Source organism: Streptosporangium sp. G11, assembly GCF_051192615.1.
In the GTDB taxonomy this organism is placed as follows: Bacteria; Actinomycetota; Actinomycetes; order Streptosporangiales; family Streptosporangiaceae; genus Streptosporangium.
In genome coordinates, this window is the sequence record NZ_JBPJUQ010000004.1 from 1 (window position 1) to 340,766 (window position 340,766).

Consider the following 340,766-nt stretch of genomic DNA (forward strand, 5'->3'; position numbering starts at 1 on the left):
GTCACCAGACACGTGCCCTGATCAGCCATTATCGGAGGCGCGGTGATCCACTCCCAGTGAATCTACGAATGTAGTACAGGGCGCGCGCCCCGACGGCGGCGGTGACCGTCCACTGGTACGGCGCGGTCGAGTCCTTGCCCAGATACACGTTGTTCAGCAGGAACTTGACCCCGTCGTCGACGGTTCCCTCGCCGGTCAGCGTCACCGTGAACGGCGACCCCACCGAGGTCCCGGCCAGATCCGCACCGTTCACCGCCAGATAGGGGCCCACGGCCCACGCCGCGGAAAGCTGGGCGGGCACCCCTGTCGTGACCGTGAGAACGATCGCCAACAGGATTGCGACAGCACGGCGCACAGACACGGCGGAGCCCCTCGCCAGCTCCGCTGGTGCGAAGCGTTCAGCCGCCCGTCAAGACGATCAAGCGACAGGAGCAGTGTCAGCGCCGATGGTTAAAGTTCAAGATCCGCAAAATTGTCCATAAGATTTTCGGTCGCCAATTCTGGTGGCGCGCAAATACCCCAACAGCGACAACATGATCTCGCCAATATGAAACGTGATTATTAACACAACAAAAGGAAGCCGCAGATCCAAAAGTTCCATGTGACAAAGGTCGGGGCGGGAGGCCCCGCTCAGCGCCCGCAGGTGTTCGGCGGGGGCGGTCATCTCCGGAATGACCGATTGCGGATCGCCGCCGGCCTCGCGGGCTCGGGCACACCGAGCGCGGGCGCGGCACCCCTCTGCTCCAGGAGGGAGCCTGCGGCAGGCGGGATTCCACGATGACGCCGGCGTGCGCGGTCAGCACCTCCTTGAGGCTCAGCGCGACACCGCCGGCGAGGACGCGCCCCGCGCCAGGAGAGCCGGGGTGCCGGAGCCATCGGCGGGGACCGACCAGACGTCCGGCCCCTTGGCGTACATGACCGTGTGCCCGTCGAGCCAGGCGACCTGGTCGTCGACACTGGCGGGCTCGGCCAGGGGCGTCTCCCGCATGGTCGCCAGGTCCAGCAGGTGGAGCCGCCACATCCGGTCAGGATCGGCGGAGACGCGCTTCTTGAACACCAGGCGGGTCCCGTCGGGGGACAGCGACGGGCACTCGGCGTTCTCCCTGAGCGTGCGGGCCTGCCACCTGCCGTAGTCGCCCTCGACGAGATACGTCTTCCCCTTGGTGGACACGGTCGCGTAGAACCGGTTGTCGTCGGCGGCGAAGGTGACCCCCCAGTAGTTCACGTCGGCGGCGTGGTAGCGGCGGCCGTTCAGGGTCAGCGGGATGTCCTCGATGTTGGTCACCGCGTAGCCGGTGCGGGTGTCCAGGATCCCGGTCCAGGTGGAGAAGCCGCCCTCGCTGTAGGACTCACCGGTGACGAACACCGTCCACGACGCCATCCGGCCGCTCCGCGACATCCCGGCCCGATTCGGGATGCCGGCCAGCTTGACCCGGCGGGTCTCCCGCATCGAGCGGTCGAGGATCACGGCGTGCGTGGTGGCCACCGGTCCCGGCCGGGCCACCAGGCAGATCGAGGTCCCGCCGCCCGTGGAGAAGCGGTCACAGGCCAGGCCGCCGCCGGCGGGCGCGGCGGAGGTGTCCCGCAGCGGAACCCCGGCGACCCGGCCGGTCGCCGTGCGGAACATCAGCTGCCCGGGACGGAGCACGCCGTCCTGTCCCGCCTGCGCCGGGGCGGGGTCGCGGCGCGCGGCCCAGGCGGCGTAGCCGGCCGCCGCGCCGCCGAGGACGGCGAGGGCGGCCAGCAGCACCAGCAGGCGACGTACCGGGGTCATGGACGCCTCCCCCTCACCGGGCGGACGCCGGGCGCCCACGTCAACGGCGGTGTCACACGTGCCTCCTCACGACGGACCAGGCGCCGAGCACGCACACCGCGAGCCCGGCGGCCATGACGGCGAGCCCCTGCGTGCTCCCCCACACCGTCCAGACGGCGCCGAACAGGACCGAGGAGAACAGCCGGGCGGTCGCCTGGCCGGTCTGGAGCAGGGCCAGGCCGCTGGTACGCAGGTGGGCGGGGAGCATCGGCCCGGCCACGGCCATCAGCACGCCGTCGGTGGCGGCGTAGAAGACCCCGTGCAGAGCCAGCACCGCGACGAGCCATCCCGGTCCGATCAGCAGGAGGTAGGCGGCGATCAGCGCCACGTGCCCGGCCAGGAAGACCGGGACCCGGCCCAGCCTGTCGGCGAGGCGGCCGACGGGCACGGCCAGCAGGAGGTAGACGGCGGCCGTGCCGATCGGCAGCAGCGGGAAGTACTCGGCGCCGAACCCGCCGCGCTTCTGCAGCAGCAGGTAGACGAACGCGTCGCTGAGCGTGACCAGGCCCAGGGCCGCGGCCACCACGCACACCCGCCGGAACGCCGCATCGCGCAGCAGCCCGAACGCCGCGCGCGGCGAGGTCGCCGACCGCGGGCCCGGCAGCGGCATACGCTGGTCGCGGACATACATGACCATCAGCAACACGCCGAGCACGGCCACGCAGAAGCTGACCACGAACACCGCGTCGTAGGCCCCGCCGGTGGCCGTCAGGACGGCGAACGCCACCAGCGGGCCGAGCAGCGCGCCGAAGGTGTCCATGGCGCGGTGCACGCCGAACGCCTGCCCGAGCCCGTCCGGCGGGACGCTCAGCGAGATCAGCGCGTCACGCGGAGCCGTCCGCAGCCCCTTGCCGGTCCGGTCCACGGCGATCACCGCGCCCAGCGCCGCGACGGAGCCGCCGGCGGCGAGCAGGGCCGGTTTGCAGAGCGCCGACAGCCCGTATCCGATGCCGGCGACCAGCTTGCGCCGCTGCCACCGGTCGGCGAGGTTGCCGCCGGCCAGCCGGACCAGCGCCGTCACCCCGAAGGAGAGCCCGTCCAGCAGGCCGAACTGCAGCAGGTTGAGCCCGAGGGAGAGCGTCAGGTAGAGCGGCAGCACGGCCGTGACCATCTCCGAGGAGATGTCGGTGACCAGGCTGACCGCCCCGAGCGCGAGCACGTTCCCGGGGACCGCCCAGGAGAGCCGGGACCGCGGACGTGCTCCGTCCGCGGTCCGGCTTGCCGAGATGTACATCTAGTGGCAGGCGTAGGTGGGGCCGGTGTCCTTCACCGCGCCGTCGGTCCCGATGAGCTGCCAGGAGAACGCGGCGGGGGCGAAGGTCAGCTTGAGCACGCCGTAGACGTCCTGCAGCCGCCTCTGGCTGTTGGGCTGGACGTTCTCGATGTCGTACGGCGAGGCGCCGCCCATGCCGCCGAGGATCTCCACGATGCCGTCGGGGTCGGCCTGGGCGTCGGGGTCCTGCGGGGCGAACCGCTCGTAGTGGTGGTCGTGGCCGTTGAGCACCAGGTCGGCCCGGGCGTCGTGGAGTATCTTCCAGACCGGCCTGCTCACCGGGTCGTTGCCGTGCTCACCGGAGCTGAACAGCGGGTGGTGCCAGTAGGCGGCGATGCAGCCCCTGGTGTTCGCGGCCAGGTCGGCCTTGAGCCAGTTGATCTGGGCCGCCTGGTCGAAGTAGTTGGAGTCGAGGGCGATGAAGTGCCAGTTGCCCCGGTCGTAGCTGTAGTAGGTCTTGCCCTGCGGGGTGGCGACGGAGCCGAAGTAGCCCTTGTATCCGGCGTAGGTGCCGGCCGGGTCGTAGGTCTCGTGGTTGCCGACGGCCGGGCGCGTCTTGCTCTTGAACCTGCCCCAGGTCTTGTCGTAGTAGTTCTTGAAGTCCGACAGCCGGGCGTCGTCGTACTGGTTGTCGCCCATGGTGATGACGAACTCGGGGTTCATCGCCTGGACCTGCGCCGCCGTCTTGGGGTGGGCGCAGGAACTGGAGCTCGCGGTGCACTGGGCGGCGATGTCACCGGCCGCCGCGACGACGAAGGTGTCGCCCGGGGTCACCGTCGGGGTCGGGCTGGGCGTGGCGGTGCCGCCGCCGAAGACCTGGAACTCGTACAGGGAGTAGCCGTACTCGGTGCCCCGGGCCGTGCCGTACATGCGGACGTAGCGCCCGGAGCCCGACAGGCCCGTCAGGTCGTCCTCGCCGCCGTCGCCGCCGCTGGTGGAGTGGATGGTCGTCCAGGTGGCGGCGTCGGCGGAGACCTGGATCTGGTAGGCCTCGCCGTAGGCGGCCTCCCAGAACAGCTTGACCCGGGAGATCGGGGAGACCGCGCCCAGGTCGACGCGGATCCACTGCGGGTCGCTGCCCTCCAGGGAGGCCCAGCGGGTCGAGGTGAGGTCGCCGTCGACCGCCTTGCCCGAGCTGTAGGAGGAGCCCTCCTTGGACGAGGAGGCGGCGGGCCTGCCCTGCGACAGCAGGGTCTCGGCCGCTTCGGCGCGGCCGGTGGCGACGAGGACGCCGGCGAGGAGGGTGGCGAACGCCACAAGGACCAGCAGGAGGCGGTGGGGGACGGATCGGGACGTCGTTGAAGACACGTGCTGTCTCCTGAGGGGACGAGAGGGAGGCCACGGCACCGACCGCGGTGCCGTGCGAAACGCGGCCGGGGCAGCACATCTCTCGTAATGAGCGCGTCACGTCCCCGTGGGGACGCCGCGCCAAGCCGCTCACCGGAATACTCGCAAGCGGCCGGGGTGGTGTCAACGGAAGTTAGGAAGGTTTCCTAACTTGCCCCCGATTCTCAGGCTCCGAGGCAGGCGGGACCGAGAAGCTGCTTCAGGTCGCCCATCAGGGCCGGGGACGGTGACACGCGCAGGCGGTCGTCGAGACGCACGATGGTGGTCTTCGGACCGTTGTGGACCTGCAGGTGCACCTCGGTGGTGCCGGGGTGCGCGGTCAGCACCTCCTTGAGGCGGCCGACCACCGGCGGGGTGCACCGGGCCAGGGCCAGGCTGACGGCCAGGGGGCCGCCCGCCTCGCGGGTCAGGTCGGGGGCCGTCACCTCCATGGCGATGATCTTCCCGACGTCCTCGCGCTTGTCCAGGCGGCCCTTGACGAACACGATGGCGTCCTCGGCGAGCACCGTCGCGCAGAGCTGGTACGCCGAAGGGAAGATCATCACTTCGATGGCGCCCTCCAGGTCCTCCAGCTGGGTCAGGACCCAGGTGTCGCCCTTCTTGGTGACCTTGCGCTGCAGGCCGCTCAGGATGCCGCCGACGGTGACGACCTGGCCGTCGGGACGGTGCTCGTCCTGCAGCGCGGCGATCGAGCAGTCGGCGCCGGAGGCGAGGATGTGCTCCACGCCGAAGAGCGGGTGGTCGGAGACGTACAGGCCGAGCATCTCCCGCTCGAACTGCAGCAGGGTGTTCTTGTCCCACTCGCCCAGCGGGATCTGCACGTCGAAGGTCTCGTCCTCGGCGCCCTCGACGGCGCCGAACAGGGAGTCCTGGCCCTGGGCCTCGTTCTTCTTGATCCCGATGATGCTGTCGACGGCCTGCTCGTGGATCATCACCAGGCCCTTGCGCACGTGCCCGAAGGAGTCGAAGGCACCGGCCTTGACCAGCGACTCGATGACCCGCTTGTTGCAGACCACCATGGGGACCTTGCGCAGGAAGTCCTTGAAGTCGGCGAAGCGGCTCTTCTCCCTGCGCGCGGCGATGATCCCGTCGACCACGTTGCCGCCGACGTTGCGGATGGCCGACAGGCCGAACCGGACGTCGGTGCCGCGCGGGGTGAAGTCGAAGTCGGAGTCGTTGACGTCCGGCGGCAGCACCTTGATGCCCATGCGACGGCACTCGTTCAGGTAGAGAGCCGACTTGTCCTTGTCGTCCTTGACCGAGGTCAGCAGCCCGGCCATGTACTCGGCCGGGTAGTTGGCCTTGAGGTAGGCGGTCCAGTAGGAGACCAGACCGTAGGCGGCGCTGTGCGCCTTGTTGAAGGCGTAGTCGGAGAAGGGCAGCAGGATGTCCCAGAGCGTCTTGACCGCGCTCGCGGAGTAGCCGTTGTCCTTCATGCCCTGCTCGAAGGACTCGAACTGCTTGTCCAGCTCCGACTTCTTCTTCTTGCCCATCGCGCGGCGCAGCAGGTCGGCCTTGCCGAGCGAGAACCCGGCGACCTTCTGCGCGATGGCCATGACCTGCTCCTGATAGACGATCAGGCCGTACGTCGTGCCGAGGATCTCCCGGAGAGACTCCTCGAACTCCGGGTGGATCGGGACGATCTCCTGCTGGCCGTTCTTGCGCAGCGCGTAGTTGGTGTGGGAGTTGGCGCCCATCGGACCCGGGCGGTACAGGGCGCCGACGGCGGAGATGTCCTCGAAGTTGTCGGGCTTCATCAGCCGCAGCAGCGACCGCATGCCGCCGCCGTCCAGCTGGAACACGCCCAGGGTGTCGCCCCTGCCGAGCAACTCGTACGTCTTGCGGTCGTCCAGCGGCAGCTTGAGCAAGTCGATGGCCTCGCCGGTGTTGGCCTCGATCATCTTCAGGCAGTCGTCGATGATCGTGAGGTTGCGCAGGCCCAGGAAGTCCATCTTCAGCAGGCCGAGCGTCTCGCAGGTCGGATAGTCGAACTGCGTGATGATCACACCGTCGGAGTCGCGGCGCATGATCGGGATGTAGTCGGTCAGCACCTCCGCCGACATGATGACCCCGGCGGCGTGCACGCCGGTCTGCCGGATCAGGCCCTCCAGGCCCCTGCCGAGGTCCATCGCCGACTTGACGTCGACGTCCTCCTCGTACAGCCTGCGCAGCTCGCCCGCCTCGTTGTAGCGCGGGTGCTCGGAGTCGAAGATGCCCGACAGCGGGATGTCCTTGCCCATCACCGCGGGCGGGAACGCCTTGGAGACCTTGTCGCCCAGCGCGTACGGGTGCCCGAGGACGCGGGCCGCGTCCTTGATGGCGGCCTTCGCCTTGATGGTGCCGAAGGTGGCGATCATGGCGACCTTGTCGGCGCCGTACTTCTCCGTCACGTAGCGGATCACGTCGCCGCGCCTGCGCTCGTCGAAGTCGATGTCGACGTCGGGCATGGAGACGCGGTCGGGGTTGAGGAACCGCTCGAAGATCAGCCCGTGCGGCAGCGGGTCGAGGTCGGTGATGCCCAGCGCGTACGCCGCCAGCGAGCCCGCGGCCGAGCCTCGCCCGGGGCCGACCCGGATGCCGTTGTTCTTGGCCCACATGATGAAGTCGGCGACCACGAGGAAGTAGGAGGGGAACCCCATCTGCAGGATGACGTTCATCTCGAACTCGATCTGCGCGCGGTGCTCCTCGTCGACGCCCTCGGGGAAGCGCCGCTCCATGCCCGACCAGATCTCCTTGCGGAACCAGCTCTCCTCGGTCTCCCCCTCGGGCAGGGGGAAGGTGGGCATCAGGTTCTTGAAGCCGAACATGCCGCTCGGGTCGACCTTCTCGGCGACCAGCAGGGTGTTGCGGCAGCCCTCGGCCCACAGGTCGGAGGAGTCGACGGCGCGCATCTCGTCGGCGTTCTTGATGTAGTAACCGCTGCCGTCGAAGCGGAAGCGGTCGGGGTCGGACAGCTGCTTGCCGGTCTGGATGCACAGGAGCGCGTCGTGCGAGGTCGCGTCCGACTCGTAGGTGTAGTGGGAGTCGTTGGTGACCAGCGGCGGGATGTCCAGCTCACGCGAGATGCGGGTCAGGCCCTCGCGGACCCGGCGCTCGATGTCGAGCCCGTGGTCCATGATCTCCAGGTAGTAGTTGTCCTTGCCGAACAGGTCCTGGAACCTGGCCGCCGCCGCGACCGCCTCGTCGTACTGGCCCAGGCGCAGGCGGGTCTGCACCTCGCCCGACGGGCAGCCGGTGGTGGCCATCAGGCCCTCGGAGTGCTCGGCGAGGATCTCGGCGTCCATCCGGGCCCACTTGCGGACGAAGCCCTCGGTGTAGGCGCGCGAGGAGAGCTTCATCAGGTTGCCCAGGCCCGTGGCGTTCTTCGCCCAGATGGTCATGTGGGTGTAGTAGCCGCCCGCCGAGACGTCATCGCGCTTCTGGTGCGGCTCGCCCCACAGCACCGGCTTCTTCTGGCGCCGGGAGGCCGGGGCGACGTAGGCCTCGATGCCGATGATCGGCTTGATCCCGGCCCCGGTCGCCTGCCGGTAGAAGTCGTAGGCGCCGTGCATGTTGCCGTGGTCGGTGATCGCGATGGCAGGCATGCCCAGGTCACCGACCTGCTTGAACATCTGCTTCAAACGGGCGGCTCCATCCAGCATGGAGTATTCCGTGTGAACGTGCAGATGCACAAACGAGTCTGACATGCGGCCCCGTCCTCCCCTAGTCGCACCGTCGGCGGGGAAAGCGTATCCAAATCTGAGTTTCGAAAGTGACTCATGCGCTCCGGGTCGCCTCTTCCCGCGGCGCCCCGGACCTCCCCGCGCGAGGTCCGCCCCTGACCGATGGTACGGGTGGCCGCACCGCCCGGCCCCCGGCCGGCCCCTGGTCAGTCCCGTGTCAGTCCTGTGTCGGCCCCGGGTCAGTCCCTGGGCGCCGACCGGCGTTCCTCGGCGAGGTGGAGGCCCGCCTCGATGACGGCGTTCATGATGGGGGCGAGCCTGGCCTCGCCCAGGACGGGGGCGCGGCGGGCCATCTCGGCGACCAGGCGGCGCTCGCGGTCGGCGTCGCGACCGGCGAAACCCCCGACGGGCTTGAGGCGCTGGATGGTCCCGGCCAGTTCGGCGCGGCGTTCCAGGAGGACGGCGAGGGCGGCGTCGACGCGGTCGATGGCCTCGCGGGCGGCGATCACCGAGTCGGGGGTCTCCCTGCGGGTGAGGGCACCGACGATCTTCACGGCCTCGCGCGCGGCCAGCACGTCCCTCTCGGTGGAGGAGGGGTCCAGAAGCAGGCCGTCGGCACCGGCGGCGATCGCGGCGGCGGCCAGCGCGGGGTCGGCGCCGAGACCGGCCAGGACGGGGCGGCCCGACCTCTCGCGCGCGGCGCGCATCAGCGCCAGATCGGGAGTGGCGCCGCCCGGGAGGGTACGGCCGCCGCTCTCGCAGAGCACGACCCCGTCGTTGCCCTCCGCCACGCAGTGACCGGCGACCTCCAGCCACTCCTCCAGCGTCGCGGAGGGATCGCGCTGGACGAGCACCGGCAGGCCGAGCCTCGCGGCGGCGCGCACCAGCCCGGAGTCCCGCATCCAGGCCGCGCCGACCACCGTGCCGTCGGCCCTCTCGGCGATCAGCGGCAGATCCTCCGCCGAGAACGGCTCCACCAGGACCGGCCCCGCGCCCTGAGCTCGGGCCGCCGCCACGGACTCGGCCGGGGAGACTCCTTCGCGGCGGTCTCGCAGGCTGATCCAGTGGGCGTCCGCGCCGGACCCGCCGATCACCACGGCCGGTCCGGTACCCACCGTGAGCGCGCCCAGCCGTATCGCTGCGCGTTTCGTGTGTACCCTGCACCGTGCGGTGGACGACATGAGGCTCCCCAGGTTCGGCCGACGCGCGTGCCGCGAGCCGGCGGCCGTTCGGAAAGGGACTTCGGAAAGAGAAAAAGGCAGAGACTTCGCGTCTCCGCCTCGTTCCGACTCCGGCTGGTCGCTAGTTCACACTCTCACGACCGGCTCTCCGGAGCCGGCTTAATAAACACGAAGTGGCAGGTCATGGGGTCAACCTTAGGTCACCTTCCCGACATCCGCCACGTACTGGACACCACATCTCAAGATGTGGACCCTCTCCTCGGCGTGTGAGTCGATCACTTTACCGGGCTATGAGAGTATTCGGGGGTTCAGAAGGAGGTAAGCCGGTTGATGGCCGAAGCACAGCCCGAGGGGCGCCGTATCGCCTCCCGCTACCACCTGCTCGAAGCCATCGGCCGGGGTGGCATGGGCATCGTGTGGCGGGCCCACGACGAGCTCCTCGACCGTGAGGTCGCGATCAAGGAGGTCCGCTACGCCGACATGCTCGGCGAGGACAACCAAGAGGACTTCAACCGGCGCACCAAGCGCGAGGCACGTGCCGCCGGGCGCCTGACGCACCCCAACGTGGTGGTCGTCCACGACGTCGTCGAGGAGGACGGGCGTCCCTGGATCGTCATGCAGCTGGTGGAGTCGCGCTCCCTCGGCAAGGTGCTGCGCCAGGACGGGCCGCTGCCTCCGCAGCGGGTCGCGGAGATCGGCCTCAAGCTGCTGGAGGCGCTGGGCGCCGCCCACGCCCAGGGAGTGCTGCACCGCGACGTCAAGCCGGAGAACGTGCTGCTGGCCGACGACGGCCGGGTGGTGCTGACCGACTTCGGCATCGCCACGCTCGAGGCCGAGACCGCGCTGACCATGACCGGCATCGCGGGCACGCCCGCCTTCATCCCGCCGGAGCGCATCAAGGGCGGCAGCGCGCAGCGCGAGTCCGACCTGTGGTCGCTCGGCGCGACCCTGTACGCCGCCGTCGAGGGCAAGCCCCCGCACGACCGGGGCGGGGCGCTGCCGACCATGCACGCCATCCTGAACGACGAGCCCGAGACCCCGGTCCACGCCGGAGCGCTGGCCCCGGTCCTCGAAGGGCTGCTCCGCAAGGATCCGGCGCTGCGCATGCCCTACAAGGAGGCCCACCGGCTGCTGCGCAGGGTGTCCGAGGGCGAGGGCGAGGGCGACCGGGACCGGCCCGCCAGGACCGCCGTCATGCCGGCCGTGGACCCGTCGGACGACACCGACCCCGGGATCCGCTTCCGGCCCGGCGCCGTCCCCGAGACGGGCGCGAAGCTGGACTCCGTACCCCCGCCGGATTCCGAGGACGAGGCCTCTCCCCCGCCCGCGCGCCGCGAGGAGCCCCGGAAGGCCGCCGCGAAGGCGCCCTCCTCCGAAGCCGCACGGCGGAAGCCCGCTCCCGCGGTCCCCTCCCCCGCGGTGCCCGATCCCGCCGGGAAGGCGAAGACTGAGAAGGCCGCGCCCGCCGCGAAGGGCGGCGAGGCCGCCTCGTCCGGAGCGGACGCACCCGCCCAGGACGCCGAAGCGGGTTCACCGGCTCCCGAGGCCGGAGCGGGCTCGAAGGCGAGCCGTCCCACCGGCAAGGCCACGCCCGTTCCCACGGCGACCCCCGCCGAGGCCGCGCCCCCGGTCCTGTCCAGGTTCGCCCCCAAGCCGAGACCCGCCGCCGACCCGAAGCCCACGCCCGCCCCGAGACCCGAGCCCGCCGCCGGAGCCGCCGCGCCGCCGCTCCTGCCCAGGTTCGCCCCCAAGCCGAGACCCGCCGCCGACCCGGAGCCCGGCTCCAAGTCCGCCGCCGGCACCGCACCGGCCCGCGAGACGACGCGGGGCACGGCACCCTCCGCGTCTCCCGGCCCCGCCGGCAGGAAGCCCGCCGCCCCCGAGGCGGGCCGCGCGGGCGCTCCGCCGGCCCCGGAGCCGGAAACCGCGCGCCAGAAGCCCGTCTCGCGCCCCAACCCCTTCCCGCCCGTGGGACGCGAGCCCGCGCCGAGGCCGGAGCCCGCCCGGGAGCCCGTCTCCGCCTCCCGGGCCGAGCCCGCCCCGCGAGAAGAGCCCTCGGCCCCTTCCTATTCGGGCCACGACCACGGGGCCGACACGCTCGCCGCTCAGGGATCGGGTGCCTCCCCGATGAAGCGGGGGCTGCTGGTGCTCCTGCCCGCGCTGCTGATCGTCGGCGGGATCGCCGGCTGGCTCGGCATGCGCAGCGGCGATGAGGGCGAGACCCCGCAGGCCAAGCCGGGCGATCCGGGCGCGTCCAGCGTGTCGAACGCCCCGAGCGACAGCACCGAGACGACCTCGGACAGCTCGCCGGGCCCGGAGGGCTCGCCGTCCTCCTCCGCGTCCCCTTCCGAGTCCTCCTCGGCGTCGCCCTCCTCCAGCCCGAGCCCCACCAAGAAGGAGGAGGAGAAGTCGCCCCTCCCCTCCGGCTGGCGGATGCACAAGGACGGCAACGGCTTCTCGATCGGCCTGCCCAAGGGGTGGGCCGTGGAGAAACGGCCCGGCCAGCAGGTGTGGTTCCGCGGCCCCGACCGGACGAGCTTCGTCTTCGTCGAGTACGTCGACAAGGCGGGCCCCGATCCGAAGAAGGACTGGGAGAACCAGGAGAGAGTCGTCCGGGGCAACTTCTCCGGCTACGACCGGATCCGGATCGCGAACGTCAAGTACATGGTGAAGGCCGCCGACTGGGAGTTCACCTGGAACACCAGCTCGGGCAAGGCTCGCGTGATCAACCGGGGGTTCGTCACCAAGGGCGGCCGGGGGTACGCGATTTACTGGCATACCCTGGCCAAGGACTGGAAGAAGAACATGCACCTCTTCGAAGGGTTCACCGCTACCTTCTCCTCGAAAAAGTGAGCGGGAGCCCTACCGCCTGCGGTCAGTGAGTTTGGGAGGGCGGGGGATGGCGGAAAGGAAGGTGGCGGGCCGCTACCGGCTGCTCGAACACATCGGCGAGGGCGGCATGGGCATCGTCTGGCGAGCCCACGACGAGCTCCTCGACCGGGTGGTGGCCGTCAAGGAGGTCCGCTACCGGGGGGTCGACGAGAGCGCGCGCACCGACCTGAACCGGCGCACCGTCCGCGAGGCCAGGACCGCCGGGCGCCTCGACCACCCCTCCGTGATCATCGTGCACGACGTGGTCGAGGAGGACGGGCGGCCCTGGATCGTCATGCAGCTGGTCCGGTCCCGGTCGCTGGGTGAGATCGTCCGCTCGGACGGGCCGCTTTCGCCCGAGCGGGTCGCCTCGGTGGGGCTGCACGTGCTGGGCGCGCTGCGGGCCGCGCACGCCGCGGGAGTGCTGCACCGCGACGTCAAGCCGGAGAACGTGCTGCTGGCCGACGACGGCCGGGTGGTGCTGACCGACTTCGGCATCGCCTCCATGACGCAGGAGACCGGCATCACCCGTACGGGCGCGATGGTCGGCACCCCCGCGTTCCTGCCTCCCGAGCGGCTGCACGGCCTGCCCGCCACCCCCGAGTCGGACCTGTGGTCGCTCGGGGCGACGCTGTACGCGGCCCTGGAGGGCCGTCCCCCGTTCGAGCGGGCCACGGCCGCCGCCACCATGATGGCGGTCCTGCACGGCGAGCCGAGCCCCATGACCCATTCGGGTCCCCTGTCGATGGCGATCCTCGGCCTGATGGCCAGGGACCCCGCCGCCCGGATGGTCCCCGACCAGGTCGAGGCCCTGCTCGGCCGCGCCTCCTCGGCCGGCCCGGTCCCCGGGCGGGCACCGCGTCCCGGGCAGCAGGCCTACGACTCCCCCGCGTTCCAGACCGGCCCGCCGCGTCAGGACACGGCGCGGGACGCGTGGCAGCCGGGGTACGGGGATCCCCTGGGCGGTCCCGGGCAGCCCCGGCACCCGGCCGCGCACACGCACCCCGGGCAGTCCCCGTACGCGGCCGGGCACACGCATCCCGAGCAGCCCCGCCACCCGGCCGCGCGCACGCGGCCCGAGCAGCCTCCGCACACGCCCCCTCAGCCGTACACGCATCCCGGGCAGCAGGCGCACGCGCACCCCGGGCAGCCTCCGTACACGCCCCCCGAGCCGTACGTGCACCCCGGACAGCCCCTCGCGCACCCCGGGCAGTCTCCGTACGCGCATCCCGAGCCGTACGCGCACCCCGGACAGCCCCTCGCGCACCCCGGGCAGTCTCCGTACGCGCATCCCGGGCAGCAGGTGTACGGCTCCGAACCCCCGCTTCCGGGTTCCTGGCCGGGTCGGGAGCACCCCACGGACACGGGGGTCGAGCCCGCGCGGCGGGCGAGGGCGAGACGGCTGGCGCTCCTGGCCGGGGTGCCCGCGCTCGCGGTGGTGATCGGGGTCGGCGGGTGGCTGGTCCTGCAGGGCAGGGACACCCCCGCGGACACCGGTGACGACCGGGCCGACGTCACGACCCCGGCCACCGACCCGGCCTCCACCACACCGCCGGAGACGACCCCCACCCCGGAGGCGACCCCGACGCCGACGCCGCGCCCGTCCAGGACCATCCCCGCGGGCTGGCGGCTGCACCGCGACCCGATGGGCTTCTCCGTCGCGGTGCCCAGGAACTGGCAGGTCAAGCGGTTCTCCGGCCGCGACAGGGTGGAGTTCCGCGCCCCCGGCGCGAGCGGCGTCCTGTGGATCGAGTCGACCGACGACCCGGAGAAGAACCCGGTCAGGCACTGGCAGAAGGTGGAGAAGGCCGGGACCGCCGACAACGTCTGGCCCGGCTACCGGCGGATCGGCATCACCCCGCTGGTGTACCGGGGGGTGCCTGCCGCCGACTGGGAGTTCACCTACCTCAAGAACGGGGTCCGCACGCGCGTCCTGGACCGGGGCTTCCGCACCCTCGCCGACAAGCCGTACGCGATCTACTGGGAGAGCCCGGCGTCCGAGTGGGACCGCTCGTTCTTCGACACCTTCACCAGGACCTTCCGATCATGAGCGGCCCGGAGAGGGCGCGTTTCTGGCGTACCCCGGCTCTGCCTGGGGTGGACCTCCTCAAGGCCAGATACGTGACCCACCGCTTCCCGCCGCACGCGCACGACAGCTACGCGATCGCGATGGTCCTGTCGGGGGTGGAGGAGTTCGCCTACCGGGGCACCCTGCACCGCGCGGGGCCCGGCAGCCTGAGCACGCTCAACCCCGAGGAGGTGCACGACGGCTACGCGGGCATCCCCGACGGGTGGTCCTACCGGGTGCTGTACCCCTCGGTCGAGTTCGTCTCCGGGATCGCCGCCGAGCTGATGGCCGGGCACGGCACCCCCTGCTTCCCCGAGACCATCACCTACCACCGGCCCACCGTCGCGCTGCTGCGGGCCGCGCACGACGCCGCGGAGGGGGGCGACCACCTAGCCTCCTCGACGCTGGCCCGCACGGCCTTCGCCGCCCTGCTCAGCCGCCACGCCTCCCGCCACCCCGCGGGCGCGCCGCGCTGGGACAGCGACCCGGCGGTGCGGCGCGCCCGGGAGATCCTGCACGAGCGGCTCGTCGACCCGCCCACGATCGAGGACCTGGCGCGGGCGGTGGACCTGGGGCCGTTCGCCCTGATCCGGGCCTTCAAGGCGGCCACCGGACTGCCTCCGCACGCCTACCTGAACACGCTGCGGATCATCCGGGCCCGGCGGCTGCTCCAGGGCGGCACGCCTCCCGCGCAGGTCGCCGGGGACGTGGGGTTCACCGACCAGGCTCACCTGAGCAGGCACTTCAAGCGGACGGTGGGCGTGCCACCGGCCGCCTACCAGCGCGCAGGAACGTACAAGACCGGCGCTTAAAGGCGGACATAAGCTCCCCTCCCATGGAAGCAACCACTCGTTCCTCCGCGGTCAGGGACGGACTGGGCGTGGGGATCGCCGTCGGGCTGTCGGGGGTGGCCTTCGGCGCCGCGGCGGTCACCGCGGGGCTCAGCGTCGCGCAGGCGTGCGTGCTGAGCCTGTTCGCCTTCACCGGCGCCTCGCAGTTCGCCCTGGTCGGCGTCATCGCCGGCGGCGGCAGCCTGGTCGCGGGCACGGCCGGCGCGATGCTGCTGGGCGCCCGCAACAGCCTGTACGGCCTCCGCATGGCCGGAATGCTCGACATCCGGGGATGGCGCAGGCCGCTGACGGCCCACGGGGTGATCGACGAGACGACGGCGGTCGCCCTGGCCCAGCCGGACGAGGAATCGGCCAGGACCGCGTTCCTGGTCACCTTCGCCAGCCTCTATCTGACCTGGAACGCCACCACCCTGGTCGGCGCGCTGGGCGCCTCCCGGGTGACCGACCCCGCGGTGTTCGGCCTGGACGCGGTCGGCCCCGCGGCGTTCCTGGCCATCCTGTGGCCTCGGCTCACCGGGAGCGGTTCCGAGGCCCGCGCGCTGCGCCTGATCGCGGGCTGCGGCGCGGCGGTCGCGCTGGCCGCGACCCCGTTCACCCCACCGGGCGTGCCCGTGCTGCTCGCGTCCGTGGCCGTGCTCGCGGTGATCCTGAGGAGTCCCAAGTGACCATCTGGTGGGCCATTGTCGCCACCTGCGCCGCCTGTTACGCGCTGAAGCTCGCCGGGCTGTCGGCACCGCGCCGCGTCCTCGACCATCCGGGGGTGCAGCGCTTCGCGACGCTCGTCCCGGTGGCCCTGCTGGCGGCGCTGATCGCGGTGCAGACCTTCGGCGAGGGGCAGGCGCTGCACCTCGACTGGCCGCGCACCGCGGGAATGGGCGCCGCCGTCGTGGCACTGCTGCTGCGCGCCCCGTTCCTGGTGGTCCTCGCGGCGGCGGCCGTCGTCACCGCCGCGCTGCGCCACGTCCTGAGCTGAGTCCGCCACGCCCCTGACGCGAGGTCACCGCGTCCTGAGCCGAGGCCGCCACACCCTGGTGCAAGGTCACCGGCCCCGAGCCGAGGCCGCCGCGTCCCTGGTGGGGCCGCCGCGTCCCGGGCCGAGGGCGTCACCGCCGCGCGCCGAGCCGGGGGTGTCAGTGCCCCGCGCTCCGGGCCTGGCCGGGGTCGTCGCCTCGCGCCGCGTCCGGGGCCGGGCCGTGGCCACCGGTGGCGCGCGGGAACCGTACGCGGAAGGTGGCGCCGGCCCCGGGGCGGGAGCTCACCGTGGCGTCGCCGCCGTGCGCGGTGGCGACGGCGGCGACGATGGACAGCCCGAGGCCCGCGCCCCCATGGCGGGCGCCGTCGCGAGGGTGACCGGCCCGGTGGAAGCGCTCGAAGACCAGGGCGCCCTGTTCCTCGGTGAGGCCGGGCCCCTCGTCGGCCACCTCGACCACGGCGTGCTCGTCGTCCACCCGGATCCTGACGACCGCCGCGGTCCCCTCGGGGGTGTGGCTGAGCACGTTGGCCAGCAGGTTTCCGACGATCTGGCGGATCCTGGCGGCGTCGCCCGGCACCTCGACGGGACCCTCGCACTCCAGCGACAGCGGCCTGAGCGGCTCGATGGCGAGGGTGTCGGCCACCGCGTCGGCGGCGAGCGCGGTCAGCTCCACCGGGGCGCGCTCCAGCGGACGGCCCTGGTCGAGGCGGGCCAGCAGCAGCATCTCGTCGACCAGGGAGCCCATCCGGGTGGCCTCGGCCTCGATCCTGCGCATGGCCTTGGCCAGGTCCTCCGGCCGGGTGTCCGCGCCGCGCCGGAACAGCTCGGCGTAGCCGCGGATGGAGGCGATCGGGGTGCGCAGCTCGTGGGAGGCGTCGGCGACGAAGCGGCGCAGCCGGTCTTCCGACGCCTCCCGCTCGCGGAACGCCTCCTCGATCTGGGCGAGCATCTGGTTGAGGGCGTGGCCGAGCCGTCCCACCTCCCCGGTGGCGGGCGCGGCCTCGATGCGGCGCTCCAGGTTGCCCTCGCCGATGGCCGCCGCGGTCTCGACGATGCGGTCCAGCGGGCGCAGCCCCCGGCGGATCAGGTGGGTGGCGAGCAGGGTCAGGCAGACGAGCGCGAACGCCGAGGAGCCGATCATGACCAGGGCGACGCGTTCGGTCAGCTCGTCGGAGGCGGCCACGAGGGCCTCGGGGGTGGTCAGGGCGAGCAGCCGGGCGCTGCCGTGGCCGCGCCAGTCCTGCAGCGCGCCGAACGTCGCCCCCGCCGCCGTCCCGAGCGCCAGGGCGACCAGGCCCACGACGGTCAGCACGAGGCGGGTGCGCAACGACATCAGTCTTCCCTCGGCAGGCGCAGGACGTATCCCACCCTGGGCACGGTGTGGATGAGCGGCGGGTGTGACGCGTCGACCTTGCGGCGCAGGTAACTGATGTAGGTCTGCACGACGCCGTCGTTGCCGCCGAAGTCGTACTCCCACACGTAGTCGAGGATCTGCCGTTTGGAGACGACCTTGCCCGCGTTGGCCGCCAGGAAGCGCAGCAGCTTGAACTCCGTCGGGGTGAGGTCGACGCGCCGGCCGTTGCGCCACACCTCGTGGGCGTCCTCCTCGATGACCAGGTCGGCGAAGGTCACCCTGCCGTCCTCGGCGCCGGTCCGCCGGGTGCGGCGCAGCACGGCGCGGATCCTGGCGATGAGCTCCTCCAGGCTGAACGGCTTGGTGACGTAGTCGTCACCTCCCACGGTCAGCCCGCCGATCTTGTCTTCGGTGGCGTCGAGGGCGGTGAGGAAGACCACGGGCACCTCCGAACCCGTCGACCTGATCCGGTGGCAGACCTCCGTGCCGAGCACGTCGGGCAGCATCACGTCCAGGACGATCAGGTCGGGGCCGAAGGTCTCGGCCAGCGACACCGCCGCGGCCCCCGTCCCGGCGATCGCCGTCTCGAACCCCTCGTAGCGAAGCGCGGTCGCGACAAGGTCGGCGAGATAGGGCTCGTCATCTACGACCAGTATTCGGCTCACCCGACAAGTCTCACCCGGAAGATCTTAAAAAGACCATAGAAAACTCTGTGAAGAGCGATTCACATGCCGCTCTAAGGACGGGCACACAACGATCGAAGATCGTTTTGTTGCACTGTAGCCATGGAGAGAATCTCGGTTTTCGTACTGCGGCGCAAGGGCCTGGTCGCCCTGCTGGCCGTGCTGGGGTTCCTGGTGGGCATGGGCGCGACGCCGATCGCGATCCAACGGCTCTCCGAGGAATACTCACATCCTGGAATGCCCGCTTTCGATGCCAATCAGGAAATCGTCAAAATCTACGGAAATGGTGGCTATCAGCGGCCATTCGTCCCAGTTGTCGTGCTTCCCGAGGGAATGCGCGCCCAGGAGAGCAAGGAGATCCTCGGTCGCGCCTTCGCCGCCGTCTCCGCCAAACTTCCCAAGGCCCGCGTGGTCTCCTACGCGAGCACCGGCGACCCCCGGCTGATCGGCACCGACGGCCGGACCACGTTCGGCCTCGTCTTCCCCGGCACCTACTCCGACGGCAGCCCGCCGGGCGGCGGCCTCGGGGAGACACCCGACGAGAGCCCGATCATCACCGAGGCGATGACCCCGGCGCTGCCCCCGGGCACGACCGTCCACGTGACGGGCCTGGACACCCTCGCGCCGAGCGTGGACGCGGGCGGCGTGGACGTGCCCGCCAAGATCGGTATCGGCGTGATCGCCGCGGTGGCCGTCCTGCTGCTGGTGTTCCGCTCGGCGCTGGCGTTCGTGCCGCTCCTCATCTCGGTCCTGTCCATCTTCCTGTCGTTCGTCGTGATCCTGCTGCTGACGCTGGTGATGACCGTGCACGACGTGGCCCTCACCACGATGCCCCTGCTGGGCCTGGGCATCGCGGTCGACTACTCGCTGCTGCTGGTGGCCCGCTGGCGAGAGGAGCAGGCGGGCGGGCACCGCGGCGACGAGGCCGTGCACCGGGCCATGGCGGGCGCCGGGCGGGCGGTGCTGTTCAGCGGCGTGGCGGTCGCGGTCGGCCTGGTGACCATGGTGGTGCTGCCGGTGCCGTTCCTGCGCAGCCTCGGCATCGCCGGGATGATCATCGCGGCGGTGAGCGTGGCCACGACGCTGACCGTGCTGCCGGTGCTGCTCGCCCTGACCGGACGGCGGCTCGACCGCAGGCGCGCCCGCGAGGGCCGCGACGAGGCTCCCTTCCGGCGCGAGGCGCGGGCCGGGCGGGCCTGGTCGGCGTGGGCCCGCGGCGTGGTGAGGATGCGCCTGCTCGCCACCCTGCTCACCGGCGGGCTGCTGGTGGCGCTGACGGTGACCGCCCTGAACGTCAACCTCGGCCTGCCGGAGAGCGGAAACCTGCTGACCACCGGCCCCGGCCACGAGGGGCTGTCCGCGCTGCGCCAGGCGGGCGTCCCCGAGGGCTCGATCACCCCGTTCGACGTCCTGGTGACCGGCGACCCCGGCCAGGCCGCCGAGCGGCTGAAGGGCGTGAAGGGAGTATTCACGGTGCTCGCCCCCGACGACCCGTCCTGGCGCCGCGAGGGCACCGCCGTCATCACGGTGCTTCCGATCTCGGAGAACGGCACCGAGGCCGGCGAGGCGACCATCACCCGGGTGCGCGAGGCGGCGCCGGCCACCGCGCGCGTCGGCGGCAACGCGGCGCAGAGCATGGACTTCCAGGAGCGCGCCTACGGGGCGTTCCCCTGGATGCTCGGCCTGATCGCGCTGGTCACGTTCGTCATGCTGGCGCGGGCGTTCCGCTCGCTGCTGCTGCCGCTGAAGGCGATCGTCCTCAACCTGCTCTCGCTGGGCGCGGTGATCGGCGCGATGGTGCTGCTGTGGCAGTTCGGCTGGGGGACCAGGGAGCTGCTGGGCATCCAGCCGACCGGCTCGATCGGCGAGTTCGTGCCGCTCACCATCTTCGCCTTCCTGTACGGCCTGAGCATGGACTACGAGGTGTTCATCCTGGCCAGGATGCGAGAGGAGTACGACAGGTCGGGCAGCACGGAGCACGCGGTGGTCGAGGGCGTGGGGCGCACCGGGCGTCTGGTCACCTCGGCGGCGCTGATCCTGTTCATCTCCTTCGCGGCGCTGGCCATGACCCCCGAGCTGGACGTGAAGGTGTTCGCCAGCGGCCTGGCCCTGGGCATCTTCCTGGACGCCACTCTCGTCCGCGGCGTCCTGGTCCCGGCCGTGGTCGCGATGATGGGCCGTTGGAACTGGTGGCTGCCCGCCTGGGCCGCGCGGCTCCTGCGGGTGGAGCCCTCACCCCTGCGGAGGGAGAACCCCGAGCCCGTCCGCGTCCCGGAGCCGGTCTAGGCCCCGCCAGGCCACCGGCCTGGAGTCCACCGGACAACGTAACGGCCATCGCCCGCGAACGGCGATGGCCGTTCACCCCCATCCCCTCCCCGGCCACCGGCGGGACGACACCGGCGCGAAGAACGACCACCCGACAGCGGAACGGCCACCGCCCGCGAACGGCGATGGCCATTCACCCCTCTCCCCTCCCCGGCCACCGGCGCGAAGAACGAGGAACGGCCACCGCCCCGGGGAGGCGGTGGCCGTTCACGTGTTTCCTTCTTCCGGGCCGTCGGACGGCTTCCCCCGGACCGTCAGACGGCGGTCAGGACCGCCGCGGAGTTGAAGCCGCCGGAGCCTCGGGCCACGACCAGCGCGGACGAGAGCCCCTTCACCCTCCTGGGCTCGGTGACCAGGTCCATGCCCTCGGGGGCGACGGTGCCGACGGTCGGCGGGATCATCCCTTCGGTCAGGGTCAGGGCCGCCCAGGCGAGGTCGAGGGCCGCGCCGCCGGAGCACAGGCGGCCGGTCATCGTCTTGGGCACCGTCACCGGCACGCGGCGGTCCCCGAACACCTCCCGCAGCGCCGCCACCTCGAGGGAGTCCCTGACCACGTCTCCCGCCCCGTCGGCGAAGACCACACCGACGTCGTCCGGCCCGAGCCCGGCGCGGGCGATCGCCTCGCGCATGGCCCTGGCGTACTGGCGGTGGTCGGGGGCCGGGTCGCTCACGTGGTGGGCGTCGTGGGTGGAGGCGGTCCCGGCGATCTCGGCGTACACCGTCGGGGTGCCCCTGCCGAGGGCGCTGTGCCGGTCCTCCACGATGAGGATCACGCCCCCCTCGCCGGGAACGTGGCCGCCCGCGTCGGGGGCGAAGGGCCGGTAGGCGCGGGCGGGGTCGGTCGCGCGGCTCACCGCCGGCTCACCGGCCTGGCAGGCCAGCGCGTACGGCGACAGCGGCGCCTCGGTGCCCCCGGTCACGACGACCTCGGTCCCTGCGCGGATCAGCCGTGCCGCCTCGGCCAGCGCATCAATCGCCCCGGCCGCGTCCGCCACCAGCACCCCGCAGGCGCCCTTGAGCTGGTGCCTGATGGACAGCTGGCCGCTGCTCGCGGCGTAGAACCAGCCGATGGACTGGTAGGCGCTCACCGACCGGGGCCCCTCCCTCCACAGCGCCTGGATCTCCCGCTGGCCGAAGGCGTTCCCGCCCGAGGCGGCGGCGGTCACCACCGACAGGTCGAACGGGTCCTCCCTGGCGGGATCGAGGGCGGCGTCGGCCAGGGCGAGCTCGGTGGCGGCGACGGCGAACCAGGTCCACCGGTCGGTCTGCACCAGCAGCCTGCTGTCGACGAACTCGCGCTCGTCGAAGCCGGTGACCTCCCCCGCCAGACCGATCGGCGACCCGGTGGCGTCGAACGACGTCACCGGGCCGATCCGGCTTCGTCCGGACAGGGATCCCTCCCAGTGCCCGGCCACGCCGACACCCGTCGGGGCGATCACGCCGAGCCCGGTGATCACCGCTCTGCGGTCGCTCATCGGACCGCCCCCGGTTCGGAGAAGATCATCGCGGACTGGAACCCGCCGAAGCCACTGCCCGCGGAGAGGGCGTGGCCGGCGGTCACCTCGCGCGCGACCAGGGGCGTGTAGTCCAGGTCGCACTCGGGGTCGGGAGTGGTCAGGTTGGCCGTGGGCGGGACCACGCCCCGCTGCAGGACCAGGGCGCAGGCGGCCATCTCGATCGCGCCGATCGCGCCGAGCGAGTGGCCGATCACCGACTTGATCGAGCTGATCGGCACCCTGCGGGCGTGGTCGCCGAGGCTCCGCTTGTAGGCGGCCGTCTCGTGCCGGTCGTTCTGCTTGGTCCCCGACCCGTGGGCGCTGATATAGCCGATGTCCTCGGGATTGAGCGCGGCCTGGTCGAGCGCGTGGCCGATGGCCCTGCCGAGTTCCAGCCCGTCGGGCCGCAGCCCGGTCATGTGGAAGCCGTTGGCCCGCGCGGCGTAGCCGGTGACCTCGCAGTAGACGCGGGCGCCGCGTCGCCGGGCGTGCCCCAGTTCCTCCACCACCAGCACCGCCGCGCCCTCGCCCAGGACGAAGCCTTTGCGCCCGGCGTCGAAGGGCCGCGAGGCCGTCTCGGGCTCGGCGTTGCTCGGGCTGGTGGCACGGATGGCGTCGAAGCACGCCACGGTGATCGGGGAGATCGGCGCGTCCGACGCCCCGGCGAGCATCATGTCCGCCTCGCCGTCCTGGATGAGCCGGTACGCCCGGCCGATGGCGTCGATGCCGGAGGTGCAGCCGGTCGAGACGACGGCGGCCGGGCCGTTCAGGCCGAACCGGACCGCCAGCTCGGCCGCCGCGCTGGAGGGCACCAGCGACTGGTAGAGGAACGGCTTGAGGTGGCGGTGGTCCACCTCCCAGTCCGTACCCCGGTCGCTGGCGACCACGTACTCCTCCTCCAGGGTGATGGTGGCCCCGACCGCCGAGCCGAGGCTGACACCGGCCCGCTCGGGGTCGGCCGCGCCGAGGTCGAGGCCGGAGTCGGCCACGGCCTCGTCGGCGCAGGCGACGGCCAGCTGGACGAAGCGGTCCATGCGCCGGACCTCGCGCGGGGTGAGCCCGTGGCCGGCCGGGTCGAAGTCGACCTCGGCCGCGACCTGGGAGCGGAACGGGGACGGGTCGAAGGCGGTGACCCGGCGGACGGCCGGCTTGCCGTCCACGATCCGGTTCCAGAACTCCTCCCGGCCCACCCCGCCCGGGGCGATCACCCCGATGCCGGTGACGACGACCCGCCTCACGTTCCCACCTTCTCGGGATAGGGCTCGGTGTCCACGTGCCCGAGTTCGGGCCTCGGGGCGAGCGGGCTGAGCTGGAAGACCACGAGCACGTCGTCCTCGCCGACGTTGGTGAGGCGGTGCCTGACGTGGCGGGGGATCAGCAGCGCCTGCTCGGCGCCGACGGTGAGCGGCTCGCCGTCGAGGTCCACCCTGAGCGTCCCGGTCACGACGAACACGTACTCCTCCGAGTAGGGGTGGTAGTGCTCGGAGACGCCCTCCCCCGGCGCCAGGCGCACGGCCCCGCAGAATCCCGACGAGGAACCGCAGGTCACCGGGGAGACCAGGGTGCGCAGGTCGCCGCCGCGCCTGGTGTTGGACGGCACGTCGTGGAAGCCCACGACGCGGCGGCGGCGCCTCTCCACCTTCTCCTTGATCAGCGACATCTGGACCGCGGAGTTGGCGTTGATCCGGTCGGTCATCCCCTGGGTGTCGACCGGCGCCTCGGGCCTCATGTGGAAGTCCTGCACCCAGCGCATGCGGGTACGGTCGGGGCCGAGCTCCTCGTAAACCCAGGTGATGTTCATGAACTCGAACGGCCCGGTCTCGACCCGGCGGGCGCGGACCGTCCAGGTGTCGCGGTCCCAGGAGCGCTCCGACACCCAGGACCAGACGCGGTCCTGCTCGTCGGGGTGCATGGTGAGCCGGAAGGTCACCGAGTCGTCCGACTCGGTGAGGATCTCCACCTTGGCGTACTCGGAGAAGAGTTCCGGCCAGGCCCGGACGTCGTTCGTCTGAGCCCAGACGAATCCGATGGGCGCGTCGATCTCGATCGCGTTGTCGGTGTGTCCGATCATGATGTGCGTTCGCCTCCTCAGACGCCGGTCGCGGCCAGCCGCTCGGTCACGAGTTTCCTCATCAGGGACGGCGTGGCCTCCGCCGTCAGCTGTTCCTCCACGTCCACGCCGAACCGGTCCTGGATGCGGGTGGCGATCTCGACCCTGGCCAGCGAGTCGAGGTCCAGCTCGTCGAAACTGAGCTCCAGGGCGTCGTCCCCGGTCGCGGGGTCCAGGCCCACGGAGAGCAGCAGCTCGCGCACGTTCTCTTCGGTGAATGGCATCGTCATCGGTTCCTGTCGTCAGTGGGTGTCTCTCGGGAAGCGCGGATCGGGTGTCTCGGAAGGCGCCGGTCGGCGTCTCTCGGAAAGCGCGGGTCGGGTGTCTCAGGAAGCGCCGATCGGGTGTCTTGGGAAGCGCCGGTCCGTGTCTCGGGAAGCGCCGGTCGGGTGTCTCGGGAGGCGCGGGCCTGGTGTGCCGGGGCGTCAGCCATCGCCTCGCAGGGCGTCGACCAGCCAGATCCGGGCGGAGCCCATCGCCCTGGGGTCCGCCATCGCGGGGACGGGACGGCCCAGTTCCCGGGCCAGGTCCGCCTGGTGGGTCACGGTGGCACGCCAGCCGTACCCGGCCAGCCAGGCCACCGGGTCCTCCACCGCCGACCGCCAGGCGGCCCGGGTGGAGGCGAGCCTGCCCATGGCGGGCCGCATCTGCGGCAGCTCGGCGTACGCCTTGTTGACGTGCTCGACGGCGAGCCTGCTCCCGGGGAGCGACAGCTCGGAGACGCGGCCGAGGACGCGCCCCGCGTCGTCCGGCGTGAGATACATCAGCACGCCCTCGATCAGCCAGGCGATCGGCGCGTCCGGGTCGAGGCCCGCGGACAGCAGCGCCGACGGCCAGTCCTCGCGCAGGTCGGCGGGGACGACCGCGCGATCGCAGGCGGGCCGCACGCCCTGGTCGGCCAGCGCCTTCTCCTTGAAGGAGATCAGGTCCGGCAGGTCGACCTCGAACAGGCGGGTGCCCTCGGGCCAGCGCAGCCTGAAGGCGCGGGTGTCCAGGCCCGCGGCGAGCAGGACCACCTGCCGCAGGCCCGCCCCGGCGGCCTCGCGCAGCCGGTCGTCGAAAAAGCGGGTACGCAGGACGAAGTGCTCGGCGGCGCGACGGCCCGCCTCGCTGATTCCGGTGATCCGCCCGGCGGCGTCGGCGAGCGGGCCCGCGAGCGGGTCGTCGAAGAGCCGGTCGGGCCGCGCGCTCTCGGCCTCCCTGGCCTGGGTGATCACCACCGCGGTGCGGCTCACGCCCGTGGGCAGGCCGGGCTCCCCCGTGGGTCTGGTCACGCCTCTGGGTCTGATCACGCCTCGCTCCTGTCTCCCGCGAAGGCTCCGGCGCCGTCGGAACCTCTGGTTCCGGTGAAATCGACGGCCATGGTGAGCCGGTACGTCTGGCGATACACCAGCCGGTCGAACGTCAGGCGCATGAACGCGTCACGCGCCGCGCAGGCGATCGGGTGCCGCCAGCGGGTGAGCTCGCCGTTGGCCCGCGACCGCCGGACCATCCGGGTGGTGCGTCCCACCCTCCGGGCCTCGTAGGCGGCCAGGGCCGCCGGAACGTCGCCGCGGGCGAGCTCCTCGCCCAGCACGAGCGCGTCCTCGATCGCCTGCCCGGCCCCCTGGCCGAGGTTGAACGTCATCGGATGGGCCGCGTCCCCCAGCAGCGTCACCGGGCCGTGGCTCCAGCGCCGCAGCGGAGGGCGGTCGAAGATGTGCACCGGCGTGACGTCGTCCGCCCCGGTGGCCGCGATCAGGCCGGGAATCGGGTCGGGCCAGCCGTCGAACTCCGCGGCCAGCAGGCCGAGGGGGCTCTCGCCGAGCCGCGGGACGATCCGGTCGCCGAGCACCCCGTCCCAGTAGACGCGGTCGCCGGTGAGCCGGTAGCAGACGAACCACCGGCCCCGCCCCCACGTGCTGAGGAAGGTGTGCTCGGGCACCCCGGAGCCCGGCAGCCGGATGACCCCCTGGAAGGCGGTGAACCCGGCATAGCGGGGCGGCGGGTCGCCGGGGAGCAGCGCGGCGCGCACGGCCGAGCGGAGCCCGTCCGCGCCGACGAGCAGGTCCGCCCGCTCCTCGCGGCCATCGCCGAACCGGGCGACGACGCCGTCCCCGGTCGCGGTGAAGCCGGTGAACCGGGAGCCGGTCACGAGGTCGTCCCCCACCTGGTCGGCGAGGAGGGCGTGCAGCTCGGGCCGGCCGACGCTGTAGACGGGGGCGTCGAGGTGCCCGGCCATACGCGCCATCGACCACTCCGCGATCCTGCGGCCGCGCGCGTCCTGGAACAGGTGCCGGTGAAGCTCGTGACCGATCTTCTCGGCCCCGGGCTCCAGACCGAGCGCGCGCAGCGCCAGTACGGCGTTGTGCCAGAGCACCAGGCCGTGTCCCGCCCGCGCGGCACTCGGTTCGGGGGCGCGCTCGTACACGGTGACCTCGGCTCCCGCGGCCCGCAGCGCCAGCGCCGCGGTCAGCCCGCCGATGCCGCCCCCGACGACGGCCACCTTCACGAGGGCCCCCGCGCGACGACGGCGGCCACGACGGCTCCCGTCTCCTCCGAGGGTGGTACGGCCGTCTCCGTCTCCTCGCGGATCAGGAAGCGCAGGGAGCGGGCCTCGGTCATGCACTCGCGCATGGGAGCGACGAGGTCGCGGTGCTCCTCGGCCGCCTCCCAGGCGAGGAAGTCGGCCAGTTCCCGCCACTCGCTGGTGATCAGCCACTGCTCGGGGTCGGTGGCCGACTGGCAGACCTGGTCCCTCAGGTGCCCGGGGACGCCTCCGGCCACCAGGTGGCGGATCTTCTCGTAGGCCGCCAGGAAGTCCTCCCGCCGCTCGGCAGGCACCCTGATCAGGAAGACGATCCTGGCCCTCATCGGGGGCCTCCCACACCGGGCGGGGGTCCGCCGAGCTCGGAGGTGAACTCGAACCGGCCCAGCACCGGGACGCAGCTGCCGTACAGGCCGTCCGAGGCCTCGCAGGTGAGGAACCCCACGACCCTGGCGACCAGCTCGGGGGTGACGGTGTGGTCGAAGTTCGTCCCGGGACGTTCCCTGCGCTTGTCCGGTGTGTCCGCCATGGTCATGACGATCGTGTTGGCGTGGATGCCGCTCCGCTTCACCTCGTGCGCGATGGAACGGACCCAGGCGACCAGGGCCGCCTTCGCGGCGGTGTAGGCCGACAGCGCGGGCAGCGGCTCGCCGGCGAGCGGGGTGCTGAAGTAGACCAGCCGCGCGCCCTCGGACAGGTGCGGCAGGACCGCCTGGGTGGCGGTCACCGCCGACAGGAAGTTGTCGCGCAGCATCTGCTCGTAGGCCCCGATGTCCATCAGGAACAGCGGTCCCGCCCGGAAGCCGCCGACCAGGTGGACCAGCCCGTCGAGGCGGCCGAAACGCCTGACGGCCTCCTCGGCGGCGAGGCGGGCGCCCTCGGGATCGGAGACGTCCGTGGCCAGCGTCTCGATCCGCCCGGCGACGCCGTGCCGCCGGCGCAGCCCGTCGAGGCGGTCCTTGTCGCGGCCGGTGAGCAGCAGCCGGTCGCCCCGGCCGCCCATAAGCCCGATCACGGACCCGGCGAGCTGCCCGGTGGCTCCGGTGATCAGGAAGACGGGGGCGCTCATCGGACCCGCTCCGCCCGGACCGACTCCGCGACGCGGGTGGTCACGTGGTCCATCAGCGCCGACATGAAGAAGGCCCGCACGCCCCCGGGGTCGCTCATGTCGCGCGGGACCGCGAGGTAGGCGTCCAGCTCGCGTTCCAGTTTCTGGATGCTCGGCTGCCTGGACAGGTGCGCCATCACACTCGGCAGGTTGCCGTCGATCTCGATGAAACGGACGACCGTGGTGCCGTGCATGAAGATCGACGTACTGAGCAGACGCGTCCCGTCGGGGGTCTCCCCGTCGGGGGGAGCGTAGCCGGACAGCAGTTCCCGCACCGCCGCCTCCGTGCCGGGTTTGATCTGGAAGGTGATCGCGTAGCGTCGCATCGGGCTCCCTTGGCCGGGGGCGGCCGTCCGCCGCCTTCTGGGAACCAGACTGTTCGCGGGGGGTCCGGCTGTCTTCCACCACGCGACCGAACCCGCCGCTCCCCCCGCCGTGGGGTCGTCTCCGCCACGGGTGGGAGCCCCCGCCCCCTCACCGGGGAGTCCCCCGGGCCTCCGGCGGGGAACACGGGCGCGGAGTGTCGTTACGCCAAGCCCCCACCCCGCTCCGCCTTTTAATTTAAAACACCATTAAAACAATGTCACACGTCACGATTCGCACCGTTATACCCAGGTATTCAGCCACCACATAGAACGCGATTCGGTCGGCACACCTTAAGGATCTCCAAGGATTCTCTGTGAGAACCCATAGATCACTTGAATAAGACTCACACCGATGGTATCCGCCGACAGGAGGCTCATCGAATTACCCGGGACGCCACCCGAAGACCGTTTCCAAATACATGATCGACACTTCACATACCTGAAGAATAGAATCTTAATGAATTCTGTGACGAGCCATATGATTTGCTTGATATAGCCACCTTTTCTGACTACGCTCACCTTTCATGGGGGAACGACGGGGCAAAACAACCCAGAAATGTAAGCACCTCTCATGTTCACCGATTAGCCGATCTCAGCGGACCCCAACGGGGTGGGTCCGATGAGTGCCTTCTTCGGCTATCTCGTCTCCGAGCTGAGCTGGACCGACCTGTTGTGCTCCACGGTGGCCGCGATCCTGGCCATCGTGTCGTCCACGATCGATGTCCACCACCACGCCCGGACCACACCGGCCAGAAGCGAGACCAGCGCGATGCTTCGCGAGCGCCGCTGGATCGCCCGCAACCTGCACGACGGCGTGGGCCACGGCCTGACCGTCATCGCGCTCCAGGCCAGACGGCTGTCCGGCTCATCGGTGACGGGGCACCACGTGGCCCAGATCATCGAGGAGACCGCCCAGGCGACCCTGGAGGACCTTCGAGAAACCCTGACCGCTCTGCGGCACGAGCCGTCTCCTCCACGGGGACGGCTAGACCTCCCGCCGTGGGAGAAACCGCCACGCGGCCTCGCGTGGGAGGAACCGCCACGCGGTCCATCACGAAAGGAGCCACCACGCCGCCTCTCCTGGGAGGAACCTCCGCGCGGCGACGACGGGATCCCGCTGTCGACCAGGCTGACCGAGCTCGCCGCGCGCTTTCCCTTTCCCGACCTGGCATTACGGCTGCGCAACCTCGCCGACGAGCGTCATGTGCCACCCGAGGTCGCCAAGACCGCGTTCCGCGTCGCCCAGGAGGCCCTGACGAACGCGCTCAAGCACAACACCGGCCCGGTCCACCTCGACGTCTGCTTCGGTGACGAGCTGAGCGTCTCGGTGGTCAACGAGACACGCCCCGGTGTGATGGCCGTGGCCGTTCCCGCGCCCTTTCCCGGCAGGTGGCTGCCGGGCGGGCGGGGCGGCACGGGGCTGCCCGGCCTGTACGAGCGGGTCGCGGAGCAGGGGGGCCACCTGGAGTCGGGACCGCTGGCCGGGGGCGGGTTCGCCACCCGGGCCGTCATTCCCGTGACCTCCGCCATCTCCAGAGAGGACGAGCCATGCGCAAGATCCGTGTCCTGATCGCCGACGACCAGCCGCTGATCCGCAGCGGTCTGCATGCCATCTTCGACGGGGTGCCCGACATCGTGGTGGTCGGGGAGGCACGGCACGGGATACAGGCGGTGCAGTCGGTCAAGACACTCCGCCCGGACGTCGTGCTGATGGACATCAACATGCCGCGCATGGACGGCATCACCGCCACCAGGGAGATCTGCAAGCTGGGTGCCGCCTATCCCGCGAAGGTCGTCATCCTGACCATCTACGATCAGGACGAGCACGTCTTCGAGGCGCTGCGCAGCGGGGCCAGCGGCTTCATCCTCAAGCACACGCCCACCGAGCGGCTGGTGGACGCCGTGCGCGAGGTCGCCGAGGGCGACGCCCTGCTGTCGCCCTCGGTGACGCGGAAGCTCATCGACGAGTTCGCCAGGCGCCCCGTGCTCTCGGCCGCGCCGACCGCCGTGCTCGACCAGCTCACCGAGCGGGAGCGCGAGGTGTTCCGCCTGCTCGTGCGGGGCTACGGAAACGACGAGATCGCACGCGCGCTCGTGCTCGGCGACAGCACGATCAAGTCACACGTCCAGCACCTCTACCAGAAGCTCGGTGTTCGCGACCGGGTCCAGATAGTAATCTTCGCGTACGAGAACGGCCTGGTCGCGGCCACCCCCCGGGGCTGACACGGCTCCGGCGCGCGAAGGCGGCCGTCTCCCTCTCGGGAGGCGGCCGTCTCGCGTCCGGCTCCCCTCCGCGAGAAACGGCCGCCCGGCACGTCACGTCCCACCGCCTCGCGCCCGCCCATCCCGCGAAGCCCTCGGAAGGGCTCGGGGAAACGGGGTTCCTCCAAGAGCCCGGAAACGAGGCACGGCTCCCCTCGGGGAAGGAGACGGTCCCCTCCCCGGAGGAGTCCCGGATTCACGCCGGCGGCGGGCGACACCGGCCGGGCCCCGTTCCTACGGTGGGACGGACCCGATCGACCGGCCACCGAGGAGTGCCCGTGCCCGACCAGATCCTGATCGTCGCCCGCCTCACCCCCGGCGGTTCCGGCGAGGTCGCCCGCCTGTTCGGCGAGTCCGACGCCGGCGAGCTCCCCCGCGCGCTCGGGGTGACGCGCCGCGACCTGTTCCTCTACCGGGACCTCTACTTCCATCACGTCGAGTTCGAGGGCTCCGCCGCCGAGGCGATGGCCGCGGCCCGCGAACGCGAGGACTTCCTGCGACTGAGCCGGGAGCTCGAACCACACGTCAGGCCGTACGACCCGGACACCTGGCGAGGCCCCGCCGACGCGATGGCGCGGCGGTTCTACCACTGGACCCCCGAGGAGCGCGCCCTGTGACGATCTCTTCCGCCGCACCGGCCACCGCGACCGTCCCGTGGTCGCGCTGCCCCGGCTGCGCGTCCATCGTGTACGTCCCCCGGCTGGCCCGCACGCGGGGCGTCTGCCCCGAGTGCGGCCACCACCGCCGGCTGAACGCCCGTGAGCGGCTGCGCACGCTGGTGGACGACGGTTCCTTCCTCGCCGCCTCCCAGGTGCGCGGTGGCGACCCGCTGGGCTTCACCGACTCCCTGCCCTACGCCGAGCGCCTGACGCGGGCCCGCGAGCGCACCGGCCTGGACGACGCCGTCCTGCACGGCACCGCCACGGTCGGCGGCCACCGCGTGGTCGTCGCCGTCATGGACTTCTCCTTCCTCGGCGGCAGCATGGGCTCGGCGGTCGGCGAGGCCGTCACCCGCGCCTGCGAGCGGGCGCTGGGCGAGCGCGTGCCGCTGATCCTGGCCGTCGCCTCGGGCGGCGCCCGCATGCAGGAGGGCTGCCTGTCTCTGATGCAGATGGGCAAGACCGCCCAGGCGATGGGGCGCCTGCGGCGGGCGGGGATCCTCAGCGTCTGCGTGCTGACCGACCCCACCTTCGGCGGGGTGACCGCCTCCTTCGCCACCCTCGGGGACGTGCTGATCGCCGAACGCGGCGCGCTCGTCGGCTTCGCGGGGCCGCGCGTCATCGCCTCGGCCACCCGCGAGAAGCTCCCGGCGGGGTTCCAGAGCGCCGAGTACCTCGCCGGGCGCGGCATGCTCGACCGGGTCGAACCCCGCGACGGCCTGCGCCCCCTGCTCGCCCGGCTCCTGTCGACGACCGGCCGGGCCGGGCACGAAGCGGCCGGACACGCAGCGGCCGGGCACGAAGCAGCCGGAATCGGACGGACCGGGAGCGGGGGCGCTCAGGAGCCGCCGCTCCCCGCGGATCCCGCGGCGGTGATCCGCGATCCCGGCGAGTTGTCCGGCACGCCGTCCGCCCGGGAGACCCTGCGGCTGGCCCGCGACACCCGGCGTCCGACCGCCCTCGACTACATCTGGCACCTGTGCTCGGACTTCGTGGAGCTCCACGGGGACCGCACGCACGGCGACGACCCGGCGATCGTCGGCGGCACCGGCCTGCTCGACGGGACGCCCGTGATGATCATCGGTCACCAGAAGGGGCACGACACCGGGGAACTCGTCGCCAGGAACTTCGGTCTCGCCCATCCGGAGGGCTACCGCAAGGCATTGCGGCTGATGCGGCTGGCCGACCGGCTCGGCCTGCCGGTGGTGACCCTCGTCGACACCCAGGGCGCGGCTCCGGGCGTCGGGGCCGAGGACCGCGGGCAGTCCTGGGCGATCTCCGAGTGCCTCGCGGGCATGTCGGAGCTGTCCGTGCCGGTGGTCGCCACCGTCGTCGGCGAGGGCGGCAGCGGCGGAGCGCTGGCCCTGGCGGTGGCCAACCGGGTCCTGATGCTGCGCCACGCCGTCTACTCGGTGATCAGCCCGGAGAGCTGCTCGACCATCCTGTACGGCGATCCCTCGCACGCTCCCGAACTGGCCGCCTCCCTGCGGATCACCGCTCCCGAGCTGCTGCGGCTGGGCGTCGTCGACGGGATCGTGCCGGAGCCGCCGGGCGGCGCGCAGGAGGACCCGCGAGCGGCGATGGACGCGCTCAGGTCGGCCGTACTGGAATCGCTGCGCGAGCTGTCCGGGCTCGACGGCGACGAGTTGCGCAAGCACCGCTACGAGAGGTTCCGCGTGCTGGGAGTGATCGAGGATGAGTGAGCGCGCCGCCGGGAGGCAGGGCCCGGAGGAGGACGCGCACGCGGCGATGCGGCTGCTGCGCGAGGAGGTCGGCAACCTCGTCAAGACCGTTCCCGGGCCGGTGGCGGGCATCTCCCTTCGCCTGGGCGAGTGCGCCCTGGAAGTGACCTGGGCCTTCCCCCAGCCCTTCCCCCATTCCACCGGCCCGGTCCCGCAGCCCGCCTCCCAGGCCGCCGCACCGGTCCCGCCGTCCCTCGCCACGGCCGCGGAGCAGGCCGCGGCACCGCCAGGCCCGCCGGGGAGCGAGGGGGAGCCGCCCGCGTCGTACGCGGTGACCGCTCCCCTGGTGGGCACCTTCTACGTCGCCGCCGAACCGGGAGCCCCGCCCTTCGTACAGCCCGGCGACCGGGTGGACGCGGGGCAGACGATCGGCATCGTCGAGGCCATGAAGCTCATGAACCCGGTGACCGCCGGACACGCGGGCGAGGTCGTCGAGGTGGTCGCGGGGAACGGCGAGCCGGTGGAGTACGGGCAGGTCCTGGTGCGGCTACGGACGGACGACACATGAGCTTCAAAAGGATACTCATCGCCAACCGGGGCGAGATCGCGCTGCGCGTGGCCAGGACCTGCCGCGAGATGGGCATCGAGACCGTCGCCGTTCACTCCACGGCCGACCGGGACGCCCGGTTCGTGGCCTACGCCGACAGGGCCGTCCACATCGGCCCGGCCCCGGCGCGGCGCAGCTACCTCTCCGTGCCCGCCATCATCGAGGCGGCACTGCAGACCGGGGCGGAGGCGATCCACCCCGGCTACGGCTTCCTGTCGGAGGACGCCGACTTCGCGAGGATCTGCGCGGACAGCGGGATCACCTTCATCGGCCCCCGCCCGGAGGTCATGGAGTGCGTCGGCGACAAGGCGCGGGCACGCTCCCTGATGGCCGAGGCCGGGCTGCCCGTCCTGCCCGGCAGCGACGGTGCCGTGCCCTCGGCGGCCGAGGCCGAGCGGATCGGCTCCGAGATCGGCTATCCGGTCATCGTGAAGGCCGCCGCGGGCGGCGGCGGGCGGGGCATCGAGGTGGCGCGCGACCGGGCGGAGCTGCGCGACGTCTACCGGCGCACCACCGCGCTCGCCCGGCGGATGTTCGGCGACGGCGACGTCTACATCGAGCGGTTCGTGCCCGTGGCCCGCCACGTGGAGGTGCAGCTGCTGGGAGACTCCGCCGGGACCGTCGTGCACCTGGGAGAGCGCGACTGCTCCCTGCAGCGGCGCAACCAGAAACTCGTCGAGGAGGCGCCCTCCCCGGCCCTGCCCGAGGAGGTGCGCGGGCGGCTCGGCGAGTACGCCGTGGCCGGGGCGCGGCACGTCGGCTACACCGGCGCGGGGACGATGGAGTTCCTGGTCGGCCCGGCCGGGGAGGTGACGTTCATGGAGATCAACGCCCGCATCCAGGTCGAGCACCCGGTGACCGAGATGCTCACCGGTGTCGACCTGGTCAGGGAGCAGATCCGGGTGGCCGCGGGCGAGCGCCTGCCGTTCACCCAGGAACAGATCCGCCTCACCGGCGCGGCCATCGAGTGCCGGGTGAACGCCGAGGACCCCGGCGCGGGCTTCCGCCCCGCACCCGGCCGCCTGACGGTCTTCCGCCCGCCCGGCGGGCCCGGCGTGCGGGTCGACTCCGGATTCGCCCAGGGCGACACGATTCCGCCGGACTACGACTCGATGATCGCGAAACTGGTCGTCTGGGCGCCCACCCGGGAGGAGGCCGTCGCCAGGGCCGACCGCGCGCTCGCCGAGTTCGCCGTGGAGGGTCCGGGGGTGGCCACCACCATTCCGCTGCTGCGCGCCCTGCTCGCACAACCGCGGTTCGTCGCGGGTGAGCACAGTACCGGATTCGTGGACGCGTTCATGAGCGAACAGGGACACATACTCTGGTCTGCGTAAACTTTCCTGAATGCCAGGGTCGATCCTGGGTACTCGCCACCCCATGACCGATTCTCAGGGAGTCATCGGAGCCCGCTACCGCCTGCTCGAACGCATCGGCCGAGGAGGCATGGGGACGGTCTGGCGAGCGCGAGACGAGGTGCTGGGCCGCGAGGTGGCGATCAAGGAGGTCATCCCCTCCCCCGACCTCACCGGTCCCGAACGTGAGGTCTTCACGGTGCGGACCCTCAGGGAGGCCCGTGCCGCCGGGCGGATCGGCCACCCCGGGGTGGCGACGGTCTACGACGTGATCGAGGAGTACGGGCGTCCCTGGATCGTCATGCAGCTCGTCGACTCCCGCACACTCGGAGCGGTGACCAGGGAGGACGGGCCACTGCCGCCGATGCGGGTGGCGCAGATCGGGCTGGAGGTGCTGGGCGCGCTGCTCGCCGCCCACCACGCGGGCGTCCTGCACCGCGACGTGAAGCCGGACAACGTGCTGGTCGCCAGGGACGGGCGGGCCGTGCTCACCGACTTCGGCATCGCCGTCCTGGAGGGCGACTCGTCGATCACCAGGACCGGCTCGCTCATCGGCACCCCGGCGTTCATCGCGCCGGAGCGGGCGAGCGGCGGGCCGGCCGAGTTCGCCTCCGACCTGTGGTCGCTCGGTGTGACGCTGTACGTGGCGGTCGAGGGACGCTCCCCCTTCGAGCGGGCCCACCCGCTGGCGACGCTCAGCGCCGTCATGCACCAGGAGCCGTCGCCGATGCGGTTCGCCGGGCCGCTCGCCCCGGTGATCTCCGGTCTGCTCCGCAAGGATCCCGCGCGGCGCATGTCCGCCCGCGAGGTGCAGATCCAGCTGACCTCGCTGGTGAACGGGACCGCGCCGCAGCCGACCATGCCCATCGAGATGCCCATCGAGATGCCCGTCGAGACGCAGGCCGTGCCGTCGGCCGGGTCGACGACCGGGCCTTCCCCGGTGATCCCCGTGGTGGCCGCGGCGCCGGACGGCGCCCTCACCGCTCCGGCCGGGGCCATGCCACCCGTACCGCCCGGCCCCGAACCGGTCCCGGCCCTCGCCTCGCCGAGGCGGCGGCGCCCGGCGATGGCCGCCATGCTCGCGGCGGCCATCGCCATCGCCGCGACGGCGGGAGGGATGGCGTGGATCGCCGCCAACTCCTCGTCCCAGACCCCCAAGGAGCCACCGACCTCGGCGAGCGTGGCACCCGACGAGAAGAAGCCCTCGGACGAGCCCGAGCAGGCGAAGGTACCCGCGCGAGACGACCCCACCCGGAGCGGCGGGAACGGGACCTCCGGCCGCCCGGCCCCGGAGAGGTCGGGGAACGGCGACCCCGCCCCGCAGGACAGGCCGTCGGACAGGCCCTCGGGCAAACCGTCGGGGAAGCCCTCGGGCAAGCCGTCACCGCCCCCCGCGGACGAGCCCGAGGAGGACCCCGCCGACGAGGGACAGGACGGGGAGCAGGGCGGCGGGACCGACGACGGCTCGGGCCAGGACACGCCGGAGGAGGGGCAGCAGGGCGACTCACCCGACCAGGTCGACCCCAACGCCGGGACGGCCGCGCTCGACACGGACGCCGGCGACGAGGCGGGAAGGGCCGCGGCGACCGGCGGAGCGCGCTAGGACTCGTCTGCGACGATCACCAGGGCCTGGGCCAGGTCGTCGGGGTAGGCGGTACTGAAGGAGACCCACTCGCCGGTGGAGGGGTGCTCGAAGGCCAGGGAGACCGCGTGCAGCCACTGCCGGCTCACTCCCAGGCGCGCGGCCAGGGTGGGGTCGGCCCCGTACAGCATGTCGCCGACGCACGGGTGGCGCAGCGCCGACATGTGGACCCGGATCTGGTGGGTCCGGCCCGTCTCCAGCTTGATGTCCAGCAGCGACGCCGCGCGGAACGCCTCGATCGTGTCGTAGTGGGTGATCGAGTCCTTGCCCCCGGACACGACCGCCCAGCGGCCGTCCCCGACGGGGTGGCGGTCGATCGGCGCGTCCACGGTGCCCCGGTGCGGGTCGGGGTGGCCCTGGACCAGCGCGTGGTAGCGCTTGTCGACCGTACGCTCCTTGAAAGCCCGCTTCAGGTGGGAGTAGGCGTGCTCGCTCTTGGCGACGACCATCGCGCCGGTGGTGTTGGCGTCCAGGCGGTGCACGATGCCCTGGCGCTCGGCCGCGCCGCTGGTGGCCACCCGGTGGCCGGTGCCCAGCAGGCCGCCGATCACGGTGGGGCCGGTCCAGCCGGTGGTCGGGTGGGCGGCCACGCCGATGGGCTTGTTGACGACGACGATGTCGTCGTCCTCGTACACGATGTGCATGCCGGGCACGGGCTCGGCCACCGGCATCGGCGTGGTGGGCGGCGGCGGGAGGGTGACCTCCAGCCACGCGCCGCCGTGGACCCGGTCGGACTTGATCGCGGTCGAGCCGTCCACCAGCACGTCGCCGGCGACGATCAGATCGGCCGCGCGCGCACGGGAGAGGCCGAACAGGCGTGACAGGGCGGCGTCGAGGCGCTCGCCCTCCAACCCGTCGGGGACGGGGAGGCTTCGCCGGTCAGCCATCGCTGTTCTCCTTCGTGTCCTTCGTGTCCTTCGTGTCCTTCGTGTCCTTCGTGGTCTTCGCGGCTCCCGTGTCGCGCGTGCCGTCGATCTGGTAGCCCCGCCAGGCGAGGAGGACCGCCAGGACGCCCCCGCAGACGATCGCCGAGTCGGCGACGTTCCAGACCGGGAAGTGACCGGGGAAGGTCTCGATGAAGTCGACCACGTGCCCCTGGAACGGCGAGGGCCTGTCGGGGCCGAAGCCCGAGGGCCAGCGGAAGATCCGGTCGGTGAGGTTGCCGAGCGCCCCGCCGAGCAGCAGGCTCAGCGTGACCGCCCAGGGCAGGCTGCGCAGGTTGCGCGCGGTGCGCAGGATCGCCACCACGACGGCGGCCGCAACACAGGTGAAGATGATCGTCATCCCGGTGCCGAGACTGAACGCGGCCCCCGAGTTGAAGATTACCCGGAACTGGAGGAGGTCGGGGATGACCACGAGCGGTTCCCTGCCCTCCAGGGTCCTCAGCACGAGGGTCTTCGTGACGAGGTCGAGGGCGTAGACGATCGGGACGATCGTCGCGAGTACGGCGATCCGCCGCCCCGGGAGCGGGGCGGCCGGAACCGCCCCGTCCTCGGTGTCGCCGGTCAGCGGCGCTCCTCCCGCTGCTTGCAGGCCACGCACAGCGTCGCCCTCGGAAACGCCTGAAGGCGCTCCTTTCCGATCGGCTGATGGCACGATTCGCACACTCCGTAGGTCCCCGCGTCGATCCGGGCGATCGCTCGCTCGTTCTGCGCGACCAGGTCGCGCGAGTTCAGGGTAAGGGCGATTTCGCGCTCGCGTTCATACGTCCGGGCACCGGCGTCGGCCTGATCGTCTCCCGCCCCGTCGGTGACGTCGCTCGACGCGATCTCCGTCTCGGCCTTGGCGATCTCCTGGGTGAGCGTGTGGATCTCCGCGGCGAGTTGCCCCCGGACCTCCTTGAGCTCCTCGGCCGACCAGGTGACGACGGCGCCGTCCTGGGACGGCGCCACCGCGCTGTTGTCTGCGCGCACGGTCGCGGCCATGGCGGCCTCCTTGCTCGATGGACCGTCTCCAATGTGGTAAACGGTGCGGGCAGCTTAGGTCTCCCATAACAGAACGGCAAACGACCCGCCGCAATGTTTACCACTCCCGTAACATCCGGTCGCTTCCCCCTGATTCCACCCAGCGGACCTCAATACGGGGAAGCTTCCTGGAGGCGGGTGCGTTATCGTGTGAGCCTGCAAGGCGTTGATGGGGACAGCAACCTCCGCACCCCCTCGCACGAGCGACCCGGGGACGGTGCGAGCCCGGGGCGAGGCGCGAAGGCACGATCACCCCGGAGCCGCCGGAAGAACGGCCGCGACGACCCGCCAGAGGCCCGCGGCGGCCCAGTAGACCCGGCAGCAGACCAAAGGAAGAGGGCCTCGCGCGCGAGGCCAAGGAGGGTGGTACCGCGGGGCCCGACGGCCTCGTCCCTCCACGCCACAGCCGGTTCCAGCGTGGAGGTCCAGCCCATTATGTCCGCCTATTTCCGTTCTCTTCCCGCGCAGGTCGATCTTCCCGCGCTCGAGCACGAGGTGCTCGACCGCTGGCGGGACGGCAAGATCTTCGAGCGCTCGGTCGAGCAGAACGCCGGCGGCCCCAACTGGGTCTTCTACGAGGGTCCGCCCACCGCCAACGGCATGCCCGGCGTCCACCACGTCGAGGCCCGCGTCTTCAAGGACCTCTTCCCCCGCTACAAGTCCATGCGGGGCTTCAACGTCCCCCGCAAGGCGGGCTGGGACTGCCACGGGCTGCCCGTCGAGGTCGCCGTCGAGAAGTCCCTCGGGCTCTCCGGCAAGAAGGAGATCGAGGCGTACGGCATCGCCGAGTTCAACGACAGGTGCCGCGAGTCCGTGCTGAAGCACGTGGACGCCTTCGAGGAGATGACCGAGCGGATGGGCTACTGGATCGACCTGTCCCAGGCCTACCGCACGATGGACCCGGCCTACGTGGAGTCCGTCTGGTGGTCGCTCAAGGTCATCTTCGACAAGGACCTCCTGACCCGCGACTTCCGCATCACCCCGTACTGCCCCCGCTGCGGCACCGGCCTGTCCGACCACGAGCTGGGCCAGCCGGGCGGCTACGAGACCGTCACCAGCCCGTCGGTCTACGTGCGCATGCCCGCGACCTCGGGACCGCTGGCCGACCTCGGCGCCTCGCTGCTGATCTGGACCACCACGCCGTGGACCCTGGTCTCCAACACCGCCGTGGCCGTCCACCCCGACGTGACCTACGTCGCGGCGCGCCCCGCCGGGTCCGACGAGGTCCTGGTGGTGGCCGAGCCGCTGCTGGTCTCCGCGCTGGGCGAGGGCACCGAGGTGCTGGCCTCCTTCCAGGGCGCCGACCTGGAGCACACCACCTACACGCGGCCCTTCGAGCTGGTCGACATCCCCGGCGCGCACTACGTGGTGCTCGGCTACTACGTCACCACCGAGGACGGCACCGGCCTGGTCCACCAGGCGCCCGCCTTCGGCGCCGACGACATGACGACCTGCAAGCGGTACGGGCTGCCCGTGGTCAACCCGATCGGCCCCGACGGCCGGTTCCTCGACGGCGTGCCCCAGGTCGGCGGCCAGTTCTTCAAGGACGCCGACGAGGGGCTCACGGCCGACCTGCGCGAGCGCGGCCTGCTCTACCGCGGCAGCCACTTCGAGCACAGCTACCCGCACTGCTGGCGCTGCCACACCGCGCTGCTCTACTACGCCCTCCCCGCCTGGTACATCCGCACCACCGCGATCAAGGACCAGCTCCTCGCCGAGAACGAGAAGACCAGCTGGTACCCCGAGACGATCAAGTGGGGCCGGTTCGGCGAGTGGCTGCGCAACAACGTCGACTGGTCGCTGTCGCGCTCGCGCTACTGGGGCACCCCTCTGCCCCTGTGGGTCTGCACGGCCGACGAGTCACACGTCACCTGCGTCGGCTCGCTGGACGAGCTGGGCCGCCTGTCCGGCCAGGACGTCTCCGCGCTCGACCCGCACCGCCCCTACGTGGACGACGTCACGCTGCCCTGCCCCACCTGCGGCAACGAGGCGCGCCGGGTGCCCGACGTGATCGACGCCTGGTACGACTCCGGCTCGATGCCGTTCGCCCAGTGGGGTGCCCCGTACCTGAACGAGGAGATGCTCGAGAAGGCCTACCCCGCCCAGTTCATCTGCGAGGCCACCGACCAGACCCGCGGCTGGTTCTACTCGCTGATGGCGGTCGGCACGCTCGTCTTCGGCAGGTCCTCGTACGAGAACGTGCTCTGCCTCGGCCTGATCCTGGCCGAGGACGGCCGCAAGATGAGCAAGCACCTGGGCAACGTGCTCAAGCCGATGCCGCTGATGGACCAGCACGGCGCCGACGCGCTGCGCTGGTACATGGCCTGCTCCGGCTCGCCGTGGGCGGCCCGCAGGGTGGGACACGGCGCCCTGGAGGAGATCGTCCGCAAGGTCCTGCTCACCTACTGGAACACCACGTCGTTCTTCACCCTGTACGCCAACACCGAGTCCTGGTCCCCGTCCCGGCTCGCCGAGGCGCCCGCCTACGACGAGCGCCCGCTGATCGACCGCTGGGCCCTCGCCGAGCTGCACCGGACCGTGACCGAGGTCACCGCGTCGCTGGACGTCTTCGACACCGCCCGCGTCGGGCGGCGCCTCGCCGAGTTCCTCGACGACCTGTCCAACTGGTACGTGCGCCGCTCCCGGCGCCGTTTCTGGACCGGTGACCCCGCGGCGTTCGCCACGCTGTACGAGTGCCTGGAGACCGTCACCCGGCTGATGGCGCCGGTGGTGCCGTTCACCACCGACTACGTCTGGGACGTGCTCCGCGACACCTCCGCCCCCTCCTCGGTCCACCTGGCCGCCTGGCCCGAGGTCAACGGCGAGCTGCTGGACCCGGAGCTGTCCGAGCGGATGGCGCTGGTCCGCCGCCTGGTGGAGCTGGGCCGCTCGGCCCGCGCCTCCAGCGGGGTCAAGACCCGCCAGCCGCTCGGCCGCGCCCTGGTCGGCGCCCCCGGCTGGGCCGCGCTCCCTCCGGAGCTGCGCGAGCTGATCGCCGAGGAGCTCAACGTGAAGGACCTGGAGGACCTGTCCGGGATCGGGGCGGACCTGGTGTCCTTCACCGTCAAGCCCAACTTCCGGGCGCTGGGCAAGCGGTTCGGCTCGCAGACCAAGCTGGTCGCCTCGGCCGTCACCGCCGCCGACCCCGCCGGGCTCGCCCGTGCGCTCCGTGCCGGCGAGCCGGTGTCGGTGGACGCGGGAGAGCTGGGCACCGTGGAGCTCGGCGCCGACGACGTGATCGTCACCGAGCAGCCGAGGTCCGGCTGGGCGGTGGAGGCCGGGGCCGGTGAGACGGTCGCCCTCGACCTGACCATCACCGACGAGCTGCGCCGCTCGGGCCTGATCCGCGACGTCATCCGCCTGCTCCAGGACACCCGCAAGTCCACCGGCCTGTCGATCACCGACCGGATCGACGTGTGGTGGTCCACCGGCGACGCCGACCTGGCCGAGGCCCTGCGGAGCCAGGGGCAGGCCGTGGCCGACGAGGTCCTCGCCGTCTCCCTCACCGAGGGCGGCGCCGACGACCTCCCCGCCCACAGCGACGCCGAGCTGGGCCTGACCTTCCAGCTCCGCCGCACGACGGCGACGGTCTGAACGATCCGGCCGGTCTGAACGGACTCGCGACATCGAACGCGGCCGGGGTTTCCGGGGATGACATCCCCGGAAACCCCGGCCGTCCTGGTTCACGCGGTTCGCGGCGGGCAGCGCGCCAGCCGGGCCCGATGCCGGGCGGTGAGACCGGCCCGGTGCCGGATCAGCTCACGTACGGCGGTCGTTCCGGCAGATCGGGCAGTCGGTCAGACCGGCCTTCTCCGCCTCGGCCCGGGACACGGTCTCGATGCCGCTACCGCCCGCGCTGGCGCCCTTGACGAGGGGGCAGTCGGCGTCGTGGAAACGGCGGGTGCCGGCGATGGTCGTGACCGTCTCGCCGTCCGCCTCCTGTCCCTGAGCCGCGGGACGCGTCCCGTCCTTGATCGCGGGGATGCCACCGGGAGAGGTGTCGTCACCGCGGTCGTCGGGGGCGTCGGTGCCGTCACGGCCGTCTCGGTCGTCTCGGGAGGGAGCGTCGGCGGGCGTCCCGGTCACGACGGCTTCGGGCTTCACGGCCGGAGCCTTGAGCGTCGCGGTGGCCGGGGCGGGTTTCGCGGAGGTGGAGTCGGCCGCTACCTGCGGCCCGGCGCGCCCGGGTGCGGTCTCGGCCGGCTCCACCGGCTTGGGGGTGTCGCCCTCGGCGGGGGCCTCTCGCCCGGACCCCGAGGGCTCCGGGGAGGTGTCCCGCCCGGCGGTCGCGGTCTCCGCTTCCGCGGAGGCCTTCCCGCCGGACGCGGCCTCGATGTGGGCCTTTCCACCGGCGGACCCGGCCTTCGCGGGGCCGGCCGTGGCGGACCCCGCCTCGGCCGGGCCGCTCTTGGCGGGCTCGGCCTTCGCGGGCCTGGGGTTGGCGGGTCTGGTGGGCTCGGCCTCGGCGGGCTCGGGCGCCTCGGCCCGGCTCGAGGAGCTCGCGGAGGCGGCCGTGACGGACGCTCCGGAGGAGCCCGAGGTGGCGGAGCCCGAAGCGGTGGACGCGGCCTTCGCGGACTCGGCCCTCACCGGCTCGGGCTTGGCGGGGGCGTCCGCGGATCCGGCGGGGGCCGCCGAGGTCTTCTGCCCGGCCGCCTGTGACGCCTGCCCGGCCGCGTCGCGGCTGAACCAGCTGGTGGCCTCGGACGCGGCGTGCGGGATCTCGGGGATCTTCGGCAGCTGGATCCCGGCCGGGCGGGCCGGCTGCTCCGCCGGGCGGGCCGGAGGGCTCGCGGACTCCTGGGGCCGCGCCTGCGGCTCGGGAGACTGGATGTAGGGCCGGGCGACCGAGACGACGGGCTCCTGCGGGGAGCGCTGGGCCTCCTGGCGGGACGCGGCGCTCTCGCGCCTGGCCTCGGAGGCTTCCGGCCTGCCGGGGGCGCTGTCACGTCCGGTGACCGGGGCCGCCGGGGGTTCGGCCTTGGCCCGTGAGGCCTCGAACCGGGCCTGCGGGGACTCGGCCCCGGGCCGCTGGTGTTCGGGCCGCTGGGTTTCTGGCCGCTGAGGTTCGGACCTCTGGGATCCGGGTCGCGAGGACTCGGGCCGCGGGGACTCGGACCTCTGAGGTTCGGACCGCGTTCCTGGGGCCTGCCGGCCGCCGGACGGGGCCGTGGGCTGCACGGGCTGGTACGGGGCGGTGAAGCGGGCGGTGGCCTCGTGGGCGCCCGGCTCGCGAGCACCGGCGGTGGGACCGGACTCGCGGGAGACGGTCAGGGACTCGTCGGGCCTGCGTACCCCGGGCGGGGTCTCCCGCGTCTGGGGCCCGGAGGCGGGGTCCGCGGGCAGGCACGTGGTGCAGGGCGTGAAGCCCTCCTCCCGCGCCTCCTCGTAGGTGAGCTCCTCATGATCCCTGCCGGCCAGCTGGCGGCATCCCGCGACGTGGTAGCGCTTGCGGCCGGGGATGACCAGCACGATCGCCTCGGGGTCCAGGGCACCCCGCCTCGCCGCGGCGGCGGTGGCCGGCCCGGCCACCGGGCCGCGTCGCGGCTGGGTCGGGGCGGCGGGCGCCTGCTGCATCCCGTGCCGCACCACCATCTGCTGTGGCGCGGAGGGCCGGCCCGGCGTCTGGTTCGGCACGCCGTGCGGCGCGGCGAGTGGCCCGGCCGGCATCGGTCCCTTCGGGGGGAGGGGCTGAGAGGCCCCGGCGTCCCCGCCGGGGAACAACTCGTGGCGGCGCAGCAGCGCCCCGATCACCAGGAAGACTGCGGACAGCACGCTGACCGCGATCGACCACATGACCAGAAATGGCTTGGCCAGCACGAACCCCGCGATGAGCAGGACGATCGCCGTGAGTACCAAACCGGCGCTGATAAGGATCACAGAGAGACTCCCGGATACGGGTCAAGGGGATGACCCGACACCTTAGCGGCGGTCGTTGTGAGGACCGTCAACGCCCTGGAAGGCGCCGGAATGCTGCGAGGGATCGCCGCCGAACGGGTTGGGCGCGCTCTGGAGGGTCGGCTGACCGCCCTGAGCCACCGCGTGGGACATGGCCGGAGGCCCGCTCACGATCGGGAACCCGCCGCTGCCGTCGGCAGCCACGTTCAGCTCGGCGAGCTGGTTCTCCAGGTACAGCTTCAGGCGGCTGCGATACTCGCGCTCGAAGCTGCGCAGCTCCTCGACCTTGCGCTCAAGCTCGTCGCGGGTCTGCACCAGGGAGCCCATGGCCTGACGGTGCCGCTCCTGCGCGTCGCGCTCCAGCGTCTCCGCCCGGGCACGCGCGTCACCGATGACCTGCTCGGCCTGGCGACGTGCCTTGCCGAGGATGTCGTCGGCCTCGCGGCGCGCCCGGGTCACCGTCTCGTCCGCCTCCCGGCGGGCGTCGGCGATGGCCTGGTCGGCGGTCTGCTGCGCGAGGGCGAGCACGCGGGCCGCGGTGTCCATGTTGTCCTCGGCCGGAGGCATTCCCATTCCGACGGGAACGGGCTGCTGATGCTGCACCGGCTCGGGAGCTCGCATCGGCTCCGGCTGCTGCATCATCATCTCGGGCTTGGGCTCGGCGATGGGGGCCGGCGCCATGGCCATGCCCATACCGCCGGGCACCTTGCCCCGCAGGCACTCCGCCAGCTTGGCGCGGAGCTCCTCGTTCTCCTGAATGAGACGGTCCAACTCGGACTCGACCTCATCGAGGAAGGCGTCTACCTCTTCCTCGTCGTAACCCGGCCTGAGTCGGGTCGTACTAAATTGCTTGTTCCGCACATCGGCGGGCGTCAGCGGCATTTCGGTCTCCTTGGCGCGCTTGGAGTCTGTCCGGGGGGACGGTACCCGATCAACGAAGCGCGGACACGAGTTGGATCAAGACCAAGACCACAATGAACAGCACTGTGAAGCTTAGGTCAAAGGCCACCGTACCCAACCGGAGTGGTGGAATGAAACGGCGGAGGAACTTGAGAGGTGGGTCGGTCACCGTGTATACGGCTTCCGCCAGCACCAGGACGATGCCGGTGGGGCGCCATTGACGTGCGAACGCCTGCACCGTCTCGAAGATCATTCTGCCGATCAGCAGGACGAGATAGATGGACAGGATGAAGACCAAGATCCCGCTAACGATCCCCACGGTCCGTACCCGCCTCCACTCCGCTCTGCCGTCCTCTGTCCCGTCGGGACCTGTCGGGCCGGTCACTGTTCATGGTGGAACTCTAGCTCTGGTTGAAGAATCCGCGTTCCGCGATTCGGGCCTTGTCCTCGGCGGTCACCTCGACATTGGCTGGGGACAACAGGAACACCTTGTTGGTAACACGTTCGATGCTGCCGTGTAGGCCAAAGACCAGACCTGCCGCGAAATCGACGAGACGCTTGGCGTCGCTGTCAACCATCTCGGTCAGATTCATGATGACCGGGGTGCCGTCGCGGAAGTGCTCACCGATGGTCCGCGCCTCGTTGTACGTACGAGGGTGGAGGGTGGTGATGCGCGCCAGATCGGTCGTACGGCGCTCCAGGAGGGCCGTCGCGGGCCTCGGAGCGGGCACGCCCGGGTCGGTGTCGTCCTGGAGGTCGTGGACCGTGCCAGGGCGTTCGTCGCCCTCGCGGCGCGCCTCGTCGAACTCTTCGTACTCGTCGTCTGGGTAGCTGTCGTATCTCTCGTAACGGTCGTCCTCAACAAGACCGAGGTAGACCGCCATCTTGCGCATCGCGCCGGCCATCGCTACTTCTTCCTCCGTCTTACTTCAGATGTGCCCGAGGGGCCAGCCCGACCGCCTTGAGCTCACCACCGTTCGACCGCTGTCCGGATACGCGGACGCCAAGGTCCACTTGAAGGGACATTACCTGACGAAGGGCTTCCTGCGACCGAGCAACGCCGTACCAACACGCAGGTGTGTCGCGCCGTTGGCGATAGCCTGGGATATGTCCCCACTCATTCCCGCCGAGATGACACCGGCGCCCGGATGAGCCTTCTGGACCGACCGCGCGATCTCCCTCAGCCTCGCGAACGCCCTGCCGGGTTCCTCCCCCAGCGGCGCGACCGCCATCACCCCGCCCAGCTCAAGCCCTCCGGCGGCGGCCACGGCGTCCGCCAGGGCCTCCACCTCCTCGGGACGCGCGCCCCCTCGCGCGAGATCGCCGTCGAGCGCGACCTGCACCAGGCAGGTGAGGAGGCGTCCCGCACCGAGCGCCTCCCGGCTGAGCGCGGCGACCAGGCGCGGGCGGTCGACCGAGTGGACGACGTCGGCGTATCCGGCCACCGAGCGGACCTTGTTGGTCTGCAGCTGGCCGATGAAGTGCCAGCGAAGGCCGAGACCGGCGCACTCGCGTGCCTTGACCGAGGCTTCCTGGTCGCGGTTCTCCCCGACGTCGGTGATCCCGAGTTCGGCCAGGAACCGGACGTCGGAGGCGGGGTAGGTCTTGCTCACCGCGATGAGCGTCAGCTCCTCGCGGTGACGGCTGGCGGCCCGGCAGGCTTGGGCGATCTCCGCCTCGACCCGGGCCAGCCCGGCCGCTATCTCATCACGTCGTGTTGTTTCCGTCACATCTCCGCCGCTCGGACACTGGCAAACCGGCGGAACCCATTCTTCCCGGCACGGCCGGGCGGTCCGTCGCCGCCCCCACCGTGAGAGATGTCACTTCAGGAAGTCGGGGACGTCCAGCTCCTCTTCCTGCTCCTCGAAGATCACCGGCCGGCGCCTGGCCGGGTCGGTGGCCCTGGCGGAGATCGGCGTCGGCTGCGAGGGCTCGGGAGCCGGGCGCGGGATCGACAGCGGAGGGGAGTGCGGCTCCTCCACGCGGTGCGGCTCGGCGTGCTCCCCCGAAGGCTGCGCCTGCTGGACCGGGTAGATCTGCTGCGGCTGGGAGGTCGGCTCCGCCTGCGCGGACTGCGGGGCGGCGACCGGCCGTACCGGCGGGGGCGGCGCGTGCTCCACCCTGGGCTCGGGGCGGGGCTCGGCCTTGACCGTGGGCGCCAGCGGACGGACCGGGGAGGCCGCCGAGGGCGGGGCCGGACGCGAGACGGACTGGGGACGCGCGGCCGGCTGCGGGAGCGGCTTGGGCTCGGGAGCGGGCTCGTCGAACCCGGCCGCGATCACCGTGACGCGCACCTCGTCGCCGAGGGCGTCGTCGATGACCGTACCGAAGATGATGTTGGCGTCCGGCGCGGCGGCGGTGGAGACGAGCTGGGCCGCCTCGTTGATCTCGAACAGGCCGAGGTCGGAGCCGCCGGCGATCGACAGCAGCACGCCGTGCGCGCCGTCGATGCTGGCCTCCAGCAGCGGGCTGGAGACGGCCATCTCGGCCGCCGCGACCGAGCGGTCGTCGCCGCGGGCGTGGCCGATGCCCATCAGGGCGGAGCCCGCCCCGGACATGACCGACTTCACGTCGGCGAAGTCGAGGTTGATCAGGCCGGGCGTGGTGATCAGGTCGGTGATGCCCTGGACACCGGAGAGCAGCACCTGGTCGGCCGCCTTGAAGGCGTCCAGCACGCTCACCTGCCGGTCGGAGATCGACAGCAGCCGGTCGTTCGGGATCACTATGAGGGTGTCGACCTCCTCGCGGAGGGTCTCGATGCCGGCGTCGGCCTGCATCGCCCTGCGCCGTCCCTCGAAGCTGAAGGGCCGGGTCACGACACCGATGGTCAGCGCGCCCAGCGTACGGGCGATGTTGGCCACCACCGGGGCGCCGCCCGTGCCCGTGCCGCCGCCCTCTCCCGCCGTGACGAAAACCATGTCGGCCCCCTTGAGGACCTCCTCGATCTCCTCGCGGTGGTCCTCGGCCGCCTTGCGCCCGACTTCGGGGTTGGCTCCCGCGCCGAGGCCGCGGGTGAGTTCGCGCCCGACGTCGAGCTTGACGTCGGCGTCACTCATCAGCAGCGCCTGGGCGTCGGTATTGATGGCGATGAACTCGACGCCCTTGAGTCCCTCCTCGATCATCCGGTTGACGGCGTTGACTCCGCCTCCGCCGATTCCTACAACCTTGATGACCGCGAGGTAGTTCTGCGGTGCTGCCACGACGAGGGGCCTTTCCGCTCGTTGACTTGCAATTTCATGCGGCACGGGGCCCGTGCCGTCGTTTCCAAAACCCTCACCCTCAAGTTGAGATTTAGCTTTATGTCAACCTGAGGAGTGATACGGACAGTAGGAGTTGCGCTCCTGGCGGGTCAACTAACCGCGCCGCAAGCGCGTCCAGCGTGTCGCGGGCCGTCCTTTTCCGGGAACGCCCGCCATCCGATGAGATCACTTAACCGTCACGACGTCAGGCGAACTGACGTCATAGGTGTCGGCCGGACGCTTGAGCAGCGTAACAAGGATCCGCGCCTTGTCGGCGGGGCGATCACCGCCGCCCCACACGATCGCGCGGCCGTCCTTGAGGCGCAGCGAGACCGTCTCCGCCGACGGCGCGAGCACCTCCGCGACCTTGCGGGCGAGATTCTCCGGCAGCGCGGTGATGACGGTGAGCGCCGCCACGGTCGCCGGATCCGCCGGGCCTGGCCGGGCCACCCGCAGCACGGGCAGCGCCGGGGGCGCGACGTCCTTGACCTCGGTGACCATCCCGTGGCGGTCCATCAGCGCGGACCTCTCGCCGACCGGCACCACCGCCACCGGCTCGCGCTCCACGACCTCGACGCGCAGGGTGCCCGGCCAGGCGCGGCTGACCGTCACCGACTCGACCTGCGGGATCCTGCCGATCCTGCCCTCGACCTCGGCCACGTCGACGGTGGCGAGGGGCTTGCCCGCGGCCACCTCCGCCACCCGCCGGATCTGCTCGGTCGACAGGCCCGCGTTGCCCGCCACCTGGATCTCCCGCACCCCGAGCACCGGGGAGAAGAACACCAGCCACGCGGCGATGCCCACCACCCCCACGGTGAGCAGGGCCAGGAAGGCCGACCGCCACACCCCGTTCATCGCCACTCCCCCTCCGGCGACCCGCGCCCGCTGGCGTGGGTCACCGCGCGGCCAGCTCCGCCACGATCCTGGGGCCCAGCTCCGTCACGTCGCCCGCTCCCATGGTCAGGACGATGTCGCCGGGCCTGGCCCGGCCCGCCACCAGGGCGGGCACGCTGTCGCGGTGGGGGGCGTAGGCCACCTGCTCCGCGGGCAGCGGGACCTTTCCCGCCACCAGCGCCCCCGACACCCCGGGCTCGGGGTCCTCGCGGGCTCCGTAGACGTCCAGGACGATGGCCTCGTCGGCCAGCCCGAGCGCGGTGCCGAACTCGTCGGCGAAGAACCTCGTCCGCGAGTACAGGTGCGGCTGGAAGACCGCGATGACCCTGCCGTCGCCCGAGAAGGACGCCACCACGTCACGCGCCGCGCGCAGGTCGGCGGCCAGCTCGGTCGGGTGGTGGGCGTAGCTGTCGAAGACCGCCACCCCGCCCGCCTCGCCCTTGGCCTCGAAACGGCGCTTGGCACCGGTGAAGGCCGCCAGGCCGTCGCGGATCTCGTCGAAGGAGACGCCCAGCTCCCCCGCCACGGCGATGGCGGAGGCGGCGTTGAGCGCGTTGTGGCGGCCGGGCACCGAGAGCCTGACCTCCCCGTGCCCCACGATCGTGAAGGTGATGCCCAGCCCCTCGGGGACGATCCCGCTCACCCGCAGATCGGCGTCCTCCGCCTCACCGTACGTGATCACCTTCAGGCCGCGGGCGCGGGCGATGGGGATCAGCGCGGCGGAGCCGGGGTCGTCGGCGCAGACGACCATGGTGTCGGTGACACGCTCGACGAACCGGGCGAAGCTGTCGTGGACCGCGCGCGGGTCGCCGTAGTTGTCGAGGTGGTCGGGCTCGACGTTGGTCACCACGGCGATGTCGGGGGCCAGCATCAGGAAGGAGCCGTCGCTCTCGTCGGCCTCGGCGACGAACACCTCGCCCGAGCCCTCGTCGGCGCCCAGGCCCGTCGTCACCAGCTGCCCGCCCACGCAGTACGAGGGGTCGGCGCCGCACTTCTGCAGCGCCACGGTGAGCATCGAGGTCGTGGTGGTCTTGCCGTGGGTGCCGGCCAGCGCGACACCGGTCTTGCCCGCCATGACGGAGGCGAGCGCCGCGGCCCTGGGGATGACCCGCAGGCCCTGGCGGAGCGCCTCGCCCAGCTCGGGGTTGGAGTCGCGGATCGCGGTGGAGACCACCACGGTGTCGACGTGCTTGACGTGCGAGGCGGCGTGGCCGATGTGGACCCTGGCCCCCAGCTCCCGCAGCTCGGTCACCATCTCCGAGCCTCGCGCGTCGCTGCCGGAGACCGGCACGCCCCGCTTGAGCAGGATACGCGCGATCCCGGACATCCCGGAACCGCCGATCCCGATGAAGTGGACCCGTCCCAGGTCGCCGGCCGCGACCGGATCCACCAGCTTGACCAGGCTCATCGGCCGCTCACCCCTCCTCGTTCGCCGCGCGGGCGCGTCCGCTCCGCGTCAGGTCCTCGTCCGTCTCCGGCGGCCTCACGCTCACCGCCCCGGATCCCCTTCGTGCTCATTCAGCCCCTCCCCCGCGCCGCGATCCGCAGCACTCTGTGCGCCAGCGTCACGTCGGCGTCCTTCCTGCCCATCCTGGAGGCCGCCTCGGACATGGTGACCACGCGCTCGGGGTCGGACAGGATGGGCAGCACGTTCTGGATGATCCACTCCGGTGACAGCTCCGCGTCGTCGATCATCAGACCGCCGCCGCCCCGCACGATCGGGGTGGCGTTGAGCCGCTGCTCGCCGTTGCCGTGCGGCAGCGGGATGTACGCGGCCGGCAGGCCCACGGCCGTCAGCTCGGCGCAGGTCATCGCGCCGCCGCGGCACAGGGCGAAGTCGGCCGCCGCGTAGGCAAGGTCCATCCGGTCGACGTACTGCAGCACGACGTACTGGGGGTCGCCCGGCGGCGGCTCCTCCTCCAGGGTGTTCTTCGGGCCGATGACGTGCAGCACCTGCACCCCGGCCCTGCGCAGCGCGGGGGCGGCGGCCAGGGCCGCCTGGTTGAGCGAGCGGGCCCCCTGGGAGCCGCCGGTGACCAGCAGCGTGGGCAGGTCGGCCTCCAGGCCGAACCAGGACCGGGCCTTGTCGCCCATGGACAGCCGGTCCAGGTTGACGATCTCGCGGCGGAGGGGGATCCCGATGTACTCGGCGTGGTTCAGGGGGGTGTCCGGCTGACCGGTGAACACGTGCTCGGTGAGGCGCGCGCCCAGCCGGTTGGCCAGGCCGGGACGCGGGTTGGCCTCGTGGACCACGATCGGCACGCCGCGCCGCCGCGCCGCCAGGTAGGCGGGGGTCGCCACGTAGCCGCCGAAGCCGACCAGGACGTCGGCCCGGACGCGGTCCATGATGCCGGCGGCCGCGTTGATGGCGCCCGCCAGCCGGCCGGGCACGCTCAGGAGCTGGGGCGTCAGGGCCCGGGGCAGCGGCACCGCGGGCACCAGCTCCAGCTCGTATCCCCGGGCGGGCACCAGCCTGGTCTCCAGGCCGCGTTCCGTGCCGAGGCAGGTGATCCCGATGTTCGGGTCGAGTTGGCGCAACGCGTCGGCCAGAGCGAGCGCCGGTTCGATATGACCGGCCGTCCCGCCGCCGGCGAGGACCACCCTCATGTCGGTCCTTTCGCTTATCGTCTTCCGCGGCCCGGCCGTCGTTTCCTGGCCGGACCACCCAGGCCAAGCCAGCTTAGGCCCCGCGCCACCGGTCCGGGGCCATGGGCCGCGAGAGCCTCGCGGGCGCCGGGCTCGTGCTTGGCGAACGACAGGAGCATGCCGAGGGCGGCGAGGGTGGGCAACAGGGCCGAACCGCCGTAGGAGACCAGCGGCAACGGGATGCCGGTGATGGGCAGCACGCCGATGACCGCGCCGATGTTGACGATCGCCTGGCCCACGATCCAGGCGACCGCGGCGGCGGAGGCGAGCCTGACGAACGGGTCCTTGACCCGGGTGGCCACCCGCAGCCCCGCGTAGCCCAGCAGCCCGAACAGGGCCACCACGACGAGCGTGCCCATCAGGCCGAGCTCCTCGCCGAGGATGGAGAAGATGAAGTCGCTCTCGGCGTGCGGGATCCAGCTCCACTTCTGCCTGCTGGAGCCCAGGCCCAGCCCGAACCAGCCGCCGCTGCCGATGGCGATCTGCCCCTGCACGGCCTGGAAGCCCGAGCCCTGGGCGTTGCCCCACGGGTCGAGCCACCCGGCGATCCGCGCCGAGCGGTATCCCTCGGTGCTGATCATGACGACGGTCGCGAGCGCCGACACCGCGAGGATCCCGCCGAACAGTTTCAGCGGCGCCCCCACCACCCACAGCAGCGACAGGAAGATCAGCATCAGCACCAGCGTGGTGCCGAGGTCGCTGCCCAGCATGACCATGACGGCCAGGATGGCGGTGCCCGGCATCAGCGGGATGAACAGGCTGCGCCACTCGATCATGCCGTTGCGCGCCTTGCGGGCCAGCAGGTCGGCGCCCCAGAGCATCAGCCCGAGCTTGGCGGGCTCGGACGGCTGCAGGTAGATGGGGCCGAGGTCGATCCAGCGCTGGGCGCCGAGCTGTGAGGTGCCGACGAACAGCACCAGCACCAGCCCGAGGATCGACAGCGCCATCAGCGGGTATCCGGCGAGCCTGAAGAACCTCGGCGGCAGCTGCGCGCAGATCCACATCAGCGGGAGGCCGAGCGCCGCCGAGATCGACTGCTTGAAGAACCAGTAGAAGGGGTCGCCCATCTCCTGCAGCGCCTCGATGCTGGAGGCCGACAGCACCATCATCAGGCCGAGGGTGAGCAGCAGCGCGCTGCACCCCAGGATCAGGTAGTACGAGGTCAGCGGCCGGTCGAGCAGCTCGCGGAAGGCGAGCAGGTGCTCGCGGAACCCGTCGGGGCGCGCGGGAGCGCCCTCCCGGGCGGGCGCGCCCTCGTGGGTGGTCGCGCTCACGCCGCTCCCCCGTCGTGCCCCTCGGCGAGACGGTGCACGGCCCGGGCGAACGCCTCCCCTCGGGCGGGGTAACCGGCGAACATGTCCAGAGAGGCGCCGGCCGGGGCCAGCAGCACGGTGTCTCCGGGGGCGGCGAGCCTGGCGGCTTCGGTGACGACACGGTCCATGACCCCAGTGTCTTGCCCCGCCACCTCCACCACCGGAACATTCCCGGCGTGTCGCGCCAGAGCCTCGCGAATTCGCTCGCGGTCGGCTCCCAGGAGCACCGCGCCGCGAAGGCGGGGCGCGGCGCGGCGTACCAGCTCGCCGACGTCGGCGCCCTTGAGCTGTCCTCCGGCGACCCAGACGATCGACGGGTAGGCGGCCAGCGAGGCGGCGGCGGCGTGCGGGTTGGTGGCCTTGGAGTCGTCCACGTAGTCGACCTCGGCGACCCTGGCCACGTGCGCGATCCTGTGGGGGTCGGGCACGAAGTCCAGCAGCCCCGCGCGCACGGCGGCGGCGGGCACCCCGTAGGCCCTGGCCAGGGCCGCGGCGGCGAGCGCGTTGGCGACGTTGTGCGGCGCGAACGGGCGGACGTCGGCGAGCGAGGCGAGCTCCTCGGCGTTGCTCGCGGGGTCGGCCACGAACGCCCGGTCCACCAGCAGGTCCTCGACCACGCCGAGCTGGCCGGGCCGGGGCACCCCGAGGGTGAAGCCCACGCTCCGCACCGCGCCGCCGCGCCCGGCCGCGTCCTCGTACGGCGCGGCCAGGCGGACCGCCCACTCGTCGTCGGCGTTGTGCACGACCGTCCCGGCCCTGGCGAAGATCTCCCCCTTGACGCGGGCGTACTCCTCCATGGAGCCGTGCCAGTCGAGGTGGTCGGGCGCCACGTTGAGCACCGCGGCCGCGTACGGGGCGATGCCGGGCGAGCGGTGCAGCTGGAAGCTGGACAGCTCCACCGCCAGCACGTCGCCGGGCCCGGTGACGGCCTCCACCACCGGGGTGCCGACGTTGCCGACGGCGAGCGCCCGGTGGCCGGCGGCCAGGAGCATCGAGGTGAGCATGCGCACCGCGGTGGTCTTGCCGTTGGTGCCGGTCAATGCCAGCCAGGGGGCGGCGCCCTCGGGGCGGATCCGCCAGGCCAGCTCGACCTCGCCGATCACCTCGATCCCGGCCGCCGCCGCGGCGGCGAGCAGCGGGTGGTGCGGCGGCCAGCCCGTGGTGACGATCAGGGAGGTGCCCGCGGGGGGCTCGGCGGGCTCGCCGAAGCGGACCTCGACGCCGAGCGCGGCCAGCTCCCCGGCGATCGCCCTGGCCCGCTCGCCGTCCCTGCCCTCCAGGACGACCACCTTCTCGCCGCGCACGGCCATCGTGCGGGCGACGGCCGTGCCCGAGACCCCCAGCCCCGCGACGCAGATCACGCGCCCTCCCGGGCCGCGCTCGTCCGTACCGTCACAGCCTGGGCATCCATTCCACGTAGAAGATCCCCAGCCCGGCCGCGGCGCACAGGGCGGCGATCAGCCAGAAGCGGACCACGATGGTCGTCTCCGCCCAGCCCTTCAGCTCGAAGTGGTGCTGGAGCGGGGCCATCCTGAAGACCCGTTTCCCGGTCATCTTGAAGGAGCCGACCTGGACGATCACCGACATGGTGATGAGCACGCACATCCCGGCGAGGATGATCAGCAGGAGCTGGGTCCTGGTGGTGATGGCCAGCCCGGCGAGCACGCCGCCCAGGGCCAGCGAGCCGGTGTCGCCCATGAAGATCTTCGCGGGCGGGGCGTTCCACCACAGGAACCCGACCAGCGCGCCCAGCACCGCGGCGGCGACCACGGCCAGGTCCAGCGGGTCGCGGACCCAGTAGCAGTTGGGCCCGAGCTGGGTGGTGCAGCTGTTGCGCAGCTGCCAGTTGCCGATCAGCACGTACGAGGCCAGCACCACGCCGGTGGCGCCGCTGGCCAGGCCGTCGAGGCCGTCGGTGAGGTTCACCGCGTTGGAGAAGCCCACGATCATGATCAGCACCCAGATGGTGAACCCGACGATGCCGATGGAGGGGCCGAAGTCCCTCAGGAACGACAGGCGCGTCTCGGCCGGGGTGATCAGGTAGGCGTCGGGGAAACGGGTCACCAGGACCGCGAAGACCGCGCCGACGACGAGCTGGCCCAGCGCCTTGGCGCCGCTCCGCAGGCCGAGGCTGCGCTGCTTGTAGATCTTGATGAAGTCGTCGAGGAAGCCGACCGCGCCCAGTCCCGTCATCAGGAACAGCACGAGGACGGCGGAGACCGTGGGAGGCGTGAAGCTGTACAGGTGGGCGCAGGCGAAGCCGACCAGCGCGGCGATCACGATCACGGTGCCGCCCATGGTGGGGGTGCCGCGCTTGTCGTGGTGGCCGGAGGGGCCCTCCTCCCGGATGCTCTGCCCGTAGCCACGCCGGGAGAACAGGCGGATCGCCAGCGGTGTGCCCAGCATGGACAGCAGCAGGCTGACCACCGCCGCGACGAGGATCTCCCTCATCGGCGGTCACCCCCCAGCAGCGCCGCGGCCACGCGTTCGAGGCCCGCGGCGCGCGGTCCCTTGATCAGCACGACGTCGCCGGGTGCCAGCAGCGCCGACAGCTCCGCGCCCGCCTGGGCCGCGTCGGCGGCGTGCGAGACCCGGGTGACGGCCGGGACGCCGCCCGCCCCGGGGACGTCACCGAAGCCGGTGATGGGCGAGAGGCCGCCGGCCGGGCCGGTGCCGTACGGCCCGCCCGGCGGTCCCCCCGCTCCGTACGGTGCCGCTCCGTGCGGCGAGGGCGCCTCGGCGTGCGCGACGGGCGCGGCGAGGGCGCCGACCGGTACGCGGTCCGCGGCCTCCCTCGCGGCCTCTACGGCGGCCCTGGCCCCCGCCAGGACCGGTTCGGCGTCGGGGCCGACGACGAACAGGGCCGTGAGGCCCGCGGACCCGGCCAGGTGTCCCACTCCCTCGTTGAGGGCGGCGCTCTCGTCGCCCAGCTCGCGCAGGGCGGCGACGACCGCGAAGCGGCGGCGGTCGCCCGCGAGCGTGTCCAGGGTGCCGAAGGCGGCCCGCATGGAGTCGGGGTTGGCGTTGTAGGCGTCGTTGATCACGGTGACGCCGTCCGCGCGGTCGGTGACCTCCATCCGCCAGCGGCTGCGGGGCTCGGCCTCCGACAGCTCCTCGGCGATGGTGGCGACCGGCAGGCCGAGCTCGTAGGCGGCCGCGGCGGCGGCCAGCGCGTTCTCCACCGCGTGCTCGCCGTACAGGCGCAGGCCGACCGGGGCGGCGCCCGAGGGGGTGCGCAGCGTGAAGGAGGCGCGTCCCCGCTCGTCGACGGTCACGTTCTCCGCCCGCACGGTCGCGCCCTCGCTCCGGCCGTACCAGGTGACGCGGGCATCGGTGCGCCCGGCCATGGCGGCCACCAGCGGGTCGTCGGCGTTGAGCACGGCCACGCCCTCGGCGGGCAGCGCCTCGACCAGCTCTCCCTTGGCCCTGGCGATCTCCTCCTTGCCGCCGAAGACGCCCAGGTGGGCGGTGCCGACGTTGAGGACCACGCCGATCCTGGGCGGGGCGACGCGGGTCAGGTGGGTGATGTGCCCCGCGTGCCTCGCGCCGAGCTCCAGCACCAGGTAGCGGGTGTCCTCGCCGGACTTCAGCACGGTCATCGGGTGGCCGATCTCGTTGTTGAACGAGCCGGCCGTGGCGACCGTCGGGCCGATCCTGGCGGTCAGCCTGGCCAGCAGGTCCTTGGTCGTGGTCTTGCCCGCGGAGCCGGTGATGCCGATGACCGTGGTCGCCGGCAGGGCCGCGCAGACGGCGGCGGCCAGGCCCGTCATGGCGGCCACGGTGTCACCGACGATCACGGCGGGGGCGTCGACGGGCCGGGAGGCCAGCACGGCGACCGCCCCGGCCGCGACGGCCTGGGCGGCGAAGTCGTGCCCGTCGACCCGCTCACCGTTGATCGCGACGAACAGCGACCCCGGTTCGACGGCGCGGGAGTCGGTGACGACCGGGCCGCGCACCACCGCGCGTGGGTCGGCCATGCCCGCGAGGGCCCCCGAGGTGATCTCGGCGATCCTGGCCAGCGGCAACGGGATCATGATGCGTCTTCCCTACTCTCCATACGTGCCTCGGCGTCCGGTGCGGTTCCTGCGCCTGGCGATCGCGTCGGCCACGACCTGCCTGTCGTCGAAAGGAAGCACCTGGTCGCCGATGTACTGACCCTGCTCGTGGCCCTTGCCGGCCACGACGACGACGTCACCGAAACCCGCCCGGCCGATGGCCAGGTCGATGGCCGCGGCGCGGTCCGGCTCAATGATCACATGTGCGCGCCCGTCCTGGGACACGCGGAGAACTCCGTCCATCATCTCCGCGAGGATCCGCAAGGGGTCCTCAGAGCGGGGGTTGTCGCTGGTGAGAATAGCCACATCTGCCAGCCTTGCGGCGGCTTCTCCCATCATTGGGCGTTTACCACGGTCACGGTCCCCTCCGCAGCCGAGCACGACGATGAGCCCGCCCTCGGTGACCTCGCGCAGCGAGCGCAGGACCGACTCGACCGCGCCGGGCTTGTGCGAGTAGTCGACGATGGCCTGGAAGCCCTCGCCGCCGGGAACCCGCTCCATCCGGCCGGGAACTCCAGCCAGCGTACCGACGCCCGCCACGGCGGCCCGCAGCGGCACACCCGCCTCCACCAGCGCGACGATCGCGCCCAGGGCGTTGGCCACGTTGAAGGGCCCCGGCAGGGCGACCGACGCGGCCTCCTCGACGCCTCCGGGCCCCACGACCTTGAAGGTGCTGCCCTCGGGGCCCAGCCGCACGTCCACAGCCCGCCAGTCGGCCTCGGGGGCACCCTCGGCGGAGAAGGTGGTCATCGGGATCTTCGCGATGCCGAGAAGCTCCCGCCCGTGGGCGTCGTCCATGTTGACGACCCCCACGCGGCTCATCTCGGGGGTGAACAGCCGGGCCTTCGTCGCGAAGTAGTCGTCGAGGTCACGGTGGAAGTCGAGGTGGTCCTGGGACAGGTTGGTGAACAGCGCCACGTCGTAGAACACGCTGTCGACCCGGCCGAGCGCCAGCGCGTGGCTGGAGACCTCCATGGCCGCGGCGGTGACGCCCCGCTCGCGCATCAGGGCGAACAGGCCCTGCAGGTCGCTGGCCTCGGGCGTGGTGAGCTTCGGCGCGAAGCGCAGCTCACCGGCGTGGATCTCCACGCCCCCGATGAGCCCGGGGTTGTGTCCCGCGGCCCGCAGCCCGGCCTCCAGCAGGAAGGTGGTGGTGGACTTGCCGCTGGTGCCGGTGACCCCGACGACCATCACGTCCGCCACGGGATTGCCGTACACCCAGGCGGAGACCTGCCCGAGCAGGGCGCGCGGATCGGGCACGACGAGGACCGGCAGACCGGTCGCGACCGCGGCCCGCCTGCCCGCCTCGTCGGTCAGGATCGCGCTGGCACCCGCGGCGAGGGCCTGGGCGCAGAAGTCGGCCCCGTGGGCCGTGGCCCCGGGCAGCGCGACGTAGAGATCTCCCCGGCACACCTGGCGCGAGTCGATGGTTATCCCGGAGACCGCGGCCAGCGGGGCTCGCGACGTGCCCGAGGGCGCGCCGATGAGGCTCGCCAGCCCCGAGAGCGGACGGGGTGAACTGGTTGAGGGTCGCATTGACGACGGGGGACGCACGGCGAGAGCGTACCTTCACTCGTCACTCTCCGGCGCGTATCCGCACCGGGGACGGCCTGGTTCCGGTCGGCGGGATCTTCCCGCTCTTCAATGCGAACGTCATCACCTTCTTGAAGACCGGGGCGGCGATCTCCCCACCGTAATGGCCCTCCTGGGGGTCCTGGAGGACCGCCAGGACGACCAGGCGGGGCTTGTCCGCCGGGGCGAAACCAACAAATGTCGCGGTATATCCGCAGTAGCCCTGACATCTGGTGTCGTAGCGCATCGCGGTACCCGTCTTGCCCGCCACCCGGTAGCCGTCGATCGCCGCGAGGTTACCGGTGCCCTCCTCGCTCACGGCGGCCTCCAGCATGGCGGCGACCTCCCGCGCCGTGCGCTCGCCGACCACCCGGGTCTGCCGGCCCGGCGGGGACGGCGTGAACGCGCCGTTCTCACCGGTGGTGCCGGCCACGATCTGCGGGGTGACGCGCACCCCGCCGTTGGCGATGGTCTGGTACACGCTGGCCGTCTGGAGCGCCGTCACCGAGACCCCCTGGCCGTACGCGATCGTGCAGCGCTGGCTGCCCGACCAGTCCTTCCAGCCGGGCAGGAGCCCGGCCTCCTCCCCCGGCAGCTCGCTGCCGGGCCTCGCGCCGAACCCGAAGCGCTGGAGCATCGAGTGGAGCTTCTCGTCGCCGATCTTCTGGGCGGCGAGGATCGTGCCCACGTTGCTGGAGGTCGCCACGACGCCCGAGAAGGTCAGGCGCTCGGTGGGGTGCGGGTGGGAGTCCTTCAGCACCCGGTCGGCGCACCTGATCTGGTCGGGGACCGTGAACAGGCTATCCGGCCGCACGGCTCCCGACTCCAGGGCCGCCGCGGCGGTGATGACCTTGCTGGTGCTGCCCGGCTCGAACACGTCGGTGACCGAGCGGTTGACCCGGTCGTCGACGGGAGAGTTCATCCAGTTCTTCAGGTCGAGTTCGGGCGCGTTGGCCATGGCGACCACCCGGCCGGTCCGCGTGTCCATCACGATGACGCTGCCGGTGCGCGCCCCGGTCGCCCGGACCTGCTCGCCGATCGCCTTCTGCGCGGCCCACTGGACGTCGCGGTCGATGGTCAGCCGCACGTCCCTGCCCTCGACGGGCGCCCGGACGGTGCTGCGGGTCATCGGGATGCGCTGCCCCCTGGCACCCGTCTCGATGACCTGCTCGCCGTCGCGGCCCGCGAGCAGCTTGTCGTAGGTGCTCTCCAGCCCGGCCAGCCCGGTGCCGTCGGTGCCGACGAAACCCAGCAGGGTGCCCGCCAGGTCGCCGCCCGGATAGTCGCGCCGGTAGCGGTGCTTGCTGCCGACGCCCTTGAGGTCGTACGTCATGATCCGCTGGGCGAGCGCCGGGTCGACGGCCGCGGCGAGCTGCTGGTAGTGGCTGGTGCTCTGGGCCAGCTTCGCGGCGATCGGCTCCTTGGGCGTGCCCAGCTCCTTGGCCAGGATCGTGGCCACCCGGTCGCGCTGCTCGGCGGAGACCTCGGACGGGTCCACGAAGATCTCGCGGGCCTCCAGGGTCAGCGCGAGCTCGTGGCCGTTGACGTCGGTGATCGACCCCCGCCTGGCGGGCAGCTTCTCGCCCTGTACGCGCTGCTTGGCCGCCTCCGCCGTGTAGACCTTCGAGTCGAGGCCCTGGAGCTGGATGAGCCGCCCCGCGAAGATGGACAGCACGAAGGTCATCGCCATCAGGCCGACGCCGATGCGCCTGCGGGGGTTGCCCAGGCGCAGCACCGCGGACGGGCGCGCCGGAGGCCGCGGCGGCCTGCCACCGCCGCCGCCGCGCGCCGTCGTGCGAGTGTGCTCGTGATCTCCGGGCCGCTCGCCTCCGCGCCTCTGCACGGACCGCACCCAGCCCAGCGGGTCCGGCGGGCCCTCCGCCCGCGAGGACCGCACCGGCCCGCGCGGGGTCTCGGGGCCCGGGGACCTGCGCGGCGCCTCGGGGCCCGGCGGCCTGCCCGGCCTGCCCGCGTGAGGGGGTGAGGTCCTGCCCTGCGCATCGGGGCGGGCGGGCCTGCCGGGGGCGCCAGGGGCCCCGGAGGCGCCGGGAACGCCGCCCCTGCCGTCCGGCCGCCCCGCCCTGCCGGGCCCGTCGGGGGCGGGCGGTCGCGCGCCGGAACCGGGCCTGCCGGTGGGCCCCGGCCTGCCCGGGGAACCGGACCTGCCGGACGGGCCTGCGGCCGACGGCCTCACCGGCCTGCCAGGCCTAGCCGATTTATCGTATTTGTCAGATTTGCTGGAGCCTTCCGAGGCCGGCGGCCTGCCGGACGAGCCCGTCCTGCCGGAACCGGCCGACGGCCTGCCCGGGGCGGGTGGTCTCGCGGCCGAACCGGGCCGCCCGGTCCCCTGCCCCTTGCCGGGACCGTCGGCGGGGGACGGCCGTCCCTTGGCGGAACCGGGCCTGCCCGGCCCGTCCGCGCCCTGCCCCCTGACGGGGGAACCTCCCCTGCCGGAACCGGCCGGCGGCCTGCCCGGGGAGCCCTGCCCGTCCGGGGAACCCGCGCGGCCGGAACCGGACGACCTGCCCGGCGAACCGGACCTGGCCGGCCCGTCGGCGTCCCGCGCCCCGCCGGAGGAACCCGCGCGGCCGGAACCGGGTTTGCCCGAGGCCGGCGGCCTGCGCGGGGAGGCCGGCCCCTGGGTGCCGTCGGAGGCGCCGGCGGGAGCTCCGGAGGGCCCGGCGTCGCCGGACCCCGGCCTGCGCGGCCTGCCGGGAACGTCCGGGGAACCGCCCGGCCTGGCCGTCCGGCCGGGGCCGCCGGGAGCGCGGCGGCCCGAGCCTCCGGCAGATCCTCCCGCGGGACCGCCGCGACCCTGTCCCGGACCGCCGGTCTCCCTCACCGGCCCGTGCCCGGCACTCGCTCCTGCCCCGCGGGCGTCCGGACGTCACCGACGACGGCCCTGCCTGCGGGCGTGTCGGGGGTGATGACGCGCGCGGTGTCCCAGTCGGGCCCCAGTCCCTGGAGCTCGTTGTTCTTCGCGACCGCGTTGGGCATCTCCTGCCGCATGATGGCGCTCTTCTTGCCCTCCTTCTCGATGCGCAGGCCGCTGATCTCGTTGCGCAGCCCGTTGGCCTTGAAGGAGTCCTTGGCGAGCACGGCGTTCAGCAGCAGCAGGCTGACCAGGCCGCCGCAGAGCAGGCCGACCACGAGCAGCAGGAAGGGAGCCCTCGGCGGCCGGGAGCGGCGGGCCGCGGGAGGCGCCTTGACCTGCGCGGCCGGAGCGGCGGCGGACGCCGGCCTGGCCGGCCTGGTCCCGTATCCCTGCGGCACCGCGCGGGGGACGCGCACAGGTCGCGCGCCGCGGCTGGGCGCGGCGCGTCGGACGTCTGTCTCACTCCTCGTCAACTGCCTCACGGATCCTCTCTGCCGCCCGACACCGGGCGGAGGCCGCCCGCGGGTTGCGGGCCACCTCCTCTTCGCTCGGAAGCTCGGCTCCCCTTGTCAGGAGCGCGAACCGCGGCTGGTGAGCCGGCAGCGGGACGGGGAGGCCGGGAGGGCCGGTGTCCCTGGTCCGCGCGGTGATGACCTGCTTCGTCAGCCGGTCCTCAAGGGAGTGGTACGCGAGCACGACGACGCGCCCGCCCAGCGTCAATGCGTCGAGCGCGGCTGGGAGCGCGCGTTCCAGCGCCGTCAACTCCGCGTTCACCTCGATCCGCAACGCCTGGAAAGTCCTTTTGGCGGGGTTGCCCCCGGTCCTGCGAGTAGCGGCCGGGATCGCCGTCCTGACGATCTCCGCAAGCCGCTTGGTAGACGTTATGGCCTCTCTGGCCCTTTCCTTGATGATTAAGTGCGCGACACGCGGGGCGAATCGTTCTTCTCCGTAATCCCGCAGGATCCGGATCAGGTCGGCGGCCGGGTAGGTGTTGACCACGACCTCGGCCGTCAGCTCCTCGTCGCGGTCCATCCGCATGTCCAGCGGCGCGTCGTAGGAGTAGGCGAAACCGCGCTCCGCCTCGTCCAGCTGCGGGGAGGAGACGCCCAGGTCGAACAGCGCGGCGTCGACGCGGGGACGGCCCACCTCGGCCAGCACCTCGGGAAGCTCGTCGGAGACCGCGCGGACCAGCGTGATCCGGTCGGCGTACGGGGCGAGCCTGGCGGTGGAGCGCTCGATGGCGGTGGGATCGCGGTCGATCCCGATCAGGTGGAGCGAGGGATGCGCGGCCAGCAGCGCCTCGGCGTGACCACCGAGTCCGAGGTTGGCGTCGACGAGCACGGGGGCGGGGCGGGCCAGCGCCGGAGCGAGCAACTCCAGCACCCGGTCGAGCATGACGGGGACGTGACCCCCGGGTGCCTGGAGATCATGGTTGTGGTTCTCGGCGCGCATGAAGCGCAACCCCCCTCTTTCCCGCCTCGTCCCGTGGACGCGCGGCGGACGCTCACCGGTATGTCGAAAACTGGCCCCCACCCCCGGGGCCGTCCGGCCAGGTCCCCATCCGCACCCGCGTGTCCACCCGTCACCTGACACCGGGGAAGGTGCATCAGCTGACGGGCAGGTGGTTGCGGGTGGAGACCTCGCCGAACGACGTTTTACCGATGAGTCGACCGTGGAGTCACAGAATCCCTGGCAGCACCTCCTCCGACAGATCGGCAAAAGCCTGCTCTTGGTCGGCCAGATAGGCGCTCCAGGCGTCAGCGGCCCAGATCTCCAGCCGGGTGTTGGCCCCGATGACCACGCAGTCACGGCGCAGGCTGGCGTATTCGCGCAGAGCCTGCGGCACGGTGATCCGGCCCTGCTTGTCGGCGACCTCGTCGGATGCGCTGGCGAAGAGGACACGGCTGTAGTCACGGACCGCCTTGGCGGTCACCGGCGCGGTGCGCAGAGCCTCGGTTATGCGCTGGAACTCCTCTACGGGAAAGACGTAGAGGCAGCGCTCCTGGCCTTTGGTGATCACCAGACCCTCCGCCAGCTCCTCGCGGTACTTCGCCGGCAGGAACAGCCGTCCCTTGTCATCGAGACGCGGGTGGTGGGTGCCGAGGAACATCGGCGTCACCTCCCGTGCCCAGCGGAGCGCCAGGCGTCGCAGCCCTGCCCTCCACTGCGCACCACCATACTCCACTTCTCTCCACCGTCAACTGATTCCGCGCCTCTTCACGACGGGTTTCGCCGACATTTCCCCAGTTCAATTGGGGTGGTGCGGAGTGGAGGGGGTAAGCGGCCCGTCATACGTCATGGGCGTGTCGAGTAAGGCCGCCGAATAACCCAAAGATCATGAAATAAACCGCAGAGCAGTGAAGAATGCTGTAAGGCGAGGTCCCCGCACCGTCACAGGATCGGCACGCCACCTGTACAGGATCGCGACGGCCGTGGCACACACTATGGCTGTTTACCCGGAATCAGCCCTGATGACCGCATAAAGTCGCCGCGGGAACGCACGGCGTCGTAGTGTCGGCAAGCAGAATGAGTTACGGGATCGCAAAGATTCCGCAACGGCAACCCCCCGGCGCGCAACCGCCGCACCCTCATGGAGGCCTGGTGGCAGTAACCCATGACGTCTCACCACAGCTCGATGATCTTGTTGTCACCGCGCACCGGATCCGCCAGTCGATCGAATCGGTGATCGAGGGCAAGAGCGACGTCGTCCGCCTGACCTTGACCGTACTGCTCGCCGAGGGACACCTTCTCATCGAGGACGTGCCCGGAGTCGGCAAGACCATGCTCGCCAAGGCGCTGGCGCGGTCCATCGACTGCCCGGTGCGCCGCGTGCAGTTCACCCCCGACCTGCTGCCGAGCGACATCACCGGAGTGAGCGCCTACAACCAGCAGACCCGGGAGTTCGAGTTCAAGCCCGGCCCGATCTTCGCCAACATCGTGGTGGGTGACGAGATCAACCGGGCGTCGCCGAAGACCCAGTCGGCGCTGCTGGAGTGCATGGAGGAACACCAGGTCACCGTCGACGGCGCGACCTACCGGCTGGACTCCCCCTTCATGGTGATCGCGACGCAGAACCCGATCGAGATGGAGGGCACCTATCCCCTCCCCGAGGCGCAGCGCGACCGGTTCACCGCCCGGATCGCGATGGGTTACCCCGCCCCCTCCGCGGAGCTGGAGATGCTCGACGTGCACGGCGCCGCCTCCCCGCTGGACAAGCTGGAGCCGGTGGCCACCACCGAGGAGGTGAAGGCGCTGATCGAGGCGGTGCGCGGCGTCTACGTCTCCCAGCCGATCAAGAAGTACGCGATCGACCTGGTGACCGCCACCCGCCAGTCCCCCGACCTGCGGCTGGGCGCCTCCCCCCGCTCGACCCTGCAGCTGGTCAGGGCCGCGCGGGCGCACGCCGCGCTCGCGGGCCGCGACTATGTCATCCCCGACGACATGCAGGAACTGTGCATCCCCGTCCTGGCGCACCGGCTGCTGCCCAGCATCGAGGCCCAGGGGCAGCGCCGCCCGCCCGAGCAGGTGCTCACCGACCTGGTCCGCCGGGTGCCCGTGCCCGAGGCCCAGCCCCGGTGACCTCAGGCCTCAAGGCGCTCACCGCCCGCGGCCGGTCCTTCCTCGCGTCCGGCGTCGCGGCGCTGCTGTGCGCCTTCATCCTCGGCGAGCACGACCTGCTCAGGATCGGCGTGCTGATCGTCTCGCTGCCGCTGCTGGCGGCCATGGTGGTCGCCCGCACCCGTTACCGGCTGAGCTGCGCCCGGCGCCTGGACCCGCCCAGGACCGAGGTGGGCAACGAGGCCACCGTGACGCTGCGGCTGGAGAACGTCACCCGGCTGCCGACCGGTCTGCTGATGATCGAGGACACCGTTCCCTACGCCCTCGGCGCCCGTCCCAGGTTCGTCCTGGACCGGGTGGAGGCGCAGGGCATCCGGGAGATCGACTACCGGGTCCGCTCCGACCTGCGCGGGCGCTTCGGCATCGGGCCGCTCTCCATCCGGATCAGCGACCCCTTCGGCCTGGTCGAGCTGACCAGGTCGTTCACCATCAGCGACACGCTGATGGTGACGCCCCAGGTGGTGGCGCTGCCCCACGTCCGCCTGGCCGGTGAGTGGACGGGCGGGGGTGACAGCCGTACGAGAAGCGTGGCGGCGGCCGGAGACGACGACGTCGCGCCGCGCGAGTACCGGCAGGGCGACGACCTGCGGCGGGTGCACTGGCGCTCGACCGCCAGGCACGGCGAGCTGATGGTGCGGCGCGAGGAGCAGCAGTGGCAGAGCAGGGGCGCGCTGCTGCTGGACACCCGGCGCTACGCCCACCGGGGTGAGGGCCCGCGCTCGTCGTTCGAGGCGGCGGTCTCGGCCGCGGCCTCCATCGGCGTGCACCTCGCCCACGAGGGTCTCGGCCTGCGCCTGGTCACCGACCAGGGAGCCGAGCACCTCACCGACAACGGGCAGAGCCTGTCGCTGCTGGACACCCTGGCCGTCGTACGGACCAGCACCGCGCGGTCGCTGGAGTACGGTGTCGGCGCGCTCCGGCAGGGCGGCGGCGACGGCCTGATCGTGGCCGTGCTCGGCAAGATGGACCTCGACCAGGCCCAGGAGCTGGCCAGGGCCAGGCACGGCAACGTGATCGGCGTGGCCGTGATGCTGGACGTGGCGGGCTGGGAGAGTCCCGAACTGGGCGAGGACGAGGAGTTCCAGGCGGCGCGCTCGGTGTTCGCGGGAACGGGCTGGCGCGTCGTGCGGCTGCCCGCCGGCGGCTCCGTCGCGAGCGTGTGGCAGGACGCCGCGCAAGGCGGACGATTCGCGGCGAGCAGGGGTGGCTCATGAGACTTCCCATCGCGTCGGGCGTGGCCACGGGAGCGGTCGCGATCGCGCTCTACCCGCTCTTCCAGGGCGGCGCCTGGTTCTGGTCGAGCCTGGGCGCCATCCTGATCGTGACCGGGATCGGCGCGCTGGCCGGCCACTACACGCTGCCCGGCTGGCTGGCGCCGCCCGCGCAGGTGCTCGCGGTGTTCGTCTATCTGACGGCGGCGTTCGCCGGGGACGAGGCGTGGGCGAGGGTGGTCCCCACCTGGGACTCGCTCGCCAAACTGGACAGGCTGCTGACGACGGGCTTCACCGACATCCAGCGGTTCGCCGCGCCCGTGCCCGACAGCACCGGCATCGTCCTGCTCACCTGCGGCGGCGTCGGCCTGATCGCCGTCCTGGTGGACCTGCTGGCCGCGCGGCTGCGCAGGGCGGCCCTCACCGGGCTGCCGCTGCTGGCGCTGTTCACGGTCCCGGCGGCGGTGATCGCCGAGCCGATCAGCTGGCCGGCGTTCATCATCGGGGCCCTGGGCTACCTGGGGATCCTCGTCGCCGACGGGCGGGAGCGGGTCAGTCACTGGGGCCGCGCGGTGCTGGTGCGCCGCACGTCGTCCTTCACCGTCGCCCGGCCCAGCCCCGCCGACACCGGGGCGCTGCGGCTCTCCGGCAAGCGCATCGGCTTCACCGCGATCGTGCTGGCCGTCCTGCTGCCCGCGCTGCTGCCTACCATGGAGCCCAACCCGCTGTTCGGCTTCGGCGTGGGCAACGGCAGGGGCGGCGGCAACTCGATCAGCATCCCGAACCCCATGGTCAACCTGCGCGGCCAGCTGTCGCTGCCGGAGAACTCCACCGTCCTGACCTACGAGGCCAGCGACAGCACGCCGCGCTACCTGAGGATGTACTCCCTCGACATCTTCGACGGCGAGCAGTGGACGATGTCGGAGCCCAGGGGCCGCCCCGAGGACCGGACGTCCGACGGGCCGATGCCATTGCCCCCCGGCCAGGCCGCGAGCGCGCCCGTCACGCCGGCGACCGTCACGGTCACGGTGAGCGACCAGGTCAGGAGGCTGAGCTTCCTTCCCCTGCCCTACCCCGTGTCCAAGGTCACGGTGGCGGGCGACTGGCGGCCCGACCGCGACACGCTCATGGTCTTCTCCACGCGGAACACCGCCGGGGGCCTGACGTACCAGGCCGTCACCGCCGAGCCCGAGCCCACGGCGGACGGGCTCAAGTCGGCGGCCCCGCCCGTCACGGCGATCAGGGAACGCTACCTGGCGCTGCCGGAGGAGCTGCCGGAGGAGATCAGGCAGCTGGCCCTCCGGGAGACCGAGCGAGGTTCCAGCCCGTACGAGCAGGCGATCCAGCTGCAGGAGTTCTTCACCGAGAGCGGCGGGTTCACCTACAGCCTGGCCACCCAGGGACACGACGGCCCGGCGCTGACGGACTTCCTGATCCGCAACAGGACCGGCTACTGCGAGCAGTTCGCCGCCTCCATGGCGGTGCTGGCGCGCGTCCTGGGCATCCCGTCGCGGGTCGCCATCGGCTACACCGGGGGCAGCGTCACCTCCAGCGGATGGCAGGTGCGCACCCACGACTCGCACGCCTGGCCCGAGCTGTACTTCGAGGGGACCGGGTGGCTCCGTTTCGAGCCCACCCCGGCGGGCGGAGCGGGCCAGGGCAGCGCGACGGTGCCGTCCTACACCCGCCCCGAGGTGGCACCGGCCACCCCCGACGAGCCGAGCGCGGCACCGTCGTCGGGCCCCACCGGCTCCGACTCCCCCACCGGGGCGGCGAACGACCGCCGCAACGAGATCCTCGACCGGGAGTTCGGCGGCGCGCTGACCCCCGTGGACGAGGGAATGCCGCTGGCCGCGAAGATCGGCATCGGGGTCGCGATCGCGCTGCTGATCGCGTTGATCCCCGGACTGATCCGCTGGCAGCTGCGGGTCCGCCGCGGCAGGCTCTACTCACGGCGGGTCAGGGACCCGGCGGGCGACGGGCCGGCCGGGCCGGATCCCACCGGCGCCGTCTCTCCCAGCGCGTCCAGGGAGATCCGCTGGGAGCCCGTGGTGATGGCCTCGTGGGCCGAGCTCGACGACGTCCTGTGCGACTACGGGATGTCGCGGCAGGCGAGCGAGAGCCCGCGCGCGCTGGCCAGGCGGCTGGCGGAGCAGTACGTGTTCGAGCCGGAGGCCGCCGCCGCGCTGGCGAGGATCGCCTCGGCGGTGGAGCGGATGCTCTACGCCAGGACCCCGGGCGAGATCGGCACCCTGCGCGAGGACATGCGGAGCGTGCGGCGGGCGCTGGCGGCCACCGTGACCCGCGGCAGGCGGATCAGGGCGGTGCTGCTGCCGCCCTCCACGCTCCTGCGGATGCGGGCGATGGGCGGGCGGGTGCTGGACGGTTTCGACCGGCTGGAGAACATCCGGTTCCGCGGACCGGCCAGGAAGGGCGCCTGAGGCCCCCGGTGATCGGGACGCGCGACCGCGTCCCGATCATCGGGGGAACGGGATGGTTCCGGACGACCGGAAACGCGGGCCGGGATCCCCGGTCGCCGGAGGAACGGGACCGCTCAGGACGGCCGGAGGCGTGGACCGAAAACCTCGGTCGCCGGAGGGTACGAAACAGTGGCCCCGGGATCGTCCGGGGGCGCGGGGGTGGCGGACCTCGATCACCGGGGGTACGGAGGCCGTCAGGGCGCGCGGGGGACGAACTCGGTGGGTGACGCGGGCCGCTCCCGCACCGGGAGTGACCCTCGTCGTCACAGGGGGATCGTCAGGGGAGAGAGCCGCCGCGGGCGGCGGCGGTGGGCCCTGCCGGGCTAGCGCTCGTCGTGGCGACGGCGCCAGCGCTCCTCCATGCGTTCCATGAAGCTCTGGCGGGAGCCGGAACGGCGCCCCCCTTTGCCTCGCGGCTGATCGGACGGCGTGGCCGCGTTGGCCTCACCGAATCCGTTCATCCGCTTCCAGCTGGACAGACCCCACAGACACGCGGCGAGCATGACCACGAAACCGCCGACGCCGAGCGGGATGTTGATGATCACGACGCCGACCATCAGCAGGACGACACCCAGGATGAAGCCGATGGAGGCCTTCACCAGGCGGCGCCTGTAGTGGCTGCGGGGATCACTGATCCTGACGGTATTGGCCCACTTCGGGTCCTCGGCGTAGAGGGCCTGCTCGATCTGGTCGAGCAAGCGCTGCTCGTGCTCAGAGAGCGGCACGGCGCCTCCCAAGGACAGCCCCAGGACGGGGAAGACGGTGACGGACGACACGGGGTGTCCGAACCTCGCGGTCGGTTATCCCCAGAATACGAGGCTGTAGACGTAGACGAAAGAAAACGTCCAACGTAGTCCAAACCGGAGGCGGCGTCATGGATCTATTCCATCAAACGGCGGGCGAACAAGGGAGGCCGGGAGGACGGCATCGTGACCGAATCTACGGGCCGCCCTGTCCATCGCCTGCTCGGCCTCCCGCCAGCCCGTCTCGCGCTCTCCGAGCCCGAGTTGCCGGGTCGCCCCGGCGACCGGGCTGAGGTTCTCCACCCGCACGCCGACCAGCCTGAGGTGGACGTTTTCCAGGCCGGAGGCGGCGTAAAGGGCACAGGCGACGTCGTACAGGATCTTGGCGACGTCGGTGGGCTCGCGCAGGCTCCGGGACCGGGAGAGGGTGGTGAAGTCGGCGCGGCGGAGCTTGACGCTGACCGTGCGGCCGACGCTGCCGCCCCGCCTGAGCCTGGCGGCGACCCGCTCGGAGAGCCGGAGCAACTCCCTGCGGATCTCCGCGGGGTCGGCGATGTCTGTGGCGAAAGTCTCTTCCGCGCCGATGCTCTTGTCGGGGACGTCCGGGGTCACCGGGCGCTCGTCGCGCCCCCAGGCGAGTGACGCCAGGTGCGTGCCCGCCGCCTGGCCCAGCTCCCGCTGGAGCGTGTCCACCGGGACCCTGGCGAGGTCGCCGACGGTCTTGATCCCGAGGCGGGCCAGCGACTGCTCGGTGCGCTCCCCGACGCCCCACAGCGCCGCCACGGGGAGCGGGTGCAGGAAGTCGACCACCCTGTCGGCGGGCACGACGAACAGGCCGTCGGGCTTGCAGTGCTGGGAGGCGAGCTTCGCCACGAACTTACTGTTGGCGACCCCGACGGAGCAGGTGATGCCCTGCTCGCGCACGACCTGCTCGCGGATCATCCGGGCGATCGCCGTCGGCGGCCCGAGACGCTTGCGGGCCCCGCCGACGTCGAGGAACGCCTCGTCGGAGGCGATCGGCTCGACCTCGGGGGTGAAGGTCTGGAAGATCTCCATGACGCGCCGGGAGACCTCCGCGTATTTGCCCCGGCTCGGCGGAATGATCACCGCCTGGGGGCAGAGCCGTCGGGCCCGGGTCATGGGCATGGCCGAGTGCACCCCGAACCTCCGGGCCTCGTAGGTGGCGCTGAGCACCACCCCGCGCGCCCCGGGCGCGCCGATGATGACGGGGGTGCCCCGGAGATCGGGACGGTCGCGCAGCTCGACGCCCGCGTAGAAGGCGTCCATGTCGACGTGGAGGATCGGGCAGCCGGTGTCGTCCGTCCCCAGATCGGAACCCGGACGCGGTATCTGCTGCTTTCTCGACACGCCGCCATCCTACGGGAACACGCGTTCGATGCGGCGTTCACCGGTGGCCAAGCACGTGCAGTTGGGTCGCGATGTCGCGGAGCACCGGGTGCGCCGCCGCCGCCTGCTCCAGGGCGACCAGGGCGCGGGCGGCTCCGGGCTCGCCGTCGAGCAGCCTGCTGGGCACCAGATCGGCGAAGACCCGCACACCGTGGACCTCGCCGGGCGCGAAGCCCGTCACGGCGAGAAGCCGCTCCAGAGCCTCGCGGGTGAAACGCCTGGGCGTGGGGTCACGGTCGCCCCACCGGCCCTCGGGATCGTCCAGGACCTGGAGGGCCTCGTCGAACCTGCCGGCGATGGAACGGTGGAGCGCGGCGGCGAGCGGGTTGGCGGCGAGCACACTGATCACGCCGCCCTCGCGCAGCAGGCCGGCCATGGCCTTCACCGCGCCGGCCGGGTCCTCCACGTACTCCAGCACGCTGTGGCAGAGCACCAGGTCGGCCCCGCCGGTCGGGAGCAGCTCCCCCAGGTCGGCGGCGTCGCCCTGCAGGGCGCGCACCTCCACCCCGGCCTCCGCCGCGCGGCGCTCCAGCGCGGCGAGCGAGTCGGGGCTGGGGTCGACGACCGTCACGGCGTGCCCCAGGCCGGCCAGGGGAACGGCGAAACCACCCGTGCCGCCCCCGGCGTCGACGATGTCGAGCCGCTCACGGCCTGTCGCGGCCACCCGCTCGGCCAGCACGGCACTCAGAACGTCCCACACGACCGCTGTGCGGACCGCGGGGGTGCCCGCCTGCCGTGAGATGCCTACGGCGTGCAACTTCAGATCGCCTCCTCGGACGGTGACGAGCCCAGCCTACGCCGCGCGCCCCCCGGCGCGGCCCAAGGACTATCCATACTCCCGCTTGATCGAGTCTTTTTCCGGACGAGGACAGGTCCAGCGGGCAAGCCCGGAGGAAAGGGGACGCCCCGGACGGAAGCGCGCCGGGGCGGGGAGACCGGAGATCCGGGCTCCCCGTGGCGGCGGCTAGAGCGCCAGGGACGGCTTGAGCTGCTTGAAACGGGCCATCAGCCCGTTGACGAACTGCGGCGACTCGTCGGTCGACAGCTCGGAGGCCAGGCTGACCCACTCGCTGATGACGACGCCCTCGGGGACGTCGGGCATCCACAGCAGCTCGTAGGTGCCGCCGCGCAGGAGGTTGCGGTCGACCGCCGGCATGCGGTCGAGCGTCCAGCCCTCGGAGTAGGTGGTGATCAGCTCGTCGATGCGCGACCGGTGCCTGCACACGCCCTCGACGATCGTCGTGGTGTATTCGTTCACGGGCGGCTCGGCCCGCTCGAGGCGCTCGGCGAGGACGCTCATCGGGTCCTCGCTGCGCGCCTCGGCCTCGAAGAGGATGTCCAGCGCGCGCCTGCGCGCCTTGCCCCGTGCCGACATCAGGCGCGGCCGAGATAATCGCCGGTGCGGGTGTCGACCTTGACCTTCTCGCCGGTGGTGATGAAGAGCGGCACCTTGATCTCGGCGCCGGTCTCCAGCGTGGCGGGCTTGGTGCCGCCGGTGGAGCGGTCGCCCTGGAGGCCGGGCTCGGTCTCGGCGACGAGCAGCTCGACGGCCGCGGGCAGGTCGACGTAGAGGACGTTGCCCTCGTTGATCGCCACGGTGGCCAGCATGTTCTCCAGGAGGTAGTTGGCCGAGTCGCCGACCGCCACCCTGGTCACGTGGAGCATGTCGTAGTTCTCGGTGTCCATGAAGACGTAGTCGTCACCGTCCATGTAGGAGAACTGCATCTCGCGCTTGTCGACGTTGGCCACCTCGACCTTGACGCCCGCGTTGAAGGTCTTGTCGACGACCTTGCCCGATAGCACGTTCTTAAGCTTGGTGCGGACGAACGCGCCGCCCTTGCCGGGCTTGACGTGCTGGAACTCCACGACGGCCCAGAGCTCACCGCCGTCGAGCTTGAGCACCAGGCCGTTCTTGAGGTCGTTCGTCGTCGCCACTAGTTTCTCCTGCGTACGGCCGCTCTTAAAGGACGAGCAGCTCTTTGGTCGTCCGTGTGAGAAGTTCCGGCCCGCCATCGCGCGCCACGAGCGTGTCCTCGATGCGGACGCCGCCCCTGCCGGGAAGGTAAACCCCGGGTTCGACGGTTACCGGAACTCGATCCTCTAGTCTAGCGTGCTCATGGTCTCGCTCCGGCTTTCGTGAAGATCGTTCCAGCTTCGGGGAGCCTTCCCCCCTCTCCGGGGAGCCCTCCGGCCTTCTCGGGGACAGGAACGGCGCCTCGTGGATCTGCAGCCCGACGCCGTGGCCGAGGCCGTGCTTGAAGAACTCCCCGTACCCCGCCTTCGCGATCAGGTCGCGGGCGGCGGCGTCCACCTCGTGGAGCGCCGCGCCGACCCGCGCGGCCAGGCCGCCGGCCCGCTGGGAGGCGCGGACCAGGTCGTACAGCTCGCGCTGCCACCCCGCGGGCTCGCCGATCGCCACGGTCCTGGTCATGTCGGCGTGGTAGCCCCGGTACAGCGCCCCGAAGTCCATGGTGACCAGGTCGCCGCGCTCCAGCGGCCGGTCCGAGGGCGAGTGGTGCGGGATCGCGCCGTTGGGGCCGCTCGCGACGATCGAGTCGAAGGCGAGCCCGTCCGCGCCCAGTTCGATCATCCGGCGCTCCAGCGCCCTGGCGACCTCCTTCTCGGTCAGCCCGGGACGCAGGCCGGGCAGGACCTCGGCGAAGGCCCGGTCGGTGAGCTCGCACGCGGTGCGGATGAGGTCGATCTCGGCGTCGTCCTTGACCATGCGCACCGACTCCACCACCCCGGACAGGCGAAGGGGCCTCCCGTCCAGCCGGAAGTAGTCGGCGACCGGCATGTGGTCGGCCTCGATGCCCGTCCGGCCGGTCTCGGGCAGCAGGGCCCCGGCGACGTCGAGCTTCTCGATCACCTCGATGTCGTCGCAGACGCGCCGGGCGGCCCCGATGTAGCGGGAGTCGGTGGCCAGCGTGGCGGTGGCGTCGGCCCTGACCAGGACGGCCGCGTTGGAGCTGGCCAGGCCGGTCAGGTAGCGCACGTTCACGCCGCCGGTGACCAGGATCGCGTCCGCCTCGTGAGCGGGCAGCAGGGCCGCGAGGTCCGCGCGGCGCCGGGCGTGGGTGGCGGTCATGGCATGCATGTTATTAACCGCTTTGACCGATGTCGTCACCTTGGCCGTGGCACCCGGCCCCGGCTTCCCACTCGGTCATGACACCCGGCCCCGGTTTCCCGCTTGATCGCGGCACCCGGCTCCGCCCGGCTCTCCGCCCGGCCGTGGCACCCGGCTCCGCCCGGCCTCCCGCCTGGTCGCGCGCCGGCCCTCCGGCGGGAGGGGCGGGTCAGGAGGCGAGTTCCCCGACCTTCTCGATGAGCCGGACGCGCTCCTCGTGGGTATTCGCCAGCGGGGCGACGTTGACGGTCGTGACACCCGACTCACGCATGGCCTGCAAGCGGTCGCGCACGTGCCCCTCGGAGCCGATCAGGGACATCTTCTCCAGCAGCTCGTGCGGTACGAGCGCGGCGGCCTCGTCCTTCTTGCCGTCCAGGTAGAGGTTCTGGATCTGCTCGGCCTCCTTCTCGTAGCCGTACCTGCGGGCGAGGTCGTTGTAGAAGTTCTTGCCCTTGGCGCCCATCCCGCCGATGTAGAGGGCTGCCATCGGGCGGCCCAGCTCCAGCCAGCCGGAGACGTCGTCGCCGATGGCCAGCGCCGCCTGGGCGATCACGTCCAGCTCGCCCAGCGCCGGGTCCCGCTTCGCCTTGCCCGCCGCCAGGGAGGCGCCCCACACGTCGGCGGCCTTCTCCGGCACGTAGAAGATCGGCTCCCAGCCCTCGGCCAGCTCGGCGGACAGCTCGACGTTCTTGGGCCCGATGGCGGCGATCACGACGGGGATGCGGTCGCGGACCGGGTGGTTGATGAGCTTCAGCGGCTTGCCCAGCCCGGTCCCCTGGCCGGCGGGGAGCGGGACGGTGTAGTGGCTGCCCTCGTAGGTGAGGCGCTCGCGCCTCCAGACCTGGCGGCAGATCTCGATGACCTCGCGGGTGCGCCCGAGCGGCGCGGTGTACGGGACACCGTGGAAGCCCTCGATGACCTGCGGGCCCGAGGCGCCCAGGCCGAGGGTGAAGCGGCCGTCGGAGACGTAGTCCAGGCCCGCGGCGGTCATGGCCAGCAGGGCGGGGGTGCGGGAGTAGATCGGCAGGATGCCGGAGGCGATCTGCAGCCTCTCGGTCCTGGCGGCGATGTAGCCCAGCTGGCTGACCGCGTCGAAGCTGTAGGCCTCGGCGACGAAGACGATGTCGAGACCGGCCTTCTCGTAGTCGGCCAGTTCGGCCACCGTCTCCTTGAAGCCCCCCGAGTAGTTCAGGGCCATACCGATGCGCATCGTGAGATCGTCCTTCCGCGGTGCCGACGAAACCGAATGTTGTTCCGTTGTCTCGGCAACAAAGGCTATCGACTCACCGCCGAAGCACCAAGCCCCGCGCCGCCGCCGCCGGGCCGGTAGCCTACGCATTCCGGGGTAGGGGACCCCGGAAGGGCGGACTCCGGGGGCAGGTGACCGCCGGAGGCGGTGGACGAGGAGCGGTGTGCTGAGGCAGTCGATCATCGTGACGGCGGGAGCGCTCGCCCTGACGCTCGGGGGGCACCGGCTCCTGCCCGAGCTGGGCGGTTTCACGCCCGTGCTGGAGAGCCTGCTCCCCTGGCTCGGGGTCGCCGTACCGGTCCTGCTGGTCTGCGCGCTGGCCACCCGCTCGTGGCAGGTGATCGTCGCGGCGCTGGTCCCGGCGACCGTGTGGGGCCTCATGTTCGGTCCGGCGCTGCTGCGCAGCCCGCCGGGCGGGCCCAGTGACCTGTCGGTCGCCACGCTCAACGTCGGCGCGACCAACGCCGACTCGGCCGACGCCATGCGGTCCGTCTCCAAGGGCCGCGACCTGGTCGCGGTGCAGGAGCTGACCGCGGGCGGCCCGGCGGCGAAGGTCCTCAACGACCATTTCCCCTACCGCTACCGGATCGCCACGGTCGGCCTGTGGAGCCGGTTCCCGATCGCCGACGCCCGCAAGGCCGACATCGGCCTCGACTGGGCCCGGGCACTGCGCGCGGTGGTCGTGACCCCCAAGGGCAGGCTGACCGTGTACGTCATGCACCTCGCCTCCGCCCGCCCCGGCCAGACCGCCCAGCGCGACGAGACCCTCGCCTACGCCCGCAAGATGGTCGACAGGGACGACAGCGCGCACCTGCTGCTGCTCGGCGACCTCAACACCGCCACCACCGACCGCCAGCGCTCCGGCCTGGTGCCGCCGCTGTCGGACGCCCAGCAGGAGGCCGGTACGGGATTCGGCTTCACCTGGCCCGCGTCCTTCCCCGTCACCCGCCCCGACCACATCCTCTACCGCGGCATGGTCGCCACCAGGGCGGGCGTCGAGCGGGCCGCGGGCAGCGACCACCGCGCCGCCGTGGCCTCGCTGCGCCTGGCCGCCTAGCGACCCGCCCGGCCGGGACGTCCGGGACTGCCCGGGGCCGCTTCGGGCTCGGAGAGCTCGACGGCTCACACGACTCGGACGGCTCGGACGGCTCATGCGGCCCGGACGGCCCGGAGGCCGAGGCGGCTCAGATGGCGAGGTCCGAGCGGGCCCGGAGCGCGGACAGGTCGGCCGGGGTGTCGATGTCGGCGGGGTCGGCGACGTCGTCGCAGGGGACCGCGACGACCAGTTCGGGATGAGCCCGCAGGAACGGGCGGGCGCCGGCGTCGCCGGTCGCGAGCCGGGCGACCTCCTCGAAGTGCTCTCTGGCGATCAGCACCGGGTTCCGCCGCGCGCCGCCGTAGGTGGCGACGGCGACCGAGGCGCCCTTCGCCGCGGCCGCGATGAGCCGCTCCACCGCCCGCGGGCCGACGAACGGCTGGTCCACCAGGGCGATCACCACGTGCTCGGCGGTGGCGGGGACCGCGCCCAGGCCGGCCCTGAGCGAGGAGCCCATCCCCGAGCTCCACTCCGGGTTGTGGACGGTCACCGCCCCCCGCACCCGCACGTCGGCCGCGCCGAGCACCACGACCACGGGACGGCAGCCGGCGTCGTGGAGCGCCCTGACCCCCCGGTCCACCAGCCGCTCCCCGTGGAACTCCACCAGCGCCTTGGGAGTGCCGAGCCGCGAGCCCGACCCGGCGGCCAGCAGCAGCCCGGCGCTCGCCGGGCCCGCGGGGATCTCCCCGGTGGCCCCCGCCGGGACCTCCGCCTCCTCGCTCACGTGCCGGGCCCGTCGCCGTGGATCCTGCCGGAGCCGTCGGTCAGCGGCCGGCCGGAGCCGCCCCAGCGCAGCTGGATCAGTTCGGCGGCGATGGAGATCGCCGTCTCCTCGGGCGTACGCGCGCCCAGGTCCAGCCCGATCGGTGAGCGGAGCCTCTTCAGCTCGGCCTCTCCCAGCCCCGCCTGCGCCAGCCGGGCCAGCCGGTCCTCGTGCGTGCGGCGCGAGCCCATCGCGCCGACGTAGCCCGCCGGGGTGCGCAGGGCGACCTCGAGCAGGGGGACGTCGAACTTGGGATCGTGGGTGAGCACGCAGATCGCGGTCCGCTCGTCCACGACGGTCGAGGTGAGATAGTCGTGCGGCCACTTGACGATCACCTCGTCGGCCTCGGGGAAGCGCTTGGCCGTGGTGAAGACCGGCCGGGCGTCGCACACGACCACGTGGTAGCCGAGGAACTTGCCGACCCTGGCGACCGCCGCGGCGAAGTCGATCGCGCCGAAGACCAGCATCCGGGGCGGCGGCGCGAAGGACTGGACGAAGACCGACAGCTCGTCGAGCCGCCGCTGTCCCCTGGCCCCGTACCTGCGGACGCCCGTCAGTCCCTGCGCGAGCATGCCCCGGACGTCGTCGTCCACCGCGTCGTCCAGCCGGGTCACGCCCAGGGAGCCCGAGGAGCGGTCCGGCCAGACGACCCGGCGGGTGCCGATCGCGCCCGGCCCCGACAGGACGGTCGCCACCGCCACCGGCTCGCGCCGCAGCACCGAGCCGGCGATCTCCCCCAGCTCGGGGAAGCTTTCCTTCGAGACGGGCTCGACGAAGATGTCCAGGATGCCGCCGCAGGTCAGGCCGACGGAGAAGGCGTCGTCGTCGCTCACGCCGTACCGCTGCAGCACGGGCGCGCCCGAGGAGACCACCTCGCGGGCCAGCTCGTAGACGGCGCCCTCGACGCAGCCGCCGGAGACGCTGCCCTCGGCCTCCTCGCCGAGCACCGCCATGGACGCCCCCGGCGGGCGGGGCGCGCTGCGGAAGGTGTTGACCACGGTGGCCAGGCCGAACGTCTCTCCCGCCTCCCACCACCGCAGGATCTGTGACAAGACGTCACGCATGCGTGCCTCCCAGCAGCGTCGCGAGTTCCGCAAAGGCGGCCAGACTGTGCCCGGCCACGAAGTCGTCGATGTGGGGAAGCGCGGCCCGCATCCCGGCGGTGAGCGGCCGGTAGCCCTCCCGGCCCTTGTGCGGGTTCACCCAGATCACCCGGTGGGCCGTCCTGGACAGCCGGGCCATCTCCGCCCCCAGCAGCGAGACGTCGCCGCGCTCCCACCCGTCGGAGGCGATCACCACCACCGCCCCCGCCGCGTCGTTCAGCGTCAGGAGCCGCCGGAGCTCCTCACCCAGGCGGGTGCCGCCGCTCCAGTCGGGAATGGCCCGGGAGACGGCGTTCATCGCGGTCGCCGGGTCGCGGTGGCGCAGCTCGGCGGTGAGCCGGGTCAGCCGGGTGCCCGCGCTGAACACCTCGGTGGCCCCGGGCTCCGACCTGACCAGCGCGTGGGCGAGCCTGAGCAGCGTGTCCGCGTACGGGGTCATGGAACCGCTGACGTCGATCAGCAGCACGACCCTGCGGGGCCTGGTCCGGTGCGCGCGGTAGCGGAGCCCGGCGGTCTCCCCGCCCCTGCGCAGGGTCTCGCGGATGGTCGCCCTGCCGTCCAGCCGCCCCCGGCGCGAGGGCCGGAAACGCCGCGACTCGCGCCGCTCCCTGCCCGCCCGCAGCAGGGCGAGCAGCCGGTGCGCCTCGGCGAGCTCCGCCGCCGTCATCCCGGCCACGTCCCGGGTGCGCAGCACCTCCGTCGCGCTCGCGGTCGCCGCGAGGGCGGGGGGCTCGCCGCCCTCCCCCGGGCGGGGGCCTCCCCCGGGCGGCGCCGCGGTGTGCCGGGTGACGGTGACCGCCGCCGCTCTCGCGCGGCCCGCGCGCAGTCCCCCGAAGTAGGCGCGGAAGACCCGGTCGTAGCGGGGCAGGTCGTCGGCCGAGGCGCACAGCGTGATCCGGCCCGCCCAGTAGACGTCGTCGGGCTTGGAGGCGTCCAGGTGGGACAGGGCGCGCAGCAGGCCCTGGGTCCGCTCGTGGTCGGCGGGCACCCCCGCGGCGCGCAGGGTTCTGGCGAAACCGGTCATGACCGCGACCAGGTCCTCCCCGGCGCCGATCGCGGAGGAAACCCCCGCGGCGGGGGAAATTGCGAGAGGGGAGGGATCCCCGGCGGGGGGAACCGCGGAGGCGGAGGGATCCCCGGCGGAGGGGACCGCGGAGGCGGAGGGATCCCCGGCGGGGGGGACGCCGTCAGCGCCGGGACGCACCGAAGAATCCGTTCCCGAGCACCGTCTCGTGGTCCTCTTTGTGCTTGAGCAGGGCGCCCAGCGAGGCGGCCGCCACGTCGGGGTCGAGCTCGCGGGCGCCGAGGGCCAGGAGTGCCTCGGTCCAGTCGAGGGTCTCGGCGATCCCCGGTGGCTTGATCAGACCGGTCTCGCGGAGCCGCTCCGTCGCCGTGGCCACCTGCTCGGCCAGGATGCCCGAGCACTCGGGGAGCCGCCTGCGCAGGATCGCCACCTCCCTGTCGAAGGAGGGGTGTTCCAGCCAGTGGTAGAGGCAGCGCCGCTTCAGCGCGTCGTGCACCTCGCGGGTGCGGTTGGAGGTCAGCACGACCACCGGCGGCCGCGCGGCGCGGATCGTGCCGAGCTCGGGGACGGAGATCGCGAAGTCCGACAGGACCTCCAGCAGGATCGCCTCGAACTCCACGTCGGCCCGGTCGACCTCGTCGATGAGCAGCACCGCGGGCTGGGTCTCGATCGCCTTCAGCAGCGGCCTGGCGATCAGGAACCTCCGGTCGTAGACCTCGCCCTCCAGCCGGGCGGCGTCGGTGACACCACCCGCCTCCGCCGCCTTCAGGTGCAGGAGCTGGCGGGCGAAGTCCCAGTCGTAGAGCGCCTGGGAGGCGTCGAGCCCCTCGTAGCACTGCAGGCGGATCAGCGGCGCCCCGAGCACCCCGGCGAGGGTCCTGGCCAGCTCGGTCTTGCCGACTCCCGCCTCGCCTTCGAGCAGCAGCGGGCGGCCCATCCGCAGCGCGAGGAAGGCCGCCGTGACGAGCCCCTCACCGGCCAGGTACGACCGCTCGTCGAGCAGCTCCGCCAGCTGCGCGGGCGACTCCACATCAGATGCCTCGATTGTCCGCCTCACCACCACCTCAGGCTACGCCCGGCGGCCGGGTCCTCGCGTGATCACACCACGCGTTCCCGGGAACCTCGCGGCGCGCTGAGAGCGCCGAAGGCGCTGAAGACGCCGAAGGCGGCTCGTCGAGGGCTCGGGGAACCGGCCGCCCGGCGGGCGTACTGCCGTCCCCTTCGAAGAAGTATTGTCACCCCCTGTGAAGAACCTGCTCGACCAGATCAACACCCCGTCCAGAGTCGTCGTGGTGGCGTTCCTGGCCGTGGTCCTCACCGGTACGGCGCTGCTGTCGCTGCCGGTCGCGGTCGAGGGAGGCCAGAGCGCCTCGTGGACGTCGGCCCTGTTCACCGCCACCTCCGCGGTGTGCGTGACCGGGCTCGCCATGCACGACACCGCGGCGCACTGGTCGTTCTTCGGCGAGATCGTGCTCCTGGTGCTGATGCAGATCGGCGGCTTCGGGATCATGACGCTCTCCTCGATCCTCGCGGTGGTCGTCTCCGGCAAGCTCGGCCTGCGCGCCCGTCTCAACACCCAGGCCGAGACCAAGACCCTCGGTCCCGGCGACGTGCGGCGGGTGATCGTGGGGGTCGCCAAGGTCACGCTGGTCGCCGAGGTGCTGACCGCCGCGGTACTCGCCGCCCGCTTCGTGATCGGGTACGGGGAGCCGTTCGGCCGCGCCGCTTATTACGGGATTTTTCATGCGATCTCGGCATTCACCAACGCCGGATTCGCGCTCTGGCCGGACAGCATGATGAGGTTCGTCACCGACCCGTGGATCTGCCTCCCGCTCGTGCTGGCGGTGGTCGCCGGGGGTCTCGGCTTCCCCGTCTACGCCGTACTGCGGCAGAACTGGCGCCGCCCGGCGCGCTGGACGCTGCACGCCAAGATCACGCTGGGCATGACGGCCGTCCTGCTGTTCGGCGGGGCGGTGGCCGTCACCGTCACCGAGTGGAACAACCCCGGCACGATGGGCGGCCTCTCCCCCGGACTGCGGATCATGGCCGGGTTCTTCCACAGCGCGATGACCCGAAGCGGCGGCCTGAACTCCGTCGACACCTCCCAGATGAGCGAGAACTCCTGGCTGATCAGCGACGTGCTGATGTTCATCGGAGCGGGCAGCGCGAGCACCGGGGGCGGCATCAAGGTGACGACGTTCGCGCTGCTCGGGTTCGTGATCCTCGCCGAGCTGCGCGGCGAGCCCGACGTCTCGGCGGGCCGCCGCCGCATTCCCGAGCAGTTGCAGCGGCAGGCGCTGACGATCGCCCTGCTGAGTGTGGCGTCGGTCGCCGTGGGCACGTTCGCGTTGATGACGGTGACCTCGTTCAAGCTCGACCGCGTACTGTTCGAGGTGATCTCGGCCTTCGGCACGGTCGGGCTGTCGACGGGGATCACCGCCGACGTCGGCACCGCGGGGCACCTGATCCTGACCCTCCTGATGTTCGTCGGGAGGCTCGGCCCGGTGACCCTCGGCGCCGCGCTCGCCCTGCACGTCCAGACCCGTAGGTTCCGATACCCGGAGGAGCGTCCCCTCGTTGGTTGACAAGAAGAATCGCGGCGACGCGGTCGTGGTGATCGGCCTCGGCCGGTTCGGCGGCGCGCTGGCGGCGGAACTGGCGGGCCGCGACATCGAGGTGCTCGGTGTCGACAACGACCCCAAGAACGTGCAGCACTTCTCCGGGCGGCTCACCCACGTGGTGTGCGCCGACTCCACCGATCCCGACGCCCTCGACCAGCTGGGCATCAGCGAGTTCGGCCGGGCCGTGGTCGGCATCGGCACCGACATCGAGGCGAGCATCCTGACCACCTCGATCCTGGCCGACCTTGGAGTGGCCGACATCTGGGCCAAGTCGATCAGCCTGCAGCACAGCCGGATCCTGCAGCGGGTGGGCGCGCACCACGTGGTGCAGCCGGAGCACGACATGGGCGAGCGGGTCGCGCACCTGGTCACCGGGCGGATGCTCGACTACGTGGAGGTCGACGAGGACTACGCCATGATCAAGACCATGGCGCCCCGGTGGGCGGACGGCAAGAGCCTGGGCAGCCTGGGCATCCGCAGCAAGTACGGGGTCACCGTGGTCGGGATCAAGAAAACCGACGGCAAGTTCACGTACGCCACCTCGGACACGCTGATCCAGAGCGGCGACACCCTGCTCGTGGCGGGCGAGACCGACAAGGTCGAGCGGTTCGCCGAGGAGACCTGAGCGCGAGCCCCCGCGCGGGGCGGCTCAGCGGGTCTCGGACGCCTCGCCGCGCTCCCTGATGAGGGCGGCGAGCTCGCGGACCTGGCGGACGGTGCGGTCCTTCTCCGATCCCTGCAGGCCCATGGCGCCGACCGTGGCCCCGTCGGTGAAGTCGATCTTCGCCCAGGGCTCGTGGTCGACCAGGGTGACCCCGAGCACCTCGGGCCACTCGTAGCGGAGCACCCGCAGCGGGTTGACGACGGTGATCCCCTCCTCGTCGGCCTCCACCCGGACCCGTCCCAGCAGGTGCAGGACCCCGGCGACCAGCCCGCCCAGCCCGACCATCGCGATCCTGTCGGCCAGGGTGAACGGCTCGGCCAGGAAGAGCGCCATCAGCACCGCGCCGAGCATGATCAGCCCCGCGAAGCCGTATGCCGCGATCCGTCCCTTCCTGGGCCGCCACACGACGGGCAACGGGGGCGGGGAGACGCTCTCCGGGCTCACTCTCAGATCACGATCCTTTGGAAAACCACCGGTCGGAACGGCTGTGACGGCTGGTCACGGCGCCGATGGAAACCTATCGCACGGCCCCGCCGGGCCGATCACGCGGCACGGCGGGGCGGGCCGGGGCGGCGGCTAGGAGCGGAGCTCCCGCAGCAGCAGCGCCGTCCCCAGGGCGGCGACGGTGGCCTCGTAGCCCTTGTCCTCGTGGCTGCCCGGCAGGCCCGACCTGTCGAGGGCCTGGTCGAGGGACTCACAGGTCAGCACGCCGTTGCCGACCGGGACCTCCTCGTCGAGGGAGACCCGGGTCAGGCCCGAGGTGACGGAGTCGCACACGTAGTCGAAGTGGGGGGTCTCACCGCGGATCACGACCCCCAGTGCGACGACCGCGTCGTACTTCCTGGCCAGGACCTGCGCCACGACCGGGATCTCCAGCGACCCGGCGACCCGCACCACGGTCACCGCCGCGCCGCTGTCCCTGCCCGCCTGCTCGGCCCGCGCCACGAGCTGGTCGGTGATCTTCTCGTGCCACCGGGCGGCGACGACGCCGACGGTCAGCCCCTTTGCCTCGACGGCCTCGGCCACCGGGCGCCCGTCCCCGCTCATGCGTTCCCCCGCTCGCTCATGCGGTCGTCCCGCTTCGTTCGACCCGTTCGCTCGCTCATGCGTCTTCCCTGGGAATCTCGTGGCCGAGGCGGTCTCGCTTGGCCGACAGGTATTTCTCGTTGTACGGGTTCATCGCCACCGGCATGGGCTCGCGGCCGAGCACCTTGATGCCGTAGCCGTCCATGCCGCGCAGCTTGGCCGGGTTGTTGGTCAGCAGCCGGATCGACTTCACGCCCAGGTCGGCGAGGATCTGCCCGGCGTTGGAGAACTCCCGCGCGTCCACCGGCAGGCCGAGCTCCAGGTTGGCGTCGACCGTGTCGCTGCCGTTGTCCTGGAGGCTGTACGCCTTGAGCTTGGCCAGCAGCCCGATCCCGCGCCCCTCGTGGCCGCGCAGGTAGACGACCACGCCCCGGCCCTCGTCGGCGATCCGCGACATGGCGTGGTCGAGCTGCACCCCGCAGTCGCACCGCAGCGACCCGAGCACGTCGCCGGTCAGGCACTCCGAGTGCGCCCGGACCATGATGTTCTCGCCGTCCTCGATGTCGCCGAGGACCAGGGCCACGTGCTCGCCGCCGTCCAGCGAGCTCGCGAAGCCGTAGGCCCGCCACTCGCCGTACCTGTTGGGCAGCCGGGTCTCGGCGACCCTGGTCACCATCCGCTCGGTCCGGCGCCTGAACTCCACCAGCTGCTCGATCGAGACGAGCGCCAGGTCGTGCTCGTCGCAGAAGTCACGCAGCTCCGGCAGCCGCATCATGGTGCCGTCGTCGTTGACGACCTCGGCGAGCACGCCCGCCTCGCTCAGCCCGGCGAGCCTGGCCAGGTCCACGGACGCCTCGGTGTGGCCGCGCCGGGCCAGGACGCCGCCCTCCCGGTAGCGGAGCGGGAAGACGTGACCCGGCCGTACCAGCTCGGACGGCTCGGTCGCCGAGTCGGCCAGGGTGCGGATCGTGCGGGCCCTGTCGGCGGCGGAGATGCCGGTGCTCACCCCGTCCCTGGCGTCCACGCTGATCGTGTACGCGGTGCGCAGGCGCTCCTTGTTGTCGTACACCATCAGCGGCAGGCCGAGCCTGTCGAGATGCTCGCCGCGCATCGGCACGCAGACCACGCCGCTGCTGTGCCGGATGGTGAAGGCCAGCAGCTCCGGGGTGGACTTGGACGCGGCGAAGATGATGTCGCCCTCGTTCTCGCGGTTCTCGTCGTCGACGACCACGACGGCCCTGCCCTCGCGGATGTCGGCGATCGCTCGCTCGATCGGGTCCAGCTTGATCACAGGGTCTCCTCGGGGACGAGCACGGTCCTCGACCGGTACTCCATGGGGCGGTTGACGAATCCGGCCGGCGCGGCCACGTTTCCGGTCAGGTCTTCGCGGGGACTTCCGGTCCCGGAGACCTCGGATCCCGTTTCGAGGTGGTTCACGACCCTGTCACCTGGCCTGCCGTGGTGTCCCGGGTGAGCCCACCGGCCGGGACGTACGCGCCGACGAGCTTCTCCACGTGCTTGGCGATCACGTCGACCTCGAGGTTCACCGGGTCGCCCGGCCGCTTCGCGCCGAGGGTGGTCAGGCTCAGGGTGGTGGGGATCAGGCTGACGGCGAAGCCGCCGGAGCCGACGGCCATGACCGTCAGGCTGATGCCGTCGACCGCGATCGAGCCCTTCTCGACCACGTAGCGGTCGAGCTCCGGCGGGAGGGAGATCCGGACGACCTCCCAGTGCTCGGCGGGCTCCCGCGACAGCAGGACGCCCGTCCCGTCCACGTGGCCCTGCACGATGTGGCCGCCCAGCCGCTGGTCGGCGCGGACCGCGCGCTCCAGGTTGACCGGGGAGCCGGGGCTCAGCGCGCCGAGGGAGCTGCGGTCGAGGGTCTCCTTCATCACGTCGGCGGTGAACACCTCACCCTCGACGTCCACCACGGTCAGGCAGACGCCGTTGACGGCGATCGAGTCACCGTGCCCGGCGTCCGAGGTGACCGTCTTGCCGCGGATCGACAGCCGGGCCGCGTCGCTCAGCGGCTCGATCGCGGCGATCTCTCCCAGTTCTTCGACGATTCCGGTGAACATTCACAGCTCCTTCTGGGGGATCGCCCGGAAGGCCGGGCGCGGGAGGGTCGTCCGGGACGCGGGAGTGCGGGGTCCGGGAACCTGCGATCCGGAGGTCCGGGGCTCGGCAGTCCGGAGCCCGTGAGTCCGGGGCCCGTGAGTCCGCGGCCCGTGAGTCCGCGGCCCGTGAGCCGAGGATCCGGAGGCCGAGAGCCCGGGAACGCGGGGCTCGCGAGGGCGTACGTCCGGAAGGCGGGACGCGCACGGGAAGAGGGATGTGCGGATATGCCCGGACCGTGAACGGCCGGGCGGGAAATGGTGGGGGCCGACGGCGCCGTGCCCGTGAGGGGCGCGCCCGACCGCCTGGCGCGTCCGCGCCGGATCAGTCACCCGAGGTCTCCTACTCGCCAGTAGCTTTTTGCCACGGCGGGCCCCGGGGGATCAACGGGTGCAACACCCGATAAGCGGAGGGTGCCCGAAGACACTCTCCGCTCGCGCGCTTCCTCCCATCCGGACTTTAACCGTCGGTCCTGGAGTTTCACCAGGTCAACCGGTCGATGGCTTCGACCGGGTCGCGGACTGTAACCGCCGGCTCGGAATTTCACCGACCCCGGAGCACGCTGCTCTGCTTCTCTCGTTCTCGCGGAGGGCGCACCGCGGACGGCTCACCCTCCTCTACCAGTGTGCCATGTCCGGAAAACCGGACGGCACACTCATCCATGATGTGGAACAAGCGAGCACTTGGTGCGGTTACGCCGCGCGCTCGGCGACCGCCCTGCGCGCCCTCCGCGCGTCCGGGGAGTACCGCACCGGCGCGGGAATCAGGCCGATCCCGGTCTGCAGGGCCCGAAGGGAGGCCGTCGCCCACAGGTCGCCCAGCGGGGTGGCGGGCAGGCCGTACAGCCTGCGGGCCCAGCGCGGCAGGGTGGCGAAGGCGAGCACGGTGAGCATGGGGAACATCGGCTTGAGCGGTGTCAGTCGGGCCGGGAGCGGCGCGTTGAGCGACCGCAGGAGCGGGTGGGGCACCTCGGGGGGAAAGTAGAGGCCGGGGCGGCAGGCCCGGATGTAGTCGTCCATCTCGCCGACCGAGCCGGGCACGTCCTCGGGGCGCAGGCCGACCACCTCGGCCGCGCGGCGCCACTCGGCGACGAACCTGTCGGCCTCCTCGTCCGTCAGGCGCACCCCCGCGCGCCTGGCGACCGACAGGTAGGAGTCGACCTCGCCGACGTGGACCCACAGCAGCGCGTCGGGGTCGTCGAGGCGGAACCGCTCGCCGGTGTCGAGGTCGAGCGCGGTGAGGCTGGCGTGGATCTTCCTGACCCTGGCCCCGGCGCGGGCCACCTCCTTGGCCGTACCGTAGGTGCGCACCCGGACGAACTCGGTGGTGCGCACGAAGCGGGACCACGCCTCGGCCGGATCCATGAGCGCGGAGTTCTGCGCGACCCCTCGCATCGCCCGGGGGTGCAGCCCTTGCATGAGCAGAGCGCGGAAGCCGCCGACGAGCAGGATCGGCTCGCCCATCACCTTCCAGGTCACCGACTCCGGTCCGAACAGGCCGTGATCCATGCTCCACCTCCCGGCGAGTGGAGGGTTACCCCTTGAGACGAACAGGCACACCCGTGTATCGAGTCTGTGACACTGTATCGGGCTTGTTACACAAGCAGGGTTGTAACCGGACAAACCCGTCACGGGCGCGTCATGAATGTGTCACAAATCCGTGAAAATCCACCTTCGGGAGCCCTATCCTCCCACGTCACCCCCTATCCACGTCAACGGAATTGCAGCCACAAACAGGTGGACGTTATACAACAAAAAAATGAGTAATGACCAGCCCATTGATTGTCATGGTCTGCTTTGCAATGGTTCCAGGGATCCCGCTCACCATGCTCGTTGGGAGCCTCCGCACGATGACCATCCCTGCACCAGCCACAACCACGACCGGGGAGGCACTGGCGGCGAAGACACCGGAAACGGTGGGCCGCTCGCCCGGGCAGCTGATGTGGCTGCGCTTCCGACGCGACCGTACCGGCATCGTCTCGGCCGTGGTGGTGATTTTCTTCTTCCTGGTCGCGCTCCTCGCGCCGGTCATCTCCTGGCTGTACGGCAAGGATCCCTACGCCCTGTACGGCCAGGACATGCCGGGCCTGCTGAACGACTACGGCTACCCGATCCTGCCCAACGGCGGCATGAGCTCGGAGTTCTGGTTCGGCATCGAGCCCGGGCTGGGCCGTGACGTGTTCACCCAGCTCGTCTACGGGATCAGGACCTCCCTGTCGATCGCGGTGACCGCGACGATCATCGCGACGGCGATCGGCATCGTGATGGGCATCGTCGCCGGGTACGCCGGAGGCAAGACCGACTACTTCATCGGCCGCCTGATCGACATCGTCCTGTCGTTCCCCTCGGTGCTCTTCATCATCGCGTTCATGCCGGTCGTGGAGAACCTGTTCGTCAGGTCGGACGAGGAGACGCCCATCTGGCTGCGAGCGGTCACCCTCGTGATCGCGCTGACGATCTTCCAGTGGGCCGGCCTCGCGCGGCTGCTGCGCGGCCAGGTGCTCTCCCTGCGCGAGCGGGAATTCGTCGAGGCCGCGAAGGTCACCGGAGCCTCTCCCGCCAGGATCGTCTTCAAGGAGCTGCTGCCGAACCTCTGGACCCCGATCCTGATCCAGTCGACGCTGCTGCTTCCCGCGCTGGTGACGGCCGAGGCGGCGCTGTCCTTCCTGGGCGTCGGCATGATCGAGCCCATCCCCGACTGGGGCCGCATGTTCCGTCGCGGCACCGAGATCTACCAGAACGACATCACCTATCTGATCTTCCCCGGTGTGGCCCTCCTGATCTTCGTGATCGCGTTCAACCTCCTGGGTGACTCGGTTCGCGATGCCTTCGACCCCAAGCTCAAGCGCTAGATCAGAAATAGGAGAAAGATGAAAGTCCGTACGCGGTCAGCGATGGCCGTACTCGCCATAGGCGCGCTCGCACTCACCGGTGCCTGCGCCCAGGGCAACCAGGGCGCACCCGCGGCCCCCAGCGGCGCGGCGTCCGGCGCGCCCAGCGAGGGCGCCTCCGCAGCTCCGTCCTACAAGCCGCCGACGATCACCGTCGGAACGGCCGACGACTCCAAGGGCCCGGCCATCGAGCCCGAGGGCGTCGTCAAGGGCGGCACCGTCACAATGGTCGACCGTGACGACATCGGCCACCTCGACCCGGCCCAGGTCTACGTCAACACGATGTCGAACTTCGGCCTGCTCATCGGCCGGACCCTGACCGGCTACAAGCGCGTCGGCCCCGGCGACTACAAGCTGGTCGGCGACCTGGCCACCGACTCGGGCACCTCCTCCGAGGGCGGCAAGACCTGGACCTTCACCCTCAAGGACGGCGTGAAGTGGCAGGACGGCACGCCGATCACGTCCGAGGACGTCAAGTGGAGCATGGAGCGGACGTTCGCCCCGTTCGTCACCCAGGGCCCGACCTACATCCAGCAGTGGCTGACCGAGGTCGACCACAAGAAGGCCTACCAGGGCCCGTACGACGGCAAGCGCCTTGACAGCATCGAGACGCCGGACGACAAGACGATCGTCTACAAGTTCAAGTCGCCGCACGCCGACGCCAACTACGCCTTCGCCATGGGCGGCTACGGCATCGTGCCCAAGGCGAAGGACACCAAGGAGAAGTACGACAAGGAGCCCGTCTCCAGCGGCCCGTACATCATCAAGAGCCACGTCGTCGACAAGTCGATGGAGCTGGAGCGCAACCCGAACTGGGACCCGGCCACCGACCCGATCCGCGGCGCCTACCCCGACAACTGGCGCCTGGAGTTCGGCCAGGAGAACCTGCAGATCACCGACCGCCTGATCGCGGACACCGGCCCGGACCAGACCGCGTTCACCTTCTACGCGACCGTCCCGCCGGAGCGTCTGCAGCAGGTCCTCGGCGACGCCAGCCTGGCCCCCCGCCTGATGAAGAGCCCCTCGCCGTACGGCAACTACTACTACTTCAACCTTGACCGGGTGAAGGACATCAAGATCCGCCAGGCCATCAACCACGCGTGGCCGTCCAAGCAGATCCAGCAGATCCTCGGCGGCCCGGCGGCGGCGGCGCTGCCCACCACGATCCTGAACGAGAACACCACGGTCGGCTACGAGTCCTACGACCTGTTCGGCAAGGAGGCCAAGCCCGAGGGCGACATCGAGAAGGCCAAGCAGCTGCTGGCCGAGTCGAGCAACCCGACGCCGACCATCGTCTACGCCTACAACCAGACGCCCGTCCAGGAGCAGGTCACCGTCGTGATCAAGAACGCCCTGGAGAAGGCCGGCGTCAAGGTCGTGGTCAAGCCCCTGGACCGTAAGACCTACTACGACTCCATCGGCAAGGTGAAGAACGAGTTCGACCTCTACTGGGGTGGCTGGGGCGCCGACTGGCCGTCCGGCACGACGGTCCTGCCCGTCATCTTCGGCCCGGTCGCCGACGGTGCGCCGAACTACGCGCACCTGAAGGACGAGGCCCTCACCAAGGAGATGGAGGAGATCACCGCCATGACCGACATCGACGCCCAGAACAAGGCGTGGATGGCGCTGGACAAGAAGATCCAGGAGACGATCACCCCGCTGGTCGTCGCCGAGAACAAGATCGCCAACACCCTCCACGGCTCCAAGGTCGGTGGCGCCGAGATCGACCCGCAGTCGTGGGTCGTCTCGCCCAACACCATCTTCGTGAAGCCGTAGCGGCTCACGAAACCGTAGGAGAACCGGCGGCCGTGGCCTCGCGGGGATGACCTCATCCCCGCGAGGCCACGGCCAGGGGCCTCCCCGGCCCCGACGGTCCCAGCCACCTCGGGAAAACAGGCAATGCTTCCATTCATCACTCGCCGCATGCTCGGCGCCGCGGTCACCCTCGTGATCATCTCCGCGGTCACGTTCTTCCTCTTCTTCGCCGTGCCCGCCGACCCGGCGAGACTCGCCTGCGGCAAGGTCTGCCCGCCGGAGCTGCTGGAGCAGGCGCGGCACAACCTGGGACTGGATCAGCCCCTGTTCGCCCAGTTCGTGGCCTGGCTGGCCGGGATCTTCGTCGGCCGCGACTACGGGGGCCTGGGCGACTGCCCCGCTCCCTGCCTCGGCTTCTCCTTCGTCAACCGCGCGCCGGTGTGGGAGACGATCCTGGACCGGCTTCCGCTGACCATCTCGCTCACCATCGGCGCGGCGGTCGTCTTCCTCACCTTCGGGGTGGCCACCGGCATCATCGCGGCGCTCCGGCAGGGCAGGCCACTGGACAAGATCGCCAGCGTGTCGTCCCTCATCGGCGCCTCCGTGCAGATCTACTTCATCGGCACCCTCGCCCTGTACTTCCTCGTCTACCAGAACCAGATCCTCTGGCGTCCCAAGTACGTGGAGTTCACCCAGGACCCCGTCGGCTGGGCCACCGGCCTGCTGCTGCCCTGGCTGGTGCTGGCGATCATCTTCACCGCCAACTACACCCGCATGACCCGCTCGACGATGGTGGAGCAGCTCAGCGAGGACTACGTCCGCACCGCGCGGGCCAAGGGCATGTCCGGCCGCAGCGTCGTGATGCGTTTCGCGCTGCGCGGCACGCTGACGCCCATCATCACGATCTTCGGCGTGGACCTCGGAGCGCTGATCGGCGGCGCGATCATCACCGAGCAGACCTTCGGCCTCCAGGGGCTCGGCCAGCTGTCGGTCAAGGCGGTCACCAACTCCGACCTGCCCACGCTGATGGCGACGGTGCTCGTCGCGGCCGCCGCGATCGTCCTCTTCAACATCGTCGTCGACATCGCGTACGCCTTCATCGACCCCCGCGTGCGGCTGAGCTAGGAGCCTTGAAGAAAGTGTCAACTCCGTTCCTCTCGGTCCGTGACCTGACCGTCGACTTCCACACCGAGGACGGCGTCGTCCACGCGGTGGACGGGCTCTCCTTCGACGTGGAGAAGGGCACCACGCTGGGCATCGTCGGCGAGTCCGGGTCGGGCAAGTCGGTGACCAACCTGACCGTGCTCGGCCTGCACAACCCGGAGTCCACCAAGATCAGTGGAGAGATCCGGCTGGACGGCGAGGAGCTGATCGGCGCCTCCCGCTCCACCATGGAGAAGCTGCGCGGCAACAAGGTCGCGATGATCTTCCAGGACCCGCTGACCTCGCTCTCCCCGTACCACACCATCGGCAAGCAGATCTCCGAGGTCTACCGCAAGCACACCGGCGCGAGCCGCGCCGAGTCCAGGAGCCGCGCGATCGAGATGCTGACGCGGGTCGGCATCCCCCAGCCGAAGACCAGGGTGGACGACTACCCCCACCAGTTCTCCGGCGGCATGCGGCAGCGCGCGATGATCGCGATGGCCCTGGTGTGCGACCCGGACCTGCTGATCGCCGACGAGCCCACCACCGCCCTGGACGTGACCGTGCAGGCCCAGATCCTGGACCTGCTCAAGGAGCTCCAGGACCAGACGGGGGCCTCGATCATCCTGATCACCCACGACCTCGGCGTGGTCGCCAACACCGCGCACGACGTGCTGGTGATGTACGCCGGGCGGGCGGTGGAGCGCGGGACCGTCAAGGAGGTCCTCCACGAGCCCCGCCACCCCTACACCTGGGGCCTGCTGGCCTCCATGCCCCGCCTGAACGCCCCGGTGGACGTGCCGCTCCGGCCGGTCCGCGGCACCCCGCCGAGCCTGATCAACGTCCCGTCCGGCTGCCCCTTCCACCCCCGGTGCGACTTCATGGAGCTGGCCGGTCCCGAGCTGTGCCGCTCCGAGCGGCCGGAACTGTCCCCGCACCGCGGCCACGGCGACGCGTGCTACCTGACCCTCGCCCAGAAGAGGGAGATCCAGAAATGAGCGAGACAACCGGCGAACCCCGCGGCGAGGCGCTGCTGGAGCTGTCCGGGCTGAAGAAGCACTTCCCGGTGATGGGCGGTGTCGTCTTCAAACACCAGGTCGGCAAGGTCCACGCGGTGGACGGCATCGACCTGACCGTGCACGCCGGCGAGACGCTCGGCCTGGTCGGCGAGTCCGGCTGCGGCAAGTCCACCGCCGGGCGGCTGGCGTCCCGGCTGCTGGAGCCCACCGCGGGCAGCATCAGGTACGCGGGACGGGAGATCGGCCACGCCAAGCGCAGGGAGCTGAAGCCGATCCGGGCCGAGATCCAGATGATCTTCCAGGACCCGTACTCGTCGCTGAACCCCCGGCACACGGTGGGCACCATCGTCGGCGGCCCGATGGAGATCAACGGCATCAATCCCCCGGGCGGCAGGGACAACCGGGTCAGGGAGCTCCTGGAGATCGTCGGGCTCAACCCCGAGCACTTCAACCGCTTCCCGCACGAGTTCTCCGGCGGCCAGCGGCAGCGCATCGGGGTGGCCCGCGCGCTCTCCCTCAACCCCAAACTGATCATCGCGGACGAGCCGGTCTCCGCCCTCGACGTCTCCATCCAGGCTCAGGTCGTCAACCTGCTCCAGCAGCTCCAGCGGGACCTGGGCATCGCGTTCCTGTTCATCGCGCACGACCTGGCGATCGTGCGGCACTTCTCCCAGCGGGTCGCTGTGATGTATCTCGGCAAGATCGTCGAGGTCGCCGACCGCGCCTCCCTGTACGAGCGCCCCCGCCACCCCTACACCCACGCGCTGCTGTCGGCGGTGCCCGAGGTGCTGGAGGACGAGGAGCCGCGCGAGCGCATCCGCCTGGCCGGGGACGTGCCCTCCCCGATCAACCCGCCGTCCGGCTGCCGCTTCCGCACCCGCTGCTGGAAGGCCCAGGACAAGTGCGCGACCGAGGAGCCCCCGCTGGTCAGGCTGGAGGGCAACAAGGAGGGGCACCTGACCGCCTGTCACTTCCCCGAGCAGCCGACCGTGCACGGCCGGGACGTGGTGCTGGACCCGGCGCTGCAGACCTGACGGTCCGGCGACGGCGCCCCCGTGGTCCCCGGCCCGGCACCGTAGACCTGACGCTCCGGTGACGGCGCCCCCCGCGATCCCCGGCCGGCCCGGCCGGCCGGGGGGGCTCAGCGGCCGGTGAGCCCGCGGCTCGGCGGCTCCGCGGACGCGGCGAGGGCTCGCAGGCCGTCGACCGCGCGGGCCGGGTCCTCCGCGCCGTAGACGGCGTTGCCCGCCACGAAGACGTCGGCCCCCGCCTCGGCGCAGCGCTCGATCGTCGTGTCGGAGACGCCTCCGTCCACCTGGAGCCATATCTGCCCGCCGTGCCGGTCGATCAGCTCGCGGGCCCTGCGGATCTTGGGCAGCACGATGTCGAGGAATTTCTGCCCGCCGAAACCGGGATCGACGGTCATCAGCAGCAGCATGTCGAGCTCGCCGAGCAGGTCCTCGTACGGCTCGACGGGAGTGGCCGGGTTCAGCGCCAGGCCCGCGCGGGCGCCCGCCCGGCGGATCTGGCGCAGCGTGCGCACCGGAGCCTTGGCCGCCTCCACGTGGACGGTCACGCTCCCGGCCCCGGCCTCGGCGTAGGCGGGGGCCCAGCGATCCGGGTCTTCGATCATGAGATGGCAGTCGAGCGGCGTCGAGGTCGCCTTGAGCAGGGACTCGACGACCGGCAGCCCGAGGGTCAGGTTGGGCACGAAGTGGTTGTCCATGACGTCCACGTGCAGCCAGTCGGCGTTGGGCACCGCCGCGGCCGCCTCTGCGAGGCGGGCGAAGTCGGCGGACAGGATGCTGGGCGAGATCTGTACGGCCATGATTGGCCGATTCTAGCGGCGGGGACCCGCCCCCCGAAGGCCCGGACCCCCGCCCGGCTCGGGGGCGGGGGTTCGGCTCCGTACCGCCGCGAACGGGCGGCACGAAGGCGCGGGTCAGATGTCGATCTGGACGCGGTACCTCTCCAGCCAGGCGTTGAGCTGGAGAAAGCCCTCCAGCGACGCCCGGCTCACCACGGGGCCGCCGCCCTCTCCCGGCCGGTCGATCGCGGCCCGCACCCTGTCCGGGTCGATCAGCGGCGCGGCGGCGATGGGACCGCCGTCGAGCAGCCGGGCCGCCTCCGCGCGGACGGCCTCCTCGTAGGCCGGGTCCTGCGTGGAGGGGTAGGGGCTCTTGCGGCGCCCGAGGACCGAGGGCGGCAGGAGGTCCGCGGCGGCGGCGCGCAGCAGGCTCTTCTCCCGCCCGTCGAAGGTCTTCATCGCCCAGGGGGTGTTGAAGACGTACTCCACCAGCCGGTGGTCGCAGAACGGCACCCGGACCTCCAGCCCGACGGCCATGCTCATGCGGTCCTTGCGGTCCAGCAGGATCTGCACGAACCGGGTGAGGTGCAGGTAGGAGATCTCCCGCATGCGCCGCTCCAGCCCCTCCTCGCCCTCCAGCCGGGGCACCTCGTCGAGCGCCTGCCGGTAGCTGTCGGCGCGGTAGCCGGGGATGTCCAGCTTGCGGGCCAGGTCCTCTCTGAGGAGCGGCCCCACCCCGGCGAAATGTCCGAACCCGGCGGACGCCAGCCACGGGAAGGTGTCGGCGAAGACCACCTCGGGGTCGAAGAACCACCGGTAGCCGCCGAAGACCTCGTCGGCGGACTCGCCGGACAGCGCCACCGTGGAATGGCCCCGGATGGCGCGGAACAGCAGGTGCAAGGAGGTGTCCATGTCGCCGATGCCGATCGGCAGGTCACGCGCCCTCAGGACCGCGGCGCGCACCGCCGGATGCATGAGGTCGGCGGAGTCCAGGACGATGTCGGCGTGCTCGGCGCCGATGTGCCGCACGACGTCGTGCACGTACGGCGTGTCGGGGGCGTCGCGCATCTCGTCGGGCGTGAAGTTCTCGCTGTATCCGGTGAAGTCGACGGCGAAGGACCGGATCTTCCCGGCCCCGAGCTCCTCCAGCCCGCGGGCGGCCAGTGCCGTGATGGTGCTGGAGTCGAGGCCGCCCGAGAGCAGCGTGCACAGCGGCACGTCGGAGATGAGCTGGCGGGTGACGATGTCCTCCAGCAGTTCGCGCACGGTCCCGACGGTGGTGGCGAGATCATCGGGGTGCTCGTGGGACTCCAGGTGCCAGTAGCGGCGGCGGCACAGGAATTCGCGGGTCACCCGGACGGTGTGACCGGGGCGCACCTCGTACATGCCCCGGTAGACGGCGTTCTCCGGGGATTTGACGAAGGACATCAGCTCGCGCAGGCCGTCGGCGTCGACCGTGGGCGTCCCGGCGAGGGGGTTGGCGAGGATCGCCTTGGGCTCGGAGCCGAACAGCACCCCGTCCGGGAGCGGGTAGTAGTACAGCGGCTTGATGCCCATCCGGTCGCGGACGAGCAGGAGTTCCTCGCGGCGGATGTCCCAGATCGCGAAGGCGAACATGCCGTTCAGTCGTTCGGCCAGGTCCTCGCCCCATTCGAGGTAGGCGTGCAGGAGGACCTCGGTGTCGCTGTGGGTCAGGAATCGGTGCCCCTGGGCGGCCAGCTCCGCGCGCAACTCGATGAAGTTGTAGATCTCGCCGCTGTAGGTGAGGACGGCGAGCGGCTGCCCGTCCTCGTCCGCGACCATCGGCTGGCGCCCGCCCTCGATGTCGATGACGGCCAGGCGCCGGTGACCTATCGCGGCGTGCGGGGCGAGCCACAGCCCCTCGTCGTCGGGCCCCCGGCAGGCCATGGTGTCGGTCATGGCCTGTGCGACGGCCCCTGCCTGCTGGAGATCGCCCTTGAAGTCCACCCATCCGCAGATTCCGCACATTTCAGCAACTCCGCATCCTGTTCGGAAGCAGTTACATTCATGCGAACGGCACATAGTGTCCATATATGCCCAGGGCAAACCCTCTGACCTGCGGTGATGCTTCCGGCACCCCGTGCCGGAAGGGGGCGCCGGGAGCCCGGCGCCCGTTCAGCGGCGGCGCAGCAGGGCCAGGAACATGGCGTCGGTGCCGTGCCGGTGCGGCCAGAACCGCGCGTACGGCCCCTCGCCCAGGCCCTCGACCTCGGGAAGGTGGGCGCGGGCGTCCAGCGCCTCGACGTCGTCGCGGCGGCGCAGGATGTCGCCGACCACGGTGACGGTCTCGGCCAGGTGCGGCGAGCAGGTCACGTACGCGACGACGCCGCCGGGGCGGACCGCGTCGACGGCCGAGTCGAGCAGGGCTCGCTGGAGTCTGCCCAGCTCGGGAAGGCTCCGGGGATCGCGGCGCCAGCGGGCCTCTGGGCGGCGGCGCAGCGCGCCCAGGCCGGTGCAGGGGGCGTCGAGCATGACCCGGTCGAAGGCCCCGGGCCGCCAGGCGGGCGCGGTGCCGTCCGCGGTGATCACCGCGGCCTGCCGGGTCGTCTTCCACACCAGCCGCGCCCGGTGGTACTGCAGCTCGGCGGCGAGCAGGCGCGCCCCGCCGGGGAAGGCCACCGGCCCGGCGCCCGCCCCGGAAACCGCCCCCGCGGCCGGGACGGGGGCGACGCCGGAAGGCGTGCCGGCGATCGGACCGGGCGCCGCGGCCAGAACGGGCCCTCCTGCGCCGGGACCGCCCAGGCCCGCCTCGTCGCCGCGGGTCGCGATGGCGTCGAGCAGGCCCGCCTTGCCGCCGGGCCCCGCGCACAGGTCGAGCCAGCGGGAGTCGGAGCCCTCCACCGGAACCCGCGTCAGAGCCAGCGCGACGAGCTGGCTGGCCTCGTCCTGGACGGCCGCGCGCGACTCGGCCACGGCGAGGACCGCACCGGGGTCGCCCTCGGGCAGGTAGGCGGCGTACGGGGAGTATCTGGCGGGTTCCGCGCCCGCGTCGAGGAGCTCCTCGACCGACGAGCGTCCTGGACGGGCGACTAGGGTCACCCTGGGGCGCTCGTTGTCGGCCGCGAGCAGGGCGGCCGTCTCGTCGAAGTCGCCGCCCACGGCGTCGCGCAGGGCGTCGACGATCCACCTCGGATGGCTGTGGGCCACCGCCAGATGGCCCACCGGGTCGTCGGCCGGATCGGGCGCCACGATCGGGATCCACTGCTCCAGGGAGCGGGTGGAGACCTTGCGCAGCACGGCGTTGGCGTACTTCGACGCGCCGATGCCCACGCGCAGCCGCACCAGGTCGACCGTGGTGCCGACGGCGGCGTGCGGGGGGACCCGCGTCTTGAGCAGCTGGTGCACGCCCAGGCGGACGGCGTCGAGCAGCGGCGGGTCGACGTCCTCCGGCGCCCGGTCGCTGCAGGCCGCAATGATCTCGTCGTAGGTGCCGAGGCCGCGCAGGGTGCCGTAGGCCAGCTCGGTGGCCAGGCCCGCGTCGCGCCCCGACAGCCGGCGCTCGCGCAACAGCGCGGGCATCAGCAGGTTGGCGTAGGCGTCCCGCTCGTCGACGGCGCGCATCAGGTCGTACGCGGCGTTGCGCGCCTCGTCGCGGACCGGCTTGGGCGGGCGTCCGCCCCTGCCCTTGCCTCCGGCGCCGCGTGAGCGGCCCGCCGGGCCGTGATCCCCGCCGCGCGGGACGTTACGGCCGTTACCACTGCTCATGATCTTCAGGCCAGCCGATCCTCGTCGGTGGGCCGCACACCGCGGGCCCACTCCCCCGCGCCCATCAGGCGCTTGCCCTGCGGCTGCACCTCGCCCAGCTCGACCGGGTAGGTGGCGGTGCCGACCAGCACGGAGTTCTTGGACGCCGCGATCTGGCCGGGGGCCAGGCCGGAGGCGTCGGGAGCCGGTCGCACCGGACCGATCTTGACGCGCTGGCCGCGGAACTCGGCCCACGCCCCCGGGGCGGGGCTGCAGGCACGGATCAGCCGGTCGACCCGCATGGCGGGCGCGGACCAGTCGACCCTGGCGTCGTCGACGCTGATCTTCGGGGCGAGGCTCACCCCCTCCGCGGGCTGCGGCACGGCCTCCAGCTTGCCGTCCTCGATCCCGTCGAGGGTGGCCGCCAGCAGCCCGGCGCCGGACTCGGCGAGCCGGGCGAGCAGCTCCCCGCTGGTGTCGGCGGGGCGGATCTCCTCGGTGACCACGCCGTAGACCGGGCCCGCGTCCAGCTCCTTGACGATCTGGAAGGTGGCCGCGCCGGTGATCGCGTCACCGTGGAGCACGGCGTGCTGCACCGGCGCCGCGCCGCGCCAGGCGGGCAGCAGCGAGAAGTGGAGGTTGACCCAGCCGTACCGGGGGATGTCCAGGGCGGCCTGCGGCAGGAGCGCGCCGTAGGCGACCACCGGGCAGCAGTCGGGGCCGAGCTCCCTGAGCCGGTCGAGGAACGCCGGGTCACCCGCCTTGGGCGGCCTGAGCACCTCGATGCCCGCCTCCTCGGCGAGCTCGGCGACGGGGCTCGGATGGACCTTGCGGCCCCTGCCCGACTGGGCGTCCGGGCGCGTGACGACGGCGACGACGTCGTGGCGAGGCGAGTCGATCAGTGCCCGCAGCGAGGGCAGGGCGGTGTCCGGGGTTCCGGCGAAGACCAGGCGCAAGGTTCCTACAGAGCCTTCCCTTGGGTGGCGTGCGGGGAGAACTTGAACGCGGGGGCCGACACCCCGTTCCAGTCGGCCTCGCGGATCGCCTTCATGGCGAGTTTGCGCTGCTTGACGTCCATCCGGTCGATGAACAGCACACCGTCCAGGTGATCGGTCTCGTGCTGGAAGCAGCGGGCCATCAGGTCGGTGCCCTCAAGGGTCACCGGCTCTCCGTGCATGGTGAAACCGGTCGCCACGGCCCGTAGCGCCCTGGGCGTGGGAAAGGCCAGGCCGGGGAACGACAGGCAGCCCTCCTCCCCCTCCTCGTCCTTGTCGTCCGACAGGTCGAGGTTGGGGTTGATCAGATGCCCGAGCTGGTCGTCCACGTAGTAGGTGAAGACCCGCAGCCCGACCCCGATCTGCGGCGCCGCCAGCCCGGCCCCCGGCGCGTCCATCATCGTGTCGGTGAGGTCTTTGACGAGCCTGCGGAGCTCCTTGTCGAAGTCCTTGACCGGCTCGGCGGGAGTGCGCAGCACCGGGTCGCCGAAAAGACGGATCGACTGAATGGCCAACAGGGATCTCCTCACGCTTCAGGGGATTGCCCCAGTCTAAGGGCGGCGGCCGCCTCCCCCGGGCCTTCTGCCGGACCGGCCCCGGGGAGCGGCCCGGGGAGCGGCCCGGCGGGCCGCCACCGGGAGCGGACGGACGGGCGAGGACGGACGGGCGGGAACGAACGGGCGAGGACAGACGGGCCGCTCCCCCGGAGGGGCCGCCACCGGGCCGCCGGGGCCGGGAACGAGGCCGGGACCGGGACCGGTGGAAGGCCCGAGATCAGCGGGAGCGGGCCTTCATGGCGGCCTTGCGGGCGGACTTGGCCACCGCCGCGTCACTGTGGCGGGAGCCCAGCAGGTCCAGGACGGCGAAGGTGTCGGGGTGGTCCACCAGTGCCATCTCCTCGATCACGCGGACGAGGTCCTCGCCGGGTTCGAGCGCGTCGAACTCGCAGATCGCCTCGGAGGCGTCGCCGCGCTCGAGCAGCGAGGCGAGCGAGTCGATCGCCAGCCACGTGTTGTCGGCGGGCGTGAGGGCGGGCGCGGTCAGGTCGCGGATGTGCAGCCAGGAGGCGGCGTAGCGCCACATGGCGGGCTCGGAGAGCGCCTCCCTGAGCGGGGCCTCGGCCTCGGGGCCGAGCTCCTCCAGGATCGTGCCCGCGGCGCCGCGGCGGCCCGCCGTGCCCGAGGCGGCGACCTTGACCAGCTCGCGGGCGGCGGCCTCGGGATGGCGGGACTCCAGCCACACGGTGACGGCGCTGGGCGCGGCGGCCCCCTTCATGATCGCCTCGACCAGCTCGGCCGCGCCGAGGTCGGTGAAGACGGCGACCTCGGCGCCCGTCGGCGCGTCGTGGCCCTCCCGCATCAGGTCCTGGCGGACGGCCCACATGCCGAGCGGGGTCAGCCGGGGCCTGCCCGCCCGCGAGGTCTCGACCAGCCCGCAGTAGCCCAGGAGCGACAGGGCGGAATCCAGCTGGGCGGGAAGCTCGCCGGCCAGCGCCCGCATCTCCGCCGGCAGGGCTCCGCAGGCCACATGGTGCGACTGCAGGATGCCCTTCACCAGGGTCGCGGTGGACAACCCCTCGCGCACGGCGTACAGCGTGGCGAGCATCTCGGCCAGGTGGTCGTCGATCACCGGGGAGCCGGTCAGGTCGTCGTCGGCGCGGTCGAGGACGTCCATGACCACGCCGTCCCAGAATCCCAGGAGCGCCCGGTGCGGCAGGTCGGGGGAGAGCACGAGGGGGCCGGGCGTCACCGCGCCGCGGGAGATGCGGAGCATGCCGGTGTTGACCGCGACCACCCAGAGCAGGTGCAGCCGCGCGGGGCCCGGCAGGCCGAGCTCGGCGCACGGCGCGAACGGGTCGGGCAGCAGGCCCTCGGGGGTCACCCGGCGGGCGCCGGTCCAGGCGGCCAGGCGCTGGGCGTCGATCACCAGCGGCACCAGCGGCACCTGCGCGGCCAGCTCCGCGTCGGCGGCGAGGTCGACGGGGGGAAAGCTCAGCGCGTCGCCGCGTGGGGGGCAGTCGTGGCCCGTGGCGGTGACGGACTCCTCCAGAACGGCCGCCCGCAGCTCGCGGGGCGCCGTTCCCAGCTCGTCGACCAGCCTGCGCAGTTCGCCGATGTCGAAGACGTTCCCACTGTTCCCGCTCTTTGCCACCCGTGAAACTTACTGCACTCGCGCCTCAGGCATACACGGCTCAGCCGATGGCGCGGGAACGTGCCTTGAAGGCCGCCTTGCGGGCCGCCTTGGCCGCTGCGTGATCTGTCAGGGAGCGTCCGAGCAGCTCAAGGACGTCGACGACCTCCGGGTGGTCGACCCGCCACATCTCCTCGATCACGTGTTGCGGGGGGCCGGAGGCCGACATGCTCTCGGCGAACGTCTCCGGATCCTCCTCGGCGACGGGCATGGCCAGGGCGAGCATGTCCACGCTCATCCAGAGGACCTCCTCCTGGGTGAGGGCGGGGGCCGCCAGGCCTCGCGCGCCCAGCCAGTGGATGGCGTGCGGGCGCAGCTCCGGCTCCTCCAGGAAGGCGCGCACCGCCTCCTCGGCGTCGGCGCCGAGGCGGTCGACGATCGTCACCGCGACGCCCCTGGCGACCGAGGGCGCGCCGGAGACGGAGCCGAACAGCTCGGTGACCGCCTGCGCCGGGGTCCTGTTCTCCAGCCAGCCCCCGATGTCGGCCTCGGCCATCTCGGCGGGCATCCCGGAGAGCAGCCCCTCGATGAGCTCGGGGGCGTCGGCGGTGGTCAGGTCGGCCGCCTCGGGCGCCTCGATGCCCAGGTCGGTGTAGAGCTCGTGCAGCCCCCACAGGGCCAGCGGGGTGAGCTCCAGCAGCTCGTCACCCGGCTCGGCCATCCCGCAGTAGGCGAGCCGCCTGACGGCCTCTGGGACGTCGATCTCGCCGTCCCCGGCCAGGCCGATCTCCTCCAGGTAGTCCCTGACGAGGGAGATCGGCACGGGCGCCTGGAGACGGTAGAGCATGTCGCATAGGCCGTAGAGCTCCTCGTCGAGGGAGACGTCGCCCGTCACGGCGCCGCCGGTCTCCTTCTCGACGACGAACTCGACCGTCGCGGCCCAGATGTCGAGCGGTTCGAAGTCCTCGCCGTCGAAGATGGCGGTGCCCTCGACCGTGACCAGGCCGGTGTGGACCGCGAGTTCCCACAGCAGGCCGGGGTCGGCCACCGCGAGCTGGGCGGTCGCCTCGGTGGCGTCGCGGACCCTGAGCCGCCCCTTGAGGGTCGGGGTGCGGCCCCCGGCGAGCATCCACTGGACCAGCCTGCGCGCGTCGGTGACCAGCGGCACCCGCAGGGCGCTCTGGGCGAGCGTCTCGCGGGGCGCCAGGCGCACGGGCGGAAGGGGCGAGCAGCCGGGGCAGTCGCAGTGCTCGACGGCGGGCTCCTCCTGCACCGCCGAGACGGAGAGGACCGCGCTCCCGGCGTCCTGCTCCAGCGAGTCGGCGCCCATCGCGCTGAAAAGACTCTTGGCCATGCCGAAGCGGGAGGTGTCGGCGAGGGCGATGGGCATCTCGGGTTCGATCCGGTCGAGGACGCTCCTCATCCGGACGGCCATCTTGCCGCCGATCTCCTCGGTGGCGAGCAGGAAGTCGACCAGGGTACGGGCCGCGGCGACGGTCTCCGAGGCACTCTCCGGGGGGGCGATGACCTTGCGCGGATAGATGTTGAGCAGCAGCTCCTCGAAGGCGACGGGGGTGAAGTCACCCAGTTCGTTCACGTCCAGATAGTCACTCGCGTAGTCGCAGAGCAGCCGCACCTCGTCCACGTCAACGTCCAGGCCGTGCGCACGCCCCCACGCGCGCAGGTCGTCTACGGCCCGATTCACCCATTCGATCGACACAGGGGAAAATTAACGGCTTACTGCCAGCACCGCGAATCGGGGAAACAACTCAAATCACGTCTAGGGGGTCAATGCATACCTTGACCACCTCCGGAGCCTTGCGCGCGGAGCGCACCCCGGCGGCCCCTTTCAGCGCCGCGGCCAGCGCCGATCCGGAGCCCCGCGCGATCCGTACCATGGCGCGTTCCCGCACTTGGTCCCCCTTGGAAGAGGCCACGGGGACGGGGCCGAGCACCTGTGCCTCGGGGGGCAGGATCATCTCGCCGAGCATTTCCCTGACCGCGGCCGGAGATCCGGTGAGCGTCGCCATTTTCACCGCGGGGGGGAAACCGAGTTCTGTCCTGTCAGCTAGTTCCCTCTCGGCATGGGTGACCGGATCCCAGCGCAGCAGCGCCTGTACGGCGGCCAGCGAGGAGTCGGCCAGCACGACCAGCTCGGCCGAGGGCCGCAGCAGGGCCGCCGCGTTCATCCACCGGCGCAACGTCTCCTCGGCGGCGCGCAGGTCGGGCCGGCCCAGCAGCGCCCAGCCGTCCAGCAGCACCGCCGCCGCGTACCCGCCCTCGGGCACCGGCTCGGCTCCCGGGGTGGCCACCACCAGGGCGCGGCCGGCGCCGACCGTGGCGAGCACCCCGTCCCTGCCCGACGTCCTGACCTTCACGGAGGGGAAGGCCCGCCCCAGCTCCTCGGCCGTGCGCCGGGCGCCGACCACCAGGGCCCGCACCCGGACACCGCCGCAGGAGGGGCAGCGCCACTCACCGGCGATCCGGCCGCACCAGCGGCAGTACGGGACCGTGTGACCGCCGCGCAGCGCGAACGGCCCGCCGCAGTGCCCGCAGCGGGCGGGTGCCCGGCAGCTCTGGCAGGCCAGCGCGGGCAGGTAGCCCCGCCGGGGGACCTGCACCAGCACGGGGCCGCTCTCCAGCCCGGCGCGCAGGGTCCGCCAGGCCAGGCTGGGCAGCCGGGCGGCCCTGGCCGCCTCGTCCCTGGCCAGCTCCGAGTCCTCCCCCGCCGGGCGGACCTTCGGCGCCCTGGCCCTGACGGTCTCGCGGGCCGCGACGATGGGCCCGGCCCAGCCCGCCGCGATGAGCTGGGTGGCCTCCGCCGTGCGGGCGTACCCCCCGATGAGCAGGCCCGCCCGCGCCTGGTGGGCGCGCAGGGCGAGGACCTCCCTGGCGTGGGGGTAGGGGGCGAGCCTCTCGGAGTGCAGATCGTCGCCGTCGTCCCAGATGACCGCCAGCCCGAGGTCCCTGACCGGGGCGAACGCCGCGCCCCTGGTCCCGGCCGCGACCGGCACCTGCCCCCTGGTCACCCGCAGCCACCGCCGGTAGCGCTCGGCGGGCCCGAGGTCGGCCGTCAGCGCCACGTGCGCGCCGGGCTCCAGGACGGCGCTGAGAGCCGCGTCGAGCAGGGCCACGTCCTTGCCGTCGGGAAGCACCACGAGGGCTCCCCTGCCCCCACGCAGGGTCTCCCGTACGGCAACGGCGACCGCCTCCGGCCACCCCGGCCCGTTCTCCCCGGTTCCCGGCAGGGCGGTCCACACCGCGCGGGGGGAACCTCCCTTCGCCAGGGCCGCCAGGAACGCCTCCCCTTCCGGATAGTCCGCCCACGGCCCCGGCCCCCGCGCCGCTCCCGCCGCTCCCGCCGGGACCGGGGCGGGCGTCTCGGCCTCGACCCTGGCGTGGCGGGGCGGGACGGCCAGGCGCAGGACGTCGGCCATGGTCCCGGCGTAGCGGTCGGCCACGGCGCGGGCCAGCGCGGCGATCTCCGGGGTGAGCACCGGCTCAGCCGAGACGACCCTCTCCAGGCGGGTCAGCCTGCCCTCGTGCTCGGTGGTCTCCGCCCGCTCCAGCAGGAACCCGTCGACGAGCTTGCCCGCGAACCGGACGCGGACCCGGGTCCCCGGCACCGCGACGGCGTCCAGGGGCGCGGGAACGAGATAGTCGAACAATCGGTCGAGGTGCGGCAGCGGCGTGTCGACGACGACCCGCGCGACCGGCAGCTCGGCGGCCGGCTCCGGCACCCCCCTGACCGGCTCGGCCACCTCCGCCGCCCTGGCCGCCCCGGCGGCCCTGACGACCCTGGCGCGCCCGGCCCGCGCCCTCGCGGGGCCTCCGGGCGCGGGCCGCTCGCGTACGGCGTCGAGCGGCAGCAGGGCGTCGTCGTCCGGCGAGGGGCTGGCGTGGGTCACCCACCTGTCCTACCAGACCCGGGCACCCGCCCAGACGGCGGCGGGGCAGGCCGGCCGGTCCCTGGCCGCGGGCGCGGGGGCGGGCCGGGCGGGGGCGCCGCCGGGGCCGGTCAGATGGAGCGGCGGTGGGTCCAGCGGCCACCGAGCAGGGTGCCGAGGATCGGCATGTGACGGAGGCCGTCCCCGTCCAGCACGGCCGGATCGTACTCGGTGATCACCAGGTCGGCGGGGTCGCCGGGACGCACGCCGGCGCGCCCCCTGGCGGCCGCCGCGAGCGCCACCCGCAGCGGGATCGCCTGCTCCGGGTGCCACGGCGGTCGCTCGTCGTCGGTCCTGGCCACGGCGGAGGCGATCCCGTCCCACGGGTCGAGCGGCGCCACCGGGGCGTCGGAGCCCAGCTCGATGACGGCTCCGGCCGCCAGCAGGTCGGCGTAGGCGAAGGCCCTGCCGGTCCGTCCCGGCCAGTGCAGGTCGGCCACGTCGCGGTCATCCGGCGCGTGGGCCGGTTGCACGCCCGCGATCAGGCCGGGCCTGGCGAACCTCCCGAAGTCCTCCGGGCGGACCAGCTGCGCGTGCTCGATCCTCCCCGGGCAGCCGACCCGCTCGAAGGCCTCCAGCGCGATGTCCACCGCCAGGTCGCCGATCGCGTGCACCGCCGGGTCGATCCCGTGCCCGGCGGCCAGGGCCATGACGCCGTACAACTCCCCGGGCGCCATCTCCAGCAGCCCGCGCGCGTCGCCGCCGGGGTAGGGGTCCTGGCAGTAGGCGGTCCTGGTGTTCAGCGACCCGTCCACGAACGTCTTGACCGGCCCGATCTCCAGCAGTCCCCCCGAACCCGCGACGGGCTCACCGGTACGCAGCCCGCGGCCGATCGCCTCCTCCAGCCGGTTCAAGGGGATCGAGCAGCCGACCCGGACGTCGACCCGCTCCGACCGGACCCGCCGGGTCCAGTCGGTGACGTTGTCGGCGAACTCGAAGTCCAGCACGCCCACGACGCCCCTGGCCGCGGCGGCGGTGGTGGCCTCGGCCACCCAGCGGTCCAGCTCGTCCCGGGGCGGCGGGGGCATCTCCGCCATCGCGTCGTAGCAGTCGCGCTCGCGCAGCACCCCCGTCGGGTGATCGCCCCTGCCGATCGCCGCCAGCGCGGCCGGGCTGAACCAGGCGGTGTGCAGATCATTGCTGACCAGGACGATCGGGCGGCCGGGCGCCGTCGCCTGGAGCAGCGACTTGTGCGGCGTGTCCGGCCACAGGCCGTCGCGGAAGCCGTAGCCGACCGTGAACCCGGATACACCGGACGCACCGGACACACCGGACGGCGGGGCGACGAGGTCGACCGCCTCCCGCGCCGACCGCGCCGAGGTCAGGTCGATCCTGCGCCGGGCCTGCGCCCACTGCGCGGAGTGCACGTGCGCGTCCCACAGGCCCGGCAGGAGGGTGGCGCCCCCGACGTCGACCGACTCGTCACGTTCGTCCAGGGGAGGCGGCTCCGCGGCGACCTCCACGACCCGGCCGCCGGCGATCAGGACGTGGCGGAGCGGGCCGCCGGGGCCCGGCCGCGCGTTGCGCAGCAGCAGGCGAGAAGACGGTGAGGGCATGAGGCAGAGATTAGGCGGACGGCCGACGCGCGCTCCCCCGGGTACCGGGTTTTCCCCTACCTCTTCTCCCACACCGGCCGCCGTTCTTCCCCGTATCGTCACGCACCCCGCCCGTCGCCCGCATGAGAGGCCCGAGCCGGTGGCCCCTGCTCCAGGGCGATCGCACTCCTGTCGGGCTGCGATCCGGATGCTTAAAGTAAACGTGGATCGCCTTCGGCAGGAGACTTTCGATATGGGGTCGACACCGCCCGCGTCATCGGAAAACGGGTCATCTTCGGACGAATACTCGGGAATCAACCCGGAATTGATGGAGCGATTCATCGCGTCGCTGGAACAGGCGCGAAGGACACTGGGCGAGGAGCTCCCGAGAATCCTCAACGCGCTCTCCTCGGTGGACGCCGACCGGTCCGCGGCCCTGCGGATCCACGAGGTCGAAGGCTGGCTGGACCAGGAGATCCCGCGCCTGCGCAGGCGCAACCAGCTGATCCAGGAGCCCGACCTCCTGAAGGACTGGGCCGCGGGCCTGGCGGGGCCGGGCCCGCTGGGCCTCACGCCGGGGCCCGGGGGCGGCGGATTCACGGTCTTCGACGAGAAGGCCCTCACGACGCGCGCTCTCGCCACCGACGAGGGCGAAAGGCTCGCGGAGAACCTCAGCGCTTTGGGACACCCGACTCCGTACTCCTCGGAAAACGTCTACGACGGGATCCTCGACCGGCTCGCCGGCAGGCGGAAGGACGCCGACTTCACCGCGGGATTCTTCGCCGCCCTCGGCCCGAAGGGGGCGGCCGCCGTGCTCCGGAAGCTGAATCACTATCACGGAGAATCCGCTCAAAAGCACTGGAAGACCATGGGTGAGGCCCTCGCCACGGCGGTGGCCCAGCGACCGAAGACGCTCGGCCCGGCCTGGGAGCCGGAAAACCTCGGGAAGACACAGGGATCCGACCTGGGCCTGGTGCTCGGCCACGGCAGGTTCCCTTCCGGGTGGTTCACCGAGGTGGTCCGTCCCCGCGTCCGGCAAGCCTCTGAGGGCAGGGTCCCGGCACGCTGGACCGCCGACCTGAGCCACTTCCTGCCCGCCTTGGCCAACAATCCGGAAACGGCCAGGGCACTGTTCAACGACCTGTCTCCCGGAGATCTCAGGGGCCTGTTCTCCGAACTCAACGAGCAGGTCTCGCTCTATCCCAACGAGCGTGACGCGATCGCCTTCGACTTGGAGAAGGAGTTCGGCCGGATGCTCGCCGCTGGATCCGGTGTCTTCGAGAAGCGCTCCCCCGGCCCCGAGGCGGTGCGATTCGCCTTCAACACCATGACGACCATGGGCAACCTCCGGACCAGAGCGGACTTCCGCCACCCGGAGGGGCAGCCGCTGGAGGTGGCGAAGGGCGCGAGAATTTTCATGTCGATGCTCGCGGGCGCCTACGCCGCCGAGATGACCGAGGGAGCCGGCTTCCGGGACGCCAACCGAACCAAGGACAGCGTTTTCGAGAAGACGGACACGCTCGTTCTCGGGCTCAGCCCAAAGTTCGTCCTCAGCCCTGGCGACACTTATCGGTTCATCAGGACGTTCGCCGACTCCGCGGAGCGAATGAAGCCGTTCATGGAGGGAATGGGGAAGTTCGCCAGGCATCTCATGGACTCGGCCGCCGCGAAGGACCAAGGGAAGAGCACCGAATACATGGGACGCGCTTTCATGGGCCTGGGGTATCTGGAAGGAATGCAGATCGCCGCTGCGAACGAAGTCCAAGGCAAAATGGACGAATACGACCAGAAGGTGAGGGACCGGCTCTTCTTCCTCTTGGGCTTGGGAGTCGACGTCGCGGGGCTCGGCATCGGGGAGCTGAGTGCCGCGATGGTGGATGCCGCGGGCGTGAGCTTGGAACTGGACGCGGCTGACGAGCTGGTCTGGTTGCTGATCAGCAAGTCCATGAGCGAGACCGTTGACTCACACAAAGACATCGACGGAACCCGCCTGGACAGACTCAAGGAGAGCAATCGTCTGGCCACCCTGGGCAGCGAGTACTGGATATTTCACGAACTGAAGCGCTACGGGTTCTTGTACAGGGTGCCTCCCACCGATCCCGCCTTCAGCGATCCACCCATCACCGGAGTCGGCGGAAATCTCCTCCCCTTCGGCACATTGGCGAAGGACCCGAAGGCGCTGAAGAACCTCGCCGACTGGCTGATCAGCAACGGTTCGGGGGGCGGAGACAAAAGCACGGCCGGAGAAGCCGCAGCAGAGATTGATCTTCTCTTCACCGGGGCAAAGGGAAAAACCAGGGACAACCCCGCACCATGGGGATGACCGCGACATCAGGAGGTTCTCAGACACTCGGTTTCTCCGGAGAGAACGAAGTTCTTTTCTTTGGGTGAAGTGGTCACCACTTTAACGTACGACTCCTTCTTGATCAGCTCATCACGTGGTGTCGCCGGATCAGCAGACGCGACTTTGTAGCCTCGCTTGATCAGCCCACCGGCCAGCAAATTGAGCGTACCCACCGGATCATCCACGCCGGATGTGCTTACTCCGGTAATGCCGTACGTCCGCTTGGATTTACCTTCCCCGCAAGGAATGTTCTTTCCACCTTCATTTGTTACTTTGACGTCCTCCGCCTGGACCAGCTTCATCAGCCAGTCGATGTCGGCCTTCAGCGTCGCCTCGGCCTGAGCGGCCGTCGGTCCCGGAGGATCGGAGGAACACGCCCCGAGAGTCAGCATCCCCAGGGCGACAACCATGGCCGACCCAACACGAGCGGAAGCAAGGTGCGCCACGGGGCTCTCCGTTCACGTCGGCCGACATCACCCAGATCCAATGATGTCTGATAATCAAGTGATTTCCAGGTAGAGCATCTGAACGCGTCAAACCGAGATGGCCAGTGAGCGCAGTCTCTCGTCCAGGTCCTGAACATGTTTGTTGTCCTCCCATGGCGTGAGCCGGACACGGGCCTGCCGTACGGAGTGAATGAGCCTGGCGGAGCTGTGTCGCACGGTGATTTGGGCGGCCTCACCGATCATGATGGTGGCCGCTGGGACCTCTCGCTTTTGAATCAGCGCGGTCGCGTATTCGAGAGTCAGGATGCCCCGCTCTCGATTCCAGCCGGACCGATTCGAGCCGGACCCCATCTCCACCATGATCGGATCCGCCGCGCTGATCGCTCGATCGGGCTGTTTGAGCCCGACCAGACAGAAAACGGCATGACGTGCGACACGGTCCGAGTTACACCAGAAGAGGTGTCGAAGATTGCTGGCCTCCTGATTCCTGCCCGCCAGTGAGACGGCACGGTCTAGTACGCGGAGACCCTCATCGTCTGACCTCGTCCTCGAGAGCACGCGGGCGACAACAAGAAAGGTCGCCGCCTGCTGCAGGCGGTTACCGCTGCTCTTGGCCCAGCCGTCAGCCGCGAAGACATGGCCCATGGCGACCGTGGGCCTTCCCTGGTGGAGCGCCATATCAGCCAGCAACCCGTGCATATGCGCGAGGAGAACGGGAGCATTCAGCTCATGCGCCGCAGCCAGCCCCTCTTCGTACCGACGGGCAGCCCCGGCATAATCCAGCAGATCAAAGTGACACCAGCCCGTCATGTGGCTCAGGCTCCAGTAGACGCGGAGCAGGCGCTCGCGCAGGGCCGGAGCGAGGGAGCCCCGCTTGAGAAGGTCGTCGACCATGGCACGCTTGGCCTCGGCGACCGGCAGGACCTGCTGGGGGCCCGATGATTCGTCCATGGTCCACAGGTGGGCGGTGAGTCGTTCCAGCACGTCGATGGTGGCCGCGTCGATCGGGCCCTGGTGCCGGGCGGCCGCGGCCAGGCGTTCCCGTTCCGGCGGGGTGAGGTGGCGTAGCAGGCCCAGGGCCGGCGCCCCGCCCAGCAGCAGGGCCAGTTCGAAGAGCAGCTCGCGGCGTTTCACGTCGGCCTCCTCTGCGCCGACCGCGCGCAGCAGGTCGGCACAGCGGGCGGGCGCGGGCGCGGGAACGAGTGGGGGAAGTGCCTTCGTTCCCTTGGTGCCCGGGACGGCCGATGCGGACACCTGGCGAGAGTGGTTCGCGTCGAGGTGACGATGGTCGGCCTGGTCGAGCAGGTCCCGGTCCCGTACTCCGTAGGAGGCGTACATCTCGTCGGTGAGCAGACGCCGCGCCGTGGTCTGGTAGACGCGGGCGAGGATGGCGACCGCCCCGGCGCTGGGACGTCGCCCGGCCTGCGGCCATGCCTCGTAGTCGTAGAAGCGCGGGACCCGCAGGGTGGCGGTGCCCGCCGGGTCGAGGTCGTTGTAGGCGGCCACCACGTCACCCGCCGTGCGGCCATGGGCGTAGCGGTACAGGCGCAGCGGGCTGACCGCGTGATCCAGGGCGAACACACCGGCGATCTGGTCGAACGTGAGGGAACAAGCACGCAGGGCCTCGCTGCGCCGCCTGCATCCCAGCAGGATCCGATATCCCTCTCCGGGCATCGTCACTCCCTCGCTCGAACCCTTTCCCGAACACACACGGATCGTATTCAGATGGTCACAGAAAATGACAGGCCTGCAGGGAAGTGGGGATCCTCGCCTGCCAGATGGCACGTTCTCGCAGGTCAGAGATGATATGTGCGGGGTATCCCCTCGGCGGCCACCCGGAGGTTCACCGCCCAGAGAGGCCGGGCCGCCGTTCTCCTGACGATTGACGACTTCCGCCGACCAGGAGAGACCACATGACCGCTACCCACGACGGCGTGGCCCCGGAGTTGATCGACGCGATGGTCCGGCTCCGCCCCGGTGGCATGACCTGGCGGCGAACCTTCCCCGGCCGCCCCTCCCAGGTTCCCGAGGCCCGACGCTTCGTCCGGTTCCTCCTGACCGACTCCCCCTTCGGCCAGGACGCGGAGCAGGTCGTCGCCGAACTCGCCGCCAACGCCGTCCGCACACCGCCAGCGGGAAGCGGTACGGCACATTCATCGTGGAAGTCGTCCGCAAACCCGAGAGCACCCGCGTGACGGTCTACGATTCCGGCCAGGGGCCCGTCCCCGCCCTCACCTGCTCCGCCCTCCTCGACGAGAGCGGCCGGGGCCTCCCCCTTGTCACCGCCCTGGCCTCCCGGGTCGGCTGCCACGGCAGCCAAGCCCACGGCCACGCCGTCTGGGCCCAGTTCACCGGCGAGAGACTCCCCGCATCCCAAGGACATGACGCCGGCGTACGACACACGAAACCGGCGGGCCGTCGCAGTCTTTAAACCGTCGGCGACGTACCCCCGCGACCGGGACGGTCCCGCCCGGCATCCCGCCGGGCGGGACGGAGCGGGGAACGCGAACGGCCCCCGCGAAAGAACTCGCGGGGGCCGCAGGGAAAGCGGTGCGGGTCAGAGACCGGCGGCGCTGCGCAGGGCGTCGGCGCGATCGGTGGACTCCCAGGAGAAGCCGTCCCGGCCGAAGTGGCCGTACGCGGAGGTGGCCGAGTAGATCGGGCGGAGCAGGTCGAGGTCGCGGATGATCGCGGCCGGGCGCAGGTCGAAGACCTCCAGCACGGCCTGCTGGATCTTCTCGACGTCGGTCTTCTCGGTGCCGAAGGTCTCGACGAACACGCCGACCGGGTGCGCCTTGCCGATGGCGTAGGCGACCTGGACCTCGGCGCGGTCGGCCAGACCGGCGGCCACGATGTTCTTGGCGACCCAGCGCATGGCGTAGGCGGCCGAGCGGTCGACCTTGGACGGGTCCTTGCCGGAGAAGGCGCCGCCGCCGTGGCGGGACATGCCGCCGTAGGTGTCGACGATGATCTTGCGACCGGTCAGCCCGGCGTCGCCCATGGGGCCGCCGATCTCGAAGCGGCCGGTCGGGTTGACCAGGAGGCGGTAGCCCTCGGTGGTGATCTCCAGGCCGGCCAGGACCGGGTCGACCACGTGCTCCTTGATGTCGGGAGCGAGCATCTCCTTGAGGTCGATCTCGGCCGCGTGCTGGGTGGAGACCACCACGGTGTCGAGCCGGACGGGCGTGTCGCCCTCGTACTCGACGGTGACCTGGGTCTTGCCGTCGGGGCGCAGGTAGGGCACCGTACCGTCCTTGCGGACCTGCGACAGGCGCTCGGCGAGGCGGTGCGCCAGCTGGATCGGCAGCGGCATCAGCTCGGGGGTCTCGCGGCAGGCGTAGCCGAACATCAGCCCCTGGTCACCGGCGCCCTGGCGGTCGAACTCGTCGCCGGCCTCGCCTTCGCGGTTCTCGTAGGCGTCGTCGACGCCCTGGGCGATGTCGGGCGACTGCGCGCCGATGGACACCGACACGCCACAGGAGGCGCCGTCGAAGCCCTTGTGCGAGGCGTCGTAACCGATCTCGAGGATCTTCTCCCGGATGAGACCGGGAATGTCGACGTAGGTCTCCGTCGTCACCTCTCCGGCGACGTGGACCTGACCGGTGGTGATCAGCGTCTCGACCGCGACGCGGCTCTTGGGGTCACCCTTGAGCATGGCGTCGAGAATCGCGTCACTGATCTGGTCGGCGATCTTGTCCGGGTGGCCCTCTGTGACCGACTCGGAGGTGAACAGGCGACGGGACAAGTCAGTGGCTCCTCATGCAGCGGCTGCTGGCGTCTGGGGGCTCTGGCGTCGGCGGACACCAGTAGCGCTCCGGCGAATTCTAGCCCCACCTGATGTGGAGCCGTGAAATCGTCTCAGATCATGCCACTCTAAAGTCTCAGGTCGCGCGCGGAAAAGGGCCGTGGCGCGCGGAAATCCGGGGTGGAATCGCCTGCGACCGCGACGCGAGGAGGGCTCGATCGCGGCACGAGAAGGAACCACACCAAAACGGATTTAGCTCACAAATCGGGCAGCGGATCTGGTGGGAGCGTCTCGGGGGCGAAGACCTCGGCGTCGGCCGCCGCGACCACCGCGGCGTACTCCTCGTCGATCTCGAACACCATGCCGCCGAGCTCGATGGCCGCGCCCGCGGAGAACTCCAGCGGGCCGAGCCGGGTGCGCCGGGAGTGGGTGGCGTACACCGAGGTCGGCGCGTCGCGGTCGAAGAACTTGGTGGACATCACACAGATGGTGCGGTCGGTGACCACGATGAGGAAGGTCGCCATGCCCGGGGTCCCCACCGAGAGCGCCGGCAGGACGTAGTGGATCTCCTCACCCGGGGGGAGCAACGCCCGGCATCGAGCCCTGACGGCGGCGGCGACCGGCATGATCGGAACCCCTCCCAGCCGCGACATTGCAGGTCATCTCGGAGGCAGTATCCGCCGGGAGGTGGTCCACGGCAAGGGGTCAGGCCAGGCGCGCGGCGACGAGATCCCAGACCCTGTCGGCGAGGGCCTCCTTGGGGCCGCGCGGGATGTCGACCTGTTCCCCGCCGGCCACCAGGATCACGGCCGCGTTGTCGGGCGTGCCGAAGGCGAGGCCGTCGCCGACCTGGTTGACGACGAGCAGATCGCAGCCCTTGCGGGCGAGCTTCGCCCGACCGTTGGCGAGGACGTCATCGGTCTCGGCCGCGAATCCCGCGATCACCCGCGGGTACGGCTTGAGACCCTCACGGCGCCGCTCACCCAGCTCCGCCAGAATGTCCGGATTTTTCGTGAGATGGATGGCGTCGGGCTCGCCGGCGGTCTTCTTGATCTTCGATCCGCTCCGCGCCGAGGGCCGGAAGTCGGCGACGGCGGCGGCCATGACCACGGCGTCGGCGCCCTCCACCGCGTCGAGCACGGCGGCGCGCAGCTCCAGAGCCGACTCGACCCGGACGACCCTGGCCCCCGCCGGGTCGGGCAGGCCGACGTTGGCGGCCACCAGGGTGACCTCGGCGCCGCGGGCGACGGCCGTGCGCGCCAGCGCGTAGCCCTGCAGGCCCGAGGAGCGGTTGCCGATGAAGCGGACCGGGTCGATGGCCTCGCGGGTGCCCCCGGCGGAGATCACCAGGCGGCGGCCCGCCAGGTCGGCGGGGCGGCCCGCGAGAACCGCGCGGCAGACCTCGAAGATCTCCCTCGGGTCGGGCAGGCGGCCGGGGCCGGTGTCGGCACCGGTCAGGCGGCCCACCGCGGGGTCGACGACGATCGAACCGCGCTCGCGGAGCGTGGCCACGTTGGCGCGGGTCGCGGGGTGCTCCCACATCTCGGTGTGCATCGCCGGGGCGAACACCACCGGGCAGCGCGCGGTGAGCAGGGTGTTGGTCAGCAGGTCGCCCGCCAGCCCGTGGGCGGCCTTGGCGAGCACGTCGGCGGTGGCCGGCGCGACGACCACCAGGTCGGCGCCCTGCCCGATGCGGACGTGCGGCACCTCGTGCACGGACTCCCAGACGTCGGTCGCGACCGGGTTGCCGGACAGCGCCGCCCAGGTCGGCTCGCCGACGAAGCGCAGCGCGTCCCTGGTCGGGACCACGCGCACGTCGTGGCCCGACTCGGTGAACAGGCGCAGCAGCTCGCACGCCTTGTAGGCGGCGATGCCCGCGCTCACACCGAGGACGACCCTGGGCCTGCCGGGGGGCCCGGCTTCTTCGGGGGTCCGCACGAGGTGGTTCAGCCCTCGATCGGCTCGGAGGTCAGCAGGCCCTCGCTGACCTCGCGCAGCGCGATGGACAGCGGCTTCTCCTGCGCGTGGGTCTCGACGAGCGGGCCGACGTACTCGAGCAGGCCCTCGCCGAGCTGGGAGTAGTAGGCGTTGATCTGACGCGCCCGCTTGGAGCCGAAGATCACGAGACTGTACTTGCTGTCGACGATGTCGAGCAGGGCGTCGATCGACGGGTTGGTGATGCCTTCGGAGTAGGCGGCGCTGGTTGCCACGTGTGATTTCCCCTAGCTAGGTGAACGTCCGAGGTGCGAATCCTCGGGAGCATCAGCCAATAAGGCTATCAGCCGATGGCATACGCCCTGGACGGACGTGTTGACGAGTGTCAAATCGAATTCCTGCTCGGCCGCCATCTCGATCCGGCCGGCCGCCAGGCGGCGGGCGATGACGTCCTCGGGCTCGGTGCCCCGGCCGCGCAGGCGCTTCTCCAGCTCTCCCCAGGTCGGGGGGGCCAGGAAGACCAGCAGGGCCTCGGGCATGGTCGCGCGGACCTGCCTGGCGCCCTGGAGGTCGATCTCCAGCAGCGTGGGCACCCCGGCGTCGAGCTTCTCGATCACGGGGCCGCGCGGGGTTCCGTACCGGTTGCCGGCGAACTCGGCCCATTCCAGCAGCTCGCCCGAGGCGGCGAGGCGGTCGAACTCCTCGTCGTCGGCGAAGAAGTATTCGACGCCGTGGGTCTCCCCCGGACGGGGTTTCCTGGTGGTCACCGAGACCGACAGCCACACCTCAGGGTGTGCCCGCCGAAGCTCGGCGACGACCGTGGACTTGCCGACGCCCGACGGCCCGGACAGGACCGTCAGGCGCTTACCGGCCGGGAGTCCGGGGAAGGCTCGCGCCCCCTCCGGACTTCCGGCCGAGGATGTGGAGCGACCGGCCCCGCCCTCGGCGGTTGCCTCCGGAGTCCGACTCTCGTCGGACCACGACGTTCCGGTCACTCCAAACCCCCCGTAATGCCGTCCCCCATGCGGGGCGAGCGTGGTCGTATGAACCGAGATTAGCTCTCGGCCCCGCCGAACTCACGCTCGAGCGAAGCTCGCTGGTTCGTACCCAGGCCCCGCACGCGGCGGGACTCTGCGATTCCAAGCCGCTCCATGAGCTGCTTGGCGCGGACCTTGCCCACGCCGGGAAGCGACTCAAGAAGGGCCGAAACCTTCATCTTGCCGATGACGTCGTCGGCCTGCCCGTCTTTGAGCACCTCAGCCAGAGAGACCGCACCGTGCTTCAGGCGGTTCTTCACCTCGGCACGCTCTCGGCGGGCCTTGGCAGCCTTCTCTAGGGCTGCGGCGCGCTGCTCAGGGGTAAGGGGAGGAAGAGCCACGCCGGGTCACCTCGAATTTCCTGTCGATGTACTCGGACGGGAAGGGAAACTAGCTGGTCATGGCGCTTCAAGCAACGTCAAGGCCACTTTATCCCCCTAGAAAATCTACTTCGTGACTTTGCGTGCTCACAATGTCGCTCTGCGTCGATGAAACTGCTCTCAACGCCGAGTTTTCAGGGGTTGTCCCACACGCGACGCCCGGCGGTTTCGAGCGTCCCCTCACACGCGAAACCGGGTGGTTCCCGGCGTTATCCAACACGCGACGCCCGGCGCGTTTCCCGCGCCGCGTCACGCGTGAGATCCAACGTGTTTCCCCGCCGCGCGTCACGCATGAGACCCGATACGTCCCCCCGCGCCGCGCCACACATGAGACCCGACGCGTCCCCCGCGCCGCGCCACGCGAGGCGCCCCGTCACACGAGGCGCCCCCGTCACGCGAGGCGCCCCGTCGCGGCGGAGGTCCGCCGGAGGGCGGCGGCGATGCCCGCGGCCGTCGCGCCCGGGTCGGCGGAGCCGGTGATCGGGCGGCCGATCACGAGGAGGTCCGCCCCGTCGGCCAGCGCCTGCTCGGGAGTCGCTACTCTTGCCTGGTCCTGACTCGCGGCGCCCGCGGGACGGACGCCGGGGGTGATGAGGGTGATGTCGGGCCCGACCTCGGCGCGCACCGCGGCGACCTCGCGCGGCGAGCAGACGAGGGCCTGGGCGCCCGCGGCGACGGCCAGAGCCGACAGGCGGCGCACGGCGTCCTCCGCGGGGCCGTTGACGCCCATCTGGTCCAGGTCGGCCTCCGAGAGCGAGGTGAGCAACGTCACCGCCGCGATCTGGGTGTGGGGCATGGCCTCCACGGCCGCCCGGATCATCGCGGGACCGCCGGTGGCGTGCACGGTCAGGATGGCGGGCTTGAGCCGGGCCACGGCCCTGGCGGCACCCGCGACGGTGTTGGGGATGTCGTGGAGCTTCAGGTCGAGGAAGACCCGCACTCCGCTCGCCCCGCGGACGGAGGCGATCACGTCGGGGCCGTAGCGGAGATAGAGTTCCAGCCCGACCTTGACGGTGGTGACGTGCGGGGTCACCAGGCTCGCCCAGTGGGCCGCGGTCTCGAGGTCTGGCGCGTCCAGGGCGACGGCGATGGGTGCGGGCCTCACAGGGAACTCTCCTCAAGATCTATCCGGTGCCGGGTGGACGCCCCCGGCGGGCGGTGGGCCAGCCCGACCGCGTCGGCCAGCCGGTGGAACCCCCGGGCCGCCAGAAGCTCCTCCAGCTCGCGGAGGATGCGCAGGCAGGCGTAGGGGTCGTGGAACAGCGCCGTCCCCACGGCGACGACGCAGGCGCCGGCGAGGATGAGCTCGAAGGCGTCCCTGCCGGTCAGCACGCCGCCCATGCCGATGATGGGCACGCTGGGCAGGGCCGCGTGGACCTGCCACACGCAGCGTACGGCCAGCGGCCGGATGGCCGGTCCCGACAGGCCGCCGGTGACCGCGGCGAGGGCGGGCCGCATGGCCTCGGTGTCGATGCTCATGCCCAGCGGGTTGTTGATCATCGAGAGCGCGTCGGCGCCGCCGTCCACGCACGCGCGGGCGACGCTCACGATGTCCACGACGTCCGGGGAGAGCTTGGCCACCACGGGAACGTCGTAGCGCATGACCGAGCGCACCGAGGCGATCACCTCGGCGGAGGCGGCCCCGTCGCGGGCGAAGACCCTGCCGCGGTCCTCGATGTTGGGGCAGGACAGGTTGACCTCCACGGCGGTGACGCCGGGCGCGTCGGTGAGCCTGCGGGCCAGCGCGGTGTACTCGGCCACGGTGCCGCCGCCGATGGACACCACGGTCCGCACGCCCCGCTGGGACAGCCAGGGCAGCTCGCGCTCCAGGAAGGCGTCCACGCCCGGCCCCTGGAGCCCGACGGCGTTGAGCATGCCCGAGGGCGTCTCGGCCATCCTGGGGGTCGGACGGCCCGCCCTGGGGGCCATCGTGATCGACCGGGTGGTCAGCGCGCCGATCCTGGCCAGGTCGAAGAACTGGGCGAGCTCGGAGCCCGAGGCCGCGCACCCGGCGGCCGTGGTGACGGGGTTGACCAGCTCCACGTGCCCCAGGTACGTCCGCATGTCAACCGGCATTCCGCGTTCCCCCACCGGGTGCTCCCAGCGCGTCGAACGGGATCGTGCCGACGTCGTCGAAGCGGACGCGCTCGCCCCTGAAGACCGGTCCTTCGACGCACGAGCGCACCATCCGGGTTACACCGTCGTCCCCGATGACCGGCAGCACGCACGTCATGCACACGCCGATCCCGCACGCCATCCCCTCCTCGACGGCCACCTGGACGGGGATGTCGAACTCGACCGCCACCGTGGTGACGCCGCGCAGCATCGCCATCGGGCCGCAGGCGTAGACGGCGTCGGCCCGCACGTCGGCGATCACTCCGGGCAGCACGTCGGTCACCCGCCCGCGCATGCCCAGGGAGCCGTCCTCGGTGGTCAGCGTGGTGGTCTCCCCCATCCTCCTGGCGCGCAGGGCGCCGAACACCCGGTCGGCGGAGACCGCGCCGAGGACGAAGTCGACGCGGCAGCCACGCCCCTGGAGGGCGTCGGCCACGGTGAACAGCGTCGCCGAGCCGTGCTCGGCGCCGACCAGGACGCAGGTCACCGGGTCTCTGGGCAGCGGGAACGGGCGGCCGAGCGGGCCCACCAGGTCGAGGGTGTCGCGGGCACGGCGCTCGGCCAGCCAGGCCGTGCCGGGCCCGCGCACGGAGAAGACGAACTCGACCGTGCCCCCGTAGTCGGGCTTGACGTCGTGGACGAAGAAGGCGCGGCGCGTCAGCATCGACGTCTGCGCCCCGCCGACGGCCACCCCGACGAAGTGACCGGGCCGGAAGCGCTCGGCGATGCCGGGCGCCACCACGGTCAGCGCATGGTAGGCGTCGACGCGGCGCGTCGTCAGCACCGTGCCGGTCACCTGCACCGGGGTAACAGGCGTCTCCCTCACCTCCGCTAAGGCACCGGCCCGCTCCTCAGCCGCTCCGCAAACGCTTCGCGTGCTCCTGGAGGGACCGTACGCCGATGTCGCCACGGACGATCGCCTGGATGCCCTGTACGGCCGCGGCGAGCCCCTGGACGGTGGTGATGCAGGGGATGGCGCGCAGCACCGCCGCGGTGCGGATCTCGTAGCCGTCCAGGCGCGGCCCCGACTGGCCGGGACTGCCGAAGGGGGTGTTGACGATGAGGTCCACCTCCCCGTCCAGGATGCGCCGGACGATGGTCTGCTCGCCCTCGGGGCCGGTCCCCTCGCTGTGCTTGCGCACGATCTTGGCATGGACGCCGTTGCGGCGCAGTACTTCGGCGGTGCCCTCGGTGGCGAGGATCTCGAAGCCGAGGTCGGCGAGGGCCTTGACCGGGAAGATCATGGCGCGTTTGTCACGGTTGGCCACCGAGACGAACGCCCGGCCCTTGGTGGGCAGCGAGCCGTACGCGGCGGCCTGCGACTTGGCGTAGGCGGTGCCGAAGAACTCGTCGATGCCCATGACCTCGCCGGTGGAGCGCATCTCGGGGCTGAGCACGATGTCCACGCCGCGGAAGCGGTTGAACGGCAGCACGGCCTCCTTGACCGCGATGGGCGCGTCCAGCGGCATGGTGCCGCCGTCGCCGGTCGCGGGCAGCAGGCCCTCGGCGCGCAGCCCGGCCACCGTGGCGCCCATCATCACCCTGGCCGCCGCCTTGGCCAGCGGCACCGCCGTGGCCTTGGAGACGAACGGGACCGTACGGCTGGCCCGGGGGTTGGCCTCCAGCACGTACAGGATGTTGGCGGACATGGCGTACTGCACGTTGAGCAGGCCGCGCACGCCCACTCCCCTGGCGATGGCCTCGGTGGCGGCGCGGATGCGCTTGATGTCGTAGCCGCCCAGCGTCATCGGCGGCAGCGAGCACGCCGAGTCGCCGGAGTGGATGCCGGCCTCCTCGATGTGCTCCATCACGCCGCCGAGGTAGAGCTCCTCGCCGTCGAACAGGGCGTCGACGTCGATCTCCACGGCCTCGTCGAGGAACTTGTCCACCAGCACCGGGTGGTCGCTGGCCGCGCCCGCCTTGGCCATGTAGGAGGCCAGGGTGTCGTCGTCGTAGACGATGGCCATGCCGGCGCCGCCCAGCACGTAGGAGGGGCGCACCAGCACCGGGTAGCCGATCTCCGCGGCGATGGCCAGCGCCTCGTCCTCCGTCACCGCGACGCCGTGCTTGGGCGCGGGCAGGCCCGCCTCGGCGAGGACCCTGCCGAACGCGCCGCGCTCCTCGGCGAGGTGGATCGACTCGGGCGAGGTGCCGACGATGGGGACCCCGGCGTCCTTGAGCGACTGGGCCAGGCCCAGCGGGGTCTGGCCGCCGAGCTGGACGATGACGCCCACCACGGGACCGGTCTGCTGCTCGGCGTGGACGACCTCCAGGACGTCCTCCAGGGTGAGCGGCTCGAAGTAGAGGCGGTCGGAGGTGTCGTAGTCGGTGGAGACCGTCTCGGGGTTGCAGTTGACCATGACGGTCTCGTATCCGGCCGCCGACAGCTCGAAGGAGGCGTGCACGCACGCGTAGTCGAACTCGATGCCCTGGCCGATCCTGTTGGGCCCCGAGCCGAGGATGAGGACCTTGGGGCGATCCCCGTAGGGGACCTCGGTCTCCTCGTCGTAGGTGGAGTACAGGTAGGGGGTCTGGGCGGCGAACTCGGCGGCGCAGGTGTCGACGGTGTTGTAGACCGGGCGGACGCCGAGCGCGTGGCGCAGGTCGCGCACCCTCGGCTCGGTCATGCCGCGCAGCTCGGCGATCTGCGCGTCGCTGAAGCCGTACCGCTTGACCCGGGTCAGCACCTCGGCGGTCAGCTGCGGCGCCTCGCGCAGCTCGGCGGCCACCTCGTCGATCGCCATGAGCTGGTCGAGGAACCAGGGGTCGACGGAGGTGGCCTCCGACAGCTCCCCGATCGTGGCCCCGGCGCGGATGGCCTGCTGCATGGTGAACAGGCGCCCGTCGTGCGGGACGCGGCAGGCGTCCAGGAGCTCGTCCTTGGCGCCCGGCTCCCCGGCCCAGGTGAAGGAGGCGCCCTTCTTCTCCAGGGAGCGCAGCGCCTTCTGCAGGGCCTCGGGGAAGGACCGCCCGATCGCCATGGCCTCGCCCACCGACTTCATGTGGGTGGTCAGGGTCTGGTCGGCCCCGGCGAACTTCTCGAACGCGAACCTCGGCACCTTGACCACGATGTAGTCGAGCGAGGGCTCGAACGACGCCGGGGTCTCCTTCGTGATGTCGTTGGGGATCTCGTCCAGGGTGTAGCCGATGGCCAGCTTGGCGGCGATCTTCGCGATCGGGAAGCCGGTGGCCTTGGACGCGAGCGCCGAGGAGCGCGAGACGCGGGGGTTCATCTCGATGACGACCATGCGGCCGGTGAGCGGGTCGACGGCGAACTGGATGTTGCAGCCGCCGGTGTCGACGCCGACCTCGCGGATGACCGCGATGGCCACGTCGCGCATGTTCTGGTATTCACGGTCGGTCAGCGTCAGCGCGGGGGCCACGGTGACGCTGTCGCCGGTGTGCACGCCCATCGGGTCGATGTTCTCGATCGAGCAGACGATCACCACGTTGTCGGCCCGGTCGCGCATGACCTCCAGCTCGTACTCCTTCCAGCCGAGGATGGACTCCTCCAGGAGCACCTCGGTGGTCGGCGAGGCGTCGAGGCCCGCCCCGGCGATGCGGCGCAGCTCCTCCTCGTCGTGGGCGAAGCCGGAGCCGACCCCGCCCATGGTGAAGGAGGGCCGCGCCACCAGCGGGTAGCCCAGCTCGCCCGCGGCGGCCACGCACTCGTCCATGGTGTGGCAGACGAACGAGCGGGCCGACTCGGCGTTGAGGCCGTGCTCGGCGGCGACCTTGGCCACGATGCCCTTGAACAGCTCGCGGTTCTCGCCGGCCTGGATGGCGTCGACGTCGGCGCCGATCAGCTCGACCTCGTAGCGTTCCAGGACCCCGGCCTCGTACAGGGAGATCGCGGTGTTCAGCGCGGTCTGCCCGCCCAGGGTGGGCAGCAGCGCGTCGGGCCGCTCCTTGGCGATGATCTTCTCGACGATGTCGGGGGTGATGGGCTCGACGTAGGTGGCGTCCGCGAACTCGGGGTCGGTCATGATCGTCGCCGGGTTGCTGTTGACGAGGATCACGCGGAAGCCCTCGGCGCGCAGCACTCGGCAGGCCTGGGTGCCCGAATAGTCGAACTCGCAGGCCTGGCCGATCACGATCGGCCCTGAGCCGATCACCATGATCGACTGGATGTCCGTGCGCTTAGGCACCCTTGCTTCCCTCCGTGCTCGTACTCATGATCGCGCTCGGCTCCTCGCCGGCCACTTCGCCCGCTCGTCCCCTCGACAGCCCCGCACTCACGGTCGCGGTCGTGTTAGCGCTCACCTCGCTGACCGTTCCCCGCTCGACCGCCATCAACGCGCAGAAGTCGTCGAACAGTCCGGCCGAGTCGTGCGGGCCCGCCGCGGCCTCGGGGTGGTACTGGACGCTGAACGCCGGGCGGTCCAGCAGCCGCAGCCCCTCGACGCAGTCGTCGTTGAGGTTGACGTGGCTGACCTCCGCCGGTCCGTACGGCGTGTCGAACGTGCCCTCCAGCGGCGCCCGTACCGCGAAGCCGTGGTTGTGCGCGGAGATCTCCACCTTGCCGGTGCCCCGGTGCTGCACCGGCTGGTTGACGCCCCGGTGGCCGTAGCGCAGCTTGTAGGTGCCCAGCCCCAGCGCCCGCCCGAAGAGCTGGTTGCCAAAGCAGATGCCGAAGAACGGGACGCCCGCGTCGAGGACGCCGCGAAGCGCCTCGACCGGCCCGTCGGCGGTGGCGGGGTCGCCGGGGCCGTTGGAGAAGAACACCCCGTCGGGACCGATCGCGAGGATCTCCTCGACGGTGACGGAGGCGGGCAGCACGTGCACCTCGCAGCCGCGCTCGGCCAGCCGGTGCGGCGTCATCGCCTTGATGCCGAGGTCGACGGCGGCCACGGTGAACCGCCTGGGGCCGATCGCGGGCACGACGTACGGCTTGGGGGTGGAGACCTCCCCGGCCAGGTCGGCGCCCTCCATCGCGGGGCTGCTCAGCACCCGCTCCAGCAGCTCCTCGACCGGCGCCAGGGCCCCGCCGGAGAAGACCCCGGCCCGCATCGCCCCCCGCTCCCGCAGGTGGCGGGTCAGGGCGCGGGTGCCGGTGATGGCGATGCCGACGACGCCCTGCTCCTTGAGGTAGTCGTCCAGGGAGCGGTTGGACCGCCAGTTGGAGGCCACCCGGGCGGGCTCGCGGACCACGTATCCGGCCACCCACACCCGCGACGACTCCGGATCCTCGTCGTTGATCCCGGTGTTCCCGATGTGGGGCGCGGTCATCGCGACGATCTGGCGGTGGTACGACGGGTCGGTCAGCGTCTCCTGGTAGCCGGTCATCCCCGTGTTGAAGACCATCTCGCCGAAGGTCTCGCCCTCGGCGCCGTAAGGGGTCCCGTGGAAGACGCGTCCGTCTTCCAGCACTAGCACTGCGGTCACTCACACACCCCGATCATCTCGGTTACAGCTCCGCAAAGTATGAAATATCCGGCAGGTTGGGTCGCCGTCCCCCTGCCGGACGGGACGCCACCGCGTTCCGGGGAGGAAAAGGAGAGGGCATCCGACGCGGCGATCGCGGCGGCCGCCCGGGCGTGGCGGACGAGGGCCCTCACGTGAGCTTTCCGTCCAGGACGGTCGGCCTGCCGCGCAGGAAGGTCGCCACGACGCGGCCGGGCAGGGTCAGCCCCTGGTAGGGCGTGTTGCGGCTCTTGGAAGCGTAGCCCGCCGGGTCGACCGCGGCGCGCACCGACGGGTCGTAGAGGGTGATGTTGGCCGGGGCCCCGGTCTCGATCGGCTGCCCGTGGCCTTGGAGCCTGCCGATCCTGGCCGGGGCGTGGGACATGCGCTCGGCGACACCGGCCCAGTCGAGCAGCCCCGTGTCCACCATCGCCTCCTGGACCACGGCCAGCGCCGTCTCCAGGCCGATCATGCCCATGGCCGCGGCGGCCCACTCGGTCTCCTTGTCCTCGACCGGGTGCGGGGCGTGGTCGGTGGCCACGCAGTCGATCGTGCCGTCGGCCAGGGCCTCGCGCAGCGCCTCGACGTCCGCGCGGGTGCGCAGCGGCGGGTTGACCTTGTAGATCGGGTTGTAGGCGCCGACCGGGGAGTCCTCGACCAGCTCGTCGGTGAGGAGCAGGTGGTGCGGGGTCACCTCGGCGGTGACGTCCCAGCCCTTGGACTTGGCCCAGCGGATGATCTCGACGGAACCGGCCGTGGAGACGTGGCAGATGTGCAGGCGCGAGCCGACGTGGGCGGCGAGCAGGCAGTCGCGGGCGATGATCGCCTCCTCGGCGACCGCGGGCCACCCGGTCAGGCCCAGCCGCCCCGAGACCGCGCCCTCGTTCATCTGCGCGCCCTCGGTCAGGCGCGGCTCCTGGGCGTGCTGGGCGACGACGCCGTCGAACGCCTTGACGTACTCCAGGGCGCGGCGCATGAGCACCGCGTCGGAGACGCATTTGCCGTCGTCGGAGAAGACCCTGACCCGCGCGGTGGAGTCGGCCATCGCGCCGAGCTCGGCCAGGCGCTCGCCGCCCAGGCCGACGGTGACGGCGCCGACGGGCTGCACGTCGCAGTGGCCCGCCTCCTGGCCCAGGCGCCAGACCTGCTCGACGACGCCCGCGGTGTCGGCGACCGGCTCGGTGTTGGCCATGGCGTGCACGGCGGTGTAGCCGCCGAGGGCGGCGGCGCGGGTGCCGGTGGCGACGGTCTCGGCGTCCTCGCGGCCGGGCTCGCGCAGGTGGGTGTGGAGGTCGACCAGGCCGGGCAGGGCGATCAGCCCCTCGGCCTCGACGACCTCGCCGCCGGTCAGCCCCCGGCCGATCTCCACCAGGAGGCCGTCGCGGATCAGGATGTCGGCGGGCTCGCCACCCAGGATCCTGGCGCCCCTGATGACGATGCCGTCACGCGTGGTCCCGATGCGGTCGTTCATCAGATCTCTCCCCCGAGGTCGGCGCCGCCAAGCAGCAGGTACAGGACGGCCATGCGTGCGGTCACGCCGTTGGCGACCTGCTCGACGATCGTCGAGCGCGGCGAGTCGGCCACCTCCGCCGCGATCTCCATACCCCGGTTCATCGGGCCGGGATGCATCACGATGGCGTGGTCGGGCATCCTGGCGACGCGGTCGCGGTCGAGCCCGTAGCGGCGGCTGTACTCCCGCTCGGTGGGGAAGAACGCCGCGTTCATGCGCTCGCGCTGCACGCGCAGCATCATCACCACGTCGGACTTGGGCAGCACCGCGTCGAGGTCGTAGGAGACCTCGCACGGCCAGGAGTCGACCTGGACCGGGAACAGGGTCGGCGGGGCGACCAGGGTCACCTCGGCGCCGAGCGTGGCCAGCAGCAGCACGTTGGAGCGGGCCACCCGGCTGTGCAGCACGTCACCGACGATGGTGACCTTCCTGCCGTCCAGCGGGCCCAGGCGGCGGCGCATGGTGAAGGCGTCGAGCAGGGCCTGGGTGGGGTGCTCGTGGGTGCCGTCGCCGGCGTTGACGACGCTGCCGCGCACCCAGCCGGCCAGCCGGTGCGGCGCGCCCGAGGCGCCGTGGCGGATCACGACGGCGTCGGCGCCCATCGCCTCCAGGGTGAGCGCGGTGTCCTTGAGCGACTCGCCCTTGGAGACGCTGGAGCCCTTGGCGGAGAAGTTGATGACGTCGGCCGACAGGCGCTTGGCCGCGGCCTCGAAGGAGATCCTGGTCCGGGTGGAGTCCTCGAAGAAGAGGTTGACCACCGTGCGGCCCCGCAGGGTGGGGAGCTTCTTGATGGAACGTTCCGAGATCTTGGCCAGCTCGTCGGCGGTGTCCAGGATGAGCAGGGCGTCGTCGCGGGTCAGGTCGGCCGCGGAGATCAGGTGCCGCTTCATCGATCCTCCTCCTTCAGCAGCAGGACCGCGTCGCGGCCGTCGTTCTCCTCCAGGTAGACCTTGACGCTCTCGGACTTGGAGGTCGGCAGGTTCTTGCCCACGTAGTCGGGGCGGATGGGCAGCTCGCGGTGGCCCCGGTCGACCAGGGCGGCGAGCTGCACGGCCTGCGGGCGGCCCAGGTCGTTGAGGGCGTCGAGGGCGGCGCGGACGGTGCGGCCGGAGTAGAGGACGTCGTCGACGAGGACGACCACCTTGCCGTCGATGCCGTCGGCGGGCAGCTCGGTGCGGCCCAGCGCGCGGGCGGGGCGCAGCCGGAGATCGTCGCGGTACATCGTGACGTCGAGGGAGCCGACGGGGACCGAGCGGCCCTCGAACTGCTTGATGTGGGCGGCCAGGCGGCGGGCCAGGTGGACGCCGCGGGTGGGAATGCCCAGGAGGACGACGTTCTCGCCGCCCTTGGTCCGCTCAAGGATCTCGTGGGAGATGCGGATGAGGGCCCGGTTGATGTCGGGCTGCTCAAGGACGGCGCGGGCGCCGCCCTGCGCATGCGGGAGCGCACGCGAAATGGCCTCGGCCACGGGGAACACCACCTTTCCCGCCTCACGGGACGGGTCTTAAAGGAAGTCAACGACTTCAAGGTACCAGCCGTGTGACGGTTCGTTCGAACAGGGGTCCGCTCCGCGAACGCCGAAGATCCACCCCTGCCAATCTTCTCAAAAGTGAATAAATATCACGATCTTCGCTGACTTCTCCTTGGCTCTTTCGGGTATGCGCTTTACATCCGCACCAAGGCGAAGCACGACGATCACACGCCGGGCGCAGGCGGCCCGACGGTCTCTTCACCAGCCGCGAAGGAAGAGAAATGGCCTTTCACGTCGACTCCGAGGTCGGCCGGCTCCACCAGGTCCTGCTGCACAAGCCGGAACTCGCCCTGAAACGGCTCACGCCGTCGAACAAGGACGACTTCCTCTTCGACGACGTGCTGTGGGTGCAGCGCGCCGTGGAGGAGCACGAGGAGTGGCAGAAGCTCCTGGTCGACCAGGGCGTCACCGTCTACATGCTCTCCGACCTGCTCCGCGAGACGGTCGAGATCCCCGAGGCGCGCAAGCACATCCTGGACGGCGTCGCCGACGAGCGCTACTTCGGCCCGATGGCCGTCGACGCCATCCGCAACGCGCTGGACTCGATGGACTCCATCACGCTCCAGCGCTATCTCACCGGCGGCATCACCAAGCGCGAGCTGGTGGACATGGGCACCGAACCCAAGAGCCTCGCCTTCCACACGCTCAGGCCGGACGACTTCGTCCTGCCCCCGCTGCCCAACCACCTGTTCACCCGCGACACCTCCTGCTGGATCTACGACGGCGTCTCGATCAACGCGATGAGGAAGAAGGCCCGCCGCCGCGAGACCGTCAACATGGAGGCGATCTACCGCTACCACCCGGCCTTCGCGCCCGGCTACGACCGGCCGGACGAGGGCGGCTACAACGTCTGGATGCCCGGCATCCCCGCGGCGCCCGCCACCATCGAGGGCGGCGACGTGCTCGTCATCGGCCGGGGCGCGGTGCTGGTGGGGGTCAGCGAGCGCACCCAGCCCCAGGCGGTCGAGATGCTCGCGCGCAGCCTGTTCAAGCGGGGGGCGGCGACGAGGATCGTCGCGCTGGACATGCCGAAGGCGCGGGCCTTCATGCACCTGGACACGGTCATGACCAACGTGGACGTCGGCGTCTTCACCAAGTTCGCGGGGCTGGGCATGCTGCCCTCCTACACGGTCGAGCCCGGCGACAACGAGAAGGAACTCAAGATCACCGACCATCCCCCCGAGGACATGCACCGGGCCATCGCGCGGGCGATCGGGCTGGACGACATCAAGGTCCTCAGCGCGACGCAGGACGTGTACGCCTCCGAGCGGGAGCAGTGGGACGACGGCTGCAACGTGCTGGCCCTGCGGCCCGGCGTGGTGGTGGCCTACGAGCGCAACACCACCACCAACAACCACCTGCGCGAGAACGGGATCGAGGTCATCACGATCCGGGGCAGCGAGCTGGGCCGCGGCCGGGGCGGCCCGCGCTGCATGAGCTGCCCGCTCGAACGCGACGGCGTCTGACGCACCCCGTTCGCCTTCGCGATCGTCGACGCCGGCGTGCCCGTCCCGCGCCGCCCCGGCGGGCATGCGGGCACGCCGCCGATCCCCGTCCGCGGACGGACGTGACCGTCGCACCGGGTATTCCCCGCCGACGCCTCGTTCAAGATCATACGCCCGGCGCCGCGCCCGGCGACAACGTTGCCTCGAATCCAGCAGAAGAGGCGGGAATCCGGCGGAAGTCCCGTAAAAACCGGAGGTTTCACGATGCTCGGTAGGACAAGTGCGGCGTTTGAGGCGGACCCCATCGGACCGGATTCGACATCTTTTTTCCAATCAGCTTGACCTTAGGCGCCCACCGCTTTACCGTCACTGTCCGTAACCACACCTCGTGGCGTTATCGGGTGAACCCTGACGCACCGGTCACCGAAGGTGCCTACCCCGGGCGCCAACCCGGTGAACGGGGCATAAGTTGCGAGGTAGCACAATCAAGTTGAGAGCACTACATAACAGAGCCGGGGGGCCACACCATGCCGTCTGAGTACGCCAAGTCGCTGGGTGCACGACTCCGCGCCATTCGCACCCAGCAGGGCCTGTCCCTGCACGGAGTCGAAGAGAAGTCCCGCGGGCGCTGGAAGGCGGTCGTCGTCGGCTCCTACGAGCGTGGCGACCGTGCCGTCACCGTGCAGAAGCTTGCCGAACTGGCTGATTTCTACGGAGTGCCGGTCTCGGAGTTGCTGCCGGGAGGGGCCGCTCCGAGCCCCCTTGGCCCGACACCGAAGCTTGTGATCGACCTTGAGCGTCTTGCCCAGCTCCCCAAGGAGAAGGCGGGCGCGCTCGCCCGTTACGCGGCCACCATCCAGAGCCAGCGTGGCGACTACAACGGCAAGGTGCTGTCCATCCGCCAGGAGGACCTCCGCTCCCTCGCCGTGATATACGACAAGTCCCCCGGCGAGCTCACCGAGGAGCTCATCAGCTGGGGAGTGCTGGACCCGGAGGCTCGCCGAGCCGTCGAGTCCTTCTGACGGCCTGACCGGTCGTGGGTACGCCGGAACCGGCGTGCCCACCCCGCAGAGAATCTTGCTCACAGCAGAACGTGCCCTTCGTCCCGCCCCCGGCTACAGCCATTGTGGTAGGAAAAGGCAAACATGCATTTAGCGAGATGTGGTGGACATGGCCCCGGGAGATGATCGGCTTGATCACTCTCGATCGAGCCCGAAAAACCGTCTCCGCGCTCTCATGGCGTCATTGGGATCGACCAAGACGCGTGCCTTCCTGCGGCTGCTGACCTCGATCGGCACCACCCAGACCCAGGACACCCTGAAACTCCTGCCGTTCGTCGTCATGGCCGTGGTGGCCCTGATCGACTTCGGCACGGGCCCCACGTCCGGCCTCCTGCCGCTGCTCGCCCTCGGCCCGGCCTTCGCCAGCGTGGCGTGCGGCCTGGCCCGTACCACCGTGGTCGGCGTCGTCGCCCTGGTGCTGTGCTTCGCGCTCGGCGCCTACAACGACATCCTCTGGATGCCCCGCACCGACATCACCCTCCTCGCCATCCTCGGCGTCACCGTGGCCAGCGTGCTGGCCAGCGCCGGGCGGCTGCGCCACGAACACCAGCTCGCCGACGTACGCTCGGTGGCCGAGGCCGCCCAGCGGGTGCTGCTGCGCCCGGTGCCCCGCCGCGCGGGACCGGGCATCGGCGTGGCCGTCTCGTACACCTCCGCCACGGCCGAGGCCAGGATCGGCGGTGACCTGTACGAGGTCGTCACCACCCCGCACGGGGTCCGGATCATCGTGGGAGACGTCCAGGGCAAGGGCCTGGAGGCCGTGGAGACGGCCGCGGTGGTGCTCGGGGCCTTCCGTGAGGCGGCGCACGACGAGAGAACGCTCCAGGGCGTCGTGGCGCGTCTGGAGAACGCCCTGACCCGCGAGCTGTCCGGCGAGCAGTTCGTGACCGCCGTGCTGGCCGAGATCAGCGGTGGTTCCACCATCACCGTCATCAACTGCGGCCACCCGGCGCCCATGGTGCTCGGCGCCGACGGCGGGATCTGGTTCGCCGACCCGCCGGACGAGGCGCTCCCGCTGGGCATGAGCTCCCTCAAGGCCAGCGAGCCGCAGCCGCACCACATCCCGTTCGAGCCGGGCGACCAGGTCCTCTTCTACACCGACGGGGTCATCGAGGCGCGCGACGGGGCGGGCGAGTTCTACCCGCTGCTGGAGCGGGCGCACCTGCTGGACGGCGCCGACCCCCAGGACTCGCTGGACGCCCTCCGCGCCGACCTGCTCAACCACGTGGGCAGGCCGCTGGGCGACGACGCGGCCATGCTCCTGCTGCGTCACCGCGCCGCCCGTCAGAACGCCACGGCGGCGGCCTGAGGAACGGCGGCGTTAAACGTCCCCGTACGTCCTCGTGCCCGCCGGGAGGACCGATGGGCACGGGAACGTACGGGGACGGCGCCGGTGAGCTCTCGGCGCGGCGCTCCCGGGCGGGAGGCCGCTCCGGGCTCTAACCGGCTAGGGGGACCTGGCCGGGGAGCATGGGCTGGCTCGGCACGCCGAGCAGCTTCTCCACGGTGGTGACGAAGCGCTCGGCCTCGGAGATGAGCTCCTCGGCGTCTCGCGAGGACACCGTGCGGGTCAGGCCCGCCTCGGCGGCGGCCCTCTTGGCCGCGCTCGTCTCGAAGTAGGGGGCCCACTCGGCCAGGCGGGGCTCGGCCTCGGGCAGCAGCTCCCAGGCGCTGCGCAGCCTGCGCCTGCGGCCCTGCATCGGACGGGGACGGGCCGCCAGGACGGCGGCGGCCGCCCTGAGCGCGGCGAGGTGGGCCGCGACGTAACGCGCGGCGGAGGTCCGGGCGGCGGCGGCCTCTTCGAGGCAGTCGCGCGCGTCTGTGAGGTGCGCCCGCACCGTGGGGGACAACCGGGGCCCACCGGAATCGCTGAGCCGAGGGGTCATAGTGCTTCAGCCTCCTTGGTCGCAAGCGGCTCCGGCGTTTTCGCCGGTGGTATCACACTCTCAGACCCCACCGACAAACCCACCGGACGGCCGGACGAGGAGCTTCCCCTCTCCCCGCCCGCCCTGACCTGGCCCGATCGTCTTCGCCGAAGACGTGGACCCGATCGGCCGCCCTTAGAACACGAGCCGCGAGCCCCGTGTCATCACATCGAACATAAATTCGACCACTAATACTGTCAAGTAAAACGGCGAACAAAAGTTCGATCTTCGGGTGTGTGAGGGCGGGCGGGCACGCGAAAGGGCCCCGGGAGATCACCGTCTCCCGGGGCCCCGTTCGCCGCCGGCGGGGTCTCCCCCGCCGGATCGCCCGCTCCGCCGCCCTACCGGACGAACCTGCCCCGGACGTGCACCGGCACTCCCGCGCCGAGCAGGCCGGGAAGGACCTCCGCCACGTGCATCGGCAGCCGTACGCAGCCGTGCGAGGCGGGCGCCAGCGGCACCGACAGCGCGCCGTGGAAGGCGATGCCCCCGTTGAAGAAGATCGGGTTGTAGAGCTGGCCCAGGTAGGACTTGTGCCAGCCGTCTCTGCGCCAGGTGGTCTTGTAGTCGCCCGTCGGCGTGCGGGCGTCGCCGCAGAACCGCTGGGCCCTGCCCTCCCAGGTCGCCGTCTCGCAGTAGGAGATCCCGCTGCCGGAGGAGGTGTGGCTGACCAGCCTCACCACGCCGCCGACGTAGAGGACCATCACCTGCTTGGCGAGGTTGACCTCGACCCGGGTCGGCTTCCCGTTGGGAACGAGCACCTTCGGCGCCAGCGGGGCCTCCAGGGCGTCCCAGGTCCGGCGCGCCACGGTGCTGGTCGGCGAGAGGCCGTTGACCTTCTGGAAGGCCCAGACCGCAGCCAGGGTCGCCCCGCCGTAGCGGCCGTCGATCCTGCCCGGGGCGTAGCCGAGCTCGGCCAGCCGGGTCTGGAGCGTCCTCACCGTGGCGCCCTTCGCGCCGAGCCTGAGCGTCCTGCCGGGTGCGACGAACGGGGCCGCCCCCGCCGTCACGGTCGCCACGGCCGAAGAGGCCGGGGTGGCAGGGGAGGCCGAGGTCTGGGCCGCGGCGGCACCCGCGGAAAGGGTGACGCCCGCGGAAGAGAGGAGCACGGCCCCCGCCGTCATCAGCGCGGCCACTCCCAGCCGCTGTCCAACCCCCACTTTCAATCAACTCCTCATATCACTATGGATCAGGTCAAGGGACCATAGCGCACGGTTTCCCCGCGCAGGAGGCCGGTTATAGACCGGCAATCAACGGTCAATCTGTTTAGAGTGTCCGCGTGTCAGAAAAGTTGCATCCGAACATCGAGAAGGTCGCCGCCGTCCTGCGAGAGCACGGCGTTCCCGGCGAGATCGTCATCTTCGCGGAGGCCACCCCGACCGCCGCCACCGCGGCCGCGCAGCTCGGCTGCGAGGTCGGCGCCATCGCCAACAGCCTGATATTCGACGCCGACGGCGAGCCGCTCCTGGTGCTCACCAGCGGCGCCCACCGGGTCGACACCGACCTGATCGCCAGGACGGCCGGCGTGACGAGGGTGAGGCGCGCCGACCCCGCCTTCGTGCGGGCGGCCACCGGCCAGGTCATCGGCGGCGTCGCCCCGATCGGTCACCCCGCCCCGGTCAGGACCCTGGTCGACACCTGGCTGGGTAAGCACGAGGTCGTCTGGGCCGCCGCGGGCCATCCGCACACCGTCTTCCCGACCTCCTTCGACGAGCTCGTCCGCATCACCGGCGGGGTCCCCGTCGAGGTCGAATGACGGCTTTCCGCGACGCCTGAGCGCCGTGCTCACGACACGGCGCCGGGCCGGGCCCACCGCGCCGGCTCGGCCTGGACGGCCCGGACGGCCCGCACGACACCCGCGAGAAGCCGGTCAGGCCGCCCGGGGCCGGTCTGCGGGCCGGCCCCGGGCGGCGGTAAACCTCGTGGTGAACGCCGGATACCGCTCCCCCACCTGGCGGAAACCCGCGCCGCGCCCGCCCTGCTAGGGTGCGACGCGTGATCGGACTGCGACGGATCGGCCCCGACGAGTTCACTCTCCGGCTGGACGCGGTCCTGCGCGTCTACACCGAGGCGATGAACCCGCCCGCCGACCAGGTCGCCGGCCGCAGGCTCATCATGGGAAACCACGCCACCCATCCCGCCTTCACCTGCCTGTTCGCCGAGCTCTCCGACGGCACCCCGGTGGGCATCGCCTACGGCTTCCACGGGGTTCCCGGCCAGTGGTGGCACGACGTGGTCAGGCGGGCCCTGGCGGAGAAACACGGCGAGGGCAGCGCCCGCGGCTGGCTGGGCGACGCGCTGGAGCTCGCCGAGATCCACGTCCACCCCGACTACCAGGGCAAGGGCATCGGCCGGGCGATGATCACGGGCATGTGCGCGGGCCGCCTGGAGCGCACCGCCGTGCTGTCGACCCGCGACCAGCCCACCGCGGCCCGGCACCTCTATCGGAGCGTCGGCTTCGTGGACCTGCTCACGCAGTTCGTCTTCCCCGGCGGGCACGAGCGCTACGCGATCCTCGGGACCGTCCTGCCGCTGGACGGCTGAGCCACCGCCACCCGGCGGGCGGCCTCCGCGACCCCGTTCTCCGCCGGGACGCCGCCCTCCCCGGACGTCCCGCACCGGCGCGCGCCTCTCCCGCGAAACCGGCCCGCGCGATCAGGCGGGCCGGGTACGGTGCGACGGGACCGGGCGGCCACGCCAGGCCCCGGGTGCCGCGTCCCAGGCGGGGCCGGGGGCGGCCCGGCGGCGTCAGACCGGCAGCGGGGCGGTCGGCGACGTGTGGTCGAGGGCCTGGAAGACCTCGCGGGTCGCGCTGGAGCGGTTGAAGGTGATGAAGTGGATGCCGGGGGCGCCCTCGTCGAGCAGGGTCTGGCAGAGCTCGGCGGCGTGCTCGATGCCGAGGCTGCGCACCGCGGCCGGGTCGTCGGCGACGGCCGCGAACCTCTCGGCCACCTCCGGCGGGAACGGCGCGCCGGAGAGCTGCTCGGACCTGGCGATGGTGCTCATCTGCGTGACGGGCATGATGCCGGGGATGATCGGCGTGTCACACCCGCTGGCCGCCACCCGGTCGCGCAACCGTAGGTAGTCCTCGGCACGAAAGAACATCTGGGTGATCGCGTAATCGGCGCCCGCACGGCACTTGCGCACGAAGTATTCGGTGTCCGACTCGATCGAGCCCGACCTGGGGTGCTTGTAGGGGAAGGCGGCCACGCCCACGCAGAAGTCGCCGGACTGGCGGATCAGCCGGACGAGCTCCTCGGCGTACAGGACGCCCTCGGGGTGGCGCACCCACTCGCCGGTCACGTCGCCGGGCGGGTCGCCCCGCACGGCGAGGATGTTGCGCACCCCCGCTCCCGCGAAGCGGCCGATCAGGTGGCGCAGCTCGCGGACGGAGTGGTTGACGGCGGTGAAGTGGGCGACCGGGGTGAGCGTGGTCTCGTGGGCGAGCCGCTCGACGATGTCGACCGTGCGGTCGCGGGTGCTGCCGCCCGCGCCGTAGGTGACGGACACGAAGGTGGGGTGCAGCGATTCCAGCTCGCGAACCGCGCGCCAGAGCTGACGCTCCCCCTCGTCGGTCTTCGGGGGGGAGAACTCGAAGGAGAACGAGCGGGCACCGGCGGCGAGGAGCTCGCGGACGGTGGCGACACGATCAGGGAGGACAGATGCGCGACCCAGAGCCATGGGGTCAAGGATACTTGCCCGGCCGTCCGGGCGCCCGGACAGATCTTCCCCGCCGCCCGCGGAACGGGCTTGTGACAATTACCGCGTAAAACAACCACCCCTCTAGATCGAAATGTCCCCTTGGACCGTTAATCTCATTACCTGACCTCCTCCTGCCGCCGAAGCCGGGGGATTCCAATTTTCATAGATTGGGTTTCCTGCCGCATGCCCGTCGCACGGAACCCGGAGGTGTCGTGCCCCACATTGGTCCCACAGGCGTTCCACCTCTCCGCCGGGCCGGCGGAGAGGATCTTGTCGATCATGCGTACGGTGGTCGGGGTGTCATCACCGCCGGTCACGCCGCCGGGACGTACGGCGTCGTACCGCGTTTTCCCCCCAGAGCTGAAGCCCAGGGTCTCCACACTGGAGGTATTCGATGATCACTTCTGCAGCCGCGCTGGACACGATCCGCTCCGAGGTGGACCGTTCTCTTCGGCGATTCGTCGAACAGCAGCGCCCGCAGGTCAGCGCTCCGGAGCTGGCGCCGCTCGTCTCTGCGGCCGAGGACTTCCTCGCGGGTGGCAAGCGGCTGCGACCCGCCTTCTGCTACTGGGGCTGGCGCGGCGCGGGCGGGGGTGACGATCCCGCGCTCTTCTCCGCCGCGGCCTCGCTGGAGCTGCTCCAGGCCAGCGCCCTGGTGCACGACGACGTGATGGACGCCAGCGACCTGCGCCGGGGCATGCCCTCGGTGCACCGCAGGTTCGAGGAGCTGCACAGGAAGGCGGGCTGGCACGGCTCGGCCGAGCAGTTCGGCGAGGGGGCGGCCATCCTGCTGGGCAACCTGATGCTGATCTGGTCCGGGGAGATGTGGCGGAACAGCGGCCTGCCGGCCGCCTCGCTGGCGGCGGCGCAGAAGGTCCACGACGACATGCGCACCGAGCTGATGTGCGGGCAGTACTTCGACCTGCTGGAGCAGGCGCACGGCGAGGGCACCTTCGACAGCGCGCTGCGGGTCGCCCTCTTCAAGAGCGGCAAGTATTCCGTGGAGCAGCCGCTCAGGCTCGGCCTGGTGCTGGCGGCCCGGGGCAGGGAGCCCTGGATCGACCGGCTCTGCGAGGAGTACGGGCAGTCCGTGGGCATCGCCTTCCAGTTGCGCGACGACATCCTCGGCGTGTTCGGCGACCCGGACGAGACCGGCAAACCGGCCGGCGACGATCTTCGAGAGGGCAAGCGGACGATGCTCATCGCCCGCACGCTCGCCGTGGCCTCGGAATCCCAGGCCCAGGTGGTGCGCACCACGCTCGGCGATCCCGGCCTGGACGAGGCCGGGATCGACCGGCTGCGCCGGATCATCGAGGAGACGGGGGCCCTCGTGGCGTGCGAGGACCTGATCAAGGGGTATCTGGAGAACGCCCTCGGCTCGCTGGAGGGCGCTCCGATCCTGCCCGAGGCCCGCGCGGCCCTGGCCGACCTCGCGGTGGCCGCCACCTCCCGGCGGACCTGACCGCGCGTCCGGGGCACACCCGGCCGGTCCGCGACGGGTCGGCGAACAGACCGGACCTCCCGGCCGGAGAATTCGGCGAACAAAGCAGACCGCCCGGCCGGAGAATTCGGCGAACAGGCCGGACCGCCCGGCCGGGGAAACGGTCCTCGCCGGGCGGATGGCCTCAGGCGGGGGCGGCCAGCCTCCGCTTGAACTCCTCGGCCGCCGCCTTGGGGTCGTCGGCCTCGGTGATGGCCCGCACGACCACGACCCGGCGCACGCCGTACGACATGACCTCGTCCAGGTTGGCGAGGTCGATGCCGCCGATGCCGAACCAGGGCCGGTCGGTCTCCAGCGCCGCGGCATGCCTGAGCAGGCCGGGGCCCGGGGCGAACCTGCCGGGCTTGGTGGGCGTCGGCCAGATCGGGCCGCAGCAGAAGTAGTCGACACCGGGCTCGACGGCCGCGGCGGACGCCTCCTCGGGGGCGTGAGTGGAACGCCCGATGAGGATGTCGTCGCCGAGTATGTCGCGCGCGACCCGTACCGGCAGATCATCCTGGCCGAGGTGGAGCACGTCGGGACGGATCGCGTAGGCGATGTCGGCCCTGTCGTTCACGGCCAGGAGGGTGCCGTGGCGGTCGCAGGCCTCGCGGAAGACGGCGAGGAGATCGAGCTCCTCGCGCGCCTCAAGACCCTTCTCGCGCAATTGCACGATGTCGACGCCGCCCGCGAGGGCGGCGTCGAGGAAGTCCGCGAGATCTCCCCGGTCACGGCGCCCGTCCGTACACAGATACAGGCGGGCGTCAGAAACCGAGGGCTTGGGCACGTCTCTTCACCTCGGTGTGGCGACCCGCCACGATCGCGTCGACCGGCGAGCCCGGCAGCGTGTCGTCGGGGGTGAAAAGCCAGCGAAGGGATTCGACGTCGTCGTATCCGGCGTCCAGAAGCACCGTGAGGGTGCCGGGGAGGCCCTTGACGACGTCTCCGTCGGCGAGGAACGCGGCGGGGACCTGCGGCTCGCCGCCGCCCCTGCGCACTCCGATGAGCTTGCGGTCCTTGAGAAGTTGCTTGGCGCGACCGGCGCTCAGGTTGAGCCTTCTGGCCACCTCGGTCAGGGTGAGCCACTCGCCCACCAACTGGTCGGTTTCCCGGTCGATCTGCGCAACAGAAAGCGTCACGAATCCACCACTACCACATCGAGCCCTTCGCCAAACACCTGGCGGCGAGGTTACGCCACCGTACAGTCGCGCAACGCTATCGCAGGGTCGGTGAGGCGGTGGACGTCGAGGCGCTGCCCGCCCTCGATGAGACGGCGTCCCTGGACGAGGTCGCGGGGGCGGTTGACCGACAGTACCGCGGTGAGCCGGTCGTCCTCGGTCACCCAGCAGACCGCCCATCTGGGCTTCCCCTCGGCCGCCGGGTCGCCGCGCCGGATCATGCGGGCGCCGTCGTGGTGGCCGGCGTACTGGACCATGTGGCCGAACTGCTCGGACCAGAAATAAGGGACCGGGTCGTAGACGGCGGCGTCGCCGACGAGCGTGGCCGCCGCGACGTCCGGGGCGCCCAGGGCGGTGTCCCAGTGCTCGACCCGGAGGCGGAGGCCGTAGCGGCGCGACCACCAGGCCGCGCAGTCGCCCACGGCGACCACGTCCGGCAGCGAGGTGCGCAGGTGCTCGTCGGTGACCACGCCGTTGTCGAGCCTGATGCCGGACCCGGCCAGCCACTCGGTCGCGGGCCGCACCCCCACGCCGGTGACGACCACGTCGGCCTCGATCGCGGAGCCGTCGGCCAGGGTGAGGCCCCCGTGGTCGACGGAGGCGACCATGGTGCCCAGGCGCAGGTCGACGCCCGCCTCGGCGTACCAGGGGGCGGTGTACGCGCCGACCTGGCCGAGGGCGGCGGCCAGCGGGGTGTCCGCGGCCTCGACGACGGTCACGGCGCAGCCCGCCCTGCGGGCGGCGGTGGCCACCTCGGCACCGATCCAGCCCGCGCCGACGACGGCGACCGCGGTCCCCTCGCCGAGCAGGGAACGCAGCCGGAGCGCGTCGTCGATGGTGCGCACCACGTGCTGGGGGCCGTCTCCACGCAGCCTGATCGGGCGGGCGCCGGTGGCCACGACCAGGCCGTCGTAGGCCAGCTCACCCTCGGTGGTCTCGACCACGCCGGGGTGGAGCCCCTTGGCGGACACGCCCGCACGGAAGTCGACCTCGAGCGCGTCGAGGTCGGAGTCGACGACCGTGGAGTCGGTCTCGCCGAGCAGCACTCCCTTGGACAGGGGCGGGCGGTCGTAGGGCCGGTGCCGCTCCTCTCCGATCAAAGTGATCTTGCCGCCGAACCCGCGGGCCCGTAACGCCTCCACGCTGCGCACGCCGGCCAGGCCGGCTCCAACCACCACGACATGATTCACACTTCCCGACCATAAGCGGGAACCCCGTACTCCTACCAACGGTCGTTGATAACGAAAACGGGATTTACCTCACATCTGACGCGCTGAGCGTGTTGTCCGAGCCCTTAGGGTGGGGGGAGAAGACGCGCGGGAGCCCGGAACGCACCGGGCTGAGAGGAGGGCTGCGGGCGAAGAAGGACCCCTGTGAGCTGGTGATGTGCGAGGAGACGCGCCCCGTGGCGCGGTCCGGCACGGCACGGGCGAGCGAGGTCCTGAAACGGCCGCGAGCGAGCCCTCGACCGCCACGAACCTGATCCGGGTCATGCCGGCGAAGGGAGCGGAGCACGTATGGCGGACCATTTCGATCTCCTCGTCGTCGGCGGGGGCGTGATCGGCCTGTCGGTGGCGTGGCGAGCCGCCACCCGGGGCCTGAGAGTCGCGGTGGCCGACCCCGCACCGGCCTCCGGCGCCTCGCACGCGGCGGCGGGCATGCTGGCCCCGGTCAGCGAGGTCACCTACACCGAGGAGCCGCTGCTGCGGCTGGGCCTGGCCTCCCTGGAGCGCTGGCCCGCCTTCGCCGCCGAGCTGGCGGACGCCAGCGGGCACGACCTCGACTACCGCACCGACGGCACGCTCGACGTCGCCTTCGGATCGGACGACCTGGCCGCGCTGGACGACCTCGCCGCCTTCACCGCCAAGCTGGGCCTGCCCGCCGAGCGGCTCACCGGCCGCGAGTGCCGCCGCCTGGAGCCCATGCTGGCCCCCGCCGTCCGCGGCGGCCTGCTGGCGGGCGGTGACGCCTGGGTGGACCCCAGGAAGGTCACCACGGCGCTCCTGGCGGCCCTGGAGCGCGCGGGCGGCGCCCTGGTCCGCGCCCGCGCGGCCGAGCTGCTCACGACCTCGGGAACGGCCACCGGGGTGCGCCTGGCGACCGGCGAGACCGTCGGGGCCGACCTGGTGATCCTCGCCGCCGGGGCCTGGTCGGGCTCCCTGGAGGGGGTGCCCCCGGAGGCGCTGCCCCCGGTGCGGCCGGTCAAGGGCCAGATCATGCGGCTGCGCTCCCCCGCGCCGATCCTGCGGCGGTGCGTGCGCGGGGTCGTACACGGCTCGCACGTCTACCTGGTGCCGCGCGGCGACGGGGAGACGGTCCTCGGCGCCACCCAGGAGGAGATGGGCTTCGACACCCGCGTCACCGCCGGAGGGCTGTGGGAACTGCTGCGCGACGCGCGGGAGCTCGTCCCCGGGGTGACCGAGCTGGAGGTGGCCGAGGTCGCCGCGGGACTGCGCCCCGGCACCCCGGACAACCTGCCGCTGATCGGTCCCACGATCGTGCCCGGCCTGCGCCTGGCCACCGGGCACCACCGGGGCGGGGTCCTGCTCGCGCCGCTCACCGCCGATCTCTGCTTGGAGGAGACGGGCGCGACGGGAGGGGTGGACGAGACGGGAGAGACGGGCCCGGGACTCTCCGCGATCTGCTCGCCCCTCCGCTTCGGGGAGCGCGCTTCCCGCGAGCACCGCTCCCGGGAACACGACCCCCGAGACCGCGGCTCCCAGGACCTCGACCCCCAGGACGGCGGCTCCCGGGCCCTCGACCCCCGGGACCGCGATTCCCAGGAAACCCCGCCGAGGGAACACCGCCTCCGGGAGCACACACCGCAGGAGTACCGATGAACGTGACCATCAACGGCGCCGCGCACGAGTTGCCCCCCGGGGCGACCGTCGCACAGGCCGTACAGCGGCTGACCGGTGTGCGGAGCGGGGTGGCCGTCGCGGTGAACGACGAGGTCGTCTCGCGCGGCGCCTGGGAGTCCACGGCGCTCGCGGAGGCCGACCGCGTCGAGGTTCTCACCGCGGTCCAGGGAGGTTGACGGGCGATGACGGATGTGGCGGACATGGCGGACGACCTGATCATCGGCGGCGAGAAGTTCTCCTCCCGCCTCATCATGGGCACCGGGGGCGCCCCGTCCCTGGAGATCCTCGACCAGGCGCTCGCCGCCTCGGGGACCGAGCTGACCACGGTCGCGATGCGGCGGCTCGACCCGGCCGCGCGGGGCTCGGTGCTCGACGTGCTGCGCCGTCGCGACATCAAGGTGCTGCCGAACACCGCGGGCTGCTTCACCGCCGGCGAGGCCGTGCTGACCGCCAGGCTGGCCAGGGAGGCGCTGGAGACGAACTGGGTCAAGCTGGAGGTCATCGCCGACGAGCGCACCCTGCTGCCCGACCCCATCGAGACCTTCGACGCGGCTGAGCGGCTGGTCGCCGACGGGTTCGTGGTGCTGCCCTACATCGGCGACGACCCCGTGCTGGCGCGCAGGCTGGAGCAGGCGGGCTGCGCGGCGGTGATGCCGCTGGGCGCGCCGATCGGCTCGGGACTGGGCATCCGCAACCCGCACAACATCGAGCTGATCGTGGAGTTCGCGAACGTGCCGGTGATCCTGGACGCCGGGATCGGCACGGCCAGCGACGCGGCACTGGCCATGGAGCTGGGCTGCGACGCGGTTCTGCTGGCCACCGCGGTCACCCGGGCACAGCGCCCGGACCTGATGGCGGGGGCGATGCGCTCGGCCGTCTCCGCGGGCCGGGCGGCCCGCATGGCCGGGCGGATACCCCGGCGTCGCTACGCGGAAGCCTCCTCTCCCTCGATCGCCAGGCCGACGATCGTCGATCGATAGAAAACCACCACGTCTCGGCATCGGTTTGGGATTCAGGCATCCTGTCGGCGCCAAATCGCCCGTAAACTCGGCCTCGTGGACACGACGCTTACGGACCCCCTGGTCGGGAAACTCCTCGACGGGCGTTACCGCGTTGAGTCCCGGATCGCCCGGGGCGGAATGGCGACCGTCTATCTGGCCCTGGACGTCCGGCTCGACCGCACGGTCGCCGTCAAGGTGATGCACCGCTCACTCGCCGAGGACCCCGCCTTCGTGCGGCGCTTCATCGGCGAGGCCAAGTCGGTGGCCAGCCTGTCGCACCCCAACGTGGTGCACGTGTTCGACCAGGGCACGGACGGCGACAACGTCTACCTCTCGATGGAGTACGTGCCGGGGCGGACCCTGCGCGACGTGCTCCGCGCCCGGGGCAGGCTGCCCGCCCGCGAGGCGCTGGAAGTCATGATCCCGGTCCTCGCCGCGCTGGGCGCCGCCCACCAGTCCGGCCTGATCCATCGCGACGTCAAGCCGGAGAACGTACTGCTCGCCGACGACGGCCGGGTCAAGGTCGTCGACTTCGGCCTGGCCCGCGCGATCGAGGCGAGCAACCAGACGCGCACGGGTGTCATGATCGGCACCATCGGCTACATGTCGCCCGAGCAGGTGACCTCCGGGGCCGCCGACGCCCGCAGCGACGTCTACGCGGCCGGCATCATGCTGTTCGAGCTCCTGACCGGCCGCCAGCCGTACGAGGGCGAGACCCCGATGTCGGTCGCCTACCGGCACGTGCACGACACGGTGCCGGTGCCCTCGGCGCTGCTGCCCGGCTCTCCCCCGCTGCTCGACACCCTGGTGGCCAGGGCGACGTCCCGCGACCCCGCGAACCGCCCGGCGGACGCCACCGCGCTGCTGGTCGCCGCCGTCGAGGCGCACCGGATGCTGCCCAGGGAGAGCGGCCCGGTGCCGTCCGTCCCCGTCGGCCCGCCGCACGGCCACGAGATGGCGGCGCCCGCGCCTCCCGCCCCGGCCAACCACACGCTGATCCAGCCCCGCGCCGACCTGCTGACCGGCCCGGCCGCCGACCGCCACGTGGCCCCTCCCAAGGCGCGCAGGGGGTCCGCCGCCCGCTGGTTCCTGATCGGCCTGTCCGTGGTCATGGTGATCGCGGTGGGGGTGACCGGCTGGCTGTTCTCGCAGAACACCTCCATCGTGGTGCCCGCCACCCTGGTGGGCAAGAACGTCGTGGCCGCCACCGGCGAGGCCAAGCAGCGCGGCTTCACGGTCGAGACGGGCAAGGCCGAGCACGACGAGAAGGCTCCCAAGGGGACCGTGCTGCGCACCGAGCCCGTGGCGGGCACCGAGGCCGAGCCGGGGAGCAAGCTGATCCTCATCGCCTCGGCCGGCCCCAAGCGGGTGGCGGTGCCCAACGTGGTGGGCATGACCGACCCGCAGGCCAGGAGCGAGCTGGCCAAGTTCTCCCTCCGCGTCGACGACGTCAGGAAGCAGCCCAGCGAGACCGTGCCGCGCGGCCAGGTGATGCGGACCGTCCCCGCCGTGGGAAACCCGGTCAAGGAGAACAGCAAGGTCGACCTGATCGTGAGCGCGGGCCTGGTCATGCCGGACGTCAGGGGCATGCCCCGCGACCAGGCCGACGGGGTGCTGCGCGGGGCCGGGTTCACTCCCGAGTTCGTCGAGCAGACCGACTCCGCCCAGCCGTGCACCGTCATCGCCCAGGACCCGCAGCCCAAGGCCGAGATCGACAAGGGCGCCGTGGTCCGGCTGACCCTGTCGCAGTGCGGCGGCGAATGGCACTGGCCCTGGGAGCGCGAGGGCGAGATCCCGCCCGGCGACAACGGCGGCAACATCGTGGTGGTCCCGAACATCGTGTTCAAGGACTACCGGGCGGCGCGAGACGAGCTTCGCGCCGCGGGGGTCACGGTGAAGATGAGGCGCACCCTGGGCAAGGGCAGGGTCCTGGCCCAGATCCCGGCGGGCGGCCAGGCGGTCCCGCCCGGCACCGAGGTCACCATCTGGTACTGACCTCGGTGCCGGGACGAGGTCAGCCCTCGGTGAGGAAACCGTGCAGGCGGACCCGGGCCAGGCCGCCGTCGGGGTAGATGTCCACCCTGGCGTACGTGGCCGCGGGCGCGTCCCGGATGCGGAAGCGGTGCCGGGTGTCGGGCAGCAGGCGGGTCCTGGGCAGCAGCGGGAACCAGGTGGCGCCGTCCGCGGTGCCCGTGACGGAGACCTCCGCGGGGGCGTTGAACACCAGGTTGGTGGTGTCGATCTCGGCGAGGCCGACGACGCCGGAGCCCGCCAGGCGGATCACCAGCCAGTCGTTGCCGCCGTTGCGGCGGCGGGCGGTCTCCCAGCCCTCGGCCTGGTGGCGGGCGAGGCCGGGTGAGATGGCGTTGTTGGGCGAGGAGTAGAACTCGTTGGAGCAGGCGGTGACGAGCGCGCCGTTCTCCAGGGCGGCCAGGTCCAGGCCGAGCCCCTCGTACAGGGACAGGTCGGGCCTGATCTCGCCGTGCACCCGCAGGCGGGCGATGCCCCCGTCGGGGAACATGTTCAGCCGCACGTGCGTGTGGCGGCGCTCGCCGGACACCGCGAAGAAGTGCTCGGCGTCCCCCTTGAGGCCGCTCCTGGGAACGATCTCCACCCAGTCGGCCGCCTCCAGCTCGGCGACCGTCGGGTAGCCCTCGACCTCGGTGGCCTCGACGGAGGCGTACGGCGGGTAGTTGCCCTTGAACCAGGCGGTGTCGATCACGACGCCCCTGACCACCCCGGGCATGCCGAGCCTGACCAGGGCCCAGTCGTGGCCCGGCTCCCGGCGCCTGCGGGTCTCCCAGCCGTCGTAGACCTGGCCCTTGGCCCCGAAGGTGTGCGGCAGGAAGCCGGGGCGGCCCGGCCTGATGAGGCTCTCCCTCTCGGCGAAGGACTCGTCGTTGGCCGCGACGACCGAGCCGCCGAGGGTGCGCAGGGCGAGGTCGGGCAGTGCGGTGAATTCGGGCACGGAGAGAACCTTTCTCGCGGGGAACCGGCCCGGCGGCCGGAGCGGTTCCGCTCCCCGCCGAGGGCGTTCCACGGACCGGGGTCATTCCGGCGGAGGTCGTTGTGGCTTGGTCGTCCGAGCCGGAACGTCCGGCCAGGACCGTTTCAGAGGAGGGTGCCCCGGGGATCCTTCCCCACGGCCCGGCCGCGCAGCCACGTCGTGCGGACCTCTCCCACCAGCGTCCTGCCGTGGTAGGGCGTGACCGGGTTCCTGTGGTGCAGGGCGGAGACGTCCACGGTGTGGACGGCTTCGGCGTCGAAGGCGACCAGGTCGGCGTCCGCGCCCACGGCGATGGCACCCTTGCCGCGCAGCCCGGCCAGCGCGGCCGGGTGTTCCGCCATCCAGCGCACGACGTCGCCCAGCCCGTGCCCGCGCCGTGCCGCCTCGGTCCAGACGGCGGTCAGGCCGAGCTGCAGGGAGGAGATCCCGCCCCAGGCGGCGGCGAAGTCGGGCACCTTCAGGTCGGGGGTGGACGGCGAGTGGTCGGAGACGACGCAGTGGAGCACCCCGTCGGCGAGACCGCGCCAGAGCTCGTCGCGGTTGGCCGAGGAGCGGATCGGCGGGCAGCATTTGAACTGGGTGGCGCCCTCGGGCACCTCCTCGGCCACCAGCGTGAGGTAGTGCGGGCAGGTCTCCGCGGTGAGCCTGACCCCCTCCCGCCGGGCCTTCGCCAGCGGTTCCAGGCAGAGCGCGGACGACACGTGCAGGATGTGCGCCCTCACCCCGGTCTCCCCCGCCAGGGCGGCGACCCGCTCGACGGCGCGGCGCTCGGCCTCTCCCGGCCGGGAGTCGAGGAACTCCGGGTATCCCGGCCCCTCGGGGTCGGCGAGCAGTGCGGGGTCCTCCGCGTGGACGACCAGCAGGCCGTCGAAGGAGGCGATCTCCACCATGGCGGCCCGCAGCCCGTCCGCGTCCAGGGGCGGGAACTCGTCCACGCCCGACGGGGACAGGAAGCACTTGAACCCGCGCACGCCCGCCTCGTGCAGCGGCCGCAGGTCCCCGGTGTTGCCGGGGATCGCCCCGCCCCAGAAGGCGACGTCCACCGCGCACTGCCCGTCCGCGGCCCTCCTCTTCACGGCCAGGGCGTCCGCGTTCACGGTCGGCGGCAGCGAGTTGAGCGGCATGTCCACGATCGTGGTCACCCCGCCCGCCGCGGCCGCCCGGGTGGCGGAGGCGAAACCCTCCCAGTGGGTGCGGCCGGGCTCGTTGACGTGCACGTGGGTGTCGACCAGTCCGGGCAGCAGCGCGACGCCGCCGAGGTCGACCCGCTCGACGGCGTCGAGCTCGGCGTCGTGGGCGTGCACCCCGACGATCCTCCCGTCCCGTACGGAGACCGCCGCCGGTCCCTCTCCTTCGGGCAGCACGGCCCTGCGGGACCGGATGACCAGGTCCGGCACCTCTTCAACCCCTGCGCTCATCGGCTCTCCGTTCCTTCCCGCCTGTCAGAGGTGCCTTTCCGCGACCCTGCGGGCGAGCCGCTCCAGCAGCGGGCCCGCCTGGGACATGCACACGGCGGGGTCGGGCTCGATGTCGGTGAGCGCGTAGGCGGCCGTGATGCCCGCCGCGTTCAGCTCCTCGTCGCCGAGGCTGCGGCGCCCGCAGACCGCGACGACCGGGACCCCCGCCTTGGCCGCGGCGCTCGCGACCCCGGCGGGGGCCTTGCCGCGCAGCGTCTGCTCGTCGAGCGAGCCCTCGCCGGTGATGACGAGGCGCGCGCCCTCGAGCCGGTCGCGGAAGCCGAGCAGCTCCAGGAGATAGTCGATGCCGGGACGGAAGTCGGCCGCCAGGAAGGCCAGCGCGGCGAAGCCCACTCCCCCCGCGGCGCCCGCGCCCGGCCGCCCCGCCACGCCCATCGAGCGGACGACACCGTCGTGCTCGATGGCCCCGACCAGGCCGTGGGTGTGCGCGGCGACGGCGGCGAGCCGGGCGAGGGACCGGTCGAGCAGTTTCACGTCGTCGGGGCTCGCGCCCTTCTGCGGTCCGTACACGGCGGCGGCGCCGTGCGGGCCGAGCAGCGGGTTGTCCACGTCACCCGCGACGACGAACTCGACGTCGCCGATCGCGAGGAGTCCGGATGTGTCGATCCTCTCCAGGTCGCGGAGGGCCGCGCCCCCGAAGGGGAGTTCCCGTCCCTCGGCGTCCAGGAAGCGGACGCCGAGCGCCCGCATCATGCCCGTGCCGCCGTCGGTGCAGGCGCTGCCGCCGAGGCCGAGCACGACCCGCCGGGCCCCGCGCCGTACGGCGTGGGCGATCAGCTCGCCGGTGCCGTGGCTGGTCGCGGTGAGCGGGGCCAGCTCGACGCCCTCGTGCGCGGGGGATCCCGCCGGGGTGGCGGGCCCGGAGGCGACCGGCAGCCGCCGCAGGCCGGACGCCTCGGCCAGCTCGACGACCGCCGTCGGCACGTCCTGCCCCGGGAGGGCGCCCTGGGGTGAGGAGGCGTCGCGCCAGGCGTAGGAGGCGAGGACCGGTTCGCCGACGGGCCCGGTGACCTCGACCTCGACGCGGGTGAACCCGCAGGCCACGACCGCGTCCACGGTGCCGTCACCGCCGTCGGCCACCGGCAGCGCGACCGTGGCGACGCCGGGCCCGAGGCCCGCCGCGACCCACGCGGCGACCTCGGCGCCGGTCAGCGAGCCCTTGAACTTGTCCGGGGCGATCACGACGTGTCCCGACGACTCAGACAACCCTGCTCCCTGGTGACGGATGGGGGGCACGCGTCCCCGGCCGGTACGAGCGGACGGGAGGCGGATGCCGGAACCCGATGAGACGGATGACCATCATCACATCCGGCCCCGCACGCCCTCGACGCCCGGTCCCCCCGGCGAGCGGGCCGGGCCACCGCTCATCCGCCGACCTCCTTGGCCGCCGTGAAGCCCTGCTCCTCCGCCAGGCGCATGAGGCGGCGGTGCGCCTCGCCTCCCGCGCGGCCGAGCTCGTCCTGGGCGACGGTACGCAGCTCGTCGTCCTCGACGACGGTCCGGCCGCCGACCAGCAGCCGGGCCAGCGGGGGCTGCCGGGTGCCGAAGACCAGGGCGCAGACCGGGTCGGCGACCGCGGAGGCGAAGGCCCCGGTGCGCCAGAGGGCGATGTCGGCGAGCTTCCCGGCCTCCAGGGAGCCGAGTTCCTCCTGACGGCCCAGGTTCTTCGCCCCTCCGAGGGTGGCGATCTCCAGGGCCTGCCGGGCGGTGAGCGCGGTGGGCCCGTACCTGGCCCGCTGGAACAGCAGGGCCTGCCGCATCTCGCCGGAGAGGGAGGTCAGCTCGGCCGAGGCGCTGCCGTCCACCCCCAGCCCGACGTTCGCGCCCCGGTGGAGCATCTCGGAGACGCGGGCGATCCCGGCGCCGAGGCGGCCGTTGGAGCTGGGACAGTGCGCCGAACCCGTACCGGTCTGGGCGAAGACGTCGATGTCCTCGTCGCTCAGGTGGACGGCGTGGGCGAACCACACGTCCGGGCCGAGCCAGCCGAGTTTCTCCATGTAGCCGACCGGGCGCTGCCCGACCTGCCGCAGGCAGTGCTCCTCCTCGTCGAGGGTCTCGGCGAGGTGGGTGTGCAGGCGCACGCCCTTGGACCTGGCCAGCGCGGCGGCCTCGGTCATCAGGTCGGCGCTGACGGAGAACGGCGAGCAGGGGGCGACCGCGACGCGGAGCATGGAGGAGAAGGACGAATCGTGATAGGTGTCGACGGCCTCGGCCGTCGCGTCGAGGATCTCGTCGAGCCGCTCGACCACGACGTCCGGCGGCAGGCCGCCCTGCGACCTCCCCCGGTCCATCGAGCCCCGGGCGGGGTGGAAGCGGAGGCCGACCTGCCTCGCCGCCTCGATCTCCGCGGCGAACAGGTCCCCGCGCCCCTTCGGGAAGATGTAGTGGTGGTCGCTGGAGGTGGTGCAGCCCGACAGGGCCAGGTAGCCCAGCCCCGCGCCCGCCGCGCCCCTGACGACCTCGGCGTCCATGGCGGCCCACACCTGGTAGAGCGCCGTCAGCCACTCGAACAGGGTGGCGTCCTGGGCGAGCCCCTGGGAGGCCCACTGGTAGAGGTGGTGGTGGGTGTTGACCAGGCCGGGGGTCGCGAGGCAGCCCGCGCCGTCGATCCTGGTCGCTCCCGGGACGTCCGGCGCGGGGCCCGCGCCCACGGCCACGATCCTGTCGCCCTCGACGTGGATGTGCCCCGAGGGGATCTCCTGGCCCACGACCGGGGCGATGTGGACGTTCTCGATCAGGATGGAACTCGCGTGGACGTTCTCGGCCAGGGGCGCGCTCACGAGGCCTCCGCCTTCCGCGCCGCCGCGAGGCGTACGGCGTCGAGGATCTTCTCGTAGCCGGTGCACCGGCACAGGTTGCCCGCCAGGGCCTCGCGGATCTCCGCGTCGGACGGCCGCGCGACCCGTTCGATCAGGTCGTGGGCCTGGACGAGGAGGCCGGGGGTGCAGAAGCCGCACTGGACGGCGCCGCACTCGACGAAGGCCTCCTGGATCGGGTCGAGCCGGTCGCCGTCGGCGAGCCCCTCGACGGTGCGGACCTGCCGGCCCTCGGCCTGCCCGGCCGCGACCAGGCACGCGCAGACGGGGATCCCGTCGAGGTAGACCGTGCAGGAGCCGCACTCGCCCTGCTCGCAGGCGTTCTTGGAACCCGGCAGGCCGACCCGCTCGCGCAGGACGTACAGGAGGCTCTCGCCCTCCCAGACGTCGTCGGCGGTCTCCCTGCGGCCGTTGACGGTGAAGGTGACGCGCATCATCCGGCCCTCCTCTCGAAATGTCCGGAGCGGAACTCGTTCCACGCCCAGGTGAGGGTGCGTCGCGCCATCACCGCGATGGCGTGGCGCCGGTAGCCGGCGGTGCCGCGCACGTCGTCGATCGGCGAGGCGGCCCCGGCGGCCAGCTCCCCGAAACGCGCGAGCACCGCGGGGTCGAGCCGCGCCTCCCAGTCGAGTTCGGCGGCGAGGAACTCCTCGGCGGCGACGGCGCGGCGGGGGGTCGGGGCGGCCGAGCCGATGCCGGTGCCGACCCGGCGCTCGCCGGGGTGGAGCGCGATCGCGAACGAGCAGACCGCGATCACCATGGCGTTGCGGGTGCCGACCTTGGAGAAGTACTGGGGGCCGCTCGCGGGGCTCATCCAGAACGCCCGGATCAGCTCGTCGGCCTCCAGCGCGCTGCGCTTGACCCCGAGGTAGAAGTCGGCGGCCGGGATCATCCGCACACCCCTGGCGGCGGACTCGACCTCGACGACCGCGTCCCCGGCCAGCAGCGGCGGGTGGCTGTCCCCCGCGGGCGAGGCCGCGCCGAGGTTGCCCCCCACGGTGCCCCGGTTGCGGATCTGCGGCGAGCCGACCGTGCGGGAGGCCTGGGCCAGGCCGGGCAGCCGGTCGCCCAGCTCGGCGATCAACCGCGCGTACGTCACGCCCGCGCCGACCCTGAGCCTGCCGTCGGGCTCCTCGCCCCACCCCGCGAGCTCGGCGACCCGGTTCAGGTCGAGCAGCGCGCCGGGCCGCCGCACGTCGAAGTTGAGCTCGACCATCATGTCGGTGCCGCCCTGGATGGGCACCGCCTCCGGCCGCTCCGCCTTGGCGGTCAGTGCCTCCGCCCACGTGGCGGGTCGCAGGAAATCCATGGTCGTCACTCCCAGGCGAAGCGGGCGTCGGGGGCGTCGTCGCGGAGCACACTGCCCTCGATCAGCCCGTAGGGACGGTCGGCCGCATAGAACACCTCGTTGGGGTTGTCCAGCCCGAACGGGGTGAGGTCGACCAGGAAGTGGTGCTTGTTCGGCATCGCCAGGCGCACCTCGCAGACCTCCGCGCGGGCGTTCAGGACCCGCTCTCCCATCGCGTAGAGCGTCTGCTGCAGCGACAGGCTGTAGGTCTCGGCGAACGCCCCGAGCAGGTGGCGGCGCACCTCGTCGTACGACTCCCCGTACGCCGTCCCCGACGGCGCCGCGCCGGGCAGGTGCCGCCAGCGGGCCGAGACGGCGGTGGCGAGGACGCGGTCCTTGGTGGGGAGGAGGGTGGTGTACTCGTCCTCGATGAAGCCGGAGAACTCCGAGTCGGTCGAGTTGAGCACCACCAGGTCCCTCAGCCCGGAGACCACGGTGGTGGTGCCGTCGCGGTCGTGGTGGACGGCGCAGGTGCGCGCCTCCCTGCCGGAGCGGACGAAGGAGTGCCGCCCGCCCTTCCCTGCGGCGTCCTCGGCCGCCGGGATACGGTCCCAGAAGTGCTCCTCGACCTCCACGCGGGCGTGGTGGACGGTGGGCTGCGACTCCACGTAGTGGCGGGCCAGCAGGATCGCGAAATCCTCGATCTCCGCCACGCCGTACTTCCTGGCGAAGGCGTACACGGTGTTCTTCTGCGTGTCGGTCGGCAGGACCGCGGCGTTGTCCCCGGTGAGGTGGACCGCCTCCATGTCTCCGGACAGCGCCGAGCCGACGGTGACGTCCTTGATGTGGTGGACGCCGCCGTCCCTGACGACGCGGACCAGGCGGGTCTCCGCCTTGCCGTAGCGGTTGGGGCCGAGAACGACGGGCATGCTAGCTCCCTCGGTACGTCGAGTAGGCGAACGGGCTGAGCAGCAGGGGCACGTGGTGGTGCTCCCGCGGGTCCGCCACCGTGAAGTCGATCGAGACCCGGGGGTAGAAGGCGTCCACGGCGCGGGCGGCGAAGTAGCCGCCGGTGTCGAAGACCAGGCGGTGGGCGCCCGCCCCGCAGGTCCATCCCGCGATCCGCCCGTCGGCGTCGGTGACACCCTCGGCGAGCACCTCTCCGTCCCTCTCCAGGCGTACGGCGACCCCCGCCGCGGGCCTGCCGAGGGCGGCGTCCAGTACGTGGGTGGACAGGCTCATACGGGACCTTTCCGAAGCGCGGGGAAGCCCACGGGGTGGCTTCCGGGGAGTGCGGGGCTCATGTGGCCCCGGGGGCGCCGGGCCCGCGTACGGCTCCCCGGGAGGCGGAGCTCATGACGGGGCGGCTCCCCGAGATGCCGGGCTCGTATGCGGTTCCCCGGGAGGCGGAGCTCATGATGGGGGCCTCGGGGGTGCCGGGCTCGCGTGCGGTCCTCCAGGACGCGGGGTCCATGATGGGACGGCCCCCGGGTGTCCGGGGCCGCGCGACGGCCCGCGCGGGGCTCACGAGGCGGCTCCCAGGAGTTTCGCCAGCCGCAGGCGGGTGATCTTCGCGAGTTCGGCCCTGACGACGTCCCGTTCGGCGTCCTCGTCGTTGCCGAGCCGCTCCGTGAGGCGGGCCAGCATCTCCTCGGCCGACAGGCCGGTGGCGCAGATCAGGTAGACGTGGCCGAATCGCCGCTCGTAGGCGCGGTTGCCCTCCGCCAGCCGGTCGAGGACCTCCCGCCCGGCCGTGCCGACCCCCGCCTGCTCCCCGCGTGACCAGGCCGCCTCCCTTGCCGAGTGTCCCGGAGGTTCCGGGGATTCCGGGGATTCCGGGTGGCCGGGCCGCCCGGAACCCGCCACCGGACCGCTCCCGCGGGACGGCTCGGCAGCCGGTGGCCGCTCCGTCGTGCGGGGCGGCTCGCCGATCCGGGGGTGGGCGGCCAGTGCCTCGCGGACGCCGGACCAGTCCAGGCCCCGCACGGCGGCCTCCGCCGCCTCGGCCAGCCGGTCGAGATCGGGGTAGGGGCGCAGCGCGGCCACCTCCCGGGCGAAGGCCCGGCAGGCGCAGCAGGCCAGCAGCCCGGCCTCGGCCTCCTCGGCGCCCAGCGCGTTGAACGCGGCCAGCCCCGGGACCGGCGGCGCGGAGTTCACGTTAGGCATGTGAGCAGTACACACACCGCCGGTGTGTGCGGTCCAGCGCCACGTACCGCAAACTGAGCCATGATTTGCCCCAGATTTTCGTAACATGCTCCAAACTCGCTGATTCTTATCGCCCGTTCGCCCCCGTGAGGTGCGGCCGAAAGCCCCGCGCGGACCCGAGATCCGGCCCGTCACCGCTCATCGGCCTCGACGGGACGGCCCTGGTGGCCCGCCGGATCACCGTCGAGCCGCCGCCGGCGGCCCACCCCGCCCCGCACGCCACGCGATCCCCTCCAGCCCCGGACGCCACCTGCCTTTCCGGAGCGGATCTGTCACGTTGCGCGACGGCCGGTGATAAGGAACGCCGATCGGCGGGGCCGGTGAACCGGCCCGGAGGGCGCCTAAAATGGTGGCACTATGACTTCACTCTCCCCCATCGGTGGGCACGTATCCGTCACCGGCGGCCTCGCCAAGGGCGGGCTGCGGTACGCCGCGGACATCGGCGCCGAGATGATCCAGGTGTTCGTCACCAACCCCCGCGGCTGGGCGCTCGCCGCGGGCAACCCCGCCCAGGACACCGAGCTGCGCGACTCGGGCACGCTGTCCTTCGTGCACGCCCCCTACCTCGTCAACATGGGCTCCCCCAGCCCCGAGACGCTGGAGAAGTCGGTGGCCACCGTGCGGCACAACCTGCTGCGCGGCCACGCGATCGGCGCGAAGGGAGTGGTCATCCACACCGGGTCGGCGGTGAGCCAGCCCCGTGACGCCGCCCTGCGCCAGTTGCACGAGCACCTCCTGCCGCTCCTGGAGGAGATCCCCGACGACGGGCCCGATCTGCTGCTGGAGCCGATGGCCGGGCAGGGCGGGGTGCTCTGCGCGACCGTCCAGAACCTGGAGCCCTACCTGGAGGCCCTCGACTGGCACCCGAAGGCGGGCGTCTGCTTCGACACCTGCCACGCCTTCTCCGCCGGTCACGACCTGTCGACCTCCGAGGGCGTCAAGGAGACCCTGGACGCCCTGCACACGATCGCCCCGGGGCGGCTCAAGCTGATCCACGCCAACGACTCCAAGGACGTCTGCGGCTCCAGGAAGGACCGGCACGAGAACATCGGTGCCGGCCACATCGGCGCCGCCCCCTTCGCCGAGATGTTGCGCCACCCCGTGGCGGCGGGGGTGCCGTTCTGCATCGAGACGCCGGGCGGCGCCGAGAAGCACCGCGAGGACATCGACGCGCTCAAGAAGCTCCGCGACACCTGACGTGGCGGCCGGCCGCCTTCCGGTGCCCGCCGGCCGGAAAGGCCCGCGTCACCGGCATTCACGAGATCGGACGGGACGCCCGTCCTCGTGATCCGACCGCCCCCGTGTGGCCGGATCACGGTCCGGCCCGCTGGCTAACGCGGGCGTCCCGTCACATCGGAGATCGGCGGCCCCTCCCCTTCCGGCCAAGGACCCGGCGGCCGAGTGACCGGCTGTCGTCGGCTCCCGACGGTCACCCGGCGTCCGCGCATCAGGCCTTGTGCGAGCCTTCCGGCTCTGTCCCCCCTGACGCGGCGGGTCTCGCTCTCCGATGAGGGAACACTAGAGGCGCGTCCAGACGAGTGAGCGACGCTTTCCCCCCAGCGCGATTAACGGTCCGTAGTTGTCGATGTGCGGAGAGTGCCGGGGCGACGAGCGGCCGGCGGCGGACGACGAACGGTCGATCGGGGGCTCACGGGGCCCGTGAGGCCACCGGTACGCGAGACCGCCGATGAGGCGCGCGAGACGCGTGTGGCGAACGGCTTTCAAGATCAAGGACCTGGCGACGGCAGGTGGGCGCCCATGGCCGGAACCGGCCCGGGTCGCCGCCCGGGCCACGACCGGCGCGGCGATCGGCGACGGGACCAAGGACCCTGTGACCGGGGACGGGCGTGCCGGGGTCCACGCGGGCGTGAATCGCCGCACGGGGGCGTAAGGGCACCGTGGCAGGGGCGGGAGGCCGCGAACGGCGAGGGGACGTCACACGGCGATCGTGCGGCGACGGCACGGCGGTTCGCACGGCGGCCATACGGCGGTTCATACGGCTGTCGTGCGGCGGTGACACGACGGCCGCCACGGCGGTCGTACGGCTGCGAGAGGGGTGAGGGGCGGCCTGAGACCACGCCCCGCGGGTACCCGCGGGGCGGCGGAGGGCGAAGGCGGCGCGGCTACCGTAGGGCGGCGGAGGGCGAAGGCAGGGTCGCGGAGGGTGAGGGCAGGGATCTGGACCGGGTCGCACCGGGAGCGGCCGGGCGGTCGCGGAACTGGCGGATGAGCCGCTCGCGGACCTGGCGGGTGTGGCGGCGGCTGACCGGGAGCGTCTCGGTGCCGACTCTGAGCATCACCCGGCCGCCGTCGAAGCGCAGCTCGCTCACGTGCCGTACCGAGACCAGCGTGCTGCGGTGCACCCTGATGAACCCGGATCCGGCCCAGCGCCGCTCCAGGGCGGCCAGCGGCATGCGGACCAGGTAACTGCCCTCGTCGGTGTGCAGCCGGACGTAGTCGCCCTGCGCCTCGGCGAACCAGACGGCCTGCTGGGGCACGAACCTCGTCCGTCCGGCGAGCTCGACCGGGATGACGTCCTCGGGAACGGGGTCGGCGGCCGCGGGAGTCATGGACTCCAGACGCCGCACCGCCTCGGCCAGCCGGTCGGCCCTGATCGGCTTGAGCAGGTAGTCGACCGCCTCCAGCTCGAAGGCCTGCACCGCGCACTCCTCGTGGGCGGTGACGAAGACCAGCCGGGGCGGGTTGGGGAAGCCCCCGATGAGCCTGGCCAGGTCGAGGCCGTCGAGGCCGGGCATCCGGATGTCGAGGAAGACCCCGTCCAGCCGCTCGCCCGTACCGATCATCTGGACCATGTCCTGGAGCGCGGTGACGCCGCCCACGGCGGTGGAGACGTGCTCGATACGGGGGTCCTGGCGGAGGAGATAGGCGATCTCCTCCAGAGCGGGGACCTCGTCGTCAACGGCCAGGACTCGCAACATGACCCTACGCTGCCTCCTCGACCACACCCGCCGCAAGCCTCATGGCAACTTCAGGTAATAGTTTGACTACAAGTAGCTATCGGCGGAGGGAGCTTGGGAACGCGCAGCCGCACCGTGGTGCCCACGTTCGGGGCACTCTCCACGACCAGGCCGTAGTCCTCGCCGTAGATCTGGCGGAACCGCACGTCCACTCCGGCCAGCCCGATCCCGCCCTCCTCGCCCCCGTATGGGGGGCCGCCGTCGAGGAGCGTCCGGGTCCGCTCGGGCGGCATGCCCAGGCCGTCGTCCTCCACGCTGATGTGGGCCTCGGGCCCGGCGTCGCTGACCACCACCCGGACCTCGCCGCGACGTCCCGCCGCGGCCACCCCGTGCTTGACGGCGTTCTCCACCAGGGGCTGCAGGCAGAGGAACGGGACGGAGAGCGACAGCACCTCCGGCGCGACCCGGAGGGTGACGTGGAGCCGGTCGCCGAACCTGGCACGTTCCAGCAGCAGGTAGCGGTCCACGCAGTGCAGCTCCTCGGCGAGGGTGGCGAAGTCGCGGGCCCGGCGCAGCGCGTACCGGTTGAAGTCGGCGAACTCGACCAGCAGCTCCCGCGCCCGGTCGGGGTCGGTGCGGACGAACGAGGCGATGGTGGTCAGCGCGTTGTAGACGAAGTGGGGGGACATCTGGGCGCGCAGCACCCGCATCTCGGCCTCCATCGTCCGCCGCCGCGAGGAGTCGACCTCGGCCAGCTCCAGCTGCCCGGAGACCCACCGGGCGACCTCGGTGACGGTCCGCGCCAGTGCCGCGCTCACCTCGGTGTCGTACGCGGCGAGCGCGCCGACCACCCGCCCGTCGACGGTGAGCGGCACGACGACCCCGCTCCGGATGGCGCAGCCCGGCGTGCCGCAGGTCAGGTCGTCTCCGGCCACCACGTGCGGGCGGGCCGAGGCGAGGACGGTACGGGCGTGCTCGGGCACGTGGTCGCGGTGGCAGCCCGCCGCGCCGTCCCAGGCGAGCAGGCCGCCGGTGTCGGTGACCGCGACGGCGCCGGTGCCCAGCAGGGCACGCAGGTGGCGGACCGCCTTGCGCGCGGACTCGCGGGTGAGCCCGGCCCGCAGCGAGGGGGCCGCCATCGCCGCGATGTGCAGCGTGAGGAAGGTGGCCTCGTCCGTCGGACCGCCCGGACGGTCCGGACGCTCCCCGCGCGGGCGGGGCAGGAGGAATCCGAGGAGGGTGCTGAAGGCGCAGAGCAGCACCCAGCCGGTGGTCGACATGCGGGAAACGGTAGTCAACCGACCCCTGTGATCAGGGGCGAACACCAATCACCGCAGTACCGATAGAAGGACTGACCGGGCACTTCGGGCGTCCAGAACCGACCAATCCCCGGAGACGATCACATGCCCCCGCGTCAGCGCGCCGAAATCCACGTGCGAGTGCCCGCCACCAGGGGCAAAGGGATCTCCACTCCCTCGAGATCCAGATCGACACCTGCGACCAGATGGCCCTGCGGACGAACCCGGAGATCCTCGACGTCGCCCAGGACCTGGACCGCGGCCGGGTCACCGGCCACGGCCCGCTCGGCGAGCCGCCGGAGAACCGCCCGGAGACGCGGCGGCCAGGGAGAAGCCGGGAAACGGACGGATCACCCCTCGTCCCCGCGTTCCCCGGCCAGCCTTCGATGGAATTCCTCGTGCTCTTCCCCCTCCTTCGACCAGGAAGGGCCGGTCACCACCGACATTTTGGCGTCCGCCGGCGACATGGAGAACACTTTGGAGACTATGTAGATGGATTCCACCATCGAGCGGCCGGATGCCTTGAGTGCCGCGATCAGGTCGTCCACTCCCTTTTCTCCGGCGTTTCCCTCGATCAGCTCCGCGGACAACAGGTCCAATTCTTTTTTGTCCATGAATCTTTCCCTATAGATCTATGGTCATCGTACCATTGCGGCGAACCGTCCCACCTTTCAGATATCTCGTGTACCGGATGGTGGTTTTCTTGAATCCCTGCTTTCGCGCCAGGCCGGCGATTCTCTTCTTGATTTCGGTTATACCTTCCATCCCGATCTCGGTCCGATCGAGCCCCGACCGCCCTCGGGCGAATACCGCCAGGTCGCTCAGGATCGGCTCCTCCCCCGAACGGGAGACGCGGGGGCCGCGGCGGCGACCCGCGGGACCAGGCGTTCCGGGACCTCCACGCCGGAGATCAGGAGTGACATGAGGGTTCCGATCACACCGGTCGTCAGCCACGAACGCACGCGCCGAGTCCGCATCCCGAGCCCTTTCGCAGGCACTCCGACGCGGACCCGGGTGAAGGGTCACGGCGCGTCGAAGAGCGGAGGCAAGAAGGATCACCAGGGATATTGAACGAGATGACAGAATGGGTCAACCCACCGGAACGTAACCTACTCAATGCGCCGCGCTCTTTCGCGACAGGGGAGGCGGTGAAGCCCGTGGTCGGCAGCCGGTCGGACTCCGCCGTGAACGCGGCGTTCATTTGCAATTCTTTCATGTGACGTGTGTCATTTTGATCACCGGGACATTCGGCGACACCACCGTACGGGTTCACGAAGAACATGGTTCCGGTCAGCCGCGTCGCGTGGCGAGGATCTCGCGCCCCCGCTCCCGGTAATCGGCGGTCGGCTTTCTGATCGGTTCGGACCCGTGCCCGGCCCACCTGCGTGCCGTAGTAGCCAGGTCCTGACGCGATCGACCCCACGCCGGGAGAATCGGCCGACGCCGGACATCCCCACGGCCGGTGATCGTCGCGTATACGGTCACAGGATCACCGTCGGCGCCCCCGGAACATCAACGGGCCATCCGCCAGGGTCTCCTCCGTGGCGCTCTCAGCGTCGATCGTGGGCTCTCGTCGACATCCGGTCCTGGCAGGTCAGGAGAGCGGGTCCAGGCTCCGAGCGGTGCGCCGGCACCGGCTCGGGGCCGATTTCGTCTGGGTCACCGGTGCTCGGCGAGCACGGCGTTGGCCGGTCTTCTCGTCCGCCCTACGGCGGTGGGCCTTCGCCAGCTTCCTCCTGATAGGAGTAGCGCTGCTCACGCCAGGGGTCGGCGATGTTGTGGTAGCCGCGCTCCTCCCAGAAACCCCGCCTGTCCTCCAGCAGGTATTCCACGGCGCGCACCCACTTGACGCTCTTCCACGCGTACAGGTGCGGGACGATCATCCGCACCGGGAATCCGCGCTCCGGGGAGATGGGCTTCTCGTCGAACTCCAGCGCGAACATCGTCTGGGAACGGGCGAAGTCGCCTATCCGGATGTTGGCGCTGTAGCCGTACTCGCCCCAGATCATCACGTGCTTCACGCCGGGCGCGGGCGGGGCGATCTCCATCAGCGTCGCCGTGGAGACCCCGCTCCACTCGTTGCCCATGATCGAGAACTTGGTGACGCAGTGGAAGTCGGCCACGATCGTGGTGCGCGGCAACTCTGAGAACTGGGGCCAGGTGAAGCGGTGCTGCTCGCCCGAGGCGGTCGCCCCCATGACGTGCAGCTGCCAGGTCGCCGGACGAAACGTCGGCACCCGGCCGTAGTGGATCACCGGCCTGCCCCGGGGGACGTACTGGCCCGGGGGCAGGCGAGGCTCCTCCGAAGGTTCGGGCTGCTCCACCATCACTCCCCTCGCTGTTTCCCGACGGCACGGGGTAATCCTGCCATCGCCGGTTTCGCGCCACCTCGGTGGCCACCGCATAGCGCTCTTCCCCGGTTCGCCCCCGGGTCACGGGGGAGTCGTGTTCTCGCCGTGCGCTATCATTTGCCGCTATGCGCACCACGTTCTGGTTTTGGTATGGCGACGGACCCCTAGGTCGGACCGTTCGCCACCAGATGCTGCGCTGACAGCCTGGCGAACAGGAGGCCCCGGGTCCGATTTTCGGACCCGGGGCCTTCTGCTTTTTCCGGCCTTCGTCGAGAACGTCACAACCACGGAAACCACAGAAACCATCGGGGCCCGCCGGCACCGGCGGAGTCATCGAGAGGGAGAGAAAATGGTCATCGTCATGGGTCCCGGCGCCACGGGGGCGGACGTCGAGGCGATTGTGGAGATCATCGGCGCGGCGGGCGGCGAGGCGTTCGTCAGCCGGGGCGTGAGCCGCACGATCATCGGTCTGGTCGGCGACATCGCCCAGTTCGCCGCCCTGGACCTGCGGGGGATGCCGGGGGTGGCCGACGTGATGCGGGTGAGCGCGCCGTACAAGCTGGTGAGCCGCGACAACCATCCCGAGCGGTCCACCGTCCGCGTCGGCGGCGTGCCGATCGGCCCGGGGACGGTCACCCTGATCGCCGGCCCGTGCGCGGTGGAGACCCCGCAGCAGACCCTGGAGGCCGCCCTGATGGCCAAGGCCGCCGGAGCCTCCCTGCTGCGCGGCGGCGCCTACAAGCCCCGCACCTCCCCGTACGCCTTCCAGGGGCTCGGCGAGGCGGGCCTGCGCATCCTCGCCGACGTGCGCGAGCAGACCGGGCTTCCCATCGTCACCGAGGTCGTCGACGCCGCCGACGTGGAGCTGGTGGCCTCCTACGCCGACATGCTCCAGGTCGGCACCCGCAACGCGCAGAACTTCGCGCTGCTGCAGGCCGTCGGCGCGGCGGGCAAGCCGGTGATGCTCAAGCGCGGGATGAGCGCCACCATCGAGGAGTGGCTGATGGCCGCCGAGTACGTCGCCCAGCGCGGCAACCTCGACATCGTGCTGTGCGAGCGCGGCATCCGCACCTTCGAGACCGCCACCCGCAACACCCTGGACGTCTCGGCGGTGCCGCTCGCCCAGCGGCTGTCGCACCTGCCGGTGATCGTCGACCCGTCGCACTCCGGCGGCCACCGCGACCTGGTCCTGCCGCTCACCCGCGCGGCCATCGCGGTCGGCGCCGACGGCGTGATCATCGATGTCCACCCGCACCCCGAGCAGGCCCTCTGTGACGGCCCCCAGGCGCTGGTCGACGGCGACCTGGACGAGCTCGCCCAGGTGATGGAGCACCTCCCGCCGCTGCTGGGCAAGGTCGCCGCCGGCGACCTCCTGGCCCCGGCCTGACCTCGACCCCTTTCCCCTCGGGCGCACCCGAGGGGAAAGGGGTTCAGGCGTCGAGCTTGTACTCCTGCAGGGACCCGGCCAGCTGGATGGCGAGCTCCTCGGCGTCGAGGCGGCGCTCGATCTTCTTCAGGTCGGCGACCTTCGCGGCGGTCTCGGCCTTGCGAGGGGCCAGGAGCGTGCAGCAGTCCTCGTCCGGCAGCTCGGAGATCGCCAGGGTGCCGATACGGCGGGCCTCGGCCATGATCTCGGTCTTGTCGAGGCCGATGAGGGGACGCAGGATCGGCATGTCGACGGCGTCGTCCTGGGCGGTGATGTTCTGCAGGGTCTGCGAGGAGACCTGCCCCAGGGAGTCACCGGTGACCAGGGCGCCGGCGCGCAGGCGGCGGGCGACCTCCTCGCCGGTCTTCAGCATCAAGCGCCGCTGGGTGATGATCGCCAGGCGCTCCTGCCCCGACGCCTTGATCGACTGCTGGGCCTTGCCGAAGGGGACGACCCACAGCCGGGACCCGCCCTGGAACTTATCGAGGGCCCTGACCAGCGCGTACGCCTTGTAAATGGACTCGGAGGTGGTGAAGGGGATGCCGGAGAAGTGCAGGAAGTCGACCCGCAGGCCGCGGCGCATCATCCGGTAGGCGGCCACCGGGGAGTCGATGCCGCCGGACATCAGGACCAGGCCCCTGCCGCTGGTGCCGACCGGCAGCCCGCCCTGGCCCGGCTGCCCGCCGGTGAAGACGAACGCCTCGTCGCGGTCGACCTCGATGGAGACGACCAGCTCGGGACGCTTCAGGTCGACCGGCAGGCCGTAGATGTCGTTGAGCTCGCCGCCGACCGAGCGGTCCAGCTGCATCGAGGTGAGCGGGAAGCGCTTGTCGCGGCGGCGGGAGCGGACCGCGAAGGAGACGCCGCGTTTGACGTCGTCGCGGTCGGCCAGCAGCTCGATGGCGGCCTTGGTGATCGCCGAAGGGTCCTTCTCCACCCGCCAGGCGCGGTGGACCCAGACCAGGCCGGGGACGTACGAGACGCGCTCGGCGACCGCGTCGGCGATCTCGGCACCGCTGCCGTCCGGCAGGAAGAGCGCGATGACACCGTGGCGCTGCCGTACGTCGACCTTGACGCCGACGTCCTTCAGGGCGGCCTTGATGTTGGCCTGCAACCTGCGCTCGAAGAGCTCGCGGTTGTTGCCCTTGAGGACGACCTCGCCCAGTTTGAGCAGAACGCAGGGCTCGCCCAAGGCGGACATGGTCATGGTGCGACCTCCGGTGGAGCTTCGAGGGGAACGGGGAGTCGTGAGACGCCGGGAGGAACCGGGAACCACAGTCAAGTCTCTCGCGTGCTCACGCAAAGACAACATCTCGACCTTGTCACTTTAGTCGCGCCTACGACCCGTCGAGGCCCCGCTCGATCGCGTAGCGGACCAGTTCCACCCGATTGTGAAGCTGGAGCTTGTTCAACGTGTTCTGGACATGGTTCTGCACCGTCCGGTGGGAGAGCACGAGACGCTCGGCGATCTGCTTGTACGACAGGCCCTTGGCGACCAGGCGGAGCACCTCGGTCTCCCGCTCGGTCAACCGGGGCGTCGCCTCGGGCGCGGGCCTGGCGGCCAGCCTGCGGTACTCCCCCAGGACGAGTCCCGCCAGGCCCGGGGTGAACACCGCGTCGCCCCCTGCGGTACGCCTGACCGCGTCGAGGAACTCCTCCTTGCTCGCGGATTTCAGGAGATATCCGGACGCACCCGCCTTGACGGCCTCCAGCACGTCCTCCTGCTCACCGCTGGCCGACAGCACCAGCACCCGGGGCGGCGGCTCCGACGCGGCCAGCCTCCTGGCCACCTCGACCCCCGGCAGGTCGGGCAGTTGCAGGTCGAGCACGACCAGCTCGGGCCGGACCGCCGCGGCCACCCGGACCGCCTGCCGCCCCTCTCCGACCGTGGCCACGACCTCGTACCCGGCCTCGGCCAGATCCCTGGCCACCCCGTCCCTCCACATCGGGTGGTCGTCCACCACCATCACGCGCATTGGCCCAGCTTAGGGCTGTTACCTCTCGACCGGTCAGCCTTCTTCACGCCGCTCTCCCCGAGACCACGGGCCCCGCCTCCCGCACACGGCGCCCGTCCCGCCGGCCGCGGCGGGCGGGAGACGACACGGTGGGTCAGAGACGACACGACGGGCCGGAGACGACACGACGGGCCGGAGACGACACGACGGGCCGGAGACGACATGACGGGCCGGAGACGACACGACGGGCCGGAGACGACACGGAGACCCGGTCTACCCCTCCCACCCCACCGGGACCGACATCTCGATCTCGGTGCCCCGGCCGGGACCCGAGACCACGGTGACCGTGCCGCCGAGGTCGGCGATGCGGCCCCTGATGGACTGCGCGACACCGAGCCGCCCGTCGGCGGCGGCCTCCTCCAGGCGTCCGGGCGCGATGCCCGGCCCCTCGTCCCTGACGGTCACGGTGACCAGCCCGCCGTCGCTCTCGGCGAAGACCCACGCGGGCGCCCGTGCCCCGCAGTGGCGGGCGACGTTGTCCAGGGCCGCACCGACCGCGGCGGCCATCTCGGCCGCGGTGGCGGCGGGCAGGGTCAGCGGGGTCGCCGGGGCCGAGACGGTGACCGTGGCCGAGCCGTACCTGTGCAGCAGGACGCGCAGGTCGGCGGCGCCGAGGGCGGGCGCCTCGGGCCTGAGCCTGACCAGCTCGCGCAGGGCGACCTCCTGCTCGCCCGCGAGCCTGCCCAGCTCGGCCGCCTCGCCGCCGATCTCCTGCCCGCGCCGCTGGACCAGTGCGAGCACCTGGAGCACCGAGTCGTGGATTCCCCGGGCGAGCCGCTCCCGCTCCCGCCCGGCCGCCTCCAGCTCGATCGCCTGCTGCATGCGCTCCTCGGCCTTCTTCGCCAGCCGGGCCACGTGCCCGACGACCACACCGGCGAGGAAGAGCAGGACGGTGCCGTTGATCGGCAGCATCTCGAAGCCACCCCCGGGGACGCCGTGCAGCCACAGGTCGGCCAGCGAGACGATCAGCGCGGCCACGGCCCCCAGCCGCCGCCCGCCGTACACCCCCCAGGCGAGCACCGCCCCGCCCATCCAGGTGCCGGTGATCGGCAGGCTGCCCTGCTGGTAGGCGCCCTGCACGGCCGGGGTGGCGAGCAGGCAGCCCACGGTCACGAGCATGTCGGCGGCGAGCAGGGGCCGGCCGCGGAACTCCTCGACGGAGTAGGCGAAGATCGTCGCCACGGTCCACAGCGCCATGACGCCGATCACCAGCCAGCCGGTCGCCGGGTGGGCGTATCCCCCCGCGCGGATGAGCAGGACCGCCGCGTACGCGAGGGACGCGACGCGGAAAACCGCGACCGCCCGCCAGAACGGGCCCTCGATTCCGGTCACCTGCCGCCCACACCTTTCACCGCAAAGGCCACGAGCTGCAATAATTCACCGATTTCCCTCTCACGAGAAACTGGAATATGTCCCACGTAGATCACTTCTCCTACGGCCTGCTCACTCCCGTGCTGGCCTACGTCATGTCGAGCGTCGGATGCATGCTCGGCCTCCTGCTCACCGCCAAGGCCCGCGCGGCGGGGGGCTCGGCACGCGTCCGCTGGCTGGTGGGCGGGGCGCTGTCCATCGGAGGCACCGGCATCTGGGTCATGCACTTCGTCGCCATGATGGGCTTCGCCGTCGGCGGTGGCCAGATCCGCTACGACGTGCCGCTGACGGTGGGCTCGGCGGTCCTGGCGATCGTCGTCGTGGGCGCGGGTCTGTTCCTGGTCTCCTACCAGGGGGAGAGTCCGCTCTCCCTCCTGTCCGGCGGCGTGCTCACCGGCCTCGGCGTGGCGGGCATGCACTACATCGGCATGTTCGCGATGAACATGTCGGCGCAGGTCTCCTACGACCCGCTGCTGGTCGGGCTCTCGGTGCTGATCGCGATCGCCGCCTCCACGGTGGCGCTCTGGTTCACCCTGCGGGTCAGCGGCGCGCTCGCCACCGGCGGCGCCGCACTGATCATGGCCCTGGCGGTCTGCGGCATGCACTACACCGGCATGTTCGCGCTCGAGGTGCGGCCCCTGATCTCGCTCACGCCGATCGAGGGGGCCAGGGGCGTCGACTTCATGCTGCCCACGCTGGCCCTGGTGGGCCTGCTGAGCCTCAGCCTGCTGCTGGCCGTCATCCTGTCGCCGTCGCAGGGGGAGCTGGAGAACGACGCCGTCCTGCTGGCCAAGCTGGAGAGCCGTCGCGACGAGGACCGGCTCAGAGAGCCGGTCGCCCCGGCGCCGGCTCCCGCGCCGAGGGGTCCGTCGCTGTTCGACTCCCGGGAGCGATGATGTACGGCTTGCGCCCCCGCTGGTGCCTGGTCAAGGCGCAAGCCGTACATGGAGGGGAATCGCGGGCGGCCGCCCTGTCGGGAGGCTAGGAGAGGCCGCTTGCAGAACACTTACAGACGTGCGCGGAGAGACCCCGGCGGTGTGCCGGGGACATGTCCGCGGCGATCCGGGCGGCTCCCCGCCGGGGGGAACCACTCGGGAAACACCCCGGCCGGAGCCTCGGGGGCGGGCCTCAGCCGAAGAAGACCTCGGCCTCCTCGTAGCGGCTGGCCGGCACGGTCTTCAGCTCCTTGGTGGCCTCGTCGAGGCCGACCCTGACGATGTCGGTGCCCTGGAGGGCGACCATCTTGCCGAAGTCGCCGTCCTGCACCGCGTCGATGGCCTGCAGGCCGAACCGGGTGGCCAGCACCCGGTCGAAGGCCGTGGGGGTGCCGCCGCGCTGGATGTGGCCGAGCACGGTGGTGCGGGCCTCCTTGCCGGTGCGCTTCTCGATCTCCTTGGCGAGGTTCTCGCCGATGCCGCCGAGCCGCACGTGGCCGAAGGCGTCGAGCTCGCCCGCCTGCAGCGCCATCTGGCCCTCGATCGGGTGCGCGCCCTCGGCCACGACGATGATCGGCGCGTACCGCGTCTTGAAGCGGGACTCGACGTAGGCGCAGACCCGGTCGATGTCGAAGGGCTTCTCCGGGATGAGGATGACGTTGGCGCCGCCCGCCATGCCGGCGTGCAGGGCGATCCAGCCCGCGTGGCGGCCCATGACCTCGCAGATCAGCGCGCGGTGGTGGGACTCGGCGGTGGTGTGCAGGCGGTCGATCGCCTCGACGGCGATGTTGACGGCCGTGTCGAAGCCGAAGGTGTAGTCGGTCGCGTTGAGGTCGTTGTCGATCGTCTTGGGCACGCCGACGACCTTCACACCCTTGTCGAAGAGCTGCTTGGCCACGCCGAGGGTGTCTTCGCCGCCGATCGCGATCAGCGCGTCGACCCCACCCTTCGCGAGGTTTTCCTTGATCTTCTCAACGCCACCCTCGATCTTGATCGGGTTGGTCCGCGAGGAGCCAAGGATCGTCCCGCCTCGCGGCAGGATTCCGCGCACGGCCTCGATGTCAAGCGGCATGGTGTCGCCCTCCAGGGGGCCCCGCCAGCCGTCGCGGAACCCGACGAACTCATGCCCGTGAACGCCCGCTCCCTTGCGTACGACGGCGCGGATAACGGCGTTCAGGCCGGGGCAGTCGCCGCCCCCGGTGAGCACTCCGATACGCATGGCATCCTCCGGTAGTGAGTTCGAGACAAGATGGCCAGACTAAGTGGCACGGTCGGTCCGGCGATGGGTTTTCGCCACCGACGCAACGCATTCTGCCCGCAGATACACCCAGTGGTCTAGACCAAGGAGAGTAGTCCTCACATGTCCTTTCCCGCGATTGACGGGAGAGCGGGACCCGGCGGGCCCGAAGACACGGGTCCCGCCGGGCGTGCGTGTCAGAGGCGGCTCAGAGGCCCCGGGAGGCCCGTGGGGGGCACGTTACGGCAGAGGCAGAACGCAGGAGGGGGTGCCGACGGCGAAGACCTCCTCGGCGGGCTGCGGGACGCCTCCCTTGAGCGGGAGCACGGCGACGCCGTCCGAGCGCTGGTTGGCCACGTACATGCGGCCGTCGGCGATGGCGAAGTGCCTCGGCCAGGCGCCGCCGCAGGGGACCTCCGCCACCGGCTCCAGCTCGGGGCCCGCGAAGACCGAGATCGTGTCGGGCCCCCGGTTGGCGACGTAGACGAACCCTCCGGAGACCTCCAGGTGCGAGGGCTGGTTGTGCCCCTCGCCCCCGCCGGCCCGGACGACGGCGATCTCGCGCCACTCTCCACCGGAGCCACCGGAGCCACCGGAGCCACCGGAGCCGTCAGATCCGTCCGAGCCCTCATAGACGCCCTCGTCGACGCCGTCGGAGACCTCGTAGACGCGCACGGTGCCGTCCAGCTCCCCCGCCACGTACCAGTGGCCGCCCGACCAGGCCATGTGCCGGGGGCCCATGCCGGACGCGAGCCGCACCGGCCCCGCCGGGTGCGGGACCACCTCGTCCCCGACCAGGTAGCGGCGGACCTCGTCGGAGCCCAGGTCGCTCACGTGCAGCACCCCGTCGGGGCCGAAGACCGCCTGGTGGGCGTGGGCGCCCTCACGGTAGGGGAAGATCCACACGTCGGTCAGGAGGCCGGACCCGTCGATGCCGTGCACGCTGACCGTGCCGTCACCGTAGTTGGCCACCGCGAGGCGCGTGCCGGTGGGGTCCACCGCCAGGTGGCAGGGGGCCGATCCCTCGCTGGGCCGCTGCGCGAGCGGGCTCAGCGTGCCGTCCCCGGCGCGGGCGAAGACACAGACCGTGCCGCGATCGCTCTCCCCCACCGCGTACAGGACCGGGAGGGTGGGGTGGACGGCGAGGAAGGAGGGGCCGGAGGCCGCCGTCTCCCCGAGCCGCGCGAGGCTCCCCAGCTCGACCAGGGTGATCCCCGGTCCGGACCCGCCGGTGTCCGGGGTGTATCCACCGATGTACGCGACCTCAGCCATCATGCTCCCGCCATGGGCACGGCACATGCCGCCCCGGTTCATCATCCGTTCTCAGCCAAAGTGCGAAGCTAGCGCAGCGGGCCGCCGATCTCACAGGGGGCCGTGCCGGTCGATTCATTGACCTCGTCAACGAATTGCTTGATGCTGTCAAGCATGGAGAGACATGTGGCGGACGTCCGCGCCTTCAACCGCTTCTACACGAGGCTCATCGGCCTGCTCCACCAGGGCGTCCTGGACAGCTCCTACTCGCTGACGGAGGTGAGGGTGCTGTTCGAGCTGGACCGGGCGGGCCGGATGGAGGCGGGCGACCTGCGGCGGCTGCTCGGGCTCGACGCCGGATACCTCAGCCGGATGCTCGGCAGGTTCGAGGGCGACGGGCTGGTGGTGCGCGAGCGCTCCGCCGCCGACGCGCGACGGCAGGTGGTCGAACTGACCGGCGAGGGCAGGGTCAGGTTCGCGGGCTTCGACGAGCGCGCGGCGGAGGAGGTACGCGAGCTGCTGGCCGGGGTGACCGACGAGGACCGCGGGCGGCTGGTCGCGAGCATGGCGACGATCGAGGAGATTCTCGGCCGGGCGCCGAAGACGGACCGGCCGTACGTCATCCGCCCGCCGCGCCCCGGCGACCTCGGCTGGGTGGTCTACCGGCACGGCACTCTCTACAGCCAGGAGCAGGGCTGGGGAATGGACTTCGAGGCGACGGTGGCCGGGATCGTGGCCGACTACGTGAGGGGCCACGATCCCGGGCGCGAGGCGGGCTGGATCGCCGAGGTGGACGGCGAGCGCGCCGGGTGCGTCTTCTGCGTACGCAAGGACGACGAGACCGCGCAGCTGCGGATGCTGCTGGTCGAGCCGTCCACGCGCGGCATGGGGATCGGCACCCGGCTCGTGGACGAGTGCGTGCGCTTCGCCAGGGCCGCCGGCTACCGGCGGATGGTGCTGTGGACCAGGGACGTGCTGCTGGGCGCCAGGCGCATCTACCAGGCGGCGGGCTTCGAGCTGGTCGAGAAGGAGCGGGGCGAGGGCGGCGGGGACTTCGTCGAGGAGATCTGGGCCCGCGACCTCTGAGCGAGCGTCCGGAAACCCGGGTCAGCGGGTCGCCGGTCCGGGCAACCGCCGACCTGCCGGGAGCTCGCCTCCTGTCGATCCATTGCGCGCCGTGCTTCGTCGCCTCGCGACCATGCGCCCGCCGAGTCCTTGGACGCCCGCTCAGTGGCAGTGCGGCTGGTGGTGACCATTGGACGAGTTGCCGAGGTCGTCGTCGCGTCCAGCCTTGATCCGTGACCACTGGGCGGTCGGGCGGCCGTCCAGCCGAAACTGCTCGCCCCTGGAATCCCAGCGCTGCGGCCAGCCCTCCGGCGAGTCCTCCCAGAACTCCTGCCGGCCGTGGACGGTCAGATCCAGCAGTCCGTACGACGGCGCCATCCGTTCGTTGCCGCGGCCGGTGGTCCAGTAGGTCTCGTAGACCTTGTCGTCGTCGCGGAGATAGGTGACCAGGATGCCGAAGGGCCGGTTCGCGACCAGCCGGTCCACGGCGTCCTGCGGCACCGAGTACCAGGGAATCGTCCAGCCCATGAAGTCGCGATAGCGCGAGCTCTCCTCGTACGGCCCCTGGCAGAAGGTCGCGTAACCGACGTCCCGCGAGTGCAGGTAGGACAACTCGTTGATGTGGGTCGTGGAGAAGGTGCAACCCTCGCACTGCTCCGCCGCGGGCCTGCCGGTGTGCCACATCTGGAAGTAGGCGATCAGCTGGGACCGGCCGTCGAAGATGTCGATCAACGGCACCGGACCGCCGGCTCCGATCAGCGGAGTCCGCGGATCGACTTCGACCATCGGCAGCCGACGGCGTTCGGCGGCCAGTGCGTCCCCGGCCCTGGTGTGAGCCTTCTCCTTGACCCGGAGTTCGTCGATCCTCGCCTGCCAGGTCCGCCGATCGGCGATCTGCGGAAGCGCGTGTTCAACTGCCGACGTCTCTGTCATGCGATCTGTGTAGCCCAGATGGAGAGCGCGAAACAACACTTATGCCGATCATGGTCAAAAACTGATCTCGGGAATGCCGGAGCCGCGCGTACCCCCCGGCCGGGGTCCCGTCCGGAGGCCGTTTCACACCCTCGCCCTAATTCCCTCTTTATAGATAGGTATTATGTGGTTAATATCGGGAGCGCCACCCCGTTCCGTATGAGCCCAATGAGGCGAAGATGCGCTTGCACTGGTTCCTGCCGACCACCGGCGACGGCCACCACGTCAGGCCCGCCACGACGACCGTCGCGGCGGGAGGCGCCGCGGCCAGGCCCGCGACGCTCGACTACCTGTCCCAGGTGGCCCTCGCCGCCGAGGCGGCCGGTTTCGAGGCGGCGCTGACCCCGGTGGGCGCGGGCTGTCCCGACCCGCTGGTGGCGTGCAGCGCCGTCGCGGCACGGACCGAGCGGCTCAAGCTGCTGGTGGCCTTCCGGCCCGGCTTCACCCTCCCCACGCTGCTCGCCCAGCAGGCGCAGACCCTCCAGGAGATCAGCGGGGGGCGGCTCCTGCTCAACGTGGTCACCGGAGGCGACCCCCGGGAGCAGCGCGCCTACGGCGACTTCCTCGACCACGACGCCCGCTACGAGCGCACCGGTGAGTTCATCCAGGTGCTCAGGCGCACCTGGGCGGGCGAGCCGTTCGACCACCTGGGCGCCCACTACCGGGTGTCGGGGGGAGGGCTCGCCACACCACTCCTCGACACCTCCGACATCTACTTCGGCGGCGCCTCCCCCGCCGCGGAGCGGGTGGCCGCCGCCGGGGCGGACGTCTACCTGATGTGGGGCGAGCCCCCGGCGATGATCGCCGAAAGGGTCGCCAGGATGCGCGAGCGCGCCGCCCAGGCGGGCCGCGAGCTGCGGTTCGGCATCCGGCTCCACGTCATCGCCCGCGACACCTCCGAGGAGGCCTGGGCGCACGCCCGGCGCCTGCTCGACGGCATGGACCCGGAAAGGATCGCCGCCGCCCAGGCGCGGTTCGCCCGGATGGACTCGGTGGGACAGCGCCGCATGGCCGACCTCCACGGGGGCTCCGCGGACGCGCTCGAGATCTCGCCCAACCTCTGGGCGGGGGTCGGGCTGGTCCGGGAGGGTGCCGGTACCGCGCTGGTCGGCAGTTACGAGGAGGTCGCCGAGCGCCTCCGCGAATACTCCGAGCTGGGCCTGTCGGAGTTCGTGCTGTCCGGCTGGCCGCATCTGGAGGAGGCCTGGCGGGTGGGCGACTTCGTCCTTCCCCGGCTGGCCGCCCCCGCGCTCGTCGCGTGAGCGTCCTCACCTCCCGTCCCCGTCCCCGTCGCGTGAACGTCCCCGGCGCCGAACCGGGGCCGGGGCTCTGGCGGGCCCTGGCGCTGCGGGCCGGGGCGATCGTCGCGCTGGTCGCGATCTGGCAGGCCGTGGCCATGGCCGGGATCTGGCCGCCGGTCTTCGTACCGGAACCCGTCGCGGTCTGGGACCAGTTCCTGCGCACCACCGTCGAGGGCGTGAGCGGCCACACCCTCCAGGAACACCTGCTCACCAGCCTGCGCCGCATCCTGCTCGGCTGCCTGTACGGGGTGACGGGCGGGATCGCGCTGGGACTGCTGATCGGCATGGTCCCGACGCTGCGCGCGCTGCTCGGCCCGCTGGTCACGTTCGTCCGCACCCTGCCGCCGCTGGCGTACCTCAGCCTGCTGGTGATCTGGTTCGGCATCGACGAGGAGCCCAAGATCTGGCTCCTGCTGCTGGCCGCGCTCCCGCCGGTCGCGGTGGCCACCGCCGACGCCGTGCGCGGCGTGCACGAGGACTATCTGAACGCGGCCCGCTCGCTGGGCGCCCGCCGGCACGAACTGCCGCTGCGGGTGGTGCTGCCGAGCGCGCTGCCCGAGATCATCACGGGGGTGCGGGTGGCCGTGGGCGTCGCCTACACCACCGTGGTCGCCGCCGAGACCGTGAACGGCGTGCCCGGCATCGGCGGCATGGTCCGCGACGCCCAGCGCTACAACCAGACGGATGTGGTCGTCCTCGGGATCATCGTCATCGGCCTGTCCGGCCTGCTCATCGACTTCCTCCTGCAAACGCTGGACCGCCGCCTGGTGCCCTGGCGCGGCCGTACCTAGGAAAGACCCACATGAAACACCTGGCAGTGAACCCAGTGAAGCGCGCCGCGCTCGCCCTGACCGCCGCCGCCCTCGCCCTGACCGCCTGCGGGTCCGGTACGGAGGAGGCCAAGCCCGCCGCCGACGGTTCCCCGGCCACCCTGCGCATCGGCTACCAGCTCATCCCCAACGGAGACCTGATCGTCAAGGACCAGCAGTGGCTGGAGAAGGCGCTGCCGAACACGAAGATCACATGGAGCAAGTTCGACTCGGGCGGCGACGTGAACACCGCGATGATCGCCGGATCGCTCGACATCGGGCTGGCGGGCAGCAGCCCGGTCACCCGTGGCCTGTCGGCGCCCCTCAACATCCCGTACCGGGTGCCGTGGATCTTCGACGTGATCGGTGACAACGAGGCGCTCGTCGCCCGGGGCGGCGTGACCGACGTCAAGGGGCTCGCGGGCAAGCGGGTCGCCGCCCCCTTCGCCTCGACCACCCACTACAGCCTGCTGGCCGCGCTCGCCGAGGCCGGGCTGTCGGAGGCCGACGTGAAGATCCTCGACATGGAGCCGCCGGACATCCAGGCCGCCTGGCAGCGCGGCGACGTCGACGCCGCCTACGTCTGGACGCCCACCCTGGCCGAGCTGCAGAAGAACGGCGGCACGACGCTGGTCACCAGCCGCGAGCTGGCCCAGCGGGGCAAGCTCACCGCCGACCTCGCGGTGGTGAGCGACGACTTCGCGAAGAAGTACCCCAAGGCGCTGCACGTCTGGCTCCAGCAGCAGGACCGCGCGGTCAAGCTGGCCAGGGGCGACAAGGACGCCGCCGCCGCGGCCATCGGCCGCCAGCTCAACCTCGACCCGGCGGAGGCCGCGCGCCAGCTCGGCCAGCTCGTCCTCCTCGACGCGGGTGAGCAGCGCTCCGCCGAGTATCTCGGCACCCCCTCGGCCCCCGGCAAGTTCGCCGAGAACCTGCGGAGCTCGGCCGAGTTCCTCAAGGGTCAGAAGAAGGTGGACGCGGTGCCGGAGCTGAGCGCCTTCCAGAAGGGCCTGGCCACGCAGGAGCTCGCGGATGCCTTCGCCGGAAGCTGAGGTCGCGCTGGCGCTCACCGGGGTGTCGCACTCCTACCGGGGACGCGCCGGGACGGTCGACGCGCTCGGGCCGATCGACCTGGAGATCGCCGCCGGGGAGTTCGTGACGGTCGTGGGCCCCTCGGGGTGCGGCAAGAGCACGCTGCTGCGGCTGGTGGCGGGCTTCACCGCGCCGTCGGCGGGGGCCATCACCGCCTCCGGCGGGCCGGTTTCCGGGCCCGACCCGGCCAGGGGGTACGTGTTCCAGCAGCACCGCCTCTTCCCCTGGCTCTCGGTCGAGGGGAACGTCGGATTCGGGCTGCGCGGCCTGCCCAGGGCGGCGCGGCGCGAGCGGGTGGCCGGGCTGCTGGAGCTGACCGGGCTGGCCGACGTCGCGAGGGCCAGGCCGTACGAGCTCTCCGGGGGCATGCAGCAGCGCGCGGCGATCGCCCGCGCGCTCGCCCCGGGCCCCGCGCTGCTGCTGATGGACGAGCCGTTCGCCGCCCTGGACGCCTTCACGAGGGAGCGCATGCAGGAGGAGGTCCGCGAGCTGTGGCGGCGGGCGGGGACGACGGTGGTGTTCATCACCCACAGCGTGGACGAGGCCGTCTATCTCGGCACCCGGGTGCTCGCGCTGAGCGGCAGGCCGGGCCGGGTGGTCCTCGACCGCGCCTCGGACCTGCCGTACGGCGACCACCCCCGCACCGACCCGCTCTTCGCCGGGCTGCGCGAGGAGCTGACGGAGGTCGTCAGGGAGGCCGCGTCGCTCAGCGGCGGAAGGGGCCGGTGACCTCGTAGGTGACGCCGTCGGTGCCGGAGGCGTCGCCGCGGGGTCCGCGCTTGGAGGAGAAGTAGAGGCGGTCGCCGCCCGGTGAGAGGGCGGGGCCGGTGATCTCCGACCCGGGATGGCCCGAGATCCGCAGGACCGGGGTGACGACCCGGTCGGGGGTGATCAGGTCGATCTCCATGTCGCCGCCGTCCCGGGTGACGTACAGGTCGCCCGAGGGAGTGACGGCTTCGGCGGCGGCCGGCGGGGCGCCGGCGTCGTAGGCGACCTCCAGGCGTTCGCGCTCCGCGTCGTACGCCCACACCCGGTCGTCGCCCCCGGTGGCGAAGAGGCACAGGCCGTCCGCGTAGTGGCAGCCCCGCCCGCCGGAGAAGTGTTTGGCGTCGCCGACCTGGTCGCGGGTGGCCGCCCGCGCCCCGCCGGGGTCGGGCACCCGCCGCCAGGTCACCGGCCCCCGGTCGGACGTGGCGCAGAGCACCTCCAGGACACCCGACGTCAGGTCGCCCCAGTAGGCCGGACGGAACCGGTAGAAGCAGCCGTCCGGCTCGTCCTCGGTCAGGTAGACCACTCCCCGGTCGGGGTCGCAGGACACGGCCTCGTGCCTGAAGCGGCCCATGGCCAGGCGCGGCATCGCGGCCCGCGAGCCGTAGGGATCGCACTCGAAGACCCGGCCGCGGAGGATCTCCTCGCACGACAGCCAGGAATTCCACGGGGTGCGCCCGCCCGCGCGGTTGAGGTTGGTGCCCGACAGGACGCGGTAGGCGTCGACGACGGCCCCGCCGGGCCCGAACCTGATCGCCGACGCCCCGCCGAGCAGCGGGGCCTCCGAGTTGGAGACGTAGATCCAGCCGTCGCCGTCGGGGAAGCACGCGCCGCCGTCGGGCGCCGGGTGCCACAGCACCCCGCCGATCCTGCGGCCGGTGCGGGCGACGATCCGGCTGGTGAACCCCTCGGGCAGCGCGACCCCGTTGACGTCGGGCTCGCGGAGCGGCCCGTAGGGACCTCCCGGACGCCGGGTGACGGGGTCCGCGGCCTCGTGCCAGAGCGAACCCGCGAGAACCGTGCCGGTGGTCGGAGCCTGCGTGCACGGAGCCGTACGGCGAAGCATGGGGCCTCTCCTCGTCGTCCCTCACGGTACGCGGCCAGTCGATCGAACCCACATGAACGCCGAGGCTCCCCCGCCGCAAACTTTGCGGAAACCGGAGAGCAAACATCCGTCAAAACAGGTCGACCTATCGCCAAGATCGCCATCCGTCCCGCCCCGCGCGTCCACAGTGGGATCTTGAACCGTCGTCAGATCGGGAGGACCGTTGAGCGAGGGACTCGCGTTCGCGAATCCAGTCTTCGAGACCACGCCCCACGTGGGCACCCGCCGAGCTCTCGTCTTCCTCGACTCCCCTCCGGCCTCGCCCCCGCCACCGATCCTGTCACCCGCCTCGTCACCGGCTCTGTCACCTGCCTCGTCATCGGCTCCGCACCCGCACCCGTTCTCGTCACCGCCCTCGCCGGACGCGGGCACCACCGGCGCCGTCGGTGGCACCGGCACCGGCCCGTACACCGCCCCGCCGGACGCGCGCCTGGTGAGCGCCCTGCGCGCCGAGGGGTTCGCCGTCGAGGCCGAGACCAGCCGGGGAGCGGGCGCGGACGGCGAGCGCGTGTGGAACCTGCTGCGCTCGGCGCGGGAGGGTGACCTGCTGGTGATCCGGCTGCCCGCCGACGGCGGGTGGACCTCGGGACAGCTGGGGTCGATGATCGGCGCGTTCGGGCGGCAGGTCGGCGAGTCGCTGGCGGCCGCCGTACTGATGATCGTCGACTTCGGGTGGAGCGCCCTGGACGGCTCCGCCGAACCGGTCAGGCAGCTCGCCGTGGCCGGGGAGCCGAGGGTGGCCGCGGCGGCCCTGACCCTCACGCTGAGGTTCGACGAGACGGTACCCGGCCCGGCGCGCACGCTGACCGACGTCATCGCGGAGGGCCTGGTGACGCGGGCCGCCGACCTCGACGGGGACGGGACGATCAGCGTCGGGGACCTGCACGCCTACGCGCTCGCCCGCTACGCGGCGGCCTCGGCCGCCCGCACGCCCATCCTGATCTCGTACGGAGCCGTCGCCGGGGTCGCCCTGACCCCGGCGAGGGACACCTCCGCCGTGCCGCACGCCGCCTTCGCCCGCGTCCTGGCGCGGCTCGGCGACCACGCCCCGCCCGCCTGCGGGATCGAGATCGTGCGGCGGGTCTACGAGCTCCACCTGAGCGAGCCCGCCAGGGAGATGCTGCGCAGGGCGGCCCTGCTCGACGAGGACGAGCCGATCGACGAGATCCTCGGCGACGCCGCCGAGCTGAGGCAGTGGGGCCTGCTGGGCGAGGCGACCACGTTCGTCCACCCGGACGTGCGGACCTTCGGCCACTCGCGGCTGTCGGCGGCCGAGCGGGCGCAGACCTCGGCGCTGCTGCGCCGCCGCCGGGCCGGTCTGCGGACGGTGCGGCCCAGGGCCAGGCTCACCGCCGACCGGTGGACCACCGAGGACCAGCTCGGGCACCGGGTCTACGCCGAGGCCATCGCGGCCTTCGTCCGCCACCCCGAGACCCGGCCCCCGCTCACGATCGGCCTCAAGGGCCCCTGGGGCGCGGGCAAGACCTCCCTGATGCGGATGATCCAGGACCTCCTGGACCCCGGGGCCGCCGGGGACGCCCCCGCCCCGATCCACCTGCCCGGCTCCCGCGCGGAGCGGGCGCTGACCAACGCCGAGGTGCTCGCCAGGACGGGACGGCGCCCCCGGGAGAGCACCGGGCAGGCCGAGCCGGGCCCGCTCCCGCTGCGGCCGGCGGACTGGCGGCCCACGGTCTGGTTCAACCCGTGGATGTACCAGAGCGGCGAGCAGGTCTGGGCCGGGCTGGCCCACGAGATCATCAGCCAGGTCACCCGGCGGCTGCCCCGCGCCGAGCGGGAACGGTTCTGGCTGGAGCTGAACCTGTCCAGGATCGACCGAGAGGCGGTCCGCAAGCGCGCCTACCAGCTGGCGGTGACCCGCCTGGCGCCCGTGGCCCTCGGCCTGGTCGCCACCGCCGTCCTCACCGGGGCGCTCCTGGCCGCCGCCGCGCTGCTCCCGGCGCTCGGCGCCTTCCTGGGGAACGCCGCGGCGGCCGTCGGCTCCGCCGGGTCGGCGGTGGTGGTGGCCGCGGGCGCCGTACGGCTGGCGCGGTTCTTCGGGGAGTCGGCGGACAACGCGTTCCGCGGCCTGGTCACGCAGCCCGACCTGCTCGGCCCCGGCGCGGCCGACGGGTTCGTCAACGAGGTCGCGACCACTCCCGGGTACCGGTCCAGGACCGGCTTCCTGCACCTGGTGCAGACCGACATGCGGCAGGTCCTCGACCTGGTCGCCACCGGCGAGCGCCCGCTGGTGGTGTTCGTGGACGACCTGGACCGCTGCTCTCCGGGAACGGTGGCGCAGGTCATCGAGGCGATCAACCTGTTCCTCGCCGGAGAGTTCCCCAACTGCGTGTTCGTGCTGGCGATGGAGCCCGAGGTGGTCGTGGCGCACGTCGAGGCGGCCTACCCGGAACTGGCCGGGACGCTGCCGGGCGGCGGGCGCTCCGGCCTGGGCTGGCGGTTCCTGGAGAAGATCGTGCAGCTCCCGCTGAGCGTGCCGCTGCTGGACGACGCCGACCGGCTGCCCGCCTTCGTCCGTGCCCTGCTGGGTGTCCCCGACGTCACGGAGCCCGCGACCGCTTCCCCGGGGGTTCCCGAGGCCACGCGGCCGGTGGCGGTCGCCCCGGGTGTTCCCGGCGTCACGGGGCCCGCGACCGTCGCCCCTGGTGTCGCCGACGTACGCGCGGGTGCTTCCACTGTTCCCACAGGCACGGAGACCGCGCGACCGCGGGACCCGGACACCGCACGGACACCGAATCCGGCCGGACCGCGTCCGGCGGGTCCCCCAGCCGCCCTGGAACGGCTCGACCCGCCACCGGATCCGGCCGGACCGCGCTCGCGCGGTCCCCTGCCTCCCGCACGGCCCTCCCCGCCCGACGTGGTCACACCGGGTTCGCCCGGCACCGCCACGCCACCGGGAGCGGCCGTGCCGGGGCTGCGGGCACCGGCGGAGCCGCCGGACCCGGTGCAGGTGAGCCGGTTGCAGGACGCCATCTGGGCGCTGCGCCCGACCACGACGACCCTCGACGAGGCGGCGCGACTGGCGCAGGACGCCCTGGGCATCCAGTGCTCCGACGCCGTCGGCGGTCTCTGCGCGGCGACCCGCGAGGCCGCGGACCGGGTCTTCGACGACCTCTACAGCGACGAGAACGCCTACCGGGCGATCGAGTTCGTGCTCCCGGCGCTGACGTTCTTCAACCCGCGCGAGATCAAGCGGTACGTGAACGTGTTCCGTTTCTACTCGTTCCTGACCTACCGCCGCGCCCTCGCCGGGGCGGCCCCCGCCTCGGACGGCGAGGTCGCCAAGCTCGCGGCGCTGGCCGTCCAGTGGCCGCACCTGCTGACCCTGCTGGCCGGGGAGACGGACGGGGCGAGCGTGCTGCGACGGCTGGAGGGCTCCGCGAACGACGACGGGGGCTGGGAGCGGGCCGTCCACGACACCGGCCTCGTCGCCCACCACACCCCCGGCGGCCCCCACCTGGACGCCCTGCGCGACCTGCTCTCCCGCCCCCACCCCATCGCCGACCTGGCCCGCTATCTCCTCTGAGCCCTCCCGCTGCTCCGCGACCGACGGTGCCACAGGAGACCGCGAACGCGCGGCTGAGAGTCCAAACTTGTCAAAACCGAGGTCGGTCGAGGCACGGAGCGTGAGCCCGTTCCTCGATACCGCGACGGAACGGGCCCCTTCGCGATCACGCCTGAGCGCTGAGTGCCCGCGCGACCGTGAGGCTGTCCTCGTAGATGTGGAAGCGGGTGACGAGCCCGTCTTCGACAGTGAGGTGCAGCGCGAACGGTGAGGTGTACGAGGTCCCGCCATCCCTCACCGTCTGCGCGATCTCCCCGAGCACGACGGCGTCCGCCCCGTCGACCAGGATCCGCGTCACCGAGGTGCCGTTCAGTTCGGGCACGTGATGGGCCTCCAGCGACCGGAAATGGTCCGCCACATCCGCCCGGCCGGACCGGGGGCGAATCCACGGCACCGCCGGATGTCCCTCGGCGGGCCAGGCGAGCTGCCAGTCAATCGGCTCGGCGAACAACTCCGCCGTACGGTCGTGATCGCCCTCGGCCATCCGACGCAGCAGTTCTTCCACGATGTCATGGGTTTTATCACTCATGTCGGCAGGCTACTCATGTCGCCGGCCTCTCGGCTCCGGGCGTCGCCCGTCGATCACCACCGAGGCATGACGGGACCCGTAGAAGCCGGGACAAGGTGAATCGCCTCATCGTCCGGCCACACCATTCGGCGGCCGGTACGGTCAGCGGGCGGGGAAGTCGAACTCGCCGTCCTTGACTCCGCCGACGAAGGCCTCCCACTCGGCCCGGGTGTAGACGATCACCTCGGCGTCGGGGCGACGGCTGTGCCGTACGGCGACACGCCCGCTGCCGTCGGCCAGCGGACCGGCCTCGACGCACTGACCGCCACCGTCGGGGCTCCGGGTGCTGATGTGCCAAGCCACGCCCGCCAGCTCCTCAGGACTGATCATCACATGCTCCTCCCTCTCGCTCGTCTGAGACGGTCGACAGCGCCTCGGATGACGGCCGCAGACTCATCCCGGGTGAGCGCGACGCTACGTAGGGAATCGTACGCTCGCGCAAAGTTTTCGGCGCCCTCTGCCTCGGTGTAGACAGCGCCTCCTCGGGTCTCCACACAGGCCACGTCGGAGTAGGGCTCCGGCATATCGAAGATTATGAAAGATCCCTCTGGGCTGGCGTGCGCCCCAGCAGTGAACGGCAGGACCCGGACGGTCACATTCGGCCTGTTCATGGCCTGGGATAGGTGCTCCAATTGGCCGCGCATCACCTGCGGGCCACCGATCATGCGATGCAGTACGGCCTCATCGAGAATGATCTCTAGGTTCGGAGTCGACTCGGCGTCGAGCACACGCTGCCGATCCATTCGGAACTGCACCCAACGCTCGACCTGCTCGCCGGGAGCGTCCGCGTCGCCCGCCGCGATGACTGCCTGGGCGTAGTCACGAGTTTGGAGGAGCCCGGGGACAACCATCGCCCCATAGGAGCGAATTCCCGCTGTACGGGTTTCGAGCCATGCATGGTCAAACAGCCCACCAAGCGAATCAGTGGCATAACCGTCCCACCAGCCCTTGCGCCAGATGTCACGACTGATCTGCTCCAACCCGTCGCGGACCTTCTGGTCACCGACGCCGTACAAATTGAGGAGTGCCAGCACATCGGACACCCTCGCTGGGATGACGCCGGACTCCAACCGGCTGATTGTTCCGGCGTCACGCTGCAGGTAGTCGCCTGCCTGTTTGAGTGTCAACTTGGCCGACTCACGGAAATCCCTCAGGTGTTTGCCGAGCCACTGCGCCCGCAGCGTTGGTCCTCGCTTCGCGCCCATCGCCGTCTCCTTCGAGTTCACGTCGCTTGTGCCGCTAGCCGGTACTAGACAAATCAGGGCAACACCAACAACCTCATCAAGCAAGCTTGCGTCATCCTGAATTCGCTGTCACGCTACCGAAGTATTGACGGTCACGCTCGGTATTTATCCGAAAACGCAGGGAAATCGGGGCGCTGCCGTCTACCAGATCTCCACTCAGGTTCAGCACCGGAAGGGAGTACTCGACATGGAGCATCACGCTGGTTCTGGCCAGCCATCCGCCTGCCATGCCCCGGACTTCGACGAACGTTGCCCGCAAAGCACGGATTCGGAATGTGCGCACACGCTGACGGGCGACCTTCCGCGGATGTTCGCCCTAGTCCAGGAGTTCTACGAGGATGACGAGGGCGAAGAGGACGGGGAGAGCGTCACGGAGGTGGTGGCCTACGGGCTGACACTGCCGGGCGGGACGGCGGCGACCGTCGGGGCGAACGGCAACGGATTCGGCCGGTGGACGAGCGCGTACAGCGCCGCGCGGCGGCTTCACTCCGACCTTGTCTGGCTCGGGAGCGGCGACACGGAAAAGTACCCCTCGTAGCGTCTATGGGCGACGCGATCACCCCCCCACGCCTCCTCGAAACCCCGAGACGGCTGGGAACGCGAAAGGCGCCCCGGCCCTCACAGCCGGGGCGCCTCGAAAGACGATCTAGCGCTGGGCCTCGATCATCCAGTGGTGCTTCTCCAGGTCCTGCGTGATCTCGATGAGGAGGTCCTGGGTGACCAGGTCGGGCTTCTCGGTGGCTTCGATGCGCTCACGCATCCGGCGCACGATGGACCCGAGAATGTCCGTCATGGCGGCTACGACCTTGCCGTCGTTGATGTAGCCCGACTCCAGCTGCGGCACCTCGCTGGCGCTCGCGAGCGTGGAGGCCCGGCCGTCGGGGTTGCACCCGAGGGCCACCGCGCGCTCGGCGACGGTGTCCGCGTGCTTCCTGGCCGACGAGACGATCTTGTCGAGCTGCAGGTGCAGCGACCGGAAATTGTGGCCGATCACGTTCCAGTGGGCCTGCTTGGTCAGGAGCGACAGGTCGAGCAGATCGACGAGCGCGCCCTGGAGCACGTTGCCGACGACCTTCTTGTCTTCTGCCTTGAGTGGACTGGTGATCGCGGACATGGAATCTTCCCCCTGTTTCGAGCTTAGTTTCCCCTTTGCTACGGAATGTCCGTACCCACCTCCACGCCCTCCTATTCCGGCAATCATGTTGACACTGTCATGATTACAGTGTCACTATCGAAGCATGGAATGGACCATCGGTGAACTGGCTGAGCGGGCATCCGCGGCGCTGACCCCCACCGCCCAGCTCAACGGGCGGGTCAGGGACATGCCCAACGAGCGCCTCATCCGCTGGTATTCGACGATCGGCCTCCTCGACCCCCCGTCGGCCCGCCGAGGCCGCGTCGCCATGTACGGCAGGCGTCACCTCCTCCAGATCGTCGCCGTCAAGCGACGCCAGTCCGACGGCCGGACCATCGCCGAGATCCAGATCGAGCTGGCCGGGGCCACCGACCAGACCCTGGAGTCGATCGCCCGCCTCCCGGAGCACACGCCGGCGCACCCGCCCGAGCACCTACCTGAGCACGCGCCGAAGCCCTCGCCCGCCCCTCCCGCCCAGACCGGCTCTCCCGGGACGGCCCGCCCACGCTTCTGGGCCGGACCACCCTCCCCCGCAGAGCTGGCGAAACCAACGCAACCGTCGAACCCGGCGAAACCCGTGGACCCGGTGGACCCGGCCGCACACCCGTTACCGCCCCCTCGACCGGCCGCCACACGGTCACCACCTCCCACACCGGCCGCCGAGCCCCGGCCCCCCGCCCCGGCGACCCCGCCCGCCCCGGAGGCCGTGATCGTCCACGGCGTACGGCTGGCGAGCGGCGTGACACTGATGCTCGACACGGGCGGACACGCCCCCTCCCCCGGCGACCTCGCCGAGATCGCCGCCGCCTCGGAGGGGCTCCTTTCACTCCTCCGCGAACGCGGCTTCATACCTCCGGAAGGAATCCACGCATGAGCACCTCGATCACAACACTGCTGCCGGAGGAGTGCCTGCCCGTCCCCGACGCCGGGCTGGGGGCCCTCACCACCGAGCGCGGCAACCTGCCGCTGGAGAGTGTGGACGTCACCGCCGCCGTGTCCGGCCTGAGCGCCGGGGTCGAGGTGGTCCAGGGCTTCCGCAACCCGCACGACGTGGCGCTTGAGGCGACCTACGTCTTCCCGCTGCCCGACCGGGCCGCCGTGACCGCCTTCAGGATGGAGGCCGACGGCCGGGTCATCGAGGGCGTGCTCAAGGAGCGCGGCCAGGCCAGGGCCGACTACGACCAGGCGATCTCCCAGGGCAAGCGGGCCGCGATCGCCGAGGAGGACCGGCCGGACGTCTTCACCATGAGGGTCGGCAACATCGTGCCGGGCGAGCGGGTCACCGTGCACCTCACGCTGAACCAGCCGCTCCCGTACGAGGACGGCGCGGCCACCTTCCGCTTCCCCCTGGTCGTCGCCCCCCGCTACATCCCGGGCACCCCGCTGGACGGCGAGCGGGCGGGCGACGGGTGGGCTCCGGACACCGACGCGGTCCCCGACGCCTCCCGGATCACCCCGCCGGTGCTGCTGCCCGGCTTCCCCAACCCGGTCCGCCTGTCACTGGCCGTCTCCGTCGACCCGGCCGGCCTGGAGCTGCGCGAGGTCCGTTCCAGCCTGCACGTGGTCCAGGAGGAGGGCACCACGATCCGCCTCCAGCCGGGTGAGCGGCTGGATCGCGACTTCATCCTGCGCCTGGCCTTCGACGCCTCCACCTCCCTCGCGCTGGCCCCCGACAACGACGACGAGAACGGCGAGGGCACGTTCACGCTGACCGTCGTCCCCGAACCGGCGCCCGCCGGGGGCCGGGCCAAGGACGTGGTGCTGGTCCTCGACCGCTCGGGCAGCATGACCGGCTGGAAGATGGTGGCCGCCCGGCGCGCCGCCGCGCGCATCGTCGACACGCTCACCTCCGGTGACCGTTTCGCGGTGCTCTCCTTCGACACCGTCGTGGAGTACCCGGAGGGCCTCGGCGAGGGGCTGTCCGAGGCGTCCGACCGCAACCGCTACCGGGCCGTGGAGCACCTGGCCAGGCTGGAGGCGCGCGGCGGCACCGAGATGCTGTCCCCGCTGGAGCAGGCCGCCGCACTGCTCACCGACTCCACCCGGGACCGGGTGCTGGTGCTCGTCACCGACGGGCAGGTCGGCAACGAGGACCAGATCCTGGAGCGGACCGGCGCCCGGCTGGCCGGGGTGCGGGTGCACACGGTCGGCATCGACAGGGCGGTCAACGCCGGTTTCCTGGGCAGGCTGGCCGCGGTGGGAGGGGGCAGGTGCGAGCTGGTCGAGTCCGAGGACCGGCTGGACGAGGCGATGGAGCACATCCACCGCCGGATCGGCGCCCCCCTGGTCACCGACCTGTCCCTCAAGGCCGACGGGCTCGACCTGGTCACCGAGACGGTCAGCCACGTCGGCTCGATCTACTCGGGCGTCCCGCTCACCGTGCTCGGCCGCTACCGCGGCACGGCCGCCGGAGCGCTGACCGTACGGGGCCTGGGCGCCGACGGCTCGCCGTGGGAGCGGAGGGTCACCGCGTCGGTGGTGGACAATCCGGCCGTACGGGCGATCTGGGCGCGGGCGCGGCTGCGGGCCCTGGAGGACCGCTACGCGGCCGGTGACCGGTCGCTGGAGGCCGAGATCGTCGAGACCTCGCTCAGATACGGAGTGCTCTGCCGGTTCACCGCCTTCGTCGCGGTCGACACGCAGGTGGTCGCCGAGGGTGGTCCGGGGCACCGGGTGATCCAGCCGGTGGAGCTGCCCAGCGGCTGGGAGAGCCCGATCATCGCCGCTCCGATGATGATGACCTCGATGGCCTTCGAGAACGCGGCGGCCCCGAGCCCTCCGCCGATGGGACCGCCCGGGATGGCCCCTCCCGGCGCCGCGCCGAAGTTCGCGGCGAGCCCGCTCGGCGGCGGCCTGCCGCAGGACGCGGCGGCCGGAGGCTTCGACGACCGCGCCCGGATGCTGCGGCCCGCGCCGGCCGGGGCTCCCCCGAGGCAGGGCAGGTCCCCGGCCGACCCGCAGGACCCGCCGAGGGAGCAGCTCGCCGAGGAGCTGAAGCGGCTGCGCGCCGCGGCCTCCCTGCCCGCCGCCGAACGGCTGCGCCTGCTGGAGGACCTGGGCAGCCGCCTCGCGGCCCTGGCCGTCTACCTCGGCGGCCACGCGGAGCTGGCGGCCCTGGCCGAGGAGCTGCAGGCCGGTGGGGACGTGGACGTCCTGTGGCGGCGCGCCGAGGAGGTCCTGGAGTCCCTGGCGGGCCCCGCCAGGCGACGCCCGTTCTGGAAGCGGTGACCTCCCCGATCCCGCCCCTGGAAACACCACGGGACGTCGTGGCGACCTGAGGGGCCGGGAGGTGGTCTCGTGACCGTTCGAACGGTCACGAGACCACCTCCGGATGCGGACACCCGCGAAGATCACGCTTCGAGCGGGCCTCCCGGACCCGGCGGACGTGTTCCAGCCGTTTCACGAGAGCGCGGCGGAGGTCCCCCGCACGGCGGCACGGAGAGGCGGTCGTCGGCTCGGCGGCCCTCCCCGGGTGCGGCCCTCGCACGGGCGCGGGCCACCGCATGTGGCGAAGATGCCCACAAGACCGATATGGGACAGCGCGAGGGCGGAAAGAGCGGGGTTCCAACCCCGGCCGCTCCACATAAAGTAGCGGAATGGTGATTCTGGACGGCGGCCTGGCCACTCATTTGGAGGAGCTGGGCGCGGACCTGCGAGACGATCTCTGGTCGGCGAAACTCCTGTTGGAGAACCCCGCAGTGATCCGGCAGGCGCATCTCGACTACTTCGCCGCGGGGGCCGAGGTGGCGATAACGGCGAGTTACCAGGCGAGCATTCCCGCGTTCGTACGGCGGGGACTGAGCGCCACCGAGGCCGAGGACCTCATCCTGCTCTCCGTGCACCTGGCCGCCCAGGCCAGGGACGCCCACGGCTCGGGCACCGTGGCCGCCAGCGTCGGCCCGTACGGCGCCTACCTGGCCAACGGCGCCGAGTACACCGGCGACTACGACCTCGACGAGGACGGCCTGACCGACTGGCACCGCGACCGCTGGCACATCCTGGCCGACAGCGAGGCCGACCTGATGGCCTGCGAGACCATCCCGTCCTACACCGAGGCCAGGGCGCTGCGGCGGCTGCTCGCCGAGACGCCGGGAATGCGGGCGTGGGTGAGCTTCTCCTGCCGCGACGGCGAGCACATCAACGACGGCACCCCGCTCAAGATGGCGGCGGGCCTGTTCGTCGGAAACCCCCAGGTGATCGCGATCGGCGTCAACTGCACGGCACCGCGCCACGTGCTCAGCCTGATCTCGCAGATCAAGGGCAAGCCCACCATGGTCTACCCCAACTCCGGCGAGGTCTGGGACTCCGCGAACCGGCGCTGGCTCGGGCTGGCCGACCCGGTGGAGTTCGGAGAGGCCGCGGCCGGGTGGACCGCCGCGGGCTCCGCCTTCGTCGGCGGCTGCTGCCGTACCACCCCGGAGCACATCCGCCAGATCCGCGCCCACCTCACGGGGTCGGGCACCCCGTAAGACACTGACCGGCCGCCCGGCCGCCGCGCGTCCCGCGCCCGCGAACACGGACGCGGACGCGGGATCCCCGGCCGCACACCTTTGGGGATCCCGCGGCGGACACCCGCTCACCCTCCGGCGAAACAGGCCGGGCGACGCTCGGAACAGGCAGGGCAACGTTCGAAACAGGCAGGGCGACGCTCGGAACGGGCCGACCGACGCTCACCCTCCGGCGGAAACAGGCCGGGCGACGCTCACCCCTCGGCGGAAACAGGCCTGACGGGCGCCTTCGCGGGCGGGATCCCGGCATCGGGGCGGGGTTCGTAGCGCTCCAGGTGCTGGGTACGCCGGACCAGGGCACGCAGGTCGGCGAGGCCGCCGGAGACGACCCCGTCGGCTCTGGCCTGGACCAGGACGTTGCCGATCGAGGTGGCCTCGACGGGCCCCGCGACCACGGGAAGGCCGCAGGCGTCGGCGGTGAGCCGGCAGAGCAGCGCGTTGCGCGAGCCTCCTCCGACGATGTGGATGGTGTCCACCGCCTGCCCGGTGAGCCGCCGGGCGTCCTCGATCGCCGCCCGGTGAGCCAGCGCCAAGGAGTCGATCACGCAGCGGACGATCTGGGCCCGGGTCTCCGGCACGGGGCGGCCGGTACGGCGGCAGAAGTCGGCGATGCGTCCGGGCATGTCGCCGGGCGTGTGGAAGATCGGGTCGTCGGCGTCCACGACCGACCGGAACGGCGCCTCCCGTTCGGCCTCGCGGAGCAGCGCCTCCAGATCGACCCGCCCTCCCGCCACCTCGGCGGGCGGCCCTTCGAGTGACCCGTCAGGCGATCCGGCGGACACCCCTTCAGGCGACCCGCTGGACACCACAGCGGACACCTCCTCAAGCGACCCGCCGGACGCCACGGCGGACGCCCCCTCGAGCGCCCCGCCGGACGCCACGGTGAACAATCCGGCGGACGGCTCCGCGCCCGGCGGGACCTCCGCCGGAGCGACCTCCGACTCCCAGGTGCGGATGCACTCCTGCAGGAGCCACAGCCCGGTGACGTTGCGGAGGTAGCGCACGGTGCCGTCGATGCCCGCCTCGTTGGTGAAGTTGGCCCGCCGCCCCTCCTCGCTGATCATGGGCTGGTCCAGCTCGACGCCGACCAGCGACCAGGTACCGCAGGAGATGTAGGCGAACCTCTCGCTCCCCGCGGGGACCGCCGCCACCGCGGAGGCGGTGTCGTGGGAACCGACCGCGATGACCCGGGTGTCCGGGGAGAGCCCGATCTCGCCCGCGACCTCCGGCACCAGCGGGCCGATCACCTCGCCGGGACGCCGGATCGGCGGAAGGACTCCGGCCGCGGGGCCGAGGCCGCCCGCCAGCACGGCGTCCCACCGGCGGGTCCTGGCGTCGAGCAGCTGGGTGGTGGAGGCGTTGGTCAGCTCCGCGCCGACCTCTCCGGTCAGCCAGTACGCGATCAGGTCGGGAATGAGCAGCAGCGTCGAGGCCGAGGCCAGCCGGGGCTCGGCGGCGAGCTGGTGGATGGTGTTGAACGGCTGGCGGGCGATGCCCGTGCGGGCGTACAGCTCCTCGAAGGGGACCTCGCTGGCCGCCTTCTCGGTGCGGGCGTCGCGGTAGTGGACGGGGTTGCCGAGCAGCGCCCCCCTGTCGTCCAGGAGCCCGTAGTCGACGGCCCAGGAGTCGATCCCGATGCCGTCGACGGGGCCCGCCGCGCGCAGGCCGTCCAGCACGCCCCGGTAGATCCGCAGGATGTCCCAGTACAGCGTGCCGCCGGCCCGGACGGGCATGTTCGCGAAACGATGCACCTCGCGCAGTTCCAGGGTGTCCGGCCCGATCTCGGCGACGACCACCCGGCCGCTGGACGCGCCGAGGTCGACCGCGGCGTACCGGCCGACCCGACCGGCCTGACCGGCCTGCGTGGACCGCCCGGTCCCCGGTGCCGACTGCATGCGAACCCCTCTCAGAAAGCGGAAAGCAGGAATCAGGAACGTCCCCGATTCCCTCTGTCCCACAGGAGCGGGACAGAGGGAACCGGGGACGGGTTCAGCGCAGGAAGGCCGCCGCGACGCCCGCGTCGACCGGGATGTGCAGCCCCGTGGTCTGGGTGAGCTGGGTCAGCTGGAAGACCGCCCCCGCGACGTGCTCGGGCAGCACCTCGCGCTTGAGCAGGGTGCGCTGCGCGTAGAACTCGCCCAGCTTCTCCTCCTCCACCCCGTACACCGCCGCCCGGTTGGCCCCCCATCCGGAGGCGAAGATGCCGGACCCGCGCACCACCCCGTCGGGGTTGACCCCGTTGACCCGGATGCCGTACCCGCCGAGCTCGGCCGCCAGCAGTCGCACCTGGTGGGCCTGATCGGCCTTGGCGGCCCCGTAGGCCACGTTGTTCGGGCCGGCGAACACCGCGTTCTTGGAGGAGATGTACACGATCTCCCCGCCCATCCCCTGGGCGATCATCACCCGGGCGCTCTCCCTCGAGACCAGGAACGACCCGCGGGCCATCACGTCGTGCTGCAGGTCCCAGTCGGCCACGCTGGTCTCCAGCAGCGAGCGCGACAGCGACAGGCCCGCGTTGTTGACCACCAGGTCCACCCCGCCGAACGCCAGCACCGCCGCGCGGATCGCGGCGGTCACCTGTGCCTCGTCGGTGACGTCCGCCTCCACCGCGACCGCGACGTCCTGGGGCCGGTACGCCCCCTCGCCCAGCTCGGCGGCCACCTTGCTCGCGGCGCCGAGGTCGCGGTCGGCCACCACCACGCACGCCCCCTCGGCGGCCAGCCTGCGCGCGGTCGCCGCCCCGATGCCCGAGCCGCCGCCGGTCACCACCGCCACCCGCGTCGCCAGCGGGCGCGCGGGCGGCATCCGGCGCAGCTTGGCCTCCTCCAGATCCCAGTACTCGATCCGGAACTTCTCGCTCTCCTCGATCGGCGCGTACGAGGAGATCGCCTCGGCGCCGCGCATCACGTTGATCGCGTTGACGTAGAACTCCCCGGCCACCCGCGCGGTCTGCTTGTCCCTGCCGAAGGAGAACATGCCCACCCCCGGCACCAGCACGATCGCCGGGTCGGCCCCCCGCATCGCGGGTGAGCCCTCCACCGCGTGCCGCCGGTAGTAGGCCGCGTACCGCTCGCGGTAGTCGGCGTGCAGTTCCCGCAGCCGGGCGATCACGTCCTCGATCGGCGCGCCGGCGGGCAGGTCCACCACCAGCGGGGCCACCTTGGTCCGCAGGAAGTGGTCGGGACACGAGGTGCCCAGCGCCGCCAGCTCGGGGTGGCGCTCGCGCGACAGGAAGTCAAGCACCTCGTCGGTGGCGGTGTAGTGGCCGACCTGCGGGGCGTCGGTGGAGGCCAGGCCCCGCACCGTGGGGAGCAGCGCCGCCGCCCGTTCCAGCCGCGCCGCCTCGTCCAGCGGCTCGTACCCGGCGAGCACCGGCCCGAACGGCTCCGCCCGCCCGTGCTCGGCGATGTACGCCTCCGCGGTGCGGATGATCTCCAGCGAGTTGGCCTCGCACGCGGCCGAGGTGTCGCCCCAGGCGGTGATGCCGTGCCCGCCGAGGACGCACCCGATCGCCCGCGGGTTTCCGGCCTTGATCGCCGCGATGTCCAGCCCCAGCTGGAAGCCGGGCCGGCGCCAGGGCACCCAGACCACGCGGTCCCCGAAGATCCGCTCCGTCAGCGCCTCGCCGTCCGCGGCGGTGGCGATCGCGATCCCCGCGTCGGGGTGCAGGTGGTCGACGTGCGCCGCGTCCACCAGGCCGTGCATGGCGGTGTCGATCGACGGCGCGGCGCCGCCCGTGCCGAAGGCGCAGAAGTCGAACGCCGCGACCATCTCGTCCTCGCGCTCGACCCCGGGGTACACCCCCGTCAGCGCCCGCAGCCGGTCCAGCCGCAGCACCGCCAGGCCGCGCTCGGCCAGGGTGCCCAGATCGCCCCCGGACCCCTTGACCCACATCACCTCGGCCGAGGACCCGGTCACGGGGTCGGTCGCCGTCCCCTTGGCCGAGGTGTTGCCCCCCGCGAAGTTCGTGTTCCGCGGGTCGGCCCCCAGCGCGTGCGACCGCTGCAGCAGTTCCTCAACCGGCGACGTCATGGCACCTCTCCGCTCGCTCGTTCACCTGATCGCCTCCCGCGGACACCCGGCGGGGCCTTGGTGGGAGACCCGGGTGCGCGACGGGAAGGGATCTTCTTAAAAACGTTTTAAAGACGGTGAAAAAGCTATGTGACGCGCACGACACTGTCAACGCCATCTCGTCGGATCGCAGGCCGAAAGCCGTCAGGGGGGCCGAAAATACCGACACTGACTGGCGAAGCAACGGTTGTTACGTTTTAATCAATGCACATGAGCTCGGTGAGCATAAAGGAAGTCGCGACACGGGCCGGGGTGTCCCCCGGAACGGTGTCCAACGTGCTCAACCGCCCGGAGAAGGTCGCCGAGACCACCCGCGTCCGGGTCGAGGAGGCCATCCGCGACCTGGGATTCGTCCGGCACGGCTCCGCCTCCAGCCTGCGGGCCGGGCACAGCCGCACCGTCGGCCTGTCTGTTATCGACATCGGCAACCCCTTCTTCACCGACGTGGCGGCGGGGGTCGAGGAGGTGGCCAGCGAGCGCGGGTACGCGGTGATACTGGGCAACTCCTCGGGCGACCGGCTCAAGGAGGAGCGCAACCTCCTGGTCTTCGCCGAGCAGCGCGTCCGCGGGGTGCTCATCACGCCCGCCGGGGCGAACCTGGCCAAGCTCGACCAGCTCAAGGAGCGCGGCATCAGCGTGGTGCTGGTGGACCACCCCGCCGAACGCGCCGACCAGTGCTCGGTGGCGGTCAACGACATCACCGGCGGCTCGCTGGCGGTCTCCCACCTGCTGTCCTCCGGGGCCGAGCGGATCGCCTACGTCACCGGCCCCCTCACCATCCGCCAGTGCGCCGACCGCCTGATCGGCGCGGAGCGGGCGCTGGCCGCGGCGGGCCGCGACCCCCGGGAGACGCTGGAGGAGATCGCGATGAGCGCGATGAACGCCAGGTCGGGGCAGCAGGCCGCGGAGAAGATGATCGCCGAGGGGCGGCTGCCCGACGCCGTGTTCTGCGCGAACGACCTGCTGGCCCTGGGCATGCTGCGCGGGCTGCTGCAGGCCGGCGTGCGGGTCCCCCAGGACATCTCCCTCATCGGCTACGACGACATCGACTTCGCCTCGGCGTCGGCGGTCTCGCTCAGCTCCATCCGGCAGCCGACCCACCGGCTCGGCCGGGTCGCCACCGAGCTGCTGCTGGACGAGTGCGACAATCCCGACTCCCACGCCCACCAGCAGATCATGTTCCAGCCCGAGCTGGTCGTCCGCGAGTCGACTCTCTGATCCCGCTCGCGCCCCCGATCAGGGAGTCGACCTCCTGATCCCGCTCGCCCCGGTCAGGGACGCCTGCGCGACTCCTTGGCGGCCTGCCTGGCGGCCTCCTTCGCCTCCTTGGCGGCTCGGGCGGCCTCGACCTTGGCGCTCGCGGCGTATTTGTCGACGTACTCCTGGCCCGAGAGCTCCATCAGCGCGTACATGATCTCGTCGGTGACGGCGCGCAGGACGAGGCGGTCCTCCTCCATCCCGTAGTAGCGGGTGAAGTCGAGCGGCTTGCCGAACTTCACCCCCGGGCGGATGCCCAGCTTGGGGAGAAGGCTGCCCGGGGGCATCATCTCGAAGGTGTTGACCATCGCCCACGGAATGACCGGCACGCGCGACTCCAGCGCCAGGCGGGCCACCCCGGTCTTGCCCTTGTAGAGGCGGCCGTCGTGGGAGCGGGTCCCCTCCGGGTAGATGGCAAGCACGTGCCCCCCTTCGAGGATGCGCTTGCCGGTGCGCAGCGCCGCCTCGCTGGCCTTGCCTCCGGAGCGGTCGATGGGGACGGTGCCGACGCCGCTGAAGAAGGCCTTGCTCATCATCCCCTTGAGACCGCGGCCGGTGAAATAGTCGGACTTGCCGAGAGAGATCACCTTTCGCCGCAGGAAGAGCGCCCCGAAGAAGTGGTCGGCGAACGACAGGTGGTTTCCGGCCAGGATGACAGGCCCTTGCTTCGGCACGTTCCCCACGCCCTCCACCCAGGGGCGGAAAATCAGATGGAGTAGGGGCGAGAGGATGGCCTTCACCACCCAGTAGAACACTCGATGCTCCTTTGGTTGACAGGCGGGGACGTGGAGTTATCCTCCCACTTCCGATCCCGGCCACCTACCCCACCGAACCACCCAAATCGACCTCTCGCAAAACACGTCCCAGTCGTGCGACGATCAGGCGAACCTTACTAGGAGCCGCGATGCCAGTCATGCCCGGTGCGGAGGCGTACCACCATGCGGGGGGACAGGTCGGTGTCCTGCTCTGCCACGGATTCACCGGATCGCCGCAGTCGTTGCGCCCCTGGGCCGAATACCTGGCGGCGGCGGGCATGACGGTGGCGCTGCCGAGGCTGCCCGGCCACGGCACCACCTGGCAGGAGATGGCCCGCACCCGCTGGGAAGACTGGTACGCCGAGCTGGACAAGGCGTTGGCCGACCTGCGCGGCGCCTGTGCCGAGGTCTTCGTCATGGGCCTGTCACTCGGCGGGTGCATGGCGCTGCGGCTGGCCGAGGTGCACGGCGACGGGATCAGGGGGGTCGTGGTCGTCAACCCGTCGATCGTCAACGACGTGCCGCTGCTCAAGCTGGCACCCCTGCTCAAGTTCGTGGTCGCGTCGGTGCCCGGCGTGGCCGGGGACATCAAGAAGGCGGGGGCGACCGAGCTCGGCTACACGCGTACGCCGGTCAAGGCCGCGGCCACCCTCCTGCGGCTGTGGTCGCTGACCCAATCGGAGCTGGGTAAGATCACCCAGCCCGTCCTGGTTTTTCATAGCCCGCAGGATCATGTTGTGAAACCGGTGAGTGTGCGTATTCTGCGTGAGAGGCTGACCGGGGGGAATCTGAATGTGGTGGAGCTCGCCGACAGCTACCACGTCGCGACACTTGACAACGATGCTGATCGGATCTTTGCGGGGAGCCTGGAGTTCATCATCTCGAACGCGTCTGTACCCTTGCAGAGAGACTGATCGCGAGCGGGGGATGCGCGGTCTCCGGGAGAAAGTGATCGGCCGATGAACAACGGGCCCAACTAGGTGACACCTCAAAGCGATGAGGACGAGGTCTGGCGTCAGATCGTCGCGTCCTTCAACGACACCGCCGAGCGCGACTCGGCAGATCAGCCGTGGCCGGACAGTGAGAACCTTCCGGCCGAGCCTCCGCGACGGGTGATCAAGCAGTCGGACGAGGAAGACCTCCTGCGTGAGGACGACCCCGCCGACGAGGCCGAATCCGGCACGGAACAGCCCGACGGCGAGGACGAAGAGGGGCACTACGTACCTCCGCCGCCCCCTCCCCTGCCCAAGACCGACGCCACCACCAAGATCGCATGGCTGGCGCTGTTCGGCGGCCCCGCCTACCTGCTGCTGAGCGCCGCGCTCAACTGGAACCTGCAGGGATGGATGCTCTTCACCGCGGTCGCCGCGTTCATCGGCGGTTTCGTGGCGCTGGTGGTCCGCATGGGCGACGGCCCGCCCAACGACTCCGGCTGGGACGACGGCGCGGTCATCTGAACGGGCCGTCCGCCCGCGGTCGTCCCACCCGGGCGGATCGTCCCATCCGGGTGGGGTGACCTCGGTCATCCCGGCGCGGCATCGGCCGCGCTCGTCCGAGCGGGTCGTCACCGGCCGCCGGACACGGCCGTTTCGCGGCTACGGCTTGGCGCGCTCCGGGGTGCCGAAGCGCTCGATCACGTCGGTGTACTCGCCGGAGGCGTCGACCACGTGGCCGACGGTCCACACGGTGCCGGTTCCCGGCAGGTAGGCCACCGACTGGAGCCGCACCGTCCGGGGGGCCGCGGTCTCCGGACCGCGCAGCGCCTTGACCGTGTGCCCGTCGTATCGGAGCAGGAAGGCCTCGCCGGGCCGCTCCAGGTCGACCCCGGAGATCCAGAAGTGGCCCTTGCGGTCGCCCGTCACCCCGTACAGGCGGACGTCACCGTCGGGGAGGGACACCCGGGACCACTTCTTGCCGTTCCACGACAGGACCAGCGGGACGATCCCGCCACTCTCCCGGTAGACGCCGCCGACGGCGAGGGCCCGCTTGGGCCCGTCGAGGTGGACGTCACGCAGATAGCCGCCCGGAATATCCGGGGCCTTGAAGGTCTTCCAGCGCCCGCCGGACTGCTTCATGATCAAGGGCTTGCCCTTGCTGTCGCCCACCGCCCAGCCGTCGCTCTTGCCCGACAGCGCCACCCCGTACAGCGCTCCCCTGTCGGGGAGCTGGGTGAGCCTCCACTTCGAGCCGGTGCCGGTCACGACCATGGGCAGCTTGTCGCGGCGCCCGACGGCGACCACCCTGCCGGGAACGGCCGCGACCCCGCCCAGCCAGTCGCCCGAGTGCAGCCTGTCGACGATGATCCTGTCGAAGGACGCCCCGTCTCCCCTCGCCAGGTAGGGGAGGCCGTCGTGCCCCTCGCCGACGGCCCACAGCTCGGTCGCCGAGGCCGCCGCGACGGAACGCAGCGGCCCGGCACCGGTCGGGTCGTTGCGGATGCCGACCTCGTTCCAGGAGGTGCCGTCCCAGTGGGTGATCGCGCCGCGGCTCTGCCAGACGTCCCAGACGCTCTGCTGGCCGACCGCCCACACGCTCGTGGCCGAGACCCCCGCCACGTCGGACAACGACCCGTCACTGCTCAGGCCCGCGCTGACCGGAGCCTGCCATGCCTCGGCCGCGGGCGGGCTGACGGGATCGGCGTGGGCTGGGAACGGATGCGAGGACAGCAGGAGCAGGCCTCCCGCGCAGAGAACCAGCGCACGCCGCGGAAGGCGACGGGTCATGTTTCAAATGGTACGGGGCTCACCCGCTCCCCGCATGCCGGTCTCCCCACTTGCCGGGCGCGATCTGGAAAGACGCCCTACCCTTCGTCGCCAAAACGCCGGTGGTCCAGCTCGGCGACCACCGGCAGGTGGTCGGTGGCGGCCACCAGGTCGGCGGGGTCGGCGTCGACCCCGCCGCAGGAGACCACGGAGAGGCCGTCCATCGCGAAGATCGCGTCGATCCTCTTGTGCGGACCCCTCGCGGGGAAGGTGAAACCGTCGCCGCGCGGCGAGACCGGGTAGCAGTCGGTCAGCCGCTCGGCGAGATACCGCCAGCTCGGCTGGTCGGACTGCTCGTTGATGTCTCCCGCCAGCACCGGCAGCGCGCCGAACCGGTCGGCCACCTCCCGCAGGACCCTCACCGCCTCGTCCGCGTGGCGGTGCCGGGCGGTCTCGTCGAGATCCAGGTGGATGGAGCCGACGGCGACCCGCCGTCCTCCCGACTCCACCACGGCGATCGCGATGGCGCGCCGCTCCAGGGGAAAGAAGGACTTCAGGAGCCGGCCCTCCCCGTGCAGCAGCCGCACCCCGGGGCCGGTCAGCACGGCGACCCCGCCCCTGCGGCGGCCCGCGGCCACGGCCAGCCCGCCGAAGGCGGCCAGGCGCCTTCGCCTGCGGCGCCAGCACAGGAACCGGGGCGCCTCCTGCACGCAGAGCACGTCGGCGCGGAGCGCGGCGACCACCCGCTCCAGCGCCGGGACGTCGTCCCTCATGGAGCGCACGTTGTAGCTGGCGATCCTGAGCACCACGGCCACCTCACTTCGCGACGCGTGCCGCGAGGATAACCGCGCGCCGCCGGACGTACCAGCCGCCCGCCCCGATCGGCATGCGGGCGGCCGTACGCGCCGGAGGCGGTCAGCGCCTGCGGGCCAGATCCGCGGCACCCACCAGACCCGCCGAGGCGCCGAGCTCGGCGCAGCGGATGTCGGCCAGCGGGCGGTGTCCCCGGCCGCTCAGATGGGTGTTGTAGAACTCCCGGGTCTCGTCGATCCACAGGTCGGCGGCACGCGAGACGCCGCCGCCGAGGACGAAGCACCCCGGGTCGAGGACGGCGGCGAGGTCTGCCAGGCCCTGGCCGATCCAGCGGGCCATCGAGGAGAACGCGGCCAGTGCCGCCGGGTCGCCCTGCCTGGCGGCCTCGGTGACCTCCTGCCCCTCGATGTCGTCGGGCGTTCCCCCGGCGATCTCCAGGAGCTTGACGGCCTTGTCCGGCTCGGCCTCGGCGATCCTCCTGGCCTCGCTGACCAGGGCGTTCCCGCTGGCGTACTGCTCCCAGCAGCCGAGGTTGCCGCACCCGCACAGGCGCCCGCCGGGGACCGCCTGCATGTGACCGAGCTCGGCGCCCATGCCCCAGCGCCCCCGGTAAAGAGAGCCGTCGAGCACGATGCCGCCGCCGATGCCGGTACCGACGGTCACGCACACCAGGTGGGTCTCACCTCGACCGGCACCGAACCTGGCCTCGCCCCATGCCATCGCGTTGGCGTCGTTCTCCACCACGACGGGAAGGCCGACCATGTCGGAGACCTTCTTCTGCAGTGGCTCCTCGCGCCAGGCGAGGTTGGGGGCGAAGCGGACAATGGACCTGGTCTCGTCGACGAACCCGGCCGCGCCGAGACCGACGGCCTCGATCTCCCTGCCCTTGGAGAGCTCCAGGATCGCGTCACCGATCGTGTGGGCGACCTGGTCCGGATTCTCCGCCGGGGTGGGTCGCAAGAGATGCTCGACGATCTGGCCGTCCTCGTCGACGACTCCCGCGGCGACCTTCGTACCGCCAATGTCCACACCGATGGTCAGAGCCATTGTCCATTCATCCTCTCCCCCTGGGCTCACCCCAGGTCGATGTGCTCCACGGGGGTGTCTCCTCGCTCGCGCTCGCGTTCCCGCTGCGCGGGCGCGGGCCTGCCGAGTCCGTCGACGGCCGACTTGAAGGCGGCGAACAGCTCGGTGCCGGCCTGCACGAGGTGGTCGGTGACGGCGCCGCCGCCCGACTCGCGCTGCGCGGCCATCGCGCGGCAGACGGGGCAGGCCCGGCAGATGTACTCCTCATGCTCCGAGACCGCCTCCTCCCACACGTCCCGCTCTCTTCTTCCTCGCCCGCCACCGGAGAGCGCGCCGCCCAAACCGGTCATCGTTCCCTTGATCAGATTCTTGCGCAGTTCCCGGGTCGCCTTCTGCTGCAGCGTCTCGAAAAGCTTGAACGCCTCCTCGGCGGCGCTGCCCAGCGGGTCCTTGCCGGCCTGGGGCCGCTCGTCACGCGTCCGCTCCCCGGCCCCGGCGCTCTTCTCGCCGGCCGAAGGCTCGGCCTTCTCGCTCGCCGAAGGCTCGGCGCGGTCACCGGGCCTGGCCCACGGGGTCCAGCCGGTCGTCCGCTCCTCGCGCCTGGCCCGCTCGGCGCGCTCGAACCACTCGGCGCGCGCGTCACGCTCGGCCTGCCCGGAATCCGGGGTCTGCTCGGTACTCGAGGTCTGCCCGGTGACCGGGGTCTGCTCGGTGACCGGGGTCTGCTCGGAACCCGGGATCCGCCCCGTGACCGGCGTCTGCCCGGAATCCGGCGTCTGCCCGGAAGGCGCGGCCTCGGCCACAGCCTCCACCTCGACCACCTCCAGGCGCGCGACCTTCTCGACACGCTCGGCCCGCGCGGGCTCTCCGGCGTCCTCCGGCCGCTCGACGACCTCGACCCGCTCGACCCTCACGGACTCGACGGACTCGACGGACTCGGACGATCCGGCACGCCCGCTCTTCGGGGATTTCCCGGCCGGCGACGCGCGCCGGCCCTTCTGGGTCGTCTTCCCGGCGCTCCGGCCCTTCTGGGCCTTGCCGGTGCTCCCCGCACCCTCAGCGTTTCCCGCGTTTCCCGCGTCGCCGGCGATCCCGGTGTCCTTGGTGCTCTCGATGCCCCCGGCCTCAGGCGCCGGCGCCACGGCGTCGGCGGTCTTCCGCGGCCTCCTCGGCGCGCGCGGCTTCGGGGTCTTCTCTGCGTCGTTCGTGTTATCGGTCATCAGGCCCTCCCGATTCGAACCGTACCCGGAGAAGCCCGTCGCGGAGCGCGGCGTCTCGCACCGACCTGCGGGCCAGCGCGGCGGGCAGTGCCAGGACACGGCGGTAGGAACCGGCGTTGACGATCAGCTCGTCGCCCTTGCGCGCCAGATCCACCTCGTCCTTGTCCGCGAGCGGCAGGGCCAGGATCAGCTCGCCCTCCGCGGTGATCCGCAGCGGCGGGTCGACGGAGGGCGGGGCGAAGGGGTCGTCCTTGCCGTACATGGCCTCGGCGACGGCGGCGAGGGCGTCGATGCCGACGGGCTCGGCCTCGAGGTAGGGCACGATGTGCACGGGCAGCGGCGCGAAGGACTCCTCGACCTCGGCCAGGTGGCGGGCCTGGGCACGCACCCATCTCTGCCGCCACGGGTCGGCGCCCTCGGAGGGGAAGACGCGGTTGGCGATCACCGCGTCCACCCGGTAGCCGTACAGGCTGAGGGAGGTGAGCGTGCGCCGGGCCTCGGCGAGCACGACGGCCTCGGGGGTGAGCACCAGCCGGACGCTCGCGCCGGGTCCGGTGAGCAGCTCGCGCACCTCCATCAGGCCCCGGTGGAGCCGCTCCCCCGCGCCGATCACGTGGTCTTCCGGCACGCTGACCTGCGCCAGGCGGCGGACCAGCGGGGAGATGGTGCTCAGCAGCCGCCTGCCGATGGGCAGCAGCCGGTTCACGTGCCAGTCGAGGGCCTCGGGCAGGGCGAGCAGCCGGAGCGTCTCGGCGGTCGGGGCGCAGTCGATGACGATGACGTCCCACAGCCCGGTGCGCGCCTGCTCGCGCAGTTCGAGCAGCGCGATGACCTCCTCGGCGCCGGGCAGCACCGTGATCTCCTCGGCGGTCACCTCATCGAGGCCGAGTTCGGCGAAGACGCCCCTGGCGTAGTCGCGCAGCTCGCCCCACTGGCGTTCCAGCGCCCTCTGGGTGTCGACCTGGTGGAGGGAGAGACCGGGCGCGATCTCCGTGGGCTCACCCCCGACCCGCACGCCGAGGGCGTCGGCCAGCGAGTGGGCGGTGTCGGTGGAGACCACGAGGGTCTTGAGGCCGGACCGGGCGGCGAGTGTGGCCGTGGCGGCGGCGGCGGTCGTCTTGCCGACGCCGCCCTTGCCGGTGAAGAGCAGGACCCTGCTCACGCCACCTCCCGGCGGGACGGCGCGAGGTCACGCTCCGCGACCGCGCCGTGCCGCGCGCCCCGCTCCCTCATGGGGTCTCGACGCGCTTCTTCAGCCCCTTCAGGGCGGTGTCGATGATGACCTTCTCCGCCTTTCGCTTGATCATGCCGATCATCGGGACCTTGAGATCGACGGCGAGTTCGTACGTCACCTCGGTGCCGCTGCCCGCATCGGCAAGACGATAACTCCCGGTGAGCCCGGAGACCATCTTTCCCGCCTCGGCGATGCTCCAGTCGACGGACTCGTCGTCGTGCCAGGTGTAGCGGAGGGTGTATTCGTCGCTGATCACGCCCGCGTCGAGAACGAACCGGACCGTGGCGGGCCGGCCGTCCTCCCCCGTGGAGAGGATGCGCGCGGCCTTCACCTGGCCGGCCCACTCCGGGTACGAGGGGAAGTCGGCGATGACCGTCATGATGGTCGACCGGTCCGCGCCGATCGTGATGCTGGAGGTGGTGCGATCAGCCATGGGGCAACCGTACTGCCTCACGATCGTCCGCGTACGCCCGGCGGCTCCGGGCGTGGTCACCGCGGTGGTAAGAAGCGGCGGCACGAAGCGGACACCCCGCGCGCTCGCCGCTCCGGCGGGGGCGGCCAGGGTCCACCGGGGCCCGGTGGGGTCAGTGGGGCCAGGGTCCGCCAGGGGCCGGTGAGGGAGGAGCCGCCCGGCCGGAGCGAGCGCGGTCACCACTCCAGGACGTAGGGGAGGCCTCTGTTCCTGAAGTGGCCCACGTTGAGGCATTCGGTCCTGCCGACGCGGGTGCGGGCGGCGAGGGGCTGGTGCACGTGGCCGAAGAGGGCGTAGCGCGGCTGGGTCCGCCTGATCGCCTCCAGGGTGGCCTCGCTGCCCCGCTCGAAGCGCCGGGCGACCACGTCGTAGAGCAGCTCGGGGATCGCGGGAGGGATGTGGCAGCAGAGCACGTCGACCTCGCCGACGGCCTCGACCTTGCGGGCGAACTCCTCGTCGTCGATCTCGTACGGGGTCCGGTACTGGGTGCGCAGCCCGCCCCCGACGAAGCCGAACCGGAGACCGCCGATCTCCACGGTCTCGCCGTCGAGCACGTGGTGGCCCTCCCTGACGTACTCGGGCCAGTAGAGCGGCAGGTCCACGTTGCCGTAGGTGATGTACGCGGGAGTCGGCATGGCGGCGAAGATCTCGCCGTACTGCCGCCGGACGGAGCGCTCGATGTGCTCGCGCGGGTCGCCCTCCAGCGAGGCCCACAGCGCGGTGGACATCGCCCGTGCCTCGTCGAACCGCTTGGCCGTCCGCAGCGCGATGAACTCCCCCGCCCGCTCGGCCCCGAAGAGCTCGGCGAAGATGCCCTGGGAGTGGTCCTCGTAGTCGACGAACAGGATCAGGTCGCCCAGGCAGATCAGCGCGTCGGCGCCGTCTCCGGCGCGGGCCAGTGCGTCGGCTCTCCCGTGGACATCGCTGACGACGTGAACCCGCATGCCGGACATCCTAACTACCAACAAATACGGTCATATGTGATGAACCTCGCAGGTAAGGACACGACAGGGGACACACGGCGCGGCCGACGGCCCGGAGTGACGGTACTTGCTACGGTGAAAACACGCTTGATAACGCCTGGGTGACGAATTTACCCATGCGTAACTTATCGCGATAACTTCCAGGCAGCCCATCGATCGTGCGTCTCCAGGAGTGACCCGTGCGCGAGTACAGCGTCCCCGTGCTGGTGGATGTCCCCGCCTCCGCCAACCTCACCGACACGGTGTTCCGGCGTGCCGAGGAGGAGCCCAACGTCGTCGCCCTGCGCCGCAAGGTCGGTGACGACTGGACCGCCGTCACCGCCCGGGAGTTCCGCGACCAGGTCGCCGGGGTGGCCAAGGGCCTGATCGCGGCGGGGGTGGAACCCGGCGACCGGGTGGCCCTGATGTCGCGCACCCGCTACGAGTGGACCGTGATCGACTACGCGATCTGGACCGCCGGGGCGGTCAGCGTGCCGATCTACGAGTCCTCCTCGGCCGACCAGGCCGCCTGGATCATCTCCGACAGCGGCGCGAAGGCCGTGTTCGCCGAGCTGGAGTCCCACGAGGCGACCATCCGCGAGGACGCGTCCGGCCTGCCGGGCCTCAAGGACGTCTGGCGCATCGAGGGCGGTGCCCTGGACGAGCTGACCGCGCTCGGCGCCGGGGTCCCCGAAGAGACGCTCGCCGAGCGCAGGGCCGGGCGCGGTATCGCCGACCTGGCGACCATCGTCTACACCTCGGGCACCACCGGCAGGCCCAAGGGCTGCAGCCTGACCCACGACAACCTGCTGTTCACCGCCAGGAACGTCGCGAACGGCCCGCTGGAGCGCCTGTTCAGCGTGGACGAGAGGGCGGCGCTGCTCTTCCTGCCGCTCGCGCACGTCTTCGCCCGCATCATCGAGATCGTGCTGATCGAGACGGGCACGATCCTCGCGCACACCCCCAACATGAAGAACGTCGCCCCCGACCTGCAGGCCTTCAAGCCCACGTTCCTGCTGGGCGTGCCCCGCGTGTTCGAGAAGGTCTACAACGGCGCCGAGCAGAAGGCGACCGCCGAGGGCAAGGGGAAGATCTTCCACGCCGCGGCCGACACCGCCGTCGCCTGGAGCAGGGCGGAGTCCGCAGGCGGCGCGGGACTGGGCCTCAAGCTCAAGCACGCCCTGTTCAACAAGCTCGTGTACGGCAAGATCCGCACCGCGACCGGAGGCAGGCTGACGACGGCGGTGTCCGGTGGCTCCGCCCTGGGCGAGCGGCTCGGCCACTTCTTCCGCGGCGTGGGCATCGAGACCCTGGAGGGCTGGGGCCTCACCGAGACCTCCGCGCCGTCCTCGGTCAACATGCCGGGGGCCAACAAGATCGGCACCGTCGGCAAGCCGTTCCCCGGCGTCACCATCGGCATCGGCGACGACGGCGAGGTGCTCGTCAAGGGCCGCCACGTCTTCCAGGGCTACTGGAACAACGACGAGGCCACCGCCGAGGCGATCGACACGGGCGGCTGGTTCCACACCGGTGACATCGGCGAGCTCGACAAGGACGGCTACCTCCGCATCACCGGACGCAAGAAGGAGATCATCGTCACCGCCGCGGGCAAGAACGTCGCCCCGGCCCCGATGGAGGACCACATCCGCGCCCACCCGCTGATCAGCCAGGCGATGGTGGTCGGCGACGACAGGCCGTTCGTCGCGGCGCTCGTCACGCTCGACGTCGAGGCCCTGGAGCAGTGGAAGGCCGCCAACGGCAAGACGGGGGCGAACCTCACCGACCTCAGCTCCGATCCGGCGATCGTCGCCGAGGTGCAGAAGGCGGTGGACGGCGCCAACAAGTTCGTCTCCAAGGCCGAGCAGATCAAGAAGTTCGCCATCCTCGACATCGACATCAGCGAGGAGAGCGGGCACCTCACCCCGACCCTGAAGATCAAGCGCAACATCGTGATGCGCGACTTCGCCGAGCAGGTCGCCTCCCTCTACAGCTGAGGGCCTCCCCCGGCTCCGGAACCTCCGCGGGGCGCCGCGCGTCTTCGCGAGGGCCGGTCGCACGGCCGGGGGATCCTTGCGAGCCCCAGGCATGCCGGGCTCTCCGCGGACCCCGGGCATGCCAGGGGTGTTCGCGGAGATCCCCGGCCCGTACGGCCAAGAGGTCTCCCCAGGCCCCGGGCATGCCGGGGTCCTCCTCGACGGGCAAAGGCCGGCCGTACGACGGCTAGGGGGTCTCCGCGGGCTCCAGGATGCGGGCGAAGCGGGAGGCGGCGAGGTCCCAGCTCCACTCCCGCGCCGCCCACTCACGCCCGCGCTCCCCCATGGCACGCGCCCCGGCCGGGTCCTTGAGGAGGCCGAGCAGGGCCGCCGCGACCTCGTCGGGGCGGGTGCCGTCGACGACCAGGCCGGTCTCCCCGCGCAGCACGGCGTCGGGGGCGCCGCCCGAGGAACCGGCCACCACCGGCAGGCCGCTGGCGGAGGCCTCCAGGTAGACGATGCCGAGTCCCTCCACGTCGACGCCGCCCAGGCGGGTGCGGCACGGCATGGCGAACACGTCGCCCGCGGCGAGGTAGCCGGGCAGCTCCGCCTCGGGCACCGGGCCGGTGATCCTAACCGAACCGCCCATCGGCCGGGCCAGCCGCTCCAGGGTCCTGCGGTACGGGCCCCCTCCGACGATCAGGAGCACCGCGTCGGGCACGTCCCTGACCACGCCGGGCCAGGCCCGCAGGAGCGTGTCCTGGCCCTTGCGCGGCACCAGCCTGGACAGGCAGACCACCACCGGCCGCTCTCCCAGGCCGAATTCCTCGCGCACCCGCCCTCCCCCGGCCCCCGGGCGGAACACCTCGGTGTCGACGCCGGGCGCGAGCCGCACCAGCTTGTCCTCGGCCATCACCCGGGCCAGCCGCCGCCGGGTGTACTCCCCGAGGTAGGTGACCACGTCGGCGTTCGCCCCGATCCTGGCGAGCACCCGGCGGCCGATCGGGATTCCGGCCCAGCCCGCCTCGTGGCCGTGGGTGACCATGACGACGCGGCGGGCCCCGGCCTCGCGCATCCTGGGCGCGAGCAGCCCGAGCGGCGCCGCCGCCCCGAAGACCACGGTGTCGCACGCGAACTCGGCGACCAGCCCGGCGGCCCGGCGGGCGACGGCGGGCGTGGGCAGCATCAGCGAGGTCGGGTGCCGCACGACGGGGTACGGCTGGCGCAGGTCGAAGGCCGCGCTGCCGGACCACCGCGGGGCGTAGACGACGACCGAACCCGGCGGGCGGCGGGCGATGAGACCGTACACGAACGACTGGATCCCCCCCGCGCGGGGCGGGAAGTCGTTCGTGACGACCAGCGTGCGGTTCACGGCTCGGGGAGACCGTTCAGCCTGGCCCAGGAGCGCGCCATGGCGATGCGCTGTGGCGTCGTGGGATGCGATACATAAAGCACATATTCAATGAAATCAGGCGACAAATCCGAAATATTGGTGGTTGACAGCCGTTTCTGCATGGCGACGAACGTCGCCGGGTCCCTGGTCAGATCCAGCGCGTGCACGTCCGCACGGGCCTCGATGTGCCTGCTCACCAGGTTCTGGGCCGGTCCCGACAGGACCGTGGCCACGCTCAGCAACCCCATGATCAGGCCCACCGCCCTCGGGTCGCCGAGTGAGGAGATCCCCGTCCGGCGCCGTACGGCCCCCGCGGAGGTCACCGCGTAGAGCAGGCACGCCCCGCACGCCGCGCCCAGGCCGCCGATGAGCGTGCCCGACAGCACGTCGCCCGCCTTGGCGTGGCCCAGCTCGTGCGCGACCACCAGTTTGACCTCGTCGGCGGGCGCGCGGAGCAGCGTGTCGTAGACCACGATCCTGCGGGTCGCGCCGAATCCGGAGACGTACGCGTTGAGCGCGGTGGTCCGCCGGGAGGCGTCGGCGACGAGCACGTTCTCGACCGGCACGCCGTCCCTGGCGGCCATGGCGAGCAGGTCGTCGCGGAGCGGCCCGGCCTCCAGCGGCCTGAAGTCGTTGAAGACCGGCTCGATGAGCACCGGGTAGGCGAAGGAGGCGGCCACGGTCAGGACGAACGCCCCGCCCGCCGCGGGGATCCACCAGCGCCGGTAGCGCCGCGCCAGGGCGATCACCGCCACCACCATGATCGCGGTCAGCGCGGTGCCGATGCCGGTGCTCTTGGCCCGGTCGGCCGCCCACGAAGGCCAGGTCTGGGTGGACAGCCCGAAGTCGCGAAGGTAGCCCTCCGACCACATCCCCAGCGGCCAGCGCAGGATCGCCACGGCCACCGACAGCGCCAGCACGCCGAGGAGCGCCCGCAGCCACCACGGCCCCGGCAGCCGGTCGGCGAGCCGCGCGCCCAGCGGGGTGGCCACCAGCGCCCCCGCCACGACCAGCGTCAGGCCGAGCGACAGGTAGCCGGGGAGGCTGACCAGCGCGTCGAACGTCTCGGCCCTGGCGATCTGTTCGGGGGTGAAGTCGCGGGCCGGATCGGGGACGACGGCCGGGGCCCCCTCGGGCAGCGCCCTCCAGGGCGTGGTCAACGCCACGACCGCCAGCGTGACCACCCCCAGGCCGGCCAGCGCCCACCCCGCCGGCCGCACGCCCGGGGGCGCGTCCGTCGTGCTCAGCGTCACGTGAGTTCCTCTCTGAGGTAGTCGCGCCAGGCCGCGGTGAACTCGGCCACCGGCAGGCCGAGCGTGCTCCCGACATCGCTACCGTAGAGCCTCACCAGCGCCTTCTCCCCGAAGCGCTCCGCGACGAACCGGCAGGCGAGCCACGCCTCCTCGTACGCCTGCGCGAGCCGGGGCGCGCCGGGGGCGAAGTCGGCCGGGCCGGGGAGGCGGTCGGGCAGGACGCCCGCGCGCACCTCGTCGGCCAGTTCGGCGGCGGCCGTCCGCACCGCGATCCCGGCGTCGCGGTAGCCCGTGTAGTCGGCGAAGCCCTCGGACAGCCACATCGGCACCCGGCCGCCGCGGGTCGCGCCGGTGGCCACGTGGGTGAGCTCGTGGGTGATCACCACGTCCTTGCCGGTCCCGGTGAGCCTGGCGTATCCCGACGGCAGGACGATCACCCGGTCCGCGGTCGCCATCGCGGCCAGCCCGTGGGTGCTCCCGGCTCCGGCGAGCGCCGCGGCCTCTGCGTCGGTGGCGGGGAAGAGGATCACCGGGGTGACGGGTCCCCAGACCGCCGCGATCGTCGCGCGGGCCCGGTCGGCCCTGGCCGCCAGATCCCTCAGGACGGAGGCGGGGACGCCGTGGCCGATCACGAGGGAGTGCTCGCCCCGGACGGTGACGGCGGCCCCCGGCCACAGGCCGCGGAGGTCGCGCGGGCTCGGGGGGGTGTACGAGACGCGTGGGAGGGGCCCGGCGTCGTACGGGAGAAGATGGCGGGGGGCGCGCGGGAGCGGCGCGGCCCCGGCGAGGAGGGGACCCGTCCCGGCGAACGGGGCGGCGCTCATCAGCGCCAGCATCCCGGCGAGCACGGCGCGGCGCCCTTTCGGGACGGACATACGAGCCGATGGTACTCGACCGAAGTGGAGCGGTCCCGGCCCTCCTGGTGGAGGACCGGGACCGCTTTTCCGTGCTCGGGCGCGTGCTCGTGGCACGTACCCGGGCGCGGGCTCGGGCTTCGTACTCGGACGCCGTGCCCGGAGCGCGTGCCCGGACGCGGGCTCGGGCTCCGTGCTCGGACGCCGTGCCCGGACGCGGACCTCGGGTTCCGTGCTCGGACGCGCGGGCTCCGTGCTCCGTGCTCGGGCGCGGGCTCAGGCTCCGGGTCGTACCGCTCCGGCGAAGGAGGACCTGTAGTAGCCCGCCAGCCTCACGACACGAACCGTCTTGCCGCTGCTCGGCGAGTGGACCATCCTGCCCTTGCCGACGTACATGCCGACGTGGCCCTTCCCGCTGAAGAACAGCAGGTCACCGGGGAGCAGCTTGCTCCACGAGACCTTTTTCCTGATCGACCTGTACTGGCTGTGCGTGATCCGGGGGAGGGACACGCCCGCCTTTCGCCAGGCGTATCGGACGAGCCCCGAGCAGTCGAACGCTCCGGGACCGGAGGCTCCCCACCGGTACGGATCGCCGATCTGCTTCTTGGCCGCCGAGACCGCTTTGCCTGCCCGGACTTTCTGCAGTGCCGCCTTGCTCATCTTGGTCTTGCCCTTGGCCTTGGCCTTCGCCGTAGTCGTGGCCTGAGTGGCGGTCTTCTTGGTGCTTTCGGCCTTCTCGGAAACGCCGGCCAGGCTGCTGACCAGGATCTCGGAGGGGCCGTCCGCCGTCGCCTGCGCCGCCGTGGACCCTAGGGTGACCGCTCCGGCTGAGGCGGTCAACGTGAGGGCGATACCGCCGATGGAAAGGCGGAAAAGGCGCGACAGACGGGGGTTGTGCGGGGTGGTAGACAGGATTTCTCCTTGGGACTTCCACTGATGCCTACCGGGTTAGCTGACGGATTCGGGCTTGGAAGATGCCCTACGGCAAAATGCGCCGATTCACCCCTGGCCACGCTGTGATGGGCCTTTTGGGTCCCCGGTTCCATGCCTCCTGGCTGCATAGATTCGGCGGGCCGCCGTGATGAGCCCTGCCCCCGGGTGGGGGCACGGCGGCCGGTTGGATTTCTATAGGGACACCGGCCCGAAGACCGACATTCACCGCGACGGCGTGGCTTGCACGTCGCGACGCCAGAAGTTACCCCGATCTCCAACTTTCGGCAAAGCATTCGCCAAATCGGATGACCGGAGAGCCCTCTTGATCTTCCTGTTACCCCTGCTTAATGGCTATTTATGCTATTGAGATATGACTCTCGTCACATCCTTATGATCACAACGGCAAATCACGATTTATGTAATATTCATCACACTTGCCGCGTCCCGGGGAGATCCCGGCGAACGAGGCGGTCCCGGACGATCGGCGGAGCCGCCTCGGCGCCGTGGATCACGCGTGCGGGCGCAGTGGATCGGCCGCCGGAATCCCGTCCCGGCGATCTCGAATCCGGCGGCGTCGGGCGTCGGCGCGGCCGGCCACCCGAAGGTGCCGCACGCGGTGCGCGAACGCCCGGCGCGATCGTCGTACGACGCCGTCAATGGGCGTTATGTACCAGTTTGGGAGATTTAAAATGAAATAAAACGTCATCTCAAGGAGGCGGTAGCGATGTCGAACCGCTTGTTCCAGGACCGGCGCGACGCGGGGCGAGTGCTCGCGGGCCTCCTCGAGAAGTACCGGGGGCGATCCGGCGTCGTCGTCCTGGGACTGCCCCGGGGCGGCGTACCGGTGGCCTACGAGCTCGCCGTGGCCCTGGACGCCCCGCTCGACGTCTTCCTGGTCCGCAAGCTCGGCGCTCCCGGAAGGGCGGAGCTCGCGATGGGGGCGATCTCCACCGGCGGGGTGATCGTCCTCAACGAGGACGTCACCGAGATTTTCGGCGTCTCGCCGGAGACCATCCGGCAGGTCGCCCGGCGCGAGGGACAGGAGCTGATCCGGCGCGAGCGGGCCTACCGGGAGGGGCGGCCGCCACCGGATCTGGCGGGCAGGACCGTCATCGTGGTGGACGACGGCCTCGCGACGGGTGCCAGCATGCGCGCCGCCCTGCAGGCCCTGCGCCGCTTCCGGCCCGCCAGGACCGTCGTCGCCGTACCCTCCGCGCCGAGGTCCGCCTGTGACGACCTCGCCGCCATGGCGGACGAGGTCGTCTGCGCCACCACGCCGTCGCCCTTCTTCGCGGTCGGGCAGTCGTACGTGGACTTCTCCCAGACGACCGACGAGGAAGTACGCGATCTGCTGCGCGCCGCGTCGAGGTCACACCCGGCCACGGCGGGCGCGTGAGCGGTCGCCGGCGTGGTCCCCATCCGGTCGGCGCGGCCCGCCGCGGTCAGGGGCGGACGGCTCCGACGATGCGGCGGCCGTAGGCGGACAGCGGGACGACCTTGACGACGTCGCCGGTCTGCGGGGCGTGCACGATCTGGCCGTTGCCCGCGTACATGCTGACGTGGCCGAGACCCTCGCTGAAGATGAGGTCGCCCGGCTGGAGCTCGTTCAGCGAGACCTTGCGGCTCGCGCCCCAGCTCCACTGCTCCCAGGTCGTACGGGGAAGGCTGACTCCCCCGCTGCGCCAGGCCCCCTGGACCAGGCCCGAGCAGTCCCAGCCGCTGGGGCCCGTGCCGCCGTACCGGTAGGGCTTGCCGACCTGGGCGAAGGCGAACTGCAGGGCGGCGCGGGCGTTGCCCGAGGCGGAACCGTTGTACTGGATCCCGGCGCTCTCGGGGTTGCCCGTCTTGAAGACGTTGAGCTCGCGCAGGATCTTCGTCTGGGCCTTGACCATCTTGTCGGCCTTGGCCTTCTCCTCGACCAGCTCGTCACGCGTCTCGTCTGCCTCGGCGAGGGCCTTCTTGGCCTCGTCCCGGCTGGTCCGCAGCGCCTTGGTGGCCTCGTCGAAGGCGCTCAGGGACTGGGCGCGGGAGGTGGACATCTGGTCGGCGGCGGCCATGCCGCTCAGCAGGGCACCGGGGTCGGCCTGGTAGATCATGCCTTCCCAGCCGTTGATCACCCCGACCTGGTAGGTGCTGACGGCCATCGTGACGAGTTCCTTGCGCAACCCGGCGACCTGCTCGTTCTGGCGGGTCAGGTCGCCGTTCAGCGTGCGGTACTTCTTCCTGGCCCGCTTCCACTTCTCCGAGGCCTGGTTGTACTTCTCGACGATCTGGTCGGCCTGCTCGTTGAGCTTCTCCAGCTTCTTCTTGGCCTGGGCGAGCGTCGGCTTCGGTTCGGCGAACGCTCCGCTCACCGGCAGCATCAGCAACGCGAGAGCGAGCCCGGCCGCCACCGGTATCCGAATCAGTCCAACCGGCAAACCCGCCACGGCCACGTCAACGCCTCCCGACTGCACCAGACCTGCGGCGAATAGTACAGAAGAAGTAATGATTGACTCACCTTTTTGCCGGGTTTGCTCTCAATCGCAGGTGAAACGCCTCACCCGCGGCCGGTGACGCCCTCCTCGGGAGCGGCGGCGCCTCGGCCGCGGGGAGCGGCCCGATCGAAACCCCGCTCGCGCTACCCGCAGGTTGCGACGTCGCAGATCTTGGCGGTCATCCTCCGCGCGTCACGCAACTGGTCGGTCCAGTCGCCCTTCGCGGGCTTGGAGTACTCCCCCGCCCAGAGATAGACCAGGACGGCGTTGCCCTTCCTGACCAGCACGCTCCGGTCACCGCCCACCCCGGCCTTCTTCCCGTAGTAGACCTGTCCGGAGATCCTCAGCGCCTCGTCGCCGAGCCCGGTCACGCGTGCGGAGGCGTAGCGGTAGCTGGAGCCCGAGTCGGTCCTGGCCTTGCACCTGGTCAGGGCGGCGCGCACCTGGGCGACGGCCGAGGCGGCCGAGGCCGGCGAACCGTACAGGATCACCTGCTCGACCTTCATGAAGTCCGGGACGCCGGTGAAGGTCACCGTCCTGGCCGCCGCGCGGCCGGTCGCGGCCAGCGTGCTCCTGCCGCACGGGTTGACGGCCAGCCCGGCCTTCGCCGAGTTGCTCACCTTCCAGGTGGTCTCGGGGTCGTTGTCCTTCTTGGCGGCGTCCTTCTCGTAGAGCAGGAAACCCTTGGGGATGGCGGCCGTCGTGGCCGCCGCGGGTGTGGTGGCGGTCGCCCCCGCGGCCAGAACGGCGAGCGCGAGCGTTATGATCTTCTTCATCGAATCGAACCTCCTGGGTGATCCGATGCCTCGCTACCCGGAAAGGTTTACGCGCGACCAAGACGTCTTAGAAGAAGCACCGAGGGCACCGGCCTGGCGCCCATCCTGCGGACCGACTCGGCCACCTCGCGATCCGAGGAGACCACCGCGACCGCGCGTCCCGCCGGCTCGGCGCGGACCAGCTGGCGGATCAGGTCGTCGGCGATCTGGTTCGGGGCGCTGAACAGCACGCGCACCCCCCTGGGCGCCGACACCGGAACCGGCCCGTTCAGCTCGGCGCCGTCGAAGACGCAGGTCAGCTCGGTGCGGGTCTGCGCGTAGAGCGCGCCGAGACCGGTGAGGAGGCGGCTGCGCTGGTCGGCCAGGGTGAACGTGCCGTAACCGGTCTTGGTCACGTTGTAGCCGTCGACGATCAGGTGGATCTGCGGCAGCGCGAGCAGCTGGTCGAGCAGGGCGGGGTCGTCGTCGGCGAGCGCCCGCGCGGGAACCGCCTGGACTCCCTGCCTGCCGGGCGCCACCGAGGCCACCGAGTCGGCGGGGCGGTGGATGCCCGAGGGCAGGGCGAGCTCCCTGCGCAGCCCGGCGGCGGCGTCCTGCAGGGCGTCGAGCAGCATGCGGACCTTGGTGTCCTCCACGCTGCGGCCCTCGCGGGCGGCCCTGCGCGTCGACTCCAGCTGCCGTTCGGCGTCGGCCAGCCGCTCGCGCAGGCGGCGCAGCTCGCTCTCCACCGTGCTCCCCGCCGAGAGGGCGGCGGCCCTCGCCTCGTCGGCCATCTCCTGGGCCGCGGCGGCGCGCGCCTCGGCCGCCTTCGCCCGCTCGCGGGCGTCGTGCAGCCTGCGGCGCAGGTCGGAGACCTCCGAGCGCGAGGTCTTGAGCTGCTCGCGCAGCCGCTCGGACTCCTCCTTGGCCGCCGTCTTCTGGCCGGCCAGCTGCTCGCGCAGCCGGGAGACCGTCTGCTCCTGGGCGGAACCCTCGGCCGCGGCGGCCGACTGCTCCAGGTCGGCGCGGGCCGCCTCCACCATGTCCGCCCAGCCCGGCGGCCGGGTCAGGTACGCGGCGGCGGCCACCATGACGGGCTCGGCCGCCGGCGGCACCGTGCCCTCGGCGAGGCTCGCGACCAGCTCGGGCCAGCCCGCGGTCAGCGTCTCGGCGACCAGCTCGCGGAACTTCTTGTCGGTCTCCAGCTGCGCGGCGATCGGCGCGCCGCCCAGCCTGGCCCGCTTGCGGGGGTCGAACTTGGCGATCCCCTTCAGCGGCAGCGGCACCGAGGCCGCGGGCATCGAACCGAGAATCTGGGAGGCCAGCTCCACGACATGTAAGCGGACCTGCTCGGGTAACGGACGAGACAGGCCCTCTCCGGCTGAACTCATCACGGCCCCTACTCGGATCGGTCTTCACGTCAAGGGTACGGCTACCGCACCCTGACCCCGACCTGACCGTAATGCGACCGATGGCCGACAGGGCCGTGAATGCTTTGTGGACAAGCGCTTGCTGGTGGGTTACGACTGTGCGGATCGCCTTGTGACGCACGCCACCCGGGAGAGCGCGATGGACGAGCCGACGAACGAGCACGGCCGGCGGACCGAGGACATGCGGACATCGACCCGCGACCTCGGAGAGTTACGGGAGCGGATGGGCTCGTGGCTTTCCGGGAGGCTGGGAGGCCCCGTCACGCTCTCCCCGCTGTCCCGCCCCTCGGGCAACGGCCTGTCCAGCGAGACCCTGCTCTTCGACGCCTCCTGGACCTCCGCCGAGGGCGGGCTCGACGTCCCGTGCGTCGCCAGGATGGCCCCGGCGAGCGAGGCGGTGCCGGTCTTCCCGAGCTACGACATCGGCAGGCAGTTCGAGGTCATGCGGATGGTCAGGGAGCGCGCGGGCGTGCTCGCGCCCCGGCCCCTGTGGTACGAGCCCGACCCCGGGCCGCTGGGCGCCCCGTTCTTCGTGATGGAGCGGATCACCGGCGACGTGCCGCCGGACCTGATGCCCTACACCTTCGGGAGCTGGCTGCTGGAGGCCTCCCCCGCCGACCGCGACCGGCTGCAGCGCGACAGCGTCGAGATCCTGGCCACGCTGCACGACGCCCCCTTCACCGCCGAGGAGCTGCGCCCCCTGGAGATCCCCGGGTCGGGCGGGACGGCGCTGCGCAGGCACGTCGAGGACCAGCGCGCCTACTACGAGTGGGCGCACCGCTCCATGCCCATCCCGCTGCTGGAGCGGGCGTTCGGCTGGCTGGAGGAGCACTGGCCGGCCGATCCCGGACCCGATGTGCTGAACTGGGGCGACGCCCGCATCGGGAACGTGATGTACCGCGACTTCACCCCGGTGGCGGTGCTCGACTGGGAGATGGCCACGATCGCCCCCCGCGAGCTGGACGTCTCCTGGATGATCTTCCTGCACGCCTTCTTCCAGGAGATCACCGAGGCCATGGAACTGCCGGGCATGCCCGACTTCATGCGGCGCGAGGACGTGTGCCAGACGTACCACGAAATAACGGGATACAAGCCCCGCGACATGGAGTTCTACGAGACGTACGCCGCCCTCAGGCACGGCATCATCATGGCCCGCGTCGGGCACCGCCAGATCCACTTCGGCGAGCAGACCATGCCCGGCGACCCCGACGACCTGGTCATGCACCGGGCCGCCCTCGAACGGATGCTGGACGGGAGTTACTGGGGCTGAGGCCCGCCGGAGACCCTCGCCGGCCCGTGGGGACCGCCGGTTTTCCCGGCGCCCGGCGCGCACCGGGCCGGGGAGGGTCCGGTGCGCTAAATGTCGGTCGGGGCTTCTATGGTCGGGAATCGTGGACTACGCCGTGCAGGGAACACTCGACGAGCTGGGCACGCCGCTCAGCCAGATCACCTTCGTCGTGTTCGACCTGGAGACCACCGGGGTCTCGGCGGGCGAGCACGCGATCACCGAGATCGGGGCGGTCAAGGTCAGGGGCGGCGAGGTGCTCGGCGAGTTCGCCACCCTGGTCGACCCCGGCTCGCCGATCCCGCCCTTCATCTCGGTGCTGACCGGCATCACCGACAGCATGGTGGTGGCGGCGCCGAGGATCGAGTCGGTGCTGCCTTCCTTCCTGGAGTTCGCCGCGGGCTCCACCCTGGTGGCGCACAACGCGGGGTTCGACCTGGGGTTCGTCAGGGCGGCCTGCGCCGCGCACGGGTATCCCGCGCCGGCCCACCAGGTGGTCGACACCGTCGACCTGGCCCGCAAGCTGCTGACCCGCGACGAGGCGCCCAACTGCAAGCTGTCCACCCTGGCCAAGATCTTCAGCCACACCGAGCCCTGTCACCGGGCGCTCGCCGACGCGCGGGCCACCGTCGACGTGCTGCACGCCCTGCTGGAGCGGGCGGGCTCCTTCGGGGTGCAGACGCTGGAGGAGCTCAAGGGCTTCGTCCGCGCGCCCACCCCCGAGCAGCGCCGCAAGCGGCACCTGGCCGACTCGGTGCCGGCGGGCCCCGGCGTCTACGTGTTCGAGGACGAGGGCGGCGACCCCCTGTACGTCGGCAAGAGCACCAACCTGCGCAACCGCGTGCGCAGTTACTTCACCGCGAGCGAGACCAGGCCCCGCGTCCGCGAGATGGTCGGCATCGCCGCGCGGGTCAGGTCCATCGCCTGCGCGACCTCGCTGGAGGCCGAGGTCAGGGAGCTGCGGCTGATCGGCTCGGCCAAGCCCCGCTACAACCGCAGGTCGCGCTTCCCCGAGAAGATGTTCTGGCTCAAGCTGACCGACGAGCCGTTCCCCCGCCTGTCGGTCGTCCGCGAGGTCAAGGACGACGAGGCCTCCTACCTGGGCCCGTTCAACAGCACCCGGGCCGCCGAGGACGCCCGCACGGCCCTGCACGAGACGGTCCCGCTGCGGCAGTGCACCGAGCGGATCACCCCGCGCACCCGGCGCTCCGCCTGCGCGCTCGCCGAGATCGGCAGGTGCGGGGCGCCGTGCGAGGGCCGCCAGAGCCCCGGCGAGTACGCCGTGCACGTCGTGGCGGCCCGCCGGGCGATGGAGCTGGACGCGGCCCCGGTCTTCTCCGCGATCGAGGCCAGGATGGAGCGCCTGGCCCTCGACCAGCGCTACGAGGAGGCCGCGGCCGACCGCGACCGGCTCGCTTCCTACATCCGCACCTCGGCCCGCATGCAGCGGCTGCGGTCGCTGACCGCGATCCCCCAGATGGTCGCCGCCGCCCCTCTGCCCGGCGGCGCCTGGGAGATCCACGTCATCCGCTACGGGCGGCTCGCCTCGGCCGGGGTGATGCCGAAGGGCGCCCACCCCACCCCGTTCGTCGAGGCGCTGACCGCCACCGCGGAGACGGTGCCCCCGGGGCCGGGGCCGGTCCACGCGGCCAGCGCAGAGGAGACCGAGTGCGTCCTGCGCTGGCTGGAGACCCCGGGGGTGCGGCTGGTGCAGGTCGAGGGCACCTGGAGCCTGCCCGTGTCCGGCGCGGGGCGGCTCAAGGCCCGCATCGACCGCGCCTACCAGGCGGCCGAGCCGCGCCGCGCGCGCGAGGGCCGGCCACTGCGCTGACGGCCGCGCTGATAGCTTCTGAGGCGGCAAGCCGCACTCAACGAGGAGGAAGCTCGTGGTCACCGCGATCGTTCACATCAACGCCGAGGTGGACCGGATCCCCGAGGTCGCCCAGACGGTCGCCGAGATCGACGGGGTGAGCGAGGTCTACTCCATAACCGGGGAGTACGACCTGATGGCCATGGTCCGCGTCACCGCCTACGAGGAGATCGCCGAGGTCGTCCCCGGCCGGATCAACAAGGTGGACGGGGTGCTGCACACCGAGACCCACGTCGCCTTCCGGGCCTACTCACGGCACGACCTGGACGCCGCCTTCTCGATCGGCCTCGGCGAGTCCGACTGACCCCTCGTCCGCATGGGCGGAACCGGCGCGTGAGGCGGGTCCGGCGGCGTGCTCACCCGCGCCGGCGGGCCCCCGGAGCGGCCCGGCGACGGTGACCTCCCCCTCGCCCGTACGGCCTCCCACCTCGCCCACCGTGGGCAGCCGCGCCCGCACCTCGAAACCCCCTCCGGGCAGGGTCCCGGCCGCCAGCGTCCCGCCGAACAGGGTGGCCCGCTCGCGCATGCCGAGCAGGCCGTGCCCGGCCGCGGCCGAGGGGACGGTCCTGCCGTCGTCCCGTACGAGGACGTCGAGGAAGCCCGGCCGCCAGCGCAGCGTGACGCGGGCCGAGCGGGCACCGGCGTGCCGCAGGGTGTTGCCCAGCGCCTCCTGGACGATGCGGTAGGCCATCAGTTCGAGGGCGAGCCCCACCTCGGCGGGCCTGCCGTCCTCGACCACGTCCACCAGCAGGCCCTGCTCCCTGACCCCGGCGAGCAGATCGCGGAGGTCGGACAGCCTGGGCTGGGGGGTCCTGCCCGGCGAGGGGCCGTCGAGGTCGAGCAGCGACAGGGTGCGCTGGAGCTCGACGAGCGCCTGGCGCCCCGACTCCTCGGCCACCCGCAGGGTCTCCCTGGCCCGCTCGGGGTCCTTGTCCATGATCATCCGCCCGGCGCCCACCCCGAGCGTCATCATGCTGATCCCGTGGGCGACGACGTCGTGCAGCTCGCGGACGATGCGCACCCGCCGCTCGGCGAGCTGGGCACCGGCCAGCGCCTCCCCCTGGTCGGCGAATCTGGCCTCCCAGGACCTGAGCCTCAGCAGCAGGAGCCTGCGCTCCCACGCCAGGCTCGCCACGGCCGCGCACAGTACGAGCGCCGCGCACGACAGCAGGATGGGGAACATCTGCTCGGTCAGGGGGTCAGCACTCCACATGGCGGCAATCTAGAACGACTCCCCCGGGGGGTACATCCTCTCCCGGGCGGATGTTCCATCCACCCGGGAGGGGAGGATTTCCGGCGCGGAGACGGTCAGGCGGCGCCGTGACGCCGCGGGCCACGTGGCCGGGAGGCTCCCGGCCACGGGTCCGGGACACCCCGGGCGACGCCGTGGGGACGGCCGCCGGAGACCCGGCCGGGATCGTCCCCGGCGAAGGTCAGGACGGCTTGAGCGCCCGGCTGACCTCGATCCAGCGGTCGAGGGTCTCGGCGGCGGCGCCGGAGTCGACGGCCCGCGTCGCGCGCTCGTACCCCACGGCCATCGCGGCGTTCAGGTCGTCACCGGCACCGGCACCGTCGCCCTCGCCCGCGCCGTCGAAGGCGACGAGCGCGGCGGCGGCGTTCAGCAGCACCGCGTCGCGGACCGGCCCCGTCTTGCCGCCGACCAGGTCGCGGACGGCCTGGGCGTTGAACACCACGTCCCCTCCGCGCAGCGCGTCGGGCGCCGCCCTGGGGATGCCGAGGGCGGCCGGGTCGAAGACGATCTGCTCGAGGGCGCCCTGGCGCACCACCCAGACCCTGGAGGTCGTGGCGATGGTGAGCTCGTCCAGCCCGTCGTCGCCCCTGAAGACCAGGGCGGAGACCCCGCGCTCGGCGAAGACGCCCGCGACGACGGGGAGCATGCCCGCGTCGAAGATGCCGATCGCCTGGGCGGCGGGCCTGGCCGGGTTGGTCAGCGGGCCCAGGAAGTTGAAGATCGTGGGGACGCCGAGCTCCTTGCGCGTGGGGCCCACGAAGCGCAGCGCCGGGTGGTAGACCGGCGCGAAGCAGAAGGCGATCCCGGCCTCCACGGCGACCCTGGCGGTGTCGGCCGGGGCGAGGTCGAGCACGATCCCGAGGTGCTCCAGGACGTCTGCCGCGCCGCAGGAGGAGGAGGCGGCCCGGTTGCCGTGCTTGACGACCCTGGCCCCCGCCGCGGCGGTCACGATCGCGGCCATGGTCGAGACGTTGACGGTGTGGGCCCGGTCGCCGCCGGTGCCGACGACGTCGACGACCGGACCGGCGACCGACAGCGGGGTGGCCCGATCCAGCATCGTGCGCGCCAGGCCGGTCACCTCCGCGACCGTCTCGCCCTTGGCCCTCATCGCCACCGCGAAGCCCGCGATCTGGGCGGACGTGGCGGAACCGGACATGATCTGGTTCATCGCCCAGGCGGTCTCGTCGGCCGTCAGGTGCTCGCCCGCGATCAGGGCGGACAACAGCGCGGGCCAGGTGGTGCGCGCGTCCATGGAGGTCTCCAGGGGGGTTCCGGGGGGTCTACCGGGAGGGCTGGCGGGTGGACAGCCGGCGGCGCATCAGGCCGGCGACGGTCTCGGCGAGGACGACCGGGTCGATCGGCTGCGGCACCACGGCCTCGGCGCGCGACCACTCGGCCAGCCAGCGGTCGTCGCGGCGGGCGATCAGCAGGCAGATGGGCGGGCAGTCGTGGACCTCGTCCTTGGCCTGCCGGGCCACGCCCATGCCACCGGCCGGCTTGGCCTCGGCGTCGAGCACGGCGACGTCGATCTCTCCGGAGTCGAAGTGCTGGACGACCTTGGCGTGGGTGGCGCACTCCACGATCTCCACGAGGGGCACGTCGCCTGCGGGACGACGGCCGATCGCCTGCCGCACCTTCTCGCGGGTGCTCGCGTCGTCGCTGTAGACGAGAACCCTCATCTTGTCGTCGGTGCTCACGGTCGCGCTCACTATCCCTCGTCGATGTATGGTCACCTGGGATGCTACCGGTCAGCCGGTCCGGAGACCCAGGCCGGAGCCAGGGGCGAGCGAATTGCCCTATACGTCCACTTTGGGGGGACGTATGCACCCCCTATCGGGGGGTCGTGCGGCGACCCGAGCAGGGGAGCCGCAATAATGCTGCCCGTGGCGACAGCATCCGCAATTTCAACGACGACGACAGCACACTCGTCCCGCAGACCCGATCTGGTCAGCGTCGGGACGATCGTCTGGCTGTCCTCCGAGCTCATGTTCTTCGCGGCGCTGTTCGCGATGTACTTCACCATCCGGTCGGTGAGCATCGGCCAGGGACTGCCCTGGCCCGAGGCCCATCTGAACGTCCCGTTCTCCTTGGCCAACACGATCATCCTGGTCCTGTCGAGTGTGACCTGCCAGCTGGGCGTGTGGGCGGCGGAGAAGGGCCAGGTCGCCAAGCTGCGCTTCTGGTACATCGTCAGCTTCCTGATGGGCGCCGTGTTCGTGGGCGGCCAGCTGTTCGAGTACAGCCAGCTGGTCCACGAGGGACACACGCTGTCGCACTCCGCGTACGACTCCGTGTTCTACCTGACCACCGGCTTTCACGGCCTGCACGTGACGGGTGGACTGATCGCGTTCCTGTTCATGCTGGGACGCACGTACGCCGCGAAGCGCTTCACCCGTGAGCAGGCGACCAGCGCGATCGTCGTGTCCTACTACTGGCACTTCGTCGACGTGGTCTGGATCGGCCTTTTCGTAACCATCTATGGCATTCACTAAGGAATCGGGGATCTCTGTGAATAGGATCACCGCTGGGCGGCGGCATCCCCTCGCGAGATACGCCGTCCTGCTCCTGGCCCTGGGCCTGATCGGCGGGATCTACACCGTCGCGCTCGCAATCTCCCCGAGCCGGCAGGCCGACGCCGCCATCGCGTCCGGCAGGGCCGACGACGTGGCGGAGGGCAAGAAGCTCTTCGAGCAGAGCTGCTCCAGCTGCCACGGGCTCAACGCCGAGGGCACCGCTCAGGGCCCGACCCTGATCGGCGTCGGCGCCGCCTCCGTGGACTTCCAGGTCAGCAGCGGCCGCATGCCCCTGGCCAACCCCAGCGCGCAGGCACCGCGCAAGCCCCCGGCGCCCTGGGTCAACGAGGACACCGTCCGGCAGCTCGCCGCCTACGTGCAGTCACTCGGCGGCGGCCCGACCGTCCCGACCTCCGAGCAGGTCGACGCCTCCAAGGGCGACAAGTCCAAGGGCGGGGAGCTGTTCCGCGCCAACTGCATCCAGTGCCACAACTTCGTCGGCTCCGGCGGCGCCCTGACCCAGGGCAAGTACGCACCGCCGCTGCACGAGGCCACCGAGAGGCAGATCTACGAGGCGATGATCACCGGCCCGCAGGCGATGCCGGTGTTCAACGACAGCATCATCACCCCCGAGCAGAAGCGGGACATGATCGCCTACATCGTGGGCGTGCGTGAGGAGCCCAACCCGGGCGGCGCCGGTCTCGGCCGCATCGGCCCGGTCACGGAGGGTCTGGTGGCCTGGGTCGTCGGGCTCAGCCTCCTCTCCCTGGCCGCCATCTGGATCACCGCGAAGAGGCGACAGGCCAAATGACTGACAACAATCACGACATCGAACAGCCGGAGGAGCGCGCGCCGAAGCGCGTGATCGGCACCCCCTCCCCGGCGACGAGCACCTCCCTTCTCGGCCGCGAGGAGCCCGCGAGGGCGGACGTCGTCCAGGTTCCCGGTGTGACCCCCCAGGACGAGGCGACCGCGAGGAAGGGCGAGCGGTACGCCGCTTTCTGCTTCATCGTCGCCTTCCTGGCGGGCCTGGGCTTCGTGGTGTCGTACGTCGTCTTCCAGGTCGGCGACATCGAGAAGACGCAGATCTCCAACCTCGCGCTGGGCGGCACGCTCACGCTGGCCCTGCTCGGGCTGGCCGCGGGCATGACGACCTGGGTCCGCCTGGTCATGCCCAAGTACAACCTGGTCCAGGAGCGCCACGCGATGGCCTCCGACCCGGAGACCAGGTCCTACGTGGCCACGACCTTCCTGCAGGGGGCGAACGAGAGCGGCATCGCCAAGCGCCCGCTGCTGCGCCGCACCCTGCTGGCCGCCGCCGCCCCGCTCGGCCTGGCGCCGCTGGTCCTGCTTCGCGACCTCGGCCCGAGCCACACGAACTTCCCGGCCAAGCTCCGGCACACCGTCTGGGGAGAGAAGACCAAGGACGGCAAGCCGCGCAAGCTCCTCGTCGAGGGAAGCGGCTCCCCCATCAGGGCCGCCGACTTCAACTCCCCCGGCGGCATCCTCTCCGTGGTGCCCGACGGGTACGAGCACGACCTGAACGCGCTGGCCAAGGCCACACTGATCCTGATCAAGTTCCGTCCCGAGGAGCTCAAGTCCGGGACTAACCTGAACTGGACGCACGACGGGATCGTGGCGTACTCCAAGATCTGCACGCACGTCGGCTGCCCCGCGGCCCTGTACGAGCAGACCACCCACCACATCCTGTGCCCGTGTCACCAGTCGACCTTCGACGCCTCCGACGGCGCCAAGGTCATCTTCGGCCCGGCCGCCCGCCCCCTGCCCCAGCTGCCGATCGCGGTCGACAATGAGGGATACCTCGTCGCAACGGCTGATTTCGCGGTCCCTGTCGGTCCCAGCTTCTGGGAGCGCGGCGACGCCGAGGCCGAGGTCCGTGAGAACGGAGCCCAACAGTCATGAGCATCGAAACCGTTCCCAAGCCCGTCGAGGGTGCGAGCACCTTCGTCGACGACCGCCTCGGCGCGGGCACCTTCCTGCGGCGCAACCTGCGGAAGATCTTCCCCGACCACTGGTCGTTCCTGCTGGGTGAGATCGCCCTTTACTCGTTCATCGTCCTGCTGCTGACCGGCACGTTCCTGACGTTCTTCTTCAAGCCCAGCATGGGCCACGTGGTGTACACCGGCTCGTACGGCCCGCTCCAGAACGTCATGATGTCCGAGGCGTACGCCTCGTCGCTGAGCATCAGCTTCGACGTGCGCGGCGGCCTGCTGATGCGGCAGATGCACCACTGGGCCGCCCTGCTGTTCATCGGCGGCATGATGGTGCACGCGCTGCGGGTGTTCTTCACCGGCGCCTACCGCAAGCCGCGCGAGCTGAACTGGCTGATCGGCGTGCTGCTGCTCACGCTGGCGCTGGCCGAGGGCCTGACCGGCTACTCCCTGCCCGACGACCTGCTCTCCGGCGCCGGTCTGCGGATCACCGAGGGTGTGGCGATCTCGCTGCCGCTGGTCGGCACCTGGATCACCTTCTTCCTCTTCGGCGGCGAGTATCCCGGCGAGGACGTCATCTCCCGCTTCTACTCGCTGCACATCCTCCTCATCCCGGGCATCCTGCTGGCGCTCATCACCGCTCACATGATCCTGATGTGGGTCCAGAAGCACACGCAGATGCCGGGCAAGGGCCGCACCAACGACAACGTGGTGGGCGCGCCGTTCTACCCCGCCTTCATGATCAAGGCCGGCGCCTACTTCATGTTCACCTTCGGTGTCATCGCGCTGCTGGGCACCTTCGCCCAGATCAACCCGATCTGGCTGTTCGGTCCCTACACCCCGGCCGACATCTCGGCGGGTTCGCAGCCCGACTTCTACATGGGCTTCCTCGAAGGCGCGCTGCGCCTGATGCCCGCCTGGGAGCTCAACCTCTTCGGCGGCGCGGGGGGCACGCTCGCGATGAGCGTGCTGATCCCGGCCCTGGTGCCGATGGGCATCGTCATGACGGGCCTGGCGCTGTATCCGTTCATCGAGCAGTGGGTCACCGGCGACCGCAGCGAGCACCACGTCGCGGACCGTCCCCGCAACAACCCCCACCGCACCGCGATCGGCATGTCGGCGGTCACCTTCTACGGCGTCCTGTGGCTCCTGGGCGCCAACGACGAGATCTCCGCGTTCTTCCACGTGTCGCTGAACTGGACGACCTACATCGGCCGGTTCCTGATCATCGCCGGTCCCGTGGTGGCCTACATGGTCACCTACCGGATCTGCCTGGGCCTGCAGCGCAGTGACGCGGCGATCATCAGCCACGGCGTGGAGTCCGGTGTGATCAAGCGGCTGCCCCACGGCGAGTACATCGAGGTCCACGTCGCGCCGAACGAGCTCGTCGAGGCCCACATGCGGGGCAAGGAGGCGATCCCGATCGTCTCCGAAGGCGGCCCCGGCCCGAGGAACCGCGAAGAGGTCCCCTCCAAGGGGATGCGCGGCCCGCTCGGCAGGCTCCGCGCCAAGATGAGCGCGGCGTACGGCGGCGAGAAGATCCCGCTCGACGACGGCCACGGTCACGGCGAGGCTCACGGCGCCATCGGCGAGGGCCACGACGAGCACGCGGCGGTCGGCAAGGGCGGAGACGACAGGTCCCTGACCCACTGACCCGGTCACGGCCGACGCCACCCGGAGGGCCCGGACACCACACGGTGTCCGGGCCCTCCGCTTTGCGCGTTCCCCGGCGTTCCCCGAGGTGCGGCGGTGCGGCGGCACGGCGCTCCTGAGGCCTATGAGCTGCGAAGAAGCCCGCAGGCGGCCCCCAGGAGGCCTCTGCGGGTCTTTCGCGGGCCGAGGCGGGCTCAGGCTCAGGCCACGTCCGCGGAGCCCTGAGCGGGCGTCAGGGCGCCGCCGCTCAGACGTCGTCGGTGGTGAAGTTCTTGAGGCTGCTCCACTTGAGCCATTCCTTCCAGCTCTCCTGCCAGTGCCCCCACCCGTTCAGGGGCTCCAGAACGCGGGGCGAGCCGGTGATGATGATCGGATCCCCGATCAGCGTGTTGTCGAGGAACCACTTGGCGTTGCTCGGGCTGACGTTCACGCAGCCGTGGCTGACGTTGGAGTTGCCCTGGGAGCCGACCGACCACGGGGCGCTGTGGATGTACTCGCCGCTGTTGGAGATGCGGACCGTGTCGTAGACGGTCAGCTGGTAGTAGCCGGGGGAGCCGGGGCCGATGCCCGGCGAGGTCATGACGGTGACGTTCTCCCGGGACATGGCGAGGTGCACGCCGCTGGTCGTGTGGTACTTCCAGTTGCCGCCCTGCCCCGCGCTCATCGGTATCTCGCGGACGACCTTGCCGTTGCGCCTCACCGTGAGGTGGTGGGTTTGGACGCTGCCCCGGGTGATCTGCGAGCGGCCGATCTTGAAGTTGACGGTCTTGTTCGCCGCCCCGTACAGGCCGGCGCCGCCGCGCACCCCCGCGAGGCGGGCCTCGACCCGGACCTTCGTACCGGCGGGCCAGAAGCGTTTCGGGCGGAAGTGCACGTTCCGGTTGTCGAACCAGTGCCACGCCCCCAGGACCGGCCTGGAGGTGCGGACGAAAAGGTTGCGCTCGATGGAGACCCGGTCGGAGACGTCGCGGTCAAAGGTGATCATCACCGGCATGCCCACGCCGACGGTCAGGCCGGTCGAGTCCTCGCCCGGCATGAAGTTCTCGATCTCGAAGGTCTCGCGCTTCTTCACGGTGGAGAAGGAGGAGGTCTTGGTGGTGACGGCGCCCGCCGGGTTGACGGCCGTCACGGAGACCTCGTAGGAGGCCCCTGGAGCCGCCGTGCCGCGGCTGCGCCACTGCGTGCCGTCTGCGCTGAGAACGCCCGGCAGGGAGCCCCTGGCGCCCCTCACGGCCTTCACGACGACCTGCCTCAGGGTGCCGCCCTGTGCCGCGACCAGGATGGGGACGTCCGTGGGGACGCCGCCGGCCTTGTCGAGAGGGGTCACGGTGATGACGGCCGCCGCCGCGGCGGGTGACGCCTGGGAGGTCCGGGGCGCCTGTGATGCCTGACCGCCCTGTACGGCGGTGTTTCCCGAGCAGGAAGTCGTCACCAGTGCGAGGGCCAGCAGTCCCGCTCCCCGGCTCGAACCACGGATCGCGTGCCCCACATGAACTCCCCTGTCCCGGACTGAACCACTGATTCAGTTATTACCCGGAGTAAGCGGTTCACCACATAAGACATCCACCCTGAGCGCCAAATAAACGCCAAAAAGCGGGCCACGGAAGTTTTTCCGTGGCCCGCTCAGGTTGCGGTGAGACGCGGGGTCAGTGCGAGAAGTTGCCCCGGTAGTATTCGAAGACGAAACCGATCATGCTCATCAGGATCGCGAACACGCCGATCAGGAACAGCCACCAGCCGATGACCAGGCCGACCGCGCTGAGCGCGACGGCCAGGCAGACGAAGAGCGGCCACCAGCTGTGCGGGCTGAAGAAGCCGAGCTCCCCGGCGCCCTCGCTGATCTCGCCCTGCTTGTCGTCCTCCGGCTGGTCGCCGATGCGGCGGGCCGTGTACATGAGGTAGTAGCCGATCATGAACGCGAAGCCCACCGAGATGGCCATCGCGGTCGTGCCGACCGGCTCCTTGGACCAGTACCAGTAGACGACGTCCACGGCGGCGAAGAAGACGCCGCAGAGGATGAACAGCCAGCCCTGGACCTTCATCGGTTCTCCTCCAGCTCACGGGCCGGGATGTGCGGGTGCTTGAGGTCGAACGCCGGGCGCTCGGACCGGATGCGGGGCAGCGAGGTGAAGTTGTGCCTCGGCGGCGGGCAGGAGGTCGCCCATTCGAGGGAGTTGCCGTATCCCCACGGGTCGTCCACGGTGACCTTCGGCGCGGTCTTGTGGGTCTTCCACACGTTGTAGAGGAACGGCAGCGTGGAGGCGCCCAGCAGGAACGCGCCCACCGAGGAGACCATGTTGAGGTCGGTGAACCCGTCGATCGGGCTGTAGTCGGCGTAGCGGCGCGGGAAGCCCTGCGCGCCCAGCCAGTGCTGGACCAGGAAGGTGGTGTGGAAGCCGACGAACAGCGTCCAGAAGTGGATCTTGCCCATGGTGTCGTTCAGCATCTTGCCGGTGAACTTGGGCCACCAGAAGTAGAAGCCCGCGAACATCGCGAACACCACGGTGCCGAAGACCACGTAGTGGAAGTGGGCCACCACGAAGTACGAGTCGGAGACCTGGAAGTCCAGCGGCGGGGAGGCCAGGATGACACCGGTCAGGCCGCCGAACAGGAACGTCACCAGGAAGCCGATCGAGAACAGCATCGGCGACTCGAACGACAGGTGGCCGCGCCACATGGTGCCGATCCAGTTGAAGAACTTCACCCCGGTGGGCACCGCGATGAGGAACGTCATGAAGGAGAAGAACGGCAGCAGCACCTGTCCCGTGGGGAACATGTGGTGCGCCCACACGGTGATCGACAGGCCCGCGATGGCGATCGTCGCGCCGACCAGGCCGATGTAGCCGAACAGCGGCTTACGGCTGAAGACCGGCAGCACCTCGGTCACGATGCCGAAGAACGGCAGCGCGATGATGTAGACCTCCGGATGGCCGAAGAACCAGAACAGGTGCTGCCAGAGCAGCGCGCCACCGGTCTGGGAGTCGAAGATGTGCGTGCCGAGCTTGCGGTCGGCCTCCAGCGCCAGCAGCGCGGCGGCCAGCACCGGGAAGGCCATCAGCACCAGGATCGAGGTGAGCAGGACGTTCCAGGTGAACATCGGCAGGCGGAACATGGTCATGCCGGGCGCGCGCATGCACACGATCGTGGTGATGAAGTTCACCGAGCCGAGGATGGTGCCCAGACCGCTGATGGTCAGGCCCACGATCCACAGGTCTCCGCCGATTCCGGGAGAGCTGATCGCGTTCGACAGCGGGGTGTAGGCGAACCAGCCGAAGCTGGCCGCGCCGCCCGGGGTGATGAATCCCGACAGGGCGATGATGCTGCCGAAGGTGAAGAGCCAGTAACTGACCATGTTCAGTCGCGGGAAGGCGACGTCGGGGGCGCCGATCTGCAGCGGCATCAGCTCGTTGGCGAAGCCCGCGAACAGCGGGGTCGCGAACATCAGCAGCATGACGGTGCCGTGCATGGTGAACAGCTGGTTGAACTGCTCGTTGCTGGTCAGCTGGAGACCCGGCTGCGCCAGCTCCGCCCTCATGATCAGCGCCATGACGCCGCCGATCAGGAAGAAGATGAACGAGGTGATCAGGTAGAGATGTCCAATGATCTTGTGATCGGTGGACGACGCCCACTTCGTGATGATCGAGCCCTTGCGGGTCGGCACCGGGGAGAGGACGAGGGGTTCGTTAAGTGCGGTCACTGGGCACCCGCCTGGCTAGCGATGTACTGGTCGAACTCGTCCGGGGTGACGAGCTTCACCGAGAAGAGCATCCGGCTGTGGTCGACGCCGCAGAGCTCGGCACAGCGCCCGGCGTGGACGGTGCCGGGCTTGTTCAAGGTCTCGACCTCGAACTTGTTGTTCACCCCGGGGATCACGTCGAGCTTGAAGTGGAACGCCGGGACCCAGAAGGAGTGGATGACGTCCGGCGAGTGGAGATCGAACTTGATCTTCTTACCGGCCGGCAGCACCAGCTGCGGTCCCTTGGTGTAGTCGGCGGCGGGCTGGCCGACCACCTGGACGGTCTTGCCGTTGTACTCCGTGGTGAAGCGCCAGCTCCACTGGAATCCCTCGACCTTGACCGTCACGTCGGGCTTGGCGGACATGCTGGTGATGTAGTTCTGGTCCCGCGCGGTGAAGAAGAAGAAAACGCCGACCATGATGATCGGCACCACCGTGTAGAGGATCTCGATCGGAAGGTTGTACCGCACCTGGGGCGGCAGCTCTTCCTTGGAGTTCTTCTTCTTGCGGTGGAAGGCAACGGACCACAGGATCAGGCCCCACACGACCACACCGGTGGCGAGGGCGGCGATCCACGAGCCGTTCCACAGGTTCTGGACGGCTTCGGACTGCTTGGTGATGCCCTCGGGCAGGCCTGCTCGGGACCAGTCTTCGGCACTGCACGCCGTCAGGGAAACCAGCGGCAGCGCCAGAGCGGCAGCGCGTGGCACCCGGCGGCGGGCCAACGGACGCCGTGCAGAACGGCGGGTCGGACTCACGGATCGCCTACCCCACAGATGAAGCCCAGGAGTCGCTCCTGGGCGGTCGTTTGTTCACGTTCAAGATTTCGTAGTTCACAGCTTCACGCTGGGGGACACATTAGCGCGGACCCCCCTCGCCCTCCCCCGCAGCCCCCGCCCGCACCACGCGTGGTGCGACGATTGAGACGTGGCGTACTTCGACGCGGCCTCCACGGAGCCGCTGCACCCCCAGGCGCGCGAGGCTCTCATCGCGGCCCTCGACGTCGGCTGGGCCGATCCCGCGAGACTGTACGGTTCCGCCCGCCGGGCAAGGATGTTACTGGAACAGGCGAGGACCGAGGTGGCCGAGGCGCTGGGCGCCAGGCCCGACGAGGTCTCGTTCACCTCCTCCGGGACCCAGGCGGTGCACCTGGGCGTCCTCGGCACCCTGCACGGACGCCGCAGGGCCGGCCGCCGCCTGGTCACCTCGGCCGTGGAGCACTCCAGCGTGCTGCACGCGGCGGGCATCCACGAGCGCGACGGCGGCTCGGTCGAGACGGTCGGCGTCGGGATCACCGGCGCGGTCGACCCCGGCGCCTTCGGCGAGGCGGTCCGCGCCGAGGGCACGGCCCTCGCCTGCCTGCAGAGCGCCAACCACGAGGTCGGCACGCTCCAGCCGGTCGCCGAGGTGGCGGCCGCGTGCGCCGAGGCGGGGGTGCCGCTGCTGGTGGACGCGGCCCAGACCGCCGGGAGGATGCCGCTGCCCCCCGGCTGGTCGGTGCTGGCCGCCAGCGCGCACAAGTGGGGCGGTCCCGCGGGGGTCGGCGTGCTGGTGGTCCGCAAGGGCACCCGGTGGCGCACCCCGCTGCCCGAGGACGACCGCGAGCGCCGCCGGGTCCCCGGATTCGAGAACGTCCCGGCGATCGTCGCGGCGGCCGCCGCGTTGCGCGCCACGGTGGCCGAGTCGGCCATGGAGTCGGCCAGGCTCTCGGCGCTCGTGGACCGCGTCAGGGCCGAGGTGGCCCGGCTGGTCCCGGACGTCGAGGTCATCGGCGATCCGGTCGCGCGAGCACCGCACATTGTCACCTTTTCGTGTCTTTATGTGGAAGGTGAGGCATTGCTGACAGAACTCGACAGGGCTGGATTCTCGGTATCGTCCGGCAGCTCCTGCACGGCGAGTACGCTTCGTCCGTCGCATGTTTTGGAGGCCATGGGCGTGCTCACGCACGGGAACGTCCGCGTTTCGCTGCCCCGCGGCACCTCGGCGACGGATGTCGACCGTTTTCTCGCCGTCCTGCCCGACATGGTGCGGAGGATCCGCGAGGAGGCGGGGGTCAAGCTTTGATCAACATTCGGGGAGTGAAGACGTGATGACGTCCAGCCAGGCCACTCCGGCGGGATCGGCACAGCCCCCGGCCCTGACCATCGACGCCCTGGGCAAGAAGTGCCCGATCCCGATCATCATGCTGGCGGCGCAGATCAACGACGTGCCGCGCAACGGGATCGTCGCGGTCCTGGCCGACGACCCGGCCGCCGTCACCGACATCCCGGCCTGGTGCCGGTTGAAGTCGCACCACCACGTGGGCAGCCACGAGCTCCCGGAGCGCGGCTGGGCCATCCACGTGCGCCGCAATTACTGACATGTCCTGAAATTGGGTATGAACCTCCCCGGAAAACACGCCAAACAGTTCGGGGGGACGTCATGAGCGGTGAAACGGCCAGAGATCTGATGCACGCCGGGGTCCGGTGCGTCGAGGCACACGAGACGCTCGACCGGGCCGCGGAAATGATGCGGGACATGAACGTGGGCGCGCTGCCCATCTGCGGCAGCGACGACCGCCTGAAGGGGATCATCACCGACCGCGACATCGTGATCAAGTGCGTGGCGGAGGGCCTGGACCCCTCCACGGTGACCGCGGGAGACCTGGCGGGAGACCTGATCTGGGTGTCCTCGGACGCGAGCGTCGAGGAGGCGCTGGCCAAGATGGAGGAGAACCGGATCCGGCGGCTGCCGGTGATCGAGGACGGCCGCATCGTCGGCATGATCACCGAGGCCGACCTGGCCAGGCGCCTGCCCGCCGACAAGCTCGCCGAGTTCGTGCACCGCGTCTACGCGAGCGGCTGACACCGGGCCGACAGCGGGCCCGCGCGAACACCTGCCGCCGCTGCCGCCGCACCGGTGGCACCGGCCGGGCCACCGGTGCGACGGTGGCCCGGCCGACGGTCCGGCCTGCGCCTCGGAAGCGGTGCCTCGGAAGCGGTGTGCCGGCGGCGGCCTCAGGACGTGGCGCCTCGGGAGAGGCGCCACGGCGTGACGGCCGGGGAAAGTGACCGCCAAGGAAGGAGGACGTGGCGGCTCAGGCGTGGTGGCACTTCACGAAGGCGGCCACCTCCGCGGCGCCGTCGGCGCCGTAGGCGTCGGCGAAGCGCTCCAGGAAGACCTTCTGGCCGAGCTCGTACTCCTGACCGCCGACGCGCTCCAGGACGTGGGTGGCGGTGAGGTTGCCGACCTGGCCGCAGCGCTCCAGGGACAGGCCCCAGGCAAGGGCGGACAGGAAGCCCGAACGGAAGGCGTCGCCCACGCCGGTGGGGTCGGCCTTGCCGAGCTCGGGCGCCGGGGGGACGTGCAGGGACGGCTCGCCCTCGCGGTCGATGACGACGCCCTTGGGACCGAGCGTGGTGACGCGGACGCCGACGCGGCCGAGGATCTCCTCGTCGCTCCAGCCGGTCTTCTGCTCGATCATGCCCTTCTCGTAGTCGTTGCCGAACAGATAGGCGGCGCCGTCGACCAGCTCGCGGATCTGCTCCCCGGGCATGCGGGCGAGCTGCTGGGAGGGATCGGCCGCGAACGGAATCTCGCGCTGGCGCGCCTCGGCGGTGTGCCTGAGCATCGCGTCGGGGTCGTTGGGGCTGATCAGCACCAGGTCGAGACCGCCGACCCGCTCGGCGACCGGGCCCAGCTCGATGAGGCGGGCCTCGGCCATCGCACCGGTGTAGAACGACGCGATCTGGTTGTGGTCGTCGTCGGTCGTACACAGGAAGCGGGCCGTGTGGTGCGTCTCGGAGACGTGGATGGAGTCGCAGTCCACGCCGTGGCGCTCCAGCCAGGAGCGGTAGTCGGCGAAGTCGGCGCCGACCGCGCCGACCAGAAGGGGCCGAAGCCCCAGGCAGCCCATTCCGAACGCGATGTTGGCCGCGCAGCCGCCGCGGCGGACCTGCAGGTCGTCCACCAGGAACGACAGGGAAACCCGGTCGAGCTGACCGGCGATGAGCTGGTCGCTGAAGCGGCCGGGGAAGGTCATCAGTTGATCGGTCGCGATTGAGCCGGTGACGGCGATGCGCACGGGGTTCTTCTCCTCGTTGTCAGCATCTCTGGGAACGTGGGCGATTGAGCCGCACGGGAAGTTGGGCCACGCAAGAATACGCGACCTTCCTCGCGTCTCGCTCGCACCCGCCTGCTACCCCGATCTCGCGCGCGAAAGCCCCGCGGGGTGACCAATGTCACCCCGCGGGGCCGGGCGTTCTCGCTTGTCCGACTCGCCTAGTTGAACGAGTCGCCACAGGCGCACGAGCCGGTGGCGTTCGGGTTGTCGATCGTGAAGCCCTGCTTCTCGATCGTGTCGACGAAGTCGACGGTGGCGCCCACCAGGTAGGGGGCGCTCATCCGGTCGGTGACCACGCTCACGCCGTCGAAGTCGGAGACGACGTCGCCGTCCATCGAACGGTCGTCGAAGAAGAGCTGGTAGCGCAGGCCGGAGCAGCCGCCCGGCTGCACGGCCACGCGCAACTGGAGGCCTTCCTCGCCCTGCTGCTCCAGCAGGCTCTTGACCTTCGCCGCGGCCGCGGAACTGAGGATCAGGCCCTGCGCCGTGGTCTCGCTGCTCTCAACCGACATGTTGGTGACTCCCGCGTCTGCGTCAGCCGCTCCCCGGGAACGGCTGTCTGTTTATGACGTCCTTCTCAGACGCTACCAACACCCGCCCCCTGGCACACATTCCTCAGACGCCAGAACCATCCGCCTTTGGACAAATCCCCCTCCCCCGGAATAAAGCCCCAATCCTGTGTGTCATCATTAGTCGTCACTTCGACGATAAGGGGGTGTGGTCGTGACGACCACCGAGACCGGGCTTCCGCTCTTCGTCCTCGGCAGGGGTGTCGACCCGCACAGCGAGCGCGGCGTCGACTGTCCCGGCGAGCTGCCGTCCGCTTCCGATCCGGCGCTCGTCGAGCGCGCCAGGAGGGCGAAGGCCGCGCTCGGCGACAGGGTTTTCGTGCTGGGCCACCACTACCAGCGCGACGAGGTCATCCAGTTCGCCGACGTGACCGGCGACTCGTTCAAACTCGCGAAGGAGGCCGCGGCCCGCCCCGACGCCGAGTACATCGTCTTCTGCGGCGTGCACTTCATGGCCGAGTCCGCCGACATCCTCACGTCGAACTCCCAGAAGGTCGTGCTGCCCGACCTCGCGGCCGGGTGCTCGATGGCCGACATGGCCACCTTCGACCAGGTCGAGGAGTGCTGGGAGGCCCTGGAGGACGCGGGGATCGCCGGGGTCACCGTCCCCGTCACCTACATGAACTCCAGCGCCGACATCAAGGCGTTCTGCGGGCGCAACGGCGGTGCCGTGTGCACCTCCTCCAACGCCAGGCGCGCCCTGGAATGGGCCTTCTCGCGCGGGGAGAAGGTGCTCTTCCTCCCCGACCAGCACCTGGGCCGCAACACCGCGGTGCTGGAGATGGGCCTGTCGCTGGACGACTGCGTCGTCTACAACCCGCACCGGCCCAACGGCGGCCTGACCGCCGAGCAGCTCGGGAACGCCAAGGTGATCCTGTGGAAGGGGCACTGCTCGGTGCACGGCCGCTTCAGCACCGAGTGCGTGGACGACGTCCGCGCCCGCATCCCCGGCGTCAACGTGCTGGTCCACCCCGAGTGCAGGTACGAGGTCGTCACCAAGGCCGACTACGTCGGTTCGACCGAGTACATCATCAAGAAGATCGCGGAGGCCCCGGCCGGGTCCTCCTGGGCGGTGGGCACCGAACTGAACCTGGTCAAGCGGCTCGGCGCCATGTTCCCCGACAAGAACGTGACGTTCCTGGACCGTACGGTCTGCTACTGCTCGACGATGAACCGGATCGACCTGCCGCACCTGGTGTGGGCCCTGGAGTCGCTCGCCTCCGGCCAGGTCGTCAACCAGATCACCGTCGACGACGACACCGCCCACTGGGCCGGGGTCGCCCTGGACCGGATGCTGGCCCTGCCCTGACGGGGGGCGAAATCCCGATCTCCCAGGTCCGGCCGGGTTCCTGACCTGGCCCGGGTCCGCGGCTCTGCCCTGACCTCAGGGTGGACGGGCCCCGGCGGGTGGTGACCCGCCGGGGCCCGTCGCGTGCCGGGGACCTGTCGCGTACCCGGGGTCGGGGGAGCACCGCGCGAGCGGGGCCTATTCGAGCTCGTAGAGCACCCTGACGCTGACGGAAACGTCCCGGCGGCCGGGGCTGATCGACGCCCTGTCGACGGCCGCGGCGAAGCCGAGGACCGGCGTCGGCGGGGTGACGCTCTGCTCGGTGATCTCCAGGACGCGGCCGAGCCCGCGGCGCGCGAGCTTGGCGTACTGCTCGGCGCGGCTCCTGGCGTCCTTGAAGGCGGCCTCGCGCGCCAGCCTGAGCGGCGTGCTGTTGTCGGACAGCTCGAAGGAGATGCCGCGCAGCCGGACCGCCTCGCCGACGGCGGCCGCCGCCTCCACCACGTCGTCCGCGTCGTCGATGTCGCGCACCACGGCCTCGACGCCCTGCGTGGCCCGGTAGCCGGAGATCGTGGGATATTCCCTGAACTCGGGACCGAGGGTCAACTCGTCGGTCCGAAGGTCCTCGGCCGCGACCCCGGCCGCGCGCAGCGCCCGCGTCAGGTCGGCGGCGGCGGTACGGGCGGCGGTGAACGCCGCCCCGGCGGTGGGACGGCGCACCTCGACGCCGGTGTCCAGCCGCATGATGTCGGGGGTCGTGGACACGCTGCCCTCTCCCACGACCGTGATGTGGGGGCGGCTCCCCTCCACGGTCACCCCGGCGGGCCCGGAGTCCGCGAGCGCGGTGCCGCCGGGCAGGCCGGCGCAGAGCAGCCCCGCGGAGACGAGCACGGCCGAGGCGACCGCCTGAGACATCTTGATCATAAAGTCATGGCACCACGCGACCGCGATCACGGTGGCGAGCCCTGCGCGGGCCCTGTCGTGTCTTGGCCGAATCCCGGACGGGTGTTTTGCGTTCGGCCCGGCAGGCCCGGGGCCGGATCCGGCCCCGGAAGTGGGCTCGGCCCAGAGCGGGGAGCGGACCCGGCCCCGGGCCTGGAAGTGGGCTCGGCCCAGAGCGGGGAGCGGACTCGGCCCCGGGCCTGGAAGTGGGCTCGACTCAAAGCGAGGAGCGGACCCGGTCCCGAGAGTGGGCTCGGCCCAGAGCCGGGGAGTGGACCCGGCCTAGAGCCGGGTGAGACTCCGCCACCAGCCCAGCAGCCCGCCGTCGCCCTCGATGGCGTAGTCGTCGGGGCTGCGCCGCCCCCACACGACCTGGAGCAGGTCGGCCGACGTGGCGGCGAGCACGGTCACGCTGCCCGGTTGCAGGGACCTGCGGTAGTGGAAGCGGTCGGGGTCGAGGGTGACCACCCACCCGGCTCCGGTGTCGGCCTGCAGGGAGATCGTCTCGCCCCCGCCCCTGAGGTCGGCCACGTCCGGGTTCCACTTCGCGTACGGCAGGACGTCGAGGAACTCCTCGACCCCGTCGGCCGCCACGTGCTCGTCGATCGCGACCGGGACGCCCAGCGCGAGTTCGGCGTCCACCCGGTGCACCACGGTCTCGTGGAGCATCCGCCTCGACCAGAACCCCACCCGCTTCTCCCCGGCCCAGGCCCACATCGGCGCCTGCGGGTCCTGCGACAGCAGCGCCTCGGGCAGGAAGGCGGCCCCCTCACCGAGCCAGGCGGGATAGCCACCCGGGTCGGCGGGCAGGCCCATGTCCATGCCGTCGCGGTCGAGGCGCCGCTCGGCCAGGTCGCGCACCATGGCGGCCACCCACCGGTGCACATTTCCGGTGTGGGTGACGAGCCTCGCCAGATCCCAGCCGGGACAGGTCAGCACGGAAACGGACATGTCACGCCCCCGTAGGACGTCGGCCATCCGGGCGATCTCCGCGGCGACGGCCGCGGTGTGCTCGGCGTGGGTCCACTCCCTCATGTCAACCCTCTCGCGTGAAGCGCATGAACTGCTTTTCGTACTCCTTGGCGTCGGTACTGGTCGCCAGCACCCGCTGCACCTTCCCGGTGAAGTCGAACACCACCGCCTCGTAGCCAGAACCCTTGCGCCGCCAGCCCGCGACGTGCTTGTCGTCGTACCAGCCGATGAGCCGCTTCGTCTCGAACGGGATCCGGACCTTCGCCGGGGCGTCGGAGCCGGTGGACCAGACGCAGATCTCCTTCTTGCTCTCCTTGCAGTACGTCAGCAGCGAGGAGCCGGACGGGGAGATGTCGTCGCCCTCGACCGTGATCGGGGTGCCCACGTCCAGCAGGGTCTGCAGCACGGTGCCCTGCGTGTCGTAGAAACGGATGCGCTGGGTCTTGCCGTCGAGTGCCCAGGTGCCGACGGCCCGGCCGTCGCCCCGCCAGAAGTAGCTCCACTTGCCCGCGTCCTTCTCCTTCACGCGGATGACCTTCGCCTTCTTCGTGGCGACGTCGATGATCGCGAAACCGTACTCCTTGCTGATGTCGCCGACCGCCTCGTAGAGGGTCACCAGGCCGCGCCTGCCGTCCGGCGACCACTGCGGCAGCGTCGGGTAGACCGGCGCCTTGGTGACCCTGATCCTACTGGCCGAGCCGGATCGCGGGTCGATGATCGACACGATCGCGTAGCTCTGCGCGTCGTACATCCGGTCGGTGCCCAGCGCCCGGGTGCCCTCGGCGTTGACCGTGTACTGGAAGTACTTGTCGTTCTTGACGAACCGCTCGGTGCCCTGCTTCCGGACGTAGAGGGTCTTGTCCCAATCAAGGCTGTAGGAGCTCAGCTTGATCGGGTCCCGGTCGCTCTCGTGGAGCGTGAGCGAGCTGCCGGGCAGCTTGATCGTGCTGGTGGCCTCCGGCACCGTCGGAGCGGTGGGGGTGGGGGTGGGCGTGCTCACGCTCTTCGTACCGCCCGCCCGGACGGTCTCCGGCGTCTCGGGCACGGTGCCGCGCAGCGCCAGCACGACGCCCCCGGCCACGAGGACGGTGACCAGCACGCCTCCCACTATCGCCGGCCACGCCCCGCGCCCGCGCCGGGCGGGGGCCGCCTGTCCCGGGTACGCCGGTGATCCGGGATTCCGGTACGAGGTGGCCTCGGAGGAGGGGAAGGTCGCGGGACCGCCGTATGGCCGGGGCCCGGGGTGTCCCGGATATCCCGGCTGCGGGTGCCCGGGGCCCTGCGGGGGGTAGCCGGCCGCGTACCCGTCGGGGCCGGGATACTCACCGGGAAAGGGCCCCGCGTGGGCCGGCCCCGGCCCCGGCTGCGGGTAGCCGTGGGGCTCGGACCGCTGGGGGTACTGGGCCTGGCCTCGGGGATCCGACTGCTGAGGGTGCGGGGCGTAGCCTCGGGGGTCCGACTGCTGAGGGTGCGGGGCGGGACCGCGGGGGTCCGGGGGGTACTGGGCATGGTCGGCGGCGGGACCCCGGGGGTCCGGCGGGTAGTGGGCATGGTCGGCGGGACCGCCCTGCGGTCCCTGCCCCGCGTATCCCCCGGCGGGACCGCCCCGCTGGGCGAACGGCTGCGGCCCGGAATGCTGCCGGTGGTCCTGCCGGGCATGGACGTCGCCCCCCGGACGCCGCTGCCCGTACGCGGTCCGCTCCGGATCGTTCCCGCCCGGGTGCCCGCCGGGGCCGGGACCGGTCTGCTGCGCCGCGGCGGCCGAGCCCTCGGCGAGGATGCCGCGCGGCGCGGTGGGCGGCGCGGCACCGGTCGCACCGCCCGTGCCGCCCGCGTGGCCGAGCAGCCGCAGCAGCGCCTCACCCGCCGCGGGCCGCTGGGTGGCGTCCTTGGACAGGCACTGCCCGACCAGGTCACGCAGCGCCGGATCGGCGATCGCCCCCAGGTCCGGCTCCATGTTCATGATCCGGTTGAAGATCGCCGGAAGACTGTCCGTGCCGAACGGCGGCTGCCCGGTGGCCGCGAAGACCATCGTGCAGCCCCACGCGAACATGTCGGCGGGCGAGCCCGCGTTCTCCCCGGCCAGCTGCTCGGGGGTCATGTACGAAGGGGTGCCGATCGCCATCGCGGTCAGCGTGGAGGTCCGGTCGAGGGCCTTGGCGATGCCGAAGTCGATCACTCGGGGGCCGTCGGAGGCCAGCAGCACGTTGGACGGCTTGAAATCGCGGTGCACGATCCCCGCCTGGTGGATCGCGACGAGCGCGGTGACCGTGCCGATCGCCAGGCGGTGCAGGCTCGCGCCCTCGCGCGGGCCCTCGGTGGCCACGACCGCGTCGAGCGTCGGGCCGTCGATGTACTCGCTGATGATGTACGGGCGGTGCTGGTCGACCCCGGTGTCGATCACCGCGGCGGTGCAGAAGGGCGCGACCCGCTGGGTCGTGCTGACCTCGCGGACGAAGCGCTCCATCGCCTCCTCGTCCTGCGTGAGATCCGCCCGGAGCAACTTGACCGCGACACGTGCCCCCGTCGCGGAAACGCCCAGGTAAACCGTTCCCTGGCCTCCCTCGCCGAGCCGCGCGGTGAGCCGATACCCCCGCACCTGCTCGGGGTCCCCGGGCCGCAAGGACGCGAGGTCCGCCATGGTCACACCCTTCTCCTGTGATGGACTTTCCGGTCCCATTGTGAGGGCAAAGGGTCACAGGACGAACATCAACCGCAAGCCGGACAGGCCACGACGACGCGTTCGAGACGGCCTCGCGAACCGCGCGCGAAGGCCTTGCGGGAAGGGCCTTGCGGGAAGGGCCTCGCGGGAGGGGACACTCAGAGTCCGGGCGCTCCCCAGAGGGGGAACCAGCGGCCGAGATCCGGCTCGATCTCCAGTTCCCCGCCGATCGCGCCGCGTACCTGCAACTCCAGCGCGTTGTCCCTGCGCGGCGCCTGCCCGGACGCCTGCCCGGCGGGCAGCGGGGCGAACGGGTAGAAGGTGCCCTGCTTGTAGAGGTAGACCAGGGCGACCCGGCGGCCGTCGGGTGCGGCGAAGGAGACCAGCGAGCAGAGCAGGGAGGGGCCGAAACCCGCCGCCTCAAGGGAGGAGTTGACCGCGTGCAGGTCCGTGACCAGGTCACCGAGCATGTCGGAGGTACGGCGCACCAGCAGCCACGTGTAGCCGAAAGAGTCCGTGGACACCTCCACCGGGGGGCCTCCTCCGGCGTTCAGCAGCTGGGTGACGTCGCGCTCCAGCTCGGCGAACGCCGCGCCCTCCGCGGAACGGAAGCAGACCGCCCCCAGGCCCGTCGGCGCCAGATCGGTGGCGGCCTGCAGGGTCACCGCGGCCGAGGGCAGCGCGAACAGCGCGTCCAGGTCGGCCCTGGCCGGCTCGCCACGCCCCATCAGCGCGTCCCACCAGCGCATCGGATCACTCCCCCTTGAGCCTCTTCGCGGCCCGGTGCCCGTTCACCTGCCCTGCCCGAGCTGGGCGGAGATCCCGCTGAGCTGCTCCAGGCGCCGCTCCAGCGGCGGGTGGGTCGCGAAAAGCGCGGACAGGCCCGCCTTGCCGGACAGGGCAGGCGCGAAGAAGAAGGCGTTGAACGGCTCGGCCTCGCGCAGGTCCCTCGTCGGGATGCGGGCCATCTCACCGCTGATCTTGACAAGGGCGCTCGCCAGGGCGGAAGGGCGCTGGGTGAGCAGTGCTCCCGCGCGGTCGGCGGCCAGCTCGCGGTAGCGCGACAGGGCACGGGTGAGCAGGAAGCTGACCGCGTACACCGCGGCCGAGACGAGCAGGATGATCACGCCGATCGGCAGGCCGCCCCTGTCGTCGCGCCCGCGCCCGCCCAGGCCGCTGTAGAGCGCGACCCTGGTCATGAGCCCGGCGACGATGCCGAGGAAGGACGCGATCGTCATGACCGCGACGTCGCGGTGGGCCACGTGGGACATCTCGTGGGCCAGCACGCCCTCCAGCTCGCCGCCGTCGACGCGGCGCAGCAACCCCGTGGTCACGCAGACCACGGAGTTCTTCTGGTTACGGCCGGTGGCGAACGCGTTCGGGACGTCCGAGTCGGCGATCGCCACCCGCGGCTTGGGCATGTCGGCGAGGGCGCACAACCTGTCGATCATGCCGTGCAGCTCCGGAGCCTCCTGCGGGGAGACGACACGTCCGTGCATCGCGAACAGCGCGATGCGGTCGGACATGAAGTACTGCACGAGCAGGATGCCGCCGGCGATCACCAGCACCACGACGGCCCGGACGCCCATCGCGATCAACACGGCCACGAAGACCACGTAGAGCAGTCCGAGCAGGAACATGGTGACCACCATGCGCCTGGTCAGGCCCCGGTCCGGGGCGAACCGGGTTTGTGCCATATGCCCAAGCTAGCCGGGAATCAGCCCTTCATTGCCGAGCATCTCCCGCACTTCGTCCATGGATGCGTCGGCCGGAGGCAAAATCAGCTCCGAGGACTCCAGGCTGTCGTCGGGCAGCGCCTTGCCGACGTGGCGGACCTTGTCGAGCAGGGCGTGCAGCCGCACCCGGAAGGCCTCCTCCTCGCCGGCCTCGATGGCGGCCTCCAGCTCGGCGTCCAGGGTGTTGAGCACGTCGAGGTCTGCGGGGGCGATGTCGATCTGCCCCTCCCCCATGATGCGGACGATCACAGGCCCTCCCCCGGCTGGCGCAGTTGCTGCGTCTGGTTGGACTGCGGCGGCTGCTGGGGCTGCGGCTGCTGCTGGGGCTGGGCCGAGCCGGGGGTGATCGCGCCCTGCGGGGCGGGGCCCTGACCGAGCTCGGCCTTCATCCGCGCGATCTCCAGCTCCACGTCGTGTCCGCCGCCCATGCGGTCGAGCTCGGCCTGGATGTCGTCGCCGCGCTGCCCGCTGAAGTCGTCGAGCGCACCGCTGGCCAGCAGCTCGTCGATGGCACCCGCGCGGGCCTGCATGGAGGCCGTCTTGTCCTCGGCGCGCTGGATCGCCAGACCGACGTCGCCCATCTCCTCGGAGATGCCGGAGAACGCCTCGTTGATCCGCGTCTGCGCCTCGGCGGCGGTGTAGGTCGCCTTGATCGTCTCCTTCCTCGTACGGAAGGAGTCGACCTTGGCCTGCAGCCGGTGGGAGGCCGTGGTGAGCTTCTCCTCCTCGGCCTGCAGGTTGTCGTGCTGCACGCGAAGGTCGGCGATCTGGGTCTGCAGGCTGCCGCGACGGGTCAGCGCCTCGCGGGCCAGGTCCTCGCGGCCCACCCCGAGCGCCTTGCGGCCCTGCTCCTCAAGCTTGCGCGACTGCGCCTCGATCTGGTTGATCTGAAGCTCCACGCGCTTGCGCGAGGTGGCGACGTCCGCCACGCCCCGGCGCACCTTCTGCAACAACTCCAGCTGGCGCTGATACGAGTAGTCCAGGGTCTCGCGAGGATCTTCCATCTTGTCCAGAGCGTTGTTCGCCTTGGACCTGAAGATCAGCGAAAGTCTCTTCATCACGCTCATGCGCGTCGGCCGTCCCCTTCTTCAAGTGCGCTTCGGGTCACCCAAGTGATTCCAGCCCCCCGAAAAGCACCGGAGCCACCATAGGGTTCACCCTACGCATAACGCGCGGGGGCGTCACTAAGTTGCAGTCCCGGTAGGCTGACGTTGTGTTCCGACGTACCCAGACCACCGCGGACGACTCCCCCGTCTCCGCTAACGATCCTAAGCCTGCGGGCAAGGGGCGTCCCACACCCAAGCGACGGGACGCCGAAGGCCGTCGCCGGCAGCCGGTGAACGCCCCCCAGAACCGCAAAGAGGCTTACAAGAACCTCCGCGAGCGCCAGGCCAGCGAGCGCGTCAAGGCGCGCGAGGGCATGCTGCGTGGCGACGAGCGCTACTTCCCCGCCCGCGACAAGGGACCCGCCAGGAAGTTCGCGCGCGACTGGGTCGACTCCCGTCGTCTCGCCAGCCAGTACTTCCTGCCGTTCTCCCTCCTCATCCTGCTGCTCACCTGGATCCCCTTCCCTCCGGACGTCCGCGGTTACGTCTACGTCGCGGTGATCACGGTCGGCTGGCCGCTCATGATGGTCGGCGTGCTGCTCACCTCGATCTGGGTGTCCTGGAAGGTGAAGAAGCTCACCGCCGAGAAGTTCCCCAACGAGAACCTCAAGGGCGTCGGCTTCTACGCCGCCATGCGCGCGCTGCAGATCCGCAAGCTGCGCTTCCCGCCGCCCGCGGTGCTGCCCGGTGGCAGGCCCGTCCCGCCGAAGAACTGACAGCGGCGGCGCCGGCGTCCGAGGAGCACTACGTCCGAGCACGTTCCCGAACCCCGTCCCCTCCACGAGGGGCGGGGTTCTTCTCGTCTCCCAGCGGCGGGGCGACCCGCCCCCTCGCTCTTGAACCCGGCTCCCAGACCTCGTTCCCGGACCTCGCTTCCGGACCGAAACCGTCGAGCCGAACGGAACGGACGTCGCCCCGGGGCGACGCCACCTTTGGACGAGCATCACCCCCGGACGACGGTCACCTTTGAACGACGGTCACCTTTGAACCGAACGAGCACCGTCACTCCTGGAACTCCTGGGACTCCTGGACGACGTCACTCCTCGACGACGTCCCAGTCCAGTTCGCCGTCGGCGACCACCGGCTTCCAGTAGCCGATGGACCCGCCGGTCTCCAGGGCGTGCGCCGTCGCCTTCAGCAGGCCGTAGTACGAGCTGATCGGGGTGCCGCCGGGCGTGAAACTCATCTGGCCCTCGTGATCGGTGTCGCCGACGTCGCGTCTCACGGAGTCGATCACCAGATGATTGCCGCTGCCGTCGGCGCCGAACGGGATCATCCGCCCGTCCCACCACTCCGTCCGCGCGCCGTCGTCGCCCTCGACCTCGACCTCCCCGTCTATCCCGCACAGCCGCCGCCAGGTGTCGCGGATCTCGCGGACCCCCTGGTTCCAGTTGCCGATGAACCCGAACGGCCAGGTGTCGGCCACGACGGAGGCCCCGTTGTGGCGCAGCAGGAAGGCACGCAGATCGTCGGGGAAGCGCAGGCCCATCTGCGCCTCCGCGACGGCGATCGTCCGGGCTCCGGCGGGCTCGCCCAGCGTGCGAAGGCTCGCGGGGGCGTTGGCCCCCAGCCACCTCTCGATACGGCGCCACTGGCGGTTCACCGCCCGGGTCACCCTCGGGCTGAGCGCCCGCACCCGTGGGGTCCGCGCCCGCGGGTGACAGTCGGCGTCGGGAATCGCCGTGGCGGCCTCGTGCGGGGCCGGGGTCTCGTACGACGGGACGGGTTCCGCCGGATAGGGGTCCATGGCGGGGTCCGGCCCCTCCCCGACGGCCTCCAAGAGCTCCCGCGCCCCGGGCGGTTCGAGACACGAGTCCCCCAGGCACCGATGCCCACCCTGCGGGCACGCGACGCCGTTCACGCCCGGCGCCGGATCCAGCTCGACCGTGAAGCGCGCCACCGGGTCCACCGGGGCATCCGGTTCCGGCTCACACCACCCGTCCGCGCCGGGTGAGCTCCAGAAATCGGACACCTGGGTGCTCCCCGTCCCGTTCGGGAAGACCGCGCTCTCCAGGACCTGCGTGCCGAAGGCGAGCAGGCACAGCCCGATCCCGACGGCGCCCCAGCGGACCACCCGGCTCCTGGTGGCCTCGTCCAGCGGCTCTCGCGACGTCCGCTCGAACGTCCGCTCGACGGCGGACCGGAAGGCGGAGGGGGGCCTGGCGGCGTACCGCCTGAGGTCCTCGTCCGTGGGGGTGCCGAGGATGGGCGCGGGGGGCCATCGCGACGCGCGCCCGGCTCCGGAGTCCGGCCCCGCCGCCGGGGAGGCTCCCTGGGATCTCCCGACCGGGGAGGCGCCTCGGGATCTCCCGATCGGGAGGGCGGCCCGGCGCTCCTCCGCTCGCCGCCACAGGCGGGCGACCGCCACGACGGCCGCCGCCAGCGCCGCAGCGGCGAGCGCGAGCCGTACCTTCCGAGAAGTGATCAACCGCAACACGCCCGGCAGGGTATCCCGAATCATCACGAAATCCGGCGCCCACTAACCTCGGAGCATGGAATTCCGCCACCTTGGCCGCAGCGGTCTCATGGTCAGTGAGATCAGCTACGGCAACTGGATCACACACGGCTCTCAGGTAGAGGAGGACGCCGCCAAGCAGTGCGTGCAAGCGGCACTCGACGAGGGGATCACCACCTTCGACACCGCCGACGTGTACGCGGGCACCAAGGCGGAGGAGGTGCTCGGCCGCGCTCTCGCGGGGGTCCGCCGCGAGTCCCTGGAGATCTTCACCAAGGTCTACTGGCCGACCGGCCCCGGCCCCAACGACCGGGGGCTGTCGCGCAAGCACATCACCGAGTCGCTGCACGGCTCGCTGCGTCGCCTGCAGACCGACTACGTCGACCTGTACCAGGCACACCGCTTCGACGTCGAGACGCCGCTTGAGGAGACCCTCAAGACCTTCGACGATCTCGTCCGCCAGGGCAAGGTCCTCTACGTCGGCGTCAGCGAGTGGAACGCCGACCAGATCGGCCGGGCACTGAAGATCGCCGACGAGATGGGCTTCGATCGTCTGGTCTCCAACCAGCCCCAGTACTCCATGCTGTGGCGGGTCATCGAAACCGAGATCGTGCCGCTGAGCGAGAAGGAGGGCGTCAGCCAGGTCGTCTTCTCCCCCATCGCCCAGGGCGTGCTCACCGGTAAGTACCGGCCGGGGCAGCCGCCTCCCGCCGGTTCGCGGGCCACCGACCCCGCCGGGGGCAACTTCATCTCCCGGCTGCTCAACGACGACGTGCTCGCCCGCGTCCAGCAGCTGGAGCCGATCGCCGCCGACCTCGGCCTGAGCATGGCCCAGCTCGCGGTGGCCTGGGTGCTGCAGAACCCCAACGTGGCCTCCGCCATCGTCGGGGCCAGCAGGCCCGAGCAGGTCCGCGACAACGTCAAGGCCTCCGGGGTGAAGCTGGACTCCGAGGTACTGGAGAAGATCGACGACATTCTCAGCCCGATCGTCGAGCGCGACCCCTCCAAGACCGTGAGCCCCGAGCGGCGTCCCTAGCACGGTGACCGGTCACGGTGAACGCCTCGGGCGCCGACCGTGACACCTCGCCTCCGGTCGCGGAACCCCGGTCGCGGAACGGGGAAACCCCTCGCCCCTCGTGAAGACGAGGGGCGAGGGGTTTCCCCGTTCGCTCAGGTTCATTCGGGGCGCAGTGACATTCCCTCGTACTCGACACGCTCGCCTTCGATCAGGGTGACTTTCTCGACCCCGGACTCCAGCAGCTCGCGCCAGCTTTCACCGAGCCACGACTCGGCATCGGCCTGACTCGGGAACGTGTCGGACGGCGAAACACCCTCGACTACCTCGCCACCATTCGCGTTTTCATAACGCCAGCGCCAAGTCATGCCATAGCTCCTTCTCGCGGGTCCTGCCGGTGCCCCTCGGCGGCTCAGCGAACCCTACCTCTCCCGGGCACTCCCGGGCATGAAGGCGAGATCATGGACCTTGTGCTCCGCCGCCGGGGGCGTTCCGGTACCCGTACGCCGTGGGGTGCCGTCCGCCTCCCCGGGGGCGGAGGCTCACGGCTTCCCAACCAGCTTCTCAACCCGATGGGAGACCGCGCGTGAGGGTCCTGATCTCCGGCACGGCGGGCGCGGGCGGGTGGCCGGCCCCGGACTGCGGGTGCGCCTCGTGCGCCCGTGTCACGCCGGGCCGCCGCCCCACCTCCGTGACACTCGGCGGCCCGGCTGCACCCGACGACCTCCTGGTGCTCGGCGGCCCGGCGGCACCCGGCGACTCTCCGCCGCCCGCCGACGGCCCGGCGGCACCCGACGGCCCCGTACGGTTACCGCTCTCCGGCCCGCCGCCGCCCGGCTACCGCGCCTCGACCGGCCCTGACGGCCTCACCGTCACCACCCCCGGCGGCCGGCGCGTCCTCTACGCCGCTTCCTCTCCACCCCCGCCTTCTCCGTACGACGAATCCCCATTCGGCGAGTCTCCGCGCGGTGAGTCTCCGCGCGACGGGCGGGGCCGGCGAGCGGGGGACACCGGTGACGCGGGAGAGGCGCTGGACCTGGTGCTGCTGGACGTGCTGGACCGGCCCGAACGGCTCGGGGACCTGCGCCGGCGAGGCCTGGTCGGCGAGCGGACGCACGTGGTGGCCGTCGGCGTCGACCACCGGGTGGCGACGGAGGCGGAACTGGCCCGGAGGGCCGCGCTGTGGGGGGTACGCGTCGTGCCGGACGGCACGGTCGTCGACACCGGCGGACCCCCTCCCGCCCCGGCTTCCCCGCCCAGGAGGACCCTGCTCCTCGGGGGAAGCCGGTCGGGCAAGTCGGCCGAGGCCGAGTTGCGACTGGCGGCCGAGCCCGAGGTGCTCTACGTCGCGACCGGACCGTCCGGCGACGGTGATCCCGAGTGGCTGCGCCGGGTCCGAGCGCATCGCGACCGCAGGCCCGCCCACTGGAGGACCGCCGAGACCACCGGCCTGGCCGGGCTGCTGCGGTCGGCCGACACCCCGCTGCTGATCGACGGGCTCGGCACCTGGGTAGCCGCCGTCTTCGACGAGTGCGACGCCTGGCCCGGCGGAACCGGCGGAACCGGCAAGAACGACGGGGGCGGCGGAACCGGCGAGAACGCTGTCGCGGCCCGGTGTGACGACCTGGTGGCGGCCTGGAGGCAGACCCGGGTCCGGGTCGTGGCGGTCTCCGACGAGGTCGGTCTCGGCGTGGTGCCCGGCACCGCCAGCGGCCGGATGTTCCGTGACACTCTCGGCCGGCTGAACCAGCGCCTCGCCCTGGAGTCGGAGGACGTCACCCTCGTCGTCGCCGGCCGCCTCCTTCCCCTCCCCATCTGATCTCTCCCCTCCGATCTTCCGATGCCTCCCTCCCGTCCGACCCCCCGATGCCGTGACCGGAAACCCTCACCGGGTTTCCGGTCACGGCCCCGGGCGTGGCCGTCCCCGAGGCGGCACACCACCGAATCCGGTGAACGTACGCGGCCACGACACCGGAGAGACCGACGGCTACGATCATCGGTCGTGTCCGAACCCTCGCCCCCGCCCAAGGACGGCCCGTCCACCTTCGCCGACGGGGTGCGGCTCGCGATCGGCACGCTGAGCGTGTTTCCAGTCCGTCCCGGGGTGGTCGACCGCCGGGCGGGGGGCGTCGCGATGGCGGTGGCCCCGCTGGTGGGAGCGGCGATCGGGGCCGTCGGCGGTCTGGTGCTGGCGATCTCCCTGTGGCTGGGAACGGCATCGCTTCCGGCGTCGGTGCTGGCCGTGGCGGCCGTGGCGCTGCTCACCCGGGGGCTGCACCTGGACGGCCTGGCCGACCTCGCCGACGGGCTGGGCAGCGGGAAACCCGCCGAGCGGGCGCTGGAGATCATGAAGCGGTCGGACATCGGCCCCTTCGGCGTGGTGACGCTGGTCTTCATCCTGCTCGTCCAGGTGACGGCCCTGTGGGAGGCCACCGCCGGTGCCGGAGCGGGCGCGGGCGCGCTCACCCTGGTCGCGGCTTGCGCGGCCGGACGGCTGGCCCTCACCTGGGCCTGCCGCGCGGGCATTCCCCCCGCGCGCCCCGACGGCCTCGGCGCGATGGTCGCGGGCACCGTACGGAGGAGCGTCGCGGTGGCCGTGACCGCGCTGGTGCTCGCGGGAACGGCGGCGCTGTTCCACCTCCACGGCACCGGCGCCTTCGACCCGTGGTCTTCCGGCTCCCCGTCCGAGTCCCCCGGTGGATGGGGCTATTGGGCCTACGTGGAAATGCCCCACTCCGGAGTCGGCGGCCTGCCCGGGGCGGGCGCCACCGGCGCGGGTCTCGTATTGGGCCTGGGGCCGTTCTTCGCCCCCCTGGCCATGCTCGTGGGGCTGCTGGCGGCCTGGGCCGTACGGCGCAGGGCCGTACGGCGGCTCGGTGGCGTCACCGGCGACGTACTCGGCGCCCTCGTCGAGATCGCCACCGCGACGACCCTGCTGGCCTGCACGATTCTCACGAACTGATCTCCCCGCCGGGCCCGGCCCCCAAAAAAATCCAGAGGTCCCAAGACGTTCGAGAAACCTTCCCCGCCCGGGATCTCACGCGGCACCCGGGGTCTCAGCGGCGGCAGCCGGGACCGGCCGCTCGACCGGCCGGTATTTGAACAGCAGCGCGGAGACCACGGCCAGCAGCGCCGAGCCGGCCAGGCCCGTGATCCCCGCGACGGCCAACGCGGGCGGGTCGGCCGCGTCACCGACGAGCACGACCAAGCTCGCGGAGGCGTTCAGCGATCCGTGCCCGACGACCGCGGGCCAGACGCTTCCCGAATGGAGGCGGAGCCAGCCGAGCAGGGCCCCGAAGGTCACGCAGAAGACGACGAACAGCGGTGCGGCCCACGCCCCGAGTTCGGGGTAGTTGTATCCGCGCAGGGTGAGCGGGAAGTGCCAGAGGCCCCAGATCACCCCGGACACCAGGAGCGCCCGCCAGGTGCCGAGCGGCGTCAGGTGCGGCAACAGCCAGCCTCGCCACCCCAGCTCCTCACCGAAGGCCGCGACCGAATTGACCAGCGGGACGACCAGGATCATCGACGCGGCCTGCACGGCCACCAGGACTCCGGCCTCCACCGGGGGCGATCCTCCCGGCATGGCCGCCAGACTCTCGCGGAACAGGCTGAACTCTCGCAGGTCGACGGAGAGCAGGCCGAGGGCGGCGCTGAGCGCGATCGCGGCGATGACCAGCGCGGGGACACCGAACCAGGCCAGCGCGACCAGCGCGAGCGTGCGGCCCCGGCTCCCGCCCGTCGACAAACCGATCCGCACGGCCCACTCGCGCCCGGTGGCGGGGTCCCCGAGCCGCCTGCCTCGCAGCCGGACGGCGAGGACTCCGAGCGCCGGGGTGAACATCATCGCCACCCCGATCGCCGTGAACGCGAGCGTGCCGGTCGGCGCGTCCGACAGCCACAGGGGAAGGGCGAACAACCAGGACAGCCCGAACGCGACGAGCAGGAACAACCACAGGTCGGGGAACCGGCGAAGCATGACAACACCTTCGGATGCTTGGACGCGGGAGGAGGGAAGGGCCGCGGAGATGACCGCGGGAGGGCCCGAAGACCTCAAGGGGGAGGAGACGAGGCGGGAACGGGCCGGGAACGAGTGGTCAGCGGGCGGACGGACCGGTGGCCGCCCGGTCCGCGAGGGTGTTCAGCAGGGCCGCCCCGCTCTCCGCGTCGTCGATCGAGACGGCGAAGCGGCCACCGGAGACGTAACCCACCACGAGGCACTCCCCGCCGCGGATCATGACCGTCGCGGTCCCGGGCAGGCCCCTGATGCCCCAGCCTCCGACGTTGGACGGGAACAGCTCCTCCGACCAGGCCCGCTCCACCCGCTCGATCGGGATGTGCTTGCGGGGCAGGCGGAACGGCCCGTAGAAGAGCACGACGCCCTCCTCGGTGATCTGCACCCGCACCGAGCTGATGGTCAACCCCAGCAGGCCCGCGAGGAACATGATCGTCGCGGGGAGCCACAGCGCGCCGTCGCCGCCGATCAGGGCGAGCACGGCGAGCCCCAGCCCCGCGGCCAGGACGGAGCCGCCGAGCGCGGTCAACGGGCCGCTGCGCACCGAGGAGACCCACACCGCGCGCTGGCCAGGGCGGAGCGGGATCCGCCTCGTGGGGACGGCGGACGGCTCGGGGCGGTCGTCCGGCCCCGGGCGGGCGGCGAGGGCGCCGAGCCAGCCGCCCAGCACCAGCCCCGCGACCGCGAGCAGCGCGCCCCACCCCAGCTCGGCGGCCCGCCCCCAGTCGGGGACGTCGAGGTTGGCCGCCAGCGTGACCGCCTGCAGCCCCAGGAAGAACAGGCCGGCACCGCCCAGCAGGGCGCCGAGCGCCATGCGGCTCGCCCTGCGGCCGAACGTCATGGAGCCGGCGAGCGCGAACACCCAGGCCCCGCCCGCGAGCAGCGTCCACAGGCCCACCTGGAGCAGCAGCGAGGCGGTGAACGGCATCGAGCCGTCGGGGGAACCGGACGGCCCCCAGTGCGTGGCGATCGGGTCGGGCAGCCGGTCTCGCAGTGCCAGCGGCGCGGCGACCAGGGCGGCGGCCACCAGCGCGAACCAGCCGGCGGCGATGGACAGGAATCGGGCTCGCAGGCCCACGGCGGTCACCCCTTCGAAGGACCGGGCTCCCGGCCCGGTCACGACAGTTCTCTGATGAGCTCGATGACGTCGTCGTGGCGGTAGCCGTACTGGACCGCCTCGGCGAGCAGGGAGCGCAATTTCTCCTCGATGACGCTGCGCGGGTTGGGGCGGCTGAGCACGCTCACGCCGCGGCCCCGGCGAAACTCCAGCACTCCCTCGTCCCGCAGGTCCCGCAGGGCGCGCAGCACCGTGTTGGCGTTGATGCCCAGTGCGGCGGCCAGGTCGCGGGCCGGGGGGAGCCGGTCTCCCGGAGCGTACGAACCCTCGGCGACGGCGCGTCTGATCGCCTCGGCGACCTGCTCGTGCAGCGGCCGGGGATCGTTCAGATCCAAGGTAAGCAACATAGTGCTAGCGACATTAGCACCAAGAGGCCAAATGGTGCCACTGCGAATAGCACCATAGGGTGGCAGGATTCGTAGGACGAACCCTCGTTTATGCGTACTGCGCCAGCCCGACTAGCATCGGCCTACGTGACCACTGTGCGGCTTACCCCAACTGACAACGCTGTCTCGTTCGATACCGACGCGCTGGTCGTCGGCGTCCACACCGGACCTGACGGCCTGCTTCCCGCTCCCGGGGCCGAAGGCCTCGACCAGGCGCTCGGCGGCAGGCTCGCCGCCACGCTTGAGAGCGTGGGCGCCAAGGGTAAGCCGGGCGAGATCTCCAAGATCCCCACCTTCGGCGCGCTGACCGCGCCCCTGCTGGTCGTCGTCGGCCTGGGCGACGCCCCAGGTGACGGCTCCAAGGAGGGCTACGACGCCGAGATCCTGCGCCGCGCCGCGGGCACCGCGGTCCGCGCGCTGGCCGGCACCGGCCGCGTGGCGCTCGCCCTGCCCGCCGCGAGCGCGGAGCACGCGGGCGCCGTCGCCCTGGGCGGCCTTCTCGGCGCCTACTCCTTCACCAGATACCGCACCGCGGGAGAGCAGAGCTCCCCGGTGTCCGAGCTGGCCGTGCTGACCGACGCCGAGGGCGCCCAGGCCGCGATCGAGCGCGCCACCACCCTGGCCACGTCGGTCTCGCTGGTCCGCGACCTCGTCAACACCCCGCCGTCGGACCTGTGGCCGGCCCGTTTCGCCGAGATCGCCGAGCAGGTGGGCACCGAGGCCGGCCTGTCGGTGGAGGTCCTGGACGAGAATGCGCTCAAGGAGGGCGGCTACGGCGGCATCGTCGCCGTCGGCCAGGGGTCGGCCAACCCGCCCCGGCTGGTCCGCCTCTCCTACAGCCACCCCGAGGCCGGCACGAAGCTCGCGTACGTCGGCAAGGGCATCACCTTCGACTCGGGCGGCCTGTCGCTCAAGCCGACGGCCTCGATGGACTGGATGAAGTCGGACATGGGTGGCGCGGGTGCGGTCTTCGGCGCGCTCCTGGCGATCGCCAGGCTGGGCCTGAAGGTCAACGCGGTCGGCTACCTCTGCCTGGCGGAGAACATGCCGAGCGGCACCGCGCAGCGCCCCTCCGACGTGTTCACCAGCTTCGCGGGCAAGACCGTCGAGGTGCTCGACACCGACGCCGAGGGCCGCCTGGTCCTGATCGACGGCATCGCCCGCGCCGGGCAGGACGATCCCGACGTGATCGTCGATGTCGCCACGCTCACCGGCGCGCAGATCGTCGCGCTGGGCTGGCGGACGGCGGGCGTCATGGGCAACGACGACGACCTCCGCGCGGAGATCGTCGCGACGGCGGGCGAGCAGGGCGAGGCCGCGTGGCCCATGCCCCTGCCCGACGAGCTCCGCAAGGGTCTCGACTCCCCGGTGGCCGACATCGCCAACCTGCACCCCGAGCGTTTCGGCGGGATGCTGACGGCCGCCATCTTCCTGCGGGAATTCGTGCCGGACGGGGTCCGTTGGGCACACATTGACATGGCCGGCCCCGCCTTCAACAAGGGCGAGGCCCACGGCTACACGCCGAAGGGCGGCACCGGGGCGATCACCCGGACGCTCGTCGGCCTGGCCGAGCGCTACGCGGGCGAGCCTCCGCGGTAACCGTTGGCGCCGCGCAAGCGGGTCACAAGCAACCTGGACAAATGAAAAGATGCGGTTGCCGGGGTCAGGCCAAGGGCGGACACCGGCACGGCGCCGAGCCGGGTCCGGCGGCGGCGGCGTGGATGCGATCGAGGATCCGCGCGGCCGTTCAGGACACGACAAGGGGCGCGACCGTGAAGACGGTATTTCGATCCGACAAGGAGCTTTCCTGTGGCTGATGGCAGCGGCCCCTACGACATCGTCGTCCTAGGTGGCGGTAGCGGAGGGTATGCCTGCGCTCTGCGGGCGGCCGAGCTGGGCAAGACGGTCGCGCTGATCGAGAGGGACAAGATCGGCGGTACGTGCCTGCACCGGGGATGCATCCCCACCAAGGCGCTTCTGCACTCCGCGGAGATCGCGGACGAGACGCGGGAAAGCGCGACCTACGGCGTCAAGGCCCGCTTCGAGGGCATCGACGTCCCCGCGGTCCACGCGTTCAAGGACAAGATCGTCACCCGCGCCTGGAAGGGCGTGCAGGGCCTTCTCAAGAGCAAGGGCATCACGATCATCGAGGGCGAGGGCCGTCTCGCGGGCCCGAACCGGGTGTCGGTGGGCTCCGAGATCTACGAGGGCCGCAACATCGTGCTGGCGACCGGCTCCGCCCCCAAGTCCCTTCCGGGCCTGGAGATCGACGGCGAGCGGATCATCAGCAGCGAGCATGCGCTCAAGCTCGACCGGGTGCCCACCTCGGTGGTCGTCCTGGGCGGCGGCGTCATCGGCGTGGAGTTCGCCAGCGTCTGGCGCTCCTTCGGCGCCGAGGTGACGATCGTCGAGGCCCTGCCGCACCTGCTGCCCCTGGAGGAGGAGTCCAGCTCCAAGCTGCTGGAGCGCTCTTTCCGCCGCCGCGGCATCAAGCAGGAGCTGGGCGTCTTCTTCGAGGGCGTCAAGACCACCGACACCGGTGTGGTCGTCAGCCTGGCCAACGGCAAGACCCTCGACGCCGAGCTGCTGCTCGTCGCGGTCGGGCGCGGCGCGGTCTCCGCGGGCATGGGCTTCGAGGAGGCGGGCGTCGCGATCGAGCGCGGCACCGTCACGGTGAACGAGTTCTGCCAGACCAGCGTCCCTGGCGTGTACGCGGTCGGCGACCTCATCCCGACCCTGCAGCTCGCGCACGCGGGCTTCGCCGAGGGCATCCTGGTGGCCGAGCACATCGCCGGTCTGAACCCCGTGCCGATCGACTACGACGGCGTGCCCCGGATCACCTACTCCGACCCCGAGGTCGCCTCGGTGGGCATCACCTCCGCCCAGGCCAGGGAGCGCGGCCACGAGATCGTGGAGTTCACCTACGACCTCGCGGGCAACCCCAAGAGCCAGATCCTGCAGACGCAGGGCGCCGTCAAGATCATCTCGAAGAAGGACGGCCCGGTGCTCGGTGTGCACATGGTCGGCCGCCGCATCGGCGAGCTGGTGACCGAGGGGCAGCTGATCTACAACTGGGAGGCCCTGCCCTCCGAGGTCGCGCAGCTCGTCCACGCGCACCCCACCCAGTCCGAGGCCGTCGGCGAGGCGATGCTGGCGCTGGCCGGCAAGCCGCTCCACGTCCACAACTAACGCAAGCCCTCACTCGGAACGCGAGAGAAGACAACCCATGCCGAAGTCCGTACAGATGCCCCAGCTCGGTGAGAGCGTCACGGAGGGCACCGTCACCCGTTGGCTGAAGAAGGAGGGCGAGCGCGTCGAGGCCGACGAGCCCCTTCTCGAAGTCTCCACCGACAAGGTCGACACCGAGATCCCCTCCCCCGCGGCGGGCATCCTCACGAAGATCGTGGTGGCCGAGGACGAGACCGTCGAGGTCGGCGCCGAGCTCGCCGTCATCGACGAGAACGGCACCGAGGGCGCCGCCGCCCCGGCTCAGGAGAAGGCCCCCGAGCCGGAGCCCGAGCCCGAGCCCGCCCCGCAGCAGGCGCAGCCGGTCTCCTCGATCCCGCAGCCCGCCCCGCAGCAGGCGCAGGCCCCCGCTCCCGCGCAGGCCCAGGCGCCCGCCCCGGCACCCGCGCAGGCGCAGCAGGCTCCCGCCCCGGCGCAGGCCCCCCAGGCCCCGCAGACCGCCCAGCCCTCCCAGGCCGCGCCGCCGTCCCCGATCGCGGCGGCCGAGCCCGTCGCGCAGTCGTCGGGCGACAGCCCGTACGTCACCCCGCTGGTGCGCAAGCTCGCCGGTGAGCACGGCGTCGACCTCGACGCGCTGACCGGCACCGGCGTCGGCGGGCGCATCCGCAAGCAGGACGTCCTGGAGGCCGCCCGCGACCAGCGCGAGCGCGCCGCCGCCGCCCAGGCCCCGCAGGCCCAGGCACCGCAGGCCGCCGCCCAGGCTCCGGCCCAGGGGTCCGCCCCGCAGGCCCCCGAGCCGGTCGTGGTGGACACCACGCTGCGCGGGCGCACCGAGAAGATGTCGCGGCTGCGCCAGACCATCGCCAAGCGCATGGTCGAGTCGCTGCAGGTCTCGGCCCAGCTCACCAGCGTGGTCGAGGTCGACGTCACCAAGATCGCGCGGCTGCGCGAGCAGGCGAAGGCCGAGTTCCTGCGGCGCGAGGGCGTCAAGCTCTCGTTCACGCCGTTCTTCGCCCTCGCCACGATCGAGGCGCTCAAGCAGCACCCGAAGCTGAACGCCACGATCAACAGCGAGACCAACGAGGTCACGTACTTCGACGCCGAGCACCTGGCCTTCGCGACGGACACCGAGCGTGGCCTGATCGTCCCGGTGATCAAGGACGCGGGCGACCTCAACATCGCCGGCCTGGCCCGTAAGATCGCCGACCTCGCCGAGCGCACCCGCACCAACAAGGTGAGCCCGGACGAGCTGGGCGGCGGCACGTTCACGCTGACCAACACCGGCAGCCGCGGCGCGCTGTTCGACACGCCGATCCTCAACCAGCCGCAGGTCGGCATGCTGGGCACCGGTGCCGTCGTCAAGCGCCCGGTGGTCCTGGACACCCCGGAGGGCGAGGTCATCGCCGTCCGCTCGATGATGTACCTGGCGCTCAGCTACGACCACCGCCTGGTCGACGGCGCCGACGCCGCCCGCTTCCTGACGACGATCAAGCGTCGCCTGGAGGAGGGCCGTTTCGAGAACCAGCTGGGCCTCAACGGCTAGTCACCCGTTCTCTCCCACCGGGCCGGTCCGCGACCTCGCGGGCCGGCCCGGCTCGTTCTCCCCGCCTCGCCGGGATGCGGGGCGCCGGTCGGCGGGGACCCTCACGGCGCCGCGAGGGCTCGCGGGGACGACGCGAATCCGGAGGGCGCCCGGTTTCCGAAGACCCGGGGGGAGGTCGATTACATTGGACGATATGACGATCATCGTGACCGGATCCTCGGGCCTGCTGGGATCGGCTCTGGTCAGGGCCCTGCGGGACGACGGCGCCCGGGTGGTCCGTTTGGTCCGGCGGGTGCCGGAGGGCGACGACGAGGCCTTCTGGAACCCGGCGAAGGGGGTCGTCGAGCGGGCGGCGCTGGAGGGCGCGGAGGCGGTGATCCATCTCGCCGGGGCGGGCATCGGCGACCGGCGCTGGAGCGAAGGCCACAAGGGCGAGGTGGTCCGCAGCCGGGTCGAGGGGACCAGGACCCTGGCGGGCGCGCTCGCCGGTCTGACGGCGAGGCCCGCGACGCTGCTGTCAGGTTCCGCGATCGGCTTCTACGGCGACACCGGGGACGTGGCGGTGGACGAGACGGCGCCCGCGGGTGCCGGGTTCCTCGCGCAGAACGTCGTGGTGCCGTGGGAGGCGGAGACGGCGCCCGCCGAGGAGGCGGGGATCCGGGTGGTGAGGCTCCGTACCGGCCTGGTGCTGAGCGGCCGGGGCGGCATGATGTCGCAGCTCCTCCCCGTCTTCAAGGTGGGGCTGGGCGCCCCGCTGGGTTCGGGGCGGCAGTACTGGTCGTGGATCTCCATCGACGACTGGGTTCTCGCCGTACGGCACATCCTGGAAAATCCCGAAATTTCGGGGCCGGTGAATCTGACGGCGCCCGAGCCGGTCACCAACGCCGAGTTCACCAAGGCGCTCGGGGCGGCCCTCCACCGGCCCACGATGCCGCTGGCCGTGCCGGGCTTCGTGCTGCGCGCGGCCATCGGGGAGTTCGCCGACGAGGGGGTGCTGACCAGCCAGCGGGTGCTCCCGCGGCGCCTGCTCGACAGTGGCCACGCGTTCCGGCATATGCGTCTCGACGAGGCACTGGCCGCCGTACTCTAAGATCCCCGTTTTCGGCGTTCCGGCCGTGAGATCACTAGGGAGACAGACATGGGCAGCCCCGGGCAGTCGCACATCCTGGCGATCGGAGGCGGCTCGTTCCGCGCGTCCACGCGCCAGGGGACCATGGAGGCGAGCCCGCTGCTCAGGTACGCCCTCGACCTCACCGGCCAGGACCGGCCCCGCCTGGGCCTGCTCGCCACCGCCACCGGCGACGACGCGGAGTGGCTGCTGAAGATGTACGGGGCCTTCGGCGCGTGGGACGTCGAGGTCAGCCACCTGACGGTGTTCCCGATGACCAACGTCGAGGACCCGCGCGAGTGGGTCCTCAGCCAGGACATCATCTACGTCAGCGGCGGCAGCGTGGCCAACCTGGCGGCCCTGTGGCGGCTGCACGGCCTCGACGAGATCTTCGAGGAGGCGTGGCGGGCGGGCGTGGTGCTGTCCGGCCAGAGCGCCGGGGCGCTCTGCTGGCACGTGGGCGGCAACACCGACTCCTTCGGGCCGACGCTGCGGGTGTGGTCCGACGGCCTGGGCATGCTCCCCTACTCCTGCGGCGTCCACTACGACTCCGACCCGCAGCGCCGGCGACTGCTGCACGAGGCGGTGGCCTCGGGCGAGCTGCCCGAGGGTTACGCCGCCGACGAGGGCGTCGCCCTGCACTACGTGGGCACCGAGTTCATCCAGGCCGTCAGCGTGCATCCGGACGCCTACGCCTACAAGGTTGAGCACGACGGGGCGGGTGGGGCCAAGGAGTTCCGCATCGAGCCTCGGCTTCTCACGTCTTAACCACGAACGGGTCAACTACTCTTGAGGCGTGAGTGACCTGGCAATCGTCCGTCTTGGCGTTGACTTCCCCTACGAGCAGGCATGGGATCTTCAGCGGCGCATCCACGCGCGCCGGGTGGCCGAGGAGATTCCCGACACCTGCCTGATGCTCGAGCACGCGCCGGTCTACACGGCGGGCAAACGCACCGCGCCCCACGAGAGGCCCTCCGACGGCACCCCGGTCGTCGAGGTCGACCGGGGCGGCCGGATCACCTGGCACGGTCCCGGCCAGCTGGTCGGATACCCGATCGTCAGGCTCGGCGGCCCGCTCGACGTGAACGCCTACGTGAGGCTCCTGGAGGAGACCCTGGTGCACGTCTGCGCCGACTTCGGCGTCCAGGCGGGCCGGGTGGAGGGGCGCGGGGGCGTCTGGGTGGCCGGAGACCCCTCGCACGGACTGCCCGACCGGAAGGTCGGGGCCATCGGCATCCGGGTCTCCGGCGGCGTCACGATGCACGGCTTCGCCCTCAACTGCTCCAACGACCCGAGCTGGTACAACCGGATCGTCCCGTGCGGCATCAGCGACGCCGGGGTCTCCTCGCTGTCGGCCGAGACCGGCCGCCGGATCGTGGTCGACGAGGTCCTGCCGTACGCCGAGAAGCACCTGGCGGAGGCGCTCGGCGCGCAGGCCTTCGAGCTGCCCGAGGAGGACCTCTTCCGGCGCTGATCCCGGCGCCGTTCTCCGCCCGTCCCGCACGGCGCGCCCCGGGTCCGCCGCAGCTTACGGCGGGACATAAGCTGGTGAGGTGAGCGAGCGTGACGACATTTACGGCACCTCGATGTGCACCACCTCGGTCCCCCGACCGACGAAGGAGCTCGCATGACCGTCGCCCCCGAAGGGCGGAAGCTCCTCCGCCTCGAGGTCCGCAACGCCGAGACCCCCATCGAGAAGAAGCCCGACTGGATCAAGACCAAGTTCAGGACGGGCCCGAACCACACCGAGCTCCGGGCGCTGGTCAAACGCGAGGGACTGCACACGGTCTGCCAGGAGGCGGGGTGTCCCAACATCTCCGAGTGCTGGGAGGACCGCGAGGCCACCTTCCTCATCGGCGGTGACCAGTGCACCCGGCGGTGTGACTTCTGCCAGATCGACACCGGCAAGCCCAAGGCGTACGACACCGACGAGCCGCGCCGCGTGGCCGACTCGGTGCGGCAGATGGGGCTCAACTACGCGACCGTGACCGGCGTCGCCCGCGACGACCTGCCCGACGGCGGCGCCTGGCTGTACGCCGAGACCGCGCGGCAGATCCACGCGCTCCTGCCCGGCTGCGGCGTCGAGCTGCTGGTGCCCGACTTCAACGGCGACCAGGCCCAGCTGGAGGAGGTGTTCTCCTCCAGGCCCGAGGTGTTCGCGCACAACATCGAGACCGTGCCGCGGATCTTCAAGCGCATCCGGCCCGCGTTCCGCTACGACCGGTCCCTGGGAGTGATCACCAAGGCCCGCCAGGCCGGTCTGGTGACCAAGTCCAACCTGATCCTCGGCATGGGCGAGGAGCGCGAGGAGGTCGTCCAGGCCATGCGCGACCTGCACGAGGCCGGGTGCGACCTGCTCACCGTGACCCAGTACCTGCGGCCCACCCCCCGCCACCACCCCGTCGAGCGCTGGGTGAAGCCGGAGGAGTTCGTGGAGCTGCAGAAGGAGGCGGAGGCCATCGGTTTCGCCGGGGTCCTGTCCGGGCCGCTGGTCCGCTCCTCCTACCGGGCGGGCCGCCTGTACAAGCAGGCCGTCGAGGCTCGCCAGCACGCCTGAGCCTCAGGCTCCCGCGAGTCCTCGCGAAACCGGAAGGACCCCGCTCCCGAGCGGGGTCCTTCCGGTTTCCGGGTCCGAGGCTCTCCGCCCGGCAGGCCGGTCCGTCCGGCCGCCGGATCGCGCGAGGTGCCCCGAAGGGCGCTTCCCGGGCCGTACCGGCGTTCGCGGGCTCCCCGCGCCGGTGAACGCGTACGGTCACGGGCCCTCGCGCGGCCCGCGGAACCCGCGTCCGGCAGGTCACGTTTTCACTTCTTGAGCCCTGGATTTGTATCCTTCAGACATGGCCAAGAAGCCCGAAGACTCAGAGCGCCCGGGGCGCATCAAGCAGCTCCGCATGATCGCGAAGATCATCAAGGAGGCCAATCCCAAGGGGATGCCGATCGTCTACGCCTCAGCGCTGGGCACGCTCGCGCTGTGCGTGGTGGTCGGCCTGGTCACGGGCTGGTTCTGGTATCTCCTCTTCATCGGGATCATGCTGGCCCTGACCGTCGGCCTGGTGGTGTTCGGCCAGCTCGCCCAGAGGGCCCAGTACTCCATGTTGCACGGGCAGGTCGGCGCCGCCGCCGCGATCCTGCAGGGCATGCGCGGCAACTGGGAGGTCACCCCCGCCGTCGCCGTCACCCGCGACCAGGACATCGTGCACCGCGTGGTCGGCTACCCCGGCATCATCCTGGTCTCCGAGGGGCCGGGCAGCCGCGTGCAGAAGATGCTGGTCGCCGAGAAGAAGCGCGTCCAGCGGGTCGCGCTGGACGTCCCCGTCTACGACGTCCAGTCCGGCGACGGCGACGGGCAGATCCCGCTGGCCAAGCTGCAGCGGCATCTGATGAAGCTGCCCCGCAACCTCAAGAAGCCCGCCCTGTACGAGATCAACAACCGGCTGAAGGCCCTCCCGCAGACGCTGCCGATGCCCAAGGGGCCGCTGCCGCGCGGCGCGAAGATGCCCCGCCCGAAGATGCGCTGATGAGCCTCGCCGGGGTGGGCCGCCACCGGGTGGACGCCGCGGCCACCTCCCGGGCCAACCGCGGCTGGTGGGACGGCGCCGCCGACGAGTACCAGGCCGAGCACGGGGAGTTCCTGCGCGACTCCGGGTTCGTCTGGGGCCCCGAGGGCCTGGACGAGGCCGACGCCCGCCTGCTGGGCGACGTCGAGGGCAAGGACGTGCTGGAGATCGGCTGCGGCGCCGGGCAGTGCGGGCGCTGGCTGGCCGGGCGGGGCGCCAGGGTGGCCGCCTTCGACCTGTCCTTCCGGCAGCTCCAGCACTCCGGCCGGATCGACCAGGACGCCGGGTCGGCGCTGCCGGTGGTCCAGGCGGACGCGGAGGTCCTGCCCTTCGGCGACGGGACGTTCGACCTGGCCTGCTCGGCGTACGGCGCGCTGCCGTTCGTGGCCGACGCCGGGGCCGTCCTGGCCGAGATCCACCGGGTGCTGCGCCCCGGGGGCCTGCTGGTCTTCTCGGTGAGCCACCCGGTCCGCTGGGCCTTCCCCGACGACCCCGGCCCCGCCGGGCTGACCTCCGACCGCTCATACTTCGACCGTTCCGCGTACGTGGAGATCGGCGAGGACGGGCGGCCCTCCTACGTCGAGCACCACCGCACGATGGCCGACTGGGTCGGGCTCATCACCGCGTCGGGGCTGGTGCTGCGGGGGCTGACCGAGCCCGAGTGGCCGCCGGGCCACGACCGCGAGTGGGGCGGCTGGAGCCCGCTGCGCGGCCGTCACCTGCCCGGCACCGCGATCTTCACCTGCGCGCGGTAGCGCGCGGGACCCCGCCGGGCGGCCCGGCGGGGTGAGTCGGCAGGGTGAGTCGGCCCATCCGGGCGACCCGGCGGAGCGAGTCGGCCCGCGCCGGGCGGCCCGGCGCCGAGTGGTCCACACGCCGGGCGTACGAACCGGTGAGGGCCGTTCACGCCGGGCGTACGAACCGGTGAGGGCCGTTCACGCCGGGCGTACGAACCGGTGAGGGCCGTTCACGCCGGGCGTACGAACCGGTGAGGGCCGTTCACGCCGGGCGTACGAACCGGTGAGGGCCGTTCACGCCGGGCGTACGAACCGGTGAGGGCCGTTCACGCCGGGCGTACGAACCGGTGAGGGCCGTTCACGCCGGGCGCGGGCCGGTAGAGGCTCTCACGCCGAACGTGCCGCACGGTGGATCCGCCGTGCGGCACGCGGTGCCCTAGTGGTCGCCGCCGACATTCACGACGAGCCCGCCGAGGGCCTCGAAGGTGGTGAAATCCCCGCCGGAGACGAGGTTCTTGGTCACTGCGATCGCGATCCCGGTGGCCGTGTCGGCGTACGCGGCCGATCCGCCGCTGCCCGCCATGCCGAACAGGGTGGGGCTGTCGAGGAGCTCGGTGGCACCGAGGGCGTAGCCGAGGGACCTGGTGGCCGGGAAGGCGGTGATCTCGTCCATGCCGGTGAACTCCACCGCGGTGATCTCGCGGAGCCGTTCCGGCGAGACGAGCCGGACGCCGTCCATCTCGCCCAGCAGGGCGGCGTACATGCGGGCCACGGCGCGGGCGGACATGGTGCCGCCCGCCGGGATGTCGGAGGTCAGCACGTCGGCGCGGTTGCCGAAGCCGGCGTCGGGCATCGCCGCCATCGGCGCCGCCGTGTAGCCGTCCACGACCTTGAAGAACGGGATGTCCGCGAACATCTCCGGAGACATCTCGAAATCGCTCGGCGCGTTCTCCAGGCGGGCCAGCCTGCCCAGCTCGGATTCGGGGACGCCGAAGAACAGCTCGTCCGCCACGCCCAGCGGTCCGGCGACCTCCTCCCGCAGGACCCGGGAGATCGGCGTGCCGGTGGCCCGGCGAACGATCTCGCCGATGACGTAGCCGAACGACTGGGGGTGGTAGCCGCTCCTGGTGCCGGGCTCCCACCAGGGCTTGGCCCCGGCGATCGCCGCGCACATCCCCTCCCAGTCGCACAGGTCCTCCGGCGTGGTGTCCACCGGTACGCCGGGCACGCCCGTCGAGTGGGTCAGGGCGTGCCGCACGGTCGCGCGCTCCTTGCCGTGGGCGCCGAACTCCGGCCACAGCTCGACGATCGGCGTGTCGTAGCCGAAGAGTCCCCGCTCCACGAGCACGTGCGCCACGGTCGAGGTGACGCCCTTGCCGGTCGAGGCGCTCCAGAACGGGGTGTCCGGCGTGACGAGGCGCCCGGTGGCCGGGTCCGCGACGCCCGCGACGACGTCGACCACCGGCTCGCCGTGCCGGTACGCGGCGACCTGCAGGCCCCGCTCGGCGCCGGACTCCACGAGCCTGTCGGCCGCCTCCTGGACCCGCTTCTGCATATCGTTCATGATCTTTCCCTTCGCGATGAGAGGCGTGTGACCTGTATGACGGCGAGACGCCGCGAAAGGAATCGGTCGGGGATCCGGCACCGTCCGGGTCACCGGACCGGGAGATCAGCTCCGCGCGATCCACCGGCAGACCAGGACCGCACCGCCCGTCAGGAGGACCAGGAAGGACCGCACGGGCCGCCGAAAGATCAGGACCGCGCGATCCGCCGGGAGATCGCGAGCAGGACGGCGGGCTCCCGGCCCGGATTGCGCAGGGCTCGCACCGGCAGCCCGTCCAGCCACAGCACGTCGCCGCGCCGGAAGGCCCGGCGATCGCCGTCGGAGCAGACCAGCTCGATCCGCCCGCGCTCCAGCAGGACGATCGCCCCCCGCCACTCGGCTCCGTCGTAAACGCGCGAGGCGCCGGGCTCGACGACGACCCTCCGCACGCCGAACGACGGCCCGAACCGCCCGGGAAGCGAGGGCGCCGGGTTCTCACCGGCGCCCGTCACAGCGTCCGGGGAAGGCCGAAGGCCGGGAAGATCTCGGCGCCGAAGGTCGTGATCTGGGTGACCAGCCCGTCCTCGACCCGCAGGACGCCGAGCCACGAGCCGTGGTACTCGGACTCGCCGGGACGCCTGACGTACGCCGCCGCCGCGGGCTGCCGGTTGGCGCGGGTGGGCAGGACACGCCAGTCGCCCCACGCCTCGGGGCCGATCATGGCCGGGCGCCAGGCGTCGACGATCGCCGGCCCTCCCAGGATCCAGATCGGCGCCGGCGGCATCGACTGCCACGCGTCCGCGCGCAGCACCCCGGCCAGGACGGCGGGGTCGGCCTGCTCGACGGCGTCGATGTAGCGCTGCAGCACCGCGCGTTCCTCACCGGTCGGATCCGAGGACGGCGCCCATTCCAGCCGTCGCGCGGGCAGGTGCTCCCTCATCGTCGACCGCGCCCGCTGCAGGGTGCTCTTCACCGAGACGACGCTCACCTCCAGCAGCGCGGCGGCCTCCTGCGCCGACCAGCCGAGTACGTCGCGCAGGATCAGCACCACCCGCTGCCGGGGAGGCAGGTGCTGGATGGCGGCCATGAACGCCAGCTCGATCGTCTCCTTGGCGACCACGGCGGCGTCCGGCTCGGCGGCCGCGGGCGCGGCCGGCTCCAGGAGCCGGTCCGGGTAGGGGCGCAGCCAGAAGATCTCGGTCGACGACGGCGACGGCACGCCGGGAGTGGCCAGTACCGGCGCCTCGCGCGGGCGCGGGCGGCGCGGGTGGCGGTCGAGGAGGTCCAGGCACGCGTTGGTCGCGATCCGGTACAGCCAGGCCCTGAACGTCGAGCGTCCCTGGAAGCTCTCCCGCCTGCGCCAGGCGCGCAGGAACGTCTCCTGCACCATGTCCTCCGACTCCTCGAACGAGCCGAGCATCCGGTAGCAGTGCACCCGCAGCTCCCGCCGGTACCTCTCCGCGAGCGCGCCGAACGCCGGTTCGTCACCCGCCAGCGCCGCGGCCAGGACCTCGCCGTCCTCCACCCGCTCCTGGCCTGTCTCGTCCCTGGTCACAACCTCGTCCCTCCCGTACGGCGTCCCGCCCGGCGCGGCCGCCCACGGTATGACGGCCACCGGGCGGAAAAGGAACCGGCGCCGGCACGGGCCCGGACCGTGAAGTTCGGCACGAGCCCGAAAGCGGGCACGAAAACGGGCGCCGGGGCGAGCGCAGAACCGGGCGCCGGGGCGAGCGCGGGCACGGACGAGGGTAGTGCGGGCGCGATCACGGGCACGGGGCGAGCGCTGGCGGGAAACCGGGTGCGGGCCCGGCTCAGAGACGTACGACCACGGTGTTCGCCGCGCGGTCGTGCAGGCCGCGCTGGTCGCGGTCCCAGACGAGGGCGGGCACGGCCAGGCAGAGCAGGAAGGTCCTCACCAGCACGGGGAAGAACCGGGGGACGCCGCCGTCGAGCGCGGCGACCCGGACGCCGAACAGGCGCATCCCGAAGGTCATCCCCATGGTGCCCACCAGCAGGAGGTATTCGGCGGCGAGGACCAGGACCGGCACCCAGGGCGCCGCGGCGGCGTCGATCCGCAGGAGCCCCTGGGTGATGGCCCAGGTGCAGATCAGCCAGTCGACCGTGATGGCGCCGATCCTGCGGCCGAACCCGGCCACCGAGCCGCTGCCCTCCCTGGGCAGCCCGAGCCGCTCCCCCGGATAGCCGAGATCGACTCCGGCGGACCTGACGCCGCCGAGCCAGGTCTGGGTCCAACGCGGCTGCTTGCTGCTCATGCTCCAACGGTAGCCGCCCAGACCGCCGCCCCCGCATCCGCCCGGACCCACTACCCGTACCGGACAAAAGACGTGGATCATGTGTGTCGGCATCCCTCAAGAACATCCCCGGAGAACCCCCGTGGCCGACAACGACGACATCGACGAGCGCTTCAAGGCGCTCACGGCTCAGATCGACGAGCGGGAACGCAGGCGGATGAGCAAGATCGCCACGCAGGAGTGGGCGCGGCAGCCCCGCCTCCGGCGGCGCCGGAGGCTGCGGAACGCGGCGATCGCCGTGGCGGTCCTGGTGGCGGCGGCCGGGGTGCTCGTCGTCTACCGGCCGGATGTCGTCGACCAGGTCCGCGCCGCCGTCTCCGAACGGCTCCCCGGCCCGGCGACCGGAGAGGCCGCCGAGACCGCCGAGGTCCCCGAGACGGCACGCGCGGAGCCGGTGAAGGTCTCCCCCTTCTACGGCTCGCCCGCCCAGGGGTACGCCGACGGCGCCAAGGGGCTGGTCATGCCGCCTCCCAGGGCTGTGGGCAGGCTGAGCCGCAAGGACGTGTCCGCCGCCCTGCGGCACGCGAGGAAGCTCCTCGTGGCCTCACACCTGGACAGGAAGGTACTGATGGGCGGCAGGCCGGAAAAGCTGATCCGGCTGCTGGATCCCGAGCAGCGCGCCCCGTTCGTCAAGGGGCTCAAGCACCCCGCCAGGAAGGCCGGGTACGACAGCCGGAGGTGGGTGACGAGCCTGGCCCCGAAGAGCGCCGAGATCGTCGGCAAGACCTTCAAGATCCACGGCAGAACCCGGCTGTCGACCTTCAAGGAGAACGGCCTCCGGGGCGTCAGGGTCAAGGTCAACTACCTGTTCGTGTACGCGATCCGGCGGCCGGGCCGGCCGGACACCCTGACGAGGCTCGTCGCGCAGAACATCGGCACGCTGGACGTGTGGCGGGAGGGCGACCGGCTGCGCTTCTGGGTCAACAGCTGGAACGGCGGAGGCGTCGCCCCGGCACGGTGCGACACCGACGACGCCTTCGTACACCCCTTCTATCCGGACTCGGCGCCCGACAGGACGGTGACCGCCACCGCCCCGGCCGTGGACCCCTACTCGCTCGACGAAAGCACGTCCAAGGGCTGCAGCCTGCTGAAGTCGGACACGTGAAACTCCGGCAAAGGAAAGACCCGCCATACCCTCCCGAGGTGGCCATGAGGACTAGCGTGGAGGCGACTTTCGCTTAACACGGGTGAAACAAACGAGACACGGGGCGGTAACGGCACAGGCATACTTTCGGTCTGTTAGCCCGTCCCATGGGAGGTTCGCGTGTTCAACTCCGCCGACGACGTCCTGAAGTTCATCAAGGACGAAGGGGTGCAGTTCGTTGACGTCAGGTTCACCGACCTGCCGGGGACGACGCACCACTTCACGTTCCCCTCGGAGAACTTCGGTGCCGGCGTCTTCACCGACGGCCTGATGTTCGACGGCTCATCGATCCGCGGTTTCCAGGCCATCCACGAGTCGGACATGCTGCTGCTGCCCGACCCCTCCACGGCCGTGCTCGACCCGTTCAGGCAGCACAAGACGCTCAACATCAACTTCTTCGTGCACGACCCGCTGACGGGCGAGGCCTACAGCCGCGACCCGCGCAACGTCGCCCGCAAGGCGGAGGAGTATCTCAAGGGCACCGGCATTGCCGACACCGTCTACTTCGGCCCCGAGGCCGAGTTCTACATCTTCGACGACGTGCGGTTCGAGACCAACGCCCATTCGAGCTACTACCACATCGACTCGATCGAGGGCGCCTGGAACAGCGGCAAGGCCCAGGACGGCGGCAACCTCGGGTACAAGCCGCGCTTCAAGGGCGGCTACTTCCCGGTCCCGCCGATGGACCACTTCACCGACCTGCGCTCGGAGATGGTCCGCAAGCTCATCGACGCCGGGATCGACGTCGAGATGCAGCACCACGAGGTGGGCACGGCCGGTCAGGCGGAGATCGACTTCCGGTTCAACACGCTGCTCAAGGCCGCCGACACCCTGATGCTGTACAAGTACATCGTCAAGAGCACGGCTCTGGAGCACGGCCACACGGTCACCTTCATGCCCAAGCCGATCTTCGGTGACAACGGCTCCGGCATGCACTGCCACCAGTCGCTCTGGAAGGACGGCGAGCCGCTCTTCTACGACGAGGTCGGCTACGCGGGCCTGTCCGACACCGCCCGCTACTACATCGGCGGCCTGCTCAAGCACGCCCCGTCGCTGCTGGCCTTCACCAACCCGACGGTCAACTCCTACCACCGCCTGGTGCCCGGCTACGAGGCCCCGGTCAACCTGGTTTACTCCCAGCGCAACCGCTCGGCGTGCATCCGCATCCCGATCACGGGCTCCAACCCGAAGGCCAAGCGCATCGAGTTCCGGGTCCCCGACCCCTCCTGCAACCCGTACTTCGCCTTCGCCGCCCAGCTCATGGCGGGCATCGACGGCATCCGCAACAAGATCGAGCCGGTCGAGCCGGTCGACAAGGACCTCTACGAGCTTCCTCCGGAGGAGGCCCGCAACATCCCGCAGGTCCCGGGCTCGCTGTCGGACGTGCTCGCGGCCCTGGAGGCCGACCACGAGTACCTGCTGGAGGGCGGCGTGTTCACGCCGGACCTGATCGAGACCTGGATCTCCTACAAGCGCGAGAACGAGATCGACCCGATCCGCCTGCGCCCGCACCCCCACGAGTTCGAGCTCTACTACGACGTCTGAGCCGCTGAGGTTCCGACCTGCGAAAAACCCTGACGGTTGACCCGTCGGGGCGCCCCCAGGGCACTCGGGCATCACGCGAAAGGCCGTTGGCCGTCCCTCCGCCGAGGGCACGGCCGGCGGCCTTTTCGCATGCGCTCCTCCCGGACGGCACGAAGCCGGAGCCGCGGGCCTTCTCGGTGGTGCCGTCGGGCCGTCTCACCATCTTGTGCCGGCGGTCCCAGACGGTCGCGGCGGCCTCCGCGTCCAGGCCACGACGTCTTCGGGCAGGCAACGGCCGACCTTGTGACCCTCCGGACCGCCGCCGGGGTGACGCCACCGGTGGCGCGTGGCGATGGGCACCCGCATCAGGGTGATCAGGCTGCGAAACCATCGAAAAGAGACAGATCGGTGCGTGGAATTTCGGTCAGAATAGATTGATCGATCTTCGCGGTCTTATACCGATATCGTGGAATACCTTCGATTCCTCTGATCGTGGGGCCGCCGCCGAAACCGTCGGCCACTACGGAGCGGATCCCATTCCTTACAGCAAAGGATCTATACCGAATCCGTCTATCATGCAATGATGACCGTGTTTGCAAATACGGGTCGGAAAGGATTGTGTAGACACATCACGACTAGCGATGGGCACGTCTGCCCAGATGCACCTTCGCGCCGCGCTAGTTACTGCGCCATCTGCGATCAGCCATTCGAAGATGAGCATGTCACGCACTCCGGAGGCACCTCTACACCGCATTCTGCGGGTCCACACCACTCGATGGACAAGACACGATCAGCCGGCGCGCCCCCATACGCATGTATGGAGATGCGATCCGCCCGACTTCTCGAGGCGCACGCCACGGCGTTTTTCACCACACTGTCCGCTGAGACCCCCGTTCGGTCCGGTCAACAGGAGTGCCAGGAGCGACCGGCGCCTCGGATGAACGGGGTTCATCCACGCACCGAATTCGCGACGATCACCTGCGGCCGACACCGCCAATACCGGCCGCCTCCGCCATAACCAAAATCCCTCGCCCCCATCGACAAGAAGGGTTTTACAGGCATGGTGCTCGTTTCGTTTATTCCAACCGGAGGTTCAGCCACGTGAGTTATACCTCTCTGTTTCGCGGGCGGGGAAGGCTCGCGATGGCGACCGCATTCGTCCTCGCGGCCACGCTGTCGCTGGTCGACGTTGACACGGTTACCGCCGAACCCAAACCGAGCGGAGTGCTGAGTGACCTGCGGGCCACCGTGGCGGCCGCCAAGAAAAATGGGTCGCAACTGGAGGTGGTATCCGCACGACGTGAGGATTCCACGTTGTACGCGATGCCGGACGGCTCATTCGCGGTGGAGATGTACACCGGCCCCGTTCGCGTCAAGAGAGGGCAGGATTATGTATCGATCGACACCGATCTTGTCGCCGAGAACGGCCGGCTGAAGCCGAAGGTCGCCAAGTACGAGACCACACTCTCGGCCGGCGGGCCCGGACCGCTCGTCGTCTTCGACGATGGCGCGGCCTCCCGTACGGTCGGCTGGTCGCGCCCCCTCCCGCGCCCGGTGATCAGCGGCAATCAGGCGACCTATCGGAACGCGGTTCCCGGTGGGGATCTCGTGGTCGCCGCGACGCCTACCGGCTTCACCCAAACCGTGGTGTTGCGGGAGAGGCCGAGCGCGGCCCTGGAGATTTCCATCCCGGTCGAGCTCCCCCAGGGGCAGAAGTACCGGAAGGGCGCCGGCGGCAGGCTTGACCTGGTCGCCTCCAACGGTCAGACCCTCGCCACGGCCGTGCCGCTGCGACTGGGGGACGCCGAGTCCCTCGACTCGCCGGATGCCGGTTCGACCTCAGCGGTTCCCGTGGAGGTCCGGGAGACCGGCGCCGGCAGCACCCTGGTCTTACGGCCGGATCAGAAGTTCCTCACCGATACCGAGGTCAGCTACCCCGTGACGCTCAGCGTGTCCGACTGGGTGGGCGCCGGCCTCCAGGTGGACACCATGATCAGTTCGGACTATCCGAACTCGTCGGCCACGAGCACGTGGCTGCACGCGGGTAAGTTCGGCAGCGGCTCGAAGACCGCCCGGTCCTACATCCGCTTCAACGCGGGACTCCCGCTGCGTGGTGCGACAATCCAGAACGCGGACCTGCGCCTGTGGAACTACAAGTCCAACGCGTGCGGCTCCTCGGTCGGGTCGGGTATTCAGGTGCGCCGCATCACGAGTTCCTGGGTTCCAAGCACCTTGACCATGTCGAATCAGCCCTCGACCACCACGACCGGGGCGATCGTGGAACGCAGTGCCGCCGGCGAGCCGGACTGCGCCGAGGCCGAGCTCTACTACTCCGTCGAGAACATCGTCCAGGCCTGGGCCGACGGCGCTGACGACTACGGTTTCCAGCTGCGTGCGGCCAACGAGTCGGACGCGACCAACTGGCGGATGTATCGATCCGCGGAGAGTGGCGGCATCGGGCCGGTGCTCTTCATCCAGTTCACCCACCCGGGACCGGAGCACGTCGAGTTCACGACATATCAGGGCGGGCCATCGGTCCCCCTCGACGGCACGCCCTACGAATTCCATTCCTTGCTGAATGTGCCGGGCATGCGTGAGGAAGACCTCTCCGAGCTCGCACAGACCGGTCAGGTGACACGGGAGCCGGTGCTGGCCGAGGCGGCGACCGAGTGGCCGCTGACAGGTGACTGGGAGGCGTCACCGAAGTACGACGAACTTCAGTACGGGGAGCCCGCGGAGCCGACGTCCCCCACCCCCACGCCCACGCCCACCCCGGGCGAGACCGTCACGTTGCCGCTACAGGTGGACACCTGGATCGACGATTTGGGCTCGTCTGGGCCTAACGGCCCGACATTGTGGGCGGGTAAATACGACGCCGAGGATTTCTCGACCATCGAGCGAACGTACCTGAAGTTCGACACGGCCGGACTCGCGGGCAAGACCATCACAAACGCGCGGCTCGAGCTGTGGAACAAGGCCTCATATGGGTGCGGCGGGTCGATCAAGGCGCAGCGTGTCACCAGTACTTGGAATGCCGCGACGCTCGAATGGGATGGTCAACCTGCCGCGACGGCTGCCGGAGAGAGCAGCGCCACCGAAACCGGCGCATGTCCCGCCGAACCGGCGCTTTGGTCATGGCAGCTGACCGACATCGCCCAGGCGTGGGCGTCGGGGCAGCCCAATCACGGCGTGCTTCTGCGGGCCGCGGACGAGTCGGCCACAGCTGCGATGTACGACCGCGGGTTCGAGGCGTCGGAGGGAGCCCATCCCCCCGTTCTCAAGGTGACCCTCGCCGACGGTTCGGGGAGCTCCCCCACCCCGTCGCCCACGTCCGGTGACACGACTCCACCCACTGTCGTGACGGTCAATCCGCCCGAAGGGGCGACCGGAGTGCCGGCGAACTCACCCGTCACGGTGACGTTCAGCGAGCCGGTGACCGAAACACAGATAGACGTCTACGACATACAGTTCGAGGAGGAGGTGCCGGGCTCGGTGAGCATGAACGCGGCACGTACCGTGCTGACGTTCACGCCGTCCGAGCCGTGGATGGACTCCTTCATGTTCGTCACGGTGTCCGAGGCCGAAGACGCGGCCGGCAATACGATGACGCCTTACGAATGGACCTTCGGCGAGTACTGGGCAAGCGCTCAGGGGGCCGGCAGGGCTGGCGCGAAGGCCGCCGCTCCCACCGTCAAACGCGCCTGGGCCCGTCCAGACGGGCGCACCTTGATGGTCCAGCTCGATGAAAAACTGCGCCGGACATCCAGCGTGACCGTCGAGGTCAGGACCGCAGCCAAGGACGACTCCCCGCTCCTGTGGTCTGGCGTTGTGAACGATGTGGCGGCGGACAAGGTCGCGCACCTGCAGATCCCGTCCGGCAAGGTCACCGGAAAGCAGGTGCACTGGCGAGCTCGCGCCACAACGGGCGGTGTCGCCGGTGCGTGGTCCACGTGGCGGTCGGCCACCGTGGCCGAGAACAACGTCACGGTCAAGGCGGCCGCTGCTGCGGAGCCCCCAGGTTCGTTCAACCTGCTGACTTCTTGGCAGAGCAAGGACAACAAGAAGATCAACTACCGCCAGGGCTACTGGGTATCGACACCAACCGGGGAAAAGGGGTTCGGTCACATCAAGATCGTGAACAAGCACAACCTGACCTCCCTGTCCGCGCATCAGATGACGAAACATCCGCATCGAGGAATTGCCCGTGACCCAGAAAGGCCAACGCGCTACCACTATATGGCGACGGCCTATGAGCATGACTGTGATGGCTTCCTCTGGTGGAAGGAATGCCATGTGGAAGACACACAAGACGCAAGAACAATCGTCGAATTCAACACCGAACCAAACAAATACCAGGGCACTCTTGGAGTTCTCACCGCGTATTGCGATGGACTCACGCGCTGTCCTTGGTGGATGGATGCCGAGTTCGGAAGGCCTGTCCTGCCGATGCCATAGCTTCGAGGACTTCACATGCGGATCGACAATCGCAACGAAGATGATCCTCAGGTGGTCGGCCCCATTCGCCTGCCGTACAACGTGGCGGCGACACAGCGGGCCGACGTCACCGAGGGCCTAACCTTCGCGTCGATCCGACTCGACGACGCCGGACGGCTCACGGTGATCCTGGCCGACCGCGCCGCCGTCGAGTGTCATGTGGATTATTCGTCCCATCGCGGGATGCCTTGCGCGACGTGCTCGCCGCGCAAGGCATCCCGCTCCGTGACGCCCCGCCATATGACGGGACCTGCTCCATGCGATTCGGCACGATCGTGGCGTGAGCCGGCCGTAGGAGAGACCGCTTTGTCTATCGGGGCCTTTCGATCCCTTGCGCAGAGCGCGGGCCTGCGGTCCGCTGGGGCCACGAACCGCTGATCGGATGTTGAGCCGTCGGCCGAGCCCACCGCGAAGTATTGGCTGCGTGCGGGCCTTCGCCTCTTCGAGAGTTCAGGCCCCGGGCGCAGGGCCGACGGTGACCGGCACTCCAGCGCCTTGCGCACCACCTACGACCGGATGCTCAACCGCCTGTACCACTCCTGCAAAAAGGCGTGCTCACGACGGCGTCGTCGCCTTTCCGGCGTGGCGGAAAGAATCCCCCAGCTCGAAACCCGCTTCCTAAACGCGACCATACCCTTACCGTGACCTGGAAAAATTGCCCCTTTGGGGTTCATCGCACAATCCGGTGGATGGCCAACACCAGCGAACCGTTCCCCCTAGACGGGAAGACCCCCGCGATCTTCAGCGGTAAGTCACGATCCGATTGGGGAAGGGTGTGAGAGGCTGGGCATATGGCGATCGGGTGGTCCCGGCAAGAGGTCCTCACAGCGGTCAGGGCGCGCTTGTTGCGTGCGGGCGCTGTGACGGAGGGGTACTCCGGCGTCGATGTCCTGGCGGAGTCCGACGGCATGTTGGTGATCTTCCGCTGGCGGCGAGATCCGAACACGTACGCCATCAAGGTCGAGTTTCCGACGGCGCCGGAGAGTTCGTGGACCGGCCTGCCGGTGACTTCGGCGGATGAATGGGCTGCAGACGTCGCATATCGCGTAGGGGAGGAACTTCTGACCGGGCTCGTTCGTCGAAGCCGCCGGATGATCCGAGACGGGTACGTCGTGTTGGACACCCACGACGCTCCCGACGTCTGCCCCGCCGGGTTCTTCATCAGTTCGGTTCCCCTCGGCGATCGCGTCGCCCCTTCCTCCTCTTCCTCCTCGCCGCCGCAGAGGGACGGCCGGGAGAGAGCCTGTTCCGTGCTGGGATCGCCGTCGGCATCGGGTTCCCCGCCTGCGTCCAAGGTCGGCTCCTGGTTGGCCAAGGCGGGGATGGATGTCGCCATTCCTAGGCAGCTGATCGTCGAGGCAAAGCTTGCCTGCTGGCTTCAGGCCCGCGTCGACAACGCCCGCGGGAGACCTTTTGTCGGTCATGCGGTCGCATCCTGGGAGGACGAGCAACACACCATCGCCCATCTCAATCTGGTGCACATCCAGCCCGGCGTTCCATCGGAGGTACGCGATGCGCTGGTACGTCTCGCGGTCTGCGAGGTAGCCGAGGCCGGTGCCTTGCGCATGGTCACCACGATCGACGCTCCCGGACTCCATGAACTGGGGTTCCGGCCCGCGAACGGTGGCGGCCTTACGCTTCACACCGGCAGCGCAGAAGCTTGAGCGCCCGCACACAGAGATGCCCTCGGCCACCGGTTCGACCTTCAGCCGAGACAGATGTCATTTGAGGCGATCACTTTTCACGCGGACGTCCTGAGCCTCGATCGGCGTCATCGCGCTGACGGCGACTCGGAAGTCGTAGTCCTGAGCTCCACGAACGCTCGTGGTCACCCTCTGATCGGCCTCGCACCACCTGATGAGGCCTTCGCAGTTGAGGACCACGATGCCCGCGCTCAACCTGCTTCGTGCACGCGCCATCTGCCCTCTTCCTGGAGCTCGGGAGTTAGACCGCTACCGCACACTCCCCGGCGAGGGCGTCATGTGGGGTCCGGGTTCATGAAGCAGACGACAAGGACGTCCATGCCCTCCACGGCATAGTCCGACCAGTCCGCGCCGCCCGTGTAGCGGGCCCACTCCGCCTTGCTGAGCTGCGAGTTGGTGTGACCGTGGCAGGCCGCCCCCTCCGGGTCGGCGACGACCTCGGCCAGGTTCCCGAGGTCCCACAGGGAGACCCCGCCGGGGCCGGCCGCCAGGGCGACGCCGCCGTCGGCGCCGAGAGCCACGGACTCGATCTCCCGCCCGTACCCCTTCAACGCGGCCAGCCGGGCCGGCCTGGACGGGTCGGAGAGGTCCCACAGGAGGGCGGAATCGCTCGACCCGGCGAGCAGGGCGGTCTTCCTGTCAGGGGTCAAGGCCATGTCCTCCACGTAACCGAGGGGCACCTCGAACATGGTCGTGAGGGCCGGACGCGACCGGTCGTCGAGGTTCCAGACCTCGATCTGATGCCCGCTCCTGGCCTCGGCCCGAGGCGTGTTCCCGGCGAGAACGACGTGCCCGTCCGTGCTCATCACCGCCGCGGACTTCGCGGAGGGGGTCAGGTCGTCCGACTTGACCGGACGCGAGGGGTCGGCGAGGTCCCAGACCGTCGCCGCCCCATCATGGTCCACGGTGACGGCGATCCCGCCGTCCGCGCTGAGTCCGAGGTCGCGAATGAAGGAGGCGTGCGCTCTCGTCACCGACAGGCGCGCTGGACGAGATTTGTCCTTCAGATTCCACACGGCCACGTCACCGGCATCGTCGCCGATCACCGCCGTACGGCCGTCGCGCGACAGTGCCAGCGCCCGCACCCACACGCTGTCGCTGTTCTTCTCGCCTGCCAATGTGGCCACCCGGATCGGCTTGGCCGGGTCGGTGAGATCCCACGCGATCGCGGCGCCGGCGTTGTCGCCGGTCAGCGCGGTCCGTCCGTCGAAGGACAGCGCCACCGCGTTCACGCCCTCCTTGTGAACCTTCAACGCGGCGACCCGATCGGATTTCATGACGAGCTTGGGGTCGAGCCAGGTCGTGAGGTCCCACACGCTCACCTCGTCACCGTAACCGTCACCGGTCAGAGCGATCCGCCCGTCGCCGCTCAGCGCCACCTCTCTGGAGGCGTCCGGCGTGAGCTCCCCGCCGCGATCCGCGACCAGCGTGTCGATCAGTCCAGCCCGGGTCTGCCCGTCAGAGTGGATCTTGACTGCGGCTATGCCGAGGATCCGGGCCGTGCCGGGGGCGGCGTCGCGCAGGTCCGCGGCGTGCAGCGCGAGCCCATGGGCCAGTGCGACACGCTCCTGAGCCGACGCCCTGTCGTGCTCACGCTTCCACGCGAGTCCCGCGACGACCAGGCAGACGGCCAGGAACGCGGCGAGCACGATCGCGGACGTTCTCCAGCGGACGCCACCGCGCGGACCCGCCTGCCGGGCTCCTGCCAGGTCGTTCACTTCGGTCTCCAAACCGTCCGGCTCACAACGGCGCGTAATCTCTTCGGATGACGTGCTCGTACTGCGGGCGGCACTGCCCGGGGCCGAGCGAGCGGATCGGGGCCGCGACGTCATTCACCACCACTGCGAGGAGCCGGTTCGTGGCGTTCGCGGCGCGCCCCCGACCCTCATCGACGATGAGGAGCTCAAACGCTACCGGCCGGCGTACGCCACGGCCATGCCGAAACCCGCGTCACACGGCGGCGGACGGTGATTCCCACGGAGCCCGGCACCCGCTACGTGACGAGGTGCGGCCAACATGACATACGGTCCGTCGTTATATCGCCTCTGGACGGGACAGAGAAGGTGGAGCCGGGCGCCGACGCGTCCGGGCGAGGAACCACCTGGAGGTTGCGCATGCTTGCTCAGACCACGCGGAAAGCGGCGCTGGCCGCCGCGGCGATGGCGGTGCTCGTCGGACTGACCGGTGGTTGCGGGGGCGGCGGTGACGACGATAGTGACGACGGCCCCGACGTCGTCAACACGACCGGTCCCGGGGGGGACGACGACGGTGACGACGGCGAGGACGGCAACTGACGATCAGCCGCTAGGCACGGGCGGGCGGCGTCTCCCCGACGCGCCCCGGTCCCGAACCCGGCACCACCGCGACCCGCGTGCCCCGCACGCGGGTCGCCGCATGTCGTCATATGTCATCGCATGCCGTGATGATCGCTACCCGCTCGCCCCGGTCGTGACGACCTGATCCTCTCCTCGAACTCCCGAGGCCGCTCCAACGCCAAGACCGACGACTGCCACCGAGTCCGCGTAATAGGTGACAAACCCACGTGCGACGCGCATCACCGGCTTGTTGGGCAGACTGGTCATGACTCACATGGACCGACCAGGCGAGGTGACGTGACAGAGGCGCTCCGGGACGAAGAGGCGGAGCTCAGGCCTCCCCAAGCCGGGGAGCGGCGTCCCGACCCCCTCGGACGCGACCGGTTCCCCACGCGTCAAGGCTCCCTCGGACGTCACGGTTCCCCAAGCCTGCCCGGGTTTCCGAGTCCTCCCGGCGGTCACGGCCCTTTCTGGCGCCATGATCCTCACCGGCGCCGCAAGCAGGCCGCGGCGCTGGTTCTCCTGGGAACGTTCCTGCTCCTGAACGCCTCCGCCTCGGTACCGACCCGGCCCGTCACCCTCAACCGGATCACCGCCATCGCGTACGCGATCGAGGCCGGGCAGCACCAGCCCGGCTGGCGGGGCGGGGAGATCCCCTACTCCTGGGGCGGGGGCCACGACGAGGACCCTGGCCCCTCCCTCGGCACCTGCCAGGGCTACCGGGGGGCGATCAAGCCCTGCCCCGCCACCAGGACCCTCGGCCTCGACTGCTCCGGTTTCGCCCGCTGGGTCTACCACCTCGCCTACGGGCGCGACGTGCTGGGGCCGGGCAACACCGACGACCACGTCAAGCGGCTCAAGAAGATCCCCGCCGCCGTGGCCAAGCCGGGAGATCTTGTTTTCTACGGCAAGGTCGGCAAGCGTAAAGTCAGGACCCACCACGTCGGCGTCTACGTCGGCCGGGGCAGGATGATCAACGCGCTGCGAACCGGGACCGAGGTGCGGATCGACCGCGTCACCGCCCTGGACGACCTCGCCGGATACTTCCGCTACACGTAGGAGAGATATGCGCCTGGGCGTCATGTTCGATCGTGACCTTCCCCCCGAGTCCCTCATCCCCTTCTGCCGCCATCTGGACGCGGCCGAGGTGGACGACGTCTGGGTGGTGGAGGATCTCGGCTGGACCGGGGCCATCTCGTCGGCGGCCACCGCGCTCGCCGTCACCGAGCGCCTCCGGGTGGGCATCGGGATCACCCCGGCGCCTCTGCGCAACCCGGCCCTGCTGGCCATGGAGCTGGGCAACCTGGCCAGGCTGCACCCGGGCAGGCTCGCGGCCGGCATCGGGCACGGCGTCCAGGACTGGATGCGCCAGGTGGGCGCCCTCGCGCCCTCGCCGCTGGCGCTGCTGGAGGAGACGATCACGGCGGTGGGAGGGCTGCTGCGCGGCGAGACGGTCACCCTCCAGGGCAGGGCCGTACAGCTCGACGGGGTGAGCCTGGTGCATCCCCCCGTCGTCGTGCCGCCGCTGCTGGCCGGGGTGGTGCGGCCCCGCTCTCTGGAGCTGTCGGGGCGGGTGGCGCAGGGCACGATCCTGCCGGAGGGAGTCGGTCCCCGGCAGATCGAGGAGGCCCTGAAGCTGACCGGAGAGGGTGATCACGAGATGGTGGTCTTCGTCAACCTCTATCTCGGCGACGACGCCACGGTGGTCACCGGCCTGGCCGAGGGCTCCGCCGGGTTCCTGAAGGTCGCCCCGGAGGAGGTCGTGATGGCGGTGGGCTCTCCCGAGGAGGCCGCCGACCAGATCAGGTCGCTGTGGGAGGCGGGTGCCCACACGGTCGTGGTCCGCCCGTTCGGGCCGGACCCGCTGCCCCAGGTGGACCTGCTTCTGGGGCAGCTCCGCTAGGAGCGGTCGCCCCGGACGCCGGTGAGGCGGCGCAGGACGTCCCACCAGAACGAGGCGCCGAACAGCAGCGCGACCATGGTGAGCAGGTAGCCGGGCCAGTGTCCGGGAGTGATGAGCCGGTCCCACCAGGCTCCGCCGTTCCAGTGGAAGGACGGATCGGCGGAGCCGTCGGGCGGGATCGTGACGCTCACGATCGCGTGGTCGAAGATCTTGACCAGCGCCGGGGAGCTGAGGGATTCGGTCACGCACTGGTACGGCTCGGCGAGGCCGATCTCGGTACCGGCGCACTTGTCCTTGAGCGCGGCGTATCCTTCGCCGCCGCCTCCCGCGATGGCGCTCACCCCCGCGCGATAGGCGTTGTCGCGCAGCAGGGTCTTGCCGTACTCCAGCGCGTCCATGCTGAACGCCAGCGTCAGCACCACGCCCAGCGCGAAGACCACCCACTTCACGTAGCGGGCGTAGAGCGTGGACAGACGCTGCATCTCCCCGTTGAACCAGTCCTCGACGCCCTTGCGGAACCTCGGCAGGTCCCGCTGGGCGCCCTCCCAGACGCCCTTGAGATGGCCCGCGAGGGGGCTGTTGATGGCCTCCAGCTTGCCGAGCAGACCCTCGATCCCGCCCTCCTCGGCGGCGACCAGCTCCATCACCGCACCGGAGAACCGCTCGGGCGGGATGTTGGCGATGCTGGTACGGGCGCCCTTGGGGTGGTCGATCTCCTGGAGCCGCTCGTACAGCCGCGCGGTCATGTCGATCTGCGGCGCGGGCCTCCCGGCGGGGCCGCCGTCCGCCGGCGAGCCGGAAGAGCCATCGGAAGAGCCGGAAGAGTCGAGGGAGCCGGTGCCCGCCCCACCGGGACCGGTCTCCTCGGCGACCCCGCTGTCCCCGGTGACCCCGATGTCCTCGACGGCGCTCTCCGGGGCGATCCCCTCGGCGATCTCCTGCGCGACCCTCTCCGCGGCCTGCTCGGCGGCCAGGACCGTGGCGGAGTCGACCCGCATCGGCTCGACCACCGAGGGCGCGGGGTCGGGACTGTGCGCCGGGCGCGGATCGTCCTTGGAGAAGGGCAGCTTCGCGAAGACGTCGGCTATCTTCGACGGGATCCACGACCTGCCGTCCTCGGAACCGTCCAGGGTGTCCCTGAGGTAGGCCCACAGGAACTTGCTGCGGATCCCGAGCAGCCGGACGAAGGCCTCGTTGAGCCCGCTCACCAGGAGCGACAGGAGCAGGAAGGCCAGGATCAGGCCGATGGCCAGGTCAATGTAAACGGATATCAAAAGGATCACCCGGACCGTTGATACACGCCCGCCCCCGGCGGCGCAACGCGATCACCCAAAACAGGTTGGTTTTCGTGACCCGGGAGACACGCGGACGAAAAAGGACCCTCCCCGGAAGGACCCCTCCCCCGAAAGAGGCTTCCTCCGGAAAGGAACCGGCCGTCCTGGACGGCGGACCGGCCGGTCCTTCCGGGAACCGGGCGGATCAGTCCTCGTAGAAGACGCGCTCCACCACCCGCCGGGCGCGGCGGGTGACACGGCGGTAGTCGTCCACGAAGTCCTCCGTACCGTCGGGCGGGTAACCGAGGGCGCGGGCGATGAGCGTGCGCTCGCGGGCGTCCACCGGGATCGCGTCGGAGGCGCGGTTCCTGACCGCGACGATGGCGTCACGGATACGCGAGGCGAACCGCCAGGCCTCGGCGAGCACGGCCTCGTCGGCCTCCGACAGCAGGCCCTCCGCGGCCGCCGCGCTCAGCGCCTCCAGCGTGCGGGTGGTACGCAGCGACGGCCGCGTCCCCGCGTGGCGGAGCTGGATCAGCTGGGCCACCCATTCCACGTCGGACAGCCCTCCGGGGCCGAGCTTGGTGTGCAGGGCGGGGTCGGTTCCGCGCGGGAGGCGTTCGGCCTCCATCCGGGCCTTGAGCTTGCGGATCTCCAGCACGGCCGCGTCGGAGATGCCCCTCTCCGGGTAGCGCAGCGGGTCGGCCAGGTGCAGCAGCCCGACGCCGAGCTCGGCGTCCCCCGCGGAGAAGCGGGCGCGCAGCAGCGCCTGCGACTCCCACGGCGACGACCACCGCTCGTAGTAGGCGGCGTAGGAGGCCAGGGTACGGACCAGCGGGCCCGCCTTGCCCTCGGGGCGCAGGCCGGGGTCGATGAGCAGCGGCGGGTCGGGGGCGGGCAGGGCCAGCAGGCGGCGCAGCTCGTTGGCCACCTCGTACGCCGTCTCGGTGGCCTCGCGCTCCGGCACGCCCTCCAGCGGCGAGTGCACGAACATCACGTCGGCGTCGCTGCCGTACGAGGACTCGATCCCGCCCAGGCGACCCATCGCGATCACCGCGAACCTCGTGCCCAGCGGGGTGCGGCGCTCCATCTCGACCTTGTCGATGGCGGCGTCGAGCGCGGCCTGGATCGTCACGTCGTTGAGCCCGGACAGCGTCTGCCCGACCTCCTCGATGCCGATGATGCCGGAGAGGTCGGCGACGGCCGTGCGGAGCAGCTCCCTGCGGCGCAGTGCCCGGACCGCGGCCACCGCGCCCTCGGCGTCCCCGGGGTGGCGGGCGACCATGGTCCGCGCCTCGGACAGCACCGCCTCGACGGGCCTGGGGGCCAGTTCCGAGTCCGAGCCGAACATCGCGACCGCCTCGGGGGCGTTCATCAGCAGTCCCGTCACGTAACGGCTGGTACCGAGCATCCTGGCCAGGCGCGACGCCACGGCGGTCTCGTCGCGGAGCAGCCGCAGGTACCAGGGGGTGGAGCCGAGCTTGTCGGAGACCTGGCGGAAGCCGAGCAGACCGGCGTCGGGGTCGGGGGCGTCGGCGAACCAGCCGAGCATGACGGGCAGCAGGGTCCGCTGGATCGCGGCGCGGCGGGAGACCCCCGTGGTCAGCGCGCTGATGTGGCGCAGCGCGCCGCTCGGGTCGGTGTAGCCGAGGGCCCCCAGGCGGGCCTTGGCCGCGGACGTGGAGAGCCGGTCCTCCGACTCTGGCAGCCGGGCCACGGCCTGCAGCAGCGGCCGGTAGAACAGCTTCTCGTGCAGGCGCCTGGCCTCCATGGCGTGCCGCCGCCACCGGGTGGTGAACTCCCCCACCGGGTCGGCGGTCATGCCCAGGCTCCGGCCGAGGCGGCGCAGGTCGGCGTTGCCCTCGGGCACCACGTGCGTGCGGCGGAGCCGGTGCAGCTGGATCAGGTGCTCGACCTGGCGCAGGAAGGTGTACGCCTCGGCGAGGGCCTTGGCGTCGTCCCTGCCCACGTAGCCTCCGCGGGAGAGGGCGCCGAGCGCGGGGAGCGTGGCGCGGCGGCGCAGCAGCGGGTCCAGGCGGCCGTGGACGAGCTGGAGCAGCTGCACCGCGAACTCGATGTCGCGCAGCCCGCCGGGCCCGAGCTTCAGCTGGCGGTCGGCCTCGCCGCCGCGGACGTGGGCCTCCACCCGGCGGCGCATGGCCTGGACGTCCTCGACGAACTTGTCGCGGGTGGCGGCCTGCCAGACCATCTCGTTCATCGCGGCGACGTACTGCTGGCCGAGCTCGGCGTCGCCCGCGACCGGCCTGGCCTTCAGCAGGGCCTGGAACTCCCAGGTCTTGGCCCAGCGCCGGTAGTAGGCGAGGTGACTGGCGAGGGTGCGGACCAGCGGCCCGGCCTTGCCCTCGGGACGCAGCGCCGCGTCGACCTCCCACAGCGCGCCCTCCGGGGTGCTGGTCGAGCAGGCGCGCATCATGCCCTGGGCCAGCCGGGTGGCGAGTTTGATGGCCTCGTGCTCGTCGAGGGAGCCGTCGGCCGCCTCGCGCGGCTCGGCCACGAAGATGACGTCGACGTCGCTGATGTAGTTGAGCTCGCGCGCCCCGCACTTGCCCATGCCGATGACGGCCAGCCGCACCGACCCCGCCTCGGGGTACTCGGACCTGGCGATGGCGAGTCCCGCCTCCAGAGCGGCGGCGGCCAGGTCGGACAGCTCGGCGGTCACCGCGGACAGCGAGGCGACACCGGTGACGTCGCGCGCGGCGAGGTGGAGCAGGCGCCCCCGGTAGGCGGCGCGCAGCGCCGACAGGGTGGCGGTGGAGGCGTCGGCGGACCTCGGCTCGGAGTCGTCCGGCTCGGCGCCGACCGCGAGCAGCAGCTCCGAGCGGAGCTCCTCCTTGGACGGGCGCTCCTCGGCCGGCACCCCGCCGAGCGCGCGCCAGTGGTCCGGGTGCCTGACGACGTGGTCGCCGAGCGCGGCGCTGACGCCGAAGACGCCGAGCAGCCGCTCACGCAGGCCGGGGTCGGACCGGAGCGCTCCAAGGACGCTGGGATCCTGCTCGGCCAGCCGGTTCAGCGAGGTGAGCGCCAGGTCGGGATCGGCCGCGGCGACCAGCGAGGTCAGCAGGTCGATGTCACCGACGGCCTCGGGCCCCAGCTCGTCGAGCAGCCGCTCGGCCCTGGCGCCGTCGGCGAAGCCCAGCCTCGCCAGGCGTCCGGCGGTCGTCTGCATCCGGGGCACGGTTTCCACCGACCCTCCATGGTCTTCGATCACAAGCACGGGTGCCCTTCCTCAATCCCTACCCCGAGCGATCAAAGGTGCACGCCCCCCACGGTCGCATGGGTCTCGGTTTCCCCTGCGGCCAGGGGGAATCGGCGCGACATGCCTCCGGATCCCCACCCTGGTTCGCATCCCAGACGTTCGGAGCGTCGCCGCACAGGTTAATCCCGAAACCGTGCGACGTCGTTAGCGGATTCGGAACGTAATCGCGCGGTCACGCGGTTTGGACGGCGATGACGACGGCGGCGAAACGCTCGGCGAGGGGCTTCCACGCGGCGACCAGGCCGTCCCTGGCCTCTTTCGCCCGCGCGTTGAGCTCCTCGACCGAGTGGCCCAGGTCGGTCAGGCCGTCGGTCGATCCCGCCGTCCAGCCGACGAAGATCTCCGGGGTGGCCTCGGGGTGGAACTGCACCGCCCAGGCGTTCTCCCCCAGCCGGTAGGCCTGGTTGGGGTACGGGTCCCCGGTGGCCAGCGGCACCGCGCCCGGGGGAAGCTCGGTGATCGCGTCGCGGTGATATTGCACGGCGGGGGAGGGCCCCAGGCCGGCGAACAGCGGATCCGCTTCGGCCGCGGGCAGCGGGACGACCTCGGTCACGCCGACCTCCAGCCCGTGCTCCCCGCGCCCGACGGCGCCGCCGCAGGCGAGCGCCATGAGCTGTGCCCCGAGGCAGATCCCCAGGGTCGGCACGCCCTCCTCGACACAGACACGGATCAGGTCGCGGGTGGCCGGCAGCCAGGGGCACCGCTCGTCCTCCCAGGCCGCGGCCTCGCCGCCGAGGACGATCAGTCCTCCGGAGATCCGTCCGGGCACGGCCTCGCCCAGGTAGGGCCGGACGACCTCGCAGACGGCCCCGGCCCCGGCCAGCCATCCGGCGAGGAACCCGAGCCCCGCGTCGGCCTCGTGCTCGATGACGGTAATCCTCATACGGCAATTATGGGCTTATATAGGCACAAGGCGGTCAGGGCCTGAGGGGCATACGACACCGCCGCGCTTCATGTCGGCCGTGGACATTGACCTCGGACGCGAGCACCCGTCACCTTGGCATCAGCCCCGCCGGAACCGAAGGCCGGGCTCCATGTTCAAGGAGAACCGATGAACCCCGTCCTGAGTGATGTCGAGGTCCCCGGCGGCGCGCTGCGCGTCGCCAGGTTCGGCGCCGGGCCCCGCGTGATCGTGGCGGTGCACGGCATCACCGCCTCGCTCATGGCCTGGGCCGGCGTCGCCCGCAGGCTCCCCGCCGAGTGGTCGCTGGTCGCGATGGACCTGCGGGGCCGCGGCCACAGCGCCGGGCTCCCCGGCCCGTACGGCCTGGCCAGGCACGCCGAGGACGTGAACCTCGTCGCCCGGTCCGTGGGCGCGGAGTCCGCCATCGTGCTCACCGGTCACTCGATGGGCGCCTACGTCACGGCCCTCGCCGCCGCGGGACACGACTACGCCAGGGTGGTGCTGATCGACGGCGGGCTCCCGATGCCGATGCCTCCCGGCGCCGATCCCGACGCGGTCATGGAGGCCACGCTCGGACCGGCCCTCGCCCGGCTGGACCAGACCTTCCCGAGCGTCGGCGCGTACGTGGACTTCTTCAGGGCGCACCCCGCCTTCGCCGAGGCGTGGACGAAGGAGGTGGAGGAGTACGTCCGCTACGACGCGTCGGGGCCCGAGGGGGCGGTGCGCTCGCGGGTGCGGCGCGAACCGGTCCGCGAGGACGGCCGGTGGATGCTCACCGAGGGCGAGACGGTCGGCGCCGCGCTGCGCGCGATCACCTCGCCCCTGTCGCTGCTGCGTGCCCCGCGAGGACTGCTGAACCAGCCGGTCGGCCTGATGCCCGATGAGCTGGCCGCCGCGTGGACCAGGCGGCTGCCCGCGCTGGAGGACGAGCTGCTCGACGACTGCAACCACTACACGATCCTCTTCGAGGACCGCTGCGCCTCGCTGGTCGCCGAGCACCTCTCCCGCTGAGCCCCCGGCGGCGAGACCCGCGCCGCTCGGCGCCGGCGTCATCGCCGTGCGGGCCGTACGAAACACCGCGGAACCCGTACGGACCTGGGAGACGGGCACCCGGCTCCCACCGGCGCCGGTGGGAGCCGGCCGGGTCGGGCGCGGGTCAGCCGGACTGGGCGGGAGTGATCCAGGTGGCCTTGGCGGCGGCGACCAGGGTGCCGTCTACCTCGTAGATGGCGCTCTCGCCGAAGAGCTTGCGGCCCTCGCGGCCGGTGGCGCGGGCGACGACGGAGTAGGTGCCACCGGGGTAGACCCGGCGGTGGATCCGCGCCGTCAGGCGGCCGAGCAGGGCGAACTCGCCGGGCCCGAAGTGCGCCCAGCCGGTGGGGCAGTCGAGGGCGGCCCAGACGATCGCGTCGGGGACGGTGCCGTCCGCGTCGGTGATGGTCATCGGGACCCGCCAGCCCGCGGCGACCAGGTCGGTGCCGGGCACCGGGCCGGGGAAGATCCGCAGGCCGTCGCCGGGATCGCGCAGGCCGCACGCGAAGCAGCCGGGGAAGGCGTGCCCGACGAGACCGGCGAAGCCGCCCTCGGCCTTCGCGGCCTCGTTGAAGGGCACGAAGTCCGGGACGTCGAGCTCCTCGGCGACCGTGATGGCCTCGACGAGGAGCTTGTCTCCGTGGGTGAGGGTCGCGGTGTTGGCGAGGTGGCCCAGGGACAGCTCGGTGTCCAGCGGGGTGGGTGCGTGGAGCGTGACCTCGACGGCCGAGTCGTGCCGGGCACCGTGCAACGCCTCGGAGACCGTACCCGCGATCCAGCCGCCGTTCGCGGAGCCCTCGGGACCACGGAAACGCGCCGGAACGGTCAGCACGGTCTGCAGCTCGGACGTCGTCGTCATGCCGCACCTCCTGTCGCCTTTATGGCGATCAATCCTCAGAAATCACGTAATCGGACTGACCGATTTTATCGGACTGCTTGTACATACAGCCAACTCGGGATCGATGACGCCCTCATTAGCTGCGGGTAACGCCGGTATGACGTTCGCAGGACGGCCTCGGATTACCCGCCGCGGCAACTCGCCACCACGACGCCCGGGTCGCCTGGGCTTGGGTCGGCGGGCTCGGACCAACGAGACCCGGGTCACGAGGCTCGGGCCGACGAAGCCCGGGGCGACAAGATCGGGCACGACCGCCACCGGCCGCACCGGCGGCACACGCCCGCGGCCGGACCGGGTGCACGCCGAGCCGGACGCGTGGCCCGCACGGGCACGGCGGGCGCCCCGGATGCCCGCGGCGCCCACCCCCGCCCGCGCGGGAGCGCGGGTCGTCTTGCCGGAGCCGTTCGGCCCGATCAACGCCCACCCCCGCCCGCGCGGGAACGCGATGTCGGCTAGAGAACCGGCAAGTAGCGGCCGAGCTCGAACTCGGTGACCTGCCTGCGGTACTCGTTCCACTCGGAGCGCTTGTTGCGCAGGAAGTAGTCGAAGACGTGCTCGCCGAGGGTCTCGGCGACGAGCTCGCTGCGCTCCATGACCGCGATGGCCTCGTCCAGCGACTGGGGCAGCGGCTGGATGCCCAGCGCCCTGCGCTCGGCCGAGGTCAGCGCCCACACGTCGTCCTCGGCGCCGGGGGGCATCTCGTACCCCTCCTCGATGCCCTTCAGGCCGGCCGCGAGGATCACGGCGAAGGCGAGGTACGGGTTGCAGGCGGAGTCGAGCGAGCGGAACTCGATGCGGGTCGAGCCGCCCTTGTGCGGCTTGTACATCGGCACCCGGACCAGGGCGGAGCGGTTGTTGTGGCCCCAGGAGATGTAGCTCGGGGCCTCGCCGCCCGCTCCGGCGATCGCCTCGGCGCCGCCCCACAGCCGCTTGTAGGAGTTGACCCACTGGTTGCAGACCGCGGTGATCTCGGCGGCGTGCGTGAGCAGGCCGCCGATGAAGGAGCGGCCGATCTTGGAGAGCTGGTAGTCGGCGCCGGGCTCGTAGAAGGCGTTGCGGTCGCCCTCGAAGAGCGACATGTGGGTGTGCATGCCGGAGCCGGGGTGCTCGGTGAAGGGCTTGGGCATGAAGCTCGCCCAGATGCCCTGCTCCAGCGCGACCTCCTTCATGACCAGGCGGAAGGTCATGATGTTGTCGGCGGTGGTGAGCGCGTCGGCGTAGCGCAGGTCGATCTCCTGCTGGCCGGGACCGCCCTCGTGGTGGCTGTACTCGACGGAGATGCCCATCGACTCCAGCATCATGATCGCGTTGCGCCGGAAGTCGTGGCCCGAGCTGTGCGGGGTGTGGTCGAAGTAGCCGCCGCCGTCGATCGGCTCGGGCTGCTCCTTGCCCTCCGGCCGGTTCTTCAGCAGGAAGAACTCGATCTCCGGGTGGGTGTAGAAGCTGAAGCCCATGTCGGAGGCCTTCGCCAGGGTGCGCTTGAGCACCCAGCGCGGGTCGGCGTGCGAGGGAGAGCCGTCCGGCATGAGGATGTCGCAGAACATGCGGGCCGCGCCCGGCGTCTCGCTGCGCCAGGGAAGGATCTGGAAGGTCGACGGGTCGGGCTTGGCGAGCATGTCCGACTCGTAGACCCGGGCGAAGCCCTCGATGGCCGAGCCGTCGAAGCCGATGCCCTCGGCGAAGGCCCCCTCAAGCTCGGCCGGGGCGATGGCCACCGACTTCAGGAACCCGAGCACATCGGTGAACCACAGCCGGATGAACCGGATGTCGCGCTCCTCAAGGGTGCGGAGAACGAACTCCTGCTGGCGGTCCAAGGCTTCTCCTTCATTGCCGACGCGCTGCAACACGCCTGGTGGTCTCTCAGTTTGCCCTCTCAGTGTTTCGCACACGTTACGGGGAAGAACGGTGAGATGTGGCACCCGCACCGTCGCGCCTTCGCGCGCGGGGCCCCCTCCCCTCTTACAGTGTGCGACCGGAACCGCTGGAAGTTCGATCCGGGGGGAAACGATGACGCGCACCGAAGTTCACGAACCACCGCACGCGGCCCCGCCACCGGCCGGGCTCACCGAACGCCTCGCGGCGCTGGCTATGCCCTGCCCCGTCCATCCGTCGATACACCTGGTCGAGGCCGCGACGTCCGACTGGGCGCGCGCGGCCGGGCTGGACCCCGACCCCGCCGCCTCCCGGCTGGCCGGGTGGGCGTTCGCCCGTTGCGAAACCGGCGCGGCCACGCTGCTGGCCCGCTGGCTGACCTGGATGTCGCGCCTGCGCCAGGCTCCCGAGGCCCTCACCCCCGTCCTGGCCGTGGCCGCGGGCGGCGAGCCGGGCCCGGCGCCGCTGGAGCGGGCTTTCTCCGGCCTCTGGGCGGCGTGCGCGCCGGGGATGGGCCGCGCGTGGCGCGAGCGGTTCACGGCCGGGCTGGCCGCCCAGCGCGAGGCGACCCTCGCCCGCGGGACATCCCCGGGCGGCGAGCGTACGGGGGCCGCCGGGAGCGCCTTCGGCCGCTATCTGCTCGACCTGGCGGAGCCCTGCCTGGGGGTGGAGGTGCCCGAGCCGGTGTGGCGGAGCCCTCAGTGGCGGGCCCTGGCGGAGGCGAGCGGTGACGTGGCCGCCTGGTGCGAGGAGGCGGTGGCCGGACACGGCCATGCGGACACCATTTTCTTGGAACGCTCCAATCGGGAGGCGGAAGAGTGGACGATCGACAGGGTCGCCACCCGCATGGAGGAGCTGTGGACGGCCGCCCGCGCGATTCCCGCGCTCACGGAGCGGCACGGCCTGGGCTTCGCCGCCTCCCGCGAGGTGACGCGGGTGGCATGCGCCTTCTTGACCATCCCGAGGGCTTACCTGGAGTTGCTTCTGGAAATACCCCGCTATCGTCACTTAGGGTAACGGTTCGAGTTCGACAAGTAATGCTGGAGTAAACGATGAGCACCACGCTCCTCAATCGCAAGCTCGATCGTGCCTTCGGGCACATGGACGTCGACGGCAGCGGATCGATCGAGCGCGAGGACCTTCTCGGCCTCGGCGCCCGGATCCTCGTCGGCTTCGGCGAGTCGCCGACCTCCCAGGCCGGCAACAGGCTCGCTCAGGGCTTCGAGGGGATCTGGCGGACCCTGGCCGCGGAGATCGACGCCGACGGCGACGGCGCGATCTCGTCCGAGGAGTTCCGCGCCGGAATGACCTCCGCGTTCATCGAGGGCGACCGGTTCGACGCGGTGTTCGCGCCCGCCGCCGAGGCGGTGGCCGGCCTGTGCGACACCGACGGTGACGGGACCGTGAGGCCGGACGAGTTCTGGATCATGATGGCCGCGTTCGGCACCCCGCGCGAGGACGTGCGGGCCACCTTCGAGCGGCTCGACGGCGACGGCGACGGTGTCGTGTCCGTGGGCGAGCTGGTCGAGGCGACCCGGCAGTTCTACACGAGCGCCGATCCGCAGGTGGCCGGCAACTGGCTGTTCGGTCCGCTGTAGTGGCCCTCACCCCAACGTTCGGCGATCCCCTGACCCGTCTCCGACCCCACCCACAGCCCTTGCCACTCTCAATGCCCCTTTCCCTGTCCCCCGCCACCGCCCCCGCCTCGTCCGCCTCCTCCGTGGGAACGGCGGGAAAGGCGGGACCCCCCGAGCCGCCGCGCCCCTCCGGGGTGGCCGCGGCCCTGCTGCTGCCCCTCACCGAACTCGTACCGGTGATGTCGGCGCCGTGCCCGATGCACCCCTCGGTCGACCTGATCGGCGCCGAGCTCACCACCTGGGCCCGCGAGGTCGGGCTCGAACCTCCCCCGGGCGCCGGGTTCGAGCGGATGGCGGGCCGTGCCTTCTGCGGGTTCGGCGTGGAGTCGGCGCTGCTGTTCGCCAAATGGCTGACCTGGCTGTTCCACTTCGACGACGAGTGGGACGAGAAGCCCGCCGGGCGCGCGGCCGAGATCGTCGAAGCCACCTTCGCGCGACTCGACCTCGTCGCGCGCACCCCCTCCCACGCCTCCTCGGCCGTCGAGCTGGCCTTCGGCGACCTCTGGAGGGCCACCACCGGGCGGATGAGCACCCGGTGGCGGCACCGGTTCCTGGCGGGGCTGGCGGCGCAGGGCGAGGCCTGCCGCACCGAGGCCGAGAACCGGTGCGCTGGCCGCGTGCCCTCCCCCGCGGAGTACCCGCGGCTGCGGCGGGGCACCGCGGGCCCCTACCTGTTCGACCTGGTGGAGCCCTGCCTGGGGGTGGAGGTGCCCGCGGGACTGCGCGAGAGCACGACCTGGCGGACGCTGGTGGACGCCTGCAACGACGTCACCGCCTGGTGCAACGACGTCGCCTCGCACCACAAGGAGCGGGCCAACGGCGACGTGCACAACTACGTGACGGTCGCCGCGACCGCGTTCGGGCTCTCCGACACCGGCGCCGTCTCCTGGGTGAACAACCGGATCGCCGCCCGTGCCGAGGACCTGCGGACCTCCGCGCGGCGGCTGCCGGCGCTGTTCGACCGGTTCGGGTTCTCCACCGGCCAGGCCAGAGACGTCAGCAAGGTCGCGTGCGCGTTCCTCACGGCACCGAGGGCCCAGCTGGAATGGCTCCTGGAGTCCAGCCGGTACGACGTACCGTGACCGGCGGCCCCCGGGCGGATCCGCCCGGGGGCCGCACCCCCGGCCCCGGTGCCGGGGCGTCGGATACCTTCGACGCGAGGCCCCGGCTCCGGCCGTGGACGCCGGCGGCCCCTGAGCGCCGTACGGGATCCGGTCGGCTTTAATCACTCGTTGATTAGATTGCGGTCTGCGCCGGTTAAGGTCCTTTTAAGCACAAAGCGGAGGGCCTAAACCATCATGCGCGGGCTGTACCGGGTGATCCCGAAGGTGACACCCGTCCAGAGGCGGGTGGCGGCGGTGCTCGCCGCCGCCGCGTCCGTGGCGATGGTGTGCGTCAACGTCTGGGTCACGGCGCAGCTCCCGCAGCCCTCCTACACGCCGCTGCCGTTCGCGCCCGAGGACGTGGCCGGTGTCGCGTTCCCCATCCTCGGGGCGCTGCTGGTGTTCCAGCGGCCCCGGCTGGTCATCGGCTGGCTGCTCTGCCTGGGGGGACTGTGCTCCGCGCTGAACAGCCTCACGGTGAACCTCGCGCTCCTGGACGCGGCGCGGGAGTGGATGGTCCTGCCGAGGGCGATCTGGACGGTCGCCGGGGCGAGCTGGAAGCTGACCATCCTCTTCCTGGTCGTGCTGCTGCCGCTGCTCTATCCGGACGGGAGACTGCCCTCCCCGCGCTGGCGGGCACTGGTCTGGATCTCCGTCGCCGTCCTGGCGGCCGACATGCTCGTCATGGATCTCATGCCTCTCTCCGGCCAGCGGTACACGAGCCCCTCCCCCGCCCCCCTGCGGTTCTCGCTGGACATGCTCACCAACGCGATGATGATCCTGGCCTTCGCCTCGCTGGCCGCGCGGTTCCGGCGGGCCGGCCGCGAGGAGCGCCGGCAGATCCTCTGGACGCTGGTCGCGATCGCCACCGTCATCGTCCCCTGGGTGATCGGCAACCCGGTGTGGTGGCTGGCGTCGTTCACGATCCCGCTGGTCCCGGTCGCGATCACCTTCTCGGTGCTGCGGCACCGCCTCTACGGGATCGACACGCTCATCACCAGGACACTGGTCGGCGCGGGCCTGGTCGGCGTGATCGGCGGGGTGTACGTGGCGGTGGGCACCGCCTCCAGCCTGTTCCTGTCGGACGTGGACCGGGTCGGCGGCCTGGTCGCCGCGCTCTGCGCGGGGGCGTTCTTCCACCCGATGCGGCGGGTGCTCCAGCGCGGCGCCGACCGCCTTCTGTACGGCAGCAAGGGCGACCCGGTGGCACTGGCCGCCGAGCTCGGGCGCAGGCTCCAGCACACCGATCCCGCGGGCGGGCTGGCCGCGACCCTGGACGTGCTGCGCGACGGCCTGGCGGTCACCGGTACGGGCGTGCGCTTCCAGGGCGGCTGGCCTGAGGAGGCGACGGTGGGGACGCTGGAGGAGGTGACGCGCGACATCCGGCTGGTCTGGCACGGCGAGCCCGTCGGCCGCCTGCTCATCGGCCCGCCGGGGGCGCGGCGCCTGCCCGCCGCGCACAACGAGCGGGTCATCGCCGCGCTCACGCCGTACGTGGCCGACGCGGCCCACGCCGTCCGGCTGGTCGGCGCGCTGCGGCGCTCCCGGGAGCGGATCGTCACCACCCGCGAGGAGGAGCGCCGCCGCCTCCGCCGCGACCTGCACGACGGCCTCGGCCAGTCGCTCAGCGGGATGGCGATGTCCATCAACGCCGCCAGGCTCTCCCTGCGCGTCTCCCCCGAGACGGCCGAGCGCATGCTCGGCGAGCTGCGCTCCGGCATGGACAGCGTCACCAGCGACATCAGGCATCTGGTGTACGGCCTGCGTCCGCCGGCGCTGGACGACCTCGGCCTGGCCGGAGCCGTGGCGGAGATGGCGGGCCCCGACGTCGCCGTGGAGGTCAGGGGCGGCCTGCCGGGACTGCCCGCCGCGACCGAGGTCGCCGCGTACCGGATCGTGCAGGAGGCTCTGACCAACGCGCGCAAGCACGCCGGGGCCGCGACGGTGCGGGTGTCGCTGGAGCGGGGTGAGGAGGACCTGAGCATCCGGGTGCGCGACGACGGGATCGGCGTCCCTCCCGGGCGCCGCTCGGGGATCGGGCTCGCGTCGATGCGCGAGCGCGCCGCCGAACTGGGTGGGACATGCGTGATCACGACGCCCCTTGAAGGGGGCACCGTGGTCGAGGCGATACTTCCGGTGAACTTGAATGTGGAGATCTGACCACCGATGATTCCTTACGGTCCGCGAACGATGGTGAGTATTGCTCTATGACGTTGGTCCAGGTAGCCCTACCCTTACGCCTGCAATGCTGACATTTCGTGCTCTCGGACCGTTCCAGGCCCGTCACGGTGAGACATCGATCGACCTCGGCGGCCAGCGCCAGATGGCGGTGCTGGCCCGGCTCCTCGTGGCCGGGGGCCGCGCCGTCCCCGTGACCATGCTCATCGACGAACTGTGGCCCGGCGAGCCTCCCGCCCAGGCCCTGTCGACCATCCAGGGATACGTGTCGCGGCTGCGGCGCGCCCTGGAGCCCGGCCGCGCGCCCCGGGAGGAGGCCGAGATCCTGGTCTCCGCCCCGCCGGGGTACGCGCTGCGCGCCTCACCCGGCCAGGTGGACACCTGGAGTTTCGAGAGCGCGGTCAAGACGCGCGGCGAGCCCGCCGAGGTGTGGGAGCGGCTGGAGGCCGCCCTCGCGCTCTGGCGCGGCCCGGCCCTGGCGGAGTTCTCCGACCTGCCGTGGGCGGTGAGCGAGGCGGGCAGGCTGGAGGAGCTGCGGCTGATCGCGGTCGAGCGCCGTGCCGACGCGGGACTCCTCCTGGGACACTCCGGCGCCCTGGTCGCCGACCTGGAGGCGCACGCCTCGGCGCACCCGCTGCGGGAGGAGGCCTGGCGGCTGCTCGCGCTGGCCCTGTACCGCAACGGCAGGCAGGGGGACGCGCTGGGAGCGCTCCGGCGCGCCAGGGTGATGCTCCGCGACGAGCTCGGCCTCGACCTGGGCGCCACCCTGCAGCGCCTGGAGTCCGACATGCTGGCCCAGGCCGTCCACCTCGACCCGCCCGCCAAGACCGTGCGGGCCGCGGAACCGGCGGCGCGCGCGACGTCCGCCGAGGAGCGGGCGCTGCCGGGGCTGCGGGTCGTGGTGGTGGACGACCAGGCGCTGGTCCGTACCGGCCTGCGCGTGGTGCTGGACAGCGAACCCGGCTTCGAGCTGGTCGGCGAGGCCGAGAACGGCGAGCAGGCGATCGCGGTCGTCAAGGAGACCTCCCCCGACCTGGTGCTGATGGACATCCAGATGCCCAGGCTGGACGGGCTGACCGCCGCGCGCAGGATCCTGGCCGACGAGTCGCCACCGAAGGTCGTCATGATGACCACGTTCGGCACGGACGACAACCTCTACGCGGCGCTGCGGGCCGGGGTGAGCGGGTTCGTCCTCAAGACGTCGGCGCCCGAGCAGCTCATCACCGCGATGCGGGCCGCGCAGGCCGGTGACGCGCTGATCGACCCCGCCGTCACGACCCGTCTGATCGCGGCCTTCGCCGGGCGCACCGACCCGTCGGCGCCGCCCGGCCTCGCCGGTCTCGGCGACGCGGAGCTCGACCTGATGAAACTGGTCGCCCGGGGGCTGACCAACCGGCAGATCGCGGCGACCCTGGCGGTCCCCGAGCGGTCGGTCTCGCAGTCGGTGGTCAGGCTGCTCGACCACCTCGGGCTGTTCGACCGGGCCCAGCTCGTCGTCACCGCCTACGAGTCCGGGCTGGTCAACCCCGGCGACGTGGGCAGATAGCGATGCGCCCGCGGCCACGCGACCGCGGCCGGACGCTCGACGGCACCGGCGGCGTGCCCAGGCGGGTCGTCGACGCGGTCACCGTGACCGAGGACGCCCCCGCCTGGCCCGCCACCTCGCTCGCGCGCGGGCTGCTGCGCTCCCCGCTGCGGCTCGCCGCCGTCGCGGCGGCGGTCCTCTCGGTGGGGCTCACCGTGGCCGGTCTCGTGCTCCGTCTCGACCTGCCGCCCGGGTGGCGGCCGCAGCTGCCCGCCACGCCCGACCTGGCGGCCGGGCTGACGTTCCCCGTGGTGGGCGCCTTCCTGCTGGCGCACCGCTCGCGCCCGGCCACGGCGTGGCTGATGTGCGCGGGCGGCCTGATGTGCGCGGTCAACGCGTTCTCCGAGGCGGCGATGTTCACCTTCGCGGCGGCGGGCGACATGGAGACCGCCGGGTACCTGCGGCTGAGCATGGTGACGGGGAAGGCGGTCGGCGGGCTCCTGCTGGCGATCCTGTTCCCGCTCTACTCCCCCGACGGGCGGCTGCCCTCGCCGCGGTGGTGGCCGCTGGCGGCGGCCGGCGTGGTCGTGTTCTCGGTGAACCTGCTGCTGAACCTCACCCGCCCGGACCCCGACCCCGCCCTCTACCCCTGGCCGCGGGTCATCCCCAACCCGCTCGAGGTGGGCTTCCTCGCCCCCTACAACATGGCGGCGCGCGAGGTGGCCGGCGCCCTGGTCTCGGTCCTCGCGGTCCTGGCGCTGGTCTCCCTGGTCCTGCGCTTCCGGCGGGCCGGCCCCGAGCTGCGCCGCCAGATCGCCTGGCCGGTCTTCGCGTTCGCCGTCTACGTCGCCTTCCTGCTCGCCGGACCCCACTGGTGGCTGCCCGGGACGATCTGGACCGGCCTGATCCCGGTGGCCATCGTCTTCTCCGTGCTGCGCTACCGGCTCTACGGCATCGACACGGTGGTCAGCCGCGCCTTCGTCGCCGCCGGGCTGATCGCCGCGGTCAGCGCCATCTACGCGGCCGGGGCGGTCGCCGGGCTGGCGCTGTGGGGGCACGACCGGATCGGCGGCCTGATGGCCGCCCTGCTCGCCGGGGTGATCTTCCATCCGCTCAGGCACAGGCTCAGGAGCCTGGTCGACCGGCTCATGTACGGCACGCACGGCGACCCGCAGGCGCTCGCCGCGCGCCTGGCCAGGGAGGTCCGCGAGACCGAGCCCGCCAACGCGCTCGCCGCCGTCGCCACCGTGGTCAAGGACGGGCTGAGCGTCACCGGCGTCGCCGTCGAGGTCTACGACCCCGGCGCCAGGCAGGTCCAGGTCGGCCTGCTGGGCCCGGCCCCGCGCGGGGTGCCGCTGGTCTGGCACGGCGAGCCGGTCGGGCGGCTGCTCCTCGGCTCTCCCGGCCCCCGCAGGTTCGCCGCCGCGCACAACGGCCGCCTGGTCGCGGTGGCCGTCCCCTACGTCGCCGACGTGGCGCACGCCGTTCGGATGACCGCCGACCTGCAGCGCTCCCGGGAGCGCATCCTCACCGCCCGCGAGGAGGAGCGCCGCCGCCTGCGCAGGGACCTGCACGACGGGCTCGGTCACGCGCTGAGCGACATGGCCATGTCGATCAACATGGCCAGGATCACCCTGCGCACCGCCCCCGCCTCCGCGGACAGGATCCTGCTCGAACTGCGCGTCGGCATGGACGCCGTCAGCGAGGAGATCAGGGAACTGGTGTACGGCCTGCGCCCGCCCACCCTCGACGAACTCGGCCTGGCGGGGGCCGTACGGGCGCTGGCCCAGGAGGGCACGCCGCGGGTCGCGGTGGAGATCGAGGGCGACCTGTCGGACCTGCCCGCGGCGGCCGAGGTGGCCGCGTACCGCATCGCGCAGGAGGGGCTCACCAACGTCCGCAAGCACGCGGGGGCCAGCTTCGCGGTGATCTCGCTGCGGCGCGGGGAGTCGCTGGTGGTACGCGTCCAGGACGACGGGGGCGGGCTGCCCCCGGGGCCGCGCTCGGGGGTCGGGCTGCTCTCCATGCGCGAGCGAGCCGCCGAGCTGGGCGGCACCTGCGTGATCGAGGCGGCCCCCGGGGGCGGGACGGTCGTGGAGGCCGTGCTGCCGATCCCCTCCGTGCCGGTCGCGGCGGGCCGCCTGTAAACCTTTTCGCCTGTTCGGGATTCTAATCAGCCGATACGGAATCCACCCGAGGAGATCTCCTTGAAGCACTGGACCCTGGCCACCGGCGCCGCACTCGCCCTGACGGCCGCGGCCACCACTCCCGCGCTCGCCGGGTCCACCGGGATCACCGCTCCCGCGGCGGTCGCACACGGGGCGGCGCCCGTCCCGGGCGCCGTCCACGTCGCCGCTCCCGCGGCGGTCGCGCACAAGGCGGCTCCCGTCTCGGGCGCCGTCTACTTCCGCTACGGGGGAAGCGGGGTGGAGGTGCTGACCCACCGGGGAGGCTGGACCCGCCTGACGGTCGGCGGCGGAGCCTTCGCCGGCCAGTTCGCGGTCGCGCCCGACGGCAGGAAGGTCGCCTGGATCGACGACAGGAACAGGCTGCACGTCAAGTCGGCCACCGGATCCGTCACGGACAGGGTGATCGCCAAGAACGCCGCCTACGGAGGCCCCTGCCTGACCCCCGCCTGGACGGCCGACGGCAAGCGGATCGCCTACCCGGTGAAGGGCACTGGCACGGCGACGACGGTGATGGTGGTCGGCGCCGACGGCCAGGGCCGGTTCAACGCCGGGAAGACCCCCGGCCCCTGCCACCTGACCTGGTCCGCCGACGGCAGGACCCTCGCCGGGTACGCGGGCGACATCGACGGCGTCTATCTCCTGGACACCAAGTGGCGGATCTCCAACCGCAACCCGGGCATCAAGCTCGCCAACCACGTGGAGAGCCTGTCGCCCGACAGCCGCCGGGTGGTGGTCAACGCCATCGGCCGAAACGCCCCGGGCGGCGACGGCTCCTGGCCCCTGTCCTTCACGCCGTCGATCTACGACACCAAGTCCGGCGCGAAGGTCGCCATCCCGGTCAGGGGGCGGCTGCTGGGCGCGCGCTACCTGCGCGACGGCCGCCTGGCGGTCCGCGTCAAGGGCGCGACCGCCAACACGATCGTGGTCCTCTCCCGCTCGGGCAAGGAGGTCCAGCGGGTGACCGAGCCCGCCAGGGCGAAGAACCTCGGGCTGCTCTGGGTCATCGGCTGACGGGTCCCCCCGGCCCGAAGGAGTCCGGCGGCCGGTGGACATCGCCGGTCGCACGGCTCCCCGACACCGAGCGCCCTCCCTGGCGGCGCCACGAACGACACCCTGGTCTCGCCGAGTTTTTACGGCTCACAACCCGATCAATGCTCATAGCCGAGCGAGAGGCCGTATTCTCGCGAAAACTCCCGAGATAAACAAGAAAACGAGTAAACTTAAACCCTTCTTAACTTACTCCAAAGATAAGGAAATAAGCACTTAGGTCCTTTGGTTCGAACGGCCCGCCTTATATCTTTCCCCCTAATCATGGTCGCCGAGTGAGCTCTTCTCGCGGCCCGATCAAAGGAGAAACCATGTATGGCAAGCGACAGCTGATGGTGCTTGGTCCAGCAATTCTCGCGGCCCTCGCCCTCGGACCGGTCTCGCTCTCACACGCCTCGCCCGCACCGGATCCCGAGCAGGCCGTGACGGCGAGCATTCCGCAGGACAAGGCCATGATGGACCCGACCACCTCGGCCGAAGACCCGAGGGACTACTGGCGGGGATACAGGGACGGCTATCGGGCCGCCGCACAGGACTGCCGCAGGAGCAGGACGCGGAGCTACGGGCCCCCCAGCGACTACGACAGAGGTTGGCTGGACGGCTACGACGCCGGCTACGCCCGCTTCTGTTGGTCGGTGAACTAAGAACGCCGTCACCGGCAGACACCGTCGCGTCCTGAGATCGCGATCGGGCGGCACCGCCACGCTCAAGGTGGAGCGGGACGGTCACGGTCGCGACGGTCCCGCCAACCCTATTGATCCACCTGATCCGATTGATCCGGGAAAGGCCAGACCGGCCGGTCGCGAGACCCGGCCGGTGGTCTCGCCCGGCGGATTCGGGTGTCCACGGACACCGCGGATCCGCGAATGACCTCGCCGAAAGCCCGCTGGGGCTCGGCGAGTCCGGCGCCAGGCACCGGACGATCCCACGGCGGATGTTCGCCGTGACCTCGTGCGGTGTCGTGTGGTGCCGGAGGAGAGGTGAGGCCTCCCGACCGGAACCGTCGCTCGCGACCTCGGTCCCGCGGGGGGCTTCACGACCGCCTGCCACCGGCCGGGAAGCCTGACGAGCCCTGACGAGCCCTGACGGCCACGCTCGCCGGCGCCCCGTACCGGTGCCGGGAAATGACCCGAGGTTCCCGAGCGCCCGGCCGGGAAACCCGGCAACGGAAGGCGGCAGGAGGTCGCCTCCGAGCGTCCGCGCCCACCCACCGGCGGCCAGGAGGGACCATCCGAACGGCCCGCTCCAGGCACGCCCCAACAGGCTGAACGGCCCGCTCCGGACACGCCCCAATAGGATGGCCGTGTGGCTCAACTCCGCATCGCCCTGGCCCAGACCAATCCCGCCGTCGGTGACCTGGCCGCCAACACGGACAGGCTCGTCGAGTGGACTCGCCGTGCCGCCGACCGGGGCGCGCACCTGGTCGTCTTCACCGAGATGTTCCTGACCGGGTATCCCGTCGAGGACCTCGTGCTGCGCACCTCGTTCGTGGAAGCGTCGATCGCCGCGATCGAGGACGCCGCGCGACGGCTGGACGAGGCGGGACTCGGCGAGGTCCCCGTGGTGGTCGGCTACGTGGACCGCGCGAAGCTCGCCCCGCGCGTCGGCCAGCCCAAGGGCGCCCCGCTCGACGCGGCCGCGCTGCTGCACCGGGGCCGGGTGGTCGTCAAGACCGCCAAGCACCACCTGCCGAACTACGGCGTCTTCGACGAGTACCGCTACTTCGTCCGCGGCGACCGCATGCCGATCTTCCGGCTGCACGGCGTCGACGTGGCGATCGCGGTCTGCGAGGACCTCTGGCAGGAGGGTGGCCCCGTCGCGGTGGTGGCCGAGGCCGGAGCAGGGCTGCTGGTGGTGCCGAACGCCTCCCCGTACGAGAAGGAGAAGGACGACGTACGCCTGGCGCTGGTGGCCAGGCGCGCCCGCGAGGCCGGATGCGCCCTCGCCTACGTCAACCAGGTCGGCGGCCAGGACGAGCTGGTGTTCGACGGAGACTCGCTGGTCGTCTCCGCCTCCGGCGAGCTGGTCGCGCGCGCGGCGCGCTTCTCGGAGGAGCTGCTGATCACGGACCTGGAGCTGCCCGAGGCCAGGTACGGCGGGCTCGGCACCTTCCAGGTGGACGCCGGGGACGGCACCGTGATCACGGTGGAGCGGCTGGAGCTGTCGGCCCACCCCGTCGAGCCGTACGAGCCGCAGGCCCCCACGATCGCCGAGCACCTCGACGACACCGCCGAGGTCTACTCGGCGCTGGTCCTCGCGGTCCGCGACTACGTCGCCAAGAACGGCTTCCAGTCGGTCATCCTCGGCCTGTCCGGCGGCATCGACTCGGCGCTGACCGCCACGATCGCCTCCGACGCCATCGGCCCCGACCGGGTGCACGTGGTGCTGATGCCCTCCCGCTACTCCTCCGACCACTCGGTGAGCGACGCGCAGGAGCTGGTCGACCGGCAGGGAATCAACGCCAGGACCGTGCCGATCGCCGACATCGTCAGCGGCTTCGAGAAGGAGATCGAGCTCTCCGGCCTGGCCTCGGAGAACCTCCAGGCCAGGGTGCGCGGCATGATCCTGATGGGCCTGTCGAACGAGCACGGCCACCTCGTCCTCACCACCGGAAACAAGAGCGAGCTGGCCACCGGCTACTCCACCCTCTACGGAGACTCCGCGGGCGGCTTCGCGCCCATCAAGGACGTGCTCAAGACCCTCGTCTGGGAGCTGTCGCGCTGGCGCAACGCCCAGGCGGGCCGGTCGGGCGATTTCCTGCACGGGTTCGCGGTGCCGCCGATCCCGGAGAGCTCGATCGAGAAGGAGCCCAGCGCCGAACTCCGCCCCGACCAGCGCGACACCGACTCCCTGCCCGAGTACGGGATCCTGGACCGGCTGCTGGACGACTACGTCGAGAAGGACATGGGCTCCGCCGAACTCGTCGCCGCCGGACACGACCCGGCCCTGGTCACCCGGGTGATCCGCCTGGTCGACCTGGCCGAGTACAAGCGCCGCCAGTATCCCCCGGGCCCGAAGATCACCCCCAAGAACTTCGGCCGCGACCGCCGCCTCCCCATCACCAACCGCTGGCGCGAGACCACCACCTGACATCCGGGCCGTTTCCGGACGTTGGACTCCCCTGCCGGGGCGCTCGTCTGGAGCGCCAGAAACCCCTGGCGCGCGACAACCCTCCGCCGCCGTGGACTGTGCTCGACGAGGGAGTCCTGCATCGCGGCGTCGGGGGCCGGACATCACTCGCGACCAGCTCGCCGCACTTCTCACCGCGTCCGAGCACAGGAGCATCTCCATCCAGGTCCTACCAAAGGGCGCCTACGTGACCGGCGGTGCGATCGCGGGCCTGGAGGGAGGATTCTTCATTGCGAGCGCCGAGGGCAGCCTGGATGGTGTATTCGTGGAGTCCGCCGCCGTAGGGCACGTCGCGGACCATCCTCTCGACGTGACGGCGATCTGCAAGCGATACGAAGCGGTCCGCTCGGCGGCCCTGCCCGCGCGGGCGAGCACCGACCTCATAGCGAAGGTGATGACGGAATGGCAGCAGACCTGACCGGCGCGGCCTGGCGCAAATCCTCCCTGAGCGGCTCCGGTGGTGGCAACTGTGTCGAGGTGGCCGTCGTCGACGCCCCTCGCACCGGGCACAAGGCGGGCCTCGGGGCACTGCACGTGCTGCGCGACTCCAAGAACCCCGGTGGGCCGAAGCTCTTCTTCACCCGGACCGAATGGGACGTCTTCATCGCGGGCGTGAAGCTCGGCGAGTTCGACCACCTCGGCGGCTGACGCCTCGCGTTCGATCGCGGAGCACCCGAACCGGGAAGGGCCAGACCGAGCCGGGCGAAGGGGATGAACGCCCCGGCTCCGGGGAGCGCGACGCCTCACATCCAAGGCACCAGGACACCTGAGCGCCACACCCGAAACGCCGGAGCACTCGAAACGCCGAAACCCCGGCGTCCACCGCCGGGGTTTCATGACGCGACATCCATGACGCCGCCCGTCGAGAGGCCCCCGCCCCCGGACAGCCGTACGGAGAGTCTCAGGGGCCGAGGCCCGCCAGGAGGTGGTCGACGATCCGTTCGGCCAGGTCGGAGGAGTCGGTGGCCTCGCCGACACCCTCGGTGCGGATGTACCACATGATGGTGCCGACCAGATTCGCCATCGCGATGGAGACGTCGAGACCGGCCCGCAGCTCACCGGTGGTGATGCCGCGCCGCAGCAGGGCGGTGATCGCCGCCCTGCGCGGCTCGATGGTCGCCTGGCGGATGCGCTCCACCAGGCGGGGGTGCCGCTCGGCCTCGTTCATCGCGATGTTCATCACGCAGCGGTTGCGCGCGTCGCACGCGTCGCGCAGGAACACCCGCGCGTAGACGATGAGATCCTCGCGGACCGAGACGCCCGCGACCGGGGGCAGCGGCGTCTTGAGGGTGGCCAGCGCGTCGACGAGCAGGTCTTCCTTGTTCGACCAGCGCCGGTAGATCGTGGTCTTGCCGACCCCCGCGCGAGCGGCGATCGCCTCGATCGACAGCTCGGAGAGGCCAACGCTCTCCCCGACCAGGTCGAGGGTCGCGTCGATGATGGCCTTCTCCGCCCTGGCACTGCGGGGACGGCCCGCGGAGCGGGGCATCTGAGCCCCGGTCGCCTGAATCTCGTCGGTGGTCGTCATGGCATTCCTACACTACCGCCGGTTCCTTCTCTGGACTGATCTCTTCAGGGGCGGGAGCCCCGGAGGACTTGCCGGGCAGCCACCTGAACACCATCAGGGCTCCGAGCAGCGCGATGACCGCGGAGACGAGGGCGGTGATGTGCATGCCCTCGACGAAGGCGAGCTTGGCCGGTTCGATCAGCGCCGCGCCCCGGGCGCCCAGGCCCTGGGCCACGTTGAGCGTGCCGGTCAGCGACTCGCCGGCGATGTGCCTGGCCTGCTCGGGCAGCCCGGCCAGGGCCGGGGCGATCTGGTCGCGGTAGGTGGCCGAGAGCAGCGAGCCGAGAAGCGCGACGCCGAGCGCGCCCGCCACCTGGCGGACGGTGTTGCTCATCGCCGAGCCGACACCGGCCTTCTCCCTGGGGAGCGCCTCCATGATCGCGGTGGTCGCCGGGGGCATGATGTTGGCCATCGCCGCGCCCTGGACGAAGAACACGATCTCCAGCAGGATGACCGGAGTGTTCTGGTCCATCAGCGAGTAGGAGAACAGCGCGGCGGCCACGACGACCATGCTGACGGTGGCGCTCAGCTTGCCGCCGAAGCGCGCGGCCATCTGCTGGCTCAGCGGGGCGAAGATCAGCTGTGCGGCGGCGAAGGGGATCATCAGGGCGCCCGCCTGCAGCGCGCTGAAGCCCAGCACGATCTGCAGGTAGAAGACCAGGAAGAACATCGCGCCCATCATCGCGAAGAACACGATGCCGATCATGCCGACCGCGGTGGCGAAACGCGGGTCGCGGAAGTAGGTGACGTCGAAGGCCGGGTGGTCGATACGGCGCTCGTACCAGACGAAGGCGGCGAGCACGACGATGCCGAGGATCGTAGGGACGAGCACCTCGGCGCTGGCGATCGTGGCCAGTTCCCCGCCCCGGATGATGCCGTAGGTGACGGCGACGAGGCCGACGATGGAGAGGATCACGCCGACCGGGTCGAGCCTGGAGGGCTTGGGGTCACGCGACTCGGGCACGACCATGCTGATGAGCACCATACTGACCAGCACGATCGGCAGGTTGACCAGGAAGACCGAGCCCCACCAGAAGTGCTCGATGAGCAGGCCGCCGGTGATCGGCCCGATCGCCACGGCCAGGCCCACCCCACCGGCCCAGACGCCGATCGCCTTGCCGCGCTCCTGCGGGGGGAAGACGTTGGAGATGATCGCCAGCGTGGCCGGCATGATCGCGGCGCCGCCGATGCCCATGAACGCGCGAGCGATGATCAGCTGCATGGGGTCCTGGGCGTAGGCGCTGGCCAGCGAGGCCAGGCCGAAGAGGACCATGCCGACGATGAGCATGCGCTTGCGCCCGGTACGGTCGCCGATCACCCCGAAGGTGAACAGCAGGCCCGCGAACACGAGCGTGTAGGAGTTGATCGCCCATTCCAGCTGGCTCTGGGTGGCGCCCAGGCCTTGCACGGGGTCCGCGATTGTCTTCAGTGCGACGTTGAGGATGGTGTTGTCGAGCACGACCGCCAGGAGACTGAAGACCAGCACTCCCAGGATCTGCCACCGCCGCGGGTGGCCGAGCTGTTGTTCCACGAAAGGCCCCGTATTCGATACGCTTGAGTTTCGAAACACCACCGTAGCGTTGATCTTTACGATACGCAACCGTATCGTTTCGTATTTATCGTGAAATTTCCTGATCTCACAGCATGCGCTACTTCGCGGAGACGTCCCGAGGCCGGGCGGTGAGCGAGGCCGGTGACATCGAGATCGGCGACGCCCGGACCGAGCGCGTCCCAGATCGGGACAGCCGGGACCGAGACGGCCGGGACCGAGCGCGTCCCAGATCGGGACAGCCGGGACCGAGACGGCCGGGACCGAGCGCGTCCCAGATCGGGACAGCCGGGACCGAGACGGCCGGGACCGAGCGCGTCCCAGATCGGGACAGCCGGGACCGAGACGACCGGGGCGGGGCACCGCCAGGATCAGATACGCCTGAGATCAGGCACAACCAGAATCCGGTCCGGCCGAGGTCAGGTCCGGCCGGAATCAGGTGCGACCGAGGATCGGATACGGCCAGGATCAGGTCCGGCCAGGATCAGATGCGACCGGGATCAGATGCGACCGGGATCAAGCGGCCACCGGGACCGGCTCCTCGGCCACGGTCGCGGCGCGCCGCCAGAACGGCAGGGCGATCAGCACCATCACCACACCGACCAGACCCGCGGCGGCGAAGGCCCAGCCGGGACCGGGACCGTCGATGATGACGCCCGCGATGGGCGCCGCGGAGCCGGCACCGATCAGCAGCGCCGTGCCGTGCAGGCCCATCGCCTCGCCACGGGCCCCGGCGGGCACCCAGCGGGTCATGGTCTCGATCGTGGAGGACAGCGCGGGGGCACACAGCACCCCGGCCGGCAGCAGGGCCAGGACCAGCCAGCGCCAGTCACCGCCGACCAGCCCGACGGGGACGGTGAGCACACCCATGGCGCCGATCAGGATCAGCGGCGACACCCCTCGGGGCAGCATGCCGTACACGAAACCGCCCATCAGCGAATAGGCGCACCACAGGCCGATCGCCAGCCCGACCCACTCGGTGTCGCCGTCCTGCGTCATCGTCGCCACCAGGGACAGCTCGGTGGCGGCCAGCACGAAGGTCGCCGCGGCGACCGTGCCGAGCAGCCCGAGCATGCCCGGGGTGAGCCACCCGCGCCGGGGGACCTTCACCGCCGGTTCCTGGAGCTCCTCGTCCGAGCGGACGGGCGGGTTCAGCGCGATCAGGGCCACTCCCGAGGCGACCAGGCCGACCGCGACGACGCCCATGGTGGGCACGCTGCCGAGGATGGTCACCCCCGCGACCGCCAGGGCGGGGCCGGCCATGTAGGAGAGTTCCACGATCATGGAGTCGAGGGAGAAGCCCATCCTGCGCTGGTCGACAGGTACCAGCGCCGTGAGGCACTGCCTGATCACGCTGAACACCGGGAGGCTGAGCAGGCCCGCGGGCACCGAGGCCGCGAGCAGCAGGGGGAACGGCATCGCCCACGCGGTGGACCAGAAGGCGAGCTGGGCGAGCGTGGTCACCACCAGCACCGGGCGCAGGCCGTGGCTGTCGACGAACCTTCCGGCCAGCGGCGAGCCGACCGCCATTCCCACCGTGCTCGCCATGGTCACCAGCCCGGCCGCGGCGAAGCCGAGCTTGAGCCCGCTGGGGTCGACGACGTGCATCGTCAGCGTGATGGCGATCGCGGTCGAGGGAATGCGGGCGACCAGCCCCACCAGCAGCAACGACCGCACGCCCGGAATCGACAGCAGGCGGCGGTAAGGTTCGAAAGCCATTGTGATTACTTACCTCCGCGAGCATTGTGCCGTACACCCCGGATACCTCCGCCACCGGATTACCGCGCCGAGGCGCCGCACCTCGCCCCCCGCCCCCCGGAAGCCCCACCCCCTTCGAACGTGCCGCACACCGCCCTCACCCCGGGACGCAGGACGCCCCGAATGTGCCGCGCGGCCCCCGCACTCCGCCGGTCACCGGGCCGCTCCGTGGATGCGCCGCCCGCCGCCGGATCACCGCACGGACGTGCCATCCGTCACACTCCGTTAGCGGATCAACCATATGAAAGTGTCGTATACCCCTCATACCTACCCGTCGGATTACCGCACCGATCAGGTCTGTTGAACCTGTCGAACGCGTGCAATCATCGAAACCGTCCGGGGACGCCACAGGGGCGCCTCGAGACTTCACTGGAGGTCCCATGTCCTCTTCCGTCACCAACCGGCCGACCTCTCTCTACGGCGGCCAGGCTGGACGAAGGATCACCGTGCGCGACGTCGCCGCCGCCAAGGAGCGCGGCGAGCGGTGGCCGATGGTCACCGCGTACGACGCGATGACCGCCAGGGTCTTCGACGAGGCCGGCATCCCCGTGCTGCTCGTCGGCGACTCGGCCGCCATGGTCGTGTACGGGTACGACTCGACACTCCCCGTGTCGGTGGACGATCTCATGCCCCTGACGGCGGCCGTGGTCCGCGGCTCCTCCCGCGCGATGGTCGTGGCCGACCTGCCGTTCGGTTCCTACCAGTCCTCTCCCCAGCAGGCCCTGGAGACGGCCGCCCGATTTATGAAGGAGGCCGGGGCCCACGCGGTCAAGCTCGAGGGCGGCCGCCGGGTGCTCCCCCAGGTCGAGACCCTCGTCGCGGCCGGAATCCCGGTGATGGCCCACCTGGGCCTGACCCCCCAGTCGGTCAACACGCTCGGTGGCTACCGCGTGCAGGGCCGCGGCCAGTCGGGCGACGAGCTGATGGCCGACGCCAAGGACCTGGAGTACGCCGGCGCGTTCTCCGTGGTCCTGGAGTGCGTGCCCACGGACCTGGCCGAGCGGGTCACCGCGTCCCTGTCGATCCCCACGATCGGCATCGGCGCCGGGCCTGGCACCGACGCGCAGGTTCTCGTCTGGCAGGACCTGATGGGCCTGACCGCCAACCCCGCCAAGTTCGTCAAGAAGTACTTCGACCTGGCCCACGAGATGGACAGGGCCGTGCGCAGCTTCGCCGACGAGGTGTCGACCGGCGCCTTCCCCGCCGCCGAGCACAGCTACCGCTGACGGGCCCGGCCTCCCTCGGCACCCGTCGCTGAGCCGTCCCCGCGCCCCAGGAGACCCTGGCGGCGCCGGGGCGGCTTTCCGCGAGCTCCCCGCGGCTCCGTACGAGGGGTCAGACGAGCGTGGCGGGGTCGGTGTTGGCGCCGCACACGATGACGGCCACCCGCTCGCCGGAGGCCGGGGTGTACGTGCCCGACAGCAGGGCCGCGTACGCCGCGGCGCCCGCGTGCTCGGTGGCGATCCTGTGGTTTCGCCACAGCTCGCGCCGCGCCTCGATGATGGCCTCGTCGGAGACCAGGAGGCTCCGCACCCCCGCCGCGCTCGTGATCTCGTAGGCGATCTCGCCCACCCGGCTGGCGCCCAGGGCGTCGGCCCCCACCCCGGAGACCTCGACGCCGACCGGCCCGCCGGCCTCCAGGGCCCGGTGCAGGGTCGGGATGAGCTCGGGCTCGACGGCGACCACGCGGGCACGGCCGCCGAGGGCGACGGTGATCCCGGCGACGAGCCCGCCGCCGCCGACCGCGACGAGGACCGTGTCGACTCCCCCGGTCTGCTCCAGGACCTCCAGGCCGACCGTGCCCTGCCCCGCGACCACCTCGGCCTGGTCGTAGGCGTGGACGTCCAGGGCGCCGGTCTCGGCCGCGCGCTTGACCGACGCCTCGTACGCGTCGGCGTAGACGGCGCCGATCTGGGTCACCCGCGCGCCCAGCGCGCGCAGCCCGGCGACCTTCACCGGGCTGGACACCGTCGGCACGAAGATCTCCGCCTGGACACCAAGGCCGCGCGCCACGTACGCCACCGCCAGGCCGTGGTTGCCCCCGCTCGCCGCGATCAGCCCGGCCTCGGGGATCCCTTCCGAGGCCAGGGCGCGGTTGAAGCCTCCCCGCGCCTTGAACGACCCCGAGTGCTGCAGTCCCTCCAGCTTCAGGAACAGCCCCGGCGACACCTCGGCCACCGGTGTACGCACGACGTACCCGGCGATGCGCCCGGCGGCCCGCTCCACGTCCCCGATCGACACGCTCACGCGTGCTCCCTCCCCAGAAAGTGATCTCGAAGCGTCCGCCCGGCCTCGCGGGCGGCCCTGCGCCGCAGTGTAGGAGACGCCGCGGATCGCGCTCCCCTCGGCGTCAGGCGAGCGCCTGCTCGAAGTCGGCCCACAGGTCCTCGACGTGCTCGATGCCGACCGCCACCCGCACGGTGCCCTCGCCGATCCCGTGCCGGGCGAGCTCCTCGACCGTCAGGGAGCGGTGGGAGGTGGTCGCGGGATGCAGGATGAGCGTTTCGACGCCGCCGAGGGACGGGGCCAGCAGGGCCAGCTTCACCGAGCTCATGAACCGCTCCCCCGCCTCCCGGCCGCCCGCCAGGTCGAAGGAGAAGACTCCCCCGAAGTCGGGCAGGAGCTTGGCCGCCAGCTCGTACGAGGGGTGCGAGGGCAGTCCCGGCCAGTGCACGACGGAGACGGCGGGGTGGGCGTTCAGGCGGGTGGCCAGTTCGCGGGTGTTGGAGCAGTGGCGCTCCATCCGCAGCGGCAGCGTCTGGATGCCGCGCAGGGTGAGCCAGGCGGCGAACGGGTCCGCGGTGGCGCCCAGCTTGACGTTGAAGGACCACACCTTGCGGTACAGCTCGTCGGAGGCGAAGACGGCGATCCCGCCGAGCACGTCGGTGTGCCCGCTCAGGTACTTGGTCGTGGAGTGGACCACGATGTCGGCGCCGTGCTCTATCGGCCTGCACAGGATCGGGGAGGCGAAGGTGTTGTCGACCACGGAGATCAGCCCGGCCTCGCGGGCCGCGGCGCACATGCCCGGCAGGTCGGCGACCTGGGTCACCGGGTTGGCGATGGTCTCCAGGTAGACGAGCTTCGTCTCCGGCCGTACGGCCGCGCGCAACGCCGCCGGGTCGTCCTCGGGGACGTAGGAGACCGCGATCCGGAACCGCCCCGCCAGGTCGTTGATCATCGCGGCGGTACCGCCGTAGAGCGGCTTCTGCGCGATCAGGTGGTCGCCGGGCTCCAGCAGCCCCAGCAGCACGGAGTTGATGGCGCCCATCCCGGAGCCGGTGGCCACGGCGCCGGCACCGCCCTCCAGCCCGGCGACGGCCTCCTCGAGGGAGCGGACCGTCGGGTTCGACAGCCGCCCGTAGACGAAGGCCCCGTCCGGGCGGCCCATCCCGTCGGCGAAGACGGCCGGATCGTCGAAGACGAATCCTGAGGTCTGGTACAGCGGCATCGTGATGGAACGGCTGCCGTTCAGGGGCGGTTGGGGCAGATGGACGGTGCGGGTCTCCGGACGAAAATCAGTCATGCGTCAAGGATGTCCGGTTAACGAGCCACTTGTCAGATCCAATCAGGCAAGATTGGCCCGGTTTGAGGGCCGAATCCCCCCAACCGCCCACCGGACGACGCCGTGGATCCCTTACCGTTCCGGGACTCACGGTCGGCCACCGAGACGACGATCACGGGCGGGGCGCCCCGCTAGACGTCGGTGACGCGCAGGCCCGCGTGGGCCTTGTAGCGGCGGTTGATCGAGATGAGGTTGGCGGTCAGCGACTCGACCTGGTGGGCGTTGCGCAGGCGACCGGCGTACACGCCGCGCGCGCCGGGGATCCGGCCCGCCAGCGCCTGGACGGTGTCGGTGGCCTCGCGGTCGTCGCCCAGCACGAGCACGTCCAGGGCGATCTCCGCGACCTCGGGATCCAGCAGCAGGACGGCCGAGACATGGTGGAACGCGGCGACCACGCGGCTGTCGGGCAGGACGGCCGCGGCCTGCTGGGCGGCGCTGCCCTCCTCGACCGTGAGCGCGTACGCGCCCTGCTTGTCGAAGCCGAGCGGGTTCACGCAGTCGATGACGATCTTTCCGGCCAGCTCCGAGCGCAGGGACTCCAGCGTGGAGCGGTGCCCGTCCCAGGGAATGGCCACGATCACCACGTCGGCCTCCGCCGCCACGGCCGGGTTGTCCGCGCCGCGCACCGATCCGCCGATGCTCTCCGCCGCCGCCTGAGCCCGTTCCGTGCTCCGCGAGCCGATCAGCACGGTGTGCCCGGCGAGGGCGAACCGCCGGGCCAGCCCCTTGCCCTGATCGCCGGTTCCGCCCAGGATCCCGATGGAAATCCCGCTCACATCCGGAATGTCAGTGCTCACTCGCCGCTCCTCATCATCCCCCGGTCGCTCAAGGCCGGACTCCAGCGACCATATCGCCTGTCCCGATCATCTCAGGATCGCGTTTCCAGGATCAGCGCGGGGTGTCTGGGGCACGATGGTGCGCATGGACGCTGGGTCGGTGACGCTGTTGCGCGAGATCCTGGCCTCGACCGGCTGGATCGAGCGAACCCGCGAGCTGGGTCTCGCCCTCCGCTCGACGCGCTCCCCCGGCGGGCTGCTGGTGGTCGGCACGCCCTGGGAGGAACCCTGGCACCTGACCGCGCACCTGAGCGACGAGGCCAGGTTCTCCGGGCTGCCCCAGATCGCCCCGACGCTGGTCCGCTGGGCGCCCGCCCCCGAGGCGCCCACGCACCTGCGGGTCGGGCTGGAGCGGATCGAGCGGGCCAGGCGGGGCGAGACGCTGTTCGTGGTGGCCGAGGAGCGCGCCCCCGAGGCGCTGCTGGAACGGGTGAGCGACGCCCGCAGGACCGGTACGACGATCCTGGCCCTGGACGGCGGCGACCCGGATCTGGCGGGTCTGGCCCACGACGCGCTGACGGTGCCCGAGCGGGCGCCGTTCTCCTTCGACGGGGCCCAGCACCTGGTGAGCATGGCCGCGGGCGAGGTCGGCCGCCGTCCCGGCCTGCGCGACCGCCTGGCCAGGCTGCTGGAGCGGATCAGCGGCCCACGGGTCACCGACTAGCGCCGCCCGCCACCCACCGAGCAGCGCCGTTCACCACCGGACCCGCGGGGCACCGGCCGATACCGCCCACCGCCCCGGGCCCGCGGGCCACCGACGCGCCGCCACCCACCGAGCAGCGCCGCCCCGCTAGGGCGCGTTCCAGCGCGCTCCGAGACGTCCCGACAGTTCCTCGGCCGCGTCCCTGAGCGCCGCGATGACCACGGCCTGCACCGGGTCGGGCTCACCCGAGCGGGTGCGGCTGAGACGGGTCACCACGTCCAGCTTCCTGGCGCCCACGTTGGTGATGCCGGTGACCACGACCTCGCCGTCCGGGACGTCGAGCAGGGCCAGCGACGGCACGATCGCCACCCCGTGCCCCGCCGCGACCAGGGCGAGCGTGGGCGGGAACTCCTGGATCATGTGCGCCCGGCGCGGGGTGAATCCGTGCAGGGCGGCGAGCCGCTCCAGGGCGTGGCCGCAGGCCTGGTCGGGCGGCCCGGAGATCCAGGGCACCCCCGCCAGGTCCGCGACCCCTCGCGGGACCTCCGCCCAGCCCGGCGGGGCCACGATGCGGTACTCGTCCACGTAGAGGGGGTGGGAGACGATCGCCTGCTGCACGGCCACGGTCTTGTCGGCGTCCTGCTCGGTGAGGGCGAGATCGACCCCGCCGAGGCGGAGCTCCTGCAGCGCGGGCGGCCCGTACAGCTCCTGGATCCGCGGCGTGATCTGGGGGTGGCGCTCGGCCAGCCTGCCCAGCGCGGGCACCAGCAGGTGCCGGATGACCGTGGGGAACGCGGCGATCGACACCGGCCCCGCCAGCCGCTCGGTGAAGCGGATCAGCTCCCGCCTGGCCTCGCCCAGCTCCTCCTCGACGCGCTCCGCGTATCCGGCGAGGACCCTGCCCGCCGGGGTGAGGGCGACCCGGCGCTGCGACCTGTCGATGAGGGAGAGCCCGACCTCCCGCTCCAGGAGCGCGAGCTGTTGCGAGACCGCCGAGGCCGTCAGGTGGAGCGCCTCCGCCGCGCGCATGACACCGCCGCGACGGGCGACCTCGTGCAGCACCCGCAGTCGCCGGGGATCGATATCCATACAGCTCAGCTTACGTGGGTATTAAGGAAACTTTATTTGCCCTTCAGCGAGATGAGCGGAAATCATGGAGGCATGAGCTTCTCCGCGTCGGGCGCGTGATCCGATGTCCCTCTTCGTCAACCTGCTCGGCTGGGCCGGCGCCGCGGCCATGCTGTACGGGTACGCCATGGTCTCGGCGTCCAGGATGTCCGGCGACGGCATGCCCTACCAGGTGATCAACCTCGCCGGGGCGATCGCCCTGATGGTCAACACGGCCTACCTCGCGGCCTGGCCCTCCGCGATCCTCAACATCGTGTGGGGCGTGATCGGCGTCGTCGCGATCGGCAGGATGGCCGGAGCCCGCACGCGCCGCAAGGAGGTGAGCGTTCCGTGACCCGGCTGGTCGAGCTGAGCCACCGCATCACCGAGGGCATGGTCACCTATCCCGGTGTCCCCGGCCCCCGCCTCGGCGTGCACCTGAGCCGGGAGGCCTCGCGGGAGGTCTACGCCCCGGGCACGGAGTTCCACATCGGCAGCGTGGAGCTGGTCGCCAACACCGGCACCTACCTCGACACCCCCTACCACCGCTACCCGCGGGGAGCCGACCTGTCGGGGATGCCGCTGGAGTCACTCGCCGACCTGCCTGGCCTGGTCGTGCAGGCCAAAGGGGCGCCCTCCGTGGGCCTCGACCGGTTCGCCGGACTGGACGTGCGCGGCATGGCCGTGCTCCTGCACACCGGCTGGGACCGGCACTTCGGCACGGAGACGTACTTCCACGGGCACCCCTACCTCGAACCGGAGGCGGCTCGCTGGCTCGCGGAGCGGGGGCCCGCGCTCGTCGGCATCGACAGCCTCAACATCGACGACACCCCGCCCCGCGGCGAGCGTCCCGCGCACACGCTGCTGCTCGGAGCAGGCATCCCGATCGTGGAGCACATGACGGGGCTGGCCGCGCTGCCCGGCAGCGGGTTCCGCCTCCACGCCGCGCCACCGCTGCTGGCCGGCCTGGGGACCTTCCCCGTCCGCGCGTACGCCGTCGTGGACGATTAGCCGTGCCGACCACACAGGTGCGTACGCCGTCGTGGACGGCCGGCCGCACCGACCTCAGAGGTTGGGCACGACCGGTGATCTCAGTCGTCCCCGTCCCAGGCGCGGTCGTTCTTCCTCCACTCCTCGTTCCTGTCGGCCGCGGTCTTCAGCGCGCCGGCCGCGGCCTCGCGCGTCGGGTACGGTCCCATCCGGTCCTTGTTCGGGCACCCCTCGTCGGGTTCGACGGCCATGTGCGTCAGGCAGAACCACCATTGATCACTCATGCGGCAATCCTGCCCAGTGGGAAGCACAACTAGACTGGGGGACCATGACGACACTGCTCCAGCCCGGGCGGATCTCTCCCATCCGCAAGGTGCCCTCTCACATCCAGCGGCCGGAGTACGTCGGGAAGAAATCCCCGAAGACCGGGGAGGCCGACGTCAAGACCCCCGAGATCATCGAGCGGATGCGGGTCGCGGGCAAGCTGGCCGCCCAGGCGCTCGAAGAGGTCGGCAGGCACGTGGCACCCGGCGTCACCACCGACGAGCTCGACCGGATCGGCCACGAGTTCCTCTGCGACCGCGGCGCGTATCCCAGCACGCTCGGCTACCGGGGATATCCCAAGTCGCTGTGCACCTCGATCAACGAGGTGATCTGCCACGGCATCCCCGACGACACCGTGCTGCGCGACGGCGACATCGTCAACATCGACATCACCGCCTTCATCGGCGGCGTGCACGGCGACACCGACGCCACCTTCCTGGTCGGCGACGTGGACGAGGAGTCACGCCTGCTGGTCGAGCGCACCCGCGAGGCCACCAACCGCGCCATCAAGGCCATCGCCCCCGGCCGTCAGCTCAACGTGGCCGGTCGCGTGATCGAGGCCTACGCCAAGCGGTTCGGCTACGGCGTGGTCCGCGACTTCACCGGCCACGGCATCGGCACCACGTTCCACTCGGGCCTGATCGTCCCCCACTACGATGACCCGTCACTGACGGTCACGCTGGAACCGGGCATGACGTTCACGATCGAGCCCATGCTGACGCTCGGCACCATCGACTACGACATCTGGCCCGACGGCTGGACCGCCGTCACCAAGGACCGCATGCGGACCGCCCAGTTCGAGCACACCATCCTGGTGACCGAGACCGGCCACGAGGTCCTGACGCTTCCCTGAGCCCCGGGCGCCCCTTACCCACGGTCTCTGACCTGGGAAAACACGGAATCCGGCGCTTTTTCCGCGTCACTCCCGCCGACGGCCGCCTGATCCCGGCCGGTCCCGGCTAGTCCTGGCGAGGCACCACCCCGGTGACGGTGGTTCCCTCGCCGGGAACGCCGTTGACGCTGAGCCCGCCACCGAGCTGCTCGAAGCGGGTGCGCATGGCGGCGACACCCCGGCCCTCCGCGTCTCCGAAGAAGCCGACCCCGTTGTCACTCACCGTCATGCGCAGCCCGCTGCGCCCGAAGGTGACGGCGACGGAGACGACGCGGGCACGACTGTGCCGTTCGACGTTGGACAGTGCCTCCCCGAGCGCGGCCAGCACGGCTCTCGCAGCTTTGGGCGGAACGTCCTGGGCGGGCAGCGCCCAGATCTCGACGATGATCCCGGTGCGCTCGGCCCACTCGGTGAGATGCTCTTCGAGCGCCTGGGCCAGGCTCCGGCTCCTGCCCTCACGGACGCGCACTTCGTCGGACACTGCTCAACCTTCCTGATGCACATTGCAGCCACCGGCCCCCCGACCGGATATGTGACTGGGCGTGGCGCGCGATGAAGAAGCGCTGCACCCGCTGCGGTGAGCACGAGCCCCCTGAAATACAGGCTACCGGGAGGTGTCCGTGAGGGGGCTCGAAGATAGAAGGCCGTAGCTGTCCGGCTACTCCACGCCGTCTCGCCTGTTGAGTTTGGCCAGGTAGTCATTATAGGCGTCGAGCTGGGCGTCGCCACTGCCGCCACTGCGGGCCGCGGCGGCGTCGGCGCGACGGTCGGCGCGACGGGCTCCGCGGTCGTCGTGGCGCCACCACTGGAAGGCCAGCGCGAGGAGCACGATGAGGGTCGGGATCTCGCCGAACCCCCAGGCGATGGCGCCGCCGGTCTGCTGGTCCTCGATCGCCGACGTCCCCCAGGTGCGGCCGAGCTGGTCGTACCAGTCGGAGGCCAGCACGGTGGTCATGCTCATCAGCGCGATACCGAAGAACGCGTGGAACGGCATGGTCACGAACAGCAGGATGAGCCGGGCCACGTGCGGCAGCCGGTAGGGGGCGGGGTCGACACCGATGATCACCCAGAAGAACAGGGACCCGCTGAGCAGGAAGTGCATCGTCATCACGATGTGGCCAAGGTGCTCCTCCATCGCGGCGGCGAACAGCGGCGTGAAGTACAGCGCGTAGGTGGAGACGATGAAGATCGCGGTGGCGATCGCCGGGTGGGCCATGAAGCGGACGAACCTGCTGTGCAGGATCGTCGTCAGCCACTCCCTGGGGCCCCGGTCGCCCCTGCGGGCGGCGGGCCGCAGGGCACGCAGGGCCAGGGTGACGGGCGCGCCGAGCACGAGGAAGATCGGCACCATCATCGACAGCGTCATGTGCTCGGCCATGTGCGCGCTGAACAGCACCTTGGCGTAGCGGGCGACGCCGCTCTGGGTGGCGACCAGCAGGATCAGCACGCCGGTGAACCAGGCGGCCGTGCGGCCCTTGGACCAGGCGTCGCCGCGCCGGGCGAGCCGGACGACACCGGCGAGGTAGAGGCCGGCCAGCAGGGCGATGAGCGTGCCGGAGAACAGGTCGAACCACCACAGCGAGGCCAGGTTGGCCACCGAGATCTCCGGCGGCATGGTGTAGCCGAGCACCTCGAAGGCCCTGTCGACGGGCAGGACCGCCGGGGGCGGCGCGGTGCGGGACAGCGCGACGGCCAGCCCGACGGCCGCGAACATGACGACGATCTCGCCGGCGGCGAAGCGGAGGAACGTACCGGATCCGCCCGCCGCGAGCAGCGGCAGGGTCCGCCTGCGGTGCCACCAGCCGACGGCGCCGAGCAGCGCGAACGCGACGGTCTTGGCCAGCAGCAGCAGGCCGTAGGCGGAGGTGAACAGCTCGGAGAGCGCGCTGAGCCTGGCCATGACGCTGAACAGGCCGGACAGCCCCACCCCGACGAAGCACCACAGCGCCAGGGCCGAGAACCGGGCGGCGGCGATCTCCAGGTGCGGCTGACGGCGCAGCGCGTGCGCGCAGAGCACGCCGAGGCCGCCCACCCAGAGCGCGAGGACGACCAGGTGGACGGCGACGCCAGTGGTGGCCAGGTCGTGGTTGGGCGAGGAGGCGGAGTGGCCGGTCAGCGCGGGCGGGAGCATGGTGGCCAGGGCGAGGACCAGCAGGCCGCCGGCCGCGCCGGCGGTGATCGCCCCGCGGGCGAAGAGCGCGATCGCGACCGAGAACAGCACGACCAGAGTCAGCGCGATGCCCTGGGAGACCTGGCTGGCGAAGCTGGTGAGCTCGTCGCCTCCGAGCACGTCGGCCACCGGCAGCCCGAGCGCCTCCGAGAGGCTGAACACCATCGTGGCGGCGGCGGCCCCGGCCCAGACGAGGGCGATCCAGGAGGCGGCCTTGACGTAACCGAGGGCGGATTTGCCCAGCAGGCCCTTGTCGTTGGGGAGCAGGAACGCGGCGACCAGGAGCGTGCCGACGGTGAGCACGCCCGCCGCGTCCATGGCCAGCTTCGCCAGCGGCAGGCCCCAGCGGGTGAACGAGCCCTGGTCGGGCAGGCCGGGGATGATGCGCGGGCTCGCGGCGCCTCCGGCGATCATGGCGATCACCAGCGCGACGACGGCCGCCGCCGCGCCCGCCAGGGCGAGCTTCACGACCCGGCCGTTTCCCGGCGCCTCGACCTGTGCCGCCTGCGCGGCCCGCGCGGTCTTGCTCATGACTGCTTCCTGCCGCGCATGCTGAAGAACAGGCCGATGCCGATGCCGGTCAGGCTGCCGACGACGATCCACATCCAGCCGGGCACGCCTCCCGAGGAGCCGGACTCCTCGGATCTCCCGGCCGCGGCGGCCGGGCTGAGCGTGGCGACCGGCGTGCTCGCGGCCGGGTCGCCCTCCGCCGCCGTGCTCTCCGCGGGTTCGGCGGGTGCCGGAGACTCCGAGGCGGAGGGCTCGGCGGAGCCGAGCAGGGTGAAGGGGATCTCCCCCTCTATCGGGTGGCCGTCGGAGGACACGACGCGGTAGGCGATGACGTACTCGCCGGGAGGGAGGTCTCCCTTGACCTTCTGGGTCACCGCGGAGCCGTCGACGGCGGGCTTGCCGTCCTGGTGGCTCTCGTCTCCGGAGCGCACGACGACGTTCGGGAAGCGCACCCTGGCGCTGAACGTCAGCTTCACCTCCTCCAGGCTCTCGACCTTCGCACCCTTGGCCGGATTACTGCTCTTGAGCCGGTCATGGGCGAGGGCGGGCGAGGCGAAGGCCGTGCCGAGAACGAGGGCGACGAGAAGCGCGAGAGCGACCGCGACAGGGGAAGTCTTCATGGCAACCACAAGGCTACCGACGCGACCACGCGGTCTCGACCCCCCTGTCCGATCCACGGCCCCGCGCGAGTCGCCCTCGCCGCCGCGATCTACAGCCCGACGCAGGCCATCGCCCGTTTGTAGGCGTCGACGCTCCGGCCGGGCTCGTCGATCCGCTCCAGGACCCGGGCCGCGGTCAGCCAGGCGTGGGCGGTGAAGCGGGTCTCCGGCGCCCGCTCCAGGCACTCGGCCCCGGCGAGCAGCTCCCGCGAGGCCTCCGCCTGCATGCCCAGCGCCGCGAGGGTCTCACCGTGCAGCAGGCGGGCCTCCGCCTGCAGGACCTTGGGCATGCCGTCGAGCAGGTCGCAGACGAAGCGCATGTGCTCCTCGGCCCGCTCGGGCCGGGCGAGCAGCAACTCCACCCGGACGAGGTTCATCGCGCAGCGCATCTTGGTGATCGAACTGGCGGAGCTCTCCGCCAGCTCCTTCTCGACCTTCAGCAGCACGTCACGCCAGGCCTCGGCCTCCATGGGCCGGGCGATCAGCAGGACCTGGGCGTAGTCGTTGCGCAGCCGGGCCAGCCGGCGCGGGTCGCCGTACTCGGACTGGATGGCCAGGGCGCGCTCGGCGTGCGTGACCGCCTCCTCCGCGTGACCGGTCTCGACGGCGGCGATCGCGGCGCCCCAGTGCGCCAGGGTGAGCGCCTGCGGGCTGGCGAGGAGCTCGGCGGCGGCGATCATCTCGTCGGAGAACTGGCGTGCCCGAAGCAGGTCGCCGCGGTCGACGTAGGCGGCGAGGAGCTGGCCGCCCAGCCTCATGAGGCCGTCGGTCCAGGCAGGGCGGACCGCGCCGGTGAGGATCCGCTCGGGGACCTGCATCGCCCGTGCCAGGTCCCCTATCTCGCGGTAGCAGCGCGAGAGCGCGACGGCGACCGCGACGTGACGCTCGGGGCTCATGATCGTGGTGTCGCTCTCGTGCAGCCCGCGGAAGAGGACGATCGCCTGCTCCAGGTCGCCGCAGGCCTCGGTCGCGAGGGCCAGGCCGTATTCGGCGTCCTGCCGCAGCTGGGGCAGGCCCGCCAGGCCGCTGTCGGTGAGGAGCTCGGCGTAGCGGGTGCGGGCCTCGACGACCTCGCCGTTGTCGAGGGCCATTTGCGCGTAGCTGAGCGCGAGTTCGATCTCCTGCATCTGCTCGGCGGTGACGCCGTTGATCAGATAGGTCAGGGAACAGTCGAGTTTTTCGGCGAGAAGCTCCAGCACCGCGGGTGTCGGAGTACGCTTGCCACTCTCGATGAGAGAGACGTAACTGTCCGACAGTTCTGGATGAGCGAGCTGCGCTTGGGAAAGACCGCGTTGCCGACGAACGGTTTTGATGCGCTGCCCCACCAAGTCTTGACCAGTCACGTTACCCCTTGAAAGATATCATTTGAGCAGCAGAACCTACGACAGGAGTCTCCCCGTGCGCCGACGTCTTGCCTTGTCTGCCCTCGCCATGCTATTTACGGCTACTTTTGCCGTCACTGGCAATGCTACGACCGCGAGCGCCGATTCGTCTGCCCCCCCGAAGGACACCGGCAAGTATTCTTTGCAGATGAGCAGCGCCCAGGCCAACCTGGGCTGGGATTACCCGGACTGAGCGACGGCTCAGACCGCCTGAAGGACAGGGAACGAAAAGAACCCCGCCCCCCGTGGAGAGCTTCCAGCCAGCGAGCCGCTCCACCCGGCGGAACCGGTGCCACCGCACCGGTGTGAGCGTGCAGGCGTACCGCGTACACGCTCCAGCGAGACGGGACCCACTGAACACCGGGGCGTCCGCGCCCCCCGAACGGGTGCCATCGATCGCGGCCGAGCCGGGATCCGAACCCTTCCGCGAAGATCGTTATTCTTTACGGAGGATCCCGGCCGGAGGAACACATGCGTATGGTTCCCGTTACATACGTACGACTTCATCGCAGGTCACAGCTCATGGGCCACCCGGCCCGGGTCGAGGGTCCGGTGACGGCCGCTCGGCCCCTCTCGTTGGTGTCATACCGTTGCGCACGCCCTCCGTCGCCGACCGGTCCGCAGGCCGGTCGGCCCACGGGCCCCGTGTCGCCGACATTTCCTTCGGCACCCCTCCCGTTTTTAAACCAGCCATTACCTGAAAAAATACATTGAGTTAATCCACTATCAAGTCGATGTCCTAAAGCGGTCAGCCGGATTCTCAGAAGGCGGACGGCTGGTTTGTGATGGGCACAAAGAAAGCTTTCAGCCAAGTCGGTTCGGGGAAAACCCGCAATGCGGCCCGCCCGCGGGAAAGCCCGGGAGGCATGATCCGCCCGCGGGAAACCGCGATCACGATCCGCCCGCATGCCCGCCTCCGCCTCGGCTCCCTCGGATTCCGGGCTTCCGCCCCGGCGCACGCGGCCCGCGCCCGCGCACCCGCGGGCGTCTCTAGGTGATCTCTAGAAGAGCCTGCGACAGTGGACGGCGAGAATTCCGGAAAGACCCGGCGGAGGCCGGCGGCGGGGATTTCGTTTCTCCGGTCCCGGCTGGAGAAAACCGTTCCGGGCGCCTCCCGTGTCACAGGGGACGACGGAACCTAGGGCGACAGGGCCGGAGACGACGGGACCGAGGACGGCAGGACCGGGAGCGACAGGACCGGGAGCGACAGGACCGGGAGCGACAGGACGGAGGGATCGTCGATGGGAGACTCCCCCTCACGCGCGTACGGCGGCGGCGGATGCCCGGCGCGTGCGGCTCGCCACCCCTCCCTCGTCCCCCCCGCCGCGGAACGCCTCGGGAAGCCGTCGCGGCGCGGCCCGGCGGCGCCGGCCGGGAGGAACACGGGCGCGTCCGGTCCGGCTCGGTCCACGAGGGGCGCATGAACCACTTCCTGCCCGCCTCGCCCTCCACCGGAGAGAGATCCCCGGTCCGCTACGACGCCGGAACCCTCTGCTCGTCCGCGAGGCGGACGATAGCCGTTTTCCTTCCCGCGCCGGGAAGGAACCCCGGGTTCCTCCAGATTTTCGATTCGGCCGCCATCCCGCCGGGCGTGCGGACGAGGATCGTCGTCGACTCGCCGTACGAGGCGGCGGCCGATCTTCCCGAGTCCGTGGAGCTGAGGGTCGACCCGCTGATCTCCGAGAGATTCCTGGTGATCGACGACCGTGTCGCCATGACGGGCCACGCGTCCCGGATGACCGTGGTGCGCGCCCCCGCGCTGGTCTCGTTGCTGGGAGACCTGTTCGAGCGCGTCTGGTCACGCGCCGAACCGCGGCCCCGCGAGGGGAAGGCGCCGTTCTCGCTGACGGAGCAGGAGAAGACCGTCCTGAGAATGGCCGCGGAGGGCATGACGGACGAGATGATCGGCCGGCAGCTCGGACTGACCTCCCGTACCGTACGCCGCCACATGGCCAACGCCATGAAGCGGATCGGGGCGCAGAGCAGGCTCCAGGCGGGAGTCCGTATCGCCAAGGCGGGGATCGTCTAGGCGGATTCGCGGGAAATCCTGCGGTACAAACTCGTCGGATAGGGTTTTCTTCACGACTTCGCTGCGCCCTGCCCGACCGCGTGGAGGTCTGATGGACGAGACGCACGCCACCGCTCCCGGCGAGGGGAACCTCCCGGCGGGGAAACTCGGCATTGACATTCTGGGGCCCGTGACCGGCCGGAGGGGTTCACGCAGGCTTGACCTGGGAGAGCCCAGGCAGCAGGCCGTCCTCTGCGTCCTGGCGGCCAACGCCGGGCAGGTGGTCACCAAGAACAGGCTCATCGACGGGGTGTGGGGAGAGAGCCCGCCGAAGACGGCCGGGCAGAGCGTCTACACGTACGTGTCCGGGCTGAGGAGAGCCCTGGATCCCGACCGGGATCCGCGGAGGCCTTCGAGCGTGCTGGTCTCCGTTTCCGGCGGATACTCGTTGCGGCTCGCTCCGGAGCAGGTGGACGCCCTGGTGTTCGAACAGCGTCTCGACCTGGCGCGGAAAGCGCACGCGGAGAGCGCGTACGAGACCTCCATGCGCTCCCTGGACAGGGCCGTGGAACTGTGGCGGGGCACCTGCCTGAGCGGGATTCCCGGCCCGTTCGCCGAGTTCGAGCGGCACAGGTTGAGCGAGCTGCGCCTGACCGCGCTGGAACTGCACACGGATCTACTGCTCCTGCTCGGGCGTCCCCAGGAGGCCGCCGCGCGGCTGGCCCTCCTGACCTCCGAGCATCCGCTGCGCGAGCGGCTCCGCGAGCTTTACATGATCGCGCTCTACCGCTGCGGCCGGCAGGTGGAGGCCCTGAGGGTCTATCAGGAGACCCGGCGCCTGCTCGTGGAGGAGTTCGGCATCCAGCCGCACGAGAGCCTCCGCAGGTGCCACGAGCTGATCCTGCGCGCCGACCCCCTGCTCGGCCTCCCCTCGGCGCACCTCCCCTCCCCGGGGCCGGTCTCCTCCGCCGGGTCCTCTTCCGGATCCTCCGCCGAGCCGGACGCCCGCGGGCCGAGGGCCCCGGGGGCGAGTGGCCGTACGGCCGCGGGGACGAAGGTGGCCCGCCAGCTGCCACGCGACCCCGTCGACTTCGTCGGGCGCGCGGAGGAGCTCGTCCGGCTGAACGCGCTGCTCTCCCCCCGGGACGGTGCCCCGCCCCATCACGTCGTCGCGATCACCGGAGCGCCGGGATCCGGCAAGTCGACCCTGGCGGTCCGGGCCGCGCACATGGTCCGTGACCGCTTCCCCGACGGGCAGCTGTACGTGAACCTGCGCGGGGCGACACCGGGCATGAAACGGCTCCAGCCGATCGAGGTGCTCGGCAGGTTCCTGCGCGACCTCGGCACGTCCCCGCACGCCGTCCCCGCCGACGTCGACGAGGCCGCGGCGCTGTGGCGCGGCGAGCTCGACGGCCGCGAGATCCTCGTCGTGCTGGACGACGCCGCCGACCTGGCCCAGATCCGCCCGCTGCTGTCCGTACCGATGGGCAACGCGATCCTGACGACCAGCCGGGAGAGCTTCACCCTGCTCGACGACTGCGCCCGCGTGCCGATCTCCGGGATGCGGCGGACCGAGTCCTCCGCGATGCTCGCGAAGCTGATCGGGGCGGATCGGGCCGCCGCCGACAGCCGGGCGACGATGCGCCTGATCGACCTCTGCGGAGACCTGCCGCTGGCCGTCGGCATCGCGGGGGCCCGGCTGGCGAACCGGCCGCGCTGGAAGGTGACCGATCTGGTCAGCCGGCTGGACGACGAGCGCGGGCGGCTGCGGGAACTGGCGGCCGGCGATCTCGCGGTGAGATCCAGCCTGGCGGTCAGCTACGACATGCTCGCCGGCAGCGACCACCACCTCGACCGGACGGCCGCCCGCGCGCTGCGCGCGCTCGGCGTGCTGCAGACGGCCGATGTGACGGCGCACGTCGTCGGCGCCCTGCTGGACGTCCCCGTGGACACGGCGGAGCACGCCATGGAACGACTGGTCGACGCGCACCTCGCGGAGATGGACGAGCCCGGGGGATACCGGTTGCACGACCTGGTGCGGTTGTTCGCCAAGGAGCAGGTCACCCGGGAGGAGACCGAGGCCGACCGCGACGCCGCGCTGGACCGGGCGCTGAGCCTCTACCTCGGGACCACTCTCCTGGCCGTGAAACTGTGCGGTTACCCCCGCGTCGTGCCGACGGATCTGGATCTCGGCGCGAACCTCCTGCCGCTCGGCTCCGGCCTGCAGGCCCGCGACTGGCTCGACCGGGAGCAGGCCAACCTCGTCTCCGCCGCCTCCCAGGCGATGAGCGCCCCCGGGGAGCGGATCGCGCGCCTCGGCACCGCCCTGGCCTTCGCGCTCTTCTGGCACCTCCAGCACGCGGGTCTCCCCGCCCAGCTCCATACCCTCAACCGGCAGGCGCTCTCCGTCGGGCGGCGGCTGAAGGACCACCGCATCGAGGCGAACGCGCACAACCACCTGGGTAACGCCCTGAACATGGTCGGCCGCCTCGAGGAGGCCCAGAACCACATCCGGCGGCAGCTGGTCCTTTCCCGGCGCCTCTCCGACCTGCACGGCGAGCAGAAGGCGCTGGGAAGTCTCGCCATGAACTATCTCGAACTGGGCCGCTACGAGAAGGCTCTCCGCTATGGCGAGGCGCAGCGGAGGGTCACGATGCAGGCCGGTCACACGTCCGGCGAGCACTTCGCCCTCACCGTGATCGGCTCGGCGTACCACGGCATGCGCCGCACCGGCCAGGCGCTGGCGGTGCTGGAGGAGGCCCTGTCCAAGTGCCGCCGGGACGGCAACAGATACCAGGAGGCGGCCGTGCACGAGAAGCTCGGCCGCGTCCACCTCGACCGGGGAGACCCCGAGTCGGCCAGAGGCTCGTTCGAGGACGGTCTCGACTGCGCCCGGGCCGTGAAGCTCAAGATCGCCGAGCCGTACATGCTGCTCGGCCTGGCTCGCTCCGCGCGCCTCCTCGGCGAGACGGACCGGGCCTCGGACTACCTGGCGCTCTCCCTTTCGATCGCCCGCGCGCTGGGAAACCCGCAGGTGGAGAAAATGGCGGAGGAGGAGTCGACGATCCTGGCCGCGTCCGCGAAGCCGGTCACGGCCGGGCGGGCGGCCCCGTAGAGGCGGCCCCATGGCGGCCGGGCGGCCGGCCCCGTACCAGGTGGCCCCGTAGCGGCCGGGCGGGCGGCCCCGTAGCCGCCGGGCGTCGCCGGAGCCGGACGCCGCGGCAACAGTTGCCGACCGGCCCACCCGGTGTTTCGTCGCCTCTGCCCTGTCCCGCTCCGGGCCCGGCTGATGTACTGCTGGAATGAGCGGCATCGAAACGCGGCAGCACAGAGGCGTCGGCGAGAGCGTCCTGCGTCCCGACGGGACGCTGAAGGTGACGGGCGAGTTCGCCTACTCCTCCGACCTGTACCTGGCGGACATGATCTGGGGGGTCACCCTCCGCAGCCCGCACCCGTCCGCGTGGATCCGCTCGATCGACGTCGGTCCCGCGCTGGCCATGCCCGGCGTCTACGCGGTGCTCACCCACGAGGACGTGCCGGGCGCGAAGTTCTACGGCCTGGACCACAGGGACCAGCCGGTGCTCGCCGTCGACCAGGTCCGCTACCAGGGCGAGCCGGTCGTGCTGGTCGCCGCCGACCATCCCGAGCGCGCCAGGCGGGCGGCCGAGGCCGTCGTCGTGGAGTACGAGGTCCGCGAGGCCGTCACCGACCCGCGCCGCGCCGCCTTCGACACCTCCTGCCCCACGGTCCACGAGCACGGCAACGTGCTGCGCCACCAGCCGGTCCGGGTGGGCTCCACGTTCGAGGCCCCCGTGGTCGTCACCGGCGAGTACGAGGTCGGCATGCAGGACCAGGCCTTCCTCGGCCCCGAGTCCGGGCTGGCCGTACCGGCCGAGGACGGCGGGGTGGACCTGTACATCGCCACGCAGTGGCTGCACTCCGACCGGGAGCAGATCGCGCCGTGCCTGGGACTGCCCGAGGAGAAGGTACGGCTCTCGCTGGCCGGGGTGGGCGGGGCCTTCGGTGCCCGCGAGGACCTGTCCATGCAGGTCCACGCGTGCATGCTGGCGCTGCGTACGGGCCGCCCCGTGAAGATCGTCTACAACCGCGAGGAGTCCTTCTACGGCCACGTCCACCGCCACCCGGCCCGGATGCGCTACGAGCACGGCGCCACCCTCGACGGCAGGCTGCTCTACGTCAGGGCGGAGATCCTCCTGGACGGCGGCGCCTACTGCTCCACCTCTCCCGCCGTGGTCGGCAACGCGGCCTCCCTGGGGGTGGGCCCGTACGAGGTGGACAACGTGTGGATCGACGCCTACGGCGTCTACACCAACAACCCGCCCTGCGGCGCGATGCGCGGCTTCGGCGCCGTACAGGCCTGCTACGCGTACGAGTCGCAGATGGACAGGGTGGCCGAGGCGTGCGGGATCTCCCCGGTCGAGGTCAGGATCCGCAACGCGGTCTCCCAGGGGTCGGCGCTGGCCACCGGGCAGGTGATCGACTCGCCCGCGCCGCTGGCCGAGATGCTCAGGGAGCTCGCCGCGATGCCGCTGCCCGCCGCGCCGGACGCCTCGGACGCCCCCGACCTGCTGGACATGCCCGGCGGCGTCTCGCAGACCACCCACGGCGAGGGGGTGCGGCGCGGCGTGGGGTACGGCGTGGGCATCAAGAACATCTGCTTCTCCGAGGGCTTCGACGACCACTCGACCGCCAGGGTGAGGGTGGAGCTGATCGGCGGCGAGCCGCACGTCCTGGTGCACACGGCGGCGGCCGAGGTGGGACAGGGCCTGCTGATGATCCAGGAGCAGATCGCCAGGACCGAGCTGGGGATCGACGCGGTGACGGTCGCACAGGCGGACACGTCGGTCGGGTCGTCCGGATCCTCGTCGGCGTCCCGCCAGTCGTACGTCACCGGCGGCGCGGTCAGGGCGGCCTGCGAGGCCGTGCGGGAGCGGCTGGACAAGCTGAGGGCCGACGGGTCGTCGCTGGTGGCCGCGCTGGAGCGGGCCGGGGCGGTGGAGGAGACCAGGGAGTACCGGCACCGGCCCACCTTCCCCATGGACCCGTTCACCGGGCAGGGCGACTCGCACACCCAGCTCGCCCTGTGCGTCCACCGGGCCGTGGTGGACGTGGACGTGGAGCTCGGCCTGGTCAAGGTGGTGGAGCTGGCGGCCGTCCAGGACGTGGGACGGATCATGAACCCGCTCGCGCTGGAGGGGCAGATCCACGGCGGCTCGGCCCAGGGGCTGGGGCTGGCGCTGATGGAGGAGATCCAGGTCCGCGACGGGCTGGTGCTCAACCCCTCGTTCACCGACTATCTGATCCCCACCATCCTCGACATGCCGCCCATGCGGCTGTCGATCATGGAGAATCCCGATCCGAACGCCCCCTACGGCCTGCGCGGCGCGGGCGAGCCGCCCACGCTCTCGTCCACCCCCGCGGTGGCCGCCGCCGTACGGGCCGCCACCGGCCTGCGGCTGCCCAGGGTGCCCATCCGCCCCCATGACATCGCCCTGGACGGGTGATCCCCGCCGTGCCGGAGGGAGTGCCGCGTCAGCCGGCGTCGCCCAGCTCGCAGGCGACGCCGTCCTTGTCCCCGTCGATGTACCACTGGTACTCCTCGTGGGTGCCCCGGGTGTAGGGGCCGTACCCGTTCTCCCTCGCGGCCTTGCAGCTGGGGAATTTGCGGTCGGCGCCCTGGCCGGCCGCGTTCCCCGAGGTGTCCCCGGTGGTGTCCGCCGGGCGGTTCGTGCCGGCCCCGGTGTTCGTGGCGGCCGGGTTGGTCGCCGGGGGGCTCACGGGCTGGCTCGCCGGAGGCGTCACGGGCTGGCTCGCCGGGGGGTTCACCGGCTGGCTCGCGGGAGGGTTCGCCGGCTGGTTCGCGCCCGGGTCGGCCGGCGGGGTGAAGACCGACGCGCTCGGCTGCGTGCCGTCCGTCGGCTGAGGGACGACGGCGCCGGAGCCCAGCAGCTTGACGACCATCGCGTCCGCCTGCTCCTTGGTGAAGGAACCGGCGATGCTCAGGCTGTCGTCGGTGATCGCCTGGGCGACCCGGGGGGCCGCCACCACCTTCTGTCCCACGACGATCGCGATCTGCTGCCTGACCGGGTCGTCCTCGTTGACCGCGTCCGCGGTCAGGTCGCTGATCTGCTCGCGGAAGGCGGGCGCGAACGCGATCCTGACCGAATAGGCGCCGCTCTTCTCCTGGATCGCCTCGATCTTCCGTACGGCGTTCACGGTGACCCCGGCGGCGACCGAGTAGCAGTTCTGCCCGAGGTCGTCGGGATAGGTCTCCGGGACCGTGCAGGGGCCGACCTTCGCCTCGGTCACCGGGGCGAAGTGGATGGGGGTCGCCAGCCGCCTGGGCGGCGTGGCGCCGAGCGGCATGTCGGGGTTGCGGGTCATGAGCACCGCGATGGTGGCGAGCACGCCGGTGATCAGCACGACGACGACCAGGGTGGTCACCAGGATCACGGTGGTGACCCGGCTCGCCCTGGGCACGCCGGGCGCTCCATCGGACGGCTCTCCGGCTCGCTTCCTGCCGGTCCCGGGCGCTCCCCCGGGCACGCCGGCCCCGGGCGCACCGGGTCCCGGCTCGCCGACGGGCTCGACAACGGGCTCGGTGACGTCGAAACCGGGGCCGCCAGGCCCCTCGGGGAACGAGCCACCCGGACCGTGACCGCCCAGACCGTGGTCCCCTGGACCGTGGCCGCCCGGACCGTGGCCGCCCGGACCGCCGAAACCCTGCCCGCCGAGATCCGGGCCGATCGGCACCGGATCGCCGACCCTCGTACCGGTGGGGCCCAGGTCGTCGTAGCCGGGATCGCCGACCCTCGTACCCCCGGGGCCGAAGGCATCGAAACCAGAGCGCTTATTACCGAAGGCATCGAAGTCAGAGCCACCGGGAGCGGGACCGCCGAAGGCGTCGAAGCCGGAGCCGCCCGGACCGGAACCGCCGGGGCCGCCGAAACCCCGATCGTCACGACCGGGCTCGTCGAAGCCCGCGGGACCACCGGGGCCACCGGGACCACCGGGGCCACCGGGACCACCGGGACCACCGGGGCCACCGGGGCCACCGAGGGGGGCGTCGCCCGGTTTCTCCGCGCCGCGGGCGTGCCGTCCGCCGGACGAGGCTCCAGAGCGCCCCGGCGGGGTGAACGCGTCATAGGAGCCGGAGGAGGACCACGACGCGTCAGAGGGGTCGTCAGACCCGGCTGGAGGTCCCTGCGGTACGGGCGGCCCACCCTGCCCCGCGTGTATCCCCATCGTCATATCCCCGTATTCCTCGCACCTGTTCGCGGCGAGCCTACCGATCGGCGCGGGGAGCCGGTAACCCCGCACGTCACGACGACCCCCGGGAGGGCGAACGTCGACAACCGCTGACGGAATGTCATTAACCCGACCCCATTCCTGCCACCTTGCGCGTGGTCACTCCCTTTCGGGGAACGCACAGTGAAGAAGATGACACGCGCCCACCTTGGAGGAGCCGTGAAAATCTCCGTTCCCCGTGAGGTCAAGAACCACGAATATCGCGTGGCGCTGACCCCGGCAGGGACCCACGAGTTCGTCAGGCACGGCCATGAGGTCTTCGTCGAGAAAGACGCCGGGGCGGGGTCTTCCATTCCCGACGCCGACTTCCAGAGCGCCGGAGCCTCCATCCTCGACTCGGCCGACGACGTGTGGGCCGCGGGAGAGCTGGTCCTGAAGGTCAAGGAGCCGGTCTCCGAGGAGTACCACCGGATGCGCAAGGGCCAGGTGCTCTTCACCTATCTGCATCTGGCGGCCTCGTCGGCGTGCACCCGCGCCATGCTCGACGCCGGGGTCACCGGCATCGCCTACGAGACCGTGCAGAACGCGAACGGCTTCCTGCCCCTGCTGGCCCCCATGTCGGAGGTCGCCGGACGGCTCGCCCCGCAGGTGGGGGCGTACCACCTGATGCGCCAGGGCGGCGGGCGCGGCGTGCTGATGGGCGGGGTGTCGGGCGTGCACCCGGCCAACGTGGTCGTGATCGGCGCAGGGGTCTCCGGCATGAACGCCGCGGTCATCGCGCTCGGCATGCAGGCGGAGGTGGTGCTGCTGGATCGCAACATCGACAGGCTCCGCCAGGCGGACATGATCTACAAGGGCCACTGCAGGACCCTCGCCTCCTCCACGTACGAGATCGAGCGCGCGGTGCTGAACGCGGACCTGGTCATCGGCGCGGTGCTGATACCAGGAGCGAAGGCGCCCAAACTGGTCGACAACGAGCTCGTCTCGCGGATGAAGCCGGGATCGGTCCTGGTGGACATCTCCATCGACCAGGGCGGCTGCTTCGAGGACTCCCGGCCCACCACCCACGACAGGCCGACGTACCGGGTGCACGACTCGGTGCTCTACTGCGTGGCCAACATGCCGGGCGCGGTCCCGCACACCTCGACGTACGCGCTGACCAACGTGACCCTCCCCTACGCGCTCGCGATCGCCCACCTGGGCTGGCGGGAGGCCCTTCGGAGCGACCCCGCGCTGGCACTGGGCCTGAACACGCACGAGGGGCACCTGACCAGCCTGCCCGTGGCCGAGGCTCACGGGCTGGAGGCGGTGCCCCTGGAACGCGTCTTGCGGGTCTAGCGGCCGGGACGCCTCGTCAGGACGGCGTCACCGGTGTCGGCACCGGCCGATCAGGGCGCCGGGGTGCCACTGGGAGCCGGGGCGTCGGTGGCCGGAGCATCGGTGGCCGGGGCGCTGGGAGCCGGGGACGCGTCGGGGGCGGCCGACGGGTTCTGGCTGGGCGCGGTCGCCGGGATGGGCGCCTCGGCGGTGGTGGTGCCCACGCCCCCGCTGCAGGACGCGCCGAGCTCGGGGGTGTCCGGGCCGTTCTTGTACTTGGTGATGAACCTGTTCAGGCGCCCGTCGCTCGCGCTGTCCAGCTTGATCTGGTTGTTCCAGGAGCTGGCCACGACCTTGGAGGGCAGGCCCGGGTACGGGCTCAGGAGCATGTAGTCCTTGGTGGCCAGTTCCCTCAGCTTGTCCACCTCCGCCTTGGGGAGGTCCGGCTGGTAGGTGATCCACACGGCGCCGTGCTCCATGGCGTGGACGGCGTTCTCGTTGTTGATCGGCTGATCGTAGATACCGCAGTTCTGCCAGGCCGGGTTGTGCTCACCGCCCATGGGCGGGGTCTCCTTGTACGTCACCTTGGTCTGGGTGTGCTGGCTACCGGCGTACTTCGCGGTGACGACGCTGTCCAGCGAGGTCGTGGCCCGCTCGTTGACCATGTAGAAGGCGACGACCGCGACGAGCAGCACGACGACGGCACCTCCGGCACCCCACATCAGGAACGCGGCCCTACGCTCCTTGCGCTTCTGCTCATCACGCATACGGGTGAGGTGCTCACGCCTCGCCTGCGCCTTTTCCTTGGTCATCAACCCTCCAGCCGGCAAACAACTTCGGGTCACCCTATGCCCTACCGGCGTATGTGGAGAATAAGGGGATGACAACGCGTGATACAGCGACGATTCCCGACAGTGGGTACTCTGGGCTGGTAATGGAAACCCCGGTTAAAGATGGCGCGAGGTCAGGGCGTGGCGCGGCGGTCGGCGTGCTGCTCGGCTGCCTGGTCGCGGCGGTCGCGTTGTTGCTGGTGGTGGGGCGGACGACCACCCCGACCGACGCCTCGTCGGAGGCGGGCTTCGCCCGCGACATGTCCGTTCACCATGCCCAGGCCGTCGAGATGGCCTTCATCGCCAGGGACGGGAGCGAGGACGACGCGCTCCGGCGGCTGGCCTACGACATCATCGTCACGCAGACGGCCCAGCGCGGCATCTTCACGGGCTGGTTGCAGCAGTGGGGCCTCAACCAGTCGAGCGAGCGTCCCCCGATGACGTGGATGGCCGGTCACGGCGGGGGGCACGCTGTAACACCGGACGCGCCCGCCGCGATGCCCGGTATGGCAAGTGAGGACGAGCTCAAAAAGCTCCGCGAGGCCACAGGCAAGGACCAGGAGATCCTCTTCCTGCAACTCATGATCCGCCATCACGAGGGCGGCGTGCAGATGGGCGGGGGTCTGCTGAAACTGTCCGACCGTGAAGAGGTGGCCACCATGGCACAGCACATCGTCGACGGTCAGACTGGTGAGATCGAGTTGATGACCGACATGTTGCGGCAGCGCGGCGCCCAGCGGCTGCCTTCCATCCTTTAGTAGCGTCGGCGCGTCCCTGTGCGGCCGGTTTCCGGCCAGGGCAGCATGGAGCCAACCTGGCCGGAGGAAAGAGAATGGTGAACGACGAGCCGGAGAACCGCCTGGAGGTGAGCATCTCCGCCGAGGTGGAAATGGGGCAGTATGCCAACTTCGCCTCTGTGTGGCACACCCAGGATGGGTTCGTCCTTGACTTCGCGGTGATCACCAGACCGCCCCAGCTGGCCAACGACCCCTCCTCGGGGCAGCACTTCGTGAGCGTGCCGACCCGGATCGTCAGCCGGATCCGCATCCCCCCGAGCCAGGTGTTCGAGCTGATGAAGGCCCTTGAACAGCAGCTGACCGCGTACGAGCACGAGACGGGCCACAAGAACTGAGACCCGGGGGCACCCTCACGACGGGCCTCACGCCGGCTCTTCGGCAGGCCTCACACCAGGCCGGCGGCCCCCGGGCCCCGGCCGCTCCCCGCCCCGTGGAAGGCCACGCCGGTCGCACGGGGGTCGTACGGGGAACACGCCCGGAACGCGAGAACGACCGCCGATGCGCGGCGGCCGTTCACCGGCGGCCGTTCGGCGCACGGCAGGGACCGGTCGGCGATTCCGTCTCTCGGCGGCCCGCCACGGACCCGGGCCGCGCCCGCTCACACCGGTGAGCCCAGCTCCTGCGCCACAGCGGCGGCGAACGCGTCCACGTCGGCCTCGGTGGTGTCGAACGCGGTCATCCAGCGGACCTCGCCGGTGGCCTCGTTCCAGGTGTAGAACCGGAAGCGCTTCTGCAGGCGCTCGGTCACGTCCCTGGGCAGGATCGCGAAGACCGCGTTGGCCTGCACGGGACGCGGGATCTCCACCCCGGGCACGTCCCGCACGGCGTCCGCGAGCCGCAGGGCCATGGCGTTGGCGTTGCGGGCGTTGCGCAGCCACAGGTCGCCCGCCAGCAGGGCCTCGAACTGCACCGAGACGAACCGCATCTTGGAGGCGAGCTGCATGGCGCTCTTGCGCAAATAGCGCAGGCCGCGCACGGCGCCGGGGTTGAGCACCACGACGGCCTCGCCGAACATCAGACCGGCCTTGGTCCCGCCGAAGGAGAGCACGTCCACGCCCACGTCGGTGGTGAACGCGCGCAGTGGCACGTCCAGCGCGGCGGCGGCGTTGGTCGCGCGGGCGCCGTCGAGGTGGACGACCATGCCCAGGTCGTGGGCGTGGTCGCAGATCGCCCCGATCTCCTCCGGCGTGTAGAGCGTGCCCAGCTCGGTGGTCTGGGTGATCGACACGACCTTGGGCTGTGCCCGGTGCTCGTCGCCGAAGCCCCACGCCTGCCTGTCGATCAGCTCGGGCGTGAGCTTGCCGTCCGGGGTGGCGACCGGCAGCAGCTTGAGCCCCGCCGACCGCTCGGGGGCGCCGCCCTCGTCGGTGTGGATGTGCGCCGACTCCGCGCAGACCACCGCCTCCCAGTGGGCGGTCATCGAGCGGAGCGCGACCACGTTGGCGCCGGTGCCGTTGAACATCGGCCACGCCTCGGCGGTGGGGCCGAAGTGCCTCGCGAAGACCTCCTGGAGCGCGGCGGTGTAGACGTCGTCGCCGTACGCGGTCTGGTGGCCCCCGTTGGCGAGCGCGATCGCCTGGAGGATCTCCGGGTGGACCCCGGCGTAGTTGTCGCTGGCGAAGCCCTTCACCAGCGGATCGTGTCTGCGGACGGCGTCCGTCACGTGGCCTTCCCCCCCTCGTTCGTCCGGGTGGTGAGGTCGATCCTGGTGCCGTTGGCGTCGGTCCTCCACAGGTCGTCGATCGCCTCGGCGACCTCGTCGACGTCGGTGAAGCCGGGGAACGCGCGCTCGGGGCTCGCCTCGCGCATGCCCTCGTGCACGAGCGCCTTGACGACCAGGATGTTCGCCGTGGCGGCGGTGCCCTCCAGGGCGTCGGCGAAGGCCAGGGTCCACGCCTCGGCGGCGGCCTTGGCCGTGCCGTACGCCGCGTTGCCCTGGGTGGGGCGCTCGGCCGCCTTCGCGGAGACGATGGCGAACCGGCCGCGCTCGCTGGCCTTGAGCAGCGGCTCGAAGGCGAGCGTGACGTGCTGGAGGGTACGGATCAGCAGGTCGTGCAGGACCGCCCAGTCGTCCAGCGACGTCTCGGCGAAGGTCTTGGACCCGCGCCAGCCGCCGACCAGGTGCGCGATCCCGTCCACCCTGCCGTGCTCGGCCGCCACGTCCGCCGCGAGCCTTCCGACGGCGTCGGCGTCGAGCAGGTCGACCGTCAGGGACCCCTCGGCGCCGCTCTTGTCGACGCCGATCACCGTGTGGCCCTGGCCGGTGAACCTGCGGACGACGGCCTGACCGGCGGGACCGCCCGCACCGGTGACAAGGATGATCATGCTCGGATGCCCTTCGTGGAGTCGACGACATCGCCGAGCTTACGGCGCAGGGCCTCGTAGAACATGCTCAGGGGGAACTCGTCGGGCAGCACCGCGTCCACCACGGCCTTGGGGAACCCCTCGACGGGCAGGGCGCCGACACCGCGGGCCCAGACCGAGGCGGGGTTCGGCTCGACGTAGGCGGCGACCAGCTGGTGGGCGGCCAGCCAGTGGGCGAGCTTGGAGCGGTCGATGCCGTCCCGGTAGAGCTTCTCGACCTCGCCCCGCAGGTCCGCGACGCCCCCGGCGAGCCGGTCCCAGTCGACGCTCAGCCGGTTGTCGGTCCACCGGACGACGTCGTTGCGGTGCAGGTACGAGAAGAGCAGCTGCCCGCCCAGGCCGTCGTAGTTACGGACCCGGTCACCGGTGATCGGGAAGCGGAACAGCCGGTCGAACAGGATCGCCAGCTGGACGTAGCGGGCGTGCGGCACGCCCTCCCGCTCCAGCTTCACGGCCTCGCCGAACGCGGTCAGGTCGCAGCGGAGCTCCTCCAGGGAGTAGAGCCAGTACGGCATGCGCTGCTTGATCATGAAAGGGTCGAACGGCAGGTCGCCGTGGCTGTGGGTGCGGTCGTGGATCAGGTCCCAGAGCACGAAGGTGTCCTGGGCCAGCTCCTGCGACGCGATCAGCCTGGCCGCGTCCGGCGGCAGCGCCAGTTTCAGCGTGGCCGCGGCGGCCCCGCTCACCGCGCGGAACCTGGCGGCCTCCCGGTCGGCGAAGATCCCGCCCCAGGTGAAGCGGGCCGGGGTCTCGCGGACGGCGACGGTCTCGGGGAAGAGCACCGCGGAGTTGGTGTCGTAGCCGGAGGTGAAGTCCTCGAAGGCGATCGGCACGAACATCGGGTTGTCGTAGCCGGTCCGCTCCAGCTCGGCCAGCCAGTCGGGCCAGATCGTGCGGATCCACACGGCCTCGATGTGACGGAAGGTGGTGCCGTTCTGGGTGTACATCGGGAAGACGACCAGGTGCTCCAGGCCGTCCACCCGCTGGGTGTCGGGGTGGAAGGCGTCGAGCGCGTCGAGGAAGTCGGGGACGCCCAGCCCCTGGTCGGCCCACTTGCGGAGGTCGGCGACGACGGCGGCCAGGTAGGCGGCGTCGTGCGGGAAGCGCGGCGCGAGCCGCTCGACGTGCCCGGCGATCGCGGAGACCAGCTCGGCGGCCCGCGGCCTGTCGCTCTCCTCCGGGACCGAGCCGTCCTTGACCTGCAGCGGCCTGAGCGCCTCGACGGCCTCCTTGAGTCCCTGGAACTCGGCACGGGCCTCGGAGTCTTCGGTCACCGAGGCCCCGGTGACCGCCGGGGTGGGGACGCGGGCGGCCCAGGTGACGAGGTTGCCCCAGAGCGCGGCGTGGTCGTAGTCGCCGATCGAGTCGTCACCGAACAGGTCGGAGTCTGCGATCACCACGACGCGGCCCTCGCCGTGCCGTACGGTCACCGCCAGCGGGCGGTTCGCGGGGGTCGCGGTGGGAGAGGTGGTGAACAGGACGGTCGCGTGGTCGGGGGCGGTGAGCGTCCCGGCCCGGTAGAAGCAGGCGCGGCGGGCCCCGGCGAGCAGGTCCTGCCCGTCTCCCGGAATGTCCGCGACGCTCCGAGGGGTGCCCAGGACCCAGGAGGCCACGCCGTTGTGGGCGCTCCCGGGGTCCCGGACGAGGGTGTGCTCGACGCCCACGCCGAAGCGCGCGAGCAGCTCGGTGAGGTTGCTGCCGTACTTCTCCTGCTCGTACTCGGCCATCACGACCAGGCCGCCGCCGTCGCGGACGTACTCCTCGATCGCGTCGAGCTCCTCGACGGGGAGGACGGGGCTGCCCAGCCCGGTGGTGTGCTCCCACTGGTCGGCGGAGGGGTGCGCGATCACCAGCACGTCCCGCGCGCTCAGCAGGCCCGGGGTGAGCGGGCCCTCGACGTGCGCGTCCACGACGTGCCCCAGCCCGCGCAGCAGGCCCGCGGCGCGCGCGTAGCTGCTGTCGTCGGGATGGCCGGGATTCATCGTCTCGGCCACGTCCCGCCGGATGGTCCACGACTCGTTGTGTGCCTCGTCGAACAGTACCCGCGGGAAAGCCGTCACGATAAATCCTCCTTCAGATGAGAGTTGGCAACGAAAAATATACACAATCTATGCCCATTTTGACGCATCCCTTATGGGCCAGAAAGTAAAGATCAAGGCCTCGAGGGAGGGGCGGGCCGCGTGGAGGGGGTCAGACGGGGGTCATTCGTCGGACTGGTCGAGCAGGCCGATGACGGCGTCGACCGGCTCGACCAGTCCGACGAATGCCCCCCACCGGCCCGGCAGCGGCATACGAACCGTCGCCCCCGCGTACGCGACCCATCCCACCCAAGCTCGTGAAACGACCACGCCGACCGAGGCGTACCTCGGTCGGCGTGGTCGTCACATCGGGGCGAACCCGGAACAGGTGTCAGCGGTACGAGTAGATGTTGGGCTCCGGGTCGTTCTCCTGGAGTTCCCGGTGGTTGCCCTCCGGGCCCCACAGTGACCTGTACGACTGGATGTTGTTCCGGTGCGCCTTCGCGTGCTGGTTGAAGACGATCCAGTTCACCGGCTGGAAGTAGGAACCGGTCTCGTCCGGCGTCGTGAGGGAGCCGGTGTAGCGGTAGGTGGCGCGGCTGTCGGGCAGCAGGGCCTTGAGGTCGACGCCGTGGACGCTCCTGGACTCGCCGAGAGCGGGGGGCGACTTGATCAGGCGGTCGTGCTGGGACAGGCCGTGGAAGGTCTTGGCGTCGATGAGGACCGAGAAGACCACGTAGCCCTTCGGCCCGGTCGCCCGCTCGTGGACGAAGTGAGCCTCAAGGGGGGCGAAGGGCTGGCCGGCGAACTTGTGCTCGGCGTGGCCGTGGAAGTGCACGTTGTTCAGGTTGTAGCGCTGGCCGCCGTAGGTGATGTACGGCTGGGGACCCCCGGCGCCGATGACGAACCTGACGTCGTCGTGCTCGCTCGCCTCTTTCAGCGGGGGCTTGTCCTGGAAGAGAAGCGTCCCGTCGATACTGTGCGGGTAGTGGACGGCGAGCGCGGACGGGGTGCCCGGGCACGCCGCCGAACGGTCGATCTCAACGGGACTCTGCACCGCGCCGTCCGTGCCGGTGCCGTGGCACGGCTTGACGTGAGCCTGTACGGGAGTCGACAGCGAAATGAATGGAAGGGAAAAAACGGCAGCCACCGCAATGGGGGCAAGACGGTACCGCACCAGTTGCCTTTCGTCAGGGGATGCCAAATACGTCGCCTACGGAGAGCCAAGGGGGCGATGTCCGCATTAAGGGCGACATAAGGGCATTGGCGACGTTAGTCGAAGAAAGTGAATCTGCACCCTGTTTTTTCGCGTCCAAAACGACCAGAAGTAAACAAGCGATTACTTGTGATCAAGACACCGTGTCCCATGGAACCCGGAGCGGCGACCCACTCCGGCGGGTGCGCACGCTCGACAACCCTCGTCCAGCCGGATCTCACGGCCGTCGACGACCGCCGAGCACTCCAGCGCGCGCGGACACCCACGGGCCACACGCTCCCCGCGAGAGAGACCATCCACTTCACGGAACGTGTCGAAGCAACCACAAAGGGTACAAAGAGGACGAAAGTTACGAAGACCCTGCGAACGCTCTCCAGGAGGGAAGATGCCTGTACGGAGTGCCCGGTCCGTTGCCGTCCCGGCAGCGGCACTGCTGGCTGTGACACTGCTCGGCGGTTGCGGCGGCGACAGGCCGACCGCCGTGAAGCACGAAGCCATCGTGGCCACGAAGTCGGCGCCCGCGGCCGCCCCGCCCGCGGCGGGTGCCCCGCCCGCCGTGGACCTCCCGGCGGCGGGGACCGACCTGGAGTACACCGCGGAGGAGTGCCCGGTCGGCGCCAACACCAAGAGGTTCGCCAAGACCCGCTTCGCACTGCACGCGGGTCTCGCACTGGGGGCTTTCTATCGCTATATCTACAAACCGCTACAGAGCGGTGGTTTCAAGGCCGGAGCGGAGAAGCGGAAGCGGACCTTCGCGAAAGCCGCCGCGGCCGGTCTTTTCACCCTTCACGAGCTGAAGGTCGCCAGGCGCTTCGCCCTGGCCAACCCGACAATGTGCAAGGGCGTCAAAGCGGTCACCGACAGTTTCAGCAACCTGACCGCCAAGCTGAGGAACGGCACCGCGACCCAGGCCGACCTTGAGGCCAGCAGGAAGTCCTTCGACAACCTGCGGCAGAACGGCCTGAAGAACGGCTACGACTTCAAGGAGAAGACCGCCATCGTCCCCGGCACGGGCTGAGAGCACGTCCAACCGGCAGGTCCTGGGACACGGGGCCTGCCGCGATCGCCCGGTCCGGCATACCGCCGATCATCCGGCGAACGGCGCCGCCGCCGCACGAACGGCCTTCTCGAACCTCAGCGCCTGGTCGCGGGACGGTGAACAGGCCCCCGCACCTGGGGGCCGGAGCCTGCCGTACTGCGGATCGCCGCGGAACCAGACGGAACCAGACGGTGTCGTCGGTGCGGACCCGGCGCCCGTCACTGGCCGATCTTGTCCAGCGCGGCGAGGTCCTCGCCGGAGAGCGAGAGTCCCGCCCCGGCGATGTTCTCGCGCAGGTGTGCCGTGGACGAGGTGCCGGGGATCAGCAGGATGTTCGGCGACCGCTGCAGCAGCCAGGCCAGGGCGACAGACATCGGCGTCGCGTCCAACCGGGCGGCCACGGCCGAGAGCGCCGAGGACTGCAGTGGGCTGAAGCCGCCGAGCGGGAAGTAGGGCACGTAGGCGATGCCCTGTTCGGCGAGCCTGTCGATCAGCTCGTCGTCCTGGCGGTACGCGAGGTTGTACATGTTCTGCACGCACACGATCGGCGCGATCGCCTGTGCCTCGGCGACCTGTTCCGCCGTCGCGGTGCTCACTCCGAGGTGCCGGATCAGACCCTGCCGCTGGAGTTCGACGAGCGTCTCGAACGGCTCGGCGAGCGAGCCGGGCTGGGGCCCTTCGGCGTTGCCGATCCGGAGGTTGACCAGGTCGAGCACCTCGAGGCCGAGGTTCTCAAGGTTCTCGTGGACGGCCCGGCGCAGGTCTTCCGGCTTTCGGGCCGGGGGCCAGCCGCCCTGCCGGTCGCGGGTCGAGCCGACCTTGGTCACGATGTGCAGCGATTCGGGGTATGGGTGCAGCGCCTCACGGATCAGCCGGTTGGTGACGTGCGGCCCGTAGGCGTCGCTGGTGTCGATGTGGGTGATGCCGAGGTCGACGACCTCGCCGAGAACGGCGAGGGCGCCGTCGTGGTCGGCGGGCGGTCCCATGACCCAGGGGCCGGCGAGCTGCATGGCGCCGTAGCCGAACCGGGTGACGGTCAGGTCGCCCAGTGTCCAGGTGCCGCCGGGAAGGGAAGTGGAGAGCATGCTCATACCTCTGGTTTCAGTGTCGAGCCAGGCGATGCCGGTGCCTGACGGATGCCTGCTTCACTATGGAGAGGTAACTTCCTGACGGGAAGTACGCACTTCCGAGTTCGTAAGGCACCCACCGGTTTGAGGAGCGGTCGATGGCGACGATGACGGCGGCCCAGAAGAGGGCGCAGTCCAAGGCGGAATACGACGCCTTCCTGGCGGGATGTCCCAGCCGCAAGCTGCTCGACCGGCTCTCCGACAAGTGGGTCACGTTGGTCCTGTCCGCGCTGGGCAGCGACGGCTCGCATCGGTTCGGCGCCGACTGCGCCGGTGAGCCCCGGTCGATGCGCTACTCGGAGTTGTCCCGCCTGCTGGCCGGCGTCAGTCAGAAGATGCTCACCCAGACGCTGCGCTCCCTGGAGCGTGACGGTCTGATCACCCGCACCGCGACGCCGACCGTGCCCGTCACGGTCTCCTACGAGCTGACCGACCTCGGTCTCTCACTGCACCAGATGATGCGCGGCCTCAAGGCCTGGGCCGAGACGCACATGGACGATGTGCTCGCCAACCGTGCGACGCACGACGCCCGCGCCGACTGAACCGGGGCGCCAAGGCGTCACATCAGCCTCTTTCCGGCCCTTCACCCCGACCAGGCCTCACGCGGCGTGGCCCGGACCGTACGAGACGCATGCCTCATACCTCGAACCGGTCCATGGGGAAAACCTCTTACCCCGCGAGAGGGACATCGGGTCAGCCCGGCGACGGACGACCCGGCCGAGGACCGCCGCCTACCTTCCTGGTTAACAGGCCCCTAGGGCCCCCACAGGCAAGGAGACCCCCCATGTTCAAAGACTCCGCCGACTTCCGGCGCATCGTCTCCGGCGTGTTACTGATCGTCGCCCCGCTACTCCAGCTCGTCGCCGTCGTCATCGACCCCGGCACCTGGGGCGACGAGCGCGAGATGGTCAGCTACGGCGTCAACCCCGCGCTGACCCAGGTGCAGTCGGTGCTGTACCACTGGTCCTACCTGCTGATGGCCCTGTCGGTCTTCGGCCTGCTGCACGTGATGCGCCGCCGCGCCGTGGTCTTCGGGCACCTCGTGGGCGCCCTGACCATCCTCGGCTACGTCAACATGTCGGCCCTGCTGCTGATCGACCCGGTGGAGTGGTGGCTCGGGCGGCACAACACCCCCGCGGAGAGCGAGAGGATCCTCGGCGAGATGCTGGACCTGCCCGGCATCGTCTTCGGCTTCCAGATGCCGTGGCTGTTCTTCGCGGTCTTCGGCCTGCCGGTCCTGCTGATCGGGGTCTGGCGTGCCGGGTTCGCGCACTGGGCGGTGCCGCTCGTCGCCGTACTCTCCTCCGTCGGCTCGATGGTGACCGAGTACGGTCCCGTGACGGTGCCGTTCTGGGCGGCGACTGCGGGCGCGCTCGGCTGGGTCGGGGTGAAGGCGCTCCGGATGGGCCGCGAGGAGTGGATCTCGTACTATCCGACGGCGGCTCCCGGCCGGACCACTCCCGACTCGTACGCGAACACCACCGCCTGAGCCCGGTCGCGCAGGTGAAGCTTCATCAGCACCCGCGCCACGTGGGTCTTGACCGTGGCCTCGCCGACGAAGAGCTTCCCCGCGATCTCGGCGTTGGTCAGGCCGCGCGCCAGGGAGCGCAGCACCTCCAGCTCGCGCGGGGTGAGCTCGGCCAGCTGCGGCGGGGGCGCGGGGTCGTGGCGTCCGGCGAAGGAGGCGATGACGCGGGTGGTGACGGCCGGATCGAGCAGGGCGTCCCCGGCGATGACGACACGGATGGCCTCCACGAGCTGCTCGGGCGGCGAGACCTTGAGCAGGAACCCGCTGGTCCCCGCGCGGAGCGCGGCGTAGAGGTTCTCGTCGGTGTCGAAGGTCGTCAGCATGACGACCTTCGGCGGATCCGGCTGGCCCAGCAGCTGCCTGGCGGCGGTGAGGCCGTCCATGCGCGGCATCGAGATGTCCATCAGCACGATGTCGGGCTTGGTGCGGCGGACCACGGCGAGGGCCTCGATCCCGTCGGGTGCCTCACCGACCACCTCCAGCCCGGGCTCGCTCTCCACGACGAGCTTCAGCCCGGCGCGGACCATCGCCTGGTCGTCGGCGATCACGATGCGGATGTTCACTTCTCCTCCTTGGCGGGCGACTGGGCACCTCCTCGTTCCGGGGTCGAGCGTCAACGGCCCGTACCCGCCGGTGCCGAAGGGAGAGGAGAACCGTCATTCGGGGAGACTAAAGCCTGGTGACCGTCTTGCCCATAGGACAAATCACCCAGACAAGCCGCTCACAAGTGGGACACAAGTCAACACGTCAGAACGCCGGAAACGAGACACTCCGTACGAACCGGTTGGCAACCGCGTCGTCACACCTGCCGGAGGCGCAGAAGTAAATCATGAGGGCGGGCTCGTCCTGCCGGTCGACGACCCAGCCGGTGAATTCGAGCTGGCCGCCGCGCTGCGGGTCGGCGATCGTCCCCTGCAGGCGCACGGCGGGCTGCCCGCCCACGCTCACCTGGACGACCTGGGAGAAGACGCTGACCGTTCCGGGAAGCGAGGACTGCAGGGTCTCCTGCAGCTGCTTGGCGCCACTTCGCGGGTCGAGGGTGTCGAGCGTCTGCGCGTAGAGGCCGGTGGCGTCCTGGGGGGCGTCCTTGATGATCTCGTTCGCCGCGGCCCAGTCGGCGGTGACCGGCGTGGCGAACAGCGCGCGGAACTGCTCCACCTTCGGCGAGGCCGCCACGAACACGTCGGCGTGCGGCTGGAGGGTCCAGGTGCCGGGGTACTGGAAGGAGACCGGCACCGCGGACGAGCCTTTGTACGCCGCCCAGGTGTCGCCGCCGCGCAGGAACGTCGCGAGCACCGCCACCAGCGCGACGATCGCCGTGATCGCCACGGCCGCGCCGATGAGGATGCCCTTCCCGCCCGGTGCGGGCTTCTTCGGCTTCCGCTTCCCGGACGCCTCGGTCGTCTCGGACGCCGACGGTGATGTCCGCGTCACCGATGACGTCGGTGCCGCCGGTGCCGTCCGTGACAGGGAGGCCTGCGCGAGCTGGTACGGGTGGCCGGCGCCGCTGATCGCGTCGCGCAGGTCGGCGATGAACTGGCCGCAGGTGTCGTAGCGCTGCTCGGGCGACTTGGCCAGGGCCCGCATCATGACGCCGTCGACTTCGAGCGGCAACTCGGGACGGAGCGTGGTGAGCGGCGTGGGGGTCTCGGCGAGATGCGCCCAGAGCAGGGCGATCTCGTTGTCACGCTGGAAGGGCAGCCGCCCGGACAGGGCCTCGTAGACGACGCAGGCCAGGCCGTACTGGTCGCAGCGGCCGTCGATGTGCTCCTTGTTGATCTGCTCGGGCGACATGTAGCGGGGAGTGCCGATGAACTGGTTGGTCTGGGTCAGCCCGGAGATCGACGTGCGGTGCTTGGTGATGCCGAAGTCGGTGAGGTAGGCGTGGTCGCCCTCGGTGTGGCCGGCGATCAGGATGTTGGCGGGCTTGACGTCACGGTGGACCAGGTCGTGGGCGTGCGCGGTGTCGAGCCCGGCGGCCACCTGGGCGAAGATCCGGCTGACCTGGCTGACCGGCATCGGCCCCCGGTCGTAGAAGAGCTTGCGCAGGTCGGGGCCGTCGACGTAACGCATCGCGATGTAGAGGGTGCCGTCGTCGGCGCTGTCGGCCTCGTAGATCGGGATGATGTTGGGGTGGTCGATGCTCGCGACCGTGCGCGACTCCAGCACGAAGCGCTGGCGGAACCGGTCGTCCTCACCGAGAAGCGGATTGAGGATCTTCAGCGCCACCCGGCGGTTGAGCCTGGGGTCGATCGCGAGATAGACCACGGCCATGCCGCCCTTGCCGATGATGTCCTCGATCTGGTAGCCGGCCACTTCCCGGCCGATCAGCGCCCTGTCGTTCATGGACATCACGCCTTGGTCGGCTGGCCGCAGTAGCCGCAGAAGCTGTGGGCGGGGCCCAGCCGCATCCCGCAACCCGTGCAGTATTTCTGCACCACCGTGTCGCCGGGTTTCGTACCCGGCGCCGTGGTGGCACCCGGGGACGTGTTGTGACCGGGAGCCGTGTCGTGACCCGGGTCGCGCGCCACCAGGACCGGCTGGCCGGGCGTGGTGGAGGAGATCTTGGGCAGCGCCGGGAAGGACCGGCCGACGACGACCGTGGAGTCGGCCCGCTCGTCGAAGACCGGCCGCGGCGGTATCGGTATCGGTGGCGAGGTCGGGATCGGGGGCCTGGTCTCCGCGGTCGGGCTCGGCTCCGGCTCCGGCTCGGTCTCGGGCTCCGACGACCCGCGGCGCCAGAGCAGGATCGCGGTGGTCAGCACGGCCAGCACCAGCAGGCCGCCGCCGACGAGGAACGGCCACAGGGGCGCGCCCCCGGGCTGGTCGGTGGAGGCGGCCGCCGTCTTGGTGGCCTCGTCCTCGGCGGTGCCGCGCTGGGCCTGTGACGTCTTCAGGTGCGCGGCCGCCACGGTGTGGCCCGGGTAGAGCTCCAGTACGCGCTGGAAGGCGGGGACGGCGTCTCCGTAGTAGTGGGTGTGGAAGCGGGTCAGCGCCTGCTCGAAGGCGGCGTCGATCGGGCCCCGGGCGGGTACGACGTTCGCCTCGGCCAGGGCCTTGGTGACCTCACGGATGCCGATCATCCGGGCGTCCTTGCCACCGCCGATCAGCAGGCCGACGACCTCGCCCTTCTTGTCCTCGATCACCGGGCCGCCGAGCAGGCCCTTGTCGATCAGGGCGCCCAGCTTCTCCGGCTCGTTGACCTTGTTCTCCGGGTCCTTGAACTCCCGGCCGCCCTCTCCGGCGCCGCCCGCCCGCAGATGGGCGATGTCGACGGTCTCCGGCAGGTTGGCGGCGGGCCGCCCGGTGAACCCCGCGACCGCCACCGGCGAGGCGTCCTTGGCGGGCACCGCGGCGGCGAGCGGGGCGGTGGGCAGGCCCGCGCTCCCGTCGGCGCGGCCGACGGGCCTCAGTACCGCGGGGCTGTCGGGCTTGTCGCCGGTGCGGACGACCTCGGCCTTGAACCCCTCCTTGTCGGCGGGGGCGATGTTGGGGAAGACCGTGATCTCGGTGGTGACGTCGATGATGCAGGTGGCGGTGGGCTGCTTGGGCGGGTAACACTCCTGCAGGTGGTGGTCGAGCTGGTCGTCCTTGAGCTTGTGCCGCTCGAAGTCTTCGGCGATCTTGACCTTGTGGTGGGCGGCGAAGATCTTGTTGGCGGCGTAGATCCGGACGTCGCGGTCGGTCTTGACCACCCTCGTGAGGGTGACCATGCCGCCGTCGGGGTTGATCACGGTGCCGGTGCCGCTGCCGATCGGCACCTCGTAGGAACGCTCCACGTGGACCAGCTCGCCGATGTGGTCGAGCAGTGTGATGTCGACACGCGCCGTCGCCTCGATCCTGACCACCGCGGGGGTCACCAGATCGGTGATTCCGCTGGGGTGCTCGTGAGCCAGGGCGGGAGCCACCCCGGCGATCGCCAAAGAGAGCCCTCCGAAAACCGCCAGCGCCGAACCGAACCGCCGCATCGCCACTCCCTACAGGGGATAGGACCAGGGTCGCAAACAGGGGTGAATAAGTGAACCGTCCAGGCCCGTAGGGCTTGACTTTCTTTCCGCCATCACCAGCAAAAGGCCATGAGCAGGGCATCGCCACCCCGTCTTGACCATCCCGTTTTACGGCCTATCGTCACGCCCACGCCCCGTCGCGGACAGTTACGCAAAGTCTAATCCTGACCGGACTCCGGCGCGACAACGTATACCGTACGAAGATCGGTCCGCCCGGAGGAGCCCGTGCCCTCAGCCGGCCTTCTCGGCCCCGGTCCCCTCCGCTTCGGTGACGCGGCGGCACGCGGTTCTCTCGCCCCTAGTGCCGTGACCGCATAGGTTCACCGGGTTGAAGTCGAACCGGCCCTCGTCGCCCGTGTGCCCCTGGCAGGATCT

The 340,766-nt window shown here is 71.3% G+C and carries 294 protein-coding genes and 2 riboswitches; of the genes, 113 read left to right on the plus strand and 181 right to left on the minus strand.

Going from position 1 to position 340,766, the window contains the following annotated elements; translation table 11 throughout:
* Positions 1 to 28: 28 nt before the first annotated feature.
* The 6 genes from ACSDR0_RS05340 to ACSDR0_RS05365 all read right to left on the minus strand — a co-directional run bounded on the left by ACSDR0_RS05340 (position 29) and on the right by ACSDR0_RS05365 (position 9,210).
* Positions 29 to 331, minus strand: a complete 303-nt coding sequence (locus ACSDR0_RS05340) for a hypothetical protein (RefSeq protein ID WP_435287601.1) — start codon at positions 329 to 331, stop codon at positions 29 to 31.
* Positions 332 to 814: 483 nt separating this feature from the next.
* Positions 815 to 1,774 carry a TolB family protein gene (locus tag ACSDR0_RS05345; protein ID WP_435287602.1) on the minus strand — a complete coding sequence of 320 codons (960 nt, stop codon included), beginning with the start codon at positions 1,772 to 1,774 and terminating at the stop codon, positions 815 to 817.
* Between the two features lie 52 nt (positions 1,775 to 1,826).
* Positions 1,827 to 3,047 (minus strand): MFS transporter, encoded by a 1,221-nt coding sequence (locus ACSDR0_RS05350; protein WP_435287603.1) that lies wholly within the window; start codon positions 3,045 to 3,047, stop codon positions 1,827 to 1,829.
* Entirely contained in the window at positions 3,048 to 4,394 is a 1,347-nt protein-coding gene (locus ACSDR0_RS05355; RefSeq protein ID WP_435287604.1) for a discoidin domain-containing protein, read from the minus strand.
* Positions 4,395 to 4,597: 203 nt separating this feature from the next.
* Entirely contained in the window at positions 4,598 to 8,119 is a 3,522-nt protein-coding gene (gene dnaE / locus ACSDR0_RS05360) for a DNA polymerase III subunit alpha (protein ID WP_435287605.1), read from the minus strand.
* A 215-nt stretch (positions 8,120 to 8,334) separates the two neighbouring features.
* Positions 8,335 to 9,210, minus strand: a complete 876-nt coding sequence (locus ACSDR0_RS05365; protein WP_435287606.1) for a chorismate mutase — start codon at positions 9,208 to 9,210, stop codon at positions 8,335 to 8,337.
* Between the two features lie 396 nt (positions 9,211 to 9,606).
* Here ACSDR0_RS05365 and ACSDR0_RS05370 point away from each other — a divergent pair, with 396 nt between their 5' ends.
* Genes ACSDR0_RS05370 through ACSDR0_RS05390 form a run of 5 tightly spaced genes read left to right on the plus strand, consistent with a single transcriptional unit; the run spans position 9,607 to position 16,039 of the window.
* A complete protein-coding gene (locus ACSDR0_RS05370; protein WP_435287607.1) occupies positions 9,607 to 12,129 on the plus strand; it encodes a protein kinase domain-containing protein in 2,523 nt (840 codons plus the stop codon).
* Between the two features lie 46 nt (positions 12,130 to 12,175).
* Positions 12,176 to 14,197 carry a protein kinase domain-containing protein gene (locus ACSDR0_RS05375; RefSeq protein WP_435287608.1) on the plus strand — a complete coding sequence of 674 codons (2,022 nt, stop codon included), beginning with the start codon at positions 12,176 to 12,178 and terminating at the stop codon, positions 14,195 to 14,197.
* Positions 14,194 to 15,027 (plus strand): AraC family ligand binding domain-containing protein, encoded by an 834-nt coding sequence (locus tag ACSDR0_RS05380; RefSeq protein WP_435287609.1) that lies wholly within the window; start codon positions 14,194 to 14,196, stop codon positions 15,025 to 15,027. The genes ACSDR0_RS05375 and ACSDR0_RS05380 overlap by 4 nt, the downstream gene beginning before the upstream one ends.
* Positions 15,028 to 15,050: 23 nt before the next feature.
* Positions 15,051 to 15,731: an AzlC family ABC transporter permease gene (locus tag ACSDR0_RS05385; RefSeq protein WP_435287610.1), complete on the plus strand. Its 681-nt coding sequence runs from the start codon at positions 15,051 to 15,053 to the stop codon at positions 15,729 to 15,731.
* Positions 15,728 to 16,039, plus strand: coding sequence for an AzlD domain-containing protein (locus ACSDR0_RS05390; RefSeq protein ID WP_435287611.1), 312 nt, complete (start codon positions 15,728 to 15,730; stop codon positions 16,037 to 16,039). The genes ACSDR0_RS05385 and ACSDR0_RS05390 overlap by 4 nt, the downstream gene beginning before the upstream one ends.
* Before the next feature lie 157 nt (positions 16,040 to 16,196).
* On the opposite strand, the gene ACSDR0_RS05395 is transcribed toward ACSDR0_RS05390, so the two are convergent.
* Together ACSDR0_RS05395 and ACSDR0_RS05400 are read right to left on the minus strand one after the other, a co-directional pair.
* Positions 16,197 to 17,372: a sensor histidine kinase gene (locus tag ACSDR0_RS05395; RefSeq protein WP_435287612.1), complete on the minus strand. Its 1,176-nt coding sequence runs from the start codon at positions 17,370 to 17,372 to the stop codon at positions 16,197 to 16,199.
* A complete protein-coding gene (locus ACSDR0_RS05400) occupies positions 17,372 to 18,058 on the minus strand; it encodes a response regulator transcription factor (protein ID WP_435287613.1) in 687 nt (228 codons plus the stop codon). Before ACSDR0_RS05400 ends, ACSDR0_RS05395 begins: the two co-directional genes overlap by 1 nt.
* 120 nt (positions 18,059 to 18,178) lie before the next feature.
* Here ACSDR0_RS05400 and ACSDR0_RS05405 point away from each other — a divergent pair, with 120 nt between their 5' ends.
* Positions 18,179 to 20,362, plus strand: coding sequence for an MMPL family transporter (locus ACSDR0_RS05405; protein ID WP_435287614.1), 2,184 nt, complete (start codon positions 18,179 to 18,181; stop codon positions 20,360 to 20,362).
* 293 nt (positions 20,363 to 20,655) lie between these two features.
* On the opposite strand, the gene ACSDR0_RS05410 is transcribed toward ACSDR0_RS05405, so the two are convergent.
* The 9 genes from ACSDR0_RS05410 to ACSDR0_RS05450 all read right to left on the minus strand — a co-directional run bounded on the left by ACSDR0_RS05410 (position 20,656) and on the right by ACSDR0_RS05450 (position 27,968).
* Complete coding sequence (locus tag ACSDR0_RS05410; RefSeq protein ID WP_435287615.1) at positions 20,656 to 21,876, minus strand: beta-ketoacyl synthase N-terminal-like domain-containing protein; 1,221 nt, start codon at positions 21,874 to 21,876, stop codon at positions 20,656 to 20,658.
* On the minus strand, positions 21,873 to 23,135 hold the full coding sequence (locus ACSDR0_RS05415) for a beta-ketoacyl-[acyl-carrier-protein] synthase family protein (protein WP_435287616.1): 1,263 nt from the start codon (positions 23,133 to 23,135) through the stop codon (positions 21,873 to 21,875). The genes ACSDR0_RS05410 and ACSDR0_RS05415 overlap by 4 nt, the downstream gene beginning before the upstream one ends.
* On the minus strand, positions 23,132 to 23,968 hold the full coding sequence (locus ACSDR0_RS05420; RefSeq protein WP_435287617.1) for a cupin domain-containing protein: 837 nt from the start codon (positions 23,966 to 23,968) through the stop codon (positions 23,132 to 23,134). Before ACSDR0_RS05420 ends, ACSDR0_RS05415 begins: the two co-directional genes overlap by 4 nt.
* Positions 23,969 to 23,985: 17 nt before the next feature.
* Complete coding sequence (locus ACSDR0_RS05425) at positions 23,986 to 24,231, minus strand: phosphopantetheine-binding protein (RefSeq protein WP_435287618.1); 246 nt, start codon at positions 24,229 to 24,231, stop codon at positions 23,986 to 23,988.
* Positions 24,232 to 24,432: 201 nt separating this feature from the next.
* On the minus strand, positions 24,433 to 25,299 hold the full coding sequence (locus ACSDR0_RS05430) for an SAM-dependent methyltransferase (RefSeq protein WP_435287619.1): 867 nt from the start codon (positions 25,297 to 25,299) through the stop codon (positions 24,433 to 24,435).
* Positions 25,296 to 26,498 carry an FAD-dependent oxidoreductase gene (locus ACSDR0_RS05435; protein WP_435287620.1) on the minus strand — a complete coding sequence of 401 codons (1,203 nt, stop codon included), beginning with the start codon at positions 26,496 to 26,498 and terminating at the stop codon, positions 25,296 to 25,298. Before ACSDR0_RS05435 ends, ACSDR0_RS05430 begins: the two co-directional genes overlap by 4 nt.
* Entirely contained in the window at positions 26,495 to 26,860 is a 366-nt protein-coding gene (locus ACSDR0_RS05440) for an antibiotic biosynthesis monooxygenase family protein (protein WP_435287621.1), read from the minus strand. The genes ACSDR0_RS05435 and ACSDR0_RS05440 overlap by 4 nt, the downstream gene beginning before the upstream one ends.
* Positions 26,857 to 27,603, minus strand: coding sequence for an SDR family oxidoreductase (locus tag ACSDR0_RS05445; RefSeq protein ID WP_435287622.1), 747 nt, complete (start codon positions 27,601 to 27,603; stop codon positions 26,857 to 26,859). Before ACSDR0_RS05445 ends, ACSDR0_RS05440 begins: the two co-directional genes overlap by 4 nt.
* The gene (locus tag ACSDR0_RS05450; protein ID WP_435287623.1) at positions 27,600 to 27,968 is read right to left on the minus strand and encodes a SchA/CurD-like domain-containing protein; all 369 of its coding nucleotides are present in this window, start codon (positions 27,966 to 27,968) and stop codon (positions 27,600 to 27,602) included. Before ACSDR0_RS05450 ends, ACSDR0_RS05445 begins: the two co-directional genes overlap by 4 nt.
* A 658-nt stretch (positions 27,969 to 28,626) precedes the next feature.
* Between ACSDR0_RS05450 and ACSDR0_RS05455 the strand changes: the two genes are divergently transcribed.
* The 7 genes from ACSDR0_RS05455 to ACSDR0_RS05485 all read left to right on the plus strand — a co-directional run bounded on the left by ACSDR0_RS05455 (position 28,627) and on the right by ACSDR0_RS05485 (position 36,172).
* Positions 28,627 to 29,577: a sensor histidine kinase gene (locus tag ACSDR0_RS05455; protein WP_435287624.1), complete on the plus strand. Its 951-nt coding sequence runs from the start codon at positions 28,627 to 28,629 to the stop codon at positions 29,575 to 29,577.
* Positions 29,556 to 30,230, plus strand: coding sequence for a response regulator (locus tag ACSDR0_RS05460; protein WP_435287625.1), 675 nt, complete (start codon positions 29,556 to 29,558; stop codon positions 30,228 to 30,230). The genes ACSDR0_RS05455 and ACSDR0_RS05460 overlap by 22 nt, the downstream gene beginning before the upstream one ends.
* A 317-nt stretch (positions 30,231 to 30,547) precedes the next feature.
* Positions 30,548 to 30,886: a TcmI family type II polyketide cyclase gene (locus ACSDR0_RS05465; protein ID WP_435287626.1), complete on the plus strand. Its 339-nt coding sequence runs from the start codon at positions 30,548 to 30,550 to the stop codon at positions 30,884 to 30,886.
* On the plus strand, positions 30,883 to 32,631 hold the full coding sequence (locus ACSDR0_RS05470; protein WP_435287627.1) for an acetyl-CoA carboxylase carboxyltransferase subunit alpha: 1,749 nt from the start codon (positions 30,883 to 30,885) through the stop codon (positions 32,629 to 32,631). The genes ACSDR0_RS05465 and ACSDR0_RS05470 overlap by 4 nt, the downstream gene beginning before the upstream one ends.
* Positions 32,624 to 33,178, plus strand: coding sequence for an acetyl-CoA carboxylase biotin carboxyl carrier protein (locus tag ACSDR0_RS05475; RefSeq protein ID WP_435287628.1), 555 nt, complete (start codon positions 32,624 to 32,626; stop codon positions 33,176 to 33,178). Before ACSDR0_RS05470 ends, ACSDR0_RS05475 begins: the two co-directional genes overlap by 8 nt.
* Entirely contained in the window at positions 33,175 to 34,551 is a 1,377-nt protein-coding gene (locus tag ACSDR0_RS05480; protein ID WP_435287629.1) for an acetyl-CoA carboxylase biotin carboxylase subunit, read from the plus strand. Before ACSDR0_RS05475 ends, ACSDR0_RS05480 begins: the two co-directional genes overlap by 4 nt.
* 43 nt (positions 34,552 to 34,594) lie before the next feature.
* Positions 34,595 to 36,172, plus strand: a complete 1,578-nt coding sequence (locus tag ACSDR0_RS05485; RefSeq protein WP_435287630.1) for a protein kinase domain-containing protein — start codon at positions 34,595 to 34,597, stop codon at positions 36,170 to 36,172.
* Here the strand turns inward: ACSDR0_RS05485 and ACSDR0_RS05490 are convergent.
* The 3 genes from ACSDR0_RS05490 to ACSDR0_RS05500 are packed head-to-tail and all read right to left on the minus strand — an operon-like array spanning position 36,169 to position 38,136.
* Positions 36,169 to 37,098, minus strand: a complete 930-nt coding sequence (locus tag ACSDR0_RS05490; protein ID WP_435287631.1) for an RluA family pseudouridine synthase — start codon at positions 37,096 to 37,098, stop codon at positions 36,169 to 36,171. The two genes, ACSDR0_RS05485 and ACSDR0_RS05490, sit on opposite strands and share 4 nt — an antisense overlap.
* Positions 37,091 to 37,753: a signal peptidase II gene (locus tag ACSDR0_RS05495; RefSeq protein ID WP_435287632.1), complete on the minus strand. Its 663-nt coding sequence runs from the start codon at positions 37,751 to 37,753 to the stop codon at positions 37,091 to 37,093. Before ACSDR0_RS05495 ends, ACSDR0_RS05490 begins: the two co-directional genes overlap by 8 nt.
* On the minus strand, positions 37,717 to 38,136 hold the full coding sequence (locus ACSDR0_RS05500) for a TraR/DksA family transcriptional regulator (RefSeq protein ID WP_435287633.1): 420 nt from the start codon (positions 38,134 to 38,136) through the stop codon (positions 37,717 to 37,719). Before ACSDR0_RS05500 ends, ACSDR0_RS05495 begins: the two co-directional genes overlap by 37 nt.
* Positions 38,137 to 38,610: 474 nt before the next feature.
* Between ACSDR0_RS05500 and ileS the strand changes: the two genes are divergently transcribed.
* Positions 38,611 to 41,769, plus strand: a complete 3,159-nt coding sequence (gene ileS, locus ACSDR0_RS05505; RefSeq protein WP_435287634.1) for an isoleucine--tRNA ligase — start codon at positions 38,611 to 38,613, stop codon at positions 41,767 to 41,769.
* 165 nt (positions 41,770 to 41,934) lie between these two features.
* Here the strand turns inward: ileS and ACSDR0_RS05510 are convergent, their stop codons facing one another.
* The 18 genes from ACSDR0_RS05510 to mraZ form a co-directional block, all read right to left on the minus strand.
* On the minus strand, positions 41,935 to 44,055 hold the full coding sequence (locus ACSDR0_RS05510; RefSeq protein WP_435287635.1) for a hypothetical protein: 2,121 nt from the start codon (positions 44,053 to 44,055) through the stop codon (positions 41,935 to 41,937).
* Positions 44,056 to 44,097: 42 nt separating this feature from the next.
* Positions 44,098 to 44,955, minus strand: a complete 858-nt coding sequence (locus ACSDR0_RS05515; protein WP_435287636.1) for a DivIVA domain-containing protein — start codon at positions 44,953 to 44,955, stop codon at positions 44,098 to 44,100.
* A 49-nt stretch (positions 44,956 to 45,004) separates the two neighbouring features.
* A complete protein-coding gene (locus ACSDR0_RS05520) occupies positions 45,005 to 45,292 on the minus strand; it encodes a YggT family protein (RefSeq protein ID WP_435287637.1) in 288 nt (95 codons plus the stop codon).
* Between the two features lie 82 nt (positions 45,293 to 45,374).
* Complete coding sequence (locus ACSDR0_RS05525; protein WP_435287638.1) at positions 45,375 to 45,878, minus strand: cell division protein SepF; 504 nt, start codon at positions 45,876 to 45,878, stop codon at positions 45,375 to 45,377.
* Positions 45,879 to 45,998: 120 nt separating this feature from the next.
* Entirely contained in the window at positions 45,999 to 46,703 is a 705-nt protein-coding gene (locus ACSDR0_RS05530) for a YggS family pyridoxal phosphate-dependent enzyme (protein WP_435287639.1), read from the minus strand.
* Positions 46,704 to 46,793: 90 nt separating this feature from the next.
* Positions 46,794 to 48,173 carry a cell division protein FtsZ gene (gene ftsZ / locus ACSDR0_RS05535; protein ID WP_435287640.1) on the minus strand — a complete coding sequence of 460 codons (1,380 nt, stop codon included), beginning with the start codon at positions 48,171 to 48,173 and terminating at the stop codon, positions 46,794 to 46,796.
* 225 nt (positions 48,174 to 48,398) lie between these two features.
* Positions 48,399 to 49,067, minus strand: a complete 669-nt coding sequence (locus ACSDR0_RS05540; RefSeq protein WP_435287641.1) for a cell division protein FtsQ/DivIB — start codon at positions 49,065 to 49,067, stop codon at positions 48,399 to 48,401.
* A 40-nt stretch (positions 49,068 to 49,107) separates the two neighbouring features.
* Positions 49,108 to 50,514, minus strand: a complete 1,407-nt coding sequence (murC, locus tag ACSDR0_RS05545) for a UDP-N-acetylmuramate--L-alanine ligase (RefSeq protein WP_435287642.1) — start codon at positions 50,512 to 50,514, stop codon at positions 49,108 to 49,110.
* A 110-nt stretch (positions 50,515 to 50,624) separates the two neighbouring features.
* Positions 50,625 to 51,713 carry an undecaprenyldiphospho-muramoylpentapeptide beta-N-acetylglucosaminyltransferase gene (murG, locus tag ACSDR0_RS05550; RefSeq protein WP_435287643.1) on the minus strand — a complete coding sequence of 363 codons (1,089 nt, stop codon included), beginning with the start codon at positions 51,711 to 51,713 and terminating at the stop codon, positions 50,625 to 50,627.
* A gap of 14 nt (positions 51,714 to 51,727) precedes the next feature.
* Positions 51,728 to 53,026: a putative lipid II flippase FtsW gene (gene ftsW, locus ACSDR0_RS05555; protein WP_435287644.1), complete on the minus strand. Its 1,299-nt coding sequence runs from the start codon at positions 53,024 to 53,026 to the stop codon at positions 51,728 to 51,730.
* Positions 53,023 to 54,375: a UDP-N-acetylmuramoyl-L-alanine--D-glutamate ligase gene (gene murD / locus ACSDR0_RS05560; protein ID WP_435287869.1), complete on the minus strand. Its 1,353-nt coding sequence runs from the start codon at positions 54,373 to 54,375 to the stop codon at positions 53,023 to 53,025. The genes ftsW and murD overlap by 4 nt, the downstream gene beginning before the upstream one ends.
* Before the next feature lie 82 nt (positions 54,376 to 54,457).
* Positions 54,458 to 55,516 (minus strand): phospho-N-acetylmuramoyl-pentapeptide-transferase, encoded by a 1,059-nt coding sequence (gene mraY / locus ACSDR0_RS05565; RefSeq protein WP_435287645.1) that lies wholly within the window; start codon positions 55,514 to 55,516, stop codon positions 54,458 to 54,460.
* Complete coding sequence (locus ACSDR0_RS05570) at positions 55,513 to 57,099, minus strand: UDP-N-acetylmuramoyl-tripeptide--D-alanyl-D-alanine ligase (protein ID WP_435287646.1); 1,587 nt, start codon at positions 57,097 to 57,099, stop codon at positions 55,513 to 55,515. Before ACSDR0_RS05570 ends, mraY begins: the two co-directional genes overlap by 4 nt.
* Before the next feature lie 12 nt (positions 57,100 to 57,111).
* Complete coding sequence (locus ACSDR0_RS05575) at positions 57,112 to 58,656, minus strand: UDP-N-acetylmuramoyl-L-alanyl-D-glutamate--2,6-diaminopimelate ligase (RefSeq protein WP_435287647.1); 1,545 nt, start codon at positions 58,654 to 58,656, stop codon at positions 57,112 to 57,114.
* A gap of 40 nt (positions 58,657 to 58,696) precedes the next feature.
* On the minus strand, positions 58,697 to 60,535 hold the full coding sequence (locus tag ACSDR0_RS05580) for a peptidoglycan D,D-transpeptidase FtsI family protein (protein WP_435287648.1): 1,839 nt from the start codon (positions 60,533 to 60,535) through the stop codon (positions 58,697 to 58,699).
* A 995-nt stretch (positions 60,536 to 61,530) separates the two neighbouring features.
* On the minus strand, positions 61,531 to 61,983 hold the full coding sequence (locus tag ACSDR0_RS05585) for a hypothetical protein (protein WP_435287649.1): 453 nt from the start codon (positions 61,981 to 61,983) through the stop codon (positions 61,531 to 61,533).
* A 43-nt stretch (positions 61,984 to 62,026) separates the two neighbouring features.
* Positions 62,027 to 63,019 (minus strand): 16S rRNA (cytosine(1402)-N(4))-methyltransferase RsmH, encoded by a 993-nt coding sequence (rsmH, locus tag ACSDR0_RS05590; protein ID WP_435287650.1) that lies wholly within the window; start codon positions 63,017 to 63,019, stop codon positions 62,027 to 62,029.
* 226 nt (positions 63,020 to 63,245) lie between these two features.
* Positions 63,246 to 63,677, minus strand: a complete 432-nt coding sequence (gene mraZ, locus ACSDR0_RS05595) for a division/cell wall cluster transcriptional repressor MraZ (RefSeq protein ID WP_344747384.1) — start codon at positions 63,675 to 63,677, stop codon at positions 63,246 to 63,248.
* A gap of 491 nt (positions 63,678 to 64,168) precedes the next feature.
* Between mraZ and ACSDR0_RS05600 the strand changes: the two genes are divergently transcribed.
* Genes ACSDR0_RS05600 through ACSDR0_RS05610 form a run of 3 tightly spaced genes read left to right on the plus strand, consistent with a single transcriptional unit; the run spans position 64,169 to position 68,837 of the window.
* Positions 64,169 to 65,146: an AAA family ATPase gene (locus ACSDR0_RS05600; protein ID WP_435287651.1), complete on the plus strand. Its 978-nt coding sequence runs from the start codon at positions 64,169 to 64,171 to the stop codon at positions 65,144 to 65,146.
* The gene (locus ACSDR0_RS05605; RefSeq protein ID WP_435287652.1) at positions 65,143 to 66,399 is read left to right on the plus strand and encodes a DUF58 domain-containing protein; all 1,257 of its coding nucleotides are present in this window, start codon (positions 65,143 to 65,145) and stop codon (positions 66,397 to 66,399) included. Before ACSDR0_RS05600 ends, ACSDR0_RS05605 begins: the two co-directional genes overlap by 4 nt.
* Positions 66,396 to 68,837 carry a transglutaminaseTgpA domain-containing protein gene (locus tag ACSDR0_RS05610; protein WP_435287653.1) on the plus strand — a complete coding sequence of 814 codons (2,442 nt, stop codon included), beginning with the start codon at positions 66,396 to 66,398 and terminating at the stop codon, positions 68,835 to 68,837. The genes ACSDR0_RS05605 and ACSDR0_RS05610 overlap by 4 nt, the downstream gene beginning before the upstream one ends.
* Before the next feature lie 362 nt (positions 68,838 to 69,199).
* On the opposite strand, the gene ACSDR0_RS05615 is transcribed toward ACSDR0_RS05610, so the two are convergent.
* From ACSDR0_RS05615 to ACSDR0_RS05645, 7 genes are all read right to left on the minus strand, one after another.
* Positions 69,200 to 69,601 carry a DUF3040 domain-containing protein gene (locus tag ACSDR0_RS05615; protein ID WP_329093946.1) on the minus strand — a complete coding sequence of 134 codons (402 nt, stop codon included), beginning with the start codon at positions 69,599 to 69,601 and terminating at the stop codon, positions 69,200 to 69,202.
* Between the two features lie 147 nt (positions 69,602 to 69,748).
* A complete protein-coding gene (gene dinB / locus ACSDR0_RS05620) occupies positions 69,749 to 70,987 on the minus strand; it encodes a DNA polymerase IV (RefSeq protein ID WP_435287654.1) in 1,239 nt (412 codons plus the stop codon).
* Between the two features lie 37 nt (positions 70,988 to 71,024).
* Complete coding sequence (locus ACSDR0_RS05625; protein ID WP_435287655.1) at positions 71,025 to 71,783, minus strand: class I SAM-dependent methyltransferase; 759 nt, start codon at positions 71,781 to 71,783, stop codon at positions 71,025 to 71,027.
* 207 nt (positions 71,784 to 71,990) lie between these two features.
* On the minus strand, positions 71,991 to 72,401 hold the full coding sequence (gene nusB, locus ACSDR0_RS05630) for a transcription antitermination factor NusB (RefSeq protein ID WP_435287656.1): 411 nt from the start codon (positions 72,399 to 72,401) through the stop codon (positions 71,991 to 71,993).
* Positions 72,401 to 72,961, minus strand: coding sequence for an elongation factor P (gene efp / locus ACSDR0_RS05635; protein ID WP_329093065.1), 561 nt, complete (start codon positions 72,959 to 72,961; stop codon positions 72,401 to 72,403). The genes nusB and efp overlap by 1 nt, the downstream gene beginning before the upstream one ends.
* A gap of 25 nt (positions 72,962 to 72,986) precedes the next feature.
* Positions 72,987 to 74,114, minus strand: a complete 1,128-nt coding sequence (locus ACSDR0_RS05640) for a M24 family metallopeptidase (protein ID WP_435287657.1) — start codon at positions 74,112 to 74,114, stop codon at positions 72,987 to 72,989.
* A gap of 208 nt (positions 74,115 to 74,322) precedes the next feature.
* Positions 74,323 to 75,363: an LLM class F420-dependent oxidoreductase gene (locus ACSDR0_RS05645; protein WP_435287658.1), complete on the minus strand. Its 1,041-nt coding sequence runs from the start codon at positions 75,361 to 75,363 to the stop codon at positions 74,323 to 74,325.
* Between the two features lie 202 nt (positions 75,364 to 75,565).
* Between ACSDR0_RS05645 and ACSDR0_RS05650 the strand changes: the two genes are divergently transcribed.
* Positions 75,566 to 76,459 (plus strand): endonuclease/exonuclease/phosphatase family protein, encoded by an 894-nt coding sequence (locus ACSDR0_RS05650; protein ID WP_435287659.1) that lies wholly within the window; start codon positions 75,566 to 75,568, stop codon positions 76,457 to 76,459.
* A 127-nt stretch (positions 76,460 to 76,586) separates the two neighbouring features.
* On the opposite strand, the gene ACSDR0_RS05655 is transcribed toward ACSDR0_RS05650, so the two are convergent.
* Genes ACSDR0_RS05655 through ACSDR0_RS05670 form a run of 4 tightly spaced genes read right to left on the minus strand, consistent with a single transcriptional unit; the run spans position 76,587 to position 80,448 of the window.
* Positions 76,587 to 77,180, minus strand: coding sequence for a nucleotidyltransferase family protein (locus tag ACSDR0_RS05655; RefSeq protein WP_435287870.1), 594 nt, complete (start codon positions 77,178 to 77,180; stop codon positions 76,587 to 76,589).
* Between the two features lie 38 nt (positions 77,181 to 77,218).
* A complete protein-coding gene (locus tag ACSDR0_RS05660; protein ID WP_435287660.1) occupies positions 77,219 to 78,325 on the minus strand; it encodes an XdhC family protein in 1,107 nt (368 codons plus the stop codon).
* On the minus strand, positions 78,318 to 79,568 hold the full coding sequence (locus ACSDR0_RS05665; RefSeq protein WP_435287661.1) for a VWA domain-containing protein: 1,251 nt from the start codon (positions 79,566 to 79,568) through the stop codon (positions 78,318 to 78,320). The genes ACSDR0_RS05660 and ACSDR0_RS05665 overlap by 8 nt, the downstream gene beginning before the upstream one ends.
* Positions 79,552 to 80,448, minus strand: a complete 897-nt coding sequence (locus ACSDR0_RS05670) for an AAA family ATPase (RefSeq protein ID WP_435287662.1) — start codon at positions 80,446 to 80,448, stop codon at positions 79,552 to 79,554. Before ACSDR0_RS05670 ends, ACSDR0_RS05665 begins: the two co-directional genes overlap by 17 nt.
* Positions 80,449 to 80,632: 184 nt before the next feature.
* Here ACSDR0_RS05670 and ACSDR0_RS05675 point away from each other — a divergent pair, with 184 nt between their 5' ends.
* Both ACSDR0_RS05675 and ACSDR0_RS05680 read left to right on the plus strand, forming a co-directional pair.
* Positions 80,633 to 81,973: a TrkH family potassium uptake protein gene (locus tag ACSDR0_RS05675; RefSeq protein WP_435287663.1), complete on the plus strand. Its 1,341-nt coding sequence runs from the start codon at positions 80,633 to 80,635 to the stop codon at positions 81,971 to 81,973.
* Positions 81,966 to 82,634 (plus strand): potassium channel family protein, encoded by a 669-nt coding sequence (locus ACSDR0_RS05680; RefSeq protein ID WP_435287664.1) that lies wholly within the window; start codon positions 81,966 to 81,968, stop codon positions 82,632 to 82,634. The genes ACSDR0_RS05675 and ACSDR0_RS05680 overlap by 8 nt, the downstream gene beginning before the upstream one ends.
* Positions 82,635 to 82,658: 24 nt before the next feature.
* Here the strand turns inward: ACSDR0_RS05680 and ACSDR0_RS05685 are convergent, their stop codons facing one another.
* The 6 genes from ACSDR0_RS05685 to ACSDR0_RS05710 all read right to left on the minus strand — a co-directional run bounded on the left by ACSDR0_RS05685 (position 82,659) and on the right by ACSDR0_RS05710 (position 87,322).
* Complete coding sequence (locus ACSDR0_RS05685) at positions 82,659 to 83,117, minus strand: PH domain-containing protein (RefSeq protein WP_435287665.1); 459 nt, start codon at positions 83,115 to 83,117, stop codon at positions 82,659 to 82,661.
* Between the two features lie 132 nt (positions 83,118 to 83,249).
* Positions 83,250 to 83,720, minus strand: a complete 471-nt coding sequence (ribH, locus tag ACSDR0_RS05690) for a 6,7-dimethyl-8-ribityllumazine synthase (protein WP_435287666.1) — start codon at positions 83,718 to 83,720, stop codon at positions 83,250 to 83,252.
* 55 nt (positions 83,721 to 83,775) lie between these two features.
* Positions 83,776 to 84,990 carry a bifunctional 3,4-dihydroxy-2-butanone-4-phosphate synthase/GTP cyclohydrolase II gene (locus ACSDR0_RS05695; protein WP_435287667.1) on the minus strand — a complete coding sequence of 405 codons (1,215 nt, stop codon included), beginning with the start codon at positions 84,988 to 84,990 and terminating at the stop codon, positions 83,776 to 83,778.
* The gene (locus ACSDR0_RS05700; protein WP_435287668.1) at positions 84,987 to 85,136 is read right to left on the minus strand and encodes a hypothetical protein; all 150 of its coding nucleotides are present in this window, start codon (positions 85,134 to 85,136) and stop codon (positions 84,987 to 84,989) included. Before ACSDR0_RS05700 ends, ACSDR0_RS05695 begins: the two co-directional genes overlap by 4 nt.
* Positions 85,133 to 85,777 carry a riboflavin synthase gene (locus ACSDR0_RS05705; protein ID WP_435287669.1) on the minus strand — a complete coding sequence of 215 codons (645 nt, stop codon included), beginning with the start codon at positions 85,775 to 85,777 and terminating at the stop codon, positions 85,133 to 85,135. Before ACSDR0_RS05705 ends, ACSDR0_RS05700 begins: the two co-directional genes overlap by 4 nt.
* Before the next feature lie 471 nt (positions 85,778 to 86,248).
* Positions 86,249 to 86,379: riboswitch (FMN riboswitch) on the minus strand.
* 127 nt (positions 86,380 to 86,506) lie between these two features.
* A complete protein-coding gene (locus ACSDR0_RS05710; protein WP_435287670.1) occupies positions 86,507 to 87,322 on the minus strand; it encodes an oxygenase MpaB family protein in 816 nt (271 codons plus the stop codon).
* A 341-nt stretch (positions 87,323 to 87,663) separates the two neighbouring features.
* Here ACSDR0_RS05710 and ACSDR0_RS05715 point away from each other — a divergent pair, with 341 nt between their 5' ends.
* The 5 genes from ACSDR0_RS05715 (at position 87,664) to ACSDR0_RS05735 (ending at position 93,655) form a co-directional block, all read left to right on the plus strand.
* Entirely contained in the window at positions 87,664 to 88,665 is a 1,002-nt protein-coding gene (locus ACSDR0_RS05715) for an ABC transporter permease (RefSeq protein ID WP_435287671.1), read from the plus strand.
* Between the two features lie 18 nt (positions 88,666 to 88,683).
* Positions 88,684 to 90,480: an ABC transporter substrate-binding protein gene (locus ACSDR0_RS05720; RefSeq protein ID WP_435287672.1), complete on the plus strand. Its 1,797-nt coding sequence runs from the start codon at positions 88,684 to 88,686 to the stop codon at positions 90,478 to 90,480.
* Between the two features lie 123 nt (positions 90,481 to 90,603).
* On the plus strand, positions 90,604 to 91,584 hold the full coding sequence (locus ACSDR0_RS05725; protein WP_435287673.1) for an ABC transporter permease: 981 nt from the start codon (positions 90,604 to 90,606) through the stop codon (positions 91,582 to 91,584).
* Between the two features lie 14 nt (positions 91,585 to 91,598).
* Positions 91,599 to 92,600, plus strand: coding sequence for an ABC transporter ATP-binding protein (locus ACSDR0_RS05730; protein ID WP_435287674.1), 1,002 nt, complete (start codon positions 91,599 to 91,601; stop codon positions 92,598 to 92,600).
* A complete protein-coding gene (locus ACSDR0_RS05735; RefSeq protein ID WP_435287675.1) occupies positions 92,597 to 93,655 on the plus strand; it encodes an ABC transporter ATP-binding protein in 1,059 nt (352 codons plus the stop codon). Before ACSDR0_RS05730 ends, ACSDR0_RS05735 begins: the two co-directional genes overlap by 4 nt.
* A 107-nt stretch (positions 93,656 to 93,762) precedes the next feature.
* On the opposite strand, the gene rpe is transcribed toward ACSDR0_RS05735, so the two are convergent.
* The 9 genes from rpe to ACSDR0_RS05780 form a co-directional block, all read right to left on the minus strand.
* Positions 93,763 to 94,449, minus strand: coding sequence for a ribulose-phosphate 3-epimerase (gene rpe, locus ACSDR0_RS05740; protein ID WP_435287676.1), 687 nt, complete (start codon positions 94,447 to 94,449; stop codon positions 93,763 to 93,765).
* 114 nt (positions 94,450 to 94,563) lie between these two features.
* Positions 94,564 to 96,417: an asparagine synthase (glutamine-hydrolyzing) gene (gene asnB, locus ACSDR0_RS05745; protein WP_435287677.1), complete on the minus strand. Its 1,854-nt coding sequence runs from the start codon at positions 96,415 to 96,417 to the stop codon at positions 94,564 to 94,566.
* Between the two features lie 147 nt (positions 96,418 to 96,564).
* Positions 96,565 to 98,154: an RsmB/NOP family class I SAM-dependent RNA methyltransferase gene (locus ACSDR0_RS05750; RefSeq protein ID WP_435287678.1), complete on the minus strand. Its 1,590-nt coding sequence runs from the start codon at positions 98,152 to 98,154 to the stop codon at positions 96,565 to 96,567.
* 5 nt (positions 98,155 to 98,159) lie between these two features.
* On the minus strand, positions 98,160 to 99,089 hold the full coding sequence (gene fmt, locus ACSDR0_RS05755) for a methionyl-tRNA formyltransferase (protein WP_435287679.1): 930 nt from the start codon (positions 99,087 to 99,089) through the stop codon (positions 98,160 to 98,162).
* Positions 99,090 to 99,094: 5 nt separating this feature from the next.
* Positions 99,095 to 99,643, minus strand: coding sequence for a peptide deformylase (gene def, locus ACSDR0_RS05760; RefSeq protein WP_435287680.1), 549 nt, complete (start codon positions 99,641 to 99,643; stop codon positions 99,095 to 99,097).
* Positions 99,644 to 99,902: 259 nt separating this feature from the next.
* A complete protein-coding gene (locus tag ACSDR0_RS05765; RefSeq protein WP_435287681.1) occupies positions 99,903 to 101,279 on the minus strand; it encodes a hypothetical protein in 1,377 nt (458 codons plus the stop codon).
* Between the two features lie 40 nt (positions 101,280 to 101,319).
* Entirely contained in the window at positions 101,320 to 102,963 is a 1,644-nt protein-coding gene (locus ACSDR0_RS05770) for a hypothetical protein (protein WP_435287682.1), read from the minus strand.
* A gap of 64 nt (positions 102,964 to 103,027) precedes the next feature.
* The gene (locus tag ACSDR0_RS05775; protein ID WP_435287683.1) at positions 103,028 to 105,166 is read right to left on the minus strand and encodes a primosomal protein N'; all 2,139 of its coding nucleotides are present in this window, start codon (positions 105,164 to 105,166) and stop codon (positions 103,028 to 103,030) included.
* A 110-nt stretch (positions 105,167 to 105,276) separates the two neighbouring features.
* A complete protein-coding gene (locus tag ACSDR0_RS05780; RefSeq protein ID WP_435287684.1) occupies positions 105,277 to 106,761 on the minus strand; it encodes an amidohydrolase in 1,485 nt (494 codons plus the stop codon).
* On the opposite strand from ACSDR0_RS05780, the gene ACSDR0_RS05785 reads away from it, so the two are divergent.
* Positions 106,727 to 109,063, plus strand: a complete 2,337-nt coding sequence (locus tag ACSDR0_RS05785; protein ID WP_435287685.1) for a hypothetical protein — start codon at positions 106,727 to 106,729, stop codon at positions 109,061 to 109,063. The two genes, ACSDR0_RS05780 and ACSDR0_RS05785, sit on opposite strands and share 35 nt — an antisense overlap.
* Positions 109,064 to 109,071: 8 nt before the next feature.
* On the opposite strand, the gene ACSDR0_RS05790 is transcribed toward ACSDR0_RS05785, so the two are convergent.
* The gene (locus tag ACSDR0_RS05790) at positions 109,072 to 109,530 is read right to left on the minus strand and encodes a hypothetical protein (RefSeq protein ID WP_435287686.1); all 459 of its coding nucleotides are present in this window, start codon (positions 109,528 to 109,530) and stop codon (positions 109,072 to 109,074) included.
* 87 nt (positions 109,531 to 109,617) lie between these two features.
* On the minus strand, positions 109,618 to 111,204 hold the full coding sequence (locus ACSDR0_RS05795) for a hypothetical protein (RefSeq protein ID WP_435287687.1): 1,587 nt from the start codon (positions 111,202 to 111,204) through the stop codon (positions 109,618 to 109,620).
* Between the two features lie 239 nt (positions 111,205 to 111,443).
* On the opposite strand from ACSDR0_RS05795, the gene ACSDR0_RS05800 reads away from it, so the two are divergent.
* Complete coding sequence (locus ACSDR0_RS05800) at positions 111,444 to 111,725, plus strand: hypothetical protein (RefSeq protein ID WP_435287688.1); 282 nt, start codon at positions 111,444 to 111,446, stop codon at positions 111,723 to 111,725.
* Positions 111,722 to 111,961, plus strand: a complete 240-nt coding sequence (locus ACSDR0_RS05805; RefSeq protein WP_435287689.1) for a hypothetical protein — start codon at positions 111,722 to 111,724, stop codon at positions 111,959 to 111,961. Before ACSDR0_RS05800 ends, ACSDR0_RS05805 begins: the two co-directional genes overlap by 4 nt.
* A gap of 126 nt (positions 111,962 to 112,087) precedes the next feature.
* On the opposite strand, the gene metK is transcribed toward ACSDR0_RS05805, so the two are convergent.
* The 14 genes from metK to pyrR form a co-directional block, all read right to left on the minus strand.
* Positions 112,088 to 113,275, minus strand: coding sequence for a methionine adenosyltransferase (gene metK / locus ACSDR0_RS05810; protein WP_435287690.1), 1,188 nt, complete (start codon positions 113,273 to 113,275; stop codon positions 112,088 to 112,090).
* A 257-nt stretch (positions 113,276 to 113,532) separates the two neighbouring features.
* Positions 113,533 to 113,901 (minus strand): hypothetical protein, encoded by a 369-nt coding sequence (locus ACSDR0_RS05815; protein ID WP_329092992.1) that lies wholly within the window; start codon positions 113,899 to 113,901, stop codon positions 113,533 to 113,535.
* A 79-nt stretch (positions 113,902 to 113,980) separates the two neighbouring features.
* Positions 113,981 to 115,213 carry a bifunctional phosphopantothenoylcysteine decarboxylase/phosphopantothenate--cysteine ligase CoaBC gene (coaBC, locus tag ACSDR0_RS05820; RefSeq protein ID WP_435287691.1) on the minus strand — a complete coding sequence of 411 codons (1,233 nt, stop codon included), beginning with the start codon at positions 115,211 to 115,213 and terminating at the stop codon, positions 113,981 to 113,983.
* An 8-nt stretch (positions 115,214 to 115,221) separates the two neighbouring features.
* Complete coding sequence (gene rpoZ / locus ACSDR0_RS05825) at positions 115,222 to 115,485, minus strand: DNA-directed RNA polymerase subunit omega (RefSeq protein ID WP_030909981.1); 264 nt, start codon at positions 115,483 to 115,485, stop codon at positions 115,222 to 115,224.
* Positions 115,486 to 115,497: 12 nt separating this feature from the next.
* Complete coding sequence (gene gmk / locus ACSDR0_RS05830) at positions 115,498 to 116,070, minus strand: guanylate kinase (RefSeq protein WP_435287871.1); 573 nt, start codon at positions 116,068 to 116,070, stop codon at positions 115,498 to 115,500.
* Positions 116,071 to 116,264: 194 nt separating this feature from the next.
* Complete coding sequence (gene mihF / locus ACSDR0_RS05835) at positions 116,265 to 116,588, minus strand: integration host factor, actinobacterial type (RefSeq protein WP_030909986.1); 324 nt, start codon at positions 116,586 to 116,588, stop codon at positions 116,265 to 116,267.
* A 430-nt stretch (positions 116,589 to 117,018) separates the two neighbouring features.
* A complete protein-coding gene (gene pyrF, locus ACSDR0_RS05840; protein WP_435287692.1) occupies positions 117,019 to 117,732 on the minus strand; it encodes an orotidine-5'-phosphate decarboxylase in 714 nt (237 codons plus the stop codon).
* Positions 117,729 to 118,703, minus strand: coding sequence for a dihydroorotate dehydrogenase (locus ACSDR0_RS05845; protein ID WP_329092979.1), 975 nt, complete (start codon positions 118,701 to 118,703; stop codon positions 117,729 to 117,731). The genes pyrF and ACSDR0_RS05845 overlap by 4 nt, the downstream gene beginning before the upstream one ends.
* The gene (locus tag ACSDR0_RS05850) at positions 118,693 to 119,544 is read right to left on the minus strand and encodes a dihydroorotate dehydrogenase electron transfer subunit (RefSeq protein WP_435287872.1); all 852 of its coding nucleotides are present in this window, start codon (positions 119,542 to 119,544) and stop codon (positions 118,693 to 118,695) included. Before ACSDR0_RS05850 ends, ACSDR0_RS05845 begins: the two co-directional genes overlap by 11 nt.
* 49 nt (positions 119,545 to 119,593) lie before the next feature.
* Positions 119,594 to 122,890, minus strand: a complete 3,297-nt coding sequence (gene carB, locus ACSDR0_RS05855; protein WP_435287693.1) for a carbamoyl-phosphate synthase large subunit — start codon at positions 122,888 to 122,890, stop codon at positions 119,594 to 119,596.
* Complete coding sequence (gene carA / locus ACSDR0_RS05860; RefSeq protein ID WP_435287694.1) at positions 122,883 to 124,127, minus strand: glutamine-hydrolyzing carbamoyl-phosphate synthase small subunit; 1,245 nt, start codon at positions 124,125 to 124,127, stop codon at positions 122,883 to 122,885. Before carA ends, carB begins: the two co-directional genes overlap by 8 nt.
* A 169-nt stretch (positions 124,128 to 124,296) precedes the next feature.
* A complete protein-coding gene (locus ACSDR0_RS05865; RefSeq protein ID WP_435287695.1) occupies positions 124,297 to 125,616 on the minus strand; it encodes a dihydroorotase in 1,320 nt (439 codons plus the stop codon).
* Positions 125,616 to 126,545 (minus strand): aspartate carbamoyltransferase catalytic subunit, encoded by a 930-nt coding sequence (locus ACSDR0_RS05870; RefSeq protein WP_435287696.1) that lies wholly within the window; start codon positions 126,543 to 126,545, stop codon positions 125,616 to 125,618. Before ACSDR0_RS05870 ends, ACSDR0_RS05865 begins: the two co-directional genes overlap by 1 nt.
* Positions 126,542 to 127,123: a bifunctional pyr operon transcriptional regulator/uracil phosphoribosyltransferase PyrR gene (pyrR, locus tag ACSDR0_RS05875; RefSeq protein ID WP_435287697.1), complete on the minus strand. Its 582-nt coding sequence runs from the start codon at positions 127,121 to 127,123 to the stop codon at positions 126,542 to 126,544. The genes ACSDR0_RS05870 and pyrR overlap by 4 nt, the downstream gene beginning before the upstream one ends.
* Positions 127,124 to 127,407: 284 nt before the next feature.
* Between pyrR and ACSDR0_RS05880 the strand changes: the two genes are divergently transcribed.
* From ACSDR0_RS05880 to ACSDR0_RS05890, 3 genes are all read left to right on the plus strand, one after another.
* Positions 127,408 to 128,652: an arginine deiminase gene (locus ACSDR0_RS05880; RefSeq protein WP_435287698.1), complete on the plus strand. Its 1,245-nt coding sequence runs from the start codon at positions 127,408 to 127,410 to the stop codon at positions 128,650 to 128,652.
* A 506-nt stretch (positions 128,653 to 129,158) separates the two neighbouring features.
* Complete coding sequence (bldD, locus tag ACSDR0_RS05885; RefSeq protein ID WP_435287699.1) at positions 129,159 to 129,653, plus strand: transcriptional regulator BldD; 495 nt, start codon at positions 129,159 to 129,161, stop codon at positions 129,651 to 129,653.
* Positions 129,654 to 129,867: 214 nt separating this feature from the next.
* Entirely contained in the window at positions 129,868 to 131,001 is a 1,134-nt protein-coding gene (locus ACSDR0_RS05890; RefSeq protein ID WP_435287700.1) for a PP2C family protein-serine/threonine phosphatase, read from the plus strand.
* A gap of 130 nt (positions 131,002 to 131,131) precedes the next feature.
* Here ACSDR0_RS05890 and ACSDR0_RS05895 read toward each other — a convergent pair whose 3' ends face one another.
* Positions 131,132 to 131,578, minus strand: a complete 447-nt coding sequence (locus ACSDR0_RS05895; protein WP_435287701.1) for an SAV_6107 family HEPN domain-containing protein — start codon at positions 131,576 to 131,578, stop codon at positions 131,132 to 131,134.
* Between the two features lie 380 nt (positions 131,579 to 131,958).
* Complete coding sequence (locus ACSDR0_RS05900) at positions 131,959 to 132,777, minus strand: L,D-transpeptidase family protein (protein ID WP_435287702.1); 819 nt, start codon at positions 132,775 to 132,777, stop codon at positions 131,959 to 131,961.
* 119 nt (positions 132,778 to 132,896) lie between these two features.
* Here ACSDR0_RS05900 and ACSDR0_RS05905 point away from each other — a divergent pair, with 119 nt between their 5' ends.
* Both ACSDR0_RS05905 and ACSDR0_RS05910 read left to right on the plus strand, forming a co-directional pair.
* A complete protein-coding gene (locus ACSDR0_RS05905) occupies positions 132,897 to 133,373 on the plus strand; it encodes a YbaK/EbsC family protein (RefSeq protein ID WP_435287703.1) in 477 nt (158 codons plus the stop codon).
* Between the two features lie 239 nt (positions 133,374 to 133,612).
* Positions 133,613 to 134,161 (plus strand): GNAT family N-acetyltransferase, encoded by a 549-nt coding sequence (locus ACSDR0_RS05910; RefSeq protein ID WP_435287704.1) that lies wholly within the window; start codon positions 133,613 to 133,615, stop codon positions 134,159 to 134,161.
* A 204-nt stretch (positions 134,162 to 134,365) separates the two neighbouring features.
* On the opposite strand, the gene metF is transcribed toward ACSDR0_RS05910, so the two are convergent.
* Positions 134,366 to 135,298, minus strand: coding sequence for a methylenetetrahydrofolate reductase [NAD(P)H] (gene metF / locus ACSDR0_RS05915; RefSeq protein ID WP_435287705.1), 933 nt, complete (start codon positions 135,296 to 135,298; stop codon positions 134,366 to 134,368).
* 415 nt (positions 135,299 to 135,713) lie between these two features.
* Between metF and ACSDR0_RS05920 the strand changes: the two genes are divergently transcribed.
* Positions 135,714 to 136,781, plus strand: coding sequence for a polyprenyl synthetase family protein (locus ACSDR0_RS05920; RefSeq protein ID WP_435287706.1), 1,068 nt, complete (start codon positions 135,714 to 135,716; stop codon positions 136,779 to 136,781).
* Between the two features lie 163 nt (positions 136,782 to 136,944).
* On the opposite strand, the gene thiE is transcribed toward ACSDR0_RS05920, so the two are convergent.
* From thiE to ACSDR0_RS05935, 3 genes are read right to left on the minus strand one after another with little or no spacing between them, the layout of a single operon-like run.
* Complete coding sequence (gene thiE / locus ACSDR0_RS05925; RefSeq protein ID WP_435287707.1) at positions 136,945 to 137,586, minus strand: thiamine phosphate synthase; 642 nt, start codon at positions 137,584 to 137,586, stop codon at positions 136,945 to 136,947.
* Entirely contained in the window at positions 137,564 to 137,938 is a 375-nt protein-coding gene (locus tag ACSDR0_RS05930) for an Rv2175c family DNA-binding protein (RefSeq protein WP_329092950.1), read from the minus strand. The genes thiE and ACSDR0_RS05930 overlap by 23 nt, the downstream gene beginning before the upstream one ends.
* A 50-nt stretch (positions 137,939 to 137,988) precedes the next feature.
* Positions 137,989 to 139,155: an NAD(P)/FAD-dependent oxidoreductase gene (locus ACSDR0_RS05935; protein WP_435287708.1), complete on the minus strand. Its 1,167-nt coding sequence runs from the start codon at positions 139,153 to 139,155 to the stop codon at positions 137,989 to 137,991.
* A 339-nt stretch (positions 139,156 to 139,494) separates the two neighbouring features.
* Here ACSDR0_RS05935 and thiO point away from each other — a divergent pair, with 339 nt between their 5' ends.
* From thiO to pknB, 4 genes are all read left to right on the plus strand, one after another.
* On the plus strand, positions 139,495 to 140,817 hold the full coding sequence (gene thiO, locus ACSDR0_RS05940) for a glycine oxidase ThiO (RefSeq protein ID WP_435287709.1): 1,323 nt from the start codon (positions 139,495 to 139,497) through the stop codon (positions 140,815 to 140,817).
* A complete protein-coding gene (gene thiS / locus ACSDR0_RS05945) occupies positions 140,814 to 141,014 on the plus strand; it encodes a sulfur carrier protein ThiS (protein ID WP_344745009.1) in 201 nt (66 codons plus the stop codon). Before thiO ends, thiS begins: the two co-directional genes overlap by 4 nt.
* A gap of 24 nt (positions 141,015 to 141,038) precedes the next feature.
* Positions 141,039 to 141,818 carry a thiazole synthase gene (locus ACSDR0_RS05950; protein ID WP_435287873.1) on the plus strand — a complete coding sequence of 260 codons (780 nt, stop codon included), beginning with the start codon at positions 141,039 to 141,041 and terminating at the stop codon, positions 141,816 to 141,818.
* A gap of 75 nt (positions 141,819 to 141,893) precedes the next feature.
* Entirely contained in the window at positions 141,894 to 143,834 is a 1,941-nt protein-coding gene (pknB, locus tag ACSDR0_RS05955) for a Stk1 family PASTA domain-containing Ser/Thr kinase (protein ID WP_435287710.1), read from the plus strand.
* 19 nt (positions 143,835 to 143,853) lie between these two features.
* On the opposite strand, the gene alc is transcribed toward pknB, so the two are convergent.
* The 9 genes from alc to ACSDR0_RS06000 form a co-directional block, all read right to left on the minus strand.
* A complete protein-coding gene (gene alc, locus ACSDR0_RS05960; RefSeq protein ID WP_435287711.1) occupies positions 143,854 to 144,807 on the minus strand; it encodes an allantoicase in 954 nt (317 codons plus the stop codon).
* A gap of 143 nt (positions 144,808 to 144,950) precedes the next feature.
* Positions 144,951 to 146,264 (minus strand): allantoinase AllB, encoded by a 1,314-nt coding sequence (allB, locus tag ACSDR0_RS05965; RefSeq protein WP_435287712.1) that lies wholly within the window; start codon positions 146,262 to 146,264, stop codon positions 144,951 to 144,953.
* Between the two features lie 24 nt (positions 146,265 to 146,288).
* Entirely contained in the window at positions 146,289 to 147,530 is a 1,242-nt protein-coding gene (locus ACSDR0_RS05970) for a glycerate kinase (RefSeq protein WP_435287713.1), read from the minus strand.
* A 158-nt stretch (positions 147,531 to 147,688) separates the two neighbouring features.
* Positions 147,689 to 149,104: an 8-oxoguanine deaminase gene (locus tag ACSDR0_RS05975; RefSeq protein WP_435287714.1), complete on the minus strand. Its 1,416-nt coding sequence runs from the start codon at positions 149,102 to 149,104 to the stop codon at positions 147,689 to 147,691.
* Positions 149,101 to 149,574, minus strand: a complete 474-nt coding sequence (locus tag ACSDR0_RS05980; protein WP_435287874.1) for a (2Fe-2S)-binding protein — start codon at positions 149,572 to 149,574, stop codon at positions 149,101 to 149,103. Before ACSDR0_RS05980 ends, ACSDR0_RS05975 begins: the two co-directional genes overlap by 4 nt.
* A complete protein-coding gene (locus tag ACSDR0_RS05985; RefSeq protein ID WP_435287715.1) occupies positions 149,574 to 150,449 on the minus strand; it encodes an FAD binding domain-containing protein in 876 nt (291 codons plus the stop codon). The genes ACSDR0_RS05980 and ACSDR0_RS05985 overlap by 1 nt, the downstream gene beginning before the upstream one ends.
* Positions 150,450 to 150,454: 5 nt before the next feature.
* A complete protein-coding gene (pucL, locus tag ACSDR0_RS05990; protein WP_435287716.1) occupies positions 150,455 to 151,357 on the minus strand; it encodes a factor-independent urate hydroxylase in 903 nt (300 codons plus the stop codon).
* A 1-nt stretch (position 151,358) separates the two neighbouring features.
* Positions 151,359 to 151,670: a hydroxyisourate hydrolase gene (uraH, locus tag ACSDR0_RS05995; protein ID WP_435287717.1), complete on the minus strand. Its 312-nt coding sequence runs from the start codon at positions 151,668 to 151,670 to the stop codon at positions 151,359 to 151,361.
* A gap of 282 nt (positions 151,671 to 151,952) precedes the next feature.
* Positions 151,953 to 152,594 carry a 2-oxo-4-hydroxy-4-carboxy-5-ureidoimidazoline decarboxylase gene (locus tag ACSDR0_RS06000; RefSeq protein ID WP_435287718.1) on the minus strand — a complete coding sequence of 214 codons (642 nt, stop codon included), beginning with the start codon at positions 152,592 to 152,594 and terminating at the stop codon, positions 151,953 to 151,955.
* A 396-nt stretch (positions 152,595 to 152,990) separates the two neighbouring features.
* Between ACSDR0_RS06000 and ACSDR0_RS06005 the strand changes: the two genes are divergently transcribed.
* Positions 152,991 to 153,830, plus strand: coding sequence for a deoxyribonuclease IV (locus tag ACSDR0_RS06005; protein ID WP_435287719.1), 840 nt, complete (start codon positions 152,991 to 152,993; stop codon positions 153,828 to 153,830).
* Positions 153,831 to 154,756: 926 nt separating this feature from the next.
* On the opposite strand, the gene ACSDR0_RS06010 is transcribed toward ACSDR0_RS06005, so the two are convergent.
* The 4 genes from ACSDR0_RS06010 to ACSDR0_RS06025 form a co-directional block, all read right to left on the minus strand.
* Positions 154,757 to 155,572, minus strand: coding sequence for a LytR/AlgR family response regulator transcription factor (locus tag ACSDR0_RS06010; protein WP_435287720.1), 816 nt, complete (start codon positions 155,570 to 155,572; stop codon positions 154,757 to 154,759).
* 50 nt (positions 155,573 to 155,622) lie between these two features.
* Positions 155,623 to 156,831 carry a histidine kinase gene (locus ACSDR0_RS06015; protein ID WP_435287721.1) on the minus strand — a complete coding sequence of 403 codons (1,209 nt, stop codon included), beginning with the start codon at positions 156,829 to 156,831 and terminating at the stop codon, positions 155,623 to 155,625.
* Positions 156,832 to 157,199: 368 nt separating this feature from the next.
* Positions 157,200 to 157,463, minus strand: a complete 264-nt coding sequence (locus ACSDR0_RS06020) for a hypothetical protein (RefSeq protein WP_435287722.1) — start codon at positions 157,461 to 157,463, stop codon at positions 157,200 to 157,202.
* 1,092 nt (positions 157,464 to 158,555) lie between these two features.
* Entirely contained in the window at positions 158,556 to 159,176 is a 621-nt protein-coding gene (locus ACSDR0_RS06025) for a molybdopterin-dependent oxidoreductase (RefSeq protein ID WP_435287723.1), read from the minus strand.
* Positions 159,177 to 159,549: 373 nt separating this feature from the next.
* Between ACSDR0_RS06025 and aroF the strand changes: the two genes are divergently transcribed.
* The gene (gene aroF, locus ACSDR0_RS06030) at positions 159,550 to 160,587 is read left to right on the plus strand and encodes a 3-deoxy-7-phosphoheptulonate synthase (RefSeq protein WP_435287724.1); all 1,038 of its coding nucleotides are present in this window, start codon (positions 159,550 to 159,552) and stop codon (positions 160,585 to 160,587) included.
* Between the two features lie 43 nt (positions 160,588 to 160,630).
* Here the strand turns inward: aroF and thiI are convergent, their stop codons facing one another.
* From thiI to macS, 3 genes are all read right to left on the minus strand, one after another.
* Positions 160,631 to 161,833 carry a tRNA uracil 4-sulfurtransferase ThiI gene (thiI, locus tag ACSDR0_RS06035; RefSeq protein ID WP_435287725.1) on the minus strand — a complete coding sequence of 401 codons (1,203 nt, stop codon included), beginning with the start codon at positions 161,831 to 161,833 and terminating at the stop codon, positions 160,631 to 160,633.
* Between the two features lie 130 nt (positions 161,834 to 161,963).
* Entirely contained in the window at positions 161,964 to 162,593 is a 630-nt protein-coding gene (locus ACSDR0_RS06040) for a response regulator (protein ID WP_435287875.1), read from the minus strand.
* Positions 162,594 to 162,854: 261 nt separating this feature from the next.
* Positions 162,855 to 163,973: a MacS family sensor histidine kinase gene (gene macS, locus ACSDR0_RS06045; protein WP_435287726.1), complete on the minus strand. Its 1,119-nt coding sequence runs from the start codon at positions 163,971 to 163,973 to the stop codon at positions 162,855 to 162,857.
* 77 nt (positions 163,974 to 164,050) lie between these two features.
* Between macS and ACSDR0_RS06050 the strand changes: the two genes are divergently transcribed.
* On the plus strand, positions 164,051 to 164,908 hold the full coding sequence (locus tag ACSDR0_RS06050) for an MHYT domain-containing protein (protein WP_435287727.1): 858 nt from the start codon (positions 164,051 to 164,053) through the stop codon (positions 164,906 to 164,908).
* Between the two features lie 232 nt (positions 164,909 to 165,140).
* Here the strand turns inward: ACSDR0_RS06050 and ACSDR0_RS06055 are convergent, their stop codons facing one another.
* Together ACSDR0_RS06055 and ACSDR0_RS06060 are read right to left on the minus strand one after the other, a co-directional pair.
* Positions 165,141 to 166,166, minus strand: coding sequence for a 6-phosphofructokinase (locus ACSDR0_RS06055; RefSeq protein ID WP_435287728.1), 1,026 nt, complete (start codon positions 166,164 to 166,166; stop codon positions 165,141 to 165,143).
* A 258-nt stretch (positions 166,167 to 166,424) separates the two neighbouring features.
* Positions 166,425 to 167,459 (minus strand): lactonase family protein, encoded by a 1,035-nt coding sequence (locus tag ACSDR0_RS06060; RefSeq protein ID WP_435287729.1) that lies wholly within the window; start codon positions 167,457 to 167,459, stop codon positions 166,425 to 166,427.
* Between the two features lie 150 nt (positions 167,460 to 167,609).
* Here ACSDR0_RS06060 and ACSDR0_RS06065 point away from each other — a divergent pair, with 150 nt between their 5' ends.
* Positions 167,610 to 168,521, plus strand: coding sequence for a bifunctional helix-turn-helix transcriptional regulator/GNAT family N-acetyltransferase (locus tag ACSDR0_RS06065; protein ID WP_435287730.1), 912 nt, complete (start codon positions 167,610 to 167,612; stop codon positions 168,519 to 168,521).
* Between the two features lie 141 nt (positions 168,522 to 168,662).
* On the opposite strand, the gene ACSDR0_RS06070 is transcribed toward ACSDR0_RS06065, so the two are convergent.
* Complete coding sequence (locus ACSDR0_RS06070) at positions 168,663 to 169,433, minus strand: DUF899 family protein (protein WP_435287731.1); 771 nt, start codon at positions 169,431 to 169,433, stop codon at positions 168,663 to 168,665.
* 218 nt (positions 169,434 to 169,651) lie between these two features.
* On the opposite strand from ACSDR0_RS06070, the gene ACSDR0_RS06075 reads away from it, so the two are divergent.
* From ACSDR0_RS06075 to ACSDR0_RS06090, 4 genes are read left to right on the plus strand one after another with little or no spacing between them, the layout of a single operon-like run.
* A complete protein-coding gene (locus tag ACSDR0_RS06075; protein ID WP_435287732.1) occupies positions 169,652 to 170,734 on the plus strand; it encodes an LLM class flavin-dependent oxidoreductase in 1,083 nt (360 codons plus the stop codon).
* Positions 170,731 to 171,564 (plus strand): ABC transporter permease, encoded by an 834-nt coding sequence (locus tag ACSDR0_RS06080; RefSeq protein WP_435287733.1) that lies wholly within the window; start codon positions 170,731 to 170,733, stop codon positions 171,562 to 171,564. Before ACSDR0_RS06075 ends, ACSDR0_RS06080 begins: the two co-directional genes overlap by 4 nt.
* 11 nt (positions 171,565 to 171,575) lie before the next feature.
* Positions 171,576 to 172,634 (plus strand): taurine ABC transporter substrate-binding protein, encoded by a 1,059-nt coding sequence (locus tag ACSDR0_RS06085; protein WP_435287734.1) that lies wholly within the window; start codon positions 171,576 to 171,578, stop codon positions 172,632 to 172,634.
* Positions 172,615 to 173,403 carry an ABC transporter ATP-binding protein gene (locus tag ACSDR0_RS06090; RefSeq protein WP_435287735.1) on the plus strand — a complete coding sequence of 263 codons (789 nt, stop codon included), beginning with the start codon at positions 172,615 to 172,617 and terminating at the stop codon, positions 173,401 to 173,403. Before ACSDR0_RS06085 ends, ACSDR0_RS06090 begins: the two co-directional genes overlap by 20 nt.
* On the opposite strand, the gene ACSDR0_RS06095 is transcribed toward ACSDR0_RS06090, so the two are convergent.
* Entirely contained in the window at positions 173,381 to 174,508 is a 1,128-nt protein-coding gene (locus ACSDR0_RS06095) for an alkaline phosphatase PhoX (protein ID WP_435287736.1), read from the minus strand. The genes ACSDR0_RS06090 and ACSDR0_RS06095 overlap by 23 nt on opposite strands.
* 202 nt (positions 174,509 to 174,710) lie before the next feature.
* Between ACSDR0_RS06095 and ACSDR0_RS06100 the strand changes: the two genes are divergently transcribed.
* The gene (locus ACSDR0_RS06100; RefSeq protein WP_435287737.1) at positions 174,711 to 178,091 is read left to right on the plus strand and encodes a P-loop NTPase fold protein; all 3,381 of its coding nucleotides are present in this window, start codon (positions 174,711 to 174,713) and stop codon (positions 178,089 to 178,091) included.
* Positions 178,092 to 178,236: 145 nt separating this feature from the next.
* Here the strand turns inward: ACSDR0_RS06100 and ACSDR0_RS06105 are convergent, their stop codons facing one another.
* The 3 genes from ACSDR0_RS06105 to ACSDR0_RS06115 form a co-directional block, all read right to left on the minus strand.
* Positions 178,237 to 178,659, minus strand: a complete 423-nt coding sequence (locus ACSDR0_RS06105) for a nuclear transport factor 2 family protein (protein ID WP_435287738.1) — start codon at positions 178,657 to 178,659, stop codon at positions 178,237 to 178,239.
* Between the two features lie 141 nt (positions 178,660 to 178,800).
* Positions 178,801 to 179,028: a DUF397 domain-containing protein gene (locus tag ACSDR0_RS06110; protein ID WP_435287739.1), complete on the minus strand. Its 228-nt coding sequence runs from the start codon at positions 179,026 to 179,028 to the stop codon at positions 178,801 to 178,803.
* Positions 179,028 to 179,987 (minus strand): helix-turn-helix domain-containing protein, encoded by a 960-nt coding sequence (locus tag ACSDR0_RS06115; RefSeq protein WP_435287740.1) that lies wholly within the window; start codon positions 179,985 to 179,987, stop codon positions 179,028 to 179,030. Before ACSDR0_RS06115 ends, ACSDR0_RS06110 begins: the two co-directional genes overlap by 1 nt.
* A 262-nt stretch (positions 179,988 to 180,249) precedes the next feature.
* Between ACSDR0_RS06115 and ACSDR0_RS06120 the strand changes: the two genes are divergently transcribed.
* A complete protein-coding gene (locus tag ACSDR0_RS06120) occupies positions 180,250 to 180,480 on the plus strand; it encodes a hypothetical protein (RefSeq protein WP_435287741.1) in 231 nt (76 codons plus the stop codon).
* Between the two features lie 108 nt (positions 180,481 to 180,588).
* Here the strand turns inward: ACSDR0_RS06120 and ACSDR0_RS06125 are convergent, their stop codons facing one another.
* On the minus strand, positions 180,589 to 181,056 hold the full coding sequence (locus ACSDR0_RS06125) for a Dps family protein (protein ID WP_435287742.1): 468 nt from the start codon (positions 181,054 to 181,056) through the stop codon (positions 180,589 to 180,591).
* 124 nt (positions 181,057 to 181,180) lie between these two features.
* Here ACSDR0_RS06125 and ACSDR0_RS06130 point away from each other — a divergent pair, with 124 nt between their 5' ends.
* The 3 genes from ACSDR0_RS06130 (at position 181,181) to mmuM (ending at position 185,546) form a co-directional block, all read left to right on the plus strand.
* The gene (locus tag ACSDR0_RS06130; protein WP_435287743.1) at positions 181,181 to 181,951 is read left to right on the plus strand and encodes a MerR family transcriptional regulator; all 771 of its coding nucleotides are present in this window, start codon (positions 181,181 to 181,183) and stop codon (positions 181,949 to 181,951) included.
* Positions 181,948 to 184,305, plus strand: a complete 2,358-nt coding sequence (locus ACSDR0_RS06135; protein ID WP_435287744.1) for a VIT domain-containing protein — start codon at positions 181,948 to 181,950, stop codon at positions 184,303 to 184,305. The genes ACSDR0_RS06130 and ACSDR0_RS06135 overlap by 4 nt, the downstream gene beginning before the upstream one ends.
* 368 nt (positions 184,306 to 184,673) lie before the next feature.
* Positions 184,674 to 185,546, plus strand: a complete 873-nt coding sequence (gene mmuM / locus ACSDR0_RS06140) for a homocysteine S-methyltransferase (protein WP_435287745.1) — start codon at positions 184,674 to 184,676, stop codon at positions 185,544 to 185,546.
* A 233-nt stretch (positions 185,547 to 185,779) separates the two neighbouring features.
* Here the strand turns inward: mmuM and ACSDR0_RS06145 are convergent, their stop codons facing one another.
* Positions 185,780 to 187,480, minus strand: a complete 1,701-nt coding sequence (locus tag ACSDR0_RS06145; protein ID WP_435287746.1) for a rhamnulokinase — start codon at positions 187,478 to 187,480, stop codon at positions 185,780 to 185,782.
* Positions 187,481 to 187,574: 94 nt separating this feature from the next.
* A complete protein-coding gene (locus ACSDR0_RS06150) occupies positions 187,575 to 189,617 on the minus strand; it encodes a bifunctional aldolase/short-chain dehydrogenase (protein ID WP_435287747.1) in 2,043 nt (680 codons plus the stop codon).
* Positions 189,618 to 189,866: 249 nt separating this feature from the next.
* Between ACSDR0_RS06150 and ACSDR0_RS06155 the strand changes: the two genes are divergently transcribed.
* A complete protein-coding gene (locus tag ACSDR0_RS06155) occupies positions 189,867 to 190,874 on the plus strand; it encodes a LacI family DNA-binding transcriptional regulator (protein WP_435287748.1) in 1,008 nt (335 codons plus the stop codon).
* Positions 190,875 to 190,927: 53 nt separating this feature from the next.
* Here the strand turns inward: ACSDR0_RS06155 and ACSDR0_RS06160 are convergent, their stop codons facing one another.
* Entirely contained in the window at positions 190,928 to 191,668 is a 741-nt protein-coding gene (locus ACSDR0_RS06160; RefSeq protein WP_435287749.1) for a lysophospholipid acyltransferase family protein, read from the minus strand.
* 149 nt (positions 191,669 to 191,817) lie between these two features.
* Here ACSDR0_RS06160 and ACSDR0_RS06165 point away from each other — a divergent pair, with 149 nt between their 5' ends.
* Both ACSDR0_RS06165 and ACSDR0_RS06170 read left to right on the plus strand, forming a co-directional pair.
* Positions 191,818 to 192,582, plus strand: coding sequence for an alpha/beta hydrolase (locus ACSDR0_RS06165; protein ID WP_435287750.1), 765 nt, complete (start codon positions 191,818 to 191,820; stop codon positions 192,580 to 192,582).
* 66 nt (positions 192,583 to 192,648) lie between these two features.
* The gene (locus ACSDR0_RS06170) at positions 192,649 to 193,125 is read left to right on the plus strand and encodes a hypothetical protein (RefSeq protein WP_435287751.1); all 477 of its coding nucleotides are present in this window, start codon (positions 192,649 to 192,651) and stop codon (positions 193,123 to 193,125) included.
* 138 nt (positions 193,126 to 193,263) lie between these two features.
* Here the strand turns inward: ACSDR0_RS06170 and ACSDR0_RS06175 are convergent, their stop codons facing one another.
* The 7 genes from ACSDR0_RS06175 to ACSDR0_RS06205 all read right to left on the minus strand — a co-directional run bounded on the left by ACSDR0_RS06175 (position 193,264) and on the right by ACSDR0_RS06205 (position 200,079).
* Positions 193,264 to 194,391, minus strand: coding sequence for a hypothetical protein (locus ACSDR0_RS06175; protein ID WP_435287752.1), 1,128 nt, complete (start codon positions 194,389 to 194,391; stop codon positions 193,264 to 193,266).
* Positions 194,392 to 194,468: 77 nt separating this feature from the next.
* Complete coding sequence (locus ACSDR0_RS06180; RefSeq protein ID WP_435287753.1) at positions 194,469 to 195,176, minus strand: endonuclease/exonuclease/phosphatase family protein; 708 nt, start codon at positions 195,174 to 195,176, stop codon at positions 194,469 to 194,471.
* A 109-nt stretch (positions 195,177 to 195,285) separates the two neighbouring features.
* Entirely contained in the window at positions 195,286 to 196,230 is a 945-nt protein-coding gene (locus ACSDR0_RS06185; protein WP_435287754.1) for an ROK family glucokinase, read from the minus strand.
* Between the two features lie 26 nt (positions 196,231 to 196,256).
* Positions 196,257 to 197,429: a hypothetical protein gene (locus ACSDR0_RS06190; protein WP_435287755.1), complete on the minus strand. Its 1,173-nt coding sequence runs from the start codon at positions 197,427 to 197,429 to the stop codon at positions 196,257 to 196,259.
* Positions 197,419 to 198,591 (minus strand): ArsA family ATPase, encoded by a 1,173-nt coding sequence (locus ACSDR0_RS06195; protein ID WP_435287756.1) that lies wholly within the window; start codon positions 198,589 to 198,591, stop codon positions 197,419 to 197,421. Before ACSDR0_RS06195 ends, ACSDR0_RS06190 begins: the two co-directional genes overlap by 11 nt.
* A 67-nt stretch (positions 198,592 to 198,658) precedes the next feature.
* Entirely contained in the window at positions 198,659 to 199,096 is a 438-nt protein-coding gene (locus tag ACSDR0_RS06200) for an SRPBCC family protein (RefSeq protein ID WP_435287757.1), read from the minus strand.
* Between the two features lie 215 nt (positions 199,097 to 199,311).
* Positions 199,312 to 200,079, minus strand: a complete 768-nt coding sequence (locus ACSDR0_RS06205; protein WP_435287758.1) for a metallophosphoesterase family protein — start codon at positions 200,077 to 200,079, stop codon at positions 199,312 to 199,314.
* 218 nt (positions 200,080 to 200,297) lie between these two features.
* On the opposite strand from ACSDR0_RS06205, the gene ACSDR0_RS06210 reads away from it, so the two are divergent.
* Complete coding sequence (locus tag ACSDR0_RS06210; RefSeq protein WP_435287759.1) at positions 200,298 to 202,091, plus strand: AMP-dependent synthetase/ligase; 1,794 nt, start codon at positions 200,298 to 200,300, stop codon at positions 202,089 to 202,091.
* Positions 202,092 to 202,317: 226 nt separating this feature from the next.
* Here the strand turns inward: ACSDR0_RS06210 and ACSDR0_RS06215 are convergent, their stop codons facing one another.
* The 4 genes from ACSDR0_RS06215 to ACSDR0_RS06230 form a co-directional block, all read right to left on the minus strand.
* Positions 202,318 to 203,442: a glycosyltransferase family 4 protein gene (locus ACSDR0_RS06215; RefSeq protein ID WP_435287760.1), complete on the minus strand. Its 1,125-nt coding sequence runs from the start codon at positions 203,440 to 203,442 to the stop codon at positions 202,318 to 202,320.
* A complete protein-coding gene (locus ACSDR0_RS06220) occupies positions 203,439 to 204,716 on the minus strand; it encodes a M48 family metallopeptidase (protein WP_435287761.1) in 1,278 nt (425 codons plus the stop codon). The genes ACSDR0_RS06215 and ACSDR0_RS06220 overlap by 4 nt, the downstream gene beginning before the upstream one ends.
* Complete coding sequence (locus ACSDR0_RS06225; RefSeq protein ID WP_435287762.1) at positions 204,713 to 205,591, minus strand: hypothetical protein; 879 nt, start codon at positions 205,589 to 205,591, stop codon at positions 204,713 to 204,715. Before ACSDR0_RS06225 ends, ACSDR0_RS06220 begins: the two co-directional genes overlap by 4 nt.
* Positions 205,592 to 205,846: 255 nt before the next feature.
* Positions 205,847 to 206,410: a C40 family peptidase gene (locus tag ACSDR0_RS06230; RefSeq protein ID WP_435287763.1), complete on the minus strand. Its 564-nt coding sequence runs from the start codon at positions 206,408 to 206,410 to the stop codon at positions 205,847 to 205,849.
* A gap of 82 nt (positions 206,411 to 206,492) precedes the next feature.
* A riboswitch (cyclic di-AMP (ydaO/yuaA leader) is annotated at positions 206,493 to 206,651 on the minus strand.
* A gap of 576 nt (positions 206,652 to 207,227) precedes the next feature.
* Here ACSDR0_RS06230 and ACSDR0_RS06235 point away from each other — a divergent pair.
* Complete coding sequence (locus ACSDR0_RS06235) at positions 207,228 to 207,899, plus strand: phosphoribosyltransferase (protein ID WP_435287764.1); 672 nt, start codon at positions 207,228 to 207,230, stop codon at positions 207,897 to 207,899.
* A gap of 46 nt (positions 207,900 to 207,945) precedes the next feature.
* Here ACSDR0_RS06235 and ACSDR0_RS06240 read toward each other — a convergent pair whose 3' ends face one another.
* From ACSDR0_RS06240 to ACSDR0_RS06250, 3 genes are all read right to left on the minus strand, one after another.
* Positions 207,946 to 208,896, minus strand: a complete 951-nt coding sequence (locus tag ACSDR0_RS06240) for an NlpC/P60 family protein (RefSeq protein WP_435287765.1) — start codon at positions 208,894 to 208,896, stop codon at positions 207,946 to 207,948.
* 227 nt (positions 208,897 to 209,123) lie between these two features.
* Positions 209,124 to 209,756, minus strand: a complete 633-nt coding sequence (locus ACSDR0_RS06245) for a hypothetical protein (protein WP_435287766.1) — start codon at positions 209,754 to 209,756, stop codon at positions 209,124 to 209,126.
* Positions 209,757 to 209,803: 47 nt separating this feature from the next.
* On the minus strand, positions 209,804 to 211,126 hold the full coding sequence (locus ACSDR0_RS06250) for an NYN domain-containing protein (RefSeq protein WP_435287767.1): 1,323 nt from the start codon (positions 211,124 to 211,126) through the stop codon (positions 209,804 to 209,806).
* 178 nt (positions 211,127 to 211,304) lie between these two features.
* Here ACSDR0_RS06250 and ACSDR0_RS06255 point away from each other — a divergent pair, with 178 nt between their 5' ends.
* The 3 genes from ACSDR0_RS06255 to ACSDR0_RS06265 all read left to right on the plus strand — a co-directional run bounded on the left by ACSDR0_RS06255 (position 211,305) and on the right by ACSDR0_RS06265 (position 214,624).
* Complete coding sequence (locus tag ACSDR0_RS06255) at positions 211,305 to 212,435, plus strand: phosphotransferase family protein (RefSeq protein WP_435287768.1); 1,131 nt, start codon at positions 211,305 to 211,307, stop codon at positions 212,433 to 212,435.
* 121 nt (positions 212,436 to 212,556) lie between these two features.
* Positions 212,557 to 214,281 (plus strand): DEDD exonuclease domain-containing protein, encoded by a 1,725-nt coding sequence (locus tag ACSDR0_RS06260; RefSeq protein ID WP_435287769.1) that lies wholly within the window; start codon positions 212,557 to 212,559, stop codon positions 214,279 to 214,281.
* A 55-nt stretch (positions 214,282 to 214,336) separates the two neighbouring features.
* A complete protein-coding gene (locus tag ACSDR0_RS06265; RefSeq protein ID WP_435287770.1) occupies positions 214,337 to 214,624 on the plus strand; it encodes an Lrp/AsnC family transcriptional regulator in 288 nt (95 codons plus the stop codon).
* Here ACSDR0_RS06265 and ACSDR0_RS06270 read toward each other — a convergent pair.
* The 3 genes from ACSDR0_RS06270 to ACSDR0_RS06280 form a co-directional block, all read right to left on the minus strand.
* On the minus strand, positions 214,571 to 215,533 hold the full coding sequence (locus tag ACSDR0_RS06270; protein ID WP_435287771.1) for a sensor histidine kinase: 963 nt from the start codon (positions 215,531 to 215,533) through the stop codon (positions 214,571 to 214,573). The two genes, ACSDR0_RS06265 and ACSDR0_RS06270, sit on opposite strands and share 54 nt — an antisense overlap.
* Positions 215,534 to 215,753: 220 nt before the next feature.
* Positions 215,754 to 216,824 (minus strand): anthranilate phosphoribosyltransferase, encoded by a 1,071-nt coding sequence (gene trpD / locus ACSDR0_RS06275; RefSeq protein WP_435287772.1) that lies wholly within the window; start codon positions 216,822 to 216,824, stop codon positions 215,754 to 215,756.
* Between the two features lie 28 nt (positions 216,825 to 216,852).
* Positions 216,853 to 217,251 carry a hypothetical protein gene (locus tag ACSDR0_RS06280; protein WP_435287876.1) on the minus strand — a complete coding sequence of 133 codons (399 nt, stop codon included), beginning with the start codon at positions 217,249 to 217,251 and terminating at the stop codon, positions 216,853 to 216,855.
* A 195-nt stretch (positions 217,252 to 217,446) separates the two neighbouring features.
* Here ACSDR0_RS06280 and ctaE point away from each other — a divergent pair, with 195 nt between their 5' ends.
* Genes ctaE through qcrB form a run of 4 tightly spaced genes read left to right on the plus strand, consistent with a single transcriptional unit; the run spans position 217,447 to position 221,690 of the window.
* Positions 217,447 to 218,064, plus strand: a complete 618-nt coding sequence (ctaE, locus tag ACSDR0_RS06285) for an aa3-type cytochrome oxidase subunit III (protein WP_435287773.1) — start codon at positions 217,447 to 217,449, stop codon at positions 218,062 to 218,064.
* A gap of 16 nt (positions 218,065 to 218,080) precedes the next feature.
* Positions 218,081 to 218,896 (plus strand): cytochrome bc1 complex diheme cytochrome c subunit, encoded by an 816-nt coding sequence (qcrC, locus tag ACSDR0_RS06290; RefSeq protein WP_435287774.1) that lies wholly within the window; start codon positions 218,081 to 218,083, stop codon positions 218,894 to 218,896.
* Positions 218,893 to 220,008: a cytochrome bc1 complex Rieske iron-sulfur subunit gene (qcrA, locus tag ACSDR0_RS06295; protein ID WP_435287775.1), complete on the plus strand. Its 1,116-nt coding sequence runs from the start codon at positions 218,893 to 218,895 to the stop codon at positions 220,006 to 220,008. Before qcrC ends, qcrA begins: the two co-directional genes overlap by 4 nt.
* Positions 220,005 to 221,690: a cytochrome bc1 complex cytochrome b subunit gene (gene qcrB, locus ACSDR0_RS06300; RefSeq protein ID WP_435287776.1), complete on the plus strand. Its 1,686-nt coding sequence runs from the start codon at positions 220,005 to 220,007 to the stop codon at positions 221,688 to 221,690. The genes qcrA and qcrB overlap by 4 nt, the downstream gene beginning before the upstream one ends.
* A 247-nt stretch (positions 221,691 to 221,937) precedes the next feature.
* Here the strand turns inward: qcrB and ACSDR0_RS06305 are convergent, their stop codons facing one another.
* The 4 genes from ACSDR0_RS06305 to ctaC all read right to left on the minus strand — a co-directional run bounded on the left by ACSDR0_RS06305 (position 221,938) and on the right by ctaC (position 226,136).
* On the minus strand, positions 221,938 to 223,179 hold the full coding sequence (locus ACSDR0_RS06305) for an Ig-like domain-containing protein (protein WP_435287777.1): 1,242 nt from the start codon (positions 223,177 to 223,179) through the stop codon (positions 221,938 to 221,940).
* Positions 223,180 to 223,336: 157 nt separating this feature from the next.
* Positions 223,337 to 223,732, minus strand: a complete 396-nt coding sequence (locus ACSDR0_RS06310) for a cytochrome c oxidase subunit 4 (protein WP_329092784.1) — start codon at positions 223,730 to 223,732, stop codon at positions 223,337 to 223,339.
* Entirely contained in the window at positions 223,729 to 225,387 is a 1,659-nt protein-coding gene (gene ctaD / locus ACSDR0_RS06315) for an aa3-type cytochrome oxidase subunit I (RefSeq protein ID WP_435287778.1), read from the minus strand. The genes ACSDR0_RS06310 and ctaD overlap by 4 nt, the downstream gene beginning before the upstream one ends.
* Positions 225,384 to 226,136 carry an aa3-type cytochrome oxidase subunit II gene (gene ctaC, locus ACSDR0_RS06320; protein WP_435287779.1) on the minus strand — a complete coding sequence of 251 codons (753 nt, stop codon included), beginning with the start codon at positions 226,134 to 226,136 and terminating at the stop codon, positions 225,384 to 225,386. The genes ctaD and ctaC overlap by 4 nt, the downstream gene beginning before the upstream one ends.
* A gap of 217 nt (positions 226,137 to 226,353) precedes the next feature.
* On the opposite strand from ctaC, the gene ACSDR0_RS06325 reads away from it, so the two are divergent.
* From ACSDR0_RS06325 to ACSDR0_RS06335, 3 genes are all read left to right on the plus strand, one after another.
* Positions 226,354 to 227,490, plus strand: coding sequence for a cysteine desulfurase family protein (locus ACSDR0_RS06325; protein ID WP_435287780.1), 1,137 nt, complete (start codon positions 226,354 to 226,356; stop codon positions 227,488 to 227,490).
* 25 nt (positions 227,491 to 227,515) lie between these two features.
* Positions 227,516 to 227,785 carry a sulfurtransferase TusA family protein gene (locus tag ACSDR0_RS06330; protein ID WP_389914373.1) on the plus strand — a complete coding sequence of 90 codons (270 nt, stop codon included), beginning with the start codon at positions 227,516 to 227,518 and terminating at the stop codon, positions 227,783 to 227,785.
* Between the two features lie 62 nt (positions 227,786 to 227,847).
* Positions 227,848 to 228,270 carry a CBS domain-containing protein gene (locus ACSDR0_RS06335; protein WP_435287781.1) on the plus strand — a complete coding sequence of 141 codons (423 nt, stop codon included), beginning with the start codon at positions 227,848 to 227,850 and terminating at the stop codon, positions 228,268 to 228,270.
* Positions 228,271 to 228,502: 232 nt separating this feature from the next.
* Here the strand turns inward: ACSDR0_RS06335 and ACSDR0_RS06340 are convergent, their stop codons facing one another.
* Positions 228,503 to 229,489 carry a carbohydrate kinase family protein gene (locus tag ACSDR0_RS06340; RefSeq protein WP_435287782.1) on the minus strand — a complete coding sequence of 329 codons (987 nt, stop codon included), beginning with the start codon at positions 229,487 to 229,489 and terminating at the stop codon, positions 228,503 to 228,505.
* 197 nt (positions 229,490 to 229,686) lie between these two features.
* Positions 229,687 to 230,040, minus strand: coding sequence for a HesB/IscA family protein (locus ACSDR0_RS06345; RefSeq protein ID WP_030910261.1), 354 nt, complete (start codon positions 230,038 to 230,040; stop codon positions 229,687 to 229,689).
* 211 nt (positions 230,041 to 230,251) lie between these two features.
* Here ACSDR0_RS06345 and nadA point away from each other — a divergent pair, with 211 nt between their 5' ends.
* Positions 230,252 to 231,406 carry a quinolinate synthase NadA gene (gene nadA / locus ACSDR0_RS06350; protein ID WP_435287783.1) on the plus strand — a complete coding sequence of 385 codons (1,155 nt, stop codon included), beginning with the start codon at positions 230,252 to 230,254 and terminating at the stop codon, positions 231,404 to 231,406.
* Between the two features lie 177 nt (positions 231,407 to 231,583).
* Here the strand turns inward: nadA and ACSDR0_RS06355 are convergent, their stop codons facing one another.
* From ACSDR0_RS06355 to ACSDR0_RS06385, 7 genes are all read right to left on the minus strand, one after another.
* Positions 231,584 to 232,309: an SIMPL domain-containing protein gene (locus tag ACSDR0_RS06355; protein WP_435287784.1), complete on the minus strand. Its 726-nt coding sequence runs from the start codon at positions 232,307 to 232,309 to the stop codon at positions 231,584 to 231,586.
* Positions 232,310 to 232,609: 300 nt separating this feature from the next.
* A complete protein-coding gene (locus ACSDR0_RS06360) occupies positions 232,610 to 233,362 on the minus strand; it encodes a maleylpyruvate isomerase family mycothiol-dependent enzyme (RefSeq protein ID WP_435287785.1) in 753 nt (250 codons plus the stop codon).
* Position 233,363: 1 nt separating this feature from the next.
* Complete coding sequence (locus tag ACSDR0_RS06365; protein ID WP_435287877.1) at positions 233,364 to 235,940, minus strand: protein kinase domain-containing protein; 2,577 nt, start codon at positions 235,938 to 235,940, stop codon at positions 233,364 to 233,366.
* Positions 235,941 to 236,119: 179 nt separating this feature from the next.
* On the minus strand, positions 236,120 to 236,710 hold the full coding sequence (gene pspAB, locus ACSDR0_RS06370; RefSeq protein ID WP_435287786.1) for a PspA-associated protein PspAB: 591 nt from the start codon (positions 236,708 to 236,710) through the stop codon (positions 236,120 to 236,122).
* A 42-nt stretch (positions 236,711 to 236,752) separates the two neighbouring features.
* Positions 236,753 to 237,658: a zinc metalloprotease HtpX gene (htpX, locus tag ACSDR0_RS06375; protein ID WP_435287787.1), complete on the minus strand. Its 906-nt coding sequence runs from the start codon at positions 237,656 to 237,658 to the stop codon at positions 236,753 to 236,755.
* 9 nt (positions 237,659 to 237,667) lie between these two features.
* Positions 237,668 to 237,946, minus strand: coding sequence for a PspA-associated protein PspAA (pspAA, locus tag ACSDR0_RS06380; RefSeq protein WP_344746177.1), 279 nt, complete (start codon positions 237,944 to 237,946; stop codon positions 237,668 to 237,670).
* On the minus strand, positions 237,943 to 238,764 hold the full coding sequence (locus ACSDR0_RS06385) for a PspA/IM30 family protein (protein ID WP_435287788.1): 822 nt from the start codon (positions 238,762 to 238,764) through the stop codon (positions 237,943 to 237,945). The genes pspAA and ACSDR0_RS06385 overlap by 4 nt, the downstream gene beginning before the upstream one ends.
* Positions 238,765 to 238,910: 146 nt before the next feature.
* On the opposite strand from ACSDR0_RS06385, the gene ACSDR0_RS06390 reads away from it, so the two are divergent.
* Entirely contained in the window at positions 238,911 to 239,519 is a 609-nt protein-coding gene (locus ACSDR0_RS06390) for a DUF3043 domain-containing protein (protein ID WP_435287789.1), read from the plus strand.
* A 320-nt stretch (positions 239,520 to 239,839) separates the two neighbouring features.
* Here the strand turns inward: ACSDR0_RS06390 and ACSDR0_RS06395 are convergent, their stop codons facing one another.
* Positions 239,840 to 241,240 (minus strand): SMI1/KNR4 family protein, encoded by a 1,401-nt coding sequence (locus ACSDR0_RS06395; RefSeq protein ID WP_435287790.1) that lies wholly within the window; start codon positions 241,238 to 241,240, stop codon positions 239,840 to 239,842.
* A 55-nt stretch (positions 241,241 to 241,295) separates the two neighbouring features.
* Between ACSDR0_RS06395 and ACSDR0_RS06400 the strand changes: the two genes are divergently transcribed.
* Positions 241,296 to 242,294: an aldo/keto reductase family protein gene (locus tag ACSDR0_RS06400; protein ID WP_435287791.1), complete on the plus strand. Its 999-nt coding sequence runs from the start codon at positions 241,296 to 241,298 to the stop codon at positions 242,292 to 242,294.
* 140 nt (positions 242,295 to 242,434) lie between these two features.
* Here ACSDR0_RS06400 and ACSDR0_RS06405 read toward each other — a convergent pair whose 3' ends face one another.
* Positions 242,435 to 242,641, minus strand: a complete 207-nt coding sequence (locus ACSDR0_RS06405) for a hypothetical protein (protein WP_329092749.1) — start codon at positions 242,639 to 242,641, stop codon at positions 242,435 to 242,437.
* Positions 242,642 to 242,859: 218 nt separating this feature from the next.
* Here ACSDR0_RS06405 and ACSDR0_RS06410 point away from each other — a divergent pair, with 218 nt between their 5' ends.
* Together ACSDR0_RS06410 and ACSDR0_RS06415 are read left to right on the plus strand one after the other, a co-directional pair.
* A complete protein-coding gene (locus ACSDR0_RS06410; protein WP_435287792.1) occupies positions 242,860 to 244,092 on the plus strand; it encodes a bifunctional adenosylcobinamide kinase/adenosylcobinamide-phosphate guanylyltransferase in 1,233 nt (410 codons plus the stop codon).
* 183 nt (positions 244,093 to 244,275) lie between these two features.
* Positions 244,276 to 245,235: an adenosylcobinamide-GDP ribazoletransferase gene (locus ACSDR0_RS06415; RefSeq protein WP_435287793.1), complete on the plus strand. Its 960-nt coding sequence runs from the start codon at positions 244,276 to 244,278 to the stop codon at positions 245,233 to 245,235.
* Positions 245,236 to 245,310: 75 nt separating this feature from the next.
* On the opposite strand, the gene ACSDR0_RS06420 is transcribed toward ACSDR0_RS06415, so the two are convergent.
* The 3 genes from ACSDR0_RS06420 to ACSDR0_RS06430 form a co-directional block, all read right to left on the minus strand.
* On the minus strand, positions 245,311 to 246,249 hold the full coding sequence (locus tag ACSDR0_RS06420; protein WP_435287794.1) for a CPBP family intramembrane glutamic endopeptidase: 939 nt from the start codon (positions 246,247 to 246,249) through the stop codon (positions 245,311 to 245,313).
* A gap of 118 nt (positions 246,250 to 246,367) precedes the next feature.
* Positions 246,368 to 247,363 carry a DUF1648 domain-containing protein gene (locus tag ACSDR0_RS06425; protein ID WP_435287795.1) on the minus strand — a complete coding sequence of 332 codons (996 nt, stop codon included), beginning with the start codon at positions 247,361 to 247,363 and terminating at the stop codon, positions 246,368 to 246,370.
* Between the two features lie 38 nt (positions 247,364 to 247,401).
* Positions 247,402 to 247,737, minus strand: a complete 336-nt coding sequence (locus ACSDR0_RS06430; RefSeq protein ID WP_435287796.1) for a GntR family transcriptional regulator — start codon at positions 247,735 to 247,737, stop codon at positions 247,402 to 247,404.
* 138 nt (positions 247,738 to 247,875) lie between these two features.
* On the opposite strand from ACSDR0_RS06430, the gene ACSDR0_RS06435 reads away from it, so the two are divergent.
* The 9 genes from ACSDR0_RS06435 to ACSDR0_RS06475 all read left to right on the plus strand — a co-directional run bounded on the left by ACSDR0_RS06435 (position 247,876) and on the right by ACSDR0_RS06475 (position 257,937).
* A complete protein-coding gene (locus tag ACSDR0_RS06435; protein WP_435287797.1) occupies positions 247,876 to 249,387 on the plus strand; it encodes a leucyl aminopeptidase in 1,512 nt (503 codons plus the stop codon).
* Between the two features lie 210 nt (positions 249,388 to 249,597).
* Complete coding sequence (gene lpdA, locus ACSDR0_RS06440; protein ID WP_435287798.1) at positions 249,598 to 250,977, plus strand: dihydrolipoyl dehydrogenase; 1,380 nt, start codon at positions 249,598 to 249,600, stop codon at positions 250,975 to 250,977.
* Between the two features lie 37 nt (positions 250,978 to 251,014).
* Positions 251,015 to 252,517 carry a 2-oxoglutarate dehydrogenase, E2 component, dihydrolipoamide succinyltransferase gene (gene sucB / locus ACSDR0_RS06445; protein WP_435287799.1) on the plus strand — a complete coding sequence of 501 codons (1,503 nt, stop codon included), beginning with the start codon at positions 251,015 to 251,017 and terminating at the stop codon, positions 252,515 to 252,517.
* 193 nt (positions 252,518 to 252,710) lie between these two features.
* Positions 252,711 to 253,607 carry a TIGR01777 family oxidoreductase gene (locus ACSDR0_RS06450; RefSeq protein ID WP_435287800.1) on the plus strand — a complete coding sequence of 299 codons (897 nt, stop codon included), beginning with the start codon at positions 252,711 to 252,713 and terminating at the stop codon, positions 253,605 to 253,607.
* Between the two features lie 48 nt (positions 253,608 to 253,655).
* Positions 253,656 to 254,393, plus strand: a complete 738-nt coding sequence (locus ACSDR0_RS06455; protein WP_435287801.1) for a Type 1 glutamine amidotransferase-like domain-containing protein — start codon at positions 253,656 to 253,658, stop codon at positions 254,391 to 254,393.
* Positions 254,394 to 254,421: 28 nt separating this feature from the next.
* Entirely contained in the window at positions 254,422 to 255,099 is a 678-nt protein-coding gene (gene lipB, locus ACSDR0_RS06460) for a lipoyl(octanoyl) transferase LipB (RefSeq protein WP_389914308.1), read from the plus strand.
* A gap of 153 nt (positions 255,100 to 255,252) precedes the next feature.
* On the plus strand, positions 255,253 to 256,182 hold the full coding sequence (lipA, locus tag ACSDR0_RS06465; RefSeq protein ID WP_435287802.1) for a lipoyl synthase: 930 nt from the start codon (positions 255,253 to 255,255) through the stop codon (positions 256,180 to 256,182).
* Between the two features lie 280 nt (positions 256,183 to 256,462).
* The gene (locus tag ACSDR0_RS06470) at positions 256,463 to 257,143 is read left to right on the plus strand and encodes a DUF4191 domain-containing protein (RefSeq protein ID WP_435287803.1); all 681 of its coding nucleotides are present in this window, start codon (positions 256,463 to 256,465) and stop codon (positions 257,141 to 257,143) included.
* Entirely contained in the window at positions 257,143 to 257,937 is a 795-nt protein-coding gene (locus tag ACSDR0_RS06475; RefSeq protein WP_435287804.1) for a class I SAM-dependent methyltransferase, read from the plus strand. Before ACSDR0_RS06470 ends, ACSDR0_RS06475 begins: the two co-directional genes overlap by 1 nt.
* Positions 257,938 to 258,355: 418 nt before the next feature.
* On the opposite strand, the gene ACSDR0_RS06480 is transcribed toward ACSDR0_RS06475, so the two are convergent.
* The 4 genes from ACSDR0_RS06480 to ACSDR0_RS06495 all read right to left on the minus strand — a co-directional run bounded on the left by ACSDR0_RS06480 (position 258,356) and on the right by ACSDR0_RS06495 (position 261,735).
* Positions 258,356 to 259,483: a serine hydrolase domain-containing protein gene (locus ACSDR0_RS06480; protein ID WP_435287805.1), complete on the minus strand. Its 1,128-nt coding sequence runs from the start codon at positions 259,481 to 259,483 to the stop codon at positions 258,356 to 258,358.
* Positions 259,484 to 259,671: 188 nt separating this feature from the next.
* The gene (locus ACSDR0_RS06485) at positions 259,672 to 259,974 is read right to left on the minus strand and encodes a hypothetical protein (RefSeq protein WP_435287806.1); all 303 of its coding nucleotides are present in this window, start codon (positions 259,972 to 259,974) and stop codon (positions 259,672 to 259,674) included.
* Positions 259,971 to 261,017, minus strand: coding sequence for an RNA polymerase subunit sigma-70 (locus tag ACSDR0_RS06490; RefSeq protein WP_435287807.1), 1,047 nt, complete (start codon positions 261,015 to 261,017; stop codon positions 259,971 to 259,973). Before ACSDR0_RS06490 ends, ACSDR0_RS06485 begins: the two co-directional genes overlap by 4 nt.
* Before the next feature lie 256 nt (positions 261,018 to 261,273).
* The gene (locus ACSDR0_RS06495; protein ID WP_435287808.1) at positions 261,274 to 261,735 is read right to left on the minus strand and encodes an RDD family protein; all 462 of its coding nucleotides are present in this window, start codon (positions 261,733 to 261,735) and stop codon (positions 261,274 to 261,276) included.
* A gap of 121 nt (positions 261,736 to 261,856) precedes the next feature.
* Here ACSDR0_RS06495 and ACSDR0_RS06500 point away from each other — a divergent pair, with 121 nt between their 5' ends.
* The 4 genes from ACSDR0_RS06500 (at position 261,857) to ACSDR0_RS06515 (ending at position 270,600) form a co-directional block, all read left to right on the plus strand.
* Positions 261,857 to 262,879, plus strand: a complete 1,023-nt coding sequence (locus ACSDR0_RS06500) for a hypothetical protein (protein WP_435287809.1) — start codon at positions 261,857 to 261,859, stop codon at positions 262,877 to 262,879.
* 159 nt (positions 262,880 to 263,038) lie between these two features.
* Positions 263,039 to 264,463 (plus strand): type I glutamate--ammonia ligase, encoded by a 1,425-nt coding sequence (glnA, locus tag ACSDR0_RS06505; RefSeq protein ID WP_435287810.1) that lies wholly within the window; start codon positions 263,039 to 263,041, stop codon positions 264,461 to 264,463.
* A gap of 1,122 nt (positions 264,464 to 265,585) precedes the next feature.
* The gene (locus tag ACSDR0_RS06510; protein ID WP_435287811.1) at positions 265,586 to 268,897 is read left to right on the plus strand and encodes a DNRLRE domain-containing protein; all 3,312 of its coding nucleotides are present in this window, start codon (positions 265,586 to 265,588) and stop codon (positions 268,895 to 268,897) included.
* 947 nt (positions 268,898 to 269,844) lie between these two features.
* Entirely contained in the window at positions 269,845 to 270,600 is a 756-nt protein-coding gene (locus ACSDR0_RS06515; protein ID WP_435287812.1) for a hypothetical protein, read from the plus strand.
* Between the two features lie 314 nt (positions 270,601 to 270,914).
* Here the strand turns inward: ACSDR0_RS06515 and ACSDR0_RS06520 are convergent, their stop codons facing one another.
* Positions 270,915 to 272,357: a WD40 repeat domain-containing protein gene (locus ACSDR0_RS06520; RefSeq protein ID WP_435287813.1), complete on the minus strand. Its 1,443-nt coding sequence runs from the start codon at positions 272,355 to 272,357 to the stop codon at positions 270,915 to 270,917.
* A gap of 396 nt (positions 272,358 to 272,753) precedes the next feature.
* Here ACSDR0_RS06520 and ACSDR0_RS06525 point away from each other — a divergent pair, with 396 nt between their 5' ends.
* From ACSDR0_RS06525 to ACSDR0_RS06535, 3 genes are all read left to right on the plus strand, one after another.
* Positions 272,754 to 272,933 carry a DNA primase gene (locus ACSDR0_RS06525; protein WP_435287814.1) on the plus strand — a complete coding sequence of 60 codons (180 nt, stop codon included), beginning with the start codon at positions 272,754 to 272,756 and terminating at the stop codon, positions 272,931 to 272,933.
* Positions 272,934 to 273,251: 318 nt separating this feature from the next.
* Positions 273,252 to 274,013 (plus strand): C40 family peptidase, encoded by a 762-nt coding sequence (locus ACSDR0_RS06530; protein WP_435287815.1) that lies wholly within the window; start codon positions 273,252 to 273,254, stop codon positions 274,011 to 274,013.
* A 7-nt stretch (positions 274,014 to 274,020) separates the two neighbouring features.
* Positions 274,021 to 274,857, plus strand: a complete 837-nt coding sequence (locus ACSDR0_RS06535) for an LLM class flavin-dependent oxidoreductase (protein ID WP_435287816.1) — start codon at positions 274,021 to 274,023, stop codon at positions 274,855 to 274,857.
* On the opposite strand, the gene ACSDR0_RS06540 is transcribed toward ACSDR0_RS06535, so the two are convergent.
* The 3 genes from ACSDR0_RS06540 to ACSDR0_RS06550 all read right to left on the minus strand — a co-directional run bounded on the left by ACSDR0_RS06540 (position 274,854) and on the right by ACSDR0_RS06550 (position 280,291).
* The gene (locus ACSDR0_RS06540; RefSeq protein ID WP_435287817.1) at positions 274,854 to 276,140 is read right to left on the minus strand and encodes a hypothetical protein; all 1,287 of its coding nucleotides are present in this window, start codon (positions 276,138 to 276,140) and stop codon (positions 274,854 to 274,856) included. The two genes, ACSDR0_RS06535 and ACSDR0_RS06540, sit on opposite strands and share 4 nt — an antisense overlap.
* 196 nt (positions 276,141 to 276,336) lie before the next feature.
* Positions 276,337 to 279,318: a bifunctional [glutamine synthetase] adenylyltransferase/[glutamine synthetase]-adenylyl-L-tyrosine phosphorylase gene (locus ACSDR0_RS06545; protein WP_435287878.1), complete on the minus strand. Its 2,982-nt coding sequence runs from the start codon at positions 279,316 to 279,318 to the stop codon at positions 276,337 to 276,339.
* 262 nt (positions 279,319 to 279,580) lie between these two features.
* Positions 279,581 to 280,291 carry a type 1 glutamine amidotransferase gene (locus tag ACSDR0_RS06550; protein WP_435287818.1) on the minus strand — a complete coding sequence of 237 codons (711 nt, stop codon included), beginning with the start codon at positions 280,289 to 280,291 and terminating at the stop codon, positions 279,581 to 279,583.
* A gap of 168 nt (positions 280,292 to 280,459) precedes the next feature.
* Between ACSDR0_RS06550 and ACSDR0_RS06555 the strand changes: the two genes are divergently transcribed.
* Positions 280,460 to 281,323 (plus strand): alpha/beta hydrolase, encoded by an 864-nt coding sequence (locus ACSDR0_RS06555; protein ID WP_435287819.1) that lies wholly within the window; start codon positions 280,460 to 280,462, stop codon positions 281,321 to 281,323.
* 145 nt (positions 281,324 to 281,468) lie between these two features.
* Here the strand turns inward: ACSDR0_RS06555 and ACSDR0_RS06560 are convergent, their stop codons facing one another.
* Together ACSDR0_RS06560 and ACSDR0_RS06565 are read right to left on the minus strand one after the other, a co-directional pair.
* The gene (locus ACSDR0_RS06560) at positions 281,469 to 282,203 is read right to left on the minus strand and encodes a PaaI family thioesterase (RefSeq protein ID WP_435287820.1); all 735 of its coding nucleotides are present in this window, start codon (positions 282,201 to 282,203) and stop codon (positions 281,469 to 281,471) included.
* A gap of 491 nt (positions 282,204 to 282,694) precedes the next feature.
* Entirely contained in the window at positions 282,695 to 284,056 is a 1,362-nt protein-coding gene (locus ACSDR0_RS06565) for a glutamine synthetase family protein (RefSeq protein ID WP_435287821.1), read from the minus strand.
* A 193-nt stretch (positions 284,057 to 284,249) separates the two neighbouring features.
* Between ACSDR0_RS06565 and ACSDR0_RS06570 the strand changes: the two genes are divergently transcribed.
* From ACSDR0_RS06570 to ACSDR0_RS06620, 11 genes are all read left to right on the plus strand, one after another.
* Complete coding sequence (locus ACSDR0_RS06570) at positions 284,250 to 285,131, plus strand: hypothetical protein (RefSeq protein ID WP_435287822.1); 882 nt, start codon at positions 284,250 to 284,252, stop codon at positions 285,129 to 285,131.
* A gap of 35 nt (positions 285,132 to 285,166) precedes the next feature.
* Complete coding sequence (locus ACSDR0_RS06575; RefSeq protein ID WP_435287823.1) at positions 285,167 to 285,712, plus strand: EF-hand domain-containing protein; 546 nt, start codon at positions 285,167 to 285,169, stop codon at positions 285,710 to 285,712.
* 71 nt (positions 285,713 to 285,783) lie between these two features.
* Entirely contained in the window at positions 285,784 to 286,833 is a 1,050-nt protein-coding gene (locus ACSDR0_RS06580; protein WP_435287824.1) for a terpene synthase family protein, read from the plus strand.
* Between the two features lie 216 nt (positions 286,834 to 287,049).
* Positions 287,050 to 289,014 (plus strand): sensor histidine kinase, encoded by a 1,965-nt coding sequence (locus ACSDR0_RS06585; protein ID WP_435287825.1) that lies wholly within the window; start codon positions 287,050 to 287,052, stop codon positions 289,012 to 289,014.
* 85 nt (positions 289,015 to 289,099) lie between these two features.
* Entirely contained in the window at positions 289,100 to 290,578 is a 1,479-nt protein-coding gene (locus ACSDR0_RS06590) for a BTAD domain-containing putative transcriptional regulator (protein ID WP_435287826.1), read from the plus strand.
* A 2-nt stretch (positions 290,579 to 290,580) separates the two neighbouring features.
* Positions 290,581 to 292,704, plus strand: coding sequence for a sensor histidine kinase (locus tag ACSDR0_RS06595; protein WP_435287827.1), 2,124 nt, complete (start codon positions 290,581 to 290,583; stop codon positions 292,702 to 292,704).
* A gap of 60 nt (positions 292,705 to 292,764) precedes the next feature.
* Positions 292,765 to 293,757: a TolB family protein gene (locus ACSDR0_RS06600; protein ID WP_435287828.1), complete on the plus strand. Its 993-nt coding sequence runs from the start codon at positions 292,765 to 292,767 to the stop codon at positions 293,755 to 293,757.
* A gap of 347 nt (positions 293,758 to 294,104) precedes the next feature.
* Positions 294,105 to 294,437, plus strand: a complete 333-nt coding sequence (locus ACSDR0_RS06605; protein WP_435287829.1) for a hypothetical protein — start codon at positions 294,105 to 294,107, stop codon at positions 294,435 to 294,437.
* A gap of 661 nt (positions 294,438 to 295,098) precedes the next feature.
* Complete coding sequence (locus ACSDR0_RS06610; protein ID WP_435287830.1) at positions 295,099 to 296,883, plus strand: NAD+ synthase; 1,785 nt, start codon at positions 295,099 to 295,101, stop codon at positions 296,881 to 296,883.
* A 91-nt stretch (positions 296,884 to 296,974) separates the two neighbouring features.
* Positions 296,975 to 297,340: a Scr1 family TA system antitoxin-like transcriptional regulator gene (locus ACSDR0_RS06615; protein WP_435287831.1), complete on the plus strand. Its 366-nt coding sequence runs from the start codon at positions 296,975 to 296,977 to the stop codon at positions 297,338 to 297,340.
* Positions 297,325 to 297,570 carry a DUF397 domain-containing protein gene (locus tag ACSDR0_RS06620; protein ID WP_435287832.1) on the plus strand — a complete coding sequence of 82 codons (246 nt, stop codon included), beginning with the start codon at positions 297,325 to 297,327 and terminating at the stop codon, positions 297,568 to 297,570. The genes ACSDR0_RS06615 and ACSDR0_RS06620 overlap by 16 nt, the downstream gene beginning before the upstream one ends.
* A gap of 253 nt (positions 297,571 to 297,823) precedes the next feature.
* On the opposite strand, the gene ACSDR0_RS06625 is transcribed toward ACSDR0_RS06620, so the two are convergent.
* The 3 genes from ACSDR0_RS06625 to ACSDR0_RS06635 form a co-directional block, all read right to left on the minus strand.
* Entirely contained in the window at positions 297,824 to 298,450 is a 627-nt protein-coding gene (locus ACSDR0_RS06625; protein ID WP_435287833.1) for a TetR/AcrR family transcriptional regulator, read from the minus strand.
* A gap of 7 nt (positions 298,451 to 298,457) precedes the next feature.
* Entirely contained in the window at positions 298,458 to 300,020 is a 1,563-nt protein-coding gene (locus ACSDR0_RS06630) for an MFS transporter (RefSeq protein ID WP_435287834.1), read from the minus strand.
* Between the two features lie 534 nt (positions 300,021 to 300,554).
* Positions 300,555 to 301,757: an MFS transporter gene (locus tag ACSDR0_RS06635; RefSeq protein WP_435287835.1), complete on the minus strand. Its 1,203-nt coding sequence runs from the start codon at positions 301,755 to 301,757 to the stop codon at positions 300,555 to 300,557.
* Positions 301,758 to 302,176: 419 nt separating this feature from the next.
* On the opposite strand from ACSDR0_RS06635, the gene panB reads away from it, so the two are divergent.
* The gene (panB, locus tag ACSDR0_RS06640) at positions 302,177 to 303,022 is read left to right on the plus strand and encodes a 3-methyl-2-oxobutanoate hydroxymethyltransferase (protein WP_435287836.1); all 846 of its coding nucleotides are present in this window, start codon (positions 302,177 to 302,179) and stop codon (positions 303,020 to 303,022) included.
* A 109-nt stretch (positions 303,023 to 303,131) separates the two neighbouring features.
* Here the strand turns inward: panB and ACSDR0_RS06645 are convergent, their stop codons facing one another.
* From ACSDR0_RS06645 to npdG, 3 genes are all read right to left on the minus strand, one after another.
* Complete coding sequence (locus ACSDR0_RS06645) at positions 303,132 to 304,043, minus strand: threonine/serine dehydratase (protein ID WP_435287837.1); 912 nt, start codon at positions 304,041 to 304,043, stop codon at positions 303,132 to 303,134.
* A gap of 103 nt (positions 304,044 to 304,146) precedes the next feature.
* A complete protein-coding gene (locus ACSDR0_RS06650; protein WP_435287838.1) occupies positions 304,147 to 305,319 on the minus strand; it encodes a trans-sulfuration enzyme family protein in 1,173 nt (390 codons plus the stop codon).
* Between the two features lie 170 nt (positions 305,320 to 305,489).
* Positions 305,490 to 306,155 carry an NADPH-dependent F420 reductase gene (gene npdG / locus ACSDR0_RS06655; protein WP_435287839.1) on the minus strand — a complete coding sequence of 222 codons (666 nt, stop codon included), beginning with the start codon at positions 306,153 to 306,155 and terminating at the stop codon, positions 305,490 to 305,492.
* 124 nt (positions 306,156 to 306,279) lie between these two features.
* Between npdG and ACSDR0_RS06660 the strand changes: the two genes are divergently transcribed.
* Complete coding sequence (locus ACSDR0_RS06660) at positions 306,280 to 306,858, plus strand: hypothetical protein (protein WP_435287840.1); 579 nt, start codon at positions 306,280 to 306,282, stop codon at positions 306,856 to 306,858.
* A 126-nt stretch (positions 306,859 to 306,984) separates the two neighbouring features.
* Here ACSDR0_RS06660 and ACSDR0_RS06665 read toward each other — a convergent pair whose 3' ends face one another.
* Positions 306,985 to 307,926 carry a LysR family transcriptional regulator gene (locus tag ACSDR0_RS06665; protein ID WP_435287841.1) on the minus strand — a complete coding sequence of 314 codons (942 nt, stop codon included), beginning with the start codon at positions 307,924 to 307,926 and terminating at the stop codon, positions 306,985 to 306,987.
* Between the two features lie 103 nt (positions 307,927 to 308,029).
* Between ACSDR0_RS06665 and ACSDR0_RS06670 the strand changes: the two genes are divergently transcribed.
* The gene (locus tag ACSDR0_RS06670) at positions 308,030 to 308,299 is read left to right on the plus strand and encodes a CBU_0592 family membrane protein (RefSeq protein WP_435287842.1); all 270 of its coding nucleotides are present in this window, start codon (positions 308,030 to 308,032) and stop codon (positions 308,297 to 308,299) included.
* Positions 308,296 to 308,955 carry a cyclase family protein gene (locus ACSDR0_RS06675; protein ID WP_435287843.1) on the plus strand — a complete coding sequence of 220 codons (660 nt, stop codon included), beginning with the start codon at positions 308,296 to 308,298 and terminating at the stop codon, positions 308,953 to 308,955. The genes ACSDR0_RS06670 and ACSDR0_RS06675 overlap by 4 nt, the downstream gene beginning before the upstream one ends.
* Positions 308,956 to 309,035: 80 nt before the next feature.
* Here the strand turns inward: ACSDR0_RS06675 and ACSDR0_RS06680 are convergent, their stop codons facing one another.
* Complete coding sequence (locus tag ACSDR0_RS06680) at positions 309,036 to 309,218, minus strand: hypothetical protein (protein ID WP_435287844.1); 183 nt, start codon at positions 309,216 to 309,218, stop codon at positions 309,036 to 309,038.
* 44 nt (positions 309,219 to 309,262) lie between these two features.
* Between ACSDR0_RS06680 and map the strand changes: the two genes are divergently transcribed.
* On the plus strand, positions 309,263 to 310,111 hold the full coding sequence (gene map, locus ACSDR0_RS06685; RefSeq protein WP_435287845.1) for a type I methionyl aminopeptidase: 849 nt from the start codon (positions 309,263 to 309,265) through the stop codon (positions 310,109 to 310,111).
* 106 nt (positions 310,112 to 310,217) lie between these two features.
* Here the strand turns inward: map and ACSDR0_RS06690 are convergent, their stop codons facing one another.
* From ACSDR0_RS06690 to ACSDR0_RS06705, 4 genes are all read right to left on the minus strand, one after another.
* On the minus strand, positions 310,218 to 310,631 hold the full coding sequence (locus tag ACSDR0_RS06690; RefSeq protein WP_435287846.1) for a sensor histidine kinase: 414 nt from the start codon (positions 310,629 to 310,631) through the stop codon (positions 310,218 to 310,220).
* 177 nt (positions 310,632 to 310,808) lie between these two features.
* The gene (locus ACSDR0_RS06695; protein ID WP_435287847.1) at positions 310,809 to 312,851 is read right to left on the minus strand and encodes a cytochrome c oxidase assembly protein; all 2,043 of its coding nucleotides are present in this window, start codon (positions 312,849 to 312,851) and stop codon (positions 310,809 to 310,811) included.
* Complete coding sequence (locus tag ACSDR0_RS06700; protein WP_435287848.1) at positions 312,848 to 313,450, minus strand: copper resistance protein CopC; 603 nt, start codon at positions 313,448 to 313,450, stop codon at positions 312,848 to 312,850. The genes ACSDR0_RS06695 and ACSDR0_RS06700 overlap by 4 nt, the downstream gene beginning before the upstream one ends.
* Before the next feature lie 89 nt (positions 313,451 to 313,539).
* Positions 313,540 to 314,832 (minus strand): helix-turn-helix domain-containing protein, encoded by a 1,293-nt coding sequence (locus tag ACSDR0_RS06705; RefSeq protein ID WP_435287849.1) that lies wholly within the window; start codon positions 314,830 to 314,832, stop codon positions 313,540 to 313,542.
* A gap of 1,459 nt (positions 314,833 to 316,291) precedes the next feature.
* Here ACSDR0_RS06705 and ACSDR0_RS06710 point away from each other — a divergent pair.
* From ACSDR0_RS06710 to ACSDR0_RS06720, 3 genes are all read left to right on the plus strand, one after another.
* On the plus strand, positions 316,292 to 316,900 hold the full coding sequence (locus ACSDR0_RS06710) for a helix-turn-helix transcriptional regulator (protein WP_435287850.1): 609 nt from the start codon (positions 316,292 to 316,294) through the stop codon (positions 316,898 to 316,900).
* A gap of 91 nt (positions 316,901 to 316,991) precedes the next feature.
* The gene (locus tag ACSDR0_RS06715) at positions 316,992 to 319,994 is read left to right on the plus strand and encodes a BTAD domain-containing putative transcriptional regulator (protein WP_435287851.1); all 3,003 of its coding nucleotides are present in this window, start codon (positions 316,992 to 316,994) and stop codon (positions 319,992 to 319,994) included.
* 187 nt (positions 319,995 to 320,181) lie between these two features.
* Positions 320,182 to 322,404: a xanthine dehydrogenase family protein molybdopterin-binding subunit gene (locus ACSDR0_RS06720; protein ID WP_435287852.1), complete on the plus strand. Its 2,223-nt coding sequence runs from the start codon at positions 320,182 to 320,184 to the stop codon at positions 322,402 to 322,404.
* Positions 322,405 to 322,432: 28 nt separating this feature from the next.
* Here the strand turns inward: ACSDR0_RS06720 and ACSDR0_RS06725 are convergent, their stop codons facing one another.
* Positions 322,433 to 324,151, minus strand: coding sequence for an excalibur calcium-binding domain-containing protein (locus ACSDR0_RS06725; protein WP_435287853.1), 1,719 nt, complete (start codon positions 324,149 to 324,151; stop codon positions 322,433 to 322,435).
* Positions 324,152 to 324,367: 216 nt separating this feature from the next.
* On the opposite strand from ACSDR0_RS06725, the gene ald reads away from it, so the two are divergent.
* A complete protein-coding gene (ald, locus tag ACSDR0_RS06730; protein WP_435287854.1) occupies positions 324,368 to 325,486 on the plus strand; it encodes an alanine dehydrogenase in 1,119 nt (372 codons plus the stop codon).
* Positions 325,487 to 325,536: 50 nt separating this feature from the next.
* On the opposite strand, the gene ACSDR0_RS06735 is transcribed toward ald, so the two are convergent.
* On the minus strand, positions 325,537 to 326,277 hold the full coding sequence (locus tag ACSDR0_RS06735; protein WP_435287855.1) for a DUF3105 domain-containing protein: 741 nt from the start codon (positions 326,275 to 326,277) through the stop codon (positions 325,537 to 325,539).
* Between the two features lie 122 nt (positions 326,278 to 326,399).
* Between ACSDR0_RS06735 and ACSDR0_RS06740 the strand changes: the two genes are divergently transcribed.
* Entirely contained in the window at positions 326,400 to 327,053 is a 654-nt protein-coding gene (locus tag ACSDR0_RS06740; protein ID WP_435287856.1) for a DUF305 domain-containing protein, read from the plus strand.
* A gap of 74 nt (positions 327,054 to 327,127) precedes the next feature.
* Complete coding sequence (locus ACSDR0_RS06745) at positions 327,128 to 327,427, plus strand: DUF3467 domain-containing protein (protein ID WP_329092600.1); 300 nt, start codon at positions 327,128 to 327,130, stop codon at positions 327,425 to 327,427.
* A 263-nt stretch (positions 327,428 to 327,690) separates the two neighbouring features.
* On the opposite strand, the gene ACSDR0_RS06750 is transcribed toward ACSDR0_RS06745, so the two are convergent.
* The 5 genes from ACSDR0_RS06750 to ACSDR0_RS06770 all read right to left on the minus strand — a co-directional run bounded on the left by ACSDR0_RS06750 (position 327,691) and on the right by ACSDR0_RS06770 (position 332,531).
* On the minus strand, positions 327,691 to 328,755 hold the full coding sequence (locus ACSDR0_RS06750) for a threonine aldolase family protein (protein WP_435287857.1): 1,065 nt from the start codon (positions 328,753 to 328,755) through the stop codon (positions 327,691 to 327,693).
* Positions 328,752 to 329,417: an SDR family NAD(P)-dependent oxidoreductase gene (locus ACSDR0_RS06755; protein ID WP_435287858.1), complete on the minus strand. Its 666-nt coding sequence runs from the start codon at positions 329,415 to 329,417 to the stop codon at positions 328,752 to 328,754. The genes ACSDR0_RS06750 and ACSDR0_RS06755 overlap by 4 nt, the downstream gene beginning before the upstream one ends.
* Complete coding sequence (locus ACSDR0_RS06760) at positions 329,414 to 331,516, minus strand: DUF6421 family protein (RefSeq protein WP_435287859.1); 2,103 nt, start codon at positions 331,514 to 331,516, stop codon at positions 329,414 to 329,416. The genes ACSDR0_RS06755 and ACSDR0_RS06760 overlap by 4 nt, the downstream gene beginning before the upstream one ends.
* A 141-nt stretch (positions 331,517 to 331,657) precedes the next feature.
* Complete coding sequence (locus ACSDR0_RS06765) at positions 331,658 to 331,783, minus strand: hypothetical protein (protein ID WP_435287860.1); 126 nt, start codon at positions 331,781 to 331,783, stop codon at positions 331,658 to 331,660.
* A gap of 82 nt (positions 331,784 to 331,865) precedes the next feature.
* Entirely contained in the window at positions 331,866 to 332,531 is a 666-nt protein-coding gene (locus ACSDR0_RS06770) for a carbonic anhydrase family protein (RefSeq protein ID WP_435287861.1), read from the minus strand.
* A gap of 544 nt (positions 332,532 to 333,075) precedes the next feature.
* Between ACSDR0_RS06770 and ACSDR0_RS06775 the strand changes: the two genes are divergently transcribed.
* Positions 333,076 to 333,708: a hypothetical protein gene (locus tag ACSDR0_RS06775; RefSeq protein WP_435287862.1), complete on the plus strand. Its 633-nt coding sequence runs from the start codon at positions 333,076 to 333,078 to the stop codon at positions 333,706 to 333,708.
* Between the two features lie 239 nt (positions 333,709 to 333,947).
* On the opposite strand, the gene ACSDR0_RS06780 is transcribed toward ACSDR0_RS06775, so the two are convergent.
* Complete coding sequence (locus ACSDR0_RS06780) at positions 333,948 to 334,814, minus strand: aldo/keto reductase family oxidoreductase (protein ID WP_435287863.1); 867 nt, start codon at positions 334,812 to 334,814, stop codon at positions 333,948 to 333,950.
* 140 nt (positions 334,815 to 334,954) lie between these two features.
* Between ACSDR0_RS06780 and ACSDR0_RS06785 the strand changes: the two genes are divergently transcribed.
* Entirely contained in the window at positions 334,955 to 335,398 is a 444-nt protein-coding gene (locus ACSDR0_RS06785; RefSeq protein WP_435287864.1) for a winged helix-turn-helix transcriptional regulator, read from the plus strand.
* A 242-nt stretch (positions 335,399 to 335,640) separates the two neighbouring features.
* On the plus strand, positions 335,641 to 336,345 hold the full coding sequence (locus ACSDR0_RS06790) for a hypothetical protein (protein WP_435287865.1): 705 nt from the start codon (positions 335,641 to 335,643) through the stop codon (positions 336,343 to 336,345).
* Here ACSDR0_RS06790 and ACSDR0_RS06795 read toward each other — a convergent pair.
* The 3 genes from ACSDR0_RS06795 to ACSDR0_RS06805 form a co-directional block, all read right to left on the minus strand.
* Positions 336,285 to 336,947, minus strand: a complete 663-nt coding sequence (locus ACSDR0_RS06795; RefSeq protein ID WP_435287866.1) for a response regulator — start codon at positions 336,945 to 336,947, stop codon at positions 336,285 to 336,287. The two genes, ACSDR0_RS06790 and ACSDR0_RS06795, sit on opposite strands and share 61 nt — an antisense overlap.
* Positions 336,948 to 337,131: 184 nt before the next feature.
* On the minus strand, positions 337,132 to 338,730 hold the full coding sequence (locus ACSDR0_RS06800; RefSeq protein WP_435287867.1) for a serine/threonine protein kinase: 1,599 nt from the start codon (positions 338,728 to 338,730) through the stop codon (positions 337,132 to 337,134).
* A gap of 5 nt (positions 338,731 to 338,735) precedes the next feature.
* The gene (locus ACSDR0_RS06805) at positions 338,736 to 340,352 is read right to left on the minus strand and encodes a hypothetical protein (protein WP_435287868.1); all 1,617 of its coding nucleotides are present in this window, start codon (positions 340,350 to 340,352) and stop codon (positions 338,736 to 338,738) included.
* Positions 340,353 to 340,766 lie beyond the last annotated feature (414 nt).

Excerpts from the sequence above, each read along its gene's own strand:
- ACSDR0_RS05345 (WP_435287602.1), bottom strand. The coding sequence starts at position 1,774 with ATGACCCCGGTACGTCGCCTGCTGGTGCTGCTGGCCGCCCTCGCCGTC.
- ACSDR0_RS05350 (WP_435287603.1), bottom strand. The coding sequence starts at position 3,047 with ATGTACATCTCGGCAAGCCGGACCGCGGACGGAGCACGTCCGCGGTCC.
- dnaE (WP_435287605.1), bottom strand. The coding sequence starts at position 8,119 with ATGTCAGACTCGTTTGTGCATCTGCACGTTCACACGGAATACTCCATG.
- ACSDR0_RS05370 (WP_435287607.1), top strand. The coding sequence starts at position 9,607 with ATGGCCGAAGCACAGCCCGAGGGGCGCCGTATCGCCTCCCGCTACCAC.
- ACSDR0_RS05375 (WP_435287608.1), top strand. The coding sequence starts at position 12,176 with ATGGCGGAAAGGAAGGTGGCGGGCCGCTACCGGCTGCTCGAACACATC.
- ACSDR0_RS05380 (WP_435287609.1), top strand. The coding sequence starts at position 14,194 with ATGAGCGGCCCGGAGAGGGCGCGTTTCTGGCGTACCCCGGCTCTGCCT.
- ACSDR0_RS05385 (WP_435287610.1), top strand. The coding sequence starts at position 15,051 with ATGGAAGCAACCACTCGTTCCTCCGCGGTCAGGGACGGACTGGGCGTG.
- ACSDR0_RS05395 (WP_435287612.1), bottom strand. The coding sequence starts at position 17,372 with ATGTCGTTGCGCACCCGCCTCGTGCTGACCGTCGTGGGCCTGGTCGCC.
- ACSDR0_RS05405 (WP_435287614.1), top strand. The coding sequence starts at position 18,179 with ATGGAGAGAATCTCGGTTTTCGTACTGCGGCGCAAGGGCCTGGTCGCC.
- ACSDR0_RS05410 (WP_435287615.1), bottom strand. The coding sequence starts at position 21,876 with ATGAGCGACCGCAGAGCGGTGATCACCGGGCTCGGCGTGATCGCCCCG.
- ACSDR0_RS05420 (WP_435287617.1), bottom strand. The coding sequence starts at position 23,968 with ATGATCGGACACACCGACAACGCGATCGAGATCGACGCGCCCATCGGA.
- ACSDR0_RS05425 (WP_435287618.1), bottom strand. The coding sequence starts at position 24,231 with ATGCCATTCACCGAAGAGAACGTGCGCGAGCTGCTGCTCTCCGTGGGC.
- ACSDR0_RS05440 (WP_435287621.1), bottom strand. The coding sequence starts at position 26,860 with ATGAGGGCCAGGATCGTCTTCCTGATCAGGGTGCCTGCCGAGCGGCGG.
- ACSDR0_RS05445 (WP_435287622.1), bottom strand. The coding sequence starts at position 27,603 with ATGAGCGCCCCCGTCTTCCTGATCACCGGAGCCACCGGGCAGCTCGCC.
- ACSDR0_RS05450 (WP_435287623.1), bottom strand. The coding sequence starts at position 27,968 with ATGCGACGCTACGCGATCACCTTCCAGATCAAACCCGGCACGGAGGCG.
- ACSDR0_RS05455 (WP_435287624.1), top strand. The coding sequence starts at position 28,627 with ATGAGTGCCTTCTTCGGCTATCTCGTCTCCGAGCTGAGCTGGACCGAC.
- ACSDR0_RS05460 (WP_435287625.1), top strand. The coding sequence starts at position 29,556 with ATGCGCAAGATCCGTGTCCTGATCGCCGACGACCAGCCGCTGATCCGC.
- ACSDR0_RS05475 (WP_435287628.1), top strand. The coding sequence starts at position 32,624 with ATGAGTGAGCGCGCCGCCGGGAGGCAGGGCCCGGAGGAGGACGCGCAC.
- ACSDR0_RS05480 (WP_435287629.1), top strand. The coding sequence starts at position 33,175 with ATGAGCTTCAAAAGGATACTCATCGCCAACCGGGGCGAGATCGCGCTG.
- ACSDR0_RS05485 (WP_435287630.1), top strand. The coding sequence starts at position 34,595 with ATGACCGATTCTCAGGGAGTCATCGGAGCCCGCTACCGCCTGCTCGAA.
- ACSDR0_RS05490 (WP_435287631.1), bottom strand. The coding sequence starts at position 37,098 with ATGGCTGACCGGCGAAGCCTCCCCGTCCCCGACGGGTTGGAGGGCGAG.
- ACSDR0_RS05500 (WP_435287633.1), bottom strand. The coding sequence starts at position 38,136 with ATGGCCGCGACCGTGCGCGCAGACAACAGCGCGGTGGCGCCGTCCCAG.
- ileS (WP_435287634.1), top strand. The coding sequence starts at position 38,611 with ATGTCCGCCTATTTCCGTTCTCTTCCCGCGCAGGTCGATCTTCCCGCG.
- ACSDR0_RS05515 (WP_435287636.1), bottom strand. The coding sequence starts at position 44,955 with ATGCCGCTGACGCCCGCCGATGTGCGGAACAAGCAATTTAGTACGACC.
- ACSDR0_RS05525 (WP_435287638.1), bottom strand. The coding sequence starts at position 45,878 with ATGGCCGGCGCGATGCGCAAGATGGCGGTCTACCTCGGTCTTGTTGAG.
- ACSDR0_RS05540 (WP_435287641.1), bottom strand. The coding sequence starts at position 49,067 with ATGAACGGGGTGTGGCGGTCGGCCTTCCTGGCCCTGCTCACCGTGGGG.
- murC (WP_435287642.1), bottom strand. The coding sequence starts at position 50,514 with ATGAGCCTGGTCAAGCTGGTGGATCCGGTCGCGGCCGGCGACCTGGGA.
- murG (WP_435287643.1), bottom strand. The coding sequence starts at position 51,713 with ATGAGGGTGGTCCTCGCCGGCGGCGGGACGGCCGGTCATATCGAACCG.
- murD (WP_435287869.1), bottom strand. The coding sequence starts at position 54,375 with ATGGCCGTGCGCGGCGAGAAGGTGGTCGTCCTGGAGGGCAGGGACGGC.
- mraY (WP_435287645.1), bottom strand. The coding sequence starts at position 55,516 with ATGAGGGAGATCCTCGTCGCGGCGGTGGTCAGCCTGCTGCTGTCCATG.
- ACSDR0_RS05570 (WP_435287646.1), bottom strand. The coding sequence starts at position 57,099 with ATGATCCCGTTGCCGCTGGCCAGGATCGCCGAGATCACCTCGGGGGCC.
- ACSDR0_RS05575 (WP_435287647.1), bottom strand. The coding sequence starts at position 58,656 with ATGCGACCCTCAACCAGTTCACCCCGTCCGCTCTCGGGGCTGGCGAGC.
- rsmH (WP_435287650.1), bottom strand. The coding sequence starts at position 63,019 with ATGCGCGCCGAGAACCACAACCATGATCTCCAGGCACCCGGGGGTCAC.
- mraZ (WP_344747384.1), bottom strand. The coding sequence starts at position 63,677 with ATGTTCCTCGGCACCCACCACCCGCGTCTCGATGACAAGGGACGGCTG.
- ACSDR0_RS05610 (WP_435287653.1), top strand. The coding sequence starts at position 66,396 with ATGAGACTTCCCATCGCGTCGGGCGTGGCCACGGGAGCGGTCGCGATC.
- nusB (WP_435287656.1), bottom strand. The coding sequence starts at position 72,401 with ATGTCGGCACGGGGCAAGGCGCGCAGGCGCGCGCTGGACATCCTCTTC.
- ACSDR0_RS05640 (WP_435287657.1), bottom strand. The coding sequence starts at position 74,114 with ATGACCGCCACCCACGCCCGGCGCCGCGCGGACCTCGCGGCCCTGCTG.
- ACSDR0_RS05645 (WP_435287658.1), bottom strand. The coding sequence starts at position 75,363 with ATGCGCATCGGTATGGCCCTGAACTACTCGGGGGGCTTCAAGGAGACG.
- ACSDR0_RS05660 (WP_435287660.1), bottom strand. The coding sequence starts at position 78,325 with ATGCGTGACGTCTTGTCACAGATCCTGCGGTGGTGGGAGGCGGGAGAG.
- ribH (WP_435287666.1), bottom strand. The coding sequence starts at position 83,720 with ATGAGCGGGGACGGGCGCCCGGTGGCCGAGGCCGTCGAGGCAAAGGGG.
- ACSDR0_RS05705 (WP_435287669.1), bottom strand. The coding sequence starts at position 85,777 with ATGTTCACCGGAATCGTCGAAGAACTGGGAGAGATCGCCGCGATCGAG.
- ACSDR0_RS05710 (WP_435287670.1), bottom strand. The coding sequence starts at position 87,322 with ATGGATCACGGCCTGTTCGGACCGGAGTCGGTGACCTGGAAGGTGATG.
- ACSDR0_RS05715 (WP_435287671.1), top strand. The coding sequence starts at position 87,664 with ATGACCATCCCTGCACCAGCCACAACCACGACCGGGGAGGCACTGGCG.
- ACSDR0_RS05720 (WP_435287672.1), top strand. The coding sequence starts at position 88,684 with ATGAAAGTCCGTACGCGGTCAGCGATGGCCGTACTCGCCATAGGCGCG.
- ACSDR0_RS05725 (WP_435287673.1), top strand. The coding sequence starts at position 90,604 with ATGCTTCCATTCATCACTCGCCGCATGCTCGGCGCCGCGGTCACCCTC.
- ACSDR0_RS05735 (WP_435287675.1), top strand. The coding sequence starts at position 92,597 with ATGAGCGAGACAACCGGCGAACCCCGCGGCGAGGCGCTGCTGGAGCTG.
- rpe (WP_435287676.1), bottom strand. The coding sequence starts at position 94,449 with ATGGCCGTACAGATCTCGCCCAGCATCCTGTCCGCCGACTTCGCCCGC.
- asnB (WP_435287677.1), bottom strand. The coding sequence starts at position 96,417 with ATGTGCGGAATCTGCGGATGGGTGGACTTCAAGGGCGATCTCCAGCAG.
- ACSDR0_RS05750 (WP_435287678.1), bottom strand. The coding sequence starts at position 98,154 with ATGAGCAGTGGTAACGGCCGTAACGTCCCGCGCGGCGGGGATCACGGC.
- ACSDR0_RS05780 (WP_435287684.1), bottom strand. The coding sequence starts at position 106,761 with ATGCCCTCACCGTCTTCTCGCCTGCTGCTGCGCAACGCGCGGCCGGGC.
- ACSDR0_RS05795 (WP_435287687.1), bottom strand. The coding sequence starts at position 111,204 with ATGCCCGGAGAGGGATATCGGATCCTGCTGGGATGCAGGCGGCGCAGC.
- ACSDR0_RS05800 (WP_435287688.1), top strand. The coding sequence starts at position 111,444 with ATGACCGCTACCCACGACGGCGTGGCCCCGGAGTTGATCGACGCGATG.
- ACSDR0_RS05815 (WP_329092992.1), bottom strand. The coding sequence starts at position 113,901 with ATGCCGGTCGCCGCCGCCGTCAGGGCTCGATGCCGGGCGTTGCTCCCC.
- ACSDR0_RS05845 (WP_329092979.1), bottom strand. The coding sequence starts at position 118,703 with ATGCCGGTTGACATGCGGACGTACCTGGGGCACGTGGAGCTGGTCAAC.
- ACSDR0_RS05865 (WP_435287695.1), bottom strand. The coding sequence starts at position 125,616 with ATGAACGACCGCATCGGGACCACGCGTGACGGCATCGTCATCAGGGGC.
- ACSDR0_RS05870 (WP_435287696.1), bottom strand. The coding sequence starts at position 126,545 with ATGAAGCGGCACCTGATCTCCGCGGCCGACCTGACCCGCGACGACGCC.
- ACSDR0_RS05880 (WP_435287698.1), top strand. The coding sequence starts at position 127,408 with ATGGCCTTTCACGTCGACTCCGAGGTCGGCCGGCTCCACCAGGTCCTG.
- bldD (WP_435287699.1), top strand. The coding sequence starts at position 129,159 with ATGCCGTCTGAGTACGCCAAGTCGCTGGGTGCACGACTCCGCGCCATT.
- ACSDR0_RS05890 (WP_435287700.1), top strand. The coding sequence starts at position 129,868 with ATGGCGTCATTGGGATCGACCAAGACGCGTGCCTTCCTGCGGCTGCTG.
- ACSDR0_RS05895 (WP_435287701.1), bottom strand. The coding sequence starts at position 131,578 with ATGACCCCTCGGCTCAGCGATTCCGGTGGGCCCCGGTTGTCCCCCACG.
- metF (WP_435287705.1), bottom strand. The coding sequence starts at position 135,298 with ATGGCTCTGGGTCGCGCATCTGTCCTCCCTGATCGTGTCGCCACCGTC.
- ACSDR0_RS05920 (WP_435287706.1), top strand. The coding sequence starts at position 135,714 with ATGATCACTTCTGCAGCCGCGCTGGACACGATCCGCTCCGAGGTGGAC.
- thiO (WP_435287709.1), top strand. The coding sequence starts at position 139,495 with ATGGCGGACCATTTCGATCTCCTCGTCGTCGGCGGGGGCGTGATCGGC.
- thiS (WP_344745009.1), top strand. The coding sequence starts at position 140,814 with ATGAACGTGACCATCAACGGCGCCGCGCACGAGTTGCCCCCCGGGGCG.
- ACSDR0_RS05950 (WP_435287873.1), top strand. The coding sequence starts at position 141,039 with ATGGCGGACGACCTGATCATCGGCGGCGAGAAGTTCTCCTCCCGCCTC.
- allB (WP_435287712.1), bottom strand. The coding sequence starts at position 146,264 with ATGAGCGCAGGGGTTGAAGAGGTGCCGGACCTGGTCATCCGGTCCCGC.
- ACSDR0_RS05980 (WP_435287874.1), bottom strand. The coding sequence starts at position 149,574 with ATGCGCGTCACCTTCACCGTCAACGGCCGCAGGGAGACCGCCGACGAC.
- ACSDR0_RS05985 (WP_435287715.1), bottom strand. The coding sequence starts at position 150,449 with ATGGATTTCCTGCGACCCGCCACGTGGGCGGAGGCACTGACCGCCAAG.
- pucL (WP_435287716.1), bottom strand. The coding sequence starts at position 151,357 with ATGCCCGTCGTTCTCGGCCCCAACCGCTACGGCAAGGCGGAGACCCGC.
- uraH (WP_435287717.1), bottom strand. The coding sequence starts at position 151,670 with ATGAGCCTGTCCACCCACGTACTGGACGCCGCCCTCGGCAGGCCCGCG.
- ACSDR0_RS06000 (WP_435287718.1), bottom strand. The coding sequence starts at position 152,594 with ATGCCTAACGTGAACTCCGCGCCGCCGGTCCCGGGGCTGGCCGCGTTC.
- ACSDR0_RS06005 (WP_435287719.1), top strand. The coding sequence starts at position 152,991 with ATGACTTCACTCTCCCCCATCGGTGGGCACGTATCCGTCACCGGCGGC.
- ACSDR0_RS06010 (WP_435287720.1), bottom strand. The coding sequence starts at position 155,572 with ATGTTGCGAGTCCTGGCCGTTGACGACGAGGTCCCCGCTCTGGAGGAG.
- ACSDR0_RS06015 (WP_435287721.1), bottom strand. The coding sequence starts at position 156,831 with ATGTCGACCACCGGCTGGGTGCTGCTCTGCGCCTTCAGCACCCTCCTC.
- ACSDR0_RS06020 (WP_435287722.1), bottom strand. The coding sequence starts at position 157,463 with ATGGACAAAAAAGAATTGGACCTGTTGTCCGCGGAGCTGATCGAGGGA.
- ACSDR0_RS06025 (WP_435287723.1), bottom strand. The coding sequence starts at position 159,176 with ATGGTGGAGCAGCCCGAACCTTCGGAGGAGCCTCGCCTGCCCCCGGGC.
- aroF (WP_435287724.1), top strand. The coding sequence starts at position 159,550 with ATGGTCATCGTCATGGGTCCCGGCGCCACGGGGGCGGACGTCGAGGCG.
- thiI (WP_435287725.1), bottom strand. The coding sequence starts at position 161,833 with ATGACCATGTCCGCCTTGGGCGAGCCCTGCGTTCTGCTCAAACTGGGC.
- ACSDR0_RS06040 (WP_435287875.1), bottom strand. The coding sequence starts at position 162,593 with ATGGTGGTGGACGACCACCCGATGTGGAGGGACGGGGTGGCCAGGGAT.
- ACSDR0_RS06050 (WP_435287727.1), top strand. The coding sequence starts at position 164,051 with ATGTCCCACGTAGATCACTTCTCCTACGGCCTGCTCACTCCCGTGCTG.
- ACSDR0_RS06055 (WP_435287728.1), bottom strand. The coding sequence starts at position 166,166 with ATGCGTATCGGAGTGCTCACCGGGGGCGGCGACTGCCCCGGCCTGAAC.
- ACSDR0_RS06060 (WP_435287729.1), bottom strand. The coding sequence starts at position 167,459 with ATGATGGCTGAGGTCGCGTACATCGGTGGATACACCCCGGACACCGGC.
- ACSDR0_RS06065 (WP_435287730.1), top strand. The coding sequence starts at position 167,610 with ATGGAGAGACATGTGGCGGACGTCCGCGCCTTCAACCGCTTCTACACG.
- ACSDR0_RS06070 (WP_435287731.1), bottom strand. The coding sequence starts at position 169,433 with ATGACAGAGACGTCGGCAGTTGAACACGCGCTTCCGCAGATCGCCGAT.
- ACSDR0_RS06075 (WP_435287732.1), top strand. The coding sequence starts at position 169,652 with ATGCGCTTGCACTGGTTCCTGCCGACCACCGGCGACGGCCACCACGTC.
- ACSDR0_RS06085 (WP_435287734.1), top strand. The coding sequence starts at position 171,576 with ATGAAACACCTGGCAGTGAACCCAGTGAAGCGCGCCGCGCTCGCCCTG.
- ACSDR0_RS06090 (WP_435287735.1), top strand. The coding sequence starts at position 172,615 with ATGCCTTCGCCGGAAGCTGAGGTCGCGCTGGCGCTCACCGGGGTGTCG.
- ACSDR0_RS06095 (WP_435287736.1), bottom strand. The coding sequence starts at position 174,508 with ATGCTTCGCCGTACGGCTCCGTGCACGCAGGCTCCGACCACCGGCACG.
- ACSDR0_RS06105 (WP_435287738.1), bottom strand. The coding sequence starts at position 178,659 with ATGAGTGATAAAACCCATGACATCGTGGAAGAACTGCTGCGTCGGATG.
- ACSDR0_RS06110 (WP_435287739.1), bottom strand. The coding sequence starts at position 179,028 with ATGATCAGTCCTGAGGAGCTGGCGGGCGTGGCTTGGCACATCAGCACC.
- ACSDR0_RS06120 (WP_435287741.1), top strand. The coding sequence starts at position 180,250 with ATGTTCGCCCTAGTCCAGGAGTTCTACGAGGATGACGAGGGCGAAGAG.
- ACSDR0_RS06125 (WP_435287742.1), bottom strand. The coding sequence starts at position 181,056 with ATGTCCGCGATCACCAGTCCACTCAAGGCAGAAGACAAGAAGGTCGTC.
- ACSDR0_RS06130 (WP_435287743.1), top strand. The coding sequence starts at position 181,181 with ATGGAATGGACCATCGGTGAACTGGCTGAGCGGGCATCCGCGGCGCTG.
- ACSDR0_RS06135 (WP_435287744.1), top strand. The coding sequence starts at position 181,948 with ATGAGCACCTCGATCACAACACTGCTGCCGGAGGAGTGCCTGCCCGTC.
- mmuM (WP_435287745.1), top strand. The coding sequence starts at position 184,674 with ATGGTGATTCTGGACGGCGGCCTGGCCACTCATTTGGAGGAGCTGGGC.
- ACSDR0_RS06145 (WP_435287746.1), bottom strand. The coding sequence starts at position 187,480 with ATGCAGTCGGCACCGGGGACCGGGCGGTCCACGCAGGCCGGTCAGGCC.
- ACSDR0_RS06150 (WP_435287747.1), bottom strand. The coding sequence starts at position 189,617 with ATGACGTCGCCGGTTGAGGAACTGCTGCAGCGGTCGCACGCGCTGGGG.
- ACSDR0_RS06155 (WP_435287748.1), top strand. The coding sequence starts at position 189,867 with ATGAGCTCGGTGAGCATAAAGGAAGTCGCGACACGGGCCGGGGTGTCC.
- ACSDR0_RS06165 (WP_435287750.1), top strand. The coding sequence starts at position 191,818 with ATGCCAGTCATGCCCGGTGCGGAGGCGTACCACCATGCGGGGGGACAG.
- ACSDR0_RS06175 (WP_435287752.1), bottom strand. The coding sequence starts at position 194,391 with ATGACCCGTCGCCTTCCGCGGCGTGCGCTGGTTCTCTGCGCGGGAGGC.
- ACSDR0_RS06185 (WP_435287754.1), bottom strand. The coding sequence starts at position 196,230 with ATGGCTCTGACCATCGGTGTGGACATTGGCGGTACGAAGGTCGCCGCG.
- ACSDR0_RS06190 (WP_435287755.1), bottom strand. The coding sequence starts at position 197,429 with ATGACCGATAACACGAACGACGCAGAGAAGACCCCGAAGCCGCGCGCG.
- ACSDR0_RS06200 (WP_435287757.1), bottom strand. The coding sequence starts at position 199,096 with ATGGCTGATCGCACCACCTCCAGCATCACGATCGGCGCGGACCGGTCG.
- ACSDR0_RS06205 (WP_435287758.1), bottom strand. The coding sequence starts at position 200,079 with ATGCGGGTTCACGTCGTCAGCGATGTCCACGGGAGAGCCGACGCACTG.
- ACSDR0_RS06225 (WP_435287762.1), bottom strand. The coding sequence starts at position 205,591 with ATGTCCGTCCCGAAAGGGCGCCGCGCCGTGCTCGCCGGGATGCTGGCG.
- ACSDR0_RS06235 (WP_435287764.1), top strand. The coding sequence starts at position 207,228 with ATGTCGAACCGCTTGTTCCAGGACCGGCGCGACGCGGGGCGAGTGCTC.
- ACSDR0_RS06245 (WP_435287766.1), bottom strand. The coding sequence starts at position 209,756 with ATGAAGAAGATCATAACGCTCGCGCTCGCCGTTCTGGCCGCGGGGGCG.
- ACSDR0_RS06250 (WP_435287767.1), bottom strand. The coding sequence starts at position 211,126 with ATGAGTTCAGCCGGAGAGGGCCTGTCTCGTCCGTTACCCGAGCAGGTC.
- ACSDR0_RS06255 (WP_435287768.1), top strand. The coding sequence starts at position 211,305 with ATGGACGAGCCGACGAACGAGCACGGCCGGCGGACCGAGGACATGCGG.
- ACSDR0_RS06270 (WP_435287771.1), bottom strand. The coding sequence starts at position 215,533 with ATGTGGAGTGCTGACCCCCTGACCGAGCAGATGTTCCCCATCCTGCTG.
- trpD (WP_435287772.1), bottom strand. The coding sequence starts at position 216,824 with ATGGACGCGCGCACCACCTGGCCCGCGCTGTTGTCCGCCCTGATCGCG.
- ACSDR0_RS06280 (WP_435287876.1), bottom strand. The coding sequence starts at position 217,251 with ATGAGGGTTCTCGTCTACAGCGACGACGCGAGCACCCGCGAGAAGGTG.
- ctaE (WP_435287773.1), top strand. The coding sequence starts at position 217,447 with ATGCTGCCCGTGGCGACAGCATCCGCAATTTCAACGACGACGACAGCA.
- qcrA (WP_435287775.1), top strand. The coding sequence starts at position 218,893 with ATGACTGACAACAATCACGACATCGAACAGCCGGAGGAGCGCGCGCCG.
- qcrB (WP_435287776.1), top strand. The coding sequence starts at position 220,005 with ATGAGCATCGAAACCGTTCCCAAGCCCGTCGAGGGTGCGAGCACCTTC.
- ACSDR0_RS06310 (WP_329092784.1), bottom strand. The coding sequence starts at position 223,732 with ATGAAGGTCCAGGGCTGGCTGTTCATCCTCTGCGGCGTCTTCTTCGCC.
- ACSDR0_RS06330 (WP_389914373.1), top strand. The coding sequence starts at position 227,516 with ATGACGTCCAGCCAGGCCACTCCGGCGGGATCGGCACAGCCCCCGGCC.
- ACSDR0_RS06335 (WP_435287781.1), top strand. The coding sequence starts at position 227,848 with ATGAGCGGTGAAACGGCCAGAGATCTGATGCACGCCGGGGTCCGGTGC.
- ACSDR0_RS06345 (WP_030910261.1), bottom strand. The coding sequence starts at position 230,040 with ATGTCGGTTGAGAGCAGCGAGACCACGGCGCAGGGCCTGATCCTCAGT.
- ACSDR0_RS06355 (WP_435287784.1), bottom strand. The coding sequence starts at position 232,309 with ATGATCAAGATGTCTCAGGCGGTCGCCTCGGCCGTGCTCGTCTCCGCG.
- ACSDR0_RS06360 (WP_435287785.1), bottom strand. The coding sequence starts at position 233,362 with ATGAGGGAGTGGACCCACGCCGAGCACACCGCGGCCGTCGCCGCGGAG.
- ACSDR0_RS06365 (WP_435287877.1), bottom strand. The coding sequence starts at position 235,940 with ATGGCGGACCTCGCGTCCTTGCGGCCCGGGGACCCCGAGCAGGTGCGG.
- pspAB (WP_435287786.1), bottom strand. The coding sequence starts at position 236,710 with ATGCGCTGGTGGGACGCGCTGATGGGGCGTGGCGAGCCGGCCAGGGCC.
- htpX (WP_435287787.1), bottom strand. The coding sequence starts at position 237,658 with ATGGCACAAACCCGGTTCGCCCCGGACCGGGGCCTGACCAGGCGCATG.
- ACSDR0_RS06385 (WP_435287788.1), bottom strand. The coding sequence starts at position 238,764 with ATGAGCGTGATGAAGAGACTTTCGCTGATCTTCAGGTCCAAGGCGAAC.
- ACSDR0_RS06400 (WP_435287791.1), top strand. The coding sequence starts at position 241,296 with ATGGAATTCCGCCACCTTGGCCGCAGCGGTCTCATGGTCAGTGAGATC.
- ACSDR0_RS06405 (WP_329092749.1), bottom strand. The coding sequence starts at position 242,641 with ATGACTTGGCGCTGGCGTTATGAAAACGCGAATGGTGGCGAGGTAGTC.
- ACSDR0_RS06420 (WP_435287794.1), bottom strand. The coding sequence starts at position 246,249 with ATGCTTCGCCGGTTCCCCGACCTGTGGTTGTTCCTGCTCGTCGCGTTC.
- sucB (WP_435287799.1), top strand. The coding sequence starts at position 251,015 with ATGCCGAAGTCCGTACAGATGCCCCAGCTCGGTGAGAGCGTCACGGAG.
- ACSDR0_RS06450 (WP_435287800.1), top strand. The coding sequence starts at position 252,711 with ATGACGATCATCGTGACCGGATCCTCGGGCCTGCTGGGATCGGCTCTG.
- ACSDR0_RS06455 (WP_435287801.1), top strand. The coding sequence starts at position 253,656 with ATGGGCAGCCCCGGGCAGTCGCACATCCTGGCGATCGGAGGCGGCTCG.
- lipA (WP_435287802.1), top strand. The coding sequence starts at position 255,253 with ATGACCGTCGCCCCCGAAGGGCGGAAGCTCCTCCGCCTCGAGGTCCGC.
- ACSDR0_RS06470 (WP_435287803.1), top strand. The coding sequence starts at position 256,463 with ATGGCCAAGAAGCCCGAAGACTCAGAGCGCCCGGGGCGCATCAAGCAG.
- ACSDR0_RS06475 (WP_435287804.1), top strand. The coding sequence starts at position 257,143 with ATGAGCCTCGCCGGGGTGGGCCGCCACCGGGTGGACGCCGCGGCCACC.
- ACSDR0_RS06480 (WP_435287805.1), bottom strand. The coding sequence starts at position 259,483 with ATGAACGATATGCAGAAGCGGGTCCAGGAGGCGGCCGACAGGCTCGTG.
- ACSDR0_RS06495 (WP_435287808.1), bottom strand. The coding sequence starts at position 261,735 with ATGAGCAGCAAGCAGCCGCGTTGGACCCAGACCTGGCTCGGCGGCGTC.
- ACSDR0_RS06510 (WP_435287811.1), top strand. The coding sequence starts at position 265,586 with ATGGCGACCGCATTCGTCCTCGCGGCCACGCTGTCGCTGGTCGACGTT.
- ACSDR0_RS06515 (WP_435287812.1), top strand. The coding sequence starts at position 269,845 with ATGTTGGTGATCTTCCGCTGGCGGCGAGATCCGAACACGTACGCCATC.
- ACSDR0_RS06525 (WP_435287814.1), top strand. The coding sequence starts at position 272,754 with ATGCTTGCTCAGACCACGCGGAAAGCGGCGCTGGCCGCCGCGGCGATG.
- ACSDR0_RS06535 (WP_435287816.1), top strand. The coding sequence starts at position 274,021 with ATGCGCCTGGGCGTCATGTTCGATCGTGACCTTCCCCCCGAGTCCCTC.
- ACSDR0_RS06545 (WP_435287878.1), bottom strand. The coding sequence starts at position 279,318 with ATGCAGACGACCGCCGGACGCCTGGCGAGGCTGGGCTTCGCCGACGGC.
- ACSDR0_RS06550 (WP_435287818.1), bottom strand. The coding sequence starts at position 280,291 with ATGAGGATTACCGTCATCGAGCACGAGGCCGACGCGGGGCTCGGGTTC.
- ACSDR0_RS06555 (WP_435287819.1), top strand. The coding sequence starts at position 280,460 with ATGAACCCCGTCCTGAGTGATGTCGAGGTCCCCGGCGGCGCGCTGCGC.
- ACSDR0_RS06560 (WP_435287820.1), bottom strand. The coding sequence starts at position 282,203 with ATGACGACGACGTCCGAGCTGCAGACCGTGCTGACCGTTCCGGCGCGT.
- ACSDR0_RS06570 (WP_435287822.1), top strand. The coding sequence starts at position 284,250 with ATGACGCGCACCGAAGTTCACGAACCACCGCACGCGGCCCCGCCACCG.
- ACSDR0_RS06575 (WP_435287823.1), top strand. The coding sequence starts at position 285,167 with ATGAGCACCACGCTCCTCAATCGCAAGCTCGATCGTGCCTTCGGGCAC.
- ACSDR0_RS06580 (WP_435287824.1), top strand. The coding sequence starts at position 285,784 with ATGCCCCTTTCCCTGTCCCCCGCCACCGCCCCCGCCTCGTCCGCCTCC.
- ACSDR0_RS06585 (WP_435287825.1), top strand. The coding sequence starts at position 287,050 with ATGCGCGGGCTGTACCGGGTGATCCCGAAGGTGACACCCGTCCAGAGG.
- ACSDR0_RS06590 (WP_435287826.1), top strand. The coding sequence starts at position 289,100 with ATGCTGACATTTCGTGCTCTCGGACCGTTCCAGGCCCGTCACGGTGAG.
- ACSDR0_RS06595 (WP_435287827.1), top strand. The coding sequence starts at position 290,581 with ATGCGCCCGCGGCCACGCGACCGCGGCCGGACGCTCGACGGCACCGGC.
- ACSDR0_RS06605 (WP_435287829.1), top strand. The coding sequence starts at position 294,105 with ATGTATGGCAAGCGACAGCTGATGGTGCTTGGTCCAGCAATTCTCGCG.
- ACSDR0_RS06620 (WP_435287832.1), top strand. The coding sequence starts at position 297,325 with ATGGCAGCAGACCTGACCGGCGCGGCCTGGCGCAAATCCTCCCTGAGC.
- ACSDR0_RS06625 (WP_435287833.1), bottom strand. The coding sequence starts at position 298,450 with ATGACGACCACCGACGAGATTCAGGCGACCGGGGCTCAGATGCCCCGC.
- ACSDR0_RS06635 (WP_435287835.1), bottom strand. The coding sequence starts at position 301,757 with ATGGCTTTCGAACCTTACCGCCGCCTGCTGTCGATTCCGGGCGTGCGG.
- panB (WP_435287836.1), top strand. The coding sequence starts at position 302,177 with ATGTCCTCTTCCGTCACCAACCGGCCGACCTCTCTCTACGGCGGCCAG.
- ACSDR0_RS06650 (WP_435287838.1), bottom strand. The coding sequence starts at position 305,319 with ATGACTGATTTTCGTCCGGAGACCCGCACCGTCCATCTGCCCCAACCG.
- ACSDR0_RS06660 (WP_435287840.1), top strand. The coding sequence starts at position 306,280 with ATGGACGCTGGGTCGGTGACGCTGTTGCGCGAGATCCTGGCCTCGACC.
- ACSDR0_RS06665 (WP_435287841.1), bottom strand. The coding sequence starts at position 307,926 with ATGGATATCGATCCCCGGCGACTGCGGGTGCTGCACGAGGTCGCCCGT.
- ACSDR0_RS06670 (WP_435287842.1), top strand. The coding sequence starts at position 308,030 with ATGTCCCTCTTCGTCAACCTGCTCGGCTGGGCCGGCGCCGCGGCCATG.
- ACSDR0_RS06680 (WP_435287844.1), bottom strand. The coding sequence starts at position 309,218 with ATGAGTGATCAATGGTGGTTCTGCCTGACGCACATGGCCGTCGAACCC.
- map (WP_435287845.1), top strand. The coding sequence starts at position 309,263 with ATGACGACACTGCTCCAGCCCGGGCGGATCTCTCCCATCCGCAAGGTG.
- ACSDR0_RS06695 (WP_435287847.1), bottom strand. The coding sequence starts at position 312,851 with ATGAGCAAGACCGCGCGGGCCGCGCAGGCGGCACAGGTCGAGGCGCCG.
- ACSDR0_RS06700 (WP_435287848.1), bottom strand. The coding sequence starts at position 313,450 with ATGAAGACTTCCCCTGTCGCGGTCGCTCTCGCGCTTCTCGTCGCCCTC.
- ACSDR0_RS06710 (WP_435287850.1), top strand. The coding sequence starts at position 316,292 with ATGAACCACTTCCTGCCCGCCTCGCCCTCCACCGGAGAGAGATCCCCG.
- ACSDR0_RS06715 (WP_435287851.1), top strand. The coding sequence starts at position 316,992 with ATGGACGAGACGCACGCCACCGCTCCCGGCGAGGGGAACCTCCCGGCG.
- ACSDR0_RS06720 (WP_435287852.1), top strand. The coding sequence starts at position 320,182 with ATGAGCGGCATCGAAACGCGGCAGCACAGAGGCGTCGGCGAGAGCGTC.
- ACSDR0_RS06725 (WP_435287853.1), bottom strand. The coding sequence starts at position 324,151 with ATGACGATGGGGATACACGCGGGGCAGGGTGGGCCGCCCGTACCGCAG.
- ACSDR0_RS06735 (WP_435287855.1), bottom strand. The coding sequence starts at position 326,277 with ATGACCAAGGAAAAGGCGCAGGCGAGGCGTGAGCACCTCACCCGTATG.
- ACSDR0_RS06740 (WP_435287856.1), top strand. The coding sequence starts at position 326,400 with ATGGAAACCCCGGTTAAAGATGGCGCGAGGTCAGGGCGTGGCGCGGCG.
- ACSDR0_RS06745 (WP_329092600.1), top strand. The coding sequence starts at position 327,128 with ATGGTGAACGACGAGCCGGAGAACCGCCTGGAGGTGAGCATCTCCGCC.
- ACSDR0_RS06755 (WP_435287858.1), bottom strand. The coding sequence starts at position 329,417 with ATGATCATCCTTGTCACCGGTGCGGGCGGTCCCGCCGGTCAGGCCGTC.
- ACSDR0_RS06775 (WP_435287862.1), top strand. The coding sequence starts at position 333,076 with ATGCCTGTACGGAGTGCCCGGTCCGTTGCCGTCCCGGCAGCGGCACTG.
- ACSDR0_RS06780 (WP_435287863.1), bottom strand. The coding sequence starts at position 334,814 with ATGCTCTCCACTTCCCTTCCCGGCGGCACCTGGACACTGGGCGACCTG.
- ACSDR0_RS06785 (WP_435287864.1), top strand. The coding sequence starts at position 334,955 with ATGGCGACGATGACGGCGGCCCAGAAGAGGGCGCAGTCCAAGGCGGAA.
- ACSDR0_RS06790 (WP_435287865.1), top strand. The coding sequence starts at position 335,641 with ATGTTCAAAGACTCCGCCGACTTCCGGCGCATCGTCTCCGGCGTGTTA.
- ACSDR0_RS06800 (WP_435287867.1), bottom strand. The coding sequence starts at position 338,730 with ATGAACGACAGGGCGCTGATCGGCCGGGAAGTGGCCGGCTACCAGATC.
- ACSDR0_RS06805 (WP_435287868.1), bottom strand. The coding sequence starts at position 340,352 with ATGCGGCGGTTCGGTTCGGCGCTGGCGGTTTTCGGAGGGCTCTCTTTG.